This is a genomic window from Paenibacillus spongiae (genome assembly GCF_024734895.1).
GTDB classification, from domain to species: Bacteria; Bacillota; Bacilli; order Paenibacillales; family Paenibacillaceae; genus Paenibacillus_Z; species Paenibacillus_Z spongiae.
The window spans coordinates 6,036,513-6,497,885 of record NZ_CP091430.1 but is presented as its reverse complement, the minus strand read 5'-3'; the positions used below and the strand labels follow the sequence as shown (position 1 = coordinate 6,497,885).

At 49.9% G+C, this 461,373-nt stretch carries 395 protein-coding genes, 9 pseudogenes, 1 riboswitch and 1 other annotated feature (2 of these 406 running past the window's edge); of the genes and pseudogenes, 327 read left to right on the top strand and 77 right to left on the bottom strand.

The window, feature by feature from the left end; genetic code table 11:
• The 3 genes in view from L1F29_RS29225 to L1F29_RS29215 are tightly spaced (at most 42 nt apart) and all read left to right on the top strand, a layout consistent with a single transcriptional unit that may run on beyond the window.
• A protein-coding gene (locus L1F29_RS29225; protein ID WP_258385525.1) for an ABC transporter permease crosses the window boundary here: on the top strand, nt 1-687 show its 3' portion. The gene continues 213 nt to the left of window position 1, outside the view; 687 of the gene's 900 nt are visible here — the last part of the coding sequence; its start codon lies off the left edge, out of view; the stop codon is at nt 685-687.
• 18 nt (nt 688-705) lie between these two features.
• Entirely contained in the window at nt 706-1,587 is an 882-nt protein-coding gene (locus L1F29_RS29220; RefSeq protein ID WP_258385524.1) for a carbohydrate ABC transporter permease, read from the top strand.
• Between the two features lie 42 nt (nt 1,588-1,629).
• The gene (locus L1F29_RS29215) at nt 1,630-2,766 is read left to right on the top strand and encodes an enolase C-terminal domain-like protein (protein ID WP_258385523.1); all 1,137 of its coding nucleotides are present in this window, start codon (nt 1,630-1,632) and stop codon (nt 2,764-2,766) included.
• Nucleotides 2,767-2,945: 179 nt separating this feature from the next.
• On the opposite strand, the gene L1F29_RS29210 is transcribed toward L1F29_RS29215, so the two are convergent.
• The 5 genes from L1F29_RS29210 to L1F29_RS29190 form a co-directional block, all read right to left on the bottom strand.
• Complete coding sequence (locus L1F29_RS29210; RefSeq protein ID WP_258385522.1) at nt 2,946-3,839, bottom strand: carbohydrate ABC transporter permease; 894 nt, start codon at nt 3,837-3,839, stop codon at nt 2,946-2,948.
• A gap of 16 nt (nt 3,840-3,855) precedes the next feature.
• A complete protein-coding gene (locus L1F29_RS29205) occupies nt 3,856-4,752 on the bottom strand; it encodes an ABC transporter permease (RefSeq protein WP_258385521.1) in 897 nt (298 codons plus the stop codon).
• 100 nt (nt 4,753-4,852) lie between these two features.
• Entirely contained in the window at nt 4,853-6,574 is a 1,722-nt protein-coding gene (locus tag L1F29_RS29200) for an extracellular solute-binding protein (RefSeq protein ID WP_258385520.1), read from the bottom strand.
• Nucleotides 6,575-6,677: 103 nt separating this feature from the next.
• Complete coding sequence (locus L1F29_RS29195) at nt 6,678-8,285, bottom strand: response regulator transcription factor (RefSeq protein WP_258389849.1); 1,608 nt, start codon at nt 8,283-8,285, stop codon at nt 6,678-6,680.
• A 31-nt stretch (nt 8,286-8,316) separates the two neighbouring features.
• Nucleotides 8,317-10,110 (bottom strand): sensor histidine kinase, encoded by a 1,794-nt coding sequence (locus tag L1F29_RS29190; RefSeq protein WP_258385519.1) that lies wholly within the window; start codon nt 10,108-10,110, stop codon nt 8,317-8,319.
• Nucleotides 10,111-10,657: 547 nt separating this feature from the next.
• Between L1F29_RS29190 and L1F29_RS29185 the strand changes: the two genes are divergently transcribed.
• The 10 genes from L1F29_RS29185 to L1F29_RS29140 all read left to right on the top strand — a co-directional run bounded on the left by L1F29_RS29185 (nt 10,658) and on the right by L1F29_RS29140 (nt 19,606).
• Complete coding sequence (locus L1F29_RS29185; protein ID WP_258385518.1) at nt 10,658-11,419, top strand: DUF3891 family protein; 762 nt, start codon at nt 10,658-10,660, stop codon at nt 11,417-11,419.
• A 33-nt stretch (nt 11,420-11,452) separates the two neighbouring features.
• Nucleotides 11,453-11,968, top strand: coding sequence for a peptide deformylase (gene def, locus L1F29_RS29180; protein WP_258385517.1), 516 nt, complete (start codon nt 11,453-11,455; stop codon nt 11,966-11,968).
• Nucleotides 11,969-12,068: 100 nt separating this feature from the next.
• A complete protein-coding gene (locus tag L1F29_RS29175; RefSeq protein WP_258385516.1) occupies nt 12,069-13,289 on the top strand; it encodes a serine hydrolase domain-containing protein in 1,221 nt (406 codons plus the stop codon).
• 279 nt (nt 13,290-13,568) lie between these two features.
• Entirely contained in the window at nt 13,569-13,991 is a 423-nt protein-coding gene (gene fosM, locus L1F29_RS29170) for a FosM family fosfomycin resistance protein (RefSeq protein ID WP_258385515.1), read from the top strand.
• A gap of 55 nt (nt 13,992-14,046) precedes the next feature.
• Complete coding sequence (locus L1F29_RS29165) at nt 14,047-14,568, top strand: hypothetical protein (RefSeq protein WP_258385514.1); 522 nt, start codon at nt 14,047-14,049, stop codon at nt 14,566-14,568.
• Nucleotides 14,569-14,622: 54 nt separating this feature from the next.
• Nucleotides 14,623-15,114, top strand: coding sequence for a VOC family protein (locus tag L1F29_RS29160; protein WP_258385513.1), 492 nt, complete (start codon nt 14,623-14,625; stop codon nt 15,112-15,114).
• A 448-nt stretch (nt 15,115-15,562) separates the two neighbouring features.
• Entirely contained in the window at nt 15,563-16,042 is a 480-nt protein-coding gene (locus L1F29_RS29155) for an RNA polymerase sigma factor (RefSeq protein ID WP_258385512.1), read from the top strand.
• The gene (locus L1F29_RS29150; RefSeq protein WP_258385511.1) at nt 16,043-17,002 is read left to right on the top strand and encodes a hypothetical protein; all 960 of its coding nucleotides are present in this window, start codon (nt 16,043-16,045) and stop codon (nt 17,000-17,002) included. It abuts the gene before it with no gap.
• 35 nt (nt 17,003-17,037) lie between these two features.
• A complete protein-coding gene (locus L1F29_RS29145; protein WP_258385510.1) occupies nt 17,038-17,652 on the top strand; it encodes a class I SAM-dependent methyltransferase in 615 nt (204 codons plus the stop codon).
• A gap of 181 nt (nt 17,653-17,833) precedes the next feature.
• Nucleotides 17,834-19,606 carry a stalk domain-containing protein gene (locus L1F29_RS29140; RefSeq protein ID WP_258385509.1) on the top strand — a complete coding sequence of 591 codons (1,773 nt, stop codon included), beginning with the start codon at nt 17,834-17,836 and terminating at the stop codon, nt 19,604-19,606.
• A gap of 174 nt (nt 19,607-19,780) precedes the next feature.
• On the opposite strand, the gene L1F29_RS29135 is transcribed toward L1F29_RS29140, so the two are convergent.
• The 4 genes from L1F29_RS29135 to L1F29_RS29120 form a co-directional block, all read right to left on the bottom strand.
• Nucleotides 19,781-20,251, bottom strand: a complete 471-nt coding sequence (locus L1F29_RS29135) for a GNAT family N-acetyltransferase (RefSeq protein ID WP_373876446.1) — start codon at nt 20,249-20,251, stop codon at nt 19,781-19,783.
• 5 nt (nt 20,252-20,256) lie between these two features.
• Nucleotides 20,257-20,565 carry a hypothetical protein gene (locus L1F29_RS29130; protein ID WP_258385507.1) on the bottom strand — a complete coding sequence of 103 codons (309 nt, stop codon included), beginning with the start codon at nt 20,563-20,565 and terminating at the stop codon, nt 20,257-20,259.
• A 158-nt stretch (nt 20,566-20,723) separates the two neighbouring features.
• Nucleotides 20,724-21,170 (bottom strand): GNAT family N-acetyltransferase, encoded by a 447-nt coding sequence (locus L1F29_RS29125; protein ID WP_258385506.1) that lies wholly within the window; start codon nt 21,168-21,170, stop codon nt 20,724-20,726.
• A 35-nt stretch (nt 21,171-21,205) separates the two neighbouring features.
• Nucleotides 21,206-22,087 carry a hypothetical protein gene (locus tag L1F29_RS29120; RefSeq protein ID WP_258385505.1) on the bottom strand — a complete coding sequence of 294 codons (882 nt, stop codon included), beginning with the start codon at nt 22,085-22,087 and terminating at the stop codon, nt 21,206-21,208.
• A gap of 904 nt (nt 22,088-22,991) precedes the next feature.
• Here L1F29_RS29120 and L1F29_RS29115 point away from each other — a divergent pair.
• From L1F29_RS29115 to L1F29_RS29100, 4 genes are all read left to right on the top strand, one after another.
• Complete coding sequence (locus L1F29_RS29115; protein WP_373876445.1) at nt 22,992-23,546, top strand: DinB family protein; 555 nt, start codon at nt 22,992-22,994, stop codon at nt 23,544-23,546.
• Nucleotides 23,547-23,650: 104 nt separating this feature from the next.
• A complete protein-coding gene (locus L1F29_RS29110) occupies nt 23,651-24,586 on the top strand; it encodes a phosphotransferase family protein (RefSeq protein ID WP_258385503.1) in 936 nt (311 codons plus the stop codon).
• Between the two features lie 111 nt (nt 24,587-24,697).
• A complete protein-coding gene (locus L1F29_RS29105) occupies nt 24,698-25,591 on the top strand; it encodes an alpha/beta hydrolase family protein (RefSeq protein WP_258389848.1) in 894 nt (297 codons plus the stop codon).
• A gap of 106 nt (nt 25,592-25,697) precedes the next feature.
• On the top strand, nt 25,698-26,312 hold the full coding sequence (locus L1F29_RS29100; protein ID WP_258385502.1) for a DUF402 domain-containing protein: 615 nt from the start codon (nt 25,698-25,700) through the stop codon (nt 26,310-26,312).
• 48 nt (nt 26,313-26,360) lie between these two features.
• Here L1F29_RS29100 and dapA read toward each other — a convergent pair whose 3' ends face one another.
• Nucleotides 26,361-27,242, bottom strand: coding sequence for a 4-hydroxy-tetrahydrodipicolinate synthase (gene dapA, locus L1F29_RS29095; RefSeq protein ID WP_258385501.1), 882 nt, complete (start codon nt 27,240-27,242; stop codon nt 26,361-26,363).
• Nucleotides 27,243-27,355: 113 nt separating this feature from the next.
• On the opposite strand from dapA, the gene L1F29_RS29090 reads away from it, so the two are divergent.
• The 3 genes from L1F29_RS29090 to L1F29_RS29080 all read left to right on the top strand — a co-directional run bounded on the left by L1F29_RS29090 (nt 27,356) and on the right by L1F29_RS29080 (nt 29,456).
• The gene (locus L1F29_RS29090; protein WP_258385500.1) at nt 27,356-28,231 is read left to right on the top strand and encodes a LysR family transcriptional regulator; all 876 of its coding nucleotides are present in this window, start codon (nt 27,356-27,358) and stop codon (nt 28,229-28,231) included.
• A gap of 179 nt (nt 28,232-28,410) precedes the next feature.
• Entirely contained in the window at nt 28,411-29,211 is an 801-nt protein-coding gene (locus L1F29_RS29085; protein ID WP_258385499.1) for a sugar phosphate isomerase/epimerase family protein, read from the top strand.
• A 47-nt stretch (nt 29,212-29,258) separates the two neighbouring features.
• Nucleotides 29,259-29,456, top strand: coding sequence for a helix-turn-helix transcriptional regulator (locus tag L1F29_RS29080; protein ID WP_258385498.1), 198 nt, complete (start codon nt 29,259-29,261; stop codon nt 29,454-29,456).
• Nucleotides 29,457-29,470: 14 nt separating this feature from the next.
• Here L1F29_RS29080 and L1F29_RS29075 read toward each other — a convergent pair whose 3' ends face one another.
• On the bottom strand, nt 29,471-29,644 hold the full coding sequence (locus tag L1F29_RS29075; RefSeq protein WP_258385497.1) for a hypothetical protein: 174 nt from the start codon (nt 29,642-29,644) through the stop codon (nt 29,471-29,473).
• Here L1F29_RS29075 and L1F29_RS34615 point away from each other — a divergent pair.
• The 46 genes and pseudogenes from L1F29_RS34615 to L1F29_RS28855 form a co-directional block, all read left to right on the top strand.
• Nucleotides 29,581-29,805 (top strand): annotated as a pseudogene (locus tag L1F29_RS34615) (WYL domain-containing protein); the annotation flags it as partial. The gene L1F29_RS29075 and the pseudogene L1F29_RS34615 sit on opposite strands and share 64 nt — an antisense overlap.
• A 45-nt stretch (nt 29,806-29,850) precedes the next feature.
• Nucleotides 29,851-30,228 (top strand): WYL domain-containing protein, encoded by a 378-nt coding sequence (locus L1F29_RS34610; RefSeq protein WP_444980953.1) that lies wholly within the window; start codon nt 29,851-29,853, stop codon nt 30,226-30,228.
• A 61-nt stretch (nt 30,229-30,289) separates the two neighbouring features.
• Nucleotides 30,290-30,898: an SRPBCC domain-containing protein gene (locus L1F29_RS29065; RefSeq protein ID WP_258385496.1), complete on the top strand. Its 609-nt coding sequence runs from the start codon at nt 30,290-30,292 to the stop codon at nt 30,896-30,898.
• Between the two features lie 37 nt (nt 30,899-30,935).
• A complete protein-coding gene (locus L1F29_RS34550; RefSeq protein ID WP_373876444.1) occupies nt 30,936-31,142 on the top strand; it encodes a VOC family protein in 207 nt (68 codons plus the stop codon).
• Nucleotides 31,143-31,707: 565 nt separating this feature from the next.
• On the top strand, nt 31,708-31,860 hold the full coding sequence (locus L1F29_RS29060) for a hypothetical protein (protein ID WP_258385495.1): 153 nt from the start codon (nt 31,708-31,710) through the stop codon (nt 31,858-31,860).
• 80 nt (nt 31,861-31,940) lie between these two features.
• A complete protein-coding gene (locus L1F29_RS29055; RefSeq protein ID WP_258385494.1) occupies nt 31,941-33,815 on the top strand; it encodes a stalk domain-containing protein in 1,875 nt (624 codons plus the stop codon).
• A 175-nt stretch (nt 33,816-33,990) separates the two neighbouring features.
• Entirely contained in the window at nt 33,991-34,830 is an 840-nt protein-coding gene (locus L1F29_RS29050; protein WP_258385493.1) for an ankyrin repeat domain-containing protein, read from the top strand.
• A 480-nt stretch (nt 34,831-35,310) separates the two neighbouring features.
• Entirely contained in the window at nt 35,311-35,511 is a 201-nt protein-coding gene (locus L1F29_RS29045; RefSeq protein WP_258389846.1) for a copper ion binding protein, read from the top strand.
• 33 nt (nt 35,512-35,544) lie between these two features.
• The gene (locus tag L1F29_RS29040) at nt 35,545-37,986 is read left to right on the top strand and encodes a heavy metal translocating P-type ATPase (RefSeq protein ID WP_258385492.1); all 2,442 of its coding nucleotides are present in this window, start codon (nt 35,545-35,547) and stop codon (nt 37,984-37,986) included.
• Between the two features lie 218 nt (nt 37,987-38,204).
• Nucleotides 38,205-38,825, top strand: coding sequence for a nitrite/sulfite reductase domain-containing protein (locus tag L1F29_RS29035; RefSeq protein WP_258385491.1), 621 nt, complete (start codon nt 38,205-38,207; stop codon nt 38,823-38,825).
• 42 nt (nt 38,826-38,867) lie between these two features.
• Nucleotides 38,868-39,107 (top strand): glutaredoxin family protein, encoded by a 240-nt coding sequence (locus L1F29_RS29030; RefSeq protein WP_258385490.1) that lies wholly within the window; start codon nt 38,868-38,870, stop codon nt 39,105-39,107.
• Nucleotides 39,108-39,279: 172 nt separating this feature from the next.
• Nucleotides 39,280-39,426, top strand: a riboswitch (FMN riboswitch).
• 139 nt (nt 39,427-39,565) lie between these two features.
• Nucleotides 39,566-40,516, top strand: a complete 951-nt coding sequence (locus L1F29_RS29025) for a DMT family transporter (protein ID WP_373876573.1) — start codon at nt 39,566-39,568, stop codon at nt 40,514-40,516.
• A 452-nt stretch (nt 40,517-40,968) separates the two neighbouring features.
• The gene (locus L1F29_RS29020; protein WP_258385488.1) at nt 40,969-42,615 is read left to right on the top strand and encodes a cache domain-containing sensor histidine kinase; all 1,647 of its coding nucleotides are present in this window, start codon (nt 40,969-40,971) and stop codon (nt 42,613-42,615) included.
• Nucleotides 42,590-43,666: a response regulator transcription factor gene (locus L1F29_RS29015; protein ID WP_258385487.1), complete on the top strand. Its 1,077-nt coding sequence runs from the start codon at nt 42,590-42,592 to the stop codon at nt 43,664-43,666. The genes L1F29_RS29020 and L1F29_RS29015 overlap by 26 nt, the downstream gene beginning before the upstream one ends.
• A gap of 109 nt (nt 43,667-43,775) precedes the next feature.
• Nucleotides 43,776-45,425 carry an extracellular solute-binding protein gene (locus L1F29_RS29010; RefSeq protein ID WP_258385486.1) on the top strand — a complete coding sequence of 550 codons (1,650 nt, stop codon included), beginning with the start codon at nt 43,776-43,778 and terminating at the stop codon, nt 45,423-45,425.
• A 76-nt stretch (nt 45,426-45,501) separates the two neighbouring features.
• Nucleotides 45,502-46,401 (top strand): ABC transporter permease, encoded by a 900-nt coding sequence (locus L1F29_RS29005; protein WP_258385485.1) that lies wholly within the window; start codon nt 45,502-45,504, stop codon nt 46,399-46,401.
• Nucleotides 46,402-46,412: 11 nt separating this feature from the next.
• Nucleotides 46,413-47,294 (top strand): carbohydrate ABC transporter permease, encoded by an 882-nt coding sequence (locus L1F29_RS29000; protein ID WP_258385484.1) that lies wholly within the window; start codon nt 46,413-46,415, stop codon nt 47,292-47,294.
• 419 nt (nt 47,295-47,713) lie between these two features.
• A complete protein-coding gene (locus L1F29_RS28995; RefSeq protein WP_258385483.1) occupies nt 47,714-49,084 on the top strand; it encodes an ABC transporter substrate-binding protein in 1,371 nt (456 codons plus the stop codon).
• A gap of 241 nt (nt 49,085-49,325) precedes the next feature.
• Nucleotides 49,326-49,757 (top strand): hypothetical protein, encoded by a 432-nt coding sequence (locus L1F29_RS28990; RefSeq protein WP_258385482.1) that lies wholly within the window; start codon nt 49,326-49,328, stop codon nt 49,755-49,757.
• A gap of 680 nt (nt 49,758-50,437) precedes the next feature.
• Nucleotides 50,438-51,484: a DUF4037 domain-containing protein gene (locus L1F29_RS28985; RefSeq protein WP_258385481.1), complete on the top strand. Its 1,047-nt coding sequence runs from the start codon at nt 50,438-50,440 to the stop codon at nt 51,482-51,484.
• A gap of 175 nt (nt 51,485-51,659) precedes the next feature.
• Nucleotides 51,660-52,832 carry a serine hydrolase domain-containing protein gene (locus tag L1F29_RS28980; protein WP_258389845.1) on the top strand — a complete coding sequence of 391 codons (1,173 nt, stop codon included), beginning with the start codon at nt 51,660-51,662 and terminating at the stop codon, nt 52,830-52,832.
• 326 nt (nt 52,833-53,158) lie between these two features.
• Nucleotides 53,159-53,896: a Stf0 family sulfotransferase gene (locus L1F29_RS28975; protein WP_258385480.1), complete on the top strand. Its 738-nt coding sequence runs from the start codon at nt 53,159-53,161 to the stop codon at nt 53,894-53,896.
• A gap of 161 nt (nt 53,897-54,057) precedes the next feature.
• Entirely contained in the window at nt 54,058-54,468 is a 411-nt protein-coding gene (locus L1F29_RS28970) for a VOC family protein (RefSeq protein WP_258385479.1), read from the top strand.
• Between the two features lie 400 nt (nt 54,469-54,868).
• Nucleotides 54,869-57,616: a DUF3289 family protein gene (locus L1F29_RS28965; RefSeq protein ID WP_258385478.1), complete on the top strand. Its 2,748-nt coding sequence runs from the start codon at nt 54,869-54,871 to the stop codon at nt 57,614-57,616.
• Complete coding sequence (locus L1F29_RS28960; protein WP_258385477.1) at nt 57,609-58,130, top strand: hypothetical protein; 522 nt, start codon at nt 57,609-57,611, stop codon at nt 58,128-58,130. Before L1F29_RS28965 ends, L1F29_RS28960 begins: the two co-directional genes overlap by 8 nt.
• Before the next feature lie 523 nt (nt 58,131-58,653).
• Entirely contained in the window at nt 58,654-61,017 is a 2,364-nt protein-coding gene (locus tag L1F29_RS28955; protein WP_258385476.1) for a helix-turn-helix domain-containing protein, read from the top strand.
• A 125-nt stretch (nt 61,018-61,142) separates the two neighbouring features.
• A complete protein-coding gene (locus tag L1F29_RS28950) occupies nt 61,143-64,931 on the top strand; it encodes an Ig-like domain-containing protein (protein ID WP_258385475.1) in 3,789 nt (1,262 codons plus the stop codon).
• A gap of 209 nt (nt 64,932-65,140) precedes the next feature.
• Nucleotides 65,141-66,100 (top strand): ABC transporter permease, encoded by a 960-nt coding sequence (locus L1F29_RS28945; RefSeq protein ID WP_258385474.1) that lies wholly within the window; start codon nt 65,141-65,143, stop codon nt 66,098-66,100.
• 14 nt (nt 66,101-66,114) lie between these two features.
• Entirely contained in the window at nt 66,115-67,011 is an 897-nt protein-coding gene (locus L1F29_RS28940) for a carbohydrate ABC transporter permease (protein ID WP_258385473.1), read from the top strand.
• A 40-nt stretch (nt 67,012-67,051) separates the two neighbouring features.
• On the top strand, nt 67,052-68,563 hold the full coding sequence (locus L1F29_RS28935; protein WP_258385472.1) for an ABC transporter substrate-binding protein: 1,512 nt from the start codon (nt 67,052-67,054) through the stop codon (nt 68,561-68,563).
• A gap of 525 nt (nt 68,564-69,088) precedes the next feature.
• Nucleotides 69,089-69,425 (top strand): annotated as a pseudogene (locus L1F29_RS28930) (recombinase family protein); the annotation flags it as partial.
• 298 nt (nt 69,426-69,723) lie between these two features.
• The gene (locus L1F29_RS28925; protein WP_258385471.1) at nt 69,724-70,347 is read left to right on the top strand and encodes a hypothetical protein; all 624 of its coding nucleotides are present in this window, start codon (nt 69,724-69,726) and stop codon (nt 70,345-70,347) included.
• Entirely contained in the window at nt 70,334-71,515 is a 1,182-nt protein-coding gene (locus tag L1F29_RS28920; RefSeq protein ID WP_258385470.1) for a hypothetical protein, read from the top strand. Before L1F29_RS28925 ends, L1F29_RS28920 begins: the two co-directional genes overlap by 14 nt.
• Entirely contained in the window at nt 71,512-72,681 is a 1,170-nt protein-coding gene (locus L1F29_RS28915; protein ID WP_258385469.1) for a pre-toxin TG domain-containing protein, read from the top strand. The genes L1F29_RS28920 and L1F29_RS28915 overlap by 4 nt, the downstream gene beginning before the upstream one ends.
• 39 nt (nt 72,682-72,720) lie before the next feature.
• Complete coding sequence (gene cdiI / locus L1F29_RS28910; RefSeq protein WP_258385468.1) at nt 72,721-73,086, top strand: ribonuclease toxin immunity protein CdiI; 366 nt, start codon at nt 72,721-72,723, stop codon at nt 73,084-73,086.
• Nucleotides 73,087-73,322: 236 nt separating this feature from the next.
• Nucleotides 73,323-74,081: a cyclase family protein gene (locus L1F29_RS28905; protein ID WP_258389844.1), complete on the top strand. Its 759-nt coding sequence runs from the start codon at nt 73,323-73,325 to the stop codon at nt 74,079-74,081.
• Nucleotides 74,082-74,488: 407 nt separating this feature from the next.
• Nucleotides 74,489-76,213, top strand: a complete 1,725-nt coding sequence (locus L1F29_RS28900; RefSeq protein ID WP_258385467.1) for a sensor histidine kinase — start codon at nt 74,489-74,491, stop codon at nt 76,211-76,213.
• Complete coding sequence (locus L1F29_RS28895; RefSeq protein ID WP_258385466.1) at nt 76,191-77,027, top strand: response regulator transcription factor; 837 nt, start codon at nt 76,191-76,193, stop codon at nt 77,025-77,027. The genes L1F29_RS28900 and L1F29_RS28895 overlap by 23 nt, the downstream gene beginning before the upstream one ends.
• A gap of 214 nt (nt 77,028-77,241) precedes the next feature.
• Nucleotides 77,242-78,282 (top strand): extracellular solute-binding protein, encoded by a 1,041-nt coding sequence (locus L1F29_RS28890; protein ID WP_258385465.1) that lies wholly within the window; start codon nt 77,242-77,244, stop codon nt 78,280-78,282.
• 306 nt (nt 78,283-78,588) lie between these two features.
• The gene (locus tag L1F29_RS28885) at nt 78,589-81,789 is read left to right on the top strand and encodes a DUF7402 domain-containing protein (RefSeq protein WP_258385464.1); all 3,201 of its coding nucleotides are present in this window, start codon (nt 78,589-78,591) and stop codon (nt 81,787-81,789) included.
• 583 nt (nt 81,790-82,372) lie between these two features.
• The gene (locus L1F29_RS28880; protein ID WP_258385463.1) at nt 82,373-83,425 is read left to right on the top strand and encodes a HupE/UreJ family protein; all 1,053 of its coding nucleotides are present in this window, start codon (nt 82,373-82,375) and stop codon (nt 83,423-83,425) included.
• A 234-nt stretch (nt 83,426-83,659) separates the two neighbouring features.
• The gene (locus tag L1F29_RS28875) at nt 83,660-85,642 is read left to right on the top strand and encodes a DUF7402 domain-containing protein (RefSeq protein ID WP_258385462.1); all 1,983 of its coding nucleotides are present in this window, start codon (nt 83,660-83,662) and stop codon (nt 85,640-85,642) included.
• Between the two features lie 325 nt (nt 85,643-85,967).
• On the top strand, nt 85,968-89,243 hold the full coding sequence (locus tag L1F29_RS28870; protein ID WP_258385461.1) for a putative Ig domain-containing protein: 3,276 nt from the start codon (nt 85,968-85,970) through the stop codon (nt 89,241-89,243).
• A gap of 200 nt (nt 89,244-89,443) precedes the next feature.
• Nucleotides 89,444-90,454, top strand: a complete 1,011-nt coding sequence (locus L1F29_RS28865) for a phosphotransferase enzyme family protein (RefSeq protein WP_258385460.1) — start codon at nt 89,444-89,446, stop codon at nt 90,452-90,454.
• A gap of 15 nt (nt 90,455-90,469) precedes the next feature.
• A complete protein-coding gene (locus L1F29_RS28860; RefSeq protein ID WP_258385459.1) occupies nt 90,470-91,432 on the top strand; it encodes a GNAT family N-acetyltransferase in 963 nt (320 codons plus the stop codon).
• An 11-nt stretch (nt 91,433-91,443) separates the two neighbouring features.
• Complete coding sequence (locus tag L1F29_RS28855; RefSeq protein WP_258385458.1) at nt 91,444-91,728, top strand: hypothetical protein; 285 nt, start codon at nt 91,444-91,446, stop codon at nt 91,726-91,728.
• Nucleotides 91,729-91,782: 54 nt separating this feature from the next.
• Here L1F29_RS28855 and L1F29_RS28850 read toward each other — a convergent pair whose 3' ends face one another.
• Both L1F29_RS28850 and L1F29_RS28845 read right to left on the bottom strand, forming a co-directional pair.
• Nucleotides 91,783-91,959: a type 2 periplasmic-binding domain-containing protein gene (locus tag L1F29_RS28850; RefSeq protein WP_258385457.1), complete on the bottom strand. Its 177-nt coding sequence runs from the start codon at nt 91,957-91,959 to the stop codon at nt 91,783-91,785.
• A 49-nt stretch (nt 91,960-92,008) separates the two neighbouring features.
• A complete protein-coding gene (locus L1F29_RS28845; RefSeq protein WP_258385456.1) occupies nt 92,009-92,335 on the bottom strand; it encodes a YnfA family protein in 327 nt (108 codons plus the stop codon).
• Between the two features lie 192 nt (nt 92,336-92,527).
• Between L1F29_RS28845 and L1F29_RS28840 the strand changes: the two genes are divergently transcribed.
• Both L1F29_RS28840 and L1F29_RS28835 read left to right on the top strand, forming a co-directional pair.
• Nucleotides 92,528-93,094 (top strand): hypothetical protein, encoded by a 567-nt coding sequence (locus L1F29_RS28840; RefSeq protein WP_309252351.1) that lies wholly within the window; start codon nt 92,528-92,530, stop codon nt 93,092-93,094.
• A gap of 11 nt (nt 93,095-93,105) precedes the next feature.
• Nucleotides 93,106-93,894: an APH(3') family aminoglycoside O-phosphotransferase gene (locus L1F29_RS28835; protein ID WP_258385455.1), complete on the top strand. Its 789-nt coding sequence runs from the start codon at nt 93,106-93,108 to the stop codon at nt 93,892-93,894.
• Nucleotides 93,895-93,928: 34 nt separating this feature from the next.
• On the opposite strand, the gene L1F29_RS28830 is transcribed toward L1F29_RS28835, so the two are convergent.
• The gene (locus tag L1F29_RS28830; RefSeq protein ID WP_258389842.1) at nt 93,929-94,276 is read right to left on the bottom strand and encodes a DMT family transporter; all 348 of its coding nucleotides are present in this window, start codon (nt 94,274-94,276) and stop codon (nt 93,929-93,931) included.
• Nucleotides 94,277-94,773: 497 nt separating this feature from the next.
• On the opposite strand from L1F29_RS28830, the gene L1F29_RS28825 reads away from it, so the two are divergent.
• From L1F29_RS28825 to L1F29_RS28810, 4 genes are read left to right on the top strand one after another with little or no spacing between them, the layout of a single operon-like run.
• Nucleotides 94,774-95,697, top strand: coding sequence for a metal ABC transporter solute-binding protein, Zn/Mn family (locus L1F29_RS28825; RefSeq protein WP_258389841.1), 924 nt, complete (start codon nt 94,774-94,776; stop codon nt 95,695-95,697).
• 2 nt (nt 95,698-95,699) lie between these two features.
• On the top strand, nt 95,700-96,437 hold the full coding sequence (locus L1F29_RS28820; protein ID WP_258385454.1) for a metal ABC transporter ATP-binding protein: 738 nt from the start codon (nt 95,700-95,702) through the stop codon (nt 96,435-96,437).
• Complete coding sequence (locus L1F29_RS28815) at nt 96,434-97,351, top strand: metal ABC transporter permease (protein ID WP_258385453.1); 918 nt, start codon at nt 96,434-96,436, stop codon at nt 97,349-97,351. The genes L1F29_RS28820 and L1F29_RS28815 overlap by 4 nt, the downstream gene beginning before the upstream one ends.
• A 4-nt stretch (nt 97,352-97,355) precedes the next feature.
• Nucleotides 97,356-98,237 (top strand): metal ABC transporter permease, encoded by an 882-nt coding sequence (locus L1F29_RS28810; RefSeq protein ID WP_258385452.1) that lies wholly within the window; start codon nt 97,356-97,358, stop codon nt 98,235-98,237.
• 134 nt (nt 98,238-98,371) lie between these two features.
• Here L1F29_RS28810 and L1F29_RS28805 read toward each other — a convergent pair whose 3' ends face one another.
• A complete protein-coding gene (locus L1F29_RS28805; protein WP_258385451.1) occupies nt 98,372-99,991 on the bottom strand; it encodes a sodium:solute symporter family protein in 1,620 nt (539 codons plus the stop codon).
• A complete protein-coding gene (locus L1F29_RS28800) occupies nt 99,988-100,473 on the bottom strand; it encodes an OsmC family protein (RefSeq protein ID WP_258385450.1) in 486 nt (161 codons plus the stop codon). Before L1F29_RS28800 ends, L1F29_RS28805 begins: the two co-directional genes overlap by 4 nt.
• Before the next feature lie 198 nt (nt 100,474-100,671).
• On the opposite strand from L1F29_RS28800, the gene L1F29_RS28795 reads away from it, so the two are divergent.
• Nucleotides 100,672-101,181: a GNAT family N-acetyltransferase gene (locus L1F29_RS28795; protein ID WP_258385449.1), complete on the top strand. Its 510-nt coding sequence runs from the start codon at nt 100,672-100,674 to the stop codon at nt 101,179-101,181.
• A gap of 151 nt (nt 101,182-101,332) precedes the next feature.
• Here the strand turns inward: L1F29_RS28795 and L1F29_RS28790 are convergent, their stop codons facing one another.
• Nucleotides 101,333-102,271 (bottom strand): AraC family transcriptional regulator, encoded by a 939-nt coding sequence (locus tag L1F29_RS28790; protein ID WP_258385448.1) that lies wholly within the window; start codon nt 102,269-102,271, stop codon nt 101,333-101,335.
• A 232-nt stretch (nt 102,272-102,503) separates the two neighbouring features.
• Between L1F29_RS28790 and L1F29_RS28785 the strand changes: the two genes are divergently transcribed.
• The 15 genes from L1F29_RS28785 to asd all read left to right on the top strand — a co-directional run bounded on the left by L1F29_RS28785 (nt 102,504) and on the right by asd (nt 124,248).
• Nucleotides 102,504-103,217, top strand: coding sequence for a response regulator transcription factor (locus L1F29_RS28785; protein WP_258385447.1), 714 nt, complete (start codon nt 102,504-102,506; stop codon nt 103,215-103,217).
• Nucleotides 103,214-104,566: a sensor histidine kinase gene (locus tag L1F29_RS28780; protein ID WP_258385446.1), complete on the top strand. Its 1,353-nt coding sequence runs from the start codon at nt 103,214-103,216 to the stop codon at nt 104,564-104,566. Before L1F29_RS28785 ends, L1F29_RS28780 begins: the two co-directional genes overlap by 4 nt.
• Nucleotides 104,567-104,697: 131 nt before the next feature.
• Nucleotides 104,698-106,020, top strand: a complete 1,323-nt coding sequence (locus L1F29_RS28775; RefSeq protein ID WP_258385445.1) for an alpha-L-fucosidase — start codon at nt 104,698-104,700, stop codon at nt 106,018-106,020.
• Nucleotides 106,021-106,145: 125 nt separating this feature from the next.
• On the top strand, nt 106,146-107,267 hold the full coding sequence (locus L1F29_RS28770; RefSeq protein ID WP_258385444.1) for an ABC transporter ATP-binding protein: 1,122 nt from the start codon (nt 106,146-106,148) through the stop codon (nt 107,265-107,267).
• Between the two features lie 308 nt (nt 107,268-107,575).
• On the top strand, nt 107,576-110,566 hold the full coding sequence (locus L1F29_RS28765) for an extracellular solute-binding protein (protein ID WP_258385443.1): 2,991 nt from the start codon (nt 107,576-107,578) through the stop codon (nt 110,564-110,566).
• Nucleotides 110,556-111,542: a carbohydrate ABC transporter permease gene (locus L1F29_RS28760; RefSeq protein WP_373876443.1), complete on the top strand. Its 987-nt coding sequence runs from the start codon at nt 110,556-110,558 to the stop codon at nt 111,540-111,542. Before L1F29_RS28765 ends, L1F29_RS28760 begins: the two co-directional genes overlap by 11 nt.
• Nucleotides 111,542-112,453, top strand: coding sequence for a carbohydrate ABC transporter permease (locus tag L1F29_RS28755; RefSeq protein ID WP_258385442.1), 912 nt, complete (start codon nt 111,542-111,544; stop codon nt 112,451-112,453). The genes L1F29_RS28760 and L1F29_RS28755 overlap by 1 nt, the downstream gene beginning before the upstream one ends.
• A gap of 55 nt (nt 112,454-112,508) precedes the next feature.
• A complete protein-coding gene (locus L1F29_RS28750) occupies nt 112,509-114,611 on the top strand; it encodes a YIP1 family protein (protein ID WP_258385441.1) in 2,103 nt (700 codons plus the stop codon).
• On the top strand, nt 114,608-116,962 hold the full coding sequence (locus tag L1F29_RS28745; RefSeq protein ID WP_258385440.1) for a DUF5696 domain-containing protein: 2,355 nt from the start codon (nt 114,608-114,610) through the stop codon (nt 116,960-116,962). Before L1F29_RS28750 ends, L1F29_RS28745 begins: the two co-directional genes overlap by 4 nt.
• Nucleotides 116,963-116,973: 11 nt before the next feature.
• Entirely contained in the window at nt 116,974-117,834 is an 861-nt protein-coding gene (locus L1F29_RS28740; RefSeq protein WP_373876442.1) for a carbohydrate ABC transporter permease, read from the top strand.
• A gap of 20 nt (nt 117,835-117,854) precedes the next feature.
• Nucleotides 117,855-118,826 (top strand): carbohydrate ABC transporter permease, encoded by a 972-nt coding sequence (locus L1F29_RS28735; protein WP_258385439.1) that lies wholly within the window; start codon nt 117,855-117,857, stop codon nt 118,824-118,826.
• Between the two features lie 219 nt (nt 118,827-119,045).
• Entirely contained in the window at nt 119,046-120,434 is a 1,389-nt protein-coding gene (locus L1F29_RS28730; protein WP_258385438.1) for an ABC transporter substrate-binding protein, read from the top strand.
• 71 nt (nt 120,435-120,505) lie between these two features.
• Complete coding sequence (locus L1F29_RS28725; protein ID WP_258389838.1) at nt 120,506-121,921, top strand: alpha-L-fucosidase; 1,416 nt, start codon at nt 120,506-120,508, stop codon at nt 121,919-121,921.
• Between the two features lie 48 nt (nt 121,922-121,969).
• Nucleotides 121,970-122,683, top strand: coding sequence for a YwqG family protein (locus tag L1F29_RS28720; protein WP_258385437.1), 714 nt, complete (start codon nt 121,970-121,972; stop codon nt 122,681-122,683).
• A gap of 109 nt (nt 122,684-122,792) precedes the next feature.
• Nucleotides 122,793-123,058: a binding site (T-box leader), on the top strand.
• 107 nt (nt 123,059-123,165) lie between these two features.
• Nucleotides 123,166-124,248 carry an aspartate-semialdehyde dehydrogenase gene (asd, locus tag L1F29_RS28715; protein WP_258385436.1) on the top strand — a complete coding sequence of 361 codons (1,083 nt, stop codon included), beginning with the start codon at nt 123,166-123,168 and terminating at the stop codon, nt 124,246-124,248.
• A gap of 321 nt (nt 124,249-124,569) precedes the next feature.
• Here the strand turns inward: asd and L1F29_RS28710 are convergent, their stop codons facing one another.
• Nucleotides 124,570-126,867, bottom strand: coding sequence for a helix-turn-helix domain-containing protein (locus L1F29_RS28710; RefSeq protein WP_258385435.1), 2,298 nt, complete (start codon nt 126,865-126,867; stop codon nt 124,570-124,572).
• 287 nt (nt 126,868-127,154) lie between these two features.
• Here L1F29_RS28710 and L1F29_RS28705 point away from each other — a divergent pair, with 287 nt between their 5' ends.
• The 6 genes from L1F29_RS28705 (at nt 127,155) to L1F29_RS28680 (ending at nt 134,696) form a co-directional block, all read left to right on the top strand.
• The gene (locus L1F29_RS28705; protein ID WP_258385434.1) at nt 127,155-128,099 is read left to right on the top strand and encodes an ABC transporter permease; all 945 of its coding nucleotides are present in this window, start codon (nt 127,155-127,157) and stop codon (nt 128,097-128,099) included.
• Nucleotides 128,100-128,115: 16 nt separating this feature from the next.
• On the top strand, nt 128,116-128,985 hold the full coding sequence (locus L1F29_RS28700) for a carbohydrate ABC transporter permease (RefSeq protein WP_258385433.1): 870 nt from the start codon (nt 128,116-128,118) through the stop codon (nt 128,983-128,985).
• A 57-nt stretch (nt 128,986-129,042) separates the two neighbouring features.
• Complete coding sequence (locus L1F29_RS28695; RefSeq protein WP_258385432.1) at nt 129,043-130,578, top strand: extracellular solute-binding protein; 1,536 nt, start codon at nt 129,043-129,045, stop codon at nt 130,576-130,578.
• Between the two features lie 39 nt (nt 130,579-130,617).
• Nucleotides 130,618-131,922: a family 4 glycosyl hydrolase gene (locus L1F29_RS28690; RefSeq protein ID WP_258385431.1), complete on the top strand. Its 1,305-nt coding sequence runs from the start codon at nt 130,618-130,620 to the stop codon at nt 131,920-131,922.
• A gap of 1,010 nt (nt 131,923-132,932) precedes the next feature.
• The gene (locus L1F29_RS28685) at nt 132,933-133,460 is read left to right on the top strand and encodes a GNAT family N-acetyltransferase (protein ID WP_258385430.1); all 528 of its coding nucleotides are present in this window, start codon (nt 132,933-132,935) and stop codon (nt 133,458-133,460) included.
• 21 nt (nt 133,461-133,481) lie between these two features.
• A complete protein-coding gene (locus L1F29_RS28680) occupies nt 133,482-134,696 on the top strand; it encodes a copper amine oxidase N-terminal domain-containing protein (protein WP_258385429.1) in 1,215 nt (404 codons plus the stop codon).
• 108 nt (nt 134,697-134,804) lie between these two features.
• Here the strand turns inward: L1F29_RS28680 and L1F29_RS28675 are convergent, their stop codons facing one another.
• The gene (locus tag L1F29_RS28675; protein ID WP_258385428.1) at nt 134,805-135,842 is read right to left on the bottom strand and encodes a stalk domain-containing protein; all 1,038 of its coding nucleotides are present in this window, start codon (nt 135,840-135,842) and stop codon (nt 134,805-134,807) included.
• A 214-nt stretch (nt 135,843-136,056) separates the two neighbouring features.
• Here L1F29_RS28675 and L1F29_RS28670 point away from each other — a divergent pair, with 214 nt between their 5' ends.
• From L1F29_RS28670 to L1F29_RS28630, 9 genes are all read left to right on the top strand, one after another.
• Nucleotides 136,057-136,575, top strand: coding sequence for a DUF6933 domain-containing protein (locus tag L1F29_RS28670; RefSeq protein WP_258385427.1), 519 nt, complete (start codon nt 136,057-136,059; stop codon nt 136,573-136,575).
• 800 nt (nt 136,576-137,375) lie between these two features.
• Complete coding sequence (locus L1F29_RS28665) at nt 137,376-138,083, top strand: GntR family transcriptional regulator (protein WP_258385426.1); 708 nt, start codon at nt 137,376-137,378, stop codon at nt 138,081-138,083.
• A gap of 96 nt (nt 138,084-138,179) precedes the next feature.
• Nucleotides 138,180-139,640, top strand: coding sequence for an ABC transporter substrate-binding protein (locus tag L1F29_RS28660; protein ID WP_258385425.1), 1,461 nt, complete (start codon nt 138,180-138,182; stop codon nt 139,638-139,640).
• Between the two features lie 34 nt (nt 139,641-139,674).
• On the top strand, nt 139,675-140,646 hold the full coding sequence (locus L1F29_RS28655; protein ID WP_258385424.1) for a carbohydrate ABC transporter permease: 972 nt from the start codon (nt 139,675-139,677) through the stop codon (nt 140,644-140,646).
• A gap of 1 nt (nt 140,647) precedes the next feature.
• Complete coding sequence (locus L1F29_RS28650; RefSeq protein ID WP_258385423.1) at nt 140,648-141,550, top strand: carbohydrate ABC transporter permease; 903 nt, start codon at nt 140,648-140,650, stop codon at nt 141,548-141,550.
• Nucleotides 141,551-141,587: 37 nt separating this feature from the next.
• Entirely contained in the window at nt 141,588-142,736 is a 1,149-nt protein-coding gene (locus L1F29_RS28645; RefSeq protein ID WP_258385422.1) for an ABC transporter ATP-binding protein, read from the top strand.
• Nucleotides 142,720-143,556, top strand: coding sequence for an HAD family hydrolase (locus L1F29_RS28640; RefSeq protein WP_309252350.1), 837 nt, complete (start codon nt 142,720-142,722; stop codon nt 143,554-143,556). The genes L1F29_RS28645 and L1F29_RS28640 overlap by 17 nt, the downstream gene beginning before the upstream one ends.
• A gap of 2 nt (nt 143,557-143,558) precedes the next feature.
• On the top strand, nt 143,559-144,410 hold the full coding sequence (locus L1F29_RS28635) for a sugar phosphate isomerase/epimerase family protein (protein WP_258385421.1): 852 nt from the start codon (nt 143,559-143,561) through the stop codon (nt 144,408-144,410).
• A 44-nt stretch (nt 144,411-144,454) separates the two neighbouring features.
• A complete protein-coding gene (locus tag L1F29_RS28630; RefSeq protein ID WP_258385420.1) occupies nt 144,455-145,123 on the top strand; it encodes a hypothetical protein in 669 nt (222 codons plus the stop codon).
• Nucleotides 145,124-145,766: 643 nt separating this feature from the next.
• Here L1F29_RS28630 and L1F29_RS28625 read toward each other — a convergent pair.
• Nucleotides 145,767-146,744, bottom strand: a complete 978-nt coding sequence (locus tag L1F29_RS28625) for a sugar phosphate isomerase/epimerase family protein (protein WP_258385419.1) — start codon at nt 146,742-146,744, stop codon at nt 145,767-145,769.
• A 34-nt stretch (nt 146,745-146,778) separates the two neighbouring features.
• Nucleotides 146,779-147,840, bottom strand: a complete 1,062-nt coding sequence (locus tag L1F29_RS28620; protein ID WP_258385418.1) for a Gfo/Idh/MocA family protein — start codon at nt 147,838-147,840, stop codon at nt 146,779-146,781.
• Nucleotides 147,841-148,022: 182 nt separating this feature from the next.
• Here L1F29_RS28620 and L1F29_RS28615 point away from each other — a divergent pair, with 182 nt between their 5' ends.
• The 6 genes from L1F29_RS28615 (at nt 148,023) to L1F29_RS28590 (ending at nt 154,004) form a co-directional block, all read left to right on the top strand.
• Nucleotides 148,023-148,877: an AraC family transcriptional regulator gene (locus L1F29_RS28615; protein WP_258385417.1), complete on the top strand. Its 855-nt coding sequence runs from the start codon at nt 148,023-148,025 to the stop codon at nt 148,875-148,877.
• Nucleotides 148,878-148,932: 55 nt separating this feature from the next.
• Nucleotides 148,933-149,541, top strand: coding sequence for a bromodomain-containing protein (locus tag L1F29_RS28610; protein ID WP_258385416.1), 609 nt, complete (start codon nt 148,933-148,935; stop codon nt 149,539-149,541).
• Nucleotides 149,542-149,953: 412 nt separating this feature from the next.
• Complete coding sequence (locus tag L1F29_RS28605) at nt 149,954-151,063, top strand: S1C family serine protease (RefSeq protein WP_258385415.1); 1,110 nt, start codon at nt 149,954-149,956, stop codon at nt 151,061-151,063.
• Nucleotides 151,064-151,100: 37 nt separating this feature from the next.
• Nucleotides 151,101-152,996, top strand: coding sequence for a stalk domain-containing protein (locus tag L1F29_RS28600; RefSeq protein WP_258385414.1), 1,896 nt, complete (start codon nt 151,101-151,103; stop codon nt 152,994-152,996).
• 232 nt (nt 152,997-153,228) lie between these two features.
• Nucleotides 153,229-153,444 carry a hypothetical protein gene (locus L1F29_RS28595; protein WP_258385413.1) on the top strand — a complete coding sequence of 72 codons (216 nt, stop codon included), beginning with the start codon at nt 153,229-153,231 and terminating at the stop codon, nt 153,442-153,444.
• Between the two features lie 155 nt (nt 153,445-153,599).
• The gene (locus tag L1F29_RS28590; RefSeq protein WP_258385412.1) at nt 153,600-154,004 is read left to right on the top strand and encodes a GNAT family N-acetyltransferase; all 405 of its coding nucleotides are present in this window, start codon (nt 153,600-153,602) and stop codon (nt 154,002-154,004) included.
• Between the two features lie 76 nt (nt 154,005-154,080).
• Here the strand turns inward: L1F29_RS28590 and chrA are convergent, their stop codons facing one another.
• The 3 genes from chrA to chrS are packed head-to-tail and all read right to left on the bottom strand — an operon-like array spanning nt 154,081 to nt 155,717.
• Entirely contained in the window at nt 154,081-154,620 is a 540-nt protein-coding gene (chrA, locus tag L1F29_RS28585; protein ID WP_258385411.1) for a chromate efflux transporter ChrA, read from the bottom strand.
• Nucleotides 154,608-155,231: a chromate efflux transporter ChrB gene (gene chrB, locus L1F29_RS28580; RefSeq protein ID WP_309252349.1), complete on the bottom strand. Its 624-nt coding sequence runs from the start codon at nt 155,229-155,231 to the stop codon at nt 154,608-154,610. The genes chrA and chrB overlap by 13 nt, the downstream gene beginning before the upstream one ends.
• A gap of 3 nt (nt 155,232-155,234) precedes the next feature.
• Complete coding sequence (gene chrS, locus L1F29_RS28575) at nt 155,235-155,717, bottom strand: chromate efflux transcriptional regulator ChrS (protein WP_258385410.1); 483 nt, start codon at nt 155,715-155,717, stop codon at nt 155,235-155,237.
• Between the two features lie 257 nt (nt 155,718-155,974).
• Between chrS and ggt the strand changes: the two genes are divergently transcribed.
• From ggt to L1F29_RS28505, 14 genes and pseudogenes are all read left to right on the top strand, one after another.
• Nucleotides 155,975-157,561 carry a gamma-glutamyltransferase gene (gene ggt / locus L1F29_RS28570; RefSeq protein ID WP_258385409.1) on the top strand — a complete coding sequence of 529 codons (1,587 nt, stop codon included), beginning with the start codon at nt 155,975-155,977 and terminating at the stop codon, nt 157,559-157,561.
• A gap of 334 nt (nt 157,562-157,895) precedes the next feature.
• Nucleotides 157,896-159,575, top strand: coding sequence for a CocE/NonD family hydrolase (locus tag L1F29_RS28565; protein WP_258385408.1), 1,680 nt, complete (start codon nt 157,896-157,898; stop codon nt 159,573-159,575).
• Between the two features lie 29 nt (nt 159,576-159,604).
• Complete coding sequence (locus L1F29_RS28560; RefSeq protein WP_258385407.1) at nt 159,605-160,423, top strand: creatininase family protein; 819 nt, start codon at nt 159,605-159,607, stop codon at nt 160,421-160,423.
• Nucleotides 160,424-160,514: 91 nt separating this feature from the next.
• A complete protein-coding gene (locus L1F29_RS28555; protein ID WP_258385406.1) occupies nt 160,515-161,852 on the top strand; it encodes an FAD-binding oxidoreductase in 1,338 nt (445 codons plus the stop codon).
• 21 nt (nt 161,853-161,873) lie between these two features.
• A complete protein-coding gene (locus tag L1F29_RS28550) occupies nt 161,874-163,193 on the top strand; it encodes an amidohydrolase family protein (RefSeq protein WP_258385405.1) in 1,320 nt (439 codons plus the stop codon).
• Between the two features lie 343 nt (nt 163,194-163,536).
• A complete protein-coding gene (locus tag L1F29_RS28545; RefSeq protein ID WP_258385404.1) occupies nt 163,537-164,583 on the top strand; it encodes an ABC transporter substrate-binding protein in 1,047 nt (348 codons plus the stop codon).
• 93 nt (nt 164,584-164,676) lie between these two features.
• Nucleotides 164,677-165,456 carry an ABC transporter ATP-binding protein gene (locus L1F29_RS28540; protein WP_373876572.1) on the top strand — a complete coding sequence of 260 codons (780 nt, stop codon included), beginning with the start codon at nt 164,677-164,679 and terminating at the stop codon, nt 165,454-165,456.
• Nucleotides 165,457-165,489: 33 nt separating this feature from the next.
• Nucleotides 165,490-166,389, top strand: a complete 900-nt coding sequence (locus L1F29_RS28535; protein WP_258385402.1) for an ABC transporter permease — start codon at nt 165,490-165,492, stop codon at nt 166,387-166,389.
• A 35-nt stretch (nt 166,390-166,424) separates the two neighbouring features.
• Complete coding sequence (locus L1F29_RS28530; RefSeq protein WP_258385401.1) at nt 166,425-167,207, top strand: cysteine hydrolase family protein; 783 nt, start codon at nt 166,425-166,427, stop codon at nt 167,205-167,207.
• Nucleotides 167,204-167,632 (top strand): cupin domain-containing protein, encoded by a 429-nt coding sequence (locus L1F29_RS28525; RefSeq protein WP_258385400.1) that lies wholly within the window; start codon nt 167,204-167,206, stop codon nt 167,630-167,632. The genes L1F29_RS28530 and L1F29_RS28525 overlap by 4 nt, the downstream gene beginning before the upstream one ends.
• Before the next feature lie 99 nt (nt 167,633-167,731).
• On the top strand, nt 167,732-169,018 hold the full coding sequence (locus tag L1F29_RS28520) for an amidase family protein (protein WP_258385399.1): 1,287 nt from the start codon (nt 167,732-167,734) through the stop codon (nt 169,016-169,018).
• Nucleotides 169,019-169,087: 69 nt separating this feature from the next.
• Nucleotides 169,088-169,951 (top strand): fumarylacetoacetate hydrolase family protein, encoded by an 864-nt coding sequence (locus tag L1F29_RS28515; protein ID WP_258385398.1) that lies wholly within the window; start codon nt 169,088-169,090, stop codon nt 169,949-169,951.
• A gap of 88 nt (nt 169,952-170,039) precedes the next feature.
• Nucleotides 170,040-170,182 (top strand): annotated as a pseudogene (locus L1F29_RS28510) (VOC family protein); the annotation flags it as partial.
• 335 nt (nt 170,183-170,517) lie between these two features.
• A complete protein-coding gene (locus L1F29_RS28505; protein WP_309252348.1) occupies nt 170,518-171,336 on the top strand; it encodes a methyltransferase domain-containing protein in 819 nt (272 codons plus the stop codon).
• Between the two features lie 110 nt (nt 171,337-171,446).
• Here the strand turns inward: L1F29_RS28505 and L1F29_RS28500 are convergent, their stop codons facing one another.
• Entirely contained in the window at nt 171,447-172,358 is a 912-nt protein-coding gene (locus L1F29_RS28500; protein WP_258385397.1) for an aminoglycoside phosphotransferase family protein, read from the bottom strand.
• A gap of 92 nt (nt 172,359-172,450) precedes the next feature.
• Between L1F29_RS28500 and L1F29_RS28495 the strand changes: the two genes are divergently transcribed.
• Complete coding sequence (locus L1F29_RS28495) at nt 172,451-172,918, top strand: hypothetical protein (protein ID WP_258385396.1); 468 nt, start codon at nt 172,451-172,453, stop codon at nt 172,916-172,918.
• A gap of 17 nt (nt 172,919-172,935) precedes the next feature.
• Here L1F29_RS28495 and L1F29_RS28490 read toward each other — a convergent pair whose 3' ends face one another.
• Entirely contained in the window at nt 172,936-173,397 is a 462-nt protein-coding gene (locus L1F29_RS28490; protein WP_258385395.1) for a 2'-5' RNA ligase family protein, read from the bottom strand.
• A 186-nt stretch (nt 173,398-173,583) separates the two neighbouring features.
• Between L1F29_RS28490 and L1F29_RS28485 the strand changes: the two genes are divergently transcribed.
• Entirely contained in the window at nt 173,584-174,066 is a 483-nt protein-coding gene (locus tag L1F29_RS28485) for a hypothetical protein (protein WP_258385394.1), read from the top strand.
• 359 nt (nt 174,067-174,425) lie between these two features.
• Here the strand turns inward: L1F29_RS28485 and L1F29_RS28480 are convergent, their stop codons facing one another.
• On the bottom strand, nt 174,426-175,073 hold the full coding sequence (locus tag L1F29_RS28480; RefSeq protein ID WP_258385393.1) for a nitroreductase family protein: 648 nt from the start codon (nt 175,071-175,073) through the stop codon (nt 174,426-174,428).
• Nucleotides 175,074-175,371: 298 nt separating this feature from the next.
• Between L1F29_RS28480 and L1F29_RS28475 the strand changes: the two genes are divergently transcribed.
• The gene (locus tag L1F29_RS28475; protein ID WP_258385392.1) at nt 175,372-176,763 is read left to right on the top strand and encodes a hypothetical protein; all 1,392 of its coding nucleotides are present in this window, start codon (nt 175,372-175,374) and stop codon (nt 176,761-176,763) included.
• 118 nt (nt 176,764-176,881) lie between these two features.
• Nucleotides 176,882-177,571 carry a class I SAM-dependent methyltransferase gene (locus tag L1F29_RS28470; protein WP_258385391.1) on the top strand — a complete coding sequence of 230 codons (690 nt, stop codon included), beginning with the start codon at nt 176,882-176,884 and terminating at the stop codon, nt 177,569-177,571.
• Between the two features lie 114 nt (nt 177,572-177,685).
• Here L1F29_RS28470 and L1F29_RS28465 read toward each other — a convergent pair whose 3' ends face one another.
• Nucleotides 177,686-177,958, bottom strand: a complete 273-nt coding sequence (locus L1F29_RS28465) for a CD3324 family protein (RefSeq protein ID WP_258385390.1) — start codon at nt 177,956-177,958, stop codon at nt 177,686-177,688.
• Nucleotides 177,959-177,968: 10 nt separating this feature from the next.
• Nucleotides 177,969-178,883 (bottom strand): hypothetical protein, encoded by a 915-nt coding sequence (locus L1F29_RS28460; protein ID WP_258385389.1) that lies wholly within the window; start codon nt 178,881-178,883, stop codon nt 177,969-177,971.
• A gap of 215 nt (nt 178,884-179,098) precedes the next feature.
• Between L1F29_RS28460 and L1F29_RS28455 the strand changes: the two genes are divergently transcribed.
• Complete coding sequence (locus L1F29_RS28455; RefSeq protein ID WP_258385388.1) at nt 179,099-179,518, top strand: GNAT family N-acetyltransferase; 420 nt, start codon at nt 179,099-179,101, stop codon at nt 179,516-179,518.
• Between the two features lie 143 nt (nt 179,519-179,661).
• On the opposite strand, the gene L1F29_RS28450 is transcribed toward L1F29_RS28455, so the two are convergent.
• Genes L1F29_RS28450 through L1F29_RS28430 form a run of 5 tightly spaced genes read right to left on the bottom strand, consistent with a single transcriptional unit; the run spans nt 179,662 to nt 185,354 of the window.
• Nucleotides 179,662-181,509, bottom strand: a complete 1,848-nt coding sequence (locus L1F29_RS28450; RefSeq protein ID WP_258385387.1) for an oligopeptide ABC transporter substrate-binding protein — start codon at nt 181,507-181,509, stop codon at nt 179,662-179,664.
• Between the two features lie 15 nt (nt 181,510-181,524).
• On the bottom strand, nt 181,525-182,418 hold the full coding sequence (locus L1F29_RS28445) for an ABC transporter permease (protein ID WP_258385386.1): 894 nt from the start codon (nt 182,416-182,418) through the stop codon (nt 181,525-181,527).
• Between the two features lie 26 nt (nt 182,419-182,444).
• On the bottom strand, nt 182,445-183,407 hold the full coding sequence (gene opp4B, locus L1F29_RS28440) for an oligopeptide ABC transporter permease (RefSeq protein ID WP_258389834.1): 963 nt from the start codon (nt 183,405-183,407) through the stop codon (nt 182,445-182,447).
• 5 nt (nt 183,408-183,412) lie between these two features.
• A complete protein-coding gene (locus L1F29_RS28435) occupies nt 183,413-184,345 on the bottom strand; it encodes an ABC transporter ATP-binding protein (RefSeq protein WP_258385385.1) in 933 nt (310 codons plus the stop codon).
• Nucleotides 184,332-185,354 (bottom strand): ABC transporter ATP-binding protein, encoded by a 1,023-nt coding sequence (locus L1F29_RS28430; protein ID WP_258385384.1) that lies wholly within the window; start codon nt 185,352-185,354, stop codon nt 184,332-184,334. The genes L1F29_RS28435 and L1F29_RS28430 overlap by 14 nt, the downstream gene beginning before the upstream one ends.
• A gap of 745 nt (nt 185,355-186,099) precedes the next feature.
• Here L1F29_RS28430 and L1F29_RS28425 point away from each other — a divergent pair.
• The 7 genes from L1F29_RS28425 (at nt 186,100) to L1F29_RS28395 (ending at nt 193,437) form a co-directional block, all read left to right on the top strand.
• Nucleotides 186,100-186,939: a GNAT family N-acetyltransferase gene (locus L1F29_RS28425; protein WP_258385383.1), complete on the top strand. Its 840-nt coding sequence runs from the start codon at nt 186,100-186,102 to the stop codon at nt 186,937-186,939.
• 144 nt (nt 186,940-187,083) lie between these two features.
• A complete protein-coding gene (locus tag L1F29_RS28420; protein WP_258385382.1) occupies nt 187,084-187,695 on the top strand; it encodes a hypothetical protein in 612 nt (203 codons plus the stop codon).
• 258 nt (nt 187,696-187,953) lie between these two features.
• A complete protein-coding gene (locus tag L1F29_RS28415; protein ID WP_258385381.1) occupies nt 187,954-188,904 on the top strand; it encodes a homoserine kinase in 951 nt (316 codons plus the stop codon).
• A gap of 45 nt (nt 188,905-188,949) precedes the next feature.
• Complete coding sequence (locus L1F29_RS28410; RefSeq protein ID WP_258385380.1) at nt 188,950-190,518, top strand: ankyrin repeat domain-containing protein; 1,569 nt, start codon at nt 188,950-188,952, stop codon at nt 190,516-190,518.
• Between the two features lie 50 nt (nt 190,519-190,568).
• Complete coding sequence (locus L1F29_RS28405; RefSeq protein WP_258385379.1) at nt 190,569-191,102, top strand: hypothetical protein; 534 nt, start codon at nt 190,569-190,571, stop codon at nt 191,100-191,102.
• 587 nt (nt 191,103-191,689) lie between these two features.
• Nucleotides 191,690-192,214, top strand: a complete 525-nt coding sequence (locus tag L1F29_RS28400) for a 5' nucleotidase, NT5C type (RefSeq protein WP_258385378.1) — start codon at nt 191,690-191,692, stop codon at nt 192,212-192,214.
• A gap of 140 nt (nt 192,215-192,354) precedes the next feature.
• Nucleotides 192,355-193,437 carry a VanZ family protein gene (locus L1F29_RS28395; RefSeq protein WP_258385377.1) on the top strand — a complete coding sequence of 361 codons (1,083 nt, stop codon included), beginning with the start codon at nt 192,355-192,357 and terminating at the stop codon, nt 193,435-193,437.
• 319 nt (nt 193,438-193,756) lie between these two features.
• Here the strand turns inward: L1F29_RS28395 and L1F29_RS28390 are convergent, their stop codons facing one another.
• Nucleotides 193,757-193,939 carry a hypothetical protein gene (locus tag L1F29_RS28390; RefSeq protein ID WP_258385376.1) on the bottom strand — a complete coding sequence of 61 codons (183 nt, stop codon included), beginning with the start codon at nt 193,937-193,939 and terminating at the stop codon, nt 193,757-193,759.
• A gap of 409 nt (nt 193,940-194,348) precedes the next feature.
• On the opposite strand from L1F29_RS28390, the gene L1F29_RS28385 reads away from it, so the two are divergent.
• The 7 genes from L1F29_RS28385 (at nt 194,349) to L1F29_RS28355 (ending at nt 202,204) form a co-directional block, all read left to right on the top strand.
• Nucleotides 194,349-194,711, top strand: coding sequence for a beta-L-arabinofuranosidase domain-containing protein (locus L1F29_RS28385; RefSeq protein ID WP_258385375.1), 363 nt, complete (start codon nt 194,349-194,351; stop codon nt 194,709-194,711).
• A 105-nt stretch (nt 194,712-194,816) separates the two neighbouring features.
• A complete protein-coding gene (locus L1F29_RS28380) occupies nt 194,817-197,267 on the top strand; it encodes a GH116 family glycosyl hydrolase (RefSeq protein WP_258385374.1) in 2,451 nt (816 codons plus the stop codon).
• A gap of 44 nt (nt 197,268-197,311) precedes the next feature.
• A complete protein-coding gene (locus L1F29_RS28375) occupies nt 197,312-198,310 on the top strand; it encodes a LacI family DNA-binding transcriptional regulator (protein WP_258385373.1) in 999 nt (332 codons plus the stop codon).
• Nucleotides 198,311-198,396: 86 nt separating this feature from the next.
• Nucleotides 198,397-200,421 carry a hypothetical protein gene (locus tag L1F29_RS28370; protein ID WP_258385372.1) on the top strand — a complete coding sequence of 675 codons (2,025 nt, stop codon included), beginning with the start codon at nt 198,397-198,399 and terminating at the stop codon, nt 200,419-200,421.
• 188 nt (nt 200,422-200,609) lie between these two features.
• Nucleotides 200,610-201,092, top strand: coding sequence for a DUF2975 domain-containing protein (locus tag L1F29_RS28365; RefSeq protein WP_258385371.1), 483 nt, complete (start codon nt 200,610-200,612; stop codon nt 201,090-201,092).
• Between the two features lie 10 nt (nt 201,093-201,102).
• Nucleotides 201,103-201,330: a helix-turn-helix domain-containing protein gene (locus L1F29_RS28360; RefSeq protein ID WP_258385370.1), complete on the top strand. Its 228-nt coding sequence runs from the start codon at nt 201,103-201,105 to the stop codon at nt 201,328-201,330.
• A gap of 142 nt (nt 201,331-201,472) precedes the next feature.
• Complete coding sequence (locus L1F29_RS28355; protein ID WP_373876571.1) at nt 201,473-202,204, top strand: DUF817 domain-containing protein; 732 nt, start codon at nt 201,473-201,475, stop codon at nt 202,202-202,204.
• 184 nt (nt 202,205-202,388) lie between these two features.
• On the opposite strand, the gene cyoE is transcribed toward L1F29_RS28355, so the two are convergent.
• Entirely contained in the window at nt 202,389-203,318 is a 930-nt protein-coding gene (cyoE, locus tag L1F29_RS28350; protein ID WP_258385368.1) for a heme o synthase, read from the bottom strand.
• Nucleotides 203,319-203,600: 282 nt separating this feature from the next.
• On the opposite strand from cyoE, the gene L1F29_RS28345 reads away from it, so the two are divergent.
• Nucleotides 203,601-204,161, top strand: coding sequence for a GNAT family N-acetyltransferase (locus L1F29_RS28345; protein ID WP_258385367.1), 561 nt, complete (start codon nt 203,601-203,603; stop codon nt 204,159-204,161).
• Nucleotides 204,162-204,571: 410 nt separating this feature from the next.
• The gene (locus L1F29_RS28340; protein ID WP_258389833.1) at nt 204,572-205,042 is read left to right on the top strand and encodes a hypothetical protein; all 471 of its coding nucleotides are present in this window, start codon (nt 204,572-204,574) and stop codon (nt 205,040-205,042) included.
• A gap of 612 nt (nt 205,043-205,654) precedes the next feature.
• Here the strand turns inward: L1F29_RS28340 and L1F29_RS28335 are convergent.
• Nucleotides 205,655-206,131, bottom strand: coding sequence for a YqeG family HAD IIIA-type phosphatase (locus tag L1F29_RS28335; protein ID WP_258385366.1), 477 nt, complete (start codon nt 206,129-206,131; stop codon nt 205,655-205,657).
• Between the two features lie 200 nt (nt 206,132-206,331).
• On the opposite strand from L1F29_RS28335, the gene L1F29_RS28330 reads away from it, so the two are divergent.
• The 6 genes from L1F29_RS28330 to L1F29_RS28305 all read left to right on the top strand — a co-directional run bounded on the left by L1F29_RS28330 (nt 206,332) and on the right by L1F29_RS28305 (nt 213,289).
• A complete protein-coding gene (locus tag L1F29_RS28330) occupies nt 206,332-206,718 on the top strand; it encodes a YkvA family protein (protein ID WP_258385365.1) in 387 nt (128 codons plus the stop codon).
• Between the two features lie 150 nt (nt 206,719-206,868).
• The gene (locus tag L1F29_RS28325) at nt 206,869-207,327 is read left to right on the top strand and encodes a putative iron-sulfur cluster-binding metallochaperone (protein ID WP_258389832.1); all 459 of its coding nucleotides are present in this window, start codon (nt 206,869-206,871) and stop codon (nt 207,325-207,327) included.
• A 31-nt stretch (nt 207,328-207,358) separates the two neighbouring features.
• On the top strand, nt 207,359-207,730 hold the full coding sequence (locus L1F29_RS28320; RefSeq protein WP_258385364.1) for a (2Fe-2S) ferredoxin domain-containing protein: 372 nt from the start codon (nt 207,359-207,361) through the stop codon (nt 207,728-207,730).
• Nucleotides 207,731-207,901: 171 nt separating this feature from the next.
• Nucleotides 207,902-208,369 carry a DUF3139 domain-containing protein gene (locus L1F29_RS28315; RefSeq protein ID WP_258385363.1) on the top strand — a complete coding sequence of 156 codons (468 nt, stop codon included), beginning with the start codon at nt 207,902-207,904 and terminating at the stop codon, nt 208,367-208,369.
• A gap of 1,727 nt (nt 208,370-210,096) precedes the next feature.
• On the top strand, nt 210,097-212,025 hold the full coding sequence (locus tag L1F29_RS28310) for a hypothetical protein (protein WP_258385362.1): 1,929 nt from the start codon (nt 210,097-210,099) through the stop codon (nt 212,023-212,025).
• Between the two features lie 19 nt (nt 212,026-212,044).
• Entirely contained in the window at nt 212,045-213,289 is a 1,245-nt protein-coding gene (locus L1F29_RS28305; protein WP_258385361.1) for a hypothetical protein, read from the top strand.
• A gap of 440 nt (nt 213,290-213,729) precedes the next feature.
• Here L1F29_RS28305 and L1F29_RS28300 read toward each other — a convergent pair whose 3' ends face one another.
• From L1F29_RS28300 to L1F29_RS28290, 3 genes and pseudogenes are all read right to left on the bottom strand, one after another.
• Nucleotides 213,730-214,602 (bottom strand): YusW family protein, encoded by an 873-nt coding sequence (locus L1F29_RS28300; RefSeq protein WP_258385360.1) that lies wholly within the window; start codon nt 214,600-214,602, stop codon nt 213,730-213,732.
• A 369-nt stretch (nt 214,603-214,971) separates the two neighbouring features.
• Nucleotides 214,972-216,178, bottom strand: a pseudogene (locus L1F29_RS28295) (IS110 family RNA-guided transposase).
• Between the two features lie 380 nt (nt 216,179-216,558).
• Nucleotides 216,559-217,764 (bottom strand): IS110 family RNA-guided transposase, encoded by a 1,206-nt coding sequence (locus tag L1F29_RS28290; protein ID WP_258385359.1) that lies wholly within the window; start codon nt 217,762-217,764, stop codon nt 216,559-216,561.
• Nucleotides 217,765-218,102: 338 nt separating this feature from the next.
• On the opposite strand from L1F29_RS28290, the gene L1F29_RS28285 reads away from it, so the two are divergent.
• Nucleotides 218,103-218,366, top strand: a complete 264-nt coding sequence (locus tag L1F29_RS28285; RefSeq protein ID WP_258385358.1) for a hypothetical protein — start codon at nt 218,103-218,105, stop codon at nt 218,364-218,366.
• Between the two features lie 209 nt (nt 218,367-218,575).
• Nucleotides 218,576-218,992, top strand: a complete 417-nt coding sequence (lepB, locus tag L1F29_RS28280) for a signal peptidase I (protein WP_258385357.1) — start codon at nt 218,576-218,578, stop codon at nt 218,990-218,992.
• A gap of 477 nt (nt 218,993-219,469) precedes the next feature.
• Here the strand turns inward: lepB and L1F29_RS28275 are convergent, their stop codons facing one another.
• On the bottom strand, nt 219,470-220,552 hold the full coding sequence (locus tag L1F29_RS28275; RefSeq protein WP_258385356.1) for a stalk domain-containing protein: 1,083 nt from the start codon (nt 220,550-220,552) through the stop codon (nt 219,470-219,472).
• A gap of 358 nt (nt 220,553-220,910) precedes the next feature.
• Between L1F29_RS28275 and L1F29_RS28270 the strand changes: the two genes are divergently transcribed.
• Nucleotides 220,911-221,702, top strand: a complete 792-nt coding sequence (locus tag L1F29_RS28270) for a CPBP family intramembrane glutamic endopeptidase (protein WP_258385355.1) — start codon at nt 220,911-220,913, stop codon at nt 221,700-221,702.
• On the opposite strand, the gene L1F29_RS28265 is transcribed toward L1F29_RS28270, so the two are convergent.
• A complete protein-coding gene (locus L1F29_RS28265; RefSeq protein ID WP_258385354.1) occupies nt 221,645-221,959 on the bottom strand; it encodes a hypothetical protein in 315 nt (104 codons plus the stop codon). The two genes, L1F29_RS28270 and L1F29_RS28265, sit on opposite strands and share 58 nt — an antisense overlap.
• Nucleotides 221,960-222,099: 140 nt before the next feature.
• Here L1F29_RS28265 and L1F29_RS28260 point away from each other — a divergent pair, with 140 nt between their 5' ends.
• The 14 genes from L1F29_RS28260 to L1F29_RS28200 all read left to right on the top strand — a co-directional run bounded on the left by L1F29_RS28260 (nt 222,100) and on the right by L1F29_RS28200 (nt 234,150).
• Nucleotides 222,100-223,050: a GNAT family protein gene (locus tag L1F29_RS28260; RefSeq protein ID WP_258385353.1), complete on the top strand. Its 951-nt coding sequence runs from the start codon at nt 222,100-222,102 to the stop codon at nt 223,048-223,050.
• A gap of 294 nt (nt 223,051-223,344) precedes the next feature.
• Nucleotides 223,345-224,211, top strand: a complete 867-nt coding sequence (locus tag L1F29_RS28255) for an aminoglycoside phosphotransferase family protein (protein ID WP_258385352.1) — start codon at nt 223,345-223,347, stop codon at nt 224,209-224,211.
• 282 nt (nt 224,212-224,493) lie between these two features.
• The gene (locus L1F29_RS28250) at nt 224,494-224,940 is read left to right on the top strand and encodes a DUF6843 domain-containing protein (RefSeq protein WP_258385351.1); all 447 of its coding nucleotides are present in this window, start codon (nt 224,494-224,496) and stop codon (nt 224,938-224,940) included.
• 196 nt (nt 224,941-225,136) lie between these two features.
• Nucleotides 225,137-225,712, top strand: a complete 576-nt coding sequence (locus L1F29_RS28245; RefSeq protein WP_258385350.1) for a DUF3995 domain-containing protein — start codon at nt 225,137-225,139, stop codon at nt 225,710-225,712.
• Nucleotides 225,713-225,951: 239 nt separating this feature from the next.
• On the top strand, nt 225,952-226,149 hold the full coding sequence (locus L1F29_RS34545; RefSeq protein WP_373876441.1) for a DUF3977 family protein: 198 nt from the start codon (nt 225,952-225,954) through the stop codon (nt 226,147-226,149).
• The gene (locus L1F29_RS28240; RefSeq protein ID WP_373876570.1) at nt 226,058-226,390 is read left to right on the top strand and encodes a DUF3139 domain-containing protein; all 333 of its coding nucleotides are present in this window, start codon (nt 226,058-226,060) and stop codon (nt 226,388-226,390) included. The genes L1F29_RS34545 and L1F29_RS28240 overlap by 92 nt, the downstream gene beginning before the upstream one ends.
• 369 nt (nt 226,391-226,759) lie before the next feature.
• On the top strand, nt 226,760-227,215 hold the full coding sequence (locus L1F29_RS28235) for a hypothetical protein (protein ID WP_258385348.1): 456 nt from the start codon (nt 226,760-226,762) through the stop codon (nt 227,213-227,215).
• Between the two features lie 295 nt (nt 227,216-227,510).
• Nucleotides 227,511-228,407 (top strand): AraC family transcriptional regulator, encoded by an 897-nt coding sequence (locus tag L1F29_RS28230; RefSeq protein WP_258385347.1) that lies wholly within the window; start codon nt 227,511-227,513, stop codon nt 228,405-228,407.
• 356 nt (nt 228,408-228,763) lie between these two features.
• Nucleotides 228,764-229,876 carry a VOC family protein gene (locus L1F29_RS28225; protein WP_258385346.1) on the top strand — a complete coding sequence of 371 codons (1,113 nt, stop codon included), beginning with the start codon at nt 228,764-228,766 and terminating at the stop codon, nt 229,874-229,876.
• A gap of 387 nt (nt 229,877-230,263) precedes the next feature.
• Nucleotides 230,264-230,851 (top strand): hypothetical protein, encoded by a 588-nt coding sequence (locus tag L1F29_RS28220; RefSeq protein ID WP_258385345.1) that lies wholly within the window; start codon nt 230,264-230,266, stop codon nt 230,849-230,851.
• Nucleotides 230,852-231,295: 444 nt separating this feature from the next.
• Nucleotides 231,296-232,159, top strand: coding sequence for an arylamine N-acetyltransferase family protein (locus L1F29_RS28215; protein ID WP_258385344.1), 864 nt, complete (start codon nt 231,296-231,298; stop codon nt 232,157-232,159).
• A 267-nt stretch (nt 232,160-232,426) separates the two neighbouring features.
• On the top strand, nt 232,427-232,705 hold the full coding sequence (locus L1F29_RS28210; protein WP_258389831.1) for an ArsR/SmtB family transcription factor: 279 nt from the start codon (nt 232,427-232,429) through the stop codon (nt 232,703-232,705).
• Nucleotides 232,706-232,806: 101 nt separating this feature from the next.
• The gene (glxB, locus tag L1F29_RS28205) at nt 232,807-233,190 is read left to right on the top strand and encodes a methylglyoxalase (protein ID WP_258385343.1); all 384 of its coding nucleotides are present in this window, start codon (nt 232,807-232,809) and stop codon (nt 233,188-233,190) included.
• A gap of 354 nt (nt 233,191-233,544) precedes the next feature.
• Nucleotides 233,545-234,150 (top strand): C40 family peptidase, encoded by a 606-nt coding sequence (locus L1F29_RS28200; protein WP_258385342.1) that lies wholly within the window; start codon nt 233,545-233,547, stop codon nt 234,148-234,150.
• 287 nt (nt 234,151-234,437) lie between these two features.
• Here the strand turns inward: L1F29_RS28200 and L1F29_RS28195 are convergent, their stop codons facing one another.
• The 3 genes from L1F29_RS28195 to L1F29_RS28185 form a co-directional block, all read right to left on the bottom strand.
• Nucleotides 234,438-234,998, bottom strand: a complete 561-nt coding sequence (locus tag L1F29_RS28195; RefSeq protein ID WP_258385341.1) for a superoxide dismutase family protein — start codon at nt 234,996-234,998, stop codon at nt 234,438-234,440.
• Nucleotides 234,999-235,556: 558 nt separating this feature from the next.
• Nucleotides 235,557-236,894 carry an outer membrane protein assembly factor BamB family protein gene (locus tag L1F29_RS28190; RefSeq protein ID WP_258385340.1) on the bottom strand — a complete coding sequence of 446 codons (1,338 nt, stop codon included), beginning with the start codon at nt 236,892-236,894 and terminating at the stop codon, nt 235,557-235,559.
• Between the two features lie 138 nt (nt 236,895-237,032).
• Nucleotides 237,033-237,797, bottom strand: coding sequence for a M15 family metallopeptidase (locus L1F29_RS28185; protein ID WP_258385339.1), 765 nt, complete (start codon nt 237,795-237,797; stop codon nt 237,033-237,035).
• A 222-nt stretch (nt 237,798-238,019) separates the two neighbouring features.
• On the opposite strand from L1F29_RS28185, the gene L1F29_RS28180 reads away from it, so the two are divergent.
• The 13 genes from L1F29_RS28180 to L1F29_RS34535 all read left to right on the top strand — a co-directional run bounded on the left by L1F29_RS28180 (nt 238,020) and on the right by L1F29_RS34535 (nt 250,428).
• Nucleotides 238,020-238,718, top strand: coding sequence for a response regulator (locus tag L1F29_RS28180; RefSeq protein ID WP_258385338.1), 699 nt, complete (start codon nt 238,020-238,022; stop codon nt 238,716-238,718).
• Nucleotides 238,719-238,732: 14 nt separating this feature from the next.
• Nucleotides 238,733-240,190, top strand: coding sequence for a sensor histidine kinase (locus L1F29_RS28175; RefSeq protein WP_258385337.1), 1,458 nt, complete (start codon nt 238,733-238,735; stop codon nt 240,188-240,190).
• The gene (locus L1F29_RS28170) at nt 240,183-241,298 is read left to right on the top strand and encodes a hypothetical protein (RefSeq protein ID WP_258385336.1); all 1,116 of its coding nucleotides are present in this window, start codon (nt 240,183-240,185) and stop codon (nt 241,296-241,298) included. The genes L1F29_RS28175 and L1F29_RS28170 overlap by 8 nt, the downstream gene beginning before the upstream one ends.
• 724 nt (nt 241,299-242,022) lie before the next feature.
• Nucleotides 242,023-242,718, top strand: coding sequence for a response regulator transcription factor (locus L1F29_RS28165; protein WP_309252347.1), 696 nt, complete (start codon nt 242,023-242,025; stop codon nt 242,716-242,718).
• Nucleotides 242,705-243,838 carry a sensor histidine kinase gene (locus tag L1F29_RS28160; protein ID WP_258385335.1) on the top strand — a complete coding sequence of 378 codons (1,134 nt, stop codon included), beginning with the start codon at nt 242,705-242,707 and terminating at the stop codon, nt 243,836-243,838. The genes L1F29_RS28165 and L1F29_RS28160 overlap by 14 nt, the downstream gene beginning before the upstream one ends.
• 217 nt (nt 243,839-244,055) lie before the next feature.
• The gene (locus L1F29_RS28155; protein ID WP_258385334.1) at nt 244,056-245,651 is read left to right on the top strand and encodes a M20/M25/M40 family metallo-hydrolase; all 1,596 of its coding nucleotides are present in this window, start codon (nt 244,056-244,058) and stop codon (nt 245,649-245,651) included.
• A 464-nt stretch (nt 245,652-246,115) separates the two neighbouring features.
• Entirely contained in the window at nt 246,116-246,616 is a 501-nt protein-coding gene (locus tag L1F29_RS28150) for a transposase (RefSeq protein WP_258385333.1), read from the top strand.
• Nucleotides 246,617-247,084: 468 nt separating this feature from the next.
• Nucleotides 247,085-247,207: a zinc ribbon domain-containing protein gene (locus L1F29_RS34540; protein ID WP_373876569.1), complete on the top strand. Its 123-nt coding sequence runs from the start codon at nt 247,085-247,087 to the stop codon at nt 247,205-247,207.
• A 360-nt stretch (nt 247,208-247,567) separates the two neighbouring features.
• Nucleotides 247,568-248,050, top strand: a complete 483-nt coding sequence (locus tag L1F29_RS28145; protein ID WP_258385332.1) for a DUF2975 domain-containing protein — start codon at nt 247,568-247,570, stop codon at nt 248,048-248,050.
• A gap of 10 nt (nt 248,051-248,060) precedes the next feature.
• Nucleotides 248,061-248,279, top strand: coding sequence for a helix-turn-helix domain-containing protein (locus L1F29_RS28140; RefSeq protein ID WP_258385331.1), 219 nt, complete (start codon nt 248,061-248,063; stop codon nt 248,277-248,279).
• A 228-nt stretch (nt 248,280-248,507) separates the two neighbouring features.
• Entirely contained in the window at nt 248,508-249,341 is an 834-nt protein-coding gene (locus L1F29_RS28135; RefSeq protein WP_258385330.1) for a nucleotidyltransferase domain-containing protein, read from the top strand.
• Between the two features lie 303 nt (nt 249,342-249,644).
• Complete coding sequence (locus L1F29_RS28130) at nt 249,645-250,097, top strand: hypothetical protein (RefSeq protein ID WP_258385329.1); 453 nt, start codon at nt 249,645-249,647, stop codon at nt 250,095-250,097.
• A gap of 214 nt (nt 250,098-250,311) precedes the next feature.
• Nucleotides 250,312-250,428, top strand: coding sequence for a hypothetical protein (locus tag L1F29_RS34535; RefSeq protein ID WP_373876440.1), 117 nt, complete (start codon nt 250,312-250,314; stop codon nt 250,426-250,428).
• A gap of 133 nt (nt 250,429-250,561) precedes the next feature.
• Here L1F29_RS34535 and L1F29_RS28120 read toward each other — a convergent pair whose 3' ends face one another.
• Together L1F29_RS28120 and L1F29_RS28115 are read right to left on the bottom strand one after the other, a co-directional pair.
• A complete protein-coding gene (locus L1F29_RS28120; protein ID WP_258385327.1) occupies nt 250,562-251,062 on the bottom strand; it encodes a FixH family protein in 501 nt (166 codons plus the stop codon).
• Between the two features lie 214 nt (nt 251,063-251,276).
• Nucleotides 251,277-251,726 carry a hypothetical protein gene (locus tag L1F29_RS28115; protein ID WP_258385326.1) on the bottom strand — a complete coding sequence of 150 codons (450 nt, stop codon included), beginning with the start codon at nt 251,724-251,726 and terminating at the stop codon, nt 251,277-251,279.
• 165 nt (nt 251,727-251,891) lie between these two features.
• Here L1F29_RS28115 and L1F29_RS28110 point away from each other — a divergent pair, with 165 nt between their 5' ends.
• The 3 genes from L1F29_RS28110 to L1F29_RS28100 all read left to right on the top strand — a co-directional run bounded on the left by L1F29_RS28110 (nt 251,892) and on the right by L1F29_RS28100 (nt 255,053).
• Nucleotides 251,892-253,106: a sensor histidine kinase gene (locus tag L1F29_RS28110; RefSeq protein WP_258385325.1), complete on the top strand. Its 1,215-nt coding sequence runs from the start codon at nt 251,892-251,894 to the stop codon at nt 253,104-253,106.
• Nucleotides 253,066-253,737 carry a response regulator gene (locus tag L1F29_RS28105; protein ID WP_258385324.1) on the top strand — a complete coding sequence of 224 codons (672 nt, stop codon included), beginning with the start codon at nt 253,066-253,068 and terminating at the stop codon, nt 253,735-253,737. Before L1F29_RS28110 ends, L1F29_RS28105 begins: the two co-directional genes overlap by 41 nt.
• Before the next feature lie 404 nt (nt 253,738-254,141).
• A complete protein-coding gene (locus tag L1F29_RS28100) occupies nt 254,142-255,053 on the top strand; it encodes a macrolide 2'-phosphotransferase (RefSeq protein WP_258385323.1) in 912 nt (303 codons plus the stop codon).
• Nucleotides 255,054-255,476: 423 nt separating this feature from the next.
• Here L1F29_RS28100 and L1F29_RS28095 read toward each other — a convergent pair.
• Nucleotides 255,477-256,195 (bottom strand): annotated as a pseudogene (locus L1F29_RS28095) (IS110 family RNA-guided transposase); the annotation flags it as partial.
• A 227-nt stretch (nt 256,196-256,422) separates the two neighbouring features.
• Between L1F29_RS28095 and L1F29_RS28090 the strand changes: the two are divergent.
• From L1F29_RS28090 to L1F29_RS28040, 11 genes are all read left to right on the top strand, one after another.
• Entirely contained in the window at nt 256,423-256,959 is a 537-nt protein-coding gene (locus L1F29_RS28090) for a dihydrofolate reductase family protein (RefSeq protein WP_258385322.1), read from the top strand.
• A 211-nt stretch (nt 256,960-257,170) separates the two neighbouring features.
• Nucleotides 257,171-257,461, top strand: a complete 291-nt coding sequence (locus L1F29_RS28085) for a hypothetical protein (protein WP_258385321.1) — start codon at nt 257,171-257,173, stop codon at nt 257,459-257,461.
• A gap of 427 nt (nt 257,462-257,888) precedes the next feature.
• The gene (locus L1F29_RS28080) at nt 257,889-258,719 is read left to right on the top strand and encodes a GNAT family N-acetyltransferase (RefSeq protein WP_258385320.1); all 831 of its coding nucleotides are present in this window, start codon (nt 257,889-257,891) and stop codon (nt 258,717-258,719) included.
• Nucleotides 258,720-258,973: 254 nt separating this feature from the next.
• Nucleotides 258,974-259,444: a hypothetical protein gene (locus L1F29_RS28075; protein ID WP_258385319.1), complete on the top strand. Its 471-nt coding sequence runs from the start codon at nt 258,974-258,976 to the stop codon at nt 259,442-259,444.
• Nucleotides 259,445-259,480: 36 nt separating this feature from the next.
• The gene (locus L1F29_RS28070; RefSeq protein ID WP_258385318.1) at nt 259,481-260,161 is read left to right on the top strand and encodes an ankyrin repeat domain-containing protein; all 681 of its coding nucleotides are present in this window, start codon (nt 259,481-259,483) and stop codon (nt 260,159-260,161) included.
• Nucleotides 260,162-260,292: 131 nt separating this feature from the next.
• Nucleotides 260,293-261,279: a phosphotransferase enzyme family protein gene (locus L1F29_RS28065; RefSeq protein ID WP_258385317.1), complete on the top strand. Its 987-nt coding sequence runs from the start codon at nt 260,293-260,295 to the stop codon at nt 261,277-261,279.
• Between the two features lie 241 nt (nt 261,280-261,520).
• Nucleotides 261,521-262,453 carry a hypothetical protein gene (locus tag L1F29_RS28060; protein WP_258385316.1) on the top strand — a complete coding sequence of 311 codons (933 nt, stop codon included), beginning with the start codon at nt 261,521-261,523 and terminating at the stop codon, nt 262,451-262,453.
• Between the two features lie 390 nt (nt 262,454-262,843).
• Nucleotides 262,844-263,635 (top strand): lipid II flippase Amj family protein, encoded by a 792-nt coding sequence (locus tag L1F29_RS28055; RefSeq protein WP_258385315.1) that lies wholly within the window; start codon nt 262,844-262,846, stop codon nt 263,633-263,635.
• Nucleotides 263,636-263,886: 251 nt separating this feature from the next.
• Nucleotides 263,887-265,179: a hydroxylamine reductase gene (hcp, locus tag L1F29_RS28050; protein ID WP_258385314.1), complete on the top strand. Its 1,293-nt coding sequence runs from the start codon at nt 263,887-263,889 to the stop codon at nt 265,177-265,179.
• Between the two features lie 198 nt (nt 265,180-265,377).
• Entirely contained in the window at nt 265,378-266,097 is a 720-nt protein-coding gene (gene aac(2')-IIb, locus L1F29_RS28045) for a kasugamycin N-acetyltransferase AAC(2')-IIb (RefSeq protein WP_258385313.1), read from the top strand.
• 58 nt (nt 266,098-266,155) lie between these two features.
• Nucleotides 266,156-266,449 (top strand): RNA polymerase alpha subunit C-terminal domain-containing protein, encoded by a 294-nt coding sequence (locus L1F29_RS28040; protein WP_258385312.1) that lies wholly within the window; start codon nt 266,156-266,158, stop codon nt 266,447-266,449.
• A 9-nt stretch (nt 266,450-266,458) separates the two neighbouring features.
• Here L1F29_RS28040 and L1F29_RS28035 read toward each other — a convergent pair whose 3' ends face one another.
• From L1F29_RS28035 to L1F29_RS28025, 3 genes are all read right to left on the bottom strand, one after another.
• Entirely contained in the window at nt 266,459-267,535 is a 1,077-nt protein-coding gene (locus tag L1F29_RS28035) for a HupE/UreJ family protein (protein ID WP_258385311.1), read from the bottom strand.
• Between the two features lie 95 nt (nt 267,536-267,630).
• Entirely contained in the window at nt 267,631-269,109 is a 1,479-nt protein-coding gene (locus tag L1F29_RS28030) for a CehA/McbA family metallohydrolase domain-containing protein (RefSeq protein WP_258385310.1), read from the bottom strand.
• Between the two features lie 90 nt (nt 269,110-269,199).
• Nucleotides 269,200-270,612 carry a hypothetical protein gene (locus L1F29_RS28025; RefSeq protein WP_258385309.1) on the bottom strand — a complete coding sequence of 471 codons (1,413 nt, stop codon included), beginning with the start codon at nt 270,610-270,612 and terminating at the stop codon, nt 269,200-269,202.
• Between the two features lie 567 nt (nt 270,613-271,179).
• Between L1F29_RS28025 and L1F29_RS28020 the strand changes: the two genes are divergently transcribed.
• Nucleotides 271,180-271,815 (top strand): hypothetical protein, encoded by a 636-nt coding sequence (locus L1F29_RS28020; RefSeq protein WP_258385308.1) that lies wholly within the window; start codon nt 271,180-271,182, stop codon nt 271,813-271,815.
• Between the two features lie 148 nt (nt 271,816-271,963).
• Here the strand turns inward: L1F29_RS28020 and L1F29_RS28015 are convergent, their stop codons facing one another.
• Both L1F29_RS28015 and L1F29_RS28010 read right to left on the bottom strand, forming a co-directional pair.
• Complete coding sequence (locus L1F29_RS28015) at nt 271,964-272,560, bottom strand: hypothetical protein (RefSeq protein ID WP_258385307.1); 597 nt, start codon at nt 272,558-272,560, stop codon at nt 271,964-271,966.
• A 553-nt stretch (nt 272,561-273,113) separates the two neighbouring features.
• Nucleotides 273,114-274,742: a PEP-utilizing enzyme gene (locus L1F29_RS28010; RefSeq protein ID WP_258385306.1), complete on the bottom strand. Its 1,629-nt coding sequence runs from the start codon at nt 274,740-274,742 to the stop codon at nt 273,114-273,116.
• 306 nt (nt 274,743-275,048) lie between these two features.
• Here L1F29_RS28010 and L1F29_RS28005 point away from each other — a divergent pair, with 306 nt between their 5' ends.
• From L1F29_RS28005 to L1F29_RS27980, 6 genes are all read left to right on the top strand, one after another.
• On the top strand, nt 275,049-277,988 hold the full coding sequence (locus tag L1F29_RS28005) for a LuxR C-terminal-related transcriptional regulator (RefSeq protein WP_258385305.1): 2,940 nt from the start codon (nt 275,049-275,051) through the stop codon (nt 277,986-277,988).
• A 200-nt stretch (nt 277,989-278,188) separates the two neighbouring features.
• A complete protein-coding gene (locus L1F29_RS28000; RefSeq protein ID WP_258385304.1) occupies nt 278,189-278,884 on the top strand; it encodes a hemerythrin domain-containing protein in 696 nt (231 codons plus the stop codon).
• A complete protein-coding gene (locus L1F29_RS27995; RefSeq protein ID WP_258385303.1) occupies nt 278,881-279,750 on the top strand; it encodes an SDR family oxidoreductase in 870 nt (289 codons plus the stop codon). The genes L1F29_RS28000 and L1F29_RS27995 overlap by 4 nt, the downstream gene beginning before the upstream one ends.
• 16 nt (nt 279,751-279,766) lie before the next feature.
• Nucleotides 279,767-280,468, top strand: a complete 702-nt coding sequence (locus L1F29_RS27990) for a hypothetical protein (RefSeq protein WP_258385302.1) — start codon at nt 279,767-279,769, stop codon at nt 280,466-280,468.
• 222 nt (nt 280,469-280,690) lie between these two features.
• Nucleotides 280,691-281,311, top strand: a complete 621-nt coding sequence (locus L1F29_RS27985) for a hypothetical protein (RefSeq protein ID WP_258385301.1) — start codon at nt 280,691-280,693, stop codon at nt 281,309-281,311.
• A gap of 334 nt (nt 281,312-281,645) precedes the next feature.
• On the top strand, nt 281,646-282,155 hold the full coding sequence (locus tag L1F29_RS27980) for a DUF2798 domain-containing protein (protein WP_258385300.1): 510 nt from the start codon (nt 281,646-281,648) through the stop codon (nt 282,153-282,155).
• 37 nt (nt 282,156-282,192) lie between these two features.
• Here L1F29_RS27980 and L1F29_RS27975 read toward each other — a convergent pair whose 3' ends face one another.
• The 3 genes from L1F29_RS27975 to L1F29_RS27965 form a co-directional block, all read right to left on the bottom strand.
• Nucleotides 282,193-282,639 (bottom strand): HupE/UreJ family protein, encoded by a 447-nt coding sequence (locus L1F29_RS27975; RefSeq protein WP_258385299.1) that lies wholly within the window; start codon nt 282,637-282,639, stop codon nt 282,193-282,195.
• 365 nt (nt 282,640-283,004) lie between these two features.
• A complete protein-coding gene (locus tag L1F29_RS27970) occupies nt 283,005-283,520 on the bottom strand; it encodes an SRPBCC domain-containing protein (RefSeq protein WP_258385298.1) in 516 nt (171 codons plus the stop codon).
• Between the two features lie 30 nt (nt 283,521-283,550).
• On the bottom strand, nt 283,551-283,895 hold the full coding sequence (locus L1F29_RS27965) for an ArsR/SmtB family transcription factor (RefSeq protein WP_258385297.1): 345 nt from the start codon (nt 283,893-283,895) through the stop codon (nt 283,551-283,553).
• A 452-nt stretch (nt 283,896-284,347) separates the two neighbouring features.
• Between L1F29_RS27965 and L1F29_RS27960 the strand changes: the two genes are divergently transcribed.
• Nucleotides 284,348-284,875 (top strand): FAD-binding protein, encoded by a 528-nt coding sequence (locus L1F29_RS27960; protein WP_258385296.1) that lies wholly within the window; start codon nt 284,348-284,350, stop codon nt 284,873-284,875.
• A gap of 414 nt (nt 284,876-285,289) precedes the next feature.
• Here the strand turns inward: L1F29_RS27960 and L1F29_RS27955 are convergent.
• The 7 genes and pseudogenes from L1F29_RS27955 to L1F29_RS27925 all read right to left on the bottom strand — a co-directional run.
• Nucleotides 285,290-285,421: pseudogene (locus tag L1F29_RS27955) on the bottom strand (SDR family NAD(P)-dependent oxidoreductase); the annotation flags it as partial.
• Nucleotides 285,422-285,456: 35 nt separating this feature from the next.
• Complete coding sequence (locus tag L1F29_RS27950; RefSeq protein ID WP_258385295.1) at nt 285,457-286,920, bottom strand: alpha-L-fucosidase; 1,464 nt, start codon at nt 286,918-286,920, stop codon at nt 285,457-285,459.
• Between the two features lie 4 nt (nt 286,921-286,924).
• Entirely contained in the window at nt 286,925-287,758 is an 834-nt protein-coding gene (locus L1F29_RS27945; protein ID WP_258385294.1) for a MerR family transcriptional regulator, read from the bottom strand.
• A 496-nt stretch (nt 287,759-288,254) separates the two neighbouring features.
• Complete coding sequence (locus L1F29_RS27940; protein ID WP_258385293.1) at nt 288,255-289,352, bottom strand: hypothetical protein; 1,098 nt, start codon at nt 289,350-289,352, stop codon at nt 288,255-288,257.
• A gap of 84 nt (nt 289,353-289,436) precedes the next feature.
• On the bottom strand, nt 289,437-290,504 hold the full coding sequence (locus L1F29_RS27935) for a sensor histidine kinase (protein WP_258385292.1): 1,068 nt from the start codon (nt 290,502-290,504) through the stop codon (nt 289,437-289,439).
• Nucleotides 290,505-290,508: 4 nt separating this feature from the next.
• Nucleotides 290,509-291,219, bottom strand: a complete 711-nt coding sequence (locus L1F29_RS27930) for a response regulator transcription factor (protein WP_258385291.1) — start codon at nt 291,217-291,219, stop codon at nt 290,509-290,511.
• 101 nt (nt 291,220-291,320) lie between these two features.
• Nucleotides 291,321-291,577, bottom strand: a pseudogene (locus L1F29_RS27925) (IS66 family transposase); the annotation flags it as partial.
• Nucleotides 291,578-292,277: 700 nt separating this feature from the next.
• On the opposite strand from L1F29_RS27925, the gene L1F29_RS34530 reads away from it, so the two are divergent.
• The 14 genes from L1F29_RS34530 (at nt 292,278) to L1F29_RS27860 (ending at nt 304,282) form a co-directional block, all read left to right on the top strand.
• On the top strand, nt 292,278-292,781 hold the full coding sequence (locus tag L1F29_RS34530) for a VanZ family protein (RefSeq protein ID WP_373876439.1): 504 nt from the start codon (nt 292,278-292,280) through the stop codon (nt 292,779-292,781).
• An 85-nt stretch (nt 292,782-292,866) separates the two neighbouring features.
• Nucleotides 292,867-293,241, top strand: a complete 375-nt coding sequence (locus tag L1F29_RS27920) for a RidA family protein (protein WP_258385290.1) — start codon at nt 292,867-292,869, stop codon at nt 293,239-293,241.
• A gap of 214 nt (nt 293,242-293,455) precedes the next feature.
• Nucleotides 293,456-294,481, top strand: a complete 1,026-nt coding sequence (locus L1F29_RS27915; protein WP_258385289.1) for a serine hydrolase domain-containing protein — start codon at nt 293,456-293,458, stop codon at nt 294,479-294,481.
• A 16-nt stretch (nt 294,482-294,497) separates the two neighbouring features.
• A complete protein-coding gene (locus L1F29_RS27910) occupies nt 294,498-295,292 on the top strand; it encodes a class I SAM-dependent methyltransferase (protein ID WP_258385288.1) in 795 nt (264 codons plus the stop codon).
• A gap of 158 nt (nt 295,293-295,450) precedes the next feature.
• Entirely contained in the window at nt 295,451-295,732 is a 282-nt protein-coding gene (locus L1F29_RS27905) for a ferritin family protein (RefSeq protein ID WP_258385287.1), read from the top strand.
• Nucleotides 295,733-295,746: 14 nt separating this feature from the next.
• Complete coding sequence (locus L1F29_RS27900; RefSeq protein WP_258385286.1) at nt 295,747-296,103, top strand: spore coat protein; 357 nt, start codon at nt 295,747-295,749, stop codon at nt 296,101-296,103.
• Nucleotides 296,104-296,318: 215 nt separating this feature from the next.
• Nucleotides 296,319-297,563, top strand: a complete 1,245-nt coding sequence (locus L1F29_RS27895; protein WP_258385285.1) for a hypothetical protein — start codon at nt 296,319-296,321, stop codon at nt 297,561-297,563.
• A gap of 145 nt (nt 297,564-297,708) precedes the next feature.
• A complete protein-coding gene (locus L1F29_RS27890) occupies nt 297,709-298,677 on the top strand; it encodes a GNAT family N-acetyltransferase (RefSeq protein WP_258385284.1) in 969 nt (322 codons plus the stop codon).
• Nucleotides 298,678-298,804: 127 nt separating this feature from the next.
• The gene (locus tag L1F29_RS27885) at nt 298,805-299,788 is read left to right on the top strand and encodes a phosphotransferase family protein (RefSeq protein ID WP_258385283.1); all 984 of its coding nucleotides are present in this window, start codon (nt 298,805-298,807) and stop codon (nt 299,786-299,788) included.
• A 184-nt stretch (nt 299,789-299,972) separates the two neighbouring features.
• Nucleotides 299,973-300,449, top strand: coding sequence for a GNAT family N-acetyltransferase (locus L1F29_RS27880; protein WP_258385282.1), 477 nt, complete (start codon nt 299,973-299,975; stop codon nt 300,447-300,449).
• A 528-nt stretch (nt 300,450-300,977) separates the two neighbouring features.
• Nucleotides 300,978-301,772 (top strand): helix-turn-helix domain-containing protein, encoded by a 795-nt coding sequence (locus L1F29_RS27875; protein ID WP_258385281.1) that lies wholly within the window; start codon nt 300,978-300,980, stop codon nt 301,770-301,772.
• A complete protein-coding gene (locus L1F29_RS27870; protein ID WP_258385280.1) occupies nt 301,769-302,515 on the top strand; it encodes a (S)-benzoin forming benzil reductase in 747 nt (248 codons plus the stop codon). Before L1F29_RS27875 ends, L1F29_RS27870 begins: the two co-directional genes overlap by 4 nt.
• A gap of 165 nt (nt 302,516-302,680) precedes the next feature.
• Nucleotides 302,681-303,085 carry a VOC family protein gene (locus L1F29_RS27865; protein ID WP_258385279.1) on the top strand — a complete coding sequence of 135 codons (405 nt, stop codon included), beginning with the start codon at nt 302,681-302,683 and terminating at the stop codon, nt 303,083-303,085.
• A 201-nt stretch (nt 303,086-303,286) separates the two neighbouring features.
• Nucleotides 303,287-304,282, top strand: a complete 996-nt coding sequence (locus tag L1F29_RS27860; RefSeq protein WP_258385278.1) for a phosphotransferase enzyme family protein — start codon at nt 303,287-303,289, stop codon at nt 304,280-304,282.
• A gap of 208 nt (nt 304,283-304,490) precedes the next feature.
• Here L1F29_RS27860 and L1F29_RS27855 read toward each other — a convergent pair whose 3' ends face one another.
• Nucleotides 304,491-304,931 (bottom strand): hypothetical protein, encoded by a 441-nt coding sequence (locus tag L1F29_RS27855; protein WP_258385277.1) that lies wholly within the window; start codon nt 304,929-304,931, stop codon nt 304,491-304,493.
• Between the two features lie 168 nt (nt 304,932-305,099).
• Between L1F29_RS27855 and L1F29_RS27850 the strand changes: the two genes are divergently transcribed.
• Nucleotides 305,100-306,074: a phosphotransferase enzyme family protein gene (locus tag L1F29_RS27850; protein WP_258385276.1), complete on the top strand. Its 975-nt coding sequence runs from the start codon at nt 305,100-305,102 to the stop codon at nt 306,072-306,074.
• A gap of 100 nt (nt 306,075-306,174) precedes the next feature.
• On the opposite strand, the gene L1F29_RS27845 is transcribed toward L1F29_RS27850, so the two are convergent.
• A complete protein-coding gene (locus tag L1F29_RS27845) occupies nt 306,175-306,609 on the bottom strand; it encodes a protein-tyrosine phosphatase family protein (RefSeq protein ID WP_258385275.1) in 435 nt (144 codons plus the stop codon).
• A gap of 241 nt (nt 306,610-306,850) precedes the next feature.
• Nucleotides 306,851-309,448, bottom strand: a complete 2,598-nt coding sequence (locus L1F29_RS27840) for a GH116 family glycosyl-hydrolase (protein ID WP_258385274.1) — start codon at nt 309,446-309,448, stop codon at nt 306,851-306,853.
• A gap of 145 nt (nt 309,449-309,593) precedes the next feature.
• Between L1F29_RS27840 and L1F29_RS27835 the strand changes: the two genes are divergently transcribed.
• A complete protein-coding gene (locus L1F29_RS27835) occupies nt 309,594-310,463 on the top strand; it encodes an AraC family transcriptional regulator (RefSeq protein WP_258385273.1) in 870 nt (289 codons plus the stop codon).
• Nucleotides 310,464-311,129: 666 nt separating this feature from the next.
• On the opposite strand, the gene L1F29_RS27830 is transcribed toward L1F29_RS27835, so the two are convergent.
• From L1F29_RS27830 to L1F29_RS27820, 3 genes are read right to left on the bottom strand one after another with little or no spacing between them, the layout of a single operon-like run.
• Nucleotides 311,130-312,314 (bottom strand): amidohydrolase, encoded by a 1,185-nt coding sequence (locus L1F29_RS27830; RefSeq protein WP_258385272.1) that lies wholly within the window; start codon nt 312,312-312,314, stop codon nt 311,130-311,132.
• Between the two features lie 24 nt (nt 312,315-312,338).
• The gene (locus L1F29_RS27825; RefSeq protein WP_258385271.1) at nt 312,339-312,821 is read right to left on the bottom strand and encodes a DinB family protein; all 483 of its coding nucleotides are present in this window, start codon (nt 312,819-312,821) and stop codon (nt 312,339-312,341) included.
• A 38-nt stretch (nt 312,822-312,859) separates the two neighbouring features.
• Nucleotides 312,860-313,858, bottom strand: coding sequence for an ABC transporter substrate-binding protein (locus L1F29_RS27820; RefSeq protein WP_258385270.1), 999 nt, complete (start codon nt 313,856-313,858; stop codon nt 312,860-312,862).
• A 115-nt stretch (nt 313,859-313,973) separates the two neighbouring features.
• Here L1F29_RS27820 and L1F29_RS27815 point away from each other — a divergent pair, with 115 nt between their 5' ends.
• The 4 genes from L1F29_RS27815 to L1F29_RS27800 all read left to right on the top strand — a co-directional run bounded on the left by L1F29_RS27815 (nt 313,974) and on the right by L1F29_RS27800 (nt 317,499).
• Nucleotides 313,974-314,888 (top strand): LysR family transcriptional regulator, encoded by a 915-nt coding sequence (locus L1F29_RS27815; protein WP_258385269.1) that lies wholly within the window; start codon nt 313,974-313,976, stop codon nt 314,886-314,888.
• A 109-nt stretch (nt 314,889-314,997) separates the two neighbouring features.
• Nucleotides 314,998-315,768 (top strand): ABC transporter ATP-binding protein, encoded by a 771-nt coding sequence (locus L1F29_RS27810; RefSeq protein WP_258385268.1) that lies wholly within the window; start codon nt 314,998-315,000, stop codon nt 315,766-315,768.
• Nucleotides 315,734-316,567 carry an ABC transporter permease gene (locus L1F29_RS27805; protein ID WP_373876437.1) on the top strand — a complete coding sequence of 278 codons (834 nt, stop codon included), beginning with the start codon at nt 315,734-315,736 and terminating at the stop codon, nt 316,565-316,567. Before L1F29_RS27810 ends, L1F29_RS27805 begins: the two co-directional genes overlap by 35 nt.
• On the top strand, nt 316,564-317,499 hold the full coding sequence (locus L1F29_RS27800; protein WP_258385266.1) for a DMT family transporter: 936 nt from the start codon (nt 316,564-316,566) through the stop codon (nt 317,497-317,499). The genes L1F29_RS27805 and L1F29_RS27800 overlap by 4 nt, the downstream gene beginning before the upstream one ends.
• A 57-nt stretch (nt 317,500-317,556) precedes the next feature.
• On the opposite strand, the gene L1F29_RS27795 is transcribed toward L1F29_RS27800, so the two are convergent.
• The gene (locus tag L1F29_RS27795; RefSeq protein ID WP_258385265.1) at nt 317,557-318,240 is read right to left on the bottom strand and encodes a hypothetical protein; all 684 of its coding nucleotides are present in this window, start codon (nt 318,238-318,240) and stop codon (nt 317,557-317,559) included.
• Between the two features lie 238 nt (nt 318,241-318,478).
• Here L1F29_RS27795 and L1F29_RS27790 point away from each other — a divergent pair, with 238 nt between their 5' ends.
• From L1F29_RS27790 to L1F29_RS27575, 42 genes are all read left to right on the top strand, one after another.
• Nucleotides 318,479-319,258: a sporulation protein gene (locus L1F29_RS27790; RefSeq protein ID WP_258385264.1), complete on the top strand. Its 780-nt coding sequence runs from the start codon at nt 318,479-318,481 to the stop codon at nt 319,256-319,258.
• A 25-nt stretch (nt 319,259-319,283) separates the two neighbouring features.
• Nucleotides 319,284-319,607: a hypothetical protein gene (locus tag L1F29_RS27785; RefSeq protein WP_258385263.1), complete on the top strand. Its 324-nt coding sequence runs from the start codon at nt 319,284-319,286 to the stop codon at nt 319,605-319,607.
• 313 nt (nt 319,608-319,920) lie between these two features.
• Entirely contained in the window at nt 319,921-321,114 is a 1,194-nt protein-coding gene (locus L1F29_RS27780) for an ornithine--oxo-acid transaminase (RefSeq protein WP_258385262.1), read from the top strand.
• A 74-nt stretch (nt 321,115-321,188) separates the two neighbouring features.
• The gene (gene rocF / locus L1F29_RS27775) at nt 321,189-322,103 is read left to right on the top strand and encodes an arginase (protein ID WP_258385261.1); all 915 of its coding nucleotides are present in this window, start codon (nt 321,189-321,191) and stop codon (nt 322,101-322,103) included.
• An 11-nt stretch (nt 322,104-322,114) separates the two neighbouring features.
• Nucleotides 322,115-322,342, top strand: a complete 228-nt coding sequence (locus L1F29_RS27770; RefSeq protein WP_507765397.1) for a transposase — start codon at nt 322,115-322,117, stop codon at nt 322,340-322,342.
• Nucleotides 322,343-322,539: 197 nt separating this feature from the next.
• Nucleotides 322,540-323,556, top strand: coding sequence for a LacI family DNA-binding transcriptional regulator (locus tag L1F29_RS27765; protein WP_258385259.1), 1,017 nt, complete (start codon nt 322,540-322,542; stop codon nt 323,554-323,556).
• 329 nt (nt 323,557-323,885) lie between these two features.
• Complete coding sequence (locus L1F29_RS27760; protein ID WP_258385258.1) at nt 323,886-324,665, top strand: phytanoyl-CoA dioxygenase family protein; 780 nt, start codon at nt 323,886-323,888, stop codon at nt 324,663-324,665.
• 19 nt (nt 324,666-324,684) lie between these two features.
• On the top strand, nt 324,685-325,527 hold the full coding sequence (locus L1F29_RS27755) for a phytanoyl-CoA dioxygenase family protein (RefSeq protein ID WP_258385257.1): 843 nt from the start codon (nt 324,685-324,687) through the stop codon (nt 325,525-325,527).
• A gap of 73 nt (nt 325,528-325,600) precedes the next feature.
• A complete protein-coding gene (locus tag L1F29_RS27750; protein ID WP_258385256.1) occupies nt 325,601-326,977 on the top strand; it encodes an ABC transporter substrate-binding protein in 1,377 nt (458 codons plus the stop codon).
• A gap of 142 nt (nt 326,978-327,119) precedes the next feature.
• Entirely contained in the window at nt 327,120-327,998 is an 879-nt protein-coding gene (locus L1F29_RS27745; protein WP_258385255.1) for a carbohydrate ABC transporter permease, read from the top strand.
• Nucleotides 327,999-328,013: 15 nt separating this feature from the next.
• The gene (locus L1F29_RS27740) at nt 328,014-328,856 is read left to right on the top strand and encodes a carbohydrate ABC transporter permease (protein ID WP_258385254.1); all 843 of its coding nucleotides are present in this window, start codon (nt 328,014-328,016) and stop codon (nt 328,854-328,856) included.
• Nucleotides 328,857-329,155: 299 nt separating this feature from the next.
• On the top strand, nt 329,156-330,352 hold the full coding sequence (locus tag L1F29_RS27735) for an ROK family protein (RefSeq protein WP_258385253.1): 1,197 nt from the start codon (nt 329,156-329,158) through the stop codon (nt 330,350-330,352).
• Nucleotides 330,353-330,433: 81 nt separating this feature from the next.
• On the top strand, nt 330,434-331,927 hold the full coding sequence (xylB, locus tag L1F29_RS27730; protein ID WP_258385252.1) for a xylulokinase: 1,494 nt from the start codon (nt 330,434-330,436) through the stop codon (nt 331,925-331,927).
• 29 nt (nt 331,928-331,956) lie between these two features.
• On the top strand, nt 331,957-333,822 hold the full coding sequence (locus L1F29_RS27725; protein ID WP_258385251.1) for a glycosyl hydrolase: 1,866 nt from the start codon (nt 331,957-331,959) through the stop codon (nt 333,820-333,822).
• A 264-nt stretch (nt 333,823-334,086) separates the two neighbouring features.
• Nucleotides 334,087-335,094, top strand: coding sequence for a DUF2691 family protein (locus L1F29_RS27720; protein WP_258385250.1), 1,008 nt, complete (start codon nt 334,087-334,089; stop codon nt 335,092-335,094).
• A gap of 25 nt (nt 335,095-335,119) precedes the next feature.
• Nucleotides 335,120-335,674 (top strand): GNAT family N-acetyltransferase, encoded by a 555-nt coding sequence (locus tag L1F29_RS27715; RefSeq protein WP_258385249.1) that lies wholly within the window; start codon nt 335,120-335,122, stop codon nt 335,672-335,674.
• A 242-nt stretch (nt 335,675-335,916) separates the two neighbouring features.
• Nucleotides 335,917-336,696, top strand: a complete 780-nt coding sequence (locus L1F29_RS27710) for a class I SAM-dependent methyltransferase (RefSeq protein WP_258385248.1) — start codon at nt 335,917-335,919, stop codon at nt 336,694-336,696.
• A gap of 162 nt (nt 336,697-336,858) precedes the next feature.
• Nucleotides 336,859-337,452, top strand: coding sequence for a nucleoside/nucleotide kinase family protein (locus L1F29_RS27705; protein ID WP_258385247.1), 594 nt, complete (start codon nt 336,859-336,861; stop codon nt 337,450-337,452).
• 500 nt (nt 337,453-337,952) lie between these two features.
• Nucleotides 337,953-338,651, top strand: a complete 699-nt coding sequence (thyX, locus tag L1F29_RS27700) for an FAD-dependent thymidylate synthase (protein ID WP_258385246.1) — start codon at nt 337,953-337,955, stop codon at nt 338,649-338,651.
• A 56-nt stretch (nt 338,652-338,707) separates the two neighbouring features.
• The gene (locus tag L1F29_RS27695; RefSeq protein WP_258385245.1) at nt 338,708-339,727 is read left to right on the top strand and encodes a histidine phosphatase family protein; all 1,020 of its coding nucleotides are present in this window, start codon (nt 338,708-338,710) and stop codon (nt 339,725-339,727) included.
• A 970-nt stretch (nt 339,728-340,697) separates the two neighbouring features.
• Entirely contained in the window at nt 340,698-342,143 is a 1,446-nt protein-coding gene (locus L1F29_RS27690) for an ABC transporter substrate-binding protein (protein WP_258385244.1), read from the top strand.
• A 120-nt stretch (nt 342,144-342,263) separates the two neighbouring features.
• Nucleotides 342,264-345,260, top strand: a complete 2,997-nt coding sequence (locus L1F29_RS27685) for an extracellular solute-binding protein (protein ID WP_258385243.1) — start codon at nt 342,264-342,266, stop codon at nt 345,258-345,260.
• A complete protein-coding gene (locus L1F29_RS27680) occupies nt 345,257-346,222 on the top strand; it encodes a carbohydrate ABC transporter permease (protein ID WP_258385242.1) in 966 nt (321 codons plus the stop codon). Before L1F29_RS27685 ends, L1F29_RS27680 begins: the two co-directional genes overlap by 4 nt.
• A gap of 3 nt (nt 346,223-346,225) precedes the next feature.
• Complete coding sequence (locus L1F29_RS27675) at nt 346,226-347,089, top strand: carbohydrate ABC transporter permease (RefSeq protein ID WP_258385241.1); 864 nt, start codon at nt 346,226-346,228, stop codon at nt 347,087-347,089.
• A gap of 22 nt (nt 347,090-347,111) precedes the next feature.
• Nucleotides 347,112-348,608 carry a hypothetical protein gene (locus tag L1F29_RS27670; RefSeq protein WP_258389829.1) on the top strand — a complete coding sequence of 499 codons (1,497 nt, stop codon included), beginning with the start codon at nt 347,112-347,114 and terminating at the stop codon, nt 348,606-348,608.
• Entirely contained in the window at nt 348,605-349,219 is a 615-nt protein-coding gene (locus tag L1F29_RS27665) for a YIP1 family protein (protein ID WP_258385240.1), read from the top strand. The genes L1F29_RS27670 and L1F29_RS27665 overlap by 4 nt, the downstream gene beginning before the upstream one ends.
• Nucleotides 349,220-349,234: 15 nt before the next feature.
• Nucleotides 349,235-351,652, top strand: coding sequence for a DUF5696 domain-containing protein (locus tag L1F29_RS27660; RefSeq protein ID WP_258385239.1), 2,418 nt, complete (start codon nt 349,235-349,237; stop codon nt 351,650-351,652).
• Nucleotides 351,649-352,527, top strand: a complete 879-nt coding sequence (locus L1F29_RS27655) for a carbohydrate ABC transporter permease (protein WP_258385238.1) — start codon at nt 351,649-351,651, stop codon at nt 352,525-352,527. Before L1F29_RS27660 ends, L1F29_RS27655 begins: the two co-directional genes overlap by 4 nt.
• A 2-nt stretch (nt 352,528-352,529) precedes the next feature.
• Nucleotides 352,530-353,522 (top strand): carbohydrate ABC transporter permease, encoded by a 993-nt coding sequence (locus tag L1F29_RS27650; protein WP_258385237.1) that lies wholly within the window; start codon nt 352,530-352,532, stop codon nt 353,520-353,522.
• Between the two features lie 150 nt (nt 353,523-353,672).
• On the top strand, nt 353,673-355,523 hold the full coding sequence (locus tag L1F29_RS34260; RefSeq protein ID WP_309252345.1) for a family 43 glycosylhydrolase: 1,851 nt from the start codon (nt 353,673-353,675) through the stop codon (nt 355,521-355,523).
• 234 nt (nt 355,524-355,757) lie between these two features.
• Nucleotides 355,758-357,557: a cache domain-containing sensor histidine kinase gene (locus L1F29_RS27635; RefSeq protein ID WP_258385236.1), complete on the top strand. Its 1,800-nt coding sequence runs from the start codon at nt 355,758-355,760 to the stop codon at nt 357,555-357,557.
• A gap of 100 nt (nt 357,558-357,657) precedes the next feature.
• Entirely contained in the window at nt 357,658-359,019 is a 1,362-nt protein-coding gene (locus tag L1F29_RS27630) for a response regulator transcription factor (protein WP_258385235.1), read from the top strand.
• Nucleotides 359,016-360,353, top strand: coding sequence for an ABC transporter substrate-binding protein (locus tag L1F29_RS27625; RefSeq protein WP_258385234.1), 1,338 nt, complete (start codon nt 359,016-359,018; stop codon nt 360,351-360,353). Before L1F29_RS27630 ends, L1F29_RS27625 begins: the two co-directional genes overlap by 4 nt.
• A 194-nt stretch (nt 360,354-360,547) precedes the next feature.
• Nucleotides 360,548-361,585, top strand: a complete 1,038-nt coding sequence (locus L1F29_RS27620) for a hypothetical protein (protein WP_258385233.1) — start codon at nt 360,548-360,550, stop codon at nt 361,583-361,585.
• 169 nt (nt 361,586-361,754) lie between these two features.
• Nucleotides 361,755-362,843, top strand: a complete 1,089-nt coding sequence (locus L1F29_RS27615) for a helix-turn-helix domain-containing protein (RefSeq protein ID WP_258385232.1) — start codon at nt 361,755-361,757, stop codon at nt 362,841-362,843.
• A gap of 567 nt (nt 362,844-363,410) precedes the next feature.
• The gene (locus L1F29_RS27610) at nt 363,411-364,727 is read left to right on the top strand and encodes a response regulator transcription factor (RefSeq protein WP_258385231.1); all 1,317 of its coding nucleotides are present in this window, start codon (nt 363,411-363,413) and stop codon (nt 364,725-364,727) included.
• Nucleotides 364,728-364,734: 7 nt separating this feature from the next.
• Complete coding sequence (locus L1F29_RS27605) at nt 364,735-366,528, top strand: sensor histidine kinase (RefSeq protein ID WP_258385230.1); 1,794 nt, start codon at nt 364,735-364,737, stop codon at nt 366,526-366,528.
• Nucleotides 366,529-366,747: 219 nt separating this feature from the next.
• Nucleotides 366,748-367,608 carry an ABC transporter permease gene (locus L1F29_RS27600; RefSeq protein WP_373876568.1) on the top strand — a complete coding sequence of 287 codons (861 nt, stop codon included), beginning with the start codon at nt 366,748-366,750 and terminating at the stop codon, nt 367,606-367,608.
• On the top strand, nt 367,602-368,462 hold the full coding sequence (locus tag L1F29_RS27595) for a carbohydrate ABC transporter permease (RefSeq protein WP_258385228.1): 861 nt from the start codon (nt 367,602-367,604) through the stop codon (nt 368,460-368,462). Before L1F29_RS27600 ends, L1F29_RS27595 begins: the two co-directional genes overlap by 7 nt.
• Before the next feature lie 117 nt (nt 368,463-368,579).
• Entirely contained in the window at nt 368,580-370,112 is a 1,533-nt protein-coding gene (locus L1F29_RS27590; protein ID WP_258385227.1) for an extracellular solute-binding protein, read from the top strand.
• A gap of 202 nt (nt 370,113-370,314) precedes the next feature.
• Nucleotides 370,315-371,154 carry a phytanoyl-CoA dioxygenase family protein gene (locus L1F29_RS27585; protein ID WP_258385226.1) on the top strand — a complete coding sequence of 280 codons (840 nt, stop codon included), beginning with the start codon at nt 370,315-370,317 and terminating at the stop codon, nt 371,152-371,154.
• Nucleotides 371,155-371,278: 124 nt separating this feature from the next.
• Complete coding sequence (locus L1F29_RS27575) at nt 371,279-371,437, top strand: hypothetical protein (RefSeq protein ID WP_258385225.1); 159 nt, start codon at nt 371,279-371,281, stop codon at nt 371,435-371,437.
• A gap of 23 nt (nt 371,438-371,460) precedes the next feature.
• Here L1F29_RS27575 and L1F29_RS27570 read toward each other — a convergent pair whose 3' ends face one another.
• A complete protein-coding gene (locus L1F29_RS27570; protein WP_258385224.1) occupies nt 371,461-372,255 on the bottom strand; it encodes an AraC family transcriptional regulator in 795 nt (264 codons plus the stop codon).
• A 287-nt stretch (nt 372,256-372,542) separates the two neighbouring features.
• Between L1F29_RS27570 and L1F29_RS27565 the strand changes: the two genes are divergently transcribed.
• The 30 genes from L1F29_RS27565 (at nt 372,543) to L1F29_RS27420 (ending at nt 407,347) form a co-directional block, all read left to right on the top strand.
• A complete protein-coding gene (locus L1F29_RS27565) occupies nt 372,543-374,798 on the top strand; it encodes an FAD-dependent oxidoreductase (RefSeq protein WP_258385223.1) in 2,256 nt (751 codons plus the stop codon).
• 498 nt (nt 374,799-375,296) lie between these two features.
• Nucleotides 375,297-375,809: an acyltransferase gene (locus L1F29_RS27560; protein ID WP_258385222.1), complete on the top strand. Its 513-nt coding sequence runs from the start codon at nt 375,297-375,299 to the stop codon at nt 375,807-375,809.
• A gap of 723 nt (nt 375,810-376,532) precedes the next feature.
• Nucleotides 376,533-377,228 (top strand): sensor histidine kinase, encoded by a 696-nt coding sequence (locus L1F29_RS27555; RefSeq protein ID WP_258385221.1) that lies wholly within the window; start codon nt 376,533-376,535, stop codon nt 377,226-377,228.
• 5 nt (nt 377,229-377,233) lie between these two features.
• Nucleotides 377,234-377,902 (top strand): response regulator, encoded by a 669-nt coding sequence (locus L1F29_RS27550; protein WP_258385220.1) that lies wholly within the window; start codon nt 377,234-377,236, stop codon nt 377,900-377,902.
• A gap of 241 nt (nt 377,903-378,143) precedes the next feature.
• The gene (locus tag L1F29_RS27545) at nt 378,144-378,902 is read left to right on the top strand and encodes a YveK family protein (protein ID WP_258385219.1); all 759 of its coding nucleotides are present in this window, start codon (nt 378,144-378,146) and stop codon (nt 378,900-378,902) included.
• Nucleotides 378,883-379,524 carry a CpsD/CapB family tyrosine-protein kinase gene (locus L1F29_RS27540; RefSeq protein ID WP_258385218.1) on the top strand — a complete coding sequence of 214 codons (642 nt, stop codon included), beginning with the start codon at nt 378,883-378,885 and terminating at the stop codon, nt 379,522-379,524. Before L1F29_RS27545 ends, L1F29_RS27540 begins: the two co-directional genes overlap by 20 nt.
• Nucleotides 379,525-379,782: 258 nt before the next feature.
• Nucleotides 379,783-380,682 carry a UTP--glucose-1-phosphate uridylyltransferase GalU gene (gene galU / locus L1F29_RS27535; RefSeq protein ID WP_258385217.1) on the top strand — a complete coding sequence of 300 codons (900 nt, stop codon included), beginning with the start codon at nt 379,783-379,785 and terminating at the stop codon, nt 380,680-380,682.
• Entirely contained in the window at nt 380,666-381,358 is a 693-nt protein-coding gene (locus tag L1F29_RS27530; RefSeq protein ID WP_258389826.1) for a sugar transferase, read from the top strand. The genes galU and L1F29_RS27530 overlap by 17 nt, the downstream gene beginning before the upstream one ends.
• 21 nt (nt 381,359-381,379) lie before the next feature.
• The gene (locus L1F29_RS27525) at nt 381,380-382,636 is read left to right on the top strand and encodes a glycosyltransferase (RefSeq protein ID WP_258385216.1); all 1,257 of its coding nucleotides are present in this window, start codon (nt 381,380-381,382) and stop codon (nt 382,634-382,636) included.
• Nucleotides 382,636-383,979, top strand: a complete 1,344-nt coding sequence (locus L1F29_RS27520; RefSeq protein ID WP_258385215.1) for an O-antigen ligase family protein — start codon at nt 382,636-382,638, stop codon at nt 383,977-383,979. The genes L1F29_RS27525 and L1F29_RS27520 overlap by 1 nt, the downstream gene beginning before the upstream one ends.
• Entirely contained in the window at nt 383,976-385,196 is a 1,221-nt protein-coding gene (locus L1F29_RS27515) for a glycosyltransferase family 4 protein (protein ID WP_258385214.1), read from the top strand. Before L1F29_RS27520 ends, L1F29_RS27515 begins: the two co-directional genes overlap by 4 nt.
• A 2-nt stretch (nt 385,197-385,198) precedes the next feature.
• Nucleotides 385,199-386,242, top strand: a complete 1,044-nt coding sequence (locus L1F29_RS27510) for a glycosyltransferase family 4 protein (RefSeq protein WP_258385213.1) — start codon at nt 385,199-385,201, stop codon at nt 386,240-386,242.
• Nucleotides 386,239-387,126: a glycosyltransferase gene (locus tag L1F29_RS27505; RefSeq protein WP_258385212.1), complete on the top strand. Its 888-nt coding sequence runs from the start codon at nt 386,239-386,241 to the stop codon at nt 387,124-387,126. The genes L1F29_RS27510 and L1F29_RS27505 overlap by 4 nt, the downstream gene beginning before the upstream one ends.
• Before the next feature lie 31 nt (nt 387,127-387,157).
• Complete coding sequence (locus L1F29_RS27500) at nt 387,158-388,501, top strand: lipopolysaccharide biosynthesis protein (RefSeq protein ID WP_258385211.1); 1,344 nt, start codon at nt 387,158-387,160, stop codon at nt 388,499-388,501.
• Nucleotides 388,502-388,524: 23 nt separating this feature from the next.
• Nucleotides 388,525-389,109: an acyltransferase gene (locus L1F29_RS34255; protein ID WP_309252344.1), complete on the top strand. Its 585-nt coding sequence runs from the start codon at nt 388,525-388,527 to the stop codon at nt 389,107-389,109.
• A 61-nt stretch (nt 389,110-389,170) separates the two neighbouring features.
• Nucleotides 389,171-390,133, top strand: coding sequence for a polysaccharide pyruvyl transferase family protein (locus L1F29_RS27490; protein ID WP_258385210.1), 963 nt, complete (start codon nt 389,171-389,173; stop codon nt 390,131-390,133).
• A gap of 14 nt (nt 390,134-390,147) precedes the next feature.
• Nucleotides 390,148-391,518 carry a sugar phosphate nucleotidyltransferase gene (locus tag L1F29_RS27485; protein WP_258385209.1) on the top strand — a complete coding sequence of 457 codons (1,371 nt, stop codon included), beginning with the start codon at nt 390,148-390,150 and terminating at the stop codon, nt 391,516-391,518.
• A 72-nt stretch (nt 391,519-391,590) separates the two neighbouring features.
• Nucleotides 391,591-392,931: a UDP-glucose dehydrogenase family protein gene (locus L1F29_RS27480; RefSeq protein WP_258385208.1), complete on the top strand. Its 1,341-nt coding sequence runs from the start codon at nt 391,591-391,593 to the stop codon at nt 392,929-392,931.
• 23 nt (nt 392,932-392,954) lie between these two features.
• Nucleotides 392,955-395,903, top strand: a complete 2,949-nt coding sequence (locus tag L1F29_RS27475) for a chitobiase/beta-hexosaminidase C-terminal domain-containing protein (protein WP_258385207.1) — start codon at nt 392,955-392,957, stop codon at nt 395,901-395,903.
• Entirely contained in the window at nt 395,900-397,162 is a 1,263-nt protein-coding gene (locus L1F29_RS27470) for a sulfotransferase family protein (protein ID WP_258385206.1), read from the top strand. Before L1F29_RS27475 ends, L1F29_RS27470 begins: the two co-directional genes overlap by 4 nt.
• On the top strand, nt 397,159-399,099 hold the full coding sequence (locus L1F29_RS27465) for an asparagine synthase-related protein (RefSeq protein WP_258385205.1): 1,941 nt from the start codon (nt 397,159-397,161) through the stop codon (nt 399,097-399,099). Before L1F29_RS27470 ends, L1F29_RS27465 begins: the two co-directional genes overlap by 4 nt.
• A 29-nt stretch (nt 399,100-399,128) precedes the next feature.
• Entirely contained in the window at nt 399,129-399,266 is a 138-nt protein-coding gene (locus L1F29_RS27460) for a paeninodin family lasso peptide (protein WP_258385204.1), read from the top strand.
• Nucleotides 399,267-399,367: 101 nt separating this feature from the next.
• Nucleotides 399,368-400,315 (top strand): HPr kinase/phosphorylase, encoded by a 948-nt coding sequence (locus L1F29_RS27455; protein ID WP_258385203.1) that lies wholly within the window; start codon nt 399,368-399,370, stop codon nt 400,313-400,315.
• Nucleotides 400,312-400,608, top strand: coding sequence for a lasso peptide biosynthesis PqqD family chaperone (locus tag L1F29_RS27450; protein WP_258385202.1), 297 nt, complete (start codon nt 400,312-400,314; stop codon nt 400,606-400,608). The genes L1F29_RS27455 and L1F29_RS27450 overlap by 4 nt, the downstream gene beginning before the upstream one ends.
• Before the next feature lie 43 nt (nt 400,609-400,651).
• The gene (locus tag L1F29_RS27445; protein WP_258389825.1) at nt 400,652-401,065 is read left to right on the top strand and encodes a lasso peptide biosynthesis B2 protein; all 414 of its coding nucleotides are present in this window, start codon (nt 400,652-400,654) and stop codon (nt 401,063-401,065) included.
• 2 nt (nt 401,066-401,067) lie between these two features.
• Nucleotides 401,068-402,234, top strand: coding sequence for a nucleotidyltransferase domain-containing protein (locus L1F29_RS27440; RefSeq protein WP_258385201.1), 1,167 nt, complete (start codon nt 401,068-401,070; stop codon nt 402,232-402,234).
• Between the two features lie 141 nt (nt 402,235-402,375).
• Nucleotides 402,376-404,316, top strand: a complete 1,941-nt coding sequence (locus L1F29_RS27435) for an asparagine synthase-related protein (protein WP_258385200.1) — start codon at nt 402,376-402,378, stop codon at nt 404,314-404,316.
• Nucleotides 404,317-404,346: 30 nt separating this feature from the next.
• The gene (locus L1F29_RS27430) at nt 404,347-404,487 is read left to right on the top strand and encodes a paeninodin family lasso peptide (RefSeq protein ID WP_258385199.1); all 141 of its coding nucleotides are present in this window, start codon (nt 404,347-404,349) and stop codon (nt 404,485-404,487) included.
• Between the two features lie 108 nt (nt 404,488-404,595).
• On the top strand, nt 404,596-405,531 hold the full coding sequence (locus L1F29_RS27425; protein ID WP_258389824.1) for a phosphoenolpyruvate carboxykinase (ATP): 936 nt from the start codon (nt 404,596-404,598) through the stop codon (nt 405,529-405,531).
• 13 nt (nt 405,532-405,544) lie between these two features.
• Nucleotides 405,545-407,347 (top strand): ABC transporter ATP-binding protein, encoded by a 1,803-nt coding sequence (locus tag L1F29_RS27420; protein WP_258385198.1) that lies wholly within the window; start codon nt 405,545-405,547, stop codon nt 407,345-407,347.
• Between the two features lie 120 nt (nt 407,348-407,467).
• Here the strand turns inward: L1F29_RS27420 and L1F29_RS27415 are convergent, their stop codons facing one another.
• Entirely contained in the window at nt 407,468-407,614 is a 147-nt protein-coding gene (locus L1F29_RS27415; RefSeq protein WP_258389823.1) for an adenylyl-sulfate kinase, read from the bottom strand.
• Between the two features lie 214 nt (nt 407,615-407,828).
• Here L1F29_RS27415 and L1F29_RS27410 point away from each other — a divergent pair, with 214 nt between their 5' ends.
• From L1F29_RS27410 to L1F29_RS27385, 6 genes are all read left to right on the top strand, one after another.
• Complete coding sequence (locus tag L1F29_RS27410; protein WP_258385197.1) at nt 407,829-407,999, top strand: hypothetical protein; 171 nt, start codon at nt 407,829-407,831, stop codon at nt 407,997-407,999.
• A 375-nt stretch (nt 408,000-408,374) separates the two neighbouring features.
• Nucleotides 408,375-408,587: a phosphotransferase family protein gene (locus L1F29_RS27405; RefSeq protein WP_258385196.1), complete on the top strand. Its 213-nt coding sequence runs from the start codon at nt 408,375-408,377 to the stop codon at nt 408,585-408,587.
• A 70-nt stretch (nt 408,588-408,657) separates the two neighbouring features.
• Nucleotides 408,658-409,788, top strand: coding sequence for an ROK family protein (locus L1F29_RS27400; protein WP_258385195.1), 1,131 nt, complete (start codon nt 408,658-408,660; stop codon nt 409,786-409,788).
• A 20-nt stretch (nt 409,789-409,808) separates the two neighbouring features.
• Nucleotides 409,809-410,534 carry a 6-phosphogluconolactonase gene (locus L1F29_RS27395; RefSeq protein ID WP_258385194.1) on the top strand — a complete coding sequence of 242 codons (726 nt, stop codon included), beginning with the start codon at nt 409,809-409,811 and terminating at the stop codon, nt 410,532-410,534.
• 12 nt (nt 410,535-410,546) lie between these two features.
• Nucleotides 410,547-411,458 (top strand): ROK family protein, encoded by a 912-nt coding sequence (locus tag L1F29_RS27390; protein WP_258385193.1) that lies wholly within the window; start codon nt 410,547-410,549, stop codon nt 411,456-411,458.
• 5 nt (nt 411,459-411,463) lie between these two features.
• Entirely contained in the window at nt 411,464-412,849 is a 1,386-nt protein-coding gene (locus L1F29_RS27385; RefSeq protein WP_258385192.1) for a family 4 glycosyl hydrolase, read from the top strand.
• A gap of 361 nt (nt 412,850-413,210) precedes the next feature.
• On the opposite strand, the gene L1F29_RS27380 is transcribed toward L1F29_RS27385, so the two are convergent.
• The gene (locus tag L1F29_RS27380; protein WP_258385191.1) at nt 413,211-416,483 is read right to left on the bottom strand and encodes an S-layer homology domain-containing protein; all 3,273 of its coding nucleotides are present in this window, start codon (nt 416,481-416,483) and stop codon (nt 413,211-413,213) included.
• A 428-nt stretch (nt 416,484-416,911) separates the two neighbouring features.
• Between L1F29_RS27380 and L1F29_RS27375 the strand changes: the two genes are divergently transcribed.
• The 5 genes from L1F29_RS27375 (at nt 416,912) to L1F29_RS27355 (ending at nt 421,747) form a co-directional block, all read left to right on the top strand.
• Nucleotides 416,912-417,610, top strand: coding sequence for a response regulator transcription factor (locus tag L1F29_RS27375; RefSeq protein WP_258385190.1), 699 nt, complete (start codon nt 416,912-416,914; stop codon nt 417,608-417,610).
• Between the two features lies 1 nt (nt 417,611).
• The gene (locus L1F29_RS27370; protein WP_258385189.1) at nt 417,612-418,547 is read left to right on the top strand and encodes a sensor histidine kinase; all 936 of its coding nucleotides are present in this window, start codon (nt 417,612-417,614) and stop codon (nt 418,545-418,547) included.
• Nucleotides 418,548-418,680: 133 nt separating this feature from the next.
• Complete coding sequence (locus L1F29_RS27365) at nt 418,681-419,613, top strand: ABC transporter ATP-binding protein (protein ID WP_258385188.1); 933 nt, start codon at nt 418,681-418,683, stop codon at nt 419,611-419,613.
• Complete coding sequence (locus tag L1F29_RS27360) at nt 419,597-420,292, top strand: ABC transporter permease (RefSeq protein ID WP_258385187.1); 696 nt, start codon at nt 419,597-419,599, stop codon at nt 420,290-420,292. The genes L1F29_RS27365 and L1F29_RS27360 overlap by 17 nt, the downstream gene beginning before the upstream one ends.
• A gap of 27 nt (nt 420,293-420,319) precedes the next feature.
• Nucleotides 420,320-421,747 carry an alpha/beta hydrolase family protein gene (locus tag L1F29_RS27355; RefSeq protein WP_258385186.1) on the top strand — a complete coding sequence of 476 codons (1,428 nt, stop codon included), beginning with the start codon at nt 420,320-420,322 and terminating at the stop codon, nt 421,745-421,747.
• A gap of 346 nt (nt 421,748-422,093) precedes the next feature.
• Here the strand turns inward: L1F29_RS27355 and L1F29_RS27350 are convergent.
• Together L1F29_RS27350 and L1F29_RS27345 are read right to left on the bottom strand one after the other, a co-directional pair.
• Nucleotides 422,094-422,524, bottom strand: a pseudogene (locus L1F29_RS27350) (IS110 family transposase); the annotation flags it as partial.
• 903 nt (nt 422,525-423,427) lie between these two features.
• Nucleotides 423,428-424,273 carry a hypothetical protein gene (locus tag L1F29_RS27345; protein WP_258385185.1) on the bottom strand — a complete coding sequence of 282 codons (846 nt, stop codon included), beginning with the start codon at nt 424,271-424,273 and terminating at the stop codon, nt 423,428-423,430.
• 521 nt (nt 424,274-424,794) lie between these two features.
• Between L1F29_RS27345 and L1F29_RS27340 the strand changes: the two genes are divergently transcribed.
• Entirely contained in the window at nt 424,795-427,071 is a 2,277-nt protein-coding gene (locus tag L1F29_RS27340; protein ID WP_258385184.1) for an RCC1 domain-containing protein, read from the top strand.
• Nucleotides 427,072-427,636: 565 nt separating this feature from the next.
• On the opposite strand, the pseudogene L1F29_RS27335 reads toward L1F29_RS27340, so the two are convergent.
• Nucleotides 427,637-428,923 (bottom strand): annotated as a pseudogene (locus tag L1F29_RS27335) (IS110 family RNA-guided transposase).
• Nucleotides 428,924-429,369: 446 nt separating this feature from the next.
• Here L1F29_RS27335 and L1F29_RS27330 point away from each other — a divergent pair.
• From L1F29_RS27330 to L1F29_RS27305, 5 genes are all read left to right on the top strand, one after another.
• Complete coding sequence (locus L1F29_RS27330) at nt 429,370-430,359, top strand: aldo/keto reductase (RefSeq protein ID WP_258385183.1); 990 nt, start codon at nt 429,370-429,372, stop codon at nt 430,357-430,359.
• An 82-nt stretch (nt 430,360-430,441) separates the two neighbouring features.
• On the top strand, nt 430,442-430,828 hold the full coding sequence (locus tag L1F29_RS27325; protein WP_258385182.1) for a MerR family transcriptional regulator: 387 nt from the start codon (nt 430,442-430,444) through the stop codon (nt 430,826-430,828).
• A 703-nt stretch (nt 430,829-431,531) separates the two neighbouring features.
• Nucleotides 431,532-432,554 (top strand): carbohydrate-binding family 9-like protein, encoded by a 1,023-nt coding sequence (locus tag L1F29_RS27315; RefSeq protein ID WP_258385181.1) that lies wholly within the window; start codon nt 431,532-431,534, stop codon nt 432,552-432,554.
• Nucleotides 432,555-432,560: 6 nt separating this feature from the next.
• Nucleotides 432,561-435,188, top strand: coding sequence for a transglutaminase-like domain-containing protein (locus L1F29_RS27310; protein WP_258385180.1), 2,628 nt, complete (start codon nt 432,561-432,563; stop codon nt 435,186-435,188).
• A gap of 6 nt (nt 435,189-435,194) precedes the next feature.
• Nucleotides 435,195-436,229, top strand: a complete 1,035-nt coding sequence (locus L1F29_RS27305; protein WP_258385179.1) for a glycoside hydrolase family 18 protein — start codon at nt 435,195-435,197, stop codon at nt 436,227-436,229.
• 218 nt (nt 436,230-436,447) lie between these two features.
• Here the strand turns inward: L1F29_RS27305 and L1F29_RS27300 are convergent, their stop codons facing one another.
• Nucleotides 436,448-438,364, bottom strand: a complete 1,917-nt coding sequence (locus L1F29_RS27300; RefSeq protein ID WP_258385178.1) for a glycoside hydrolase family 76 protein — start codon at nt 438,362-438,364, stop codon at nt 436,448-436,450.
• A 435-nt stretch (nt 438,365-438,799) separates the two neighbouring features.
• Between L1F29_RS27300 and L1F29_RS27295 the strand changes: the two genes are divergently transcribed.
• The 16 genes from L1F29_RS27295 to L1F29_RS27220 form a co-directional block, all read left to right on the top strand.
• On the top strand, nt 438,800-439,681 hold the full coding sequence (locus L1F29_RS27295; protein ID WP_258385177.1) for a GNAT family N-acetyltransferase: 882 nt from the start codon (nt 438,800-438,802) through the stop codon (nt 439,679-439,681).
• Between the two features lie 112 nt (nt 439,682-439,793).
• Nucleotides 439,794-440,588: a DeoR/GlpR family DNA-binding transcription regulator gene (locus L1F29_RS27290; RefSeq protein ID WP_258385176.1), complete on the top strand. Its 795-nt coding sequence runs from the start codon at nt 439,794-439,796 to the stop codon at nt 440,586-440,588.
• Between the two features lie 38 nt (nt 440,589-440,626).
• A complete protein-coding gene (murA, locus tag L1F29_RS27285; RefSeq protein WP_258385175.1) occupies nt 440,627-441,922 on the top strand; it encodes a UDP-N-acetylglucosamine 1-carboxyvinyltransferase in 1,296 nt (431 codons plus the stop codon).
• Between the two features lie 326 nt (nt 441,923-442,248).
• Nucleotides 442,249-442,902, top strand: coding sequence for a response regulator transcription factor (locus L1F29_RS27280; RefSeq protein WP_258385174.1), 654 nt, complete (start codon nt 442,249-442,251; stop codon nt 442,900-442,902).
• Between the two features lie 21 nt (nt 442,903-442,923).
• On the top strand, nt 442,924-444,030 hold the full coding sequence (locus L1F29_RS27275; RefSeq protein WP_258389822.1) for a sensor histidine kinase: 1,107 nt from the start codon (nt 442,924-442,926) through the stop codon (nt 444,028-444,030).
• Nucleotides 444,031-444,153: 123 nt separating this feature from the next.
• Complete coding sequence (locus L1F29_RS27270) at nt 444,154-445,089, top strand: ABC transporter ATP-binding protein (protein ID WP_258385173.1); 936 nt, start codon at nt 444,154-444,156, stop codon at nt 445,087-445,089.
• Between the two features lie 35 nt (nt 445,090-445,124).
• Nucleotides 445,125-446,231 carry an ABC transporter permease gene (locus L1F29_RS27265; protein WP_258385172.1) on the top strand — a complete coding sequence of 369 codons (1,107 nt, stop codon included), beginning with the start codon at nt 445,125-445,127 and terminating at the stop codon, nt 446,229-446,231.
• Nucleotides 446,232-447,380, top strand: a complete 1,149-nt coding sequence (locus tag L1F29_RS27260; protein WP_258385171.1) for an ABC transporter permease — start codon at nt 446,232-446,234, stop codon at nt 447,378-447,380. It begins immediately after the preceding gene.
• An 800-nt stretch (nt 447,381-448,180) separates the two neighbouring features.
• On the top strand, nt 448,181-448,951 hold the full coding sequence (locus L1F29_RS27255) for a sugar phosphate isomerase/epimerase family protein (RefSeq protein ID WP_258385170.1): 771 nt from the start codon (nt 448,181-448,183) through the stop codon (nt 448,949-448,951).
• 187 nt (nt 448,952-449,138) lie between these two features.
• Nucleotides 449,139-450,263, top strand: coding sequence for a Gfo/Idh/MocA family protein (locus L1F29_RS27250; RefSeq protein ID WP_258385169.1), 1,125 nt, complete (start codon nt 449,139-449,141; stop codon nt 450,261-450,263).
• Between the two features lie 168 nt (nt 450,264-450,431).
• Nucleotides 450,432-451,844, top strand: a complete 1,413-nt coding sequence (locus L1F29_RS27245) for an ABC transporter substrate-binding protein (protein WP_258385168.1) — start codon at nt 450,432-450,434, stop codon at nt 451,842-451,844.
• 326 nt (nt 451,845-452,170) lie between these two features.
• On the top strand, nt 452,171-455,224 hold the full coding sequence (locus L1F29_RS27240) for an extracellular solute-binding protein (RefSeq protein ID WP_258385167.1): 3,054 nt from the start codon (nt 452,171-452,173) through the stop codon (nt 455,222-455,224).
• Nucleotides 455,225-455,256: 32 nt separating this feature from the next.
• Complete coding sequence (locus L1F29_RS27235; protein WP_373876567.1) at nt 455,257-456,126, top strand: carbohydrate ABC transporter permease; 870 nt, start codon at nt 455,257-455,259, stop codon at nt 456,124-456,126.
• A gap of 75 nt (nt 456,127-456,201) precedes the next feature.
• Complete coding sequence (locus L1F29_RS27230) at nt 456,202-457,077, top strand: carbohydrate ABC transporter permease (protein ID WP_258385166.1); 876 nt, start codon at nt 456,202-456,204, stop codon at nt 457,075-457,077.
• Nucleotides 457,078-457,092: 15 nt separating this feature from the next.
• The gene (locus tag L1F29_RS27225; RefSeq protein WP_258385165.1) at nt 457,093-459,159 is read left to right on the top strand and encodes a YIP1 family protein; all 2,067 of its coding nucleotides are present in this window, start codon (nt 457,093-457,095) and stop codon (nt 459,157-459,159) included.
• A protein-coding gene (locus tag L1F29_RS27220) for a DUF5696 domain-containing protein (protein ID WP_258385164.1) crosses the window boundary here: on the top strand, nt 459,143-461,373 show its 5' portion. Its footprint extends 79 nt past the window's final position; the window shows 2,231 of its 2,310 coding nt (coding positions 1-2,231); its start codon is at nt 459,143-459,145; its stop codon lies beyond the right edge, outside the window. Before L1F29_RS27225 ends, L1F29_RS27220 begins: the two co-directional genes overlap by 17 nt.

The following is a 461,373-nucleotide window of genomic DNA, read 5'->3' as shown; positions in this document are numbered from 1 at the left end:
TGGAATACCGTCTATATCGCCGTCATGAAAATTGTAGCGGGGCTGGTCGTCCCGATCACCGTCTCGCTTCTGATCAATGAAATGGGCAAGGCGCTCATCAAAAGGAGCGTCCAGACGCTCATCTATCTGCCTCACTTTCTATCCTGGGTCATTCTGGGCGGCATTCTGATCGATTTGCTGTCTCCGTCCCAAGGGATCGTGAACCAGTTTCTCGGGTACCTGGGCATCGAACCGATTTATTTTCTGGGCTTGGACGCCTGGTTTCCCTATACGCTCGTCATTTCGGACGTCTGGAAGGAATTCGGCTTCAGCACGATCGTCTATCTGGCAGCGCTGACGAGCATCAACCCTACGTTCTACGAGGCGGCGATCGTGGATGGCGCCAGCCGGTGGAAGCAGACCTTGTACATAACGCTGCCCGGGATGATGCCGATTATCATCCTGTTGACTACGCTCAGTCTCGGTAACGTGCTGAACGCCGGCTTCGATCAGGTGTTTAACCTGTATAGCCCGCAAGTCTACAAGAGCGGCGATATTATCGATACCTTCGTGTATCGGATCGGATTGGTCGATGCGCAGTACGGCGTGGCGACGGCGGTCGGTCTGTTCAAATCGGTCGTTTCCTTCTTCATGATCACCATCTCGTATTATCTCGCTTACCGGCTAGCGAATTACCGCATATTCTAGGGGAGGGGGCAATCGCCTATGCAGTACATGACGCCAGGCAGGCGGCTCTTCGTCATCGTCAACTATGCGTTTCTGATCTTGTTATCGCTGCTGTGCCTATTGCCGCTCATTCACGTACTGGCACTGTCCTTCAGCTCCAGTGCGGCTGCTACGGCGGGCTACGTGAAGTTCTGGCCGGTCGAGTTCACGACCAACTCGTACCAGTTCGTCTTGAAGAAGCCGGAGTTTCTCGCATCGGTCTGGGTGAGCGTTAAGCGCGTGGTGCTCGGCACGCTCGTAAACATGGTCTTGACGGTGCTGCTCGCTTATCCGCTGTCCAAGGAAGTGAAAGCATTCCGGATGCGCACCATCTACGTGTGGTTTTTCTTCCTCACCATGCTATTTGGCGGCGGACTGATTCCTTGGTATATGGTCATCAAGGAAACCGGTTTGTTGAATACGATCTGGGCGTTGATTATACCCGGCGCCGTTCCGGTGTTCAACGTCATTTTGTTGTTGAATTTTTTCCGGGGGCTGCCTAAGGAGCTCGAGGAAGCATCGTTCATCGACGGTGCCGGCCATTGGACGACGATGTGGAAGATCTTCGTGCCGCTCTCGCTGCCCGCCTTGGCGACCATTACTCTGTTTGCGATGGTCGGCCATTGGAATTCCTGGTTCGACGGCTTGATTCTGATGAATTCGCCGGATAACTACCCGCTGCAAAGCTACCTGCAGACTGTCGTGATCAGGCGTGACTTGTCGCTGGTGTCGCAATCGAGTCTCGCGGACTTGGCCAACGTATCCGACCGTACCAGTAAAGCCGCCCAAATATTTATGGGGGCGCTGCCAATCCTGCTGGTATATCCGTTCTTGCAGCGTTTCTTCATGAAGGGCATCGTACTTGGCAGCGTCAAGGAATAGGCGCTCTCTAGTTCCAAATTCGTACGAAGGAGTTGACTCCCGGTGAAAATAACACGCGTCAGCTGTAAACCCTTAATCCGCAAGGTTGAGAATCAATCGGCGCCGTCCTGGCTGTCCGAGACGGTCATTGCGAATCCGATGTCGATGTATCCGAAATATCATGCCCGCCGTTCATCGTGGATGGCGCCTTTTCCGAGCATGGCTGTACGGATCGATACGGACGAAGGCATTCAGGGGCTTGGCATCTCTTATGGCGGGGATTCGATCCGCTCGATCGTCGAGGAGCATTTCGCGAAGCTGCTGGTCGGCGAAGATCCGTTCGATATCGAACGGTTGTGGGATCAGATGAATAAATCTACCTTGCCTTACGGCCGCAAGGGGATGTCTTCGTTTGCGCTTAGTGCGACCGACAGCGCGCTGTGGGATATTATGGGCAAAGCGCTGAACCAGCCGGTATACCGCCTGCTTGGCGGCGCCACCAAGCCGGACATGCCCGTCTATCAGACGACCAACGATCGAACGGATTGGCAGGACGATTCGTTCTTCGGCGTGAAGCTGGCCATGCCTTACGGACCGTCCGACGGCCGGGAAGGGTTATTGAAGAACCGTGATCTGGTCAAGGAGTGCCGGGAGAAAATCGGCGAGAAACGGGAAATTATGCTGGATTGTTACATGGCATGGGACGTGGAATATACGTTCCGGATGCTTGATGCGCTCGAGCCCTACGGCGTTCGTTGGGTGGAGGAGGTGCTTGCGCCGGACAACATTCACGGGTATGAGAAGCTGGCCCGGTATTCGGGTCCGATCGCGATTGCGACGGGCGAGCACGAATACTTGCGATGGGCGCACCGCGATCTGCTGGCGACCGGCGCGATTTCGATTCTTCAGCCGGATGTCGACTGGGTCGGCGGCATTACGGAAACGAGGCGGATTAACGCCTTGGCCTCGGCCTGGGGCGTTACCGTTTGCCCGCACGCAGGCGGACTGCAGGCGCCGGCGCTCCATCTGATCAAGAGCCAGATCAACAGCCCGTTCGTCGAATGGGTCCGCACCTGGGACCGTGACAAGGGCAAACCGGAGCCCGCCGTCATCGGGATTCCCGATCCGGTGAACGGGAGAATCGCGCCGAGCGACGAGCCGGGCCTAGGCATCCGGCTGAACGAAGACATTTTGGCATAAGCCGCGTCGCAGACCTATGATTCATCATTCGATCGGAATAAGAAAAGAACAGCGGCCCTGTCAACTTGACGGAAGCGCAGCTGTTCTTTATTTGGATCTGCCAAGTGCGCGATGGTGTAAGTAAGATGCTATAAGCGCTGCATACTAGAAGGTTTTCCAGCAAGTTTAGTCATCGCACACTAGCCTTTCACGCTACCAAGCACGATACCGGATATGAAATAGCGCTGCAGAAGAGGATAAACGATTAGAATGGGCAGTGCCGCAATAAAAATTTGAGCGGCCTGGGTCGTTTTATTCGAAATTTGGCTCAGCATTTTAACCTGGTCCGATGATACGCTGTTAAGCAGAGTAGAATCGAACTTGACAATAACCGTCTGCAAATAGCTCTGCAGCGGATAATCCTGAGGCTTGTTCATCAGAATCAGACCGTCGAACCAGGAATTCCAGTGGCCTACTATGCTAAAGAGCGTCAGTGTCGCAATAGCCGGCACTGAAATTGGAACGAATAACTTCCACAGCGTCGTCCAGTGGCCCGCACCATCCATAATAGCAGCTTCTTCAAGTTCCTTCGGGAGCTCCCGAAAGAAATTAAGCAGAAGTATACAATTAAACACCGGTACTGCCCCCGGCAAAATTAACGCCCAAATGGAATCCAATATGCCCGTTTGCTTGATGGTCATGTACCACGGAATGAGACCGCCATTGAACAGAATCGTAATTAAGAAAAACCAGACAAACACGCCGCGCAGCCGAAATCTGGCAGCTTCTTTGGAGAGCGGATAAGCAATCAGAATCGTTAGGAGCATGTTGATTGGCACACCAATCAAGACTCGTTTGACCGAAATAAAAAACGACGTAAAAAACTCATGACGCCCTCCGACAAACTTATACGAGCTGATCGTAAAATCGATGGGCCACAATCCGACTTTCCCCGTTGCCGCGGCCGCGCTTGAACTGAGGGACACGGCCAATATATTAATGATCGGCAGCAAGCAAAGGAGAGCGACAACCAGCAAGAAAACGGAGTTAACCGCAAGGAATACTTTACGCCCTGTGGTTGGATAATGGTGCATGATTTAGGCCCCCTTATCAGAAAATGCGATAGTTGGCGAATCGGTATGCCAAACGATAGGACAACACGATCAGCGTGAAAGAGATGACGGATTTGATTAACCCGACCGCTGTTGCTAAGCCGTATTGGGCATCGATTAGACCAGTTCGGTAAACGAGAGTATCGATGATGTCACCCGTTTCATAAACGACAGGACTATACAGGTTAAACACTTGATCAAAGCCCGCGTTCAATACGTTACCAAGGCTTAGCACGGTAAGCAGCACCGCGACCGAACGGATACCGGGCAAGGTGATATGGAATGTCTGTCGCCACCTTCCGGCGCCATCCATGACCGCCGCTTCATAAAGCGTCGGATCGATGCCAGTCAAGGCGGCCAAATAAATAATGGTGCCAAAGCCGAATTCTTTCCACACATCCGAAATGATAAGCGTATACGGAAACCAGTGCGGATCGCCCAGAAAAAAGACAGGCTCCATTCCGAAAGTCTTAAGAAGGTTGTTTACGAACCCGTCATTCGGCGATAGGATATCAATCAAAATGCCGCTCAGAATGACCCACGACAAAAAATGCGGCAGGTAGACAAGCGTTTGGATGCCCCTCTTGAAGAGGGTATGGCGCACTTCATTCAACAGAAGCGCAAACACCATCGGCACGATCAGACCCGCTATTATTTTCATGACTGCGATGAAAACCGTATTCCAGAAAACTTGAAAAAAGTTTGGAATATCAAGCAGTTGACGGAAGTTGTCCAGTCCGATCCACTTGGAACCGAACATTCCTTTGGATGGAATAAACTTCTCGAATGCGATTACGATGCCTAGCATCGGCCCGTAGCTGTAAATCAGCACTAGGATCGTGCCAGGCAGCAGCATAATCAGCAGAGGAAGCTCGAGTCTCCATTGTCTAGACATACCAGCCCTCCATTGTGAAGCAAATTTCTCAGAAGAAATGAATGGGATGCGGCAGCCGCATAACGTCTGCCGCATCCCAATCCATTTCCTTATTTGCGATTTACTGATTTTTGGCGTACCAGTCATTTACTTCTTGTGTAATCTTGTCTCCGCCGAACTTTTTCCAATCGGACACGAACTTATCGAAGTCATCCGCTGACGAAACGCCCATAATGATTTTCGTGTACGTTTCCAGCTGCAGTTTATTGAGTGCAGACATTTTTTCAACCATAGTTGGGGTAGGAGCGGAATTAAACAACGTTTGCTTCACAAGGTCATTATCAATGATCTGCTGCACAAGATCGAGCGATCCGTCAGGCCCGAACGCTCCGAATTGCGCCCACTGTTTAACGTCGCCACCGTCGGTATATTGCCGCTGTAATGTGAGGTTATTTATTTCGTCAGGTGTCAAAGTGGATTCATCTTGACTTTCTAACGCTTTCTTTATTCGTTGTTGGATGGCTACGTTTTTAGTAGGCGGCTCAATCCAGAGCGACGGATAGTTCCATACCGCGATGCCGCTATATTTGCCTTGGAGCGAGACGACTTCGTTGTTGACGTAATATTTGGTCAGCAGATAATTGGCCATCTTTACAATGGCTTCCGGATGTTCCGCTCCTTTACGCACAACATAATAGCCGCTTGTCGTGAAATTGCCTGGCGACAATGCCTGCTGGCTGTCTGTCGAAACAAGCGCAATATGTTTCCAACGCATAGTCGGGTTCTTATTAAGCGCATCTTGCAGCGGGTAATACGGATTCCACCACGAGCCGTAAAAGAGACCGATCTGGTTCGATGCAATCGATTCGGCAACCTTGCCCGAGTCTTTGACGCCGAATTCGGTGTCGATCATTCCGGATTTATACATTTGCTGCAGCTTCAGCAGCACCGTCTTGATTTCGGGTTGAATACCGCCGAATGCCGCCTTGCCGGATTCATCTGTCACCCAAATCGTCGGATATTGATGAAAGGCGGAGAAAAAGCCCTCCAGGGAAGCGAGTCCTCCCCACAAATCTTTGGTTAATCCAAGACCAAATGTATCCTGCGCTCCATTGCCGTCGGGGTCGTTCTCCACGAAAGCTTTGGCAATCGCAAGGACATCATCCAGCGTCTGCGGATCCTGCAGATTCAGCTTCTCCAGCCAGTCCTCGCGAACCCATAGGTTGCTCGCGCCCATAGCCGGGGAGCCGGGGAGCGGAATGGCCATGAGCTTCCCGTCAAATGTTGCCGATTTGATGGCGTAAGGGTCTTCTGCAATCGTCTTCGTTAAAATATCGGATGAATATTTCGGCAATATATCGGTTAAATCTTCGATTAAGTCCGATTCAACCAAATTATTCAACTGCGCACCGTTTACCCTCATAAAATCGGGGATGTCTCCGGATGCGATGGTCACGTTTAATTTTTGATCGTACAGAGCACCCGGCACCGTCCACACGTTTTTGACCTTGATGCCGAGATTTTCCTGCTCTTCTTTTGTCCAGACGTTATCATCGATGTTCTCTCCATCGGCAAACACGGTACCTTCTGGAATTGAACGGCCGGTCGTAATTTCAATCGGCGGTTTATATTTACCCAAAGGGGCCGCCACGGTCGATGAATTGTCAGCATTGTCTGTGTTGGAAGTCGATGTTCCGGTATTACTAGTATGAGATGAATCAGCCGTCGTTTTCGAATTCGTGTCTGCATTCGAATCTGAACCGTTATTGCCGCTGCATGCTACCATCACAACAAGAAGCATGATCATCACTGCGAATGCGGTCTGTTTCAACACTGCTTTCATCTGTTTCCCTCCATACAAATCGTATATTGAGAACGTGTGCACACGTCTGGCTTCATTATAGGAGAGCGCTTTCAATTGAGTAACGACTGAATTCTTTACTTTCTTAATGTTTTTTTACTTGTTTATACTGCAGATCGCGGTACTCCTGCGGGCTGATTTGAAATGCTTTCTTGAAGAACTGAGTGAAATAGGCTGGCGACACGCAGCCGACTGCTCTTGCAATTTCATGGATTTTCATGGTGGAGCCGCCAAGCAATTCCTTAGCCTTCGCCAGTCTCGCCTCGTTGATGAAGGCAAGTAAGTTGGTTCCCGTAGTTTGCTTAAATAGGCGTGAAAGATAAGAGGGGTTGAAGTAGACCCGCTCAGCCAGCGTCACGAGGGATAAATCCTCACTGAGATGCTCTTGGATATATTGTTTGGTCTGATTGATTGCCGAGATGGCTCGGTTCTCTCCTTCATGCCGGCGCAAATCAAACAGAGCATCCGCAAGCAGCATATAGTATTCATAGGCTTGTCTCCACTCTAAGCGCGGATCAGCAGCCATGAGCTTATTCGGATTGAACGAAGACCCGATTTTGTCAAGCAAGTGTCTTCGGTTCACATACGACAAGAACATGAGATTGATAGCGCAGAAAAGCTCCATATCATAGGGAGTGCCAACTACTCGGTTCTGCTGCAGGTCCTCCGTCAGACACAGCAGATTCTTATGAAATTCCTCACGATGCCCGTTCTCGAGACTTGATTCCAACGTTGACAGCCATTTCTGCCTTGGCTGCGTCTGCTGACCATTTGCGTCTGCCAAAGCAGTGTTTTTTTTTTGTTTCGTCGGCATCAAATAAATATCTAAACTGGAGCCTGCATTTGCATAGAAGGCTGTGCGGATCTCGTCATACCTGCGAGGGATTTCCTCCCAATCGGCTGGTCCGGTATCGATCATAAAGGATATGGAAAGTCCAAGCGATTCGAAACAAAGTTTCTGATACGCTTCCAGCGCCCCTTTGATGTACTGCGCATTTTGTTCGTAACGATCCGGCGTGCATCCATCTGATGGAGCTTGAACGAACCAAACGATGATGGCGCGTTCGCAGACGGTGTGCATGCGAATCAGTTCCCCTGAGATGCACTGACCGGCCAGAAATTGCAAGGTAAAGCACATCCGCATCCGCATTAGTGCGGACTGAGATTTAGGAAGCTGATCAATGCGTCCCACAACAAGCTGAACCGGCCGGCTCGGGTCCATGTCAATCCCCAATTCATTGAATTTAGCGCGTCTCTCTGCCCTATCAATTGGCTCTCCACTCAGCATGTCCATCCAGAACTCCCGCTGCATGAGCGGAATCACATCTCGCATCCCTTCTTGTGATGCCAAAAGCAGATCGGCGATCGTGTTCTCCTGTTTGATTTTAGCCAATATCTTTTCGACGAGCTCCGTTATTTTCTCGAAACCCTCGGTTTTAAGAATATATCCGTCCACTTCATGCCGGATTGCTGAATACGCATAATCGAAATTGTTATAGCCGGTTAGGAAAATAACTTTGCACCTTGGCCAGCGCTGTTTCATTTTCTCCACCAGCTGTATCCCGTTCACACCGGGCATCTGGATATCGGACATGACAATATCGATTTGCGTTCGGTTCAGCCAATCCATCGCTTCTACCGCGGAGTATGCTTTATATAAATCTAGATCAAGATGAGATGCCTGTGACAGCATCATGTACAGACCATCGATAATGTCAGGCTCGTCATCCACGATCAGCATGCGGTACATCTTCATCCAACCCTTCTAATTTAATCATTGCTGTCACCTTCAGCCCGCCCAGCTCCCCGATTGACACAGCGATCCCGCTATCTTTCCCGAATTTCAGCCGGAGGCGGCGATGAACATTCAGAAGACCTGTAGTCTCCTGCTCTTCATCCCAATGGTCGGTAAGAAGGGAACGCAGGTGTACTGCGTGCTCTTGTGAAACTTCTTCCCCGTTATCCTCAATGGAAATATACAGCATCCAATTGACGGTGTGGAACGAGACCTGAAGAAGACCGTCCCTCATTTTGTTCTTCAACCCGTGTGAGAAGACATTCTCGATAAGAGGCTGTGCGATAAGCCTTGGAACACGTAACATATGATAATCGTCCGGCAGTTCTGCGAATTCAACTCGAATACGATTACGAAATCTGCGGGCCTGAATCAAACAATAGATTCGAGCATGTTCAATATCCTTAGCAAGCGGCACCTCTTCTTCCGCGCTTCGGGTTACGTACTCCAGATAGCTGCCGAGTTGTTTCGTAAAGACGCTCACATTCTCGTAGTCTTCGGCATTCACCATGTGGTGGAGTATAAAGAAGCTGTTATATAAAAAATGCGGGCTGATTTGCGATTGCAGATGCTTGAGCTCCGCCCGTTGTGCCAATATTTTTTGCCGATACACTTGATCGATGAGCGTGCTGAGGTTTTTTACCATCAAATTGAAGCGATGGTACAAATATTTGAACTCGTCGTTGCCGCGGTGCTCAATCTGGATATCGAATTCACCATATTCTACTTTCCGGAACGAGCGTACCAGCTCGATCAACGGGCGATGAATAATCCGATAAATCGAAATGCCTACAATTACAGTGAGGACGACGATAACGATAGTAAACAGCCAGAACCAATATACATAGTCCTTCAGTTTATGGAACACGCCTGACTCAGGCAAGTACTTTACAACAGTTAAGTTCAATACTCTCGATACGGAGTAAAACACCATGTAACGCTGTTCGTTGATGACCAGCGAGGTGCTGCCCACATCCTGCACGTTTGAAAGCTGCAGGACGCGTTCTGATAGGCTGGTGCTTAGCGAGTCGCGCTCAGAGCTTACATCCGCGATTACGCCTTGATTCCCAATCAGAAAACCGCCGCTTCCATTCTGATCGCTGACCATGACAGGTTTAAGCGTTTCCTGAAGGGTTTTCTTATCAATCTTAATATTAAGTATGTAAAGCGGGTTCCGGTTGCCGCTGCTCGGCGTTGGGAAACGGGAAGTCATGAGGTAGCTGTCACCATCACGGATAAAAGGGGAAGCGTTACTCTTACTGCTCTGCTTGATCGCAGCAAGATCTCGCTCATTTAGGGGGCTATATTTATCCACCGCGGATATCTTGATATTAGAAGGCAGGATGTAGGCGAGCACATCGACAATCATTGCGCTGCTGTTCTTCACTGCATTTAGATGCTGCTGGAGTCTCAGAATCGATTGGTTACGTTCATATTTGTTCATTGAACCCGGTATCGTAGCAAGCAAGTAGAGGTTTTCATCGTTTAATGTTTCATACTGGAGCATCTGAATCCGGCTAATTTCATTTTCCAGATTTTCACGATAGTGTATGACCTGTGATTGCATGGAGTCCGATATTTCCTCTCTAACCGTATCGACACCCCAGTTATACATGACGACGCCCACCAAATAAGCGAGGATAATCATCAGCGTCAGTACAAACAACAGCCGGAAAAATATCGAGTTGAGCCATTGGAATCCACTATTGGCGTTTTTTAACATTGGTATGTTCCATTTCCCTTGTCCGATTTTTACGGTTTAAGGTTTCATCTGTAAAATGCTGCGCTGGTGCTATTCTCTTTCATAGATAAAAGAAATCGTCCCGGGTCTCGTCGAATGAGTCAGATTTTAGTTGTTATGTTGTAAAGAAAGAAATCATGTAAGCGCACTCAAACATGGGTTCATCATAGTATGGTTATTTTCTTTGTGTCAACATAAAAAACGGAATCAAAGAACATCCCGTTTGAAGTGATTCTTCTACGGTCATTCGAGATCGAGCTGGATTTGGAGCGGATGTCGTCGGGCAAGTTTGATACCAACACCTCCTCGTGTTCAGTGAAAATAAAGCATTTGGCTGGCGGCTGTCGTTCACTCCGTATTTACAGCAGTGATGATCCCATTGTCGAAACCAGTTAAGGATCGTAGGCAGCGGTCGATGACCGGCGAAGACTTTCTCCGGATAGCTTCGACATCTCAGCTTCATATTCCTTGCGGAGCTCATGCCTTGCTGTGGTAAAATAAGGTGATTCAGGGAAGGGGATGATCCTCTATGATAATAAGAGAAACCGAGCATCATTTTGTCATGACCGCTCAAGATGAACATGCGCATTTCTCAGGCCTTATCGCGAACCATTTCGCAGACCATCTCTTCATTGATCCGTCCTACCGCAGCGATACGATCTTGGCGATTCATGAGCATGACCGCAGCTGGATTAGACTCGATGAGACTCCGATTTGGAATGACCGCATCGCTGTTCCATTCTCCTTCAGCGACTATCCGCTCCTCCCCAAATTGATCTTATATCGATATGGATTGGATGAAACCGAATCCATGAATGAGTATGCGGGGCTCCTGTGCAGCCTTCATTTTTCCTCCTTCCAGGATATTCGGCAATCTACTAGATCGGAATGTGTTGAATTCATCCGACATGAAGCGGCTCGGCAGCAGCGAATTAAAGATAAATGGAAGCCTTTAGACGACAGCATGGTAAGCAAGCATCTTAAGCTGCTGCAGTTATGCGACGGGATCTCGCTGTACGTTTGTTTGAATGAACCGGGAGCAGCGAAGGAAAACGAGCATCCGTGGTATAGAGAAGGCTTCGATATGCAGATCGATGATCGCAAGCTCACGGCGCAATGGATGAATGAGGAACGGATTATGATCGACCCTTTTCCATTCAAGGAGGCGTTCAAGGCTGCGATCCGCTCCAAGCATGTAGCCAAAGATTCGATCAAACAGAACGGAATTGATGCCGCCTACAAAAACACGCCATTTACGGAGCAAATCATTACTTTCGTAGGGCAATCATAGAGCAAGATGAATGACATATACAGGAGGCAATCTATGAGCGAGAAAACAATCCTACCGTTCGGGGATCCCATACTGAGGAAAGTTGCCAAGCCCGTCGAAGAAGTGAGTCCCAGAATCATTAAATTGCTGGATGACATGGTAGACACGATCTATGCAGCCGAAGGCCGGGCGGGCTTGGCGGCGCCCCAAATCGGCATTCTGCGGCGCGTCGTCGTCATGGATTGCGGAGACGGATTAATCGAGTTGATCAATCCGGAATTGCTGGAATCGTCAGGTGAGCAGCTCGGTTTCGAGGCGTGCCTGTCGTATCCCGGTTATAGCGGGCGGGTGAAGCGCGCCCAATATGTCAAGATCACAAGTCTGGACCGACAAGGGGAAACGTTCACCCTGGAGGCAGAAGGTTATCTGGCCCGCTGCATACAGCATGAGATGGATCACTTGAACGGCATTCTGTTCGTCGATCATATTCAAGACAATGGCCTATACAACGATCGAACCGGCGAGAAAGTCAGTCTCTACCCTGTCCTTAAGCTATCTCGGCCGGACTAACGAATAGGCGCAGGACATGTGATACGAGGCGTTCAGACGCTGGATACTTACCTGGATGGAAGAGAAATAGATGTTTGTGTCCGTAACAGGGGGATGTAAATTGATAAGTCAAATCGAAAGAGATCTTCCGGAGTATCATGGGCTGCTTTCCAGCTCCTTGCGTACCTTGTTCACTCGCATCGAGCAGTCCAAATTGAACGTGAATCGGTTTATGCTCCTGCAGAATGGTAAGGCCACGGCGGAGTTCTACCGTGTGCCATATCGGAAGGAGAGTCCGCAATTATTATTCTCGCTTAGCAAAAGCTTCACATCCATTGCGATTGGCATTGCGCGCGATGAACAATATCTGAATTTGAACGATAAGGTGTCCGCTTTCTTCCCTGAGCAATTGCCGGATTCGGTATCGGAGAATCTGTCTCGGATGACGATCCATCATCTGCTATCGATGAATGCCGGACACCATGACAATATTTATGGCGATGTAGCCCAAGAAGCGGATTGGGTGAAGGCCTATCTGGCCGCTGAAGTTGTCCGTCAGCCCGGCACCTACTATCGTTACAGCACGCATTCCACGTATATGCTGTCGGCCATTATTGAGAAGGCGACGGGGCAAAATCTGCTTGATTTTCTCCGTCCCCGCTTGTTTGAACCGCTTGGAGTAACGCAGCCATCATGGGAAACTTGTCCAATGGGCATCGCAGCCGGAGGCATGGGACTAAGCATACCTTTTGAAGGCGTGGCTAAATTTGGTCAGATGCTTCTGGATAAAGGCGTGTTTAACGGCCGGCGAATTGTTTCGGAAGAATATATACGGCTGGCAACCGCCAAGCAAAGCGATACAAGCCGCGACGAGAAGCGGGTCGATTTTGCCCAAGGCTACGGATACCAATTCTTTCTGTGCCGGGATGGCTGCTTCATGGGCAACGGCGGGTATGGGCAATTATGTTTCGTGGCACCTCATCGGAATATCGTTATTGCGGCAGCCTCAAGCTTCTCTAGTATGGTGCAGCTTCAGAGCTTGCTGGATCTGCTGTATGAGCATGTCATTCATCCGATAAGCGCCGATCGTCTTCCTGCTCGCAAGGATCATCCGAATGAATTGCACGAGTACACCTCAAGCATTGCATATCCATTCCCCGAGGCGGGCGGATTGCCGGATGATCGTCCTGTCCAGCTTGACGGCGGGCAGTATTCTATCGAAGATAATCTTCAGCATATCAAGCGGGTGGGCTTTCGTACGGAAGGGAAACGGTTTTTGAATTTCAAATTGCATTTGAGGATCAAGCCGACAAGACCTATCTATTCGAGTGGAACAAGCTGACGCATTCGAGCGATGTATTTATTAAGGATCTGGCGGAGCATCATCAGGAAGTCGTATCTCAAGCTTGCTGGCAGAACGAATCGTTATTAGAGCTTACGCTGATATATATTGAGACTCCCTACGTCGTTAAGTATCGGATTGCATTCGAGGGACCGGACATCGAAGTGACATGCACGCATAATGCCATTCAAGCAGCCCCGTATACAATTAGAGGCACCTTGGTTATTAACATCGGGCAGAATGCCGCGGCGGCAGCGGCAGGCTCATGAGGAGAATTCCATGACGGTTAAAGGATTAAATCATTTCTTGTTTTCGGTGTCGGATTTGGAGAAGTCGATTGCCTTCTACGAGAAGGTGTTCGGCGCGAAGCTGCTGGTGAAGGGGAGAAGTACGGCCTACTTCGATCTCAATGGAATTTGGCTTGCGCTCAATGTCGAAGAAGATATTCCCCGCAATGAAATCGCTCATTCCTACACGCATATTGCATTTTCAATCGATGAAGCGGACTTCGAGATGATGCACGCGAGGCTGCTGGAGCTGCACGTAAACATACTTCCGGGTCGTATTCGGGACGAACGGGATAAGAAATCGCTCTATTTTACAGATCCGGATGGTCACAAGTTCGAATTCCATACCGGTACTTTGCAGGACAGACTCGATTATTATCGCCAGGAAAAAGGGCATATGGAGTTTTTCGAATGAAGGGTGTGTGATGACAGGAGGGCGGAATAAACATGAATGACTGCGAGGGGGAATCATGATTAAGAGATTATACGGCGTATTACTCCTTATTGTCTTGGCAACCGGCTGCAGCTCCAAGCCAAAACCTGACGCCTTCCCGCAATATGACTCGATGGATGAAGCGATGAGCCGGTATGCTCATCAAGAGCGTGTTCAAGGGTCGATTATGCAGCTGAATCTAAGTCATGATCGCAAGCTGCTCTTAACGGAATTACGCGATGGCGTTTATTTTGTAGGGGAATTGCTCGAAAGGGAAGGGAAATTCTCGATCGTGCATTTAATTAATGGAGTCGACATCAACCAGGCGGCTGGTGCGGCCGGGGCGTTTAGGACAACAGACGGTAAGGACTATACGATCAGGTATGGGAAGAAAGAAGAACGCGGTCTGCAATTTGTGGAGGAGCTAGGGGTATCATTGTCGGTTGAAGAAGGGGATCATGTTACGGATCGGAATCCGCAGCACGCCAATCCGAACATCATCGTGTCAGTTCAAGAATTGTGGAGTAAAGGGTCCGCCGTTAAACTTGATAAAAAATGACACAAGGATCAAGGGATGCGAATGGTACAATCTGAGGTGAAGGGAGAGGGTAATTTGGATTCAGACGCCAAGAAGTATAACGATTCCGATCTGTATCAACCTTCTATGATCCCTAAAGCCTTGAAGGTTATTCACGGCTCTAAGGATAACAGTCTGCAATTATTAGACGTGGGAGGTCGTGAGACGATGACCCAGGAGACAAAGGCGGTTTCGGACAATCGTATTCATTTTGTATTCGTTCCCGTGAAGGACATGGAAAGAGCCGTGAAATTTTATAGCGCTATACTCGGGCTAACCATCAAACCGGGACCTTATGGAAGCCTGTATAACCTAGATATTGCTTCCCCCAACATTGTTCTCGACAGTAACCTGGAAGAAGGCTTCGAGCCGTGTAAGCACCCGTTGTTTTCCTTTAAAGTTAGTCGGCTTGAAGAGGCAAGGACTGCGATCCAACATGCCGGAGGTAACGTAAAAGATGTAGTGGACAACTCCTTCTTTGTATTTGAAGATTTGGATGGCAACCGGCTTATGATCGTGAATAACTAATAGGCATTCCTTTACTTGTTGTCGTACGGGGCAAGTGGTAAGGCCGTATTCAAGAACGGGGCAAAAGGGTGCTTGGTGCAGCACGCGTTAAGCAAGCTTAGAAGATATATTGGGATGAAGGAAAAGGTCGCATTGCTGCGGCTTTTTCTTTTTAGAATTTCTGGAGCTTCTCCCATCTATTTGGAACATTATTCGGCGCGGTTCCGTTATTTTAAGTATACCCGCGGGGCGATATATCCGACGGTGGGGTGTGGTTCTTGGAGGGGAAGCCGTTAGAAGAGATTCACCATAAGTCTTACCAGGAATGGCTGAAGGAATGGCTAGAGAAGTATGCGGAGTAGCGCTGGCGCACGGATATGCGACAGCTTTTTTTTATCATTATACAAAACAAAATGTGACCGATCGGCTTGATTCATTGTGTTAGAGGTGAAAGGAGGGGAAACCACGCATGAAGACCCATTCGCATCCGAATGACGCCTTCTCCATGAAGTACAGCCTATACGGCAGCATGCTGTTCAAGATTGCCATGGTCCACCTGGGCAACAAGAGCGATGCGGAGGAAGCGGTTCAGGAAGCTTTTATGAAGCTGCTCTATAAAGCGCCGGAGTTTGTCGATCTGGAACATGAGAAGGCTTGGGTGATTCGGGTGCTTATTAATATTTGCAAGAACGTATCCGGAAGTCTATGGAGAAGACGGGTGGTCCATACGGAGCAGATCGAAGCGTATTGCAGCTCTGCCGCGGATGCGGAGCTGATCGAGTGCGTGCTGCGGCTTCCTTTCAAATATAAGGCCGCGATACATCTATTCTACTACGAGGACTACTCCGTTAAACAAATCGCCGAAGCGCTTCGAATCAGCGAATCTGCCGTCAAGATGCGGCTTGCGCGCGGGCGAGAGATGCTGAGATTTGAAATGGAGGAAGCGTAAATGAACAAGAACGACTATAAGCGGGTATTCGATAGCATGGAGCCGGACGAGCGCTTCGAGCAGCGGTTGGCGCAGAATCTGGCGAAGAAAGGAAGGTCTGAAGCAATGGGACGCAATCGAAGAATGCTTCTGTATATTTCCGCCAGCTTGGCGGTTGTGGCGTGTGCTTGGATTTTATTAATTACCAATCTTGGAGGATCTACTTCCAATCCCGACCCTGTCGCCCCTAATCCGCCTGATCAGACGGTTGCCGAAGGAGCAGTCTTCCTTCCGAAGCTTGAGCTGCCCAAGGAAACAAACGCAGCAATGGACATGATCGGACTATTCGTCTATCAAGGGAGAATCTATACCCAGACCTCGACGCGCATCCCTCCTGAAGCAGCCCAAGCCATATTGGGGGAGAAGGTCGGCCGTACGAAAGGAAATATCGATGAATGGAGCAGTCAGGAGGAGTACGCCAAGGAACTGGCCTCTTCGATCGGGGAGCAGGATATCTTTACGGTTAAGGGCTATGACAGCGATTTTCGCCTGATGACGTATCAAGTGGAGGGCGGCCAAGTGTGGTCGGAATTCTATGAATGCCTGAACGGGATTTCGGTTTCCAGCGGTGCGGACGTGTTCCAGAAGCTGAAAGTAATGGGGAACGAACAATCGGTAAGCTGGGAGAGCTACGACAGCTGGAACGAGAGCAAGAAGCAGTATCAAGAGATTGCCTTGGACGAAACCTATCAGCAGTTCCTCCAGGCGCTTTACGAGGCTGAACCCATCGAGGCCAATAAGCTGAACGGGATATACGACAAGGGGGCGGAATCCATGAAGTTCCTGCTGATCACACTCAAGGACCAAACCCAAGTTCACGTCAGTTTGCATCAGGGGGGCTATGTGCGATACGTGCCCGCGGGTGTCTTTTTCAAGGTGAATGATTCGGCATTTGCCGCGCTATGGGATATAATGAAGTAATGCAGCGGCTTCATTCCGCGTAAGGTGGGGGTTAAGTGGAGAAACAGAAGTTAATCCGAATCTTTGATAAGCAGGCCGTTCAGTATGAGCGAAGAAGAGAAAACGCGGGGCAGCAGCGTTGGCGCCAGAAGCTGATTCGCCATGCGAAGGGCGATGTGCTGGAGCTGGCCGTAGGGGCGGGCGCTAATTTTCCGTATTATCCTTCCGAAGTCAAGGTTACTGCTGCCGACTTTAGCCAGGCTATGCTGGATAAAGCGATAGGCGCGGCCAAGCAGCATCATATCGATGCGGAGTTCTTATGTTCCGATATGGAAGACATTCGCTTCCCTGATCATTCATTCGATACGATTGTTTCTACGTTGTCGATGTGCAGCTATGCCGATCCATTGCAAGTGTTGAAGAACATCAACCGGTGGTGCAGACCGGATGGGCGAATCCTTCTTATGGAGCATGGGATCAGCTCTAACTTTGCGGTATCTGCGATCCAGCGAACGCTAAACCCTCTTTTGTACCGTACGTTAGGCTGTCACCATACAAGGAACATTACAGGACTCGTCCGGGAGTCGGGGATTGTAATCGAACAAGTGGAAAGCTATTGGCTTAACATGGTTCATCTGATTTGGGCAAGGCCGGGCCGGCAGCCAAAGTAGAGTTAATAGAGAGGAGGGCGGCTGGTCTTAGCGGACCTGCCGCCTTTCTTATAATAAAGTTTTCTCTATGAAACCCCTGTCTATTGCATCTTAATTCCCTGTCCTTCATTGTGGAACTTTTTGGAACCTGGGCACGTCAAAATGCTGAGCACCAAAAAACAATGGATATGGGGAGGGCATTATGAAAAGATGGGGTTTGGCTTTATTTATTGGGTTCTGGTTCCTTTGCAGCGCACTGACGGCCTTTGCGGCTGAAGATTCAAGTAAAACAACAACGTTAGCTGACGTTTTCGACCAATCCGTCATCATACCGTACGACTTCCAAGGAAAGGCCTTCGCGAACGGGAAAAAAATCGACCTCAGTCATATGAATTATCGTATCGTTCAAAGAAACGGCGCTATTCTGGTCCCGATCCGATTGATGGAATATCTCGCCACTCAGTCCAATGGTAATAAGAGCACATGGATGACGAGTTGGCAGCCTCAGAAGCCGGATGTTGTCGTCCTGTGGAACACTCAATTGCGGAGATCCATAACCTTTACGGTCAACAGCAAAACGATGGTGGTCAATAACGAACCGCAAACAATGGATGTCGCGCCGCAAAAAATCAACGGCCAAATCGTACTGCCCTTAAGAAGCGCGGCGGTGGCGCTGGGCAAAAAAATCGATTGGCTGGACGGCCTAATCATCATCGGCGACGCGAGCATCGATCTGCAAAGTCCGCAGACGTTAGCGATCAAGGACCAAATCAAGGCGAAGCTGACCGATCCGCGAAAACCGGTGACCGATAACCCAATCTTCCCGCTGACTATGTACGGTGATTCGGTTTATTATGTCAAATCCACCTACACGGCTACCTCGGTAACCGAAAAGCTGTATAAACAAACGGGCGGTCAGAAGGAGGTGCAGGTTAAGCTCAATGGCAATGCCGTCTTCAACTCCGCGAAAGTGTTCGGTGACGAGCTTTATTTCGTGACCGTTGTCAATAACAAGGCTGAGTTGGACGCTTATCATCTTCGTAACGGAACCGTCCGGAAAGTAAGCTCGCTCGGCGATTGGAAACCGTCCGACGGCTGGTTAGAGGATATTCGAAGGATCGATAACGACCTTTATATTATGCTTCATACCGGCGATTTGACTATGGGGGGCGAGAAGCTATACAAGGTTGAGAACGGCGCTTTAAGAAGCGTTGCACCGGCCAAAAGCTTCATCAGCTATGAGAAATCCGGCAACGATATGTATTTCACTAATTTCGCCCCCATGTTTAACACTGCCGACAATTTGAGCCGGGTCGATCTGATCACGGGAGAAACCGCAGCCGTCGGTGAACCGGGATTTTCTTACGGAATCAACAGGATGGTGGACGAACAGAGTTTTGGATATGGTTCGGTTGACGCCTTATACGTGAAGGACGGGTATCTGTACACGCTGGGCTTTAAAGAAAACGACCCGCAGGATCGAAGCGCCGTGTACAAAATCAAGTTGGCCGATAACACTCAGGTCAAGCTGACCGCACCCGCCGCTCAGTTCTGGATGAAGGATAGTCTAATCGTATATATCGATGCAAGCACAGGCTACCTGGAAAGTGTGGATCTGGATGGAGCGAATCGCCGGACGCTTGCACAACGAAGAATGATGCATGTTCAACTCTTGAACGGAAACGTCTACTATCTTGCGAATTCGGGCGTCGGCCCCGAGGCTGACTGGTTATACTCTTACAGCCTGGCCACCGGACGGGAAGCCAGGTTAAGCGACAGATCGGTCAGCTCGTATTATGCCGGGAAGGCAGGTATCTACTATTTGTCCGAGGGCTATGAACCGGGGCTCTACCGCGTTGATCCGGACGGCCGCAATACAAGTCTCGTGAAGGACAGCATCTGGTCGGCAAACTTGACGGATGAGGGAATCGTCTACACACTGATTTACAAAAACGGTGTGTATTCGGTCAAGTAACGCGGTCTGCCGCTAAGGTAAGGGCATCGGTCTGGGCAGACGCCCTTGCCTTAGAAAGCGTAATAACTTTTGAGCACAGACCTCAATGAAGTCCAGGATGTTGGCTGTGAAGTAAGTATAAAAAAAGCAGTCTGCCGTCGGCACCTGCCCGTTTCGATACAATTCCGGTCTTGCCTACAATGCAACCTCCATCTTGATCCCTACGATTGGTTTTCCCTCATGATCCTGCTGAATATTCGAATCGAATGGCTTGAAGCCAAGTTTCGTATAAAACAACAAGGCATCCGTATTGGTACTGTGACAGAGGAGTCTGAAGTTTGTGACGCGCAGCTCTGACCTGGCCGTCTCCTTCATGGTTTCGATCAGATATTTGCCCACGCCCATGCCTCGATAGGAGGGATGAATGATGACATTCCCGAGCCAGCTTGAGTCCCCGGTTATTTCAATAAAATTGCAATATCCTACAACTTGATCGCCATATAATATAACCGTGGGCTTAATCCGAGTGCGTGCGGCTTGCTCTAGTTGTTCTGCCGTAAGCGGATAGATGCCTTTGGGATACATGAAGAATAACTCCCTGGCGTCCCGCGGAAATCGTGAAATCTCGATGAAATCTTGAGATACGGCCGGCCTATGGCTAAACATAAGCTTCACCCTTCCACTACATCCGCCCTCAATTCGCTTGCAATCTCCAGCATTCTGGGGATCACGGCTTCATTGGTGCCGGATACGTAAATATCCCCCTGATAATGCCGAAATGGGATCTTGGTATCCCCATAGCTCCACATGAAGAAATCGCCCTCAATGGACATGGTGGTAGCGCCTGTTACCGTAAATACGGATGAGTAAGCGAAATCAGGCTGGGATGCAAAATACTGCTTGCATTCTTCCAAAGACATGGTTTGCGCCGAATCGCCATTTTCCTGCAAGGCTCTTGTAATTCGATAGCGTTGACTCATTGAGATGCCTCCATCATTTTCTTTCGTTTAACCGAAGCAACCGGCTTCAACCGGATGTTCCCGCATTGAGATTCATTATACCAAAGATCAGGGCCCGTTACTCCAACAAAGGAACAAGGAGCTTGCCGACGGGCAAACTCCTCTGCTGCAGCGTTCCGTTATACGCCGTTTGATCTTAGTGGGTAAGCAAACTCGACTAGACCCTCATCGTCTAACCCCTGTTCGATAAAACCAACCTTTCGGAAACAGTTTAGGCTTGCGATATTATCGGGTTCGATTCCAATCTTGATCATTTGCACGGACGAAATTTCGGGTCGTTTAAGCAATGTTTCGACCATTCGCTTACCGTACCCTTTGTAGCGCAATTGAGGATTTGTTAATAGACTGATCGCAGCTGTACCGTCTGTATAGATCTCCACGTCAATTTGACCTACAGGATGACCGGCTTCATAAACGATCCATGCATGGTAATCGGGACTCTGTTGAACGTAATGAAACCATTGCTCTAAGGGTAATGTGCCGCTTAACCATTCCAATACCTCCGGATCTTGAAACCTCTCTTCGAGAATGACAAGACCTTCTTGATCGAGCTCTATGAATTCCATTGTGCGTCATCTCCTTTGATGCAGCCCGTTAGCACTTATCGCATAAAATAGGCCAGTTCGTTAGGGTAATCCAGCGTTATTCGAAAATATTGAAAAACACTCCCGCCTAATGCGCCTTCAACTTGCTTATCCATCCACTGAGACATAAATTCATGAAAATTGGGGTCGGGTCTCATCGTGAACCAAACCGGTCCAACCGTGCAGCCCGCAATAATCATTTCGGGTACTTCAATAATTGGAAGTCCCGTATGTTGTTCTGCGTTTCCAATCACTCTCCAATCGGGATGCCGGGCAACCCACTTTTTAAATACGGAGTGAGTGATAAAGCTTGTTCCTCTAAACCTGCTGCCTTTGTCATTTAGTTCGGAGAGCCCCTTGTCACTAAGACAAAGGGTGGCGCCGGTATCGAATAAGAAGTCAATGGTCTCTCCATCAATTACAGCTTGTATTCGCGGGAAATGATTGTTTCGAACACCGTTGTTATCTTTTTGAAAACCAAGCTGGACACAATGACAACGATCATTTGTTATGCTTTTATTCGATGCCCACTGATCATGGTATATGATCTTTTCTGCAAAGTAATCGAAGGTCCACACACGATCTGCAAACCATGCCTGACCGATTAGACCGTCTAATCCTTCCAAGAAGGTTGACTGCTCCTCAAGCACCGGGTATTTCCCGTGATCTCCCTTCATCATTAAAGGCGGTATCCAATCACTATCTAGAAATATTGGCGGCTCAGCCAATTTGCAGCGCGCTCCATCCATGATATCTTCTGAAACGAATAGATTGGCTTTTCTTGCGGCTTCTGGCGTAATGAAACAACCGCCGCCTGTATCCGCCAGTAAACGGAATGTTGTTCCTTGCTTCGTTTTTGGCCGGACAATGATTCTGTTTTCAATGAATTCCGCCGGCAAGAGTATAGGGTTATCAATTAGAATAAGGCTTCACCCTTTCATTCAATAAAGTGAGCAGGCTGCCGCGGTAATGCTCATGCCTAGTAATGGAGAAGACTGTGGATGGATTTTCACGATTGCCTGGCTGCTGCGAAAAAAAAGATAAGCATACTTGCAGTGATCAATAGAGCCGCGGGGATTCCGATAGCGAGTCCTACTAACGTTCTTCTCTTCATAAATCCCTTCAATGATTCGTTCGTACCGGTATCAATATCTCTGGCATGGCTGATTAATGAAATGTTTAAAGCAATCAATAGAATCAGGAAGACGGGGCCAGTAAGGAGGGGATGGTCCATAAGAGAAAGATCATCGGTCGTCTCCGTACGGCGCACGCGGAAGGAATGAACAAATATCAGGATGGATATGATGAGTTGATATATGATGTGAGACCATCGCATTTTCGGATATTCTTCCCTTAGCCGATCTCTCTCGTACTCCATTAGTTCCTTCAATGACGGGATTAATCCGTATAGATTGGTATCCATCGTCTTCTTCATCATACTGAAGATTGCAAGAGCAAAGAAGATAATGCCAAAAATAAATGGGTAGGATGAGTATAAATTCATCTGTAGAGCGAAGTAGATTAAAACAATGAAAACGATACATAAAGCGTTCGTCCATAATAACTGTTTCATGCGGAGTTTCTTTAATCGGGCCGGATCGATTGTGGGCACCTTCTTTCGAAAACAAGATTGATCCTTATTTTACCATGATACCCAGATGTAGTTTGGTTGTCTAACAAGACGTACAGGATGAATAGATCCGTCACGCCCTTCAGAGCCATGGTACAATTTAAGAACGATAGTATTGAAAAGATAATTGGCGCTCAGCCGTGTTCTAATCCAATTTAATTGAAGAGGTGATCGTGTTGAAAAGAATACCGGAGACCAAGGAGTATCCCCCTTATTTTGAGACCTATGTGCGTTTAGTGCCTGAAGGTGATATTATGCAAATCTTAAAATCGCAGTTTGAAGCAACCGTCTCTTTCTTAAGCGCGCTCTCCGAGCAGCAAGGAAGCTACCGTTATGCAGAAGGAAAGTGGTCGATCAAAGAAGTTATCGGTCATGTTACCGACAATGAACGAGTATGGAATTATCGCCTTCTAAGAATTGCCCGGAACAATGCCAAGGAATTCTCGGGATACGAGGAAGATGTATTTGCGGCACATGCAACCTTCGATGATTGGCCGATTGCCGAGGTGATTCAAGATTATTCGGCGGTACGCCAATCAACGTTAACGTTACTTCAGGGACTACCCGAGAGTGCCTGGATTCGCGAAGGTGTACTCTACCATCATCCGCTCACTGCCCGCGCTGCGGCTTACGTTATCGCAGGGCATGAACTCCATCATGTAAATGTAATAAAGGATAGATATCAAGCAGCTTTCTCCTCCGAAAACAATGGTGATAAGGAAAGCTGACCGGTACGTATCTATATTGAAAAAAAGGAAGATATATACAAGGGAACATATGTGCGCTATAATGGAGGTCAATGTAGTTCTATTCCGGAAAGGATGGATACGCAATGCTTTCTACTAGCTCAACGCTATCCGATCGTGCCCAAAGCTGGGTTATCGATGCCGTTCATCCCAATGCCAGAGTTCTCTCCATTCAACGGCTTCTTGGGGGGATCTCCTCTCTCGTCCACAGTGTTACGCTGGAGGTAGAGGGAGAAGAGAGAGCCTACGTACTGCGAATGTTTGACAGCGAGAATTGGGTGAAGCACATGCCCGATCTGGCTTATCATGAAGCTGAAAGCTTGCGTCGAGCTGCACAGAACGCCATTGTTCCGACTCCGGAAATCATCGCCTTCGACCAAACGGGAGATCAGTGCGGCACCCCGGCAGTGCTTATGAGCCGGCTTGAGGGGAGAGTCGTATTGGAACCGGCGGATACGTCCCAATGGCTGAACGGAATGGCTCAAGCGCTTACGCGGATTCATGCCGTGGACGTGAACGACTACCCATGGACGTTCTACCCGTACTGCGATCCTTCTTCGCTGGATACGTCGTCCTGGTCGAAATTTCCTGACAAGTGGCGAATCGTGGCCGATTACGTCGCGGGAAGACAACCGGCATTCACGAAGCGATTCATTCACCGCGATTATCATCCGGCTAACATCTTATGGAATAACAGCGAAGTAAGCGGTATTGTCGATTGGGTCAACGGGTGTATCGGACCGGCAGGAATCGACGTTGGCCACTGCCGCGTTAACCTGGCGGCATTGCACGGTGTACGGACGGCCGATGGATTTTTAGATGCCTACCGCAGCCTTGCCGGAGATTCTTTTACCTACGATCCCTATTGGGACCTCGTTACTTTGATTGACTTTGGATGCTGGCAGCCCGAAGTATATGGCGGTTGGACAGCCTTAGGCGTAACCGGACTCACGAATGAAATGATGGTCGAACGCCTGGACAGCTATATGCTCAGCCTATTGGATCGCATTTCTGACTTATAAACCGCTGTTGAATTATGAGCGAATATGAAGGGCAATCGAGTCATCGATTGTCTTTTTTGTCGGAGAGGAGAGTCAGACTGGGCATCGGGAGAATTACGAAAGTCATTGCGGATGGAATTTTTCCATGGCATGGGGGCTGACGTATCCCATCTGGAGACCAACGTTTACAACAATGCTCCGATTATCCACGCGGACCGTACTTATCCTGTGATCGTTTACTCCCCCGAGTTCGGCGTTGAGAGGGACATGTATTTATTCAATATTCAGGAGCTTGTCGGGAATGGGTTTATCGTCATCACGGTTAGTGCGCCTTATGAATCCGTGTTTACGGTATTTCCGAACGGGGAGTATATCAGACAACTGGGGGTCGTCGTCGGTGTTATTCAAGGAACTGATTTCGATGCTTGGGATCGATTGCTAGACATAAGAACGAAGGGTATCAGTCGTTTAATGGATGAGCTGCCAGAAATGAACATAAATCATGGCATGTTAAAAGGCAAGCTGGATTTAGAGAGAATCGGCGCAATCGGACATTCTTTGGGCGGAGCTGCGATGTTCAGAGCGGCGCAGGTGGATCGCCGCATCAAAGCAGGCATATTATTGGATGCGAGTCTGCATTTGCTAGGGGAAATCAAAGGAAGGATCGACACACCGTTCTTGCTGCTCCGACAACAGGCATCTACTCTCGAGCAGTTATTGAAGAGCGGTATGAACGAGATTGTTGCGCGCGAATATATGAACGGCCAGAAGAGGCTTGCGGATGATTTTTGTGGATTCAAGTCATTTATTCGCATCAAGCGGGCGAACCATATGTCCTTCAGTGATGTCCCCCTGCACTTCAAAGAACCGGATATAGCGGACATACATGGAGTAATTAACACGCTGACCACCTTGTTCATGAAGCGATTCGCAGGTATGGAAGGTAGAGTGTATACGGATCTGTTCGTCCAGGGATGTCTAGATGGAACGAACCGAATCAATGGAGACGGCGACATTATGGAATAGAGCCGCTATGTTAGTAATGGCAGGACGTAGAAATTAGAATCAAGTGATAAGAGCAGGAAGCCGCGGCGCCTGCTCTTTATATTCTTGATGAATGGAGGGTGTAACTTTGAACGAAGGAATGATTAAATTTCATAATCTCCATTTGCCCAATGAGGTACGGGTGTTTCAAATTCCTGAATCTAATATTCGGGTATGGAATGACAGCGTAATGGTTTACGAGGTGAAATTTGAGGATGAGAAAGGTGAAAACCTCACGTTCAGGCATTATTCATTTTATAAGGAATGGTTTGAGATTAACATCACTCTAGATGCTGCCGGAAAGTTAATTACTGAATCAGGACCCATCGAGTGGAGCTTTAATTGTGATATATGTTCACCTTGTTACAGCAAGGGGGTTAATGTCTATAATGTGGATTTGGAGTTAGACATCCTGGTTCGTTCTGATGGCAAAGAATATATCGTAATTGATGAAGATGATTTTGCACAGGTTGTGAGTCAAGGACTTCTATCTGAGGATGAATGCATTGGAGCAAGAAAAGGGCTCGAGAGCTTACTTCAATTGATATCTTCAGGCCGTCTAATCTCGTTCTTGGAGGATATTTGTCCGTTCGCCGACCTCATTCGTTTATCTGATCCAATTCCAGGCTGCAAATTGCAATTGTCTGATGTGCCGTTGCTGGGGATGCCAGAGAGAGGATGTCATTACGGCAGAAGAGAATAACCGGAATCATCCTCACGAAAATGATCTACACCTTCAAACAATGGTGCGCTAGTGCCGCAGCAACTGTGCCAGTTGCACCTGCAATCCCTTGGTAACCGGCCCCATCGGCAAGCGAACGGTGTCGGATTCGATTATCCCTTGCTGGGCAAGCAGCCATTTCAGAGGGGAAGGATTCGATTCTTGAAACAATAGCTGAATGATCGGAATCAGGGAATCGAATAATTGCTCAGCCTTAATGAAATCGCCTCGGTCGGCATATCGAAAGACATCAATGAAGGCGTCCGTACGGATATTCGCGGATGCGAGCATCCCGCCGCTGGCTCCAAGGCGTAACATATCATGAAAATAAAGATCCTCTCCGCATAGAACGGGCTTCCTGTCATGCGACGATAAGGATGAGAGGAGTTCAACGCCGCCGGAGCTGTCTTTCAAACCGATGACCCCGGGTATCTCCATAATTCTTCTTACCGTGTCCACACTTAACCGGATTCCGGTTCGGGAAGGGATTTCATAAGCAATAACAGGTACCCCGACTTGTGCCGCCCTTCGAAAATGCTCCAGAATCCCCTCCTGGGACGGCCGGCTGTAATAGGGGGTCACGACGAGAACGGCATCCACTCCAATCTGCCCCGCCAACTCGATTCGTTCCACAGTCGTACGTGTGTGACTGGTTCCTGCGCCAATGATGAGGGGTATACGCTGCCCCCTGGCATTCATGACGCTTTTCGCCGCCTGTACCAGCTCAACGACTTCATTCCATGACACGGTTGGAGATTCACCAGTCGTTCCGTTAATGACCAATCCTTGAACATCATGCCGAAGGAGCTGTCCTAGGTAGTTCCGATACGAATCCAAATCCAACGCCTCATCCGATAGGAAGGGAGTGACAACAGGTACGTAAATCCCTTTCAAATCCTCTTCGCGCAGCATGTCTTGACCTCCCTATGTTCTTGATGGTTATACTGTAGCATGGTATCTGGCATCAGTGTTATCTATAATAATTGATGATCGGTATCGATAATAATGATGATCGGGGTGATAACATGGAGCTCATATACTTGCATACATTCCGGGAAGTAGCATTACGTAAAAGCTTTACCCGAGCGGCGGAAGAACTCGGCTATGCGCAATCCAGCGTTACGACACAGATTCAGAAATTGGAGCGGGTCTACGGTGTGCAATTATTCGAACGGTTCGGCAAAGGGCTTCGGCTTACATCGGCTGGCGAGGAGCTGCTGAAGCTCGCTGTCCAGATGCTTGATCTGTACCAAGAATCGAAGGAAAAGCTGAGCCGGCAGGCCGGAGGGACGCTATCGATCGGGACGATCGATTCGTTGGCTTCGTACTATCTCCCGCCTCTCATTCAACAAATTCGGCAGAGCTATCCCGATCTGACGATTCGGCTTCAACCCGACCGTGAGACCGTCCTGATCCATAAAGTCAAAGAAGGCGAGATCGATATCGGGCTCATTCTGGAAAGCCAGCCCTCGGATCCAGCTCTCCAATGGCACACGATAAAAGAAGAACCGCTTCTTCTGATCGCCAGTCCGCACCACCCTTTATCGGCAGCAGGCGAGGTCGAGCTTGGACACTTGGAGGGCATGGAATGGATTATGGCGGAGGATAGCTGCAATTACCGCATTATGCTGGAGAAGGTGCTGCGGACCAACGGGATCCCTTACAGAATCGGCTTGGAACTCGGGAACCCGGAAGCGATCAAACGATGCATCAGGGCTGGAGCGGGCATTTCTCTTCTCCCTCGAATGGTCGTTGAGGAGGAGATAAGCCGGGGAACGTTGATCGAGCTTCCCTTCAAGCATCCCGACATCCGTCTGGACCTCCGCATGGTTACGCATCCCAAGAAGTGGATGTCGCGTCCGCTGCTTGAATTTATTGAGCTGATGAAGGGAATGGGATAGTCGCCGTCTTTCCAAAATATGGTAATCTATTTATGGGAGAAAGAGTTGATAGAGGAGGGACGATACGATCCAAACAAACCTCATTCTATTCGAGGGCTTGCCCGGTTCTTGGGGGAGCGGATATCTCCCAAGATTGGAACAAATCTAGGAGGAAAAAATGATTCCATGGAGGATGTCGTATGAAGCTTGGAATGCCTGCCTTGGTCGAGTATCGATCCATTGCGGATAATATTCAATTGTGCAATGCGCTTGGATTAGATTTTATTGAGCTCAATATGAACCTCCCGATCTGTATGCCCGAGAATTTAAGTTACTCCGAAATCAGAGCCTATAAAGAGCGCTATGGATTGGATTTTACGATACATCTCCCCGAAGAATTGGATCTATCCTCGTATCATCCTTCAATAAGAAAAGGTCACCTGGAACGCTGTAAACAAACGATGGAATGGGCGAACTTATCAGGCATCAGGACATTGAACATGCACATGAATAATGGCATATATTTTACCCTCCCGCATTCGAAGGTTTGGATCAATGATCAATATGAATCCACGTTTCTTGAATTACTTCATGAATCGTATGCAGAGCTTTATCGGCTGGCCGCGGCTTATGAAGTTGAATTATGCATCGAGAATACGGGCAATTATCATATTCCACATATCCGTAAAGCGCTAGATCAATTGAGTGATTTTCAAAATTTCTACCTTACTTGGGATGTTGGACATGATGCGAAGGCAGGGTTCGAGGAAGAGCCTGCCTTCACTCATTTTAATGACCGAATCAGACATATGCATCTCCACGATTATAATGGGAAGTCCGACCATCAACCTTTATACACGGGCATCGTACCGATTGATGACAGATTGGCCTTTGCCCAGTTGAAAGACTTATCCGTGGTTATAGAAGTGAAAACCAGCGAGTCGTTAAGAGAGTCTGTTGCTATGTTAAGGAGCAAAGGTTACCTCGATGCGAGGAGATAGATATGGTGGATAAGCGAAGGTTAGATGGGAAAAAGCGAGGAAACGCGATGGCTAAAGCGGACACGATGCTCGGTATTCTCATGCTGCTCCGGGCCCGAAAACGAATGACGGCTAGGCAGCTGGCCGAACAGCTGGAGATTCATATTCGAACCGTCTATCGCTGTATCGACGCGCTTTGTATAAGCGGAGTGCCGATTGTTCGGAAACGGGGAGAGACGGGGGCTATTACATTCCGGACCATGTGAAGCTGGACCCGCTATTATTTGACGTCGAAGAACAGAAAGCGCTCCTCCATGCGGCGCAATTCGCGCGCGAGTCCGGTTATCCGTATGAAGAAGCATTGAACCGAGCGATAGGCAAAATAAAACGATACGCCGATTCCGAGCAAGCCAGTCGTCTGGAAGCGCAAGAAAACCGGCTTCAGGTCATTCACCCGCCTGCAAATGCAGGGCTGGCCGATCTATCGAGAAGGCTATCGAAGCGCAAACGGCGCTTGCTATCCATTATTCCGCAGGCTATGAAGGTTCCGTCACGGAACGTACATTCAATCCATACGGCATCGTCAACTGGAAAGACAAATGGTATGCCGTCGGCTATTGTCATTTGCGCGATGATATCCGCAGTTTTCGCGTCGATCGTATGCGTGATATTCGGTGGACGGACATCGCGTTCCAGCGTCCTGACGCTTTTTCGGCCGGCGAGTTTTTGATCGACAGCTTGCTTCCAGACTCAGGCTCACAATCAAACGATCAGCTAGTTTCGGTCCGTATACAAGGAACTCCCCAAGCATTGGACGATTTGTGCGGCCATTGGTTGTTCAGCCGTACGCTTGTTGAGCGGACAGCCGAAATCGCTCATTTCAAGCTGGATGAGCAAAGTCTGTACATGCATACTCCTTATTATTTGTTGTCCTTCGGAGGCAAAATCCGGATTACGGAGCCGCCGGAGCTGAACGATTGCTTGTCCGACATTGCCGAATCGCTGCATCTTTATTATCGATCGACCGGGAAACACTGACCGTTATAGTCAGTGTTTTCGTTATATAATGAGCCTACATCAACAAGCATGGAGGGATAACGTGCCAGGACGCCTGTTTAAACAAGCCGTCGAAGAAGCGACGGGAACCGCGTGGGAGCAATGGGTCGTGAAATTGCAGCAGAAGGTCGATCCTCGATGGTCGCATGAGCAAGTGAAACACGATATTTGCGAAACCTATGACGTTACAGATGAATGGGCAGAATGGTTAGCGGTCATGTACGGCCAATTGTTGGGCCGAATCCCCGTCGGCGTAACGAAAGAAGCGGGAACTCAAATCGGCGTCCGCAAAACGATCACGATGACGAAAGAGCAAGCGTGGACGTTTCTAACTTCGCCTCAAGGGCTGTCCCTATGGGTCGGGAACGTCTCGGAGTTTCAAGCGGAGAAAGGATTTGAGTACGAATCCGCAGAAGGCGTGTCCGGAAAGATCACGGTTGTGGAGCCATTCCACAAGCTGCGCATGACATGGAAGCGTCCGGATTGGGACAAGCCGTCGCGGCTGCAATTTTATTTGCTGTCCACTAAGGGAGGAAAGACGACGATCGCCGTTCATCAGGAAATGCTGGAGGACGTCTATATGAGAGAACAGATGCGGCGGTTCTGGGAAGAGCGGCTGCTTCAAATCCAAAGTCAATGGGAGGCCGAATGACAATAGGGTCGGGTTCTGGGCGAATGACCATTCAGAAGTGGACCGGATCGCCGAGTTGGCAGTACAGTACGGAGGGAAGATCGATAGCGGACCGCAGCTGTTTCCGATAAGCTCAACCTACTATGCCGTCTTGTTCCAGGACCCGTACGGCAACAAATACGAGATGGTTCACAGGTTAAATGGATGGATACAAAACATAACACAAAGGCTCGGGCCGCTAACGGGCTTGAGCTTTTTTCAGTAGAAACTATGCGATGATAAACAAACCGTTCAGTGAGACGGATTTATTTTCTTCTATTACTCGATCGGGATGCCAGTAGTATGAGAAGCGTATGGATCTTACGGACATGGCAGCCTTTATTCGCTATAATCGCCTCGATAACCCGATGTTGCGGACATGGAATCCGTTATTGGCACGATGTTATGGGAAAATGGGGCGTTCAGGCTTAAATAACGGCCTACATGTCCGTAACACTTGCCACTGACGCCTAAATGATGAAATAGCGTACCTCATGTCCGCAACCGCCCCGCCCGCCGCATATGCACTAACAAATGACGATTGGAGACGGAGTGACTAATTAATTGCCACGAAAATAATACAACTTATTCTCGGTATTTTCCAATTACCGCTTTTGGCGCATAGTGGAGTCAGCTCCAGTAAAGGGGAACGGCGATGGAAAACGGGATAAGGATCAGAGAGCTTCAGGAGGACGATGATTTTGAGGCGATACGGAGCATAATTGACGATACAATGAGAATGTTTGTGCGAAAGGGTCGGCTGGGGGATATATACGGGGACCCGTGAAGAAATGAAGCTGCGGAACGATAAAATTTACGAACTGCATATTGGAGGGATCTCCTTCGGGGAGCTGGCGAACCTGTATAGCTCAAGTGAAGAACGAATTCGTAATATCGTTTATGAACAGCAGCGGCAGCAGCGGGATGGAGATGGAATTAACTAACTTATCCTTTTCATAATAAGAAAATATTGCTATTTTAGGAAGGAGGAAGAGAATGAACCAGAGATAAAGGGGACATGCTTGTGAAACGAAGAATAGCCGTGGCAGTGGCTCTGCTTATGGTATGGACGATGTCGGGCGCCTACTCCATGTCTGCTGCCAGCAGCAAGATTGTAATCGATGGACGGGAGCTGAACCTGTCGGCGCCGCCAGTACAAGCGGACGGGATGACATGGGTGCCCTTTCGCAGCTTATTCGAGGGGCTGGGACTTCGTGTTGGCTGGGATGCGAAGAAGCAGCAAATAACAGGTACATCGGCAGACGCATCGGTAGAGATTCGGTTAGGCAGTCTGGATGCCCGTGTCAACGGAAAAGCGGCGAAGCTGGGCGCGGCTCCATTCACGCGGGACGGCGTTACTTATGTGCCGCTTCGTTTCGTTAGCGAAGCCGTGAACCGGGATGTACAATGGGATCGCATATCCGGAGTGATTTCGATCGGCGCGCGCAAGACGAATTCAACTGCAGGAACTCCGACGAATGATAACGGACAATCAGCTGCCGCGGAAGGGCAATTGACCGGCAGGGTATTGAGCCCATCGGGCGAACCCGTTGCCGGCGCGAAAGTCGTAGCCGATTATGCAGGCTTGAATGAAGAGTTCACGGTTGAAGTGACGACAGATTCGGAAGGGCGCTATGAAGTAAGCGGTGTATTAAAGGATTATACGCTGTTCGTGCATGCCAAGCCTCCACTGAATAGTAGAGAGTACGTGGCTTCCGAGCCTGTCCAGGTTAAGAATCATACTCTTGCTCAGTCAGTAGACCTCATATTAAACAAAGTGGATGTAACAGGAAGCATTGTCGATGAACAGGGCAACCCGGTAGCCAATCAGAGGGTGGCTGTCTTTGAAGGGGATTCGGCAACTTCGGATAAGTCGTATATGACGGATGGGAATGGTGAATTTCATATTGGCGGACTCTCCCGAGGAAAACGATACCGGATCATTGCTATGGAGCCTATTCATCAATCTGTAACGCCAGAAGAGTATACCTTCATCTATCGGTCAGTCGACCCAAGGCCGGTCATCGTAGTGAAACAAAATTTTGCGCTTATTATGGCTGTGAACCAAGACGGGAAGCCGATCGATACGAACCAGTATAGCATAGTAATTCGCAACGACCAGAATCAATTTGACGTGAACATGAAGCTGACTCCAGCGTACGAAGCTTATAGATACGATGGATTGAAGCCCGGCGATCGCTATAGAGTGGAGATACGATTCGGTGATGAAAATAGCAGCTACGAGAATCCCGCCCCGTATTCGTTCACGTTCGATCCATCTGCGAAGGAGCCGCTGCGTGTTTCGGTAACGTCCAAAAGCCCCGTGCAGTTCATGGATACCATCGTCGATGAGCAGGGCAATCCGGTAGGGAATGCACGCGTTCGGATCGTTGATCGGTCGGATTCTACAGAAAAGATCTTTCTAACCGACGGCAATGGCAAGGTTAGCATTCGCGGCCTTCAGCCGGGCAGGGAGTATAGACAATTTGTTGAGCCGTATTCGTGGGGGGAGGAACTGCTCTACTTATATGGTAAGGGCAGCACATTTACGTATTATGAAGGGGTTACCAGCTTGCCGGAGCGGACGCTCTATCGCGTTCAATTAAAAATTAATACCGCGGATGTTATCCTTGATCCGTCGCACTTGTTGATGATCTTTGTAAAGGATGAGAGCGGTAATTCCATGCCGGTCGTTTATGTAGGCAACGGCTATTTCGGTACCGGGAAACTGGAGGAAGGGAAGACTTACAAGGTTTCGGCCACTTATTTTCGATCGATTAAGGAAAGCAGTTCATCTGAAAATCCGAAGGTGTGGAAGGAGGAGCCGGATCCGGTCACGTTCGTCTATAAAGCGGGCATGGAGCCGATTGTGCTGAAGTCCAAGACTCCCTCTTCATAATTACAAATGTGGATATTGAAGGAGGCTGGCGATTGACCGGCCTCTCGCAGCATAGCAGCCTATATGATTCATGGGGTGTTCAGTGCGGACTCTTAGAGAATCAGTGATTTTATATGCACCGCGGTTGTTGAAGAATGTAGAACAAAATACGGTTAAAGACAGGTGGGATTGGAATATGAACAGCACACCAGCATACGAGACTCTCGACCCGTTATTTCGAAGGGCCGTATCCGCCATTGACGCCGGTGACGTGAGCGAGCTGGAACGGCTCTTGGCCAAGCATCCCAGTCTAATCCGGGATCGTATGGAATATGGGGAGGGATATTTCCGGAATCCCTACCTGCTTTGGTTCATCGCCGAGAATCCGATCCGGAATGACAAGCTGCCCTTGAATATTGTTCAAGTGACACGCTCGATCTTACAGGCAGCAGAGCGAGAGCGTGTGGATAGCCTGGAATATCAACTTGACTACGCCATCTCGCTGGTATGCTCCGGACGTGTTACACGGGAGTGCGGGGTGCAGAATGACCTTATCGACGTGCTCGTCGATGCCGGAGCAGATCCTCAGGGGGCCCTCATCCCGGCCCTCGCACATCGCGAGCTTGCTGCTGTCGAACGGCTTCTCGAACGCGGCGCCAGAGTAACATTACCGGTGGCCGTCTGCACAGGACGGATGGACGACGTCTTGCGACTTGGGCAAGTGGCAAGCGCAGGCGAACGGCAAGTTTCCCTGACCGCTGCCGCCCTCTACGGTCAGGCCCATTCCCTGGCACTCGTAATCGCGCTCGGTGTCGACCTGAATGCTTATAGTCCTCCTGGGTTTCATGAGCACGCGACCGCCCTTCATCATGCAGTAGACTCGGGTTCACTTGACGCGGTCAAGGTGCTCGTTGAAGCCGGCGCCGACCTCGGCATTAGAGATCGCATATACCAGGGAACTCCGCTAGGCTGGTCCGAGCATTTCCAGCACGAGGAGATTGCAGCCTACCTGCGCGTAATAGGAGAACAAAAATAAATTTGAATATTGAATAAAGGTATTTGGAGGGGAACATATCACCGCGGCTAACGGACAATAGCTCGAAATATACAGTCGAAAGTGATAATAAGAAGGATCTCTGAGGGCGAATGGATGCCAAGGAGATCCTTGTTTTAGTTGGTTTCCATTTGAATAGATGCAACGGTGTGAACTGCACGCCACTAAACGATTGTGATTGAAAAACAATGCTGCTGCGCTTCATCAGGTTTAAAATATAGTCTAGGGAGGTATTGTAAAATAACAGTTGACGAATATAGGGCAGGGGGGTATACTAAGGATGTGAAAGGCGATGGGAATGGATTCCATACCAGAGACCGCCGATAGTCATAAACAGCGAGTCCATGCAGCTGCCGTAAGCTTCAGATGAAATTAGAATCCGAGGCCATTGGCATATCGGAAGGAAGCATGGAACGCTTGCAAGTATGAATAATAAAAATCCAAAGTCGGGAGATGTTTATGATGACGAAACAAACTTTACAGGTACAGGGTATGAGCTGCAATCATTGCGTTAATTCCATTGAAGGCGCGCTTCAAGAGATCGGAGCGAAAGGCAAGGTCGATCTGGCGAACAATACCGTGGAAATATCGTATGACGAGAATATGATTTCCTTCGAAGCCGTGAAAGATGCAATTGAGGAGCAAGGCTACGAAGTCGTCTAATTAATCGGGAGATAAGATAAGGAGCGATCGATCATGGAAGCCAATGCAACGAATGCAAGCAAGCAAACGACCTTGCAGCTCACGGGCATGACATGTGCTGCTTGTGCGAATCGAATAGAGAAGGGCTTAAGCAAGATGGAAGGCGTCGTTAACGCGAATGTTAACTTCGCTCTGGAGAAAGCCAGCATAACGTACGATCCGGCAGTCGTGAATCGGGACCGCATGGAAGAAACGATCAAGAAGCTGGGTTACGGTACGGCCAAGGAAGTCGTCGATTTCACGCTGGAAGGCATGACCTGCGCTGCTTGCGCGACTCGGATCGAGAAGGGTCTGAACAAATTGCCGGGCGTAACGAATGCAACCGTCAACTTCGCGATGGAGACGGCCCATGTGGAATTCTCCTCGGGTGAAGTATCCGTCCAGGATATGCAGAACAAGGTGAAGCAGCTCGGCTACAAAGCGACTACCAAGCAGGATAGCGCTAGCGCCGGCGACCACCGGGAGAAAGAAGTACGCCGCTACAAAATGAATTTGCTCATCGCGGGGCTGCTCTCGTTACCGCTGCTGTGGAGCATGGTCGGTCACTTCTCCTTCACTTCTTGGATCTATGTGCCGGACCTGTTCATGAACCCATGGATGCAGCTTATTCTGGCGACTCCGGTTCAGTTCTATATCGGTAAACAGTTCTACGTAGGGGCCTACAAGGCGCTCCGTAATGGCAGTGCGAACATGGATGTGCTGATTGCGCTCGGTACCTCGGCCGCCTTCTTCTACAGTCTGTACCTGACGATCGATTGGTATCTCGCCGGTGCGTCTGCGCACCATGGACCTGCTCTGTATTATGAGACAAGTGCAGTCCTGATCACGCTCGTCATCATGGGTAAGCTGTTCGAATCGCTTGCCAAGGGGCGCACATCGGAAGCGATCAAGTCATTGATGGGCCTGCAAGCCAAGACGGCGCTCGTGGTTCGCGACGGTCAAGAGCTGACGATTCCAGTCGATGAAGTGCTCACAGGCGATATCGTGCTCGTTCGCCCAGGGGATAAGATACCTGTAGACGGTCAAGTTCTGGAAGGAACCTCTTCCGTTGACGAATCGATGCTGACAGGCGAGAGCCTTCCGGTTGAGAAGAAAGCCGGCGATACGGTAATCGGAGCAACGATTAATAAGAACGGTATGCTGCGGATTCAAGCTACGAAGGTCGGTAAAGAAACGGCGCTTGCGCAGATCATTAAAGTCGTCGAAGAAGCGCAAGGATCCAAAGCGCCGATTCAACGGGTGGCAGACGTTATTTCCGGCATCTTCGTCCCCATCGTCGTCGGCATCGCGGTTGTCGCATTCCTGGTCTGGTATTTCTTCGTAACTCCCGGCGATTTTGCCGAAGCGCTGGAGAAGGCGATCGCTATTCTCGTTATTGCTTGCCCATGCGCGCTCGGGTTGGCTACCCCGACCTCCATTATGGCGGGATCGGGACGCGCGGCTGAGATCGGCATCCTGTTCAAAGGCGGCGAGCATCTGGAGCAGACGCATAAGGTGGACGCGATTATTCTGGACAAAACAGGCACCGTTACGAAAGGGAAGCCAGAATTAACGGATGTGCTGACAGAGGCTAACGAAGAAGAATTCTTGAGGCTTGTCGGCGCGGCAGAGAAGAATTCCGAGCATCCGCTCGCAGAAGCGATTGTCACGGGGATTCAGGAGCGTAATATTGCGCTGCCGGGGACGGAAGTATTCGAAGCGATTCCCGGTTACGGAATCAAAGCTGTCGTTGAAGGAAAAGAGCTGCTGGTCGGCACGCGCCGCTTGATGGAGAAATTCGAAGTGGATGCGAAGTCTGCTTACGATACGATGGCTCGTCTGGAAGAGAACGGGAAAACGGCGATGCTCGTTGCGATCGACGGACGGTACGCGGGCATTGTAGCGGTAGCCGATACCATTAAAGAAACCTCTCAAGCTGCCGTGAGCCGCCTGAAAGATATGGGCATCCAAGTGATCATGATCACCGGCGACAACGAACGGACGGCGAAAGCAATCGCAGCCCAAGTCGGCATTGACCATGTATTAGCGGAAGTTCTTCCTGAGGGTAAAGCGGAGGAAGTGAAGAAGCTCCAGGCACAAGGCAAGAAGGTCGCCATGGTAGGGGACGGCATCAACGACGCGCCGGCACTTGCAACCGCGGACGTCGGGATGGCAATTGGAACAGGTACGGATGTGGCGATGGAAGCTGCCGATGTGACCCTTATGCGCGGAGATCTGTCGAGCATTCCGGATGCAATCTATATGAGCCGCAAGACGATGGGCAATATTAAGCAGAACTTGTTCTGGGCACTCGGCTACAACACGCTTGGCATACCGATTGCCGCGATCGGACTGCTGGCTCCATGGGTAGCAGGCGCAGCGATGGCGCTAAGCTCGGTATCCGTTGTTCTCAACGCGCTTCGTCTGCAACGTGTTAAAGTTCGTCAATCCGCCTAATCACATGAGTAACGTCAATCTTTCCATCCGGGCGGGGATCGCATTCGCGAACGACAATTCCCGCCGGAAAGGGAAAACTGCTGGACCAAAAGCCAAGTTCGCGGCTCTTATGGTACAGCAGGACATATAGGACGGGGCAATTCTTCAGCGTTATAGCGTCTTCTAAGCCCCTTTGTCATCATCGTTCAGTAACGGAACATGAATAAAGGAGTTGGATTATGGGAGAATTTAAGAAAATAGCCGTTTCCCCGCCTGTTCAAAAGGGAGGCAGCCAATTTACGCCGGAGCAGCTCATGAAGATCGGAACGCTTGCCGGTGCGGATGCGAAGATCGAGATGACCCCGTTCAAACAATTGTATGTGCAGGTGCCTATCGATCAGCATGATGCCATCAAGGATGAGTTTGAACGATCGGGGCTGGAAGTCAATCCGGCAGGATTTGTGACCAAAGCGCTGATCGCCTGCAATTTCTGCAAAGGGGAAGAAGCAGCCGGCTTAGAGACGGCTAAGCTCTTGAATCAAGCAATCGCCGGAATCGAGACGCCTACGCCGATGAAGGTCGGTTATGCAGGCTGCGCGCTAGGCACGAGCGAGCCGCTGTTGAAAGATATCGGCGTCGTGAAAATGAAGGATACGTTCGATATCTATGTGGGCGGTGAGCCCAAAGGACTGAAGGTGGCCAAGGCGAAGCTTCTATGCTCGGGGGTAACGCAGGATCGGCTTGCGCATGTTGTAACCACGATCATCGATTTTTATAAGGAGAACGCCAAGAGTAAAGAAAAGTTCAGCAAATTCGTAGATCGGATGACACTGGAGCAACTGCAAGAAATCGTGGCTTAAGCTACCGCCCTAATCGTTTATTAAGAAGAGGAGTGAATGACAATGTCTGAATCCTTGAAAATTTATACGATTCCAACCTGCAGCGACTGCAATCATGCCAAGCGATATTTCGCAGAAAATAATATCCCCTACATCGAGTATAATTGTGAAGATGATATGAAATATCCCGAGGAAGTCTTTCGCTTGACCGGGAAGCAGACGGTTCCGACGATCGTTATTCAAGATAAGGTGTTTGTCGGCTTCGCGGATAATTTCACGGAGATCACGAAGCTCCTTCAATAAGCGCTATGGGTGATCCTTCCCTGCGATGAGGTGAGGCTGCTTGGGAATTGACGAAGCGGTGCAGGTGGTTTCGTATGATAAAGTTTGGCCTGCGTTATTCGAGCAACCCGGCGACCTGGAAAAAGGTTTGCCAGGCAATCTGTAGCCGTGCTATTATTCAAACTATTAGAATATGAACCTTCGGGGCAGGGTGAAATTCCCTACCGGCGGTGAGGATACGTTCATGTATCTAAGCCCGCGACTCCCAGCCTGTATGGGCTGGGACTGACTTGGTGAAATTCCAAGGCCGACGGTATAGTCCGGATGGGAGAAGGTGAAGAACAACTTGTTAAAATTGAATTTTAAACAGGTCTGTTTAGCGATGCCCCCGTTGATTTATAACGGGGGCATCGCTTCTTTCAGAAGGTTCAATTCAAAACATTCCATCGGAGGTTTTTGAATTGGCAGATGTATTTAAGCTGGAAAGTAACCACACGAATTTGCATTCATCGCGCACCAGCAGCATCAATGGGATTTGGTATGTCGCGCTCGGAGCGACACTGTGGGGGCTCGACCCTCTCTTTCGAATCCTATTGTTGAAAAGCTTCACCTCTTTACAGATCGTATTCATTGAGCATCTGCTGTTGGCCTGTTATGCGATGCCAGTGCTGATCAGGTACCACAAGACATTAACCGGTAAGCTAACGCTGGCAGTCGTTGGCGCCCTGCTATTCATATCTTGGGGCGGCTCGGCCATTGCGACCATACTGTTCACGGAGGCATTCGCTCACGGCAATGCAAACGCAGTCCTGCTTCTGCAGAAATTGCAACCCTTGTTCGCCATCATTCTGGCGCGTGTTCTGCTCAAAGAAACGCTGCCTTCCAAATTTTTTGCCTATATATTCGTTGCACTTCTAGGTACGTATCTGTTGACGTTCGGCTTTGCTTCACCTGGGATGGGCTTGAAGGATTTAGGTACAATAAGCTGCTTATTTTCTATTCTGGCAGCTCTCTTATGGGGTGGATCGACTGTTATGGGCAAGTTTCTGCTGCAAAGAAACTTAGATTTCCCAGTCGTCACTTCACTACGGTTCTTGTTGGCTATTCCGTTCGTATCGGTCGTTCTTTTGGTTAGCGGCGACGTATGGCAAGTAAGCGGATCTAGCGGCGAGCTGGCGCTGATTGCAGTAAACCTGCTGTTCCAGGCTTTTCTCCCAGGATTGGTCAGCATGCTTCTCTATTATAAGGGGCTGTCATCGACAAAAGCTTTCTTTGCGACGCTTGCGGAGCTTGCCTTCCCTGCCGTAGGTGTATTCATGAACTGGATCGTATTTGATCAGAAACTGACCGCGGGACAACTCGTAGGCTTTGCTCTCATTTGGTTGATTCTGTGGTTAATGACCCGCAGTAAGGGGAATGCCGCGGCGTGATGACGTGGTAATTCGATAAGGAAGTAGATTGAAACGACAGGCTGCCGCGGCGGCCTGTTGTTGCGTTAATGGGGAATTACATGTTGCAAGGCGAAGCTTCATTCGCGAGTGGCATTCTATATGCAAGAGGTAATGCAACATGTCGATCACCAGATCGAATAACCATTTTCCGGAATTCCACGATTTTCATGCGGAAGCAAGGCATTCCTTTTCTGTATTGACACGAAACCGTTCGCTCCACTACTCTTAATACAAGCAACGGAAACTGACAGGCCGAAGAATTCGCTTAGTGCGATTCGCCGATACCCTTTGTTCACCAAGCAGAAGCAAGGGTGCGCTTTCGCGCAGATGCTATGCCTATTTTAGAAAACGCTTTCTTTTTGTTGAGGTTTTGTAAAAAATGCGGGGTGTCAGTAACCGTTGAGAAGGGCAGAGATTGGAGTGACGATAGAGTGAAAGGACTTGCTGGACCTTCTTCAATAAAGAAAAGCCTGCTGACGTTCTTTATCGTACTGTTTTTGATTCCTTTTATTGGCTTTTGTCTGATTTGGTATATCAAGTCGGCCGAAACGATTCAGGAGAGTGAAATTTATTATAACGAACAGTTGATCCGCCGGGTAAATACACAGCTAGATGATTTTTTTGCAGGCATTAAGGCGGATTCGATGCCTTATCCAGGCCATCCGCTGGTTCAGGAATTCATCAAGTCTGATCCGTTCAATACGTACGAGATGTATCATTTGAAGGCTCGTCTAAATAATGAACTGATTCCAAATTTGCGGAAAGACATATATGAGTTCTCCATCATTTCCGCAAAAGGCGCGTATTACGGTGAATTCCATACGGTAAGCATGCCCGAATATCCGGAAAGCTTTAAAATTCTCGGATTGGCGAAAAAAAACGACTTTCCGGTCATCACGGTTTACCGGAAAATTATCGACAATAAAACATACAAGACCGCCGGCGCGATTATTATGGGCCTCTCTGTTGACCAGCTGCAGAGAATCGCGAGTATCAAGCCGTATGGAAAATCCGGTTATATCGTCATCGCCAATGAATCCGGTGAAATTATATATCATACGGAGAAGGAGAAGATCGGCACATTTTTGCCCGAAAAGTGGAAAGAGCGGATGGGCGCGGATAACGGCCGGTTTGTGGAGGACAGTCCGGAAGGCAAAAAAATGATGCTTTATCAGGTTTCCGACAGGACGCATTTCACCATTATTTCGGAAACGTCGAAGTACGAAATGCTTGGCGGTCTGCAGCGGCTTCAGCTGCTGACGCTAACCATCGGCATTTTGATACTGATCCTTGCTTTCGTCGTTTTTTACCGGATGCTTCGTGAGATCCAGCTGCTGCTCAGTGAGAACCACAAAACCCGATTGCGTGAGAAAGAGCTTCAGATCAAGAATCGGGAGGCGCTGCTGTCAGCTCTTCAAGCCCGAATCAATCCGCATTTTTTATATAACACGCTCGAAATCATTAACTCTTACGCCGTCGTGTTCAATGTCGAGCCGATCAGCAAGATGACGGTACAACTCTCGAGCCTGTTTCGCTATAGCGTCAGCAATCCGGATCAGGTCATTCTGTTGCGCAAAGAGCTTGAGCATATCAGGACGTACATTAATATTCAAAAGGAGCGGTTTGAAGAGCTGCGCTTCGAAGTGAATGTTGAAGAAGAAATGCTGGACCGCGTCTATTTGTTCCGTCTGATCATACAGCCTCTTGTGGAAAATGCCTTCCAGCACGCTTATGAGAAGCATGGCAAATCACCTGGCTGGATTCAAATTACAGGTCTTGCGGAAAAGGACTACTACTCGCTGTATATACAGGACAAGGGCAAGGGGATGGCGCCGGAGCTGAAACAGAAATACAACGAAGCGTTCGAATGGTTGACGGAAGGCAAAATGAGCGGGTTCGAATCAAGCCCTTTTCAGCAAATCGGTTTATGGAATGTACATGCCCGGCTGCGGCTGGCGTTCGGCCACCCATTCGGACTGCGGATCTGCGATTCCGGCGAGGAAGGTTCTATATTTCAGATCAAGCTGCCCTATATGAGAGGAGTAATCCGAGATGTACAAAGTGTTGATTGCGGATGATGAACGGATGGTTCGGCTCAACCTGAGGACAATGATTGAAAGGGATTCGGAACGCTTTACAGTCGTTCAGGAGGCCAAGGACGGTGAACAGGCGCTGCGCATGTGCATCGACATCAAGCCCGATCTGCTTATTACCGATATTCGGATGCCGGAACTGAACGGATTAGACCTGATACGCAGCTTGTCGGCTCACAACCTGGAATTCGAATCTCTAGTGGTGTCCGGGTACGATGACTTCGAATACGCCCGAAACGCCTTTCGTTTCGGCGTAACCGATTATTTGTTAAAGCCGATTGACAAACCATATTTTCTGGACGTTCTCCACAAAATCGACGGCCGACTGAGCAAGAGAACGGGTCAAATGGGGGCGTTCAAGGATTGGCTGTGGTCCTGGAAAACGTACGCCGAGCAAACGGCCGAATCGCTATGGCGACTGGATGAAAAAGAAATAGAGCGGGAGCTGGAGCGAATCCGCTCCGTCGTCAAGCCCGGAAGGGGACAGGTGGATCCTGAGACCGTCAAACAAATCGAGTACTATCTGGTGGTGCTCAGCTGCGCTCTTCAGGAGGCGAACAAGAGCGGGCTGCAGCTGCCGGACCTGAAGCCGATCGAGCGGATCTTCGATGCGTCGGCCTTATACGAGACTGTCCGCTCCAGACTGACGGGGCTGCTCCGTCATATCCGGGAGACGCGGAATTGGTGGAGTTACAACCGGCTGATGCGCAATGTGAAGGCCTATCTGGAGGAGCACTATGCGCAGCCCGACCTTTCCTTGAAGGAGGCGGCTTCTTCCTTCGAACTGTCACCGAATTATTTCGGCAACATGTTTAAGAAAGAGACGGGGATGAGCTTTAATCAATATGTAACCCGTATCAGGATGGATAAAGCGATGGTTCTGCTGCGGAATCCCTCGGTTAAGCTGTACGAGGTGGGGGAAACGGTGGGATTTGACGATTATACCTACTTCTCCAAGACGTTCAAAAAGCACACCGGCTCTTCTCCTTCGGATTTCCGGAAATACGGAGGCGTAGTAAACGAAGAATTGCCGTGAAAAACTGCAAGTTATCGTTGATAATTCCATGTCGCCCTACCAAGTACCGCTTCTATAATTAGGACAAGAGAGATAGGGATCTCTCAAACAAAAAAGCGGAGGGATTGGATTGCGGGGATTTGCAAGGAAGAGATGGCTCGTTTCAGTTGCGGTTCTATTGCTGCTTAGTCTGGTTTTGGCGGCATGCTCCAGCGGGAAGCAGGATGAGGCAGACGCAAAAAGCGTAAAGAAAGAGACAGGCGCAAACAGCGGGAAGGGCGATACCACAGCCGAAAAAGGAACTTCCGGCGAAGAAGCGGCGAAGAGGGAAATTTCGATCCTACTGTCTCATAATAACTCCGGTTTTGCCTCCAAGGCTCCGGACGAGCAAAAGCAGAAATATTACGACGAACTGAAAAAGCTGTCCGGCTACAATGTCAAGTATGAGTACCTGGGCATGGACATCGATTTCCGCCAGCAGATGGCGCTCCGGTTTGCTTCCGGGGAGCTGGCCGATCTTGTTCGGACCGACGGCATCGATTCACAGGTCCATCAGGGAGCGGTTGACCAAGGTGTATTTCACGAGCTGGGACCGTTGATTGACCAATACGGACAGAATCTAAAGAAAAAAATTCCGGACGTCGCCTGGAACAGTCCCAGGGTAACGAAGAACGGCAAGATTTACGGTATTCCCACACTGAGCGGGGCGCCTGCGGACCGAATCATGTTCTACCGTCAGGACTTCCTCGACAAGGTGAATATGGAAGTGCCGAAGACCCTTGACGAATTCACGAAATTTGCCGAAGCGGTTCACAATACGGATGTGAACGGCGACGGCGACCCGCATAATACGTGGGCGCTGTCTCTGACGGACGCCATGTCCTGGAGGGATGTGCTCACCGGTTCGTTCGGTATCCGACCTGGCGCATGGCATCTGCATAACGGCCAGTTGGAACCGGATATCATTCAGCCTGAAATGAAGGAAGCAATCGCTTATTACAAGATGCTGTACGACAAAGGTTACATTGAGAAAAATTTCATAACCAAGAAGCAGGGCGACAGCGGTAAGGATATTTTCTCGGGTACGGTTGCCGCTTGGGGAGCGGCTACATATCAATATCCGGCCGTTTCGGCATTTGAGTATCCGAATCAGCCGAATGCGGCAATCACAATGGCGGTACCGCCGAAAGGCCCCCGGGGCGAGAACTACCTCCAGATCGTAACGGACCAAATCTATTTCGTCTGGACAATTCCTGCAGACCGGAAAAATCCGGAGGAGATCATCAAGTTTCTCGATTGGGCCTGGAGCAGTCCGGAAGCGGACAAGTTTTTCGCCTACGGCATCAATGGCCACAATTACACCGAAGAAAACGGCCAGATCAAATTTGATCCGCTGAGCGAGCGTAATACCGGGCCTCTGAATGAAAAAGAATTTTTCCAGCTTTCCATGAATGTCCGCGAGAATGGCTTGAACAACCCGGCGGTGCTGAAGGCGATGCCGAGCAGCGATGTGATCCTGAAAGGATATAAGGATTCGGAATCTACGATTCTAAACAACGATGCTATGTACATGCCGAAACTGAAGGCGCTCGACGGCCGCCCCGAGTTGAGTCCCGACTTTGCATCCGGCAGCCTGTTTTATGATGAATTCGTGAAGCTGGTCGTCGGCAAGGAAGACCTGGATAAAGGCTTCGACGCTTTCGTGAAGGAATGGAAGCAGCGTGGCGGAGACGCGGCCATCAAGGAAGCGACCGACTGGTACAACAGCAAGAAGAAATAAAAATGCATGAACGGGTAAGGGCCCTCACCGTAAGTTCAAGAGGGCCCTTTTCTCAACTTGGAAAGGAGAACATCCCTTGTTTCGAAAAGGCAAAATAACGGATGCTTGGGTCCTGCTCCTGATCGCGTCACCGGGTCTGGCCCATTTCCTGATCTTCAAGTATATTCCGCTTGCCGGCAATCTGATTGCGTTCCAGGATTACAATCTCTTCTCGGGTTTGTTGCACAGCAAGTGGGTAGGGCTGAAACATTTCAAATTTATGTTTGAATATCCCGAATTTGCGATGGTGCTTTGGAATTCCATCCGCTTCGGCCTTTATTCAATCCTGTTCGGATTTCCTGCTCCGCTGATTCTGGCTCTGCTGCTTAACGAAATACGGCTGAGCTGGTTTAAACGCACGAGCCAAACGCTGCTTTATCTGCCGCACTTTCTGTCCTGGGTTATTGTGGGCGGCATCTTTACCGAGCTGCTGGCTGAAAAAGGGCTGGTCAATCAGATACTGGCCAAATTCGGTGATGCGCCCGTATCGTTCCTGACCGAACCCCGCTATTTTCTAGGTATCGTAATCAGTCTCGGCATCTGGAAGGAAGTCGGCTGGTCGATGATTATTTATTTGGCGGCCATGACGGGAATTAATCCCAATCTGTACGAAGCCGCCATGGTGGACGGCGCGAGCCGCTTTCGGAGGATCTGGCACATTACGCTGCCCTCGCTGCTGCCGGCCATTATCATGCTCTTGCTGCTGCGGATCGGACATCTGCTGGACGCTAACGTGGAACAGCTGCTGTTTTTCCTGAATCCGCTTGTCCGGGATGTGGGTGAAGTTTTCGACACCTATGTATATCGGGTCGGTTTAACGGGCGGACAATACAGCTACACCACGGCCATTGGCATTTTCAAGTCGCTTATCGGCATCATTCTCGTCGTGAGCCTGAACAAACTGAGCCGCAAAACGACAGGCGACAGCATTTATTAGGAGGCGGTCTCATGATGGAACTCAGGACACATTCGGAAAGAACGTTTCAGTGGGTGAACGGGGTGTTTTTCATTTTGCTTTGCTTTTCGATGATCGCCCCGATCCTGCATCTGCTGGCCGTGTCGCTCAGCAGCACCGTATATGCGAACAGTCGGCTTGTCGTACTTTGGCCAAAGGGCTTCCAGGTCAGCGTCTATGAAACGCTGTTCGGCATGAGAGAGATGTGGAAGGGTATGGGAGTCAGTGTCTATATAACGCTGATGGGAACATTCCTGTGCCTTGTTTTTACCTCTTCGCTTGCGTATTCGCTTACCCGGCCGCAGATGCCGTGCCGCAGAATCATTACCCGGCTCATTTTGTTCACGTTTATTTTTTCCGTGCCGTTAATTCCGAGCTACTTGGTTGTCAAATCGCTGGGTATGATTAATTCACTTTGGTCGCTGATCATACCTGGGGCGCTGGGCGCGTACAACGTATTTATAATGAAGACTTTCTTTCAGGGGATCTCATCCGAGCTGATCGATGCCATGAAAATCGACGGCAGCGGCGAGTTCGGCGTGTATGCCCGTCTTGTGCTTCCCCTATCGGCGCCGGTGCTTGCAACGATCGCCCTGTTTCATTCCGTAGGAACGTGGAACGCTTATTTCGGTGCGCTGATCTACATCCGTGACAAATCGTTGTTTCCGCTGCAGCTCTTATTGAAAAATCTCATTTCCAGCAGCAGTGCCGATAACGGCCTGGACGCGATCGGTATCCATTCTGGCGTAACGACCAGCCCCGAAACGCTTAAAGCGGCGGCTATTTTATTCACGACGGTTCCGATTTTGATTGTATATCCATTTCTGCAAAGATATTTTGTAAAGGGCGCCATGCTGGGATCCTTAAAGGAATAGGCATTGCAATCCGAGCAAAGCACCCTTAACAAAGGAATGACGACACTACGGGCCTATTCCGACGATAGGCCGATTTCATTAGCTTTTATAATGAAATCGGCTTTTTCGTATGCAGAAAATTATGGACATTCTTACAGAAAACCTTCCACAACTACACAGGTACAACCAACCGAATGGAGCCGCCACGGCTCTTTCTCATTTCATCTTAAAAATAGGGAGTTCAGAAACGTTGGGTTTCTCAAATTATACAAGTAATTGAAATTCATACAAAATTCATACCACCAAACATATATTTAGAACGAAATCGGGGGGCGAAAGGAGAAGAAATCGGTTAACAAAGGAGGAGATATCGTGAATTGGAGTGGTTGGCCCGCTGAGAATATTACATATTGGGGGGATGAATGATGAGAGATTTTCCGATGAAGTGGTTACGCAATCGGAATGGAAGAAGGAGCAAAGCTTCGCTGCTTCTGTTGTCTGCACTGCTTATATTGTTGGGTTTGGCAGGCTGCAGCAGTCCTAATGAGACGGAATCGGAAGAGACGGGGAACCAGCAAGAGCAAGCGAAGATCGTAGACAAGAAGAATATCAAGGCCGACCTGAAGATTCTTACGGAGTGGGGCCATGCCTTTCATGATCAGTTCGGTAAGCTGTTCGAAGACTTTAATAAAGAATACCCGAATATTCGCGTGACGTTAATGGAACAAGCGACAGGCGATCTGCCCGCGCTTATCGCATCCGGAGAAACGCCTGATCTGGTTATAGCGGGGGATCTAGCCAACAATTTGACGAAAGACGATCTGATTGAAGACTTGACGCCTTATATGAACATCGATCCGGATGTGACGCCGGAAATCTTTTATGATTTCGCTTATAAAAGATCGGTTTCGCCAAACGGGGAAGTATGGGCGCTCCCATGGCACGTCGATCCGAATTTCGTGCTCATGTACCATAAAGACGTGCTGGAGCAATATGGCTTTACAGAAGTGCCGGCCATGCATTCGCTTGAGGAGTTCGAAGATTTTCTGCGCCGCTTCTGGGTTGTCGAGAATGGGGAGCAGGTGATGACGACATTTGCCCCGCATGAAATTATGGGTAATCCCGATTCCAGTCTAACGACGATCGCTTACTTGAACGGGGCGGATTCCTCCAACTTCTTCAATCCGGCCACCAATAAAGTAACGTTTAACGATCCGAAAATCGTCGAAGCGCTTGAATGGATCGTCCGCTTCAAGCGGGAAAATATCCATGACGAACGCATACAAAAATTAAATTCAACGCTGCCGGAAAACATGGGACGTTTTCAAGCGGGCAAATCGTTAATGGAGCCTACCGTGACCTTGATTTTAAGGGCCAATTATGAAGCGAATCCGGATATCGGCTTTGCATTGATGCCTGAGGAGTCGTTCTGGGTCAGCGGATGGTCTTGGGCGATGACGACAATCGGCAAGAAGGAAAACAAAGACGCCGCCTGGGAATTGTTGAAATGGATGACGTCAACGAAAGCGGGCGCCGAATCGCAATTGAAGCATTTTGGCTGGATATCAGGGATTAAGGATGACCCGTATCTCGAAGAGCTGACGAAGACGGATCCGGTGATGAAAAGCGCTTACGACGTGCTGCAAAAAGCGAAGAAAGTCCGTCCATATATCCCGGTCAATTGGGGTGAAGAATACAATGCCAAATGGGCTGAAGTGATGAGTGGCACGCTTGAGCCGAAAGCATTCCTCGACCATATGACACAGTACATTCAAGCTTTGCTCGATGAACAATTACGGGCGCAAGAATGACCGACAGACATATTGTTTTGTATGCTTAGCAACAAGCAGCAGGCTGCCGCGGCGGCCTGCTGCTCGTTTTTATGGGGAAGGATAATGGATCCAGTTGTTACATGAAGAGGGGATTTTTATGAATTGTCGAATACATAAACATCGCTGGCTGAACGAAATTCTTATTTTGACGTTTTGGGAGGTCCGCAAGAAGCTGGAGTCGGTACTTTGAGATGATGGAGAGACCGGTGGGAGGTCAATAATGAACAACAAGTATAGCAGGCTCATCCTGTTGTTGGTCGTCTCGACCATGGTACTCTTGGCTGTTTACTATTGCAATCTGCTGCTTGCGAGGAATCTGGATAATCCTTCTTTGAAGCGGCCCGTTCTTTTTGTAGAGTATCTAATCGTGTTTCTCTTCGGCTCCGCGATCCGGATGACGCTGAATGACTCGTTCCGGGCAAGAAGCGGATTTGCGATCGGCAACCCGATATACGGTCTTGCTGCTATCATTCTGTTTATTGCGAACTATCTCACCTCTCTCTATTATGCGGAGTTAATGGTTCGTTTTGGCGTAGATAATTACTTTCTTAATGCGCTGCTTGACGATGATAATAAGATTTTAATAAACCTGTTGGCGGGGTACTTGCTGGCGGCTTCTTCTATAATACAAGTGGGCCAAAGCAAGAAATAGTGGCAGAGTTGGAAGAATGATTCCGCCTGTCTTACTGTCGACGGGTTTTTGTTGATCTAATGCCCCTTGTGCTGTTCCGCATTGTGCGGCTGCTGGATTGCTCGGCTTTTGACCTGGCGTGGTTTTGGGCCGCATTTACCATGTGGGGATGTACGTACCCATGTAAATGTCATCTAAGCTATAAAAAACCGCACGCTACTTTTTCGGTAGCGTTCGCCGCAACCACTCCAATTTCCACTGATCTAGCCGACATAGGCCGTCGAAATGGTTCATGGTTTGTACGAATCGGTATGGGTTGTAATCTTGCATATTATGCAACATTAAGCGGACTAAAACGCCGAAAACCGTGGATTGTTGCATTTTCTACAACAATTCCCATTTCAAAGCAGCTAATCAATACCGATTGTTGTATAACGTACAACAATTCGACCATTTGGCCAGAAAATCTGAAATATTGTTGCACGTTGTACAACATTCTCGACAACGGCATCACGCATGATAGAGAAACTAGCAGGCAAGGACAGAGTGCAGAGTGCAGAGTACAGAGTGCAGAGTGCAGAGTGCAGAGTACAGAGTACAGAGTGCAGTGTTAGAGTACAGAATATCTAGTTACAGTACAAAATGTAGAGTATATTACTGAGTTAAGAACCTATTCCGCATTGGGCCTGGAGGTATGCACAATGGTGTTTATCCAAGGAATTGAATTATGCCGCCGATTTCATGCCGAAGTCGTAGAACCGTTCATGAGTGAAACCTATCCGTCCCTGTCTTATTCATCGGCTCTAATGGGCCCAGGCAGTGAAGTGCTAGGATACGATACGGAGATGTCCACGGATCATGATTGGGGACCACGTATATTTCTTTTTCTGAGCCAGCAGGATGCTAGGCAATCGCAGCACATACAAGCATCCCTGCGGGAGAGGGCTCCGCGTCAGTTCTATGGGTTTCAGGTTGATCCGGACAAGAGTGTGGTTACGACGGTGCCGCGGTTTATCGAAGGCTGCCTGGGCATTAGCGCCGGCAGGCCGATCGAGCCGGTCGATTGGTTAACGTATCCTTCGCAGTCTCTGCTGGAACTAACCAGGGGAGCCGTCTATAGAGATGATCATGGCGAGCTGTCCGCCGTACGCCAACAACTTGAGTATTATCCTCATGATATTTGGCTGTACCTCCTGGCATCCTGCTGGAAGCGGATCGGCCAGGAAGAGCATCTGATGCTTCGTGCGGGATATGCAGGGGATGAGCTTGGTTCGGCGATTATCGCTTCGCGTCTGGTCCGCGATATCATGAGTTTGTGCTTTCTCATGGAGCGCCAATACGCCCCCTATCCCAAGTGGTTCGGGATGGCGTTCAAGCAATTGAAATGCTCCGACGAATTAATGCCAAGTCTGTGGTCGGCTCAAACGGCGGCCGCTTGGAGAGAACGCGAGCATGCCTTGAACAAGGCTTACCGCCATTTGTCCGACATGCATAATAAGCTTGGCATTACGGACGAGATCCCGGCGGATGTTTCTTACTTCCATGACCGTCCCTTCAAAGTCATGAATGGTGAAGAAATCGCCAGCCGTATAGCGAATCAAATTGAGGATCCGGTTATTCGGCGGTTTGCCGGAGGACGGTTGATCGGCAGCATCGATCAGATTACGGACAATACGGATTTTCGGATTACTAATGAGTGGATACGTAAAGTTTTGATGACCGTATACTTGTCCGCAGAAACAGAATAGCAGAAGCTTGGGGGGGGGGCTTGCCAGAGGGCGGCTCCTTTGCCATGACGGCCGGGTCAGCAATCGATAAGAAATCCGGACCGCCGCCGCATGTTAGAATAAAAGTCAACGATAAACCGGATGGAGGGAGAAGTCGGTGAGTAATCGTGTATTCGCAAAAGAGCGGCTGGACCGCATGCATGACGTCATGGCAGGATATATCGAGCGGGGCGAAGTGCCTGGAATCGTCACATTAATCAGCCGTAAGGGTGAGGTGCATGTCGAGGCGTATGGAATGAAGGCACTTGGGGGAAGCAGTCCGATGAGCCGGGACACGCTCTTTCGCATCGCCTCGATGACGAAGCCTATTACTGCGGCGGCGGCCATGATTCTTGTGGAAGAAGGCAAGCTTCAGCTGGATGAGCCGGTGGACCGGCTGCTGCCCGAGCTGGCCGGGCGCCGGGTTTTGAAGCGTCTTGAAGGACCGATCGACGATATGGTTCCCGCGAACAGGCCGATCACCTTACTCGATCTGCTGACCTTTCGCCTGGGCATCGGCATTGTGATGGCTCCTCCCGGCCAGTACCCGATCCAGCGGAAGATGGCTGATCTCGGACTCGAACCAGGACCGACCCCGCCAGTGCATGAGCCGGACGAGTGGATACGCCGGCTTGGCAGTCTGCCGCTGATCCATCAGCCGGGCGAAGCATGGATGTACCATACCGGCTCCGATGTCCTTGGCATCCTGATTGCCCGGGCTGCCGGCCAATCGCTGGAGCATGTCTTCCGCAGCCGCATCTTCGATCCGCTCGGAATGGGGGATACCGGTTTTCACGTGCCTGCCGGGAAGCTCGCGCGTCTGCCGGCAAGCTACATGACCAGTCCCGATCCCAGTCAGGGGACGCTCATGGTCCATGACGATCCGGAAGTTGGCAGATGGAGCCGTCCGCCTGCCTTCCCGTCCGGCGGGGGCGGATTGGTTTCGACCGCGGACGACTACCTGGCCTTTTGCCGGATGATGCTGAACGGCGGGCGGCAGGGCAGCGGCCATATTCTCTCGCGGTCGTCGGTGGAGCTGATGACAACCAACCATCTGACGCCGAAGCAGATTGAGGGAGCCTGCGATTTCTTAGGCGTCAACCGCGGATGGGGCTTTGGAGTTTCCGTCAGCATCGGGCAGGATCATCTGACTTCTAAGCCCGGCCGGTTCGGCTGGGACGGCGGAATCGGCACATCCGGATTTTCGGACCCGAATGAAGACTTGGTCGGGATCTTGATGACGCAGCGCCTCATGGATTCCCCCGAGCCTCCGGGAGTCTTTCAAGATTTCTGGACCTCGGTGTATCAGGCCATTGAAGCAGGAGACTGAGATCTCCCGCGGCAAATATGGCGCCGGAAAGGCTGCATCCGGATAGACGAATCCGTTTCATGCAGCCTTCTTACATGCTATGCAAGCTTCTTATTGGTGTGCATCTGTCCGCTTCTCGCCGGGCTTCAGGAGCTGCAGCGTGAGCGGCTATTACAGGCGTCGCCCCCACCTCATCCGTCCACTCATGTTTATATCAAACTATGGGATGAACGATGTGGAATAAATGGTTATAGCGGTTTTTTCGCTTTACGCGGTTCTCAAGCTGAATATAATAGAATTGCATCATTCCTACCTAATCCTATACACAATCGAGGAGAGACAGCGTTATGAAGCCGAATCGCAGCTACACGATCTGGTTTGCGCAGCGGACCGGAAGCACCCTGCTCAGTCAGGCATTAGCCTCCACAGGCGTCGCGGGAAATCCTGCAGATTGGTTAGAGTTTCATGTGCGGCGCGATCAGAGCGGCATGGAGCAGCTCAATCATATTCTGGAGTCAGGCACTTCAGCCAATGGGGTGTTCGGGATGAAGCATTCGCCTAATCGGAATGATCTTGAACAATGGCTTTCATGGTTTCAGAAGGAGCTCCAGCTTCCGGAAGGACTAACACGGCCTCGAATATGGGAGTCGGTGTTTCCGAATTGCCGGCATATCTATATGACCCGGCGCAACAAGGTGCGATTGGCGGTGTCCTGGTGGCGAGCCATCGTTTCGGGAGAGTGGCATCGCGAACATGGGGCCAAGCCGAAGCAAGCAGATACCAAGGATCGATACAGCCTCGACGCGATCAATCATCTCATACAGGAGGCGGTCATGCGCGAGTCGTGGATGGCGGAATTTTTCGCAGAGGAACGCATCACTCCGCTGACCGTAGTATATGAGGATTTTATTCTTGATTATGAAGGGACCGTCCGGGGGCTGCTCAAGTATTTGGAAATCCCTGAGGCGGATAATGTTACGATAGCTCCGCCCTATTACGACGGAATAGCCGATGATATAGCAGAAGAGTGGGTTCAGCGTTATCGGGAGGAGCGGCAGAAGGGCTGGACGAATGTCGCATGGTAGGTTGTTAGATAGCCAGCAAATGGCGTAAGAGGGCTGCCGCGCGGCTGCCCTCTTTTGTGCATTGCGACATATGCTAATCTAGCGTTTACGAACAGCCGAATGGTACGCTATGATAGTCGCATGGCACTAATTACCAGAATTTGCGAGAGGGGACAACGTACATGCCCATTCAACACATTGGCAGCTTGTTCATACCTGTAAGTGAATTGGAACGATCCATCACATTCTATACGGAGGTGCTTGGACTAGTTTGTCGGGGGATTGAAGATTGGGGGGACGGCAACAGAGGTGCGACATTGTTCTGCGAGCCCCATCCCGATCATGCGGCATTGCTGAGCTTGGCGGAAGTGAAGGGACCGATCGCTGTGTCCCCGCGTCCCGTATTGAACTTCAAGTGTACCGGTGTACCGGAACTGCAAGAGGGATTACAAGCAAAAGGGTATCGCGTGACAGAGCTGGAGACCTGGGATTCAGCCTGGAATCATCATGTTCTGTTCGATGTATTCGATCCGGATGGCCACATGATCAACCTGATCGACATGGTACCGCTGGCTGATCTGCAGGCCAAGTAGCGCTTCTGTTCAAGAATGAGTCTACGTCATATTTAGCCTGGAGAGAAACAGAGGCATTATCTATGAAAGCAAATCAAATGACAATCAAGTCTGACCCCTGCTCATCGAGCAGGGGCTCTTTTACTGTCTACAAAGAAAGGAGCGGGAACGATGAATGAGGATCTCGGGTCCCAAGCTGGGCATATGGTGTAACTGTTTAGTGTGGACTTTAACAGCGATAGCAATGGCACGACAACCACGACCTGTTTGTTACCGAATTCTAATTGTTAAAAATCTCTAACCAACAGAAATCGACTTATTCCAACAAGATCAATGTGGTAATTTAGCGGTGGTGGAAAAGGAAACGTTTTGGGAGGTGAATTTGAAAACTCTTTTCACAATCTTTATAAAGGAGATGTTCATGATGAAGAATAAAGCAAAAAGTATGTTGTGTTTGTTATTGACCTTTGCAATGGTTCTCGGCGGATCTGGGCAAGCAGTGGTTGCCAAGGATAATAACCAAGCTAATCAAGGACAAGGACAACATAAGAATTCTAGCGAGCAAAATGTAAAACAGTGGTTAAGTGAATATGAATTCAATGAGGATACCAGAGATGGAGTAATCTATGAGAAGGTTGCAATAAATGAATTAAAGCGTTTGCTAACCGTCATAAAAGATACGAATGCTAAGTTTGATTCTAATGCACTAGATGGTCTGATTGTGGAATTTGATAAAACCGGAGACATAAAGCCGAAAGATATGAATGAACTGGATAGGTTTGAACAATTAGTTAACCAATATGAACAAGCAATTCAAGAGGAGTATATAAAAGGAGTGGTTCTAAAAAGTGATCTGCTCTTGAAAATCAAACATAGCTTAACAGTATGTCTATGGGGATATGTATCAAAAAACGATTTCAATGAACCAACTGAAGTATTGATTGCAGATATACTCTTTAATTTTTATTTATCGGATAAAATTGTCAATAAAAATGCTATCGGCATCTTAACGGATATCTCTGATCAAACGGATCACAAAGGAAATCAACTAAAAGCTCATTTGAATAACGCGGTGAAAATGTCTGAAAAAGCTAATGAGTTTCTAGAAAAAGATCTAGCTATCCCTGCATCGAAATCTTATGAAAATGCATATAAACAAGTGTTATTCGGACTTGAAAAAGCAGGCTATCCATTTACCACAGAATTGTTTGAATCTACCTCTGACACGGATGGTGACACGATAACAGATGGAACAGAATTCCTTGAGGGAATGAATCCATTTAAAGAGGATACAGATGGTGATGGATTAAAGGACAATATTGAATATGAAATTAAATCATTTATTTCCCCAATAAAATATGATACAGATCATAATGGCATAAGTGATGCAGATGAAGATATCGATGAAGACGGCCTGAATAATAAAGATGAGCAGGTTTATCAAACAACTCTGATTAAGAAAGATTCAGACCAAGATCGATTAACTGACGGATTTGAAGTCCATCAGTTTGATTCATTACCTAATAAGTATGATACAGATAGCGATGGGTTAAGTGATGGAGATGAATATGCTTTAAAGACAAATCCGAAGGTTGCGGACAGCGATAATGACGAGGTCACGGATTCACAAGAGCTCCATAAACAAACTATTCGTAAATCATTGATTCAGCCTGATAAATCAGCAATTACAAGTGTAGAAGTTAGTTTTAGTGCAAAGGGTAATATTAATAAAACGACTAGAATTACCAGCACAAACAAAGTCAATATAAAAACTACTAATTTATATGGTATTATTGGTTCTCCTGTAAGGATCAATACTCAATCAGAATTTGATAAAGCAAGCATTACGTTTACTTATGATGAAGCGCAGCTAGGGGACACATTGGAACATGATTTAGGCATCATTTGGTATAACGAAGATGAGGAAATGTTTGAAAGTCTTAACGCTGTGTTAGATACAAATAAGAATACAATAAGTGCGGAAACGACTCAGCTTAGTGAATATATGGTTGTTGATAAGACAAAATGGTTGGAGCTTTGGAGTAGGGAATTAGACTACTCAAGGATGCATGGTTTAAATAAAACACTGGATAGTAGCGATGATTCAGGTGATGGAGGAATAGATCCAAAAGACTCAGATGGGGATGGCTTATCTGATACTTATGAAACTGTAGGAATGAAAACACCATACGGTATCATCTACTCCAATCCTGACATGAAAGATAGTGACGGAGATGGATTAACCGATGGGCAAGAAATGGGTCCATTCCAATCATTCACGGTCGACATTTTTGGAGTTACTATTCATTTGGAAGGGTTCTTTCCAACCAGTTTTCCTGACCGAAAAGATAGTGACGGAGATGGAAAGTTTGATAATGAGGATTTGAGACCGTTGTACGCTGATTTATCCGATTTAGTCATTTATCAATCAGATCGACCGGAAGGCTATGATGAAAATGGAAATGTAGCGAATGATATGAAAACAAATGATTATACAGGAGATCAAATAAAGGACATTAACTGGATGTTCAGATTCCAATTACTTGAATCTTATTTCCCGAGTATTCTCTTTGATGAGTTTGAGTTTATGTCAACAAGTTTATTTTCTACGGGGGATATGGAAGATGTTGTTTTAGATATGATTGATCATTTTGAGGAGGGAACGGGTACAGCGTATCGCAATGATACTTTGACTAAAAAAGCGAGTGAGCATGAGACAACAAAAGCCTATGTTGAATTTGTCAAAAATGCTTTAGTTGATGAGCTAAAGAAAAATGGAGGTAATTTGGCAGCACTTCAGTTTGATAACCGTACAAAGGAAACGAATGAATTTTATCAAAAAATACAGGATGATGCTTCTTACCCGACGTTTAGCACTCCGAGTGATAATATAAATGGACTTACAATTACAGTAAATGATACTTGGGGAAATACCGTATCCGTAAAAGATTTTTCAGTAGAGAACAATCGCTTTAAAGGTGTCATGCATGTTCGTTTATATGATCATTTTGGGTTAGATCGGCCAGATGTGGAGAAGGTGTATGTGAACTTAGCAGGATTTCGTGCCTGGTTTGTCTTACAGCATTATGATGAATATGATGGGAAATATAAGCCCTTTGTTTCTTTAATGGAAATGGATATACCATTCGAGGGGGAATTGAGTGGTTAAAGTTAATTTGAAAATTCTAGTTTTGATTATTGGTATATTCCTCATTCCATTATACTTAATTGGATGTACAAAGAATGGGGAATCAAGCGGGGAAACAAAGATTTTCGAAATTGCCAATACAGAAGAGGTCGTTGGTAAAAAGGATGAAGAAGTCGTGACTCTTAGAAAGCATTATATGATTCTGAATCCACCAAAAGATTTAATAGATTTGAAAGAATTAGTTGAAACATACATTAAGAGTCATCCAGTTGAAGGCGAACTTAAAGCAATAGAAGGCAAAAAGAGAATTTTTTATCTGTCCTTCTATAGGGAAAGTGACGATTTGCCAAGAGACTGGCAGCCTGATGAAAGTTATATGAATACGGATCGTCTAGAACATCATAAGAATGATCTCATTGCATCGATCATTTGGTCAGATGCTGAACCACGAAAAAAATACAATGTTTCTGAAAAAAACAAGGAAGGAAAGGTCATGAAGCGGATGCATTATATTGAGGATCAGCTTGTTGAGTAATACTAAAATATAAAACAGATATGCAGCCGGCCACATTCTATATCGTGATGGCCGGCTGATATATTAAATTTTAAACACCGACCACCTTACTTCGGTTTGTTTCGCTTTAATTGTTTGGACAATAACGAGGTTAGTGTTGTTGAACGGGTAACGATAGTTCAACTCCAAAGGGGTTGCCAGTTAAATTCCAATCAAGCTGCGATTACACCGGATTCCTTTGTAGAGTAAAGGGATCCGGTTTTTCATGCAATGATGTGCTTTTGTCTCAAAATGTCTACCAATCGAATCCAATTTAACCAAATAATTACATTAGTCGATAAGCAGAGTGGAAAGGATTTGGATCGAACGCACTCCGAGTACCAAGCGAATTAATCATTTGAAATGAGGAATCCAGATGGAGTTTAAGGGGATTTGCTCCATCAGGACGATGAAATCGTTTTTTTTGCATGATTCGCATTTTTTAGGATTGACACGAAATCCCGATACATGAATGATATTTAATATGGGAAGGGGGTGCCCTCGCTTGGGTATCATCCGATTGCTTAAAGGCCGTAAATATTTGCAGCGCATCGTGCTGTACTTCAACCTGTCCGTTGTCGGACTGCTTGTCATTTTCTCATTCTCCTATTATGTCTATTCCAAGAATATCGTTCTTCAAACACAGAAGGATGCCAACGAAAAAGTATTGTCCCAAATCAAATACAACATCAATTATTTGCATGAGATCGTTCAAAATATCGCGATTATGATGAGCTTCGACAAGAGCATGGTTTATTTGATGAACGCCAAGGAACCGGACCCCTTCACGAAATTCCAAACGCTGCGTATGCTGGACACGGTCGCCGACTCGACCTCCTTCGTCGACTCCATCGCCGTCTACAGCGGAGTTGGCAATCGGATATACGTCGGAGGATCCGGAACGTGGTCCCGCGAGCATTTGAAGGAACTTGAGAAGATGACGCTTCGCGTCCTGCGGCAATCCGGACGCCCGACCGGCGGAAGATTGATTCCCATGAAGACGGATGGGCGGAACGCGAATGTGGATTTGTTCTCCTTCTTCGTCCTCGAGAGCCACCCGGCTAACGGCGCGGTTCCGAATGCCGTCATCGTCAATATCCGACCGCAATGGGTGTTTGAGAATATTTCCAATCTCAACAGCCTTGGCGGACGGCAAGATGGAGTCGTCGTGCTGGATCGGAACGGGGAAGCGTTGTCTTATCACAACGAGGCTGCGCTGAGGCTCGCGGATGCCAATTGGCGGTCGGCGCTCCGACCCGGATCGGAGCCGGGGGGGTTCACGGTCCGCCGGCTTGACGGTGAGAAATACTTGATTTCCGAAATCAGCGTCGGGGTGAACGATTGGAGGATTATGAGCATCTTGCCCTATGACAAAGTGATGGGGCGGGTGGAGTCTTTTCGCAATATATCCTTCATCCTGGTCGGATTGGCTCTATTGATCTCAGTCGCGCTTTCCGCCGCGGTAGCGAACCGATTATACCGGCCGATCGGCAAGCTGACCGAGCTATTCGGAGGAAATGCGCTCGTTCCCCTGGCGGGGGTTCCCAAGACTCACGATGAAATGGGCTACATATCCCGCGTGTACGAGCTTACGCTGAGTAAGCTTCGACTTGCCCGTCAGGAAGAGAATCGCAATCAGCAAATCGTAAACGACTATTATTTGCGGCGCTGGATGACCGATAGCGGATCGCTGACCGGGGAGGAGTTGGACGAGTGCCGCGCAGCGTTTCCCCGACTGTTCCCGAAGGAAGAAGGAACGGAACCGGTCTGGACTTTGGCCGTGCTGACGCTTGATCCGCCACCGCAAGCTTCCCGTTCGTCCGCGCAGGACGACCTATTCCGGTTTGCCTTATGCAATATCACGGAAGAGACGATTGCCAGTTCCTTTCCTGTTCACGTTCTGGATATGAAGAACGGTTTCCTGGTCGCGATCGCGCGAACGACGGACGCAAGATCGGATTCGGCCGCCCTCCGGAAACTGTTAACCGAATCGGTCGATACTTGCCGTCAGTATTACCGGAGAACATTTTCGGCAGCGGTGAGCCATCCCGTATCCGATTACAGAGCGGCCAGCACCGTTTACCGGGTCACTGTACAGCAGTTGATGTATCGATTGCTGTACGGCCCAGGATCCGTTATTGTGCCGGAGGACGTTGAGTGCAACGTGGCCCGTCAGGATGTTACGATTCCGATCGAATGGGAGAAGAAGCTGGGAGAAGTGATCCGCGCCCGGGACGAGAAGGCGATTCACGCTCTATTGGATAAGTGGTTTGCGGCGATTGCCGCCTTGCCCTACGACAATATGACGTTTGCGGTTCAGCAAGTCGTGCTGGTCATCCGGCAGGTGCTTCGGGAGCCCGTGTTCACTGCTCATTTCAACTCGATCGCGATGCAGACGCTGGGGACCAGCGTCATTCGGTCCGATACGCTCACCGAGATGCGGTATAAGATTGATCACTTTCTGGAGCAGGTATGTCTGGCGGAGAGGGAAGCCCAGAAAGAAGACAAGAACAAAATCATCGTAGACGCGATCAAGGAGTTCGTGGAGAAAAACGTATTGAACATCAATTTGAGCCTGCAGTCCGTCGCGTCGAATTTCAAGATGTCTTCGGCGTACGTGGGGCGCATTTTCAAACAATACGAGAATGTTTCCGTCGGCGACTACATTAATGGGTACCGGCTGGACAAGGCGCGGGAGATGCTTCTTAGCAGCAGCTTCAGCGTCAAGGAAATCGCCGATTATCTCGGCTTCAACAATGCGAGCTATTTCATTACGCTGTTCAAAAAGAAATACGGCTTGACGCCGAAAGAATTCCGGATGAATGTAGTACTCGGGGATGAGGGACAGCTTGACGGTTCGCGAAATTGATACAAAATGCAAATCCTGCAACGCTTCTTGTGACTTTGACTTCGTTTTGGGATAGCTGCCGCGGTCGTCATTAGCCATTATAGATACCGCAAGGCCATCTAAAATGCGGGAAAGGTGTGAAGATGATGAGCAAACGGTATTGGGCGGCAATATGGCTGGCCGGGCTGCTGCTGGGCTGGCTGCCCGCCCCGAACGGTTATGCACAGGAAGTGACGACTGCGAAGACTTTTTATGTGGCTCCGAATGGAAGCGATTCCAATTCGGGCGGACCAGGCGATCCGTTCCGTACGCTGGAGGCGGCGAGGGACGCCATCCGTTCGTTGAAGGGCGTGTCCGGATTGCCGGCCGGGGGCGTAAACGTCTACTTGAGAGAGGGCACTTATCCGAGAAGTGAATCGTTCGAGCTCACGGAGGAGGATTCCGGTACCGCCGATTCACCGGTTGTCTACCGCGCTTACCCCGGCGAGACGGTTCGGCTGTCAGGCGGCACGGACTTGGACCGCGCCGGCTTCCAGGCCGTTACCGACCCGGCCGTACTGCAGCGGATCGTCGATCCGGACGCGCGTGGTAAGATCGTCCGGTTCGACCTGGCGGCTAACGGTTTGACCGACTATGGGCAACTCAGCAGGCACGGGTATTGGAAGGCGAGCGATATCAGCCAACTACCGCCGATGCAGCTGTACGTCGATGGGCAAGGCATGACGCTGGCCCGCTGGCCGAATAACGGAACGGTTCAGATGGGGGATATCGTGGATCCCGGGCCAACGGTGGACGATCCGGATCTGCAGACGAGGGGAGGGACATTTAAGTACGAGTACGATCGTCCCAGGTATTGGACGCAAGCGGACGATATATGGCTGGACGGCATTTTTGGCTATAGCTGGGAGTGGTCTTACAACAAGATCGCAAGTATCGACACCGGGAACCGGACGATTAAACTGCAGTACGGCGAAATGTCCGGCATCCAGAAAAACTGGTACCCCGATTTTCATTTCGCCGAAAATTTACTGGAAGAGATCGATGCGCCGGGCGAATATTACATCGACCGGACGACCGGCGTGCTGTATTTGCTTCCGAACGCGGCCTTCCTGACCGGACACGGCGATATCACGGTTACGACGCTGAAGAAGCCCATGATTACGACGATAGGGGCTTCCCATATCCGGTTCGAAGAGCTCGTGATGGAGTATGGTCGCGATACGGCGGCCGTAATCATCGGAGGCAGCAGCGTGACGATCTCGCACTGCGACATTGCCAACTTCACGGGCGGTGCCGTGTTCGTCAATGTGGCGAGCCGGTTCATGGCTCCGGTCGCGGACAGTGAGCTGGACGGCGTCGATCATTCGATCGACAGCACCGACATCCACCATATCGGGGCGCTGGCCGTTACGCTGAATGGCGGGGACGCGGCTGCGCTGACACCCGGGAACAACCGGGTGACGAACTCCCATATTCATGATTTCGCATACTACAACAGAGCTTACAACCCCGGCGTCGTCCTGCGGGGCGTCGGCAACAAGGCGGTCGGCAACGAGATTCACGACGCGCCGCACCCGGGAATCTTGATTTTCGGCAACGATCATCTGGTCGAATACAACAACGTCTACGACATCTGCAAAATGTTCTCCGACCTCGGCGCGATCTACATGAACGCGGGAGCGACCCCACAGGAGCGGGGGACGGTCGTCCGGCGGAATTATTTCCATCATATCGGCGAGCATAAACCGGGCGTGGAAGGGGTTTATCCCGACAACCTGACGATGGGGCTGACGATCGAGCAAAATATTTTCTACAAGATGGGAAATGCCGCGATCAAAAGCAATGCAGGGTCCTATATTGCGGCAGACAATAATCTCTTTATCGACACGTACGTTCCGTACGATAACCAGGAGATGTTCATGGGCAACCAGCCCGGCAACAAGATCGATACCGACTATATGCCGCAATGGCAGGCTGTCTTCGATAGGTATAACGATTTCGTCGGCACTCCCTACTTGACCAAATATCCGGAGCTTGCCAGCTTCTTTGAAGAGAATCGCTATTATCCGGACAGCAACGGTTTTACGAACAACGTTATCTACAACCCCACGGTTCAGCGGTCCGCGGAGGTCAATTCAGAAGGTGCCAGGGATGTCCGCAATCTGCTGAATTATGCCGGCAACTGGGTTACCGCCCAAGATCCGGGCTTCGAGAATTTGGCCGCCGGTGATTTGCGCCTGCGGGAAGATGCGCCGGTATTCAGCCAAATTCCCGGCTTCGCCAAGATTCCGTTCGAGCTGATTGGCACGCAGGGGAAAGTCGGGATTTCCCATACGCCGGATACCGTCGATCTCGTCGATGTCGAATTTCCTTATGCGGGTATAACGATGGAATTGGGCGAAACGGCGGCCGTCAAAGCAGAGGCGATCCCTTGGAACGCCACGAATCCGACGGTGATTTACAGCAGCAGCAATCCGGCCGTTGCGGCCGTAGATGCGGACGGCAACGTACAGGCGCTGGCTCCGGGAACTGCGGTGATCACGGCGCAGTCGGACGCGGATCCGGACTTGACGGACGAATGCGAGGTGACGGTTGTGGGCGGCGATGGGGTGATGCATTTCACCGATTTCGAATCCGGCGGCAACGGCTGGCCGGTAGATGCCAATACCAGCATTGAGGCGGATTCGGAAGGCAATCACTGGTATCGGCTGGTAGGGGGAGCGAACGCCCAATCGCCGAGAGACTTCACCGATTACGTGCTTGAATACAAGCTGAAGACACCCGCATCGATGCCCGTCGGTGCAAACTTCCTGATGTATGAACGCAACGAGACGAACGGCAGCGGGTATGTCTTCTACAAGAAGACGGCTGCCGGGTCCTTATGGGCATTGTATGACTCGAAATGGCAGACGCTGGCGGAAGTCGACCTGACCCAAGACGATCTCCAGCCCGATCGGGTCTATGCGATCAAGCTCGTCGTCCAAGGCGCGAACGTCACCTTGTACGTCGACGGGGACCTGCGCTTGCAGGGAGCGAACCCGTCCCACAGCCCGAGCGGCAAAGTCGGTTTTTACGTGGAAGGATTTACGGATATGCAGGTTGACGATGTGAAGTTCTCGCTCGTCAGGGAGCCGGTAACGGGAGTCGAATTGGATCAAAGCGCAATGTCGCTTGAGATGGGCGAGAGAAGGCAGTTGAAGGCAAACGTATTGCCGCAGGAAGCTTCCAACCGGAAAGTAAGGTGGGTATCAAGTGATTCGGCGGTCGTAAGCGTGGATGACGCGGGCATGGTCACGGCCCATCAGCCCGGCTCGGCGCTCATTGCAGCCGTGTCTGACGAGAACGACGGGGTGAAGGCCGAATCGGCCGTTACGGTTCTCCCTTGGCCGGATTACGCTATCCAATCACTCGATATGGCCATCAAAGACAAGAAGCGATGGACGGATTCGGATGCGTTAGATTTTCATAAAGGAAACATCCGAATCGCCGGAGACAGTGTGTACGGTTATGAAGGGCAGAAGTTCGGCAGCGTGCTTCTTCGGTTCAATGCCAAGCTGGGAGCATTCGACGGAGGCTGGTACGGGTTCGCGCTGCGATCCGACCGCACCGGCGATCCGACCTGGGTGAATGGCAATAAAGGTTACCTGGTCGTCATCAAAGAGGACCAGATCGAATTCCAAACGTGGAAGCCGGGACAAAAAATGGTCAGGATCATCCCGAATGATGCGTTCGAAGCCGGCCGTGAATATAAGATCGAGATCGGCGTCATTCGTTCCTCCGCCGGAGATCGGTTTATCCTGAAATCGGGTTCCCGCGTGATCCTGAATGAATCGGATGCCGACCCGAATAACCCGATCGCTGCGGAAGGGTATTTCAACGTATACAATTATGCAGGCGCGAACGAGATCGAGCTGATGCCGGCTAAAGCCAAATAACGCCGCCTTGCGGAGCCGCCCGGATTCATGGAAGGGCGGCTCCTTTATTCGATAAGATGTGGATTTTGATGCAAACCTCAAATCCGGTGATCGGATTTGATACGATATTCGATTTTTGAGATTTATGGAGCGCTTGCGGGTATGCCATCATGATAGGGAAGCGGATCGACGAATCCGAATCCAACTTATCCGACAGGGGGACATACCGCATGCGCCAATCCGAAGCCGTCACGCGTTTCGCCGCCGCCGAAGGCAAGAAGAGATCCCGCAGGAAGTTCCGCAGCGGCGACAAGGAGCTCACCTTTCTCGCACTGCCGGCGGTGATCTATATTTTTATCTTCAGCTATCTGACGATGTTCGGCGTCATCATCGCCTTCAAGAATTACAGATACGACAAGGGAATCTGGGGAAGCGAGTGGGTCGGGCTCGACAACTTCAAATTTTTCTTCCTTACCGAGAAGGCGTTGATCGTCACCCGCAATACCGTTCTTTACAATGTCTGGTTCTGGATCGTGACGACGTTCTGTGCGCTGCTCGTCGCGATTCTGCTGAACGAAATTTCACGGAAGTGGAGCAAGTATTACCAGACCGTCATGTTTCTTCCGACCTTCGTATCCTGGGTCGTCATCATGTACCTCGCGCAGATATTCCTGCATCATGACTACGGCTTCGTCAATCGGCTGCTGGGATCAATCGGCGGAGAACGGGTCCGCTGGTACTTAGAGCCGGCTTACTGGCCAATGATCCTTACGTTGGCCCATCTGTGGAAGTCGATCGGGTTCTCGGCGCTCGTTTACTACGCGGGTATCGTCGCGATCGATCCGTCCTACTACGAGGCCGCTCGGATGGATGGAGCGACCCGGTTTCAGATGGTGCGCAAAATAACGATTCCGATGCTGGCCCCGTTAATCACCATCCTGTTGATTATGACGATCGGCAGCATGTTCCGCGGAGATTTCGGCCTTCACTTTTTCGTATCGGGAAATTCGCCGCTGCTGTATAACACGGTCGATATTATCGACACGTTCGTCTACCGTGCGCTCAGCGTGAGCGGCGACATCTCGATGGCAGCCGCTGTAGGGCTGTACCAGTCGCTGGTCGGGTTCGTGCTGGTGGTGGCTGCCAACTACACGGTGAGGAAAATCAATGAGGAAAATTCCCTTTGGTAGGAGGTAACGCAACCATGAACCCAACAGCTTCGACCCGCAGCCGAACGGGCAATGCGGTCATTCATTCGGTCTTTCTCCTTCTGTCGATCGCAATCGTGGCGCCGTTTCTGCTTATCGTATCCGTTTCCCTGACCGACGAGAAAGCATTGACGACGTTCGGGTACTCGTTCTTTCCGTCCCGCTTTAGTCTGATCGCGTACGATTTCATCTTACGGACGCCCGGCGTGCTGCTGCGGGCATACGGAAACACCATTCTCATCACCGTGACCGGCACCCTCCTGAGTCTGCTGATCACCAGCATGGCCGCCTACACGATCTCGAGAAGAGATTACAAGTGGAGGACTGCCTTGACCATTTATATCTTCTTCACGATGCTGTTCTCCGGCGGGCTGGTGCCGTTCTACATCCTGATGACACAGTACTTGCATCTGAAAGACTCGCTCTGGGCGATCATCCTGCCGGGCATGCTGTCTCCCTTCTACGTGCTTATTATGAAGGGCTTCATGGGCAAAATTCCGTATGAATTGATCGAATCCGCGAAGGTGGACGGGGCCCGCGAATGGCGGATCTTCTTCCGCATGATCCTGCCGTTGTCGACGCCGGCGTTGGCGACATTGGGTCTGTTCATCGGGTTCAACTATTGGAATGAGTGGTTCAACGCGCTCCTGTTCATCGATAACGACAAGCTCGTTCCGCTGCAGCTCCTGCTTGTCCGGATCATGAATACGCTCGATTTTCTTCGCAATAACAGCGAGTTCATTCAAAGCTTGGGGCTGGACATGAGTCAGCTGCCCAACGAATCGATGCGGATGGCGCTGGTCATTCTGGTGGCCGGCCCGATGATGTTCGTCTTTCCGTTCTTCCAGAAATATTTCGTGCAGGGCATCACGGTAGGTTCGTTGAAGGGGTAGCCCCTTTTGATGATAGAATAAAAATATGGAGGGGTTTTGCATGAAAAGGATTCGGTATGTCGGCATTCTCTTGGTTATCTTGAGTTTATTCATAGCGGCATGCAGCGGCGGCGGTAACGGGGGTGCGCCGTCGGAAAGCGGAGGCTCGCCCGCACCGTCGGCCTCCGCTCCGGAAAGCGGGGACGCGCTGCCCGAAGTCCAGCTCACCTGGTATTACGGTGTTGCCCAGGTGCCGCCTGACCAGCAGCTGATTGAGGACGAGGTCAACAAAATCCTCAAATCCAAAATCAACACGACCGTCAAGCTGAAGCCAATCGATTTCGGCAGCTATACGACGAAGCTGAACACGGCCAGCGCCGCGGGCGAGGAATTCGACTTGGTCTGGACAGCAAACTGGGCGTTCAATTACGACGAGAACGTGAAGAAGGGCGCGTTCCTGCCGCTCGACAAGCTGATCGACGCTTACGCTCCCGAGACGAAGAAGGCCATTCCGACGTTTACATGGGAAGCGACGAAGCATCAAGGCCAAATTTACGCCGTTCCGAGCTATCAAACGGTAACCTCCCGTTACGGCATCAATGTGATCAAGGAATATACGGACAAATACGGCTTGGATGTCGGCAAGGTCAAGCGGTATGAGGATCTGGAGCCGTTCTTCGAGCAGATTAAGCAGAACGAACCCGGAATCGTTCCGTTCATGCTGGTCGGTCCGCTCACGAAGTTTCATCCGTTCCTGTACGGCTACGACGATTACGGGGTGAAGATCGGCGACGAGTCCTATCGGACAAATTTCATGGAAGAAACGCCGGAATACAAGCAGTTCGTCGAATTAATGCACCGCTGGTTCGAGAAAGGCTATATCAACGAGGATGCGTCCACGGTCAAACAGATCGACAGCAGCTATAACGGCAAATTCGCCGCGTCCATCGAATACTCGATGAAGCCGGGGTATGAAGCGGAGATCAAGGCGAAGAACGGCGGAAGGGAAATCGTCGGCATTCCGTTCACGGACGTTACGACGACCCGCACCTCCAATATCGCGACGCTCACGGCCATCAGCCGCACCTCCAAAAATCCGGAGCGCGCCATGATGCTGCTTGAATTGGTCAATACGGATCGGGAGCTATATAATCTGCTCAGCTTCGGCCAGGAAGGGAAACACTACACAAAGCTAAGCAATAATACGGTGAAAATCAATCCGAACGGGGGGTATACGGCTCCGAACTGGGTATTCGGCAACGTGTTCAACGGCTATCTGATCGAAGGCCAAGCGCCCGATACGTGGGAAGTGACCCGGAAGCTGAACGAATCGGCCGTCGTGCAGCCGACGTTCGGGTTCAACTTCGACGATACACCGGTAAAAGCGGAGAATGCCAACGTAGCGGCCATCCGGGCCGAATATGAGCCGCTGCTGTTCACGGGTACGGTCGATCCGGCCGAATACTTGCCCGAGTATATCGGTAAGCTGAAGAAGGCTGGCGCCGACAAGGTTGTGGCGGAGCTCCAGAAGCAGTTGGACGCTTGGGCGGCGGAGAAGAAGAAGAACGGATAATCGCCGGATGCCATACGGCGTCAACGCATCGGACGAAAGAGACGAAAAATCACACCTCGCGCGTGCGTTGCGCCGGTCGAGCTGGTCGGCGCGACGACGCAAAACTGCACGATGAACTATGATTGACAGCGCGGAGAACCGTACCATAGATGAAAGGTCGGGCCGTTACGCCAATGGGTAACGTTAGTTGAATAACAGAAAAATCGGCCCAAGACTGTATTGTTTTGGGCTGCTTTTTGTTGATGCTTCCCATCAAGAATACATTGAATACATGCAAACAATGAGCAGACCCTTATATTTCAAGGGGTTTTTACATGTTCGTTTAGATAATATCAGCCACACGCAATGTCGATATTTTTTCAATTTACTGCAAAAATGTAAGATGTGCCATAAAGCATACTTTTTGAAATAGTCAAAAACCTTCCTGAAAAAATGTAAAAAAGTGCTAATATAACTATTGAAATATTTCAAATTTTGTTTATAGTTTATTGACATAATTAAGTATTTCAAAGGGGGAGGTACTTTATGAAATTGGGATACTTAAGAGTGTCATCCAAGGACCAAAATACAGAGCGTTAACTGGAGAAAAATACACGAGCTCGGAATTGAGGAACGATACATATTTGTTGACAAGCAAAGCGGCAAGGATTTTGACAGATCGAAATATCAGGCAATGAAAATGATGATTCGAGAGAGAGATTTGGTTTATCTGGATGCCCTTGATCGGCTCGGCCGTGACTATGACGGAATTATCTGCGAATGGAAACACATCACAAAAGAAGTAAACGCCGACATCATCATCTTGGAAAATGAGTCTTTGTTTGATAGCCGCAAGTTCAAAACAATGGGTGATTTAGGAAAGCGCGATGAAGCAATTGGGATTAAAACCAAACACATTTTATCGCTGTGCAAAGGAATTAGAGAAGATGTAATCAATATTTGTGGTTTCATATGTAGTCTGGGAAGGTGAATACTTCTAGAACGAAGTGGATTGCAGAAAGGGGGGAGCCTGAGATCGGAGTAACTTCATGCGTAATCGTCAAATCTGTATTGTTAAGAACTTTAAGAATATACGACATCAATCTAGCTACTTCGACAGTATGAATGTGGTAATTTTAAAAACCGTTGGCATGAAAAATACAATTTAGGAGATTTGGTGAATGGAGCGAAAAACGTTTATTTTTGCAGCGTTGTTTTTATCGACCGGGGCTTCACTGCTCGTTTATATATTTTCTTCTTTTTCCATGCTGTACACTTTGATTGGCATTTTGATACTGGCTTTTATTATTGGACGTCTGATCTGGAGGAGATTGCCTCCCGGGAAACATTCCGAAATCAAGCGGATTATCGGTTATGGGACGGTAGCCGGCATCCTGGCCACATGCCTTTACGATCTTTCCCGATTTGTTTTAATTAAGGTGACGGGTATTCAATTTTGGCCGTTCGATATTTTCGGAATTTTCGGAAAAGCGCTCGTCGGTGAACAAGCAACCGGTCTATGGGTCAGCATTCTCGGGGCGGCGTTCCATATCGCCAATGGTACTACATTCGGGATCGCTTATACGGTTGCATTCGGACGCAAAGGCATCCAGGGCGGCCTGGTCTGGGCGATGATCCTTGAACTGGCGATGGTGACCGTATATCCGGGTTGGCTTGACATGAAAGCGCTAGATGAGCTCATTTCGGTTTCCATAGTCGGCCACTTCGTATATGGGATTGTACTCGGGTATACGGCCAGGAAACTAATCTTGAGAAAGGAGTCCGCGGGCCATGTCTCAGCCTAAGCCTGGTCTCCAGCGGTTCGTTCGATTGTGGTGGGTTCAACTCCCTTTCCGGGCAAGCCGATTGTCCAAAAAGCTCCCTTACACGTTCTTGGACGGCCTCTACCTGGCGGCATGGCCGACAGTTGCCGCTTGGGCTCCATTGCTAACGTTGTTCATCGGTCTGGTGATCGGGTGGTGGCATCCCGGCTTCGAAAGCGTGTTCAGCGAATCGCTGGTGGTGATTATGATTGCGGCAATTGTGGGAACGAGCAGCGCAAATCTCGGCCTGCTTTTTTTGGCCGGCTTTATCTTCGGAGATTTTTTTCTGCAGCACACAAGCTGGACAGAGGTCGGATGGCGGAGGAACGAAGGTTTATTTGAGCATGTAATTAAGGTGAGGATCCCGCTTGTGATCGAGTACGGTCTATTGTATATATTAGTGGTAAAAATCCCTATGATAACCAAGGCGTTAACCGCTCAGCTGAGGGTTCCCTTCCTGCCTTTGAAAACCAGCTTCAAGATTGCCGCAGCACTGTATGTACTGATTACCGGGATACTTGTTTATTTCTGGACTCAAACCGTGCCGGTTCTAATAAGGCCGGTATTTACTTGGATTTCATCCAGTCCTCCGGCGCAGGCGACCGTTCCTCTGCAGCAATACGAGTGGGTGATCATCTTTGTCGCAATCGTGATCGCCGCCATTCGAATGCTGCTGCAGGGTATGACGGCGTTTCGCAGCGAGATCGGAAAGCCGCTTGATGGGCTGGAGCGGGAGTTAAGGGAGCTCCCCCCTGTCGAATCGCTCGGAGACCGGTTAAATCCTTGGTTCTCAACGGCGGCAGTCGCGTTGTGGTCCGTTCTGATGATAGCGGGAGTCTACAAATCGTGGATCGATCCCGTATTTATCGGAGCTTTGATTTTTGTGCTGCTGGCGATCCGCCAACAGTTAATTCCCATTCCGCTTGGAGTCTGGGCCAAGTGGATGGACAAAATTCCGCTGCTGATCCGTTTGGTTATCGGGTTTATTCTTATTAAAATCATTGCTTCGGCGATTTTGGAAAATATGATGTACGCCACGGATACATTCCGGCCGCTGCTTCTGATGACCGCGCTTTCGATGTTGATTATTTTCCTGCTGACACCCCAGCTTCCGGTCGTCCAACCGAAGGAAGGTGAGCCGTCAAAATGAAACGTTATTACCCTATATTGACTCTGATCGGATTGTTTTTGTTTTTTGTGTTTCCGGACGTGGCGCTGGCCGACAATTGCGGAAGCTTGTCCGATTGCTTCAATACGCAGAGAGCCGCCGTCGCCGCGACTGTCGGTTTAGGAATATTCGCCACATTGCTAAGCATCGGGCTTAATTTTGTCCCAGTCGTCGGCCAGGTGAAGGGCGTTATTGAAGCGATCACAGGGAAAGACCTGATCACCGGCGAAAAGCTAGAAACTTGGGAAAGGGCGATGAATCTCGTTCCGTTCGGTGCTATAGGGAAAGTGGGCAGAATCGGCAATATTTTGGATACCGGCAGGGATCTTGGCAAAGGCTTGCGCCATACCGACGAGGTTGAGGAATTGGTTCATGCCGGCAGAGCGGGGCGGGCCGAAGTCCCTTCCGGAGGTTCGCGGGGGGCGGCTGATGTTGACGCCGGAAGTGGGCCAAGGCGATCGCGAGATGCAGACGGCGAAAGCACCCCAACACCGGAGGCCGGTTCCGGTGGCGCTGCCAAACCACCTAAAGATGGCGGCGGGCGAGGCAGTTCCTCCGGCCGCGACGGCGGCGATCCGAACCAACCGCATGATGGCGAAGGCGGAAAGCCGGATGGCGGGAGCAATAAATCTGAAAAGTCGGGCGGCGAAAGCGATAAATCCAATGAGAAAGGGACGGGAAAAGTTCTCCTTCTCAAATTAAGGTCCGGATATGATACACACTTCTCACAAGTTGAAGATGTAGTTTGGAAGAAGGGCAGAGGTATTCTTGGGGGACACAATCTTCATAATTTTGAAGAGGTATTTACTAATAATGGTTGGAAAATGGATGACTTAATTATATCTAGAACTCCTCATCCAACAATCAATGGTGTGTATGAAATAAAATATCAATTACCTGCCAAAGATATGACAGGAAAAATAATTGAAGGGCAGTATAAAAACATTCCCTTCCCGAAGACTGTGTACGACCCGAGTGTAATAAAGGATGAACAAATGTTAGAGTGGGGGCGTCAGGCAATGGCAAATGCTACACGATCAGCAAATGGAAGGATACTAACTGGTACTGCCCCGAACGGACTTATGTTTCAAGGATATATTGAAAACGGTGAAATAACTAACTTTTTCCCGATCCTTGAGAAGCCCTAATATTTTACCCTATTAAATTAATACCTGAAGGAGTATCTTATGAATACTAAAAAGAAGAGGGAAAAGGACCTGATAGAATTATATTACGCTAACTTAGGCCAATCGTACTTTTTGGACGCCATAAAGAATTATTGTAACAGACAAGGCTTTGGAATAGGGGCTGTATGGTGTCTATTCGCGAATGAACTTCAACCTTGGGAAGAGGGCTATTTTGGAGAGACCGGTGTAGCTTACTTTTATGAATATCCTGCTGTGGAGAAGGATGAAGTTCTGGTTGTTGACTTCGATGTTTTTTTTGATTATCTGCAAAAGGCCAGTAAAGATTTTATAGAACGTCATCCCAGTAGAGAGAATGAAATTTTCCAATACTTAGAAGAAATAAAGAGAACATTAAAATTGGTTTAAATGATAGGATGCTTCAAACTTTTCCCAATTATTGGTTAAAACAGTGATATAAGTTTTTGTGGCGGGGGTATTTTAGGATTTGTTTCGATACTTGACCAGTTTCTTTTTAGAGACTGGTTTTTTTCAGCACATAAGATAAGGTATATGTTGAAACTGTCGTTACGACCGGCTATCGGCAGTTGGGGCGATTTGGTATAATGTGCCTGAATCGGGAGACAAGGGAAGGGGAATACATGATGAAGCTTATTGACTTGAGCGTGCCGATTAGTCCGCGCATCCGCGAGCCGCTACCGGCGAAGATCGAATATGCAACCCATGAAGACGGGGCGCTGCAAGCGGCGGCAGCACTTGGCCTCAAACAGGAGGATTTTCCAGAAAGCAAGGCATGGGCGACGGAATTGGTGACGCTGAATACGCATGCGGGTACTCATATCGACGCGCCGTGGCATTACTGGCCGACTTCGGAAGGGAAACATGCAAGAACGATTGACGAACTACCGCTCGAATGGTTTTATTCCGACGGCGTGGTGCTCGATTTCAGCGCGAAGCCGCCGGGTTACGAGATTACGACGGACGACCTGGTCGCCGAGCTGAAACGGATCGCGTATACGCTGAAACCGTTCGATATCGTTCTCATCCGGAGCGATGCGGACAAACGGCTGTACCACGAACATTATGCGTTCCTTCATGCCGGGGTATCGGCCGATGCTACGTTGTGGCTTCTGGACCAAGGCGTCAAGGTAGTAGGTACTGACGGCTGGGGCTGGGATATTCCGCTCAACCTACAGGCCGAAGCGTATAAAAAGCAGCCGAGGGAAGGCGTTCTGTGGGCAGCGCATTATGTCGGCAAAGACCGGGAATATTGCCAGATCGAAAAGCTGGCCAATTTGGAGAAAATTCCGACGCCGTTTGGCTTTAAAGTCTGCTGCTTTCCGATCAAAGTAGAAAAGGCGAGTGCAGGCTGGGCCCGTCCGGTCGCAATCGTGGAGGAATGAGCCGAAAAAATATACGCGTATCATCGTGTAGTAGCATATAGCTTGCACCGATATTTAATACCTGTTATATACTAGACTGCTGGTGCGTTTAAAGTCGAGCAGCCTCCTTACGATTTGTCTGTCATCAAACCGCTCGATTACTATTATCCGTCGCAAGAGCTTATGGACCAGATGATTGCGGATCAAGAGAAAGGTGTGGAGCAGTATTGCCGGTAATAGCATAGCAGAACACCGAAAAGGGGGGGCATTCGTGCTCCTTTTTTTGTATTTTGAGAAAAGTTTTCAGAAATGAAATCAATATCACTAGGGCTGATACACGAGTCCGGCCGCGATTATTAAGTTTTGATGAATGCAAAGCCTCAACGTATTGAAATGATATAATGTAACAGGACCATCGAGGTGAGGAAATGACGAAAAGTTTCAGGCGTTACAGAGATGGTATCAGAAAAACGTTTATCATTTATGCGCTTATCCCGGTCATCATTATAACGTTAACCAGTTATATCCTGTCGTTTTCCAGCCTTTACAATACAATTGTTTCACAGAACGATAAGGACAATGTCCAAATAGCGGAAACAATCGGAAGCCTTGTAGAATCTTATCAAAATCAGGCGAATCGTTTGTCAAAAGATGAACGCATGCTGGCATACCTAAAGCTGAAACATTCAAGCAGCACCTTATATGAAAGTCTTTACAATTTCGTTAATGACATGGAACTAAAAGGAAATTTCTTCGTGTTTGACGATAAGCTGAAGCCTTTAATCCAGAGCTCGAATTATATTCCTGAATATGCCCAAGGCGAACATTCTATCATGTGGGGACCTATTCGAAGAATGCAGGATATGCCGGATAAGGTCATTCTAGCCAGGCAGCCTGCCTTACATGCCGACAGTCCAAGCTTGACAGTAGGCAAAGCGATTGTAATAGAGGGGCAAGTCGCCGGATTTATCACCTTCGATTTTAGCAAAAGAGATTTGGTTAAGCTGCTCGGCACAAATTTTTCGACTAGCGTCGTTATAACCGATCATTTCGGGTATGTGATTGCATGCACGAATGAATTGCTAATTAACGAACTAGGAAAAATCGATGTGAATTTCAGAGACAGATCCGGAGTCGTCAAATCGAATCATGACCGTCAATACGTTACGACAACGGAAATTCTCGACGGCGAGATTCATATCTATACACTCACCTCCGTCGGTTACTTCAAATCGATGCTTATTTTGACCGGTTTGCTGTTAAGTTTGCTTTTCGGCATGTTGGCCTTTACAACCTATGTATCTGCAAGGAAAATAGCTGCAAGTAAAACTAAAGTTATTGATGACATTGTCAGGGCGATCGAGAATGTTCAAACCGGTAACTTGGAAACCCGGCTTAGGGTCAATACCAACGATGAGTTTCAGGTCTTTGCGGAAGCTTACAATCAGATGCTGTCCGATATCAAAAACTTGATTGAAGCGAACAAGGAAAAGGCCCGACAAAATGTATTATCCGAAATTAAACAGCTTGAATCTCAGTTTAATCCCCACTTTTTGTTCAACACGTTGGAAACGATTCGTTACACGGTAAAATTAGATCCTTCTTCCGCGAATAAGATGATCGTAGTATTATCCAGCTTGTTAAGATACAGTATCGATAATGCCAATATGGAAGTGAGCCTGGCGGAGGATGTCGTATATACGAAGAACTACCTCTTCATTCAAAAATACCGTTTCGGAAATAAATTCGACTATAGAATCCATGTGGATGAAGCTGTTTTGGACTGCACGGTTCCCAAGCTTATCCTTCAGCCGATCATAGAGAATGCAATCAAGCACGGCTTTGCAAACCGTCAGTCCTTGACTGTACAAATCAAGGCGGATATTTTCGGTGAAAACCTGGTCGTAGTCATTGATGATGACGGCGAGGGGATGGAACCGATAGTTCTGCAAAATATTAGGCAGATATTGGAGCGAAATCATAACGATTCTCCTCATGTCGGATTGTACAATGTACATAGGAGAGTGCAGCTCATTTATGGCGAAGAGTACGGGGTAGACCTATCAAGCGAGCATCATGGCGGAACAGTCGTCAAAATCACATTGCCGCTTAGCAGGGGAGGAAGCGAACGTGCTGAAGGTGGTCATCGTTGAAGACGAGGATATTATTAGAAAAGGGCTGCTTCATACCGTGGACTGGCTGTCTATGCATTGTACCGTTATAGGCGATGCCGGCGACGGACAGGAAGGACTCCGATTAATCCGGCAGTATCGTCCCGACCTCGTCATTACAGATATCAGGATGCCTGTCATGAACGGGATCGAAATGGTGGAGCAGGCGTTGAAAATATATCCGTTTCAAAGCATCATTCTGACCAGCTATAGCGAATTCGAATACGCCAAGAAAGCGATTTCGTTGAAGGTGTCTGAATATTTGTTAAAGCCGGTGGATGAAGAGAAGCTTACGGGTATTATCGCGAATATCAGGCGCGAAATAACGCAGGGCAAGGATTACGACGATATTATCAATAGGACGAAAACAATTGGCGATATCCATCTGATCGATTTGGACGGTTATCTCTATGCCGAACAAAAACAGAATTATTATGTCAGCGAGGCGATCAAGCGAATCAAGAGCGAATACTATCAAAAGTTAAGCATCGAAGCTATTGCCGATGAACTGGAAGTCAGTCCGAGTTACTTGAGCCGCAAATTGAAAGAGGTTACTTCCCAGACTTTTCTCGATATCCTGAACAAGTACAGAATTCAGAAAGCCGTAGAACTGCTCGCCACGGGTAAATGCCGGATTTATGAAATCGCCGATATGACGGGGTTCAGCGAGTATAAACATTTTTGCAATGTGTTCAAAAAGTATACAGGCGCAAGCCCCACAAATTTTATGAAGTCCAGTACCCGGGTAGTCGTCAAGAATCCGCGCAAAGCAAAGCACGAATTAACTTTATACTAGCAAATTGCATACAGCTCATGAGGGTGTCGACACTTTCATGAGCTGTATATGTTTGGTTGGGATTTGTCATGCAGTGTGTTCATTTATTCGGATAGTTTAACTTTTTTTTCGGATGGCTCTCTTTATTTTCTTTTCAATATAATAAGGACATAGTCAAAAAATGTCTGAAGGAGTCGGAATGAAAAGAACTTTCGTATTTCTGCTAACAGCCTTCATGATCATATTAGCCGTTGCTTGCTCGAGCTCAACGCCAGGCAAAACGGAGGAGCCAGCCAAGACGGATGCTGCCGCAAATTCTTCAAGCGAAGAAGGCGGGAAGAGCGAAGCATCCAAGTCGCTAGTCGTATATACGGCAGCTGCGACCGATGTTATGAATGTCGTGATTCCGGAATTTGAAGCCAGAACAGGGATTATGGTTGATGTCGTTAGTGCAGGCACCGGAGAGCTTCTTAAGAAAATCGAGGCCGAACAAGCGAACCCGATGGGCGATGTTGAATGGGGAGGGACGGTATCGGTCGTAGCTCCCAAACAAGGATTATTTGAGCCTTATAAGTCTGAAAATGAAAGCTATATAATAGATTCGGCCAATAACGTCGAAGGAATGATGACCCGATACGACATTATTCCGATGGTGCTTCTCGTGAACAAGAATCTTATTGGCGATATCAAAATTGAAGGTTATGCGGACCTTCTCAATCCGAAGTTGAAAGGTAAGATTGCCTTATCGGATCCCGCCAAATCGTCAACCGGCTTGACTCACATCGCAAACATATTACAGACCATTGGAGCGGGAGATGAGAATAAGGGCTGGGATTTCATCAAAAGCCTGACCGAAAATCTTGACGGAAGGCTTCTTTCAAGTTCTTCCGCAGTGCCCAAAGGTGTTGCCGATGGCGAGTATGTTGTTGGACTGACTCACGAAGAGTTGGCGTCCGCAGCCGTCAGGCAGGGTTCTCCGGTGGAGATTGTATATATGCAAGAAGGCGTTATCGTTTCTCCTGGTACTGTACAAATCATCAAGGGTGCTAAAAATATGGAAAGCGCCAAAAAGTTTGTTGATTTTCTGACATCCAAAGATTTGCAGACTCTTACGGCAGCGAAACTCAATATGCGCGCTTCAAGGTCTGATGTTCCTGCGCCATCAGAGTTAATACAAATTACGGATTTCAAGATCGTTCAAGAAGATCTGAAGTATGGGCTGGCCGACAATCAGACATGGCTTGACAAGTTTAAAGATATTTACACAAGCAATTAAGCGAAAGCCACAACCTGTGACGTTCGTGTTACAGGGTTGTATAGCAAGATAGGAAGATAAGTGAGCGTAGCCATTCATCCCGGCAATAAGCAAAAACATTCAAATTATGTTTGGAAAAATAAAAGATCGTACAAATTTTCGGACAAAGACCCGCTGAATGTATCAGTGATTATGTGAAAGGGGGGTGATAATCTTTGTAGTAAAGAAGGTGGGAGAACAAGATTTGACATTAACCGGCTAAGCAAGGCGAACGCTATTCAATTCTTCATTACCGATTTTTTAAATTTTTTTTTAGGAGGTTAATTTATGTTATTTCTTAAAAAGTTAAAAAAGCCATTTCTAATACTAACGATGATGGCTACTGTCAGCTCTGGCCTTAGTGCTGTGCTTTTTCAGACAGAAAGTTTTGCAGCAGGGGCGGAAAACCCTACGGATGGTCCGATTTTCAGCTTTATGTCAATGTCGGACACGCATAACCATACGGGTAATACGGCGAAAGCTGTAACGGATGCTGTTAATAATAATGCAAGTGCAATCGTTTTAGTAGGGGATATAACCAATTTTGGGGAAAGCGCTGAATATGACGCCGTAAAAAATGCTATCAATTCTGTAAAAGATCGTCCGCCGGTGTATTATACAATTGGAAATCATGAGTATGATTGGCAGTCGGATTATAATGTAGCGAAGAACAGATTTATAGAAAAGGCAGAAATACCAGAAAATAAGGTGTATTACCACAGGGAAATACAAGGCTATGACTTCTTATTTTTAGGGTGGGATAAGAAACCGGCCAATACCGCGTATATGTCCGACGAACAGTTAGCCTGGTTGGAAAGCACGCTTGCTGATAATGCCGTGCCGGACAAGCCGATTTTTGTGTTCACGCATAACCCTATTTACCAGACCGTATCCAAGTCATATTATTCGGATTATGCTTGGGGTCAAAGCACGAAACAGGAACAGAAGTTCAGAAATATCCTTGAAAAATATCCACAGGTTATTTTAACAACAGGACATCTTCACGACGATACTAAGATACAAGGCAACATGTACACCAATAGATTCACTGCAGTAAGAGATGGTGCCGTTTTAGAGAGTCAAGCTATGATATTTGATGTATATAAAGACAAGGTGCATTTAAAGGGAAGGGATGTAACTACCCAAAAAACCGTATGGGAAGGTACTATGAGTCTGCTCCCGAATACAACCGGAATGTATGAAGCCGAGGATAGTGTATTCGCATATGCAACCTCTGGCGACGACATAAATCTGTCCGGCGGTAAGGTTGTGAATATGAACCATGGAAGCGCATATATCGAGTCGCTCAAGGTTGACGGAGGAGCTTCTGGCGGCAATAAAATATTTAAACTAAGGTATGCTACCGATGCTGCCAATGCTGCCAGGGGATTATATGTAAATGGAGCCAAAGTACAGACACTCAGCATTCCGACTACCGGAAGCATGAGTTCGTATAACGATTTGGCGGTACCTATTGAGCTGAATCCGGGTCCAAATAACAAGATCGTCATAAAAAGCGATGGCAACGCAGCAGGCGTGAACATAGATAAATTCCACATTATGGATAGCACCGATCCCAGCACGATGTGGGGATTTAACGGCAATGGCAACGACAGTATCCCGAATGGGTTTAATGCAACCTTGCATGGAAGTGCTGCCTATGATAAGACGGATAAAATGGAAGGTTCCGCTTCGCTCAGTCTGAATGGTGTTGACGGCAATTATGCAAGCGCAGATCTTGTATCCACAAAAACAGACAATGTAACGCTAACAGCCTGGGTGAAGTGGAATGGCGCAGCTTCGAAATCTAAATCTCAGCGGATCTTGTCCAATGGCGATGGCGATGACAACGGTTATTCTATCATGTTGGATCATGCCAATGGGGATAAGGTATCAATCGTGGTCAACGGTGAGCAGATTGCGAGATCGGAGACTGCTTTGACTGCGGGACAATGGACCAATATTACTGTGGCAAGAAGAAACGGCATCTGGGAGTTTTATATCAATGGCAACAGCGTACCAGTAACCAAAAAGAATGAAACTCCTGTCACACCTACAAAGGGAACATATATCGGTGCAAACAGTGCAGGCAAACAAAGCTTCAATGGACGTATTGATTCAGTAAGGGTTTACAATCAAGCATTGTCTACCGATCAGATCATGGCAATCGCCAACGAGACTTCTAACGTTAAGCTGCAAAGCATCGAAATAACTAAACTGCCAACAAAGTTGAATTACCTGCTGGGAGATACGTTTAATATAGAAGGGCTGGTTGTGACAGGCACTTACAGCGATGGAACAACAAAAGTGGAGAAGGTAACGGATGATAATATTACCGGCTTTGATAATGCCACTCTTAAAGAAGGAGCGCAACTGACTGTGACTCTAGCTGGAAAGACGGCCAGCTTTAATGTAAATTTCTTAGATGTATTGCCTGGTTCAGCATTGGTGCCAGGAAGGATAGAAGGTGCAAACTACAATGCGAAACAGGGTGCCGTACTTAGAAATGAACTGGGTGGGACAGTGAATCTTTTAGAAAAAGGCGACTGGATGGAATATAACGTAGATGTGGCAAAATCGGGATTCTATCAATTAAATTACAGGGTGGCATCAAAACCGGGGTATACGGGAGTGGTTGAATTCCAGGTAGATGGAGTACCTCAAACGAGAACCTCATTCTCAACCTCGAATTGGAACTTTGTCATTAAATCCGAAACGGTCAGACTGAGTGAAGGCTCACATAAAATAAGGCTGAATGTAACGGAAGCTTATTGGGTTTTTAGCTGGTTTGAATTGATAGAGATTCAAGAAAAAAAATTGAACAGCATCACAGTACCTGCGCCGGTAACAGTGGCCATCGGAACGGCGAAGACAGCGGAAGCTCTTGGATTGCCTGCTAAAGTAGCCCTTGTAACCGATGGGGGAAATGTGGATGCCAGTGTGAATTGGGATGTAAATAGTGCAAGCTACGATCCAACTGCCACGACGGCGCAGACCTTCACGGTAACGGGACAAGTAACTCTGCCTATTGGAGTCGCAAACCCGAACAGCGTTCCATTGACAACAAGCATTACAGTAACTGCTAATGGGATCCCAACGTTGACCGCCACAGTTACCGCTTCATCGTTTTACAATGCCAGTTATACTCCCAATAAAGTGTTCGACGGCATAGGGCAAGCGGTTAATGGCGAATGGGCCTCCAAGGGAGAACAGAATCCATGGATCCAGGTGAATTGGACGACGAATCAAACGATCAACAAGATTGTTTTCTATGATCGGCCCAATTTAGCTGACTGGGCGCCCGGCGGAACGCTTACCTTCAGCGACGGAAGCACTGTGACGGTTTCAGGAATCCCGAATGACGGGAGCGCTTATTCTGTAACTTTCCCTGACAAGACGGTGACATGGGTCAAATTCCAGGTATCCGGTGGAAGCGGACCAAATGTCGGTTTGTCGGAATTGAAATTTTTAGCGCCGGTGGATAAGTAAGTTCCTGAGGTCGAGATGACCGTTGGGAGACAACAGCATCATTTATAAAGATTCAGTGGATTTGACGCCAAGTTTGCATTAACCGACAACCTGTCGGGGGTCGATAACAGCAAGACGACGGTGGAGCTTGATCGCAATCTTACTAAATCGGAACGACGATCCCGCTTTGTGAAGGCTCAAAGCGGGAAGCATATTTCAGGTGAAGCGGCTAACTATTTGCTGCGAGACGCTCAATATGTTTTGTCGCAAAAGTAGAGCAACTCAAGTGTGTGACACCAAGAGAATAAACGCAGTTGTCATCACATTAGCGAAATTTAGGATGGATCGGTAATGAAAAGGGGGGGAGAGATCAGTTTTCTCCCCCTCATCGATTTGAACGATTAATGGTACCAAAGGTATACGTATGTGACGTCTTGTTGCGGGCTTCTATTACGATCCGGTAAATGAGCAGGGAAATTGTGAATATGCCACCATCACTCCGGCGAAAGGTATGAATCTCTCGGCTGCGAAGCAAGCGCGGTCCAAGACAACCCTCTTAAGGAACTTGACTAAATGAATCGGCTTTATGAAAAGAGGTACAGCTATGATCCGACGTTCATTTCTGTTGTTCATAATCTTACTATCCATCGGGACGGCCACTACTTCATTCGCGGATGTCGCAGACTTGGGGTACTCGAAGTTATATATTCAAGGGAATGAGATTGACTATGAACTTTTCATTGAACAAGACTTGCTGGGGCAATTCGATACCAATAAGGATGATAATCTGGATAACGAGGAACTGGCCTCGCAAAAAGATAAGATCGATTCGTATATAAAGAATGGTCTACGTATAGATATAGACTCCAACCCCTTAAAGATGGAACTGCTTTCGATGAACGTAATAGAGAATAGTTCCGGAAAAGGCGCAGTGATCGGACTAAGATTTACCGCCGATGAAGAGGTCGAACAATTTGATCTTCATTACAATCTGGTGTTTGATGATGCGCCTAATCATACAAGTTTACTCTTGGTTAATTATGGTGAATATTCCCGACAAGAAATGCTTGCAACCGACAAAAGAGACATTCATATCAACGTTCCTCGAGAAAACGTTGGCGTCGTCCTGTGGAGATATTTTGTACTTGGAATCGAACACCTTTTGACCGGATATGATCATGTGCTTTTTTTGCTATCACTAATAATAATCACATCCAGCTTCAAGGAAGCGTTGAAAATTGTTACTGCTTTCACCGTCGCTCACAGCATTACACTTTTCTTGGTGGCGTCGGGCCGAATTCAAGTCATCTCTTCCTGGGTCGAAGCCATAATAGCGCTCAGCATCTGTTATGTGGCTGTGGAAAATATTTTTGTTCAAAAGGCGAAATGGCGGTGGATATTGACAGCCATATTTGGCCTGATTCACGGCATGGGTTTCGCCGGGGCTTTGGCTGAAACGGGACTGCCCAAGAGCAATCTGATCGGCACATTACTGATGTTTAATTTAGGCGTGGAAGTGGGCCAGCTAATAATTATATGCCTATTGCTGCCCCTCTTGATATGGATGCGAAAGTTCCCGTGGTATCGGAAAATGATGATTTCAACGTCGTGCTTGATTTTTGTGCTGGCATTTTATTGGTTGATTCAAAGATTGTAATGAGAACACGTCGTATTTTCTCCAGCTGCTTGATATGAGCCTGAACGTTATCTTCATATAACTTTAAATTGAATGTACCAGTTATCATAGATACGATGAAATTTGGGGGTGATAATCTTTGTAGTAAAGAACGAGGGAGAACAAGATTTGACGTTAACCGGCAAAGCAAGACGACAAACGCCCATTCAAAACTATTATTGTTTTTGTACAAAAATAATCTAGGAGAGTGGTAACTTGTTTAAGAAGTCGATTTTTAAGAAATCAATTCTTGTCGGTGCCATATTGTCCTTGTTGGCGGCCCCGTTCGCGGTGGGGACATCCGTAAAGGCGGCGGAATCTTCTGATTTGGAGAAGGTTCAAATCAGAGCGATGTCCTACAACATTCATCACGCTGCAGGATCGGATGGAAAATTGGACTTGAAACGGATCGGTGACATTATTAAAGACTCGAATGCCGACATCATCGGCCTGCAAGAAGTAGATAATAACTTCGGTCCTCGGAGCAATTTCGAAGATCAGGCCAGACGGCTGTCCGAGTATCTGGGCATGGAATTCGCGTACGGGGCTAATCTGAATTCGAATGGCCATCAATACGGAACGGCCGTTTTAAGCAAATATCCGATTGTTTCTTCCGAGAATCACCTCCTATTCAGCATGAGCGAACAACGGGGATTGTTGGAAACCGTAATCGACGTTAAAGGAACCCAATTCCGTTTCTTCAACACCCATCTTGATTGGGAAAGAGCGTCAGAACGGACGCAGCAGATCAAGGAAATACTAGAGTGGGGCGGGAAAAACGAAGGACCAGCAATCTTCGTCGGCGACTTCAATGCTCTTCCGGACAGCGCCGAAATGCAACCGATGATGCAAGCCTATAACGATGTGTTCGGCTCATTGGGTCAGAACGAGGATTACACCGTGCCGGGAATGCGAATCGATTATATCTTTGCCTCCGAGAATATAGTGATGCAGAACGCGGATGTCCTGCTAACGGAAACGACCCGTGTCGCTTCCGACCATCTGCCGATTATTGCGGATTTGATAATTGGATTGACAGAGACTAAATTGAACAGCATCACTGCGCCTGCCGACATAACAGACGTGGCGATCGGAACGGCGAATACAGCGGACGCCCTTGGATTGCCTGCCAAAGTAATGCTTGTAACCGATTTGGGATACTTGGTTGCCGGTGTGAATTGGGATGTAGATCGTGCAAGCTACAATCCAACTGCCACGACGGCGCAGACCTTCACTGTAAATGGAACTGTAAATTTGCCACCTGGGGTGTTAAATCCCGATAACGTGCCTTTGACAACAAGCATTGGAGTAACTGTTGATAAAATCCCAGCGCGGACCGCCACAGTTACCGCTTCATCGTATTACAATGCCAGTTTTACTCCCAATAAAGTGTTCGATGGCATAGGACAAGCGGTTAATGGCGAATGGGCCTCCAAGGGAGAACAGAATCCATGGATCCAGGTGAATTGGACGGCGAATCAAACGTTCAACAAGATTGTCTTCTATGATCGGCCCAACTCAGCGGACTGGGCGCCCGGCGGAACGCTTACCTTCAGCGACGGAAGCACTTTGACGGTTTCAGGAATCCCGAATGACGGGAGCGCTTATTCTGTAACTTTCCCTGACAAGACGGCGACATGGGTCAAATTCCAGGTATCCGGTGGAAGCGGGCCAAATGTCGGTTTGTCGGAAATGAAATTTATAGCGCCGGTGGATAAGGAAGCTCCTGAGGTCGAGGTGACCGTACCGGGAGACAACAGCATCTATGAAGATTCCGGGGATTTGACGCCTCAGATTAAGCTGACCGATAATTTGTCGGGTGTGGACACCAGCAAGACGACGGTGACGCTTGATTCGCAATCTTACCAAATCGGAACGGCGATCCCGCTTTATAAGCTGCCGCTTGGTCAGCATACGCTTGTTGTATCCGCCAGCGACTTGGTCGGCAACCAGGCAAGCAAGACCGTTCGGTTTACGACGGTGGCCAGCAACGATTCTTTAAAAGCATTGGTGACACGCTTTGCTAATAACAAAGAGATCGATAAGGCCGATATTGCCACTAATCTGCTGGGAAAATTGGCAAGCAACAATCTGAAAGGCTTTATGAATGATGTGAAGGCCCAAAGCGGGAAGCACATCTCAAGCGAAGCGGCAAACTATTTGCTGCGAGACGCTCAATATGTACTGACACAAAAGTAGAGCAATTCAAGGGTTTGAAACCAAGAGAATAAACGCAGATGTCATCGCATGAGAACGTGATTTGAACAAACGAGAGTTAGCGGTTTTTTGCTAACTCTTCTTTTTATCCAGATCCTGTAAAAAAAATGGGTCATGACGATGAACATGTACAACGATTTCTTCTACGGCAACGGGTTGACGGCTGGATCGGAATGGAAGTATCTTTAAGGAAAGCGCTTCAGCTTTGCATAAAATGTACACGCGTTCAGAGTCCTGTCGAATCGGGACAGGGTCGAGGGGGCTTCGTATTCATCCGCTTGGATTAATTCGTGAAGGGAGTTTCATTATGCAAGAAGCACACGCACAACCAGTCATGGGGAATGCGCCGTTTATTAACAGCTGGCTGGTGGCCGGTCCTTTTGAAACGGCGGTAGCGGACGAAATGTGCGGCACAGTCGATATTATGCCTAAAGCCGGCAAGGTCTTTGCTTGCAGTAAGGTCTGGGAGTATTTTGACGACCGCCTCTGGAACAGAAACTACGATGATTACCAGGATTTATACGGCTATTATACGGTGAAAAAAGGCGTTGATACCCGCAACAAATATGTATGCGCGAACACCTACATATACAGCCGCTTTGCCCAAGATGTCCAGTTTCGGTTTGGTTCGAGCGGCAAACACCGTTTGTTCGTCAATGACGCTGCGGTAACCGAACCGTCAGAGCCGTCCGAAGTGCAGAAGGATATGACAATCGCGAACGTTCGTCTGAAGGAGGGGTGGAATAAAATCCTTCTGCAGATGAAGCATACCTTCACCGAGGACATGAATGAGAACGGAGTTCCCGTTGCGCAGGATGCGGACGTTCATTATTTCGGTTTTTACGGCCGCATTACCGACAGCAGCGGCAATAACGTAGAGGACTTAACCTATTCCGTTACAGGCGACAACGATGAATTGTCCATTGATACGCGTGAATTAAGCGCCGCTGATGCAGTTGCGGATGGGAAACCGGGCAGAGGGCTGCCGGCAAACGCGCTTCCGATTGGTTATACCGAATGGCCTTATGTTTGGAATAAATCGAATTATACGACAAAGCATGGCGTATCGGCCTCGCCTTTTCGTTTTCTAGCTTGCGGCGGCAAGCCCGGCTATACTTGGAGTGTGGACGACGGCTCGCTGCCGGAAGGTTTAAGCCTGAATCCCGACGGAACGATTGACGGGTTCGTCGGCGCGGCGCCGAGTAAATATTCCTTTACGATAAAAGTGACGGACTCTCTTGGAATTGCGGCAACAAAAGCTTTTGCGATCGAGGTCAAGGAGCGCCCTAACAAGTGGTTTGAAGAAGGACGGGTTTCGGCGCTCAGCCATTGTATTACGATTTACAACTGGTTTGTAGATCCTCATTTTTCCGCGGATTTGTGGGCGCAGCGCGCCAAGGCGCAGGGTCACTCTCTGGTATCGGTGGAGTCGCTGCAGCAAAACTATTACTGGCCGTCCAAATTCGCGGATCCGCTGCATATCCGAAATTTATATATGCCGAAGGACGAGAACGGCAAGGTTCAAGACGGCATAAGACCCTTTGAGCAAGCGGTAAAACGGTATGGCATGAAATTCGGTCTGTATTACGCAACCGAGGGCGGCGGATTACAGCATTTTTCAACAGACGTGTTTGTGCAAAACGTGGAGGATCTTATTTTGCGTTATGATCCGGCGTATCTTTATTTCGACGGCCCTCAGGCGATGCCGGATGCCAATTATGACGTGATGTTCAGCATGGTCCGCAATTACGGCGATGCCATTATTATTAACTCCAATGCATGGACGGATGAATACGGAGACACCGATCTCCGAACGACGGAAGCAAGCGAAATTTTTGCTGGCGGCGGAGGCTCGAATCTGACCAAGCGAACGATCGCGGAGCCATGGAAATCGATCATTACCAAGGATAACTTCTCGCCATATTATTCGAGGCGCGACGACTATAGGCTGGTAGCGAAGGAAATGATCATGAACGCCGGAAGAGGGTTCGTGGATAACAACGATCAGATGCCGCTAATGGACCGCGGCCCGAACTGGAACAGCCCGGAGGATATTGCGACAAGGTATCCGAAGTCGGTGCAGCAGTTTATCGATGTTCGTGAAGGGCTTGCCGCGTGGTTCGCGCCGGAAGGCAAGCCGGAAAGGCACGAATCCACCACAGGGACGATGCCCTATTTCTTGAGCGGATTCGGATATAAGGATGACGGGAAAGGAAATATTTCCGAATTCGAGAGCGGCAAAGGGCCTGATTGGGGTTACGCCATATCCAGAGACAACAATATCTATTTGCATCTGATTGTCGGTCCGGACGGCAAAAAGGGGTACAGCGGCGATTTCCTTGCGATAAGCCCCGTGAAGCATCGTGTGGTCAGCGTCTCTTGGCTCAACGAAGACAGGCCGTTAAACTTTACGCAAGCTGGCGAGAGCGTAACCATTGACCTGACCGGCGTAGAACGGGATCAGGTCGATACGATCGTGAAGATCGTCACGGACAGTCCTGAACGGAAATATAAGCTCACCCATTTGATTGCGACCGGAAGCCAAATAGTACCTGACAAACTGCGTGTAGACGCCGAAGGATATATGACTTACCCCGCGTTGAAAGTCCGTTTTGAACAAGGGGGGCTTACTTTCGGCAGCGACAATCCGAATATCGCAGCGGTGGATCAGAACGGAATTGTTCAAGCGGTTCACGATGGAACGGCAGCGATTTCCGTTAAAAGCACTTATGAAGGCGTGGAGAAGTCGGATATTTTGCATGTGGCGGTTAAGGGCGGCAACGTTTATGTGAAAGATACGATGATCGGCGTTTCTCTGCGAATGGAGGACCGGGAAGTTTACGGGCAATTTTCCAGCTATGAGGCATGGCATTATTCGCTTGAGGGACGTTCGTTAAAAGGCGGCGCAATCGGAATGGCAGCGGCGAATGTCACCATGAAATCGGGCATTGTCAATCTGAAAGGCGGAACAATGACGCAACCCGTTGCGATAACAGAATGCGACATTGTTACATTTGCAAACGGCAAGGCCATTCCTAAACGTGTAACGGAGCTGACTAGAGCGGCGGTTTGGGCCGAAGCTGAATTGGACGGGCAAACATTCACGAGTAATAGGGTGTTTATTGATCTTTATCCCTATAAAAATTTGGCGAAAGGCTCCAGAGTAACAGCGAGCGAAAGTCAAGGTAGTTATACGCCAGATAGAGTCATAGACGGCAAATTCATTGAAGGCACTCTTTTTGACGGTTCAAAATGGTCTGTACCCGGCGATCGCGCATCATGGATTGCATTTGAATTAAACGATGTTGCCGATATCAAAAACATAGAAATCAATTTTAACTCGTTAAACCAGAATTATTGCAACACCCCGAAGATCATCGAAATTCAGACAAGCGAAGACGGAATGGATTGGCGTACGGCCAGTACCGTTACTCCTCCGTCGGGCGGCGCATATTTCGGGTTCTCCGATTTGTACGAAGTGCAGGCGCAATCCAAATTTGTAAGACTGTTTTTCCCGGAAGGCGGCTGCTCCGATAACCTTGACCTGCTTGAAGTGGCGATCAACGGAGTGGAGATCGAATAGACGCCTCCGGCGAAGCAGATGTGTAAGTGATCGAATCATCCGCCTTCATGCGTGCAGCAAGGTGGAGATAAACGAAACAGCTTCGAAGGGGACGGAAATCGCATGATTCAGGGAATACCCATAACACGCTAGCGGAGTTCGACCCCCTGCTCAATCGAGCAGGGGCTCTTTCACTGACTTCACAGAAGGGAGCGGGAACGATGAATGAAGAGTTAGCCATGTTGCGCCATGCCATTCGAGATTATGATCTGGATCCGGCGGCGCTTCGAATTGAAAGCCGGTTGCCGGGCATCTATCACAGCGATTATCATTACAAAATACGAGTGGAGGACCGGTGTTACTCGGCACGGTTCATCAGCAACCGCCGATATGAGCATGATGTGTTCGTTGCATTGACGGATCAGGTGTTAGAGGAACAGATGAATTATATCCAGTTTCTGAATGGCCGGGGCATTCCCTTCATGCGTCTCCAAGCGCCGTCATTCTCCAAGTCGTTTGCGAAGGTCAGCTGGAACGGAGCGGAATACCGGTTCTTATTGTTTGAGTGGATCGAAGGCAAGCATATTACCCATTGTACGGAATCGGTTTCTTATCAATTCGGACAGATGGCCAGAAAGCTCCATGATGTATCCATCGCGTATCCGTCTTCACTCCCTAAAGATTCTCACCGAATAGGCAGCATGAAAATGATGGGTATCCTCGAAGACGCGTATGCGTCATCCGACTTATCGGCAGCGAATCGATCCTTGCTCCATGATTACATCCTTCTGGCAAAATGGCATATCGGCAGTGCTTATTCATCCAAGCTCGAATTTATGATGCAGTCGGATTTGAACCCGCTTAATGTTCTGTGGGATGAAGAAGAGCATATCGTCGGCATTGTCGATTTTGAACATATCGGGTATACGGACCGAATCGAAGGCTTGGCATGGCTGATCAAATGGTATTCGCGGACCAAGGGACTCGAATCGCATGAGGTCTCGCCTGCACTCGCCGAAAGTCTGTTATCGGGATATGGTGCGAGGGACTTTCTGGGGCGGGATGAGCGGATCCGGCTGTCTTCCTTAATATGGCTGACGGGCTGCTTCAATTGGGGATTCGTTCATAAAACGAAGAAGATACTGGAGAGCAAGGAGCATGATCGGCTGGCGGAGCATCTGGCCAAATTTCGCGAGCGGGGCCTGAAGCTATCCGCGCTGATTACCGTATAACGGAGGGATTACACAGTGAGTTGTTCCATTCGAAGGCCGATGATAAAGGATGCTGAAGAGGTCGTATCCTTGAGCAGGGAAATCGCCGATCGGTATCATGTGGAGAATGCGGATGATTGGGTGAAGGCATGCGAACATCAGGATGTCTACAAACGATATTTCGTTGCGGTGCATGACCAAACGCCCGGAATAATCGGCTATGCCTGCGTTCGTCCCGACATTCCCAGGCAGCCAGGGCTAGGCAAATATCGTCTTCTCCTCGGCGTTAAGCCGGAGTGGCGAAATAAAGGGGTAGGACATAAACTATTGGAAGCGATTTCGCATGAGCTTCACGGCATGCAAGCGGCGGCTGTTCGGGTAAGGTTAGCGGAGAGCAAGGATATCGGCTTCTTCACCAAGCGGGGATTCGACGAATACGAACGGATGTTACGACTGCAGGCGGATATCGCGCAATGCGACGTAAGCGGCTTAAGCTCATTACTCGACGAGCAGGCGTCGAAGGGGATCGTGATCAGCACCCTTGAAGCTGAATTGAAATATGCACCGGACTGCTTCCGGAAGTTATATGAGTTCGAGCAAGAGCTGTTTACGATTTGGCCGACAATAGATCCCGTTGTCCCCATGTCCTACGAGGCGTTTCGAGATCAGCTGAATCGGCTGCAGGACGTACATGACGGGTATTTCATCGCCAAAGATGGCGCCGCTTATATTGGATGCAGCTATGTCATGAGAAAGGATTCGGAGCCCTATGGTTTGGTGCAAGGACTGACAGGCGTTCTGCGGCGTTATCAAAGGCGCGGCATTGCGACAGCGTTGAAATATTGTACGATGCAATATGCACGGCAGCACGGCTTTCATTCGATCGAAACCGCAAGCTTAAGTCATAACGAACCTATGCTGGCCGTACAGCGTAAAGCAGGATTCACCCTAATGGAAGCCGAAGTTCGATTAGAAAAGCGATTGATCAGCAGCGAATGAGGAGGGATACGATGCACAAGCGCACGGCAGGGATCGTGTTTATTGCTATTGCTGCATTTCTATACGGGATCCGATATTTGAGCGCGGCTATTTTCGGTTCGAATGTTTCGTCGTGGGATGCGGATTTATTCCGCCAAATGTTGGCTTACGTCGGGAAAGGCCCGCTTGTTCTAAGCGTACTATCGTTACTGATCGGAATCCTCTATTTATTATTTGCCGAATTCGGCGAACCGGCTAAGAAAACTTCCAAACCGCTCCGGGATAAAATCAGGGAAAACTGGCACCGGGAAAATTAGCTGTCAGGCGGAGCATATGGCAAACAGGCTGCCCGAGGCGGCCTGTTTTTTGCGTTAACGGGAGGTGAAGGACGTCTCCATTCTCTTCAAGAATGCTTGGGCGGCATGACTTAAATATTTTTCGTGCCGATAGAACATTTCCAACCTTCTGGAAGGCGAATGCTTCATTGCGATCATACGGATCCCGAGCGATTGGAAGCTTTCAATCAGCTGGCAAGGCTGAATCGTCACTCCAATCCCTTCTGTGATCCCGTCTCCATGAGGGTTAAGCCGGGTACGATTAATTTCTTGGCGCCCAGAGCATGATGGAGACCCCTACAACGCAAACGGCTGCCCCAATCCAATCGTACATGTCGGGTGTCTTCTTATCGACGCCCCATCCCCACAGCACGGCGAGCACAACAAATACGCCCCCATATGCGGCGTAGACGCGGCCAAAGGTCGGGAAGTTCTGCAGCGTCGGAATGATCCCGTACAGAACAAGGATGAGGCTGCCCACGAGGCCATACCACAAGGGTCTGGACTCCCGGAGCCAGAGCCATACCATATATCCTCCGCCGATTTCAGCGAGTCCCGCAACTACGAAAAGCAAAATAGCTGACAACATTTAAGATTCTCCTTCCCAGATAGATAGTGAAGACGAGTTTAGCCTTAATGGCATTGAATTTGTCCCGCGATTGGTCATGAGCTTCGTTCTCGAGCATGGTATGATGTATGAACAAGTACAAGTATACGCTGAATGGTCATGTTTCGGATAGCTACTCGCTGCTGTGTAAGAATCAGATGAAGCAAGGAGGTCATGAACGTTATGGATCATGCTGCTGCGCAAACCATGATGGACAAACTTCGATCGCAAGACCGGGAGGTGCAGAACGAAGCCTACTATGCGGCTATGGAGCAGACGAAGGAGCAAGTAGATTGGGCTTATGACATATGGGATGAGCTCAAACAGGATCTAACCCATCCCGATAACCACAATCGCTCCATTGCTTCGCAGCTTCTGTGCAACTTGGCCAAGAGCGATCCCGAGGGAAGGATATTCGATGACTTTGCCGCTCTGATGGAAGTGACCAAGGACAAGCGGTTCGTCACCGCAAGGCATTGTCTCCAATCGTTGTGGAAAATCGGGATGGCCGGGCAGCCTCAGAAGCAATTGGTGATGAACGGCCTGGCAGACCGCTATCGCAATTGCATGGAGGAGAAGAACGGCACCTTGATCCGGTTCGACATCATTCAAGGGCTGTGGAATTTATACCAATATGAGCCGGATGAGTCCGTCAAGCAGCTTGCGTTGGATTTGATTGAAACCGAGGAGGACATCAAGTACCGCAAGAAGTACGCTGCCGTATGGCGAAAGTCGAAATAGGAGGTTCTGCCTTGCAGATTGAATCATTCACACTACCCAATGAGTTAGCCGTTCTGATTCGAGAGGGATGGGAGAAAATTCATGCGCCTTATTCGGGTGCGTCAACCTATCGTGTGGAACAAGTAACGGGATCAACGGGGTTTCTCGAAATCTTGCCGATCCCTCACCGCGAGCCTCTTGCGCAGTACAGCCAGAAGCTGCGTTGGTTAGCGGCCAGGCTGCCTGTTCCGAACGTGATTCACTATTCGAAGGATGAACGATTCGAATACTTATTGATGTCCGAGATAAAGGGGATTGACGGTTCAGACGCCCGTTTCAAAGAGAACCCCGCGTTCATCATACGCAAGCTTGCCCAAGCGTTGAAGCAGGTGCATGCTGTCGAAATCAACGATTGTCCCTTCGATTGCAGGCTTCATGCGCGGTTGAATGAAATCGTACGCAAGGTCGAGGCAGGAGCGATAAATAAGGAGAGCATAGAAGAGGAGTTCGAGGACCGTTTTGATCATCTGTATCAACGGCTGATATCGCACCCCTACTCCACCGAAGACCTTGTTTTCACGCACGGCGATTATTCGGTTCCGAATGTGATCATTCGGGGTACGGACATCAGCGGATTTATCGATCTGGCAGATGCAGGGGTTGCGGATAAGTACAGAGATCTCGCGGCCATTCATTACAGCATCATCCGCAATCACGGCGAAGAGTGGACCGGCCTGTTCTATGAGGAATACGGGATATCCAATGTCGATTTGGAAAAAATCCGGTTTTATGATCTGTTGGACGGCTTTAGTTGTCATTAGTTTGATACGTTATGGATGCCGGGTAATCCGGCATCTATTTTTGTTTCACGAGCACAACGCCAATCAGAATTACGCCCAAGCCGACCCACGTCTTCCAGTTGGGAATCTCCCTAAGGAACAGATAGCCCATGATGAGGGAGATCACGATCTCCATGCATTTTCCTACAATTAGGATGAAGGTCAAATTTCTCGCCGCTTTATAGCCGAACCGGATGCCGTAGCCGATGCACATGTTCGCCAGCAAGAAGAGGGGCAGCATGACCAGCTGGAACTTGGCTATCATCCAGAAATGCGGGTCGATATGCTTGCTTTGGTACGAGAAAATAAGGTTGATGACCGACAATCCGCCAAGCAATAGCCCAAAGCTGTACAAGTAAAGCATGGATTCCTCCTTCATGTTCATCATGTATAATGTTTCCCATCGCCAACTTTTTTATCCGCATGCATCATTTCGTATGCGACCCCGGTTTAATCATCCACCATCTTCGCCAGTCGCCAGTTCACCGCCTTTTGGCCTTAACCTCCTGACTCTGCAGTTTGAAATGCAGAGATCATTGCTACTTTGGAGTTTTTGTGATGAGCAATTATTTTGTCATTTTCAAAATATTTTCCCTGAAGGCAAAAATGAATGAAATCCAATTCTGACCAGCGTTTCAAGGCTCTTTAGATATCCGCAATTCCCATTTTTAGCACAGGATGAGTGGCGGAAGCCTATTGACAAATTGCATCGGGACAATTAATTTGTATATATCAATTAATTTTGCCTAAAGGAAACATATTTGCTTCAAGACAAGTTACATAAGGCCGCCAACCGGCCATTACAAAGGAGGAGCAAGAGTGGAGAGAAGGTTGTTTGGAAGAAGGTCGGGATCATGGGTGATGGCATTCGTGCTTGCCGCATCGCTCGTGTTAACGGCATGTTCATCCGATCAGGATCCTGCGGCAAGCGAATCGTCGGAAGGAAAAATTAATATCGTGACGACGATCGCGCAAATCGCGGAGCCGATATCCGTGATCGGCGGGGACAAGGTGCATGTCCGGAGCTTAATGGGGCCGGGGGTCGATCCGCACTTATATACGGCTACGCAAGGGGATATTAAGAAGCTTGAGGGCAGCGACATGATCTTTTACAGCGGGCTGCATCTTGAGGCGAACATGGTCAAGGTATTCGAGGAAATCGGCAAGAACAAGCCTGTCCTGGCGATCGGGGATACGCTTGCGAAGGATAGCCTGCTGAAGGATCAGGCAGGGGCGACGGATCCGCATATCTGGTTCGATATCGATCTGTGGAAGCAGGCGCTAGAAGCGGCAGTTGAGGAATTGAAGCAATATTCCAAGGAGAACGCGGATTACTTTGAATCGAATAAGACGAAGTACTTTCAGCAGCTGGACGATTTGAAGAAGGATGCGAAGGACAAATTATCGCAAATTCCGGAAGAGAAACGGGTGCTTGTCACGGCGCATGACGCCTTCGGCTACTTCGGCCGCATGCAGGGCATTCAAGTGGTAGGCTTGCAGGGATTGAGCACGGAAGACGAGATCGGCTTGTCCGATATCGAGGACACGATCGATATTTTGGTGAAGCACAACGTACCGGCGGTATTCGTGGAAAGCAGCATCAACCCGGCTTCCATTAACGCCGTCATCGAAGGCGCCAAGAAACAAGACCTCGATGTGAAGCTGGGCGGCGAGCTGTATTCGGATGCGATGGGTGACGCGGGAACGGATGAAGGCACGTATCTCGGCATGTATCGTCACAATGTAGATACGATATACAAAGCTTTGAGCGGGAAGGGTGAGTAAGCTTGAGTCCTGTATTGAGTGTGAACGGATTAACCGCATCATATCGCAAGAACAAGGTGCTGGATCAAGTCCGTTTTGAAGTTCAACCGGGGACGATGACCAGTATCGTTGGACCTAATGGAGCGGGCAAATCCACTCTCCTGAAGGTGATGCTGGGTTTGCATCCGAGTCTTGCCGGATCGGTCTACTTCTTCGGGGCGGATTATAATAAGGCCAAATCGCGGATCGGCTACGTGCCGCAGCGCGGTTCGGTGGATTGGGACTTTCCGACGAATGCGCTCGATGTCGTAATGATGGGATTATACGGGCAGATCGGTTGGCTGAAATGGCCGCGCCGCATTCATCGGGAGAAGGCGATGCAGGCGCTCTCCGAGATGGGCATGGAGGACTACGCGGGACGGCAAATCAGCCAGCTATCCGGCGGGCAGCAGCAGCGGGTATTTCTCGCCCGTGCGCTTGTCCAGGATGCCGAGCTGTATTTCTTGGATGAACCGCTGGCAGGCGTGGATGCGGCTACGGAACGGGCGATCATGGATACGCTGAAAACATTGAAGAGCAGGGGCAGAACCGTCATGGTCGTCCATCACGACCTGCAGACGGTCGAAGATTACTTCGATCATGTCCTGCTGTTGAACCGGACGGTCATCGCGCACGGTTCGACGAGCGAGACCTTTACGAAGGATAATATATTCCGGACGTACGGCGGCAATCTCCGATGGCTGGGGAGGGAGTCCGGATGATCTCGATTTTGTCGCACAATGCGCAGTGGGTGCTGTTCAGTACGCTCATCTTGGGCATGGCGGCCGGCATTATGGGCTGCTTCGCCTATTGGAAGCGGCAAAGCCTGATGAGTGACGCCTTGTCCCATGCGGCGCTGCCGGGCGTTATTATCGGCTTCGCCTTGATGGGCGTCAAGAATTTGCCTGTCATGATCGCCGGAGCCGCCGCGAGCGCCTTGCTCGGGGCGCTGCTGATTCAATGGATCCGATCGTCCACCCGGGTCAAGGAGGATGCGGCCATGGGCATAATTTTATCCGTTTTCTTCGGGCTTGGCATTATGCTGCTTACGTTCGTCAACCGAACGGCCGGCGGCAGCCAAAGCGGGCTCGACAGCTTTATCTTCGGTCAGGCCGCTTCCATGGTCCGCAAGGATGTCATTACGATGGCGGTTATCGCCTTGCTGGTGCTGCTGGTTGCCGTCATCGGCTTTAAGGAATGGAAGCTGTTCCTGTTCGATTCGAGCTTCGCCAAGGGGCTCGGCCTATCAAGCCGGCTGATGAGCAGCATCTACATGGCCGTCTTGGTGCTTGTCATTGTGGTCGGCATTCAAGCCGTCGGCGTCATTCTCATGTCGGCGCTTCTGATCATACCTGCCGTCAGCGCGCGTTATTGGACGCAGTCCTTCAAGTGGATGGTCGTCCTGTCCGCCTTGTTCGGGGGCGGAGCCGGAATGATGGGCACCCTGATCAGCACATTCGGCAAGGGATGGCCGACAGGGCCGTTCATCGTCATCGCCGCCTCCTCCATGTTCGTCATCTCCCTCGCCTTCGGAGCGCGCAAGGGATTGCTGGTGGTCTTCCTGCAGCAGCGCGCGCAGAAGAAACGGCTGCTCCAGCCGAATGCCTCCGCTGCCCGCGTATTGGAAAGGGGCTGACCATATGAGCTACACGGGTTGGATTTTGTTGACGGCTTCGCTTGTCGGACTTTCCTGCGGTATTATCGGCGTGCTGCTCATTTTGCGCCGAATGGCCATGATGGCCGATGCGATCAGTCATACGGTATTGCTCGGCATCGTAATAGCATTCCTTGTTACGCGCGAGCTAAGCGGCGTGCATATGCTCATTGGCGCAATAGCCGCGGGATTGCTGACATCCGTATTGGTTCAATGGTTTCACGCGCGGGGCGTACAGCAGGAAGCGTCGATCGGGGTCGTCTTTACGACCTTGTTCGCGGTCGGCGTCGTCCTCATAGCTACGCAAGTCGGGAACGCCCATCTGGACGTCAAACATACGCTAATGGGCGAGATTACGTTTATTCCATGGGAGAAGATTGAGCTTCCCTTGGTCGGTGCCATTCCGGAAGCCGTGTTCATTCTCGTGCTTGTCTTGATTGTCGTGCTGGTGGCGGTTATCGCATTCTATAAAGAATGGAAGATCACCTCCTTTGACCCCGCATTGGCCGTAAGTCTCGGGATCCCGGCCGTGCTTATGCATTATGTGTTCATGTCGCTCGTGTCGGTTACGACCGTAGCCGCGTTCGACGCCGTAGGCGCGATTATGGTCGTTGCCATGCTGATCACTCCCGCAGCTGCTGCTTATCTATGGACGGACCGCCTGTCGGTCATGATGATCCTGAGCGGCTCGTTCGGCGTCATTTCCGCCATTGTCGGATACTATATCGCGCTCTGGCTGGATACCTCGATATCCGGATCGATGGCATTCGCAACCGGTATTCTATTCGCAGTCAGCTTCTTGTGCTCGCCGAAGCACGGGGTTGTCGCCAAACTTATCCGACCGGCCGAAGCGAATGTCAGGACCTGAAGAGGAGGCTGCCTCCGCCAGCAATAATCACACGTCAGCAAAAAGAATGGCATGCGTACGTTTCATACGTCATGCCATTCTTTTTTTATCGATGTCCAGTTCGTTACTCTAGTGGTGTCCCGATCTTGTACCGGTTATGATGCCGCGACGGCGTCCGTCTGAGCGGATGCCGGTTTATTCGTATCCAATACGCCGATAACCGCTATAAAGAAGCCGATTAGCGACGCGAACATGACAAGTCCGGTCAGCCCCTTATTATGCAGCGCCTCGCTGTTGAGCAGAAGCACGACCGCGAGCGCGATCCCGGCAGCCAGAGAGGCGTAATGCGCCGGAGATTCGGACACCTTCCGGAATTTCCACGAGCCAAGCGATGCCAGCAGCGTGACGAGCGTAATCGTAACGACGTTAACCGACATGCCGATCCAGACGGGATGAATGTTCATATAGAACTTGCTGACATCCCAGCCGCCAAGCGCATACCAGGAAAGCCCCGACAGGAAGCCCGTTGCCAGTGAGGCGAGAACGGCCGATCTCGTCACCTGCGGCCAGAATAATGCGGCGACTACCGGCGCGAACGTCGCGGAATTGCGGATCGTCCAGGCCATAATATTCCACCATGCCGATTGCTCGGTCCGCAGCATGCCGAACAAGATCATCAGAACGGTCAGAATGAGCAGCGACCACTTCGTATAAGTGACGAGCCGCTTCTCGTCCGCGGACGGGAATAATGCGCTTCCCGTATCGCGGCCCAGACTGGTAGCGCCGGAGAACTGGCACGGAGCGCCCCAGCCAAGCGCGCAGGCCCAGATGCCGAGGAAGAACAAGCCGACGAGCGGAGCGGGCAGCACCTGCATCAAGTATTGAGGCAGAGCCAGGAGACCCATCTTGCCGTCCGGTATGACTGCGGCGGCCGATAAGCCGAACAGAATGGCCAGCACGGTAAAGGGAATGCCGAAGATTGCGGCCAGCTTCAGCCCTTTCTGCCCTTCTTCCGGCGTCTTGCAGGACAGCGCCATCTGGAATGCCGCTTGCGCCAATATGACATTGACGAAGAAGGTGCCGAACCAGGCGACGATCACCTGCAGCCCGGCATTATCCCAATCGAACATCTGCGGCTGCTCCGCGGCAAGCTGCCGCAGTCCATCCACACCCGGATTAATGAAGAACGCAATGACGCCGATGGCGAACATGATGACAAAGACGATGGCGTTCATGGTCTGGGTAAAAGCAATCGACCACATGCCGCCTGCCTGCAGGTATACGAACAGGAGGAGCGCCGTGAACGCGACGGATAACGACAGGGAGATGCCCGTAAATACGTGCAGCGCAGAGGCGAATCCGATCGCCGTGGCCACCGACCACATTGGGAAAGCGAAGGCCGTTATCGCGCCGGCCAACGCCTTGGCGCTTCGGCCATACTTGTCGCCGATGAGTCCGGAGACGGTAACCAGCATCTTCTTGCGGAACGGTCCAATAATAACGAGGGCGATAATCAGTATCTGGATGGTCTCGGCTACGCCATACCAGATGGCCGAGATCCCTTTCAGGTAAGCCATCTCCAGAACGGCGATAAACGTCGAGCCGGAGAACAGCCCCGTAATGCAGAAGCAGACGATCCACTTGTTAAAGGTCCGGCCACCGACAAAATAGCCCCCGGATTTGGACGTTCTCTTTCTCGCGATCTGGCCTGCCAATACGAGCAGCGCCGTATATACAAGTGCAAATCCGATGATCCATGCTCCATAATCAGTCATTTCCGCTCCGCTCCTCCCGCGATCGTCCAGTTCAGCTCAATCGCGATTCCCGCATCCTTGAACAGGTTGTATGCGGGGCATCTCTTCTTGACCCGCTCCTTCAATTCCTCGATCCGCTCCGATGATTCGTCCGTATCGAATACGACCGCATTACGGACTTCCTGAAAGTGAGGGCTGACATCCGCCGTGCCGAACATCCCTCTGCGGTCAACCGTGCCGGTCGATTCGGCTTGAAGGTCCCGAACGGCTAGCCCCATCTCTTTGGCGATCATCTCGATGACGATGAGCAGGCAGCCGTTAAAGGAGCCGAGCATGTATTCCATCGGGGTCGGCGCCGTATCCGTACCGCCCAGCTTGACCGGCTCGTCGATCGGAAACGTAAAGCCGCGAACCTCATTGTCATTCTTAAACCGGCTAATCCGCCTGGAGGTTGCGCGAATGGTGCGAATCTCCGTTCTTGCGTCTTGATTGACTGCAGTCATATGAATTCCCTCCGAATCAAACTATATTAATAATTACTACCCGTTTAGTCGGAATTTCTATTTTCGAAAATATCATACTTTTCGGATCCGGTCAATCGTTCTTTTGGAGGAAACTGGATTTGGCCGATGGGATCGTTTCGTTTTAAGCGTTCTCAGCCATCGGGTCTGTGGTAAAATATTCAAGTGGAGGGGATGCAAATGAACATCGAGTTATCGTTAATCCCATATGAAGATAAGACCATTGTATATAACCTCATGCAACTATACCGATATGACAGCAGTGAATTTGATGGGCATGTCTTGAATAAGCACGGACTCTATTTATATAAATATTTGGATCATCAATGGACGGATGAGTACCGGCGCCCTTTCATCGTCCGTGTAGACGGGGAAATTGCGGGGTTTGCTCTGGTTAGTCTCGATGTTCCCAAGGAATACATGGCACTTAGTCCGGCAGAGAAAACAAACTCGATCAGTGAATTCTTCATTATGCGGAAATACAGACGCAGAGGCGTGGGCAGAGATGCGGCATTGTCGCTGTTCGAACGGTTTCGCGGAACCTGGGAAGTCAGACAGACAGAAGGCAATACGAGTGCCTATGCGTTCTGGAAGCGCGTGATATCCGAGTACAAAGGTCAGGATTCCTACTTGGAGAAGCGGGTACATAATGACCGGTGGAACGGGCCCGTGTTTGTGCTGGAAACATAAGCGGGGAAGAGAGGGTATGACACGGATTTGAATAGAATGAAAAAAAGGAATTAACGAGGGAGGGGTTCCCTATTCCTTTCCCATGTTAAGCAAAAAGGCCTCCGTCCTCCAGATGCGTTCCCGGGATTCGGAGGTCTCTTCATCGTTCGCATCAGTGCAGGACGGTGCTCCCGGACACAGAGCGGCTGACGAATCCGCTGCCTTGCAAGAAAGGTTCTAAACGTTTCGACCGGCGGTAATCGCGGGGCGTCGTGCCTTCGAGCTGCCTGAATACTTGGGAGAAATAGCTTTGGCTGCAAAATCCGGCTGATTGCGCGATCTCCCCTAGAGAGCAATCTGTCCGGGTCAGCAGATCCTTGGCAACCTGCAGCCGAAAATGAATGATGTATTCCGCAACCGTGTATCCGGTGTAACGTTTAAATACACTGGAAAAATAGCTAGGGCTTAGGTATACAAGGTTCGCCAAATCCCTGATCTTGATCGGCGATTGGTAATGCTCCACGATATAGCGGATTGCTTGCTGAATGTTATCGGGATAGGCGTAGGGCTCCTGCGGGCTTTGGATAACGCCTTCTTCGGTTTGCGCAATGGCCGCTTCTGTCAATACCCGTGTCAAAAGCGACGATGCGGCCAATTCGTAGCCAGGCGGATAGTGGATGAAAAGCGCGAATAACTCTTCGATCAGTTGTTTCGTCAGACGCTCGTTCCGGACGCGGAGCACCGGATTGTCAGCGCAGTCGAGCAACTTATAATAATTGACAGCCTGCATGCCGCCGAAACTGATCCAGATGATGTCCCACGGATCGTCTGCTTCTGCGTAGCATTCGGGCTCTTCCGTCATGTCCAGGAACAGCAATTGGTTCGGGCCGACGGAATACGTCTTGCCTCTCCAAACGGCATACCCTTTCCCGCGAATGACAAAGCAGATCGAATACGGGTAGAAAGTCCTGTGAACGCGATGAACCGGACGGTGCTTGAAGCAGCCAAGATACAGAATAAACAATAGAAAAGCTCTGGCCATCTCGCTGGGCGTATGAACAATCGTTCGATATAAACACGGAACGGCATTCAGGAGCATCACCTTCGTCATCAGAGTGGGATCGTTATAAAACGGAATGGAATCCTTGCATACAACCTCACTCAAACTAGTGTAGCATACTGGAGAGAGCATTCAAGTCGGTCGTTAGAGCGAAATCTTTACACTGTATTGACAGCTTAACTGCTATTATGAATACGCTTACGAGTTTTCGCTTAACGGTTCAACCGGAGTCCTCGAATGAGGGGAATGCTTCAGTCAGGTCAAACTGGAAGGGGGAGCGTTATTGGAAATATTACTTGTCGAAGACGAGGAAGCAATTCGCGATGTGCTGAAATCGTATTTTCTCAACGAGGGCTGGAACGTAAGAGAAACCGATAACGGGAAGCAAGCGCTGCAATGGATTCAGAACTTCAAGATCGATCTGATCGTGCTGGATTTAATGATCGGCGGCATACAAGGGGAGGACGTGTGCCGGAAGATCAGGCAATTCTCCAAGGTGCCGATCATCATGATTACGTCCAAGGTGAAAGAAGCCGATACGATTAACGGGTTAAATTTGGGAGCAGACGACTATATTGCGAAACCGTTCCGCACCAAAGAAGTGATCGCCCGCATTCATGCGCTCAAACGGCGAATGGACATGCTTACGAATGATAATCTCCATCGGACGGCTATCAAGCGGTTCAATCGGGGGCGGCTCTCAATCAACCATACAACCAACGAGGTTTTCGTAAACGGGGAGAGGGTGGAATTGACGCATACGGAATTCAAGCTTCTGGCCGTATTAACGAAAAGGCCCGGTAAAATATACAGCAGGCACGATTTGATGTACGAAGTCCACGGATACCGCAATATTGACGTCGGTAGGACAATCGACATGCACATCCGGAACCTAAGAGCCAAAATCGAGGAAGATCCCAGAGAGCCGATATATATCGTGACGAAAATCGGTTCTGGTTACAAGTTTGATTTTCAATCCGAGGCGGAGATTTCATGAAGCGTTTCCTGACCGGGACGCAGTTCGTGCTGTTTCTTGCTTTTACCTGTTTGTCTGCATTTCTGCTTACGGCTATGTATTATGGGAACGCGGCTTCCTCGGGGAAATCGCTGCTCGAATACCGGAAGCAGTATTACAAAGACCAGGTTCAGAAACTCGGTTATGCGCTGCAAACCCATATCAAGTCCGAGTCGCTGTCGGAGGCCGATCGGCAATTATTACACGATTTCTCAGCGGTCTATACGTTCGGATTTCGTTATTATGCGTCTGACGGCAGCACCGTATTGTTCGATTCGACCGACAAAGATCCCCAGGCCGCCGAACGATACGTATTCGACGTCCCCATCATCGCGGAAGGCAAGCTGTTGGGGCAATTAGAGGCTTATTTCGATTCCGACCGGCGCGACGCCGCCTATTATCCCGGTTTCGAAATGGAATCATCCCGGCGCAGCGCAGTCCTGTATGCGCTGCTGCTCCTCCTTTCCCTCTTCTTTAGCTTTGTGCTGGCCAAGAGATTGTCTAAACCGGTCATCGCGAACAGCAAAGTAGCCGATCTGATCGCCAGCGGAATTCGGGGGACGGACATTCCCGTCACCGGGACAAGCGAAATGAAGCGGTTCGCAAGTACGATCAACGCCCTGGTTGCGGAATTCAACCGGCAAGAGGATTGGCGCCAGCAGATGATGCAAGACTTGGCGCATGAGCTTAGAACGCCATTGACTTCATTGCATTCCCGCATTGAAGCAATACTGGATGGCATCCATCCGGCTACAGAAGAGAACTTGTACAAGATTTATGCCGAAATCGACCGTTTATGCAGGCTGGTGGACGACCTGCAGAAGCTTTCGGAAGCGGAAGGAGCCCGCTTTCAGCTTAACATCGAACGGATCGATATGACGCAGCTCATCCGAGACGTTTATGAAGGCTTCTTGTACGTAAGCAAAGGGAAAGACATCCGCTTGACGTTTGGACAACCGCATGTGCCTTGTTATGCCGAGGTCGATCCCGACCGTATCATTCAGATCGTATCGAATTTATTGTCCAATGCGATCAAATATACACCGGCCGGCGGCTCCGTCGAAATAGGCCTATACCCGGCCGAAAGCGATATCGTCATCTACTGCCAGGACAACGGGATCGGCATCTCCAAACGTGAGCTGTCGCTTATTTTCAACCGCTTCTATCGGGTGGATAAATCCCGGACCAGACGGGACTCGAGGGGCGGCATAGGGGTGGGCTTAAGCATCGCCAAAGCGTTGGCCGAAGCACATGGGGGGACGATCGGGGTAGAGAGCGTGCCCGGCAAAGGGTCGAAATTTTATTTCAGCATTCACGCGGGGGGCTATTGATGAGATCGTTTAAGACAAAACCTTTACACTACGTTGACACCGGAGTTGGTAGGATGTGGAGGGAGAGCGTTTCTGATCAGTGAAATGAACCAGCTGAATTGGAAACAAGACTATGGAAGGGGAAATAGCGGATGGAACAGCGAGATTCAATGCGCATATTACCAACAAAACAACAATTGGAGTGGACGGATGCCGAGATCGGCGTGATCATCCATTTCGATGTTCAGGTATTTGAGCCCGGTTATTCCGATTGGAGACGGCAATGGGGTTACACGCCTAGTCCGAGCGTGTTTAATCCGACGGCGCTGGATACGGATCAATGGATCCGGACGGCCAAAGCGGCCGGAGCCAAATATGCGGTGCTCGTAGCCAAACACTGCAGCGGCTTCTCCTTATGGCCGACCCGGGCGCACAGCTACAGCGTCTCAAGCTCGCCCTGGCGCGACGGGCAGGGCGATATCGTAAGAGACTTCATCGACTCCTGCACAAAATACGATGTCCGTCCAGGGCTGTATTACAGCACATCGGCGAATGCCTATTATCAGGTGGACAATCCGGGTCTCGTCGTCTCCGGACGTTCGGATGAACAGGAGGCTTATAATGCGGCTGTGATTCAACAAGTAACGGAGCTATGGTCGAATTACGGAAAATTGTTCGAGATTTGGTTTGACGGGGGGACACTGCCTCCTGAGCAAGGGGGACCCGATGTGATATCGGTGCTTGCCAAGCTCCAGCCGGAAGCGGTCTGCTTCCAAGGGCCACGCGGTACGCCTTCGTTAATCCGTTGGGTCGGGAACGAAGAGGGGTATGCCTCCTATCCTTGTTGGAGTACGACGGACGAGATGAAGGCGGCAACGGATCACGGGGCCTGTCCGATATATGGAAGCGGCAACCCAGAGGGTGCGGTCTGGGCTCCTGCGGAGGCGGATATGCCGAACCGCAGAGATCAATGGTTCTGGTATGAAGGAGAAGAGCATCTCTTGCATCCGGTCGACAAGCTGGTCGAATGCTACTACGACTCCGTAGGCCGCAACGCCAATTTACTGCTCGGCATGGTCATCGATAATCGGGGGTTAGTGCCGGAGGCCGATGTGAAGCAATTTACGGAATTCGGCGAAGAGATCGCGCGCCGATTCTGCGGCATCCGGGGCGAGATCACCGGCGAAGGTCATGAATTGATTCTCGATCTGTTATCGCCCTCTACGGTCAACCAGGTCGTCATTATGGAGGATCTCTCGAAAGGGGAACGGATTCGGGAGTATCGCATTGATGGACTGGCAGGCGGGGAATGGAAAACACTATGTGAGGGCATCTCCGTCGGACACAAGCGGATTGAGTGCATCGATTCAGTACTAGTCTCCCAAATCCGATTGACGATTACCCGATCGTTCGGGATGCCGCACATTCGAACCTTAGCCGCATTCGACGCATTCGACGGAACGGATGAACGGTAAAAAACCTTTACACTACATTGACACATCAATTGCTACGATAGAGTTACCCAGAGCGCGTATCCGAGGATTGGCCGCAACGGCCTGATCGTTTGCCGCATTCATGTCAGCAAGGGGGCGTACTATTCTTGGCTAAGATTCTGTTTAATCACGTCTATAAGCGATACGGAAAGTTCAAGGAGTTGGCCGTTAACGATTTCAACCTTGAAGTGGAGGATCAGGAGTTTCTCGTGTTCGTAGGCTCCTCCGGATGCGGCAAATCAACGACGCTTCGCATGCTGGCCGGGCTGGAGGAGATTTCCGAAGGGGAAATCTATATCGGCGATACGATCGTGAACGATATTCCTCCCAAGGATCGGGACATCTCAATGGTATTCCAAAACTATGCGCTCTATCCGAATATGACCGTATTTGAAAATATCGCATTCGGGCTGAGGTTGCGCAAGGTGCCCAAACACGAAATCGAGCTGTCGGTGAAACGGGCTGCGCGTGTGCTGGAAATCGAGAATTTTCTGGAGCGTAAGCCGAAGGAGCTGTCGGGTGGCCAGCGCCAGCGCGTGGCGTTGGGAAGGGCGATCGTCCGGACGCCGCAGGCGTTTCTGATGGATGAGCCATTGTCCAATCTGGATGCAAAGCTCCGGGTCCAGATGAGAACGGAATTGATTAATCTGCACAAAAAGATCGGCGTTACGATCATTTACGTAACGCACGATCAAGTGGAAGCGATGACGATGGGGAACCGGATCGTCGTGATGGAGAAGGGCGTCATTCAGCAGGTGGATACGCCGGAGAACGTCTATAACAAACCGGCGAATCTGTTCGTCGCGAACTTTATCGGCAATCCTCCGATGAACTTCATCTCCGGCCGGCTGCAGGAGAATGATGGCATACTCGAATTCCATACGAACCGCTTCGCGCTCCGGATTCAGGAGAAACAGGCCTATCAGCTGAGAAACCGCCATCAGATGGCGGACAAGACGGTTGTGATGGGCATACGTCCCGAGCATATTAGCTTCGAGGAAATCGCGCTTCAGGCATATGAGCATTCGGTCATTAACGGTGTGCTGCAAATCAACGAGTTCATCGGATCCGACCGGTATTATCACATGGATATCGGGATCTCGAAGATGGTTACGGCGCGGGCGCATCCGCGTTATCACTTCGATGAGGGATCGCGGGCCGTATTTGCCGTCGATATGAATAAAGCGCTGTTCTTCCATAAGGATACGGAGAAGCTGCTGACGGACTAGCCTGTCGTCAGACGGAGTCATACATACCAGGCCTATGCTTCCGAAGCAAGTTTGTTTCGAAGCCGATTCTGTAAGTAACGCTCAACAAAACTAAGCGTATGCTTTCGAAGCAAGTTTTGCTCGAAACCGCTCCTTCGGAAGCGGTTAAGCTCACAAAACTAAGTCTATGCTTCCGAAGCAAGTTTGTTTCGAAGCCTATTCTGTAAGTAACGCTCAACAAAACTAAGCGTATGCTTTCGAAGCAAGTTTTGCTCGAAACCGCTCCTTCGGAAGCGGTTAAGCTCACAAAACTTTTAGGAGGAAACCAGATGACAGGGGGAGAGAGAAGACGTCCAGGGTTTCGACTGCTGATCCTTTTTCTATCGATTGTTCTAATCGGCACTTCGAATGTGGCGGGACCGACGAATGGCAAGCGATCCGCTCACGCCGAATCGGGTTCCCTCGCCGATCGGACGCAAGACGCGATACCGGAACAGAAAGAGCCCTACTATTACGACGTACGCAAGAAACGGGAACAGGTCAAGACGCCTCCCGGTTCTAAGGAAACGATCGTACAGGCCGCGAAGTTTGCAAGAAAGTCCGAAGATGCGGTTGTAACTTCCGGTAGCTACCAGGGCAAGGACGACGTTCTGATCTGGTCATCGGTGAGCGGTTGGGTGGAGTATGAAGTGGAGGTCGGCCAGGACGGCTTGTACGAGATGGCTGCGGAGTATTACCCGCTGCCCGACGATAATCGCAGAAACCGGCGCGCGTCGATACTGTCGATGCAGATTAATGGCGTGTATCCGTTCCGGGAAGCGCGGTCGATGTCGTTCGAACGGGAGTTTCGGAACGAGCCGCCGAGGTTCGATGCCGACGGCAACCAGCTGCAGTCCTCGATCGTTGAGATCGAAGAATGGAAATCGAAGCCGTTCCGCGATTCCGACGGGGCTTATGCACGTCCACTGCTCTGGCATTTGCAGCAAGGGCGGAACGTCATACGCATTCATCTCTCGCAGCAGCCGATGGCGATCAAGTCGTTCACGATCAAGCCTCCCTCTACGATTCCCGCATACGAGGAAGTAAGGAGAACCTACCCCGGCGAGTCGGCCCCGAGCGAAGAAAGCATCGTGATCGAGGCGGAGCAATTCAGCAGGAAGAATTCCACGTCCATTCAAGCGCAATATGACCGGGATGCGTTAACTACTCCGAAATCGCTCAAGAACAGAGCGTACAACTCTCTTGGCGCATGGGGCTGGTACAAAGGCGGGCATGTCGTCAGCTGGGAATTCGAAGTGCCTGAAGACGGGTTGTATAAGATCGGCATGCGCGCAAACCAGAATCTTCGGAAAAACCTGTCCGTCTCCAGAACGATTTATATCGATGGGCAAGTTCCGTTTGAGGAGCTGCAGTCCTATCCGATCCCGTATGCCCCTGGCTGGCGCGGCTATATGATCGAAGACAGCGAAGGTCGGCCGATGGAATTTTACCTGAAGAAAGGGAAGCATACGATCACGATGGAAGCCGGCTATGAGCCTTACATGGCGGTGATCGCCGAAGTCGAGCCTATGGTCGCTTCGCTGAAGGCGGTGTTGGAACGGATCAAATCCGCTACGGGCAACCGCCAGGACGACCAGTTTCGCGTGTGGGATGTCGAGAAAGATATTCCCGGCGTCACGGATGACCTGAAACGAATCAAAGACGGACTTCACGAGCTGGTCGGCAAACTGCGGGAAATCAATCAAGAGGTCGATATCGTGGCTCAGACATACCGTGCCAGCGCGAAGGATATCGACGATCTGCTTCGGAAGCCCGAGAAGATTCCGACCAGCCATTTGACATTGGGCTCCGTATTGGATCAGCTGCAGGAGCAGTATCGTAATTTCATGGATGCCCCGCTTCAGATCGATAAGCTTTACATTACGCCCGCACAAGCTTCTTTCCCGAGAATGGAAGCCAGCTTATTCGAGAAAACCAAAGGGATGTTCGCTACGCTGATGTACTCGTTCAACGACCGGAACCGGATCGGCAAGCAGAACGGTGATGTATTGAACGTCTGGATGATGATGGGAAGGGATTATGTCGACGAGCTGCAAATGCTCGCGGACGAGCAGTTTACGCCGGAATATGGCATTCAGGTGAAAGTGAATCTGGTTCAATCGCCGGACCTGCTGATCCTCGCGAAGGCTTCGGGGATTTTGCCGGATGTCGCCCTCGGAATTCCGGGAGAGATGCCGTTCGAGATGGCGCTGCGTGGGGCGGCATTGAATATCCGTTCATTACCCGGCGGCGATGAGCTCATTGCGAAGTATCATCCCGGTGCGATGCTACCGTTCTATTACGATGGCGGGTATTACGGTCTTCCCGAAACGACCAGCTTCAAAGTGCTGTTTTACCGGAAAGATATTCTTCGGAAGCTGGATCTGCAAGTACCGGAGACATGGGATGACGTATATCGGATGATCCCGGCGCTGCTTCAGAAGCAGTACAATTTCCATGTTCCGCCTGATGACTTCTCGATGATGTTCTTCCAGAACGGGGCCGAATTGTATACGCCGGATGGGATGTCCACCGCATTAAACAAACCGGAAGCCTTCGACGCCTTCAAGAAATGGACGGATTTATTCAATATCCATGGACTCGAGCGTCAGGTGCAGAGCTTCTACAATCAATTCAGGGCCGGAACGATGCCGATCGGCATCGCCGACTTCAACATGTATATGCAGCTGATGATCGCAGCGCCGGATATATTGAACGAGTGGGCGATCGCCCCAATTCCCGGAACGAGGCAGCCAGACGGCTCGATTATCCGATGGGCTGCTGGCAGCAATCCGACAAGCGCCATGCTGTTCAACGATACGCCGGAGCATAAGCGCGATCTGTCCTGGAAATTTCTGCAGTGGTATCTATCGGATGACACGCAGACCGATTATGGCTTGAATATGGAGCAGTTCCGGGGTGAAGCGTTCCGCTGGAATACGGCGAACGTAAGGGCCTTCGCCAACATGCCGTGGAAGAAGGAAGACCTGAAGGTGATTCTCGAGCAGTGGAGATGGGTGAAGGACATCCCGAACGTGCCGGGCGGTTATATGTCGACCCGTGAGCTGGCTAATGCATGGAACCGTGCCGTCGTGCCGGAGAGCCAGGCGCTCGAGATGCCGCGAATCGCGCTGGAGAAAGGCATTAAGGCGATTACCCGCGAGCTTGTCCGCAAGCAGCAAGAATTCCATTTCCGGGATGAGACCGGCAACGTAGTCCGTACGCTTGATCTGCCACAAATTCAAGAGCCTTGGAAAGGAGCGGATATCGATGTCGAATGAGTTGCAGATCCGTTCCCGCCGACAGATGGGAGCTTCCGCCGGAATTGGAAGCAGACTAATGCTCAAAATAACGAACCTGGTCAAGGATATTTGGAAACACCGGCAGTCCTACTTGTTCGTCGCTCCGTTCTATATCATGTTTCTGCTGTTTATCCTTATTCCGATCATAGCCGGCATTCTGCTCAGCTTCACTTACTTCAATGCCGTTCAGTTTCCGACATGGGTCGGGTGGAAGAATTATCAGAACCTGTTCTCGCAAGACATCATTTTTCTGCAGCATGTCGTGCCCAATTCCTTCAAATTCGCCTTGTTCGTCGGTCCGCTCGGCTATGTTTGCGCATTCTTCCTGGCATGGTTGATTGCGCAGCTTCCCACTACGCTCCGAACGATATTCGCCCTCGCCATCTATGCGCCGTCCCTAACGGCGGGGATCGCGATGACCGTTGTATGGCAGGTTATGTTTACCGGGGACCGTACCGGCTACTTGAACAGCTTCCTGCTCAAGTGGGGGATCATCGAGAAACCGGTGCTCTTCGTCCAGCATAGCGAAATTCTGATGAATATTATGATTATCGTTTCGGTCTGGGCCAGCATGGGAATCGGATTTCTGGCCATCCTGGCCGGCATATTGAACGTCGACAAGCAGCTGTACGAGGCCGGTAGAATTGACGGCATATCAAGTAGGCTGCAGGAAATCTGGTATATTACCGTGCCTCTGATGAAGCCGCAGCTCATGTTCGCCGCCATTATGTCGATCGTGTATACGCTCAAATCGGGCGCGATCGGCACGCAGCTGTCGGGCAGCAACCCGACGCCCAATTATGCCGGACAGCTGATGATTAATCATATCGACGACTACGGATTTATCCGTTACGAGCTGGGCTATGCAAGCGCCATATCGGTCGTGCTGCTGGGCGTATGCTATCTATTGAGCCGGATGTTCGGCTACTTATTCGCTCCCAAGGAGGGGGAATGATGCACGAAATCAACCCTAAATGGCTTCGCCGTCTCTATTGGGGATGGAAAGACTGGGGGCTCGCGGTTAAGAGGTTCGACCGCACGCAGCAGCTCATCGTCTTGTTTCTGGCGCTTCTGTCCGTCTTCATGCTGCTGCCGATCGTATATGTGTTTAACCATGCGTTCAAGCCGCTGCACGAATTGTTCCAGTTCCCGCCGACCTTTATCGTGCGCAATGCGACGTTCCAGAACTTCATCGAGCTGCTCTCGCTAACGGAGAGCACGGTCGTACCCGCATCGCGGTATATGCTCAATAGTATCATCGTCACCTTCCTGGCTACGGTCGGCATGGTGGTGACCGGGGCCTTGTGCGCCTATGCGTTATCGAAGCACCGGTTCCCCGGCTCGAAACTCATTTTCGGCTCGATTATCGCCTCGCTCTTGTTCGCACCGGAGACGATCGCGATTCCGAGATATGTCATCGTGCAAAGTCTGGGTATCATGAACAGCTACTTGGGTCACGTCCTGCCGATGATCGCGATGCCGGTTGGTGTCTTTCTCATTAAACAGTTTATCGATCAAGTGCCGAATGAAATGATCGAAGCGGCTAAGATCGACGGTACGACCGAGTTCGGCATATTCATGCGGATCGTCGTTCCGATGGTAACGCCTGCGATCGCGACGATCACGATTCTGGCGTTTCAGAACGCGTGGGGGAACGCGGAGACGTCAACGTTGTTTATGCAGGACGATTCCATGAAGACGCTTCCCTTCTATATGGGGACGCTGACGTCCAACCTGGCGAACTCGGTGGCCAGGCAAGGAGCGGCAGCGGCCGGAGCGTTAATCATGTTCTTGCCTTCGCTCATCATCTTCCTGCTGTCCCAGCGGAAAGTCATCGCCACGATGGCTCATTCGGGAATCAAGTAAACGGAGGAAGGATTCGAGCGAGCGCTTAAGCAGCGGAATAACGGAGGAACGAACGATGAAACAGACTCTAAGCAAATGGATGATCGGAATGGGACTCGTTTGCTTGCTTTCGCTTGCAATCGGACCGGTGAAGGCGGGGGCGGAAGTGCCGTACCGGACCTTCTTCGAGGATAGCGAGGGCCACAGCATCCCTACGCGCCCCGCTTATACGCCGGCCGGAGTCGTCGCAAAGGACATCTATATCGACAACGGCAAGGGCGAGCTTGTCTATTCGCCACTGAAGAAGCCGCAGGACCTCTTTATCGATGGCAGCGATCGGTTGTACATCGCGGATACGGATAACGACCGGATCGTTCAGTTCGATGCGGATGGGGTGTTCTTGCGGGAAATCACATTGCCGGAAAGTCCGCTCAAGAGGCCTCAGGGCGTCTTTGCAGCGGAGAACGGCGATATCTATATTGCCGACACGGGGAATAAGCGCGTCGTCAGACTGGACAAACAGCTGAAGCTTCTGCAAGAGTACGCGCGTCCTCAGTCCAGTTTGATCAACGAGACCTTTATTTACGAACCGACGAACATGGTCGTCGACGGCAGAGGGTTCGTGTATGTCGTCTCCAAAGGGAGTTATCAAGGCGTCGTACAGTTCGAACCTGAAGGCGAGTTTTTCGGATTTTTCGGCGCAAATGCGACGGAAGTGAAAGCGATGGATGTCATTCGGAAGCTTCTGTATACCAAGGAGCAGCTCAGCCGGCAGGTAAGGCTGCTGCCCCCCATTATCCGCAATATCGAAATCGACCGGCAGGGCTTCATCTATACGGTATCCGGTTCATCCAAGGAACAAGTGAAGAAGCTGAATGTCCGCAGCGAGAATGTATGGAAGGAATTGAGCTTCGGCGAGAAAGTCGTCATGTCGCCGGAAGAACGTGACAAAGTCGTACAGTTGACCGATCTGTCGGTCGATGCCGATGGCAACATGACGGTAATCGACAAAAGCTTGAATGTAGTATCGCAATACGACGCCAGCGGAAAGCTGCAGTTTTTCTGGAAAAGCCCGTCTTCGCAGGCCGCGATTGCCGGACTGAATCAAAGTCCGGTTGCCGTCGCGACGAACTCGCGCAATGAGCTGTTTATTCTGGATGATGCGCTCAATCTGGTGCAGAAATTGAAGCCGACACCGCTCGGATCCGCCATCCATCAGGCGTTCATGCTGTCGCAAGGCGGCAAGTACAAGGAGAGCGAATCCTATTGGGAAGAGGTGATTAAGCTGAACGCGCTCTTCTCGCCCGCTTATTACGGGATGGCGCAAGCAGCGTTCAACGAGGGTGATTACGAACAGGCCATAGGCTTATATAAGCTTGCCAGACATGGACAAGGGTACTCGGACAGTTATTGGCAGCTTCGCTTGATATGGTTTCAGAAGCATTTTCCATTGATCGCTAACAGCATGCTTCTGTCGCTCGCCGTATTCCTTATCGCAGCGAGACTGCAGCGCAAGTATAAGGTTTCCCTTCTATACGGCCTGCGGTGGGGATGGCTGCGGCAGACGCTGGTCAGTCAATTGAAGCATGCGTTCTACATTCTGAAGCATCCGCTCGACGGCTTCAGTGATCTCCGCTTCTTGAACCGCGGGGGGTACATAAGCGCGTTCCTGCTGCTTGGCTCCACAGTGACGGTTCTGCTTGTCAAAACGTACTATACCGGCTTCTCGTTCAATCCCAAGCCGGCTGCCGATATTAACGGCGGCTTCATTATGACGGGATTTCTGGTTTCCTGGACGTCCTGGGTCGTCTGTAACTACTTGATCGGTTCGATCCAACAGGGCGAGGCCCGCTTCAAGGACGTATTCGTAGGGAGCTCCTACGCGCTGTTCCCGTTCGTATTGCTCGGTCTTCCCTTGGCGCTCGTCTCCAATGTGCTTACGCTGAGCGAAGGCTCGATCTATCAATTCATCGAATGGGGCGCCTTAGCATGGTGCGGGATGCTCTTCTTCTGGAAGATTCAATCGTTGCAAAACTACAGCGTCGGCGAAACGGTCGTCAACATTCTGCTGACCTTGCTTGCGATGGTTATTCTATGGGTGCTTATTTTCATCGTATTCGGACTCGCTTCCGAGCTTGTCGGCTTCATCTATACGATCTATCAGGAGGTGACGAAGTGAAGCGATTAACGCTCTCCAGACGAAGACTCGTGACAGCTGCCGCTTCCATCGTTGCCGTCGTGGCACTGGCAAGCTTCGCGGTCACCTGGCCTTCACTGAACAAGCAGGACGGGGAAGAGAAGAATCATGAACGGGCTTCAGATGCCGGGCAGTCGGCGGACATCGCTCCGAACACGCAAGCATCCGGAGCTTCCGCAGCTCCGGCAGCTGTCAGGCTCGTCCAGGCGGCCAAGAGCCAGGGTTACAAACCGATTGCGGAAAGCAAATATTTGACGCTGGAAGCGGATGAGGCCAACGGACATTTTATCGTGACGGATAAGAGAACGGGGCATAGATGGAAATCGTACCCGGAGGAGAAAGGGTATCGCGAGAACGAGAACCAGGGAAAATGGAAAGCCAACCTGCAGTCGCCGCTCATGTTCAGCTATGTGGAGTTCAATGTCAGGCGGGATTTGGCGAAGGAATCCAATCTCTTGGATGAGAAGGGGATCGTCTCCAGCTTCGAGGCGACGGACCGGGGCTTCAAGATCCAGTACGAAATTCCGGATTTGGGCTTTGTGATTCCGGCTGAAGTGCGGCTGGGCGACGATTATGTGGAGACCCGGATCCTGAAGGACGGGCTAAAGGACGAGCGGACCTACACCGAGGAAGAATTGGCCGCGAAGAAGGACAAGGGCGCCAGACTGGTTTCCGTGCGGCTGTATCCATTCTTGGGCGCGCAAACCTCGGAAGAGGAGAACGGTTATTTGCTCCTGCCCGACGGTTCAGGCGCTATCGTCGAATTCAAACAGGAGCGCGGAGGGACGAATAATTATTACAGCGAGCAGGTCTACGGCGCAGATTGGGCGTACAGCGCCAACAGCTCCTTCTCCATCCGGAATCCGGTTCGAATGCCGGTCTTCGGGATCAAGGCGGGGGAGCAGGCGATAATCGGCGTCATCTCGGGCGGTTCGGAATATGCCAACATCGTGGCGGCTCCTTCCAAGACCTTCAGCCAATACAATTGGATTACGGCAGAACAGAATTTCAGATTCAAATATTATCAGTACACGAATACGAAAAAAACGACCGGATTCGTGTCCTTCACCAAAGATTTAATCGCGTCGGACCGTTCCACCCGCTATTATCCGATCGCTCGGAAGGATGCCGAGTATGCCCAGATGGCCGCCAGATACAGAGAATATTTGACCGATGAGCTCGGCAAGCTCCCGCTTCAAACGGCAGACGGCAAAATCGATCTGCAGCTGCATCTGCTCGGTGCGGATTCCGAGCGCGGATTTCTGAAGGATTCCTACTTGCCGCTTACGACGACCCGTCAAGCGGAAGAGATCGTCCAGGAATTGAACACGCTCGGCATCGACCGGATGTCCATTACTTATCTGGGCTGGCAGAGAAACGGATATAGCCGGTATGGCGGGAGCCTCCCCTTGTCAAGCAAGCTTGGAGGAAATGAGGGAATGAAGCAGTTCGCCGATTTCGCCCATGCGAAGGGCTACCGGGTTTACTTGGATGGCTCCTCCTATTCCTATAACAACACGGGCAGAGACGGATTTCGAAGAAGCAGGGATGGCTTGCGGGATATCGGGGCTGCGGTTATGGAATTTAATTCACGCGGAGGGGATGACAAGAAAACGTTCGTCAGCCCCCGGTTTGCGGAGAAAGTCATCCTGGACGACCTGAAAGTGGCGCAAACGCTGCATGTTGACGGATATGCGTTCGGTCAAGGAATAGGAGCCCTCCTCAATACGGACTTCAATGAGAAGTACACCGCGACCAGGGAAGAGACGAAGCAGATCCAGCAGCTCATCCTCGAAACGACGAAAGAGACGCTCGGCCATGTTCAAGTCGCTGAAGGCAACGGATACACACTGCCCTATGTGAATCATATTCAAGGGCTGGACGACGATATCTCGGGTGATCTGTTCGTCGACCGGCAGGTTCCGTTCATGCAAATCGCTCTGCACGGACTTGTCACTTATTCCGCCAATTATGCAAACGACAGTGACGATTATGAAACAACCTTCTTGAAGGGAATCGAATATGGCGCCGTTCCCTCATTCGTCATCACGCATGCACCGTCGCAGCAATTGCTGAAGACGAGATCCCTCGGACAATTTTACAGCACGGGCTACAAGGACTGGCTGCAGGAGATGGTCTTGCAGTATCAGCGGTTTAATGAGGCATTGGGGGATGTTCAGGACCGATTTATTACGGATCACCGTTCATTGGCGGACGGTGTTTATGAAACGACTTATTCAGGCGGCAAACGAATTGTTGTCAATTACAATGCCGAGCCCTATGAGGGGAACGGATGGACGGTCAAGCCGAAAGACTTTGCCGTTGTCAGCTAGGGGGTAATAGAGTGGCTAAAAAACGGTTGATGACCGCGAAGAGATACAGTCGATTGGAAGGCATGCTGTTTATGGCCCCATGGCTGCTCGGCTTCATGATTTTCATGGCGTTCCCGCTCGTATTCTCGCTCTATATGAGCTTCAACAACGTGAAGGTGCTTCCGACCGGGATGAAATACGATTGGGCGGGCATCCAGTATTACAAGTCGATCTTAATGGGGAGCGCTGAATTTTACGATCAACTGATTCCATATTTTCAGGAAGTCGTCATCATGATTCCGGTTATCGTTATTTTTTCCCTGCTTATCGCGATTTTTCTCAATCAGAGGCTGAAGGGGCGCTTTTTGTTCCGGGCGATCTTCTTTCTTCCCGTCATATTCTCCACAGGGGCCGTTCTGCAGCAATTTATGGATCAGGGCGAGAGCGGGCTCGGCTTCATGAACGGCGAGCTGGTCGGCGGGTTTATGGATGCGTATATCGGGGGAACGCCATGGGGCAAACCGGTGCTTGCCGTTCTCGAAAATTTCGTGCTGGTGCTGTGGTATTCAGGCGTGCAAATTCTGGTGTTCCTGGCCGGAAGACAGACAATTCCCGCCACCGCATACGAATCGGCCCGAATCGACGGGGCTTCGCCATGGGAAGTGTTCTGGAAGATTACGCTGCCGGCCATGTCGCCCTTCATCCTGCTTAATGTCATGTACACCGTTGTCGATATGTTTACGTTCCCGTCCAATCCCATCATCACGATGATCGGCACCGGCAACTACGGGTACAGCAGCGCGCTGGCCTGGATTTATTTCGTCATCGTTCTCGTGTTCCTCGTCTGCGTTCTGCTCATCTACAGCAGAGTGAACAGACAACAGAGAATGTGAATAGGAGGGGGTGTACAAGCATGAGCGTCGTGAAAATCATTGTACCGAAAGCAAAGAAAAATAAGTTTGCGTTCAGGCATAGCCTCCGGTCCGTACGTTATTTCATTCTGGGCAAAGAGGTGGATAAAGGTCTCATCTTTAAATTGCTGCTTTATCTGATCCTCGTATCCACCTCTTACATATACTTGAACCCGATCATCCAGATGGCCGTCCGAATGCTCATGAACGCCAAGGATCTGATCGATCCGACGGTGACGTGGATTCCGTCCTCGCTCTATTTCGGCCATCTGTCGTCGGCGTGGAATATTCTTCAATATCCCAAGTCGCTGGCCATCAGCATTGCGATTGCCTTATCCGCCTCGGTCCTTCATTGTATTTCCTGCGGTCTGGCGGGATATGCGCTGGCACGGCTTCAAGTGCCGTTCAAGAAGGTGGCGTTCTTCCTGCTGCTGCTGTCGTTTATTATTCCTCCGCAGGTCATCGTACTGCCGACGATCTTGTTTTTCAGGGAAATCGGCTTGGATGGCAGCCTGTTCACCTTGATTTTGCCGGCCGTATTCGGCTTTGGCGTGAAGGGCGCGCTCTTCGTATTCATCTTCAGACAGTTTTTCATGACGCAGCCGAAGGAGCTGGAGGAAGCGGCCAAAATCGACGGCGCCACGGCCATCAAGTTCTATGTGAAGGTGATGCTGCCCTTGGCGAAGCCGGCCATTCTAGTCGTCTTTCTATTCTCCTTCGTATGGACGTGGAACGACACCTATATGCCGAGAATGTTTCTGGCAAGCGCAGAGGATGTGCCGCTGGCGACGCAGATGTCGCGGATGGGCACCTCCCTGGACGCCTTCATCGACTCAGGAGGCTTCCCGGAATACGTGGCGGAGCCGATCAAGATGGCGGCCAGCTTCCTGACGATTCTACCTCCGCTCTTAATCTATCTGTTTGCGCAGCGGTATTTCGTGGAGAGCGTGGAACGAACGGGATTGGTGGAATAGAACAACCGCATTCGCTTCATATAAGTAGACTTTGCCGACAAGCGACAATCTGAATTCTCGATTGTAACACTTGCGGTTTGCCGACAAGTGACAATCTGAATTCTCGATTGTAACACTCGGTTCCTGCGGTTGGAATCGCGAAGGGGGGGATTCTCTGGCTTTAGACATGAATCATGAAGGGGAAGGGAATAAAAACCAAATTCAAGGAGGAGTCATTTCATGAGAAAACGCGCAAAAGGTTTGGCAGTGGTCATGATGATGTTTGTGGTCATGGCATTGATCGTTTCAGCCTGTTCATCCAATAACGGGGAATCGCCAAATTCGTCTTCTTCGAACACTCCAACAAACTCGTCCTCAACCGGATCGGAGGAAGAGAAAGCGGACCCGCCGGCTAAGACGTTCAAGGAGTTCGCGAATAAACCGGTAACCCTTAAGGTAGCGACTCCCTGGGGCAAAGACGGCTTTATGCAGCGGATCGGCGACTATGTTCAGGAAAAGCAGCCCCATATCACTCTAGAGCACGTGGACTGGGATGGTACGCCCGAGAAGATGCAGGAATTGTTCGCGGCACAGGTCGTTCCGGATGTGCTGCTTGCCTATACCGGTCAGAAGCCGCTCGAGGATCTGGACATGGTGTTCCCGCTGGAAGAGATGCTGGAGGTGTATGGCTTCGATCTCAATACGATCGATCCGGCGGCAATCGCGGAAATCCGCTCGCGGGACTCGGAGGGCAGACTGGTCGGGATGCCGCAGGAAATTGGATATATCGGATTGCATTACAATAAGGAATTATTCGATAAATTCGGCGTGGATTATCCGCAGGAAGATATGACCTGGGACGAGGTTCTCGATCTGGCGAAGAAGCTGACGGCTGAGCGGGACGGCGTCAAGTATCGCGGCCTGGAATTCGGCGTCTCCGCTCCCCTGCTGCAGCTGTCGGTCAATCTGACCGATCCGGAATCGGGGGAAGTGCTGCTGACGAAGGATTCCAAAATCACGAAATACATGGAACTCATGAAGAAATATTATGAAATTCCGGGAATTAACGATCCGGAGGCAACAGGATCGTTCCAGGATAAAACCGTCGCCATGAGCGTCAACTGGCATGGATTATTAGCCTGGTTCGGAGGCGAAACGGAAGAGGAAGCCGCCGAATATCAGAAGCAGATGGATATCGTTCCGCTTCCGTCCTGGCCTGATTTGCCGAATACGTCAACGGTTCCGGTCGGTATCCATCCGTGGGCCATCAATAATTTCAGCGAGAACAAGGAAGCCGCGCTGCAGTTCTTGATCGAGAGCGTATCGCCCGAGTACCAGATCGGGCTGTCGAAATCGGGCACGCCTTCCGTCCTGGCGGACAAGGAAATCAACAAAAGCTTCGGCTCCGAGCGTGTACGGTTCAACGGGAAGAACATCGGTGCGTTCACGAAAAACAAGCTTGCGGAGCCTCCGGCCCGAAGCAGCTATTGGGACAGGTTTGTCCAGCTGGATATGAAGGTATTCACCGAGTCCGACATGAACGTACCGGAATTTCTGCGTAAGGTCGAGGAAGAATCGCAAGTGAAAATCAAGGATGCGATGGCCCAATCCGAGTCCAAGAAGAAGTAAGCTAAGCGGCAAGGCCAACCGGCATTCGCTGGTCGGCTTTGTCGCTTTACAAACGGAGGGGGAATTCGATGATGGAGGATTTTATTGCATATGCCGCTGGGGTGAGACCTTCGGAACGTCAATTGGCCGTACAGGAGATGGAATTCTATGCATTCGTTCATTACTCTATCAATACCTATACGGACCGGGAATGGGGTACCGGCAAGGAATCGCCTTCAATCTTCGATCCGGCCGCTTTCAATGCGAATCAGTGGGTGGAGGCTTGCCGTGCGGCCGGGATGCGGGGACTTATTCTTACCTGCAAGCATCATGACGGATTTTGTTTGTGGCCGAGCCGTTATACCGAGCATTCAGTGAAGAACAGCCCCTGGAAGAACGGGCTGGGCGATATCGTCAAGGAGGTTGCGGATGCTTGCCGTGCAGGCGGCATCAAGTTCGGCATCTACTTGTCCCCATGGGACCGGCATGAGCAAACCTATGGCGACTCGCCGCGGTATAACGAATTTTTCAAGAATCAATTGAGAGAATTGTTGACCGGTTACGGGGATCTATTCTGCGTCTGGTTCGATGGCGCTTGCGGCGAGGGACCGAACGGGAAGCGGCAAGTTTACGACTGGGAGGGGTATTACTCGATCATTCGCGAATTGCAGCCGAATGCGGTCATTTCCGTCTGCGGCCCGGATATCCGCTGGTGCGGCAACGAGGCCGGCCATTGCCGGGAATCGGAATGGAGCGTCGTGCCGGCTTCACTTCGGAAGAACGAGGCTATTCAGGAAAAGTCGCAGCAGGCAGACGACCGCGAGTTTGCGAAGCGATACGATTCGCAGGACCAGGACCTGGGCAGCCGGGAAATCATCCGGCATGAACGCAGCTTGGTCTGGCATCCCGCGGAAGTCAATACTTCCATAAGGCCCGGCTGGTTCTATCACGCTTCCGAGGATGACAAAGTAAGACCGCTCAATGAGCTGCTTAATATCTATTACGGCTCGGTAGGCGGCAATGCAATGTTCTTGTTAAACCTGCCGCCGGACCGTCGCGGGCTCATTCATGAGAATGACCTGAACCGTTTGCGGGAGCTCGGGGAGAAGCTTCGACGTACGTTTGCGGTCAATCTGGCTGCCGATGCGGCGGCTGCGGCATCGGAGACGAAGAGCGGGAGCGATGCAAGCCACATGCTGGACGGGGACAAGAACACGTTCTGGGCACCTGAAGAAGGGACGGAGCAGGCTTGCGTCGAAATCGATCTGAAGCGGGAGGCGTCGTTTGACCATGTTGTTCTTCAGGAGCACCGGTACAGTCAACGGATCGAGCGATTCGAGCTAGCGTACAAAGAAGGCCACGAGTGGAAGCCGCTCTACAAGGGCACGGTCGTCGGATACAAGCGCATATGCAAGTTCAACGCGGTCAAATCCCGTTTTATCCGGATGACGATTACGGAATCAAGATGGTGTCCGACGGTAGCTTCATTCGAAGTGTATTTGAGCTAGGCGGTTGGAAGGATAAGGGTCGCGGCTGCTATAAGACCATCAATTCGAATGCTAACCAAAGAGAAAAGTGAAGAGGATATCCCGATCGGAGCATCGAAGCTTGGAGGAAGACCAGATTTACCAAAAGGGATGCCGTGGCCATACTTAAATACGCCCTATTCTTTCATAGGGCAAGTAAATTTGGCTGATATTGAAGAGGCCGAGAGGTACTTGCTCCCCAAATCAGGGATGTTATATTTCTTTTTAGCAGCTCATAATTTGTTCGGTAGGATAGGCGACTATTACAACGAACAAAACGCAAGAGTTTTTTATGTTAATGATGGTATTGCTTTGGAGCGAACTGATTTCCCGCATGACCTAAATCCCAATTGGATTTATAGAGCTTGTGAAATCAAGTATTCCTGCGAACCCAATGTGCCACCTGTTGAATCGTCTGCTGCAAAAAGCTTTGGAATAAGTTTGGAAGATAAATATTTTATTGATAAATATTGGAGATTCCATAAAGCGTTTGTAGAAAGACACTGCAATGCTGATCAATTTATAACTAAACTTATGGGCTATCCGGATCAATATCAAGCCGACTTACAGTACCAGTGTGATCATGAGTCTCCTCTCGACTGGATATTGCTTTTCCAGGCAGATTCAGACTATTTCAAAACGAATATGATGTGGGGCGATTATGGGAGGCTGTACTTCTTGATTAGACAACAGGATTTAATTGAAGGGCTCTTTGATAACAGTTATGTAATTTACCAATGTTAGTTCTAGCTAAGCGGGGGCGAGTTTTCGTTGGGAATTCATTGATAACCGGACAAGTTCGACAAAAATACCTTTACTCCGGCGTGAATGTCTGGTAACCTGATTCCAATATTCAAATGCGATGACGAGAAAAGTAAATAAAGAAAATTCTTTTACAGAGAGCTCCGGTTGTTGAGAGGGAGCAAAGAATTCTTTATTGAAGAAAGCCTCTGAGCAGTACATCGGAACCAAGATGGGGATGGTGTAACGGGAGCTCCTGTTATAGAGCTAGAGTATACGTATCTGCCATGCTGCAGATGCCGTACTTGAAGAGGCAAATATGGCGACATATTTGTAAATTTGGGGTGGTACCACGAGCATACTAATCTCGTCCCCGAGACTAACGTCTTGGGGGTGGGATTTTTTTTATTTGTCTATATTTCAATGAGAATGTTACTAACGGCACCATAATATAAAAGGAACGACAACAGAAGGAGTGTGTGACAATGTCTCGGTTAAGAGCGGCAATTGTTGGAGCAACAGGAATGGCCGGACAGCAATTTGTTCAGGCCTTATCCCATCATCCGAGTTTTGAAGTGGTTTTGATGGTTACATCCAGAACGGTGACGAATTACGAGGAAGCGCTGCGGGAATCGAACGGATCGTCGCGCTGGACGCAGAATACGCCGGTTCCCGGCGACATGCTGGGCGTTCCGGTCGTTTCCTCCAAGGAGTTCCGTCCGGAGTCGGTCGATGTGATCTTCACGGCGATTGAATCCGACCTGGCCCAGGAGCTGGAGCCTTGGTTCGCGCAGACGACCCCGACCTTCTCAACGGCATCCGCATTCCGTTATTTCGACGATACGCCGCTGCTCATTACCGGCGTCAACGACGATCATGCGGCGTTGATCCGCAGGCAGCAGCAGGAACGCGGCTGGAAGGGCTTCGTCCTGCCCGTGCCGAATTGTACGGTCACCGGTTTGGCCGTAACGTTAAAGCCGCTGCATGAGCATTTCGGCATTAATAATGTGCTTATGGTCTCCATGCAATCGGTCAGCGGCGCGGGAAGAAGCCCGGGGGTCCGTACGCTGGATATTCTGGACAATATCATCCCTTACATCCCGAACGAAGAGGGCAAGGTTCGCAAAGAACTGCTGAAGATCCTCGGCCAATATTCGGATGAAGGGATCGTTCCGGCGGAGATTAATATCAATTGTATCTGCACGAGAGCGAACGTCCTGGACGGACATACCGAATCCGTATTCGTCGGATTAAATCGACAGGCGGATCTCGACGAGATTAAAGAAGCGATCCGCCGCTATAATCCTTTCCAAGGCAAGGGCCTGCACTCGGCCCCCGAGGAAATGATTCATGTCTTCGACGATCCTTACCGTCCCCAGCCCCGCTTGGACCGCGAGCTCGGAGGCGGAATGACGACGAGCATGGGAAGACTGGAAACCGAGCCGGTACTCGGCGGCGTAAAATATGTGCTGGTGTCGCACAATACGAAGATGGGTGCCGGAAAAGGTGCCGTTCTGCTCGCCGAATCGATGCTGGAGCAGGGATTGCTGAGCAAAGGAACAAACTAGGATAGCGAATGGAGGAGCAGACCATGGGTCAGCTCCTCTTTATATAGATAAAGGTCGATATAAGCGGGAATAAAAGGAACATCCAGCGCGTTTAAACCGTCTGTTGATTGAGGTGAGGTAGGATGAGGTACACCAGGAGGACGGAACCTCCAGATCGTAAGCGAACCAGCGGCAGCAGGCTCGCTTACATAGGGTCCCTACCAAACCCAACAGGGTTAATGTAACCCAATATGGGCTGGAGTCCTGTTCTTGGCTGAATTGGTGCAAACCAGCCGAACTTGACCGTTCCCCCCGTACTCCTTCAATCGATTGCGTCTCCACTTACTTGCCGTGCTGCTCCCGGAATTGGGCCGGCGAGAAGCCGTAGGTTTTCTTGAACAGCGTAAAGAAGTAGGTGGTGTTCAGAATGCCGACCTTCTCGCTGATGGCCGCTACCGGCTCTCCGGTAGTCAAGAGCAGCTTCTTGGCTTCCTCCATCCGGATATTCTTCAAATAATCGTTAAAGGACATCTGGGTATGGCTGCGGAACAGCTTGCCCAGATAGCCGGGCGACAGCTGCACGTCGACTGCAATGGTCTCGATCCCCAGATCCGGCTCCTGATAACGCTCCTGCAGATAGGCGCATATGGAATCGATCAGGCTGTCCGACTTGCTCGTCTGCTTCTTCTCGGCCAGCACGCTGATCAGCCTGCAGAAATTCCGCAGCAGCTCCTGCACTTCTTCGAGCGTCTCCTGCTTCTGGAGCGCATTCACCGTATCGAAATATTCCTTCGAGTAGTCCTGCATGATCGGCAGCGTCCCGTCAAAATCGCGGAGCAGCACATTCAACAATTGATTGGCGCTCAGAATCGCCTGATAATAGCTCATTTCACGCAGCTGCCGTGAGAACAAGCCGAGCGCCTGATCGATTTTGCCGGCATGATTCAATCGCAGCGCCTCGCTGAGCTTCTTCTCCGCCGATGCCGGATAAGCGTGGAAGGTCTGCCTTCGGAGGACAAGCTCGGCGTGTATGATCGATTTGGAGCCGAGGAAAAAACGGTCATTCGCATATTCCAGCGCCGATGCGAAGGAATGATGCACCTCGTTCCGGTCGCTCACGGTGTCCCCGATGCTGAAGGTGACGGTGAAGTGGAAGTAGCTTTGAATGACCTCCTGTATTTCTGCGAGCGTCAGCAGCAGGCCGCCGGGTTCCAGTGGAGCTTCCGGCAGCATTAAGATCGCAAGCGTCCGTTCGTCGACGACGATGGCTTCATTGCGGGCATGCTTTTGCAGGAGCTCGCTGCTAATATTGCTGACCGAGAAGCGGAACAAGCCCTGCTTCCGCTGGTCATGCTTTTGCTCGAACGCTTCATAACGGTCGATCTGCGCGAGGACGACCGTATAGAAGGGACTTGCGAAATGTCCGTCAATCGCGGAATGAATGACATTCGTGGAAGACAAATCGGCATGCGTCGCTTTCAGCAAATGCTGCAGATACGTTTTTTTGAGCACCGGCAAAGACTGCCTCTTCTCCGCTTCGACCGAGGTCGCCTGATCGATGACGTTGGAGAAGGCTTCGGACAGCAGGGAAAATTCGTTCCGCTTTTGCTTACGATCGGAGCTGTCCGTGCCGGTTGCCTCATGAACCTTGCTGATGAGCCTGCCGAGCGGGTTATACAGCTTGTTCGTCGCGAAATAGGCGGTCATGCCGCCCAGGACGATAATCGCCAGCGCAATGAGCGACGTGTAGCCCCGCAGTATGGAAATATCCGCGATCAGCGTGTGATAAGGCTTAATGCTGACGAAATACCAGCCAAGCTGGCTGGACTTCACGTAAGTGACCAGTTGATTCCGGCCGTCGATTTCGGTTTTGAAATGATCGGCCGTCTGACCCGATTCCAGAATACGCTGAATATACGGAAGCTCGCCGAAGCTCCGCTTGAACTGCCTTGAATCGGTATGGGACAGGACGAGCCCGCCGGTATCCATGACGAACACGTCGTCGCTTCCGCTTCCGATCGATTGGATCGTGCTCAAGATGTACTTCTCATCGACATGAATGACGATTGCCCCTTTATAGGCCGAGGTCAGCGCATAATCCGGACGCAGTATGAAGGTAAGCACATGCTCGGGCGGCGCCGACGGGTCTGCATAGGATGGCAGGAGATCCTGCGGGAAATAGCTCATATAGGCCATATCCGACGTATCCGCCACATGCCGCTTCTCCAGCTCGTTCAGCTTGAATGGGGTACCGGCCGTATTCAAATACCGCTTCGTATAATCGTTATAGATCCCCAAATATTTAATGAACGGATACGTCGCTTGAATGTCCATCAGAATATCCATGGCGTCGCGGTCCTGTACATAACTATGCTGTTTGTTCATCAGCGAGGTAATGACGCGGTTGTTGTTCAGCAGATGGCTGCCGATGGTCTCGATCTGCTCATGCACGATATTGGATGCGTAGCTGGTTTGCTGCAGCATGGATATCACATGATTGCCAATCGTCTGCTCCGTTCTGGACGCGAATAGAAAGTACAGCGTGCTGCTGACGGCAAGCACCGCAATCGCGACAAGCAGAACGAAATTACCCAGCATTTTACGATAAACCGAGTAATGAAAAAATGAATTCCCCTTCATCCAAGCCTGCTCCCCTTTAATCTCTCTCTCTCTTTCATGAATCCTCTCGTCTAAAAAAGATTCGTAAACATCTCTCAATGATCAAACTTTAAAATAGATGCCTGTTTATTGCAATGGCAGCCGCTTCGTTTTCGCGAAAATTATAGCTATAGCTTCGATTTAAAGTCCGAAAATGCCTTGAATTTAAACGGTTTTGAAGTATTTTGACTTTCGCGTCCCCTATCGGCGGCAGCATACTTGAAGGAGCGCAAACGATTGCGAAACGAGCATGAAAAGGGGACGATGCTATGGGCCGCGCCAAGCCTGAGCGTACTAAACGCTACACCATCTTTACCGATATCCGCAAAAATCCGGTTTCTTATTTGCTGGTGCTCCCGGCAATGCTGTACACTTTCATTTTCGGATACATGACGCTGCCCTATATGGTTATCGCGTTTCAAAGATTCAATTATGCGAAGGGAATCTTCGATAGCGAATGGGTCGGCTTCAAGAACTTTGAGTTCTTCTTTCAGTCGACGGCTGCAACGATGGTCACCTGGAATACGATCAAGCTGAATTTGCTGTCGATTGCATTCGGAACCGTCGTCGCGCTGCTGTTCGCCATTCTATTGAATGAAGTCCGCTCGCACGTCTTCAAGAGGGTATCGCAGTCGACGCTGCTGTTTCCTCACTTTCTGTCGTGGATCATCGTCAGCTATATCGTCTACAGCTTGTTTGCGACCGAGCATGGCCTCATTAATAATTTGCTGCAGACATTTGGCTTCGATCCGCATAACTGGTACTCCGACCCGAAGCCGTGGACTTGGATTCTGGTAGCCTTAAGCGTCTGGAAGGAAACGGGCATGTCGGCGGTGATTTACCTGGCGGCGATTACGGCGATCGACGACTCCTTGTATGAGGCGGCGAAGATCGATGGCGCGAGCCGCTGGCAGCAGATCAAGTCGATTACGCTTCCGATGCTGATGCCTACGGTTTCCATCCTGACGCTGCTGGCGATAGGCAAAATCTTCTACTCCGACTTCGGCATGATTTATGCGATTATCGGTGATAATGGCATGCTTTATTCGACGACGGATGTCATCGACACCTACACGTTCCGTACGCTTCGCACCTCGGGGAACCCTTCGATTGCCATGGCTATCGGGATGTATCAATCCGTCGTAGGGTTCGTGCTCGTCCTGACCGCGAACTGGGCAGTAAAGAAATTCAATCGAGACAGCGCAATTTTCTAGGAAAGGGGGAGTCCGTATGAAAAAGATCGACTGGTTCCAACTAGTCAACACGGTATTTATCTTTCTGTTTGCGCTCATGTGCACGCTGCCGATCCTGCTGGTCTTAATCGTATCCTTTTCCGATGAACAATCGATATTGCAGAACGGGTACAGCTTCTTCCCGGACCGCTTTTCCTTGGAAGCCTACCGGTCGGTATTTGCAAGCAATGAGCAATTGCTTCAAAGCTATGCGGTCTCCATCGGGGTTACCTTGATCGGAACGCTCGCTGCCGTAACCATAACGGGGATGGCGGGCTATACGCTGGCGAACCGGCAGGTGCGCTACCGCAATCCGATCGCGTTGTTTTTCTTCATTACGATGCTGTTCAACGCCGGCCTTGTGCCTTGGTATATGATGAACGACTTACTCGGCTTCAAGAACAACTTGTTGGCGCTGATCATCCCTACGCTTATTTTCAGCCCGTTCAATTTGTTCCTGGTGCGCAACTTCATGCAGGAGCTGCCGGATGCCTTGCTCGAATCGGCTCGCATGGACGGAGCCAGCGACGCGTATATCGCCTTCCGGATCGTATTTCCGCTTTCCATGCCGGTGCTGGCAACCGTAGCTCTCTTCTATGGACTCGGTTATTGGAACAACTGGTTTAATGCCATTATGCTGGTGGACAAAGAAAGCCTGTATCCGCTGCAGTATTTGTTGTACAAGATGCAATCGGAGATCAACATGATCAATCAGATGCAGGGGGTGGCGATCTCCAATACATTGGCGCCTACGGAATCGTTCAAGATGGCGGTTGCGATCATTACAATCGGTCCGATTGTGCTGCTCTATCCGTTCCTGCAGCGCTTCATTATCAAAGGGCTGGTCATCGGCGCGGTGAAAGGCTAGGTATATCGCTGAAAAGCTTTATATATGCAATAAGACAAAAGAGAGGGGAAACACGAAATGAACAAGAAACTGCGCTTTATTCCCGCAGGTCTGGTTATCGTCATGATGGCCGTTCTTATGATGGCCTGCGGCAATTCCGGCAACAAGGAATCGAACGGCAATGCGGCCGGGGGAGAGTCGAATTCGGAGGCTGTCTTGCCCGTGCGTTACGCCGTACCCGGCACGCCAAAGCCTTACATGGATGACGTCGTGAACAAGGTGAATGAGAAACTGCTGGCCGACGGGGTCAACGTTAAGCTCGAACTGAAATACATTCCTTGGGATGCCTGGGATCAGAAGACGAACCTGATGCTGAGCACGGGAGAGGAGTTCGAGATGCTTCACGTCATGGAGAACGGTGCGGTTCCGGTCGGCTCTTATGTCGGACGCGGGGCGCTTCAGCCGCTCGATGAGCTTATCGACCAATACGGTCCGGAGCTTAAGAAGCTGATTCCCGACTATGCTTGGGAAGCGGCGAAGATCAACGGGAAAATCTATTCCGTACCGGCGATATGGCGTTACGAAACGTCCAGCAGCGGCGAGATGGGGACGCTTGGCTACCGGAAGGACTTGCTGGACAAAGCGGGTGCAGCGTTCCCGACGACGCCGGAAGAGTTCATTGCCGCGGCCGAGAAGATGCAGAAGGCAGCGGGCAAGAAGCTCTACGTTCAAACGGAGACGGATGGCTCGCCGGTGTTCCTGCACCGCGCATACGACTCTTGGCCGTTCTATGTCGACTATCGGGAGCAGATCATTAAAGTGGATCAGCAGGGCAATGTAAGCTCGTGGCTGGAAAGCGAAGAATTCAAGAAGGATGCCGATTTCTTCCGTCAATTGTATGAGAAGAAGCTGATCAACCCGGACATTCTGACGTACAAAAAAGAAGAGCGCGACAAGGCGATGACGCTGGGCGACTTCCTGTTCAGCACCAACGGCGCGCTATATTCCTCGATTGCCGTGGCGAAAAACAACCCAGAGGCCAAAATAGCCGAGGGCTACCTGGCTGCCGACAAGCCGATGCTGCAGTATCTGGCGTTCGGCAACACGAATGCGGTGCCGGTAACGGCCAAGAATCCGGAAGCGGCCATCAAGTTTTTGAACTGGCTGTACAGCAGCAAGGAAAATCATAACCTGTTCCTGTACGGGGAAGAAGGCAAGCACTATAAGACGGCTGGAGAGCGCACAATCGAGATTATCCGCGATGCCAATGACCAGAACTATTTCTTCGATTCCTGGATGATCGGCAACATCAACTATACGATGTTCGATGCTATGACGCCGGAGGACTACTTGAAAGTGCAGACGACGGAGCCGACCAATCCGGTCGAATTCTCGCCGGTGCTTGGCTTCCGCCTGAATACCGAGCCGATTGCGGTCGAATATGCGAACGTACAGTCGGTCGTGAAGTCCAGCATCATTCCGATCAAGATGGGCGTCGTGCCGTACGAGGGCAATTTCCCGGCTGCGCTGGAAAGCCTAAAAGCGGCGGGACTGGATAAAGTCGTGGCCGAATATCAGAAGCAATTCAAAGAATGGCAGTCTACCCAAAAATAATACCGTCGATCGAATGAGCGGCAGGAGAGGTGTATGGCGATGAAATTCGTATTAATCGGCGGCGGAAGCTTTGTATTCGCGCCGACGGTATTGGAAGATATTATCGTGAAGCACCGGTTGATGGACGATGAGCTGGTGCTTGTCGATCCGAACGCCGAGGCTGTGGAAGCGATGGCGGGAGCGGGCAGGCGGATTGCGAAGGAATTGGGCGTGACCGTCCGTATTTCCACGGCCGCCGACCGCAGGGACGCCCTGCCCGGAGCGGATTATGTGATCGTATCGGCCTCGCCGCAGGGAGCTCGCCGCTGGAAGATGGATTACGATATTCTGAGCGAGCTTGGGATGGCCGATCAAGCCAGGGAATGCGGCGGTGCCGGCGGCCTGATGAACGGGCTGCGGTCAATTACGCTGCTGCTGGACGTTTGCCGCGATATGGAGGAGCTCTGCCCGCAGGCCCGGGTGCTGGACGTTACGAATCCGATGCCGCGCGTCGTGACCGCGATGGACCGCTTCACTTCCATTCGTTCCGCCGGCTTCTGCAACATCGCCTATCTGGGTGCGGACGGCTATGCCTTTCTGCCGGAACTAGTAGGCAAGCGCCCGGAAGAGGTGGAGATCGTAACGGCCGGGCTGAACCACTTCGCCTGGGTCATGTCCATCACGGACAGGAAGACCGGCGAAGATTTGCTGCCCGCGCTGAAAGCGTACGTCCGGGAGGGCGATTGGTCCGCCCAGAGCGAGCATAAGCGCAGGGAGCTGTCCGTCATGCGGCGCTGGCTGGAGCAATACGGCGCGGTTGCGGCCGGAGCCGTCGATCATCACGCCGAATATTTGCCCGCACAGCCGGATATTCATTATGCAACAACGCCTCCTTACCACGGCACGGAGGAAGAGCGGAAGCAGCGGCTTCGCGAGCTGCAGGCCATCGCTGCGGGCGAACGCCCGTGGGACGATCTGTTCCACCATGGCAGCTGGGAGCATCCCGTTGATGTGGCGATCGCGCTCGACAGGAGGGAGGAGGCCTGGTTCGACATTCTGAACGTCCGCAATAACGGGGCTATTCCGCAGCTTCCGGATGAGCGCATCGTCGAGGTGCCGGTCGCGATAGCAAGCGGGGAATGGAAGCCGGTTTCCGTCCCGGCGCTGCCGGAGGCGCTGGCTGCAGTCATTCGCGAAATCTCCGACGTGCATGAGCTGATCGCGGAGGCGGCGTTCAAGGGCGACGCGGCGCTGGTGCACCGGGCGGTCGACCGGGATCCTGCCATAACGGACAAGCAGGCCACACATCTCGCAGTGGACCGCATGCTGGCCGTCCACGCCGATTTGCTGCCTCAATTTCAATAGCATGGAAGTCACGAAGGATCCGCCGAGGCGGATCCTTCGTGTTGAGAAAGCCTATGTTCGAGGGCTTTCTTTTTTTTGTAAATATAGAAGTTGAACGAATGAGAGTTAACGCGGGCAGCGCTGGTAGAATCGTTCTGGAGAAGTACGAGCAGGCCCACCCCTGATTGGGTATAGCTATGGAGATGGCTATGGCTGTTGCTTCGGCTTCGGTTTCGGCTTTGGCTTTGGCTTTTGCTTCGGTTTCGGCTATGGCTATGGCTATGGCTGTTGCTTCGGCTTCGGCTTCGGCTTTGGCTTTGGGCGTGGTATAGCTTTATAATCTTGTATTTTATACAACATTAGACGGGGAAAACCCTGATGATACGTTTATTGTTGCACTTTCTACAACAATTTCCTCACAAAAGCGGCTAATCCGTGATTTAATAACCACATTGTTGTATTAAATACAACAATTCGACCAATGGGGGTTATATGATGAAGCCGTGTTGTACATTATACAACATCAACTCCATACATCTGCTGCATGGTCGCACGATGGATCACCTCACGTAGCTCCCAGTGTGCAGTGTTCCGTTGCATGACGGCGGTCGGTCGACCACATAAATGTCATGCCAGGTAATCCGGCAACAGCAGCTGGTCGGAGAAATAAGCAAGCTCCTCCGCTCTAAGCTTCATCCAATGGCTATGATCATATGGACATGGACATCTGCCTGTGCAGCATGCTGTGTTCGGTTCAGTTTATATAGTTGCAGGGGATATCCGCCTCAAATATAAGTAAGATCCCGCGGGCAGACGAGGGTAATAACAGCAACGATTTTTATCTCTTTCCGTTGGTTTAATACCACGACCCGACGGCGTCTGCTTTATACTCGAATCGGCCGTAGCTGGGTAGAGCTCGGCAAGGACAGTCGTTTTTAGAATAATTTATTTTTGATAACGAAAAAGGAAATTACCTGTCGTTCTGGAAATATAGGAGTGTTTCAGTCGAAAATTCGGAGGTGGAGTCGTCTATGAATCAACATCGCTTGCAAGTGGACATTAAGCCGGCGGAAGAGTCTCAATTGGATTTACTTGAAGAAGTATTTTCTCCCGATAACCGGTCAAATCCCCAGTATAGAAGATTCGAAGTGCAGAAGAAGGGCGAAGGCGTCTATCTGATCGCTTGGCTTCAGGATGCGCCGATCGGACATTTCTTATTGCGCTGGAGCGGTCCGCAGGATGAGCCCGTGAAACAGCGCATCGATGTGACCCGCAGTGCCTACTTGGAAGCGGGACTGACCGTGGACCATCATCGGAGAAAAGGGACGGCGACAGCCATCATTCGCGAAGCCGAGCGATTGGCGAAAGAAAGAGGATGCACGCATATTGGATTGGCAGTAGGCAGTACCGATAATCCGAATGCAAAACGGCTCTATGAAAAGTTGGGTTACATCGATTGGGGCTATGGCGATTTTAAAATTAGTTGGGAGACTAGTGATCGGAATGGAATTAGAAGAATGGATTCCGAAATTGTCATTTATATGCAGAAGAGCATTTAGGACTGAAAAGGGGGTATTTCCATGCTTCGCAAATCAAGGCTATTTTCTCTCGTCTCCACCGCTGCTCTTGCCGCAGCCATTGCTCTATCCGTTCCGGTCTCCGCATCGGCGGCCGTAGCTTCTTCCGTCAAGGCACCCGCCTCGGATGGCATCAAGGTTACGATAAACGGAAGCGAATATAAGCCGAAGCTCGCTCCCTTTATCGACAACGGTACGGTGTATTTGCCCGTACGGGATACCGGGGAACTGCTGGGAACCATCGTAACTTGGAACGCGTCTGTCAAAGCCGCGGTCATGACCTATCCGGAGCTTACTGTCAGACTGAATTATGGTTCGACGGTCGCAACGGTTAATGGGAAGGCCAAAGAATTATCGGCGCCTCTGAAGAGCGTGAAAGATCGAATTTATATACCTTTGCGTTTTTTCTCGGAGGCGATCGGAGCCGATGTGAGATGGAATCCTTCAACAAAAACGGTGGGCATTACTAAACCGGACGATTATATTTCCGGAGGCCATATCTGGTTGAACCGAAAGACGGGAGACTTATATATCGCCAGGCCGCATGGACAATCCGTGGTTAACGTTGGCAAGCTCGAATCCGATATTAAGGGTCATGTATCGTTTGGCGGGCAAGGGATAGATTCTCATAACCGGGTCGTCACTGTCTTGGACAACTATGGGGAACCTCGTATTCATTATGATGCATATAGCGTGTTCATTCATGACTATAAGATCGTAAGCCAGAAGAAAGCCAGCTACTTTCAACGCTACGAGCAGAACTTGAGTTACTATCAGTACTATGATCCAAACGGGTGGATCCAGAATTTGGTGCTGACGGACGGCAGAATGATGACCGTATTCAATGAAGAGGGCCAAGCGGTGAAGGAATATGATCTGCCGGCTTTGGCCGGCAAGGATGAGAATTACTCGGTTCTGGGGGCGGGCGAGAAGTTTCTGGTTGTTCGGCCGAATCGAACAGGGTTCCTGACGCTCATTAATTTGGAGGACAATTCCACCGTAGAGCTGTATGAGGAGCTGCTGTCCGGCAAAGACCTGGAATATGCCCGCAACAACGATGTCCCTTATCAAGGTGACGAGTTAAAATTCATCGGTGCGGAATGGACCGAGGACGAGTTATATTTCATGTACAACAGTCCACTCGATAGCAAAGATCAATATATTCGAATCATGTATAATCGGAATACCGGGCAAGTAACAGAGAGTTCGATGAACTAGAATACCGACGTGGAACAGAAGAAGGATCCGCCGCAGCGGATCCTTCTTCTGTAGGGAGAAACTAGCGTCGCCATTAATGATGGCGCGAGCCGGTTCTTCTTGATGCGATTAGTATAACCGCTTGGCCGTGACAAAACGCTTCTTCCAATTGTCGTTGAAATCGCCGATGTGAACGCCGCGCTCTTTGGAGAACGTATGCAGAATCTTGCCGTCCCCCGCGTAGATGCCCACATGCCCGATCTCAAGCCCGCGGGCGCCGAAGAACAGCAGATCGCCCTTGCGTATTTCGCCGATTCCGACTTCCTTCCCTTCGAGGGCCTGGTCGTAAGAGACGCGCGGCAGATCGATGGACAGCACTTCCTTAAACACATGCTCGACGAAAGAAGAGCAATCGAACGTGTTGGTTTGGCCGGACTTGGCCCCGAACTCGTAAGGCGTCCCCAGGTATTGCGATCCGAATGCGATCAGCGCATCCGCTTGCTTCTCCGCCAGCTCAAGGCTGGTATAATCGGAATAAATCGGCTTAGCCGAGATGAAACCGATGGTTCCGTCCTGGGCCTGCACCTCCAGCCAATTCACATCCATTTCCCGGATGACGTGGATTCGCTCATTCTTCGGCAGCATCCGGAGGATGCGGGAATTGGCATCGTCTTTAGGCGAATTGCGCAGGTTGACTCCATATTCAATGGTCGTCTCGTAATTCTGAACGGATGATATCGTAATCGAATTGGAATGTTCATGCCATTGCACGAGACTGCCCAGCGTTTCGCTAATAAATCGCAGCGGAACCATGGTCGATCCGTCGATAATTTTGCCGGATACGGGCATGTCCAGCTTTTCTTTGTTTTTGTAAGCGGCGGTTTCACCGATACGGTATGTAAGCGTGACGCCTTCTTTGACAGCCTTCACGGTCTGCGTGCGATTGTCCCAGGACACTTTGGCTCCTTCGGCCTCAAAAATGGGACGCATCGGAACGAAGCTATAGCCGTTCTCAACAACGGGAGGCGTCTTAAAGGATAATGGCTGCCCGTCCAGAAAAATGGATGGTGACGGGTTCGCTTCGGCCTTTGCAGGCGCGGTGTGAATAAGCATCGTAGTCAGCATCGTAAACGCGGCCCCCGCAAGGAAGCCGGTTCTCATCTTCATGTCTAAACACTCCTTACTAGGTTTTCTTTACCATTATATAGACGCGCTTAAGATGTGTTTGTTACTTTCCAATTTGTGGGTGGAGATGGGACGGGTGAAAAGAAAGCGTAAAATCCAAGGGAAGATCGAATTACTACTTTGAGGGTTTCATGGTAAGGTACAATAACAATCCAATACAGTTGTACCCGTGCAAACAATGAAAGGAGTCCGAACGATGCTTTACATAAAAGCAACCAAAGATACATTGAAGGACCTGAATGCAAAACCGCATACGGTTGAATCAACCGACCCGTTCTTCAGCTGGCACGTTAATTTCTTCACCCTATACGGGAAGAAACACTATGTATTCATAAATGACTTGTCGCGGATGTCTTTGTCCGTGACGGGGATCAGAAGCAATTCGACTAAAGTGCAGGAAATCTTCCTCACCCATTTATGCCATTACTTTGCACTGGAACACATTCCGGAGGCGCTCATGAATGCTTACCTGGATAACTGCAAGGAATATGTCTTGACTAAGACAGATAGCAGAAGTGTGTTAGGTACGCTAAATGAAGTCATGCTTACAATGAAAACACTTGAAAGCGGTAATGAGGAGCTTAAAGATCAGGATACCCGGCATAAGTGGAACAATAGATTAATCTATAAGCCCATTGACTACGAGAGGCCGATTGATGTCTTTAAGAAGGAGCTCAAAGAGAGATTCGGAAAGGCACGGCAAACGAATTCATAAACAAAATCGGTTTCTATGGCAATCTGACTTTCTATTCTGTATTTCCCGCCTATTTATTTCTTTTGGGGAACATTGCTTTTCGATCCATAGTTACTTGACTGATAAAATGAAGACATGCTAACACCGCGAGCAGTTCTTCGCTTTCTCCTATATGGTAAGCAGATTAATCCCGTAATGAGTGTGTGCGCTGAAATGCCTCGACATCCTGCAGCGATGATACCCGCCCCACTCCGCCAATAGCCTGGGTCGCAAGCGCCCCGCATGCACTCGAAATTAGAAAGGGGTTGTTTCTTTCTAGGTGCTTCGTTCATGGCCAGAGAAATGGCCATCAGCCTGGGGCGGATAGGGAGTATAGCCGCTTCTCGTCTACATTTTGAATGCATATCCTTCCTCAATTTCGTGGTTGCTGAATGTCTATCTCATTCTGCTCGTAGTCGTTGATTTGCTGCCAGTTATAAACACGAAAAAGTTAACGATATGAATGAAACGTTGAAGGCGAAATCCCCTAAGGAAGGGATCTCGCCTTTTTTGCATATTGATCTAGACATATTTTAATAAGTTTCCTAGACAATTTGGTTTCCTCTTCAAGAAAATAAGTGGGCGCCTATGGGAAAAAGGTCAATTCAGGACTGTTCCTCAACTTGCTTACCGGAATGTTGATCTAGACAAATTTACAGAATGTCCACACCGGATTGATAGTGTTTAACATTCGACTAATTTGGTAATGACATATCCGATTTATTATGGAATCAAGATGATCTTGTAAGGCGTCTGCTGCAAAGGAGTGATTTGATCGTTAAATGTTGAACCGATATACGGCAATCAGCGAAGCGCTCGCCAAAGAAATCGAGCAAATGTCGTTCTCCAAAGGGGAACAGCTTCCGACCGAGTCGGAGCTTTCCCGGCGTTTTCAAGCGAGCCGGGAAACTATACGCAAAGCGCTCAAGTGTCTTATAGAATCCGGGCACATTTACAGCATCCAAGGATCCGGTTATTTCATCAGAAGTAAAGGGATTCATATGGAAAGCACGATCAATCGATTCACAAGTATTACGGAACTGATCCGCAACGCCAATCTGGTCGAAAGTGATTTGGAAGTACAAATCTTTAAAAGAAAGCCAAACGAGAATGAGCTTCAATTGCTTGATTTGGACAAGCATGACAGTGTGTTTGTCGTCGATCGGATCCGTGCTGCCAGCGGAGAACCGGTCGTTTATTCCCAAAACATTATGTCCGAAAGCGTAGTGGGACCGGATTTCCCAGAAAAATTCAATCCCGGTTCGTTGACGGATTGCTTGAAGCACAAATACGGGATCGTAGTCGCCGAAGCGTTAATGGAGATTCGCGCCGTTACCGATGAAGATATGCTGCCTTATCGGCTCAAGCAAAGCAACGCTCCGCTGCTGAAATTCATTCAAGTCCATTATGATCCCAAAACGGTTCCGATTTTTCTCTCTTATGATTACATGCGCAACGATATGATCCGGTTCTTTGTAAGGAGAACGTAAGGAACGCGATAACCCAGGGCTGAAGCGGGGAAAAGTCGAATCAGCGCGTTAAGGACAATGCCGTAGTGAAAACGATGAATGAGGTGATCGATTCCCATGAAAAAACAAACAATGTTGATGGTTATGATGGCATTGACGATAGTGCTGTCAGGCTGTGCAAAAACTGAAAGTACGAATACGCCGGCTTCGCAAGTCAGCAAGACGGAAAACCCGAACTCGGCGGCTGACATGGATAAGGGCGGAGTCAAGAAAAATGTCGTAGATACTTCGGGAAATGGCAATATCGAAACGATTAACATTAAAGTGATGACACCCGATGTATCGGCTCCTGCAAGAGCCAATAACTTTATTGAAGCGGCGAATAGTCTGAATGAGAAACTGGAGAAAGAAAATTCCAAGCAGCGCGTGCAGGTTGAAGCGATTGTCAAATCGGTGAAAGATGACGAATTCAAACAGCAGTTTATCTTTGCATCCAAATCCGACAATGCCAACGATATTTACGCAACGGGATATTCCAATATCGGCTGGATGGCCAATGGCGATTATTTGTTGCCGCTGACCGGAATCGAGAAAGAACCGGTATTCCAGAACCAGATGCCTGGCTATTGGGACGCCGTTTCTTGGAATAAGCAAGTTTGGGGCGTCATTCAGGACACCGAAGCTCGTCCGATCTTTTTTAACAAAAATGTACTGAAGAAATTAGGCTGGACGGATCAACAAATTGCAGACCTACCGAAGAAATCGGAAAACGGAGAATTTACATTGGCGGATATGACAGATCTGGCCAAAAAAGCGGTGGACAGCAAGGTCGTGAATTCCGGATTGATGCTGACTGCTGGCGGCAAAGATTTGCCGGTTATCTTTTTTAACCACGGTACTGAGGTATATGACGCAAGTCAAGGCAAATATGTGCTGGATAAATCACACTTGAAGACAACGTTCGAGTATCTGAATAATGCCGTTTCGCAAGGCATGCTTTCCAAAGGATTTGTTTCGGAAAGCAAAGATGACATGCTCAAAACCTTAATCAATGATGAGGGATTGTTCCTGCAAGCAGGCGTATGGGATGAGGCAAAATGGCGGACACGCGGCATGCACAAAGTCACAGGAAACGTTACTTCCGAGTATGTGATGAATAATATCGGGGCGATGGTGATGCCTGTCGCTAACAAAGACCAGAAGCCGGTAACGGTATCCAATCCGTGGGTTTATGTCGTGTCTAAGGATACGAAATATCCCGATCTGGTGAAGCGACTGTTGGTTGAAGTCAGCGCGCCCAAGCTGCAAGCTGAACATGGGCTGCAGAGCTCCCATATTCCGTTTACGAAGGAAGGCCAACAGTACGAAACGGTCAAAAAGGACCCATGGCTGAACTATGTGAGCTACTTGACCCAATATTCGAAATTTATGCCGAATGATCCGAATGAGCCGAAGTTCGAGAAAATAATGAAAGATGCTACACAGAACGTTGTCAGCGGCAGTATGACAACCGATGAGGCCGTGGATTGGATGGGCAAACAGATGAAGATCGATTTAGGCGAAGTAATTGAGAAATAATGCGAGAATGTTGTGAATGGAGGTGTCTGTCCCAATGATGAATGATGAACTTCAGGAAGGCTCAGCAGCACTGAAACGTCCATTATGGAGCAAAATTCGAGAACAATTGGCACCCGGCATCATGCTGCTGCCATTTATGCTGAATCAATATGTCCTGTTCGTCATCACAGCTGTCATCGTCATCCTGATCTCATTCACGTCGATGGACTCCGCGCTACAATGGAATTTCAACGGACTGGATAATTTTAAAAGAGCTTTGATTGACCCGGCGATTGGCCTAATTATATGGAACACAGTGCTGTTCGTTTGTGTGACGATGTTTATCAAGGTGGTGTGGGGGCTGACCATAGCCCTCTCCACAACTTACTATATCCGCTCGCAGCGCGTAGGCAGATTGTTCCGAATGATCTGGCTGCTGCCGCGCGTTTCTCCTGGCGTCGTCGAGGCGCTCTTGTGGATATGGATTTTCAGTTCGGGTTCTAACGGAATCCTTAATCTGATCATGCATGCATTGTATGGCTGGGAGCCTGTCAACTGGCTGGATCGCTATCCGCTGATGATCAACATTGCGTTATCCGGCATTATGGGTTCTTCAATGTCGATGATCATATTTTCTTCCGCCATACAGTCTATCGAGAAGTCGTATTTTTATGTGGCCAAAGTGGATGGCGCATCGGAATGGGTCATCCTGCGCAAGCTGATGCTCCCGTTTCTGAAATGGCCATTGACGTTTCTTCTTGTTTGGCAGGGCCTTTCCATGTTTACCAGCTATGAATCCATTCTTCTTTTGACCGATGGCGGTCCGATGAACCGTTCGGAAACCTGGGCTCTGTATGCTTTTCATACGGCATTCAGCACACTCAATTTTGGATACGGATCGGCTATATCGCTGTTCATTCTACCGGTTGTTGTGTTAGCCATGTTCATTTCATACCGGGTATTTGGTTTCAAGAAAATGATGAAATCGGCCCAGTCATCACCCCAGGATACAGAAAGGAAGGGATAATTTGGAAAATCCTATTCCCTTGCAAGGCACAGGCACTGTTGGTGGCGATCTGAAGAATCAGCATGACAATTTGCTCAACCGTCGGCGCAGATGGCTTCAGGCACTTCCGAACGGAGTGGCGATTGCCGTCATGACGGCCGGATCGCTGCCGCTGCTTGCGATATATGTCTGGATGGTGCTGGTGTCGTTCAGCGATTCGGGTCTGATACCAACCAAATTTACACTGGATCATTGGAGTTTTCTGTGGTCCGAGTTGAATATTGACGGGTATGTGTATCCAAGTGTTTGGATCGTATTTCTGAATACTTTGTTTATCGCGGTCGGAACGGCTGTGTTCGAGGTCGCATTTTCACTTATGGCCGGTTATGCAATTTCACAAACCAAATTTCCAGGAAGAAACTTTTTGCTGCAATCTACGATTCTTACTCACGCTTTCCCAGCGATCACGGGGTTGATTGCAGCGTTTTATATTCTGAATACAACAGGATTGCTGAACACCTTGACGGGCATCATGGTTCTGAAAGTATTGGGCGGTATCCCGATGTCCACCTGGATCATCAAAGGTTTTTTTGACGAAGTTCCCAAGGAACTGACTTGGGCGGCACAAACGGACGGATGCGGAAAGTTCAAGATATTCTATACCGTCTTCTTGCCCAAAATTTGGCCAGGTGTGACAGCCATATCGCTGTTCGCTTTCTTGAGCGGATGGGGAGAGTATGTGATGGTATCGGTGTTTATATTTGACGACAGTATTAATACACTATCGATTATTATCAAGTCGTTATTCAATGAGACGTCTTCTGCCAGCTACGGTCTGGTAATGGCACTGGCTACGTTCTATATGCTGCCTTGCGTGATCCTTTATTTCTTCTCACAGAAAGCACTTTCCAATATGAAGATGTAGCCGGAATGCCGCGAAGAATAAAATGGAGGTGTTGATATTGAAGGTCCGCATTGCACAGCTGTTCAAATATTATGAGTCAGGCGATCCCACGGTATCCGATTTGAATCTGGATGTGGCGGACGGGGAACTGGTAACGCTGCTGGGTCCGAGCGGTTGCGGGAAATCCACAACCATGCTGATGATTGCAGGCATTCATGAAGTATCCAAAGGCGGTATTTATTTTGATGGTGAACTGATGAATTATGTCCCCCCAAAGGACCGGAATATCGGAATGGTATTCCAGAATCCAGCGCTTTATCCGAACATGAACGTGCTTGATAATATTACGTTTCCCTTGAAAAATCGTAAAATGCCGAAGAAACAAGCGGAAGAGCGGGCAATAGAAGCGGCGGAAATTGTACAAATGGCTGGTTATCTGAAGCGGAAACCGAGCCAACTATCGGGTGGACAGCAACAGCGCGTGGCCTTGGCGCGGGCCTTGGCGAAGCAGCCTAAGCTGCTGCTGCTAGATGAACCGTTGTCCAGTCTGGATGCCCGTCTCCGGATGAGCCTGCGTGAAGAAATCCGGCGTATTCAAAAGAAGCTCGGCATTACGACAGTGATGGTTACCCATGATCAAGAAGAAGCGATGTCCATGTCCGACCGCATTGCGGTGATGAACAACGGACGATTGCAGCAGTACGGGACACCTGATGAATTGTATGAAAACCCGGTTAACTGGTTTGTCGCCCAGTTTCTCGGAATGCCGTCCATGAACAGGCTGGATTGCCGATGGGAACGTCCCGGATTGAGCGTCCGGCTGCCGGAAACCGGAGACGTGCTGACGCTTCCGCCGAGTCTTGCCGGCGTACAGGATGCAATGCCGGAGCAGCGGCTGATGATTGGCTTCCGCCCCCATCAGGTCCACATTGTGAAGCCGGAAGATGAATCGAACTCTTTTAAAGCCAACGTATTGATGATTGAATTCACGGGTCGGGAAAAATTACTTCACCTTGCGGCGGGAGCCCAACATATCAAGATTTACGCGGACTTGTCCGAGCAAGTGAAAGAAGGCGATGAGATTCGGCTCCGGCTGACTCACTTCCGATATCTGTTCGATGCCGATACCGAGCGAAACTTGATGCTGAATGCCGAGGACTCGCATGAAAGGAAGGAAGGATTGATTTCAGTTGCAGTTGCCAAATAAATGGATCATTACAGATTTAGATGGAACCTTACTGAATTCCCGACAGCAAGTCGGGGAAAAGACAATCAGGCGCGCCGAGCAATTCCGAAGTCAGGGCGGAAGATTGACATTCGCGACCGGACGGACGCTGGTTGCATCAAAGCCATTCATTGAACAATTGAATATTGTGGAGCCGGTCATTCTTTTCAACGGAGCCAAGATCTACGATCCCGTTCGCGGGGCTTATCTGGAAGAACATTTTTTGCCGCAGCCGTATACCGAACTCGTCCTGAATCTGCACAGTACGACTAAAGCGCAGTACGGATTGGATCTGCTTGTATTTGTCAATGAGCAAATCTATGTGCCGGAGTGGAGCGATGAGGTCGAGCGGTTTCGCATGAAAGACAAGGTTGCTATTCAACAGAAGCTCTATACCGAAATTTACGGCGAATGGAAACGGATTAATAAGATTATGCTTCTCGGAGACGTTGAGCGTGTAAATCAATTCCAAGAGTATTGCATCAAGATGTTCACGGATATCGGTCCCTCCAGATTGAATTCGGTTGTTTCCGAACCCGGCTTGATGGAAGTGCTTCCGCCAGGCATAAATAAGGGGTCGGCGTGCCTGAGACTCATGGAGATTGCTGGTGTGAAACGTGAAGACATAACGACGATCGGAGACGGTCTGAACGATCTGGAGTTGATTACGTCGTTCCATGGCATCGCTATGAAAAACGGACATGCGGATCTTAAAGCAGCAGCCAGCCGGGTAACCGAAAGAAGCAATAACGAAGATGCGCTTGTTGAAGTGATGGATATGCTGGAGTCGCTGGAGGTATAACGATGGTAAAAAAAGGATTGTCGTTGGGCTGCCGGTTAGAACAGTTGGAAGAAACGCTGAAATTTGCGCACACAGCCGGAGTCGAAGCGGTAGAACTCTCGATTGAGCAATTGCAGCTGATATTCAACGGAGCGCTTCATCCGACCCGGACAGAAATGGCTGTCGGAATCTTGCGGCAGTTCCCTTTCGAATACAGTGTGCATCAGCCAAGATCGCTTGATTTGCGCAACGTAAGAGCCGCTGGTGCAGTTAACCGGCTGTTCAGTTCCGTACAAGAGTTTTGCAGCATGATCGGCAGCCGCATCCTGGTTGTTCATTACGAGAAGGAATCGTTCCCCCAGGAAGAGCAGTTGCTCGAGCAGTTGCTGTTGAAGGCGGCGAATCGAACGGATCAAGTCGTACTTGCGATTGAGAACATCGAGATTGAACGCAGCGGTAAAGTAGCCGATTTGGTCAGGAGGCTTGATCATCAGCAAATCAAGATGACATATGATCTAGGTCATGATTTCTTGGCGTCAGCGTATTACGGTTATGATCAGCTGCAGGCGATTGAAAGTTTCAAAGATTTGGTTGTACATTTACATGTGAATGACAATTTCGGCAATTACGAGGAATTAAGGATTACGAACCGTCCCGTGTATAACGCGATGGGTACCCACAACTGGACGGCCTTGGGCAGAGGCGATCTTCATTTGCCTATCGGGTGGGGAGCCATCGAATATGAAAGGCTTCTAGCTCCGTTCAAAGGATTTAACGGATTGGTGATCACGGAAGTCCTCGAACATTATTATGCACTTCATACTAGCGAAATTATTTCCGGACTAGACAGAGTTCATCGCATCTTGAAAGCTTGAGGGAGCAAATAAAATCATTTACCATGCAGAGGAGAAGATATTAAATGAACGAACAGAACTATTTGACTATGCCGCCAGCAAAGCAATTTGGCGAATTTGCTCCTCGTTATCCGAACCTGTGGTTCTACGTCAGCACATCGTTGGTGAAATCCTACGGGTCTGCGAGAAAGCTCGTTTTGGAAGAGTTGGAAGCTTGTACCTATATGACTAACGATTTTGGGTATTATCATTCTAACGAAGGATGCGACGGATATGCTAGAAGAAGAGGCTTGCAACCGGTACGTCTTGAGGACGATAGCCGAAGTCACGAACACTGTCTTCACCTTCGCTTTTATTACGAGCCGTTGAAGAAGTTTCAGCCCGATTCTTCAGACGAGAACGGTTATTTCCAGTATGCGGCCAGCATTCATTATGAAGTCGACCGTCCAGAGCACCTGCATCCGTATGTGGACGAATGTCCAATTTGCGGTATGACAGGTGAATATGCGCAATATATGGGAGCGTCAATCAAGGACAAGAATGAACGGGTTCATGATCCGCTTGGCGTGGAAATTGCCGTAAACGGCACGATTCGCGGAGAGAAGATTATTGCTTTTCCAGCCATCGTTTCTCTTGCGGACAAGTATGACATGCGGATTGAAATGGTCAAGCCGGAACGTGAAGACATGACTACGGCCGTTATTGCAAGAGTTTTTCTGGATGGCCTGAAGTAAGTTGGATAAAAGCCACGGATGAGACGCAGAAAAGCAGGTCTCATCCGTTTTTTTTACTAAGTGAGGAGAGTATATATATGAATCGTAATGCGAGTCATCAACAATCTTTTGAAAACAATTATTCCAATTTTCTGAATTGCACGGTCAAAGTAATGGTCATTGCGCATATGGGGGACATTAGAAGACCGACTTGACATATGCATCCATATGAGAGCTTCGACGGTATTACCCTAAAAGTTGATTCCCGTATTACATTGCACATTAGCCGGATTCCTTAGCTTACGGGTTTCCGGCTTATTAGAGTAATTTTTCGCTTAGCGTACGTTTTTCGCGTTTTGTTAGCGGGAGCTTACTGGCATGGCCGACGAATAGGCCACGATGGTCGAGGGACTTACAATTACGAAAGATGAAGTGGAGACCATACGGCGTTGTATTGAAACAGGCAAATGGCTGGGGGAATACCGGTGAACCGGCTCCACTGGCAAATCAACCGTACCATCGCTTATTCGAATCGTTCCGTGGACCGTGCCTTGAAACAGCGTTGTCGAATGGAGTCCATTTGCCCGTAAGACCTCGTCTCACGGGCACGCTGAATACGGACCGACTATGCACTCTACGCCGAGAGTCATTGTACTTGCCGCAGTTATCCGTTCAACCGATTCCGAATATCCCGCAGATGGTTGGCGCCGCTAGCAATCCTTTCTTCCATTTGTGCCAAATAGGGGATTGCCTCGTATGCTTCAATTGCGGGCAGCTCTCCGGAGGCAAGCTTCTTCTCCGTTATCCCTACCAGTTTCATAAATTGCCCGAATTCATAGGACGACAAATCCGAATTGGGACCGAACCAATCCCGTTCGAACACCGGAAATTCAAAAATCCACTTGTGATCTTCGATCGATAAAGGCAACTCGGGGTTGTATTCGCCCAGAACGGCAAGGATGCTCTCGAAATCGACGATCCCTTGACCGGGTGCCTTTCCTTGCCTGCTGACCCCGTTCGCCGAGAAAAAGACGATTCCGTCCTTGATGTGGGTCAAGTGCGTGTAAGGAGCGACCCTTCTGGCGGCCAGAACAGGGTCTTCCGCATTAACGAGCGTATTGGCGGTGTCCAGGCATACGCCGCATATATCTGCCCCGGAGGCTTCGACCACATGCAAAATATCGAAGGTGGAGTCGCCGTGATTCTCGATATTGATCCGGCTGCCGCATGCCTCCAGCACCGGCCTCAGGCTTCGTACGAACTCGGCGCTCTTCGTTAAATGCGTGTGCCATGGCACGGGGTGTTTGTATCGTTCATCGTTGTGGCTGATCACGCTTCTTAATTCACGCCAGCCGGCCTTGGCCAAGATTTGAATATCTCTTGTAATCGCGGTTCTGGCTTCGTCCTCCGATTGGTGGAATAGCAGCGGATTGCACGCATCTACGGATACATTCGTATACATCCCGAGCGAATCGGCGTAATCCCGTATGTCCATTAATTCACCCAGATCGCACTTGTTGCTTAATTCCGCAATACCGCCAAACTGCACGCCTTCCAATCCGAGCTGCTTGACATAATCCAGACACTGATAAGGATCCAGGTTCAATTCCCGGATCGTAAAGCTGTCGATTCCGATCCTCAAGATTGTTCCTCCTTTATTCGCCTGTTTGCCGTATTCAACGTGCCGGCTGGAGGGGAAGGCTAACGACCGCTTTCGTTTCCTCAGCCCGGTAAGCGGCTTCCGCCACTTCAACTGTTCGGCGGCTATCAGTCCCGTTGGTCAGAATTTCCGCTTGTTCTCCCCTCAAGCTCTTCACCCATTGCTCGATGCAGCGCTGGTGCCCTGTCAGGTCTTTTTTAACGTCAACCTTGACGAAGCTTCCTTTGCCTTCCGTGTCGTAGTAGTGCTTGGACGATCCGTCATGAATTTTGACGTATGTGCCCTTGCCGCTCATGAAATACGCTTCTCCTTTCGTGCCGGTGACATGATTGAATTCGTACCATAATCCGTTGGGAGCGTGATGCGATTGCGTGTACCAGTTAATGGAGAGCAGAGCCAGCGCGCCCGAGCGCATCTTGGCGAGTATGGCTCCGATGCTCTCGCCTTCCATGCGGCCCGGCTCCGTCCTCGTCATGCAGGTCACGTGATCCACTTCGCCTTCATACCATCTGAGCGAATCGATTTGATGGGTGAGACAGCTCATGATGGCTCCCCCGCCAAGCTTTTCCTTGGACCGCACCCAGCTTCCTTCGGGGAAAACGACATTCTGATTGTGTTCCAGCTTCCAGAACAGAATGTCTCCCAGTTCGCCGGAATCCACGACATCCTTAAGCGCCTGCCATTCGGAATCGTAACGCCGGTCATGGCAGACGGTAAGCGATACGCCCGATCTCCCGCATGCTTCAATCATTTGATCGCACTCTTGCAGATTGCGGGCCATCACCTTCTCGGTCAGGATATGTTTGCCCGCGTTCGCAGCCGCGATTGCGGCAGGCGCGTGCAAATAATGGGGAAGAATAATGTCTACAGCATCCACGTCCGCATCGGCCAAAATCTCGTTATAGTCGCTCACAATGGCAACCTCATCGCCCAGCAGTCTTCTGATCTCATGGTGGCGGCTTGCATCGGTCTCCGCCACTACGACTTCGCATAGATCCCTAAGACGCATAAAACCCGGGGCATGCGCGGCCAATATGCCTCCGCCCCCAAGAATGCCGATCTTCAGCTTTGCGTTCATCTCCGGCTTCAACTCCCTCATGATTTCGTTCTCGGAAATATTATTCCACCAGGCGATGAAAGGAAGAAATGGCAAATCGTCTGATTTTATACACTTTTTAATGGAAGCCTTCTTGATCCCGCTTGATTCGGTTCCGCAATCCACTATAATAAGTGTAATTACGCGAAGCAGGTGGATGCGGCATGAATGATTCCCGGTTTCTGGTCACGGTTCTGAATTCATTCGATTTTACGTATTTCCAGGGAAATACGACGCGATTTCACGTGAATGAAGCCCGGGGCAGGGCTACGCATGTTTATGATCAGCCATTCGCGCTTATTTCCCAAATTACGGACGGCCCGCTGCTTCTGGACATCGGAAATGCCAGCTATAAGGTCGAACCCGGACAAGGGTTAATTATTCCGCCGAATACGAAATACGAAATTCACATGTTGGGTCCTCAATTCGTTACGCATTGGCTGAATGTGAACGTTACGCTTTTGGACCATTGTCAACTGTTCGACTTCATCGAAGCTCCTTATGTCACCTCCGAAGCCATCGGAACGGACATCGGTCGGCTGCAAGCCGAAATAACCGCCTTGATGAACGCCGATGCAATCGATTCGAGTACATCCTTGTACAGGATGGCGCAGGTCAAACAGCGAATGTTCGATCTGCTGCAAATTGTCCTTTCCATCTCCCGTTACAAGATCGGCAGCTTCGAGGATATAAGGAAATTCCAACGGTTTCAGCCCGTGTTCGATTACATGGAGAAACACCTCGCCGAGAAAATAAAGGTGACTCGGCTAGCCGAGCTGATGTACTTGTCCACCTCTCATTTTCATAAGGAGTTCAAACAAGCTTTTCAAGTCTCTCCGATGCAGTACATCCAAGCGCAGCGATTGAAGAAGGCGCAGTATTTGTTGGCCACGACGGATTTGACGATGGGGGAAATCGCCAATCGGGTCGGCTATGACCAGGCGTATCCGTTCATCCGGTTTTTCAAATCGATGTACGGCAGCAGCCCGGGCAAATACAAGAAGGGGCTGCCCCGATAAGCAGCGATCCGTTTCAAACATGTGTAATCCTTATCTGGGAGGCCCATAAACAAGAATGAAAGCCAAGAAAATAGTAATGATTTCGACATCAGTTATTGCTGTGATTGTTGTGGTTCTTTGGCAAATAGGTTTGATAGGTTTATGGACGGAAGGAATGGCTTACATTGCGAATAACACCAAAGAATTTACGGATACGAAGGGGCATATTGTTCAAGGTGAATATTCAATTCCAATTGACTTGTCTGATTTAGAAAGCAATATCGGGAAAGAGTTGTACAATGACGGTGCCTATAGAATCTATGTATCTTGGATTGATCATACAGGCAGCATTAATAGTGGCGGATATCAAATTGGATTCAGGTCCAGCGGATCCTATTCGTTAAGCAATGCCTCATTAATTTCAGGAGCTCATCATGCTACGGTAAACGGAAATTCATTCACAACGTCTATGTCCGCCCGAATGACAGCATCGTATAATGGCAAGCACTACACCAGCTCGGTATCTGGTTTAAGCGGGTTGAACTACAAAGACGGCGATTATTTTTCTTTCTATATCTTTCCCTCTGAATCTTACGAAAACCAAGAAATCTCATTGAATGAAACAGGTATCGTGCTTTTAACGGTTAGCGATCTTTATAAGAATGTTTGGAGCAAAAAAGCATAATCTCGAACTTATTCTTTCCGTGTAACTAAAGAAGTCGAAGAAGCCAATAACCGAACCAGAGAGAACCAGAACGTTAATTTGACGCTGCTGGTTCTCTTTTCATTGTGAACAGCACTTCAGAACGAAACAGAATGACTCGAATCACATGGCCAACAAGCAAAATACATAATTTTACAATACCTGTAAATGAGGTCGATTTAGCAGGGATTTCATAGGAAAGAAGACCGATAGATCTACTTGGAAGGGGCGGGTAATAGAGGCTGGAAACGGCTCGGATGTCTGCGTGCTGGTTTACAAAACTGGAAACGAAAAAAATAATTGTTACATATTGGAATATATAGTAAAGTGAATCTGTGACTCTAGCAATGCGTCCATAGTACCTGTGCTGAATTGGGGGATAGGAGATTTCATGATGAGAAAGAATAGGCTGCGGCTGCTGTGCGCGACGGCTGCCGGAGCGCTGCTTGTGACCGGGAGCGCGATGGGTGCGGCGCAGGCTGCGGCCCCCGCGCATTCGCTCGAAGCGAAGCTCATTAACGGGGAAGTTTATGTCAAGGCAAGCTCGCTGACGAAAGCGCTGGGAGGAACGGGCACGTACAATGCGAAGACGGGAACGTATTCTTATTCGTCCCGCGACCCGATTCCGGATGTCATTCAGAACGTCTCGCCCTCCGTGGTGGCGATCATCGGCAAGCCGGCCGGCTACGAAGATCGGTATGCGCTTTCACACGGGACGGGCGTCGTCTGGAAGGCTGACGGCTGGATCGTGACGAACGCGCATGTCGTCAAGGACATGAAGAACATCGTAGTCGTCATGGCGGACGGCAAGCAGTATGAAGGCAAGACGACCCATGCAGACGAAGCAAGCGATCTTGCGCTGGTGAAGGTGAATGCGACCGGGTTGAAGCCGGCGCGGTTCGCGGCTTCACCGCTGCAGCTTCAGGTCGGGGAGCAGGTGGCGGCGATCGGGACCCCGGTCTCGTTCACGCTGCGCAATACCGCAACAACCGGCATCCTGAGCGGCATGAACCGGTCCGTCTCGTCGGCTTATAAACTGCTGCAGACCGACGCAGCGATCAATCCCGGGAACAGCGGCGGACCTCTGGTCAATCTAAAGGGAGAAGTGATCGGCATCAATTCGCTGAAGTTCGTCAGCCCCGGTATCGAGAGCCTCGGCTTCTCCATCCCGACGGATACGGTCCGGTATGTCATGCAGCATTTTTTCAAGTATGGCAAAGTTAACCGCGCCTCGCTCGGTATCGAGCTGGAGGAAAGCTGGGCCGCGATCGTCGGACTGCCGACGACGGAGCCGCTAAGGGTGACGGCAGTAAAGGCCGAATCGGCATCGAAGGCCGGACTTAAAGCGGGCGATCTGCTCTATACGGTGGCGGGGAAGCCGGTTACGTCCTTAGTTGAGCTGAACGAATTGCTCAAGGCCTACCTGCCCGGTCAGCAGGTCGAAATCGTAACGCAAACGGGAAGCAAGCTGACTACGCGCAAGCTTGTCCTAGCTCAAGGCTAAATCGGCAACGATCATACATGGGAGAGGGATTACTTAGATGAAGAAACGTCTACTTGTACTATTCACCGCACTATGCCTGATGATTGCGCTCGTTCCGGCCGCGGTAGGAGCGGCGGCCCAGCCCGTCGTCATCCAACTGACCGTTGGCAGCCCTACGGTCACGATCAACGGTGCATCTTCGACCATCCAGAAGCCGTATCAAATTAACGGCACGACGCTCGTTCCGTTAAGCGTCATCACCAAAGCGTTCGGAGCCGGGCTGCAGCTGGAGAAGAACAAAATCATCACGCTAGCTTACAACGATACGAAGGTCGTTCTGACGATCGGCAGCAAGCAGGTGCTCGTCAACGGGAAGGCAACGACGATCGCGGTCGAGCCGAAGGTTGTCAATAATACGACGATGGTGCCGCTGCGCGTCATCGCTCAGTCTTTCGGAGCGACCATCACGACAAGCGGCAAGCAAATCACAATCGTCGGCTTCCGTGCGGGCGGCGGCGAAACCGGCGGACAAACCGGCAATACCGGGGGAATAAATCCTGATGCCGGCAAGACGAAAGTCGGCGACAGCTATTACGGCTGGTCGGTCAACTACCCAAGCGACCTGTCTCTCTCGGAGCAGAGCGATAACGGCAACGTTGCCGTCTGGTCCGATGCGAACGGCAATCCGAGTCTTATCGTGACGGTCGTCGATGTCGGCCAGACATACACGCGCGAAGAGGTTCGCGAGCATCTGCTCGGCTACTTCGCCGAAGACGAGTTTGCGGTGGAGAAGAAGACGGTCGATATCGGAGGGCTCAGCTTCGAGAAGATCGTCAGCCGCAGCCGGAACGGCTGGTTCTTCGAGTACCGTGGCATCCAGAAGGAGAACCGGATCTATACCATCATGTCCGGGGTAAAGGCGGCGTCCCGCGACGCGCTGGACAAGTATCAGCCGCTGCTGGACAGCTTCAAGCTGAAGTTCAGCAAGGCGGATGCGTCGCTGAAAGACATCACGAAGGTGAAGGATGGCTTTATGGTCGTCTCCGACCGTGATTACGGCCTGACGGTCCAGCTGCCCGCGGACTGGGGACGGGATTCCAAGGCGCCTTATCCGCTGTTCGGGAACGAAGATACTTTCATGGAGATTCATATCTCTTCAGCGAAGAAGGATGAAACGGCGGAGCAATGGATGAAGAAGGAGCGCGCGAAACTGGAGGCGCAATATGCGCCGGGCTACTTGCGTAACATCGCAGAGTCGAACCAGGTGCTGGAAGACGGGAAGGCAGCCGTTCTGACGTTGGAATACAGCTTCGACAAGAAAAACTGGTCAACGTCGCACGACATTTATCTGATTGCCGGCAATCACAGATATTACGTGACTCTCTACTATCCATCCGGCAGTGCGGCGAAAGCGCAATCCGCCTTCAAACAGGTGCTGGCTACGCTTGACTTCGATATCGATTACGTGGAAGCGAACTTCAGCGAGATGGAGGAAGAAGAGGGACTGGAATCGCTGACGGTAACGAAGACCAGTAAGACATACGGATATTCGATCGATATCCCGCAGTCGTGGAGCGGAGTGGACAAAGACTTCGAGAAGGATGCCGTGACCTATAATGGCAGTTACGGTACTTTTAGTTTAGGCGTGTATGATGACGCTACTGTCTCTGGAATTCAACAGAGTGTTCAGACGGTTCTGACGCAGAACGAGGACTTTAAGAGCAGAGAGACGCGGGTAATCGGCACCTCTCAAGTCACCATAGCGGGCCAGACCGCGACGAAGATTGAAGCGGAGGCGCTTAAGAGTGACCATCCGCTCAATTCGACCTTCTATATCTTCGAGAAGAATGGCCGGGCCTATCTGCTGGAATTCCATATCAATCAGGCGAACGACACGGCTGCTTTCCGCGATCTCGTCGACAAGATTCTAAAATCGTTTAAATTCACATCGTAATCAGGCGACGCCGCTTTCCGGACCACTGCCGGGGAGCGGCGTTCACTATTAGAGCGTAGTAGACCGAGATTTATCCGCAGCATCTATTTCTGCTATAATGACAGCATTGTGGCATGGCAAACACCGCAGATTGTCTTAAAATATGCAGAAATCGATGAAGGGGCGAATCTTATGTTCGATTGGCTCGTTGAAACCAAGAAGCCGGTATATTCGGATGAAGCTATAAAAGGGGATGCATACGCAGGAGACGGAGAAAATAAGGGAATTCTTCCAAAACAGCTTTTTTGCCGACTCCGGCTCCGTCTTTCTGGTCCCGACCGGATGGGTCTTGGAAGAAGCATTACAGGAATCGCTAGCGCTCCGTACGTTCCGTGCGTTCGCGGAGTCGCTTCTTCTCGTTGTGGATGCGAAGGATAATCGGGTTGTCGGACTTGATTTATACGGATAGACGAGTATAGATAGTAACTGAAAGGGACTGCTATTATGCCGAGTTTGAAAGAAAAGAATTTGGAATACCGCCGATTAGGGCATGCCGATATCCCAGATCTGTTGACCCTCATGGCTGACGTCATATCCCGTCTCCCGTCACAGGAGCTTTTTGCGATGGACGATGAAGATTACTTTCATACCTATGTCCTCGAAAATGGCGAAATCTACGGTGCATACCGCGATAGGAAACTCTCCGCTTATACATTTTTGACATACCCCAAGCTTAGTGAAAGCAATCTCGGGAGGGAATTCGGGGTTCCGGAGGAAGAATTGTCCCAAGTGGCTTTCCTGGAGGGGACTGTCGTCCACGAATCCGTCCGCGGGTTGGGCTTGCAGCGGTATTTTCATCGATTACGCGAGCAGCGCGCCATGGAGAACGGCTGCCGTTACCTCTATTCGACGGTGCATCCGAACAATCATGCCAGCATACGAAACTTGGAGTCCGAAGGGTTTACCCACCAATTTACCCGTCCGATGTATGGAGGAAAGCCCCGGCATTGTTATGTGAAGCATTTATGATAAGTTCTAAAAAGAAAAGAACCTTCAGCTTTCGCTATTCTAGCGGATGTGAAGGTTCTTTCTTTTTCACCGAGCGTTATATCGTATGCGACAGCACAAGGCCGCCGTAAGCGAAAGCGGCGATGATGACTAGGGCGGGATGGTATTTCTTGACGGCCATGGCCCAGAAAGCAGCGACGGCGATGCCGAGCGACTGCCAGATGCCGATGGAGGCGGCGGCGCCGGAAATCATCTGCCATGCCAACACGGCCATCATGACCGCGATCGCCGGCTGCACCAGCAGCGTCATCCCTTTGACGACCGGCGACGAGCGGTGTTTGTGCAGCAGGCGGAGCAGCAGAATGAGCGCGATGGCAGACGGGAGGATCGTCGCGGCCAGCGCTGCGAGCAGACCCAGAAGTCCGGCGGCATCATAGCCGACATAGGCGGCGATTTTGGTGGCGATGGGGCCGGGAAGCGTGTTGCCGAGCGCCAGCATATTGGAGAACTGCGCATCGTCCAGCCATCCGTAATGGGGGACGATCTCCCGGTACATCAACGGAATGGAAGCGGGTCCGCCGCCATAACCGAGGATATTCGCCGTGAAAAAGCCGATGATAAGCTTCAGCCACTCCATGTCGTATACTCCCCTTTGCGGCTTTTTCGTTTATGGGCGCGGCTGCGCAATCGTTCGGCCACCTTATAGTGGATGGCGCCGTAGGCGAGGAATAGCGCAATGACAACAGCCGGATGAAGAGGGACGACCTCCAGAAGCAAGAACGCGGCCGCGAAGAAGGCAAGGCCGAGCACCAGGCCAAGCCCTTTATGTGCGCGCTTGCCGAATTCATAAGCCATCATGCCGATCATGACCGCGATGACCGGCATCACGGCCGCGATCATGCCTGCGATGACCGGCGATCGGCTCAGCAACTGCACGATGGACATGAGCAGAATCATGGCGGCGGAGGAAGGGAGGATATGAGCGAGCATAGCCAGCAGCGCCCCCGTCCACCCTTTCTCCCGGTAGCCGAGATAGGCGGCGATTTTCGTGGCGATGGGGCCGGGGAGCGCGTTGGCGATGGCCAAAATATCGCCGAACTCTTCATCCTTCACCCAGCCGTAACGCGTGACGGCTTCGTAGCGGATAAGCGGGATAACCGAAGGACCACCGCCATAGCCCAAGATGCCGGTCCGAATCATCGCGGCGGTCAACTGCCAATAGCGATTCCGAATGCGCGGGTCCGGCATCGGCTACAGCCTCATGCCCATGCGGCTCTTGTAACGCGTAATGAGCACCTGGCTATCGACGCTCGTAATGCCTTCCAGCGGGTAAAGCTTCTCCTTCATGAATAATTCCATCTCCTGATTGTCCCTAAACAATCCATGCATATGCAGCTTGCTCGGGCCGGTCATCAGATACAGGCTGGTAACGGAAGGCTCCTCCGCAAGCCGATCGGCCACCTGCTGCAGCGATTTCGGCTCGACCTCCACGTTGAAAAAGGCGGAAACGGTAATGCCGATCTTGACCGGGTTGATGACCGCGGTAAACCGTTCCACCACGCCTTCTTCAATCAGCGTATTGATTCGGGCCTGCACGGCCACTCGCGAGAGCCCGATTTCCTTCGCCAGATCGGTATAGGAAATGCGCGCGTTCTCGAGCAGGGCGGATATGATTTTGCGGTCGATCTCGTCAATGTGAACGTTGGGCATTTCGTTTATCGTTGTGTTCGGCATGAATAGGTCCTCCTTGTAGGAACTGTTTTAAGGGTTCCGATGTAAGTAGTATGTCGGGTATAGATTGACTCTTGGGTGTATAAGTCGAATGAAAAACGGTCATATCAGTTACCTTATGTATAAATATATCGCCATTAACATTCCTTTTCAACATAATATACGCCGTTGGCTTACATAACATTCTAAAACAGCTCTTGTCGATTGTGGAATGTATATGTTATGTTAGTTAACATCAAATTGCGGGAGATGAATGTGGCATGGAGAAGAATCGTTCGGTCATCGGTTCGGAAGCAATGGTTGTCAGTCCGCATTACCTGGCCTCGTCGGCTGGTGCCCGCATCTTGCAGAAAGGCGGCAACGCTTTTGATGCGGCCGTTGCGGTCAGCGCTTGCCTGGCGGTCGTTTACCCTCATATGACGGGGCTCGGGGGAGACTCGTTCTGGCTTGCTTACCGGCCGCAGGATGGAGAAGTCAGAGGATATAACGGCAGCGGGCGTTCCGGGTACAGGGCGAATATCGAGGCGTTCCGCGGCTGTGCGGCGATACCGGTCCGCGGCGTGCGCAGCGCGGTGACCGTGCCTGGCATGGTCGATGCCTGGTGTGCCATTCATGCCGAATACGGGCGGCTGGACTTTGCCGAGACGCTGGAAGCGGCGATTGGCTATGCAACGGAAGGGTTCCCTCTCTCGAACGACCAGTATGTCAACACGAGGGCGCAAGCTGGAATATTGGCTGCGTTCCAGCATACTACCTCGATCTATATGCCGGGCGGGGAGCTGCCTGCGGCTGGCGCGAGGTTCGTGCAGCCGCAGCTCGCCCGGTCGCTACGCGAAGTGGCTGTCGGCCGAAGAGAAGCGTTCTACAAAGGAACGGTCGCGGCGGAAATCTCGCGTTATTTGCATCAGGAAGGCGGTCTGCTGACAGCCGACGATTTCGCCGATCATGCCGGGGAGTGGGTGACGCCGCTGAGCGGGACGTATCGGGACCGCATTGTGTATCAGATGCCTCCCAATTCGCAAGGCTTCGTCGGACTGATGGCGCTCCATGTCCTGGAGACGTTCGACTTCGGCTGCGTCGAGCATGGAACGCATGAATATTATCAGCTGATGATCGAGGCGCTGAAGCTGAGCTTCCGCGACCGCAATGCGTTCTTGACGGATCCGGCGTTTGCGGCGATCCCGCTGGAGCGGCTGTTGAGCAAACCGTATGCGGCCGGGCTCGCGTCCGCTATTCGCATGGATGGCGCATTGCCGGTCGACTCCGTGCCTGCTGGGAACGACACGGCATACGCGGCGGTAGTCGACCGGGAGGGCAACGCCGTCTCTTTTATCCAAAGTCTCTATTTTGAATTCGGCTCGGGCGTTGTGGCGGGCGACACGGGGATTTTGCTGCAAAACCGGGGGTCGTTCTTCTCGCTGGATCCTCTGCATGTCAATTGTCTGCAGCCGGGCAAGCGGACGTTCCATACGCTTATGCCTGCGATGGCTTTTCGCGGGGGGAGCCTCGATATGCTGTACGGCACGCAAGGCGGGGAAGGGCAGCCACAGACGCAAACGGCTGTTTTTACGCGAATGGCCGACTATGGCATGGATCCCCGGCGGGCGGTCGACGAGCCGCGTTTCTTATGGGGGCGTACATGGGGAGAGCCTTCGCAAGAGCTGAAGCTGGAGTCTCGCATCGATTCCTCGGTTGCGGAGTCGCTCGCCGAAGCCGGGCACTGCGTTCGCGTAGTCGGGGCATATGACGGCGTCATGGGTCATGCCCATGCGATCATGGTCGGCGAGTTTGGCTTCTTCCAAGGCGGAACGGATCCGAGAAGCGACGGTGCGGCGATTGGGTGGTGACGAGGAGGGGGGATAGCAGTGGAGGGGCGCGAATGGAACACATCATGCGATTTCGTGTCATATGCATGTAATGTATTCGTTTATATGTTATATAAACTAACATAAAATTATTGACAGCGATTATTCGCATCGATATAATAAACTTAAAATTACATTCGAAAAGAACATAGATTAGACGTATTGCAGTCGAAAAGAATGTAATTGTCCATTTTGTCTGTCGAATAGTAGTCTGTTTCATGGGAATCGGCGGTTTATGAAAATGCGTTAGATTCATGTCATGTTTGTAATTCGCTTAAAAAGGGTTGAAACGACATCATCGGGGAAGGCGAGGAAGATGGCTGAACGGTTCGGAGACGTTATTCTCGAGCGGGACCGCTCCTGCATCATGCGAGACGGTACCGTGCTTTATGCCGATATTTACCGGCCGGAGGCGGAAGGCCCGCACCCCGTGCTGCTTATGCGTCAGCCTTACGGCAAACGAATCGCTTCTACCGTCACTTATGCGCATCCGGTCTGGTATGCGAAGCAGGGATACATTGTCGTTATTCAAGATGTTCGCGGCAGAGGGATCTCGGAAGGGGAGTTCGAGCCGTTCATCCGCGAGGCGGAAGACGGCTGGGACACGGTGGAATGGGCGGCGGGCCTGCCGGATTCGAACGGCCGGGTAGGGATGTACGGCTTCTCGTATCAGGGATTCACGCAGTGGGCGGCCGCATCGGAGAAGCCGCCCCGGCTGGCCGCAATCGCTCCGGGGATGTGCGGGGCCGATGTATACGGCGGCATGATCTATCCGCAGGGCCGGCTCGCCATTTGGGAACATCTGCCCTGGGCTTACCAGCTGGCGCGCGATGCCGCGAGGCGGGCGGGCGACCCTTCGGTTGAAGAGGCTTGCACCTCGGTACGCAGGGGGCCTTCGCACGAAATGCTGCTTCATCTGCCCGTCGCGGGCGAGCATCCGATCCTGTCCCGTTATTTCCCGGCCTACCGCGAGTGGTGCAGCCATCCGCATTACGACGAATATTGGGAGAGCCGCAACTTGATGCCGAAGCTGGCCGACAGTCCTGTTCCGGCCCTGCATATCGGCGGCTGGTACGACTTGTTCCTTATGGGAACGATGCGGATGTTCGACGCAATAGGGCGCGGCAATCCGACTCACCGGCTAATCGTTGGGCCATGGGATCACATTCCTTGGGGCCGGCGCGCCGGAGGCGTCGATCACGGGGCCGAGGCTTGCGGCGACATTCACCTGAAGCAGCTCCGATGGTTCGACTATTGGCTGAAAGACAAAGGGGATGCGGGCTCGCCCGAGGCTCCGGCTATCGAATATTTCGAGCTTGGCGGCAACCGGTGGCGGTCGCTAGAAAGGGGGGTGTCTCCATTCGGCAGCGGACTGGAAGCTGAACGACGATTCTTGAGAGGGTCGGCCGTACCGGCTAACGGCGCATCGGGCGGAGGTCGGCTCGCGGATGCTGCGGCTGGCGCAGATGAAGGCTCGGTCGACGTATTCGTGTACGATTCCCGGCTGCCCATGCCGCTCGATTCTTATTTGCCGCAAGACCGCAGCGAGATTGAAGACCGGTTCGAAATGCTCGTCTTTACGTCTGAACCGGCGGAACGTTGCTTCCGCGTATTCGGAGCTCCGCGCGTGCGGCTTCAAGTGCAGGCGGACGACGGCCCGACCGACCTCATCGCGGTGCTGAGCGCCGTATATCCCGATGGAGCATCGCGCTTTTTGTCCGTAGGACGCGAAGAAATCGGCAAGGGGGAAAGCGGCGAATGGGAGACCGTTGAGATTGAACTAAGGCCTGTGGCGATGGCGTTCGATGCCGGCCTCTCCGTTAGACTGGAGCTGACGGGCAGCGCCTTTCCGGTGTTCGTCCGTCATCCCGGCGGCGTGCCGCCGGAGGATATTCACCGCGTCGGCCCGGAGCGGCTGAACGTCGTTTCGGTAGCGGTGAAGAGCGGCGGTGCGGTTTCGTACCTGGAGCTGCCCGTCGTCGCGGACGGAGGATAATCCAACATTTTCATAGAGGAGTTGAGAGTATGGTTACTCGTTATTCGGGAAAAGCATGGGATCGTCACTTTTTGCCTCGTTTAAGCAAGCTGGAAGTCGAACGGATTCCGAAAGACCGGGCCGTCGTCGTGCTGCCGGTCGGCGCCGTGGAGCAGCATGGGCCTCATTTGCCGGTATACACGGATACGCTGATTGGGGAAGGGTTCATCACGCATGCCTTCGAGGAAATTCCGGACGGCGAAGAAATATGGCTCCTGCCTCCCCTCTCATACGGCAAGAGCACGGAGCATCTTGGTCATTACGGCACGATCTCGCTGTCTGCGACGACGCTTATGGCCATGCTGACCGATATTTCCCGAAGCTTGCAGCGAAGCGGATTCAAGAAGCTCGTGTTAGTTAATACGCATGGAGGAAACACCGATCTGCTGGGGATGATGGCACGGGAAATCCGCATCGACACGGGGCTCGCCGTCTTCCGGCTCGATCCCGGCTTCGGTTATGCGGACGACAGCTTCGACGAGGAGGAGCTAATGACCGGCATCCACGGCGGCGCGGTCGAAACCTCGCTCATCCTGGCGGCGCGCGAGCATTGGGTCCATATGGAGCTCGCTACCGAGGAGAGGCCGAATTTTCCGGAATCCGATTTTCTGCAGTTCAAGCGCAGGGCGTTCGCATGGGTCATCGACGATATATCGGCGTCCGGCATCTCGGGCAATGCCAAGCTGGCTTCGGCCGAAAGCGGGAGGACGATGTTCCGGAAGGGCGGAAAGCTGCTGGCGGAAGGATTGATGGCGATTATGCGGTTCAATATGGAAGACGTTAAGAACGGAGCTGCGGTCAACGTGTAGAGTGCCGTGAAGGCGGGATATGAGGGGGTAGTATTGATTTAATATTCAGAAATTTCAAAAAACAATCCAATGGGAGCAGGAGGGGATGGCTGTGGCGGTCGAGTGGGCGAAAGAAATGTCGGAGCTGGTCGGCGAGCGGTTCATCACGGAGAAACGTGTAAAGGAAAAGTTGTCCAAGGACTATTATTGGTATTCTCCGGTGCTGGAAGCGAAGCTGAAGGAGAAGGTCGCCGAGGGCATCGTCGCCGCGGCAAGCGAGGAAGAAGTTGCCGCCGTCCTGTCCTTCGCGTACCGGAACCGGATTCCGGTGACGGTACGGGGAGCGGGAACCGGCAACTACGGCCAGGCCGTCCCGCTCTCGGGCGGCATCGTGCTCGATGTGAGCGGACTCGATGCGATCCGCGAAATCGGAAACGGCTATGCCCGCGTCCAATGCGGCGTGAAGATGGGGCTAATCGAGAAGGAAGCGCGCAAGCACGGGCAAGAGCTGAGAATTTACCCGAGCACGTACATGGTTGCGACAGTCGGCGGCTTCGTTTCCGGCGGCTCCGGCGGGATCGGCTCGATTACGTGGGGCAACCTGTGGGACGGCAATGTGCTGGAAGCGACCGTCTACACGCTGGAAGAACAGCCGCGCAAGCTGGTCGTATCGGGCGGCGAGCTGCTGGATTATATTCACAGCTACGGCACGACGGGCGTCCTTACGGAGCTGGTCATTCCGCTTGCCCCGGCCAAGGAGTGGCAGCAGAACGTCGTACACTTTGACACGCTGGAGGAAGCGACGCTCTTTGCCGAGCGGCTGTCGAAGGACGAAAGTGTGGGCAAAAGGCTGGTCAGCGTCATGGAATGGCCGATCCCGCAGTTTTTCAAACCGCTTATTAAAGTGCTGGAGCCCGGCGCGGCGGCCGTGCTGCTGGAGATAGAAGAAAGCGCGAGTCCGGCGCTTCAGGAGGTTGCGCAGCAGGCGGGCGGGCGATGCGGTCACCGGATTGAAGCTTCGAGCTACAAGAAGAGCATCAGTCTGTCCGATTTCACCTGGAATCATACGACGCTGTGGGCGATCAAGACCGACCCGACGTTGACTTATTTGCAGGCGGGTCTCTCCGCAACCGGCTTTATGCAGCAGCTTGATAGGATAAAAACCCGGTTCGGCAGCGAAGTGCTGATTCATCAGGAATGGATGAAAGCCAGAGGAACCATCGCGCCGGCAATCCTCCCGATTATCCGGTATACGACCGAGGAGCGGCTGAACGAAATCATCGGCTATTTCGAATCGATCGGCGTTCCGGTTTCCAATCCGCATACGTGGGTGTTGGACGACGGAGGGCGGGGCGAGATCGACGGCATGCGGCTTCGCAAGCGGAGCAACGATCCGCGGCAGCTGCTCAATCCCGGCAAAATCGTCGTGTCGGATGCGGACGCATCATAATCGGCAATGGAGGTGGGGGACATGGAGATCCAGTTGATTAACGCCTCGCTTCCGCTGGAGGACGAGAGCCGCTTGTATGCTATGCATGCGCAGGGAGGCCGCTGGACCTCCGTCGCCGTTCAGGATGAAGACGTTTGTACGGCGAATGCGGTGCGTCTGTCGGATATCGAAGGACTGCCTGAAACCGGCAGGCCGATCGATTTGGAGGGAAGGATGGTGCTGCCCGGTTTTGTGGACGCGCATATGCATTTGGACAAAGCGACGTCCATAGCCGCAGTCGGCAACCGGTCGGGGACGCTGCGGGAAGCGATCGACAATTACGGCGCCAAGGTGGCCGGCTTTACCAAAGCGGAGATCAAGCAGCGGATCGTATCAACCGCCTTGATGGCGCTGTCCCGGGGCACGACGCATATCCGGACGCATCTGGACTTCCATCTGAACCAGGGACGCGAGATCGCCTTCCGAACGATGGAAGCCGCTTTGGAGGCAAGGGAAGAATTGAAGGGCAGGATCAGCCTCCAATTGATCCCGATGTGTTCGTTTGAGCGAATGGGCGCTGCGGGCGTGGAGGCCGCGGAAGAGCTTCTGAAGCTCGGAATGGACGGTCTGGGCGGTGCGCCCCATCTGGGCAGCGATCCGAAAACGGAAATTTCGCGTATATTCGCCTTGGCTTCGCGATACGGGGTTCCCGTCGATTTTCATGCGGACGAAAGCGACGATCCGGCCCGAAGAACGGTCGTTCCAATCGCGCACCGCACCATCGAATACGAATACGGCGGCAGAGCGACGGCCGGACATCTGTGTTCGCTCGCTTCCATGCCGCCCGGCGAGGCCGGCGAAATTATCGGCCTGATGGCCGAGGCCAGGTTGGCGGCGGTGACGCTGCCGGCCGTGAATTTATATTTGCAGGGCCGGGAAGACTGCGGCCCCATCCGGCGGGGCGTGACGCGGGTGAAGGAGCTGCTCGCGGCAGGCGTGCCCGTCGCGGTGGCGTCGGATAATATCCAGGACCCGTTCCATCCGTTCGGCCGCGCGGATCTCGTGCAAATCGCGACGATCGCTTCCTATGCCGCCCACATGGGAGGGGCCGACGAGCTTCGGGCGCTGCTCCGGATGATTACCGAAGTCCCCGCCGCGATTATGCAGCTGGAGGATTACGGCATCCGCGAAGGCCTGCCGGCCAGCTTCGTCATCGTCGACGCGCGATCAGTCCAACGGTTGTTTATCGAGGAGTCGCCGTCCCGATGGGTCGTCTCGAACGGCCGCTGGGTCAGCGCTGCCGTAAGGAGAGAATGGTCGGCTGCGGCGCCGGCTGTCGGCTCCGCTGAGATGCCGAGATAAATCATAGAGGGATGAGCAAGTTTTGCTGTGGAGAATAGACGAGGGAGTATCGCGTCGCAAAACAAGGATTGATGCTTCCGAAGCGAGTTTTGCTGCGAAGAATAGGCGAGATGCAGTGCTTCGCAAAACAAGAGTCGATGCTTCCGAAGCGAGTTTTGCTGCGGAGAATAGATGAGATGCAGTGCTTCGCAAAACAAGAGTCGATGCTTCCGAAGCGAGTTTTGCTGTGAAGAATAGGCGAGATGCAGAGCTTCGCAAAACAAGAGTCGATGCTTCCGAAGCAAGTTTTGCTGTGAAGAATAGGCGAGATGCAGAGCTTCGCAAAACTTTGAGGAGGGAAACTATGAAAACAAAGAAATCTTGGAAGACTGCGTCTCTGATCGTCGTGTTGCTATTATTGAGTGCCGCCGCGCTAGCCGGCTGCGGAACGAAGTCGAATGAGGCGAATGGGGAGGCCGAAGGCGGAACGAACGAATCCGGCGGCGGGACAGAGAAGAAGGAACCAGTCAAAGTGACTCAAGTGACCAACTGGTTCGCCCAGCCGGAGCATGGCGGCAACTACGCCGCTTTAGAGAAAGGGTATTACAAGGATGCGGGCCTCGATATGACGATCCAGTCCGGCGGTCCCGGCGTATCCGCTACGCAGCTGGTTGCCTCGGGCAAAGCCGAATTCGGCATGGGGAGCTCCGATGAAGTGCTGCTGGCGCGGGAACAGGGCCTGCCGCTCGTCGCGATTTTCGGAACGTTTCAGAAGAGTCCGCAGGCGCTCCTCTATCATGCCGACCAGCCGATCGAAGGGATGGAGGATTTGAACGGGCGCAAGGTTTATGTCGGCAGCGGCTCGCCCTTCTGGGAATATTTCAAAAAGGCCTATAAGCTGGATGATGTGACGCAAGTCAAGTACTCCGGCGATCTTTCTCTATTTCTGAACGATAAGACAGCCGTCACCCAAAGCTATATTACATCCGAGCCTTACGTCGTCAAGCAGAAAGGGATTGAAACGAAATATTTGCTCAATGCGGACTTCGGCTTTAGCCCGTACGGCAACCTGATCTATACGACGGAATCGTTCCTGAAGGAGCATCCGGAGGTCGTGAAGGCGTTCGTCGAGGCGACAGCCAAAGGATGGGAAGATTTCAAGTTGAATTGGCGCGATATCATTCCGGCTCTCTCCAAAGCGAATCCGGATAATCCGGTGGATGTCATGGAATACGGGGCAGAAGCGCTTCAGCCGCTGGTGTATGAAGGGGATGCCGCTGAACATGGCGTCGGCTATATGTCAACGGAACGATGGGAAGAGATGAACAAGACGCTGCTCGATCTCGGTTTATTGAAAGCTTCGCAGGACGTCAGCAAGGCGTTCACGACGGAATTTTTGCCGACAAAATAAGCTTGAGTCCCAAGGGAGGCAAATCGAATCGAATTGGCCGGATAACCGGACATCATTAGGGAGGTGGACAGCATGGCAATGCGCATGGCCGACATGCTAAGCGCCGGGGCGGAGATCGTCCGGCCGCTGGTCGAACTGAACAACGTGGGGAAAGTGTATCCGAACGGGACCGTTGCGGTGCAGAACGCGACGCTGACGGTGGGCGAAGGGGAGTTCCTCTGCTTCGTCGGACCGTCCGGATGCGGCAAATCGACGATATTCAATATGATCGCGGGGCTGACGGCGCCGACGGAAGGTCACATGACCGTGCTTGGAACGACGCCGAAGGAAGCGCGCAAACATAACGAAATCGCCTTCGTCTTTCAGGATCATACGCTTCTACCATGGTCGAAGCTGATCGACAATGTCACGCTGCCGCTAAGCCTGCGGGGCGTTCCGAAGAAGGAGCGCATCGAGGAGGGCGAACGGGTGCTGGAGCTGGTTGGGCTCAAAGATTATACGCGGGTTCTTCCGCGCCAGCTGTCGGGCGGGATGAAGATGCGGGTATCGATTGCCCGGGCGCTCATCTCGCGCCCGAAGCTGCTTCTCATGGACGAACCGTTCGGCGCGCTGGATGAAATTACGCGCCAGACGCTGCAGAACGAGCTGCTCGGCATTTGGGAGCGGGAGAAGAGCATGACCGTATTGTTCATCACCCATAATGTGTTCGAAGCGGTCTACTTGTCTTCCCGAGTCGTCGTCATGACGCCGCGTCCGGGCAAGATCGATGAAATCATTCCGGTCCGCGCCCCTTTTCCACGCGGGGAGGATTTCCGCAGCAAGCATGAATTCAGCGAGTATGTCGGGACGGTGTCGGCTGCCTTGAAGCATTGAATGGCGAGATATCGCAAAGGGAGGAGAATGAACATGGCGACGGAACAAACGTATCCGGCGGCGGCGCAGCGGGTTGCGCCGGATGCTGCGAAGGCGATGGCGCCAGCGGTGGAGCGCAAGGCAAAGCCCGCTGCGCCGGGCAAGAAAAATCTATTCGCGAGGATCATGCTGCGGATCGGTCCGCCGATGGCAGTATTCATCGTATTTGTCGGTTTGTGGGAGGGGGTGGTCCGGGCGGTCGGCCTCGAGCCTTATATCGTCCCGAAGCCGAGTGACATCGCGATGGCGGTACAAGAGAAGTGGACCAACCTGCTCGTATCCGTCAGCACGACCATTCTGGAAGCGATCATCGGTTTCCTGATCAGCACCGTGCTCGGCATCTTGTTTGCGGTATTGCTGGCGCTGTCCAAGACTGTCGAGCGTAGCGTCTATCCATATGCGATCGTGCTGCAGACGATCCCGATCGTAGCGATCGCGCCGATCATCATCATTTGGTTCGGAGCCGGCTTCAACTCCATTGTCATCATCGCATTCCTGATCGGATTTTTCCCGATCCTGTCCAATACGCTGATCGGACTGAATTCGACCGACCAGAACATGAAGAATTTGTTCTACCTCTATAACGCCAACCGGCTGCAGACGATGTGGAAGCTGCGACTTCCGGCCGCGCTTCCTTACATTATGGCAGGTCTAAAAATCTCCTGCTCGCTATCCATTATCGGGGCGATCGTCGGCGAATATATCGGCGGCATCGGAGGCGGAAAGGGAGGACTTGGATACGCCATTACGGTGGCGGCGGCCCGTCTGCAGACCGATTATCTGTTCGCCTGCGGGCTGTCGGCTTCACTGCTCGGGATAATGTTCTTCCTGGTCGTCAATCAAATTTCCAAGTGGATGCTCAGCTCCTGGCACGAATCGGAGATGAAAAATTAGAACCGGCCGGCTTGTGCCGGAGGGGGGAAACGGATATGCGCAAATTGGGCCGCGCCCCTAATCAATGGAGCGTGTCAAAGGAATGGGTGGAGCTCGGGCGCGAGGCACCGGAGCGAAGAATCGTCGGCATCCAGGCCGCCCCTCAGCGGCTTAGTCTGGATTTGAGCCGCACGGCGATCGTCGTCGTCGATATGCAGAATGATTTCTGCTCGGAGGGCGGCTGGGTCGATTATATCGGCGGCGATTACGCGGCGCTGCGCCGCCCTGTAAAGCCGCTGAACCGGCTGCTGCCGGCGCTGAGGGAGGCCCGCGTGCCTGTCGTATGGCTCAACTGGGGAAACCGGGAGGACCGGCTCAACCTCAGTCCCTCCGTCCTGCATGTCTACAACGGGACGGGCGAAGGGATCGGAATCGGCGAACCGCTGCCGGGCAATGGTTCCAAAGTGCTGGAGAAGGGAAGTTGGGGGGCGGCGATCGTATCCGAACTGGAAGTCGATCCAGCCGATATTCATGTGGATAAATACCGGATGAGCGGGTTTTGGGATACGCCGCTCGACAGCATCTTGCGCAACATGCGCATCGATACCGTGCTGTTTGCGGGCGTCAATCTCGATCAGTGTGTCATGGCGACGCTTCAGGATGCCGTCAATTCCGGCTACGACGCCATTCTGCTCGAAGATTGCTGCGCAACCAATTCGCCTTTGTATTGCATCGACGCGGCATTATACAACATTAAGCAATGCTACGGTTTTACAGCCGATTCGATGGAACTAATGGAAGCAATAAAACAATTAACGGGAGAGGAGCGGATTATATGATACCGGGACTTATTGCCGGGCATTATTCGGATTGTCCGGTCCGCAAAATTTCGGAGAAGGATACTAATAAATTCGTGCTGCTCTGTGACGGTACGCAAGTTCCGTTCGTGTCCGTCGTAGAGATCTTTGACGCTGGCGGCAGGACGCCGCCGAATGAGCATGCGGCAGCCCATGAATATTTTTACGTCCTGGCGGGTGAGGGAAGGGCGATCGTAGGCGATGTCCAAATGGATATTGTCCCGGGCTCCTTCTTCATCGTACCTCCGGGTTACGAGCATGCCGTGCACAACACGGGCGCAGGGCGCCTGTACGTGCTGACGACGATGATTCCGGATGAGAAGTTCTCGGATTTGATCAAGTCCGGCCCGGCTGCAAGCTTGGATGCTGCGGATTTGGCGGTGCTGGAAGGGTTTTCCGTGAAATGAGCGGCACGCAGGGAGATAAGAGAGCGGATGCGGTAAGTCTGCATCCGGAGCAATAATGGCGGTATGGAAGAACGTGTCGATGATTGGAGGGGAAGCTGAATGCCGTCGACTGGAGGAGCTTTTATTCGCGAAGACCTCATCGTGAAGCCGGAAGGATCGGGCCCATTGTCCGGTTTGTCGTTTGCGGTCAAAGATGTCATCGCCGTAGCCGGACACTGCAGCTCCGCGGGAAATCCAGATTGGCTGCGGACCCACGAGCCGGCCGATCGCCATGCGGAAACGGTTGTCCGCCTGCTGCGGCAAGGCGCGCGCTTGAGCGGCGTGACGCATACCGACGAGCTGATGTATAGCTTGAACGGCGAAAATATTCATTACGGCACGCCGGTCAATCCGAAGGCGCCATCGCGTATTCCGGGCGGTTCATCCAGCGGATCGGCCGCTGCGGTCGCGGCAGGAGCGGTCGATTTTGCCCTTGGGACGGATACGGGCGGCTCGGTACGGGTTCCGTCGTCCTATTGCGGTATCCTCGGCTTTCGTCCAACGCATGACGCCATTCCTATGGACGGTGTCATTCCGCTGGCGCCGGGCTTCGACACGCTCGGCTGGATGGCGGCCGATCCGGAGGTTCTGCTGACGGTCGGCCGGGCTTTGCTTGCGGAGAATGATGATGCTGATGACGCTTCAAAGTCAGACGCGTTGGACACGCATGCGGCAATCGGCAATGAAGCAACTGTAGCGATGCCGATCAACGCTAAGCCGGTGCGGGCGGGCTTCGAACGGATCTATATGGTCCGCGAAGCTTGGGAGCTCGCGGATGCCGAGTGCGGCAGCGCATTAGCGGATTCATGTACAAGCATCGCCTCCATGGCGGAGAAGAGCGGATGGATTGCGATTGCGCCCGAGGGGCTGGCGGAATGGATGAACGCGTTCCGCACGATACAGGGCATCGAGATTTGGACTTCGCACGGCCAATGGATCGAAGACGTCCGCCCGGTTTTCGGACCGGGCATTGCGCAGCGGTTCGCCTGGGCATCCACGCTTACGGAGCAGGACGGTCTGAAGGCCGCCGCGTTCCGCGATAACGTGCGAAGCCGGATGGCGGAACTGCTTCGAGACGATACGCTTCTGCTCGTTCCGACCGTACCCGGGCCGGCGCCGCTGCTGGGGCTGACGGGCGAAGAGCTGGAGCGGCGGCGCGAACGAACGCTGCAGCTCACCTGTATCGCAGGGCTCGGCGGCCTGCCGCAGCTCACCATACCGCTGGCGGATAGGGACGGCGCTCCGATCGGGCTGTCGATCATTGCGGGGCGCGGACAAGATCTGAAGCTGCTCGAATGGGCGGCGGATTTTGTCGGCACGACACCTTTCTATATATTGGGCAAATAATCGTAAGAGAACGCCGAGCTTGACGCAATCGCTGTATCCGGGTTCTTGGCGGCAGAGGAGAGAACGACGATGAAATTGACAATGCTGCATATCGAAGGCGATGAGAAAGCTGCGATCGTGACCGACAGAGGCTGCGTTCTTCTGGAATCGGTAAACGAAGCCGGAGAAGGGCAGTGGGAGACGCGGCTGGACGAACTGCTTCGATCGGAGCGCGTGGATGAGCTTAACGACTGGTACCGCAGCAGCGGATCGGTCCAGCTGCAAAGCATGCCCGCGATTTCCCGCGAGGCGGCGCAGTATGCGCCCCTTTACCGCCATCCGCGAAAAATATGGGGGATCGGCATGAATTACGTGGAGAAAGCGGAGGAGCTCGCCTCCACGCCGCCCGACATGGAGCCGGTCTGCTTCATGAAGCCGGACACGAGTCTGATCGGTCCCGGAGAGGCGATTCGCCTGCCGGCAATTTCCGAGCGGGTTACGGCCGAATCCGAAATCGGCATCATCATCGGAAAAACATGCAAGGCTGTGACGGAAGAAGAGGCGCCAGGCATTGTGGCTGGATATACGCCGACACTGGACATGACGGCGCAGGACATTCATGCGAAGAACCCGCGGTTTCTCGGGCGTTCCAAATGCTTCGACACGTTCTTCAGCTTCGGTCCCCATTTGGTCACGGTTGACGAGTTCGACGATTTGAACGGGATTACGGTACAAACCGGCTTAAACGGCCGGGTTACGCATTCCAACACGGTGGCAAATATGATCTACAGGCCGTTCTTCATCGTATCGTACTTCTCGCAGATGATGACGCTGCTGCCGGGCGATATTATTATGACCGGAACGCCGGGTTCGGTTCTTCTGCGCGAAGGCGATATTGCCGAAGCGCGCATTAGCGGCTTTGAACCGCTATTCAATCCGGTCGCGAAGGAATAGCTTGCGATAGAACGTACCTTATAAGAGCAGGGAGCCCCCCTGCTCTTTATCGATTAAAGGCGATTCGAATAAAAGATTAAAGCTGTTTCAGGAGAGCGAAGAGCGGGTGAACGAAATCCATCAACGATTGAAAGGATGAGGGGTTTGAAGTGGAGCCGCCACAAAGGGTTCCATGGTTGGACATTCTATATTGAATCCCCGGGCGGATTTGCCGTCGAGGTTCTTTGTTGAATGAAGGCGTATCTCAATTAACCGAAGAATGCCGCCAGTTGCGAATATGCTATAATAGGGGAGGGTTATCTACCTTATATCCCTTATTAGGAGAGAGCTATTCATGATCCATTTCATTCGTTTACGGTAATGTGAGGTACAGAACATGTAACCTTGGCCATTTTTTATAAGAGAATGGTTCAGGTTTATTTGTCTGTACCTTTTTTCATTCACCGAATTACGAATGAATGGGGTGCTTTAGTGTGTCCAAACCAAGCAAAAAGAGGATAAGTGCAGAGCTAATCTCGGAATATGAAAAATTGTTCAGATGCCCGATCTGCATGGGTCATATGAAGATGGTCCAATGGAAGAGTCTCGTCTGTATCGATAATAATCATTGCTTCGATCTATCCAAGCGGGGATATATGAATTTATTGTCCGGCTCCTACAGGACGATGTATGATAAACGAATGTTCGAATCGCGAAGAGCGATCAGCAGGAGCGGCGTTTATCGGCCCTTCTATGAGGCCATATGCGATCGAATAACGGCTGAACGGGAAGTGGAGCGCGAGCCGACGAAGGTGATGGATGCGGGATGCGGAGAAGGCTCTCATCTGCACAACATTCAGCAAACGATAGAGCAGCACACGCGGAATCCGCTTGTGGCCGTAGGCATGGACATCTCCAAAGAGGGGATTCATCAAGCGGCGACGGAATACCCGAAAGCGATCTGGTGTGTTGGGGATAATGCCAATAGCCCGTTCGCGGATCAATCATTCGACTATCTTCTGAATATCTTATCGCCGGCTAATTACGCTGAATTCAGAAGAATAATGACGGATGATGGTACGGTGATCAAGGTGATTCCGGGGATCGATTATCTGAAGGAATTGAGGGGCCTTCTTTATGATGGTACGGACAAACAGCTATATGCAAAAGATAATAAGACGCTGGAGCGTTTCAGAGCGCATTTTGAGCGGGTAGAGGCAGAAAGCATTCATTATCGTCTTCCCTTGGATAAGGCGCTCATCGAGCCGCTGATCCATATGACCCCGCTATCCTGGGGGATTGAAGAGGAGCGACTGCAAGACATTCAAGGAAACAACATCGGCGAAATAACGATTGATCTCACGATTCTGTTTGGGAAGAAATCGTCTCGAACATCGTCATATTGAACAAGAAGCAGGCTGCCGGATGTGAACCCTTCCTCGTTAGGCGAGGAAGGGTTCTGTTTGTTCGCGTGTGGTATGCGTGCCGGGAGGCGTTGGATGAAGCGGCGGCGACTTTATTTTTTGGATTGAATCGCCTGGAATAACCGTTCTCTCAAGTCGTCCAAGCTCAGGATACGATCTATTGGTCCAAGTAGATTTTTGATAATATCCGCACCAAAATCATGAATGAGCAAGCCGTTCAAGCATAAATCAGCCATATCGGCAGCGGAATAATCCCCGAAATAACCCTCCAAATAAGGCTTCTCGAAGCGGAACAGATCGCTGGCAACCAGGGCATGTTCATAGATTGGCGGAGCCAAGACGGCATCGGCGAAATCAATAATATATAGTTTTCCATCTCGGCCGAGTATGATATTGTCCGCATTGAGGTCGCCATGAACGAACACCTTGTTGTGGATGGTGTAATGGTTCATATAACGCACGCGTTCATGATTGAAGCTGTCGGCGTACTTATTCCATCTTTCATTCTCGATGCTCCGCTCCAGGATATCGATCGTATGAAATGACTCCGAAGGAGTATTCATGGTATCGGTAATACGGCGCAGCTTCTGTCCGATAATCATTTTTTCTTCATAAGACATGCTGACGGTTCGTTTGGAAAGTTCATCGCCCTCAATATAATCCATGATCAAATATCGGAAGGCGTACCGGTCTTCAATTAATCCGCTGGCAACTAGCGTCGGCGCCGAAATATGAAGCGCGTTGGCTCTGCTCATTCCGAACTCCTCTGTATGGAAATCGATCGTGCTATTCAGACCGGACTCTGGTGGCGCAAAAATTTTGACGATATACTCGCCGACTTTGAATACGGCATTGGTGCCGGGCGTACAGTTTTCGATTTGATGAAAGGGCAGTTTTTCATGTTGAAAGATCGCCCGGATGAGCGGCTCAAAGGCTTCAATCGATTGAAAGTGGCTTCCCCACGACGACCAGCCGCTGATTTCTCTTGTAAATATATTATTCATGGACATCCGCTCCTTATGGTAGTATGTATTGGAAACTGTAAGATTCAAGGCGGAAGATTGAGCTCGCGATTGCTGCCGCCCAGGAGGCTACTATGAAGGATGAAAGTAAGGCCATAAGGATCAAGCAAGCACTGGTGATTCCGAACATCATGCTCTTTAGCATCTTTCTTAGTTCTCTATTGTTTAATTTAATTCGTTTCGATCGGTATTACGAAGGTATATGGATTTATTTTCTCGTTGGTATGATTTTATTTTGTTTCATTATGTTGGCAATCGAAATTCGCAGACTATTTATAAAAAAACCACCGGTTTTACTCATCCATCCGGATTCTCTATCCATTCGCGGCTGTCTGATTGAAGCGGCCCAAATGGAGCGAATCATGGTGATGGGATACTTCAAACCGGCAGTGGGTGTTAAGGTAATCGGAAAAAAATGGGTTCCGACCCATCTCTGTTTCCGATTTGTCGGCGAAGAGCATGTGGGAATCGATGAACTCGCGAAATGGGCGGAGCAAAACCGTATTCGGGTTGTTAATAAACCGTTTACGAGGTCGTGGTAACAGGCTGATCAGGCCATCTAGGCTAGCATTAATCGCCCCCGCTCTGTGAAGCGGAAGTTCTCATCCGGTACCGCGTATGAAACAGCAGTACATAGAAAATCTCCAGCCGGCGCGGTATCTTGAAGCTCAACCATGAGCTCCTTCGATCGGTCAACAGTGACGAATTCTGCAAGCGTCATATGAGCGGAGAATGGATAACGCCGCTGCGGAGCGCCTTCGAATACCGGGGCAGCTTCCAATGCGGTCCGAAGCAGATCCAGCTTATCCTGTGGTTCAATCGCAAGGCAAACGCCGGGGTGAGGCAAGTAATTCATCAACGGGCCATAGTGAATGGTGAACGGTTGAATGGTTGATGCGATTCGCTTAAGTTCATTACATTGAGGCTCACGAAGCGGTCCTGGCAAGGGCAGCGTCAAGCTAATATGTGCATCGCAGCCTGACGCTGACTGCGCGTCAACCTTTTCCCGAATCGCGTTCACTTGGGATATCAGCGGTTCAGGCGGGAATATCAAGAATACGCCAAACCGGTATCACTGCTGCCAAGCCTTCCATTGACTACTATTCTCCACGTAATTCGTTACCATCCGAATTCGCCTCCTTCTATAGAGAAAGCAGAGCATGATTAAAGTTAAATGGACACATCCACGTCGATATGAGGTGATGACATGAAGCGCAGCGTGAAGCCTGCAGCAGCACTGTTCGTGTTAGTCGTATTTATGCTAATCGTGGCGGGATGCAGTGAGACGGCGCCGGAACAGGAGCCTCCGTTAACGACGAAGAACCTCGATGAACTATACCCGGGCGATATTCAGAAGGTGGACTATATCGAGATTCGCAGCGGATCAACGGGGGAACTTAGAACGTATACGGATGAGAAGCAGATACAAGATTGGATTCGTGAAGTGCGTGACACGCCGTTCGTTCCCGACCCGAATCAAGAAGGCCGGACAGGCTTTCTCTATGCGGTCACTCTCTTTGTGAACAAGGAAGTGCAGTTCAGTTTTACGACGAACAGTACGGGCAGGCACTATTATATTCACAATGATGGATTGCTGGAGAAAATTCAAGCGCTTTTTGAAAGCGGCAGCGAGGGTGGGAGTGACAGCGGCAGTGGAAGTGTGGAGGCAAAAGGGGAAGGAGCAAATTGATGAAGTAGACTAGAGGTGAAGTAGAACCAGAGTTGAAGTAGAACCAGAGTTGAAGTAGAAAGGCAGTAGTTTGGATGTAGGCGTACTAGGGAGCGCTCGATGATGAAGCGGGGTAGGGGGGATGGCTATTGGCTAGGTACTTGAGCCGATCGGCGTGATAGCCGCCCCGCGGCAGCAATCTGGTGCTGTAAGACCGAAAAAAAAGGGCGTTACAGCATAGGGTCCCGCGAAGGAGAAGGGCTGTAACGCCGTATTTGGCCGTTACAGCTCGTGATCAGTCGCCCTGCGGCGGCAAGCTATAGCTGTAAGTCCACACACGTGCGAAAGAATGGCGTGATATTGATTTTTCAACAACCTGCTTAAGCCATGGAATTCCAGAATGTCACTTTATCGATTGGCAGCCGGGTCGTCGGACGGCCTTCCTGTGCGGCTTTGCCAAGCGCAATCACCATGACCGGCACATATTGGTCCGAGATGCCGAACAGCTCTTTCAGTTTGACGGGATCGTAGCCGCCCATCGGCAGCGTGTCATAGCCTTTCGCCCGCGCGGCCAGCATGAGCTGCATCGAGACGAGTCCGCCGTCGACGAGAGCGATCTCCTTCAGTTTGTCCTGAGGGAGCGAACCGTATAAGTTGAGCGAATTCTGCACAAACTGAGCCTTGAATTCTTCGGTCATATAGCCTGCTTTCACGGCTTGGGAATAGATATCTTCCGCTTTCTCGTAGCCCTTCAGATCGCCAAGGACGACGATGCCGACCGATGCTTCGGCCACCCGCTGCTTATTAAAATCTAGAACGGCTGACTCAAGCTTGCTCTTGCTCTCCTTATCATGCGCGACCAAGAAACGCCACGGCTGCATATTGGAAGAGGATGGCGCCAGCGTCGCCGTCTCCAATATTTCCTTCAACACTTCCTTCGAAATATCCGCCGGTTCATAAGAACGGACCGAACGGCGCCCTTCCACGACCTTCATAAAATCTTGCACATCTTGTACTTGAACTGTCATTATGAGTAACCTCCAAATAGATTCTCCCGTATGGTTCATACGATTAACTGTAATTCAAATGAGTACAGTATATCTTCTAAACTGTACCCAAGTCAATTGCAGTATGTTCCAGTTGTGAATAGTATTAGCGAGTGTTGGATCGACCATGTAAGACATCTATTTGCCTTTCAAAATCACGAAACCTCAGGTACCGGGGATAAGTACCTGAGGTTTTCCTTTTGTTCCACGCAACTAAACCCAGATCATGGCGTATAACTGGATACTAATGATAAAAATATGCAAAAAGTGGAGGTAAATCGTGCGTAAGTTGATTCCATTTACTTGTCTAATTATGATCCTTCTTCTAACGGGAGCCGTACTGCCGCCTGCGCAAGCGCAACCTGCAAGCAAAGGCGTACAGCCGATGCCGCTGTTAATTAAAAATCATTTTGTGCTGTTCCCAGGGGAATCGGCGCCTTTCATTAAGAACAATCGGCTTATGGTGCCGCTGCAGCCGCTGGCTGACATTATCGGGGCAAGCGTCGATTCATATACATCGAAGAGAGGGACTTCGTACACCATTAGGGCTCTTTCCAATTATGAATCGGTCGCGGGTCTGCGTGAAGGGGTGGATTGGGCTGTCTATGAAACGGATCTTGGTTATTATTTCGAAGCAGCCCCGGAGATGCGGGCGGGATCGTTATTTATTCCGCTGACACCGATACTGCAGAAGCTTTATTCCTACAGCTATGAAGTCCGTACGGAAAACGGCCGGAAGGTGCTCGCCATTATGGATCGGGAGCAAGGGGACAGACCGCTAAGAGAGATCATCAAAGATCAACCGGTCGAGTATCCCCATCTGTTGGCGGATCCGGCATACCCCTTCATTCCGCTCTCGCTTCAGCAAGAAGAGGTGCATCCGGAGCACAACAAGAATCCGTATCAGTTGACGCTGACGCTTGAGCGGACGGAGGATCAATACGGACAGCCGATCCAGCAGGAGTTTATGGTAATCGCGGTAGACAGCAGCGGAAAGGCGACAGAGCGCGTCATTCCATGGACGCTGGAAACCGGACAGGGGTCGTCGGACTCCATCGTTACCGTGAACTTCAGCTTACCCTCCAAAGCCTCCTACGTCCTGTTCCGTGCAGAGCCTGGCTCCGAGAGCGAAATCATTTACCCGTCAGGACTCAATCTAGAGCTTACAATGGGCCGCGTGCTGGATAAGCTATTTGACACGAAGAAACTATTCGAAGACCTGGACGTTGAGGTCATGACAAGTTCAATCGAGAACGGCGAGATGAAGCTTGTCGTACGCCGGCTGTGGATTCATGATCAAGCACTTCCTGCCGAAGAAGTTGAACGGATCAAACAAACGTTATATGAGTTTGCCGGCAGAAGCTTTCCGTTACAGATTCAGAATGTCGTTATATCTCCGGAACCGAACATGCCAGGGGTGATACGGTCGATTAACAAAGACGGCACCATGCTCATCGAGAATCCTGACAGGCTGATGGAAGACGGCAAGCCGGAAGCCATGCTTATTAGGTTGGAGCAGGACGCGGTAATTGAACACAAAGGCAAGGAAAGCCGCATAATGGTAAAAGATTTGAGGACTGGATTGAAGGTCGACGTCTGGACGCAAGGGTCGTCGGTGACAAGCGACCGGACGGTAGGCAAAGTCGTTCAGATGCAAGTTACGGTAATATAGATAGCGAGAAAACAACCCCTCCGGTTAAAGCCGGAGGGGTTAAGAATCTTGCGGCTGCTTGGCAGTGGAGCGCAGCAAAGCTGATTTATTTTCATCAATCCCGGAGGTGCAATATCAATTGGAAATCAAGCGGATCATAGACAGAGCGTATGATTTCGAGGAAGAGCAGCAGCAAGCATTGGACGAGGGCAGAATTACTGAGGAAGAATGGTACGAAATAAAGACGGCACATTTTACGGAGCATTATTTGTCAGCGGATAATCCAAGGGCGCAATCCGGTCACGGGGGCGACGAGCAGCACTATTTTCACAACCATTTCATGCTTATGGATACGATGACGAAGAGCGGCACTTTCATCGATGTGGGATGCGCGAACGGCCACTTGATCGAGTCCCTGCACCAATGGATAACGGCGCTGAATCGGATTCAAATCGATTTCTACGGATTGGATATTTCGGAAGGGCTGATCGAGCTGGCCCGGAAGAGACTGCCGGACTGGAAGGACAAGTTCACCATCGGGAATGCTTTCGGATGGGCGCCGGAGAAGAAGTTTGACTATGTATGCGTGAAGGAATTGGCGTACGTTCCGCGCAATAAGAGAAAGGCTTTCTTCGAGCACCTGTACCTTCATTACGTTGCCGATCAGGGGAGATTGATTCTGGGACCGTGCAGTGAAGAGAAAGCGTCTCGGGAGACGGAGGATCAATTGATTTCATGGGGCTACACGCCTTCTGGCTATATTGAACGATCGCATAACAGAAGCGTGCATGTCGCAAGAAGAGTATTTTACTTCGATAAGAAGGGTTAAGCTGCTGCAAGAGGCTGTTCCTTTTTCGCACCGCGGGCTGGGAACTGCACACGGTGCGAAAAGCTCATATCGGAACTGGAGAAGGCTATCGAAAGGCAGCTCCTACTCCCGAAATCATTCCTCCTTGATTCGTTCATAAATAATACCGCGTATTCGTTCCTCGCTGAGGTTGAACATGACGGCCAATTGTCTAATCGGGACACCGCCGCTGTGCTTTCGCCGGATTTCCGCATTGCGCTGTTGAAATTCATCTTGAATTCCAGTCGAAGCGCCCCACGATTGACGGCCGGATTGGGGGATATAGAGATGCTGCCCTTTCACATATTTCTGAATCTCTTCGATTAACGCCTTGGGCAGCACATCACGGGCATTCACGTATTTTTTCATCACGACTCCTTCATACGTTCTTTGTCAACCGTAATGAATTCAATTCTTCCAAAGTGTCGTTAGTGAAGCCTTCCGCTGCCATAGCGGCAAATACGTCAAAATGGTTTAAGGTCATTCTAGTCAAAACATGCCGTACATCTAATTGCTTCATCGACTGAAGAGCGCCTTGAAGGAGCCGCTTCTTATCCGCTTTGGCAACCTTATATTTTGGCCGAAAATGAAGCCCGAATCCGATGGCTTCGAAATAGGCTTCCTCCGCATCGGGACGATATAGAAATACTTCATAATAGGCCAAGCCCGCGATCTCGCCGGTCTCTTGATTCCGAATGCCAAGCGTAACCCGGCTCCGGGACGGTCCGGCAGGAAACTGCCGATTGACCAGCTCGGCCATGGCGTCTTCTCCGTCTTCAAGCAATATGGCGTTCAGCTTTCCTGTTTCCATATCGGTCACAGCCTCGATTCCATCCGCGTCAAAAGAATCGGGAGCGCTCCAATCCGTCAATGAAAGCTGACAAGTAATCGTGCTATACTCATCCGATTGAAATCCGCAGCGCTCCAGCACGGTGATCGCTTCGTTTCGGACCTGCCCGAACTTTGTGTTCACCCATGCAAACAGCTTGCTTCCGCCATGGCGCACAACGTAACTCCCGCATTCATCGACTAATGCAGGCAATGCATCCTCGCAGTCAGCTAAGTAACCATACGCCAGATTACCGTTTCGTGAAAACTCAGATAGGCTGATCTCGGCGACGGCCACGATTTGCCCATCACAAACGGCGACATAGGCCGGTGGTTCAATCGCTCCCGTTACCGTTATCGTATTGTTTTTTACATACCGCTGTAACGTATCGTTAATTAGCTTCAAGAGATCGTCCGCATCATCGTCCGGGGTCACTTCTCTGACCGTAATGGACTTTCGATTCACTTAACCAGCTCCTTCAAGAAGAATACCTTCAGTATAAGCAGCGGCAGCGGATAATCCTATACTAACATTTTTTGTGAAAAATCTTCGAGCGACTCCAAGCAGGCGGTAAAGTTTATCTATAAATGTTGTATTCCTCCCACGATGAGGAGTAACAGATATAATGAGATCATAGTTTGTGTTTATTTTGAGCAAAATGGCTGAACGGAGTGAATGGTGTGGAGTTGTATATTTCTAGTGAGTTGAATCAAACAGACAAAGCCTATGTAACAAACAAGATGATTGCGTTTAATTTTATTCATTTTCCCGATGAGTTGAAGGGCAGATACCAAGAAATCAATCTTTTTTTAAAAGATGCTCGCGGGCAGATATATGGCGGACTCGTTGGGGAAATATGTTGGAACTGGCTAGAGATCCAGTATCTATTTGTTGAAAGCGAGTTTAGAAAATCAGGCTATGGGAAGCAGCTTCTAGCCGAGGCTGAAAGAGTAGCTAAAGATAAAAAATGCGAATTTATAAAATTAGATACATTGAGCTTTCAAGCTCTAGATTTTTACAAAAAACAAGGCTTTGAAGTGTTTGGAACGATTCAGAATGCGGGCAGGCATACTCATTATTATTTGAAAAAGGATATCTGACATCCGATGAATCATGGACCGTTATTCCCCGCAGCTTGAGACCATTTGCCGACGATCGTTTGTTCGCAAGAGGAAAAGCCACCTGACCATTAAAGGGTCAGATGGCTTTTCGATATTAATAAACATTACAACATGGGCCTTCTTTACTCAGCTACAAACGGTTTATCTTGTGATACGGCAAGCTGATTCAGATACAGGTTCGTTCCATCTCCAATTGCAAAGTTAAGAATCCGTTTATTAACCGGAGTGATTATAGCGCGGTACAGCGTCGGGAATACTGGAATCTCATTCACCATCAGCTGCTGCCATTCCTTGTAAATGCCTTGACGTACCTTCACATCAAAGGCCGCTTCTGAAACACCCTCTTTAAGCAATTTATCCTGCTCGTCACTCGCGTAACGCGGGAAGTTCAACAATGCATCGCGCCCGTATAAGCCCGATGGATCAACGTCAATTCCTACGCCCCAAGCACCCTGATAAACATCTACTTTCGGGTCATCTTTTCCTTTACTGCCGACACGATCATAGAATGTGTTGAATTCCACCATTTCCAGCTGTACGTTCAAGCCGATCGCTTGCCAGGACTGTACATAATATTGGGCGAGCGGCTCTGCAATATCCCCGCCTGTCATGGAAATAAAGTTAATCACTAATTCGCTGCCATCCGGATTTGTACGGAATTTTCCATCCATTTTGTATCCGGCATCGTCCAAAATTTTCTTAGCCAGCTCTGGATCATAAGCAAGGCCTTTAATTGTAGAATCATGGTATTCAGGGTGGGAAGGCGGAATAAGCGTCGTCGCATTCCAGCGCAAACCGTGATAGAATTTTTTACCGACCTGATCGTTATCGACCGCATGCCACATCGCTTTCCGTAAGTTCACATCGCCCATTTTTGCTTTTGGATCAGGAATGACCTTGCCAGCCTCGGCATCCCACTTGCCAAGTTTGAAGCCAATGTACGTATACGCACGATCAATCGCACCTAAGAATTCAAGATTTGATAGATTTGCATTATCCGGGTATTGGTCTACCGGGAAACTATCAACGAGATCGACTCCGCCGCTTTTCAGCTGTTGAACGACGGTCGTAGGATTAATTACTTTCAGAACAACCTCATCCAAGGCGGGTTCTCCACGCCAGTAATCGGTATTTTTCTCATAGACGACAGATTCTCCAGGAACGATGCTTTTCACCTTAAACGGCCCGAAGCCGATTGGTTTCTCACGAACCTCCGGGGAAGAAGAAATCTTATCCACGTCCATATTGCCGAAGATATGCTTGGCTAACGGATAAGTCCATACTCCGCCTGTCAATAAGGATGGCGTTGATTGAATGTACGTAATTTTGAGTTTTTTCTCGCTAAGAACTTCTATACCAGAGATCGTTTTTGCTTTTCCCTCGTGGTATTCCGTCATCCCGACAATGTTGGTGAAGCTGGAGTCATACCTCAGACCGTCATATTTCTTGTCTCCAATGACTTCATGAGCAAATAACCAGTCTTCAGCCGTTACCGGCTTGCCATCATGCCAGTTTACGTTATCACGAATCGTAAACGTAAATGTTTTGCCGTCTTCCGACACTTCGTAAGTTGCCGCTCCATCATTCGTGTATACATAGCTTTTATCCCAAGTAAGCAGCGGTTCATCAAACCAGCTTAACACCTGAGCATCCGGGTCGCTGCCATAGAAACTAAAATTTAGCGTTCCTTCGAAAGGTGTATCCGATACCAGACCAAACGTAATTGATCCCCCCTTTATTGCTTCGCCCTCATTCTTCTTCACATTGCTGAAATCCTCAATCGAATAGAGACCATCATCTGGAGCAGGCTTCTCTGTCGGAGTCTCAGCCGGTTTCTCCGTACCATCTGTCGGGCTCGGTGTGTTTACAATGTTCCCGTTATTCGTTGAACAAGCTGCAAGAACGACCAGGAATGCCAACATAAGCGGTATAAATAAAGACCTTGCAAACACCGTTTTCTTCTTCAACATCATTTTCCTCCTTTGTTATCCTTTTCTTTGTCTTGCGTCCGTCGCACGCTTTAGCGCTTGACCGACATTGTTTATACTCAACATCAATACCAGAATCAGTATCGATGCAGGTAACCATATCCACCATCTCATCTCTAGCGTTTGCGGATCTCTGGCATAACTGACCAACGTGCCCAAGCTGGGCATGCTCTCTGGAAAACCGAAGCCGAGGAACGAGAGTCCAGACTCCAAACCGATATTTGCCGCCAAGTTCAATGTCATCGTTACAATAATGATGGAGCTTAAATTCGGCAATACTTGTACCATCATTATTTTAAAGTGAGACGTGCCTAACGTTTTGGATGCCTGAACATAATCAAGCTCTTTCTCCTGCAGCGCTTTCGAACGAATCAATCTTGCAATCCCCATCCATAGAAAAGCTGTCATAATAAGCGAGAATGACATAATATTATATTCAGGCGCGGCTGTAACAAACGCAATGACGATCATTAAAGTCGGTAATATCATAAAGAAATCTACAAATCGCATAAAGATATTGTCTACGGTGCCTCCGAAATAACCGGAAACGAGTCCTATAAAAACGCCAATTACACCTGTAAATGCAGTAACAATAAAAGCTATAGATAACGAGTTCCGAGTTCCGATTATTAACTGTCCAAAAACATCGCGACCTCCATAATCAGTACCTAACCAATGTTCGGCCGAAGGCGGCTTTTTCAGTGCGAATAAATCAACCGTTACAATTTGCTCCTGATTCAGAACAAGAGATATGCCATAAACAGATAAAATGATGAAGCTTAAAAAGATTAGAGATACCAAAGCCAACTTGTCTCGTACGATTTCCCGCCAAATAATATTCCAGCTTGAGGGGCTTTTGTCCGCGGTTATGGAAATGGTCGTTTTTCTCACTTCTTTCACCTCAACGAGTGGAATTCTTATTTAATTCGAATACGAGGATCAACGATGCTTAAAACGATGTCCGAGATTAATGCCCCGAGAATAGATGCCACTCCATACAATAAAACTAGCGCAGTAACGACACTGAAATCCCGCAGCGCGATCGAGCTTAAAAATAACTCGCCCATTCCCGGATAACTGAAGATACCCTCAATGAATACCGTGCCTCCAATGAGTCCAGTAATCTCATAACCAAAAAAAGCGGCGATCGGCAATAACGAATTCCTTAAAATATGGCGATTATAAACGCGGGATTCTGAGGCTCCCTTTGCTCTAGCCGTTATAATGAAATCTTTATGCTTCGTATCGATAATCTCGCTTCGAAGATATTGAACAGTTGAGACGGTTGTGATGAGTGCCATCGAAAGGGCTGGAAGCAGTAAATGATAAAATTTGCTCATAAAATGTTGAAAGGTACCTGCTTCCAGCCCTGGAGCGACGCTTCCTCCCGTTGGAAACCAACCGAAATGAAAGCCGAACACCCACAACATAACCAAAGCGAAAATAAAAAGCGGTGCTGCAAATCCAATGTATGTATATCCTGTAATGAATCGATCCGCCCATGTGTCGTTATAGCGTCCGCTTATAATCCCAAGCGGTATCGCAATTATATAGGTAAGTACTAATGTAACGACGGATAACCAAAAGGTATTCATCATACGCTGGCCGATCAGTTCAGACACCGGCATTTTGAAGCGAAACGATTGTCCGAAGTCACCTTGAACAGCTTTCGTAATCCAGTCCCAATATTGTATATGCCACGGATTGTTAAGCCCCAGCCTCTCTCGCTGAGCATCAAGCACAGCCGGATCTACGGAAGGATCCAAAAGGCCAGTCAAAGCGTCCCCCGGCATGGCTTTAGCCATTAGGAAAACGAGTATGCTTAATAAAAAAATTTGAGGAATCATAATGACCATTCTTCGTGCAACTGTCCGCCACAACGTCTTCACCCTCTCCCAGGCAAAGCCACGTAATGTGTTTCTGAAATTGGTTTTAACGGATACGCCAAGCCTTCCTCGTCAAAATAGTTTTCAACCATTTGTTCAAATTCCACTTTTACCGCTTCTCGAATCGAGTTCTTTTCGTCCCGCTTCGCCGGATCAATATCAGGTATGGCCGAAATCAGCCGCTTTGTATAAATATGCTGTGGATGATTGAAAATATCGGATGTTGTCCCTCGTTCTACGAAACGGCCTTTATACATAATGCCAATATGATCACACATATGCCGGATAATGCCGAGATCATGACTAATTAATAAATAGGTAAGGTTCAGCTCCTTCTGAATGTCATGCATAAAGTTTAGCACCTGCGCTTGTACAGATACGTCCAGCGCTGATACGGGTTCATCGGCAATAATCAGCTTCGGCTTCAAGGCAATGGCTCTGGCAATCCCGATTCGTTGCCGCTGGCCTCCCGAAAATTCATGAGGATATTTATAAATCATTTCCGGGCTTAAGCCCACTTGTTCCAACAACTGCTGTACATTGCGCTTCTCTTCTGCAGCGGACAGCTTCTCAAAATTCCGAAATGGTTCCGCGATAATATCGAGCACGCGTTTCTTTGGATTCAAGGAAGAATAGGAATCCTGAAATATCATTTGAATGTCTCTACGAAAGCCTTGTCTTCGAAGTCCACCTGCAGCAAGCTGATGACCTTGGAAGAGAACACTGCCCGATGTAATCGAAGTTAAACCTATGATGGCTCTGCCTGTCGTGGTCTTGCCAGATCCGGACTCGCCTACTAAACCATAGGTCTGTCCTTGCTCCAAGGAGAAATGTAGACCGTCTACCGCTTTGATTGGTTGGCTCTTTCTACTAAAAAGGCCGCCACGATTCGGAAAATGCACCTTTAGATCGCTGATCTCAAGAAATGACATGCCGATGGTCCCCCTTTTGATCAGGGAAGTGGAAGTGCTTGTAGCAACTGCATCTGACGAAATGACCCGGAGAGATTTCATGCATCTCCGGATGCTCTTCATGTGCAGACTCAGCAATCCATGGCATCCTCGAACGGAAACGACAGCCCTTCCTGGGGAGATTCTGAAGAGAGGGCACAATTCCCTGAATGACGTGGAGCTTAGACTTCGCTTCACTGACAGTCGGAATGGATTGCAGCAACGATCTGGTATAAGGATGCTGCGCTTTATAGATAAGCGTGTAAATATCAGCAATTTCAACAATTTGTCCGGCATACATCACAGCGACTCGGTCAGCCATTTCTGCCACAACGCCTAAGTCATGCGTAATCAAGACAATGCCTGCCTTGCTTTCATTCTTGAGTCGCCTCAGCAATTCAAGAATTTGCAATTGTATCGTTACATCAAGTGCTGTAGTCGGTTCATCGGCAATCAATAGCTTTGGATCATTTGCAATCGCTATCGCAATAATGACACGCTGCCTCATCCCGCCGGACAATTCATGGGGGTACCGCCCATAAGTATGCTCTGGATGAGGAATCCCAACTTTAGATAATAGTTCTATCGTTCTATCCGATCTTTCCTTTTTCGAGAGCCTAGGCTGATGCAGGAGAATAACCTCTTCAATCTGAGAACCTACGATCATAAGCGGATTTAATGCTGATAAAGGATCTTGAAAAATCATGCCTATCTCTTTTCCTCTCAGCTTGTTCAGCATGGAGGGTGTCATCCCGACAATGTCCTGCCCCTGGTAATAGATATTCCCCTTTACCTTTGCTCTCGTATGGAGGCCCATGATGGAATAGGCTAGCGCACTTTTGCCGGAACCAGATTCCCCGACTATCGCAAGCACCTCATTTTCTCTAACCGTTATCGTCACATCATCGACTGCTGCATAATCATGATCTGCAATTCGAAAAGAAGTCGTTAAATTCTCAATTTTCAGCAGTTCTTTATTCCCAGTATGCAATGGAACCCTCCTTGTACAAACATATTTTCCATTAAATTAATATATGGAACTTTTTGTGTTTTCACCTCACATTAGATATAAATCTATATGACATAATTATGTCATTATTAAATCCAAATAACCCCAGAAACAACATAGAACTCAGGTGAAATATTCCTATCTGCGAAAATAGGAGGACAGTATGTTAAATAGTGCGATTGCCCTTTGCAGACTACGGATTGTGGACTTTTTATTATATCCAATTCTAAATAATGTTTTAAAAAAATACAATATGTGGAATGGATGATCTGGTCTTTTCAAAATACTATGAATTGTATAGCAATGAATAAATGCAAGTCGAGTTCTACGGATTAGATATTTCGGAAGGGTTGATCGAGCTGGCCCGGAAGAGATTGCCGGACTGGAAGGACAAGTTCTACATCGGGAACGTCATTTACAAAATATTAATCTTCTCATCGGAGAAGTCGGCTTGGTTCACAATTGCTTCATATGCTAAAATGACGAAAACTCGATACGCGTAAGGAGGGAGGATCTTCGTGGACCCCAAGTGGAAGGAACAGCTGGAGATTCCCGGGAAAACATCGCCATAATCATCGGCGGTGTTTTTTTGTGTTTGCTGAACCGCTGCACACGTCTCATTATCGGCGGTTTGAAGAAACTTTATGTTTATCGATGATTTACCTTGTCATCAGGTTTGATATGGCTATAGAGTTTAGGTATGACAAGGAATGGAGGGCTGAGCTTCATGGATCAACTATCTCCCCGAGACTATCATCAAATAGATGGAATTATTCAGGATCGGTTTAACTGCCGGAACGTGTTCGTGCATTCGGTTCTGGATCAGAATCAACCGGGAACGGTCTATGTAAACGATAGCAGTCATCCGACCTCGGGCTTAGTTGTTCACCGGGGTGGATGCTACTATGTGTTCGGTGATACCGCGGATTCTGAGTTTAACAGAGCGCTTATTGATTTTTTGCAAAATCGGTTCAATCATTCCAATTACTTCGATCTGTATGTATCGTCTCTAGATTGGATACGCTTGCTGGAGCCAGCGCTGAAAGGGAATGTGGTTCGATTAACCCGTTCACACTATATTCTTCGTGAAGATGCGGAAGTGAATCGCGATGCCGAAATACCCGAAGGGTATCAATTATCGGCGGTCGATGAACGACTTTTCATCAAGTACCGCAGCACGATGGACCGGACCTATGAGCTTCTGTGGGGCTCGGAGAAAGCATACCTTCAACACGCTTTTGGATTTTGCCTGCTGGCCAAGGACGAATTCGCCAGTGTTTGCAATACCTTCTTCGTAGGGGGAGGCCTGATCGCACCGGATATTGTTACATTGGATAACCATCGGAACAAGGGTCTTGCCGCTATTGTATGTACTTCATTTATTAAAGCAAGCAGAAAGCTGGGGCTAACCCCCTATTGGGATTGTGACGCAGGAAATACGGCATCCAACAGACTTGCCAACCGGCTGGGCTTCACTAAAGTAGGAGATGTACCCATTCTCTGGTGGCACGAGAATCAGGACGTGATTCATCAATACCTGAAGAAATATCATTACTCAACTGAATAAACGGTTTAAAAACCTTCCATTTGAAGCCTGGATATACTAGGGCTAATGGGAGGTTTTTATGATGAGCGGATCACAAGAACACAAGCATGTTGTTTAAACCTACATATATTGAAGGAAATCAGTAGGTTTAGAGGGGTGAAGTCCATGATTTTAAGAGGGCTTGTCGATTTTAACATCTCGTCGGGTCTGGACCCGAGCACTCTTTTTATTAATGAATGCGGGGGAGGACCCGCAGCCAGTTTGTTTCGAATTCCGGACGGTTCCATAGTCATTCTCCAGAGGGGAAGCATTAAGAAAAGGATGCGCGTCATTAAGGGTGATGCCTCGGAATGCGATTTTCATTTCGCCGAATTAAATCCGAATACAGCCCGGCTGTTCAGAGTCAAAGCGGAAGAGCGTTTCTTGCTCGTCTTCAATGGGAGAACGAGAGTAATGAAGATGATCAGAGTACCTGTGACCCGCGACACGGCTTTATTCGTCCTTGACCGGAACAGGCTCCACGAAAACGCGATTACGTTAGGCGGTCCATTCATTGATGATTTAGGGATTTTCAGTACCAGAAAAACGATAATCGTCATTCGCGGAGGCGTGTGCAAAAGATTTCGAATCCTGAAAAGCAGAGTAGAGACTCCGGATCTATTCTTTCAATTAACGGCAGCCAACGCGTCAAGATTTGGACTGAACAACGGCAAGAAATATCGATTGGCTTATAATCAAATAACGAACAGACTCGTGATTGGAATGCAGGTGACATAACCTTATAACAGGGTCTATCAGACAATGGAAAACGATAGTTGAATCAAGTACAAGAACGAGCAGGCGCCGCGGCAGCCTGCTCATTGTATTATATCAATGGGCGGTTATCTTCCTATAAAGAAAATGGAAAATATATGTACTGATAATGGTATAGTATATACGAATTGAAGCAGAGAGAGTGGGAATCAGAAGTGCTTTATTCAAGAAGCAAACCTATTCACGAAGCAAACCTATTCACGAAAGGAGAATGAAGGTTGTATGGCTGCAAAAACAGCGTTCTCGGAAGAGGAGCTGTCACAACTACTATCCCATTACAGCTTGGGAAAATACATAGACTCCATCCCGTTTACAAGCGGAACAGTACAAACCAATATCAGGCTCCAAACGACACAGGGGCAGTTTGTTTTTAGATATTATGAGAATCGCACGGTAGATTCCGTCTTGTTTGAAACGAACCTGCTTCTCTATTTGAAGGATCATCATTATCCCTGTCCGGCGCCACTCCGTAATATACACGGTACCTTGGTTGGCATTCATAAGCAGAAGCCTTACGTCATGTTTGAATTTATTGAAGGTCAGCATATTCAGGAGCCGACGGAGAGGCAACACAAGCAGCTCATCCAGAAGGTGGCGGAGCTGCATAACTTGACGGCAAACTATACGCCGGTTCATCAAGAATATCGATGGAATTACAGCATTGAGCTTTGCCGCGCATTGGCGCAGCAGGCATCAAAGCGTATTAACACCGCAACTTCACTAGAGAAATTATCATGGTTAGACAATGAACTGCTCCGGTTGGAGCTTCCGGAGTCGTTGCCCAAGGGGATTTGCCACGCGGATTTCAACTTCTCCAATGTCCTCTTTCAGAATGATGAATTTAGGACTTTGTTGGATTTTGATGATGCGAACTACACGTTCCTCCTCTTTGATCTGGTAGGATTGATTGAATCCCGGGCATGGCGCTACGATAAAGATACAACGCTCAACTTTAATGAGGCCAAGAAGGTTCTGTCCGAATATATGCGCTATAGACCTTTAAGCAGCGTCGAAAGAAAGCATTTGTTCGATGTGTATAAATTGAGCATTTTGTTTGATTGTGTCTGGTATTTCAATAGAGGAGATGCGGCGGATTTTTTTGAAAAAAGAAAGATTGACTTCCTGAATCGATCAGGAAGAAAGGCATTTTATCAGGAGTTATTTCCTTGTTGAATGTTTAATCGCCGAAAATCATTCCGATAGAGGAGCGTATGCCATATGATAAGACCTGCCGACCTGAAGGACGAAGATATTTGGAATATCCTTAGCGCAAGCCGGGAGGGGGAGCTGGAGAAAGTGAAGCAGCTGATTTCGCGCCGCCCCGAGCTGGTCCACTTCGTATATAACTACACGCCTCCGATTCACTTTGCCGTTCGCGAGGGACATCTGGACATCGTCCGTTTCCTGCTGGATTTGGGAGCCGATCCGACCTATCGTACTTATCCCTTCCAAGATTCGCTGCTGACGATGGCCCAGGATCGCGGCCATCATGAGATAGCGGAGCATCTTCTGGAGATCCTGTCTCTCCGGTTTCCTATCATGGAAGGCCTCGCCGGTTTTCTGGATGCTGCCCGTAACGGCGATCTTGCCCGTGTTCAATCGGAGCTGGAGCGTAATCCCAATCTGGCTCGCGTCAGCAACGACACCGGCGATACGGCGCTTCATCAGGCTGCAGCGGGAGGTCACCTGCAGATCGTGACGGCGCTTCTCGATGCCGGAGCACACGCGGACGCCGTACGCGCCGACGGAGTCCGTCCCATTAACTGCGCGCTGGATCAAGGCGACGGCAAATCAGCTCTTCTTGCCGGCGTGCTTCTGGAGCGGGGCGCCGCGTACAACATCTATCTGGCCGCGGTCCTCGGCGATGGCGTCTACGTTCGCGATGCGCTCCTCCGCGATTCGGCTCTGTCCAACTTCGAGGACACCTCGCACAGGCGTCCGATCTCGGCCGCTGCGCGGCGCAATGACCTCGGCATGGTGAAGCTGCTCCTCGATCACGGTGCGGACCCCAGCCTGCCGGAAGAGGGCGCGCCTCTTGGCCAGGCGCTCTGGACCGCCGTATACCAGAAACAGCATGATATGGCGAAGCTGCTGCTTGAGCATGGAGCGAATCCGAATACCGCGCCGGAGTCAAGCGGCAGCGTGCTGCTCCACGCGCAGAAAGACCCCGAGCTGCTGCGCATGCTCCTCAAGTACGGAGCACAGGACAACTCTGGCGACTTGGACAGCTTCCAAAGGCTGGTCAGCGACAACGCGCTTGCCGACGTTGAGCGGCTGTTGATAGAACACCCCGAGCTGTCGCGTCAAGCAAGCGCGTTCTGGGGTGAGGGAATCCTCAGCGAGCCTGCTAACCAAGGAAATCGCGAGATGCTCGAGCTGCTGCTCCGTCATGACGCGCGCGTGCCGGACGTTTCGAAGTGGGGCCGATACTATTATTTCAAGCACGATGAAATCTCCGCATTGCTGCTGCAGAACGGCATGAATCCGAATCACATGAACTGGCATCATGTCACGCTCCTACACGATATGGCGCAGGAGGGGGATCTGCGGAAGGCTCGTTTGCTGCTCGATTATGGTGCCGATATCAACGCCGTTGACGAGGAGTACCGTTCGACCCCTCTCGGCTTCGCAGCCCGCTGGGGTCAGCGCGAGATGGTCGCGCTGCTGCTTGCTCGAGGCGCCGATCCGAACAAGTCGGGCGCGCCGTGGGCGACTCCGCTAGCCTGGGCGCAGAAGAAAGGCCACTCCGATATCGAAGCCGATCTGCGGCGGGCGGGTGCGCGATAACGGCGGAGGGACACGAGAGCACGAGAGCACGAGAGCTTAAGGAGGCAGCTATGGCAACTAGAGTCTACTTGTTTTTGGAAGAAGAAGATTTCAAATTGGAGGCATGGGAGAATGCAGGGCCGGAGTACAAGCGCTGTATTGACAACCATCGGGTTGCCGTCCGTCCTGGCCGCAATTTGAACCATGCCGATATCGAAGTTCAGTGCGACGATGCAGGGCTGGCGCTGAAGTTCAGCCTGTGTGATATATGGCAGGAACAATCTTCGATGCTTGCGTCAATGAAGCAAAGCGTCGTCGAGGATGTACAGGATAAGGATTATGACTATTGGGATCAGATTCCCCCATTCGGAGTCGTTGAGCTGTACAGGATTGAGTTGGAGCGTAGAGAGGCGGCGACCGAAGCCGAAGTTACGGCTTTTCTCAGACTGGTCGAGCATTTCCTGAGCAAGCATTTTATGATGTATGTTATCCGAGAAAGTGAGATCCAGTCGATTCATTCATATATTATCGATTGGAGCAACGGCAACTTGAAGACGTTTACTCATGACGGGGAAACGGGCTATCGGGTGAAAACTTATTATTAATATGGACGAAGTCGTAGCTGATTTTAACCTGAAGCATCGGCGGGTGTTTAATCTGGCTTGACGGACTCTGCCACGTAAAAAAAATGCCTGGCTGCTTTTTAGATTAAAGCTGCAAGGCATTTTACCTTTTTCTAGTATAGGGTAGGAATCGGAGGACAGGAAACGGCCTCGACATATCTTGGATCAATGCCGTAGAATACCCAGAACGCTCCGTTCCATCGGTAACCTGAAATTCCCTCATATTCTACCCGAGTCGGGTAAAACCAGAAGCTATCCCCATTCCATAGCCAGACATAAGTATATTCATATACGCAGTCGACCATATAGGATACAGCGGGTTGTTCCGGAACGAATGCAGGGGGAGGAAGCAGCGGCGGTGCGGTTCCTTGGGATCCCGGCGGTGGTAGTAATGCCAGTTGATTTCACTCCTTATGAATGATTTATTCGTTATATATTATGTAGGTGAATAACCATTTGACTGTACAGATGCCTAATTCTGAAATTGCGGTACACGGCAGATATCATTCAGATCCACTGCAGGAAGTTGTATAATGAAGCTAAAAGAAATAGAGGGAGTGCGGCGTTTCATGCAAAGAATTGCCATTGATATGGACGAAGTCGTAGCCGATTTTAACCTGAAGCATCTGCGGGTGTTTAATCTGGATTACAAAGAGAATCTCACGATCGAGGACTTGATGGGGACGCGTCTTAGGGAATTGCGTCCTCATTTGAAGAATGAGATTAGAGCTTACTTGGATGACCCTGCATTTTTCCGTGATTTGGAGGTCGTGAAGGACAGCCAGCAAGTCATACAAGCCTTAAGCGAGCGGTACGAAATTTTCATTACGACGGCGGCCATGGAGGTGCCAAGCTCTTTCACCGCCAAGTATGAATGGTTAAAAGAGCATTTTGGATTTTTGAATGAGATGAATTTTGTTTTTTGCGGCGATAAGAGCATTATCCGCGCAGATTATTTGATCGATGACAATGTCCGGCAATTTAAACGGTTTGCGGGTCAAGGGATACTGTTTACATCGCCGCACAATATCAACGAAACCGGATATGTCAGGGTGAATAACTGGCTAGAGGTTAGGGATTATTTCTTGGGCTGAGACCGGAACGGAACGTCACCCGATAATTGTTATGAGGGGTCACAATAAGAATCAGGCCATCTCTTCTGCGCGATAACCGTGGGATAGTGGCCTGTCTTTTCGAACGATGCATGATAATTGACGTATGGCAGGTGAGCGTGATGCTTCAATCTTATTTATTTCCGATTTCATTCGCGTTCCTGACTTTTCCGATAGCGGCCTTATTCTTTACATTGCCTTTCTTGATCGTTCAATACCGTAAGCATGGGTACATTAATAAGTATCGGGCTATACTGCTTTATTTGTTTCTATTATATATGATGAATGCTTTCTATCTTGTGATTCTTCCGCTTCCGGCAACGATTCACAACAAGCCTCTCCATGTTTCGTCCTATATGCAGCTGATACCGTTTCATTTCATTCAGGATATTATACGGGAAACCAGCGTTGAGATCGATCGTCCCGCTACATATATTCGGTTGCTTAAAGAACGGGCCTTCCTGCAAGTCATGTTCAACGTGCTGCTCCTGGTACCGTTCGGTATCTTCTTGCGTTATTACTTTCGGGTAAATTGGGTCAAATGTCTCTTTGCTTCGCTCGGCTTGTCGCTTTTCTTTGAAATTACGCAGGTGACGGGCATTTTTGGCATATATGATTATCTGTATCGATTTTTCGACGTGGATGATCTATTAACCAATACGGCAGGCGGCATGGCCGGTTATATCGCAAGCGAATGGCTTTCCAGACATCTGCCCCGCGTAGACAAACTGGACGAGAATTTGGATTTAACGAAGAAGCGGGTATCTTATACTCGCCGGGCATTGGCTTTTCTGATCGACTGGCTTATCTTAATGCCGATTCTTATCGTGCTTGTATTACTTGACGCTCCTTACCCTTATGTAACGATTACCGTCATCTACTTCATCGGGATCACGTATGCAACCAATGGTCTCACGGCCGGCAAATGGGTCGTCCGTATACGGTTAAAGGGAAGCGGTGAACGCATCAAATTAAGCGAGCTCGTCATACGATATGGACTTCTTTATCTTCTTGCGGGGGTAATGAACGTTTTCTATATCTGGGCAGGGATCAATCAACTTCCGGCCCTTTTCCTGATCGCGTATACGTTAGGCTTGTTCGGATTTAACCTACTCTGTGCCATTCATCTGCTTCGTTGTGTATTCAATCTCAAGCGGCATTTGTTTTACGAAGCGAAGAGCGGGACATCTCATGTGATTAGCTGACGAGCGGGACGGGGGACAGCAATAATTCAAGCCAAAAGAGCAGGCGCCGCGGCAGCCTGCTTCTTGAATTGGCTATTTTAGTCGTGTGAGCTCGCGGATTCGGTTTACGGGAACGGCTGTAATCCCTTTTTCCGAAAACCGTCATTCCGGGCTTAGTCGGCAGTGATCCGTTGGTTCCATCCCTGCTTTGATTATGACTCTACCTTTTCAATAAATCATGAACGAACAAGGACCGGCGCCCGGCGCATATGAATAGTGCCACCCCAAAAAACCATTACCCGGAAATCCAGTCATGCATAGTGCGGCCGATACGAATCTGTTACGCTTTGTTTAACAGGGAACGCACGCCATTGACGATTAAGGCAACGGAGAATACACCTACGGTTATGAAGCCTGCCCCGTCGAGCAGAGGTTCCAAGCTTGACGCCCATTCCGGTACAGAGACGAGAATTAAGCTGAAGCCGCCAACGACGCCGCCGAGGTTGTTTAGAAATTTATACATGTCGTTACACCTCCTCTAGCGATAATACACAGCTTATGCATGAAAGATTGATAGTGTGATAGACGGCTGGGGTGAAAGATCGCTAGTTGGCCTTGATTTCTCTTTCGTCTCAAAAGTCTTCAAAATAAATCCAATAAATTAATAATGAATAAGTTTACTTTGTTTATTACTGGTGATATGATGCGGATAACGGCGCTTTCGCTTAGAGAAAGGAGTCTCTATATGAGGAAGATACCGGTTCTACGAAACAGGTAGGATCGATGCCATGCGCCTCGGCTGGCAAGAAGGCATGGACCAAATGCTCAAGCCGCATGTATTCTGGGATTCCGATGTAGCCAAGTGGATGGAGGGCGCAGCATAGAATCGCTTCCAGGACCGGAGTGCGCATGAACTGTATACAGCCGGGCACGTGATCGAAGCGGCAATTGCCCACTACTATTCAACGAATAGTAAGCGCTTTCTAAATATAATGAAACGGTTCGCGGATTGCATAGACTCGGCTTTCAAGCTTAACGTGAACGAATATTATTCCACTCCAGGGGACCAAGAGCTTGAGCTGGCGCTTGTTCGCCTCTGGCAGGCTACCGGAGAAGAGCGGTATCTGGAGCTCTCCAAGCACTTTGTAGATCGCCGCTGGAACAATGCGCTTTATCGTCCTAACGGCTCGAATTATACAATCGTTACGATCACGACTATTCCCTATTTTGCCTATGCAAACCGGGAAGCGGGCGATATGGCGGTGTGGCTAAAGAAGGAATTCGCGCTGTCTTGATGGGGAAGTAAGAATGGACGCGGAGGAGTCCGGCCTGTAGGCGAGGCAATGGCTGGATTCTCTTCGCTCGCCATACATGAATGCTTTATTAGGAGGGATACGTTAATGAACCGTATGTATAATACCGTCTACGAAGGGGATCACGGCTCGCGCATCACCTATCCGCTCGGCGGCATCGGCTCTGGCATGATCGGCCTGGAAGGAACAGGCGCCCTGTCCCACATCTCGCTTCGCCATCACCCCAACATGCTGCATGAACCGATGGTCTTCTCCGCCGTTTGCATCAAGCACGCCGAAGGCAATATCGCCCGTGTGCTCGAAGGACCGGTACCGACCTGGAAAGTGTTCACCGGCACGGATCCCGGCAACGGCCTAGGCGGCAAGCATTATGGACTTCCCCGGTTTGCAAGCAGCAAGTTCCACGCCCGCTTTCCGTTCGGTACGGTGGAGCTGCTCGATTCCGAGCTGCCGCTGGATGTGAGCATCACGGGCTGGAGTCCGTTCATTCCGCTGCATGCCGATGATTCCAGCCTCCCGGCTGCCGGGCTGGAGTTCACATTCGCTAACAAAACCGGGGAGCGGCTGGAGATCGTCTATTCCTTTAACGCGAGCCACTTTATGAAAGCGGCGGATAACGCCGGTCACCGGGTGCTGCGCACGGAGAACGGATTCGTCCTGGATCAGCCCGCCATCGACGGGAAGCCGTGGGCGCAGGGGGGATTCAGCGCCGCGACCGATCAGCCGCAGACGATCGTCAATTGCGCCTGGTTCCGCGGAGGGTGGTTCGACCCGCTTACGATGGTCTGGAACACGATCGAATCGGGCGAATGTCCGGAGAAACCGCCCGTAACGGAGGGAATGCCAAGCCCGGGCGCGAGTCTTTACGTGCCGCTCACGCTGGAGCCCGGCGAGCGCAAGACGATTCGGCTGCTGCTGTCCTGGTACGTTCCGGAATCGGACTTGACCGCCGGCGTTCCAGCTGCAGCTCCGGGCGAGCTGGGAGATGCTGCAGGACATACAGGAATCGGCTATTATAAGCCATGGTATGCGAAACAATTCGGCGGCCTGGCTGCCGTCGCCGGCTATTGGTCGGAGCAGTATGACCGTCTGCGCGCGGAGAGCCGCACCTTCAGCGATTGCTTCTACGATACGACGCTGCCGGAAGAAATCAAGGAAGCGATTAGCGCGAATCTGAGCATCCTGAAATCGCCGACCGTGCTCCGTCAATCCGACGGACGGTTGTGGGGCTGGGAAGGCTGCCACGACGACAGAGGCGCCTGCCACGGCAGCTGCAGCCACGTATGGAATTACGCGCAAGCCCTTCCTCATCTGTTTCCTGAACTCGAAAGAGGGCTGCGGCTTACCGAATTCGGGGAATGCCAGGATGAGCGGGGCCACCAGAACTTCAGGGCTCCGCTGCCGATCCAGCCTGCGGATCATCTGTTTCACGCCGCAAGCGACGGCCAGCTCGGAAGCATAATGAAGGCTTACCGGGAATGGCGAGTTTCCGGCGATACGGAGTGGCTGAAGCAGCTGTGGCCGAAAGTGGAGCAAAACTTGCACTATTGCACCGAGACATGGGACCCGGACCGGATCGGCATTCTTGTCGAGCCTCATCACAATACGTACGACATTGAATTCTGGGGACCTGACGGGATGTGCTCCTCGATCTACTTGGGCGCATTGAAAGCCGCATCGATCATGGCAGAAGCAATGGGCGAAGCCGCGAACGCGGGGGAATACGACGCGCTTTACCGCAAAGGCCGGCATTATATGGAGTCGGAGCTGTTTAACGGCGAATACTTCGATCAGAAAATCGTCTGGACGGGACTCAGAGCTCCTTCCCCATTCGAATTGCAGTCGTTCCAATCTCATTATTCGCCGGAAGCGGTGGAGCTGATGCAGGAGCAAGGCCCGAAGTATCAGTACGGCAAGGGCTGCCTCTCCGACGGCGTGATCGGCGCTTGGCTGGCGGAGATGTGCGGACTCGGCGACATACTCGACCGGGAGAAAGTGAGAAGCCACCTTCTAAGCGTATATAAATACAATCTGAAACGCGATTTGTCCAAGCATGCCAATCCTCAGCGTCCGGGCTATGCGCTCGGCAGCGATGGCGGGCTGCTGCTGTGCACGTGGCCGAAAGGAGGCAAGCTGGCGCTGCCTTTCGTCTACAGCAATGAAGTGTGGACCGGCATCGAATATCAGGTCGCTTCCCACTTGCTTGCGCTGGGATGCATAGAGGAAGGGCTCGAAATCGTGCGGGTCTGCCGCGACCGTTATGACGGCCGCAAGCGCAATCCTTTCAATGAATACGAATGGGGCCACTGGTACGCCCGTGCGATGGCTTCCTACGCCCTGATTCAGGGTTGGAGCGGAATCCGTTATGACGCATGCGACCGGACGTTGTTCATTTCGAAGAGCAGCGCGGGTAAAGGGGATTACAGCAGCTTCTTGAGCACTGGAGGCGGTTACGGCACAGCCGGGATAAAGGATGGAAAGCCCTTCGTCCATTGCGTCTCCGGGGAAATCCCGGTCGAGCGCATCGAATGGGTATGAAATGAACACGTTGCTTAGATGAATAGACTCCGGGAGGACAAGAAATGGACGGTAAACAGGAAATCAGAAGAAAATCAGGCATCAAAGAAATTGCCGACCTGACCGGATTCTCCCCGACTACCGTGTCGCTGGTATTGAACAACAAAGGAACATTCTCCGATCAAACAAAACAAACGATCCATCAGGCATTCGCGGAACTGAATTACGATCGGGCCGTCTCCGAGGGCCGCCAGTTCATCAGGCTGTTGATCGAGGAGTCTTCCTCAAGCTTGCAATCCTATCCGTATAACAGCGAGATCATCCAAGCCGTCGAGAGCGAATGCCGGCGGCTCGGTTATGAAATCATCCTGACGTTCGTAAGAGAGACGCCCGATCCGGTCGCTTGGCTGGAGAATGTCAGCGGCTTGATCTTGGTCGGCGGCGGCTTGATTACGGATGAGCTTGTCGAAGAGCTGAGACAATCCGGATTGCCGCTTGTGTTGGTCGATAACTACTCGCACCGGGGAGATGTATTGTCCGTTCATTCGGATCATTATGGTGCGGGTTATATGGCGACGGAATATTTAATCGGTCAGGGGCACGAACGAATCGGCTTTATCGGCGGGCCGGCCAAATACAAGCCGCTGGTCAACCGCTACGCAGGCTACTGTGCGGCTCTGATGGCTCACGGACTGCCGTTTGTTCCGGAATACGTCGCTTTCCCCGGCGACCGCAAGTACATCAAGGGCTATGACGAAATGAAATCGTTGATAGCATTGCCCGAACGGCCGGGCGGCGTCTTCGCGGTCAGCGATAAATCCGCCTTCGGTGCTCTGCAGGCGCTCCGGGACATGGCCCTTGAACCCGGGCGCGACGTCCAGTTGATCGGCTGCGACAACATTCAGGGCCAGCAGGAGATTTTCGGTCAAATTCCAACCGTGCATGTGCCGCGCGTTGAAGTTGGCGTGATGGCGGTCCGCTTTCTGATCGAGGCGATGAAAGGGAATCTGCTCCAGGGGAAGATCGTTATCCCTGGGAAACTGATACTGCCCAGCGGCCAATGACCATCCTGTTAAAGGGGAACGAGGCGCCATCCGGGGCAAAGGATAACGTTCAATTTTTACAGTTTCTAGCGGGAGGACAATATGAGATGAGTCAACTGAATTTATCGTTAGATAAAAGCTTGGAGCCATTTATCAAAAGGATATCTTACGACCGCCTTGGTGCTGCAGAACCTGAAGTCATGCTGGAGAGAATTAACCGGAATTTGACGAAGGTTTCGCTGACCTTTCAGCTGGAAGAAGCGGTTCAGCAGGATGATTGGCAGCTGACGATCGAGCCGGCCTTTATTCCTGCCTTCCACTCTGCCCCTCATCTATCGCCGACAGACAGCCATATCATCGACCAGCACAGCTTCCGCTCCCCGGCTCTGATCGCGAAAGATGACAGGCGAGTATTGACGCTTATTCCCGACCTCGACATGATGTTAAAAGGTACGCAGGTCCGGTGGTATATGGATAATGATGCGCCGCGCAATGTGTTGAAGCTGGGCATGAGCGAGTATCGGGTCAAGGGGCATGTTCTCTACGAGAGAAAAGCAGGTGCGGCATACCGCCCGGGGACCGTAGAAATCGGATTTTATCTCATGACCTTCGAAGATTCAGAGGCGCTTCAGAATCCTTGGCGTCCGGTCCTGCAGTTTCTGTGGGAAAGATGGGGATCGCAGTTGTTTCAAGCCGGTGATCCTCTTGAATTGCCGTTAGACCGATTAGTGCAGTATACGTATCAATGGGCCTTCGATAATTGGGGAGAAAGCGTATGGCAGGAATTCGATCTGGACGGCACAAGAGTCGGAGCTGCAGCTTTTATCGTGAATTACACGCAAAGTCCCAACTATCCCGGTCCGGTGAACGAAAGAGAATTCCGTTCCATATGGAATCAAGCTTGGTTCAGCTCGCTTCGCTCCGCTACCGGCGTCTTTCGCTATGGCACGGAGAAGAACGATCCCGATTTGATCAGACGCGCCAAACTTACGAAGGAGCTGGCGTTGTCGGCACCTCAGCGGGAGGGGATTTTCCCGACGGTGATTGCAACGGAGATGGAACAGCTCGAGATCGGCGGCCAATTGGTGAACCGGTCGAAAGGCTGGGAGACCGCTTTCTGGGGAAATTCGAACCGGAATCCGATTCAAACATGGGGTTCGGTCAAGAATGCGCCTTACCATGTGCTCGATATGAGCTGGACGACCCTTTGGATGCTGCGGTGGTATGAAGAATTGGAACAGGACGACAGGCTGCTGGACTATGCGGTCCGGTATGCGGATGCTTTGCTCAAGCTGCAGGATGACAAAGGATTCTTCCCGGCCTGGTTGGACTACCATACGCTGCAGCCTATCGAAATATTGAAGGATTCGCCTGAAACGAGCGTTTCCGTTACATTCTTAATCAAGCTTGCCGAGCTGACCGGTCATAAGCAGTATGCTGAGTCCGCTCTCAGAGCGGCGAATATTGTGGCTGAAGAAGTCCTGCCGGCCGGCCGCTGGGAGGATTTCGAAACCTATTGGTCCTGCTGCACCTTCGCAAATAAGGAGTATGTCGGGCGTAAATTTGACCGGAATAATATGTACAAACAGTGCAACTTCTCTATGTTTTGGTCCGCGGAAGCATTCATGAGCTGCTATAAGCTTACGGGCGATGAGGCCTATCTGAAGCTGGGGGAGCGCTGCCTGGACGAAATGCTGATTTCGCAAGCTTCCTGGCAGCCGCCGTATATTCATGTGAATGCGCTCGGCGGATTCGGCGTGATGAATTGCGATGGCGAATGGAATGACGCCCGGCAAAGCTTGTTCGCCGAGATCATTCTGGATTACGGGATCGAGCTTGATCGGACCGAATATATCGAGAGAGGCATGGCCGCATTGAAATGCGCGTTCGTGATGATGTACTGCCCGGAGAACGCCAGAACCAAGGTTCAATGGGAGAGGGTATACCCGTACTTCAACGAGAAGGATTACGGCTTCATGATGGAAAATTACGGGCACGGGGGCGAAGTGAACGATAACGGAGTCGGGATCGGAGAGTTCACCATCTTCGATTGGGGGAACGGGGCGGCTGCGGAGAGTTACTTGCGGATCAAGGATCACCATCGGGAGCTTCTGACGCGGTACGGAATGTAAAATAGCTTTGTTGATTAACAGCTATTATATCAACAATTATTCGAAGGCAGCCGGCGATCGGCTGTCTTTTTCTCAACTATTATCTCTATAACAATAATAACATATTTAATGGCGGTAATTATTTATTGTAAAACGATAAATTTTGTGTTAAAGTCAAATTAAATTAAATAATAAGTGAGGGGCTTTTTATGGAACGAGGAACAACACTCTTTTTAAAGGCGGCCGTTATTCTTATCGGAATTCCAGTTCTTGCTTTGTGCATATTTGTGGTGCCAGAGATAGCGAATTTTGCCTCGGAATTGTATCCGGACCATAGTTATTTGAAATATCTTGTTTTAATCGATTTGTATGCAACGGCGGTTCCGTTTTACTTTGCCCTGTATCAAGCATTTAAACTTTTAGGCTATATTGACAAGGACAAAGCTTTCTCGGAATTATCGGTACGGGTTTTAAAGAATATAAAATACTGTGCCATTACAATCAGTGGCTTGTATGTGGCAGGCATGCCGCTCTTCTATCTTATAGCGGAGAAAGACGATGCCCCAGGTATCATAGTCATCGGAATGGTCGTGATTTTTGCCTCCTTGGTGATTGCCGTGTTTGCCGCTGTTCTCCAAAGGCTTTTAAAAGAGGCTATCGATATAAAATCAGAAAATGATTTGACGGTCTGAGGTGAATAACATGGCGATTATAATCAATATTGACGTGATGCTGGCTAAAAGGAAAATGAGCGTAACAGAACTTGCGGAGAGGGTTGGAATAACGATGGCCAATCTTTCCATATTGAAAAATGGAAAGGCAAAAGCGATTCGATTATCCACTTTAGAGGCGATTTGTAAGGCTTTAGAATGTCAGCCTGGAGATATTTTAGAATACAAAAGTGACGAAGACAGCATCATTATCGGTTAAATTCCGCATGACAGAATGGATTTTAAAAAACGGTGCAAATGTAAACGATGAAGATCCTGGCCCTTTTTGAATCTCCATAAAGAGGAGATAGACATCATTGAAACCAATCATACAACTTTTGCATTTTGGCTATCATCAGGCGATGAGCTGCATATTTCCTGTTGCAATCTTTGGAACTTTAGCTCTCTCCAGCGTAATCGAGGTACCTTTCATTCATCGGTATGATGCCATTCTGCTTATCCTTCTTGGCGTGCAATACCTCATGTACCGCAGCGGATTAGAGACACGCGATGAAATCAAAGTTATTTGCGTATTTCACCTCATCGGTTTGTTGCTGGAGTTATATAAGGTAAGAATGGGATCATGGTCATACCCTGAGCTTGGGTATACGAAGCTGCTCGGTGTACCGCTCTATAGCGGATTTATGTATGCGAGTGTAGCCAGCTATATGTGTCAGATCTGGCGGAGACTGCGGATGGACATGACCGGCTGGCCTGGGCTTACGACCGCAGCGCTGCTAGGAGGAGCCATCTATTTCAACTTTTTCACCCATCATTTTATTCCTGATTTTCGTTGGTGGCTGACGGCGCTTGTATTTATTGTCTTCCGGAAAACATGGATCATATATCGGGTACGGACCATAACATATCGAATGCCATTATCGCTCGCTTTTATCATTGTAGGTTTTTTCATCTGGTTAGCCGAAAATATAGCCACATTTTTTGATGCTTGGAAATACCCTGACCAGCACCAAACCTGGCAGCTGGTTAGTTTCAGTAAGATCAGCTCGTGGTTTCTTCTGGTAATCATTAGCGTCATCATCGTTGCACAGCTTAAATACGTTAAGGCTAGTCGAACAACGAACAATTCATAGTCGAGTTAAGATTAAGAAAACGTATAACGTATAACGATAGTGGAGGAGTTTACAGCTATGCAGCTCCTCCTACCTTTTTTTGAATAAATTGTATGCCGGGGCTGCACAATACTGCTGGATTCCTTATATGGCTGATAACGCGGCTGCCAAAAGCTGTGATCTGTTCTGAGGTCTCCAATAGACCTCAGAACAACGGCTTGATTAGCGAATAACAAATAATAATCATGAGCAGGATGGTAATGTGATTGAGTGAGTAGATAAACATCGATTTCGCCCACGCCGTCGCTTCCATACGGCGGTAGCCAATCAGGCTGAGCAGTATCCAGGTTATGCTGAGTAGGGCTGCCGTGATTGCGACAAACGGACTAAAAGACCAGAAGAGGCCGCTCGACATAAACAGAGCCACAAGATAAACGTTTGTCTGTACATAGGTCCGTTTCATGCCTTTGACGACAGGTAACATCGGAACTTTGGCAGCCTTATATTCGTCATAACGGCGAACGGCAATCCCGTAGAAATGGGGCATTTGCCATAATACCATCAAAGTAAACAGTGCGGCGATGCCGGTATGCGATAAATCGGAAGTAATGACGGCCCACCCGATCAGCGGCGGAGTCGCCCCCGAGAGGCTGCCGACCTCCGTATTGTAGACGGTTCTTCGCTTTGTCCACATCGTATACGGCACGACGTATAGAAACAACCCGAGAAAGCCGAACAGCGCCGCAAGCGGCGATGCGGCATACAGAGAAACCAGCCCTGCCACTGACATTATGCAACCGATGATCAGACCTTTCACCGTATCGATCTGGCCTGTCACAGTCGGGCGGCGCTTCGTCCTTTCCATGAGAATGTCAATGTCCCGATCATACAGATTGTTAAATGCGCCAGCAGACCCGATCACAAGCGCTGCGCCTATGAAGGCAAGAACAATATCGGCAATCTTGCCGAATAACGGCGTACCCGTCACGTATAACGCCATGCAAATTCCAGCAAACATGGCGATCAAATTCGATTTTATAATGCCAACTTTTATCGTATCCAGCAGCAATCTGGAGAACGAAACGGGCTGAAGGGTATAGCCCGCATCCATATGGTTTCCTTTCAATGCGCTCATGAATCTCACGCCCCCTGACAATCCTTAGTATTGTTTTAATCCTATCATAGAGTCCCCCGGTAACGTCCGGTTCTGGCAATCCATCACCGATCTGTCAAAATCTTTTGTCGCTTTTATGTCTTTGGACATATTTTATCACCAATTTAGGTATTGTCTGTCTTATTCAATTAAGTAACCAAGTCAAAATCCGCAAAAAAAAAGGCGATGCTGAACTTACGGAGAACTACAATCTAATATGCAACAGGAATGACAAGGCCCTTGCAAAGAAAGTGGTGAACATCATTGGACGCATTGGAGTACCGCATCACCGATGAGTGGGATCAAGCCCGTTGGAACGGAGCGGAACGAATCTACGAGCAAGCATTTCCCCTTGACGGCAAGAAAAGCCGCGACATTATTCGCCGCATGTTCGAAAAGGGCATGTGCCAGCTGCACACAATCGTTCAAGGCTCGGAAACCATTGGGATGGCGTTAACAGGAGTAGATCATCAAGCTAGCGCTTTGCTAATCGATTATTTAGCCGTTCGTCAGGATGTACGCGGAAGCGGATACGGCCGATTATTGCTGGATCGTATCAAGCAATGGGCGCGCACGATTGCGGGCTGCAAAGGGATCATCGTCGAAGTCGAATCCGAACCAACGGAAGAAAACAGCCGGCGAATCCATTTCTGGGAAACAAACGGCTTCCAGCTTACTGCTTATGTCCATCAGTACATTTGGGTGCCTGAGCCCTATCAGGCGATGTATGTAAACTTCGATGAGACTAATCGGTTGCCGGAGGATGGGAAGATACTGTTTCGCAGCATTACTCGATTTCATGAAAAGGCGTATCGTCGTATGTAGCCTTGTCCTGGCACACGCCATACGCCGGGAATGATCTGAAGGTCGACGGTAAATTTGACTCAAGAATGGAAGCCAAAGACGGCCGGTTGGCAGGCGATAAAGACAATTTCAAAAAAATATGCGGAAACGGTTAAAGAAGACTAAGAAACTTTTGCAGCCCTAGAAGCGCATGCCGACATCGGCATGCGCTTTTTTTTGTACGCGGGGCAATTGCATCCGTGGTTTGTTATCACGGGGGATTAAGTAATGTCAATGTTAAACATTTACTTGATCAGGGGAGAGTTGAACGTAACGAGCGATGCACAGCAGCTATTAGAATTACGCTGTTTTCGTAAGAATTGTTGCTATCTTGACCATACTGATAAAAGGTTGACTTTCAACTAGTACATTGGAGTTAAAGGATGGTTAATGTGAAAGATGAATTAAATATCTATTTAGATGAAACGGATACTCCGTTTTCAAGATACTATAGCTTAGATGATGTTCACCTAAGCTCTGATCTTGAAGATTTTATTTTGTCAAAGCAACACAGTGGTAGAAGAAAAGAAGTAGAAATATTTTTTTTAGGTCAGAATAATTTTGACGAAAAGACATTGCAGGCTGCCACACATAATACTTTTTCTAACATCTTGAAGGAAGAGAAATATACATATGCTAGAAATGTCAAAAAGGCTATTGTTTTGTTTGTGCTTGGTATTATTGTTGGGATGGTTTTCTTGAAGTTTTCAACTACTCATGCTTATATTGCAGGAGTTTTAAGCATTGTGTGTTGGGTTTTTATTTGGGCAGGTACAGAGGTTTATTTTTTTGATAATCAGCAAATCAAACAAAAAATTAGAAAATGCAGGAATATTCTAAATGCGAATGTGCGCAAAAAATAGACGATTCGTATCGCCCTACGAAGAAAACAGTCATAAATAAAATAAGACCTGGATTTATCAGAGGGATACATGTTCTTATCCAAAGCCATGGACAAGAACATGTATCGTTTGCCGAAAAGGACAAGAATATATATCGTTAGCCGCGGCCTATTCGTCGGCCATGCCAGTAAGCTAACGGGCGGCAGGATAGTCAAATAAATGTGATACCCTTAAATAAGCTGCTTGCCAGTTGGCAAACAGTTATTTTTATTGTGCAAATGATTTCCGTTAAATGAATGAATCGATAATGTATGATGTATCGGCATAATAATGCTGGCCAAAATGAAAAGAGTTTCATCGAGTTAGGGATATACCAGATTGAAACTGGGTTCTATCCCGATGGATTCGTGGAGGCTTTCTTTATTTCAATAGAGCACTTCAAAATAAAAGGAAAAGTCAAAGACCATGTAGTATCTCTTATGGATGTATTTTAATGAGTCTTTACAAAAAGAGAAGGGCTGGTTTGAGAGGATGGCACCTATGGCGAGATTTAGTAAGGAACAAGTGAAGGTGAAAAAAGGCCGGTTAATTGACCAGCCTTACATTGAGGAGTATCCCCGCATCAGGGGTTCTTTACACTCGAAGTACTTTTACCACTAACCTTTTTATTGAGCCTACAAACCGAGGTTTTGTCCATGAAGGAGAAACGAAAATCGTATACATTCCTAGTCGATTTCCCCCCCATAAATCAGTAATAATTCCATTGCCAATAACCGCTGTCTCATTCTTTTGGGTGCCGAGTATATCCAGAGCAGACATAAATGCTTTTTTCTTCGGTTTACTCGCTTCGAACATAGCCGGAATCTCATTAACCAGCTCGTTTCCTTGCGCAGGAGGTTTACTATTCGAGACGATAATCAGCTTAATCGCATATCGGGACTTAAAGTCTTTTAGCCATTTCATCATCAAATCCGATGAAAACTCAGAATTCTTCGGAATTAATGTATTAGTCCAGTCTAATATTATTCCTTTAATTCCTGCCCGCTGCAGCGCGTCTCCGTCTATGTCATAAATGGATCGCACAATCTGGGAAGGCCTGAAAATAGCCATAAGCTTCCTCCATTACAGTTAGTTACAAACAAAGCTGTATATAGGTTGCCTTTTCTTTCATTTTTAATACCTTTCTGACTGAAATGAGGTCTAGGAATATTCCTAACTAACGGGCGCGACAGCCTGCTCGTTTTATTAAACTAAAGGGCAGTAGAACGTGGTATTGTAGGAGTAAACTGCACATTAGGAGAACTAGTTTTATGATTGATAAAATAAAGACGTGGGCTAAGCAGCTAAAAAGAAAGGTCTTTGTACTTTATTTTGCATACAAGGATAACCGCACTCCTTGGTATGCAAAATTATTTGCCATATGTGTTGTTGCCTATGCCTTTAGCCCAGTTGATTTGATTCCAGATTTTATTCCCATACTAGGCTATCTAGACGATGTGATATTAGTTCCTCTTGGTGTTACGCTTGCATTGAAATTGATACCTAAAATGGTGATCCAGGATTGCACAGTAAAAGCAGAGGAACGAATAAAGCATGGAAAACCGAAAAATTGGCTTGTAGGAAGTTTAATTATTATAGTGTGGATAGTAGCCGTATTGTGGATTTCTATTGCCACATATCGGTATTGGTTGAACTAAAGGGAGACAATAGTTAAGATTATTATGATTGGAGCAGGCGCCGCGGCGACCTGCTCCAGTTCGTTGAAGTAACGGGCAGATTAGCGGAGAGTACAGATATTTCTTCTTCTACTCATTAGTGAGATAATCGGAGGAAAAGGAGTGATTTCAATGGATTGTTGCTCGCCTTCAAATAACACACAAGAGGTTAATATAAATTGTCCTTCATGCGGCGAAAAGGGGAGGAACGTGCAACTTATCACGCTCAAGTCATTGCTTAAAGCTAGTGTTTTAGAAACCATTGAACCTGAGAACACTTACGTATTTTGTTCGAGCCCCAATTGCTCTACCGTCTATTTTAGTGGGAACCACTCTCAAATATTCTCCGAGAGCGACCTAAAGATGCCTGTGTACCAGAAGAACTTAGGCTTTGATGTACCTGTGTGTTATTGCTTTGGCTGGACGCGAGAACGTCTCATCCAAGCGGCAGGAACCGACCAAAAACCTGCCGCCGACCAAATCAAAGTTCACGTTCAGGCGGGGCGATGTGGATGTGAGGTAAACAATCCCCAAGGGGCATGTTGCTTAGGTAATGTGAACGCTTTTGTACGGGGTATCAAAGAGGTGTAAGCTGTCACTCACATCACTTGGGGGTGTATACATGGCAAAAAAGAGTAAGTCAGAGGAACGAATGGAGCGCATGCAGCATCATATTCTAGTTTGCCGTGGACCGAGTTGCTCTCAAGCCTCCTCTGAAGAAGTATTGATAGCGATGCGTAAACATGTGAAAAATGAAAACCTTGATGAAACAGTGCGAATTACCGTTACAGACTGCATGTTGCGCTGCTCTCAATCTCCGACAGTTGTTGTCTATCCTGATGGAGTATGGTATCAGAAGATGACCCCTGAGTCTGCGGAGAAAATTATAAAGGAGCATCTGTTAAGGGAAGAGATTGTGGTGGAGAAGGCTCAATATTGTTTAGTCGATGGGAAATTCGTGCCTTGCAAAGTGAGAAAAGGCATTAGCAAATAATGTTAAGCTAACGAGTACTATAGTTGAATCGAGTACACAAACGAGCAGGCGCCGCGGTAGCCTGCTCGTTTTATTGAGCTAACGGGCAGGATAGTTCCAATATATGGTATTATTATTTAGGCCATAATTTTGCTCATTGAAGACATATATATAAAGGAGGCCATTCCTATAATGGAAGTCGGTATCAAGAAGTTTCTTGCGTTTTGTAGAAAACTGATACGTGGCCCGCACAATACGGAACTAAGCAAAGCACGTGTCAAAGTTGTAAATGAAAAAAGTGGGGAGGCAGAATTGAGTGGATTCAATATGAAGCGAATTGTGATATCGTTTTTTATAATCATTTTATTAGTTTTATTAGGTCTGTACGTAAAAGTAAAAATTGATATAAACAAGTTTGAAAATAAGATGCATGATTACTTAACAATATCTAAGGGCTACAAAGAAGAAGAGATATTAGGAATAAGAAGTGAATTAAGTAAGTTACCCAAATATCCGGTATACGTTACTTTCAAAGATGAACCTAACTTTACTTATACTTATGTATACTTGGGCTCAGAAAAAGGGTGGTTTCAATTCCCTCCTCCCGGTAACTATAATCCACGAGATTTTAAACATTTACAGGAGTCGGAACAATACTAATACGTCAACGCTATGATGATTCGTTCATCTAACGGGTACGATAGTTCAATGAACAGCAGAAGGATCCGCCTCGGCGGATCCTTCTTTACTTCTACACAAAATAGAGGGTTTTTGTACATATGTACTGATATGAAAATTTAAAAGATTTATAAATCGAAGGAAATAGGCAACCTTTCAGATCTTGAATTCGTCGCTATATATGTAACTATTTGTTAATGCGCAATTGAGGAGAGGGGCCAATATGAAGATATAATTGACACGTTTTCATACCCTTAATTATAGTTATAATTTAGTGTGGAACATAAAAATAAACAGTATTGATCCAAGGATAGCGAGAGGAACAGTATTCTACGGCGACACTTACTTAAATGAAATCACAACAGACGCACAAAACGGCCTCTGTCGTCGATGATCGGGCTAACTTATAGAGCACCAAGTGCGTACCTAGTCGGTACAGAGCTTGGTAAAAGGAGAGGATTAAAATAAAAAAATCAATACTTATTGCTGGAACTGCGCTATTATTGCTGACTGCAACGGCTGGAGTAACTGTATGGGCAAATTAAAGCGAAGGGAATACTTTACTATGAATTATCGTAAAGAAGATCTTAAAGAGGAACTCAAGTCCATTTCTAACTTCTTTAAGCGATACTGGGTGACCATTATAATTGCTATTGGTTCGGCAGTATTATTAGTTTCTTTATTATGGATACTTATTGTTTGGGTATCTCTAAGAACAGAATAATTAACAACTTAGAGATAGGAGGCGCTGAAAATCTTGGCATTGGTTAAAGGAGATTAATTCTGAGGTAATAATACTACAGCCGAGAATATAGAAATATGATAAAAAAAGGGGGGATTAATTGATCGGCAGTTTTGACCATGAAAAAAATTGCTACTTGCCATTAACACAATTAAATACTCCAGCAACCCCATACCATAGCCTCCACTACGTTCCGGTTCAGCAAAGATGATCTCGGTGTGGGCACAACGAAAACCACGTTGCACCCAAACCGAGATCATCTTCACGGCTGTTTTCACCACCTTCAATCGTCATCGCTGCGCGTTTATTAATCTCCTTAATTCAATTACTTATGGAGCCAGATCCTAGTTCACCGTCCCTAAATCCCAAGCGACCCCGGAACAAGCATCCGGGGTCGCTTGGGATTTTTTACGGGACTTGCAAGGAAGCTGACAACCTCTCGCGGCCATGCTCAAACATCATGGTTTTCTCCGCTTTCGCTATCGCTCCATCTGTCGCAACCCATCATGTTTTATGCAGCAGGGGGAACCATGATTCCTCTTTCGCTATCGCTGGGCGGGGATATCCCAAGAAACCTGTGTTAAAGCTAGCGCAACCGATGCCTTCATGGCTCTCCATGACCCCTCCGCTGGACCTGCTTCATTCGACATGGCTTTCCGAGATAGCCATCTCTAACGATTACTCGCCCAAAAGCCATATTTATATTCATGAAACGTTTCATACTAATGAAAATAGAATTGTTCCATCAGATCTGCCATATCTCGATTCAGTACGAACACTTTCGCTCACTCCATCTGCAAGGGTATTTTCCGCGTCTTCCTTGAAGATGAATTCGACAATATCGCCTTAAAACCGCTGTGGAATAAGGGTTTTTGGGTTATTTAGCAAGCCCTACATATAAAATCTGAAAAATGGTGAAGTTAAACCGGTCAAGCCAATTTATGCAGAGAGGAAGAAAATTACTCCTATGCCCGACAACGATAACCTCACTATTCATCCGTATACGATTGATCGCCTGTGCCGATCCAGAATCGATCCCGCCCACCTCACTTTTCAATCGATTGATAGCAAGGAGAGCGTGTTTTCTCGTACTTTGATCCTCCTAAAAGGTCACTCCTTGCCTGACTTTATTTATAAGCCGGTAAAAGACTACAGCAGTACGCTATTGACAATGGTCGAATTGAAAAAACAGCCGGACGGCAACAACGAACCAGAACCGAAACCCCCATCCAAGCCGCCAAAGCCGCCAAAGCCGCCCGGCCCGACGGTCGCCCCTGCCGGCCCGGCGAGTCGAGCCGAACCGATAATCGTCTCCTGGGATCTTTTTATCATGATCAAGTACCGGCAAGATTGGGAATCGAAGGGGTATGGCATCGGCGACCTGCTCTATACGACCACCCTGATGCCAAACGAAGAGTTAACTTTGGAGATAAAAACATGGGAGACCTCCAGGACCCAACAGGACGTAACCGATGAAACGGATCAACGAAACGTCAGCGACATTAAATCCACTAACTCGTCGTCAAATGAAACCTCTCAAGAGAACATGTCCAAAGAACATGAATATGTGGATGCCAAAGCAGGATACAGTGGCTTCGGTTTCTCGGCGGAAGTATCCGCGGGATATTCGTCCGACGTGATGAATAAACACGGAGAGATCGCTAAAAAAGCGGAAGAAACGTCCAAGCAATCAACCAGTGAGTACAGAGCGTCGCACAAAGTGAAGTTATCGCTTTCTCGCGAATCGGGATCGGAAACAAAAACAACGCGCAAGATCAGAAATATCAATCAAGCCCATACCTTGAATGCCAGCTTTTATGAAGTGCTGCAACAATTCGATGTGACGATGCGGCCCTACGATGTCACGTTACTCCTGCTAGGCGCGGAGCCGGATCTCGCTTCCAGGATCATCGGTGACTTTACGCTTGGCCACTTGATACGGCTCAGCAAATCTTCAGCATGGATACAGGATTTTATCGATTTTTATGGCGTCAGTCCCATTAAGTTAATCCGTGAAAGGTGGAGCCAGGCCCTTTATGACGGAGCTGGCGTCAAAATGGATTGGATGAAGGACCCCCTACAGATCAAACCGGAAGATCGCGAAGAATTTCGCAATACCATTCTGCAGTACGTACGTCCTGCGCCTTCTTGGATTGAACCGGATGAAAAAGGTGCGCTCCGATGGGGCTATGAGATCCTTCCCGGACAAGAGTTGCCTTTATTAAAGTACATCTACTCCTTTCACCCCTACAGCGTGCAGCAGATGGAGGCGCGGGTGATGGAGGAGAACAAGAGCATCGAGCTTGCTTCCGCCTATCAAAAAATCTTCAATCGGTATACGCAATTGCTCGTTCCGGAGTATTCAATTGAACTCATTCAGGGTGAGAAGGAACTGATGGTGATCAACTCCCCTTCCGTTACCCCGCTCGCCACAACAGCCAGTACGATTCTGTTTTCCGGTCCGTTTTACAATCAGCCGCTTGAAACATTGCACAACTTTGTCGAAGAGTGGGCCATCAAAAACATCACAGGACCACTGAAACAGTTGCAAGCCGATCTGTTGGAAAACCCGGATAGTCAGGCAAAAACATGGTCGGCCACAATGCCGACACAGGGAGTATACTCGGATGTAGCGCTGGGGATCTGTTCCGGCGCGGAAGATTACTATGAGATTCAGCGTCAATTCGATCTCGAACTGAAAAAATTGGAAGTGGAAAAGCTCAAGTTGGCGAATGAGAAGCTGAAATGGGAAAATCAACTCCTGCAGCAAGGAAAGAGTATCGAAACTGTGATCGTGCAAAACAAGACGGACAATACCAATCTGGAGCTCGACTTGACAATTGGCAAAGTGGATCTTCCCACACGGGTAGAAATCACAAAAACGCCGGATCAATAGACCTCAGGGAGATATTTGTATGGGAAACATTTTGGAAGACCTGCTTAATTACCCGAAACAGAAGCTAGGCATATTAGGGCTCGCTGAATTGGACAGGTATTGGGAACGAATTCAGTTAGGACTCGACCGAATGACCGCTTTGAATGAAGTGACGAACAAGTACATGAAAACAATTGCCACTCGCGGTACTCCTATAGAGTCAGAGGGGAGCAAGGTGCAGGTTCTTCCGCTTTCCGTTTCGTTGGCTGCTCTCGAAATCATGGCTCTATACGCAGCTTACGACGAGCTGGCAAAGAAGGAATATGCCGAGATCCGCCAGGATCTCAAACCCGATTTTGACAGCCGGGCGGCGTCCAAAGGTATGGCGCCGTGGCAATATTATCAATGGCTGCGAAAATACTATTATGCAAAAGGTGTCAAGAATCCGCCAAGCGAAGTGAACAAGATCAAGAGAGATTTCAAATTTCTGGGACGGATCGTAACAGGGGGAGTGCACCCGGATTTTGAAAAGGTGCTACGACAAGCGGAACAAACGATCAACGGATATGGAAAAGAGGTCGCAAACCAAATTTCCCAAGCGATCAGCAACGAACCAATCGGCGGCTTTGTCCCAAGACCCTTAAACAATGAGAAGTCGTTAAGCCTTCATGCGCTCGGTAGGGCCATCGATATCGATGCTCCCTGGAATCCTCATCTTATCGGAAACAAAGCGCAGGCCATCGATAAGATCTTGGAGGACGCGGGGATTCCGGAACGCGTAAAGGAAATCGTCGGAAGAAAAGAAGTGTCCAAGATGGATGAGAAAGATGCGGAAGAAAGCTATGAGAAAATAAAAAAAACCTCCGAAACCGTTCAGAAGTTTCTGGACGATTGGCTTCCCGAATGGGAGAAAGAACAGCAGGCAGAAAAACAAGAGCCCCCGGATAACGAAACGGACGACCAAAAAAAGAACCGCGAAAATCGGGAAAAGAAGCTCAAATTGCTTGAAAACCTGCTCATCGCGTTCGAAGTCTTGAAAACGAACAAGAAAGGAGACATTTTGCGTGACAAAAACGGAAAAGTGATTATCAATGTAAAGAAATTACAATATATCAAGCTCATTCAGCAAAAGGGCTTGATTACGATTCCGTTAGAATTATACAAAGCACTCGCCAAGCATGGTGCCCATCTTGGCATCGAATATCACGAGGCCAAAGACATCATGCATATAGAGCTTTCTCCTCAAGGCTGGTACGGGAATAAAAAAAAGATTGAGACAAAATAACTTTGAATTCAAAAATCCCAATGGAACCCGGCAGCCTTTGCCGGGGTATCCGGCTCATTAGCCGTCCTTTTAAGGACTGTTTTCATATTATCAGGTCAGCCGGGGAGCTAAGACGACATTACGACTGGTTGTGCCCCAGGCACCGTTCCAAGAAGGTGAACCAGAAAGCGTCTTAGTAAATGTACCAAATTCCAATACACCTGATCTAGACCGGGTGGTGGGTGGGGCATTGTCTCTTTGGGACGTGGGGGTGTTTCGAGTCAGCGTGTGCGATCCTCTCCTGATTGATCGCTCCTTTGGCCGGACTCGTCCACTGCAGGCGGCTCTATGCCGGTACTATGCTCAATATTGACTTTCCTTGCTCTCCATTTACAAATCAGTTCAAAAAAAAAAACAAAGCCCTGTAAAGGGGCTTTGTTCTCTGTTTCTTGGGGTATTAATTACTCCTCGTCTTCGTTATCATGGTTTTCATGATCGTGACTTTCATGTTGACCGTGATCGCCGTCATGGTCATCGTCATCATCATCGTCTTCGTCCTCTTGCTTGCCGTCATGGTGGTCATCGTCCCGGTCATCACGAGCGAATTGCTTTTGCTGCTTCTTCTTTGCTTGCTGCTCTTTATGAGCTTTTTGCCAAGCTTCTTGCAGTGCTTTTTTCTTAGCGATTAGCGCTTTTTTCTGCTCTTTTTGCGTTAGTTGATCTTTATTTGCGAGTTGTTCCTTCTGGTCATCTTGCTCTTTTTGAACGTTTTGAACGTTAGCATTGACGTCGTCATCATCTTTTTCTTGTTCATATTTCAACACTTCAAGCCGATCCGTCAATTTGATTTCGACTTTGATTTCCACCTTGGCCGGTTCGACGGCGAAATGCTTGAACAGCGCATCCAATACTTGCTGTTTATTCATGTTTTCTTGCAATTTGAGAGCATCCAGAAGCTGCTGGATAAATTGTGTAGCTTCGCTGCCTGTCAGGTGGTTTTCCTGATCCTGGCCGCGGTTAATTTCTACTTTGGACTCGACCTTGGCTTGTTCCCGTTCGAGCTCAATTTCAATCTTTAGGCCATTGCCTGCGATTTTAATTTCCAAGTCTTTCAGCTGATCGAGTTTGATCGGTCCTTCACTTGCACTCGGTTGAGCAGCTGCAGGCTTAGGCGCCGCAACAGCCTTTGGAGGGACAACGTATGTACCGCTTGCTGCAGTCGGTTTGTCCTCTGTTGTTGCGGACGAATCATGATCCGCGAAAGCGACGAATCCATAAGAAAGTACGATAGAGCATAGTGCACCGATTAGCATATAGGCAATTTTCTTCTTCAAAAATGGACCTCCTCAAATTTGCATGTATGTTTTTTGGTTCATGGCAGCCAATATATGAATTCGTCATGTAAGTCTGGTTTTTAGTCCGTTTGGTTCATTTCTTCTTTACAAAAATCTGCCGGATAACATGGAGATGTATGCCAATATTTTGTTTATTATCATTAGCTTATTCAATCTGGGTGTTTCGAAAAATAAAAAGAAGGCTTGAGGTACCAGATGAAACTCGAACCACACAGGACGCAAGGGCATTGAACTACCATGAAAATTGATCGTAGTGACATCTAAAAGAGGCAATATCAAAGAAGGGTGCAGCTCCTTAAATTTTTAAAGATGTAGCACCAAGTTAATTAATTCTCGAAAGATAGTAGATCAAGAAACCTCTGAGATCGAAACGGCATATCCTAAGCTTTCAAGTCTTCGAACGGAATTCCTAACAACGGCAGCTTGTTTATGCCTCTCAAAGTAATCTTCGCCTAGGTCCACATACATTTCTTTTCTAGATAGCAAATAATAAGCGATTCTTAACATGGCATGAGCGACTATAATAGCGGCTCGTTTCCTGCCTTTTTTAGCAAGTGCTCGACGATAGGAAGTTTTTGGATGCACCCACTGAATGCGCGGCTTCTGTTAAAGCAGATTTCAAATATTTGTTTCCTTTCTTTCCTTTGGAAGACTTTCGTTTGCCTGCGCTCTCATTATGACCAGGAACTAAAGCCGCCCAAGAACATAAATGAGCCGCACTAGGAAACTGTTTCTCAATGTTTGTTCCAAGCTCAGCTAAGATCTGTTCCGCCATTCGAGGAGCTATACCAGGTATGGAGTCCAGACGTTCTACATCTTCCTGAAATGAGCTAACTCTCTGGGCAACCTCTTGATCTAACATTTGAATTTGTTCCGACAGAAAATCGATGTGAGTTAGAATGGTTTTGATCATTAAGCGCTGATGGGGGTTTACGTAGCCTCGTAGAGCCAGTTCTAGTTCGGATTTCCTCTTTTTCAGTGAGCGTTGAGCCAGGTTTGCTAGTTTCCCAGGATCGTCTTCGCCATCTGCAATTGCTCGAAGCATATCTTTAGATGAGACGCCCATAATATCGGAAACAACGGATCCGAGTTTGATGTTTGCGCCTTCTAAAACCTTTTGAATTCGATTGTGCTGTCTGGCACGTTCTTCAATGATGCTTCGACGGTACCGAACTAATTCCCGGAGTTCTCGTTGGGTTCGGTTTGGAATAAAACTAGCTTTCAGAAGTCCGTGGCGAAGGAGTTGGGCGATCCACTCCGCGTCTTTGACATCGGTTTTACGTCCTGGAAGTGCCTTCATATGCTGGGCGTTCACGACTAAAAACTCAATGTCTTCAGCTTCTAAGAGGTTAACAATTGGCTTCCAAAAAACGCCTGTACTCTCCATCGCGACATGAGAACATCCGTGGTCTTTAATCCAGTCGATCAGTTGCAACAGAAAGACTGTTTTAGTAGGAAACGTACAAATCTCCTTTCCTTCAGGTGTCATCACACATGCAGTAATAGAGTCTTTATGAACATCCATTCCACATGCGCGTTCAATGAGAACATCCATTGAAAGATTCCTTTCTACGGCTCTGTAATTGGAGCTGGTGCAACAAACCAAATAGGATTAATCTACCATGAGTGCTTCCCCAAAGGGGAGCGACATTCTGTGATGCACCGTGGTCGTCGGAGTCAGACTAACGGATGGGCTCTAAACGCACCATAGTTGATCGACCTTCTTCTCCCAGCCGTAGTAGCATTATTGACGGCATTTTTATTTTCATCCTCTGTGGTGCAGCGCTGTTTCTTGCGCTGCATGAGTGGCTAAACCAGCTAATATCTTGTCAAGATTTTTCAATAAAAACTTGAGTAGATGATGCTATACTAATATATGTGCATACCAAATAACCCTCCATTGTTTAAATGGAAGGTTTTACATGAAGTGGTACTCTAGGCCAAGTCGAGGAAGGTTTCCTTGCGTTTAAGCAGCGCAAATATCCAATGAAACATCTTGTTCACACAGGCGATCATTGCAACCTTGTGCGGCTTTCCATCGGCAATCTTCTTATCGTAAAAAGCCTTCATCTTCTTAATGCCGGAGCGTCGTAAGCTACAGAGTACGGCTAAGAATAGGGTGTGACGCAGTCTGCTGGATCCACGTTTTGTGATTCGGTTAATTGTAGCCGTAAACTTCCCGGAGATATGAACACTCGGGTCCACACCGGCGAAGGCGACCAGCTTCATTGGGTGATTAAACCGATCGATTTCACCGATTTCCGAAATAATCGTTGCCGCGATTTTTTCTCCGATACCGGGGATCGATTGGATAATCTGATATTCTTCAATATCATTAGCGAGGGCATTCATTTGCTTTTCTAGGGCGCTGAGATGCTCTCGGTAATGAAGCAGCATGCTGACGTACATCTCAAGGCTAATCAGATGGCTCTGGAATGGCGCCTTACGGAAGGGATTCCGTTCAGCCGCGGCCAGTAAGGCTTCAGCCTTTTCCATTGCCCAGCGTTCGGACCGGCGCATACATAGGGATGCAATCTTCTCCGATATTTTTGCTTTACCAGTTCTCAGCACGGCATCAGAAGTCGGAAACTCCAATAAAGTCTTTAACGCCACCGCAGAATGTAAATCCCCAAAAACACCCCTGTATTCAGGAAACACCTGATCCAAAACGGCTTGGAACTGCAGTTTAATTTGAATGTATAAACCGGTTACCGCATCGTGCTGCCTCGTTAAGTTTCGCAGGTTTAACAACTGAACGCCTCTTGTTTTGTGATGCTCAAAGTCTTCTTTGTAGAAAAGTTCACAGAGGGCGTAGGCATCTACCGCATCAGTCTTCACCTTGCGCAAGCTCGATGACTTCTTAGCCTGATAAGACAGGATCGGATTAACCACAACGAATAGGAAGTTGTGATCCTCTAGGAACCGAGTGACAGGGAGATGGTAATGACCTGTAGACTCCAGGATAATCATCGGTTGCTGCTCGGTTTCTTCCTCAACGAGCTTTAAAAACGAGTAGAAGGCTTCCAATCCTTCGTGGGTATGATGGACGGTAAAGCTCTTACCGTACGGCTGGCCTTTATCTAAGAAAGCTTGGCCCTGACTTTCTCCCTTGGCAATATCCAGGCCGATAACTGGATTCATTTGATGTATCACCTTCGTTTGATGTATTTGCCGGAAGCCCCTAATCCAATCTTGCAGTGTCATAGCTTCGCTTGTTATTCGAGATCGTTGTCTCAACCAGCCTCAAACATGTTTCTACAAGTAGGGGGTGAACAGTTTAGCGCACGGGGTCAAGCCCCACGGGCAGAGACGTTCTACCCCGGCTACCGTAACTAAACCCCTTAAAACAAAAGAGGTCAACCAGTAAAAACTGGCTAACTTCATAATACGAACGGGCAGGATAGTGGTGATTACCTCCTATTGGAAATGATATATTTATTATAACTGTAGTGTGAACTAATGCCGAATGGAGGGTCTTAGTGAAAAGGACAATAATAGGTGGATTACTTTTTAGTAGCGGGGCTTTGATATGTTTAGTTATTTTAATTCTCGCCGCCTTACATGTACCAAGTATCACCGCATGGAGAGGTTCGAAGTTATGGTTTGCTATTTTTGGTACGAATGAACCTATGGGGAACAATGAAGTGAATAGCTTATTTTTAGGTTTCCCGTTCATTGTGGGTATTGTGTTGTTTATTCTTGGCTTTATTGTATTAGTAGTTGAATATTTTAAAAAGGATTAGGTCCAACGCTTGTTAAGCTATCGGAGAACGATAGTTGAACGATCCAGGGAGCAGATCGCCGCGGCAGCTGCTCCTTTTTCATTAAGCAAACGGGCAGGATATTTCCAATATGTGTTATTATGCCAATAGGGAATCTCTAAGGGGGGGCCAGTGGATCAGGACCATGATTCTGTTTTCCTTATTCGCGTTAACAAGAAAGGGTGAAGTGTTTGAGGTTATTAAAAACAGTTGGTTTTGTTCTGATCCTTGTTTTGATTTTAAATGCATGTACTGAAACCATTTCTGACACCGTGACAGAAGAAAAGATTAAACCTATAGAAAACCCTGATTCATCATTATCGAAGATGAAAGTAAACACGGATGGTATGTTATCTAATGGATATAGCCATCCTCATCCTTTTGGTATGGGCAACGAAGTTTTAGTAGACATAATATATTATGATAAACACAGTATTTCTAGAGGGGATATTGTTGTTTTCAAAACCAAGGACCAGAAAGACCAAGAAACTGATATAGCTAGAATCGTGGGTCTTCCTGGCGAAACGGTGAGTATTGATAAGGGGCAAGTTTATATTGATAATAAAAAAGCTGGATACCTTTTATGGAGACGATCCATCCACAGATAATAATGATTCCTGGGAGCCTGTCACATTGAGCCAAAATCAATACTATATTCTGGCAGACGTGCGTTGGAGAGGATTCAATGACAGTCAAACAGCTGGACTATTCAAAATACAGGATATCAATGGAAAAGTAGTGGGTTACGAAAAAAAGTGAAGTAACTTCGTTAAGCTATCGGGAACGTAAGTTTTATGCACCATGGAGCAGTCTGCACCTTGCAGCTGCTCCATTTTTTATTACGCTAACGGGCAGTTTTGATCAATCTAAATGTCATATAATATGGGGAATATGGATATTGAAAGCAGGGTAAGAATGGAGATATTTCCTGAGGAACACGAACTTATTGAACTTCTTTTTGAATGCGAGCCGCAATAGTATAATGTAGATTAAGCGCTTAAATACATTTCCATATTCTGCACCTAGTGAATAATAAAGCCATGAAATTCAACGGAGGTTGAATTTCATGGCTGCTAAGAAATCATTTATCTTCTAGCGTTGAAGCCGATAAAAGCTTTTGTGTTGAAATCGAACACGACTGTCAATGGTCCAAGCAGCTCGTCTTGGTCCGTGTTGTAAGTAACCGTCACAAAGTTACCGTTCGCAGCTTGAACGTCTTCGAGCAATTTCTTCTGCTCGGCTGTGGGAGCTAATACGCCAACCTCATTAGAGGAGACAATGTGAACGGCTGCTTCGTCTTGCTTCGTCGTAATATGGGACGCTTGCGCACTCACTTGCGCCCATGCCAAGTTGCGGTATTCCTGCGCTGTCTCTGGCGACATTTTCAGTCCGGCTGTAACAGGCGCTTGAACCTGAACAACTAGGAGGAAAACAGGGCTTTGTGGAGGAAGGCTTTTCGTCTCGAATGGACCGTAGTAGGCTTTTACTTTCGTACCGGCCTTCAGGTCCTCCCAATTCACGGACTCGCCTTGGGATGTCATGACACGCGTTTCCTTACCTGCGTTCAGTACCAAAGCGTCGCCTAATTGAACTTGCCAGCCGTCATCCGTATGTTTCACGGCTTTGATTGTATCTTCTTTGACCGCGCGATCTGCGTGAACGTTAATACTTACGGCTTGCGCTTGGCCCGGGAAGCTCATCGCCATGGCTGGTCCGAATTCCGCATCGATTTGCGTGCCGGCTTTCAAATCGGTAGGGGTTAGCGTTTTGCCGTCTAGACTTTTAATAGCTGTCGACTTGTCTACAGTCAAAATGACCCATGTGCTGCCGAGCAGCTCAATACGGTATTTCCCGTCTTCTTTAGCCTGCACGCTTACGATCACACCGGAGGCACGCATCAGATCAGCCGCTTCGTCGAGCTCGATTTCTTTGTTCGCTTCATCGTAATTTAAAGTATATCCAAGCTTAGTCGCAGCATCGCGCACCGGGATATACGCTTTTCCATCGATATAGACAGGCGTAAGCATGCTGTCTTGTCCGTTAACAAGAACCTTTACATCTTTTTGTAAGTAACCTGTAACCTTTTCTACTAAGTCTTCAGCTCCGACTGCGGCCGTTGTGCCGAGTATCCCAGCCAAAGTTAATAATATCGTTAGTTTCTTTTTCATACAAAAAGCTCCTTCCGATTCTGAGATTGATGAGCGTCAATGTTGACAATCCATCAGACGGAAATCGGTTCGAATAGGTTGCAGATGTCCAAAATTACGATTTGAAATATTGAAAAGAAGATTGAACTAACGGGGTACGATAGCACAGTAAATGTAACCCTCCAATTTCATCATTATTGGAATGTTATATCAATGTAACTGACGAAGCTTGAACACCCACTTGTCTGTGCTGGACTTAGGGCGGGTAAGATTCAGACCGCAGACTATTTTAGTTAAAATTAACTCTAGTTATAATAACTATAGGTTAATTTCCCAAAAAAGGTGGATGTTCAAAATGCTACAGTCTAAGAGTATCGCTATGAGTCAACTATCGCTCATTATAATCGTGTATTACGTTTTAGCTTCAGTCGTTTCACTAATCTTGGGGATTGTGCAGCCTGCTATCGGAATCCCGGAGGTGATCATTGAGCTTACACAGTTCGGACCGGCGATTGCCGTGTTCGCTGTACTATCAATAATCCCGCGATCGCGGAGCCTTAGTCTGTCATCCTCCGGGGCTGGCGGCGCTTCCTCTAATGCAGATCCTCGTCGATTGGTTGAAGCTATTCTGCTTGCCCTAGCGATATTCGTCATCTCTCTTATTTGGTATCGCATCTCCGCCCATACAATCGACTATTCGGCGCCTTCCAGTTTATCGCATCCGTTCTGGCTTATCATCGTCGCCCAATTCATCGGAGCGGCTGGCGAAGAAATTGGCTGGCGCATGTTCCTGCAGCCCGTTTTGCAAACCCGTATCAGCGTGCTCGCCTCTTCCGTAGTGGTTGGTCTTATGTGGGGAGTTTGGCATGTCGGTGTTTTTGCCGAAGGTTGGCTGTATGCGGGTGCCTTTCTCCTGTCCGCGGTCTCCATCTCGGTTATTCTTGGTGAATTGCTGCGCGGATCGAGGGGGTACAAGTTGGCGACGGCCACCACTCTGCATACTTTGATTAATTTGGGTATGCTCTTGTGGTTTAAGGAGGAGAGCGGTGATGCCTATGCAATGGTGACCTTGGCTTTGGCTTGTACGATCGTGGCCGTAGGCACGTTAATCATTCATGCGGCTCGTACCAGAAATGGAATAAGGCAGTCGCTCAGCAAGAAAATCATATAAGCGTGGCCGGTGGGTACCATGCCAACCATGATGCTGCTCAGTTTGTAAGTGTTGGGCAGATCCTGGATCCAGCGTTCGAATATCTGGAACCCTTCAGAATGGTTTCCGAATTCGAGCGGAGTTCCGAGGGCAATTCCTCGAAAACTAACGGCGCGGGCCATATGGACTTCTTGAGCAATGTCTACGCCGACGACCAGGTAATGAACGGTAATGTTTTCAATGAGTTGATTTTGCATGTCTTGTGCTTTAAACTTCATAGTAGAGCGACCTCCTGATGGGCTTTTTGAGGCAATGACCTCGTGCGTAACCCCATCTTACAGAGGCGCTCGTTTTTGTTCAAATGCCAAATTAAGGAATTCTAACGGGCAGAATAATTCAGCAAGGGGGACACGTGCACATGTCATTTATTGTTCGGGAATATCTTGAGAAGGATTTTGAAGAAGTTTTTAGTATTAGTGACTCTGTGTATGGCAAAAGAATAGGTTCCTTTTCGTTGGTTTCTAATTTACAGGATAGCCGTATGCTTAGAAAGTACGTAGTAACGAATGAAAAAGAACGTGTTATTGGATACGGTTTAATATGGGAACAAAGAACATCACCGCACTTGATTCTCAAAGTTGAAATATTATTTAATCCTGATTATGAGATTGTGGAGATGTTATTTAATAAAATCATCAATGATATTCAAATTATTGGACCTTATGCGATACAGGCAAGAACGTTTCATGATCAAATTCAATTATTGCAGATTTACGAAAAACTCGGATTTGTTGAAAATCATAGAATGATGCATGTTTATTTACCTTTAGCAGATATAGACCTTACACCTTTTGTAGAAATTGAAAGTAAGCTGAACTCACTAGGTATCGTGGTTACAACCTTAGCAGAAGAACTCGTTTCTGATGTAGATTACTTTTCGAAATTACATACGCTTAACAATATGACTTGGGCCGACTATCCAACAGAGCCGCTTGTACCCCAATCATCTCCTAATGATCAAATGTTGACCCACGAAGATAATATTCCAGACGCTTACTTTATTGCAAAGATGGGGCAATTATATATCGGACATAGTCATTTGATGAAATTGCCCTCCGACCCCCAAAATTTAATACAGGGTCTAACTGCAACATTGAGAGAATTTCGTGGGGAAGGGGTAGCAACAGCCTTAAAAGTCAAAGGGATTGAATTTGCGAAAAGGATGGGATACAAAGGCATTCTTACTTCCACTCGTGATACCAATGGGCCAATGGAGGCAGTAAACAGAAAATTGGGCTGGCGACCAAATTACAGCGAAGTGAGATTAGAAAAAATACTGAAATCCGAACAATGCCATATGGGAGAGTGAGTATCGTGGAGGTGTTCTCTGTAACACATTCGATCTTACCATTTTACTTCGGAAAAATTTCCGTAGACTGCCGATTGCTAGTGCGAGTATTGGGTTAGATATGAGAAAAAAAGATGGCAAGCTCCGAGGTTATTATCAATCGAGCATTGAACTTACGAGGAACACGTTAGTTGAACGAAATAAGGAGCAGTTTGCCGCGACAGCTGCTCATTTTTTTTATTAAGCTAAAGGGCAGGAGAGTTAACTCCATCACGAATAATTCAGAATCGGTAATTTGGGGGAGTGGTTTGAGTTATGCACCGACATCCTAATTTTGAATTATGGCTGCATGAAGACAACGAACTTGCAGCTGTACTAGGTAGTCCGATATCGGAGCGAGCCACTATTCACGAGTGGCCTCTATCCTGTGTCCAACGCATTCGAACCGCGGCTGGCAGCAGTTACATTTACAAGGTGCAGGCTCCGCCAACGCTCGAGGTTAACTTTTACACTCATGCTCGTTCGGAGTTATTAGTACCTGTACGCTTACTCGAGGAACAATGCGGGACGACTGCGATGATCATGGAGGATGTCAATGCGCCCAGGTTGAATGACATCCACCTAGAAGAAACAGAAATCCTTGAAATAGCCGCTGATCTCTTGAAACAGATCGCGGAGATCGGCGGAGAGTTACCGGCAATGGCGGACATTCGTACAGAAGACCGCTGGCTTGCTTATATTAAAATCGCTCTCGATGATATGCGGGCATTGATTAGCGAGGGCAGTTTTCATCAAGTGGATCACGAACTCATAAATTGTCTCGAGCGATGGAGTGAAGCCCCACCGATAATGAAAGCGCTCAACTCGCAAACAGGATACGTCCATGCTGACCTGAAGGCTGAAAATGTCTTGGTAACACCGAACGGTTACCGAGTCCTTGACTGGCAGCGACCAATACGGGGTCCAGTATTGCTGGATACTGCTACTCTGCTAATTTCACTCAGAATTGATCCATCGCGGCACGTCCCGATAGGGATCATACAACTATACCACTTTCTTCATATCGCTTGGTTCGGACAGGCAGCCCGGAAATGGGTCCCTCAAGGCAAATCGTGGTTCGACGGCATCATTAAAGGTATCAGCGTCGAGCTCAAACGTTTGCAACTCAGCGATGACCAGTAAGTCGATTACGAGATCTCTGATAACTACAATATGGGGGATCTTTTTCGCAGGAAATCTTTCGAACTAAAAGAAACCGAGCTGCACAGCAGAAGGATCCGCCGCGGCGGATCCTTCTTACATCTACACAAAATATTGTATTAGTCTCCTTGCCGATTGAGCTAACGGGAAAATTGGCTGAAATTGGAACCTTTCAAGATACTACTCGTCTAAATATACCAGAACCTAAAGGGGGAATAAGGTAAGTAATTTTTTAAAATTATTTTAACAAATAGGGGGATGTTTATGAAAATGAAATGGGTTCTTGGTATCTTCGCTGTGATAGTAACTACCTGTCTCGTGATAGGGATCGGTATTATTTTTTCCAGCATATCAGAGAAGTCATCTCATAAGTTTTTATTACCAAAGGATTATACAGGGTGGATAGAAGTTGTATTTGATCAACCTGAATATTCTGCGTTGAAACATGAAGGGAATTACATTGTTTATGAAGTCCCTCCCTCTGGAAAAATTAAAACCTCAAGCAGAAACATTTCAGGCCCCATGATTTATTATTATGTTGATAACAATGGAACAAAAACAGAGCTTACTGATATTGTGGAAATGATACATGGTTTAGGAACTTCATCTGGAGGAATTGGGTATGCGAATGGAACAACAGAGGAGATACCTGAGAAACTGCGTTTTTTTGTCGGGACAAAAGAGCAATGGGAAGATATCAAACCTAGATGAAAGACCTTAGATTAAGTCAAATACACCGAGAGTGCAACACTGTTGAAATCCGCCAATGAGGTGGCTTTATTATACTAAAGGGACACGATAGTGGAATGGAGCAGATTGCAGCGGCAAAGAATTGAGTGGGAGGATAATATGAAGTGCGCAGAATGTATTCGAACGAAAGAGTCACAGGAGGTGTGTTCCGATAGATATGTACTCGCAAACACAACAATCGAAAACAAAATTGCTGGTTTGGTCTGGTTACGCAGTGTTTATTTGGTCCATTGCCTATATGCTTCCACACCTATATTGGGCATTAGGTGGCAAAATGGGTGGGGGTATTCTAAAACCTAATATAGTACATTCGCTCCATTTTGAATTTATTAATTGGATTGCAACCGTATTTCTAACCGTTGCCGGACTCATTGGCCTTGCATTTATTTATTGGAATAAGGGCAGAGTTTCTAGTTATATGTTGTTATTTATATCTTGGGCAGGGTGTTCGTTATCCGCTTCGCACGGCATTTTTGGAATTGTTTATCGAATACTTCAAATCAGTGGGGTAGTTGGTTTGGAGTCGGGATCATTTCACATCCACGAAGATGCCTATGTGTTGTGGGATCTAATGCTCTTTGAACCGTGGTTTTTGATCGAGGGGATTTTATTAGGCATTGTAGGTTGGTGTTTCTTGAAAGAAGTGCATAGCAGAAAGATCTGGCTGGCGGCTTGCATATTCGGCGTTATTGTCGGCTTGATCACTGGGATTATGGGTGTGCGATTTGCATAAGCAATCAAGAACGAATAAATATACTCTAACTAACTAAACTGAATTACATATGATTCGATTTTAGAAAAGGATCAGAGATGAAAACCAATGACTGAACTATCGAAGAACGCTAGTTCAAAACAGCAGGCAGATCAGGTGGGCTTTGAAACGGCTTGCAGATCGAGGAGAAATCGAAGCAAATGTATATCCCCATCGCTTTAGACATACCTATGCGTGCCAACTATTAAAATGGTAGACTCATGCGAGGAAAAAGGCAAGTGTGGTTGAAATATATCGAAGTAGGTATAGGGAATACCTGGATGATCCGAACGGAAACAGAATTAAAAAGGGGCTGTTGCATTGAAAATATTGAAATGGGTACTAATCTTATTAGTAATAGTAATTTTCATCACGCCCTTCTTTTACGTCCAAGCAAACAAATTAATTTATGCGAATAAAGTAACTAGCTATCTTTTGAATGTACAACATTATAAGAAGAATGAAATTAAATCAGTTAAAGGAATCTGGGGTATTAAATTACCGTCATTTTACACGGTTGTTGTCTTCGAAAATGAACCGTATGTTGAGTACATATATTTTGCTCATAATGACGTAATGCAGTTTAGCCATAACATTACAGAAGAAGGTAAGCAATTAGGAATCACCGACTCAGATCTTAAAAATATTGTTGCGAATTAAGCAAAATACGTTGTTCATTAAAAAATAATACGTTGGAGAACGTTAGAAGCCTCTTACTCAGGAAACGATAGCACAACAACTAGCAACAGGCTGCCGCAACGGTCTGTTGCTACATTTAGGCTCAGATGCTTATGGAAATGGCAGAAAATGCATTGTCTTTCTACAAAACCTAAGAAACTCAATGATAGAGATTGAACAGAAGTATTTCGACAGAGGATTTAATATAATGTATTTCTTTTAAAAAAGGGGGGATAAATCAAGCTCAATAAGGAGCAATTTGCCGCTGCAGCTACTCCACTCTTTGTTGAACTAACGGGTAGTATAGTTCCAATCATGGTAATATAAGGGTAATTCTGAAGGGGTGAAATTATGATGAAATCTAAGTTAGGAATTATCATCTTGATATGTATGATCGCATTATTTGGTTGCTCTAAAGATAAAAATGTCAAGGAAAATGTCAAGGAAAATGAATATAGTGTTCAAGATGCTATTAACGCTTTTGAATCACAGAATTTAAAACTAGTACCATTCGGGATGACTGGTACAATACCAACATTGAATAATGTTATTCCAGAAATGAATTCGGTTGAAGATGTAGCAACTGTAGATCATTCTGATCCTGAATTTGTTTATTTTTATATTTTCAATACAGAAGCTTCTCGTAAATCCGGTGTCAAAGAATTTAATAAGGAAATGAAAAATGCCAAATTCACAACGTATCCTTTTTTATATGAGAAAGGAAATATACTCACTATTTATTGGGCTAAATCAAAAGAAAAGCCACTTCTTAATGAACAAATCAAATCAGCGATTGAAAAACTGTAAAGGTAAAACTGACTGACAGGTGATATTGTGATTAGCCATTGAGTAACGGGAAACGATAGCGTAATGAACAATGTAAACGGCAGCCAGCATATGGGCTGTCTGTTCCCTCAACTAGTAGGGAATGAAACTTAACCTCGATGAGTATTATTCTTGTGGCTGGGGTTGTGTTAGGGTACTTTGATGCTTCATCGCATCGATATGGCCAATATAATAGAAACAGACAAAACTCATATCTCGATTATCGGGTTTTTTATGTAAATATCCATTATATTGTGTTTGAAAGGAGGTTATGGGAATGAATACGATGAAGCAGTTGAATGAAGCGATGCAGTATATCGAAAAGCATTTATGCGATGAAATAAATTTCGAACACGTATCGAGAATCGCCTGCTGTTCCGAATATCATTTCAGACGGATGTTTTCATACCTTGCTGGAATGTCATTGAGTGAATATATTCGCAAGAGAAAATTGTCGTATGCAGCAAGTGTATTACAATCCGGCAAAGAAAAAGTCATCGATATCGCATTCAAACTTGGTTATGATTCCCCAGATGCTTTCAGCAAGGCATTCCAAGCCATGCATGGTATTGTTCCATCACATGCACGCAAAGATGCTGTTATGTTAAAAACGTTTCCTCCCATGACTTTCCAATTAACACTACGAGGAGGATATGAGATGAATTATAGAATCGTTGATAAAGGCAGTTTTTATATTATGGGTGCCGGAGGCAGAATTCCTTTAATTTACAATGGTCCGAACCCGCATACCGCTGATGTTTGGAGAAAGTTGAGACAGGAGGATTTGCTCGTATTAACGGAATACTCCAAGATGGAACCGAAAGGCATACTGAATGTATATACAAATTTTGATGACAGGCATGCTGAGGGAACCGAACTGGATTTATATGTGGGCATCGCTATGGAAGAACAAATGCCCGATCGTTTTAAAACAAGATTTGATGTATTGCCGGTTGAAGCTTACACGTGGGCTGTGTTCACAACGATCGAAAATCGCGCAAATGAAACCCAGGATACATGGGCTCGAATTTCTTCGGAATGGTTTCCCACATCCGGATATGAAATGACAGGCGGACCGGAAATGCTTTGGTATGAAAGCTATGATTTTAGCAAGCCTGATTTCAAGACGGAAATTTGGATTCCTATTAGAAAAATCCATGGAGAAACTAAATGACCTGGGTATTCAACTATATCAAGGGCCTTGATCGAATCAATAAAGATTGCAAAGAATTATTGAACTAACGAGGAACGATAGTGGAATGGAGCAGATTGCAGCGGCAGTCTGCTTTTTTCATTGAAGTAACGGACAGGATAATATTTACAGGATATCATTTACATGAGAACATACATTCGGTAAAATAGAAGGGGGCATACCATTAATTGAAGGGAGAAATGAGAAAACCGACAGAAGAAATTCAAACTTGAATTTACATTCCGGTGAGCGACGTTTACGAATCATAAGCACGGATTTACTTTCATGATCTGTGGTGTCTAAATCAAATAAAACCATTAGAAAGGAATGAACAAGAATTGATCGATTCAGTTAAGGTTATGGAACCAGCTACGAAAGTTGCGCTAAAAAGGTTGGATTGCTTGTATATGCCAGTTGATAATGGGAAGGACTTGGTATGGCCGTGGTATGAAAACACTTTCACTGGAACGGGAACTGGTACTCGACAACAGGCTATATTTATGAATGAAGTAGAGAAGAAAGGTTTGACAAATACTTTCATAACAGACGAATGGATTCCTGGGCAAACCTATGAGATGTTTTCACTTCGCTATGAGACGGATTGCATTAAGGAACTGTACGAGCGAATAGCCAGTACTGGCGTGGAAGTTGAGCCGCTGGAAGATGTGAACGGTAAAGGACTTATGTTCTGTTTTGAAGATCCACAGGGGCACAAGTTTCAAGTATGGCAGGATCCCAAAACCAAGACACAGCCGATTCGACAAGGAGTTCCTGTTTTTATTAAAGTGGCAGCTCTATTCTTCCCAGCAAGTGATCCGGAGGCATCATATAAGTGGTATAAGGAAACATTGAGTGGTCCAGTGAATGAGGCGGGACAACCCACGACGGAGGCGGGAGAGGAAATCTACTTTATTCGATCCCTGGAACGCAAAACATATAATCACGAAACCCCGGCACCGGATAGTATACGGCATATGGCATTCGTCATGTTTGAAGTGAATGGACTTTCCAAACTGCATAGACAAATGATCGAACAAGGATTAAAGGTATCACATCAAATTAATGATCGAGGAGGATGTGGCCGCCAGATCCAATTGTATGATCCAGACGGGAACAAGTGGGATATTTGGGAGCGGCAGACGATGGTGCACTGGAGGGGAGAAGGCGCAGACAGCCATGACTGGAAAGAACGATTCCTCTTTTGCGATTATACCGGGGAGCGTCTGATAGATGATTATCTCGGGTCTCTTCAAGGCCATCATCTTCAGGAGGCTGCAACTACTGTACAAATGATGGACTACAACAAAATCCGCGAAATGGATCCTGAAGGAGTACAACAGCTGCTGGAAGCCTTGGATCAATTTTGTGAGCAAAATCCGGACCGATCGTTTCAAATTCTGCTCCGTGAAGGCTGGTATGACACAATCCAATCAATTGTTTATCGAGATTAATAACTCTGATAAGTTCAGCAAATAGTAGTAGAACTCAAAGAGTCGGAAAATTCGCATTTGTCGGGGGGCAAATCAAGAACATTCCGCTAACGGGAACGGTAGCTCAATAAAAAAGAAATCAACGGCAGCCGTACATTCGGCTGCCGTTTACTTTAACTAGCGGGCAGTTTAACGTAGGGAATTAAGTGCCTGTGTTTGCGTGTATGTATGTAGCAGGTTTGATTCTATGGTCACCAAGCAAAATGTGAGACAGATCTCCGTTTTAACGGGGGTCTATTTTCATTTGAGGAAATTGAGCGATTTGACTAATCATTTGTCCATAACCATTAGATCCATGGACTCATATATATGTTAAGGATTCGTTTAAAAAAAAGGAGGAAGCATGAAATGCACAAAAGAACAGTCATAAGAAAGGCAAATAATACGGTCAAACAACTACAAGCACCTAGAAGACATAACGGAATCCGGGCGAGTAGCGTTGCAAAGGCAATGAGAATGATGCTTGCCGCACAAAGATCATTGAATACACGAAAACCGGTTGTTATTAGTCAAAGAACGAGGAGGATAAGTACGGATCGAAATTGGGTAAATGCACTTGAAATCGAGCGAAATCCGGCATGGGTAGCGCCGCGAGCCGGTGAATCGTATGTTTGGGGAAGAAATGACCCTAACGGTCCTGCTGCTGTGGTCGCCAGAAGATTTACGATTGGAAACGATATTGAGAGAGCTAGCTTATTCCTGTCCGTTGATAACTTTGCCATCGTTTTAATAAATGGACGGTCGGTAGTTATCGACAATCCGCAGGACAATGCTTCATTCTTTAATACGGGAAGAACGTTTAATATTAGGCGTTTCCTTCGGAGAGGTGCAAATGATATTGTGATCGCCGCTTTTAACTTTCCGTCAAATGCAAACAGAAGCGTCAATAATCCAGCTGGTGTCCTTGCGCGTATCGAAATTGTACTAGAAGATTAGTCCGGCAGTAGCTCAAAGACACCTAACGAATGGGTATTTTTTTCTTTATAAGTTCAATCGGTTACGAACGCTATAACGTTGCCGACGTCGTAATCATCGCCATGTTCGACCTTAATTCGCCTCAACCGGCAGCCGTACATTCGGCTGCCTTTTTCTCAACTAACGGGTAGGATAACTTAATTCATCATATTGTCTTCGATGTAAGGTTGGGGTTATAATAACCACAAGATTGCTGTGATTGAGGATGGATGCATATGGTGATCCGATTATTCAAAGACTATTATTATCACGAGTAGCGTTAACACATTCCTTAGTACTAAGGGGTGGGTAACGCTTTTAGCGCTGCCTACCCTGCGACATACCAGCGCGCAGGACCTTAGGTCTAGGCGTGTTTTTTTTTCTATGCCAATTAAGAAACAACCAATATAAATGGGGGGATAAGATGTGCTGACGGCCGAGGAAATCAAAGCATATTTACATCGGATTGGCATTTGTGACATAGAGTCGCCTACCCGTTCATTTTTATTTGCGCTTCACCGAGCTCATGTGACGAACGTGCCATGGGAGACAGTGGATATTTATGCCGGAAGATCGGTATCCATTGATGTAAATGCATCTATCGCGCACATCCTCAGGGGACGAAGCGGTTACTGTTTCCACTTGAACGGGGCATTCAGCATCCTACTTCGTGCCTTAGGATATCAGGTGTTCTTGCATAGGGCTGGCGTTCAACCGAGGGGTGAAGATCCCAGAATTAACAGTTTTCATGTTGGAATGACGGTTAATCTATTGAATGAGGCGGGAGAAAAAGAGATTTGGATCGCAGATGTTGGTCTCGGTGACATGCCGTATGAACCATTACCTTTGAAAGCTGGAGAGTATTTACAGGGACCGTTTCTGTACAAGGTAGCTGCTTCTTCTGTAGCCCCAAATGGATGGCGATTGGAACATGACCCAACGGCTTCTTTTGTTGGCGTGGATGTTGCTCCCGAGGTTGTACATGATATGGGGACATTTCGGACGAATCATGAATATTACAGCATCTCCGCAGATTCCCCATGGATGAATGTGTTCCTGGTTCGTCAACGGAATGCGGTCGGCAGTTTTGAGCTTCGCGGCTGTATGCTTAGTGAGCGAAACAGTAGTGGTATAGTTAAGTCAGAGCTTCAATTCAAAACACAATGGCTTGACGCATTAGGTGATATTTTCGGCGAACGACTGGTTGATTATGATTCTATTGAACGTGACGCATTATGGAAAAGGGTTTACCGGAGTCATGAAGAATGGAAAAAAACGAATATGAAATAAACTAGGGATCGTGGATAAATCCAAAATCATCGACGGCTCCGCGATACGAAGAGGAGATGTAGTATTAACCGTCCGGATATCGCTTATTTCAATGCTCTAACGGGTACGATAGCTCAATAAACAAGAAGAAACGGCAGCCAGCATATAGGGCTGCCGTTTTCTTATCTAACTATTTCTGTTCAGGCTGCATAATACGGTTCCTCGAACAAGCAACCACATAGTTGCTTATACTTGACAAGCAACCGCATGGTTGCATATACTCGGTATATGAATGGGGACAAAGACGCTATATTTAAAGCACTTGGCGACTCGACTCGGCGGCTTATTTTAGACGAACTATCCGAACGCAACGAGATGACGTTGTATGAACTTACGGTACGTCTCATTATGAAGCACGACCTTTCCATTTCGCGACAGGCGATTGCTAAACATATTGCTGCTTTGGAGAATGCAGGGCTCGTAAAATCAGAAAAAAAGGGAAAATTTCGAGTGGTTATATTCAACAACGAACCACTTAAAAATTTGCTGAAAGGATGGATAGAGTAATCTTAATTAAAAACATTTGATTAATGTATAGGTTTTTCTGATTGGAGCCAGATTGTTAGCAGAGTACTAACGTCGCAAATATCAAAGGAGGAGTAAACATTATGAAAATTATTGTTACCAGTATATTCGTTCAAGATCAAGACAAGGCATTGGAGTTTTATACAGAAAAGCTGGGCTTTGTAAAAAAGCATGACGTTCCAGTCGGAAAATTTAGGTGGATAACGCTTGTTTCTCCTGATGAACAAGACGGTACCGAGCTTTTACTCGAACCGAATGACCACCCTGCAGCCAAAGAGTATCAAAAGAAGATATCTGCCGATGGCATTCCAGCAACAATGTTTGGCGTTGCAGATATTAATAAAGAGTACAAACGACTATTGGAAAACGGCGTGAAGTTTACTATGGGGCCGACAAAAATGGGTGAACTCACAATAGCTGTCTTCGACGATACATGCGGCAACCTTATTCAGATTATACAGAAGTGATTTTTTGACGAAATATCGGTACTTAAAAGAAAAAGGGAGTAGAAATAACCGCTATTTCAGATGATGGCCATGGTTTTGAAATTCGTTACACGGAGGAGCCAGTGGCTGGGGAAGTAGAACGGGGCATGCGGGAACAGAGGTGAGGTATCCATCACCCATATCCTTCCACTTGTGTACGTCTCCATCTAGCCCTTAGCGATTCACACTCCCATGTCTCAACATGACGTGGGGTTTCTGTGAGGGAAGGGAATTCAAGCCGCGTTTATCGCGGCTTTTTTTTGTTTAATGTCGCAAATGAATATTTCGGAATGTCCGACGCAAAATAATTCATTATTACGACAGGAGGCGACAGGAATGAAAGGTAAAATGTACAAGCGTGCATCCGTTTGGCTTCTCGTGATCGCATGCGGTTTTGGCGTCTTATCGGCTTGTCAGTACAAGAAAGAGCCTCAAGCCAGTGAAAAGGAGGGGATCGGGCCTCATGCGGTGCAAGAAACGAAACCTTTCAAAATAAACGAAGCGGTGGATGCGCCCGAATGGGAAAAGACGTCTGACGCGATTATTGCCGAGGGGGTTAGTTATATGGGGACGCCATACGTTTTCGGCGCGGAACGATTTAACGACAAGGCGTTCGATTGTTCTTCCTATGTGCAGTATTTGTACGGCAAGCAGGGGATCGAGCTGGGGTATAACTCGAGAGAGCAGGCTGTTCAAGGCGAAGAAATCTCGTTTATCAATTTGCGTAAAGGAGATCTCATGTTTTTTTCCGATGAGGACTTCCCGAACGAGACCGGCTTGAATAAAGTACGACACGTGGGCATTTATATGGGGGACGGAAAAATACTACATACGTACGAACAAGGAATCGGCGTCATCATCAGCAATATCCATAAAGACCAGAAGGAAGGGGAGTATTGGTACGAGCATTATTTGTTTGCCCGAAGAGTGGTCCCCGGCTAAATCGGTCTGCAAGCCACAACAACAACAAGAGGTGTCGGGTGACAAGAACTTATGAAGATCAATGTATCTCGACAATTTCCATTTTACCAAACAATGAAAGGTGTTTAGGTGTCAAGTTTATTAGTTTTGAGCCGAAACTCCAGTAATCTCATATCGAAGTTCACATCAAATTGGAAGTTCCAGAACAACTTCAATATTCTTGGTTGGTAATCTTTTCTCAAATAAGCCGGTTCGAGTTAAGCAGAAAAATCCGATGTCTGCGAGTGCCGCTTCCATCGGATTTTTCGTTATTGCTTAATAACCCCGCAAGCAATCCGTGCGCCGGAGTTTCCGGCCGGATCGGTTCTGTAATCGTCTGCCCCTTCATGAATGACAAGCGATGTGCCACCTTGTTTCAGTAAGGAATTTGGCTTGCTCTTGGCAAGGGTCATCCTATTGTCAACGAATTCCGCTTTCGCAGTTCCTTCCGGTCCTACTTCAAGGTTCGGTAGATCTCCATCATGCGATCCTTTCGAATTTAAGAAACCGTGCTGACGACCTTCCGGATTCAGGTGAGCACCCGCCGTTTTGAAATCCGGTCCTTCACACAAACCGTACTCATGGACATGGAAGCCATGCTTTCCTGGCGACAGCTTGGATGCTTCGATTTTGATATGTACGCCGTCTACCTGCTCAGTCAGTCTCGCCAACCCGATTGTCTCGCCTTTGGTGTTGATGATGCCGATACGGATCATTCCTGATCCCTCCGCTTCCATCTTGGCCAATGTTTCCGCCGACGCACCGCAACCGGAAAGCGCTGTACCAATAAACAGCAGGACTGCTGCCGTAAAATGCATCTTTTTGTTCATCCCTAACACTCTCCAATTAAATTTACCGTGTCGTACGGAAGTATGCCCGGAAGATATTTGATTTATCCCTAAGAAAGATTACTGGCAGAGTAGAGTACAATTCAGAGCATTCTTCAATTGAAGTCTTTCGTCCTTTTGGGGGCGAGGGTTATCGGGTGACAAGAACTATCTCAATGATAAGAACTTGATCCCATTTCCGAAGTTGACAAGAACTAGACTCATTCCCGACAAGTCTCTCTCTTTGATCTGCAAGGGGTCGTGGCTCTCGATATTAATAAAAGCATTTGGTGTGGACGGTATAGAGGGGTATGTGCTGAAAACAGATCTAGACGGTAAGATGCCGAGAATCCTACTGAAGCATTGGAACAACAACATAACACTCCGGCAAGCCGCACAATCCCTTTATACGATGTTAACGGTAAAACTGTGATTGGTGAATTCAAAATATCAAAAGTTACCATGATCTATCCAAATACTGAATAGAGAGGGGGACTTTTTCAATGAATCGTCAGAAAAGGACAGGTTCAGATGAACACTGCCCAAAAAAGTTATTAAGGATTAAGGTAAGGGTTGCTGCCAAGCTGTTTGCCCTGTTGTGCTATCAAGGGCGACTAGAAACGTCTCTCTGGTTTTCGTTCTCATTAGGAAGATGATTTTGTCTCCTTCCACCAATACATTTCCGATGTTCTCAAAATGGGCTGATGTCCAAAGTACATTTCCGGTTTCTGTTTCAATTGCTTTTATATGTTGTCGATCAAAAGTCATATAGATAGAGGTGTGATCGGTTTGCATCGCGGAAGAAGCCGTACTTCCAGCCGAACCGAGATCTCGAGAAACCTCTTCCTTGCCTGTGGTGATATTGTAGCCATGCAATTGGACGCGATAGCTTCCATCTTTTTGTAGTAAAAATGATTGAGCAAAGATCCGGTTATTTGCAATCATAAGGGAACTCTGAGCCACTGTTTTAAAAGGACGTGACCAGATCGCCTTCCCATTTTGCAGTGCTGCAAGTGTGAAACGCTCAAAATGCTCCCGATCTTCGCTTAATTCTGCCGTCAATGTATATACCACTCCATTGACAGCCTCTAGGGATTGTATTTCTTCATCAACTCGTTTATCTTTCCAGAGAATCGCTCCGTTTTCTCCACTTATAGCAATAAGTTTCCGATCATCAGCAGTAGTATTAAAAGGGGATTGGGTTGTATAAATGAATCCATTGTTCACCACAAAGGGGGCCATACTAATAAACATGCCTTCAAAGACAGAATACCCAATGGTATTGTTCTGCCAAAGCTGATTTCCCGTGCTTGTTTGGAAGGCTAGAAGCCTTGGTTCAGAAGTTGAGGGCAATTGTCTTAATGGCATTTCTCCTGGCTCCGTGGGGATTTCTTGGATCGCTTCGGTGCTTACAGTTCCCACAACATATATCCGATTGAAGGCTTTATCAAGGAGTACTTTGCCATAACAAAACGTTTGGCCATTTCGATAGAGATCTTGCTCCCAGATTGTCTGACCAGTAGTAGCATTAACGGAATATAACTTACATTTAGAGATGTAGTAGATCACCTCTCCATCTAGTACATAACTCAGACCATTACTCCGTTGTAAATAATCTGTATGGGTATATTGACTACTCTTCGTCCAAAGCTCTTCCCCCGTCTGATGGGAGTATGCGACAACATTGACATCAGTTGAGGCATAGGTCTCCCTAAGATAAATAACTGGATTTTGAGAAACCTTTTTTGGTCCTGCTAAAACGGGCATATCGTTGTCTAGTAATCCAAACCATGATAGTAGGCATGCTCCTAGCAAACATCCCAACAAGAATATACTTAATATCCGGCGTTTGCCCCCAAAGAGTTTTTGTTTCAAATCGCTTTTCTCTAGTTCTTTCATGGTCATCTTCCTTATAATATTTTAGTTGCCTTGGAGAACCTGTTTCAATTTCTTGATTCATGAGTAGAATCATTATGTTATTTCTATTAAGAAATTAAGTATCTACTAACCCGGCTTGTCAAGCAAATTTGCTTAGGTTCATTCGTTACCGGTGGGTGTGGATACCAGTATCGCCTCCGCGTGTTCCTCCAACGTCCATCCATGCGAATAAATGGTATTGGCAGCGGTTGGGCCGACATAACGCAAATGCCAAGGTTCGTATTGATAACCGGTTATGTCTTCTTTTCCTTTGGGATAACGGATGATGAACCCGAATTCGTACGCATGCTTGGCCAGCCATTTCGCCTCTGGCGTTCCGCCGAAGCAGCCCGTGGCCGCACATTTACCATCAGCTCCAGTGACGTCGATAGCAAGTCCTGTCTCATGCTCGCTCGTTCCCGGATACGCGCTGTAGGTACGGGCTTTCGCCTCGCCGTCTTTGCGGACGTATGCTTCAAACAACTGTTTCTGCCTATCGTGGGACCGATAGGCAGAGACGCCGGCCAGAGGCAAACCGTCTTTCGCCGCAGCGGCGAACAGCTTCTCCAAGGCTTGCGAGGCCGGTTTGCGCATCATCCGCTTCTCGATTTTCTCTAGGAAAGTAAACTTGACGTCCGGATAGACCAGATCGTCAGGCTTGTAATCTTCCGGCAGTGGATGGTCTTTATTGATCAGCAAGGAAGCGATGGCCGCCTCTGCTTCGGGCACCTGAATTTTATCGGCAGCCGTCTTAGCGGAATCGACGGAGGTATCGTCCGAACCGTTGCCGATACCCGGTGGGGAAGCGGGGATCGTTCCGTGTCCGCAAGCGGATAAGATGAGCAGGGCGATCAAGGTGATAATGGCGAACAATGATTTTTGCAAAGTGAACACTCCTCTCGCTTGTTAAATGCCTGTCTCTCGGTTGATGAATATAGGCACAAGGAAAGGATAAGAGATAGATGTATCTTGTCTTACGGGAGGATGTATCTTGTTGGCAGACAAGTTGTATCCAATTTGTAAAATGTGCCCCGGCACGGCGCCGTGTTCTCATTTATTTGATAGAATGAAAGAACTGTTAAGCGAACGCAATGGAGGACGAGCGTCATGCCGAATGAAAAAATAGTCGTCGTAGAAGATGAGACGGCCATAGCCGAACTCCTGGTCTACGCGCTGCAGAAGGAAGGATATCGCGTCAGGCATGCTGCAACCGGTCAAGAGGCGATCGATCTCGTCCGCTCATTCAAGCCGGAAATGCTGTTACTGGATCTGATGCTCCCCGACTTGAGCGGTTTCGATTTGTGCAAATCCGCATCCAGGGATAATTGGGGCATCCCCATCATCATGCTGACCGCTAAATCCGATACGGTCGACAAAATTTTAGGCATTGAATTGGGTGCCGATGACTATATAGTCAAACCCTTCGACATTCGGGAAGTCGTAGCAAGAATCAGGGCAGTTTTCCGTAGAATCGAGCTGGTGGCCGAGCGTTTCAGCAGGGAAGAGGCCGCTCCGATTATTGTCGGGGAGGGCATAGAAATTTCCAAGCAGAAGCGTGAGGTGAAGAAGTGCGGTGAGCCCGTGGAGTTGAAAAACAAAGAGTTCGATCTGCTGCTCTTCCTGGCGGAGAACCAAAGGATCGTCTTTACCCGGGCTGAGCTGCTGGACAAAGTTTGGGGCTTTACTTATTCGGGGGATACGAGGACCGTGGATATTCACGTGCAGCGCATTCGCAAAAAGCTAGACGCCCCTGATTCCCCGTCCTGTATTGAGACCGTATTCGGCGTCGGCTACAGGCTGCGTTAAACGGAGGTTCCTGAATGAGACTTACGATTCGTTACAAGCTCCTGCTATCATTTTCCATTGTGATCTTCGTTGGATTGACTGCGATGTTGCTCGTTTCCGTCTCGATTACCGAGCGGAATGTGTCACGCATTATCGGAAAGGATATGGTCGATGCGAGACATAACCTGGAGGTATACACGAACCAATATTTTTTAATCAAGAATATGATGCTGGATCGGAACACGCTATCCGGCGAAGCGGATGGCCTAGTCAAGGAACTAAACACCGCTGTCGGCAGCGCGGTGTCCGTTTACGATGAGAAGGGGCATGGGCTATCTTCACTCAACGTAAACTTGGCGCCGCAGAGCGACGATTTCACCCAGGCGCTACAAGGCAGCGACGCCTATTCCATTCGCTCCTCCGGCGGTAATACGACCGTCAGTTTATCCGTACTTATGCATTCTAACGGCGATCCGATCGGCATCATTTATTTCGAGAAGGATTATTCCGGTCTTTCCGGCTTTACCCGGCAATTCATATCCGCAGTTCGCGGGTTCGCCATCGGCATCTTTATGCTTATACTGCTGACGGTGGCATGGCTGTCGAGCCGGTTATCGAAGCCTTTGGAGAGGCTATCCCGCAGCCTCGAGCAAGTATCGCTCGGCCGGTACGAGCCGGCGCCGCCGGTGCACGGCAACGACGAGATCGGGGATCTGTCCCGATCGTTCAACCGAATGGTCAGGCAAATCCGGAGCCAGATCGAGATCATCAAACAGGAACGAGATGCGCTCAAGGTGACGCAGGAAACGACCAAGACGTTCTTCGACAACGTTACCCACGAACTGAAAACTCCACTCACGACGATCCGGGGCTATTCGCAAATGCTGCACGAGAACGGATTTACGGACAAGCCGTTTTTTACGAAGGGCCTTCGCTACATTATGGAAGAGAGCAGCCGATTGAACGAGAAAGTCGTGCAGATTATCGAATACTCCAAGTCATCTTCCGAACGGGTCAGTATGCGATTTGAGCCTGTAGATATGTCGGCGCTTATACGGAGAGTGTGCGACGAGATGAGCGTCAAGGCACAAAAATACAGCATGGAAATCCGCTGCAGAGCGGAGAAAGGCCTAACGGTGCAGGGAGACGAATTAAGGTTAAGAGAGATGTTGGTCAATGTCATCGACAATGCCGTCAAATACGGAGGAATTGGCACTTTCGTCGATTGCTCGGTTGACCGCGACTGGGCTCGGGTTCGGGTCCTCATCGCCGACAGAGGGCCAGGAATCGCAGAGGAGCACGTGCGCCGATTGTTCGAACCTTTCTACCGAGTGCCTGGAACGAAGAAGGAGGAAGAACGGGGGAGCGTCGGGCTTGGGCTTGCCATCGTCAAAAGCATCGTGGACAGCCACAAGGGAGAGGTGGAAATTGCGAGTCGCCCCGGCGGAGGAACAGCTGTGACCATCTGGATAGAGGAGGGAGGGCATGACTAGAAGCGGAAGAAAACCGGCAAGGGAACTTCCCCGAGTGGGTCTGCTGTTATTGCTGACGGGAACGATCATTGCCGCATACTGGGGAATCGGGGATGGCTTCTTGTGGTTCACAAGCCGAGACCGCACGATTCTGCTCGACAGCGAGACACCGGTGGCGGGCAAACCGGACGATTTTCGCATCGTGAGTGCGGTCAAGCGGCAAAGTGATGATTTGTTGAGCGGAGCCAGACTGCTTGGTGACGACAAGTTGCTTTTCTTTTCGCAGAGCGGAGAGAACAAGAAACGGACCGGCATCTCTACGCTGAGCCTTAAGGATAATACGATCGAAGAAGTTGTACGTTCTTCGCGCATAATTGAAGCTTCCGCCTCGCCCGATGGAACGAAGCTTGTTTATTTGGTTTACGACGAAGTGGCTTTGTTTACCGTTTGGTACGACCTTACGGAACGGAGAGAGCTTGATAGGCTAATCGGCGCCGCTAATATGCTAACGATGCTCGACGCGAGCCGCTTGATCGAGATGTTCGAAGAAAGCATCCGGTTGTTGGATATGAAGACGGGGGAAAGCCGGGTAATCTGGAAATGGACCAAAGCCACCACCGACAAGCCGTTTCGACTGAAGGTGTCGCCCGACAGGAAGCGCGTCTATTTCCAGGTCACTGACGGCGATGGCCGCAGCACTTCCATCCGATTCGCTGCACTGGACGGATCGGAATCTATTCAGCTAGCCGTAGGCGATATTAATGACTTCGTGCCGCTAAGCGGCGGCAGGTTGCTCGTCACGGGCCGGATCAACGGGTCCGAAGGCTTGTTTCTTATCTCCGGCGAGCGCTTCGACCGGATCGTGCAGCTTAAGAAAGGGTTCATGACCAACCTGACTGTCGACGCTGCTCAGAAGAAAATCGCGTATGTCGTAAGATCAAGCGAAGGGCGTCCGGTGCTGACTGCAGCCACATTGAATGCAAGCGCGGGCTTGTCCGCAGAGACTACCGTCTACAGTGATCCTGGAACCGTCACGATGCTTCAATGGAACGGCGAAGGAACGACGCTCGTATGTGTGGCGTTAGGGCTGGGGGGGGATGAGGTTTATCAGTTCCGGTTTTCGACGTAAATATGGAAATGTTTATTTGTCTCGTAAAGATGAAATCACTCCATGATCAACGAGAGTGGAGTTTTCCTGAAAAAGACCAAGAACAGAGAATCGTTCTTAGTAATGAATACTGCTTTTTTGTTCAAAAACCTCAAGAAGTCTTAATTGGTTCACGCTTAATTATTCCAAAAATGCATAGAGAAACCACATTTGATTTAACACCCAACAGGTCAAGGAACTATTGGATAAAGAATATGCCCCTCAAGGATACAATCTTGGGCGGAATTGCGGACATGTTGGAGGCCAGGAAATATTTCACGCTCATTTGCAGCGGGAATTCAGCTACCCTTCATCTTGAATGCCATAAAGAAGGGTGTAGATTTTGAAGAGGTGCAGAAATCGGAACTTGATTCTACATTGCTTGTGCTTATGGGGAACAAGGTTATTGCGGAGGTTCCTTTAAACAAAAGGGAGTAGCTGAGGGCTACTCCTTTCTCATAGTTAACTTCACTAACGAAGAGCGATAGCTGAATGAAGACATGAAAGCAGCCGATCGTTCTGACCTCTTCCTTTTCTCAACTAACAGGCAGGATAATGCAACTCCCATGTAATGGATTGGTATAATAATTAGCAAGACATCCGGTGAACCGTATCACAAATAGGGTGAATGATTAACGTATGAAAAATTTTACTGTAATTTAACCAAGCTTGGGCTATCATGACCTTAATTGAAATGCGGGAGGTGTTGGATCTGAAAGTGTTGGTTGTCGAGGATGATTTATCGATGCAAAAAGCGATCGGCATGGGGTTGAGAAAATTCGGCTACGCGGTCGATGTCGCCTCGGATGGAGAACAATCCTTGCGGCTCGCCCAGGTCAATGAATACGATGCGATCGTGCTCGATTTGAATCTGCCGAAAATAGATGGCATAGATGTTCTGAAAGAAATTCGCAAGTTCAACCAGGAAATCAAGGTGCTCATCCTATCCGCGCGTTCCGAGGTGGAGGACAAAATCGCGGGGCTCGATGTCGGTGCCAACGACTATATGGCGAAACCGTTTCACTTCAAGGAACTTGAAGCGAGGCTTCGCGCTTTACTACGCAGAAAATTCATTCTGACAGATACGCGAATCTCACATGGAGATTTTCAAATCGATACCGCGTTAAAGCAGATTTACGTTCGAAATCAACTGATCGACGTAACCAAGAAGGAATATGGCATCCTCGAGTATCTGATGATACACAAGGATAAAATCATTAGCGCAGAAGAGATTATCGAACATGTGTGGGACAGTCAAACCGATTTATTTTCCAACACCTTCAAAGTTCATATCAATTCGCTCAAGAAGAAGCTTGCCGTACACCTCGGGGATCAAGAAATCGTCAGAAACACCAGAGGGATCGGCTATTTCATCGCGGGGGTGCAGCATGAATCGGTTTAATCATCTTCCTCTGCGGCTGCGGCTGACCCTATTAATGGCGCTCATATTGACTATTGCTTCCATTGTGTTAATGATGACCTCGATCTACGCCGCACGACAGATTTATAACCAAGACTTTCCAGAGTTTAAAGTGGAAGCATCTGATAATATACCACCGCTTGTACCGCGGCCGCCAAGGGCAATCGTGATAGAGAGGAATAACGACTTTACAGCCTTCGGAATCATAAGCGCCGTAATGGTCATTGTAATCGGAACCGGTTTAACCTATCTCATTACGGGCAGAGCCTTAAAGCCTGTAACGGATTTAAGCAAGGAAATCAAGGAAATCGGCGAAAACAACTTGTTCCGGCAAGTCAGTGTGCCCCCGTCCAATGACGAGGTTTCCAAGCTAAGCCGATCTTTTAATCGCATGATCCATAAATTGGAGAAAGCGTTTGTCGCGCATAAAAATTTCTCAGCCAATGCTGCGCATGAACTTAAAACGCCGCTCACCGCCATGATTGCCCACATCGAGGTACTGCAGTTGGACAATCATCCAACGCTTGACCAATATAAGGAAACGCTGGAGGACACGCTCCATAACGCTCAGCGTCTCAGCGATTTGGTGAATGATCTGCTGAAGCTGAACGCCGAACAGAATGTCGTGGTTTGCGAGACAATCGAAGCGAAGATCTTGTTCGACAATATCATCGACGAGCTTCTCGAACCTATTCAAAGTAGAAACATTCACATCGAAAATCGTACCGACAACGTGCTGCTATGCGGCGACAAACGTTTGTTGCACAGGGCTTTTTCCAATATCATTCATAACGCGGTCAAATATAACAAGCCAAGCGGCGTCATCATCATCGCTGCTGCGGAAACTGCGGATAACACTTGTGTTACGATCTTCGATACAGGTACCGGCATACCGGAGGATCAGATCGAAAAGATATTTGATCCGTTCTATTGCGTAGACAAATCGCGCTCGAGAGAGCTTGGTGGTAGCGGACTGGGCCTTGCCATCGTGAAGATGGTCATCGAAAAGCATGGTGGGGAAATCAAAGTGCAAAGCGTGGCGGATATCTCCACAACAATCGTCATTCGGTTACCCAAACCTGAAAACAAAGAGGCCTGCTGATTTTCTCGGCAGGCCGTTTTATTAACCTTGATTTAACCTTCCTTCCATTATAGTGAGAGCATACTTCATTTTGCAGGAGGGTTTTGGGATGTTAAATAAAATATCTATTTCACTTATGCTTCTCGTATTTACGATTGGAATTTGGACAGGTTTTCAACAAATGCGGCCGCCATCGCCGCCATCCGAATCGGATGCCGATTATCCGGCCTATCAACAAATGCTCGCCAATCTGAAAGCCATGACAGTCGCACCTCACCCGGCCGGTTCCAAGGAGCTTGACGAGGTACGGAACTATATATTGACGCAAACTCGCAATATGGGCCTAGAAGCGACGATCGATCAGGAAACATACACCGCCGCGGACATCTCAACCGTAAATCGTGAGCAAGCGGGAGGGCAAAAGAGAGAACGAATCGTTCCAATGAATTCGCCCTCAGGGGAGTCCGCAGGTAATAATCACATCGGAGTTGTTCCTGAAAACCTTGATGATCTGGTTCTGAACAATATATGGGTGAAGCTCGATGCGCCCGATACGGACCGGGGCATCCTGATGATGGCCCACTATGACAGTGAAGAAAACGCCCTAGGCGCGGCTGACGATATGGTTTCCGTATGCGCGTTAATAGAGGCATTGCGCGAACAAGCGAGAAATCCCGATTTGAAAAATGACCTCTATTTTCTGTTTACGGATGGGGAGGAAGAAATCGCGCTGGGCGCGAAGGCCTTTGTGAAGTCGCATCCTGAGCTGCAAGGCAAAATCAATCTGGTCCTGAACTTCGATGCGCGCGGGAATCGCGGCGGACTGTTGATGTTTGAAACGTCAACACCAAACCTTGATCTGTTGCGGCATTTTCAATCCGCCAGTTCACACCCGATATCTTTTTCGTTTTTAACCGGGCTTTATCGCAAAATGCCGAACGGCACGGATTTGACCACATTTTTGGATGCTGGATATCCTGGGCTTAATTTCGCAGTAGCGGGGGGCGTGGAGCATTATCACCAGCCCACGGACAGCTTTGAGAATTTGAATCGCGGTACCGCGTATAACTTTCTGCAGACCGTCTTGGAAATGGCCGACTATGGCGCGCAAGCGCAATTTCAGGACAGCCCTTCAAACCGGAATAGCGTTTTTTTCACCTTCCTTCCCGGCCGTCTCGTGTTAGTGAGTGACTTCATGGCCTATTTCCTGTCGGCTCTTGCCGTGCTGGCTTCCTTGTGCTGGCTGATTGTTCAGATTCGGATCGGCAAGGTTCATCTTCGCCAAATCGTCATCGGCACGGGCTGGCTAATGGGTACGACGGGTGCGGCGAGCTTACTGAGTTGGGGCATCGTATCGGTATTAACACAGATGATGCAACTCGGCAAAACAACGAACAATGACCTGGTTTTTCTCTGGACCGCCTTAGCGTCTGGCTTGTGTGCTCTCGCTGTCTTGATCTTCCGGATGCGGAAACAATCGCTTGCCGAAGCGCTTGCAGGTTTATTGTCATTACTATTGCTGCTGGTGATTGGAAGCACGATCTTTTTCTATGAAATCAGTTACCTATTTACGTTACCGGCACTGGGGATGCTTATTGTCGCCGTTCTGGATCGGTATCCGATCGGCCGAATGATCGCATCGACTGTGCTTGGGGCGGGAATATGGCTGCTGTATGTGCCGGTATGTTGGCTGATTTATGTGCTGCTTATGATACCTGCAATTCCTGTGGCTGTCGCTGTGAGTGTAATTCCGGTTTCTGTTCTTGCGGCATTTTTTGCATCGCAATATAGGTTATCCGCCACGACGCCACTTGCACTCGATAATGAAAATTAAACATGGTTTCTACAAGTAGGGGGCGATCAGTTTTAGCGACGGGTTTTAGACCCAGGGGAACAACCGATCTGCCCCGTCCACGACAAATACACCACCAAAACAAAAGTGGTCAACCAGTAAAAACTGGCTGACCTCATAATACGACGGGAACGATAGTTCAATAAAACAGCAAAAGGATCCGTCGCGGCGGATTCTTTTCACGCCCCCCTCGTCGATTGAGCCAACGGCAGGATAAAGCAACTTCCAAGTAATGGATTGATATTGGAACAATATTTTTTTCCTTCATGATTCCTGTCCTTTTAGAATGAGTCATAACAAAGTTAGCCCATTACACTAAACATTCCTGTAGAGCTTAAGAAAAGCGTGCTGAGGGTTCTACAGGGATCGAGAAGGCCGCACAGCTCATAGCTCATGCAAAATGCAGTGTAGGAGATCGAACTGTTGTAGAAGAAGCAAAGACAGATTTGAAACGGCTCATTGAAGAATATGAACGAATTACCACCATGCTTGAGCAGATTGAAAAGGACATCGAAGCTCTGCTTTCTGAGGTTCCAATGGCGGAACAACTCCGTACCATAAAGGGTCTCGGAAAGATCTTTACAGCGGCTATACTCGCTGGTACAGGAGATTTAAGGCAGTATGCGCATGGACGTCAGGTATTACGGAAGGCTGGCCTGAATTTGGCTGAAAGCATGTCTGGAAAGCGAAAAGGACAAATTGTTCTTTCGAAACGAGGCGACTCTGCCTTGCGAGAATATCTTTATCTCGCGACCGTCCAGCTCGTTTGGAATAATCCTGTCTTCCGCCATCTACATGAGTATAATGTGCAAGAAAAGAAGATGAAAAAGCAGCAATCCATATTTAAGTTAATTGGGAAGTTGGCACGAATTCTAGTTGGAATTGTTCAGCGAGAAGAAACGTTTACACCAGAGAAGACTGTCCTGAACTGGACAGAAGCAGCTTAAGTTAAGAAACATCACGTATATTGACTCATTCGCGGGATTTCACAAAGAAAGCACGAGGACCGAGTTCGTTCTCCATAAGGGCTACGACCCATCTGCTAAACGCCATCGGTCTCCACACCTTGGACAGGTATAACGAAGGAATGTAAGGGCAATGACCCGTAGAGATTTGGGAGGGTGAACCTCCAAGGGATTTGTGAAGTATGCGTGCAGTAGAAACGACCTGGGGAATATTCCTGATAGTTCCTCTATTCCTGCATACCCAGCACACCACCTCAACCGGTATCATCTGCGTTGCTTCCTGAGATTGACCTAAACTAAGGTGATGAAATCCTGCGAATGAGTGAGTATATGTGAGATAAACCCTTAAAACCGAGGGACGGGCAGTTAAGCGCAACAAATCCGTATATTACACATCTGTAAAAATGGAAGTATCAGGAACCCGGGTTCAGAGCGTTCCTTGGGTATAAACTGGCCGAACGTGGTAAGTCGCTTGTTCGGATCGATAAATGGTATCCTTCGAGCAAGCTTTGCAGAACGTGTGGTACGATCAACACGGAACTGACACTTAAGGATCGAGTTTGGGTTCTGTGAGGGTTGTGGTGCCCCCCATCAGAGGGATGAAAATGCTGCAGGAAACATACGGGCCGAAGGGATTAGAATGCTAGGCATGACATAGATGAATAGAGAACCGCCGGGCAGGCGGAGATAGCCCAGTAATGATATCTAAGTTATTAGGTATGTCCTGGGAAGCCCCCACTTCTATAAGTGGTGGGAGCATGTCACAGTAAGAGCATTTCTTTGTAATGGGAAATGCTTTTTATTTTTTTTGCTTAAAATAAAAAGGATATTCCACTAACAATAACAATATAATAAAAATCGATACGAATTTATTATAAAACAATAAATTGTGTGTTAAAGTTATTTTATAATTAAATTAGCGAGGTGCTCTTTATGAAACGGGGAACAACACTCTTTTTGAAGATGGCTGATATTCTTATTGGAATCCCAGTTCTTGCATTGTGCATATTTTTGGTGCCTAAGATCGGGAATTTTGCTGGAGAAATGTATCCAGATATTGCTTATATGAAATCTCTCGTTTTAATCGATATGTACGCGGCAGCGATACCTTTTTACTTTGCTCTGTATCAAGCTTTTAAACTTTTAAGCTATATTGATAAGAACCAAGCTTTCTCGGAATTATCCGTAAAGGCTTTAAAGAATATAAAATACTGTGCCATCACAATCAGTACCTTGTACCTGCTAGGTATGCCACTCTACTATCTCATGGCGAAGAGAGTTGACCCTCCAAGTTTCATACCAATCGGATTGACCATTATTTTCGCCTCTATGGTGATCGCCGTTTTTGCTGCTGTTCTCCAAAGACTTTTACAAGAAGCTATTCATATAAAATCAGAAAATGATTTAACGATCTGAGGTGAATATCATGGCGATTATCATCAATGTTGATGTGATGTTGGCAAAAAGGAAAATGAGAGTAACAGAACTTTCGGAGAGGGTTGGAATTACTATAGCGAATCTTTCCATTCTGAAAAATGGGAAAGCAAAAGCGGTTCGTTTTTCAACATTAGAAGCGATATGTGAGACTTTGGATTGTCAGCCGGGTGATATTTTGGAGTACAAAAGCGACGAAGACACTCACTAACGGAGACGATAGTGAAATGAGTTATGATCGGAGCAGGAGCCACGGTGACCTGCTCCAGATCGTTGACGGGCAGGATAGTTTATATAAAATTAGAAAAAAGATTTAGGGAATTTTCTCTTTTTAGAATAATATAATACGTTTATCATAAGCGGGGTAAGTTCCTTATTCTATCCTACAACTATTCTAAAGCGAATAACCATATTCATATTAAGAAGGTGGGATATCAGAATGGCTACAATAATACCAGAAGTTGTTGATAAATCTATGCGGAAGTTATGCGAATCGCTACAATTCCGCATCCCAGATACCGTTGTATCTGTTTATGTTTATGGCTCGACTGCTCTAAATGCTTTTATTGAGGGCTCAAGCGATATAGACTTTCTTGTATTTGTTAATCGCACGTTAACTCCATCTGATATCCGATTGATTTCGGAAGCGCACAAAGATGTTGAACAAACGCTTTCTGGATTAGATATTATGGGAGCCTATATCCGACAAGAGGATGTGGGAAAGTCCGTCGGAGAAATCCCACTCGTTCCCGCCTATTTCGATAAAAAAATGCAATCTGATGGAAACGGGGATTTAAATCCGGTCACATGGTGGATCCTTAAGAGACACGGCATCTGTGTGTATGGCCAGCAATTGTCCTTCAATTATGAGATATCATCTAACGAACTTATCAAATACGTTATTAATAATATGAATTCTTATTGGATCGGATGGATTGACCGATTGGAAAAAAACCTTGATTCGACGGGTATGACGGAGCATTCAGTGCCATTGGAACAATTAGACTTTGCAGTTGAATGGTGCACTCTCGGCATGTTGCGGCAATTTTATACAATTCGGGAACATGAAGTGACCAGTAAAATTGGTGCCGGAGAGTATGGCCTTACACAATTCCCCGAACGTTGGCATGGACTTATTCGCGAGGCAATTGCGATCAAACGTCGAGAGAATTCAAGAGAATATGCTTCACAATTGAAGCGGTTGAATGACCTAGTTGGACTGCTTCGCTTGATTCATACAGAGAGTAATTTGCTTCTACAAAAACTAAACTAAGTTTCTTTTGACCTGTAAATACTTGGTTTAGTAGACAGCAATGAAACCATGACAACGAAACAAGTATTACTGAACTAACGGGAACGGTAGTTCAATGCACCATGGAGCAGTCTGCACTTTTCAGTTGCTCCATTTTTCATTGCGCTGACGGGCAGTTAAGCGCAACAAATCTATATATTACACGTCTGTAAAAATGGAAGCATTAGGGATCTGGGGCGGTGTTTCGTGGGTTATATGAGTGGATTATAGGTTTGACGGTTAAGTGCTGCGAGGGCAAATGCATTCGTTCCGAAAGATTCTGTTTTGTTAGATGAAGTAAAATACAGTTGGGGCGGAGTTTATATTTTCAACTCTTCAGAAAAGCCAGTAACCGCAATTAGTATAAAATCACTTGGCTTTTTGTGGCTATCAAGAATGTCAGTGTACCATTATCATCGAGATGATCCGATTAAAACAATCGGTGGAGTATCCCTTAATAATCCTAGCGAGAAAACCACGGTGATAAGTATTTTAGTGGATGATCCAGAAGTTTCGTACCTTGAGGCGGGGCCTGAAGGCAACAGAGTTAAAAAAGAAGCCAGTATAGGAGATCCAATGACATTTACATGGGATGAAGCAGTTCAACTCGACCGGCTTTACCCGAAGGCATTTGATAAAAATGGCAAACTACTTTATGAATACCGCTACCCAATAACCAACAATATACGGCATGAGAATTTGAGATGGTATCCAAACAATGGATTATCAACGCTATAATGAAAAACAGTAACGCATTACGCTAACGGGACACTATAGCTCAATAAGCAACCAGAACGAGGCTGCCGGCATGGATCGGCAGCCTCGTTGCGCTAACGGGAAGAATACTTCCAATATGTGTTAATATAAAAGCGGGTGCTACTTCGTTCATATTCAGAGGGGTAGGCCTTGGTCTCGTTGGAAACTAATACTTGGAGGGCTTGCCGGACAGGCGATGAGCGCGGGACTGATCGACGAGTGTCATCTGCTTCTTAATCCGATCTTCTTGGGTGGAGGTAAGCGAATGAGTATTGCCGGACAACCTCCTCATGCGGCTCGAGCTGCTCGGTGAGCGCCGCTTCCGCAGCGGCGTTGTTCAGCTTCACTACCGTGTGATCGTCTGATCGCGACGCTAGAGTGAAATTCATCTCATCTTTATCAAAACCTACTAATAACTTCTTTAATTGTGCAGCGAGGGAGAGATCCTAGTGGCGGGTAGTTCCATGATCATGGGTGCCACTCTGCTCATGTTGACTGCCAGCAAGCGTTTCAACTTGTGTCGTTGCGGAAGCGGATGGTTCCTTCGTGGCAGTAACCGTAAAAGGGATCTTCTTCATGGTGTGGATATCACGTGCCGACACATGGTAATAGACGAAGTACGATCCCGGTTCAGTAATGGGCTGCTTGGCGATGTAGAGTCCATCGTTTTGGAAAGTAGCAGGTAGCATCATATGAGGCTCTTGCCCCTCTTTCCACCATTCAAATATGACTTCGCTCGCGTCATCCACTGGTTTACCATCCTGGGTAACGGTTACCGCAAAAGTAACGTTGTCTCTGGCTGCAGGTTGACTCGGTTCGAGCGTGAATGTGGCTTCGACTGGTGTAGAAGAAAGTAGAGCTGTTTGTTCTTGATCTTGACCACATGCGGTCATGGCAAGGAGCAAGAGTAGGCACGGCAGCATGTACATCAAGCGTTTCAATTCCATCTAGAATCATTCCCTTTCTGTTTCAAATTCGTTAGTTCCTGGTAGAAGAGCGAGTAACTGTGCTGATTATGGTCTCGTCACCGCGCAGGATCGTCCATCACAGGGGATTCGCAATGCATCAGGTTATCATGCTGCGGTCAATGGTAATGGTCAAAAATTTCAATGCCGCTCCCCATCGGATCTTATGCAATTGCAAAGGCATCCTCTCCGCTTGTTACATGAATATCGGGGCGAGTAGAAAGGCTGCAATAAACAAATCCAAAATAGTGCACCATTCCGCATACCACCTCCAGACGATCTTGTTGCTCCGAAAATGAGCAAAGTCCCAGACCGCATGGCCGATATAACCTGCCGCAAGCAGGATCAGTCCCGTTTCTCTGTCGACATACAGAGACACTAACGCGATAATGCTGAAAAACAGTAATGCGGCCGCCTGTATCAAGAGGGTACGAACCCCGCGGAGATGACCGCGAATTGCGCCTGCAATCGGGTAGACAAGCGCGATGAGAACCAGGATAAATGACATGGGATCCGTCGAAGCAGGGAACCCTGTTGCGGCCATAGCTAACGCCAACAATGAGGGCCATCGTTTCAACAATTGTATGCCTACTACCTTCAATCTTCCTCTCTCTTTGACATCTTCGTCTTTTTTGGCCAATTCCATGGCAATCACTCCTCGTTTTCTTTTGCACACCAAAAATAACACAATGCAATTCCTTTTACGTCTATCTGCAGTTGATTTTTATTTAGCGTCTATATCGATCGATTGATGAGCAAGACGGATTCATCTGTTATGATGAAGTAAACCACCCGAATGAAGGATTGAAAAATGAATAAAAACATATTTCAGCACTTTAACGCCCGCGCCGCGCATACTATCTTTATCGTTGCCTTTTTCATATTGATCATGCCAGAGTATCCGTTTCTGCATATCCACGTACTTATCGTTTACGCTGCCTTCGCGGCTTGTTACATATGGATGGCGGCAGCACCTAAAGGATGGTGGAATGCTAAGAGGTACGTCCTTGCGGTTTGCATTCTTGCTGGCATAACCCTCATCATTCGCATCGTTCATTCCGATTACCCTGATCACCGCATTTTCTGGCCGTTGCTGTATATGCTGGGTGTGGCCGATCCGAAATGGAATCGCTCGACCGTTACTCTCGCCGTCTTCACTGTTTGCCTCATTTTTGCAATGATGCTGGTCGACAAGGTCTCATATGGCGCTCTAATTGCAGCTGTCCTAATGTATATCGCGGTCAGAAATCAATGCTTGCTTCGCGAAGCGCATCGAACGAACCGAAAGCAACTGGAACAACTGAATACGGCATATTCCGAATTGCAGCAAACATCTGTTCAGGCGATGGGCTATGCTGCGCTGACGGAGCGTACGAGATTGGCACGCGACATTCATGACGGGTTTGGACATCAAATGACCTCGCTTATTGTTCAACTTCAAGCATTGAAGCTGATGATTCCGCAGGATCCGGCTGGGGCGGCGAACAGCGTAGACGAGATTCTGAAGGTTGCTAGGAAAGGGATGGATGAGGTAAGGCTTGCAGTAAAGGAATGGTCGGACGATGAGAAGGGCCTGGGTCCGATCGCGCTGAAAGGCCTCGTCTCTCAAATCGAAGCCAATTCTATGGTACAGATACAATATAAAGAAATCGGACCTATCGGTGAGTGGCCGGTTGAATGCAGTGTAATTCTCTACAGAATCTTGCAAGAAGCGTTAACCAATATCCTCAAGCATGCTGATGCGAAACAGGTTAACATTGTAGTGGAAGAAGAGAATGAACATGTAATGCTCCTTATTACGGATGACGGTTATTTCAGCGGCGAGAAACCTTTGAATTTCGGATTTGGCCTAAACGGTATGATCGAAAGATGCAAATCTGCCGGAGGGAGCATCGTTTTCTACGCAAATTCACCGAATGGTTTAAAGATACAAGCAGTTATTCCGCTTAATATTACTTCGAGTACGGCTTATAAGGAGACGATTCATGCAAACCGAGAAAATGATTCGAATCGTACTGGCAGATGACCAGCCTTTCATCCGCAAAGGATTGCGTTACATATTGGACATTCAAAAAGATATGCAGGTGGTCGGAGAGGCTTCAACCGGAGAAGAAGCGGTTGACATCGCATTGCGAAATGTTCCAGATCTCGTCTTGATGGATATCCGCATGCCGGGCGGAACGGGTATCATGGCAACAAAGTCTATCGTTGAAGCTTTGCCTGACACAAAAGTCGTCCTCTTAACGACATTCGATGTTGAACAGTATGTGTTTGACGGGATTCGTGCTGGGGCTTCCGGCTATTTATTGAAGGATACGGAAACCGATGAATTGCTGAGCGGCATACGGGCCATGTACCGGGGGGCAACCCTGTTCAATAGCAGCACGGCCAAACGTGCTCTAGACCAAATATTAACTTCAGGTATGGAGGAGCCGGATTCACCCGGGAAAGATCGGCTGCTTGGCGCCTTGACGGAGCGTGAAACGGAAGTATTGCAGCTACTTGCATACGGTAAGAGAAACCACGAAATATCTGCGATTTTATGCATTTCTGAAGGCACAGCAAAAACGCATATCCACCATATCATGCAAAAACTTGGGGCGCAGGACCGCACACAGGCAGTGGTCACTGCAATTCGAATGAAGCTCGTGAAGTAATTAAGGAACAATTAAATCATGTTATTGAAACGGCTGCCGGCGATGTTTTTGCCCGATCGGGTGACAGCTTGTTAGCTGCGGAGGCAGTCCCGGCAATCGTATCCCGGCCGGCTTTAGCGGCGCCAGGGGGGTGTTCCAGCAGTTTCCGAAACGTATAGCTGGCGGCGATAAACGGCGGTTCCACATAAATAGCGGCAAGTTTTCAGCGAACCGTATAACGTGGTATAATCTAGTCGGGTATTCCCTAACAATTAACCGGAGGCTTCCATTATGTGCATCCACTTCATGCGAATTCGTTAATAGGAATAGACGAATGAGGCTTGCCCCATTTTTATAAAATTTGAGGATGGCTTATTTGCGTTGGAAACATTTCTAATAACAATTTTATTGAAGAGGTGTTTTTTATGGAGAAAAACGAGGATCACGTAGCTACGGTGTTGGAGCTTGCATTAAAGTATGGATTGTCATTGAATCCGGACTCGGTGCTAATTAACGAATCCGGATTGGATTTTTTGGCGTGCTTTGCCGAAGACGAGGGAGGAACGCCCTGGGTTTTGCGTCTGCCGCGACGCGACGATGTGGTGGAGTCCGCCTCATACGAGCGGCGCGTACTTTCGCTGGTGAAACCGCGGCTTCCAGTGGCGGTACCGGATTGGAAAATTCATACGGCGGAGTTGATCGCTTATCCGAGACTCAAGGGTATCCCGGCAGCGACGATCGACCCTGAGGCGCGGCAGTATGTTTGGGAGATCGACGAAAAGAACTTACCGGAGGCGTTTGTTGATACGATGGCCACAACGTTGGCAGCTCTTCACACGGTCGGTACCGACGAAGCGACGTCCGAGGGCATTCGCATCTTGACTTCAACGGAGGCGCGGACCGATTTCCGAGAAAAAATGGAATGGGTGAAGCGAAATTACGACGTTTCCGATTCGCTCTGGACACGCTGGCAGCGGTGGATGGCTGATGATTCATACTGGCCGACTTTCACGACTGTAGTTCATGGGGATATACATCCAGGACATCTGTTGATCGGCGATCATGGGCACGTCACGGGGCTGATCGATTGGACTGAAGGGGAAGTTTCCGATCCGTCAATAGATTTCCAAATCTATTATGCGTTATTTGGCGCGAATGGTTTGAGCGAACTGATTGATCGGTATGAACGTAAAGGCGGCAGGGTATGGGCACGCATGGCGGAGCATATCGCGGAGCGGTATGCAGCTTATCCGGTGCTGATCGCATTGTTTGCTGAGAAAACCAACTCTGATGAGTATCGACAGTATGCTCAATATATGTTAGGCATACAAGGGTAATGAATGACGGGCTTCCGGAATGTTCCGGGAGCCTATTCGTTTCAAGTTTTCGCGGTGGTTCTATTTCGTAAAAGATGACCTTGAAATTTGCCGTTATAGAAAGGGTCGGTCAATAGATGAAATGGTTGAAAGAACCTACAAGATATATTCGCCTGAACAAGAGACTAGATGGGGTACATTAGCAATTACCATTAGGTTGGTTACTCCATAATGAGTTGGCGGAATGAACGGGCTAAACAAGCTCAAGGTCATTCTAACGGAGCACAATAGTTCTACTTAGGAGGGGCTGCCGCGCGGCGGCCCCTTCGCTCCGCTAAACCAGCCAATATCTTGTCAAGATTTTTCAATAAAAACTTGAGTAGATGATGCTATACATAATATATGTGCATGCCAAATAACCCTCCATCGTTTAAATGGAAGGTTTTACATGAAGTGGTACTCTAGGCTAAGTCGAGGAAAGGTTTCCTTGCGTTTAAGCAGCGCAAATATCCAATGAAGCATCTTGTTCACACAGGCGATCATTGCAACCTTGTGCGGCTTTCCATCGGCAATCTTCTTATCGTAAAAAGCCTTCATCTTCTTAATGCCGGAGCGTCGTAAGCTACAGAGTACGGCTAAGAATAGGGTGTGACGCAGTCTGCTGGATCCACGTTTTGTGATTCGGTTAATTGTAGCCGTAAACTTCCCGGAGATATGAACACTCGGGTCCACACCGGCGAAGGCGACCAGCTTCATTGGGTATTAAACCGATCGATTTCACCGATTTCCGAAATAATCGTTACTGCGATTTTTTCTCCGATACCGGGGATCGATTGGATAATCTGATATTCTTCAATATCATTAGCGAGGGCATCCATTTGCTTTTCCAGGGCGCTGAGATGCTCTCGGTAATGAAGCAGCATGCTGACGTACATCTCAAGGCTAATCAGATGGCTTTGGAATGGCGCCTTACGGAAGGGATTCCGTTCAGCCGCGGCCAGTAAGGCTTCAGCCTTTTCCATTGCCCAGCGTTCGGACCGGCGCATACATAGGGATGCAATCTTCTCCGATATTTTTGCTTTACCAGTTCTCAGCACGTCATCAGAAGTCGGAAACTCCAATAGAGTCTTTAACGCCACCGCAGAATGTAAATCCCCAAAAACAGTAAAAACTGGATGACCTCATAATACGAACGGGCAGAATTGTTTAATTTACCATCCTTCGTTAAATTAAAGTTGTATTCGGTCAGGCCAGGACTGTGCACATTAGCAATCCATGAGAAACCGGACATGCTGTTGGATGATAAAATGTAGACATAAAGGAGGCTGCATATGGACAGTGTAATTCTGATGATGAATGTGCGAGAAAACCAGGGAGGAGAGTCAGTCGCATGGCAAAGATCGTTTTCGCATTGAACCAGTCTCTGGACGGGTTCGTCAACCACGACCACACGGCATTTCAGCCCGACCCCGTGCTATTCCGTCATTTCATTGACGACTTGCGCGGCATGGCGGGCAGCCTGTACGGGCGCCGCATGTACGAGACCATGCGGTGTTGGGACGGAGACCATTTTGAATGGGATGCGCCGGAACGGGAATACGCAGCGGCGTGGCAAAGCAAACCGAAGTGGGTGGTGTCGAGGACGTTAAAGTCCGTCGGTCCGAACGCTTCTCTGATCGAGGGCGACCTCGCAGCGGCCATACGTGGGCTGAAGGCTCAGCATGAAGGGGAGATTGAAGTTGCCGGGCCGGAGTTGGCCCACAGTCTAACGGAGCTCGGTCTCGTTGATGAGTATCGACTCTATCTCCATCCAGTCGTGCTGGGTCACGGCAAGCCGTTCTTCGCCGGTCCGCGGCCGCCGCTGCGCCTCGTGGCAAGCGATCGAATTGGCGAGCAGGTGATCAGGTTGACCTACGTTCCAGCTTAGTTGTGCGGTTGACCCAGCGGCCTAAAGGGCACGTTACTTTAATAGGGATTCTCCGGCTGTAGCGGCAGTCAGAGGATCCCTTATTCTTTGAAATTTGTTCAGTTATGCGAAATGACGTAGTTATTTATGGAATTGACGATTGACCTAACGGAGACGATAGTATTGAATTAAGTATAGCTATTGATGTTAATCCAGGAACAGGGTGACATTCATGATTTCGTACGAGAAAGTATACACAATACATGACTGGTGGGATGGGCCAAAGACAGGTGTAGCAGATTATCAAGGAGTCCCTTATATTTTCAATAGAAATTTCGATGAGGCACTAGACGATTACGATGACTACTATTTGCTCAGCCCTATCACAAATCAACAATTCGAACTTATTATTGAAGGGTATGAGATATGGCTGCTGTATCGAGATGCTTCAAATGAACAAAAAGACGCTTCAAAAATTTATGGGAGCCTACCCTATGATCAAGAGCGCTATCTTGAAATATAATCTTTAACTGATTTTTTATTTGATCCCTGCAGACACATATTGAAAGTAAAAGCATTATTCCGTTCACTTCCAACGATGTCCCCATTGCTATACGGGATTAATAGTTATCACGATTTCGAAGTAATATGGAAAATATAAACTATATTGGAATCCGATCGATCGATTGTGAAATTATATAATTCACTTAAGAAGAATTGGCAGGTAATTAACTTGATTTTTTTACTAACGGAGAACGATAGTTGAACGATCCAGGGAGCAGATCGCCGCGGCAGATGCTCCTTTTTTCGTTAAGCTAACGGGAAACGTTAGTTTAACGCACCATGGAGCAAATACATCAATTTATTCGACCCGGCTAAGGGATCAATCCGTCACTTTAAATTACCCTGGTAGAATAACAGTTATAATGCGGACAGCCAAAGGAGAAAAAATGTTAACGACACAACAATTAAAAGATATTGAACAATTGCAAAAAGAGTGTGAGACTCATGATCATTTACAACTGAAGCTTAACTGGGAGATGCTTGAAAACCGCGGATCTGATCAACTGGATTTTTTTCATTACGAAAATGACGAGCTTGTAGCGTTTTTAGGTTTGTACGCTTTTGGTTCTACAGTCGAAGTATGCGGCATGGTTAATCCAAGTGAACGACGAAAGGGGCATTTCCATCGATTGTTCCGACTAGGAATGGAAAAGGTCAAACAAAACGGATACAAGAAAATCTTGTTGAACGCGCCTGCGGGATCCGATACGGCAAAAGCTTTTTTGTGTAAACAAGGTGCTGAATATGCATTCTCGGAGCATCAAATGGAGTGGAAAGAAAAGCCTCTTGAAGGAACGGATAATATTCTTCTGAGGCAAGCAACATTAGAAGATTACGAAATGCGCGTACGATTATCCGTTACGGCGTTCGGAGTGGACGAAGAAGACGCCAGAGCGATGGAAAGCATGGCCTTGGGGGATAACACTAATATGCTCATGATTGTCGTGAACGAAGGGACGGTAGGGAAAATTCGAGTGAGCCGTGAAGAGGGGCAAGCGTGGATTTATGGATTTGCCATTCTGCCAGAATACCGAGGCAAAGGAATAGGCAGAAAAGTGTTGCGCCGAGTTATTAAAGAGCAAAGCTCGGCCGGATACTCCGTACACTTAGAAGTCGAAACGAAAAACGACCATGCTCTAGGGTTATATGAATCGGTTGGATTCAAAGCGGTACATGCACAAGATTACTATAAATATCAACCAAGTTTCTCTATATGAATGTTCGATTGCGCTATCGGAACACTGTAGCTCAACAATAAACAACAGGCTGTCGCCGTGGCCTGTTGTTGCGCTAACGGGACAAGATAGCTCAATAAAACAACAGAAGGATCCGCCACGGCTGATCCTTTTTACATCTACACAAAATTTCCTGATGAGAGTTGAGCTATCGTGGTTAAAAGCGTTTGTTGATCTAACGAGGAGAGTAGTTTTTTGGGGAATTTTAATTAAGTTTGAGCTTGGGGGATGTGGACTTGAAGAATCATTCTTCGTCAGTTTATTTAATGAAAGTATGTTTTACATTTACTATTTTTCTATTGAGTGCATGCAGCAATATGGGAAAAATTCAACATATTGAGGTTTTTGTGGCGGAAATATCAGAACGAAACGATGAAGGTTTTTTTGTAACGACTGGTTACAAGAAGGTAAATGCGATAACTACTATTGAAGAGGGGAAAAACCATATAAAGACTGATATTAAAGCCATTGAAGATTTTTATAATATAGAAGGTAATTATATAAAAACAGAAATAATACATTCTAATTTTTCTAAATCTAATGTAACACTTGCAGAAGATGGAGATAGTCGCAAAGAAGTGCTCCAAGAGCCGTCAACAATCCTAATACCCGATGATAAAATTGAACATTTTCAATTGGAAAATATGACAGAGGAAGAGAAGGAAAAAGTCAAAGTTCATGTATTATCTTTTATGGATATATTTTAATCAGAACTTCAGACAATAATTAGGGGGTCTATGCCTATGAACAGGTTCATCAAGGCAGTGAAGGATTTGGATATTACCTCAATTAAAGAGTTGCTCCAGATAGATTCAAAGTGGGTTAAATGGTCTGAAGAAGACGGCAAAAATGCGCTTCATTATTTGTGCGGTCTTGATATTTCCAAAGATCCAACAAAAGTTGAAGCCAGTCTTTATATATTGAAATTGCTTATACAAAGCGGTATGGACATGAATTCGATTCATAAAATTCCTGATCGTCAATGCGGTTTTTTTTCCGCAACACCGCTTTGGTATGCATATACACGAGGACGTAACGAGAAGCTGTATACCTATCTTCTAACTGCAGGCGCTGACCCCAACCATTGTATGTTTGCCATTGCTTGGTATGACGATGTTAAAGCCGCTGATCTGTTTGAAAAATATGGAGCTGAAATTGAAGATGCTGCATTTCTTGGGGCATTTAAGTGGAAAAAGTTTCGCATGGCAGAATGGTTTTTAAAAAACGGTGCAAATGTAAACTACGAAGATCCTGATGGGGATACAGCGCTCCTTTACGCTTTAAAAAGAAAATATAAAATGGAGCACCTCAAATTACTGCTGCAGTTTGGGGCTGATTTCAATCAAGAAAACAAAGAGGGAATATCGCCCAAAAAGTTAGCGGTATTAGAAAGTCGAATAAAAGTTCTGGGTCTTTTTGTATAAAGGAGAAAAATAACCTTGTACTTCATTATTAGATTAATCGAGAGAAAAAGATAAGTCTATATCTTTTTTGTCAAATCCTGTAGAGTTATGCTATCCCGGCCGGGAAACACTGGAAGGCGGAGGTTCCAAAGATGGCAAGTCAGGAAGTATTGTCCAGAGCTGCAGAATCCTTTGGATTTGATGTTAAGACCCTGGTGTTTATTAGTAACTCATGCAACGAGGTATATCGCTTTTCTATGAATAACCAAGACTATATATTACGATTAACTGAGAAGCCTGTAGCATATGTAGAAAAAATAAGAGCAGAAGTGGATTGGATGCACGATTTGGTTAAGAACGGGGTATCCGCATCATTGCCAATTAGAACAATTGATAATCAACTAACAGCAGTTTATAACGGGGAAGACAAATGCTGCATTACAACAGCCTTTCATATGGCACCGGGGAGGTTTTTTGACAAGAACGATCCACAGTTGTGGGGCCCGGCTATATTCAAAAAGTGGGGAGAGGTCATGGGCAGGATGCACCTGCTTTCTAAATCATATAAACCTTCAGATATCGCTGCCAAGAGGGACGGATGGAGCAAGTGGGAAATCGAAAATCCGTATCTACAGCAAGGCCATTATCGCCTGCTCTTAGAAAAATTAAGATCTCTTGAGAGTACTATTGAAGCTCTTCCTAGGGATAGACACTCGTATGGGTTGATCCATAATGATTTTCATCCCTATAATTTTCATATCCAAGACGGTGCTATTACGGTTTTCGATTTTGACGATAGCATGTATGGTTGGTTTTCATTAGATATTGCAATTGCGGCAGCCCACGCCGTTTGGTGGGGGGCGCCCAATGACGACCGTGAATCCAAAAATGAGTTTGCTCAATCATTCCTGAATGATTTTCTGGAAGGCTATTTCAAACAAAATCATCTTGATCGTTACTGGATTCAACAAATTCCAATGTTCATGGATTATCGAAATCTATGTTCCTATTTTTGGTGGCTCTCCAGCTGGGATGGTGATGAAAATAATTTGTCCGTACTTCAGCAAAGCGCTGTTATCAATGCCGTTAGAATTATTCAGAATGGTCGGCCCTTTGACGGCTGTGACATTCGAATGTAACCAATGCAATGAAACAGCAGAAGGATCTGCCGCGGCGGCACCATATTATTAGAAGGAATACTCATTCAACTTATTCTGGTCTTTACTACGGCTTCCTTATTGGAATTATTTATTGTCGGTCCAGTGGCGAAGAAGATTGCTCTATCACTACCGTATGACAAATAAGGCCACCTGCGAGTAAATATTTGAACACGAAAGGGTTGCTGGGTGGCAGCCTTTTCTCCGAAGGAGGGTGAATGCTTTGGACCGTATCCTTTCAGCAGAGCTTGAAAGAGTATTGAACAAACTGGGGAAACCTGATTTGCTAACTCTCCTGGCAGAACAGATCTCGGGTAGCGATTTAAATACGCTTCTCTTGAAATTGTTTAATGAAAAGATTAATCAGTCTTCTCCGGGTGACCTTCTGAAAAGATACAGAGAAAACCGTTTTGTACACCCGGCAAAGGTAGATCCGCTTCAGCTAAAACAACTGGAAATGGATGTCCTGAAGGTGGCATTGAATCATGGCGTTTCTCCAATTCAATTGTCGCCGGTCGCACCTCTGGGCTGTGCCTCTGTAGTGGGTACAGTTGATCAAAATAAGGTCATATCCGCACTAAGAGGAACGGAAGTTGTATCGGATGCAACGAATCTCTTAGCATTGCATATCAGTGATTTCATTAAGACCAATGAGGATAAGAGAGAAGATTTCATTCGTTTCTGTACGACTCATAGACATGTCCGTGCGCAATTCTTTGGAGATACGCCAGGGATGCTGCCGCATTTCCATTTGTTCGGTATGGTGACTTCAGGAATAGACAAAGGGTCCTACAGCTTCGAGAAACAATCTTTTTGGGAACATATAGCGGTTTACCAAAGCATTTTCAAAACTCTTTTCGGGTCTGAGATCGAGTTAATATGTAGTGAACGTGACGGTTACAAAGACACGGCCGGACTGTTCTCACGGATTATAAAATGCGGGCATGAGCACTCCACGAATGTATCGATAAGTACAGGTGAGCCAAACAAGGAAAACCAGTATTACAAAGGACTGCAATTCACCTTAAAGACTGTTATAGAAGGCAAGGAGTATTACATTGGTGATGGCGGTTTTGTAGATTGGACACAAAAAATGCTAGGAAACAAGAAAGAGCGGCTATTAATCAGCGCAATCGGCTTGGATCGACTGATTTAACCACGTGCAGATTTATACCTAATCAAACTCCATATAGGATTGACATATCAACCCATGTAGTTGAATCTGATTGTTTTGACACGCCCATAAAATGAATGGATTAACTTTGTAAATCGATTAGCCCATTGCATATTACGCGAACAGATTAGTATGTAGTATTCGAGAAATGCTGCTCATGGAGAAACTCTCCAGGGCAGCATTTTTTATGTTGAACTCAAAAGGAGAGCGACCGTTTCAACAGAAGCTCATGACTAAAACTGGAAAAAGCTAAGATGCTTTTTTCTCTTTTTGGACATGTCTAACCTCTCTATAATTAGGCATAAGTGTTTTTCAGGCATCTTTGAGTTAGAAAATATACACGGTTATTACTAAACGAGTGAGGTGCGCTTTGTGATCGAGCAAGTCATGCTTGTTTCACTGTTTACTTTCGTTATTCATCTTGCAGAGACGCTTACTTATTCCCTTCGCTCAGCAGGAGTTCGTTTGGGGAAGTTGGCGGTTGCGTTATCCTTGTCGGGAATCATACTCCTGATTTCAAGAACAGCGAATATGGTACAGGCACCGCTTACCGGCAAAATCATAGACTTCGCCAAACATCATGCAGACTATAATCTAATTGATCAGCTACGAGTTATTATTGGTGCAGCGACCATGGGAACATGTGCAGCATTATTGTTGTTCCCGTCAGCTGTTTTGCTTTCTTCTAGGGTCATATCCCATTTTGAAGTGGCTGGTTCCATACCCCAGTTGGTCCGTTCTTCGGTTTCCACTCAACAATTACAGAACGTACGGTATCATTTGCGCTTTCCAACATTCACGATGTTGTCACGATTGAGGACTGGAGGCATTCCAACAAAGTTAGTTGTTCTTAATTGTTTGGTGACGGCAATTTATACAATTGGCGTGTTGGCCGCGCTGCTTGCTTCAACATTAACCATGGATCATTCAATTGCCGCATCACAATCTTCTGGATTAATCAATGGAATCGCGACAATATTACTGACTATAATCATTGATCCACGAATTGGTTTAATGACCGATAAAGTGCTTAGAGGAGAACAAGAGATCGCTGTACTTCATAAGATTTTTGGAATGTTAATGATTTCGCGGTTATTAGGAACGGTTCTTGCTCAGGTATTACTGGTGCCGGCTGCTTACTGGATTAAATGGGTGGTAGGATGAAGGGGGAGAATAGACCGACTCCATCGATGAATCGATTGCGAAAGCTGTAGAACATGGCGGCAAGGCGATTCAAGAAGTGATGGATTTCGGAAACGTCAAACTGGCGTTTATTATCGACCCTATGGGCGTTCACTATGGTCTTATAGAAAACACCTGATAAGTGTGAGAATCATCACATAAGCCGCCTCCCGATTCTGATAAGCTAATCGTTGTAAGCGAACAAAAGCGAATCAACGAATGGGGGATGGATCATGTTTTGTTATCAGTGCGAACAAACGCCGAGGGGCGGCTGCAAGATTATCGGGGTATGCGGAAAAGATGAGACGATCGCAAGCCTGCAGGATACGATTATTTTTGCATTGAAGGGAATTGCCGCTTATGCGACGCACGCCAGACAGCTTGGCTATTCCGACCCGGAAGTTGATCGAATAACGCATGAAGCACTCTACCTGACATTGACCAACTCCAATTTCAATTTGCAGGAGCACCTGGATATGGCCATGAAGGTCGGCAATGCTGCGGTGCGGATCATGGATGTGCTCGACCGTGCGCATACGACGCACTTCGGTATTCCGCAGCCGGTTACGGTGCCGCAGAATAAGGTCGAAGGCAAATGCATCGTCGTAACGGGGCACAATCTGTTTGCACTGGAAGAGCTGCTGAAGCAGACGGAAGGCAAGGGCATCCATATCTATACCCACTCCGAAATGCTGCCGGCCCACGGGTATCCGAAGCTGAAGCAATATGCACACTTGAAAGGAAACATCGGGAAAGCCTGGTACGACCAGCGCCGGCTGTTCGAGCAGTTCCCGGGGGCGATCCTGGCGACAACCAACTGCGTTATGCCGATCCGGGGCACGTATGCGGATCGATTCTTCTCCTATGAAGTAGCCGGACTTGAGAACGTCACGAAAATCGTCGGCGAGGATTTCTCGCCGCTGATCGAGCGGGCACTCGAACTGCCGGAGGCGGATATCGACTCCGAGCAGGTGCTCACCACCGGCTATCATCACGAGACCGTCATCGGGCTTGCCCCGGAAATCATTCAAGCGGTCCAAGACGGCCTGATCAAGCGCTTCTTCGTCATCGCCGGCTGCGACGCTCCGGGCAAGGGCGGCGATTATTACCGGGAGCTGGCGACATCGCTTCCGAACGATACGGTAATCCTGACGACGTCCTGCGGTAAGTTCCGCTTTAATGATGTGGATTACGGTACGGTTGACGGCACGGGTATCCCGCGGTACATCGATTTGGGCCAGTGCAACAACTCCGGTTCTACGGTCAAAATCGCGCTGGCACTCGCCGATGCCTTCGGCTGCAGTGTCAACGAACTGCCGGTCAGCATCGTGCTGTCCTGGTTCGAACAGAAGGCCGTTGCCATATTATTAGGTCTGTTCAGCCTTGGAATTCAGGATATCCGGATCGGCCCGAAGGCACCGGAGTTCATAAATGAAGGTGTCTTGAACGTACTCGTCGAAAAGTTCGGCCTGAAATTGATCGGCGATGCGCAAGAGGACATGGCGGAGATGCTCTCGCTGCACTAATCTGATTATTATGCTGTATAGACGATAATCCCCCTGTTCCGGCAACTGCGTGCTGCCGGAACAGGGGGATTCTGTTTCAACGGGCTGGAACATTCGATTATGATTAAATATTCTCGGTTCATCAGATTGATATTTTGATATTATTGATATGACAAACAACGATAGTCGTTCATTGGAGTGGATTGGAGGGACGTAAGCATGAGAGAGCATGAAGAAATCATACCAACTGCCCATAAGCTGATGGAGTTCCATGTTGAGGCGCTGTTTACGCATGACCAGAATAGGCGGCTTCGCACGATAAACGAGCCTTGGCCGGGAGAGGCCTCTGCGCCCCGGTTTTTCTTGGGAAGGACAACCGAGGGAACGGCTCTCTGCCGGTTTCGGCACGATGTCCCGGAGAGGCTTATTAGCCAACTGGAGAAATTGTGTGCTGACGAACCGATCGTGAAGGATTTCCAGACGAAGCCGAAACATATTGAGGCATATATGAATCTGCTCCAAGGGGAACGGTACACGATGGGTCCTTGTTTTCTTGTTCCTGAAGAAGCGGTTCCGACCATGCAGGTGGTCAAGATCACCCGTGAAAATATGGATGAAGTGCTGCGCGGCGGTTTCGAATGGTTGATCTCCGAAATCGACTTCGCGCAGCCCTGTATAGCGCTCGTACGCGAAAGCCGGGCTGTCTCGATCTGCCGCAGCGTTCGCATCACTACCAAGGCACATGAAGCAGGGCTTGAAACCTTGGACCAGTTTCGTGGAAGAGGATATGCCGCCGCTGTTGTAGCCGGATGGGCAATGGCGGTGCGGGAGATAGGAAAATTTCCGTTATATAGCACTTTTAGTGAGAATCTTGCTTCTCAGCGTGTGGCAAGAAAATCAGCCCTGTCCTTTTACGGAGTCAATTTCACGGTCACTTGATAAGCGTCCTGAAGAATGTAGAAAATTGAAAACTCTTATGAAAAGGAGCTATGCAGAAATGGCAGCTTCAGAAAAAAGTTTAAGAACTTGCAGCAGCGGACACCAATACTATAAAAGCAGCGATTGTCCTTCCTGCCCGATCTGCGAGCAAGAACGCAAACCTGACGACGGATTTCTTTCGCTACTCTCGGCGCCGGCAAGACGAGCATTGGAGCACAATGGAATCACTTCATTGCAGCTGCTCTCAAAATTTAGTGAAAAAGAAATTTTGAAGCTTCACGGTATGGGACCAGCTTCTTTACCTAAACTTAGGACTGCCTTGAAGGAAAAGGGGTTATCCTTCAAAAACTAAACACCTGCGCTAAAAGGCTCTTTGTATAAACCATACGAACCCAAATAGCAAAACGGCTGTGGATACACTCGGCAGCAACCACTTTAATGCCAGACGTTTTTTAATTAAAAGAATAATCGGGAAGCAGAGCGATACGATCAGGATCTGGCCTAATTCAATGCCCAGGTTGAAGAATAACAATGACGTGGCCAGATGACCGCCACCGAGATTCAACTCCGATAAGATGCCCGCGAAACCGAATCCATGAATCAAGCCAAAAGCAAAGGCTATCCAAGGTCTATGTTTGGTATCGGGTTGGAAAATGTTTTTAAGCGCAACGTAGATAATGCTTAAAGCGATCGCAGATTCAACTAATTTCCCAGGCAATTGAATGATTTCTAACGTTGCTAGCGCAAGCGTAACGCTATGAGCGATCGTGAATGCCGTGACCAAGGAAAGGATATGACGGATTGTCATGGCTCCAATGAGTAAGCTGATAACGAATAGGATATGATCATAACCCGTGAAGATATGCTCTAATCCTAACGAAAGAAACTGCTTTGCTTTGGTAAGAAAACTCATCTCGCCTAGGCTCAGTTCTCTAACTTCATACGTAAAGATAAACTCCTGTTGATTTTCTTCCATATTTACCTTAGCCATGTTCGCATGACTAGGATCGCTATCATCGAAGAATGCGTTGTATTCCAAGATCAAGTTCTCTGGTTTTTCACGAGCGGAATAGGAAAGGGAAAGATCTGCAAATGGACGATCTTTCACCTGGGCGATCAAAGCTTCATTTATGGTTCCTTCTACGGGTATACTGTCTGCGTAAATGTGAATATGCGTATTCAAATATTCTTGAAGTAATTCCTTGTTAACGGTAAGGGCTTGTTGTAATGCCTCGACGTTGTCCGTTTGTCGCTCATCCACTTTGAACCCCGCAGCATGGCTTAACTCCACCATATCGAGTTGAAGACGATAATGGATCGTTTGGTCTTGAACATCAATCGTAGAAAAACCTTCACTGTTATTGCTGTGCGCATGGGCAGCAGACGAAGAGACTAGCAGCAAGAGACCAAGAAGAAGGAATGTCCATTTTAATTTCACTTCTATCAACACATCCTTTGGTTGATCCGAATGGAAAGACGAGGAGCACCCTTGGCGCATGACTCCTCGTCCAGCCATGTACTATGGTTGTAAACTTACTTCAATTTCATGAAGATCGGGTTGGAATAGAACCAAAGATCGGTCCATGGATCTTCTCCTTTTGGATCAAGGCTTGGTTCAAGTTCATCGGTATTGGTACCGCGAACGCGTATGTAGCTGTCCTTGTCCACATGATTAAGTTTATACGTGATGGTGATATACTCGCCTTTTTGCTTCCAAGTGTTCTCGTCGAACCTAGCCACGACTTTTGTTGTCGGGTTGAAAGCCGTAGAACGGTCTTCGACTTTACCTGTGATTTCACCCATGATCAAATCTACTCGTTTCACGCTCGGGTTATCGCCATGGCTATTGTTAGCGTTCGGGTCTTTGAATGTGATTGTAACCGTTACATCGCTTTTACCATTGTCCTTGATCGCTAACGTTTCTCCAATGGACGCGTTATTCCCCTTGGATTTCGCCGTAACGTCCAATTCGGTTACAAGAGCACCCGTCGTGACAAACACACGGCCTTTGCGCAAGCCATCCAGTATGTCCGCGTACGTGTTTTCCGCCTTCACATAAGTCTTGGAATACTCCCCAGGCCAGAAGTCGCTGCCGCCATCACGCCAATTCCTGTGCGAATCCGAAGTAGAAGTAATCCACCAATGTCTTCCTTCGCCCAACATGGAATCCCAAAGGCCGCCGACCTTAGCGCTCATCTGATCAAATCCGCCCATGGTTGCGAAGTTTCCATAGCCGCCACGGGCTCCCTTTGGATCCAGGGAACCGTCTGGATTGATCGCACCGGCTTGATGACCGGGCGCCCCTTCCATACCTACAGATACGTTCGGTGCTGTATCGTTCCAATTACGGAACTCTTGCGGCGTATCTTGTCCCCAAGCCGCTTCTCCATTAGCTGAACGGGCTGGATGGTTAGCAAAAAGAACGGGAGGCTCTACTAAATTTTTCATGTAGTTCAGCGCATCAATCATGTTGGCTTCCGTATCCCGCTGTGGATCGGAAGGATGAGGATCGCGTTTGTTAAATTTACTTTCAATATTATATAGCGTTTGTGATTCGTCTTTTGACTTTGGAATGATTAGCGAGCTATGATCGGCTGCGGGCGTATCAAATTCCATGCCATAGAACAATGTGAGGTCTGGAACAGCTTCACGAGCTTTGAGCACTTCGGGATATGCTTGTTCTAGGTTCACTTTAGAATGGTTCGGACCGCCGTGGTCGGTGGAAACCATCCAATCCAGACCGTATTGCTTTGCCATCTGAGCATTCTTCGTAATCGGATAAATCGCATCTCCACCTCTAATTGCAGTTGGCGGATTGGTGGAGTTGTCCCAACCGACGCTCCATTCGCTATGAACATGATGGTCGCCAGCAAGCCAAGAAGCTTCCTTTTTCATCGATTTTGCTTGCGCTGTTGGCGCTGTTAACCCCAAATCAAAACTTTGCGAGGCTAAAGCTGCAGTGGTAAGTAACGATACCGCTAACAAGGGAATCGCTTTCCTATTTAATTTCAAAATCGCACAACTCCTCTGATTTTAATTAAACTATTGGACGATCACATTCCACCAGGCGCGAGACGGGTTGTATAAACCTGGAATTAGCGATTATGAAGCGGTCCATAGTATTGCATGGGGCTGACCAGGCGTTAAGATTTGCGTACCGTGCCATTCCATGAGTGATGCTTGCGGCAGGTAGTCGCGATCCAGCATGAATGCGCGGTTGACGTCTTTAATGGTGATTTGGTAATCCGTCGGCGGGGATACGGGATCATTCGGATTATTATCAAATGGGATAGCCATCGCTTGAATGCTCTCGATCGCATCGACCGTTGTTCCTGCGGGAAGCTCCACGGTGGTCGCCGCAGGGTTATCCCGCGTAATTGACCAATCGGGAACATTGTGATTGGACACGTACAGCATCGGATCCCCTTTCAGCTTCACGCCGATTGCGGTGCCGATGCCAACCGAACCGTTCACGGGAGAAGTCGATTTATTAAACTCCACGAACAGATAGTTTCGCTGATCGGATACTTCCTTCGTATCGGGGTTCGGGAGCGGTTCAAGCTTTCCTTCACGGATCATTTCTTGGGCCATGATTTGATAGATCCATGGATTTGTATCCATCATATATTCCCTTGTCCGGTTAGCGGGAAGCTTCTGCGAAGGGTTGAGGAAGAAGCGGTATCCGGTCGTCGGCGTTCCCGGCTTCACGGCGGTGAAGTTATTATTGCTTGTGGAGATATACATGAGCGGATGATCTTGCTCCTTCAGACCGTCAAAATCGACCGTTCCGTGTCCGGGAGACTGGTATTTCTCTGAAACGATATTGTGATTGGAATCGAGGGTTACCCGGTAAATCCATTCGATATCCGTCGTACGACCCCACCGCGCCATTAGCGCAGGCGTATTTGTTCCTCCATCCTCATTCGAGCAAATAATCGTATACTCAATGGTTAGATTCCCGTTTGTATTTTTGGATAGGGTATGATACATCAGAAGCGGCACATCGGAATGATTATTCTCGTAAAAGTTAGGCTGAAGAGTCAAATTGCGTCCATATAGAATAGGTGAGAACCGATAGGCCAGCGCATCTTCCGAATCCGTTGACACAATTGTCGTCTCCATTTTTTGAATATGAACCTTTGTAGCGCCCACAGGAGACTTGTCCCGATTAAAGGCGGCACTCAGCGTATGTACGCCCGGTTCCATGTAACCGAGAGATACTTGATAAGTAAATTTTCGCTGCCCCATAAAGAGCACGATATCCTGGTTGTACTTGCCGTCCACGGTCAAGGTAATGACCGCGGATTCCTTATCCTCCATGTCCCAGCCGACTCCGTGGGCCGTCGCCGTCAAGTCGAGAAGCGCTTCTCCTGCAGAGGACACGGTGAATGTTTTCTCTGATTGCTTTTTCTCCGAAAGAACCGAAGGAATGGATTCTGCCGTCACCAAGGCTACAGGAACAGAACTCATCAGAACCGATAAACTCAACGCCGCAGCCAACTTACTCATTTTCACATTATTCATCTCCTTTAATTATTTTGGCTTAAATAAGATGTAAGCCTTGGTTAAAACTAGCATTACTCTGTTAAATATCTATCAAATACATGTATAGTTATTGTAATTACTAATAGATTACATAACCTATGAAAAGTATAAAAACCCGCATCAAATGCGGGTTTTACTATTCAATCGGACAATCTCGTCTTGTTACGCTGGCGGATAAAGTGAGCTTAATGAATCGTTGGAAAGGCGGCCGGGCATCGGCCGTCTTTTTTCTCAACTAAAATAAAAAAGAGCCAGGATGTTTACCCCCAGAAGGTCGGTGCTCCCCGAACGCATTGCGTGCCGGCAGCGCCCGTATTCGTCGCCAATCGGCCGCAAGCCGCATTTCCTGTAAAGTGAAACCAAATCCTTCAAAAGGAGATGTTGAGAATGTCTTTTACGGTTCCTGTCGTCGGCATTTTCACAAACGGCGCAGTGTCAAGCGCAACGAGAGCCCAACGCGCCGCAAGATTCAATGACGATATCGCCCGGGCAAACCAAGCTTGGGGAAGAGGCTTTTTTCCGGGAGTTGCTTGCGGCTTGAATTTTGTTTTCTTGAGACGGTTTTATCAACCGAATGTAACAATAGACGCTCGTACGGTTAGCAGCTTTGACGATCCAAGAATCAGCAATTTGGTGAATGCTGCCAGAAGGGCGACAAACAATGCTACAGCCATCTATGTCGTTTATATAAGCGAAAATAACTTTGCCGACGGTTTTGCCCTCGGTCAGGGCGGAGCCTTCTTTCGAAATTTCCAGAGCGTTACCGATTACGAATTGTACGGGCAAGTTGCGTTGGCGGGCGGAGCCTTCAATACCTATATATTTCCGCATGAAGCCGGGCATGCCTTATTCGGCCGCTTTGTGACTCGCAACAATAGGATCATTTTTACAACGGATGACCCTTCGAACCCTGGAGATATACACAGCAATGATCCTCGAAATCTAATGAATAGATTCGTTCCCGCAAGAAATCCGATCATTAACACGGCTCAATGTTCTGTAGCGAGACGAAGCAAGCTGGTTATGGAAAATGCAATGAACGCCCGCAGAAATCGAAATCGATTGAAGAATAATCCGCAAATGGTACAAAGACTTAATAAAATCATTTCCGCTAAAATGAAGCTTGCGAAACCGGACGTCGTCCGCCGCAAACTCGCGGCAAAACGTAAGTAATACTCCTTAATGGGCGTAGTGATTTGTTAAGCTAGTGGGCACGACAGGTTAATAAACAGTTGGAAAGGCAACCGGGGATTCGGCTGCCTTTTTCTAATAGGTTTAAGTTATTTGAAGATGAGATTGAAACTATTTAGCATTCTATTGATTAGCCACAGCCATAAGGGGGTTTAGGCAAGCCTAGGCGGTCTAAGTTGCCGCATACCGTGCTTTGCCAGTAAGCCAGCTGATCATCCAGATCTTTCGCAGAATGCTGTTGAATGATTTCGATGTAGGCTGTAGCTGCTGCGACTTGCGGATCGAAGGACCAGGACCAATAATCCGTCCGATCGTAACGGCCGATCCATTGTCCGTCTACGCCGAATTTTTGCTGATCGGTTACACCGATGACGGCTCCGTCCGCCGTTCGCAGCAGAAGGAAGACACCGCCGGTAAATCCGGTTAATTTGACGTTGTTTTTCGTTCGGGTAACAACATCAAGCTGGCCGGCAAGTGCTCCCGAGCGCTGCAGCGTGGCCCGTGTATACATGTAACGTCCGCCATTGGAGCTTTGCCAGGTAGACTCTGCGGATAAAGAAGGAATGGTTTGGACAGAGGATGAAGGTGAAGTGCTCCCGCCCGTGCTTCCTCCTGTTCCTCCATTATAACCTCCGCCATCGACCGGATCTTCCGACATCCGCGCAGAGACCGACATAGCAGGAACAGCAGCGAGCAGGGTAAAAGCGGCCAGCATAAACGTTAACAATAAACCTTTTCATGTTCTCATCATAAAACCCTCCCAATAATTGATTTCTTGTGGTTGCAACCCTCCATCATTATGTATTGAATAGCGCCATCCAAAAAGTACCAAATATTTATAGTACCGGTATAGGTAGTGTCTTTAAGCTAAACGGTACCAGTCTTCTTGACCGCTTCCTCCCACGACGCTTCCTCAATGATGTCGATATCGTTAACTGAAAACAGAAAAGCGCGAAGAACTGATCGAAAAAAGCTGGTGGAGTCCCCCTTTTTAGGCGATATGCCGAAAAGCGCCCTCGTAAAAATACGTAACTCGAATGGAAGGAATACGTAATTTATTCGATAGTTCCTTATCTGTGTACACCACGGTTATGATCAGCATGACAACGGATGACAGTCAGCTCTCTTCCGTATCGCTTACGTATCAAACGAAACAACAATAAATGCATGCAGGTTGAGGAACGAACGCCATTTACCCGGACCAATCGGACGATAAAGGACTGTTTCCTTCAGGAAACAGTCCCTTTCGCGAAAACAATAACCGTTATTGGAATATTCGGTTAGCCCATGTAAACAACTCCGTTTGTTCCGTCTACCGTGATCCGGTCCCCATCTTGCAGCATGGATGTGGCGACCTTCGTTCCGACTACGGCTGGAAGCTTATATTCCTTGGCAACGATGCTGGCATGGGACAAAATTCCGCCAGCATCGGTAACGAGGGCGCCGGCGATCGAAAATAAAACCGTCCAAGGCGGCGTCATCGTTTTGCAAACGAGGATATCGCCTTTCGTTAGCTTTGCGAAGTCCTCTTGCCCGCTTATGATCTTAACCGTTCCGGTATAGCTACCCTTGGAAGCGGCGTTTCCCTTGAAGGATTTCGCTTGTTCCTCTTTGGCGTCTTGTGCATGCGGCCATCCAAAAATACGTTCAATGACCGGGTCGGGAGTTGGACTAATGGGCGGGATGCCAAAGAATGGTTCCGGTTTTCTGCTCATGTTTTCTTTGCATGTTCTTTTATTGTTCTCGACAACTTCATGGAGAGGCTTAGGCTGTTGCAAGACCTCCAATACATCGTCAAGATACAAATAAAAAATATCCTCTTCGCAGGCAAAAACCTGCTGCCGAACCAAGGTTCGCCCTACATTTTTGAAGAAGTAACGCGATTTGGCGGCGATCATGGCATCGATATAGAAATGATGATCCTCATCCGCTCCCCAGCAGTCGAAAGCCCATTGATACATGATTTTAAACCGGTTTGCCGGCTCGCTGTCGGGAAGACGATCGAACAGCTCCTTTACCTTGGCTTCGCGTTCAGCGACGACTTGCATGAATGCGACATCGAAGTCATACTCCTTTTGTACATAATTTGCAATAAGGGATAACGCATAAGACGGATTCTCAAACCAGGTTTCTTCCTTATACTCATGGGTGGCGGCGGTGCGGTGGCCATAGATGTTCAAAAAATCCCGCAGATCCTTCAGAAAAACTCTGCCCTCTGCGGTATGCTGCAGCGTTTCGAGGGGATTTGCAGATGTCGCAAGAATGGAGCGCAGCCATGCGGAAGATTTCACCTGATTGGCTAACTGCCACAACCCGCGGTCGGTCTCAAGGGACATATTCATGATTCCCTGCAGATAATCATAGACCTCCGCGGTATCTTTGGCACCGGTCACTTGTCCGTAAAGCTCTTCCAATGCAACGGCCAGAGAGGTTCGAGGTATCGAAATTTCAAAATGGTATTGCCATGTTTTCTCATAAAATTGCTGCAGTTCCTTTATATAGTCCAGGGCTTCGTTCGTCGATAAAGGGACGGCGGAGCGTTCGGACAGCTTTTTGTAAAACGGCATTAAGAAGTCATCTACAGTGCGCTCCATATAGGATTTGATCCGGGGGAACAGCTCCTCCATTTTTTTCTTATGCTTGGGCATTCTTTCTTCTAACGGCTCCGGATGGGGAGGCATCAACTGATAATAATAGCCATGATCCGATTTCACGATAAATTGAGCGATCGGCAATTTCATCGTTTCGAAGGCCCTTTTGGTCCCGATCGTCACGGCCGGCATCATCAAGGAGATAAACAGGGGAGTCAGCGGTTTCGGGAAATGGGTATCATCCAGCATCCAATATCCTAGTTTCTTGTCGTTGTCACTGAGTATCAAGCTTTTCTTAAAGTCGGATAAGTCCGTCATGAGGGCTCTCTCCTTTTACATCGAAATTCGCCTTGCTTGCAGCATATAAAGCTGCTCCTCCCGCAAGGCCAACTCGAGATCAATGCCTCGGCGCTTTCTTCCGATAGCGAGACGATCCTGCCTGCTCCCAAGTGAAACACTCCTTCACGAGAATGCTTGCTTATGGTCATTTTACGTGAATTCCGTTCGTTCAGCTATCAGGTGATTTACGTATTTAAACACGGGTACAGGAAAATACCGCCATTCAGAGAATATAATAACCAGGAAAATAAAAGGAATTATTCCTCCTCAGGGAAGGATTGTTAAATGATGACGTTAAAACAAGCGCCGATGGTTGAGAGGGAGAAGTACGTAAACCAGATTCTTTCAATCATAGCCAATCTGACTGACGGTATAGGTGCTATCGTTGCCATTATGGGGGAACCCGGTATCGGGAAAACGCGGCTTTCCCAAGAAATCATGTATAGGGCTGGTGAGCACCAATGCCAAGTTCTGCTTGGCCGTTCCTACTCGGTCGCGAAGGATACGGCCTACACGCCGATAATCGAAATGATTCAACAGCATTTTCGGGGTGCAGATCCAGATAAAGTGGCCGCATGGACGAAGGATCTACCGGACTTGGGGAAGCTGTTCCGCCGTTTGCAGCTTCCCGATCCGCCCAAGGTGGGGGATCCGGCATTGGAGAAAACACGACTGTTTGAATCGTTGGCTTGTCTTGTGGAACGGATGGCGGAAGGACAACCGCTAGTCATTATTCAGGAGGATCTGCATTTCGCCGATCCTGCCACCATTGATTTTCTCCATTATTTGAGCCGCGGGATGAACAGCTTTCCGTTGATTCTTGCGTTCACGATCGATACGTTAGAACTGGCTGTTAACGATCATGTAAAAGGGTTAATCCAATCTTTGCGCAAAGAGGACTGTTTTCAACAATTCCATTTATCCCGTCTGAGTGAACATGGCGTTACCCGTCTGCTGACGGATAGGCTGGGTGCCCCGTTGCCGGACGGCGTTATTCCTGTCGTGATGAAGCATTCGGAAGGCGTGCCTTTGTTTATCGATGAATTGATTCATTCTTTGCACGAAACAGGCATGTTATCGAAGCGGGGGGGAGTCTGGATATTATCAGGGCACTCCATCGAAACGATTCCTTATCGAATGAAAGAGCTGATGAAGGATCGTATTCAAAGGATCCAATCCGAAGACCAGAAGGTCCTCCTCTATGCAAGCATAGCTAAAGGGACGGTATCTCATCGAATTTTGCACCGACTCACGCAAATGGATGAAGATGATTTTTTGACCGCCATCCACAGGCTGAAAGCTTCGGGACTGATGTATGAAGAAATCGAGCAAATGGAAGTCTGCTACGGTATTTATCATGCGCTGATGAAGGAGGTCGTGATCGAAGAGTTTCCGATCATGTTTCGCCGGCGCGCGTATCGGTCGTTCATTGAAGCGCTGGAAGAGAGCGGCTGTGAAGATGTGGAATATTTGGCGCATTTATATTATGGCGCCGGACCTGATGCCGACCCTGAGCGAACCCTGGATGTTTTTCTCAAGGAAGCGGATAGGGCATTTCATGTGTACGCCTATGCATCGGCCGCGAAATATTATAAGTCGGCATTTCGGCTCCTTCATCACAATAAAACGATTGTGGAGGATAACCGCGTTCCCGGGCTCCTGAAGCACTTAGGGGTCGTCCACAGCATGCTGGGTGAGCGAAGCGAGGCTCTGAGGTATTGTCTGGAGGCGATAAGCGCTTACGAACAATATGATTTTCCGCTGGAAATTGCGCGGCTCCACGGTTTATTATCGGTCATTTTTTGGGAGTCCGGTCATATTGAGCAGTCCGTACAGCATTTGGAGAACGGCTTGGCAATCGCCCGAAGCCAACCGGATTCCCTTGAAGTGCGTTATGAACTTTTGCATAAGGGCCTGGTTTTTTTAAGCCGGCTTAAACGACCGAAGGAGTATTGCGACGTATACGAAGAAATTCAAGCCGTGCACAAGCTGATCGGAACCCCCCAAGCCGCCGTACAAGCCAAAGTGGCCGAAATCGATTATTGGACCTCCTGCGTATATAAGGAAAATTACGAACCCGAGAAGGTTCAGCGGCTGATCGAAGATCTGGTCAAGACCGGGGCGGAAGACGAAACGCTTTTTCGCGGCTGCTTTCTTAGCGCCATCAATTTTGCGTTTTGCGGTCAGCATGAATTAAGCAAAATGTATTCGCAGAGGGCTCTTGAGGCCGCCAAGCGAATACGTGTCATTGAGTACGAAATCAGCAGCTATTGGATACAGGTCCAAGCCGATCTGTTAAGCGGTCACTGGAAGGAGGCCTTGCCCAAGGTTGATTTGAGCATGTCGAAAGCGCGAAGGATCGACGTAGGCAGGCCGCTCATGTACGCTCATATTACGAAAGGGAGCGTATATGCTTGGATGGGACAATACGCGGATGCCCAGCGTTGCCTTGATGAAATGAGAGTTTCGATTCCTGCCGTTCCTACGAAGGATGGCCACATCATGGATATGCTGGCCCCGATCGAAATGCTGATTGCTTTGGGTACGGGAAGGGCGGCGGATTATTATGCCTCTATGAATCGGACGCGGCCCTATTACGTTGCATTGCCTTGGTTAAATCTGGCTCTATGGGGAGAAATTCAGTTAGCTGCAGGCAATCGGACAGGAGCCTTGCTAACGGCTGAAGAGCTTCTTGCCGCCAAGAAGGAAGGTAATTTGTTCACATGGGCGCTTGGACGGCGGTTATGCAGCAAGATTGAAGCTGCTTCAGGAAACAGGAAAGCTTCTTTGCTTTATATCTCAGAAGCGGCCAACAATTTTAAACGGTTAAACATGCCGCTTGATTACGGTCGTTCCTTGCTTTTTTACGCGGGCCTGCTTATCGACTCCGACCCGAATGAAGCCAAACAACGCTTGCTCCAATGCATGGAAATATTCGAGAGTCTTGACTCGGAACATGATTTGACGGCGACCCAAGCGTTGATGAAGAAACTAGGGTTTCCTTTGCCTAAGCCTGCCGCGGCGAGCGCAAACAGGAAGGAAACGGAGTTGAGCAAACGAGAGATGGAAGTAGCCCGGCTCGTTGCCGAAGGATTATCCAACAATGAAATTGCGGAAGCGCTGATCATTAGTCCGCGTACCGTAAGCACGCATCTAGAGAAAATATACCGGCGTCTCGGCATCAACTCCAGAGCTTCGCTGGTTAAATATTTGATGGAATTGTAACGATAGAAACCGCTAATCGCCCGCGTCTGTGGGAGGTTAGCGGTTTTTTACGTATATTGCGGGGGCGGGGAGGAAGAGAATACGTAATTCTTCTCGGCAAGAATACGTTATTTACTCGATAGGACTCGAGCGGCGGATTTGATAATTTTATTCATGTAATCGAATGATTCTTACATTCTCATATCAAAGGAGCGCTGAACATGTTTCATCGTTTTGATCTGTACGCCCAGGTTCACAAAGGGATCCGGCTGGCATTAAGCAGTTTATGCTATCAAGCCGGGTCGGCCAATTGTTCGGACGACGAAAAAGTGCTTGCATTCGTCGAGGAATTTCGCCGAGTCGTTGTCATTCTGGAGGCCCACTCGCGAGACGAGGATGCCCATCTGAATGAATCCTACAACAAATACGCCCCCGACACTTTGCTCCAATTGGAGGAAGAGCATAGCGGATTGGAGCTGGGACTGGGCAAGCTGACCGTGCTGGTTGACCAACTGGAGCTCAACATGCAAGGCCCCGTAGGACGCCGGAACGCCTGGTATCAGGTCGGCAAAGCGCTGAATCGATTCACTGCCGATTACTTGATTCACCTTCAGCGCGAAGAGGGACCCGGTATGACGGCATTGTGGGAGCATTTGTCGGATGAAGAGCTAAAGATGCTCTCGCAAAATATCCGTTCGTCCATTCCTCCCCAAACGATGGCCATATTTATGCACTATATCATTCCCGCGATCAGTCACGAGGAAAGGGTAGAAATGATCGGCGAAATGAAGCTGTATGCGCCGAAGGAAGCCTATGCGGGCGTGCTCGGATTGGCGGAATCGCGACTGGACGCGATGAGCTGGAATCGGCTCAAGGCCGCATTGGAGGAAGTCGAGGCGGATGGGGTGAGCTTATGAAAATCGGCGTAATCGGCGGTACGGGGACGGTGGGAAGCCGTTTAGTACGGGAGCTGGAGGAGCGCAATGCATTCGTCCGTATCCTTGCCCGGGATCCGGAAAAACATCAGGGCAGGTATTCGGAAGCGGAATGGTTTCGCGGCGATTTGGAAGCTCCGGACAGCCTGGAAGGGGCATTCGATCAACTGGATGCCGTATTTCTTTTGACCAGTATGGCTCAAAACGAAACAAGTCAAGGGATCGAGGCCGTTACCGCGGTCAAAAAAGCGGGCGTCCGCAAAATCGTATTTTTATCTGTGCCGATGATGGAACATATGCTGCACATTCCTCATATCAAAAGCAAAATTGGGATTGAAGACGCGATCAAGCGATCCGGGATGGCTTACACGATTTTGCGCCCGAACAACTTTTTTCAAAACGATTACTGGTTCCGGGACGCCATTCTACAGAATAGGGTGTACCCTCAACCGCTCGGTCCAGTTGGTCTCCACCGTGTCGATGTAGGGGATATCGCCCATGCCGCGGCTAACGCGCTTCTATTGACAGGATTTGAAGGCGGGGAATATCCGCTTAACGGGCCCGAGGTTCTGACGGGGGAAGCGATCGCTGAAACGTACAGCCGCCATACGGGTGCGGATATCCGGTACTTCGGTGACGATCTGGGTGCATGGTACCGACAGGCGGCAATGACGATGCCGGATTGGCTTGCCAACGATTATCGGGTCATGTATAAAAGCTTCCAGCAATATGGATGTTTGGGGACGGAGCAAGATTTCGTGCGCCAGAAGGAACTGCTGCTGCGTGAACCGCGTTCCTTCGACGCTTTTGTAGCCGAAACGATTGCCGGATGGAAATATGATAAATAAAGGGAGGAAAAGAACGATGAAGAAGAAAGGTGCAATGCTGCTCGTACTCATGTTTATGATGCTATTGGGAGGAACCGTCGCAAGTGCGCATGCGGGGCATTCCAAGCCGCATGGACTGACGGTTCTGATTAACGGCGTACAGGTTCAATCCGCAGCCAATCATCGCTGGGATGGGAAAGCTTATGTGTCCGCAGCGCAATTTGCGAAGCTGTTTGATTTGGAGGCAACCGTCAGCAAGGATCGTCGATCGATTGCGTTCAACGGGCAAACGATAACCGATATTCGGTGGCATCAGGGCGAAGCGACGGCATGGGTACGGGAGCTTGCTAAAGCCGTCCATGCGCAAAGCGTCGCCTGGGATCAGGAGCAAGAGGAAGTATACGTGCTTGCATTGCCGAAGGGCTCGGTTCAGATTACTCCGGTCGTTCCAGCCATGGGAGAACACTGGTCCAACCCGCAGGCAGGCGATTTGCCGACGGGTCCGATTTATGGCGTCTACAACGGCAAACTGGTTTTCCTGGAGTATATGATCGCGCAGGAGGATTTTGTAAATGGAACAGATCACGCCAACTTGGCGGGGATGAAAGGCGTTCCGTCGCCGTCCGTAGTTCAGCTCGATATTGAATTTCAAGCAACCGGGCATGAAGGGTTTGAAGTGCCGCATTATGATATCCACGCTTATTTCATTACGGAAGAGGAACAGCAAAAGATTAAGTAATAGGGTTAGCGGCAGGCCGTTTATGATATGAACGATACAAATGCACCCTTGGCGATTATTCGCCGGGGGTGTTTGCACATGGTTCAGCGAGTTAACCACTGAAAGCATAAACGATACCTGCACCGGTACTATAGAAAAATGGTACTTTTTGGATGACGATTTATATTCAATAATGATAGAGGGTTGCAACCACAAGAAATCAATTATACGGAGGGTTCTATGATGAAAAGATGGAAAGGTTTATTGTTAACGTTTATGCTTGCCGCTTTTACCCTGCTCGCTGCTGTTCCTGCTATGTCGGTCTCTGCGCGGATGTCGGAAGATCCGGTCGATGGCGGCGGTTATAATGGTGGAACAGGAGGAAGCACGGGTGGGAGCACTTCATCTTCATCCACGATCCAAACCATTCCTTCTTTATCCGCAGAGTCTACCTGGCAAAGCTCCAATGGCGGGCGTTACATGTATACACGGGCCACGCTGCAGCGCTCGGGAGCACTTGCCGGCCAGCTTGATGTCGTAACCCGAACGAAAAACAACGTCAAATTAACCGGATTTACCGGCGGCGTCTTCCTTTTGCTGAGAACGGCGGACGGAGCCGTCATCGGCGTAACCGATTTACAAAAATTCGGCGTAGACGGACAATGGATCGGCCGTTACGATCGGACGGATTACTGGTCCTGGTCCTTCGAACCGCAAGTTGCAGCAGCTACAGCCTACGTCGAAATCATTCAACAGCATTCGGCGAAAGATCTGGATGACCAGCTGGCTTACTGGCAAAGTACGATATGCGGCACTCTAGACCGTTTAGGCTTGCCTAAACCCCCTTATGGCTGTCCGGGTTGAACTTAAGCTCTCTGTCTAATAACATAATATCAACGAAAAGCAGAGCTAAAGGAGGCAGGGAATTCCCAGCCTCTTTTTTTGTATTCATAACTCGATTTACGTCCCGGAAATGGCGACGGCGAGCCGGCAAGGAAACCTCCGCCCGCTTGGGCGGGGGCGAGGATGACATGGTGGCCGGGGTCGCCCGCGGGCTGCAAAAACGGGCAGCCTGCTTGCCGATTGACCGGGGCAAATGAAACAGTGAAAACATTCATCGTAAAATGTTCACAGACTTGTCACTTATGAGGAATTTCCGCGATCTCTATAATTACAAAGGTAGAAAGGATGATGGAAATTGCCAACTACGAAGAAAGAAAATGTTTATTTTGGGTTAATGATGTGCTCCGGGATGGTCGTATTCATGACATTTTATAATTTAATTACGAACGGCTTGATTGGCTCGATATCTTTGACAGGAATACTCAGTCAACTTGTTCTGGTCTTTATTACGGCTTCCTTATTGGAATTATTTGTTGTCGGTCCTGTGGCTAAGAAAATCGCTTTATCTTTGCCTTATGACAAATCGAAGAAGGGATTAGTGATTCTGTCCCTTGCATTTTGTATGGTGAGCGGAATGGTTCTCTGCATGTCCCTTTATGGATTGGGGACAGCTTACTTTTCGAACAGCCTGATGAGTGACTCGTTGCTTGACAGCTACTTATCTTTAGTATTCAAAAACTTTATTTTTGCTTTCCCGCTGCAGCTTCTAGTTGTGGGACCGCTTGTTCGGTACTTATTTAAGAAATTCGTTAAAGGCAAGACAATGAAGGAAGTTAAGCTGGAGTATTCCATTCCTTCGAAATGATTCAGTTCCCTCGCGGAGACACATGAATTCGCCTTGGCTAAAAGGCCCTTTGTATAAACCATACGAATCCAAATAGCAAAACGGCTGTGGATACACTCGGCAGCACCCATTTTAATGCCAGTCGTTTTTTAATTAATAGAATAATCGGGAAGCAGAGCGATACGATCAGGATTTGGCCTAATTCAATGCCCAGGTTAAAGAATAGCAATGACGTGGCCAGATGACCGCCACCGAGATTCAACTCCGATAGGATGCCCGCAAAACCGAAGCCATGAATCAAGCCAAAAGCAAAGGCTATCCAAGGTCTATGTTTGGTATCGGGTTGGAAAATGTTTTTAAGCGCAACATAAATAATGCTTAACGCGATCGCAGATTCAACTAATTTCCCAGGCAATTGAATGATTTCTAACGTTGCTAGCGCAAGCGTAACGCTATGAGCGATCGTGAAAGCAGTGACCAAGGAAAGGATATGACGAATTGTCATGGCTCCATTAAACTGATAACGAATAGGATAAGATCATAACCCGTGAAGATATGCTCTAATCCTAACGAAAGAAACTGCTTTGCTTTGGTAAGAAAACTCATCTCGCCTAGGCTCAGTTCTCTCACTTCATACGTAAAGATAAACTCCTGTTGCTTTTCTTCCATATTTACCTTAGCCAGGATATGGAGTCCCTTGTGAAGTAATATGTAATGGGGGGGTCTGTACGGCTGCACCTACTATCTTTTTAAAAGTATGAGCGCCAACGAGCGGGCCATAAAGGATTATACGGGTTTCAAAAAGGAGATACGCCGAAAATCAAAACGGCCGCCTGGCTCTCAAAGACAGGCGGCCGTCCCCATATTACCTTACTTGACCTCGTTCAGACACTCTTCCAGACGGTCCCAAGTTTCGGTGATGCCCTGCAGCATGCCCATATCCATGACGGTCTTGAGGGCCTCCGCCGATACATATTCAGCACGGTTAACCAGCTTCGTCTTGCCGCCCAGATCAATGAATTCCAACGTACACTCGGTCGACGGCATGTCATCATTCGTATTGCCTTCGGCATCCGAGAAGTAATCGGTGTAGACAATTTTCTCCGGCTCGACAATTTCCTTATATACGCCTTTGCCCCAAGATTCCATCCCGAAAAATTGACCTTGGTTCTGATCGATGCACTTCATGCAGTAGTGCCAAACGCCGCCCGGCCGGAAATCGACGGTGCAAACCGAAAGCTCCCAGCCTCTAGGCCCCCACCAACGCTTGAGATGCTCAGGCTCTTTAAACATCTTGAACACGAGGTCGCGCGGCGCGTCGAAGACGCGCTCCAGCACCAGTACCCGATCGTTCTCTACTCTCGAAAGCATTGCGTTGTTAGACATTGTAATTCCTCCTCATGATCATGAATGATTTTATGATTTTTCCTTGTTCTGCAGTTCTCGCAAGTAGTCGTCCAGGTTGTCGAATCTCTCTTCCGTGATGCGTCGGAAGGACTTCACCCAAGAATCCAGCGCTTGGAAGGGCTCGGCCCGGAGCTTATAGATCCGGCGGTTGGCTTCGGCTTTCACTTCCAGAATCCCATTGTCGCTAAGCACCTTCAAATGCTTCGAGGCTTGGGGCTGGCGAAGCCCCAACCGATCGGCGATTTCCCCCACTGTCAGGGGACCATCGCGCAAGAGTTCGACGATATCCATACGGTTCGGTTCGGCTAAAGCGCTCAGCGTCCTCATGTCCATGCCCGGATTCTTCCCTGACATGTCGCTCACCTCGTTAAGTGATGATCTCTCGGTATCATCTCATCTCCTTCATCACTAGTGTCATTTTCCTGTTGATTTTAATATACATGATTAGGAATATTCCTGTAAAGGAATATTTATAATAATAAATGGCACCGGTTCAGTGCCGATCCATTGTATCTTTAGGACGTTTCCTTAACGCTCAAACGTCTCACGTATACGCACTCAGCTATTTCTAATTTGCATAGGTACAAACCGTTACAAGAAAATCAGAAGAGAAATAGATTTGATCAAGGGGTGTATGGCGTCAGCCTTAAACGAAGAGGAAAGACAACAAAAATCTATGCAAAATCAGTTATATTGGCATCGGAGGTTTTCAGGCCAATGCAGCAATGCGCACGTGTTTTCTCGGACCCGGATGGGAGTTGGCAAAAGTCCGCGGGACCCGTTACAATACCGGGGATGGCATCCGCATGGCTTTAGATATTGGCTCCATGCCTTATGGACATTGGTCCGGCTCCCATTCAGTCTGTTGGGATCGCAATGCTCCGGAATTTGGAGATTTGGCTACAGGCGCCGGATTGCAAAAACAGGGCGTAAATTTTGAAACTTGCCTGAAGACAATTAAGGAATTTAATTCCGTCGTTCGTACTGACATTCCGTTTAATCCAACAATTAAGGATGGCCGCTGTACAGTGGAACTTCATGTGCCAAAATCCAATTGGGCCAATACGATCGAGGATGGCCCTTTTGAAGCGTATGCGGTTACTTGCGGAATTTCATTCACTTTTGGCGGATTAAAAATTAATTCGAAGGCGGAGGTGCAGGATAGAGGGCACAACTCAATTCCAGGATTATACGCAGCAGGAGAACTGGTGGGAGGATTATTTTATTTTAACTATCCCGGTGGAGCCGGTCTCATGGCAGGGTCGGTTTTCGGGAAAATTGCGGGTGAGCAAGCGGCAGAGCATGCAAAAAGACGTAAGTCAACATCGAAGTAAAAAACATCTCTTACTTTGCGGTACACCCCCTATAATAGACATTAGAAAAAATGGGTTATCTAAACTGAAGTGTACCCCCTTAAATAGACATTGGAAATACTCATTGGTTAATCCGATGTAGTATAGGGGTGTAATTTTCGAAGACAAGAGCAAGAGACCTTTCCTCATGGAAATGGTCTCTTGCTCTTGTCTTCGAAAGAAGTGGGTGGCAGTACTGGTTATGGGTGGAGCTTGCCGCGCGGAGCTCCTCTCTTTGTTGAAATACAGCGAGAAGAAACGTTTACACCAGAGAAGACTGTCCTGAACTGGAAGAAGCAGCTTAAGTTAAGAAACATCACGTATATTGGCTCATTCGCGGGATTTCACAAAGAAAGCACGAGGACCGAGTTCATTCTCCATATGGGCTACGACCCATCCGCTAAACGCCATCGGTCTTTGCGTGTTGTTACGTCCCAGGTCAACGTTACGGATTTTAATGCCGTCCTGGGCAAGCTGCGTCGCGATGGCACGAGTCCACAACGAAAGTGCCAGCTTTGAGGCAGCGTAAGCCCTAGCGGTACGAAATCAGAGAGGTTCTCTCTTCAGTTGCTCGGCAAACTCTGAATAAGTACAACAGGTACAAATACATCGTTAAGCTGACGCGTAAAAGTAAGCACCATGTCATTACCGTCTCGCTCTATCTTTATCGGACTGCGATCACTTAGCAGGCATGCTTTGCCGTCAATGAATACATCCTTTACTTTTATTGTTGATCCACCGGGCTTACCTAGAATCATCAGATACAGATTATTGTCCTTCTTGGTAAACCGGATCGCCTCTCTTTTCTCAGTGAATGCTTCCGCCTGTATCCAGGGCCTTGTACCGTACACTGCGGTCCCATTCTGCTTCAGCCAATCTCCGAATTTTGACAATCGGCTTAATTGTTCCGCAGGTATTCGTGCATCTTCACCACGAGGGCCTACATTTAGCAGTAAATTACCATTTTTGGACACTGCATCTAAAAAATCTAGAACTAACGTCTCAAAGGAGGTGTAGTCATCATGACGTTCATTACGGTTATAGCCAAATGAACTTCCAATTCCACGAGTCATCTCCCATTTATTCGATTTAATATCTTTGTATCTCGTATACTCCGGTGTCGCGAAATCACTATGGGGAATGGCAGGTTGTACTAGGGCAGAGTGAATATCGGGATGTTTCTTTATCTTCTGCTTGATCATAAAGTCTATTATGGTTCGTACCGGCTTAAGTCCCATAAACTTGCCGCCCAGACTTGTGTGTTTCCATCGGTCATTTACCACTCCGTCGGGAACGACATCATAGTAGTAGGCAAACAAACGAAACAGGGTGTCCTGATCGGTAGGCCAACATATATCGTTCCATAAGATGTCTGGACGATACCGCTCAATCAGTTCGCGAACTTGGGCATCGGCGTATGCCGGATAATCACCGCCGGGCGTGGAGAATGAATAGTCAACAAGCGTTCTTGAAATCCTTCGCTGAAACGTCCAGTCAATGCCGCCTGAATAGTATATGCCAAAGCGCATGCCTTCTCTACGAACCGATTCAGCTAATTCTCCTATAAGATCACGCTCACTAAACCAGTTCTGCTCGTAAGGATTTTTAACCTTAGTGGGCCATAGGCAAAAACCATCATGGTGTTTAGAAACGATCACGACATATTTTGCACCGGCGTCGCTAAAAGTTTTTGCCCATGCAGAAGGATCCCATTCGTTCAATCCGTCCAAAAACATCTGTCTGAATCCTTGATAAGGCATGTTGCCATACTTAGCTTTATGGTAATGAGCAGATGGTGTGTTCGGATCTTTAATCGCATTCCAGTAGCCTTCAGCATATGGATAGACTAACATGGATCGGTCATAATCTGTCTTCAAAGTCTCTGCAAAACTGCCCAAGGGTGCAAATCCAGGAACAGAATAGAGTCCCCAGTGTATAAACACCCCAAACTTAGCATCTTCAAACCATTCTGGAACAAGGTGAGTATTGAGGGACTCCTTGGTTGGTTGATATATTTTATTATTCATTTTATTAGTGAATCTCCTCTGATTTAAGGCTTTTATCGTATTTACGTTTTAAAGAGCTGTACTCTTTGCTGTCCTTGGGCCGGGACTTTAAATAGTGCTTCACCGATAGATCAATAAAAGATTGGGATGCATCCATGAGATCGCGGTCTCCCTCAGGCCATGAAGCTCGATCTTCTTGAATCTGTGCAAAAGCATGGATTCGTTCATCATCCCCTTTGGTTACTTCCAATACCATTTTCCACCAAGCCTCGGCCAATTCTTGTGCAACTGGATCTTTCGGTGCCACTCCGGACATGGCAAGCGTCACGGCTTTCAAAGCTATTGCTCTCCATGTATGATAAAAATCGAAGGCTTCTTTTTTAGCAAAATGGTTACCCAACATTTCCTTCTGGGCGTCATCGAAAGTGTATTGCCCCCAATCCAACAGATTACTGTTCCTTAAGGTTCGGATAAAACCGGTTAACAACTGCCACGACGGGAAGTTACCAGCTGCGACGGCAGTCCGAAAAGCCTCGATTGAAGCAATGCTTGCATATGCGTCTTCTATTTTTCTATAGAGTACAACCTCTTGCTCATGCAGGATTTGCTCTGTCTGTGATAACTTCGGACCTTTAACGACTTTGTCGCGTATCTCTTGTAAGGAAAATCCTAATGATTTATAAAATATGATTTGCTCTAAACAGAGTATATCTTCCTTGGTATAATAACGTCGTCCACCATCAGTACGGCCGGATGTCGGCAAAAGCCCGATATTGTCGTAGTGCTGAAGTGTTCTTACGGTTACACCGGTTGCCGCAGCCAGTTCGCCGATCAAATAGATTTTGTCTGTTCCGTCCATGCGTCTCACCTCCTTACCATTACACCACATAACGTAACGTAATGAGCAAGGAACTTTTTGTTTTTTTAGGCATCAGCTCATTATGGTGCAATTAAAATTTCGACTATTGAGCGGTATGCCGTATCGAGAGTCATATTCATTATCCCAACGGGTACGATAGCACAGTAAATGTAACCCTCCAATTTCATCATTATTGGAATGTTATATCAATGTAACTGACGAAACTTGAACACCTACTTGTCTGTGCTGATTTAGGGCAGACTATTTTAGATAAAATTAACTCTAGTTATAATAACTATAGGTTAATTTCCCCAAAAAGGTGGATGTTCAAAATGCTGCAGTCTAAGAGTATCGCTAAGAGTCAACTATCGCTCATTATAATCGTGTGAGTTGTAAATCCGAACCATTTATGGATCCATTCAACAGCAGAAAAAACAGGTGATATTTCAACCTGTTCTTTTCTGTCGCGTATGAGTAGCTTCAATTCCCATTTATCCTATTGACCGCAATGATTGCAGCGCCCCTGCCTCCGGTAATAATAGAAAATCGTAGCGGCCCCCAGCGCGATCCCCCAAATCGGAAACAGCAGGAGCGGTGTGGATGCTCCCCAATTCTGTAAACTGCTAAAAGAGAAATTGAGGACGACTCCAAGGCCGGTAACGGTAATCATGATAGAGACAAGCCCGGCAGGAACGATGGCCAGAGCAGGAGGGACGCGCTTCCCGACCATAAACGGAATCCAGGGAGGGAAGACCTCGCCCCACGGCTTTATAAGTCCGCGTATAAGCATGGCGCCGCTGATTGATACCAGAGCAAGGCCCGCTCCAGCCCATACCCCGCCTGTATCCTGAAGACTTTGAAATAATTCCTTTGTAATCCCTAAAGGGATACCAACCAGCCATGCTATGCGGGTAATATCGTAATAAGCCGGAGCAAGGATCGCAATATAGGTTATCCGCCTTCCCCAGCGAGCCGCGGAGTCGGAAGCCATCCAACGGCTCGCATCGCTTTTGCATCCGCAATAGCTGCAAGCGTTGTTGGATTGACGTTGGTAGGACAAAGCCGTCGCCGCCCATAGCAAACCGCCCGCAATGCTAATGAGTTGGTTTATCACCGGCCATGTGATGTTATCGAAATAATGTATCGGTAACTCGAAAAAAATGCCCCCAATCAAGAAAATAGGAGTGTAAGCCGCTACAACAAGCAAGCGGCCATCCGGGATTACGAAGCAGAGAATCGCCGCAGCACTCCAAGCATAAACGAGCAGAATCGTTCGGGTAAAACCTCGCGCTTTGAACTTGCACATGACAAGCGCTATCAAGCCAAGAATGCAAAGAATAACAATAACGGGCCCTGCGTCCGCGGCTGTGGCGTGTCTTAAAAACGAATTTTGCGCATTCGGGTCGTTCTCCAAGCCTAATGGAAAGCCTGAGCCTCCAAGCGACCAATACAATCCCAGCACTCCATAGACGAGCGTCCAAACGATCGCTGCGTACCGGACCCATTCCGGCCAACGCCTCCACCAGCGTAATAATGAAGGCTTCGATCCAATTTTCACGGGATGGGATATAGTATTCCAATTTACGGGGTCCATAAAAGATCACAACTCCTTTTACAACGTTTCCTTTAGTATAGGGAGCGCAAGTAAACAGGAGGTAAACGGAAGGCAAACTTCATACTAACTTTGCGTTAGCGGCAACCTGATCGACAGAGAAGTCCCTTCGTTTGGCTTGCTGGTGACGATCAAATCTCCGCCATGGGCTTCAATTAGTTGCTTGGCAATGGACAGTCCCAAGCCCGAACGCTCTGAGGATGGTAAGGCTTCATCACTTTTAACAAGCGTCTCGCTGAATCCGATCCCGTCATCTTCAATCTGGATCTCCGTCGTCCTGTCATGAAGCTGTGAAATACGAACCGCGATCCTGGTGCCTTCCGGATTATGGACGACGGCATTGACGAGCAAGTTGCGGATAGCACGCGTCAGCAGCTTCGGATCGCAGGACCCCTGAATTTGGTCTGGATCTGAATCCATCATGAATTGGCGTCCGGTCGCCCAAGGCGCACTGCTGACATCCGCCACCGTCCTGCGTACGAGTTCAACGATATCCACTACCTCAGCTTTTAGAGGGATTTGTCCGTGAATCGTTTCATTGAGATCCTGTACCAGCTCTTGCAGATGAGCCGCTTTCTGCTGAATAACAGACAGGAATTTCTTCTGTTCCGTTTCACTCCACTGATACTCCGTATTGATCAGCATCGTAGAATAACCGGATATGAAGGTTAATGGTGTTTTTAAATCGTGCGCTATCCCTCGAATCCATTCTTGTTTCGTTTGTTCCAACTCCTGCAGCTTCTTCTCGTTTTTTTGGAGCGTATTCGCAAGCATCTGTAAATGCTCGAACAATTCCTTGTAGATCGCATACGGAATTTTCAACGTTCCGCTTTTGCGGGTATGGATCTCATCCCAGTGTATAGGAATATCATATTGACCTCTTGCCAGACTTCTGATCCAAACAATGATGAAATATACGGGCTTCCACAGATACCAGCCAATTAGAAGCAAGGTTAGAAGAAATAGGACGGCGTACAAGACTAGTATATAGATCTGAGAGCTGCTTAAACCGTTCTCGTCCGTGAGCCCTTGCGGCCAAAAAAACTGGACCGTCACGGCCGTAATCATTTGCATGAAAACAAACAAGAAAAAGAAAGCCAGCAGCTGTAACGCGATACGTAGCATAAAGTTCATTGTCTTAACCTCTCAAGGGCGGAACGAATTTATACCCGATTCCTCTCAGCGTAACGATCAGTTTGGGGTCGGACGGATCGATTTCCAGCTTCTTTCTGAGTCTGGAGATGTGGATGACGACCGTCTTCTCATCGCCTAGCACAATGGTGCCCCACATTTGCTCGTATAATTGTTGTGCGGTGAAAACCCGGTTCGGATGTTTGCAAAAATAAAGCAGAAGCTCAAGCTCTTTGGCCGGACAAGGCGTATCCACATTGCCCACGATAAGCTGTCCGGTGGTTCGGTTAACAGTAAACGAATTGTACTGATATACTTCCTCGGCGCTTAAACCATCTGACGCATATAGAGAGCTCCGTCTCAAATGAGCCTGAATCCGCGCGATCACTTCCATCGGGTTGAACGGTTTGCTTACATAATCGTCCCCGCCAAGGTACAGTCCCTGCAGCTTGTCCAAATCGCTGGAGCGAGCGGTTAGGAACAGAATAGGAGTTTTTATGATTTTACGTAACTCTATGCATAAGGCAAATCCATCCATATCCGGAAGCATGACATCCAGAACAATCATATCAAATCGTGTCGTTCGCACGGCCATAAGCGCTTCAGTAGCTGAACCGGCTTTTGTAATATGGATATACCCTTCTTTTCGAAGAAGATTCTCAAGCATAATCAGTATGCCTTCTTCGTCATCGACCAGTAATATCACTTCATTCCGCACATGCCGGCCTCCTCTGAAATTAGAAAATTTGATGTCTGCTAAAAGTAAGCGTCACCTCACGTCCAACTAGCCCTATCTAAGTCCAAAAGTTTTTACGATGCCTATCCCATCACTCGACAAGTGATCGGAAGCGAAGATGACCATGGCAAATACGGCTCGAGCGCCTCTGGGTTTGGTGGATCTGGAAGCTGCGGAAGCTGCTCGAACAGGTACTTTGAATATTGAAACGGAAGAAGTCGTTTTCCTTCGCCGTCTCGATGACGCTGTAGATCGCCGCACTTGCCTTCGCGCCGCGTGGCGTATTCGCAAATAACCAGTTCTTTCTCCCGACTGGCGCTCGGCATATCGCTCTTCTGGCGTGCCATCCTTGAGCTCGAAGCGTTTCTTCTGCGCTAAGCGGAACTGCTCTTCGTACCATTTGAGCTTGGCCAATAGTTCGATGATTTGTTGTTGTAGAGATTCAATGGTTGGCGTTTCAACATGTTATTCCTACTTTACTCATTAGATAACAAAAACCCAATCCCTGTAAGTACCTATGACGAAATGATTACAAAGATGTGTCTAAATGACGGGAACGGGGAGAGAAACACACGCTGATTGCTTGGAAAGGTCAACATGATGAAGTAAGCGCGTGAATCACTTCGCGCAGCAGTCTCGGGTCAAAGCCGGAATGAAGCTCAATACTAATTTGTACAGCCAATATTTCAATTGTTCGACCCAACAACTACCAAAAAACTGCGAGAATGATTGAGCATGCTCAAGGTGGACATGCCTTCTGGTTTACTTCCCTCGCGGCTGTTCTGGGGATGACATTCACGATTGAAGGGCTTGATGTATGGGGCAATCCGCTCGAGACACATCTGTTCAACAAGATGGATTCTGCCGGGAGGCTTCAAAAATAGTGGAGTTCATTTGTGAGCATAAAAATGAGCAGGCTGCTGTGGCAGCCCTCTTTTTTATAAAACAATAGGGTGGGAAAGTGAATTAGAGGAAATTATTGCTTAATGCCGAAATAACTACGTTCAGATGTTGTTTTTGATGGAAGTGAGGCACAGGCAGTGGTTCCCGTCCTAAAAAGAATAAAGCCAAAACACATTTTCGTGATTTACGGATTAGGTTTAGTTAACTTCGTCATTTTTAAGTTTTTTGGTGACGTGCAAAAGGTCTTAACAAGAATAGTTGGTATTAAAGAGCAAAGGAATGCGGGGTACTGGAATATTCAATTAGTACCCTTGAGGTCTATAACTTCCACTATCGAATCTTATATTCGAATTGGGTGGGAGCCTTCATCATTTAACTTTATAGGCAATATCATTGGATTTGTTCCAATGCGATTATTAATTCCTGTGCTGCTGCACAAACCGTCTTTTCTAAAAACGATGGGCTTATCCTTCGCCATTATTGTAAGCATTGAAATCGTACAATTTGTAACCTGCCTGGGGGCGGCGGATATTGATGACGTTATCCTAAATATGGCTGGAGCCTTCGTGGGATATATTGTGTATATAACTGCGCTAGCTTTGAAGAAACGAATAGTTCGAAGATTTCGAGCTTTAAACTAGAGTTCTTCTTTCTGACTAAAGGATAATTAAAATTCCCTGGCGAATATTCTATTTGGAATAAATAACCATAATCTTGGAGGGGAATATGAAACAAATCATTCTAACGGATAAAGCGCAGCAGCCCGGTAGTATGCCTTACTCTCAGGCCATCAAGGTCGGCAATACGGTTTATGTAGCAGGCCAAGGTCCTTTTGAGCCCCAAAGCGGAATGTGCGAGGACAGCACGATGGAATATCAGGCCAGAAGAACGCTGGAAAATTTGAAAGCGATTCTAGCTGAGGCTGGCGCTCAAATGAGCGATGTCGTCAAGGTTACGGTCTTCCTTGGAAACGGTGCAGACTTTGATGAGTTCAATGGCTACTACAAAGAATACTTCAGTGCTCCTTACCCTGCCAGAGCGATCACAGGCGTTAGTAGTAATATGTTAGTTCAAATAGATGCTATTGCGGTAATCGAGTAGCAAAAAAACTTGCAACCATAAGACTGCTTTCCTAGGGGTCTCCGTTAACGGAGGCCCTTTGTTCGCGATTTCGGCTTCCATATTTACGACGCAGTATTGTTGAATCAGCCCAAGCCGTAAACTTCATTTATATAAGAACTTTATTTTCTGGCCTGCGACCGGATCGAGTATGCTTTAACTATACATGATTAGGAGCAGAGGAGATCATTCGAATATGCAAATTAATGCTAGTATAGAGGCTTACAATCGGCAGGAGTCAATACCTTTCTCAGGTGCAGTATGGGTTGGCGGCCTACTAGAGACCTTACTCGAGCAAAGCTATGGATACGCGAATCGAGGCGAGCAGATCAGGAATACGACACAAACACGATTCGGCATGGCATCAGGCTGCAAGATTTTTACCGCGGTCGCGATTTGCCAGCTTGTTGAGCAAGGACGTTTAGCCTTGGATACCCGGTTAAAGGACTGCTTGCCCATTCCCTTCCCTGTCTTCGATCCGGAAATAACGGTGCATCATCTGTTAACGCATAGTTCGGGGATACCCGATTACTTCGATGAAGAGTTCATGAACGATTACGGCGATCTTTGGAAATCAAGGCCGATGTACGCGATGACATCTGCCGAATGTTTCTTGCCTATGTTTCAGCATAACCCGATGAAATTTACTCCAGGGGAACGATTTTCGTACAGCAATGCAGGCTTCATTCTGCTGGGTTTGATCGTCGAGCATATTGCAGGGACGACCTTTCAACAATATGTGGAGGATCATATTTTCAACGTCTGTGGGATGAAGGATTCCGGTTACTTCCGCCTGGATCAGCTGCCTGAACGAACCGCATGGGGATATATCGATAGCGGCTCGACCTGGAGAACGAATATGTATTCCATCCCGATTGTCGGCGGACCCGACGGCGGTGCTTTCACGACGGTGCATGATATGCGGATATTCTGGACGGCCTTGATGGATAACCGGTTATTATCGAAACACATGACTGAAATCATGTTAACCCCTCATATACAAGATAACGAGTTCATTCATTATGGTTACGGGGTATGGATCGTGATGGTAAGCAACAAGATATTCAAATATTTTGTGATGGGAAGCGATCCTGGGGTGGAGATGCAGTCCTCGATATATGCGGAATCGAAGCTGCAGGCTCATATATTAGCCAATATCAATAGCGGTGCCGGAGCCATAGCAACTCGGATCGATGAGCTTATATTAGCCGAGAATAGTTGAGATAGGAGCGATTTCAATGAATAATCATACGGATGTAGTTAGAGAGGCTTGGGATAACTGGTCGGAAACATGGTATCTGCGCTACCGGACGGACGAGGTCATCGCAAAAGTCATCCAGCAGCCGGAGTCGGCTTTTCATGCTACCACATATGCGATGATTCAAGCCGCGCTGCCTGACATAAAGGGGAAGCGCATCTGTATTCCTTCGAGCGGCAACAACCATGCGGTGTATGCGTTCCATTTGATGGGGGCTAGCGTAACCTCATGCGATATATCCGAGAAGCAGTTGGAGAAGAGTGCCGAGATTGCTCGCAAACATCATTGGGATATTGAGTTTATATGCGACGATACCATGAGCTTAAGCAAACTGAAGAGAGATGAATATGATTTTGTATATACCTCGAATGGGGTTCATGTCTGGATCGATGATCTGAAGGCTATGTACCGAAACATTCAGCGCATTCTTAATAGTAACGGCGCCTATATCATGTTTGACGTTCACCCTTTTATGCGTCCGCTCGCAATGGATACAGAGAAATTAAGCGTCATTAAGCCCTATGACTTAACCGGACCCTTCGATGAAATCCCGACATATAAATGGCGGATCCAGGATATCATGAACGCGATGGTTTCATCCGGCTTGAACGTAAAGCATATGGAAGAGATGTTTGCGGAGGACGGTACGTTCTGGGTTGACGACGATGAGGTGGATCAGCGCTCCCAGCATGAGCTGGATCAATTGTGCGACTGGAAATCCAATCCCTTGGCCGCTCTCCCTCAATGGCTATCGATTTATGCAAGAAAGTCATAATGCAATAGAAACCATGAAGCCGGTCTCCTGCAGGGAATGGCTTGATGGTTTTTATCATTTTAGACGGAAGGTGCCTCACTCAATTTTGGCTGGATATTTCCTCCACCGTCAGGGGATACTACCGCTGTTCATATTTTGGAGCAAAGGAGATTTGCGCAATGCAGCAATATCAGACGCAAGGCCAGCAGCAGCAGCAGCCCGTCATGATGCAGCCGCCTCAAGTCATTACGACGAAGGATTGCCTATACTTGAAGGACCAGTTGTCCTGGGAGCTGATTGCAATGAAGAAATGCCATCACCTCGCCCAAGAATGTACCGATCCTGAAATCCGGCAAGCTATTGACCAAGCGGGACAGATGCACCAACGGCATTACCAGCTGCTGGTCAAGCATCTGCAAAACAATAACAATGCGGAAATGGCAAAAGTGCCGAAGTCCTAAACGGGAGGATCGACATGAATCAAAATCAGAATCCGATGACTATCCAAAATCCGAAGCCGGCGAATGAGCCTCAAGTCAAAGGCCCGGAGATGAATGACCGCGATCGGATCAACGACGTATTGGCGATGGAAAAATATTTGACCGATAGCTTCAACGTCTCCGCTCGGGAAGCGAGCCATCAGGCGCTGCATCAAGACATTATGACGGTGTTGAACGAGTCGCATCAGTGCCAATACGGCTTGTTCGAGTTGATGTTCAGAAAAGGACATTACAAGCTCCAAGCAGAGCAGCAGCAGGCGCTCGATCAGGCTTATCAACAATTCAGCGGCTACTCCAGCCAATTTCCGTATCAAACGGGAACGCTGCAGTAAAGTCGTGAGCGGCAGAGACTTTTCTGCCCACAGCAAAAGACTGGCAACGGAGTCCCTTGCAATCGGGCTTCCTGTGCCAGTCTTTTGCTTTTATGCAGCAGCGGATGCGTCCCCTTTGGCGGATTGCTTGTAAAGATGAATATTAGTTAAAAATCGGCAACTTTTATGTTCTTTTCTCGTCTATATGGAAAAAAATGAAATGTGGTGTTTTTTCGATGAGACGAATCATTGCCGTTATGCTCGTATGTGCCGGTTTACTTGTTTCCGGTGTGCTCCCCGTGAATTGGAGCTATGCGAAGAGCTTCGACTCTGCCGATCTTCCGATAGCGGCGGGAGATGCAGCCGTGTTCTACCTGGTACCGCACCGACTGACCGCAGCATTGAATAAACCGTCCCTAACATTGGATTCCGTGACGATGAAGGCAGCCCCGTTGCTCAAGAAGAACGGTCATCTGTACTTTCCGCTCAAATGGCTGGAGACGGTTCACTTGGGGAGCGTCAAGTGGGACGCCAAGACAGGCAGCGCATGGGCGGAATTAAACCCCGAGAACCAGGGATATCTGTTGTCTTTTCACTTGATACCGAACCGTTCGAAAATTTACGTAGAGTCCAACGGATCGCTGGTAGCGCTAGAAGAAACGATTCCCACAACGTTTGCAAAAGATGGGCTATTATATGCCCCGGTAACGCTCCTGTCCAGAATCGGAGTCAATTATAGCTGGAGCAAGGGGGTCATGCGTTGGGAGTGGAACGATAAGGCGATCAAGGTGCTGCGCCCGACCTACACGACCCAAGGCGACACCATCACGTTCAGCGCATTGGCGCAAAAAGAGTTTGGCCATGTATATCTGCTGCAAAGCCTGGGGATCGGCGGTATGACAAGCGTAATAGGAGGCGGAATCAGTTCGATAACAGGCACGGAGAAAATGATTGGCGGCCCTATCTTAGTAAATGGAAAAGAGTTTCGCCGAATGGAATATACCGTCGATCTTCGTCCGGGCGCGAATCCGATTCAGATTTATTCTAATGTCTCGCGCCCTGCCGGCATTGTCGTTCATCGCCAAGTCTCGGATCCATCGTCGGTTTCAATCTTATATAACCACCCCGAGAACGAACGGAGTATCAGCTTCGACAAGCCGACACAAGGGTATCTTCGAATTCAATCCGGAGAACCAATAGCCATTGCCGGAACCGTTACCGATTCGTACATCCAGAGCAATGAAGTTGCTTTCCAAGTGTCCATATTTCGGAACGACGATTATTATGAAATCGGGGAGAGGACGGTTGTTCCGCTCGATGAGAATAAGGGATTCAGCGGTTCCGTCGTCATGGATAAGCCCGGGACTTATTTAGTAAATATATTGAGTCCGGCTGTCTTTGTCGGAGGGAGTTCGCCGTATGGCTCTGTCAAATGGGCCGAGATTCAGGTGGAAGTGCTGCCTAAAGGCGAAAATCCGTAATATTGGACAATTATCCTATTTTCTCATATAGCGCGAAAAGTACTTCATCAGATCGTTTCGTTATACCTGTTTTCTCCCACCTGGAGCTAATCGTCTCATCGTATAATTTGGATATTAACGGATAGAAGAAAGCGGGCGATAATAGATGGAGTTTCGATCCATAAGATCGGGCGAGCTGCAGATGTGGTCAGAGCTTTGTCGCGAGGTTTTTGACAAGGAGACAGGGAGAGAACACGGGGATTCATTTCTGCGCATGGCCCAGAATGATCCTTGGAAGGAGCAGAACAGCATACTTGTTGCTGTGGATGAGAGCCGGATCGTCAGCACGGTCCAGATTTATTGCCGTACCACGATGGTTGGCGCGCAAGCAATCAAGACCGGCTGCATAGGGGGAGTCTGCACGAATCCTGCTTACAGAGGCCAGGGCTTGACAACCCGATTGCTTCACAATGCCATAGATATCATGCGCGAGCAGGATATTCCTCTATCGATGCTCACTTCGGGAATTTGGAGCTTCTATGAGCGTTCGGGATGGGAGAATGTAGATTGGCACTGGAAAATCGCTAATTTCGAAGTTGATGATCGCGTTCTTGAGGCGTTCACTGTACGTCCAGTGCGGATGGAAGATATGGATGCGATCAAGATTCTGTATGCCAAGCACAGCCGGAGGTTTAATGGCCCGATTGTCCGGGACCGGGATGATTATTGGAGTCGTAACATTCAGATGGAGAACAAACCATGCTGGGTTGCAGTGGATCACAATGGCGACCTAATCGCGTATGTATGGCTGTATATTCGAGATGAGGACCAATACAGTTGTGTGATCGAATATGGAGAGGCAGCTCCAGGCGGCCGGATCCTCGAACGTATGTTGAATCGAATATGCTTGGCTTATGGCTGGAAGACATGCCGTCTCCGTGCGCAAAGCGGGGTTCATTTTGATTTCGGAGCTGCGGAGACGACCACCTATCCAGGGATCATGTACCGGTTGATCGATCCCATTCAGCTTCAGGATGAGCGGATCGCAACCACCGGGCAGCTTATTCGTTATCTAAACCGCCATAATAAACCAGATAGATCGGATTTTATCAATTGGGATCATGACAACGTTTAGCGAATGCCATCCTTCTTCTTCATCGTCCGTCTCCTATGACAGAAATAGTTATCTAATGCTAAAATCAAGTGATTGAAGAAATGAAGTTCAAAAGAAGCAATAGCGGATTTCGAATAGGGAGGCGAAAATGATGAAAGAAGGCTGGGAACGAACGGAGCCAGCGGCTTCGCTAGATCTGAGGAAGATGAACGAAATCATCCAACCGGCCTTTCCGGGGAAACGAATCATAGCCGCGGAACGGCTCGGAACCGGATTCAGCAATGCCAATTATAAATTTCAGCTGGAAGGCAGTTCGCGATCCTATGTCCTTCGAATATTCAGCGGGGGAGCAGAGGTAGCGGACAAAGAGCATGCCATCGCTGAGCTGGTGCGGCATTCCGTGCCTGTTGCCGACTTTATCGATAAGGATACGAGCTGCCGTACATATGAGAAATGCTGGGCGGTGTTGGAGTGGAAGGAGGGCGTTCTGCTGCGCGATGTGGTACGAACCGGAAACGCGGAGGAGCTTGCCTCTGCCGCGGCTTCCGTCGGAAGCGTTCTTGCCCGCATCCATCGCTTCACTTTTCCGGAGTCCGGTTTCTTCGGGAAGAACCTGGGGATCGTTCATCCTTATCGGATGGACGGGGAGCATTTTATCACCTTCATGGAGCAAAGTCTCTTCCATAACCAAAGCGGCAAGTGGCTCGGCGAGGCGCTTACCGATCAATTATGGTCGTTCTGCCTGAAGTATCGTTCCTTGCTGGCTGAGAATAGCGGCAAGCCTGTACTCGTACACTCCGATTTCAACGGGTTGAATCTGTTGATGCAGCATGGTCCGGCAGGGTATGAAGTATCCGCTGTTCTCGATTGGGAGTTCGCTTTCTCCTGGAGACGTCATGTCGATATCGCCAATATGCTCCGGTATGAGGAGGAGGGCTCGATCTTTGAGCAGCATTTTATCGAGGCATATCAAGAACATGGTGTACAGCTGGAGGATGACTGGAAGCTCCTCTCCAAGCTTGAGGACCTCGTTGCTCTGTGCGATATGCTGAACAACTCCACCTTGGACACACCCAACCGGATACGTGATCTTCAGCGGTTGATTGAAGGAACTGTCCGACGTTACGGATAGCTGGCATATAATTCGGAAGGTGGACGATATGAATCAAAAATGGGGTACCGCGGCTGAAGAGCGGCTGTTGGCAAGCCGGACCGTTATTATTTGTCTCAAATCGAACGATTGCATGACCTGGTAGCTCTGCTGAAATATATCCACGGGGAAGCGAATCGTTTACCAAGAAGAGAGGACTGCTCGCGTGATACATAGTTATGATTTTAAGGATCAAGACGAATATCGGTCTAGCTTCAATCAACTGGCCCAACTCGTCTTCGGCATCGACTTTGAAGCCTGGTATCGGAAGGGGTGCTGGGATGATCGCTATATTGGCCATTCGATCGTCAGCGGCGACCAAATCATAGCCAATGTTTCGGTCAGCAAAATGGATCTGACCGTCAATGGTGCAGCGAGAAGAGCGATACAGATCGGAACCGTGATGACGCATCCGGATCATAGGGGAAAGGGGCTTGCCAATCAACTGATGAAATATGTGTTGGAGACCTATGAATCTGCATGTGATCTGCTGTTCCTGTTTGGAAACAGCTCGGTGCTCGACTTCTATCCCAAATTCGGGTTCACCGCCGTACCTGAATTTGAATTTTACATGGATATAGCCGTTCATTCAGGCAATGGGAGCTTAATGCGTAAACTGGACGTATCGCAGGAAGAAGATTAGAGCTTTATCATTCAGAAGCTTCGTTCCCGCAGTCCGATTTCACAGCGGCTTGGCCTGTCCAACAACGTCGGTTTATTTTGCTATTACGCATTGAACGTCTTCTCGAAGAGCCTCTATTATTCGCAAGCGGACGACGCCATTATCGTATATGAGCATGAAGATGAACGGCTCCACTTGTATGATGTTGTCAGCGAGAATCCCGTTGATCTAGAGAAGCTGATTCCCCGTATTTCAATGGAGCAGACCCGGCAGATCCGATTTCAATTCACACCCGATCAACTGATGGACAAGGTACGCGCTGTCCCGCAAGCGGCCCAGGATGATGTTTTGTTCGTTAAACCACTTTCAGCGTTAGACGCTGCCGTGCCTTTCCGTATACCAGCATTGGCTCACGCGTAGTAGCTGCTGCTTTCACGTCATATTCACACACAACCTATGGTTGTACGATCATTAACTTTTCTTCCATTGCTGTCCCTCCGCCATCTATGCCATGATAGACATATCTTGTAAAGGCGGTGGGCGACTCTAATGGTAGATTCCAAATTTAACGAACGGATAAGAACGCATCGGCTTGAACAGGAATTGACGCAGCAGGAGCTAGGGGATTTACTGGGGGTGACATCGCAAGCCGTTTCCAAATGGGAAACGGGTCTGGCCGCACCTGACATCGCCTTATTGCCGAAGCTCTCCCGGATATTCAAATGCTCGATCGACTCCTTGTTCTATGGTACGAATGACGCCGAATTGCTTGCAAGAATGAAAACGATGATGAGGGCGGATCTCTCCAAATCCAAAATAGAAAGCTCCGATTTGCGGGGGATCGTGATGCGCGATGTGAATTTGGAAGATGCCGAAATCTTCGACAGCTGCTTGAACGGTATGCGGATTCACCATGGAGGCATGGCTAATCTCACGTTGCAGCATCTGGATCTTGACGGCCTCTCGATTGGATTCAGCCAGATGAATGGAGCGGTTATACATGATCTTGGCGGTCATACGATCCCCATTCGTTTCTCGGAAAATGATTTGAAAGGGAGTACGATCGACCGCTGCGATTTGGCAGGAGCCGAGATAACGGATTGCAACTTATCCGGGGTGACGATCAAGGGTTCGACGCTTAAAGACAGCTGGCTGCTTCAGCCGGAAACCTACGAACCTCTTTGTATGGAAGATGTACGGCTGCAGGACAGCGTCTTTCAAAACTGTGATCTATCCGGGTTAAAGATACAAGAATGCAAAGTCGACGGCATGTCGATCAATGGAATTCCGGTCGCGCTTCTGTTGGAGGCGTATGAACGGCGGATGGAGGCGGAACGATTATGAAATATTTCATCATAACGGGAACATCAAGAGGTCTTGGAGAAGCAATAGCTGAACGGTTGATATCGCCAGATCATTACTTGTTCTGTATCTCCCGCGAGAGGAACAATAGGCTTTTGGGCAAAAGCAGCAATATCGCGTATTTCGAATTTGATCTGAATGACATGGATCAGATCGAGACCTTAATGAATGACATCTTCATATCTATCGACCGATCTATTGCAGAAGGTATTTACCTGATCAATAATGCCGCCATGATATCTCCCGTCACGTTCATTCAGTCTGCTCAAGTTCAGGGGATAACCCGTAACTTGAATGTCAATTTACTAGCACCCATCATACTAACCAGCGTATTTATGCGACTTACCAATGAAATCCCTGTTGATAGAAGAATAGTGAACATTTCCTCAGGTTCGGCTAAAAATCTTCTCCCCGGCATGAGTCTCTACTCGGCGGCCAAAGCGGGGTTGGATGTATTCACTCAGTGCGTGGGACTAGAGCAGAACCAGGCCCAGGTACCGGTAGGAATCATCTCGATCTGGCCAGGTATGGTGGATACGGATCTGCAGGCAGAAGCGAGAAATCAGGACAAGACCACATTCCCGTCTGCCGAAATATTCGGTATGGTTAAGGATAAGGGGATGCTTACGACACCAGAGGAAACGGCTCAACACATCATCGAATACTTATTTAAGCAAGATTTCGAGCATGGGGCTGTCGTCGATCTATATGATTATTCGAAATAGGAATCAGCCATCGAAGGTGCTGCCGCTAGGCGGCGCTATTTTTTTACTCATCAAATCAATTGAGGAAAATATTTACACAAGAACATACGTGCGGTATATTAAATCTTAGTAGTGACTTATCCATAGTGCAGCATCATGTCCGAATCCATGAGAGGATGGTTTGCATTGACGAAATCGATAGCCAAAGGAATAGATTGTGTGTATCTGCCTGCATCAGATCCTCGCGTATCCGCGGAGTGGTACGTCAAGCATCTCGGATTGACGCTTCTGCGGCCAATTACGAATAACGCGCAAGCACAACTGGGATTTCCGTCAGGCAGCGCGATCTTTCTTATGCAGACTAAGGAATCACAGAATGCCAACTATCACGACATCTTCGGCAATGAACAGTGCTTGCTGACGATTGAGATCGAGAATTTCGATGAGGCATTTGATGCCATACGTTCTGCAGGCGTAAAGACGGACCCGATCGAGGACAATGGGGGCTGCGGAAGAAACTTCTACGTATACGATCCGGACGGAAACAAAATCGATCTATGGAGCGGCTGGCCGAATCAAGAGCAATCGTAACGGGGGAGTTTTCGCTATAATCAACTTTTCCATGGCAAATAGAATGAGCGGTATATACACTATTCCTTGAAGATGGAAAGGGTAGAATAGGAGGAATCATGATGCGCAACCACCAGCCGTGGTTATTGCTGCTGAGATGGCCGGAAGAAAAGGAGATTTCGATCATACATTCATCATTATGAATCTATGGGAGGAATCGATTTGGATCGAGCCATTAGAGCTTTACTGAATAACCGTATCTTGGAGGAGTCCGCAGGCAAGTTCGGATTTCATCCAGACGATTTGACGGATTTGGGCGGGTTTCAAAACTTTGTATACGGAGCTCATAGGGATGCCAAGCATTGCGTGATTCGAATTGCGCACAGCTCCCATCGGTCGCTGGCCATGACGGAAGCGGAATTAAATTGGATCTCGTATCTAATGAACCATGGCGTGCGCGCAGCGGCTCCGATCCGCTCGATAGAAGGCAAGTGGGCTGCTAGAATCAACAGCGGAGAAGACTATTTTGTGGCTACCGCTTTTGAGAGCGCGCCCGGTGCTAAGCTGGACTACCGGATTTACACGGAAGACAGCCAATGGGTACGGAGGCTGGGCCGAATGATCGGTAGAATTCATGCCTTGACCAAAGCATACCGGGTCCAAGAAGGGTCCCCGCGGCGATGCGACTGGTATGAGAATCATTACCTTACCCGAATTTCATCCTATGTTCCGGCATCCTATGAACATGTCCTTGAACCGATCCAACGGTTTCTGGGTGAAATTCGGCTGCTGCCCCAAGATCCCGATTCCTATGGGTTAATCCATGGCGATATTCAGCTGGGCAACTTTCATGCCCATCAGGATGGGCTGACGCTCTTTGATTTTGACGAGTGCGAATACAACTGGCTTGCTGCGGATATAGCCAATCCATTGTTCTATGCGACGCCGCTGAAGAGCGATGGCGTCGAGCTGCGGAATGCAACCGCCCAACGGTTCTACGATAATCTTATGGAGGGCTATTGCCGGGAGAACACGCTTGAGACATATTGGTTAGAGCGAATTCCGCTATTCCTCAGACTGCGTGAAATTCTGGTTTATTCAGGGGCATTCCGAAGCTTGGATCTGAATAACCTGCATCCGTGGTCGAAAGAGATGCTGGATACGACGACCTCGAATCTGATGAATGACTTGCCGTATCTGGCTATTCGCTTTAAATAAATTCACTTCGGCGGGCAGGTCGATTCAGACCTGCCTGCCAGTATTGGCCCCGGAGGAGGCATCATGATGACGCTCGATCTCGATTCATTGGAATTTCCGTGGCCTCATGACCTGATCGCGGAGAGTAGAATCAAGTCACTGGATCGCAATTATCTAGGCCGGCAATATCAGTTTCCATACCGGGCTCTGCTGCATAACGGGAAGAAAGTTATCTTGAAAGTGAATGGACAAGGCCAGCATGAGCTGAAGAACGAGATGGACCATTCATGCTGATATAAGATAAGCCGAACCCTACGGCGGCACCAACCTGTAGGTTGACGAGATGGAGCATATGCTTCGCGTTCTGACTCAGGCCGCTGTGACCTGCTTCCGGAGTAACGGAAGCTGCCTGCGGATCATGACCGGATAACGTGGAATCATCTGCGGCTTGCTTCGTTTCACGGATCAGAATCTTGCTGCCATCTGCTCTTACGATATATTGACGCACGTAAGCCCCTTCTCTTGCTGTCACGAGCTTTCCTTTATCGTCTTTCTGCTTGTCGTCTTCTTTCTCTATCTTCTGAAGCGCAGCTTCAAACAAATTCGGTGCTGGAATGGCACTCGTCCGTCTCGTAAGGGGCGAGTAGGCATTACCGGTCTCAATACGCATCGGTTCACATCCTTATTGGATTTACATGGAGGGGTTTGACCTAGTTATGTTATCGGCAATATGGGGTGTTGGATGAAGGTTACTGGCTGCTACAGAAGAACATTGTATCTGCACATCGGGCTGCGTTCGATCTTCGGTTCAACTAATATCTATTAAAGGAGGAGCTGGATGTTAAAACTGGCTGTCAATCATTCCGTCATCTCTTCGGACGCTTTGGTTCCTGTCATTCATGACTTATATGATATCGGGGACATCGCGGAGGTGCGTTTTCTCAATAACGGTCTTAATGATACTTATTTGGTAGCCGCGAGCGAGATTAAATACATCTTGCGAATCTATAAAGTCAATTGGAGAAGCCAAAGCGATATCGAATGGGAGCTTGAACTGCTGCATCATTTATATGTTCATGGACTGCCGGTGTCGCATGCCGTCATGAAGAAAGCCGGCGGCAATCTGGTTGAAATAGCGGCTCCGGAAGGACAGCGATTCGCCGCGTTGTTTACCTACGCGGAAGGCGGGCATTCGGACACGAAGGAGAGCAGCTCGTTATACGGAGAAGAAGTAGCCAAGCTGCACGCGGCTATGAATGGCTATCAGTGCCGTCATGACCGATTTGTCATTGATTTGGATCATTTGCTGAAAGAGCCTCTCCAATCGATCAAGCCTTTGTTAGCCCATAGACCGGAGGATTTCGAATATCTGGAGGCGCTGTCCAAGCTGCTGCGCAGCCGTATAGAGACGGTTTCGGAAGAATTGGAGCGGGGCATGTGCCATGGCGACCTGCATGGATGGAATGTGCATTTCCATAACGATAGCTTGACCCACTTCGATTTTGATTGCGGCGGATTTGGCTGGAGAGCGTATGATCTTGCGGTATTCTTGTGGGCAAGAGTCCGGGGCCGCGGGAAGGATGCTTTTCATAATGAGATGTGGGACGCCTTCTTGGCATCCTACCAGCAGCATAAAGCGCTGTCGAAGCATGACCTTGAAGCGATTCCGGCCTTTATCGCGATCAGGGAGATCTGGTTGATGGGGCTTCACACCGGTAACGCGCAGGTATGGGGAGCCTGGCAAAATGATCATTACTTCGATACGAATCTGAAGTTCCTGCGGGAATGGTGCGCGGAGCATGCTATAGCTTAAGATTGATGGTTGTACAAAGAAACCTTTCCTTCGTTGGCGGATGGTCTCACATCTTAACGAGGAAAGGTTTCTATTAAATATAGTTCCATTCCACCTGCCGCTACTTCTGATATAGCTTTTCCAATGCTGCCCGCTGTTCGGGTCTGATCTTCACTTTGTCGCGAATGGCGGTCGTCATGGTTTCGGCTTCTTCAATCGTTGCGCATGTGCCGAGGGCAATCAGTGTGCCGATCGCGACTGAACCGGCCTTCCCGCCGCCTCCGCCGCAATGAAAGCCGACTTTTTGACCGTTGTGATAAGCGTTAACGACTTGGTCAACAGCGGATTGTATGGACTGCTCAAGCGGCGTCTCCCCATTCTCATCACATGGGATATGCACCCACTTTGCCTTCCCGCTGCCATCGGCACTTTCCGCGGCATCTCCACGCAAATCGACCAACACATCCACTTGCTCCTGTTCAACCATGTCTTGGGCATCCGAAGCAGCTCCAAAAAAGATTTGATCGCCAACCAGTGCTTGATAGTTTTTGGTCATCGTAAACTCCTTGGATTAAATTTGTAACGATCGGATCTCGTCAAAAAAGAGAGTTCCGCTAATCTTCATTATAACGGAAACTCTCTATTTAATTGAATGCATTGTTAATAATTCGAAACGAATGGTTGGTTAAACCGAAACGGAGCAGGGCGAATGATTCTGAAGAAGCGTCAGCGATCGGAAGAACATTCGCCTGCGCAGTTGCTGTTTAACCGCTACTTTTCGTTGTGCCTTATATGGGTTAGCTCCGCAGCTCTATTGCAAGCGAGCTATTCGTATCGATTAGGTTCGAACCGGCAAAATGAATTTCATTGCCGTCGATACGATACGCCAAATCAACACCGTCCAATCGGATGCTGCGAATCGCTTCGATCTGCTCCTTAGGAAGCTTGAGCACCTTCAAATCCAGCTTGCCGTGCAGCACGTGAAGACGGGCGTGCCCGGGACTCGTCTCGAAGGTTCCCCAGCCCATGTCGAGCGACCAGAACACGCGGAAGGTACCGTCCGAAGATTGTACGGGACTGAAGCCGATCATGCCTTCTACCATATTATATTCGAATCCGCTGAAGGCCTGCAGCAAGGAATAGCTTGCCATCGATCTTGCATAATTGCTGCCGCATTCGATCTCGTTCCACGGATTGCGCTTCTCGCCGTCATAACGATCGCGAATGGCTTCAACGATGGAGAGTCCTTCCTCGATCAGCCCTTCCTGGATCATATGCGAAGCGGCCTGGTATTCAAAACCCGTCATCGTTTCCGTATTATAGGTCAACGGAATCGCCGGTCTGCTTACCCCGCTTGGCCATGTGCAGATCACAAGACCTCCTTCGTCGTTGAGCGTGAACAGCCTCCATGTATTCGCTTCGTGCCTCATGCTGGATTTGAAATTATGCCGGTATAACGATTTCAACGCGGAGCGGGTCTGCTCCTTATCGAGAACTTCGCCGAGCCCGCACAGATTGGCATGCCATTGGGCGACGACCTGATCGATGGCGCAGCCTTCCGCGATCTGGTATTTAATCTCTCCCAATTCCTTATTCCAGTAATGATTGACGGTCGCTTCGCCGAAGGGCTCCAGCACTGATTTATCCGACAAATCGATCTGTTGAACGTAATACTCGCCATTGAATAGATGCTCGTCTACCCACGCTTTGCCCATTTCAAACAACCGGTTGTAGTCATCCGATGCGGCATGCTCGCCCAAGAACGACGCCATCTCCGCGCCTGCCTTAAGAGCAGCTAAATAAAATCCGCTCAACCAGGAATTGGGTCCGTAAAGCTCCATATCCAAGGTATGGTGTTGTCTGCCTTCAAGAACACCTTTTCGATCAGGGTCCCACTTGTCCTCGTTGCTATCGGCCCACGCATACTCGATCGATTGCTTGACGGCCGGCCAGACGGACCGCAGCCAATCCGTATTCCCCGATATTTTCCAATCACGGTAGGCTTTAATAACGCCGCCGAACTGGCCGTCCGCACAGGCGCGGTAGTTATTTCTTTCGCGCCCGACCGGCAGCATGAGACGGAATGACATTCGGCCGTCCTCGCGTTTGTTGTATTGAAAATCAAGATTACGCATGCTGCGTTCCAAGCTTGGGAACAAGAACGGCATCGCGTAAGCGTAGTTCCATACATGCGTGCAGGAGCCTTCGCAGCAGCCGGTATCGTCAATGCAGCCTTCGAATCCATAGAAGGAGCCGTCGGTCAGCCGTAAGCTCGTCGCTGTCTTCAAGACGGATAGGTTCGCGGATACCGCGTCCTTGACGACGGGCGGTACCGTAGAAGAGAACAAAGCCTCCTTGAATTTGAGCGTGTCCCCATACAGTCGCTCCCAATGAGTGAAGGCGTATTTCGCACTTGCCCGGGAATCCTCGAATAGAGTGGCGTAATAATTTTTCCATGTGTTATGCCCCGTCGGATTCGGGTTCCAGTAATTGTTCATGTTCGGGAAATTCCAGCTGATCGTGAAGCGGATCTTCGTCTTCTCGCCGGGCTTCAGCTCCGCATGCGCGGCCAGCGACGCGGTATCTTTCCGATACATAGGCGTCTCATCCTCGCGGTACTGTCTGTTCTTCATGCGCCCGGGCTGGGTGAAATCATGCCAGAACATCTCCAGATTGTCGCACCATCCGCCGCGGTACCAATATTCCTGGTAGCTGATATCCGCCGCATCCGTAGCGATCGTAATATCTCCAAACTGGGGATGCTCGCTGTCATATTGATTGGAACCTAGCTTGATCATATGCAAGCTGCGTTCTTGACCCTCGGGTATTTCACTGTATTGATAAACAACCTTCTCCGTTGGAAGGGAGTTGCCGGCCGAGAGGCACAGCGTATAGGTTATAGGGACTTGCTCCGTATTCTCCAGTTCCCACTCGAAGAAGGCTGCGGGAATGCTTGAATCATCCTCTTGCAGCGGAATGAAAGGGTTAAAGGCCAGCAATTGAACATTCCCCGGAAACGCGGATTCCTTGAACGACATGCCTGCCAGCGGAAATTCTCCTCGGAACTCCACCTCTTGAAAATGGGGCATTCCCGCCATCGTTTGGCTTTCCGGACCGAATCCGTAGCCGCTGTGAAGAGGGCCCCCTCGAATATGCTCGCCTACATAAGGAGCTTGCATATCTCCGTTCAATACCCGTGCGTCCAGCACTTGACCGGCATGCTCGGCCTTCACCGCAAAGTGGCTAAAACCGTTGAAGCTCCTCTTGTTGGGGCGGTTGAAAATTTCCCAGTCCACCAGCCGGCCGTTACCCGAAAGGCCAATGCTGCCGCTCCCGATTCCGCCCAGCGGAAATCTGATTTCTCTTGTTTCCGCGCCTTTATACACGTTTTCCATACGTAGCCTCCTCATAGAATGATATACTACTAAGTAAGATGCTGCCTTCATCATAAGAGGAGCGGGTATGGAATTCTTTATATAATCGACCTGTTTTCTTTGTAAAAAACGATTGTCATTCGATCTTGAAAGAGGTTTCATGCAGATGAAATTAGAAGATCACGTCATTGCACCCTATATTCGCATTGCCGATTACGCAATCCGGCCCCCGTTCTTCATTGGTGAACGCAATCTGCTCGATTACATTATTTTTTATGTGCAGGAAGGCCGATTCGAAATTCAGGTCAACGGTCAAATTCAGATGTTGAAGGAAGGGGACCTCTGCCTGCTTCAGCCTGGCGATGTCCATACCATCCAAGGATTGACGAATACGATCAACCCGTACGTACATCTGGATTTTTTCTATAATCCGCACAGGGAGAATAGCTTCGTCACCCTTGCCGGCCAATTGGACATGACTTCATATGAGGCTTATATGCAGCCCAGACTGCATAATTGCGAGGATGTGCGAATACCTTTCAAGCTGGAGACGGCCCATTCGGGTAAAATGCGGGATATAGTCTTAAAGATGATCGAATGCTGGCAGCTGCAAACCTACATGGGAACGGTAGAAGCCAATCAGCTTGCCCATGAATGGCTGACCACCCTATTCAAGCAATACATGAAGCCCAAACCGGGCGTGCTGTCCCCGCAGCCATTCCTGAATTGGATTACGTCTTACTTTGCTTTTCATTTCTCCGAACCGATCAGCATCGCCGACATGGCCCGAAGAGCCAATCTATCGCCTTCCCGATTTACGGTGCTGTTCAAGCAGCAATTCAACATGACGCCATATCAGTACTTATTGAAATTACGAATCGAGCATGCTCAGGAGCTGCTGCGGGAAGGATTGTCCATTCAAAAGGTGAGCGAATACTGCGGCTTTACCGACGTGCATCACTTCTCCAAATCCTTCAAGTCCGTAACGGGAGTCAATCCCGGCTATTATAAGCGAAACCCGCACTGCCTGGGCTGATCGGCTTCGGATGATTGGATTCCAAGTGGAGGCTGAAGCATTGCGGAACTGCTTTCCGCTGCTCTATAATTTCGATGTTAATGAAGAGATGTTTGTTACGGCGAGCGGGCAATAGGAGACGGATTCTATGTCCGTATTCCGTGTAATGAAGGTGGGCTGGAATAGTAACGGACATCGGATGCGCTATTGTTGAATATGGAGCCGAGTTGGGGAGGTAGCGGACACCAGAGACGTTATTTATGCGAAAATCGGAGGAAATGTGGTCATTTGGTGCGAATAGCGGATCTGATGTCCGGACCGTGTATCCATATAAGGTGTTTGTCACAAATAACGGATTCTATGTCCGTATTCCGTATAATGAAGGTGGGCTGGACTTGTAACGGACATCGGATGCACTATTGTTGAATATGGAGCCGAGTTGGGGAGGTAGCGAACACCCCGACTAAACACATTGTACAATTGCACATTATTGGAGGTTAGTCGTCATGCGAATCAAGTCCATCAAGTTTGATGACGTCCAAATGGAAGTCGCCAACGAGAATCGCTTGAGCGGGGAAATGCAGCGTTAACACGATAATGCGTCTCTTCAAAGTTTCGTCGTAAAATGAAATAACCTGCGGCATCGTTCTTCAACGATTCCGCAGGCTATACCGCAGGCTATTCGTTCTATTTCACAGCCAGCAGCTTCAAGGCCGCTGTAATGAATACCTTCATGCCGATCAGAAGCGAGCCTTCATCGATCGTAAATTGCGGATGATGGTGGGGGTAAGTAATTCCCTTCTCCTTGCTGCCGGCTCCGATGTTGAAATAGGTGCCCGGCGCCAGATGCAGGTAGGCGGAGAAGTCGTCTGCCGACATACTTGGTTTGATCGTGTACAGCGCGTCTGCTCCGTACAGCTCCTTAACGGACTCCGCTACGATCTGCGAAACGGCTTCATTGTTGATAAGCGGGCGGTAGCCATAATCATAACGGAACTCATACGCTGCGCCATGGGCTTGCGTAATCCCTTCAATAATTTGCTCCATCCGCTTCGGCAGCTGCTCGCGAAGGCCAGGGTCCATGCAGCGAACCGTGCCGCACAGCTCCGCGCTTCCCGGGATGACATTATGCGTATGCCCGGCGATAAATTTCGTTACCGATACGACCAGCGGGTCCATGGGATTGAAGGTTCTGGAGGCCAGATGCTGCAGGTTCGTAACCAATTGTGCGCCAATCGCAATAGGATCGATCGCCATATGGGGCTCAGCCGCATGCCCGCCCTTGCCATGCACCGTAATATAGAATGTATCCGGTGAAGCCAGCATCGGACCTGCAACAACCCCAACCATGCCTACCTCGACCGGCGATTGCAGATGCGCGCCAATGACGGCATCCACGCCTTCCATTACACCGGCCGCGATCATCTCCTCAGCACCACCGGGAGGAAGCTCTTCCGCATGTTGAAAAATAAACCGGATTTCACCTTCGAGCGAATCGTAATGCTCAGCCATCACCTTCGCTACGCCAAGCACAGTGGCCGTATGTCCGTCATGTCCGCAGGCATGCATGACACCCGGATTAGCCGAACCGAACGGAAGTCCCGTGTTCTCTTCGATTGGCAGCGCATCGATATCTGCCCGAATCGCAAGCACCTTGCCGGGCTGCCGGCCGATCAGTCTCGCCATCACACTCGTAGCGGTCGGCCGGGATACCTCCATGCGTCCAATGGAGCGAAGTGTTTCTTCTATATAATGAGCGGTTTCGCTTTCGTGAAAAGACAGCTCGGGATGCTGGTGCAGATGGCGCCTCCATTGAATCACTTGATCTTGTGCTGCTTCCGCCCGTTCAAGCAAATGTTGTAAATCTGTCATTGAAGGCTCCTCCTTTGCAGGCGTTTAAACCCGGTTCGCGTCATATTCCGATTTGTTGCGTTCGATCTGCCCGAGATGCTTCTGCACATGATTGCAAATAAACTTGTCAATAATATGGGAAATGGAAATCTGTTCATCATTCTTCATGCCGTACTTCTGCCACTGTTCTTCCGTGAGCTTGTTCAACAGCAGCGCATTATAGCGGGTAAGCGCATCATAAGCATCCAATATCTCTGCCAGCGGCGTTCCGTGAAATTGCTGCACATTCACCCATTCCTCATGAGCAAAAGTAACGATCGGCGTCACCGGCTCCGAGATGATTTTGCGAATGCGGTACGAATTGATGATATTGGAATCCATCAGATGTCCGATGATTTCCTGGATGCTCCATATGTCCGGACCGGGCTTCCACGTAATCAGCTGCTCCGATAGGCCTTCCACGCTTTGCCGAATCTTCACGGCTGTCTGCTTATAATTATGAATCGAGCTTTGTCTTTCTGTACTCATTGACATGCGCCTCCTCTAGCAATCGTTACGCGTTTAAGCTATTTCAATGCTTCTTCGATGAAGGTATTGTTGAACGTCTTGCTAATGTCGACTTTGTCCTTGATTGTGCCCGCTTCGAGCAGAATATCTGCCGTCGATTGCATCGCCGCTTGAACATCCGCCGTGACCGGCGTATTGATATAGTTCGTGTAGTTGACGAGCGTCTTCACCAATTCCAAATCCATCTTCTTCTGTTCCGCTAGAAGCGCAGCCGCTTCATCCTTATTGCCGTTGACCCAATCAACGCTCTTCTGATACACCTTCAAGAAAGCCGTCGTCAGTTCAGGATGTTCCTCGATAAATTTATCCCGACCAATCATGAGAGCAGGAGCAACGATGTTCATCGTTTCCACGCTTTCGACGATCCGTGCGCGGTTAGCTTTCAGTTCCGTCGTTACGAACGGATCCCAGGTTGCCCAGGCATCGACGCTGCCGGTCTGGAAAGCGGAGTTCGCTTCGTCCGGCTGCAGCTGCACGATTTTGAGATCCGATTCCTTCATGCCGTTCTTCTCCAGCGCCTTAATCAGGAAGATATGAGCCGACGAGCCTTTCGCTACGGCGACTTTCTTGCCCTTCAGGTCGGCAATCGATTGAATCGGGCTGTCCGTCTTCACGATAACGCTGTTCTGGTTGCCTTGTACGCCAATCGTCGAAATGACGGTGAACGGGCTGTTTGCCGCTTTGCCGGTTACGACCGTGCCGTCGCCAATGAAGGAGAAGTCCACGCGGTTCGATACGATCCCTTCCAGCAGAGGAACGCTGCTCTGGAACTCGTGCCACTCGACATTCGCATTCAATTTGGCGAACTCTTCCTCGAACCAACCTTTCTCCTTGGCGACCGACAGCAGGTTCAGCCCGCCGTTTACCGCGATATTGACCGTTACTTTATCGTCGCCCGACTTGCTGCCGCCGCTGCCGCATGCAGTCAGGGTCAAAGCTATTATTATAAAGAGTGATAGCAGACCGAATCGGGTTGTTTTTCTTGTGGATTTACGCATTGTCAGGACCCCTTATCGTACTAGATTTATTTGCATTGTATTATTTCCGAGTATTCTAGTAAAGTATATATGAATTATGCTATCATAACTACAGGTTATGTGTGGGGGTGTTTACATGAACTTGGAGCAATTTGAATATGTTTCCGCCATTGCGCGGACAGGCTCGATCTCGATTGCCGCCGAGCAGCTGCATGTCAGCCAGGCCGCCATCAGCAAAGCGATTGCCAAGCTGGAGCAGGAGCTGGGGTTCAAGCTGTTTACCCGCTCGCGGCTGGGCACGGAGTCTACGCCCCGGGGTCGAATCATTATCGAGAAGATATATGACATTCTGCTCAAAGTCGAGGAGATCAAAGAGGAAGCGCAGATCGAGAGCAAGCTGATCGAGGGGGAGGTTCGATTCTCCGTAGGTCCGAATTTCATGGCGGTGCTGACCAAATCGATCATTTCCTTCAAACAGGATTATCCCAATGTCCGGCTTGCGATATCCAGCAAGAGTACGGAGGAGGTGATTCAGGATCTGAAGGAGGACCGCACCGACTTGGGCCTGATCTACTTCCATGATCAGAAGAAGGAGCATGTCAAGGATTTGACGATGCACAAGATGCTGGATTCGCGAGTTGTGGTGTGTGTGGGAAGGGGATCGCCCCTCGCCTCAAGAAAGAGCGTCTCGCCGGAAGAGCTGCTCGCCTATTCGTTCGTCAATATCGATGGCGTATTCTCGAATTGGTATTTGGAAGATTTCGTCAGCAAGTACGGCCCCGTCGATGTGATCTTCACCTCCAACAATATCGAGCTGCTCCGAAGAACCATTGTCGAGGGTGTGGCGATCGGCATGTTTATCGAGTACAGCATGCTGAACGATCCGCTCATTCTTAGCGGCGATATCGTTATTGTTCCTCTCATCAATCACGAGCCAACTACGATTTCCCTGGGCTGGGCGCGCTCTAACCATAAGCATTTCTCCATTGCCCAGAAGGAATTTTTGAAGTATGTCATGCGCGAATATTTGAATCCGAATCTGAAACATTGACCGTTTCATCTTGCCCGGCACTGTATTGACAACTAACTTCTTCTTCTGCTACTATTCATCCTAAATTCTACAGCGGCGTAAGAGATTCGTTGCAGGGGGACATCAACACATGACATCGGCGGCATTAGAAATCAACCAGTTGAACAAAACCTTTTACACGGCAAACCAGGCGACTCATGTTCTCGATAACATTGAATTTACGCTGATGGAGCAAGAGTTCGTCTCGATTATCGGACCGAGCGGCTGCGGGAAGAGCACCCTGCTCAAGATCGCTGCGGGCCTGGATGTACAGTACGAGGGACGAATGCTGCTGCATGGCGAAGACGTCACCGGTCCGAGCAAGGATAAGGGATTTATTTTTCAAGAGCATCGCTTGTTCCCATGGGCAACCGTTGAGAAGAATATTGCTGCGGATCTCTCCCTGAAGGACCATAACGTTCGGGAGCAAGTCGACGAGATGATCAAGCTGGTCCGGCTGACCGGATTCGAGAAGGCTTATCCGAAGCAGCTGTCGGGTGGCATGTCGCAGCGTGTCGCCATTGCGCGCGCCTTGCTCCGCAAACCGAAAGTGCTGCTGCTGGACGAGCCGTTCGGCGCGCTCGATGCGTTTACCCGCAATCATATGCAGGAATCGCTGCTCGATATATGGCGCGAGAACCGTACCTCCATGCTGCTCGTTACGCATGATATCGACGAGGCGGTATTCCTGTCCAATCGCGTTGTCGTCATGGACGCAAGACCCGGCCGCATTAAGGCCGTTATTCCCATTGATTTGCCTTACCCAAGAAACCGGGTTAGTGCGCCCTTCCAAGAACTGCGCAGCGAAGTGATCCGTGCGCTTGGTCATGAGGAGCAAGACAGCGATACTTGGTCTATCTAACATCATCGGAAAGGATTGTTCCCTCATGTTCAAAAGCGAAAAGGCGAAGCGGTTTGCCCTGGGCAGCCTTATTCCAGTGGCCGTGCTGCTGGTTTGGCAGCTGGCATCGACGCTCGAGTGGATATCGCCCCAGCTGTTTCCATCGCCGGTTTCTATCTTCCGAAATTTCTACGAAATTATAATCTCAGGCGAACTCATGCATCACCTGGGGATCAGCGTCATGCGGGCTATGCTCGGCTTTGTAATCGGCGGAGGTTCAGGATTGCTAATCGGTCTTTTCGTCGGATTATTCAAGCGCTCCGAGCAGCTGCTCGATCCGTCGATTCAAATGCTGCGAACCGTGCCATTGCTGGCCGTTACGCCATTGTTTATTTTGTGGTTTGGCTTCGGCGAGCTGTCCAAAGTGCTGCTAATATCGATGGGTGCCTTCTTCCCTCTATACGTCAATGCGTTCTTGGGCGTCCGCAACGTCGATGCCAAGCTGTTCGATGTGGCGCGCGTACTGGAATTCAGCCGGCTCCATCAAGTGACCAAGGTTATTCTGCCGGGCGCAATGCCCAATATTTTGTTAGGCGTTCGTTTATCGTTAAGCACGTCATGGCTGTGCTTGGTTGTCGCGGAACTGATGGGGGCGGATCAGGGCATCGGCTATCTCATTCAGGATGCGCGTGCATATATGCGGACCGAAATCGTATTTGTCGGCATATTCATCTTCGCCATCGTCGGCAAGCTAACCGATTCTCTGGTTCGGATTCTGGAGACGAAGCTGCTCAAGTGGCAGGATAGTTACCGCGGATGAGTAACATGAACAAAGCCTATGCTGCCGCATCCTTGTATGCGATCATCATCGGCTTTTCTCTTATTTTCGTGAAGCTTGCACTGATCTCCGCGCATCCGTTCGACTTGCTGGCCCATCGGTTCACGTTATCCTTTGCCGCCGCAGCCGCGGTTGTCCTCATCAGACGGTCCAAGCTGCGGCTTTCGGGGAAGGACATGCTCGCCCTGCTGCCGCTGGCTGTCTTCTTTCCGACCTTGTACTTCGCGCTGCAAACGTTCGGATTATTGTATATTCCGTCCTCGGAAGCTGGGATCATACAAGCCACCATTCCGTTAATGACGATGCTGCTCGCGTCGTATTGGATCAAGGAGGCATCTACCTTCAAGCAAAAAATAGGGATTGCGCTCTCCGTCGCGGGCGTCATCTATATGTTCGCCATGAAGGGCATTCACATGAACGCAGCCAACTTGAATGGAGCCTTGCTCATCCTGTTATCGTCGCTCTCGTTCGCCGTCTATAATGTGCTTGGCCGCAAGCTGGCTCAGCGATATAACGCTGCGGACATGACATTCTTCATCATGGGCGTCAGCTTTGTCGTGTTCAACGGCCTGGCAGTCGTACGGCATGCGGCAGAAGGGACGCTGCCGTCATTCTTCACGCCATTCACCGATCCATTATTTATCGCGTCGCTTCTGTATCTTGGCCTACTCAGCTCGCTTGTCACCTCGTTATTAACCAATTACGCGCTGACGTATATGGAAGCCTCCAAAATGAGCGTATTCGTGAACTTGGCCACGTTCATTACGGTTATCGCCGGAGTGGCCGTGCTTGGGGAGAAGCTGTTATTCGCTCATATTACCGGAGGGTTTGTTATTCTGGCCGGCGTCATTATTGTGAATATTTCGGGTAAACCAACCCGGAAATTATCCAAGACCAACCAAAGAAGCGTCTAAGAACCGCGTGTTCTTCGGCGCTTCTTCTTTTTATTTTCAGACGGCAGTTTGCCTCTGTTATCGAGTCTTCAGCTTCTTCTTCTTTACCGTCTTGACGAACGCAAGCAGCTGCAACAACAAGACGACTGCTGCAAGCAGCAGAAAAGGCAGCCGGAACCAATTCGGAGGCGGCACATTCTTGTGAAACGATAACGTATAGTGGATGTAGAGAAAGTATGCCGTATGAATCGTGCTCAAATAAAATATGGTGTATGCGCCGTAATGCAGCCATTTCCAAGACGCTCCCAAATATTTCAACGCCCGCTCAGTCGAAGTAGCCAATAGAATAATCGCCCAGAAGAGGGCTGCGACACCGATTAAATTCGCAAGACCGAACCCGGGCTCCATCCGGGCGGCGCGTCCAAGCTGAGGAATGAATTCATACCCGAAGAAGCGTGAAAGGTCCCACCTCGCCCATCCATTCCATACCAGATAGCCGTGAATGAGGGACATAATCGCAAACCAAATGCCCATGTTGCCCCTAAACAACAAGAGCTTCGCCGAGGCAGGCCATAATCGTGCTAACGGTCCCATGGCAAGGGTAATAAATAACAGCAGCAGCGCCGCATCGCCAAAAGCTTTCCAAAGACGCATGTCCCATGACCACTCAGGCCGGCTGATCCAAAAAAACCATACGAAAATTATGGCCACTGTTCCAACGATCATATGGCGGCGGGACAGATCCTCCTTGCGGGTATTCATCGTAATCATCTCCCAATTTACAGTTTCGTTAAGCCGTTCATATCCGCGTCGACAGCTTGTACCTACACATGATAAACGTTGCTATTATTATACATTACAATATGTAGTATTTAATTCGGAGCCGTGACATTTTTATAAAATTCGATCAGCTTGAAAAGTTCTGCCGCCAACGAACGAAACCTCTTGTATTACCTCATCGTATCAGTGAATATGTACGTAATGAGGAGGAGAGTCAGTAATGTCCATGTTCAAACGAATGCTTGCGAGCGTCGGGATCGGCGCGGCGAAAGTCGATCTCATGCTCCATCAAGATGTCGTGAAAGCGGGGGATATGATCAGCGGTATCATCCGCATTGAGGGCGGACGCGTGGATCAGGAGGTTAACGATGTCTATGCCTTCATCATGACGCGTTATTTGAGAGAGCAGAACGATACGAAGAGGGAAGTGGAAGCAGCCGTTTCCAAATTTCTGCTGGCCGGGAAGTTTACCGTAAAGGCAGAGCAGGTCTATGAATTCCCGGTCTCATTCCAGCTTCCGGCGAATACGCCGGTAACGATGGGAAGGACGCCGGTCTGGATTCAAACCGGGCTCGATATTAATGAAACGGTTGATCCGAAGGATCAGGACCGGCTTGAAGTAAGGCCGCACCCGCATTCCGCGGTTATTCTGGACGCGGTCAGTCAGCTCGGTTTCCGGCTCCGCAAGGTGGATTGCGAATACGCGCCGAATTATGGCCGGACGTATGGATTGCCTTTCGTTCAAGAATTCGAATTCATTCCTGCTTCGCAGTTCCGCGGGCAGCTGGACGAATTGGAAATCGTCTTCTACCCGGATGAGAACGGCGTCGACCTGCTGCTGCAGATTGACCGCAAGGCGCGGGGATTGGCCGGCTTCTTCTCCGAAGCGCTTGATACGGATGAGCGTTTTGTAAGGTTGCGGTTCGACCGCAATCAGCTTGCTTCCGGAGCGAGCTTCATTGCCGGCCAACTGGCCGATACGATCCGGAGATATGCGTAACGCAGGTTGAAACCGGACTCGTATTATGAATCAGGGTTTCGTCGATTACGTGAAACGGCATGAGCCTTCAGGAGGGCCGGTTAGCGGCAGGCTTCATGACTATACGGAAAGCGCGTACCCAAGAACGAAGCAAATCGCCCAAACTCTTGAGAAGGCCATTGCCGGGCCGCCTTCGCTTACCGCGAACGGTTCATTTGAAACGGCACGAATCAGAAGCCGAATGGTTGGGCGGAATGGCTCGCCGTCGCGGAGCAAAGCACCGTTACGGAGCATGTGTATTCCGGTCAAGCCGGTGCTGGCATTCAGCTTACAGGCGGTGGGAACATGGGGGAATTCGCGGCGAATCTGATGGAGCGAAAGCGGTTTAACCAGAAATGTAAAGCTTTGTTTTTATGAAAAACGATAAAGCATACCTGTTAATTGCCCTCCGTTTTGCGAAAGCGCAAAACGGAGGGCGGTTCTTTTTTTGGCTGGCTAATGGAATCTGTTCTTGATCGGACCCCCCAATCTTATGACGGATTGTAAGAATGTCCCCGTATCGTTCGCCGCTTTACGTGAATATAATGAAAGCAACACGCTATAGAAAACGTTTTCAAATTGGTTGTTTCGATGTTGGCAGAAGACGATCCTTTCAGCTTTACTTTGAAGAGGAGGGTGATCGCATGACAAAATCGCGGCAAATTATCGATCTGACGTTAGCGCTCGGCGCAAGAAATTATAACCCGCTGCCGATCGTCATTTCCCGGGCCGAAGGGGTTTGGGTGGAGGATCCCGAAGGGAGCCGGTACATGGACATGCTCAGCAGCTATTCCGCGCTGAATTTCGGACACCGGCATCCGGCGATCGTGTCGTCGCTTAAAGAACAGGCGGATAAGGTGACATTGACGTCTCGGGCTTTTCACAATGAACCGCTCGCCGAGCTGTATGAGCAGTTGGCGCGGCTAACGTCGAAGAACATGTTCGTTCCGATGAATACGGGAGCGGAAGCGGTGGAGACGGCGGTCAAGGCGGCCAGACGATGGGCGTACGATATCAAAAAAATCCCCGACGGGCAAGCGGAAATCATCGTCTGTGAGGGGAATTTTCACGGGAGAACGGTAACCATTACGTCGTTCTCGTCCGAGGAAGCGTATAAAAGAGGCTTCGGGCCGTTCACGCCGGGGTTCAAGACGGTCCCCTACGGCGATGTGCGCGCGCTGGAGGAAGCGATCACGCCGGCGACGGCGGCGTTTCTCGTTGAGCCGATTCAGGGGGAGGCGGGGATCGTCGTGCCGCCGGACGGGTATTTGCGGGAAGCCGCGGCGATTTGCAAGCGCAGCAATGTCCTGCTGATGGCTGATGAAATCCAGACGGGCTTCGGCCGGACGGGCCGGATATTTTGCAGCGACTGGGAGGATGTCGTTCCCGACGTTTATATTTTGGGGAAGGCGCTCGGCGGCGGCGTATATCCGGTGTCAGCCGTAGCTGCGGACGCTGGAGTGCTCGGCGTGTTCGAGCCCGGCTCGCACGGCTCTACGTTCGGCGGCAATCCGCTTGCTTGCGCGGTGGCGTCGGCGGCATTGCGCGTGCTGGAGGAGGAGGGACTAGCCGAACGCTCGCTCTCGCTTGGCTCATACATGAAGGAGGCGCTCGAGCGGCTGCAAAGTCCGCTTATCCGCGAAATTCGCGGTAAAGGATTGTTCATCGGCATCGAGCTGCATGACAGGGCGCGGCCTTATTGCGAGCGGCTGATGGAAGCCGGTCTATTGTGCAAGGAAACGCACGAAAATACGATTCGTCTCGCGCCGCCGCTGACGGTAACGAAAGAACAGCTCGATTGGGCGCTTGAAAGGCTTGAGTGCGTGTTGACCGGATAGAGGAACGGGGGAATGTAAAAAGGATCTTGAGGCGGTTCGCAGACAGATGATAAGACTGACGGGAGGCTGCCGCTATGAAGGAACGGGAAAATAAAGAGTTGTCGCTGATCGGGGTGCCGATGGATCTCGGCGCCGACCGGCGCGGCGTCGATATGGGGCCGAGCAGCATCCGATGCGCGGGCGTGGAACAGCGGCTTGAGCAGCTCGGATTTGTCGTAGCCGATGAAGGCGATCTGGTCGTCAGAAGGGCGAAGCATCATTCGGACGTGCCGGAATCGAATTTGAAGTATTTGTACGAGATCGTTCGCGTGAATGAGGAATTATGCGAAGCGGTTGCAGGCATCGCTGGGAGAGGGCGGTTTCCGCTCGTGCTCGGCGGCGATCACAGCATCGCAATCGGGACGCTGGCAGGGCTGCGAAGGCATAAGACGAATGTCGGCGTCATCTGGTACGACTCCCACGGCGACGTCAATACGGCGGAAACGTCGCCATCCGGCAACATTCACGGGATGGCGCTGGCCGTGGCCATGGGCTACGGGCATCCGCTGCTGACCGGTATCGGGGGAGATCGCCCGAAGGTGAAGCCCGAGCATGTCGTAATCATCGGCGCGCGATCTCTGGATCCCGGCGAACGGGTTTTTTTGAAGCGGTTGGGCGTAACGGTTTTCACCATGCATGAAGTCGACCGCTTGGGCATATCGGCCGTAACGGAACGGGCGATCGATTTCGTATCCAAAGGCACGGACGGCGTCCATTTGAGCTTGGATCTGGACGGCGTCGATCCGAAGGATGCGCCGGGAGTAGGCACTCCCGTTCCGGCGGGAATTACGCTCCGCGAAAGCTTGCTTGCCATGGAGCTGCTTGCCGATGCGGGCATCGTGACAAGCGCGGAGTTCGTCGAGGTGAATCCGACGCTCGATATCCAGAACCAGACGGCGAAGGCGGCGGTCGAGCTGATTGCCTCGCTGATGGGCGAGAAAATCATGTAAGAGCGGAATATCTGAACAATCAACGTTTCGCCCAGATAGACAAACTCATTGACTTTGGTTTCACAGACCGTATCTGTGCCCATTTGTATTCTTCAAGGGGGCCCCGACCTTATGCTCCCTCCTTGAAGTTCAAACTGCATATCGTACAGCGGTACTACGACCTGTCTGATCGTGAAATGGAAGAACGGGTCATTGGCGATCTCTTCATTAAACGGTTTCTTGGCCTGCCTATTTGTTGAGCAGTCCTTTTTTTCGCCGCCTCCGAATAGGGGGCGGTTTTCTATTTCCGAGCACGAATAGGGAATTTGTGTACGTTCTGAAACGATGGAATTGACCTATTTTTCAAAAATAAAGCGCTTGCATAAATTGGATGTCTGTTGCTATAATGAGCTGGAACAATGTTCCAAAGCGTTTCGGAAAACGGGGTAATCTTAGAATGACAACCATCAAAGACCTTGCAAAGGCAGCTGGAGTTTCCATTACCACAGTGTCGCGTGCGTTGAACGGCTACCCGGATGTCAGCGAGAAGACGAGAAACCGGATCAAGAGGCTGGCCGATGAGCTGTCCTACCGGCCCAATGCTCAGGCGCAAAGCCTAGTGCTGAAAAAAACGAAAACGATCGGCGTCATCATGTCGGAGCTCAAATCGTCGAACGGCAAAAACTCGCTCCCGTTCGAGGTGCTCTGCGGCATCAATGACCGTGCCAGCGAGCTGGACTACGATATCATTCTGTTCAGTACGAATCCGAAGAAGCAGTCCAAGAAGACATATTCGGATTTGTGCCGGGAGCGAAGCGTCGACGGGGCGATCCTTCAAGGATTGAAGATCAACGATATTTACTTGAAGGAGGTCTTGACTCAATCGCTATTCCCCTGCGTATTGATCGATATCCCGCTTGCGGGAGACTGGGTCGGCCACGTCACCACGGATAACATCAACGGAGCGAGGGAAGCGATCAGGCATTTGATCCGTCTCGGACATCGGCGAATTGCGATGATCAACGGCTACAACGAGGCGGATGTCAGTCACCAGCGATTGGCGGGATACATGTTAGCGCTGCAGGAGGCCGGAATTCCATACGATGCGCTCTTGGTTTGGGACGGACGATTCAGCGAAGAGGGCGGAGAGGCTGCGATGAATGAAATCATCGAGAAGCATCCTGACGTTACCGCCGTATTTTGTTCGAGCGACTTAATGGCGCTCGGAGCGATGCAGGCAGCTGAACGCGCCGGTCTCTCCATTCCTGATTCAATCTCGCTCATCGGCTATGACGACATCTCGCTTGCAGCCTATTGTTCCCCCAAGCTGACGACCATCCGCCAGGAAAAGTACGAGTTAGGCTATCAAGCTGCCCAATTGTTGATCGATATGTTGGAAGGGCGGCAGGTGCGGCATAAGGTCATGCTGGAGAATGTGCTTGTTGTCAGAGAAAGTACGGCTCGACATCCGTAACGGGCAGACGCAGGATTGCCCGTTACTGCGCACGTTTTCCAAAACGATTTGGAACAATTGCAAAAAACTGCAGATTAAAGTGTATAGCAAACGGTTATATCCGATTTGGAAGTATTGGTTCACAGGTTAAAGCGCTTACATTCAATTTTTAATAGACTGTCCGGGGAAAACCCGCAATAATCGGGCTAGAACCGGGACGGGAATCATGCTTCATCTTGGCCTGCAGCCTGTATACTTTTATTGAAGAGAGTGCTGCTTTTTGCCTTAAGGAGCATCCTAAACGTTTTGGGAATTATGACGTCTACTATAACGGAGGAGGTCCCCCGTACATGAAAATCAGCCATGAAGAAATATCAAACCGCACCTTAAATCCGGAAACGGTCCGGGAAGCGGCCGATCAAGTGCGCGTTAATGGTTTTGTCGTGCTGGAAGGCATGCTTTCGAAGGAGAAGGTAAGCGGGCTTCATGCGGTATTTATGAATCTCTTTGAAGCGCATATCGCCAAGACGGAATCGAATAGGGGCAAGAACCGGACGCAGATGTTCCTGCCGTTCGAAGGGCCGTTTATTGATCCGGAAATTGTTACGAATCCTTTCGCGCTGCCGATCATGGAGGAGCTGCTCGGCAAAGACTGCGCGATCAAATATTTTGCGTCGGATACGCCGCTGCCAGGCTCCGATTATCAGGCCGTTCATTCCGATATGAAAGCGCTGTATCCGGAATCGTCCGTCACGCTTCCGACAACCGGCGTCGTGCTCAACATTCCGCTGGTCGATTTCAGAGCGGATAACGGCCCGGTAGAGATCTGGCCGGGCGGAACGCATCTCATTCCGGAGAACGCGAACCGGCCGGAACATATTCAGAAGCTTGCGCAGCAGATGCATTCGGAGCCTGTTATCATGCCTGCGGGATCGTTGTTGATCCGGGACATTCGCATGTGGCATCGGGGCACGCCGAACCAGTCCGATGCCGCCCGTCCGAACCTGGCGATGGTTTATTTCCGCTCCTGGTTCCATACAGAGCCCAAGATCGCGATCCCCCGTACAACGTATGAATCGCTTAGCGAGCGGGCAAAGCAGCTATTTCGTTTTGAACATATTTACGAATAGAGAGGCGGCCATACGATCTATGAAAATTAGCGCTGAAGAACTTACGGCAGGGAAGCTGTCCCCGGAAACGGTAGAGCTGGCGGCAAATTTAATTCAAGTAAACGGTCATGTCATTTTCGAGAAGGTGCTGCCCGATGAACTGGTCAAGACGCTGTTCGACCGGTATATCGAGATTTTGGAGCCATATCTGGAAGAGCATCATGATGAAGTATATAACCCCAAGAACGGATTTAACGACGGCACCAATCATATCCGATTATACTTGCCGTTCGAAAAACCGTTTATTGATGAATCCATCATCGCTCATCCGTTTGTGATGCAAATGATCGACCGGCTTCTGGGCGAAGATAGCGTAATGCATTATTTTGCAACCAACACGTCGCTTCCCGGCGGACAGAAGTGTCAGCCGGTTCACGCCGACACAGGTTCGATGTTCGGCACAAGGTGCGCCATGAATTTGCCGATCTCCAATCTGATCGTTAACTTTCCGCTCGTCGACACGACGGAGGATAACGGACCGATGGAAATATGGCCGGGCGGGACGCATCTGTTGCCGGATTACTGGTACGGGCCGAAAGCTTACAGCAAAGAAAAGCTGGCTGAGCATATGCATTCCATCAAAGGGTTAATGCCGGCTGGCTCGATCATGATCCGTGATGACCGCATGTGGCACCGGGGCACACCGAATCGTTCGGGCACTCCGCGTCCGAACATCGCCATGATCTATGCGCCTGCTGACCGTGCGCCTATGCATGCAACGATTCAAATTCCGGAAGAGACGTATAAGCAGTTGTCTCCACGAGCGCAGCGGCTTCTTCGCAAGGAGAAGATCGGCCATCCGGTTGCACCGCCTAAGCACTGATGAAGCGGTCTGCATGCTATGAATAAGGGCATTCCAGCTTGAATCATAAACATCAAAAAGGGGAGGAATCAAAATGAAAAGATCGTTTAGAACGCTAATGCTGCTTTCTCTTGCTTTAATGCTCGTCTTGACGGCGTGCAGCAGCGGAGGCAACGGGAAGAACGAGGGCGGAAATAAGCCGGATAAGGAAAACACAGGAGCATCCGATGGAAAGGGCGCATCGAAAGACAAAGTCACGATCAAGATTCCGCACTATAAAAGCGGCAGCAATGTAGGGGCTAAATTTTTCCTGCCGCAGGTTGAACGGTTCAACAAGAAGTATGAAGGCCAATACGAACTGATTATTGAAGAAATTCCGCAAGACGATTACAACGCCAAGATCAAGCTTCTTGCTCAGCAAAAGAAGCTCCCCGCTCTGATAGAGGGCGGCGAGAAGACGTTCCTGGAGGATGTCGTCATCAAAGACGAGTTGTTCTACGATCTCAAGCCTTGGCTGGATTCCAAGCCTGAGGTGAAGAAGCTGATGATCGAAGACAACGTCGCGTACAATACGAAGGGCGACAAGATTTTCTCCATGCCGCTAATCACGATGCGTCCGATCGGCTTGTACTACAACAAAGAGGTGTTCGAGAAGGCCGGCGTGACGAAGCCGATTTCGCAAATGACGTTCGCAGAGTTCAACGAGGCCCTTGAGCAGATCAAAAGCAGCGGCGTTGCCCCATTAACGCTTATGACGAGCGAGAATGCATGGACGTCCATGCTGCTGGCTACCGCATTCATGGCGAATGAGCCGGGGGGCGCGGACGTGCTCAAGAGCACGGAATACACGTACGACTATACCGCTCCAGCGTGGATCAATACCTTTACTCAGCTTCAAAAGTGGTTCCAGAACTATACGACGGACAATGCGATCGGCGCAGCTTATGCCGACGCTGCCAACAACTTCTTGAACGAAAGAACGGCCATCATCGCCAACGGCCCTTGGATGGTCGGGGACTTCTCGGATACGACCAAGTCGGCTGAAGGGCTGGAGAAGAAGATTGGCGCATCCATCTACCCGGGCGGCATCGCAATCGCTACGCTGAACGAGTATTCCTGGTGGATACCGAAAGGACTGAGCGAAGGCGAGACGCAAGCAGCTTTGGCGTTCCTGGAGTTCATGGCTCAGCCGGAAGAACAGGAAGCTTACATGGTTGCGGAGGGAGGCACGGCTCCGAATCTTCAGACTTCCGCCGAATTCGAGTCGAAGCTGAACCCAATTCTGGCCGAGCTCAACAGCTCGACCAAGAATGACTTGAAGAACACCGTGCAAGCGATGTCTTCGATCTTCCCGAACCAAATCGCGGACCCTGAGTTCGGCAAGTTCCTGCCGACATTGATTAACGGCGACATGACGCCTGAACAATTCGCCCAGGAATTGACGCGCAAGGCCAAGCAGTTCCAAAAATAACCCGTGAACAAGTGAGCCTCCTATCTAACGGTGGGGGCTCACGCTTTTACAAGCAATCTGGTCAGTGTCCCCGATCATTCGGTCCGGATGCGAGAGGCTTTGCCTTTCAGAGGGGACTAATTCAGCAGGGGGAGTGAGCTTGATGAATAAGAAGTGGACGACTAGAGCTTGGATTTTTGCCTTTCTGGCCCCTACAATCCTTGTCTTTCTGTTGTTCAATCTGGTGCCGATTATTACCGTCTTCGTAACCGGGTTTACCGATTGGAACGGGTTCAGTGCTCCGGTTTGGGCCGGCCTTGACAACTATATCAATCTGGTTTCATACGACGACACCTTCCTGATTTCGTTACGCAACCTGGGGTTGTGGTCGCTCATCGCGGGTACGGTGCACGTAGGATTCGGTGTGCTGGTCGCGTTCATTTTGTACAAGAGACCGTTCGGATGGCGGCTTGTGCGCGGGGTGTTCATGATTCCGAACGTCATATCCGTCGCCGCATGGGCAATCATGTATAAGTTTATTTTCAACGACGATATCGGCGTCATCAACAATTTCATGCGCGACATCGGATTCTCCAATTGGCATGTGAAATGGTTCTATGAATCGCCTGCAGCTTTCATCGCGGTCACATTGACCTGGCTCTTCTACTCGGTCATCGTGACGTTGATCGTGCTCAATGAATTGATGGCGATTCCGAAGGAAGTGCACGAAGCTGCGCTTCTCGACGGAGCGAACGAGTGGCAGGTGACCCGGTTCATCAACCTCCCGCTTGTCAGAAACGCAATCGGAACCGGTGTGATCCTGTCCATTACCGCACGGATCGCCATGTTCGAAGAAGTCGCATTAACCTCCCGAGGGGGACCAGGCAACGATACGTACAACATTCCGCTCATGCTGTACAACGGAATCGTGAACTCCGAATACGGATATGCGAATGCGGCAGGCACGGTCATGATTCTATTAGGGGTCATCGTCATGCTGGGGGTTAACCGGCTGTTCCGCATGAACGAGAAGATCTATTAAGGAGGTGTCCCAATCATGAGAGCATCGCTTTGGTTATCCAAGCTGTCCGGCCGCGTATTCACTTACGGCGTAATGATCTTCACGGTCGTCGTGTCTACGTTTCCGATTCTCTGGATTATTATGTCTTCCTTCAAGACGAACAAGGCTATATTGGGAGACCCGTTTTCCCTTCCGAAAGGGTTCGATTTCGCGCCCTATATCGATGTTTATACGAACTATAACTTCCTGAATTTCTTCAAAAACTCGTTAATGATCGCCGGTATTGCCACCTTGATCGCGCTGTTTATCTACTCGTGCGCCGGTTATATTTTTGCGAAGTTTGAATTTAAGGGCAAGACGCTCCTCTATGTGCTGTGTACGGTAACGCTGCTTGTACCCGGTCACGCCAAGGCGCAGCCGATTTTTTCCCTTATTATGAAGCTCAATCTCTATGACACCAAGACGGGTCTAATTCTGGTATACACTTCGTTTGGACTTGCTCTGGCATTATTCGTCTTAAAGGCAACCTTCATGACGATTCCGAAAGATCTGGACGAGGCGGCTTTGATCGACGGTGCGAGCTTTTGGCGCATCTTTTGGAACGTCAACCTGCCACTGGCCCGGTCCGGTATCGCGACGGCCGGCATTCTGATGTTCCTCGGCAATTGGAATGAATATTTTTATGCCTTGATTTTGACGACTAGCGAAACGAATCGTACACTTCCGGTGGCGCTTCAATTTTTCGACGAGGCGTTCTCGTACAATTACACACGGATGTTCGCGGCCCTTACGCTCGTCATCACGCCGGGAATTCTGGTATATCTGCTCGTACAGGAACAGGTGCAGGCAAGTGTAGCTTCGACGGGGTTAAAAGGATAAATCAGAAGCGCGATTTACAACATTTTTGAGAGACAATTTGAATTTCGAGCGTGTTTGCCCAGGTTTCTGGCCGAAGTCGGGGACCTTAACGGATAAGATACCAAGGGGGCGATCCATGTACGACAGAATAACAATAACAACAATCTACCAGCCCGCGTAAATCGCGGTTTTTTTTATTTGCATGGCGTCCGGTTTCCGGATCAACCCAGCAGCTCCTGAATTTACACGGAATTTCCAATCGATTATAATTTCTTGTATTCATTGATTCTATAAATATATTGAAATGCGGGGAATATCAAGTGATCGTATCCAGAACGAAACGGGGAACCAATCTTGAAGATGTGCAGGAAATGAATCGTTCGCTGGTCATTCAGCTTATGCGGAGGAGGGTGGTCTGCTCAAGGGCGGAGCTGACCCAAGCATCGGGACTCAATCAATCGACGATTACCCATATCATCAACGAGCTTATCAGCTGGGGGCTCGTCGTGGAGACCGGGATCATCGACGGCAAGAAGGGCCGCCGTTCGATTGGAATCAAGCTTCATTGCGAGCCGTATAAGATCGTCGGTGTCCGGCTGGCGCGCAAATCGATAACGGTCGCGCTCTACGATCTGGCGGGAGTCGAATATGACAAACGGCAAATATCGATCCATACGATGGACGGCTCTATGAAAGCGTTGAAACGTATGAAGGAGCTTATTGCAGAGATGATCGAATCCAATCAAGCGGGCAAAGTCATCGCGATAGGGGTCGTTACGCCAGGGCCATTATTCCGCAATGAGGGCCGCATTGCACTCATGACCGATTTCCCGGGCTGGGAGACGATTAACATTCAGGCAGATCTCATGAATGATTTCGGCATTCCGACCTATATCGAGCATGACGCGAAGGCGGGGGCGCTTGCCCATTGGTGGCTCGGGGAGCCGCATCAGGAACGCGGCGTCATGATCTATGTCGCAGCTGGCCAAGGCGTCGGTGCGGGGATCGTCGTGGATGGTAAAGTGTACCGGGGCGCTCTCGGCATGGCCGGAGAGATCGGACATATGAGCATTGATTATAAGGGTCCGCAGTGCGAGTGCGGCAGCAAAGGCTGTCTCGAGCTGTACTGTTCGACCTCGGCCTTGCTCAAGACGCTTAACAAGGAGCATGCCTCTCTGGCATCTGTATGGCAGGAAGTCCAGGAGGGCAGGGGAGGGAAGGCAGAGGAAGCCGTGCGGCAGGCGTCCTGGTTTCTTGGGTTCGGTCTCGTCAATATCGTCAATACGTTCAATCCCGACCGGATCATCCTCGGAGACGAGCTCTCTGCGGCCGGCTCGCTGCTGCTTGAGACGGTGCAATCGGTCCTCGACCAACATGTGTTGCCCGATGTTTCGGGGAAATTAGCCGTCGAGCTGGCTGCAGACGACTCCGATCCGATGCTCGCCGGTGCGGCCATCGTCGCGATCGACAGCATCGTGGCCCAGCCGTCCAGCTTTCTGCAGCAGCATCGGTCATGAATTATTTATTACTTGATTAAATCAATTAATAGATTTATAGTAACAATACATAGAGTAATATTTTACAAGAGGAGGCAGGATATGTCGCTTTTGATGGGGATCGATATCGGAACTTCTAGCGTGAAATCGATGGTTATCGATTCATCGGGCCATGTGTCTGGATTTTCGCAAATGGATTATGACATCGATATGCCTGTCTCCGGGTATGCCCAGCAGAATCCGGACGTCTGGTGGAAGCTCGTCTGCGAGACAAGCGAATTGGCGATGAAGAAAGCCGGCGCGAGCGGCAGCTCGATCGCAGGAATCGGCTTCTCGGGTCAGATGCATGGGCTGGTAGCGTTGGATAAGGAAGGCCAAGTGCTGCGTCCGGCAATCATATGGTGCGATCAACGTTCGATTCCGCAGAAGAAGCTTCTGGAAACCATGTTCAGTCAGGAGCAGTTGGGAGAATTGATCCAGAATTCGGTCGCGACGGGCTTCTTGCTCCTATCGTTAATGTGGATCAAAGAGAACGAGCCTCATATTTATGACAAGATCGACCGCGTCATGCTGCCGAAGGATTACGTGCGGTACCGGTTGACGGGCGAGGCCGGGACGGATACGACGGATGCCTCCAGCACATCGGCCTACGATACGGCATCCATGCAATGGTCGGAGCCGCTGCTCGCTGCGGTTGGAATTGATAGGAGGCTGTTTCCTGAAGCAGGCCAGCCCTGGGAGATCGCCGGGCACGTTACGCCGCAAGCCGCCCACGAAACAAAATTCCATGCGGGAACCCCCGTCGCGTTCGGCGGAGCGGATCAGGCGATGCAGGCGGTTGGCAGCGGTATCATTCAGCTGGGCGATGTTTCCTGCACGATTGGAACCGGGGGCCAGCTGTTTACCCCGATTGACCAGCCTATTTACGATAAGCGCTTAAGAACGCACACTTACGTACATGCCGTGCCTGACCGCTGGTACCTCATGGCCGCCACGATGAGTGCAGGGCTGTCCTTGCGCTGGCTGGCTTCGCAAGTGCTGCGCAATCAGGATTACAAGGCGCTCGACCGGATGGCCGGGAAGGTCCCCGCCGGAAGTGAAGGCCTGCTGTTCCTGCCTTACTTGACCGGGGATCGGACGCCGCACATGGACCCGCAATCACGGGGGATGTTCTTCGGACTTCACTTAAGGCATCAAGATGCCCATATGGTAAGGGCGGTGCTTGAAGGCGTTTGTTATTCCTTGCGCGATGGCATGGAAATCTTCCAATCGCTCGGCGTCGAGATACGGCGGATCATTCTAGCCGGAGGCGGAGCGAAAAGCAGGCTGTGGAGCCAAATTGCCGCCGATATCCTGAACCGGGACGTGTATACGAGTACCATTGAGGAACAAGCTTGTGTAGGGGCCGCGCTGATGGCAGGGGTAGGCGTGAAGCTCTATGACAGCGTCGAGCAAGCCTGCTCGGCTGTCGCCAAGCTGCAGGCTGACCCCGTAGTGCCTAATCCCGGTAACCGCGGCATCTATGACCATCACTATTCCATCTATACCAAGCTGTACGAGAACAATCGGGCGTTATTTTCCATGTTTGCGAGTTGAACCGAAGAATCGACGGGGGTGGAGAAATTATGATGAATGTTGAGGCTAGCGGCTATTATTTGGAACTGATGAATAATCAGGTTGAAGCTTCACTGGACTGGGGCTCTATTAAAGCGTTTACGATCCGCGCTCTGCTAACGGGAGGAGCGGATGGCATTGATTTTCTCACGATAGCCGGCGAGGACGGGACAGCTTCCATTCGTTTTCATGCGGGGGGCTCCTCTGACCGGGCAGCACACGCTTTGATTGCTGAAATCTTGACGGATGCCAAGGATCGGCCAATCACGCTCTCCGTTCCTTGGCAAGCGATCGGCGATGGAAGGCATGATGTCCTTCTACGCTGGAGCGGCCATCTTGCGGAGCTCTATGTGGACGGCGTGCTTGTAGACGAGGATTGGCCAATGGGCGCGGTCCGGTTGGAGCAATCCATCGTTAGGGCCCATGAAGGGACGCATGAAGCGAAAATTTGGGGCCGTACCTTAACCGATGCGGAACTTACGCTCTTTATCGGCGATGAACAAGAACGCCGGGAACGAGAATTGGCTTACCTGGGGAAGGAGCAGAATTCCCTTCAATATTGGAGGCCGAGAGGCTTCAATACCAGCGTCGGCGATTGCATGCCCTTCTTCGATGGGGAAACGTTCCATATTTATTACTTGTTCGATCGTCGCGGTCACGGGAGCAAATGGGGGCTTGGCGCACATCAATGGGCGCATATCTCCTCCAAGGATCTGAAGCAATGGGAGCATCATCCGATGGCGGTCGGCATCACCCAGGAATGGGAAGGCTCGATATGTACGGGCTCCGTGATCTTGGAGAACGGCATCTATTACGCATTCTACGCCGTCCGCGCGGTGGACGGATCGCCGGCTCAATTAACATGGGCGGCCAGCGCGGACGGGATTCATTTTGAGAAGTCGGAATCGTACATCCCTGTTTCCAGCCGCTACACGTTAGCCTCCGTTAGAGACCCGCATGTATTTAAAGATGCGGAAGGCCTTTATCATATGCTCATTACGACCAGCCTCGACGAAGGCAATAAGAGAGAAGGCTGCCTCGCCCATCTCGTCTCCAAGGATCTGCACAATTGGCGGGAAGAGGAGCCGTTCATCGTGCCGGGTTATCATGGCGAGCCGGAGTGCTCCGATTATTTTGAATGGAACGGCTGGTATTACTTGGTCTTCAGCAACGATGGACTCGCCCGTTACCGATATTCGCGAGAGCCTTTCGGACCATGGCTGCGCCCGGCGATGGATACGATCGATGGCGTGCAGATGCGGGTACCGAAGACAGCCGGTTTCCCGGATGGACGGCGTCTTGCGGTAGGATTCCTGTCCGGACCGGGCCGGTATGGCGGCGAGCTGGTCATCCGCGAGCTCGTCCAGCATGATGACGGGTCGCTCGGACTTAAGCTGCCGGAGGAACTAATCGATCTGTCAGGACAAGTTGAAACGGATGGAGCGAATATGATTGAGATCGGGAATCTGAACGGCTTCGCCGAACAAATCTGGGGCGAGACCGAAGGCGAATACGCGCTCTTCTTCGAAGTCTTTCCCGAGCATCCTACGATGTTCTACGGCTTCTCCGTTGCGGATACCGCCGATTTCCAGCGCGGGAATGATATCCGATTCGAGCCTTCCAATCGCAAGATCGGGATTCATGCGATCAATAGCGCAGGGTTCATAGAGGACGAAGTCTCGTCCATCTACCACGTTGACGGTTTGGACCGGCGTGTTTCTGTCCAAGTATTCGTAAAAGAATGCTTCATCGATCTGTGCGTGAACGGCGAGCGGACCATCATTTCACGAATAAATAACGGTCATGCCTATCTGCGATTCTTTTCCCAATTCGGAACGGCGGCCTTTCACAAGATTACGGTCAGAAGAGAAGAGTGACATAGCAGGATCGGTGCGAAGGACGCTGCAGCCTGCTGCTCATGGGAGGACACGAAGCTTGCAAGCTTGAAGAACCGCGGATCCCGCGGTTCTTTTTTTTTGATAGCACGCTCAGGCGGAATGTTCTTCTAACATCATCCTTCCGGCTCCGCTCTTTGGCAAAATAGGGAATGAACCGTCTGGTTCGGCCATTGATTTTATAAGAGAGGAACTGGCGCCAGTGATATGAGGCATCGCCTTGGAAATGCCGAATGAGTATGGCCGATGGCTGGCCGACATCCTGCTCCTGTTCGCTGTACGATGTTCAACTGGCGGATCGGACCTGGCGAAGCCTATAAGCTCAGCGGCGAGGAGCTGGTCCCTTTATTTCCGGATCACATCCAAGACGTAGAAGGGGCGGCGCTGCTAGACCCTAGCACCTTGAATCAATTGTATTCTAATGCGGCAGCACTCGGCGTAGAGTCCCTAACGTTTATAACGGATGACAATGATTTTCGAACGCGGCTGGGCGTCTGGTGGGGATTTCCCGTTCAAGATGCGATAAGAGGAGGAAAGTGGGGGATCGTTATGGGCTGGATCATATGGATTTGTTCGGTTGTATTCTTATGGGTATCTTACTTTGAACAGCGAAAAAAGATGGATTTGCAAATGTGGCTCACCCTCGTCGGCGTTTACATGGTCTGTCTATTTTCATTGCGGTTATCCGGAATACTCATTCCGGTGGGCGTCTTAATAGGATGGATCTATATGAGGAAGACGAAGAAGGTATACTTATCGAAGGTGCTTATATTCGGTTTTATTTCCGCCCTTGTATTTGCTTACGTGCCCGAGGTTAGTTTCAGCCAAATGAAAGAACTTTCCCAAGCCGAGCAATATGCCGAGGAATTTAACCAAGTACGAGCTGTCTATCATTTTACGCAAGGGTCGGAGATTCATGCTGATCTTCAAACGGCCGCCAGCAATTTGAAAAATATCAACCCCGAGACTAAAATAAGCACCGATGATCCTCATGTTCTGTTCAGTCTATGGGTTCTTCAACATAAAAACAAGGCCGTGAAAGATCTGGATTGGTTATGGTATGAAGCTCCGAGGGAACTGCATTATTATTGGCAATCCAATCGTTCTAACGAGCGGGTTAATCTGGAATACGCTATTTTCAATCATGTCGGATACTTGGGAATTTTCAATCGAGCGAATGAAGAAAGTCCCTATTATCTTCAAAAGGTCATTGAGTTCGATCGACTTAAGAATAATCAGCCGCTAATACCATAGGCGAGGATGAACGGGGCGAGATACGATGGAAATCATAGACGATAGGCTTATATTAAGGGATTATACGGAAAGCGATTTTCCCGCCTATGAAGAGCTGGAACGCAATGATCATACCTACAAATACGAGAACACTGCACCGAATGCTAAGCAAATCAGAGATCGCTTTCTTACGGTATTGCCGGATGCGCAAAGCAATCCGCGTCAACGTTATGAACTTGCCGTATGTTTGAAGACCGATGTAAAGCTGATGGGTCGTGTGAGCATAAAGTTAAACTGGGCGGAAATTAGAGAGTGGGAGATCGGATGGGCGTTTCATTCCGACTATTGGGGGAACGGTTACGCAACGGAAGCCGTCAAGATATTAATCGGTTATGCTTTTACCCATCTTAACGCCCATCGGGTAGTTGCATATGCCAATGCGGAGAATCATCCGTCAGAGAAGCTGATGATTCGAGTCGGGATGATCAAGGACGGCGTACTCAGAGAGACAAGATTCTGTAACCAAAGATGGTGTAATGAGCTGATTTATTCCGTGCTGGAATCGGAATGGGGAGAGAATTTCCGCGATGTGCTTAGGTGAGCAAGAAAGCCCTTTTACGAAGCTATATTTTAAAAAATCGTTATAACCGTTCTATACCTGTCCTTCCATTGCCAAATATTAACTTGTGTATTATAGTGATTTTATTCTGTTCAGAAAGTGAGTGATCATAATGAGAGTCAGCTCTTTCGTTGGTGAAGCCGTTATTCAAGAGGTACGGAAGGGATAGTGCATCATGATCCCGTTTCCGTGCAACAATTCAAACCACGGAGGGGACACATTAGATGTCTTTCAGTTATTATGGCGAGCTATGTACAGAGGTTTATGATTTAACGAAGAAAATCGGGCAATCCTTTAATGGCGATATCGAGTATTATCAAGAACGGCTGAAGCATTGCGAGGGACGGATTCTCGAGGCGATGGTCGGTTCCGGGCGTGTGATCATCCCGCTGCTGGAAGCGGGTCTTCGTATGGAGGGCGTCGATTATTCTCCTGAGATGCTGCGTTCCTGCCAGCAGCGCTGCGAAGCTCGCGGGCTTACGCCTGAGCTGTTCCAAGCGGACTTGAAGGAGCTTGCTCTGCCGAACAAATATGAAGCCATCATTATTCCTGGCGGTTCGTTCCTGCTGATCGAGCAGCGCGCGGAAGCGATTGAAGTGCTGCGTCGGCTATACGAGCATCTGGAAACCGGCGGCCGTCTCTTGCTGGACCTGTTCCTGCCTGACAACGACTTTAACCCTTCCGACTTGGGCAAATGGGGAGGCTCTGCAACCTTTCGTTGTCCGAATGGCGACATTATTACGATGGAAGGCAAGTGCATCGAGGCGGATCTGTTCTTTAATCAATATAAAGTCGATTACTTGAAGTATGAGAAGTGGCGCAGCGGCGAGCTTATCCAGACGGAACTGCAGCGTTTTGCCCTTCGGTGGTACGGGGTGGAAGAATTCAAGTTCATCTTGGAGAGTGTCGGCTTTGCCGATGTCACGATATCCGCTGACTTCGAATTCGGCAACCCGCCAACCCATAGGAAGCAGAAATTCGTATATGAAGCGGTAAGAAAATAATTCGGATTACGATGAGAGCCCTTTACTGCCAGGCAGTAAAGGGTTCTTTGGAGAGCGGAGGGATGTATAGGACGACCCAAGGTTCTCAAGCAGAATAACAGAGCTTTTTCAACCAGCTGGGACAGTGGATCGTATAAGAATATTTTTAAGCGGGGTGCAAACATGAGTTGTAAACCACCACTGATAGTATCAATATCGGCCATTTCAGGCGGTGGAAAGACGGCTGTAACTCAAGAACTGGTTAAGTTATTGAATAATGTTAAAGTCATATCATTTGATAGTTATGCCGAAGATTTTTTAAAGCAAGATTATTGCCAGTGGTCTGCTAACGGAGCTGATTATAACGAGTGGCATTTGGAACCGATTGTTAATGATATACTACAATTAATTGAAGAAAAGCCTGATATTATTCTTCTAGATTATCCTTTTGGTTATGGGAACGAAGCGGTTGGCGAATTCATAGACTATGCTATTTTTATTGATACTCCGTTAGATCTTGCACTCGCACGGAGAATTGTTCGGGATTATACTCGAAGAGATAAATCGCGCCGCAAAATAGAAAATCCTATAGAGCATATGGATGCAACATTATCGTTTTATCTTTCACAGCATAGAGAAACATACGTTCAACATATACGGACAGTAAAGCCTTATTCGGATTTTATTATTGATGGGTGCATACCTATAGGTATAATTGCTGCAAATATTGCTGAAAAAGTTAACTCTTTGAAAAGCAGCAAGACTCCGAAATCGTAGAACTGTCAATTTCATAGATATGGCGGGAAACGCCCTTAACACTCGAACCTTTCCAAGGCAACGCAAACCGCTCGGTAAATGTTATCTGTCAACTATAGATAAGGTGCTCGTCTCATGTTATTTTATATATATCAGCTCTTCGTTTCCGGAGAGTCTCTCCTAGCAGACGCCTGATGTCGCAAGCATCAGGCGTTTTGATATTCTAGCATCTATCTGTACAAGTCTCCCGCGCAGTGCGCGGCATGCTAACGGACATGAGGTTCGTTATGGAGTCTTTAGCGGGACATTCGCCAGTATTGCGGACCTGAGAGCCGTTATTCGAGCAAAAGTATCCCTATAATAATGGACCTGATGCAAATAGCGAATCTGATGTCCGCAACCGTCGAAAATCGTCTATAATTCGGTGAATAACGAATTCTATGTCCGTAATGAATACGATGATCGGCTCAATCCTGGCCGTGTAACACGACAATGGATAGAACATGATAGGAGGAATTAGAATGTCGATGATAAACGTTCACGAAAAAGGGTATGTCCGGCTGGTCGATCACATGGGATCGGACTTGACCGTCGTTAATGCAGCGCGGGTTTCTTATTCCAAAGAGTCGCTTGAACTCAATGAGCGGGACGTCCGGCTCATTAAGTTTCTTGCCCAAGAAGGGCATACCTCGCCGTTTCGTCATGCGATTGCTCAATTTGAAGTGTATGCGCCGTTAATGGTTGCCAGACAATGGTGGAAGTATGTGGTGGGATCGGCGCATTATGAAGGAACAGGCGACAGTCTGGACGCGTGGAATGAGTCAAGCCGCCGTTATATTACGGAGGAGCCGGCATTCTATATCCCTCAGGCAGGAGAATGGAGATCCAAGCCGGCCAATTCCAAGCAGGGAAGCGGCGAACCGATCACCTGGGAGCTAGGCGAGAAACATACGCGGGAGTTAATGGCCTATGTGGAGCTGGGGATCTCCAAGTACGAGGCGGCCTTAGCGGATGGGGTCTGTGCGGAGCAAGCTCGCTTGTTCCTGCCCGCCTACGGATTGTACATCCGCTGGTATTGGACGGCTTCCGTTCAATCCGTCGCCCATTTCTTGGCACAGCGGCTGGAGGATGATGCACAGCAAGAAATTCAGCAATATGCCAAGGCCATTCTTGAACTGATCAAGCCGATCTACCCGGTATCGCTTGAACAGCTGATATGAAGACCGTTTTATATTTGACGCGGCACGGTGAGACCACTTGGAATGTGGAAGGTAGATTGCAAGGTCATAGGGATTCCCCGTTAACGGAGCTAGGCAAAAGGCAAGCAGCCTGGTTAAGAGCTTCACTGAAGGACATTCATTTTGATGCCATCTATACCAGTTCCAGCCGAAGAGCGATTCATACCGCAGAGATTATTAGAGGGACAAGGGAACTGGATATTACCCCCTGTGACAGCTTTTTGGAAATAAACCTGGGCTCGTGGGAGGGACAGATACGTTCGGATCTGGAAAGAACCTGTCCTGATGAGCATTACAGCTTCTGGAATACACCTCATCTCTATAAGCCCATTAATGGCGGAGAATCGTTTGCTCAATTGCAAGATCGAATAATCCCAGCCTTACATCGGATGGTGTCCAAACATAGAGGCGGCAATATTCTGCTTATTACGCATGCGGTGACTCTGAAGGCTATATTGGCTCACTACAGAGGTGATCCCCTTGATCAATTATGGACGCCGCCCATCCTTCAGCCTACGGCTTTGAGCAAGGTAACCCTGATTGATACGGAGTATACTATAGACATATACGGCGATGTATCGCATTATCAATCGGTTCGAAGAGCGGTTGGAGCAATAGCCTATCAAGGGGATAAGTTCGTCCTGGTACATAAAGTCAAGAATACCTATGAGAAGGAATCTGGTGTATGGGACTTTCCCAAAGGCGGTTTAGAAGAGGACGAAAGCTTAGAGGAAGCAGTTCTACGGGAGTTAATGGAAGAAACGGGGACAGATAATTATATCATTAGGCAGGAGCTTCCGGCGAAAATAACGTTTTCTTTCCCTGAGGAGATTCGCAAGAAAATTGGGTATGCATCCCAGGAGACAACGATGTTTCTTGTGGAGCTTATCGGCCGTCCCGATGAATTGAAGCCCTGCGGAAAGGAGATCGACGAGGTTATTCTGATCGAATCCGAGCATCTCCTTAATCAATTATCCCATCAAGAAACCGTCATTTACTTGGAGCAGTATTGCAGGTTTCTATTCAATGAAAATCAAGCACATGATCCGATTGTATAATCAAAGCGAATGAATCCAGTGAAACGCCGCTGGCGCCGCCCCATTCCTGTTCCGACAGGGATGGTTTTTTTTGTCGACCGTATACGTTGCATACGTGGCAAATTCCGATATGGCCAACGGTCGACCACATCTATTCAGATTACCTGGTATGCTATCATTTCTATCGAGCGATCGATCGATGGATGGATGGATGGATGGATGGATCAATGGATCAATGGATCAATGGATGATTACCTTGCATACTATTTTTCTATCGCGCGATGGATGGATAATTGCCTTGTATACTATCTCTCTATCGCGCGATCGATGCAGACGGATGGTGATGTTGTAAAAAGTGCAACATAACTTCATCATTTAGCCCTCATTGGCCGAATTGTTGTATTCTATACAACAATGTGGTTATGAAAACATGGATTAGCCGCTTTTTTGAGGAAATTGTTGTAGAATGTGCAACAATATCCGTATCCTCAGGGTTTTTCCTCTCCAATGTTGTATAAAATACAAGATTACAAAGTTATAGCCAACCCCAACCCCAACCCCATATCCGATCAATCAGGGGGAGCGCATGCGGGCACTTACCCGGAACGTTTCTATCCGCTCTGCTCGCCATAGCTTCCATTCGTTCAACTTGTGTAGAACCTCGCCATAACTTGCGGTTCAACCTGTGTAGACAAGAATGGAACACTTGGAGCCCCCCCCCCCCGGATTCCATAATCGCTTGTCCCCTTACTTGCCCTGCTGCTCCCGGAATTGGTCCGGCGAGAGGCTATAGGTTTCTTCTTGTTCCGTCATGCAGCCGCTCCCCGAAAGTGTTAAAAATAATGAAGTGTTTTTCAAAAATCGTTCATTTATTCCTCTGTTTTCAACCATTACGATAGTAGAGTGACTCCACAAGAGGCTTCCAGTCAGAAGTGCGATGTAAGCGTTTTAGAGAAGTTGTTTGCATTCATTATTCTTAAGGAGGGTTTCTATGAAAGCATGGCGGTCCAAAAGCTTCATCCTGCTTCTTGTACTGGCATTCGTATTGTCGGCTTGCAGTTCGGGGACGAAGAACGCGCCGGCCGGTACTAATGGTCAGACCGATCCAGGGGCGAATAAGGAGGGGAATAACGCAGGGAGTAATTCCGGCAACAATGTCCAAGGCAACGACGGTGCAGCTAATAATGGTTCCGTGGATGCTCCGGCAGTGCAATTTACGGATACTGACATGTCCGGCAGCATCACATTCTGGACCTTCTCCCCCGAAATTCATAAAGAAATCGCCGCTTCCTTCAATAAAGTGTATCCGAAAATCAAGGTCAATGTCGTCGGCCTCGGATGGGAAGTGCATGACAAGCTCCAAACGACGCTGGCAGCAGGCAAAGGCGCTCCCGACATTGCGCAGGTCGAGCAAGGACAGTTCCCCCGCTACATAAAGGGCGATGTGCTGGAAGATTTGCTTGAGGCGCCTTACGAAGCCGGCAAGTACAAGGAAGACACGACCGATTACAACTGGTTCCGCTGGATGAACCAGGACAATACGAAGCTGCTCGGCATTCCGTGGGACGTAACCCCCGGCGTATACTACTACCGCGCCGACATCTTCGAAGAGCTGGGCCTTCCTTCCGAACCGGAAGAGCTGGGCGAATATATCGCCGATGCGGACAACTGGATCACGGTTGTGGAAACGCTCACCTCCAACGGCAAATTCGGCATGGAATGGCGCGATGGTCCGGTTCATTGGGCGGGCGACGCGGTAGGCTATTTCGACAAAGACTTCAATTGGCTGCGCAATACCGAAGAGCTGGTGAAAATTCTCGATGTGACGAAACGCCAAAACCAATTGAAAATCGCGCCGCATATGGGATTTGGAGACGAGAAAGGAAAGGCGCTCGTGAAGAGCGGCAAGCTGGTCGGCCTCGTGCTCGGCTCCTGGGGCGCCCGGGAGATTGCCAAGGTGTTCCCGGATCAGAAGGGAAAATGGCGGGCGACGAGCGTTCCGATGGGCATTTATTACGGCGGCGGAGGCTCCACGTTCGTCATTCCGAAGCAAGCGCCGGATGAGAACAAACTGGCGGCATGGAAATTTTTGGAGTGGATGCAGTTCTCTGAAGATGCCTGGAAAATATTCGTGAAATGGTCCGTACAGCCGGGCTGGAAAAGCATTGCGGAAGCATCTTGGTATCAGGAGCTGACGAACGAATACCTCGGCGGGCAAGCGGATTTCGCTCTCTACTCGCAGCTGGCCGAGAAGCTGCAGCCGCTCAAGAAGACGGAGCTCGATGGCAAGGCATGGGATATTTGGCTGAAAGGCGTGCTTGAGGCGCTTGACAAGAATGTCGATTCGAAGACCGAAATCAACAAAATCGAAGACAATATCAAGCGTCAGCTTGGACCGGAAATCGACAAGCTGAAGAAAGCCTACAACATCGAATAACGGCAGGCAGCGGATGAACCGCGGCGGCTGTGCCAGCTGGCGCGGCCGTACGGTTTGCCCGCTGAGGTGTGCGTACCAGGGGCCTCTGCTTAGCAAATTTGGTCAGGAGGACCGACCTTCATGCTAACTTTTTTGCGGAAATTCAAGGTGACCATCGCGGTCATTCTGCTGCTGGGCCTCTTCTTGGCATGGTGGAACGGCACGAGGAGCTATGACGATACGATCATGGCGACCGTGCCTGTCTTTGCCGATGTGGACGAAAGCTCGATTCTGCAGCAGGAGGATATCAAGTCCAAATTGGAGCCATCGTACCTTAAGTATGCAGAAACGCATAACAAAGCAGGAGCGAAGGACACAGAATCGTTCAAGCAGACGATCGCCTCGATGGCGTATTCGGCGATCAGTCCGCAGGGAGCGCAGGTTCAAGAGGATCTCGGCGGCCGAAGCGGTCAAGTATTGGCGCTTATGGAAGAGAACAGCTGGGCGGAATACAAGATTCACGTTCCGCAAGATGGCTACTATCAGATCGGAATGAACTATTATACGCTGCCGGGCAAACGTTCTCCTGTCGTCCGGGCTGTAAGAATCGACGGCGAATACCCCTTCTTTCAGGCGAAGAAGATCGACTTTCAGCGCATGTGGCGCGAAACGGGCAAGCCGTGGTATGACAACCAGGGCAACGAGTTCAACCCCCGTCGCCTGGAAGCGTCCGGCTGGCAATACCGTGAATTCCGCGATACGGAAGGGAAAGTATACGAGCCGTTCCGTTTCTTTCTGAAGCGGGGCGAGCACACGCTGCGGATCGAAGCGGTGAGAGAGCCGGCGGCGATGGGGGACATCGTCGTTCATTCGCCGGTCGCAGCGCCTTCTTATGCGCAAATACGGGAAGAGTATGACCGCAAGGGCTATAAACCGGTACGGGATTTCTCTCTTCATATTCAGGCGGAGGCGGCCACCCTCCGTTCGGACCCTACGCTGAAACGCATCGAGGACCGCGAACCGACGACCGAGCCGTTCAATAAGGATGCCATCGTGCTGAATTCGTTCGGCGGCCCTACCTGGCGCTCCGGCGGGCAGTGGGCTGAATGGGAGTTCGAAGTGCCGGAGAGCGGACTCTATCATATCGGCGCCCGTTATGGGCAGTGGTATTTGAACGGATTTCCGGCGCAGCGCAGCCTGACGATCGACGGCAAGCTGCCGTTTGCGGAAGCCAATGCGTTCACGTTCCCGTATGCGGTGAAATGGCAAATCGCGAAACTCGGCAATGAAGACGGCTTATATCTATTCTACCTGGAGAAAGGCAAGCACACCGTTCGCATGGAGGTTCAGGTTGGCGCTCTCGGCAGCGTGCTGGAGAAAATCACCGATACGACGCACAAAATTTCGATGCTGTCGCGCGAAGTCATTCGCGTCACGGGAACGAATCCGGATCCGAACGGCGATTGGCGCCTGGAAGAAAGCATTCCGAATCTCGTCGCCCGCCTCTACATGATGGCCCGCGATTTCGACGACGTCATTCAGGAACTATACAAGCTTGGGGTCAAGGAAGGCAGCTCCGACATCAGCACGATCTATCAGGCGCGCGATCAGATGATCGATATAGCCAGAGATACGAAGACGATCCCTGCCAGGCTGGGCGCCATCACCGATTTGCAATCGTCGCTGGGCCTGTGGGTGAACGGCTTGTCGAAGCAAAGCCTGATCCTGGACTACCTGATCGTGCAGTCGCCCGGCCGATCATGGCCGAAGGGCGAAGCGCCCGCATACGTGCGCGCGCTGACGATGGCGGGCGATTTTGCCAAATCGTTTACGAAGGATTACAGCGGCGTCGGCAACGTGTATGGCAATGAAGAGACGCTCGACGTATGGGTCGCGCGCGGACGCGATTGGGTGCAAATCATCAAGCAGATGATTGACGAGGATTTCACGCCGGAAACCGGCATTAAAGTGAATGTCAACGTTATTCCCGCTCAACAGATGCAGATCCTGCTGCTCGCCAATACGGCAGGGCTGGCGCCCGACGTGGCGCTCGGCGTCGAGGGCGAGGTGCCGATCGACTTCGCGGTGCGCGACGGTCTGGTCAATCTGAACCGCTTCCCGGACTACAAGGACGTCGCCGGCCGATTCCGGCCGGGCGCGCTCATTCCTTTCAAATATAACGGCGGCGATTACGCCCTGCCGGAGAACCAGAACTTCTTCATGCTGTTTTACCGCAAAGACATTTTGGAGCAGCTGGGGGTATCGGAAGACGATATTCCGCAGACCTGGGATGAGGTCTTGAATCTGATTCCAATGCTGCAGCAGAACGGGATGGACTTCTACTACCCGCATGCCCCGAACAACCCGAATCTGGCGATCAGCGAGTTCGCGCCGTTCCTGTTTCAATACGGGGGCGAATTCTATCGGGAAGACGGGGACAAATCCAATCTGGATGCCCCGGAAGCGCTCCAGGCGATGAAGCAGTGGACCGGGCTGTTCACGAACTACAAGATTCAGAAGCAGGCTGACTTCTACAACCGTTTTCGTTCGGGTGAAATGCCGATCGGGGTCGCCGATTACTCGACCTATATTCTGCTGTCGACAGCGGCGCCGGAACTGACCGGGTGGTGGGGCATGAAGCCGATTCCGGGCATGAAGCAGCCGGACGGCAGAATTAACCGGGCGACTGGCGGTCTCGGCCAAACCGGCATGATCTTCAAGAGCTCCGATAAGCAGGAGCAGGCATGGACTTTCCTCAAATGGTGGACGAGTGCGGACGCGCAGGAGAAGTTCGGCACCGAGCTGGAATCGCTGCTTGGCGTCGAAGCGCGCTGGAATACCGCGAACGTCGAGGCGCTCAAGCGTCTGCCATGGCAAAAAGCCGATATCGATGCGATCCTCGAGCAGTGGGAGTGGTTCAAGGAACGCGAGATTGTATTGGGCGGTTACTACACGACCCGTTATATCGCCAACATGTGGAATGAAATCGTGCTGAACGGCAAAGTCATCCGCGAAGCGGTCGAAGAGGGCGTGCGCGAGATTAACAAAGAGCTTCGCAAGAAACGCGAGGAGTTTGGGATCGACGATGCCGGAACGGCGAAACAAGCTGCAGCCGATCAAGGAGGGGGATGGCCATGAGCGCGAATACGGAGGCGGCAGTGCCGGCAACCTCCGCCATGCAGGCAAGCCCGGTGCGTCAGGGGCGTATGGTCCGGCTGTGGGCGGATGTGAAGCGGAACAAAGTATCGTACTTGTTCCTGGCCCCTTTCCTGCTGCTGTTTACGTTCTTCACCATCATTCCGATTTTTATGTCGGTCGGACTTAGCTTCACCTACTACAACATTCTGGAAGCGCCGAAGTTTATCGGGCTCTCCAATTACAAGCTGCTGTTCGTTGACGACGACATCTTCCTGAAGGCCATCGGCATTACGCTGAAATTCGCTTTCATAACAGGTCCTCTAGGGTATGCGATGGCGTTTCTGCTCGCTTGGCTGATTAGCCAAATTCCAGTCAAATACCGTTTCTTCTACACGCTGTGCTTCTATACGCCGTCGATTACGAGCGCGGTGGCCATGTCGGTCGTCTGGCTCTACCTGTTCGCAGGCGACCGCAAAGGGCTGCTCAATTATTACGCGATGAAGCTCGGCCTTATCGACGAACCGTATTTATTTTTGCAAAATGTCGATTCCATCGTGCCGGTTATTATCATCGTGTCGCTGTGGATGAGCATGGGCGTCGGCTTTCTGGCCTTCCTGGCGGGGCTGCAGAACGTGCCGAAGGATCTGTACGAAGCCGGTGCGATCGACGGTATCCGCTACCGCTGGCAGGAGCTCATCTACATTACCGTTCCGGCCGTCAAGCCGCAGTTGCTCTTCGGCGCGGTGCTGCAGGTCGTCTCTTCGCTCACGGTATTCGATGTCAGCATCCAGCTTGTCGGGCTGCCGAGTCCGCTTTATGCCGGGCATACGATATTGACGCACTTGTACGACTATGCGTTCATCAAGTTCGAAATGGGCTACGCGTCCGCCATCGCCGTCGTGCTGTTCGCGATGATGATCGGTCTGAACCGGGTCATCTTTAAGCTGCTGGGGAGGGACTAGCTCATGGAGGGCATCGTAAAAGGCCGCAGAATCGATTGGAGCAGCATTGTTCTGTATGTTTTTTTAACGGGATTCGGTCTCGTCATGCTGCTGCCGCTCGTTTACATGGCGACGACGGCGATGAAGCCGATCAGCGAGCTGTTTCTTTTCCCGCCGCGCTTCTTCGTGCGCAATCCGACATGGATGAATTTCCGGGACCTGCTCCTTATTACAGGAACGTCATTCGTACCGTTCTCCCGTTACATCTTCAACAGCATCGTCATATCGGGCTCGATCGTCATCGGCGGCGTGCTCATTTCGGCGATGGCCGCTTATCCGCTGGCCAAGCATCAGATGCCGTTTCGCCAGTTTATCTTCAACATGATAGTACTGGCGCTCATGTTCTCGCCGATCGTGCTGCAAATTCCGCAGTACCTGCTCATTAGCCGGAGCGGTCTGATGAACACTTATTTCGCCCTCGTGCTTCCCTATCTGGCAGCGCCGGTCGGCATGTTCCTCATGACGCAGTTTCTAAGGCAAATTCCGGATGCGCTGCTTGAGGCGTCCCGGATCGACGGCGCTTCCGAATGGCAGGTGTTCTGGCGTGTCATCATGCCGATGCTGAAACCGGCCATTGCCACCTTCGCCTTGTTCAGCTTCATCCAGGCGTGGAACGATCCCTATCCGTCCCAGGTGTATACGACGCAGGAAGATATGAAGGCGCTGCCCCTCGCCATCCAGACCATCAGCGGCGGGGCGGGCGTGATCGCCCGCGTCGGCACGCTTGCGGCGGCCAGCTTCCTGATGATCGTTCCGACGATCGTGGTCTTCATCATCACGCAGCGCATGGTGCTGCAGACGATGGCCCACTCGGGCCTGAAAGAGTAGAGGGGGAGCCGACTTGAAACGCGTGATACGTATAATCGGGCTGACGCTGCTTGCCGCGGTTGCGATGGGGCTATACGACCCGGCCGCCGATGCCGCGATCCCCTACGACGGCTATACCAGAAGCCTCGGTTATGGCGATGTCCACTCCATCAACGGCTATGTTTATATGGATTCGATTGACGGATATGATCTCGAATCCGGCCCGTTCAAGGAGCCTCAGGATTTGTTCGCAGCCGATGACGGCACGCTGTACGTGGCCGATACGGGCAATAACCGAATCGTACGCTTGACTCGCGATCGCAGGGTTCTGGGCGTCATCGGCGATAACGAAGGACCGGGGATGCTGAACGAGCCGAAAGGCGTATTTGTCAAAAAAGACGGCTTAGTCTATGTGGCGGATACGAAAAACCAGCGGATTGCCGTGTTCGGCGCCAAAGGCGACTATGTGAAATCGTTCCCTGCTCCGAAGAGCAGGCTGCTCGGCGAAACGTTCACCTACTCGCCGTCGAAGGTCATTGTCGACAAGCGCGACTATATGCTGGTCATAAGCGAAGGGAATACGCAGGGACTGATCCAGATCGACGCCAAGGGCGAGTTCAAAGGGTTCTTCGGCGCCAACCATATCGGGTTTAGCTGGGAGCGGCTGTTCGTCAAGATGGTCGCAACCGAAGAGCAGAAGAGCCAGCTGGCGGTTCAGAAGCCGATGGAGTTCTCCAATGTCGCCCAGGACGCCGATGGCTTCGTCTATACGACGACGCTGGCCACGGAAACGAATCAGATCAAACGGCTGTCGCCGGTCGGCGTCGATACGCTCAATCCCGGCAGCGAAGTCCGATACGGCAGCCGCTTCGAAGCCGGACCCTTCCAGATGCCGTCCTTCGTCGGCATCTCGGTAAGTCCGGAAGGCTTCATTACGGCGCTGGATCTGCAATCGAGCAAAGTGTTTCAATACGACAAGCTTGGCAACCTGCTGTTTGCATTCGGCGGCATGGGCGAGCAGAACGGGCTGTTCAAGACGCCGGCGACGGTGGCGCAGCTGCAGGAAGGCGTCATCGCCGTCGTCGATAAAGGCCGAAGCCGGATCGACTTCTTCCGGACGACGCCGTTCGCCGATCTGGTTCACGAGGCGTCGGCGCTCTATGTTGAAGGCCGCTATGAGGAAGCGCAGCAAATGTGGAATGAAGTGTTGAAGCTGAACGGAAACTTCGCCATGGCCTATCATGCGATCGGCAAGGCGCTATACAAAGCCGAACGTTACGAGGAAGCCATGCGCTACTTCAAGCTGGCCAAAGTGAAGGGCGATTATTCCACGGCCTTCCGCGAGTACCGCAAACAATATACAAGGGAGCACTTCGCCTGGATCGCCTTGATCGCGATCGCGCTGCTTGCGGCGCTTAGGTTCGGTCTTCCCCGTCTGGTCCGCGGACTGAAGAAGCTTGCCGACGCGCGCGGCGGCGATCGCGACCTTGAAGCAGCCGGACCCGCGGTTCCGGCAGCCGGGAAGGGAGAGTCGGTATGAACACGCTGCTGCTCATGCGCCTCGTTATCGCACATCCGATCGACTTTTATTTCGAAATCCAGAACCCGAGACGAATCTTCTGGCATCAAGGATTTGTGCTGATCGCACTCGCCTTTGCCATACGAATGCTGTCGATCCTGATGACCGGCTACGCATTCGAAACGCGCGAGCCTTATGAAATATCCTGGTTCTACGAACTGGTCTACATTCTCGTTCCCTGGCTCGTGTACTGCATCGCCAACTGGGCGGTGAGCGCCATTATGGAAGGCGAGGGGAAGTTCAAGGAGATTTTCGTCGGCAGCGCGTTTGCCCTGGTTCCGTTCATTCTCTTCTCGCTTCCGGTGACACTGCTTACGAACATCCTGTCGCTGGAAGAAGCCGACATCGTCCATACATTGACGAACCTGCTGTTCATCTGGTGCGGGTGGCTCATTCTGATCAAGATCAAGATCCTTCACGACTTCGAGCTCGGCAAGATGCTGTGGATCGCGGTCCTTACCGTGATCTCGATGGCGATCGTCCTGTTCGTCGGCATTCTGCTCTTCGGTCTGATTAACCAGTTTGTCAGCTTTGTTACGGATATCTTCAAGGAAGTGCGACTACGATCGTAGGAGGGAGGATAGCGGATGAAACGCACCAAACGATATGCCGTCCTCACCGTATTGCTCGCCGCTGCGGTTGTGGCTGCGCTTCCGATATTCAGTCAGGCGGAGGAGGCCGACAAGGCGGAACCTGCGGCGGAAACGGGCGTGGAAGCAGCCGAGGAGTCTGTTGCGGAACCTGAGGTGGAAACGAGCGTAGAAGCGGCCGAGGAGTCTGCTGCGGAACCAGTGGCGGAAGCGGCCGAGGAGACTGATGCAGGGGCGGCTAAGGAAGCGGTCCCGGACGCGGCTGCGGGAACGGCCTCAACAGCAACCGGTACGGCAGTCCCGAAGACGAATCCGGTCTCGGCGACGAAGAAAATGGCGTCCAACGGGATCTACACGTTATATGCCGATGAGAAGACCGGCAACGTTCGAGTCGTGAACGACGCGACCGGTTCAGAATGGCTGGGAGCCCCGCTGACGGACAAGAAGACGACGCCGGCGAACAAGCGATACATGGAATCCCCCGTATTGATCAGCTATACGGAGGGCGCCGAGAAGACGTCGACTTACCCGGCCAAGGAGAAAGGCACGAAAGTAGCGGTTAAGCCGGTCGAGTCGGGACTGCGCGTAGACTACGATATCGTCAAGCTGAAGCTGAAGCTCGCGCTGGAATACCGTCTCTTGGACAATGGGATCGAAGTCACGATTCCCGAGGAATCGATCGTCGAAGCGGGTGCCGCCCGTCTGGTCAGCCTGGAGGTGATGCCGTTCATGAATGCGGCTCGCGGCTCGGACGACGGGGCGATCCTGCTGCCGGACGGCTCGGGCGCGCTGATCCGCTTCAAGGAGAAGCATGCGCCTTACTTCGCCGGTTATTCACAGCCGATTTACGGTCCCGACCTGACGTTCCGCACGCAATATAACGATACGATCGATGCGGCCTGGCTGCACAAGCTTTCCCCCCGCGAGAAAATCGCTTTGCCCGTATTCGGCATCTACAAGAACGGAATCGGGGCGCTAGGCATCGTAACGAAAGGCGAATTTGCGGCCAATATTAACGCTACGCCGTCGGGAATCCGCAGCATACCGTTCTACCGGGTATCGGCCGAGTTCATCTACCGCAACGACGATGTGATCTTCATCGGGGCGACAGGCCGAGTGCCGCTGTTTCAGGGCAACCGGATTGCCGGCGACCGCGCCGTCCGCTTTTTATTGCTGGAAGGCGAAGAGGCAAACTACGTCGGCATGGCCAAGGCGTATCGGAACTATCTGATTCGCGAGCTGGGTGTAAAGCCCGTTGCGTCGAACGGGACTTCGCTCAACCTCCGATTGTTCGGAGGTATCCTGCGCGACGAAGTGATCGGGAAGACCTTTATTTCCATGACCACATTCGAACAGGTCCGAACCGTCATTGACGCCTTCGCCAAGCGGGGGATGACGCAGCTCGACTTAACGATCACGGGCTGGAATGACGACGGCCAGTACGGCAACCAGCCGGAACAGTTCCCGGTCAGCAAGCCGCTTGGAGGCCGGAAGGAGCTGAAGAAGCTGATTGAATATGCCGGCAGCAAAGGCATACGCCTGTTTCTGAACGCCGACTATGTGCGCGTGAATAGCGAAAGCGACGGCTTCAACAAGCGCAAGGACAGCATTCACGGGATCGACCGGGAGGTGCTTACGACCTATGACTATTTCGTCTCCAGCGGCTGGGGAAACCCGGACAGAACGTTCTACTTGATGAAGCCGGAGCGCGTGCTGAACAAACATATCAACGCCGATCTGGACGAATATGCCGATTTGGGCGCTGCCGGCGTCAGCTTTGCGGGTCTTGGCGATTCGCTCTATTCCGACCAGGATACGGATCTGCTCACGCAGCGGGATCAATCGGCGGGCGCTTGGCGCAAGGCGCTCGAACTGTACCGCGGCAGGCTCGGAGCCGTGGCTGTCGATTATGGATTCGCCTACACATTCGGCAGCGTGGACCGTATTGACGGCGCACCGCTCGATTCCAGCCATTTTATCTTCGCGGACGAAACGGTGCCGTTCTATCAGCTCGTTCTGCATGGTCTGATCCCGTACTCGGCTTCTCCTGGCAACTTGCGCGACGATTCGATAGCGCAACGGCTGCGGATGCTGGAATACGGCGCAATTCCGTCGTTCGAGCTTACCTTCGAGGAGACGAGCAGGCTGCAGCGCACGATGGAGGACCGTTTGTTCAGCTCGCTGTATACCGACTGGCTCGGACCGGCTCAGGAGGAATACGAGGCTTTCCGCTACATAGCCGAACGTACGATGAACGAGCAGATGGTCAATCACGAGAAGCTCGGTGCCTATGTATACCGGACGACGTACTCGGGCGGCTTGCAGGTCATCGTGAACTACGGGACGCAGGCGGTTACGGTAGACGATGTGTCGGTAGAGCCGCTCAAATATGCCGTGGCGGGGGTTGACCGATGAACAAGAAACTAAGGCTTTCCATTCGCACGCGCCATATCGTGGAAGGGTATTCCTTCATCTCGCTTTGGATATTCGGTTTCTTTCTGTTTCTGGCCGTTCCGCTCGGCCGCTCGTTCTACTATTCGCTGCAAACGCTGGAGCCGAGTCCGGATGGCCTGAAGGCAACGTATGTCGGGCTGCTCCATTACCGCTCGGCGTTCACGACGGACGTCCACTTTCTTCCGCTCATGCAGCAGACGATGACGACGATGCTGACGCAGGTGCCGCTGATCTTGATCTTCTCCATGCTGAGCGCGCTGATGCTTAACCGCCACGGCATAGGCAGAGGGCTGTTCCGGAGCATCTTCTTCCTGCCGGTCATCATCGCGTCGGGCGCCGTGCTGCGCGAGCTGCTGGAGCAGGGGGCGGCCCGGCTGCCGATCTTCGTGCAGGACGGCCTGTATATGAAGCTGATGACGTTTATCCCGGAAGCGATTCTGGAACCGCTGCTGGAATATGCGGATTCCCTAACGCTTGTCATGTGGGACTCCGGGGTGCAAATTCTGATTTTCCTGGCGGGCCTGCAGACCATATCGCCGATCTTGTACGAAGCGGCGCATATGGATGGAGCGACGAAATGGGAAGCGTTCTGGAAGATTACGTTCCCGATGATTATGCCGATGATTCTCGTCAATACGCTGTTTAGCATCGTGAACTCTTTTACGAAAGCGGATAATCAGATCATGAACCATCTGATGAACGTCGTCTTTCGCAGCAATAACTACGGGTATGGCTCCGCGATGGGATGGCTCTATTTCATATTCGTCTTTATCGTGCTCGGCGTCGTCTTCTTCCTATTCCGCAGAAGCATGTCCGCGGCAGAAGGGAGGGCTTAGCGATGAACGCACCGGGGTTTGCGCTGCTGAAGAAGCTGAATCTGAACGATCCGTCGTCCGAAGGCGCGCGCTGGCAGATCACCGTCATGAAACGGAGCCGCAGCATAATTGGAAGCTTATTCTACTATTTGGTGCTGCTCAGCCTGTCGTTCGTCTTTGTATACCCGCTGTTGTTTATGATCTCGCGTTCGCTCATGCAGCCGCAGGATGTCGCCGATGCGACCGTGCAGTGGGTGCCGAAATCATTCAGTCTGGAAAACTATTCGATCGTACTGGATGCGATCCATTACTGGCCGGGCTTGGCCAACAGCGCCATCACCTCGTTCGGAAGCGCTGCGCTGCAAATCATGAGCTGCTCGGTGGTCGGGTACGGCTTTGCCCGCTTTCAATTTCCCGGCCGCGACTTATGGCTCGCGCTGGTCGTCTTCACGTTTCTGGTGCCGCCGCAGACGATCGTCGTCCCGCTGTTTATTTTCTTCAGCGATTTGAACTGGATTAATACGCATTTGCCGTTCGTCGTCCCTTCGCTGTTCGGCCATGGCCTGAAGGGCGCGTTGTTCGTGCTCATCTTCATCCAGTTCTATCGGAGGCTGCCTCATGTACTCGAAGAGGCGGCGAGGATCGACGGAGCGGGCGCGTTCCGGACCTACTGGCAAATCATGTTCCCGCTTGCGCGTCCGGCGATGCTGGTCGTCTTCCTGTTCTCGGTCGTATGGCATTGGAACGATACGTTCGAGCCGACTACCTACTTGCTCGTTCCGGAGTTTTTCAACTTGGCTCAGAACCTGGCGGTCTTCAACGGCGTCGCGAATCAGAATATCGACCAGGTGGCTCAAGCCGCGCAGGCATCGGGAGCGATCGTCCAGGCACCGACATTGATGAATCAGATTATGGCCGGCGTCATGCTGACCATTGCTCCGATTCTTCTGCTATACTTGTTCGTACAGCGGTATTTTGTCGAAAGCATTGAACAGTCGGGCATTGCCGGCGAATAAGATGCGGATGGATAGATTGTCACCATAGAATCGCTGCGAAGCCGCGCTCCCCTCCCGAACGGGAGCCGCGGCTTTGTCAGTCATAAGGGAGTAATCGCTTTCATTTTACTATTCGTTATCATATGAATTCATGTCGGAGGTGGCCGTACAGTGCCCTTAAGAAAAAGATTCCCTCATTTATCTATGACGCTGTTTCTCATGATCGCCCTCTTGTTCACAACATTGAGCTTCGATGCTTCATCAGCAGCCGCATCTACGTTTACATACACAAATCCGATTAATACGGCCGGCGCCGACCCGTTTGTCATGCTGCATACCGACGGTTATTACTATTTCATGCGTACATTGGGCAATCGGCTGGATATTTGGAAATCGCGATCGTTGACCGGAATGGACCTTGGAGAGCGAAAGACGGTTTGGGAGGCTTCTTCTGGATTGAGAGACATCTGGGCTCCCGAAATCCATCATCTGGATGGAAAATGGTATATTTACTATACGGCCAATACGGGATGCGGGGATAATTGCCGGGGGATCTACGTGCTGGAGAACGCTTCCGCCGATCCTTTGCAGGGCGAGTGGGTCGATAAAGGGAAGGTGAATACGCAGTACGCGGGCCTGGACGGTACGGTCTTTGACCATAACGGGCAGCGGTACTTCATGTACGCGGCCTATGGAAATTGGTCCGGTGCGCACGGCAGCGCAATCGCAATCGCGCCGATGTCCAATCCCTGGACATTGGCAGGCGATAACGTTATTTTGACCAAACCCGAGTACAGCTGGGAACAGAAAGGGATGCATGTCAACGAGGGTGCAGTTATTCTGAAACGAAACGGCAGCCTCTTTCTGATCTATTCCGCAAGCGCCTGCTGGGAGGATGATTACGCACTCGGCATGCTGACGGCTTCGGAAACGGGCAGCTTGCTCGATCCCGCAGCCTGGACCAAATCCGCACAGCCGGTATTCGGCAAATCGGCGGCAAACGGCGTCTACGGTCCCGGGCATAATTCATTCGTCCCCTCGAAGGACGGTACGCAAGATTTGATCGTCTACCACGGCAACAACGGCGCCGGTCAAGGATGCGGCCCTCGTCCGACAAGGATACAGCCGTTTGGCTGGAAGGCCGACGGTTCTCCGGATTTCGGCGTTCCGACGAACGGACCTCTTGAAGTTCCAGCGGGCGATTATCGAATCGAAGCGGAGCACGGTACGTTAGACAAGGCGGGCATCAAGGAAGAGAAGGACGCATCGGGCGGCAAAGCCGTCAGACTCAATAACAAGAATAGTTCCTTGTTGATCGAAGACGTGAACGTACCGGAGGGTGGTACGTATACCCTTACGATTGGATATTCGAACAGCGCCGGCCCTAATGCCCTGCAGCAAGTATCCGTGAACGGAATGCCAGAGACAACGGTCTCCTTGCCGCATACGGGAAGCAAGCAATTTGCCGAGATTAGCATGCAGGTCGAGCTGAAGAAGGGCTACCGGAATACGATCCGGTTTGCGAAAGGCAAGCATTCCGTCGAGATCGACTACATCGAACTATCCGGCGATAACGCCTTCTCGGTCAAATCCGGTGCCGAGTATATGCTGATCAATCCGCACGGCGGCAAAGCGCTCGAAGCCATTGGCGCCGATACGGAGAATGATGTTCCTATACGGATGGGGGATGATCGGAATGGCATTGCCGCCCAACGCTGGCAAATTGTCGATCTTGGGGATTCCACCTATGCATTGATCCATCAAGGCAGCGGCAAGGCCTTGACCGTTCAAGATCCCCAAGCCCCATGGGGAGCGGTCGTCATTCGGGACAATCAAGGATTGGATACGCAGAGATGGAAGATCCTCGATACCGGCAGCGGCTACTGCAAATTGATCAATGTAGGAACGGGTAAAGCCTTGGATGTAGGAGGAGCAAGCATCGACAGCGGAGCGGGTGTCGGAACCTGGCAGGACCTCCAAGGCGGAATCGCGCAATTCTGGTTGTTGTACCAATTGGATTAGCTTGTTCGTGCGACCGTCGTGGAGTGGAGATGGAGCAGTATCGTATTCGCTTCAACCTGCTAGCGGTTGTTCATCGGTTTACAGGGTCGCGCATTGCCTGGTGAATAAGATGCGCATGGATAGATTGTCATCATAGAATCACTGCGAAGCCGCGCTCCCCTCCCAAACGGGAGCTGCGGTTTCGTCGGTCACAGGGAAGTAATCGCTTTCATTTGCATATTGGAGGATGCGGAGTTGGGCAACTTAACGAAGTTATTTGCTATCAGGCGAAGCATTCAAGCGAAAATTTTTGTTTCGTTCAATTTGCTTACGTTTCTGGCCATGTTTGCAATGACCTGGATTTGGTATGACAACTCGACTGCAATGCTAAAGCGAAACGCGACGCGGTATGTCATGGACAATATTAAAGACGCCAACCATAGCCTAGATTTGATGATGAGCGATTTCATGAGCCTGATCACGCTCGTATCGATGAACAAGGAGAACGTCGTGAAGGCGATGATGCCTAAGAGCGGGCTGACCGATTACGAACGCTTTCTGAACCGGCTGAAGGTCGAATCGTTCCTGCAGTCCATCTATTCTTTCAATAGCAGCATTCTGGCCATCGATGTCCTGGATTCGAAAGGTCAACTATATTCGGCCGGAGATCCGAAGCTCTATTATCGAGAGCTTGAGGACATATGGATGGAGGAGGTGAAGGAGGCCGCCGGCAAAATCAGGTCTTTTCGGGTCAGCCTGCAGGATGGGCTTGATCCGGAAAGCGATGAATCGCATCTGATCGCGATCGGTCAAGCGATCATGAAGAACGGCCGCCCCGTCGGAGCCGTTTTTCTGTATATCCGCTATACCGCGATCAGCCATCTGTTTGACTCCCAGCCGCTCGAAGGAACGCAGGTGATGCTCATCGGACAGGACGGAAGTCCGATCTATCATTCCGATCCGGATCTGCTCCGCATGGAGTTCGCGGATGATCCCGACTTGACGCAAAATCTGCGCCGCATCCAGCACGAGGGAGGCGAAATGGACTTTCAGCGGAATGGCTGCCCCGTGCTGATCTACCGCTCCGATCAAACGATGTGGACGACGGTCGGCATTATCCCGGTCGAGTCGCTCATTCACGATTCGCGGGAACTGAGGGACAAGACGTTCTGGCTGGTAGGCGTCGTGCTGGCCGCCGCGCTGTTCGTATCGATTGCGTTGTCCCGGCATATGACCCGAAATATCGAACGGCTAAGCGTCGCGATGAAGGAGGTGGAGGACGGTAATTTGAAGCTTCCAGCCCTGCCCCGCTCAAGGGATGAGATCGGGCAGCTATCCGACCGGTTTGCCGCCATGATGCGGACGATTCAATCCCTAATTCGCGATATCAAGGAGAAGGAGAAGAAGAAGCGGGAGGTGGATTTAAAGGCGTTACAAACACAGATTCATCCGCATTTTCTGTACAATACGCTGAATACGATCCGTTACTTGGCGAAGCTGCAGCATGTCCCCAATATCGAGGAGGTGACCGGATCGCTGATCGAGCTGCTGCGAAGCGTCTCCGGCCGGGGGCAAGATTACGTCACGATGGTGGAGGAACTGGCGAACATCGCCAATTACGTCAATATTCAGCGATACCGGTTCGCCGAGGATTTCGAAGTCCATTACGATGTTGACGATGATTTGCTCCGCTGCCGGATCATTCCGCTGCTTCTTCAGCCGCTCGTCGAAAATTCACTGCTGCACGGTCTGGTCGGGCACGAGGCGGAACGGATCGGCACAATCGTCATCCGCATCGCCAAATGCCCGGACGGCCGGTCGTTTCTCGTTCAGGTCACGGACAACGGGCCGGGCATGCCGCCGGGGAGGCTGCAGGCCATTCAAGAGAACGCAAGCGATGACCGGCAGATGTTCGGGATCGGGCTCAGCAACGTTCATGAGCGGATCCGGCTGTCGTATGGGGAGCCCTACGGGCTGCGGTTGGAGAGCGAGCCCGGCATCTATACGAGAGCCGAGCTTCATTTGCCCATCCTGTATGAGAAACGTTCGGCTTAATGCCATTGCAAGTGCGTGTTTAATCGGACAAGTTTACAGCACCGAGAGATGGCTTTATGTATAACCTCTATTATCGGAAACGACGAAGGAGGAGAACGCGATGCATCAGGTTGTCATTGTGGATGATGAAGTGCTCGCCCGGAATCACCTGCTCAAGCTTATCGCCTGGGAGGCCCACGGCTATCGGATATGCGGGGTTTTCGACAGCGGGACGGCAGCGGTGAAGCAGCTGCCGGCGCTTCAGCCCGATATTATCATATCGGACGTGTACATGCCGGGAATGGACGGCGTGGCGCTGTCGGGCCATCTGAATACGGCCCGGCTTACCGCCAGGCTCATTATGCTGAGCAGCTATGACCGGTATGACTATGTGAGGGAGACGTTCCGTAATGGCGCCGTCGATTACTTGCTCAAAGACCGGCTCAGCCCGGAGTCTCTGCTTGCGGCGCTCGAGAAGGCCAGAAGCGGGCTGAAAGAATACGAGGCGGACGCTAGTGCCGCTGCCGCTCCTTCGCCGCTGCCCGTCTGCAGCGATGCGGAGAGAAGGCGCATCGTCCGAAACGGTCTGCTCGGGCAAGACGCCGCGCCGGCCGTCTCTCTTCAGCAGATGGCTAACTGCGGGCTGGACAAGGATTGCTTCATCGTTATTGCACTGCGAATAACGAACGGCGAATCGTTGACCAAGCGGTTTACCGAGAAAGAAAAAGAGCTGTGGGTCCAATCTCTACTCGCCTTGCATGAACAGAACTTCACCGGCACGATGGCGTATATCGGCGAGAGCCGGTTTGCCGTCCTGTATCCGGCTGCATCGTATCGCAGCGAGCTGAAGCTCGGTGAGGACATACGTCACTATGCGACTCGGCTAGCCGCGCTGTATGCGAAATTTATGAACGTGCAGCTTGCCTATGGGATAAGCGCACCGTTCAAGGAAGCCGGCCTAATGGCGGCTGCGTTCTCGTCTGCAATGGAGCAAATCGATACCGCCAATGACGGCCAAGATCCGTCCGCCGCCGATCAAGAGCCGTTACCCGGCGATGTGCCGGTTATCGGCGTCAGGGAGGAGGCGGAGCTGATCGAAGGGTTTACGGATATTCAGACGAAAGGTGCTTCCCCCTACGTGAAGAAAGCGGTCGGCTGCATGCGGGACCGATATCGCGAGGACTTGTCGCTTGGCGAGGTAGCCGGCCATATCGGCATTCATCCGGCTTATTTGAGCCGTTTGTTCCGGCAAGAGATGGGCGTGCCGTTCGTCGAATATTTGAACAAGATCCGCATTGAGTCGGCGAAGACGATGATCGGCGGCGGATTGAAAATTAAAGATATCTACGAACAAGTCGGATTTCATAATTACAATTACTTCTTCAGGGTGTTCAAGTCGGTGGAAGGCATGACCCCGACCCAATACGAGAGGCGGAAGAGGGCGGTTGGTTTAAGGGAAGCGAAAAGCGAGGGAAGGCGATGAGAATAACGCGAAATAGCCGTTTATTGATGACTGCAATCGTGCTGCTCACACTGGGGATTGCCGGCTGCGGCTCCAGCCAGTCCGTTAATCGCAGTGATTCGGATGCGGTCTCTGTCGTGCAGAAGAAATACAAAATTACATTCTGGAAATGGATTCCGTCTCCCGACCAAATGCCGAAGCTGGAACGGGCATTCGAACAGCTCAACCCCGACATCGATCTCGTCGTCAAGCATATCGGGGAATCGGGCGCATTCTTCCAGAAGCTGGCTGTCGGGCTCGCCAGCGGCAACGGGCCGGACGTCATCGCCATGCAGGTCGGCGCGAATGCCAATCAGTTCAAGTCTTACCTGGAACCGCTGCGGCCATATGCCGAGCGAACCTGGGGAACGGAGTGGCGCTCGAAGTTTCTCGATATCGCTCTGAAGCAGGCCGCTTTCTCGGGCGAAGATTACTATGTGCTGCCCGGGGGCATGACCGTAGCGCCGATTATTTTATATAACGACAAGCTGTTTCAGAAGCACGGACTGCAGCCGCCGACGACGTATGATGATCTAACGCATATTGTTGCTGTGCTCTCCAAAGCCGAACCGGGCATGTTTCGGGGAATCGGAATCGGAGCGAAGGAAGGCTGGGCTTGCCGCGACGTGTTCATGGCGATTGCCGGTCAAGTGGCGCCGGGGAGCGTGTATCAAGCGGAGCAGGGGCTCCTTCCCTGGACCGATCCGCTGCTCGTGGAATCGTTCCGCTGGTGGCAGCGGATGTTTGCGGAAGGCATCTTCTCAACAGACGCGTTTCATCACTCCGTCTACCCGGACGCGTTCCGACAGTTCAACAGCGGCAAGCAGGCTATGGTGAGCCTCGGCTCCTGGCAGCTGAGCAGTATGACGAGGCAATCGGCAGGAATGCTTTACGACCCGCCCCGGTTCGGGATGTTCCCGCTGCCGCAGCTCATAGAGGCAGGCAAGCGCAATGTTACGGCCACTGTCGACATTGCCTGGGGGATGAACAAAGATTCACGGAACAAAGGCGCCGTGTGGCGGTTCATACAATTTATGACCGTCGGCGAGGGACAGCAAATGTGGACTGAAATGCTGCAGGTTCTCCCCAGCGCTTCCGAAGTGAGGGTGGACGAAGAGTGGATGTACGGTACCGTCGAGAAGGAGGCGCTCCGGATGACGCTCGAATATTTGAATAAGGGCGTATCCGGACCGAGGGAGCTGCAGGAATCGGATGTCCAGCAGTCGCTGTTCCTCGTCCTTCAAGCGCTTGCCTTCGGGAGCATAACGCCTGACGAAGCGGCCTACCAGATGCAGCAGAGCTTTGAGAAAGGATGATGATGCAATCCGCATCCGTCATATGGTTAAAGCAGTCAGTCGGACATCGTGAATGGAAACCGCTATTGGCGGATTTTTCGGTGCGGAAGGCCTGTCTGCTTTGTTGTTATTGTTATATAATGGAAAAGTGCCCGGATTTGGGGAGCAGCGGGTACTGCCTGTTATTCCTATTAGTCGAAAAGAGGCGGTTGTGAATGGAGAATAGAATCACGACAAGGGTAAACCTGGAGCATTACGGTTTTGCCGGAATGGATGCCTCGCAGCTCGGGGCGATCAAGTCTGCTGCGGATTACTACCATATCGCTATAACGCCAACGCGCATATATGGGATGACAGGGCTCGCCTTTCTTCATGTGCTTGATGAGCGCGCCATACATCCCAATGCAGGTCCGCCGATACCGGACATTTATAGACTCGCAAGCAATCTTGGGGTACATATAGAAGGAATTCACGCGCATGCGGACGGCGAAACTTTCGCCGACCTGCAAGCCGAGGCGTGGAACAGGGCGAGAGCGGCAGTGGATTCCGGCAAACCTGTGTTTGCCAAGAATATCGCTCAGCTTGACCAGACCAGCGTTATAACGGGGTATGATGAGACGGGTTACTATATCGATTCATGGCATACGGGTTATCAGCATAGTGAAGATGTCATTCCTTGGAACTTGCTAGGCTTAAGCCGCTGTCCATGCGTGAATTGTGCCCTGGAACGCAGCCAAGCCGAACCAAGCGCTGCAACCGGCGGAGTAGTCTCCTTGCATTGGGCCAGTCCTGCCGCAGCGGAAGATGAATTAGCCGCATTCGAGGAAGCCCTCCGGTTTGTCCTGCGATTGAATACTGAAGCTGCTTATGAAGAATTCGGGCAAACCTATTATGTCGGCCCCAGAGCTTACGAGGAGTGGATCGCGGCGATAGAACGCGATGCTGTTCTGAAGTATGATTTTGCCCTGGTTATCGAGGTTGTCAGCGAGGCCAGATTACATGCGAAGCTCTTTCTGGAAGAGATGAAGGATGCATGCAGCGCAGAAGCGCGGCAGGCGGTTGATGAAGCTATCCAGCTCTACAGTGAAATATCAATGCGAGTCAGAAGGTTGAAAGAACAGTATCCCTACGAGCAGCCGCGCGAGTTGTTTGGCCGGGGCGATAAGGAAGATTTGCTTGCGAGTTTGAGAGAGATCTCGGTATTGGAGCAGCGGGCTTTAGGATCGCTGCAGCAAATTCAATTATCGCTTTAATAGGTAGCGGCTGCTGCAGTTACCCCTGGATGACCGACTCAAGCACGACTTGATATACAGATTGCCCCGCAGCGGATACACTGAGATCATCTCGAACGAAAGGGTGATAGCCGTGTTTAATATGGTCAAAGTAGGCAGAAATATTGCCAAGTTGAGGAACCAGGCGGGGATGACTCAGATGGGATTGGCGGATCAGCTTGGCATTCGCCATCAGGCGGTCAGCAACTGGGAACGGGGAGAGACGATGCCCGACATCTCCAAGCTTCCCCAGCTCGCTGAAGTATTTGGCGTAAGCATCGACGAGATTCTCGAGAATGGCAAAGGAACCGAGCTGCTCAAGCATATGCTCAACCGAACCGCCGACGGTTATCTGCAGCAGCATGAGCTATCGATACAGGAAATCTCGGAAGTTGCTCCGATACTTAGAACAGAGCAGGTCGAAGAGGTGTTTGAAAGCGTTAAAGAGAAGGTGGCATTAGACGAGCTTGCGCCTATAGCGCCGTTCTTGAGTGAAGAATTGATCGGCGAATGCGCGAGAAAGTCGTTTGATGCTGGAGGATTATCTTCTTTGTTATCCATGGCCCCATTCATCAGCGACGAAGTGCTGGACGAATGCGCGCGGAAAGCCTTCGGGCAGGAGGGGATTCATGCCCTTCAATCGATCGCGCCATTCCTTAGCGAAGAGGTGATTAGCGAATGCGCGAGAAGCGCATACGAAGCCGGCGGGATAACGTCTCTGGTATCGATAGCTCCCTTCATCAGCGACGAAGTGCTGGACGAATGCGCGCGGAAAGCCTTTGGACAGGAGGGGATTCATGCCCTTCAGTCGATCGCGCCATTCCTTAGCGATGAGGCGATTAGTGAATGCGCGAGAAGCGCATACGAAGCCGGCGGGATAACGTCTCTGGTATCGATGGCTCCCTTCATCAGCGATGAAGTGCTGGACGAGTGCGCGCGGAAAGCCTACGAGCAAGGAGGGATCTCTGTCCTTCAATCGATCGCGCCCTTCATTAGCAGCGATGTAATCGACGAATGCGCGCGGAAAGCCTACGAGCAAGGAGGGATCTCTGCCCTTCAAACGATGGCGCCCTTCATCAGCAGAGATGTAATCGACGAATGCGCGCGGAAAGCCTACGAGCAAGGAGGGATCTCTGCCCTTCAAACGATGGCGCCCTTCATCAGCAGCGATGTAATCGACGAATGCGCGAGAAAGGCCTATGAAACTGGAGAGAAATCATCTCCTCCGCTCTTCATCTAATCAACTTGAAGGACGTGGCACAGAAAGTTTGGATCGGGTTTTATCCGGATTTCCAAAAAGCCGCCATTACGCCTACGGTCAATTCACGGAGTCGCCGCTATTTGTCTGGACGATCGGGTACATCTGCGGCGTGTATTGGAGAACCTGCTGTCAACGCTTTACGTCACGGCCAGGAAGGCCGAGAAATTGGCATTGAGGTTCGGAGGAAACGGATTTTGTGTGGGGAGATATATGGGATCGCGTCAGAGGAATTCCATCGTAAGATTTGCATAGGGTTTTTGAACGTTTCTATACGAAGGGGCTGTCTCCCAAGCGATCGTAATCACTTGGTCGATAGCCCCTCGCCCTTATAACAGTTGCTGGCCGCCGTATTCGGGCCTGTTATTCGTCTGTCCAACACATAACCGGGCGCTTCCTTGACCAAATCGACCCGGGCAACGGGCAGGAGCAATATGAAAAGGCAGGTACGGCGGCGATAATCGCCAACACATATCGAAAGAGCATCGAGCGAATGCTCTTTTTTTCTTTTCGTTCTATAATCGAATCAAATGAGTTGGAGGTGGATTAATGATGTCCAAGCCTGTGCTAACGGTTCTGATCGTAGATGACGAGCAGCCGCTGCGGGAAGATCTGCGCTCTTTTCCTTGGCCGGATTATGGGGCGGAGCTTGCAGGCGAAGCGGAGAACGGGGAAGAAGCGCTGCAGATGTGTGACGGCTTGCGGCCGGATGTTGTCATTACCGACATTACGATGCCGGTCATGGACGGGCTTGAGCTGTGTCGGCGGCTTCGCGGCCGTTATCCGCTAACCCAGATCGTACTGCTCACGTGCCACAGCGAATTCGAATATGCCCGGGAAGCGCTGAAGCTCGGGGCACTCGACTATTTGATCAAAGTGGCGCTGGACGAGGAAGATATGCGGGCGGTACTGGACAAAGCACGGGAAGCGATCCGCCGTGAGTATGCCAACCGGCGCAGCGAGCGGTACGGAAGACGCACCGAGCTGTCGCGGCTGCTGGCTCAGCTGCTGAAAGAAGGCGAAGGACCGGACGATCTGGTCGGGCGGCTATGGGCCGGCGATGCAAGCGCAATCCCGGAGAAGGGTGAAGTGGCAAGCCCGCTTATTACGGCCAGGCTGCATGCGGTGTTCAAGCCGGAATACCGCTACGAAGTCATCGTTGCGCTGCATCAGGCTCTGGACGAGCAGCGGCTGCTTCCGCACGATCAGTTCGATTGGACGCCGCTTGGCGAATCGGATCATATGCTGTGGTTTAATTCCGCTTCCTCTGCGGCATGGGACCGGGAACAATTCAGGCAAACGGCGGAGAAACTGATGATTGCGCTGCAGCATGGACTCGACCGCCAGCTTCCTTACTTAAGCGGAGAGGTAAAGCTGTATACGCTCCTGGGAGGTCCCGTAACCGACACGGCGGGTTTGCTTGCGGCGATCAAGCGGTCGGAGCCGGGGCCGTCGATCGCCTACTTCCACAATTCCGGCGAAGTGCTATCCGATTCGCAGGCAGCCGGCCGCCCCGAGTCCGCAGAGAGCGGAACGGGGGAGCCCCGGAAATGGCGCAAGGAAGTGCAATTGGCGATGCAGTTGATGGCGCGGAAGCTTGCGGAACCGATAACGTTGACGTCGATTGCGGAGGAGGTCGGATTGAGCTCTTTTTATTTAAGCCGGCTGTTCCGGGAAGAAACCGGGGAATCGTTCAACGATTATTTGACCCGGCTGAGAATCGATCAGGCCATCCGGCTGCTGCAGACGACGTCGCTGAAAGTGTACGAAGTAGCCGGGCGGGTCGGCATACCGAGCTACCGTTATTTCTCCGTCGTATTCCGAGGAAGAACCGGTGTCTCCCCCACCGAATTCAAGAAAGGATGATACGAAAGTGCCGCGATTGACCCGATGGATAAGCAGCCTAAGTATCGCGTTGAAGCATTTCTTGTTTCTGTTTATCGGCACGCTGCTGCTCTACGGCCTGCTCGCTTGGCTGAATTTGAAGGATGCGGAGCAACTGTTCCGCAAACAGGTGGTAAGCGATGCGGAGATCATCATCGATCGGACCAATCTCTACTTAAACGCCTATCTGGACAATGTGCAAAGCATATTGCTGCTGCTCTCAGCCCGTTCGGACCTGCTTGACGAGGGCAAGGAAGACGAAGCGGTGAAGCTTCTGCGTCAATACGCCGCGCCGAACAGCACGCTGTATCGGACGCTCTATCTGGTTCGGACCGATGGCAAGGTATTGTCCAATACGCAGGTCAACTTCGAAATAATGGGCAATCCCGCCCTCGGGAGCCTGCTGGAGCAAGCTAGAAGCAGCTACGGCGTCTTCATAACGGAGCCTTACGAATCGCCGCTGTCCGGCCGGACGGTCGCCTTCGTGCTTCCGATTGCCGGCAAGGACCGAAGCTTCAAAGGAATGGCGGTCGTGGAAATCGATTTGAACAAGCTGACCGGACTGCTCGCCACGTTCATGAATACGAAAAATCAGACGTTCGCGATCGTAACGGGCAAAGGAAATGCGGTGCAGTCGTTCGAAACCAGCCTGCCGCTCAGCTTCTACCGCCTGCTGCCCTATCATACGGATGTCTTTCCGCCCCGGCTCGATTCGTCATTTCTGGCGGAGATGACCAATCTTAAAACGGGCGTGTCGCAAATCGACGGGCCGACCGGCAAGCTGGTTGCGGTCAAGGCCGGGATGAACCGGCTCGGGTGGCATTTTATTGCATTCTACGAAGACAGCTATTTCTATCAGAATATAACGGCGTTATACCGCAATTACGGGAATGTCGCCCTGGTTTGGGTGGTCCTGCTGCTGTTCGGTTCCTACTTGCTGAGCCGGTATTTCGCCCATCCCATCCGGACGCTGGTCGCCAAGATGAACCGGGTGCGGGAGGTGGAGGTGCTGTCTGGCATTACGGTAAACCGGAACGACGAAATCGGCAAGCTGGCCAAAAGCTACAACGCGATGATGGAACGCATTCAACACCTAGTGCACGAAATAAAAGAAGCCGAGACGCGCAAGCAGCAGTACGAGCTCAAAATGCTGCAGAGCCAGATCGCGCCGCATTTCCTGTACAATACGCTCGCCTGCATAAGCAGTCTTGCGAAGCAGCAGAAAACCGGTGCAGTTCGGGAAACGATCAAATCGCTCGTCGGTCTGCTCTCGTTCAGCTTCGACAAGAAGAGCGAGTTCGTGACGCTGGAGGAGGAACTGGAAGGCTTGCGGATGTACGTTCATATCCAGCAGGTGAGATATGGAGACAAATTTGCAGTGCAGCTCGATACCGAACCGGCCGCGCTGCGCTGCGTCATGCTGAAGCTGACTTTGCAGCCGCTCGTGGAGAACGCGATCTTTCACGGACTTGCGCCGCTGAAACGGGAAGGAACAATTCGGATTCGCACGAAGCTGGTCCGCGGGCGGCTCGTCATCATTATGCGGGACAACGGGGCGGGGATGGATGCGGCCCGTCTCGAGAGCGTCTTCTTGGAGCGGCGGAAGGCGCCGTCTAACAAGCACCGGTTTACGGGCATCGGCGTTATGAACGTGCACGAACGTATCCGGCTTCATTACGGAGAGCCCTACGGTCTCCGTATTTTCAGTCTGCCGGACATAGGCACGCTGATTCGGATCGAGCTCCCAGCTTCCCTGCATGATGATATGGAAGCATACCCGTAAGCGTTTGCAATAATTGAAACAGTTTCGCAGAATCACTGCATAGAACGCCGGAAATGCGCCTGCTATACTGGAAACACGCAAATGAAAGCGCACACATGAAGACGGTGGGGTGATTCGATGGATAAGCTAGCGGTTCCGGTGACGGTTCCCAAAGCGGCGGGACCACAGCAAATCAAGCAGCTGGGCAAGAGAGCATGGGCCTTTCGCGCCTTCTATATCATGCTGCTGCCTGGAGTTATTTACTACATTTTGTTCCGCTATTTGCCCATGTACGGGGTCATCATCGCATTCAAGGATTACAGCATGGTTGACGGCATTCTCGGCAGCGGTTGGGCGGATCCGTGGTACAAATACTTCACGCAATTTTTCAATTCGCCTTATTTCTCGCAACTGCTCGTCAATACGTTTCTGATCAGCTTCTACAAGCTCATATTTGGTATCGTGCCGCCGATCGCCATGGCGCTGCTTCTCAACGAATGCCGGTTGAAGTGGTTCAAGTCCGTCGTACAGACGCTGACGTACATGCCGCATTTCCTGTCGTGGGTTATTATTTACGGCATTCTGCTCGCGCTCATGTCGCAGAGTTCCGGCTTGTTCAACCGTTTGCTCGAGGATGCGGGCTTGTCGTCCATTCCATTCCTGACATCCCCCGACCATTTCCGCGCGATTCTAGTGGGTTCGGAAATATGGAAGGACCTCGGTTGGGGAGCGATCATTTATTTGGCGGCGATGACGGGCATCGATCCGACTCTCTATGAGGCGGCGAAGGTCGACGGCTCCGGGAGACTGCGGATGATCTGGCATATTACGCTCCCCGGCATCCGCAACGTGATCGTGCTGCTGCTCATTCTGAAGCTCGGTCAGATCATGGACGCCGGCTTCGATCAGATTTATATTTTATACAACATTCAGGTGTATTCGGTAGCCGATATTCTCGATACCTGGGTGTTCCGCACCGGTCTCCAGCAGCTTAATTTCAGTCTTGGAGCGGCGGTCGGCCTGTTCAAATCGGCCATCGGCCTCGTGCTCGTGCTCGGCTCCAATCAATTGGCCAAGAAATGGGGCGAAGGCATATGGTAAAAAGCTTGGAGGACCGTATCTTCAACCTGCTGGTCTGCCTGTTTCTCGGACTGGCTGCGCTTGGAGCGATATTGCCGCTTATGTACGTTGTATCCGTATCCATCACTCCTATATCGGAAGTGCTCAAGAACGGCGGGTTCATTCTTATTCCAAAAGCGGTTACGTTCTCGGCCTACGAGCAGCTGTTTACGCAGACGGGCATTCCCCGGGCGTTCGCCGTTACCGCCTTCATTACGATTGCCGGCACCGCCGTCAACCTGGTTCTGACCGCCTTGATGGCTTATCCGCTCAGCCGCAAGCTGATGCCGGGCCGCAGCTTCTTCCTGCTTATGATTCTGTTCACCATGCTGTTCAGCGGGGGGATCATTCCGACGTATCTGGTCGTAAAGTCGCTCGGCCTGCTCGATTCCGTCTGGTCGATGATACTGCCGAACGCCGTCTGGAGCTTCAACGTGCTTATTATGAAAAGCTTCTACGAAGGGATGCCGGAGGAGCTGTTTGAATCTGCGCGGATCGACGGTGCGAAGGAGCTGCGTATTTTACTGCAAATCGTCGTACCGCTGTCCGTCCCTTCCATGCTGACGATCGGCTTGTTCTATATGGTCGGCCATTGGAACGAGTTTTTTCAGGCCATTATGTATGTAACCGACCGTTCGCTGTTTCCGCTGCAGGTCATTATTCGCGAAATTCTGATGATGACCCAGCAGCCCCTTGAAAATGCCGAGAACGTGCTGCCGACCGAGACGATGCAGATGGCGGCCGTCATTACGGCAAGCCTTCCGATCATCGTGGTGTATCCGTTCATCCAGAAGCATTTTACGAAAGGAATGCTGCTCGGCTCCGTCAAAGGTTGAACGCCGGTTCGGCCAGCCATCTGCTTGGCACTGCAGGGCTGAAGCAGCGGCGGCTGACGGATTCACATAAGCAATATGGCTTTTTAATATGGAATTTGAAAGGGGCTGCATAGCACGATGAAAAAGACAAAACGGGTTGCGTTGACTACTATTATCGTTCTGCTGGGCATGTTGCTGGCGGCGTGCGGCAACGCGAAACCGAAGGAGACGGGCGCCGGTGGACTAGCGGATTCTCCCGCACCGGCGAAATCATCCGGTAAAGCGGTAAAGCTCGATATTATCGAGCCGGGCAACGGCCTGCCTTCACCAGACCAGGATACGATCAAGCAGGAGCTGGATAAAGCGCTGGGGACCGATTTGAACTTGACGGTGTATGCTTCAGGGGACGATTACAAGAACCAGCTGAACGTCCGGATGGCGTCAGCCAATTTCCCGGATCTGTTTACGGTGGACCGTCAGCAGCTGAAACAATTTTCCGAACAGGGACTGCTGCTCGATCTGACGGCTTACCAGGATAAGCTGAAGCCGACGATCGATTTTATCGGGGAAGACAGTTTGAAGAAAGGAACGATGAACGGCAGCGTGTATGCGATCGCCAAATCGCCGCAAATTCCGTACAACACATACTGGGTGCGCAAAGACTGGCTGGATAAGCTGCAGCTGCAGCCGCCGAAGACGCTCGACGAGCTGTATACGGTCGCCAAGGCGTTCACGGACGGCGATCCCGACGGCAATGGCAAGAAGGACACATTCGGCATAACCGGAGGCAAAATGGGTGCGTTCAACACCATATTCGGCGCTTACGGCATCGGATTCGAAGGCGGCCCTAGCTTGTACATTCACGACAATAAACTGATTAACTCGCTATATGACCCGAATATGAAGGATGCGCTGACCTATATCAAGAAGCTTGTCGACGCGGGCGCCGTAGACCCCGAGCTGATGGCGAATTCCGGTCTGCAGCATCAGGAGAAAGCGATTAAAGGGCAGGTGGGCATTATTTATATCGATTGGCCGAATATTACGAAAGATCAGTTCGCCGAACAGATCAAAGCGGTCAATCCGAACGCGGAATGGATGCAGCTGGAGGCTCCCCAAGGTCCCGGCGGCCAGTATGTCAGCTCGTGGGATGTCGGGATGACGCCGGCGCTCTATGCGATTCCGAAATCGCTCGAGAAAAATCCGGAGAAGCTGAACAAAGTGATCGAGATGTTGAACTATGTTTCCACGGACGGCTCCAAGCTTGTGCAGTACGGCGTTGAAGGAAAGCATTACAATCTGGATGGCGATACCGTCGTTCCGACGGAGCTGCTTGGCAAGGAAGGGGCATATTTCTGGCTGTATCAGTTTACCGGACGTCCGGAAATGGAATATTTGCAGGTGAAGTTCGCGAAACAGAAGCCGTATATCGAATTTGCCGACAAGCAGCCTCATATCCAATCATATGGCGGTTTCATCGATTACCCGGAAGGCTACAACGCCGTCGATGCAACGCGCTATATTGAGGAAGAGCTGACCAAGTTCATTTACGGCAAGCGACCGATCGGCGAATACGACACGTTCCTCCAGACACTGGAATCGTCCATGAATTACAAGGTGTATATGGAAGAAGCGGAACGTCAGTTAAAGGAGCTTGGCTACTTGAAATAACAGAGGATTGCGGGCTGCGGCACGTAAGAAGGCGGGAAGCTTTCTTTCGTGCCTGGTTGCCCTCCTGTTCAGAGAGTAGGCCGCGAACAATCGAGATGAATCGAAAGTCTATAAAGCCGGCTTAACCGTAGGCATGATCGTTTTTAGCTCGCGTAGTTGATGAGTCTGGAAGTATCGATAAAACTTTGAGGGGGGATGTACAATGACTGTTCAACTGGCCGTTCCGGAATTAGCCAAGCAGTTTCAAGAAGAGGGTTACTTGCTGCTTAAGGGCGTGTTGTCCGCGGATAAGGTGGCGCGGTTAAATGCCGCTATTGACGGAATATTGGCGGAAGAGCCGGAATCGCTCTCTTATAACGTTTATAACAGCGTAGAGCGTCATGACGAAATCGCCTCTTTAATCGATGAACCGGCCGTACTGCCGCTTATCGTTCAACTGCTTGGATACAACATCCAGCTGCACATTTCCCATCTGACCGTGCGGAAACCTAATCCGCAGGATATCAAGACGGCCACGGGCAGCTTCATCAACTGGCATCAAGACGGACCACATCCGCGGTTCCCGACCATCGATGGCCTTACTTCGACGTATTATATTAAAACTTGTTATATATTGAGTGATATGTCTGAGCCGGATCGCGGCAATACGAAGATCATCCCGCGTTCGCATAACCGTGTATACCGTCCCGATTCACAAAATGTACGCGATCAGCTGCCGGACGAAATTCAAATTTGCGGCATGCCGGGAGACGTTTTTATTTTTCCGCAAAATCTGTGGCATGCCGGGGCGCCGAACCGTTCCGGACATACGCGCCGTCAGCTGTTCCTCGGGTACAGCCCGATCTGGATACGCCCGATCGATTACCGGACCGCTTCGGAACGTCTGCTCAAGGATGCGAGTCCGATCCGCAGGCAGCTGCTCGGCGACATCAGCGACAACCCGTTCAACTATTATGTTCCGGATGATTCCATGATACCATTGAAGCAAATACTACCAGCAGAAAGCCCGGATTCGGAAGGCAGCGCATATAAGCAGGAATAACTGGCATATTACCTTGTCAAAGCGGGAACGGAGGCGGTATAACCGTGGCAACCAGACAAGAAGTGGCGGACCGGGCCGGAGTGTCCGTCGCCGTCGTCTCGTACGTATTAATAACCGCAATTTGGTGAAGGAGGCAACCCCGCGCAAGGCGCTGGATGCGATTGAACAGCTCGGTTATCGGCCAAATCAGACGGCGCGCAGCCTGAAGACGAAGAAATCGCAGCAGATTGCGGTTCTGGTTCCTGCCGCCTCCGGTGTTCACCGGAACCGGAACCGGTTCTAAGACGGCTTGAGGCCGTCTACGTTCTACACACGGCGGTTTTGACGGTATATGGAAGGGCTGATCCCTTTCTTGCGGCTGAACAAGCGGCTTAAGTAAAAGCCGTTCTCATACCCGCACATGTGAGCGATCCGATCGATGCTCAGCGCCGTCTCCTCCAGCAGCCGGCATGCCCGGTCGAGCCGCAGCCCGGTTACGAATTCAGTCGGCGTCATGCCGTATGCCGATTGGAATCCGCGGGTCAACTGCACGGGCGTCAGCCCGATAGCGTCCGCCAAGTTCCGCATGCTCAAGGCACTGTAAGCATTCGCGAGCAGATAATCCCGGGCGTGCTGAAAGTGCGAATCGACCGTCGGCGTCAGTCCGGCATTGATCTGAACAACCTGCTCCATAACCGCCATCCGCCACAAATCGTTTAATAGATGCTCTTCGCAGGAGCGAACAGCCCCGTCATCCTTGCCGTATGCCGGCAGTCTCCTCAAATAAGCGAAGTCGGAGGACAACCGTTCCGTATCCGATACGCTCAACTTGCCCGCCCATAAAGGCGTCTTACCGTTATCAGCTCCCGATTCCCAATGAAACTGCAGAAAATGAAAGGAAAGCGTCTCCAGCGTCTTCCGATAAAAAGACGTACCTGGCGGGCATAAAACCAAGTCGCCGAAACCGGCCTCTCCTTCATTCGGTCCGATCGCGAATGAGAACCGTCCTTCTTCGGCCGCAAACAGCGTCCAATACGGATAGCTGTCCCGTTCGAGCGCAAATTGCTTTTTCCGGTGCCAATAAACGTGACTTGCCAATCGGGCGAAACCTTCACCGTTCATGCCTAGTCCCTCCTGACTTCAACTGACTCCCAGCGGAGAGCCTTGCCTCTTGGTTTCAACTGACTCCCAGTGGAAATTATTACCTTCTACCTTCGATTAACCCTGGCAGAGAGCCTTGCTCCCTCTCATACAGACCGGTTGCTTTCGGTTGTCCCATATCTGATGATTCATCACATTTTTGAAATAAAGTATATGGTTTATTGTAATAGGATGCATGTTATTTGAAAAGAGGTTGCTATATGATGAAATAAAGGATATGAATAAAACTTGCAAAGGGGTGCGTACCGGTGAAGCAGGAGGTTGTTTATTCGGATATCACCGTAATTGGAGGCGGGTTGGCAGGCGTATGCGCGGCAGTTGCCGCAGCAAGAGCGGGTCAAACCGTGTCGCTTGTGCAGAACCGGCCGGTGCTCGGCGGCAATTCCAGCAGTGAAGTGCGGGTATGGGTGTGCGGCGCGACCGCACACGGAACGAACCGTTATGCGCGGGAAACAGGCATCATGGGCGAGATGTTCGTCGAGAACCAATTCCGCAATCCGGACGGGAATCCGTATTACTGGGATCTGGTCGTGCTGGAGACGGTGCGTGCGGAGCACAATATTACGCTGTTTCTGAACACCGACGTGCACGAGGTGGAGGCGGACGGCAGCGAGGCCGAACGGTCGATTAGGTCGGTTACCGGCTGGATGATGGGCTCGGAACGGCGGATCCGCTTCGAGAGCAGGATGTTCCTCGATTGCACCGGCGATGGTCTCGTCGGCTTTCTTGCCGGGGCGCAGTACCGGATCGGCCGGGAGGCAAGAGACGAATACGATGAAGATTGGGCGCCGCTTGCGGCAGACGGCATCACGCTGGGCAGCACCCTGCTGTTCTATACGAAAGACGCCGGACATCCGGTCAAATACGTCCCGCCGGGCTTTGCGGTAAATATCGCCGACACAACCATTCCGCTCAAACGGGTCATTCGCAGCGGAGACAATGGCTGCGCGTATTGGTGGATCGAGTGGGGCGGGGAGCTCGATACGGTTGACGATAATGAACGGATTCGCGACGAGCTGTGGTCCGTCATTTACGGCATATGGGATTTCATTAAAAACTCCGGTCAGTTCGATGCGCAGAACATGACGCTGGAGTGGGTCGGCTCGGTGCCGGGTAAACGCGAGTACCGCCGTTTTATCGGAGACTATGTATTAAACCAGAACGATATCGTGGCGCAGCGGGAGTTCGAAGACCGCGTCGCGTTCGGCGGCTGGTCGATCGATCTGCATCCGCCGCAAGGCGTATATTCAACCGAAAGCGGCTCCAAGCATCTGCATGCCGACGGCATTTATCATCTTCCGTTCCGCTCGCTCTATTCCGCGAATGTCTCCAACCTGATGATGGCCGGCCGCAATATCAGCGCTTCGCATGTGGCCTTCGGTACGACCCGCGTTATGGCGACCTGCGCCGTAATTGGCGAGGCGGCCGGATTAGGCGCAGCGCTAAGCGTTCGGAAAGGAATAACGCCGCGCGAGCTGCAACGGAACCATATGGGGGAGCTGCAGCAGACGCTGCTGCGCTGCGACGCGTCAGTCATTGGACTGCGCAACACGGATCCGGACGATCTTGCGCGACAGGTGGAGGTGACGGCATCGAGCACGCGCACGCGAATTGCGGTCGAACAGCCGATGGAATCGTATTCGCTTGAGGCTGATGTGGGTCTGCTCGTGCCGGCCGATCCGGAAATCGGCGGCCTTGAGCTGTTGATCGACGCGGAGGCTGATGCCGTGCTGGAAGCCGAGCTGTGGGACACCGGCCGCGGTGAAAACTATGTGCCTCATACGCGGATTTCGTCTGCTTCCGTCCGGGTTGCCAAAGGCGGCAACCAGTGGGTGAGACTCGATCTGAGCTGGCGTCCGGCAGCGGCGCAGAACGCTTTTATTATTATTAAGGCGAACGGGAAGCTCTCGCTCGGTCTGTCCGATCAGCCGCATACGGGCGTGCTGGCTTTTCTGAAAGGTCCGAAGCCGGTCGTCTCGTCAGAGCTGGAGGATCATCAGCCGGGTCAGCCCGTCGTTCAGTGGAGCATGCGTCCGTTTGCCCGCAAAACGTTTTGCTTCCGGCTGGTTTCTCCGACGCAGGCATTCTCGCCGGACAAAGCGGTCGACGGCTATAACCGGCCGTATGCCGGTCCGCATATGTGGTCATCCGCACCGATGCAGGCCGGAGTGGACGAATGGCTGGAGCTCAGTTGGCCGGATCCGGTCAACGTGCGGACGGTTCACCTGACGTTCAACGACGATGTTAACGAGGATTTGATCAATCTGCATCATCACCGCACGCCGTTTGAAGTTATTCCCGAGCTGGTCCGCAATTATACCGTGCAGGCGGAGTCGAACGGAGAGTGGGTGACGATCGCCAAGGGGATCGACAACCGCAAGCGCAAACAGGTGCATAAGCTTGACGCGGTTATGGCTGCAAGTCGGCTTCGCATCACGGTACAGTCCGTCAACGGCGCCTGCCATGCTGAAATCGTCGAGGTCAGAGTGTACGCGCAGCTTTAATTGTGAAAGAGCATCCGAACGGATGCTCTTTTTTCGTGTTGCCTGCACTCCGAGCTCACGGCAGGAGAGTATGCGGAGATTCTCATCAACTTGTAAATGATCATTACAGACACAAAAAGGGTCTTTCTATCCATTCCTATTTCCGCTGGAATACGATATTTCTAAATCATGAACGGCAAGGGGGGAACAGAGAGGGTGGCTCCTTCAGCGCATTTCATTCGCCAGCAACTAATTGATCGAGCGGAACCGCCGGAAGAGAGAACAGCAGCAGCCATATTGTGTTCGGTCTCCTCTGGCAGCTTGCTGAATTTGCGTCATATTTTTACGTCCGGCACAAATAATGATGCCATGAACACACAAGTTATTAAATTATTTTTGAGATTTGCGATTTTTCATGTTTCATATGCATACCGCTGTGGGTAAATGCTTGCCGAAACATAAACTGATGTTGGAGGTCGAATCATGATGTTTGTCAATGCGTTCAGGAAGTTTAAATGGATGATCAGATTTGGAAAAGGGGGTCACAGTCTGCGAGAACTTCCTTGGATTAAAGGAAAGCTGTACGTGAACAAATCGGGGACGATTCGAATAGGGAAACGAGTTCGATTCGTTGGAAAACCTTGGGCAACGCAGCTTACCGTAGAAACAGGAGCAGTATTGGAAATCGGCGATAATACGTTTATCAATGCAGGTGTCGGCATAGCCGCCCGTCACCGCGTTACGATCGGAGCCAATGTCAAAATCGGCCCTCGTACCAGCATCCTCGACAGTACCTATCATCAATTGGACGTTAACGACGATCCGGGTTCGAGCAAGCCGATCGTCATTCGGAACAATGTATGGATCGGAACGCGGTGCACGATCCTTCCCGGCGTGACAATCGGCGAGAACTCGGTCGTCGCCGCCGGTAGCATCGTGAATAAAGACGTTCCCAAAAATGTCCTTGTTGCCGGAATACCGGCAAAAATAATCCGTGAGCTCGAAATTCCAGAAGGATGGATCAGGCAGTAACGACTCGCCGCGAGAGAAAAAAATAACGGATCTCATTTGCTCGATATCCAACATTTTTTCTCTCATAAATCTAATCGTTTCCGATTTATTTTGTGCAAAAGCACCATGCCTAATACCACTATTTGGGCAGAGGGTGGATGGTGAATACAAAATTTACATAAAATTCTATGGGGATATTTATATAGGTCGTATGAAAATAACATTAATTGTGTCTAATTTGTGTCCGAAGCTATAAACTGGCGTCAACCGATGCCATACCAAGTGCTTCGAATTCATGGTTCAGTATGGGTAATGAGGCCTGCGCGCCCGACACATACTGTAACATCTCAAAAGCGAAATTAAGAAACGCTTTCAAACCTTAAAGATTTCTTTCAAATTCTGCAATCCTGCAAATTTCCGCTCCGAGTCCGCGAAAGGGTCGAAGCTTCGAAAAAAGAGATCAATCGACAAAAGCTATACGAAGGAATTGAGACCAAAGTCACTGTTAACATGTGGATGTTCGATTAACAAATTCGGTACTCCTGTAGCATGTCCATGACAATTCCCACGAGATATGTTGAGAATAGAAAGCGTTGTCAAAAAATGAGATATATGACGAATACATTAGGGATTTCTCATTATTCGCAGCGCATTTGATCATTCCGGGAAGGTCAAGATCACAGGTTTGCTGAATTTTACGACGGCAATTGTGTTCAATGTGCGGCAAGAAAGGTGATGATAACGATGACAATTCAGATCGAATCCAAACGGCTTCTTATTGAGGAGCGAAACCGGATCGCCGAGGAGCTTCACGATTGCGTTTCCCAGCATTTGTTCGGTATCATTTACGCCATCCATTCCATGAAATGCGGCTGGAAAGACATGACCGAAGAACAAAAGCTGGAGCAGATGAAGGAAATCCAGGAAGCGGCCTCGTCGGCTTCCGGTGAACTGCGGGCCACGATTCACAGCCTTAGCTCATCCAAGAGCGGAAAAGCCTCCTGGATCGGAATTATCAAATCACATTTGGCCAATCAGGCCAAGCTCAACGGTATCAGCATCGATTTTCAAGCTCCCAAATCCTGCAGCCTCCTATCCATCAACCACCAGAAAGCTTTGTACCGAATCATTTTGGAAGGGGTGGGAAATGCGATCCGCCACGGCGAGAGCAGCTGCGTGCACGTCGAGTTGACCCTGAAGCAAGATGCCGTCAAACTCATGATTGAAGACAATGGGGTCGGTTTTGACGTCAGGTCTAAGATGAACAAAACCAATTCCGGCTTCGGGTTATGCAATATGCATGCGCTGGCCGTATCGCTTGGTGGCACTTTTGATATCGTGAGCAAGGAAGGATTCGGAACCCGGATACTTCTCTGGTTGCCGCTGGCCGACGTTGTCAACGCAAATGAAGCAACCAGTCAAAATACGAAAAGCGGGTGATACGCATGAAGGTCGTTATCGTTGATGACCATCCATTGGTCCGAAAAGGGTTGATTGCCGTTCTTGCAAATGAAGAGGAAATCGAAGTCGTCGGGGTATCGGAGGGGGTAGAAGATGCGCTGGAGACGATAGAGAGGACGGAGCCTGATTTGGCGATTATCGATATCAGGCTCGGAGATCAATCCGGGTTCGAATTGGTGGAAAATCTCCGTCATCTTCCATGCCGTTTCATCATGCTCACTTCGTCTGCGGCGGAATTTGATGTTCGCAGGGCCGAGGAGAGCGGCGCCGACGGCTATGTGTTGAAGGATTCAATGCCTGAGGAGCTCCTGCTCGCCATCAAAATGGTTGGCAGGGGACGAAAATACTTCGATCAAGGTCTCATGGAAGTGTTGATCCGGAAGGAAGCGGACGATCCGCTCGAGAAGCTGACGCCGAAGGAGAGAGAAGTGTTGATCTCGCTCGGCGAAGGATTGTCTAACGGCGCTATGGCGAAGAAGCTGATGAATAGCGAATTCACGGTCAAGAAACATGTCAGCCGCATCTTTCAAAAATTAAATCTGAGCGATCGCACCCAAGCTGCCCTTTATGCGCAGTCGCGGGGCATGGCGACTTATTCGCCGCCGGAGGATCGAGGAGAAGAGAATTTCGATACGACTGGTACTAAAGTGTAACAAGCATTAGCTCGGATGTGGCAGAAGGAAGTACGACGGGAGTATAAATAAAATCATCCTGCCGTGTAATAGTTTTGTAAGGCTTTGAAGCTTTAGAATGAAAGAGAAAAAAGAAACATGCTGAAATTTGATGAATGAACGCAGTAACCGAACGACGAAAAGAGTCAATAATAGTCGGAATATTCAGAAAAAAAGTTTTGTTCATCTCGAAATGAACGAAATCAGTATCGGAGGAAGCACCTTGGAATTGCTACGATATTGGAGTTTTATCAGAAGAAAGCTATGGATGATTGCGCTGATCACGATTGTCAGCTGTACGGCTGTCGGCTATTACTCAAATCATTTCCTGCAGCCGCAATATGAGGCCTCCGCCGAACTGATCGTCAACAATCCGCAAGCGGACCCCAAAACCCAAGTTTCGAATGTCGATGTCGGATCCATCAACTCCAACATCATGCTGATCAAAACCTATAAGGAAATTATCCGATCACCTCGTATAATGACGAAAGTCGCGACGCAATATCCTGAATTGCACGCGACCGCAGATGAACTCATAGCGAAAATCAGCGTCAGCTCCATGAATGAAACCCAGGTGATGTCCATATCCGCCAGGGACAATTCTTACGGGCGGGCGGCTAAGATGGCAAATGCCGTTTCGAAAGTATTCCAACAGGAAGTTCGCACGCTCATGAAGTTGGATAACGTGTCCGTCCTGAACTGGGCCGATACGACGAAGCAGTCGGGAGCGATATCGCCAAATACGACGATGAACATTATGGTCGCCTTTATAGTGTCAACGATGATCGGAATCGGTATTGCTTTCGTTCTCGATCAGCTGGATAACACGGTTAAAAACGAAGAAGACATCAGGACGCTGCTCGGGATTCCCGCATTGGGGGCAATTCCCAAGGCGAAAAGACGCGATTTGTCCGATCAGCGCAATAAACCGCAGATCATGAATCTGGCAGGGGGGAAAGAAAATGTCACGCTCGATTCTTAAACAGCGTTTAATTACCGAGTACCCGACCTCGACGATTTCGGATGCTTATCGCAGCCTGAGGGCCAACATTGAATTCTCTATCCGGGGCGAGGCATTGCAAACCATCTCGGTTACGTCCGCTCTGCCCGGCGAAGGCAAAAGCACGGTCACGGCCAGCGTCGCCGTGGCTTATGCCCAGACGAGCAGGAGAGTGCTGATCATTGATGCGGATCTGCGGAAGCCCGCCCAACATGAGCTGTTCGGGCTATCCAACCGTCACGGATTGAGCACGGCGCTAACGAAGCGCAGCGGGCTCAACGATGTGATTCAGCGAACGAATATCGATCATCTCGAGGTGCTTACGGCAGGCCCCCTCCCTTCGAATCCATCCGAGCTGCTGGAATCGATATCCATGACGGAATTGCTGGAAACGTCGAAGGAACGGTTCGACATCGTTTTCATCGATACGCCTTCGATCATGACCTTGTCGGATGCGCTGGTCGTGGCTAGCAAGAGCGATGGCGTTGTACTGGTCATGAAAGCAGGAAAAGTGAAAAACGAAATTTTGCTAGAGTCGAAAGCTGCGTTGGATTATGGACAAGTAAAGATTATCGGCGCTGTATTGAATAACGTCAATCGTTAATCGTTATCGTTATAACCAGTTGGTTATTAGGAAATGTCTCCTGCTCCTCTATCACCGGAGGCACTCGGTCATGCTGTGGGTTAGCCAACCTTAGACGTTAATTGTCAAGGGTATGACGTGAGGATGGGTTGAATGCCCGCTTCTCTATGTTTTATCTGAAATTACGAGCTATGTTTACTCAAACTGGAGAAAACATAGCTCGTATTTTTAGCATCATAAAAAACAGATGGACAGAAAAAACGGATAGGGTGAGATCATATGAAAAAAGTGAGAAAAGCGATTATCCCAGCGGCTGGACTCGGTACCCGATTTCTGCCCGCAACCAAAGCGATGCCAAAAGAAATGCTTCCAATCGTCGATAAGCCAACCATTCAGTATATCGTGGAAGAAGCGATCGCATCCGGCATTGAGGACATTATCATCGTCACAGGCAAAGGGAAAAGGGCAATCGAAGATCACTTTGACATCGCCTTTGAGCTTGAGCAGTCGCTGGAGGAAAAAGGGAAGCTGGATACTCTTAAGAAGGTCCGGCAGTCCTCGAACGTTGAAGTTCACTATATCCGTCAGAAAGAGGCGAAAGGACTGGGACATGCCGTATGGTGCGCGCGGAATTTCATAGGCGACGAACCGTTTGCGGTGCTGCTCGGCGACGACATCGTTCAGTCTGACGTTCCTTGCACCAGACAGCTGATCGAGCAATATGAGCAAACGGGAAGGTCGGTCATCGGCGTTCAGACCGTCTCCCCCGAACAGACGGATCGTTACGGCATCGTGGATCCGCTCGAGAAATTCGAACGTCTCTACAAAATTAACCGTTTCGTGGAGAAGCCTCCAAAGGGACAAGAACCGTCGAATTTGGCGATTATGGGCCGCTATGTGCTGACCCCCGAGATCTTTGATTATTTGGGCAGACACGAGACCGGATCGGGCGGTGAAATTCAACTGACCGATGCGATTCAAAAATTGAATGAAGATATCGGCGTCTATGCTTATGATTTTGAAGGCATTCGCTACGATGTCGGCGAGAAGCTCGGGTTCATCATGACGACGGTCGAATTCGCCCTTCGTAACAGCGAACTCAGATATACCCTCTTCGAAGCGCTTGAGAGAATGCTCGAACGAGAGAAAGTGAGTGAGCATAATGGCCCAGCGGTATGATCAGGATGCGATCATAAAGTTATCGGAATACGATTCTATCCGGCTTGAGCTGGCGAAAGACGGCGATCTTGTTTCCTACAACGTGGTCAAACGGATGATCGACATTTCGGGCGCGCTCCTTGGGATCCTGTTTTTTATACCGCTGTTTATGCTCGTCGCGCTCCTGATCAAGCTGGAAGATCCGAAAGGGTCGGTGTTTTTCTATCAGACCCGCATTGGCAAGGGAGAGAAGCCCTTCAGAATGTTCAAGTTCCGCTCTATGGTATCGAACGCGGAGGAAAAGCTGAAGGACCTGCTCAATCAGAACGAAATTCAAGGCGCGATGTTCAAGATGAAGGACGATCCACGCATCACAAGAGTCGGAAAATTCATCCGAAAAACGAGCATCGACGAACTGCCGCAGCTTATCAATGTGCTAATAGGCGACATGTCGCTGGTCGGTCCACGGCCGCCGCTGGTAAGAGAAGTGGCGGAGTATTCGGAATACGACAAGCTTCGGTTGACCGTTACGTCCGGCTGCACGGGCCTCTGGCAGGTGAGCGGGCGCAATAAGCTCAGTTTCGAGCAAATGGTCGAGCTTGATTTGAAATATATCCAAAACAGAAGCATTGTGGGGGATTTGAAGATCATTTTCAAAACATTCAAGCTCCTTATCGGGGCGAAGGACGCTTTTTAACGGATGGGACGGGGGATTGCGATGAAGAAAATCATGTTTATTACGAACCGGCTTCCCTTCCCGAATACGGACGGACGGAAAAACATGCTGCTGCAGTACATCCGTCAAATGAAGGAGATTTATCCCGACAGCGAGCTCGCCAACTTATCCTTCGTGGACGACGCCAAGTATCTAAAGGACCGCCCGGACGAGATCGACCGGCTGGTTTGCCTCGAGCTGCCTGGTCTGGCCGAGAAGCTGTACAATATTGCGGTCTATTCGCTGCTCTTAAGAAAATGGCCGCTCCAGGTATCCCTCTATTATTCCCGGAAAACGCACCGGAAAGTAAAAGACATTATCAAAGCCGAGCAGCCGGAATTCATCTTATACGACATGGTGCGGGTAGCGGAATATATGTCGGACGAACAAGGCCAAAAGGTGCTCAGCTATGACGATCTGTTGTCGCTGCGCTATCGGCGGCAACTCGAATGGTTTCAATACATTCCGTCGGTATTCGGCGGCTTCACGGGCAAGCTGCCCGGCGGCATGAAGCGATTGGCGGATATGAAGTTTATCCAGAAATGGCTGATCGACTTCGAAAGCAGGCTGCTTGGCAAATACGAGATACGAGTGGCTTCGCTCTTTCATCATCTCGTGTTCACCTCGCCGGTCGAAGCGGAAAGCTTCCAAAAGCTCACCCGTCACGAATCGTGCTACGGTATTCCGATGAAGTTCGACCCGGATCAAACCAGGGGCAAGGGGCCTCGGCGTTACGATCGAAATAAGCTGGTATTCGTAGGGAAGATGGATATCCCGCATAACAGCTCCGCCGTCGCTTACTTCTGCGAGAGGGTATGGCCGAGCATCAAACGGCAGGCGCCGGAGACGACGTTCTACATCGTCGGGAAGAATCCAACCGCCGATGTGCTGCGCCTGCAGGAGACTTACCCAGGCGTTATCGTGACCGGGGAAGTGGACGACGTGAAGCGGGTCGTAGGCGATTCGGCGCTGATGATCGCTCCGATGCTGTTCGGGACGGGCATTAAAACGAAGATCGTCGAGGCCATGTCCTGGGGCGTTCCGGTCGTGACCAATCAGATCGGCAGCGAAGGGATCGACGCGAACCATGGAGAGGACTTGTTCGTCTGCGATTCGGACGAGGAAATCGTTCGGAACGTGCTGCTTTTGCTGAACAACGATGAGCTCAATGAGAAGGTATCGCGCAATTCGGTCCGCTACGTGGTCAGCCATTTCAGCAGCTCCGCGACCCTTAAAAACATGGAGCTGATTCTATCATAGTGCCTTATATCGCCAACCATGCAAAAGCAGCCATGGTTCGAAAGCTCATTATCGTGCTGTTTCTCTTCTCGATCGCGGTCCTCTCGTACGATAGTTTGCCGTATTTCCACTTTTCAGTGTACCGTCCGCTTTCCATGTTTTCGATGTTCGCCGCCTCGTTTTTGCTGCTGTTTACCGGATACCGGTTCAAAACGGGAGATTACTTTTTGCTGGCATTCGCGATGTACAGCATCGGACATTCCCTGGTCGTATCCATCGGCTACGAGGACTTGGGCAGCAGCTTCAAGCATGTGATTACGCTGTTGTTCGGCCTATCTATGTACCGGACGTCAGTTTATATCGCTCAGCAGACGAAAGAGGATCCCGCCCTGATCGGATGGATCGCCAAAAGCCTGATGGTCGCATTCGTGCCGCCGCTCGCGGCCGGCTTTCTCCAGCTGCTGGATTCGCTGTTCCTCCACAGCGGATTCTCCGGAGCCTTCACCGGATTGTTCTCGGAGAAGGTGTATAAGGGCAGGATTCAAATGCTGTCGGGCGAGCCTTCCTGGGCTGCAATCCACATGCTGAGCGGCGGTCTTCTGATGCTCTTCCTGTTCAAACAGGGCTACCGACGACAATTGCCGCTGCTGATCGGCACCGCCGTGCTGACGGTGCTGTCGTTCTCGGCCTATGCCTACAGCGTATTGCTGACCGCGCTGCTGATCTATGTGTTCATTACGAATAAGAACCGCGGGAAAATACTGCTCGTGCTGGCCGTCTGTGTCCTTGTCATCGTGGTCGGCGTCCCTTATTTGCTCGAGACGTTCCACGTTAGCGGCTATTTTACGGATCGCTTTCAATTTAATTTCGATCATTTGATCAAAACGGACAATTCCCTTTTCATTCGGGTCTTTTTCCCGGCGATCGGCTTCATCGAGTTTGCGCACCACCCGATATTCGGCGTGGGAGGCGGCTATTATTACAAGGAATTCGCGGATCTCCTGCTCAAGCATTTCAGCAATGGGCTGATATTCGAGGAAGTGTCCGATATCGTATTCAACCGTCCGGAAATGGCGACGTCGCGGAACTTGCTGTCAAAGGTATTCGCCGAGGAAGGTTTGGTCGGCGCCATGTTGTTCTTGGGCTTTATGGCATCGATCTTAAAGAGCGCTAAAGGGAACCCGTACGCAAAATTCGCTTTTGCGCTGTGCGTTTCGCTCGTCATGAATTTCGATTCCTATTCCTTCGTGAACTTTTGGCTGTTAGTCGGGTTCATTCGCGGCGGCTTCTTCGATGGACTATCGGCTGTACAGGAGACCGGAATGGATACGCAGAGCATGAAGGGAATGAAACGTGTCGCATGAAAATCGTGGTTGTAAACAGTCTTTATACGCCGCATATCATTGGCGGCGCTGAAATTTCGACGCAAATCCTGGCGGAAACGCTCGTCCCCGCGGCCGAAGTTCACGTGCTGACGGTAGGGGGGCAGAAACGAAGCGCCGGCATAGAGTCGGAGGTGATTAACGGGGTAACCGTGCACCGCCTGCCTTACAACAATCTGTATTGGATCGGCGAAGGGTACAATGCCGGGACGTTTAAGAAAATGCTCCGGCGATTGATCGATCTGTACAATCCGGTTCAGATCCGGGACGTTCGCAAGCTTCTGAATAAGATCAGCCCGGATCTGATTCATACCCAAAATTTATCCGGGTTCGGCGCAGCGATTTGGACGTCGGCGGAGGCGGGCGTGCCGATCGTGCATACGCTCCGGGATTATTCGCTCCTCTCGCCGGTCAGCTCGCCGATCGCAAACCCGGCGCTGGCGCGGATGTATCACTTAAGCTCCCTCGCCGTCAGCAAGCGGGTGTCTGCGGTCGTCGGCATCTCTTCGCACATCCTGAAGCGCCATACGAATGCCGGGCTGTTCCCGAATGCGGCCAAGTTGGTCATTCCGAACGTCGTGGACGGCTATATCGCCGGCGCTTCGAAAGATTTCGACCGCAAGCCGCTTCGCATTGGCTATTTCGGAAGAATCGAGTCCGAGAAAGGCGTCCGCGAGCTGGTCGAAGCGGTCCATTCCCTCCCGCGTGAGATGGTGGAACAGGTCATCATCTGCGGCGAAGGGGGCCTTCGGCAATATCTTGTCGAGCTCTGCCGCAGCGACGATCGTTTCGTGTTCACCGGCAAGGTTACGCCGAAGGAAGCACGCGGCTTCATGGCGAAGGCCGACGTCACGTTCGTTCCCTCGATATGGGAGGAGCCGTTCGGCCGGGTGATCATCGAATCCTATCAAGTCGGCACGCCCGTATACGCTTCGGCCGTAGGAGGCATTCCGGATGCCGTCTGGAATCCGGACGACTTCCTGTTCAAGCCAGGGAGCGCGGACGCGATCAAGGAGAAAATCGCGGCGTTTTACGACTTGTCGGGCGACGAGAAACGAAGCATTCAAGCGCAATGCCTGAAGCATTGCAGCGGGTTTACGAAGGGATCGCTGCTGGAAAATCACCTTGCTCTCTACGCGCGAATAACGGAATCAGGCAGCCATCCATACACGTTAGCAGCCGCAAACGGGAGGTCATGAAGATGGGCAAACCGACCGTTTACATGTGGCCCAAGTGGAGCCCGCACAATAAATACAGCGAACTGCTGACCAGGTCGATCGAGCAAAACGGCCTGCAGGTCGAGCATTACGACCGGGAGGCGATGTTCAAGCCCCGCAGGGGAGACATCGTGCACCTGCACTGGCCGAGCAACTCGTATACGTCGTCGGTCTTTGCGCTGACGATCGCGAAGTCGCTGTTTTTCGCCTTGCTGCTTCTCTATTTCAGATGCAGGGGCGTGCGGCTGTTCTGGACGGTTCATAACGTCTGGCCGCATACGGGCAAGACGCGCTGGGACCGCCTGATGCGCAAGTATATATTAACCGTCTGTCATGAGGCCTTCGTCCTGAGCGAGACGGTGAAGGGGGAGGTTGCCGCAACGTTCGGCGTGCCGCCAAGCAAGCTTGTCGTTACGCCGCACGGTCACTATGTGGATGCCTATGCAAGCAAGGGCACGGATATCCGCAAGCGATTCGGCATTTCCCCGGAGAGCTTCCTGTTCTTGTTTATCGGCCGGATCAATCCCTACAAAGGGGTCGATCAACTCGTCGAAGCATTCTCGTCGCTCAAGCTGGAATCTTGTGACCTGCTCATCGCGGGGCACGTCGATTCGGGGTACAGCCTCGATTTCATCGACCGGGTCAATGACGGCACGATCCGTATTTATCCGCAGTTCGTGGATGACCATGAACTGGCCGATTTCTTGGAGGCAGCTAATGTGATCGTACTTCCCTACAAACAAATTTCGACTTCCGGGAGCGCGATTCTCGCTCTTTCCCACAAGAAGCCGGTCGTTGCGCCCAGATTGGGCGCACTCGGCGAATATGTTTCAGACGGATGCGGCGTCTTGTACGATCCGGACGATCCGGACGGCTTGCGCAAGGCCCTCCAAGCGTCCATGAATATGGACGTGAAGGAAACGGAGATGCACATTGCGGCGAAGCTCCGGGAACTGGATTGGGACCGGATAGCCGGTAAAATGATTCAAGTCTATACCGGTATGAAGCGGTACGAGGTGAACGCATGAAAGCAACCATAGCGATTTGTACGCATAATCGGGCAGCGGACGTGAAAGAAGCGCTTCTAAGCCTGCTGCAGCAAAGCTTTAACGGTTCCTACGAGGTGATCGTGGTCGATAATCGTTCCACCGATAATACCAGAGAGGTCGTTCAAGAATTTCAGAGGCTGGTCGATGTCCCGATTGTCTATCTTTACGAAGAACGGCTTGGCCTCTCCGTCGCCCGGAACCGCGCGATTCGCGAAGCTTCCGGCGAGTACGTGCTTTTCCTGGACGACGACGCAGTAGCCTCCGAAGATTGGATCCGCTGCATTGTCGCCTTGTTCGAGCTTGATCCGCGAATCGGCTGCGCAGGCGGCAAAATCGAGCCAGCCTGGGAAGGAAGCGCTCCGCAGTGGCTGCTCCCGGAGAACCGGACGCTATACACGATCCTGGATTATTCGGATGAAATCGTGGAAATGCGCAGGCCAGACATTCCGTTCGGCGCCAACGTGGCCTTCCGCAAATCGGTCTTCGATTCGATGGAACCCTTCCGGGAGGACCTCGGCAGAGTAGGCAGCAATTTGTTGTCCAGCGAGGAAGCCGAGCTAATCGAGCGGATCCGCGCGCGTTATTCGGTCTTTTACACGCCTCACGCTTCGGTGCTGCACAAGATTCCCCGCAGCCGGATCAGCCGGAAATGGCTGCTTCGGCGAATTTATTGGCAGGGGGTCAGCAGCGCGGTCTCCTCGAAGAATAAGGCGGGGATCTTGATGAAATCGCTCGTGAAGATGCCGTTGTTCGCCCTGCTCACCGTCGTATTCGCATACGACAAACGCAAAATTTTCCGCAATATCAGCAAAATTTCATACAGCAACGGGCAGCTCCGTGGTGTGTTGAAGATGTATCAGTAAAGAGAATATGCGGTTTAAGGATGTCGAACCTATGATCAGTCTACAAGCCGTCAAAAAAAGGTTGACCGGGCGCGGAGCCATTCAAACGATTCTGCATACAAGCGCCGCCAATCTTCTGATTATGATACTGAGCACGTTGACCTCCATTGTGACGGCGCGATTGTTCGGAGTGGCGGGTAAGGGTGAATTCTCGGCTATTCTGTTCTGGCCGACTTTGCTGGCGGGTCTCGTCAGCTTCGGGCTTCCGACTTCCCTCATTTTCAATATGAGGACGAATGCGGGCAAAGCGACCGAATACGTCAGGGCAGGATTTCTATTCCAAATTCCCGTCAGTCTCATCATCGGCATCATTGCCTGGATCTATCTTCCCATCTGGCTGGGGCAATATTCGGATGACGTGATCCAAGTCGCCAGGTGGTATACCATTCTGACGCTGCCGATGCTGCTTGCCGTTAATTTACTTGCGGCGCTGACGCAAGGCATGGATAAGTTCAGCCTGTACAACGGTTTGCGGCTGTACGTCCCGCTAAGCAACCTGGCCGGTTTGCTGGTGCTTTGGGCGATTGGCAAATTGACGATCTCTTATGCATCTTTTGCCTTTTTCGCCACCAGCCTGATGGTCATCGTCTGGTCGCTGTACCGGCTGCGGCGCGAATTGACCTTTAACTGGTTCAAACCGTTCGCGGACCGCATCGTGTTCAAGTCGCTGTTCGGCTACGGCGGAAGGGTGTTCGGTGTCGAGCTGCTCGGGACAATGTACTCGCAGTGCGACAAGCTCATCATCATATCGCTGCTGACACCGAAGGATTTCGGTCTGTATACGGTCGTCTATACGCTGTCCCGCGTGTTCAATGTCGTTCAGATGGCCATCTCAAACGTGATTTTCCCGAAGGTCACCGGCATGGACAAGGACAAAATCATCGCAACGGTCGGCAGAGCGTTCCGGCTCTCGTTCCTGCTCATGGCCGCAGCGGTCATTCCGGGCATGATTATCGGCCGTTTCTTGCTGGGCCTCCTGTTCGGCGCGCAGTTTCTGGAAGCCGGCAACGCGTTCTACCTGCTTTCTCTGGAATGCATTCTAGGCGGCGGATCGTGGATTCTCGCCTCCTCCTTCAATGCTATGGGCCGACCTGGACTTGTGGTTATCCGGCAGGCGGTCGCGCTTGTGATAACGGTCGGATTATTCTTCGTCTTTACGCCGCTGTACGGGCTGAACGGCATTGCGTTTGCCCTGCTGCTCGGCTCGGTCATCCGGATCGTCATTACGATCGCGGCCATGCGGGTAGTCTTCAAGGTGAGAATCGCCGACATACTTTTTGACAAAGACGATATCCGCTCTCTATTCAAGCAGTTATCGCGAAGCATGCCATCCTAACGAATGGAATGAAGTGAAGTGAAGTGAAAAATGTGCTTGCGGCCGCAAAGGCCGGTACGAACCAAAGAAAGAGAAGCGTCAGGGATTATGCCAAATACGGTTACCGCATCCTGCTCGGCATGCTGTTCAGGAGGAAGGTCGACCAATGCGGGAAGCTGCTGCGGGTAGCCGGCGGCGTGACGGTCTCGAAGGCAAAGCAGGCCAGGCTCATCATCGGCGACAACGTTCTGCTGTTTCGAAACACCGGCTTTTACTTGGATTCCAGTGAAGCGGTTATCGAAATCGGGGACCATACCTTCATTAATCGAAGAACCGAGATCATTTGCAAGAAGCATGTGAAAATCGGAAGCCACTGCGCGATTTCCTGGGATGTCGCCATCATGGATACTGACATTCACCGCATCGAGGGGATGGCGGAAACGAAGCCGACCGTCATCGAGGACAATGTATGGATCGGCAGCAAGGCGATTATCTTGAAGGGCGTTACGGTCGGCAAAGGCGCTGTCGTTGCGGCCGGGTCGGTCGTGTCGAAGGACGTGCCTGCCTATTCGCTCGTAGCCGGGGTTCCGGCGAAGCCGATCAAAGAGAACATCAAGTGGCACATTTGACGGGATCGATCCCGGAACCCAGAAGAGAGAAGATACGCCCAATGGAGAAGGAGACGGATTGATGGAAACCGTACAGATCGCTCATCCTCATCCCATGGATGAGCTCAAAAACCGGCTTCGGCACATTTTGAACGTGATCCCGCCCCATTCCAAGATCTATTACATCGATTATCCGGTGCACGGCAACGGCGGCGACCTGTTGATTATGAAAGGGACCGAAGTTTTTTTCAAGGATCATCGCATCCATGTCCAGGCGCGGTACAGCGTATTGGATTTCCCGGACGGCTTGGCCATTCCGAAGGATCATATCATCGTCCTGCACGGCGGCGGAAATTTCGGCGACTTGTATCCGGCGCACCAGAAGCTGCGCGAGAAGATCGTGGCCGATTATCCCGGTCATCGCGTGGTCATGCTGCCCCAGACGATTTTCTACAAGAACGAAGCCGCATTCGACCGGACGGCAGCAGTCTTCAACCGTCATTCGGACCTGCATCTATATGTCCGCGACACGTTGTCGCAGGAAATGGCGAAGGCCAAGTTCAAGACATGCAATGTCTATTTGTCTCCGGACATGGCGCATCAGCTGTGGCCGATTCGCAGCAAGAACATGCCGGGCAAGGAGCTGCTCTGTTTTCTAAGGACCGATATCGAGAAGACAGCGGAGCAGGAGCGGCTGGAAGCTTCGGGCAAGGGCGATTATTTGGACTGGTCGACGCTCTTTAACGGGGTCGAGCATAAATCGATCCGCGTTTTCGGCAAAATGCTGCAAAAGGGCAGCGGTAAACTGCCACTAAGCAAGTTCTGGGGGAAGTACACCGATTACCTCGTGAACAAGGCGGTCAACCGGTTCAGCGACTATAAGACCGTACAGACTTCAAGGCTTCACGGTCATATTCTGTCTTGTCTCATGGATAAGCCGAACATCCTGCTCGATAACTCGTACGGCAAGAACGCCAGTTACTACCGCACATGGACCGGAGGCATAACGTCAGCGAAATTAATGGCGGAGCCAACGGGAAAATAGAATGGAGGATTGGTATGAAAATCGTACTTCTTTCGGGTGGATCGGGAAAAAGGCTGTGGCCTCTGTCGAATGACTCCCGTTCGAAACAGTTTCTGAAAATACTCAAAAACGGCGACGGCCGGTTAGAGTCCATGATACAGCGGGTTTGGGGTCAGCTAGAGGAAGCCGATTTGCGCAGGGACGCATACGTGGCGACAAGCAAGCCTCAGGTCGAAATGATTTATAGCCAATTGGACAATGAAATCAATCTGATCGTAGAACCGGAAAGACGGGATACGTTTCCTGCCATCGCGCTTGCAGCAACGTATTTATATTCGGTCGAAGGCGTGAGTCTGGGAGAAACGATTGTCGTGATGCCCGTCGATCCTTACGTCGAAAATTCATTCTTTCAGGCGCTGAAACAGTTGGAGCACGTGCTTGACCATTCCGATGCCAACCTGGCCCTCATGGGCGTAAAGCCGACGTATCCATCGGAGAAATACGGTTATATCCTTCCGAAGGAGGAAACCGGCGCTGATCGGCCGTTCGTTGACGTTCACAGCTTCCGCGAGAAGCCCAACAAGGAAGAAGCGGAGGAATTGATTCGCCGGGAAGCGCTCTGGAACTGCGGCGTGTTCGCGTTCAAGCTGGATTTCCTCATTAACATCCTGATCGCGAACGAACTGCCGATTCAGTACGATGAAATGCTGAAGCGGTACGGCAAGCTTCCCAAAATCAGCTTCGATTACGAAGTGGTGGAAAGAGCGAACCGGATTTCCGCCGTTCGTTATGACGGACCGTGGAAAGATCTGGGCACCTGGAATACGCTGACCGAGGAAATCCAAACCTCGCTGATCGGCAAAGGCATCATCACGGAAGATTCTATCAATACGCATATCATTAACGAATTGGATATCCCGATTACGCTGATGGGCCTGTCCGATGTCATCGTGGCGGCAAGCCCAGACGGCATTCTGGTCGCGGACAAAGCGTCAAGCCCGATGATCAAGGAAGTCATGAAGCATTCGGATCAGCGTCCGATGTACGAGGAGAGACGCTGGGGCCGTTATCGCGTGCTGGATTACATCACGTACCCGGACGGCAGGGAAGTGCTCACCAAACGGATTTTCATTTCGGCCGGCAATAACTTGAGCTACCAGTACCACAGCCTCCGGGACGAGGTATGGACGGTCATCTCCGGAAACGGAGACATGATATTGAACGGACACCGCTTCTCCGTGAAGGCAGGCGATGTCCTCGCGATTCCGAAGGATAACAAACACAGCCTGCGGGCGGAAACGGATATCGAAATCATCGAAGTCCAAACCGGATCGCAGCTCATCGAAGAGGATATCGTAAGGCTCGAACTCGATTGGAACGAAATCATTCAACTTTGCAGGGTATAAAGTAACGAAAACGCCAAGCTTATGCTTACGATGCTGCGTTTTTCGTAGAAAAACGCTTTAGGAGCTGAAAATATGAACATCACAGTCATCGGCACCGGTTATGTCGGGCTCGTGTCGGGGATTTGCTATGCGGAACTCGGCAATCACGTCGTCTGCGTCGACAAGGACCTGGCCAAAGTCGAAACCTTGCAAAACGGGGGCATCCCAATTTACGAACCCGGCCTGCAAGAACTTTCGGTCAAGAATATGGCTGCCGGAAGGCTGAGCTTCACAAGTGATTTGAACCAGGCGGTTAAGCAATCGGACCTTGTCATTCTTGCGGTCGGGACGCCTTCTCTGCCAAGCGGAGAGGCGAATCTGTCTTATATCGACCAGGCGGCCGCCGAGATCGCGCAAGCAATGAACGGGTATAAAATCATTGCCGTGAAAAGCACCGTGCCCGTCGGAACGAACGAACGCGTGAGGAATCTGATCCGGAGCCGGACTATGGAGCGGTTCGACAGTATCTCGCTGCCGGAATTTTTGCGGGAGGGTTCGGCCGTACAGGATACGCTTCATCCCGACCGGATCGTGATCGGCGCCGATTCCCAAAGCGCCGTCGAAACGATCGTAGAGCTGCATCGGCCGCTGACGGATCAAATCGTCGTGACGGACATCCGCAGCGCGGAGATGTTAAAATACGCCTCCAATGCTTTTCTGGCGACAAAAATATCATTCATCAACGAAATCGCGAACATTTGCGAGAAGGTCGGCGCCGACGTCACCCGCGTCGCGGAAGGCATGGGGTACGACAAACGGATCGGCCCAGCGTTTCTTAAAGCCGGGATCGGCTATGGCGGCTCCTGCTTCCCGAAAGATACGAGAGCGCTGATCCAAATCGCGGGTCACGTCGATTATGAATTCAAACTGCTTCGCGCGGTCGTAGAAGTGAACCAGGATCAACGGATGAGCGTCATCCGGAAGCTGGAAACGATATTCGACGGGGAGCTGCAGGGGAAGACGTTCGCCGTCTGGGGGTTGGCCTTCAAGCCGAATACCGATGACGTCCGGGAATCGCCGGCGCTAGAGATCATTCAGTATTTGGTCCGGAGCGGGGCTTACGTGAAGGCCTACGATCCGATCGCGATTCGAAACTTCCAAAGCATGTACGGGAATAACGGCGTAATGTGGTGCGACGATGCATTGGAGGCCGCGACGGGCGCGGATGCGCTGTGCCTGCTGACGGAATGGGACGAATTCGTTCATATGGACCTCAAAATGCTGCAAACAATACTAAAGAAGCCGATTTTGATTGACGGACGGAACGTATTCAAGGAAGACGATTTAGCGGAAACGTCATTCATCTATTATTCAATCGGCCGGCCGCGTCTGGACCAAGGGGCCAAGGAGGAAATGTCAGCCCTGAGCGACTAAAGGGGCAAAAAAGGAGAAAAATCGTGAAAAAGAAATTCGTGTGTCTATTAGTGTGTCTGATGGTATACGGGATGTTCGTGGGTCTGTTCCCTGCACATGTTTTGGGAGACGGCATCTCGCCTTCCTATGAAATCGAAGTCGATTCCCTTGAGAATTGGAACGCAGTCTACGAACATTCGGATTCGCTCAAGCTGCAGAAGCTTCCGGGCAATCCCCAGGATTCGACGCGCGTGAAGCCAAGCGGCGTTTTTGGCGAATACATGGTCTACAAGGCCCAAAAGAATAGCTTATTTCGTTCCTTTTCGATTTACGCTTATTACACGGCGGGTCATAAATACGTACATCCAACGATTTCGATATCCGGCGACGGAAAGACCTACAAGGAGATCACGCCGGACATCCATGAAAGCGGCGGGAACGCCGTCGTGTATGAGTCGAGGGGCTTTCCGGTGAACACGAAATATTTGAAAATCACCTTTCAAGGCATGATCACTGACCAATCGCCTTCGATAGGGAAGGTCGTGCTCAACGGTCCTTCGAAAGTAGATGCCAGCGCTCCATCGGGAACGGTGCCTTACGGCCGCATGATCTTGCTGAACAGGGGAGAAGCGGGAGAAACGGTATACTATACGACCGACGGTAGCGATCCGCGATTTTCGCTGACCCGCAAGCATTACAGCTCTCCAATTCCGGTGCTCGACAATCTGCTGTTGAAGACGACCGCCGTAAACCATTCGGACTCGGGCAAGTCGGCGGCAAGCATGGTTTCAACCTACCTGTACGCCCCGGCCTCTACGGCCGCTGCGCCTGTCGGCATGGTTGATACGCTGGATAATTTCAAACAAATGGCCAGCCGTTCCAATCTGTATATCGCCAAGAACAACCCCGGTTTCTTCGACAATGACAGCGGCCGAGTAACGCGCTCCACCACGGGGCCGGGCAGTATCGTTTACCATACGGATTACGATATTGGTTCCTTCACGGTCTACGGCAGCTTCTTTACGGGAGTTCCGGTCGAAGCCCAACGGTTCTTCGTTTCGCCTGACGGCAAACAGTATACGGAGATTTCCGCGCTAGCGGGACCGGCCGGCTACCAGCAAAGCAATTGGCAGCCGTACGCGTATGAAGTTTCGTCCGTGCCCGCGCATACGCGGTTTTTGAAAATCATGCTGGTCGGATCGGCCAAAGCCTGGTCACCGCAGATTACCAAGGTCGTGCTTAATCAAAACACGGCCTCCGTAAAGCTGGTTTCATCCCAAACCGTCGGGGCGGTCAAGACCGAATTGTCGACGGAAACGCAAGACGCGCGCATCTATTACCGTTTGAACAAGGGACCCGATTTCCTGTCCTACGGAGCGCCGCTGCAGCTTACGGGCTATAACGTCGTGGAAACGTACGCGGTCAAGGACGGCATGATGCCGAGCCCGATCCGTAAATTCACGGTTAATGCCAGCAATGATGTCGTGGTCGATAAGTACGGTCAGATGAAGAATGCGAAATTCGCCGGGAAGGTGACGAGTGACACGGAATTGGCTGCGGACATCCAAGCGGATGACGCTTATTACAACAGCCTTAAGCCTCCTGCCGATCGCGACAATTACGGCGGACTGGCCGGCAGCGCCGAGAAATATGGCTTGAAAGCGAAAGGTTATTTCGCGATCCAGCAGCTGGACGGCCGCAAAGTCATGACGACGCCGAACGGGAATCTCTATTTCAGCCTGGCGGTGAACGGCGTCACGGCCAATGAGACGTATACGAAGGTAAAGGGACGGGAGCAGAAGTTTGAATCCATTCCCCCGTACGAGGGCGAATATAAGCGCGCTTATATCGGGAAGGACAACTACTCCTTCTATATGGCCAATATTTACCGCAAGACTGGCGTTTTCCCCACCGAGCATTCCGTCTATTCGGAAGCGGTATCACGGCTTCAAAAATGGGGCTTTAACGGCATAGGCAACTATTCGCCCGAGAAATACGGCGAAAAGGGCAAAATGCCTTACGTAAGAATGCTTCCGCTGAACAGCATGAGCTGGGCCAAGCTGGACGGTATTTCGATCTTCGATATCTTTGCGCCGAATGCCGAGAAGAAGATCGACGACGCGTTCAAAAAAACGCTGAAGCCGCATAAAGACGACCGGATGCTGATCGGGTACTTCATTGACAACGAATACGATTTTCATAAATTTTATTCCCACGTACCGAAGCTGAAGGCGAGCTCGGCCGCCATCAAAGGGAAATTGGTCCAGACGCTGAGGGATAAATATCAAACTGTCGCCGCCTTCAACGCCGCCTGGGGCACGAAGTTCAACTCGTTCGAAGACATGAACGAAGCCGAACTGCCGATAAAAACGTCGGCGTCTTGGCGCGACATGGACGATTTTTTCGCTTATTACCTGGATACGTTTTTTGGGACCGTTTCACGGATCTATCGCAAATACGATCCCAATCATCTGCTGCTCGGAGACCGGTGGATTACGACGTCCTTCCATAACAAGAAATTCCGGGATGCGCTCGCCGAAGCGGAAGGCAGATACGTCGATGTCATCAGCATCAACTATTATACCTATAAGATTGAGACCGACCTCTTGGAGGATGTCTACACGAAGTCGGGCGGCAAACCGATCCTGATCGGCGAATTCGGGTACGGCACCGGTGAGCAGGGACTGAACCCTCTCCTTCCGAATTCGGCGTCGAACCAGTTCCAGAGAGGGATGCGTTACCGGAATTATGTGGAGAAAGTCGCCACCCTGCCTTACATTGTCGGCGCGCATGTGTTTAATTACGTGGATCAAGCCGGTCTCGGCAGATACTGGCAGGGCGAATGGGGAGAACATTACAACTCCGGGCTCGTAAACGTCGCGGATCGGCCCTATAAGGATTATCTGAAGGGCATCATGGATACGAACTACGATGTCTACAAGCTGATTCTCGGGGAACGGCCGAAATATTACTATGATTTCAGCAAAGGGTGAAGAGTGATTTGATCGATTCGAACGGCAACAATCTTGTTTTCTTGCTTTGCACGCCCAGAAGCGGAAGTTCGTTGGCTACGGTGATGCTCCAAAATCACAGCAAAATGTTCGCGACTCAGGAAATGTGGTTTCTTATGAGTCTGGTTGACCTGCAATCGCCGCAGCGCAGAGCGTACGGCGGAACAGGCATCGTAGCCCAATTCTTCAACGGCGTCCTGTCGCATGAAACCTTCGAAGACGCATGCAGGGCATTCGCGCTTCAGGTATATAACGGCTTGCTGCAAAGCAGCGCAGGAGCGGAGCTGGTCATCGACAAGTCGCCCCGGTATTACTATCTGCTGGAATTTTTGGACGCGCTGTTTCCGCATTCCAGGCGGATCTGGCTCATCCGGAACCCGTTCTCGGTGCTCGCCTCTTATAAGAAGGTGAACCAGCAAAGAGGCGTAGGCTTCGATTTGACGGAAGGCCTGCGCAATCCGGGCTTCGATATGAAAATCGCCGATCTTACCGTCGGACTGTTCCGGTATTATCAATATTTCGCCAAAGATAACCTGTACGCGCATCGGCTGCATTACGAAAGACTGGTTTTGGATCCCAAGGCGCAATTATCGGAAGTCTGCCGTTTTCTCGGCTGCGATTACGAAGAGGGAATGGAAAAGTACGGGAACTTCATGAACTCCGCCAAGTCCGACTTATACTTCAGCATGGGCGTAGGCGATCCGTTCGTGGCGAACCATACGGAACCCAATCAGGAATCAGTCGCCATCTGGAAAGGGGTATTGGACAAGCGGGAGATCGAACTGTACGGCCGGGCGCTCGGGGCGCGAATCTTTCACGATCTCGGCTATGCCGAGCAGCTGGACGAGGCCGAGAAGCTGACGGGCGTACGCTTCGAGATGGAGCCGGATACAGAGCTGATCGCGCTGCGCGCCAAGCAATTGGCGGATGCGACGGGCTGCAGATGGGAAGAGGGCTATGCGATGAAATCCGAAGCAACCGCAGGAAGAAGCTTGGCGTTGACGGAGCACCAGTACGTTCCGGTTGACAAGACCCGCCCGGACAATACGCTTCAGTTGCAGATGACTATGCGCGCGCTCGAGAAGCGCCTGGAGCTCGGCGCCATGGAGCAGCGGCATTTAAAATCGCAGCTGGATGCCATGAACCGAAAAATCTCCCGGTTGAAATCGCTGATTCCCTTCGGCAGCCGGCTGTCGACACTGGCGTCGACCTACTTGACCGGCGGCGTGGGGAAGAAATGAGCGCCATTGCCGGCCTGCTCAGGTTCGACGGGCAGCCTGCCGGGTCCGCGGACGGCAGCGCCATGATGGAAGCCATGGAGCGATACGACGCCGACGATGTCCAAACCTGGACGGACGGTCCTATCTTTCTCGGCTGCCGTTCCAAATGGATTACGCCCGAGTCCGTACACGAACGGCTGCCCTATTACGATCCGACGTTAAGGCTGGCGATCGTTGCGGATGCCATTATCGACAATCGCCGGGAATTGTTTGACCTGCTGCAGGTTCGTCCTACCGATCGCGCCGGCATGACCGACAGCGAGCTTATCTTGCTTGCTTACCGGAAATGGGGGCGGGAAGCTCCGAAGCATCTGGTCGGCGATTTCGCCTTCGTCATCTGGGATGAACAGGAGCGGCTCGTCTTCGGCGCGCGGGACTTGTTCGGTAACCGCTGCCTGTATTATCATCGCGATGCCCGGCGTTTTGCCTTCGGAACGACGATCGCGCCCTTGTTTGCGCTGCCGGATGTCGCGAAGGAGCTTTACGAGCCTTGGCTCGCGGAATTCATGGCCATTCCGGAAATGTACGAATCAACGGACGTCGGCTCCACGCCGTACCGGCATATTCATCAAGTGCCGCCGGCGCATACGGTTACCGTCTCGGACGGACGAGTCTCGCTCTCCGCTCACGGCTCCCTCGAGCCGAAGGAGATGCTGCGGCTCAAATCCGACCGAGAGTACGAGGAGGCGTTCCGGGACGTATTCGGGGAAGCGGTGAAGTCCAGACTCCGGACGCATCGCCAGGTGGCAGCGACGTTAAGCGGCGGTTTGGACTCGGGAGCGGTCGCCAGCTTCGCTGCGCGCGCTTTGCGGGAAGAAGGGAAATCGCTGCATACCTACAGCTTTATCCCAACACGCGATTTTGTTGATTGGACGCCTTCAAGCGCGATAGCCGACGAGAGCCGGTTCATTCAAGCCACGGTTCGCCATGCGGGAAACATCTCGGAGCGGTATATGGACTTCGAGGGGGTCAGTCCGATGTCCCAGGTGGACGATTGGCTGGACATCCTTGAAACGCCCTATAAGTTTTTCGAGAATTCGTTCTGGCTGAAAGGGATGCACGAGCAGGCCGGACAGCAGGGAGTAGGCGTCCTGTTAACCGGAGCTAGAGGGAATTTCACGGTCTCGTGGGGACCTGCCGTATATTATTACGCGGAGCTGCTAAGGAAGCTGAAATGGCAGCAATTCATGCGCGAGTTTCGTCTGTACAGCGCCAATAAAGGAATCGGCGGGAAGCGCCTCATGTCCATTATTTGCAAAGAGGCCTTCCCCATACTCGCCAAACGTTCGAACACGGACGGCGGGACCGACATTCCGACGATGCTGATCCATCCCGATTTTGCCAGGCGGACCGACGTGTTCGCCAAGCTTCGGGACAGCGGGATCGGCGTGAACGGCTCCATGATCGCCGATCCGCTGGAGCTTCGGAAGGAAAAGATGAAGAGCTTGCCTGTCGGCAACAAGAACGGCGCATCGGCAACCAAATTGTCCTTGCGCTACGGCGTATGGGAGCGCGATCCGACCTGCGATCCCAGGGTCGTTCGCTTCTGCTTCTCGGTGCCGGTGGAGCAATATGTTCGAAACGGATTGGATCGCGCGCTGATCCGGAGGGCGACGAAGCATTATTTGCCCGACGAAGTACGGCTGAATCAGCGCGTGCGGGGCGTACAGGGAGCCGATTGGGTACACCGCATCATTCCCGGATGGAAATTACTCGAGAGCGAGCTGCGGCAGCTTTGCGACGATCCCATCGCGGCAGCTTATCTCCATGTCGACCGGATCAAAGAAGCCGTTTTGCGGCTCGGCGTGGAACCGCGTCCGGAGCAGGCTTTCCAGCCGGAGATGAGAATGCTGATGCGGAGCCTGATCATATACCGGTTCCTGAAACGAATGCAGTGAAGGGAAAATACTGAAGGGAGGTGAGAAACATGACAAACGAAGAGAAAAAAGAATGGATGGTTCCGACTCTGGAATCCCTCAACGTAAGTGAAACGATGTATGGCAAAGGCATCACAACGATCGACTTCGTTACGACAGACGATATAGACATCTACAATCCAAGCTAAGTTTACTTTTCTCTTCACTTATTCCTTATGTGTCCTTATACCATCCGCTAAGGATTATATAAGGACATCTTCCTTCATTAACGGCGAGAGAGGTGAACGGTATGATATCAGTGGTGCAGCAAACCGTATATATGGCCTTCGGCTTACGGATTTCAAGCGAAATTCCGCTGCCTGAGCTGCCCGTATCCGTTGATGTAGAAGAATGTGCAAATGTGGATATCGTCATTGAAACGGGCGTTCCGGACCGGTTATGGGTCCAATTGAAGTCCGCCGGCAGTAATTTCGCGCGCATCGATAACCGGTTTCTGTTTCTTATTCCGGAGACGGCCTTTTATTGCATCGAAGATGGACGCAAAATTACGGTTTCTCCTCTTGCGGGAGCGGATCCGGAGAAAGTTCGCGAGTACTTGTTGGGTCCCTGCATGGGTGCGCTGCTGATGATTCGAAATACGCTGCCTTTGCACGGAAGCGCGGTCGAAATCGACGGCAAAGCGTATGCCTTTCTTGGCGATTCGGGAGCGGGGAAATCGACGCTCGCGGCCGCTTTTGTCAGTGAGGGGCATCGGCTTGTAAGCGACGACGTCATTGCGGTTACCCTGGCGGACGACGGCGGAATGCCTGTGGTTGCGCCATCCTATCCGCAGCAGAAGCTGTGGCGGGAATGCCTCGATCTTGGCATGAGCATGGAACGCGGGAATTATCGGCCGGTTTACCGGAAAACCGCGAAATACGCCGTGCCGGCGGCCATCCGATTTTGCGACGATCCAATCCCGTTTGCGGGAGCGTTCGAGCTGGTAAAGTCGCAGGCGGAAGCAGTCAGCGTTAGACCCTTGCCGAATCTCGAACGGCTTGGCGTCATGCTGCTTCATACGTACCGGAACCAACGGATTCGCCGTCTCGGGCTGGAGCAATGGCATTTCAAGGCTTCGGCGGGCATAGCTAAGCAAATGAAGGGGTATCAATTAAACAGGCCGCTTGAAGGGTTTACGGTCAATCGACTCGTATCCGAGATCATTCAAACGATTAGAGAAGGAGAGGAAGCCAAATGACGAATTCAAACGTTGAAGAACAAACGGTCGTTCAGTCGGCGGGCAGCGTTGTTAGCGACATGAGCGGGGAGAAGGTCATGTTCTGCGTCGATTCCGGAAAATATTACAATCTTGGCGCGATCGGCGGCAGGGTTTGGGAGCTTATCGCTTCGCCAATCCCGGTAAGACAGCTGGTTGACGAGCTCGTGGCCGAATACAACGTCGAGCGCTCGGTTTGCGAGGAACAGGTGACCGCATTTCTGAGGAACCTGCAGGAGGAAGCGTTGATCGAGGTCCGGAAAGGTGAAGCGTAACCTGGCGAAGTTTCTGTCATTGCCTGGGGAGAGGAAGCGGCTGATGCTGGAAGCGCTGATGTATTTGGGGCTGGCACGCGTGATGAAAGCGATGCCGTTCTCCACGATCGCGCCTTCCCTAGGAAAACGCTTGGTGGAAACGCCGATGGCTCGCATTCCGTCGGATGAGAACACAATCCGCTGCGTATCGAAGGCGGTCGGGGTCATGAGCCGCCACACGTTCTGGGAAAGCCAATGTTTGGTCAGGGCGATCGCCGCCAAAAAAATGCTGGAACGGCGGAAGATCGAGAGTACGCTTTATTTGGGAACGGCGAGGGATGCCGAAGGGAAGATGATCGCTCATGCTTGGCTTCGAAGCGGGCCCTTCTATGTGACCGGAGCCGAGGAAATGCGGATGTTCACGGTGGTGGCCTTATTCGGATCGGAAAAACGCGGGGAGAGGATGGAAGGTGCCTGAATATGGATAACGATTGTACGCTTGATTTAAGGGCTTTTCCGGAGGAATTAAACATCATGCTGGCGTTCTTGCGGACGGGTGCCGATCCACAAGCGCAGCAATCGGATAAACCATCGCTGCCGAACATCGATTGGAATCAATTTCTGGCACTGGTCCGACATCACCGGGTTTATCCGCAGCTGTATGCCACTATGAAAACCAGCGAATTGATTCCTGCCGATGTTCTGCAAGCCCTTCATCGCGATTTCGTTCAAAATACGTTTCAAATGCTTCGTTTAAGCGGAGAAATGGAACGGGTTTGCAGGACCTTTCAGGAGAACGGAGTACTTCCGTTAGTCCTGAAAGGGCCGGTGCTTGCCCAGGATTTATACGGGGATCTCTCGCTCAGGACGTCCAAGGACTTGGACATTCTCATTCCGATAGCCGACGTCGAGACCGTGGAGAACATGCTGCTGCAGCTTGGCTATAATAGCGATAAAAGCGTTCCGCGCGTATTCAACTGGAAGTGGAAGGTTCACCATATTTCCTTTACGCACCCGCAAACGAGAATTCAATTGGAAATTCATTGGCGGCTCAATTCCGACATGGGGAAAGAACCGCCGTTCGAAGAGCTCTGGAAACGGAGAAGGCGCAGCCCGCTTTCCAAACATGACGTCTTTTTGCTCGGGAGCGAAGACCTCTTCATGTATCTCGTATCGCATGGCGCCCGTCACGGCTGGTTTCGGCTCCGCTGGCTGGCGGACATCGACAGGATGGCGCGCCGAAACTTGAATTGGGGCATGCTCATCCCGCTCATGCGCCGTTACCGCTGTCTGCATTTGGGCGGGCAGGCGCTTACGCTGGCCTCCGGCTTGTTCCGCACGCCGATTCCGCATGAAGCAGGGCCGATGCTCCTAGGCGCGCATCAGCGCGAACTGGCGCAGCGTTCGCTCTATTTCATCCGGGACATGGTCTCTTTTGCGCCGGGCTCCAAGGAATTGGACAGAACGTATAAACGATATTTGTTTGCATTGAAGACGAAGCGGCAAAAGTCGGTTTATTTGATCAGTCAGTTATATCCCAGCTTCCGGGATACAGAGGCGCTGCCGCTTCCGAAGGCCTTGCATTTTCTATATTTTCCTTTAAGGCCGTTCGTTTGGTTATGGCGGCAGGTGAGGCAGGAAATATGATAAGCCCTCCACATGCTAACCCAGGGACGCCCCCTTAAAGTTAAGTGAATATTCGAAATAATATAAAAATAAGGCATTTTTACTGCCGGATATGATAAAACGAATCCGCGCAGCGGGATGTCAAGCAACACCGGAGGAAATATGAGCGCAATTGCCGGCATTCTTTGTTATGACGAAGAGACTGTATCGATAGAGGACAGCAAGAAGCTTATGCAAGCATTGCGAAGATACCCGGCCGATGACGTGCAAATCTGGCAAGGCGGACCCGTATTTCTGGGCTGCCATGCCCAATGGATTACTCCGGAATCGGTCCATGAACGTCTGCCCTATTATGACGGTCTCAATCGGCTGGCCATAACCGCGGATGCGATCATCGACAACCGGGAGGAATTGTTTAACCGGCTGCAGGTAGATCATGACCGGCGGAAAGGGATGACCGACAGCGAGCTTATTTTATTGGCATACCTGAAATGGGAGAGGGCAGCCCCTCGCTATTTGATCGGCGATTTCGCCTTTGTCCTCTGGGATGAGAAGAAGCGCCTTCTGTTCGGAGCCCGCGATTTATTGGGAAGCCGTACGCTGTATTATCACCGGCAAGAGCGGCAGTTCGCTTTTTGCACAGCGGTCAATCCGTTATTCGAACTAACCGGCGTCAAGAAGGCGCTTAACGAGTCATGGTTTGCGGAGTTTCTGGCGATTCCCATTATTCTCGACTCCATCGAGGTGAATGCCACGGTATACCGCGATATCGAGCAGTTGCCTCCGGCACACTGGCTTACGGTCGAGGACGGGAAATTGGCGCTGGGGCAGTACGATTCGTTGGAAGCGCCTCGGGAGCAGCTTCGGCTGAAAACGAACGGCGAATACGAGGAAGCGTTTCGAGACGTTTTCCAGGAAGCCGTCGCGTCGAAGCTTCGGACATTCCGGCAGGTCGGCGCAAGCTTAAGCGGAGGATTGGACTCAGGCGCAGTTGTCGGCTTTGCCGCGAACCCTTTGCTTAAAGAAGGGAAAACCTTGCATACCTACAGTTACGTTCCTTCGCCCGATTTCGTGGATTGGACCTCGAGAAGGGTGGTTGCCGATGAAAGTCCTTACATTCAAGCCGCCGTACGGCACGTAGGGAATATCAAGCACAACGGCTTGGATTTTCCAGGCAGAAACTCGTTCGATGAAATCGACGACTTGATCGGGCTTCTGGAGGCGCCTTATAAGTTCTTCGAGAATTCGTTCTGGATCAAAGGGATTCTTGAAAAAGCGCAGCAGGATGGCGTCGGCGTGCTTTTGACTGGCGCGCGGGGGAATTACTCCATTTCCTGGGGCCCGGCCATGGACTATTATGCCAAACTTTTAAGGAAACTGCGCTGGTTCCATTTTTACCGAGAGCTCAAGCATTATGGAAGACGAATGAATATCGGAAGATCCCGGTTGCTACCCATCATCGGCAAACAGGCCTTTCCATATGCGACCCGATCTTTTTATTCCAGAAGGGCGAAGAACGAAATTCCGCATGTCATCCATCCGGATTTGGCGGCAAGAACGAACGTTTTCGAAAAGCTTCGCCTTCATGATGTCGGCTTGGAAGGCGCCTCATTCGACGAGTTCGAGGCGAGAGACTATCAATTCGGAAATTTGGCGGCCTCTAACCATCAAGGTACATCCGTAACCAAGTTTTCCTTGCCCTACTCCGTTTGGGAACGGGACCCGACAGCCGATCCGAGAGTGGTTCGCTTCTGCCTGTCCGTGCCGATCGAGCAGTATGTCCAGAACGGGATGGATCGTTCGCTCGTCCGAAGGGCGACCGAATCGTATTTGCCTGATGACGTTCGGTTAAACCAACGCGTTCGCGGCGTTCAAGGGGCGGATTGGATTCATCGCATGATTCCGATGTGGCGCTTTTTTATCGAAGAGCTGCGGAAGTTATGCTGCGATCCCGTCGCCTCGCATTATTTGAACGTGGATCAGATCAAGACGTCGCTCGAGAAAATCGGACAAACCCCCAAGCCGGAGTACGCTTACGACGCGGGTGCCAGGTTATTGATGCGGGCCTTGATTGCATACCGATTCCTGCGGCAATTCCAATAATAAGCGATACTGTGAGAGGAGGTGAAACAGATGCAAAAGCAAACGCGGAATGAATGGCAGCAGCCAACGTTGGAAGTACTCGACGTCAACATGACGATGGGCGGACCGAACGGGGTGTACCCGGACAAGAACGGCAAAGGCGGCAATAACGGACATCCCCATGAATCGTAAATGCCCGTGATTCCTGACAGCACCAATTTGGCCCTTATACGAATAAAAGCGTATAAGGGCCTCTTCATTGTTGTTTAGTTCGATTCTACAGGAGAAAAGGTGATGAAAATGAACCCTGCTGCCATACGGACGATCTACAAAGCATTCGGGCTGACGATCGCGAGCGATATCGCCTTGCCGGAGCTGCTGCGTGAAACGGATCAAGCCTGCGACGCGGATGTTTATATCGAGAAGGCAGACTTGACTTGCGCATGGAATAAGCGAAACGGCAACGACGATTATTATGCGTTTGACAGCGGCGAATTTATGCTCAACATAGACGGCACGGGGATTTACAGCGTGCGGGGAGGAAACCGGATCAGCTTCTCTCCGGCGACCGGTGCCGAAGAAACCGCCGTACGGCTGTATCTGCTCGGAACCTGTATGGGCGCGCTGCTGTTCCAGCGCAAGTTGCTGCCTCTTCACGGAAGCGCCGTAGTCATTAACGGCAAGGCCTATGCGTTCGTAGGCGATTCCGGCGCTGGCAAATCGACCCTTGCCGCCGCCTTTCTAAGGCTCGGCTATCCGCTTCTAACCGACGATGTCATTGCCGTAACGCTTGACCGCGACCGCGTCCCCTTCGTCATTCCCGCTTATCCGCAGCAAAAGCTCTGGCAGGAAAGCCTGGACAAGCTCGGCATGCAGTCCGAACGCTATATTCCGCTGTACGAGACCAAATATGCGATACCCGTAACGTCCAGGTTCTGCAAGGAGCCTATTCCGCTGGCAGGCATCTTCGAACTCGCGAAGACGGACAAGGAAGCGACGGAGCTTCGTCATCTCCAGGGATTGGATCGGCTGCCTACCCTCCGCCATCATACCTACCGCCCTTTCCTGATCGCTCATCTGGGATTGGAGCATTGGCATTTCTCTACCTCCGTATCAATCCTCGATCGCGTCAGCATGTACCAATTGCGCAGGCCGGCTGCGGGATTTACCATTGACGATTTGGTAAGCCGAATTCTGGATGCGGTAGATGAAGACGCGAAGATTTCGCACGGATAAGGAGAGAGCGGAATTGAGACATCTGCTGATATACATCAAAAAACTGCGCGAATTTGCCGGATTCAAGCTTTATGTCAATCTGGTCGGCATGACGCTCATCAGCTTCCTAGAGGGCATCGGCATCTTCCTGCTTGTTCCCGCGCTCGGTTTGATCGGGATATTTCCCTTGGATACGAGCGGAATTCCGTTCGTTTCGTATTTGGTCAATCCGCTGCAGGCCATTCCGGAAGGGATGAGACTGCCTGTGCTGCTGGGCGGGTTCATTCTATTGATTGCAGGTCAAGCCCTTATGCAGCGCAAGCAAACCAATTTGAATTTGGAAATTCAACACGGATTTATTAGGTACCTTCGCGTGGAAATTTATCAAGGCTTGCTGCAGGCGAATTGGGCTTTCTTTCTGAGAAATAGAAGATCCGACTTCACGCATGTCATGACGAACGAGCTGATGCGCGTCAGCATGAGCACCTATCTCGCGCTGCGATTAACGACGACGCTTCTGTTTACCGCAGTCCAGATCGGCTTTGCGCTGTGGTTGTCGGTAAAGCTTACGGCCATGGTCCTGATCTGCGGCTTGGCGGTTGCGGTCTATTCAAGCAAGTTCATTAAACGATCGAAAACCATGGGGGATCAAACATCGGAGCTCGCGCAAAATTATATCGGCGGGATGACCGATCATTTCAACGGCATGAAGGACATTAAAAGCAACATGACGGAAGCGAAGCATTTGACGTGGTTCCGTACACTTTGCGCCCAAATGGAAAATAATCTCGTTCATTTCGGGAAAACGCAGTCCTCCTCCCAGTATGTTTACAAGGTGGCATCGGTTATTCTAATCTCGCTATTTGTTTTCTTATCCTTGGAAGTCTTCCTTATACCGGCCGAGAAGCTCGTGTTGATTATCGTGATCTTTTCCCGGTTATGGCCGAAGTTTTCGACTCTGCAGGCTAACTGGGAGCAGATCGCCCAGTCGCTGCCCGCCTTTAAGAGTCTTGCGGATCTTCAAAGGGACTGCGCGCTGGCCAAGGAACTGGATTCTTTCGACATCTCATCCAAGCGCAAACCCGTGCGCATGGGGAAAGGAATCGAATGCAGCGGCATTTATTATCGCTACGACGGCAGCGGCTCCTCCTATGCCCTTCATGATATTAGCCTGTCGATCCCGGTTAACAGCATGACGGCCATCGTCGGCAAATCAGGCGCCGGCAAGAGCACCTTGATCGATATTCTGATCGGACTCATCCGGCCGGAAAAGGGAGAAGTTCTGGTAGATGGAGAAAGTCTTGCGAATGACGATAGCTTCTCGCTGAGGCGGTCCGTGAGCTACGTCTCGCAGGACCCGTTCCTGTTCCATGCAAGCATCCGGGAAAACCTGCTTATTGCCTCGCCTGATGCAAGCGAGGAACAAATGTGGGAGGCTCTGCAGTTCTCCGCATCGGATGAATTCGTGAGGAATTTGCCCCAGGGACTGGATACGGTCCTCGGAGACCGCGGGGTGAGGCTTTCGGGAGGGGAACGGCAGCGGATCGTATTGGCCCGGGCGATTTTGCGGAAGCCTTCGATTCTTATTCTGGACGAGGCGACCAGCGCGCTGGACAGCGAGAACGAGGCGAAAATTCAGAACGCATTGGATCGACTGAAGGGCAGAACGACGATCATCGTCATCGCCCATCGGCTGTCGACCATCCGGAACGCAGATCAAGTGCTTGTTTTGGAAAAAGGGCATGTGATCCAGCGGGGCGGATTTCAACAGCTCTCCGCGGACACCAAGGGGACGTTCGGCAAACTGCTGGAGTTTCAAGCCGGGGTACACGCATAATCAAATCCACGAAATAACCGGTAACGCCCCGCAAGCAGAGGCACAAGGAAGATCAACAGCTTGCGAGGTAGTTCCGCTCCACCAGGTAAGCCAATAGGAAGGCCAGCGACTGGTCGACCGTCATGTGCTCCGTATCGATGAGCAGATCCGGGCTGCCGGGGATGTCGTATTTGCCGTCGATTCCGTAAAGTTGCTGATCTGTCCGTTTCTTGCCTTCTTATACAATCCTTTCGGATCCCTCTTCTCGCATTCCTCCGAGCATTTCACGTAAATTTCGATATTGCTGTTCAAAGCCAAGCAGGTGGCAAAGAAAGAGCTGGACCGGATCTGGATGAGAGACCAGAGCGGAAAGATGCGGGGCGCTTCCGACGTCGGCAATAAACGTCGGGCTCGATGGTACAAAAAACGCACTAAGTTCCGATAATGTATATCAGGGGTATTTTATGAGTGGCGAATTTTCACCGGCTTGGAGGAAAACAATGTGAAAGCATTAGATTTGGAAATTCAGCATTTAGTGGATTCTTTGCATCTCACCAATGAAGAAATCTTGGAGAAATTCAATTTTGTCTTCGATCAGCGACAATTAACGCATGATGAAGGCAAACAGTTTCTTGATTTTTTAAGAAGAGAACTGTCCCAAAAAAGCCCCTGAGCGGGTGATACAAGGTAGGCGGCCTCTTGTTTTGGATTAATATCTGCCGCCGAGCTGCTGTTCTGCGATCTGAACCAGGCGGGGAACCGGAGCGTTCCCTATTTTGTGCTGAATATCAATACTTGGAGGGAGAACAGTCTGTCAATGAAGAAGCGTATTTCGGAAGTGATGGATATCATCAAGAGGTGATAGTCATGAATACGGATCAAATGAGCAGGTTGGACAAAACGATTCAGTAAAATTTCTCCGGCTTTTCTGTTCAAAGCGCCCGGAAGCTTGGAGCAGGAAGGATGAGTGTTGCCATCCTGATCAATGAACATCCGCTTTCCCCAAAATGAGGAAGGCGTGGAGGATTAGGAGAAGGAAATCAAGATCATGCCAAAGCTGGAGGAATGGGTCACGCTCGCCATTCCTCAGTTTGACTACGTGGGCAAACAAGACAATGGACTGCCGTTTGTCGGTTACCGGCTGCTGCCGGGAGAAATATTGGGCGAGGATGCCGTACCGTCGCTCACGGCTTCTGAACGAAGTACAATCGCCGGGCAGATCGCCACAAAGACCTTGACATGTTCGCTGACAGCTATATAATAGCTCTTAAGCGGTAATTATTTAAGTTTATTTATTAATGTAGTTAAAAAGATGGAAAACGGGTGGACCTATGAAGTCATATCTGCCAAATGACATTAAGGATGAGAATAGAAAAATCATATTCGACATTCTGCTGCAGCACCCTGAATTGGCTAAAGTCGAGATCACGGAAAAGACGGCCATGAGCTTCGTTACGGTGAGCAAGATCGTGACCTTCTTCGAACAGATCGGGATTTTGACCGCCACAGGTGAAAGCCGGGAAGGCTCCGGCGGCTTGGGAAGAAAACGGACGGTATACCGGTTTAACGAAAACAGCTACTCGACCATCGGCATTCAGATTATCGGCAGCACGATCACGGCGCTGCTCATTAATTTGACCAGCAAGATCATCGATTCGTATTCGATTGAAACGGACGTCCCGTTCTACAGCGAAGAGTTCATAGCGCTATTTAACGAGATCGTCACGCATCTGAAGAATAAAGCGAAGGAATTAAACAGCGTCGTCCTCGGGATCGGCATCGGCGTTGACGGTGCGATCAATACCCGGAAAAAGACGATCCGGATGAGAACGCAGCACAATCAAGAAAACGACTTCAATTACGAAGCGATTGTTGAGAAGCTGAAGAGTGAGGCCGACCTGCCGATTCTTCTGGAGAATGATGTGAACGCCGCAACCGTGGCGGAATTTCGGAATCTGGAAAACTCGGATCAAGCGCCGGCGAATCTGATTCATATCGCTGCGGGCGATGGGGTCGGCGGCGGATTGATCATTAATAAAGAGCTGCACCGGGGCATTCACGCAAGCGCGGGCGAGCTGGAATATATGTGCTTTGACCCGGAATATAAGCGGACTCCGTCATCCGTCGGGTGGCTGGAAAGCAAGCTTGGCATTAAACACTTGTTAAGCACGTATGACCTGAATTCCGCGGAAGATGCCGAGGCTTGCATCGATTACATCTCCAAGAATCTAGCGCTGACGATTACGAATATGATCAGCATCCTGGACATCGAGCGGATCATTATTAGCGGCAAAACCATCGCGCTGTTTCCGGAACGGATCTTAAGCCGGACCCGAAGCTATATGGAGCAATATACGGAATGGACGCCCTCTATTTCGGTGAGCGATTCCCATCATTCCACGGCAGTCGGAGCGGCCATACTCATACTTCAGCAAGAGATCATTCACGTTATTTCGGCATAATTGACAAGGAAGTGAAAACGATGATCAGAATCTTCGATACCGAAGAGGAAGTAGCAAACGAAATCGCCAGAGAGATGAAAGAGCATTTATTTAACGAGCAGCATCCCGTCTTCTGCCTGGCTTCAGGAAGCACGCCGCACAAAAGTTATCTTAAATTTGCCGGCAATCCCGAGATTCATGGGAAGATCAAGGACTTTAACTTCGTAAGCCTGGATGAATGGGTCGGAATTGACAAGAGCTCCGAAGGCAGCTGCTACCAGATGCTGAATCAGGACTTATTCTCGCTCATCTCGCTGGATGACAGCCAGATTGAATTCTTCGACGGAACATCGCCGGATCTGAAGCAGGAATGCTCGCGAATCGACCGCTACATCGAGCAGCATCCCATAACGTTCAGCTTAATGGGCGTAGGGATGAACGGACATATCGGACTCAATGAACCCGGCTGCCCGGTGTTGAATCATAGCAGTGTCGTGGAGCTGTCGGAGACGACGAAGACAGTCGCCCAGAAATATTTCAATCAGCCTACGGAATTGGAGCAAGGGATTACATTAGGTTTGGGACAGGTGATTAATAGCAAGCGAGTTATTGTCGTCATTACCGGAGAGCGTAAAGCCGACATCGTGAAGGAAATGTTCTCCAATCCAGACGCCAAGCTGCCTGCCCAGGAATTGTTCGGTTTCGAACATATTGATTTCTATTTGGATGCGGAGGCTGCAAAATATATTGACCGTCATCAAGGCTGAGGAGCGCTAGGCATGAGTAGTTTTGTTATTGGTGTAGATATCGGAGGCACGAATATTCGCGTTGGTCTGGTGAACGAGAATCTCGAGCTCATCCGGAAGGAGCAGGTTTTAACGGGCAGCTTCCAGCACGCAGAAGAGATCTTTGCAGCTATTCGGGCCATGATCGAGAAAGTCGACCATGACCGGAAAGCCAGCAAGATCGGCATGGTCCTGCCCGTCCCATGGAATGGTCGAACCGAAGTTATCGTAGACGCGACCAACATTCCTTGTCTGGAGAACGTCCCTATCGGAATGATCCAATCGTTCTTTCCGGAATATGAACTATATTTCGAGAATGACGTGAATGCAATCACGCTGCTGGAATCGGATCATGGGGCCGCCAAAGCCTATGATCAGCCGATTTACATTACGGTCAGCTCGGGAATCGGATCCGGGATCATAATGAACAAACAGCTTGTTCACGGTTCCCATGGATATGCCGGCGAGATTGGCAGCATGATTGTTTCCGACAGTGGGAAAAATCATTCCACGTTATATGACGGGACGCTGGAATCGCTCTGCAGCGGCATAGCGCTTGAAGAGGAAAGCAAGCTTCTCTATGGCAGCCATGCAACGGCAAGTCTGTTGTTTGAACAGTACCATAAGCAAGATGAGCAAGCGATAGAAGTCATTGAACTGTGGATCAAGCACTTTTCCAATGCCATTGTTTCCTTGATGCAAACGCTGGACCCGGACATCTTCGTAGTCGGAGGTGCGGTCATCCATCACAACCAATGGCTGATCGATCGCGTGACGGCTAGCGCCCGAAAGAAGGTGCTCCCGCACTTAAGCGGCCATATCCAAATAACGGTATCACATTTCGGCCCCGATGCTGGCATTATCGGAGCCGGATATAACGTATACAATAAGGCAAAAGGAGAATGATAACGATGAAAAAGTTAAAAGTTGCGTTAATTGGAGCAGGAAGTGTTTCTTTCGCGCTGGGTGCGCTTAACGATATGGTGCTGTCGGAACGTTTGAAGACGCAAGCGGATCTTGAGATCGCACTCATGGATATTTCGGAAGCGAATGTAGATCGAACCTACAATTATGCAACGGAAATGTTCACGGCTTTCGATTATCCGGCGAAGATCTGGCGGACGACGAATCTGGAGGAAGCGTTGAAAGGGTCCGACTTCGTTATCGTCGCGATTGAAGTGGAGCGTTACTTCTACTGGTCCCAAGACTTCCATATTCCGCGCCGCTACGGCAGCAAACAGATTTATGGCGAGAACGGCGGACCGGGATCGATGTTCCATACGCTGAGAAACCTGGGTCCGATGCTGAATATTGCGCAGACGATGGAGAAAGTATGTCCGGATGCATGGCTCATCAACTATACGAATCCGGAAGCCAAGCTGGTAGAAGCCATCTCTAAGCTTACTTCGATCAAAGTAGTAGGCCTGTGCCATGGTCTGGATATGGGGATCCATCAGCTGGCCGATTTTCTGGAGATGGAAGTCGGCGATATCGCCGTTGAAGGCGGCGGTTTGAATCACTTCGGCTTCTTCACGAAGGTCTGGAATAAGAAGACCGGGGAAGATCTGTACCCGCTATTCCACGAGAAGGAAAAGCAAGCGAACCGTCTGGCGCAATTTGAGCATGTTGCGTTGTCCAGAACGATGTACCGCACATACGGCTATTATCCTTATCCGGGAACAAACCATACCGGCGAGTATATTTCCTACGCAGGCGAGTTCTACGCCGGATTGGCACTGCAATACCGCTACGATCCAATCCGGGAAAAGCTGTGGGAGAAAGGCTCCAGAACGCCTGAATTCGTCTATTGCGCCGGCGCCAGCAACCTGGAGCAAGGACTGTTCGACCAAACCATGACGCAGGAGCTCTGGACGGAGCAGGCTTATATCTTCGATAAGGAAAAGGTTCATTGCAGCAACGAGTATGCGATTCCGATTATCGAATCGATCGTCTTCGGCGAGGAGCTTCACGTTAACGCCGTGAACATGCAAAATAACGGCGCCATTAAAGGTCTGCCGGACGACATGGTCGTTGAAACGCAAGCCGTCGTGAATAAGAACGGCATTTCGTTCAAACCGATGACGGTCGAGCTGCCGACTGCCATTATCGGAACGATTCATATTCAAGGCACGATTCATAAGCTGCTGATCGAGGCGTATCAGGAGAAGTCGAAGACAAAATTGCTGCAAGCGATTTTGCTTGACCCTCAAGCGCCAACTTATTATCAAGCTTGTGCGATGATCGACGAAATGTGCGAGCTGCAGAAGGATATTCTGCCTCAGTTGGAGTGGAAATAATCAAAGGGAAAACACCGGTTCGAAGGAACCGGTGTTTTTGCATGTATCTTTCAAGAAATCTTAATGCATCTCTTCGATCGGTTTTGATGCGATCTCCTGCGCACCTGAAGAGACCATACCCAGTTGGTCTAGCTTCGGAGCAAACGTGCAGTTGCTCAGGTGTTCCTATTTTCTTCATGAGTTTACGCATGGCTTCAGGTGTGTGGGGAAAGTTCCCTAGAAACCGTGATTCACCGCGTCCAGCATCTGCGACGGCAATAGAGATGATATCTTTTGATACGTCTAAACCAATGGGCTATAAGCGGACAGATTAAAGACGCAGAAAGACCGCCAAGCTGGCGGTCTTTCTGCACTTCACGCCTTATTTTTGGCTGAAATCGTAATAGAACTTCGGCCGTTCCCCGAGAAGGACCTTGTAGATGTCGTAGTTCGTCTGCATGGCGCCGGACAGGAAGGACTTATATGGACGGTCCGTGACGTTGAGGACGCCCGAATTATAGCGTTCCGCCCATTCGCCGATTCCCTGCCAATATCGGCCGAGAGGGGCTTGATCCACATAATTAAACCAATGGGCACCCACGACATAGCCGAGACTCACGGCGCCCTCCACGTAATTGCGGTAGCGCATGCCTCTCTGGAACTGGTTCACGGCCGCATTGGGCAGAAGAGGCTGCAGCCCCTGCTCCGCGGTGCCGTAGCCGAATTCGCTTAACAGAATCGGTCTGCCGCCCGATTTCGTATAGACTTCCTTCAGCAGATCGGCCTCGATTTTATAGGAGTAATAGTTAATGCTGATCACGTCGGAATATTTTCCTTCGACCTCCGCCATCACGTCGCGGAACTTCGCATTGTGGAAGGAGGTCGTGATCCAGCGATCCCCGAGCAGCAGGTGGTTCGGATCGTATTTATGGTACAGCCGCGAAACCGTTCCATAGAACGTATCGAGGTAATACCGGAAAAACGCATCCATATCCGCCCAGGACTGCGACGTTTTCACCGGAAGCTCCGCTTCAAGCAGATCGTTAAAGGAGGTAAAGCTTGTGCCCCAGTTCCGGTTGAACATATCGATGGTCTGGTATTTATCCTTCACCATTTTGACCAGACGGCCTTTAATGGCGGCGGAGCTGGCCTTCAGCTTCGGCACGTTGGAATAAAATTTGTGAAAATCGTATTCGTTGCCGATGAAATAGCCGATCAGCATCGGGTCGTTCTTGTTCGGCGGCAGCGCTTTTGCAAACGCCTCATCAATCTTGGCCGCGGCGTCAGGCGCGAAAATATCGAAGATCGAAATCCCGTCCAGCTTCGCTGAGTCTATGTCCAGCGGAAGCATTCGCGTGTAAGGGAATTGATTCTTATTGCCGAATTTCTCGGGCGAATAGCCCCCCGCGCTGTTAAAGCCCCATTTCTTCAGCCGCCCGACCGCTTCCGTATAGAAGGAGCTCTCCGTCGGAAACGCTCCCGTTTTCCTGTATTTATTTGCTATATAGAACGAGAAACTGCTGTGATCGGGCGAGATGAAAGCCGGCGCGTACGTTCCCTCATAGGGAGGGAGCGATTCAAACTGCTGCTCTCGGCCCTTGACCATCGTATAGGTTTCATGGGGGGTGATTCCGTTCATGCCCAGGCTGAAGAAAATGTTGCCGCTTGGCGTCTTCATCACCTTCCGGCCGTCGAGCTGCTGAATCGCGAAGTAGCCGGTGCCTTTCAGGCCGTATTTGGCCGCGCTGCCCGCCAGACCGCCGTAACGGTCCAGATCCGCCAGCGGCTTCAGGCTGTCGTAATAGGAAGCATCAGCCTGGGCATCCGCTTCGAGCTCCTGCTCGCTCATCACCTTCTCCGGAAAACCCGCGGTAACTATCTGACCGAACCTGTCGACCAAAATATCGCTGCTTCCATTGAGCTTGGTTTTGCGGATGGGACTCGGTTCCAGGCCGTCTTTCACGGCATAGGTTTCGAGCACGCTATACCCTGTAAGCCGGAACGTCCCGGTGTAGAGCTGAAACGCGGGGGCGTTGTCCTTGCGGTAATAGATTCGGGCCCCTTGGGTCGCCGAAGACAGCTCGACCTGAAGCGATTCGGCGTTTCGGGTCGACTTGACGTCGACGGAAGTGGTGATTCGATTGATCGATACCCTGGAAAGCTGCGGCGACCAGGATTTGGCGGCTCCGTGCTGCTCGATTTTCAAATAGCGCATCCCTGCCGGTAGCGAAGAAGCTTCATAGGCGTACTGCTGCCAATCGCCTGAAGGAGAGCCGATCGGATAGGTTTTGACCGGTATTTCCTGATACGTTTTTCCGTCCGCCGAGGCGAACACCTTGCTCTTTTCCAGCTCAATTCCGGTAAAAAAGTAGCTGTAAAAGAGCACAGAAGCGATATCGTTTTTCGTATGGTAAACAATGCTTCCCGGCGCCGTCGACGTTCGCACCATCCGTTTCGCATCGCTGCCGAAGTAAGCGGGATGGTCCGTAGCGATGTACATATTCGCGCGGCTCGTCATCAGTTTGAAGCTTTCGAGCGGATCGTACAGGCCTACGGACGGCCCCGGCGGCGATACGGACCCGACCTTATACTCGTAAACGGAAACGCCGCTGACTTCCGTTTTGCCGGAAGAGGGATGGTATACCGCGCACGTCTTCAACTGAAGCCCTCCTAGTACCGGAATGGGCGAAGTATACGGCTTGCGGGTGGACGATGTCCGGGGATCACTGCCATCCGTCGTGTAGTAGATGGTCGCGCCTGGTTTGGCGGCGCTCAGTATCGCCATGCTTCCGTAAGGAACGCTTCCCGAAGGAAGGCCTGATGTAACGTCGCCTGCGGGAACCGCGGGCGGCTTGACCGGTGTAGGTATAGCCTCCCCAGTGGCCGGGGGCGCCGCGGGTGCCGGCGCCATCGGCACGGGCGCTGCGGGTGCCGGCGCCATCGGCACGGGCGCTGCGGGTGCTGGCGCCATCGGCACGGGCGCTGCAGGTGCCGGCGCCATCGGCACGGGCGCCGCGGCCGCAGACAGGCTGCCGGGAACCTCTTTTATCGACAGGTCGATTAAGGCTGCTGCTTCCTCGCGGGTCATCGCGTCCTGAGGTCGGTACGACCACTCGCCGGAATCCTGGGTAACGTCCGAACCGTACCAGCCGTGAGCAATAATGCCGCTGATTCCTTCCGCCGCCCAGGTATCCGGCTTATCGCTGAAATTCAGCGCGCCGCCCGGAGCGAGACCCTGTTTCTTGGCAAACCGCCATACCATAACCGAAGCTTCTTGGCGTTTGACCGGCTCATTCGGTGAAAAAGTCGTATCGGAAGTGCCGTTAACGATGCCCGCCTGATAGGCGGCGCGTATATAGGCGGCTCCCCAGTGATCCCGGATATCCGGGAAGGGCGCCGGTCCTCCTTGGTCCTTCAGCTGAAAAGCGACGGTGACGAATTTGGCAAACTGGGCGCGAGTCAGTGTCTGTTTCGGACCGTAAACCCCTTCGGCGATTCCGTCCGTTATGCCAAGCGTTTTCAAGTCGTGAATATAAGCGAAATAGGGGCTTGTATCCGGCACGTCTTTAAATTCCGCCGTCGTTGCGCTGATTCCCGTGCACTGCAATGAAGCAAGGGCGATCATCGCGGCGGCTGCAATCGAAAATTTTCTCATTCCGGCTCCTCTCTTACTAAATTTTTCCTCTCCAATTATAAAATCGGGCCTGTCCAACGATATAAGGGGGTGAAAAAATGATAATTCACTCAGAAATTTTCCTTTCAAATTCCAGCGCGGTTTCCAGCCGCAAATAAAGAGACCGCCGCGGCGGTCTCCGTGAAAGCCTTCCTCCAATACAAGCGGCACTGATGCCTCCCTAACTGATGTTCTGTTGGTCATGCACGCTGACGCGATGAACTACAACCGCATTCCGGACATGAAAGCCGAAAGTCATTGCTACGCTGGTACCACCCCGAAAAGGCAGCATGCGGACAAAGCTTAAGATTTGTGGACTCGATCACATTTATTTGCAGAAAGTTCTTTGAGCAGGATGATATAATCAGATAGACAGTAGCAAAGTTTTTATGAACGAAAGGTTGAAATTAATGAAGCATCGCATTCTTCTTGTAGAAGACGATCTATCAATCAGCAACATGGTCAAAGGTTATTTATCAAAAGAGGGGTTTGGCATTGTTTGCGCTTTTAATGGGGAAGAAGCATATCAAATTTTTTTGCGTGAGAAGTTCGATTTAATCTTGTTAGACCTGATGCTCCCGAAGCTGAATGGCATGGATTTTCTGAAAATGATTCGTGAATCAAGTCATTTGCCGATTTTAATATTGTCCGCGAAGGATGGAGAAGTGGACAAAGCATTGGGGCTTGGTTTTGGAGCCGACGATTATATTACCAAACCTTTTTCAATGATCGAGCTTGCAGCGAGAGTAAATGCCGCAATAAGACGTGCGAAACAATATTCTATCCCCGAGAAGTTAGCAGAGGATAGACTTATCACCGTAAACGAGCTTACTATGGATTTGGAGAATTTTATAGTCAGTAAGAATGGCCTAGATATTAAGGTGACCTCAAAAGAGTTTGCTATCTTGAAATTATTGTTTACCAATCCGAAGCGTACGTTTACGAAAGAACAGATTTACGGATTAATTTGGAACGAAGACTATTATGGGAACGAGAATGTCATTAACGTTCACATGAAACGATTAAGAGACAAGATCGAAGATCATCCTTCAGAGCCCAAATATATTAAAACGCTTTGGGGGTTCGGGTACCGATTGGGGGAATTCTGATTTGAACTTAATAGGAATCTGCATCATTGTCCTGTTATCCATCGTCATCTATTTACAATATAAATCAAGACGGGAAGACAGAAGCAGCTTGAGATATATAACCAGTAAATTGAATACGATCATCTCCGATAATAGCTCAGAGAAGCTTCTTCTGGTCACCGGCGACCCAAATTTGAAAGATATGGTCATAGAGATAAACCGTCTGCTCGAATCCAATCGCAAAGTTATCGTGGATTACACGCGAACCGAAATTTCCATGAAAATGATGTTGGCTAATATTTCGCACGATCTTAGAACCCCTCTTACAGTTGTACTTGGATATATAGAAACGGTATTGCATCAACCCCATTTAAGCGCGGAAGAAAGAGATCGACTATTGGCTGAGGTGCAAGATAAAGCAAAAGAATTATTAGAGTTGATCCAGAAGTTCTTTGACTTGGCCAAACTGGAGTCGGGAGACAAGAATATTCCTTTGACGCGCGTGAATATGAATGAGGTTTGTCGCAAAAGCATGCTGCTTTTTTATAACCAAATCCAGTCCGAAGATATGGAAGCGGTAATTGAAATTCCGGATGCTCGAATATTTGCCTATGGAAATGAAGAGGCATTGGAACGGATATTCAATAATTTATTATCGAATGCGATTCGATATGGCGCTGAGGGCAAGATCGTGGGTTTGACTCTAAGGCAAGACGCACATTTTATCTTTGTCGACGTTTGGGATCAAGGAAAAGGAATTACCGAAAGACATAAGGATTTGATTTTCGAAAGGATGTACACGTTAGAAGATTCCAGAAATAAAATGTACCAGGGAAGCGGCTTGGGACTTACGATTACAAAAAGGCTTGTTGAAAAGATGCGAGGCAACATTTCTTTGCGAAGCAAACCCTATGAAAAAACGACTTTCACGGTGCAATTGCAACAAATTCATTCTTAATGGACTGTCTTCTATTTTCCGCCGATTGGCGGTTTTTTTGTTCGCAAGTAAGATTTTCTTAAGATTTATATCACAAATAAGAACATTATAGCTGAGATAATAAAGTTAACCCAAAGAAAGTAGGAGAATGGTCATGACTTATATTTTGAGAACGAATCAATTGACTAAAACGTATCGAGAAAAAGAAGTTGTCCGCAATGTGAGCATGAATGTTCAAAAAGGAGAAATATATGGATTTTTAGGTCCGAACGGTGCCGGTAAAACAACGGTTATGAAGATGATGACCAATCTTGTAAAACCGACCAGAGGAGAAGTTGAGATTTTCGGTGAAAAATGGACGAATTCGTCATACGAACCGTTAAAAAGGATGGGCATTATTATCGAAAATCCGATTTTCTTCGAGAAACTGACGGCAAGAGAAAACCTAAATCTTCATTGCGAATATATGGGGTTCCATAATAGGAATGCCATAAATGAAGCGTTGGAACTGGTTAACCTGAATCAAGCCGACAGTAAACCCGTGAGAGAGTTTTCTCTCGGAATGAAGCAGAGACTGGGTATTGCCAGAGCTATAACAATAAAGCCGGAGCTGTTGATTCTAGATGAACCTATCAACGGGCTTGACCCAATCGGCATCCGCGAATTTAGAGACTTATTCAAGATGTTGAACAAAGAGTTCAACATTACGCTGCTGATATCCAGCCATATCTTGGGGGAAATCGAACAATTGGCCGATACGATCGGTGTCATTCGAGAAGGTCTTTTATTGGAGGAAATGTCTATGGAAAGCATTCGCGGTTCGCACACGGAATTTATTGAGGTGGTAACAGACGATGTAAACAGGGCAGCTTTTGTTCTCGAGCATACGCTGCACATCTCCAATTTCAAGGTTTTGGATTCCAAGCTCGTACGAATCTATGATGCAGGGATGTCATCTAGAGAGCTTATACAATCTTTTATTGCTAATGGCATTGCAATTGAAACAATAAGCAAAAAGAATCAGACACTCGATGATTATTTCTATCAACTCATACATGGAGAGGTTACGAATGTTGAATTTAATTAAACTGGAAATGCGAAGATTTGGAATTGCTGCCTATGTAAAGAGAATCATCATCATCAATCTCTTAATGAGTGCCATCGTGTTGGCTCTGTATTACGCGGTACCTCTAACTGGGGAGCCCAATCCCTTAGCCAGTTATCAGGATGCATTGTTTGTTATTGATAGGTTAGTCAGGGTTGTTTTTATCCTATATGCGGCGGTTCTTATCTCTAGACTCATTATCGGGGAATACAAGAACAAGACCATTTCATTGCTGTTCACGTACCCGATCAATCGAAAAAAGATCATACTCTCGAAGCTCTTAATCGTATGTGCGCTAACCTTTGCGATGATCTTGATTTCCAATGTATTTGTAACCTTCGTTTTCTGGATCGCCGATTCCATAGTCAGTTATATTCCTGGCTCGTTAGCCATGGAAGATTTAGTGCAACAGGCGATAAAAATCGTTGTTCAAGCAGCTGCCGCGGCTGGGATGAGCTTAATCCCATTATACTTCGGCATGTCGAAAAAATCGGTTCCTGCCACCATTCTGTCGTCCTTTATCGTTTTGCTAATTACAACGACTAGTATTTTTAGGGAGACTATGGGTTCAATCGTTGCGACATCGGTATTGTTGACGGCAGCAGGTCCGTTGGTCGCTTATTTCACGATCCGAAAAATCGAACATACGGATGCCCCTTAATAGAATTATGAAGAAAGAAGGGAATGAATGATGTTAGTACGATCTTATGTTAGGGGTCGAGAAATATCCCGGTCAGCGCTGATCCTTGCGATGCTGGTTGCCATGCTTTTTTTCTTCGCAGTTCCAGCGAATGCTGAATCCAATGGTGTTACAAGCACTGATGTTTCGTTTCTCGGTGATGGAGATGTCACGCTGCATGGAACGATAGTGGCTCCGTCGTCAACTGGCAAGCACTACCCGGGTGTTGTTATGGTAGGCGGAGCCGGACCTGTCAAGCGTGATGATTTTCAGGATGAAGCTGAGGCGTTCGCCAAACTCGGAATTGTCACCTTAATTTATGACAAAAGATCAATAGGCTATTCGATGTTGCATCGGGATTATTCAATACTCGCAAATGATGCCATTGCAGGTATGCAACTGTTGCGGGCACAGAAAAATGTAGATCCGGACAAGGTTGGAATATTCGGACTAAGCGAGGGGGCTTGGGTAGCCCCACTTGCTGCAAAACAGGCTCCTGAAACAGCTTTTGTTATTGCGGCAGGCGCTGTGGGTGTTTCGCCGGCACGTCAGCAGGCATGGGCTTATGGCGAATTTTTGCGCCATGCCGGTGTAACCGGATCGTTTCTGAAAATGATGCAGGTAAACGGTATCAGGCAGCTTGTCGATGCAGGCTTATTTACTCAGCATGATTACGATCCTGTACCGTCTTGGGAGCAAGTCCATCAACCCGTGCTAGCATTGTGGGGGGCTCTCGATCGCGAAGCGGTGCCGGAAGAGAGCTCGCACATTATTCAGCAGGCTCTTGAACGTGGAGGTAACACCCTCTATACGATTGCTTTTATTGAAGGGGCTCGACATAACTTGAATGTTACTTTCAATGGAGGCTTTGACAGACCCAATGAGCTCGCCGATGGTTTCGTAGATACAGTAGGTTCCTGGGTTAATAGTTTAGCTCAAAGCGCTCCCATCATTAGCGTTCATGTGGCGCCGCATCAGGATCGACAGAGCGTTGCAATAATGCCGCTCTCAAGGCTTGAATCCGGTTGGCTGCAGATCGGTGCTCTTCTTATTTTCATCATTGCATTCAGCAGTTATCCCTTAGTTGCTTTATACCGCATTGTATTTAAACGGCGCAGTGCTGTGTTGGCCCAATTACCGGCACGTTGGCTTGTTGCCGTTGGTTTGACAACTGTTCTTGGGTTCGTGATTTATTTCCTTTTCACTGTGGTTACTGCCGCGAATCTTATCGGTCCTGTAGTTTTAGGCCAACCCATACCTTGGCTTGTTCTTAGATTGCTAGCCGTCGCGACTATTGTACTGACAATCTTCACTTTTGCGTCATGGCGTCGGAATTTGCACCAGATCACTGGCGGAGTTCGAATACAACTTTTCTTATTGGCTTTAGCTGGTGTTGTGTTCATTCCTTGGGCGTTTTACTGGGGACTTCTAATATAGGTTCGCCCTCATCAGGGAGATTCCAGGCAGGGTGAGAATATTTTTGTTTTATTAAATAGTTCGTATCCGCTAGTTGCATTCGCTTCTTCGTTTAAATACTTTAGTATTAGATTTATCGACCATCCACTTCAAATGTTGTAAATGCTTTTAGTGATGAATTTAGGATATTGTTTGCGAATGAACTAAATGAGCGCCTGCAACTTGACGAAAGAACATTTCCCTCGGTACAATGCAGTTCTCTCACGAATGCTCGCTTATTCGCAGGATCTCTCCAATGGATAAATCGCTATCCGGATAGAAGAGGGGATGTACCGTCAAATTCGGCAACCGAAGCGCATGCGGGCACTTCACTGGTTTCTTTGATGAAGGTGTAGTAGCCGTTTTTCACCATGTCGGCGATAACCAAGGCATCCTTGATGTCGCTTTTGGATGGCGTATTGTCGCGATTTTCCTTGTTCTTTTTGACGAGATGAGGATTCACCAACACGACCTCGAGGCTGCGATCTTTGAGCCAGGTAGCGAGGCTGAGCCAGTAGTGGCCGGTTGGTTCCATGCCGATGATGGCGTCGTCTAGTTGGTTCGTTTCATCCACTGGAGCAGTTGGCGAAAGCCGGTGTCGTCGTTGGAAAAGTGAAGTGGAGTGCCAAGCAGGATTCCGCGAAAGTTGACGGCGCGAGCAACGTGGGACTGCTGGGCGATGTCGATGCCGACGACAAGATGCTGGGTTGAAATACGTTCGAGCAGTTGATTTTGTTTGGCTTGAGCTTTAAACTTCAAGATAGAGCGACCTCCTTAAGATGGCTAAAGGGCTATGACCCGTGACTAACCCATCGTACCGGAGGCGCTCGTTTTTGTGCAAAGCGCAAAATTAACGCTCTACAGGAATCCTAACGGGACACGATAGTTCAACACATCTTGGAGCAGCTTGCCAATGGCAGTTGCTCTTTTTCCGTTACGCTCCCTCCCCTCACATTCCTTCGTCCTATCTATCCAAGGTGTGGAGTACAATCAACGTTTACGGAACGGGTAGCTGCTAATGGCGGTTGAGTTTTATTCACGGAGAACGTTTATCCTTCTCTCGTCATGGCTACATGCATTCGAGCCAATTTCCCAATCAACTTCATCATGGATTGCATTTTCGTCATTCGTTTTACCTGATTTAGCAAATAACAACTCACTTGTAACGCATCATGTTAAGGGGAGATCAATAGAGTAGATGTCATACTACCAAGTGATATCGAAAAGGTATACTTTGTGGTTATGGATGGGAAAAACTTTATATGGTAAAATTTAGTTGATTTAGTTAGAGTAAAAGTTTTACGTCTTGGTCCTATTCATTATAATAGCCTCTCGGAATTAGATGCGGGAATCCATGGGTGATGCCGGAAAAATCATGAACTTAGGCTGGGAAATATGGGAGATGAAAACCAGTTTCAAAAATGGGCAGACTCCACCAATTTTCCAATCAATCCTTCTCACGCTTGTTGGATCGTTCAATGGAAGAACGACGTTTGTAGATCAGCTTCCACTTCTCCGAATCGCGAGGTGTTTTCGTAAACAGTCTGGGATCATCCTTGGTTTTTGTGTAGAAGGTACGGCCATACTTAGCTTTGGAACAGCCGCAGGTCGGCGAACATCTCCACTTGCGACGATGGAGCTTGTAGTCGGTTCCGTTGGGCTTCATTGGATTTCCGTTTGGGCAAATCGGAATCCCTGCGGGTGAAATCTGAATCGCACTACCCCTTTGCTGGCTGTGTTCCTCTTGGAGCGAACATTTAAATCAATAAAGGGCTCCATGCCTTGATGAGTCAGCAGAAGGTAGATCGACTCCGCATCATGCGCGGCATCGAGAAGCATTTTATCGACCGTGCCCAAGGCGAAACGTTGCTTGAATTCGACTGTGCTCATGACCAAACTGACCGCATCGTGCCGGGAAGCAGGATGCAGTCTGGGGTATAAGGGTAAATCGTGTTTGCTGTCCGCTGCGGAAATCATGTACAGGTGGTAGCCGTTAAAATATTTTTCACGGGCACTGTCCCAACCCGAGTTGCAATCGGGCTGGGAGTAAAGACGATGATGGTCGCAATCAGCTATTCCGCGGGCACGACAATCACAAGTGGGCTTGCTTCGGGGATAGGCGGAAGTGACAACGGGTGTACCATCACCAGCTGCGCTGAGTGCCGAAATATCCCCGAGCAAACCTAAATTAGCAGACACGGATAGAATCTGGGATTGAAAGAAATGGAATAGACGATCCGCAGGCAGAACAGTTGGTTTATCGGTATGACGCATCATCCATTTGACCAAACGTTCGACTCTGCCTGGCGTTGTGGTGGGTGCTTTCTCGCCTTTTTTCTTTCCTTTCTTCTTGCCCTTGCGTTTGTGTTGCATGCGGGGCCTTAGGTTCTTGTCCACTGCTGGCCAAAGGCGATCGAAGAAATCATAGAACGTCCCCACTCCGGGAAGATCAGCTGGAGAGAATCCGCTCAAGATCGCGTAAATGGGTGTGCGTTTTAACTCATTCACCCATTCTGAAACCCCATCGTTGGATTCGTCAAGAGAAGAATCAGGTAAGAACGGAATAGCGATGCGGGGTCTCGAGGCTCAGGTCCTCGATCCGAATAATCATCGATAAGCAAGATCGTCATGGCAGATAAATCGGTCATCCTGAGCTTCACAGTCAGAGGCCAATCCTTGTTGATGAGGACACTGCCGGGACCATAAGATGTTCGAAGATGTTGAAGGACAAAAGATTGGTAATTGGAATGAGGAATGAAAGAAGGCTTCAAAAGGGAACACGCTCCAATCGTGAGTAGTAAGGGACATACCCTTCTCGCGATTTTTGCGGAATTCGGGAAAAGTCAAGTGTTTTCTGAGGAAATCACCAAAAAATTCTAGAATATTTTCCATAATGAATAATGGGATTAATTGAAAAGTTCCCCTACCCAAGTAGGAGGATGCGAATAAAGATGGTTCGGGGAAACCCTTGTCCAATCTGCCTCGGCAAATGCCGAGAGGCTATGTAACGTTATGGGAGGGAACGATAGATGGAAATACGCTTTCGACGGCTAATGGGTATCATTTGTTTTCTTTTCGCTTTTGTAATTCTATCGAATACGGCGTTTGCCGCGGAAAGCGGCGACACAGTCCAGGCCCTGGGAGACAATAACAGCCAAATTGCCGACGGCAGTCCGACGAATGATGTCGCGAGCGTCACGGATACGGTTTATCTGGCTGGGGGGTGTTCGCATAGTTTGGCACTCGGAAGCGACGGTATTGTTTGGGCGTGGGGGGATAATTACTGGGGAGAGCTCGGCGATGGAACGACGACAAACCATACCACGCCTATTCCAGTCAAGAGTCTCGATGGGGTGCATAACATAGCTGCTCGCGAATGTAAAAGTTTGGCGCTCCTAAACGACGGAACCGTCTGGGGATGGGGAATTCAATTGCCTTTTGGAAGTGATCAAGATTCGGCTCCTGGCCCGACTCCTCGTCAAGTGAACGATAAATCAGGCCATGCTTTTGATTCGGTAGTCGCCATCTCTGCGGGGGCTAAGCATAATTTGGCACTCAAGAGCGACGGTACCGTTTGGGCATGGGGAGGGAATGAATATGGACAATTGGGTGATGGAACCGTCTCGGACCAATACTCCTATGAATTTAGTCCCGTTCAAGCGCAAGGTCTCGATTCGGTCGTAGCTGTTGCTGCGGGCATGGTGCATAGTTTGGCGCTCAAGAGCGACGGTACCGTTTGGGCGTGGGGCGGGGAAAGCAGTATTCCCGTTCAAGTGCAAGGTCTCGATTCGGTCGTTGCCATTGCTGCCGGGGCGACGCATAGTGTGGCTCTCAAAAGCGACGGTACCGTTTGGACGTGGGGAGATAACAACTATGGACAGCTCGGGGATGGAACAACGACAGCGCGTACCACTCCCGTTCAGCTCGCCAGCCTCGCAAATGTGGTCGGCGTAGCTGCAGGCAGTTATTATAGTATGGCACTCAAAAATGACGGAACCGTCTGGACGTGGGGGGATAATTACTGGGGCCAGCTCGGTGATGGAAGTACGACTCAACGTCCGACTCCCGCTCAAGTGGAGGATCTCGATTCGGTGACTTCTATCGCAGCCGGAGATAACCATAGTTTGGTACTCAAAAGCGACGGCAGTGCTTGGGGATGGGGAGATAATGGGAGTGGCCAGCTCAGCGACGAGAGTACGACGAAGCATCTTATCCCTATAAAAATTCAAGGACTCGGGAATCGTGGGCCGGAATCCATCCTTTATCGATTTAAGGGAACGATTTTCGACTTTGACGCTAGCCGCATATTGTGGAGACAGTTGGAGAATTATTGGGATGAAAGCGTTCATTTGAATAAGCAACGCTATGTTTACTGGCTGTACAACCGTGCGGATCAAAGCCAGGTACGAGTGTTCGAGAACGCCGATCCCTATCACCTGGTTAAGATGGAGTTATCCGCTAAAGGCGTGGTTTATGATGATGGTCACAATATACACTATTGGAAGGACGGCGCGGTTCAATATAGTTGGGACGGACAGAACCTTGAAGTAGTAAATGGGAATTTTGCGATCTTGGGCAACAGCGTTGTGAATGTAACGACGGGAGAGTCACGTTCATTGCCAAATGCAGATTTTATTTATAACCGTGACTACGATCTGTCGGCTGACGGAACGGTAGTTTATACGTCTCACTATCTTCCATCGACTTTGTACAAGTCGCTTCCCGACGGTACGTTGACGACGTACGAGCCGCCATCCCCGGACACTCACACATTCTACGGTGCGCTGACGGATGGGAAAACCCTTATTTATAACGAACTCCTGCAGAATACCGGGCGCAACTCCAAGTGGGCGCTGCGTGTTCGCAGCGCCAATGATCGGATAACCACGCTCGCCACGAACCCTTTTGATCCGTCCGATTATGCCGCGGACCCAAGAGATTCGTACCAGATCAATAACGGATGGATTGCTTACAAGAAGGCTGACGAGGAAACAGGGCGTTGGGTCTTGGATGTCCGGTCGCCTGAAGGCGTGATTAAACAAGTATATGCTGCCCCTCACGGGTCGTCATGGAAAGACGTGCCGCTCTCCATCAAGCAATTGGCACCGGACGGTACGTTGGCTTACACGTATCAAGACACCACTTATGTATATTCCGCACAAGCGGGCACAATCTTGTATTCCTTCAACGATCCGGGAGAGCTGGAATACCGGGAGCATGTCCTAAAGGATATCGATGGCGTTGAATACCGGTTTTTAGCGTGGTACCGACTTGACGGCGGTTTGTTGTACGGCGTTCGATTCTGATTGCGTCGTCCGTTTACAATTGGGCAAAAAGAACAATTAGGTGGCCTTGGTCCTGAATTCCATCGGGCTGAGGCCGTTTAGTTTTGCTTGCAATCGTTCATGGTAGTAAATTTAATGGTAATCATCAATATCAACCTTGAGCTCTCATCTCGCGGCCTTCACTGTTTTATTAATCAAATAGTGATGTTCGGCAGCTTGTTCAACTCCCTCGGTACAATGCAGTTTTCTCACGAATGCTCGCTTATTCGCAGGATCTCTCCAATGGATAAATCGCTATCCGGATAGAAGAGGGGATGTACCGTCAAATTCGGCAACCGAAGCGCATGCGGGAACAGAAGGGGCGAGTTTTCGCTCCTTTTTTACTGCTCTGTTGCACGCTGCTCCACGTACCTCCGGAGGCTTTCACTCCCATTTCTCGACGGGTCGACGCCCTTTCATTCCTTCGTTACGCCTATCCGGTGGGTGGAGGCCGGTTATCCTAACGGTACGGGTCTGTGCCCTTTTGTTGAACGCAATCCGGTACTCCGTGCAGTCTTGAGATCCCGCGAATAAGCCAGTATTCGTGCTAATTGAGAAGCAGTTTAGCAGCTTGTTTCATAGGAAGAACTCGATCCGGTTCGTAAGCTTCGCCGCTCTGTGCCATGGCAACCAAAAGGCGTGCCAGCTTGCCGCAAAGCTTCATGACGGAGCGCATCGGTTTCATGCTTTTCGTCTTTACATTCACTTCATGCTGTCGTTTAAACGATACATCGTTCATGATGAGGGCCATGGTTGCCATGAACAGGGCATGCCTGAGCCTTGGTCGGCCACGTTTGCTGATGGTCATCTAGCCTTTCCATTTGCCTGAACTCGCTTCAGCCAGGTTGAGGCCGGCATGCCGTAGCAACGCGTTACCATGTGCATAGCCGCTGAGGTCGCCTGCTTCACCGAGAATGCCGGCGACAGACAAGGTGCTCATGCCCTTCATTGCCAGCAGGGGCTTAGCCAGCGGAATCTGGGCCAGTGCAGCCGCGACTTCATCCTTAATTACCTGCAGTTGCTCCACAGCCAGATCATATTCGGCAAGTAGCTGTTGCAGATGAAGCTTGTAGGCTTTCTCGGCATGCTTGGCGCCGACGGAGTGAGCTGCGAGAGCCAGTAGTTCGCCAGCTCTACGTTCACCACTGTGCCGCTTCATGACCGTTTTCCAACCGTCGACTACCTGGCGAACGGTGAGTTTTTGAAGATCGGCAGGCGTAGGAAAGAGACGCAATGTGGCAAGCGATCCAGAACCAATGAGGTGCTTGTATACCTGCCGAAGCTCGGGGAACACAATGTCGACCCAGCGGTGAATCTGGTTCTTGACGCTGATGAGACGATGGACAATTGTCTCCCGGTTCGCCATGAGAACGCGCAGTTCCATGAACACTTCACTGGTTTCTTTGATGAAGGTGTAGTAGCCGTTTTTCACCATGTCGGCGATAACCAAGGCATCCTTGATGTCGCTTTTGGATGGCGTATTGTCGCGATTTTCCTTGTTCTTTTTGACGAGATGAGGATTCACCAACACGACCTCGAGGCTGCGATCTTTGAGCCAGGTAGCGAGGCTGAGCCAGTAGTGGCCGGTTGGTTCCATGCCGATGATGGCGTCGTCTAGTTGGTTCGTTTCCTGCAAATCTTTCATCCACTGGAGCAGTTGGCAAAAGCCGGTGTCGTCGTTGGAAAAGTGAAGTGGAGTGCCAAGCAGGATTCCGCGAAAGTTGACGGCGCGAGCAACGTGGGACTGCTGGGCGATGTCGATGCCGACGACAAGATGCTGGGTTGAAATACGTTCGAGCAGTTGATTTTGTTTGGCTTGAGCTTTAAACTTCAAGATAGAGCGACCTCCTTAAGATGGCTAAAGGGCTATGACCCGTGACTAACCCATCGTACCGGAGGCGCTCGTTTTTGTGCAAAGCGCAAAATTAACGCTCTACAGGAATCCTAACGGGACACGATAGTTGAATGAGCTAATGCCTCGATTTACGAAAACCGGATTCCCCTTGAGAGGGATCCGGTTTATTCATGCAACGAATGGCTTAGCGTACGATTTTTTCCGTTTCGTGAGGTGGCCCCTATTAGGCATGATAATATAGCTGTAGACCGGCAGCTGCGTTAACCTAACCAGCAGGTTTCATTATAAGGCCTATTAATTTTACAATAACGCTTGACTTGGAGTTAACTCCAAGTGCAATAATATCGGATATCAACAGGCAACCCGTAATCGGATTACACTGCGTTCGAAGGAACAATAACATTTGGAAAGCGAGGAACAAACCAATGGAATATGTGAAACTTGGAAATACCGGCTTGGACGTATCCCGGCTTTGTCTTGGCTGTATGGGCTTTGGCGCAGCAGAGCGGTGGATTCATCCATGGATACTTGATGAAGAGCGCAGTCGTCCCATTATAAAAAAAGCGCTGGAGCTTGGCATCAATTTTTTTGATACGGCGAATGTATATTCAGACGGAACCAGCGAGGAATTTGTCGGACGGGCTCTTAAGGATTATGCCAATCGGGACGAAATTGTCATCGCGACGAAGGTTTATTTCCGTATGCATCCAGGTCCTAATGGTTCCGGTCTTTCCCGAAAGGCAATCATGAGTGAAATCGATATGAGCCTGAAGAGGCTGGGAACCGATTATGTAGATTTGTATCAAATTCACCGCTGGGATTACAATACGCCCATCGAAGAAACGATGGAAGCCTTGCATGATGTCGTGAAGGCCGGGAAGGCAAGATACATTGGCGCTTCGGCCATGTACGCATGGCAGTTTCTGAAGGCGCTGCATACAGCCGAGAAGAATGGATGGACCCGGTTTGTATCGATGCAGAATCATTTGAACCTCTTATACCGCGAAGAGGAGAGAGAAATGCTGCCGCTTTGTAAGGAAGAAAAGATCGGTGTGATTCCATATAGTCCGCTCGCATCGGGAAGATTGACGCGCGATGGGTCGGAAACGACACATCGTTCCGAAACCGATCAAGTTCAGAAATCGAAATACGATGCGACTGCGGATGCCGATCGATTGATCGTGGAGCGGGTTGCGGCAATAGCAGAGAAACGGGGGGTTCCCCGCGCTCAAATCGCACTTGCCTGGCTGCTGCAGAAAGAACCGGTAACAGCTCCCATTATCGGCGCTACGAAAATGTCTCATCTCGAAGATGCGGCAGCGGCTCTTTCGATTACGCTAACGCCCGAAGAAATTGCGTCGCTGGAAGAGCCGTATGTTCCTCATCCGATCGTTGGTCCCATTGTGATGCAATGACGGTTTAGTATAAGAAACGACAAGAACGCCCTATCCATTTTCATGTGCGTTCTTGATACGAAATCGGGAGGTGAAATCTCCATTGTTGATAGCAGAAGTAAGTGGAAAATTTAATTTATCGCAGGATACGCTCCGCTATTATGAACGCGTCGGACTTATTCCGCGCGTGAACCGCAATAAAAGCGGAATTAGGGATTATACGGAAGAAGACTGCAGGTGGGTAGAATTTATCAAATGTATGCGGGGAATAGGTCTTCCAGTTGAAATATTAATTGAATATGTCGGGCTGTATCAGCAGGGTGATGAAACCGTCGGTGCCAGAAAAGAGCTTCTAATCGAGCAGCGCAGACAACTGGCAGCAAGAATGGAAGAGATGAAGAAAGTGTTGGAACGTATGGATGATAAAATTGCGAGATATGAACAGACCATCCTTGAAAAAGAAAAAACGTTAAACAGGGCGCAAGATTAGATCGTCCGTAACGTTAACGGAGAACTAGATCAATAAAACAGCAAAAGGATCCGCCGCGGCGGATCTTTTTCATTTTCAGAAGCACAAAAAAAGGCCCTGCAAGATAGCCCAAAAAAGGGGTGTTTTGCAGGGCTCTCCTCTTGACGGGTTCTCAAGCCGTTTAGAGGAGCAGAAAAAAAGGTTATATAGGAAGGTTACTAGATTTAGCGCCATAACTCCAATTAGAAAAATCCAAGTAAATTAGAATTGGCTCATTTTCAGATCGGATCCTGCCTGCTTTCTCATCAGATTCGGATTTTTGCTGATGGCACCGGCGAACAGGAAAGAAAAATTCAAAACCAATCCCATCCGTGCTGAAAAAGTAGTAAACGTACCGATCAACAGTCCTAGTCCGACAAGGAACTCGCCCCATGGCACTACCACTGCGGTACGATTGGTTTTTCTCCAACGGCCGTTCTACTTTAGGGCGATTATTCCTATTTACATGTTTGGCAAGGTCGCGTAGATTTATATGGACGTTCCACTAATGATAACGGTGATGTCCTCAACAAGAGCACGGTTCCTGCAGAGAGATAGAATGCGGTGGGAGCGCATGCCATATCCAAGGCGCAGCGTAATCATTGGCATGGACGTTCGGGAGCGGTTATAACCCATAACTGACAACGACAGGCGGGCCCGATGAAAATGAAGCGGAGGGAAGGACATGTACGGAAGCGGAGTACCGGAACCGAGAATTGAATACGCTCCCAAGCACTATATATGCAGACGCGCCCAAGGGACGCTAATGTTGGACGGCCGTGTAGATAAGCCGTTTTGGGCTGGGACGGATTGGACGGATGAATTTGTCGATATCGAAGGCGATCTTCGCCCGGTGCCGACGAAACGGACTCGGGTAAAAATGCTGTGGGATGATGAATATTTCTACTTCGCGGCGGAGATGATCGAGGATCAGATTTGGGCGACGCTGACTGTGCGGGATTCCGTCATTTTTCATGATAACGACTTTGAAATTTTTATCGATCCGGATGGGGATACGCATCAATATTACGAGTTTGAAATCAATGCGCTCAATACGGTATGGGACCTGCTGCTGGTGAAGCCTTACCGCGACGGCGGCCCTCCGGTGAATGGCTGGGATATTAGCGCCCTCAAGACAGCCGTGCATATTGACGGCGAGCTGAACCGCCCCGGTGCACATAACCGGAAGTGGAGTATTGAAGTGGCTATGCCGTGGGCTAGCTTGCGGGAGTGTGCAGCCGGAGGCCGCCGGCCACTGCCAGGAGAATTCTGGCGCGTCAATTTCTCCCGCGTTCAGTGGCAGACGGAGGTGCAAGACGGCGAATACCGGAAAGTGCTAAACCCCGAGACAGGCAAGCCTTACCCGGAGGACAACTGGGTGTGGTCGCCGATGGGTATTATCAATATGCATTATCCCGAGCTGTGGGGCTATGTCGTGTTTGCGGACGGAGACACTCCGCAATCGTTTGAGCTTCCGCAGGATGAACGCATTAAATGGGAGCTTCGCAAGCTCTATTACCGCGAGCGCAATTATTTTGCGGCCCATGGCGAATTTACAGCGGATCAGAAGCTGCTCATGGGCGATGATACGTGGAGTATTGATCCCGTGATCGAGACGACCCGCAGTCTGTTCCAGATTACCGCTCCGTCCTTGGACGGGGAAGGCCATATCTGTATACGCGAAGACGGAAAACTATGGAAGGAGTGAAGGCAAGTGACGACCCAGGCATCCATATTTTCTTTGAACCCTCATACGATGGAGGGAATCGACCGGAAATTCCGCAAGAAGCAGACTCTGGCTGCGGCACGCCGACATGAACTGTTTGATATTTTTCAGGAGGGGCTATCCGATGAGGAGACCTGGGCTTTAAAGTACTTATTCGCCTGCATGCCGGTAAATGATATGGCTGACTATGACGGGGCATTGTTCTTAAGCCATGTTCGTCAGACGCTGGATATCCGCAAGCAGGTGCCTTGGGGTGAACGTGTGCCGGATCATCTCTTCCTTCATTTCGTGCTGCCGTTCCGGGTAAATACGGAAAATATCGAAGATTCCCGCGGCATACTGTATAACGAATTGCTCAAACGGACAAGGGACTTGTCCATGGCGGACGCGATTCTGGAGACCAACTACTGGTGCCATGAGAAGGCAGCGTACATAGGTAGCGACGAGCGAACAATATCGCCGCTCACCATGATCCGGAATGCGCAGGGACGCTGCGGTGAGGAATCCACGCTGGCGGTAGCCGCGCTACGCAGTATCGGCATCCCTGCTCGCCAGGTATATACACCGCGCTGGGCTCACTGTGATAGCAACCACGCATGGGTGGAAGCTTGGGCTGACGGCCAGTGGTATTACATAGGCGCTTGCGAACCGGAAGCTCGTCTTAACCAGGGATGGTTCAGCCCGCCTGCCCGCCGGGCGATGCTGATCAACACACGCATTTTTGCGGACTATCCGGGACCGGAGGAAATTACGCTGGCAGATGAGTGGTTTACGGAAGTTAACCTGCTGCAGAATTATGCCCCTACACGCACCATCCATGTTAATGTGAAGGATGGGCAAAATGCCCCGGTGAGCGGGGCGGAAGTCCGTTTCGAACTGTACAACATGGCGGAGCTGTACCCGATCGCTGCACTGCCGACGAATGACCGGGGAGAAGTCTCTTTTAAAACCGGCTTCGGCGATCTGATGATTCGTGCCGTCAAAGACGGCAAGTGGAGTGAAATGAAAGCAACCCCGGCAGAGGACCGCCTTGAACTTGTACTTCATGCTTCGGAACAGCGAGATGGAACGTTGAACTTCGACTTGGTTCCGCCTCCGGAACGTGAAGGAGAAGCGGTAGATGCGCTTTCGGATGAGAAGATTCAACGGCATAACAGCCGTCTCGAAGAAGGAACGAAGATTCGGTGCGATTACGAAAGAACATTCCTGGGCGAGGAGGAGGTGTCCCGGTTTGCCCAGACGGCAGGGCTTCCGCCCGAGCGGGTATGGGATGTTCTGCAAAAGGCCCGCGGGAACAGCCGGGAAATCGCAGCCTTCCTTCAGGAACGTTCCGGTGAATACGGTGAGTGGCCGCTGCGTCTGCTGGAGAGTTTGAATGATAAAGATATGATCGATACGTTCCGGCCTGTGCTGGATGACCATCTGATCTACGCTCTCCCGCAGCGCGGAGATCTTGCTGAGGACACGTTTACCAACTATGTTCTTTGTCCACGGGTCTCGTATGAAATGCTTACGCCATACAGACGAATTTTTCAGGAAGCGTTTAGTGCCGAAGAGTCGGCAGCGTTCAGGTCCAATCCTGCGGAGCTTGCCCGAAGACTGGAGCAGGGATTTGTGATTTGGGAGGATCTCCCCAACTTGAAGGGAAAAGGAAATCCGCTCGGTACATACAATCTGAAGATGGGCGATCCGGTCTCGTTGACGATTCTGTTTGTGGCGGCATGCCGCAGCTTGGGCATTCCGGCGCGCCTGCACCCGAGTGAACAGAAGCCTCAATATTTAAAGAACGGCAGCTGGGAAGATGCGGTGTTCACTTTAATCGCTTCCGACCAGAAGGAGAACATAGCTTGGGGAATGCTGCGGCTGCTCCGTGACCCCGAGGCAGCTCAGGACGCTCCGGCAGCTTCCTATTATAACAACTTCACCTTTGCCCGACTTGAGAATGGCGTGTACAAAACGCTGGTCTATCCATATGGCAAATCCGACGTTTATGATGAGCCGTTCGAGGTGAAGCCGGGGGCTTACCGTTTAATATCGGGTATACGTCTCAAGGACGGCACGGTGAGAGTGCGTTTTACTTGTTTTACTGTACGTGCCGGTGAGCAAACGGACATTACTCTTACCTATCGTGAGACGACGGAAGACATCCCCGTGCTCGGTACTTTAGACCGCAGCAGCACCTTTACGCAGTTGAATGGGGATTCCAGTATACTGGGCGATCTTATTGGAAAGGAAGGCGCTATTGTCGCGTGGATTGAACCGGAGCGGGAGCCTTCGAAGCATCTGCTTCGTGAGCTGCGAGAACTGGCCGAACCGCTTAATAAGCTGGGAATTCCGGTCGTTATTGCGGTCGGGGATTCGGAATGGACAGCTTCATTTAGCGCTGCCAATGATCCAAAGCTGCCGTCACGCACGATTTTTGTACGGGATTCAACGTATGCTGCTTTACCGGATTTCATATTGGAATCCCCGGCACATGAAGCCGGTTTCCCGCATCTGTTCGCGCTCGACAGCGAGGATCAAATCCGGTATACGTCATCCGGGTACAAGATTGGCACCGCGAAGGAAGTTTTACACATTATGTCTGGTTTCATTCAAGCTAAAGGATCGGAGTGAAGGGGAATGTCGAAGAAATATATTGCGGCCGGCTATGTCGGCGATGCTGCACTTCCAGAGATGACGCGGGAAGATTTGTTGAAATTGACGCATTTGAACGTGGCCTTCGGTCATGTCCGAAACGATGAGATTAGCATAGAGCATTTGAAGCATACCGAGGCGATCCGGACAATAAAGCTGGAGCATTCTGAGCTTACGGTGCTGCTGTCGGTAGGAGGGTGGAGCGCTGGCGGATTTTCCGAGGCGGCTTCCACCGAGGAAGGAAGAAATAGCATGGCGGCTTCTGCGGTACGGGTGCTTAACGAGCTTCCTTTTGACGGGATCGATCTGGATTGGGAATATCCGTGTTATGGCGAAGCTGGCATTGAGGCGAGTCCTGATGATAAGCAGAACTTCACATTGCTGCTCAAGACGATCCGGGAAGCTCTGGATGCGAAAGGCTCGCAGGATGGACGGCATTATTTGCTTACGATTGCGGCAGGCGCCGATCAATATTACGTAGACGGCACGGAGATGGATCAGGTACAGCAGTATCTCGATTTCGTCCAGCTAATGACGTATGATATGCGCGGCGGTTTTCAAATTTTGTCGGGACATCATACCAATCTATACACTCCGACCGGCGATCTGTTCCGGATTAGTACGGACGCTTCCGTGAACCTGTTCCTCCGGGCGGGCGTGCCGAAGGAAAAGATCGTGATCGGTGCCGCATTCTATTCCCGCGTCTGGAACCAGGTGCCGGACCGCAATCACGGCCTTCATCAAATGGCCGGGAGCACCGGCGGGTACGGGCCCGCGTTCACTGAGCTTGCCGCAGACTACATCAATAAGAATGGTTATACCCGTTATTGGGATGAAGAAGCCTGCGCACCGTATCTGTTTAATGGCTCTAGCTTCATATCCTATGATGATGAGGAATCGATTCAGTGCAAGTGCGATTATGTGAAGTCTAAGGGTCTGGCAGGCATCATGTTCTGGGAGTACAGCTGCGACAAGACGCACCGTCTGCTGGATGCTTTGCATCAAGGGCTTCAAAGGTAAAGCTTTTCGAAGAAAAGCTTGCTTCGGGATCGGGACATAAACACCACTTCCCTTACTGAGGGACGGTACACGATTGTTGAATAATAGGCTGAAATGGCAGCGGCAGTCTAAGACTCTACTTTCAGGGTCTTAAACCGCCGCTTTTTCTTATCATGGATAGGTTATTACATTATTTTCATAAGCAACATGGGCCGTTGGAACGACGGACGCCCGTTGTTTTATTGTCCGCCGTATACTTCGACTTCATAAATGCGCGTGACGTTATCGCTTCCGGCATTGGTAATCGCGAGCTTCACATACCGGGCAAGGACAGGCGTAATAGAATGGCTGGTTTCACTGGCGGCGTTGTCGGCCGCTTGAACGACAGCAGACCACGTTGTTCCATCTTCGCTCACGAGAATGCTGTAATCCCGCGTATTCCATTTCGGGTTCTCACCGCCGAACCCCGCATGCTTGATCACAAATTTCGATACCTCCACGCTGGATCCGAGATCAACCTGGAGCCACTTCTCTGGGGAGCCGGAACAAAATTTGCTATTCTGCTTGAAGGCTCCGTCGAAGGCTTTCTCCGGACCTTCCGAGGCCGCGCAGCTTTGTGAGCCGCTACCCGCTTTGTACAGAGCTAAGTTAGGTCCGTCAGGACTCGGTTCGCCATAGATGGCAAACTCGGCGATGATGGCCGGATTCGAAGCGGTATCGGTTATATTCAGCTTCACGTACCGGGCTGATGTCTGCAGGATGTGATGGGTCGTTACATTAGCTGTGTTCCCCGACCGTTCGGCGACTTTGGTCCAATGGATGCCGTCCTGGCTGATTTGAATATTATAGCTTTTGGTATTCAATGCGAGGTCATCTCCCGCGGCACCCGCATGATAGACCGCAAATTCGGATAGCTTATACTGGGCGCCCAAGTCTACCTGCAGCCACTTGTCAGCCGCTTGCGTACAGAACTTGCTCGAAGGCTTTACCTTCCCGTCAATGGCATTAATCGGGCCTTGCGCAGCATCGCAAGGTTCTGAGCTTGTTGCAGATCCGCCAGGCGCCACATTCAGCAATGCGCTGGAGCCTGTAGGCACCTTCTTGACGAGTCCGTTAACGGCATCCAATGCGGAATGCTGCGAAGCCGCGCTAAAGGTGTCGGCCGGCGCGTACCATTTGACACCGATCTGATTCAGGCTGTTCCTGTTCGCCCATAAGGAATCCACGCTTTTCTCTATAAATTTCCGGTATTTGATATCATGCGTCGTATCGTACAGATAATTAAGGTTTCGCATGAAGATGCCCTTGAACGACGGACCGTCGCCGCCGCAGCCGTTCTCATCGCACGGTTCCTGGAGGATGCCGTCCGAATTGACGAGAGTCGTTATGGCCGCATCGGCGATCGCCTTGGCCGTATTTAAATATTGGGCATCCCCTTTAATTTTGGAGAGCTCAATCAAACCGCCCAGAATGACGCCTTGATTGTAGGTCCAGGTGACGTCGCCATTGTTGCTGCACGTATTGTTCAGACCGTCATTCACCAGATTGTCCGAATTGATCATCCCGCTGCTTTGGAACCACGCCCATTCTTTTTCCGCCCAGTCCAGATAACTCCCTTCGCCGGCATCCCCGGGCGTCCGCTGATGCAATCGGGCCGCGATGGTTAGAAACAGCTCATTCGTGATCGCATTCTTGTAGCTCCGGTCTTTATTCCACCAAACGCCACCGCTGCAGATCGAATCCCATGCGCCTTTCATATCTTCGAAGATCGTTTTGGCCATATCCAGATAGCGCTGCTCTTTCGTCAGATCATAGGCTTTAATCCAGGCAAGCGCCCACCAGCCTTCATCATCGTAGTAATGATTCAGGAAATTCCCGGCTTGATGCTTCTCATATGTATTCGCAATGACATGAAGGAATTCGGTGCTTCCCGACTGCGAGCTGTAATCGATGATCGCTTCCAGCGCATTCGCGGAATTCCACCAGCCGGTACTATCCCATAACCCGTTATTCTCGTTATACCATCCCTGCAGCCCTGAAGCGATAGCGCTTCCAATTGTGCTGTACTTATTGCTTTCCGCATGTGCCATACCATAAGGCATAAGAAGTGTGAGCGCTAAGATTATAGCGGCGACCCTTTTCTTGAACAAAGACATAATCATCCTCCTGCCTAAAATAAAGTTAAGATTACGAGCGACTCCATCACCACGTGCCACTGGAGCACCACAGTCACGTCATAGCTATCACCCCCTTAAAAATACGCAAGTTTTACTACTTTATGGGAATGATTTGAAGAATATGATTTTCCTTAAAAGGATAAAACACAGATTTTAGAATAAAACGACATCATTGTAAATATTATGTTTTATTTATAATAAACGACAATAGTATCTTTATAAATAGTACGAAAGCATGAAATATAAGCATGCATGCTTCGAGAAAGCGTATTATATGAATCATTGGGGTTCGATAAAGTCAGTGAAGAAGTGATTGACGGCGAAATTATTCGGGCACTTCAACTAAAATGACTGTTGCTGGCTTCTCGATCAGGTAATAGGAGACAATGCGTCCTCCGAGGAAGAGGTGACAAAGTGATTAGCGTAAATGTACGTCCCTATCAGCAATCCGATGCTGACGCAATCGCGGGTATTATTAATGAAGATCCATACCATTTTCAACAGGGTATAACATCGCAAGAATTCGAACGTGGTTTGGACGAGCCTGGAGAACGAATTCGCGACAATACCTTTGTTGTCGCTGTACATGAGCAAATCGTTGGATTCATCTCCCTATGCTTCAGCGAGTCTGTCGGCCATTGGACGGTTTATAGCTATTCCGGCGTCGCGATGAATTGGCGGAGAAGAGGGATTGGTACACAGATGCTCCGCTTCATCCTTGCACATTTAAAGAAAATGGCCCGGCATGAGGGCAGGACCATGGTCTACGTCCACCGTGCCGATTCCAGAGTGCCTGGCATGAAGGAGCTGGCTCTTCAGCATGATATGGCTGTCGGATACGAGCTGCTGATCCTCAGGTATACGCAGCTGGATCTGGTGGCCGTAAGTCCTGCGGCAGGTTATTCTTTCCATTCACCTGAAATTACGGATGCTGCGTCATGGGCGTCTATATATAATGATGCCTTCGGCGGTCGTAAAACGGCGGATCAAGTTATTCATGAGTTTACCAGCCCGGAATACAATCCTGATTTATACATAATGGCTTCTCATTCTGACGGCGGACCGGCTGCATTCATTAATGCGAAAGTCGTTGGGGAAACCGGGAAGATCCCAACACTTGCGGTAAGGACGGAGCATCAGGGCGGGGGGTTAGGCAAGGCATTGCTGGCTGAAGCTCTATCCCGATTAAGAGCGGCGGGCGCCAAGGAAGCACGGATTGAACAGGCGTGCAACAAAAATGCAACGAAAGACGTTATTGGGTTGGTGTGGATGAATCAGTGTGTGCATTTACTCTGAAAACCGAAACAACATGCTGAATCATGTAAATTATTATTGACGAACATGAAACATAATGAATAAAATAGATATCATCAGGTCAAACCAACGTTAACCATATGAGGGGGTTGAAATGTTAACGGAAGAGCGTCGACAGCAAATATTGGAGCTGCTTCAACGGAACCAACGAATCGTCGCCAAGGATCTGGCCGATCTGTTTCACGTATCGGTCGATTCCATACGCAGGGATTTGACGATTATGAAGGAGCAGGGACTGCTTAAGAAAACATACGGAGGAGCGATCCCGGTAACGCAGCTTCGAAGCTTGCCTCTCCCTGAATCTCTGCGTTATGGAGAAGGCTCTCCTCATCAGAACGCCATTTCCAGGCTAGCTGCCTCTTATATAGGCGAGAATGACAGCGTGTTTATCGGCGGTGCAGGCATTCATTACGGCATGCTGAAGTATCTCTCCAGAACGATGCCGTTTACGGTCATCACGAATTCGCTAAAAATCGCCCAGACGATCAGAGAAATGGATAACATCGAATCTTATCTGATCGGCGGAAGGCTCAGATCGGCTTCAGGGAATCTCATCGATCCGTTAGCGATTGAACAAATCCGCCGGTTTTCGTTAGATCTATGTTTTATAACAGGCGGGGGAGTATCGTCGAAGGGCATAAGCACGACTGCTCCGGATGGAGCCAGCTTTGCCCGCACGGTAAACGAAATATCGCGAAGAACAATATGTCTGGCTCCCCATGAAAAAATGGGGGTCGATATGTTTGCAAGAACGCTGCCTATTCATGAATTAGATCTGGTCATTACGGATGCCGGGGCCCCGGCCGCCGTCATCCGGGAAATTGAAGACCAAGGCGTGGAAGTGGTCGTTGCCGCGGCAGAATCGGATTCAAGCGCAAGCGGGTTATAGCATACAAAGTCGTAAAGACCACAGAAAGAGGGATAGAGATGAAATGGATCGAAGTTGAACGCTCCTCGGGCTTGAACGGAACGGTCAAAATTCCCGGCTCCAAAAACAGCTCACTGGCTTTACTGGCTGCTGCCTGCTTGTCGGATGAGCCGGTTCGATTGGCGGGTATACCGGAGATTGCCGACTTCAAGGTGATTTGCCAAATTGCAGAGGATATCGGAATTCAGATGTATCGTGAATCTACAGGCTTGGTGTATATTGATCCGCGTCATATCCATAGCGCTTCGATCGATCCCCGCAAATCGTCGATGTTCCGAACCGCCTATTATTTCGTAGGGGCGCTTCTTGCCAAATGCGGGAAGGTTAGCGTCGGGTATCCGGGCGGGGATGATTTTGTGAAACGTCCCATCGATCAGCATATTAAAGCGTTCGAATCAATGGGAGCCGCATTTACGTATCACCAAGATTATTACGAAGCAGAAGCCCGGGAATTGAAAGGGGCGGATATCTACTTCGATACGATTACGTCCGGGGCGACGATTAATAGTATACTGGCTGCCGTTCGCGCCAAGGGTCAAACGGTATTGCGGAACGCTGCAAGAGATCCGGAAGTCGTCGATACCGCGATTATGCTGAATCAAATGGGTGCCAGAATCACCGGTGCCGGAACGGACACGATTCGGATCGAAGGCGTCCGGAATCTTCGGGGTTGTACGTATACGGTCATACCGGACCGGCTAATTGCCGGCGCATTCTTGATTTCCGCCGGGGTAACGGGAGGATCCGTAACGGTCGAGGACGTCATTCCGGAGCATCTGAACTCCTGTATTGCGAAGCTGAAGGAAATCGGCCTGCATATCGAGACGACGCCTAATACGATAACGGCCCAGTCGACCGGCGCATTGAGGGCAACCCGGGTGAGGACGGCCATGTACCCCGGTTTCGCGACTGACCTGCAGCAGCCGCTAACGGCTCTGCTCACTCAAGCGCCGGGTAAAAGCATCGTCAGCGACAGGATCTATCCCAAACGGTTCAATCATGTCTATCAGTTAAGAAGAATGGGAGCGGATATCGACCTTCGTGCGGGAACGGCGTTTATTAAGGGCGGCGCTCCGCTCCGGGGCAATTTGGTTCATGCGACCGATATTCGGGCAGGCATTTGCCTTCTTCTTGCCGGTTTAGCCGCGGATGGCAAAACGAGCATTACCGGCATTCAACATTTTGAAAGAGGTTATGAACATATTGTTGAAGATTTCCGTTCCCTGGGAGCCAAGATCGGCCAGCATGATTCGAACGACGGGAATAAGGAGCTATTGCAGATTACGAGATCGTGATAGCTGCTTCATGAACAAGACGAAAAAGACTGCCGCGCGGCAGTCTTTTCTATTATCGAGAACATTTTTCATAAAGCGCATGGGAACCAAAACCGATTAAATAGGCTGCAAACGGGATTACACTTATTGCGAAAGTAAAATCCCTATAATTCACCGATTCTCCTGGCTCAGCCAAGATTCTGCCTATTCCTCCTATGTCATATCTTCGCATAACAAGGTTATAGACACATTAAATCTGAAAAAGTTTCCAGAATATTTCCATAAAAATTTAATTAGAATATCCCCCTTGCCCCATGTAAAATATGGATGAAGGGAGTGTAGGCCGCTTGAAAATCAAAGTGATGATTGCGGATGACAATTCTTTCATCCGGGAAGGAATGAAGATTATTCTGACATCCTTCAACGAATTCGACGTCGTGGCGACCGTCGAGAATGGTCATGAAGCCGTGCAATACTGTGAACGCCATGAGGTGGACGTGGCGCTGCTGGATATCCGGATGCCGGAGATGAATGGGGTGGAAGCGACCCGGCTTCTGACCGAACGAACGGCAACGAAGCCGCTCATCCTGACGACGTTCGACGATGACGAATATATACATGATGCGATTAAATTCGGAGCCAAGGGTTATCTGCTGAAGAATAACGATCCGGAACGAATCCGCGATGCGATCCGAACCGTGCATAACGGACATCATGTGCTCCAGGATGTGGTGCTGGATAAGCTGAAATCCGGTCTCATTGCGGCGGATAAAGATAAGGTGTCGGACAAAGGGGATAAGATCGACAGAACTCCGTTCACGGAGAGAGAACTGGACATCATGGCGCTGATTGCCAAAGGTCTGGCGAACAAGGAGATCTCGAAGAAGCTGTTTATCTCGGACGGGACCGTAGCCAACCATATTACCTCCATCCTGAGTAAAACGGGGCTTGAGCATCGGACGCAGATCGCGATCTATTACCTGACGGGAGAGCGGAACTGAGTGCGCCAGCGAAGAACGTCAATCGAGATCTGGTCCATTCTGAACAAAGCGGTTCTATTGCTCTATGTCATTAGCCTGTCTTATATCTCCACAACCGCAATAACGCCATGGTTTACGTTATCCGTTCTGTTATATTTGTGCTTGAACATCTCTGTCTACATTTTCAAGGACGCTGCCGTTCCTCTTCTGTCGGGCCTTTCCGGCGCTTTAATTATATCCGCCTCTCTTTATGTTCACCCGCTGCTGATCCTGCTTGTCCCGGTGAATCTATTTGAGTTCGGATCCTATTACAGCAAGAGTTCCGTCATCGTCTTCTTGTTCATGCTTATTCCATGGCCGTTCCTTCCGCAAGACATGCTCATCGAATATGGATATGCAGCCTCGCTGAGCGCCGCCTATTTGACTCTCCTCCGAACGTATTCGGGGCGAATCGAATCGTACAAGGAAGAGCTGGAGAGCATGCGCGGCGATATTCAGACCTTGACGCAGCGTCTGCACGAGAACAGCGAATATTTGAAGCAGTCCGAATATATGTTCAAGCTGGAAGAGCGCAATCGCTTGTCTCAACAAATTCACGACCATGTCGGGCATTCCATGACCGGTGCGCTCATTCAGATGGAAGCCGCGAAGCGGTTAATGGCAGCCGACGCGGAGAAATCGGCGGAGCTGCTGCAGAATGCGATTCATATTTCCAAAGACGGCATTGAGAGCATCCGCCTCGTGCTGAAGAATGCGAAGCCGCCCACGGAACAGCTGGGCATCAACCGGATGAGATTATTCATCGATGAATTCGCCGCCGTACATCCGATCAAGCCCGCATTCACTTACGAGGGCAACGTCGATCTGATCTCTCCGTTCCATTGGCGGATTATTATGGAGAACGTGAAGGAAGCGCTGACCAATACGATGAAATATGCGAACGCGACCGCCGTATCCGTGCATATCCAGGTGCTGAATACCGTCATTAAAGCCGAAGTATCCGACAACGGCCGGGGAGCATCGAAGGTCATCAAGGGGCTGGGGGTCATCGGGATGGAGGAACGGACGGCTGCCGTGAACGGCACGGTGATCGTCGACGGCTCGCGGGGTTTCTCCGTCACCACCTTGATCCCCTTCAGCGATAAGTGAATATTCTCTGGATGCAAAACATGAAGAATCTCATGGGTAAGGATGAACTTGTGCACTTCCGCAGGTTCATCCTTTTTTTGTACGATAGGATTAACTTAGAAAACGATGCGGAGGTTGAAGAGAATGAACGTTCTTGAAATCAAACAGCTTACGAAAAAATTCGGCGATTATATCGCTGTCGATAACTTGTCGTTGTCCGTCCGGGAGGGCGAGATATTCGGATTTCTGGGGGCGAACGGCGCGGGCAAAAGCACGACGATCAATATGGTCGCCTCGCTGCTGCCCGTGACCAAAGGGGAGATTCACATCCTAGGTAAAAATATCGCCAAACACGGCAGGTTCGTGAAGTCGAACATCGGCATTGTACCGCAGGAGCTGGCCATCTATGAAGATATGACGGCTTACGAGAACGTTCAATTTTTTGCGGGGCTGTACGGACTAAGGGGTGCGTTATTGAAGAGCCGGGCGGAAGAAGCGCTCGCGTTCGTCGGGCTTGGCGATAAGCATCGGAGCTATACGAAGAATTTCTCGGGTGGCATGAAGCGAAGGCTGAATATCGCCTGCGCGATCGCCCACCGGCCGAAGCTGATTATTATGGATGAACCGACCGTGGGCATCGATCCGCAATCCAGGAATTATATCCTGAATTCCGTCAAGAAGCTGAACGAGATGGGAAGCACGATCATCTATACCAGCCATTACATGGAAGAGGTTGAAGAGCTGTGCACCCGAATTGCCATCATCGACCACGGCAAGATTATTGCCGAAGGGACGAAGAAGCAGCTGAAGGCGATCATTACGAATCAGAAGAATACCGGCATTGAAGTCCGTTCGACCGATATGCTGCAGGTAGAGAAGCTGAGGGAGATCCCCGGCGTCAATACGGCCGAGGTCGATGATACGCTCGTTAAGATCAGCTCCGATGCCGAGGTCAACAATCTGAACAGGATCATTCAGCAGCTGATGGCGGACGGGATGGAGATCCGTTCGGTGGAGGCGCATGAGCCTAACCTGGAGACGGTATTCCTGACGCTGACCGGCCGGAGCTTGCGGGATTAAGAACGGATGATGGAACTTAAGGGGAGGCGGGACTTGTGAATATCCTTCGAATCGCTGTAAAGGAGTTAATGGTTTTTCGGGATTTTAAGATGCTTGCGTTCATGTTGGTTACCCCGGTTGTGCTTATTCTCATATTGGGAACGGCGCTTTCGAGTTCGTTTAACGGCAGTGCGGCGATCGGCGATATCCGTGTTCTCTATCAAGACAATAGCGCTCCCGGCAGCGCGCTTGCGGCGCAATGGGAATCCTTCTCCCGGGAGGCAGGGACATCCGGCGTTCTCTTCGAGAAAGCGGACGGGAAGACAGATGGCATGGGGGCGGTGCAGAACAATCGGTATACCGGCTATGCCGTGATAAGCGACAGCGGCCTGAACTACTACGGGAACAGCCGCAGCACGCTTGAGAGCAGCATCGTCGAAGGGATGCTTTCGGCGTTCGCCGATCGGTATAAGCTGGCCGCCGAAGTGGCGAAGACCGATTTGAAGGAGCCGGCTGCGGGAGGCGGGGATTACGTACAGGAAGTCTCGCTGGATGCAGCCAAGCAGCCGGGATCGATGGATTATTTTGCCGTCGCCGTGACGACCTTGATTATCTTATACAGCGCGCTGTCTGCCGAGCATCTGATCAAGAACGAGATCAAGCAGCATACGGCGGTCCGACTGATGGCGTCGCCGGTTACCAGAGCGGAGATTCTGACGGGGAAGATTCTGGGCACGCTGGTGCTTAATTTTCTGTTCATGGTTATCGTTGTCCTCGTCAGCAAGTATGTTTTCAATGCCAATTGGGGCGACAATTTGGGACTGGTATTCCTTGTCTTGTCTACGGAGATTGTGTTTGCCCTCGGCTTGGGGCTCGGGATCAGCTATGTCGTCCGCGAAGGGGCTTCGGGTGCCGTTATTATGATCATCGTCCAGCTGGCGGCGTTCTTGGGAGGATCGTATTATCCGGTCGAGGATACCACGGGAATCATGCGGACCTTATCGGATTATTCACCGCTGCAATGGACCAATGACGCCATTCTGAAACTCATCTATGCCGATCATTACGCGGCGTCCATCACCGCCATGCTGCTTAATTTGGGATGTGCCGCCCTGCTGCTGGGAATTGCCGCTGTAATGATGCGAAGACGGGAGGGGCTGTAAGTGAGCGATACGCTGTGGTTAATCCGCAAGACGATGATCACCACGTTCAAGAACTACAAGAATCTGCTGCTGTATATCGGCATGCCCATCTTGGGGATCCTTCTGGCCAGTCTCATTCATGGCGGTTCGGGAGAAACGGCGCTGAATATCGGCATCGTCAATCATGATAAAGGCCAGGCTGTGACGGAGGATACGGTTCAGTTTATACTTCAATTGGAGCATGTGCAGGCAGAAGAAATCAAGGAATCCGAGGCAAGGGATCTTATTGTGTCGGGAGAATTAGATGCCGTATTGATGTTTCCGGGCGGATTTGCGGAGAGCTTGAAGAACGGCGCTCCAGGCAGCGTTCAGATCGTCTCCATCAAAGGGACGCAGGTCACCGGATACGTCAGCTCGTATTTGAATGCCTATATCAACAATATCGCTGCGATCGGCCGGACGGTCCAAGGAGACACGGCTTCGTTTGACACGATTTATAAGGGATACCGTCAGTCGGATTTCGAATTATCGGCAGCGAAGGTGGAGGACCGGTCCGCGAACTACGGGATGACCAAGCAAACCATCGGCTATCTTCTGATCTTCATGCTGTTCTCGGCGGTCAATCTGTCGGGCATTATCATCAAGGAAAAAGAGAACCGGACCTACTACCGGCTCCTCGCTTCGCCGATCTCGCCTCGAACGTATGTAGCCTCGAACGTGATTGTGAATCTGTTCATGATGATGATTCAGATCGCGGTGACGCTGATCGTCATGATCCGGTTCTTCCATATCGATCCGGGCATCCCGTTCTGGCAGATGTTCCTGCTCCTGCTGCTGTTCGCTATGGTGGCGATCGGGCTATCGCTAGTCATCGTGGCATTCGCAGACAACTCCATGACGGCCAATGCTTTGCAAAGCATGCTCATTATGCCAACCTGTTTGCTCGCCGGATGTTTATTCCCGATCGAAGTCATGCCGGCCTCGATTCAGCGCATCGCCGACTTTCTTCCGCAGCGCTGGCTGCTGGACACGTTCGGCAAGCTCCAGCAGGGCAGTTCCTTAGAGAGCCTGCTGCTGAACCTCGGGATATTGCTGGCCTTCGCCGCGGTATTGTCACTGATTGCCATCTACAGGTTCGGAAGGAATAAGGAAATGCGGAGCTATATTTGATGATGGAGGATTGTGAAAACTGAGCAATCGCAAGAATGAATGGGCTGCCCGCGTTGGCGGTCCTTTCTGTTTTCGCTTGTGAAAAGTTTCAGGAATCGGCTGCTATTCACGCAAAAAGCATTGGATCAATCGTATGCGAAATTTCGATTTCTATATCTGAAAAATGAATTTCTTATCCAACTATTAGCCATATCATGTTATTAATTTTCCGTAAATTCGTTTGTGTTAAAAGTCCGCAGCGCTTTAATCAAGGAGCTGATGCGGCGGATTTCACGGGCTTAAATGAAGTTCGTATTTTTGCACATGTACACGATACCTGGATGTACGCCGCCTTGTGCGGCAGGAGTCATAATAGTCCTCTCCAGCAGATGGAATGGCTGATTATATGAGGTATGTATGGAAGCCTGATACATAAGCACGCACATGAGAACGTCGACAAGCGTTGAGGGGGATGTCCCATTTTTTGCATAAAATCAATAAAGTGTTCGGACCTTTAGCAGCTCATGAGGCGAGCTTCGCCGCTTGTAATTTTATGCTGCGGCCCCCTCGAGAAAAAGGGTGTATGTTACATTTTCGCTAGGATCAGGATGGCGCTCTAAAACGATAATTATCGAAACGTTTCGAGTTATTTGAAGAGAAACGGAGCATTTCGTCGAAAACAGGAGGGAAAACCGTTGTTTTATCCGGAATTCAGGGAAAATATTAACTTGAAAGCGCTATATTTCTGCTGTATATTCTAGGAGAAATCGAAACGGTTCGAATGAATGTGAGGGCTGCCTCGCAAGGAGGAAGAGTTGAACATGAATATATCCATCGCTTCGTATTCTTTTCACGGCATGTTTAACCAAGGGAAGATCGATCTGTTCGGCTATCTGGAAAGCTTGAAGTATCGTTATCATGTAAGCGGTGCCGATATTTGGAACATCATGCTGTCTTCTTACGAGGAAGACTACCTTCGCAAACTCAAAGAGGCCATCGATGATAAAGAGCTTCATGTTGCCAATTTGTGCGTCGACGGCGCTCATGTTTGGGATGAAGATCCGGAACTGAGAGAGAGCAATTACCAGAATGCGCTGAAAAATTTGCGAGCAGCGGAAATTTTGGGGGCGCAGACGGTCAGGATCGATATGGGCGGCCATGATCTGGAAATGTCAGACGAACAATTCGATTATACCGTAAAAAGATATAAAGAGTATACCCGTCGCGCTGAAGAAAGCGGTTACAAGATTGGTCCTGAAAATCATTGGGGCACATCTCGCGTTCCGGCCAACATCAAGAAACTGGTGGAAGCTGTGGACAGCCCGGCATTTGGTATATTGCTGCATCTGGAGAACTGGGATGTGGATAAAGAAAACGGCGACCGGCTTTGCGCGCAGTATGCGTTCCACACTCATTTTGCCGCTTGGGTGCTGCCGCGTTACGAGGAGAAAATCAAGAACCTGATGGATGCCGGATATACCGGACACTACAGCGTCGAACACCATTCCAGCAAGAACGAATACGAGGAAGTGGAATGGCAGCTCGCCAGCATCCGCCGCCTATTGAAGCAAGCGAAGCAGGGAACGAACTAAAGCCATGCAGTTAGGCAAAGCGTAAATCTTCACGAAACGAAGCATATGCTTCCGAAGCGAGTTTTGTTGCGAAGAACGGCATGGAAGCGAAGCTTCACAAAAGGAGGCTTATGCTTCCGAAGCGAGTTTTGTTGCGAAGAACAGCATGGTAGCGAAGCTTCACAAAACTTTAAGGAGGCGAACGACTGTGGATAAGATTAGAGTTGGCGTTATCGGCGTTGGACTGATCGGGAAGCAGCATCTGGACTTCTACGCGAAGATTGAGGGAGCGGAAGTGGTGGCGGCCGCCGATGTCAATGAAGCGGAACTGAAGAATGTCGCCGAGAAATACAATATCCCGCATACATACACAGACTTTCGGGAAATGCTGAAGCGCGACGATATCGACGCCGTCGATATTTGCTTGCACAACAATTACCACACTTCTGCAACGATCCTTGCGCTGGAAGCGGGTAAGCACGTCTATTGCGAAAAACCGATCGCCGGCTCGTATACGGACGGCAAAGCGATGCTTGACGCGGCGGAGCGATGCGGCAAGAAGCTGCACATCCAGCTAAGCTTTCTGTATCACAAAGACACGAAAGCGGCCAAGACGCTTATCGAGGCAGGCAAGCTGGGCAAGCTGTTCCATGCCCGCTCGACAGGGTACCGCCGCCGCGGGCGTCCTTATGTAGACGGCTACGGGACGAAGTTCTTCACGAGAAAGGAAACGGCCGGAGGCGGCGCGCTGTTCGATATGGGCGTCTACAACATTTCGCAGCTGCTCTACCTGCTCGGGAACACCGAAGTGCAGACCATTACAGGCAAGACGTATCGCGAAATGGAGATCGATGAGCGCAGGAACGCGATTTCCGGGTTTGACGTTGAAGAATTGGGCATCGGGTTCGTCCGGTTCAAGGGCGGAATGACGCTGGATATAATCGAGGCTTGGGCGGTTCATATGAACGGTTTCGAGGGCAGCAGCATTATCGGCTCAGAAGGAGGAATCCGGCTGCCGAGCTATGTGAACGGCCAAGTGACGCCGCTCAGCTACCATACGAATATGTGCGATATGGAAATGGACAGCACGTTCAACCTGGATGCGATGGATTATCGCTGGCACAACTTGCGGGATGATGTAGACGCTTACGATTCTTCCCAGCATCATTGGATCGCAGCGCTGCAGGGCAGGGTCGAACTGCTGCCGACGGCGGAAATTGCGCTGCAAACGATGCTGATCAGCGAAGGCATCTACATTTCGGGCCGCCTCGGAAGAGAAGTGACGGCGGATGAGGTTGTCTCGCTGTCCGAATCCTTAGCAATACAGCTGTAAAAAGAAAGCGCTTCACAGCGCTTTCTCTCACTCTTAATTTGAAACGTTTCGACACCTTTGGCTGCCTCACCTTATTAATATGGGAGGTGATGCGCACATCACATGTAGGAATTTCCTGTTATTTGCAACGCAGAGAGATCAAAATGAATTTGAAGGAGTTCGATGGACATGAAAAAAATGTTGTCCTTGTCCATGATTATGATCATGTGCTTGACGCTTGTACTCACGGCTTGCGGAAATTCGGGGGACGGCAATAAGGGGAACAGCAACGCGGCAAACGGCAATAAAGAGACTGGCAATACGGCTCCGGCCGATACGCCCGACAAACAAAATAATGGGCAAACGGCGGAGGGAAATAAAGAGACGGTTACGCTCAAATGGGCCACGTGGATGGGCAAAGAGGAAGCGGATCGCTATATTAAAGCATTTGAAGCTACACATCCGCACATCAAAATCGTGAAGGATACTGCCGTGGACTGGCCATGGAACGAGAAGCTGTCGGCCGTAGCGGCGGCTGGGGAGCTTCCCGACGTCATGTGGACCTTCGGCGTACCGTTCGCTGCCGCCAACGGCTGGCTCGAAGATCTGACGCCATATTTGGAGAACGATCCGGAATACAAAGAAGGAAAAACATTCAAAAATTTGGATGCCACATCGAATTATAACGGCAAGCAGTACGCACTTCCGCATTCGCTCTTTATGTTCGGAATTAACTTGAATCTCGACCTGTTCGAGAAAGAGAACGTTCCCGTTCCTCCGGTTAACTGGACCTTAGACGATATGCGCGATGCGGCGATCAAGCTGACGAAGTTCAATGAGAAGCAGTTCGGCATGTCGGGTATCGGAGGACTGCGCGAAACGCTTCCGGCCTCAATTGATACGAGCCTGGGCTGGAATACATGGGACGGCGAGAAATATAACTTCACGAATCCGGCTTATAAAGAAGCTTACGATTACGTCGACGAATTGCTCTACTCCGACAAAGTTTCTTACGACATCTACAAGCCGGAAGAAATTCAAGCATGGTTCGGAAAGGACCAATGGCCGTGGATACTGGGGAAAGTGGGCATGCAGTATGACGCTTCATGGAGTTTTGCCGGCAACGCCAAGAACGCCAAGTTCAAATGGGATATCAGACCGATCCCGACGGCGACCGGACAGCGGGTTCCGCTTGTAACGGACTATGTCGGCATGTCCAAAAGCTCCAAGCACAAGCAGGAAGCATTCGAATTTGTAAAATGGCTCACGTTCTCCAAAGAAGGCTGGATGGAGAGAATGAAGCCGGAATGGCCGCTTGGCAGCATCCCGCTCATCAACGATGAGGAAGTTTGGAATGCTTATCTCGCCAGACCAGAAATGCCGCCGGGTATGAAGGAAATGGTCAAATTGATTCCAGACGGGTTTGTCGATCTGCTGAAATGGCTTCCTGGTTATCAGGTTGCCTCGGATAATGTCTACGGACCGACAATCAAGGAATTGACCGAGAAGAAAGTCAAGCTGGAAGACATATCCGCAGATTTGGAAAAAAGAATGAACGATACGTATAAAGATGCGGCTGCTCAACTGGAAGCGGCAAAATAACGGGCTCGCAATAGCAGCAGGTATCGGAATAAAGCGCCTACTTTGCTGATATTGCCGAGGGGAAGAAACTTATATGGCTATGAAGACAGCGATCTAGGTTTCTTCTTACCAGAAATCGTGTTCTCTCCCTCCCTGTGAGGGGGAGAACCCTATTTTTCTTTTAAGAGGTTGTGCAAAAAGCCCCCTTTTGATCACGGAGCTTATCAGGATGTATATTGGAGCATCGGGTTTTTTTAAGGTTCTTGCGAGCCTTCTCAGTGCTGAAAAGTTGGCTTTTTGAACACGAACTATATCAATCGGTTCATTCTCGAAGAGGAGCAGAAACGATGAAACGTAAAGCGACGGCAGTGCTGCTTATGATTTGTATGCTGTTTTCATTAGGGGTGTCCTATCAACCGGGTCCGGTCCTTGCCGCCCCGAACGATGATACCAAGGGTTTGCTGGATGATCTGTTCGGCACCGGCGACGACAAAGCCGAGAGCACGGACGATCAGAGCGGGCCCGGATCCGATTCGAAAGAGAATGAAAACGCTCTCGAAAAAAAGGTGATCGAGGATTACTATTCCCAGCAGCTGTTGAAATGGAACAATGAGAAATTCGAATCCCAATCGTACCAGACGGTCATTCATCCCAGACAAATAAAATCGGGCAGCGGCCCGGTTGAAGTCACCCCTGCTTCGGCATCGCTTGGCTATGACGAAGAGGTGTTCTTGTGGAATGAGAAGACACCGGAAATTAATTTCACGGTCAATGTACCGGCTGACGGGCTTTACGAGATTCAAATCGACTACTATGCGCTCCCCGGGAAGATCACGCCGCCGGAAAGAGGCATACAAGTGGGCGGCGAGTTTCCGTATTACGAAGCGCGGAGGATTGTATTCCCTCGCATGTGGAAGAACGAATCCGATCAATTCCAACGCGACCAATTGGGCAACGATGTCTACGCCAATCAGGTTGAAATATCGCAATGGCAAAGCGCTCGCATGATGGATGCGAGTTATCTGCACGATGAACCCCTCAAGTTCCGGCTTAAGAAGGGCGACAATCAAATCAAGCTGATTTACATCCGGGAAGCGATGCAGGTCGGGCGGATTACCGTACAAACGCCGGAGCGCCTCGATTCCTACGAAGCGTACCTGAAGCGCAGCGGTGATGAGAAGTCGGATCCGAAGGTCATTCAAGCGTATGAGGCGGAAAAGCCGTTCGTGAAATCCGATTCCTACATTCAGGCGATAGCCAGCGGCGATATTAACGTAACGCCGAAGAACGGCACCCTGATTACCTTGAATACGATCGGAGCGGACAGCTGGAAGCAGGGCGGCCAAAGCGTTACGTGGAAAATCAAAGCGGAGCAAACCGGTTATTATCAAATCGCTTTCAAATACACGCAATATTTCAAGACCAACATGCCCGTCTTTCGAAAAGTGATGCTCGACGGGGAGGTTCCGTTCCAAGAGGTCGCAAGCTATCCGTTCCAGTATTCGCCGGATTGGAAGAACGAGGTGTTGTCGGATTCCGAAGGCAAGCCGTTCCAATTTTATCTGACCGAAGGGGAGCATCAGCTGACGCTGATCGCCAACCCGTCTCCGTATCAGCGGGTCATCCAGACGGTACGCGAGACCATGGACGAATTGGGCGCGCTCAATCTGGAGATTAAGATGGCTACCGGCAACACGCAGGACGTGAACCGGGATTGGAATATTACCGAGCAAATGCCGGACATTACCGAGAGGCTCAGCGGAATTGCCGGTAAACTGCGCGATGAATACGATTATTTGAGCAAATTGAGCGGTGAAAGTCCGGACGAGGCACGAAATCTGGTCATTGGCGCACAGCAGTTGGAAAGGCTGGCGAGCGATCCGGCCTCGATCCCTTACCGATTCAAGCGCATATCGGAAGGCTCCGGATCGGTGAATCAGAAATTGGGAGACCTGCTGCTCACCTTGCCGCAGCAGCAGCTTCAGATTGACAAGTTCTATGTGTACGCAAACGAGGAACTGCCCAAAGCCAAAGCGGGCTGGTGGAAAAAACTCGTATCGATGAACAAATCGTTCTTCACCTCATTCACCAAGGATTATTCGCAAATCAATCCTGCAGACGAAGATTCGCTGCAAATTTGGGTCAACCGTCCGCGCCAGTATGTCATGCTGATGCAGCAGCTGGCCGATCAGGAATTCACAGCCCAAACCGGCATCAAGGTATCGTTAGCCCTCATGCCGAATGAACAGAAGCTTATCCTGGCCAACGCTTCAGGCGAATCGCCCGATGTAGCGCTTGGCGTAAGCGAGAAGCTGCCCTATGAATTGGCCTTGCGGGGAGCATTAACCGATTTCAGTCAATATCCGGACTACAAGGAAGTTTTGGGAAGATTCTCACCGGGAGCTATGCTGCCGTTCATGTTCGACGGGGGCGTATATGCGCTGCCGGAGACACAGAATTTCTGGGTGCTGTACTACCGTAAAGACATTCTGGATGCCCTGGATCTGAAGGTGCCGGAAACCTGGGACGATGTTATCGGTATTCTGCCGAGTCTGCAGCGATACGGGATGAATTTCTACGTTCCGATCGCGGATTCATCCGCGTTGAAATCGTTCGGCTTAACCGCGCCGTTCATCTATCAGCAGGGCGGGGAGCTGTTCGCAAGCGACGGTACGCGGACGGCCGTCGACAGCGAGCAGGCGCTCGAAGGCTTTAAGCTGATGACGAACATCTTTACGGTATATAACATGCCGCTGCAGGTTGCAAATTTCTATAATCATTTCCGCGACGGCAATTTGCCGATCGGCATCTCCAATTACAACACGTACGTGGAATTGACGACGGCTGCGCCGGAGCTTGCCGGATGGTGGAAGATCGCGCCGTATCCCGGCGTGAAGAACGACAAGGGCGAGATCGTACGCTGGGCGCCGGGAACCGGCCAAGGCGTCGTTTCCTTCAAGAATAGCGATAAACAGCAGCAGTCATGGGAATTTATCAAATGGTGGACATCGGCCGATGTGCAGGCCAAGTTCGGCAATCTGATCGAAACCACTTACGGCCCTGCTTACCGCTGGAACAGCGCGAACCTGGAAGCATTCAGCCAGCTGCCATGGCCGGAAGAGGATCTGAACGTCATCTTGGAGCAGTGGAAATGGCTGAAAGACGTAGCGCATATTCCAGGCGACTATATGCTGGACAGGGAACTGAGTAACTCATGGAACAAGGTCGTCTTCGACGGCAAGAATCCGAGAAAGACGATTGAAGACGCCGTTATCCTCGCGAATCGGGAAATCATGAAGAAGCTGGAAGAGTTCGGTTATGTCAAGGACGGCAAGGTCATCAAGACCTTGAAGGTACCTACCGTAGAGGATGTCATAAAGGCAAGAGGTGAAACGAAGTGAAGATCGCCATGAGTAAAGGCTTGCGCAGAGAAATGGACGCCATGATGTTCGTCGGGCCGTTCGTTGTGATGTTTACCATCTTTATCGTCATTCCGGTTCTTGTCGCGATTTATTTATCGTTTACATACTTCAACACCGTGGAAGCGCCTGTCTTTATCGGCTTGAAGAACTACGTCAATCTGTTGACCCAAGATAACGTATTCATGATGTACGTGCTTCCGAATACGTTCAAGTTCTCGCTCTTGGTGGGACCGGGCGGGTACATCCTATCGTTCTTTCTCGCATGGCTGCTGTCGCAAATTTCGAGAAAGCCGCGGTCGCTGCTGACCCTCGCGATCTATTCGCCGTCGATGACGGCGGCGGTCGCAATGGCCGTCGTATGGCTCGTCGTTTTCAGCGGCGACGCTGCCGGCTACTTGAACAATTTTCTCATCAATCTCGGTGTCATAAACGATCCGATTCAATGGACGCAATCGCCGCATTACTTGATGTACATCATGATCGCCGTCACGCTGTGGAACAGTATGGGCGTCGGGTTCCTGGCGATGCTGGCTGGGATATTGAACATCAACCAGGAGCTCTACGAGGCGGGATCGATCGATGGCATCAAGAACAGGCTGCAGGAAGTGTGGTATATTACGATCCCTTCCATGAAGCCGCAGATGCTGTTCGGCGCGGTCATGGCCGTCGTGGGCACGTTCCAGGCCGGCGATATCGGCGTTCAGCTGTCAGGCGCCAATCCGACGCCGCAGTATTCCGGTCAGGTTATCATCAACCACATTCAAGATTACGGCTTCATCCGCTACGACATGGGTTATGCCTCGGCAGTATCCGTCGTGCTGCTCATCATCGTATACGGCCTTTCCAAAATATGCTGGCGGCTTTTCTCGGAAAAAGATTGATCCGCAAGCCGCCTTACGATCACGAAGCACATGCGTGTTGAACACCGCATTTATAGCTGAAGGAGAATTGTGAACATGAGCTCATTTCACGGAAGTAAAGCTAACCCGACAAGATTTCACAGAAGCCAAATCAAATACTACCTGTTTCTGATCTTGCTGGCCGTCTTTATGATCCTGCCGATCGTTTTCATGTTCTCGCAGGCATTGAAGCCGCTCAACGAATTGTTTCTGTACCCGCCGCGATTTCTGGTGGAAAATCCGACATTCAAAAACTTTTACGATCTCATGAATGTCACGAGCGTCACCGTCATCCCCATGACGAGGTTTCTGTTCAACAGTATCGTGATGACCGGCAGCGTCGTCGTGCTTAGCATCGTGATCAGCGCCATGGCCGGGTTTGCGCTTTCCAAGATGCAGTTCAAATCCAAGAAGATCATCTTCGAAGCCAACATCATCGCGTTAATGTTCGTTCCCGCCTCCGTGGCGATCCCGCGTTATTTGATCGTCAATGAGCTTGGGCTGACGGATAATATGCTCGGTCACATTATTCCGCTCCTGGCGATGCCGGTCGGACTGTTTCTGATCAAGCAGTTCGTCGACCAGATTCCCAATGATATGATCGAGGCGGCTTCCATGGACGGGGCCACGAATTTCATCATTTTTCGAAAGGTCGTTATCCCGGTCATCATGCCCGCGCTCGCTACGGTGGCCATCTTGGCCTTCCAGATGGCGTGGAACAATACGGAAACGTCCGAGATTTACATGAATAAAGAAACGCTCCGGACGTTTGCCTTCTATATGACGACGCTCACGGGTAATCTGGAGAACAAAGTTGCCGGTCAAGGGATTGCAGCCGCCGCTGCATTAATCATGTTCGTGCCCAACCTCATCATCTTTGTTTTCCTGCAAAGCAGAGTGATGGATACGATGGCGCATTCAGGGCTGAAATAGCTGGGGGAGGGGAACATGGTGAAGTACAAATGGATGCTGCTAATCGCCGTCATCGCGCTGTTGATTCAGCCGAGCGCGGCATTGGCCAATGCGCCTTACATGACGTTTACGTTCGATGATGACGGAGAGCCGATCTGGACCCAGAGCGCCTATTTGCCAGCGGGAGCCGTGGACGGATTCAACATTGTCGAAAAGGATGAGAACGGCGAAGAGAAGAAGGTTCCGCTGTCCCGCCCGGAAGATATTTTTATCGACAGCCGCGACCAGGTGTATGTGGCCGACACGGGTAATGCGCGAATCGTGGTGTTCGATCAATGGGGCAATCATATTCGGACGATCGGGAAGGACGTGCTGGGCAAGCCGACCGGCGTGTTCGTCGATGAGGAAGGCACCGTCTATGTCGCCGATTACCGCAATGAAAAAATTTATATGTTCCGTGAGGACGGAACGTTAATCAACGAATTCGGCAAACCGAAATCCCATCTGTTCGGGAAGAATGACCCGTTCAAACCGATGAAAGTGATCGCGGACAAACGCAAGAACATTTATGTCGTCGGCGAGGGTACGATCGGCGGGTTGATCCAAATCAGTTCGGAAGGCGAATTCTACGGCTATTTCGGAGGCAATACAACCGATTTCAATTTGAAACGATATATCCAGCGGTTATTCTACACGCAAGCCCAGATGGACAAATTGAATAAGCAGCTTCCGCCGTCCGCGACGAACGTGGCCATCGACAGCGAAGGACTCGTGTTTACCAGCACGGTCGGCACAAACAATAACGGCATCAAGAAACTGAACGTGGCGGGCAAAAACCTGTTGAAGGATGTGTGGTCGTTTCGGGATTTGGCGGACGTTACCGTCGATTCGATCGGCAACATCTACGCCATCGATTCCTTCCGGGGACGGATTACGGTATACGATCAGGACGGCAATACCCTCTTCGTATTCGGCGGCACCGACGTGGGAAGCCAGCGGCTGGGGCTGTTCAAGGCGCCAAGCGGCATTGCCGTCAGCTCGGACGGACGGCTGTTTATTACCGATAAGCAGCGCAACAACATCCAAATTTTGAAACCGACCGAATTTACGAAGATCGTGCATGAAGCGCTTGTCTATTACATGGACGGCAAATATGCGAAGAGCGAGCAGCCTTGGCGCAACGTGCTCCGGCTCAACAGCATGTTCGACCTGGCGCATACCGGCCTGGGAATGGCCGCCATGAAGCAGGGGGATTTCTCCAAAGGGCTGGAAGAGTTCGAGGTTGCCGGCAACAAGGAGGAATATTCCAACGCGTATTGGGAAATCCGCCGGGTATGGCTGATGAAGCATACCTCCAAATTTCTAATCGGCATCGTACTGCTGTTCGCGGTGATCGTGATCTTGAGGAAGCTGTATCGCCGATACGGGCTTGGGAAGCAGGCGGTGAACGGCTGGAAATGGTTCTGGAGCCGCAAGCTCCCGTCGCAGCTTCTGCATACGCTGCGTATCATGAGGCATCCGGTGGACGGGTATTACGAGCTGGAAACGGGAGGCAAGGCCTCCGTGTTATCGGCCACGATTCTGCTCGTTCTGGTGTTCCTGGTCCGATTGTTCGAAATCTACCAGACCAATTTCCTGTTCGCGGGCTGGGATGTCAAGAAGATCAACGTGATGAACGAGTTCCTGAAAATCTATGTCCCGTTCTTCGCCTGGGTCATTGCGAACTATTTGGTCAGCACCATCAACGACGGGGAAGGCAAGTTCAAAGATATTTATAAGGGATCGGTCTACGCGCTTAGCCCTTATATCGTGTTCGCCGGACCGGTAGCGGTCATGTCGCAAGGATTGACCCAGCTGGAGTTCGTCATTTACAATTTCGCTTCGACCTGTATCATGCTGTATTCCGCTTTCCTCATGTTCATGATGGTGAAGGAAATTCACGGCTACGAAATCGGGCAAAGCGTGAAAAATATTGTGCTGACGATCATCGGGATGCTGATCATGGCACTGCTCGCCTTCATCCTGTTTGGACTGTCCAATCAGGTAACGGACTTTATGTATTCTATCTTCCAAGAGGTGAAGTATCGTGTCTACAGTTACTAAGGCGGTCAGTTATATCGGTCTCGTTGCGCTTCTGTTTTTCGGTATCGGGCAATGGGCAGTCGGGGAAGAGAAGGACAGCGGGGAAGCGAGCCGCCTTCCCGAAACGCGGGAAGAAAGTTCGATTCAATATCAAATCAACAGCTACACCGGTCCCGAGAAGAGCGGCGGCGCTGCGCTTGCATCGCGGCAAATTCCGGCCGGGTACAAGCTTGCGGCGGAGAGCGGCAGTCTGGAATTGTACGCCGCCCAAGATTTGCAGAGCGTCATGATCCGGAACCAAACAAGCGGCTATGTCTGGAGCTCCGTGCCGGACGAGGCGACGATTCAGAAGGATCAACTGAATGAAGAATGGGGCGCAGCCATCCGGTCGCCTTTCCTGGTCGAGTATTTCGATGAGAATGCGATGCAGAAGCGCGGCAGCTACCGTTCCCTCGGCGGGAAGACGAAGGCGATGGAGCAGGTTCCGGGCGGTTTCAAAGCCACGTACGTTCTGGAATCGATCGGCGTCACCTTCGCCATGGAAGTGAAGCTGGAAGACGGCTCGCTCGTCGTGAAGATTCCCGACAAGGATATCGTGGAGAACGGCAAGGGGAAATTGTCGTCCATTCAGCCGCTTCCGTTTCTAGGGGCCGTCCGGAAGGACGAGATCCCGGGCTACATGATGATTCCGGACGGCAGCGGGGCGCTCATCCGTTTCCAGAAGGAGCATCCGCAATACGATCAGGCGTTTGAAGGCAGGATCTATGGCACGGACTATGCCGTAGAATCGGTCGAGAGCCAATTTACCTTGCGCGAACAGCCGATCCTGATGCCGGTATTCGGCCTGGTTCACGGTGTTCAGCAGAACGGTCTGCTCGGCATCATTGAAGACGGCAAATACAATTCCCGGATTTCCGCCTATCCGAGCGGCGTCAATACGGAATATTATTGGACGTCGCCCAAATTCATGCTTCGCTACCCGTTCTTCCAGCCCACAAGCAAAAATATGGGCGGATTCAACACGTACCAGAAGGAACGAAATCATGAAGACCGCCAAGTGCGGTACATGTTCCTAAACGGGAATGACGCGGATTATGTGGGGATGGCGAAGGCATACCGAAACTATCTTCAAGAGAAGGACGTCCTCTCGCCCAATAGCGATACGAAGACCGACATCCCGTTAAAGGTAGAAATGCTCGGGGCAGAGAAGGAGCCGGGTCTGCTCGGCAATAAAATCGTCAAGATGACGAGCTTCGATGAAGCCGGGAGCATCATTGACAGCCTGATGAAGGACGGGATCACGAACATATCCGCCGTCTTCAGGGGATGGAACAACGGGGGGATCAACGGCAACAACCCCGATAAGTTTCCGGTCCCCGGCGAGCTTGGCGGGGAGAAGAAGCTCGCTGCCCTGAACAAGGAGCTGAAGGAGAAAGGCGTCTCGTTATTTCTATATAACGACTATATGAATGCTTACGGCAGCAACGACAATTTCAGTCCCAAGTCGGAAGGCATCCGCACCGTCGGCAATCAGGTATTTGAAGATAAATACTATTTGTGGGCCGATGAGGAGAGCAGTGCCGATCTAACCGTCTATTTCATGAACCCGAAGGTTGCGGGTGAAATCGCCGCGAAGGATGCAGCCCGTTTCGACAAAATGGGCATCGACTCTCTTGCCGTCGATAAGGCGGGCTGGCTGCTATTCTCGGATTCCCATCCGAAGAACGGCATGTCCCGCATGGAGTCGGCCGGCGAATATGAGAAGCTGAGTCAGACGCTGCTCGAAAAAGCGGATCAATTGGCCTTCTATAAGCCGTTTGACTACTTGTGGAAGTACGCGGATCAAATGTTCGAAATGCCGCTTTATTCATCGCAGTATATGTTTGCGACCGATACGGTGCCTTTCCTGCAAATCGTCCTGCACGGCTATCGCGATTATTTCGCGCCGGATGTGAATTACAACGCGAACCCGCAGGAATATTTGCTCCGCATGGTAGAGTACGGGGCGTACCCATCCTATGATGTGATGAACGAGCCGTCGTGGAAATTGAAGCACACGCTGTCCAACCATCTGTTCACCTCGTATTTCGAGGATTGGAGAAGCGACATCAAAGTCACTTACGACAGAGTAAATGCAGCCTTGAAGCACGTTCAGACCGCTACGATCGAGCAGCGAAACGTGATTGACTGGGGCATCGTCGAGGTGACCTACTCGAACGGCGTAAAGATTGCCGT

What these genes read in the sequence shown, in the direction of transcription:
- L1F29_RS28355 (WP_373876571.1), top strand. Translation starts at nt 201,473, where the DNA reads ATGAGCTGCATATTTCCTGTTGCAATCTTTGGAACTTTAGCTCTCTCC.
- L1F29_RS28370 (WP_258385372.1), top strand. Translation starts at nt 198,397, where the DNA reads ATGAGTCAACTGAATTTATCGTTAGATAAAAGCTTGGAGCCATTTATC.
- L1F29_RS27515 (WP_258385214.1), top strand. Translation starts at nt 383,976, where the DNA reads ATGAAAATCGTGGTTGTAAACAGTCTTTATACGCCGCATATCATTGGC.
- L1F29_RS28710 (WP_258385435.1), bottom strand. Translation starts at nt 126,867, where the DNA reads ATGAAGGGGAATTCATTTTTTCATTACTCGGTTTATCGTAAAATGCTG.
- L1F29_RS28830 (WP_258389842.1), bottom strand. Translation starts at nt 94,276, where the DNA reads ATGCTTTACTTGTACAGCTTTGGGCTATTGCTTGGCGGATTGTCGGTC.
- L1F29_RS27910 (WP_258385288.1), top strand. Translation starts at nt 294,498, where the DNA reads ATGAATAATCATACGGATGTAGTTAGAGAGGCTTGGGATAACTGGTCG.
- fosM (WP_258385515.1), top strand. Translation starts at nt 13,569, where the DNA reads ATGACGGTTAAAGGATTAAATCATTTCTTGTTTTCGGTGTCGGATTTG.
- L1F29_RS27805 (WP_373876437.1), top strand. Translation starts at nt 315,734, where the DNA reads ATGAGGAGCAAGACAGCGATACTTGGTCTATCTAACATCATCGGAAAG.
- L1F29_RS28305 (WP_258385361.1), top strand. Translation starts at nt 212,045, where the DNA reads ATGGGAAACATTTTGGAAGACCTGCTTAATTACCCGAAACAGAAGCTA.
- L1F29_RS27555 (WP_258385221.1), top strand. Translation starts at nt 376,533, where the DNA reads ATGACAATTCAGATCGAATCCAAACGGCTTCTTATTGAGGAGCGAAAC.
- L1F29_RS27905 (WP_258385287.1), top strand. Translation starts at nt 295,451, where the DNA reads ATGCAGCAATATCAGACGCAAGGCCAGCAGCAGCAGCAGCCCGTCATG.
- L1F29_RS27595 (WP_258385228.1), top strand. Translation starts at nt 367,602, where the DNA reads ATGGTAAAAAGCTTGGAGGACCGTATCTTCAACCTGCTGGTCTGCCTG.
- L1F29_RS28230 (WP_258385347.1), top strand. Translation starts at nt 227,511, where the DNA reads ATGAATACGATGAAGCAGTTGAATGAAGCGATGCAGTATATCGAAAAG.
- L1F29_RS27890 (WP_258385284.1), top strand. Translation starts at nt 297,709, where the DNA reads ATGGAGTTTCGATCCATAAGATCGGGCGAGCTGCAGATGTGGTCAGAG.
- L1F29_RS28730 (WP_258385438.1), top strand. Translation starts at nt 119,046, where the DNA reads ATGAGAAAACGCGCAAAAGGTTTGGCAGTGGTCATGATGATGTTTGTG.
- L1F29_RS28290 (WP_258385359.1), bottom strand. Translation starts at nt 217,764, where the DNA reads ATGAATCCAGTTATCGGCCTGGATATTGCCAAGGGAGAAAGTCAGGGC.
- L1F29_RS27855 (WP_258385277.1), bottom strand. Translation starts at nt 304,931, where the DNA reads ATGCGTATTGAGACCGGTAATGCCTACTCGCCCCTTACGAGACGGACG.
- L1F29_RS27820 (WP_258385270.1), bottom strand. Translation starts at nt 313,858, where the DNA reads ATGCGTAAATCCACAAGAAAAACAACCCGATTCGGTCTGCTATCACTC.
- L1F29_RS29030 (WP_258385490.1), top strand. Translation starts at nt 38,868, where the DNA reads ATGTCTGAATCCTTGAAAATTTATACGATTCCAACCTGCAGCGACTGC.
- L1F29_RS28210 (WP_258389831.1), top strand. Translation starts at nt 232,427, where the DNA reads ATGAATGGGGACAAAGACGCTATATTTAAAGCACTTGGCGACTCGACT.
- L1F29_RS28790 (WP_258385448.1), bottom strand. Translation starts at nt 102,271, where the DNA reads ATGACGAAGGTGATGCTCCTGAATGCCGTTCCGTGTTTATATCGAACG.
- L1F29_RS28810 (WP_258385452.1), top strand. Translation starts at nt 97,356, where the DNA reads ATGAGCTACACGGGTTGGATTTTGTTGACGGCTTCGCTTGTCGGACTT.
- L1F29_RS28070 (WP_258385318.1), top strand. Translation starts at nt 259,481, where the DNA reads ATGAACAGGTTCATCAAGGCAGTGAAGGATTTGGATATTACCTCAATT.
- L1F29_RS28415 (WP_258385381.1), top strand. Translation starts at nt 187,954, where the DNA reads ATGGCTGCAAAAACAGCGTTCTCGGAAGAGGAGCTGTCACAACTACTA.
- L1F29_RS27245 (WP_258385168.1), top strand. Translation starts at nt 450,432, where the DNA reads ATGAAAAAAATGTTGTCCTTGTCCATGATTATGATCATGTGCTTGACG.
- L1F29_RS28995 (WP_258385483.1), top strand. Translation starts at nt 47,714, where the DNA reads ATGAAGTGGTTACGCAATCGGAATGGAAGAAGGAGCAAAGCTTCGCTG.
- L1F29_RS27505 (WP_258385212.1), top strand. Translation starts at nt 386,239, where the DNA reads ATGAAAGCAACCATAGCGATTTGTACGCATAATCGGGCAGCGGACGTG.
- chrB (WP_309252349.1), bottom strand. Translation starts at nt 155,231, where the DNA reads ATGCCGGACCCGCGCATTCGGAATCGCTATTGGCAGTTGACCGCCGCG.
- L1F29_RS27715 (WP_258385249.1), top strand. Translation starts at nt 335,120, where the DNA reads ATGGAAATCATAGACGATAGGCTTATATTAAGGGATTATACGGAAAGC.
- L1F29_RS28080 (WP_258385320.1), top strand. Translation starts at nt 257,889, where the DNA reads ATGTTAACGACACAACAATTAAAAGATATTGAACAATTGCAAAAAGAG.
- L1F29_RS28975 (WP_258385480.1), top strand. Translation starts at nt 53,159, where the DNA reads ATGAAGCCGAATCGCAGCTACACGATCTGGTTTGCGCAGCGGACCGGA.
- L1F29_RS27550 (WP_258385220.1), top strand. Translation starts at nt 377,234, where the DNA reads ATGAAGGTCGTTATCGTTGATGACCATCCATTGGTCCGAAAAGGGTTG.
- L1F29_RS27745 (WP_258385255.1), top strand. Translation starts at nt 327,120, where the DNA reads ATGAATAAGAAGTGGACGACTAGAGCTTGGATTTTTGCCTTTCTGGCC.
- L1F29_RS27590 (WP_258385227.1), top strand. Translation starts at nt 368,580, where the DNA reads ATGAAAAAGACAAAACGGGTTGCGTTGACTACTATTATCGTTCTGCTG.
- L1F29_RS27460 (WP_258385204.1), top strand. Translation starts at nt 399,129, where the DNA reads ATGACAAACGAAGAGAAAAAAGAATGGATGGTTCCGACTCTGGAATCC.
- L1F29_RS27435 (WP_258385200.1), top strand. Translation starts at nt 402,376, where the DNA reads ATGAGCGCAATTGCCGGCATTCTTTGTTATGACGAAGAGACTGTATCG.
- L1F29_RS27900 (WP_258385286.1), top strand. Translation starts at nt 295,747, where the DNA reads ATGAATCAAAATCAGAATCCGATGACTATCCAAAATCCGAAGCCGGCG.
- L1F29_RS27230 (WP_258385166.1), top strand. Translation starts at nt 456,202, where the DNA reads ATGAGCTCATTTCACGGAAGTAAAGCTAACCCGACAAGATTTCACAGA.
- chrS (WP_258385410.1), bottom strand. Translation starts at nt 155,717, where the DNA reads ATGCCGAACACAACGATAAACGAAATGCCCAACGTTCACATTGACGAG.
- L1F29_RS28180 (WP_258385338.1), top strand. Translation starts at nt 238,020, where the DNA reads ATGCCGAATGAAAAAATAGTCGTCGTAGAAGATGAGACGGCCATAGCC.
- L1F29_RS28435 (WP_258385385.1), bottom strand. Translation starts at nt 184,345, where the DNA reads ATGTCATTTCTTGAGATCAGCGATCTAAAGGTGCATTTTCCGAATCGT.
- asd (WP_258385436.1), top strand. Translation starts at nt 123,166, where the DNA reads ATGTCTCGGTTAAGAGCGGCAATTGTTGGAGCAACAGGAATGGCCGGA.
- L1F29_RS28920 (WP_258385470.1), top strand. Translation starts at nt 70,334, where the DNA reads ATGTCTCAGCCTAAGCCTGGTCTCCAGCGGTTCGTTCGATTGTGGTGG.
- L1F29_RS28530 (WP_258385401.1), top strand. Translation starts at nt 166,425, where the DNA reads ATGCGCAAATTGGGCCGCGCCCCTAATCAATGGAGCGTGTCAAAGGAA.
- L1F29_RS27440 (WP_258385201.1), top strand. Translation starts at nt 401,068, where the DNA reads ATGGATAACGATTGTACGCTTGATTTAAGGGCTTTTCCGGAGGAATTA.
- L1F29_RS27720 (WP_258385250.1), top strand. Translation starts at nt 334,087, where the DNA reads ATGGCTGGCCGACATCCTGCTCCTGTTCGCTGTACGATGTTCAACTGG.
- L1F29_RS27480 (WP_258385208.1), top strand. Translation starts at nt 391,591, where the DNA reads ATGAACATCACAGTCATCGGCACCGGTTATGTCGGGCTCGTGTCGGGG.
- cyoE (WP_258385368.1), bottom strand. Translation starts at nt 203,318, where the DNA reads ATGAGCGCATTGAAAGGAAACCATATGGATGCGGGCTATACCCTTCAG.
- L1F29_RS28700 (WP_258385433.1), top strand. Translation starts at nt 128,116, where the DNA reads ATGAAAAAGATCGACTGGTTCCAACTAGTCAACACGGTATTTATCTTT.
- L1F29_RS29085 (WP_258385499.1), top strand. Translation starts at nt 28,411, where the DNA reads ATGAAGCTTGGAATGCCTGCCTTGGTCGAGTATCGATCCATTGCGGAT.
- L1F29_RS28235 (WP_258385348.1), top strand. Translation starts at nt 226,760, where the DNA reads ATGATGAAATCTAAGTTAGGAATTATCATCTTGATATGTATGATCGCA.
- L1F29_RS28950 (WP_258385475.1), top strand. Translation starts at nt 61,143, where the DNA reads ATGAGCAAACGGTATTGGGCGGCAATATGGCTGGCCGGGCTGCTGCTG.
- L1F29_RS27270 (WP_258385173.1), top strand. Translation starts at nt 444,154, where the DNA reads ATGAACGTTCTTGAAATCAAACAGCTTACGAAAAAATTCGGCGATTAT.
- L1F29_RS28685 (WP_258385430.1), top strand. Translation starts at nt 132,933, where the DNA reads ATGAATCAACATCGCTTGCAAGTGGACATTAAGCCGGCGGAAGAGTCT.
- L1F29_RS29195 (WP_258389849.1), bottom strand. Translation starts at nt 8,285, where the DNA reads ATGCTGTCACAGGCATCTCATCTTGATCTAGATTTATATAAAGCATAC.
- L1F29_RS27740 (WP_258385254.1), top strand. Translation starts at nt 328,014, where the DNA reads ATGAGAGCATCGCTTTGGTTATCCAAGCTGTCCGGCCGCGTATTCACT.
- L1F29_RS28935 (WP_258385472.1), top strand. Translation starts at nt 67,052, where the DNA reads ATGAAAAGGATTCGGTATGTCGGCATTCTCTTGGTTATCTTGAGTTTA.
- L1F29_RS28110 (WP_258385325.1), top strand. Translation starts at nt 251,892, where the DNA reads ATGAATAAAAACATATTTCAGCACTTTAACGCCCGCGCCGCGCATACT.
- L1F29_RS27235 (WP_373876567.1), top strand. Translation starts at nt 455,257, where the DNA reads ATGGACGCCATGATGTTCGTCGGGCCGTTCGTTGTGATGTTTACCATC.
- L1F29_RS28330 (WP_258385365.1), top strand. Translation starts at nt 206,332, where the DNA reads ATGATTGATAAAATAAAGACGTGGGCTAAGCAGCTAAAAAGAAAGGTC.
- L1F29_RS34535 (WP_373876440.1), top strand. Translation starts at nt 250,312, where the DNA reads ATGAGCGCGGGACTGATCGACGAGTGTCATCTGCTTCTTAATCCGATC.
- L1F29_RS28765 (WP_258385443.1), top strand. Translation starts at nt 107,576, where the DNA reads ATGACAGGGGGAGAGAGAAGACGTCCAGGGTTTCGACTGCTGATCCTT.
- L1F29_RS27340 (WP_258385184.1), top strand. Translation starts at nt 424,795, where the DNA reads ATGGAAATACGCTTTCGACGGCTAATGGGTATCATTTGTTTTCTTTTC.
- L1F29_RS27920 (WP_258385290.1), top strand. Translation starts at nt 292,867, where the DNA reads ATGAAACAAATCATTCTAACGGATAAAGCGCAGCAGCCCGGTAGTATG.
- L1F29_RS27300 (WP_258385178.1), bottom strand. Translation starts at nt 438,364, where the DNA reads ATGTCTTTGTTCAAGAAAAGGGTCGCCGCTATAATCTTAGCGCTCACA.
- L1F29_RS28590 (WP_258385412.1), top strand. Translation starts at nt 153,600, where the DNA reads ATGGACGATGAAGATTACTTTCATACCTATGTCCTCGAAAATGGCGAA.
- L1F29_RS27665 (WP_258385240.1), top strand. Translation starts at nt 348,605, where the DNA reads ATGAACACGCTGCTGCTCATGCGCCTCGTTATCGCACATCCGATCGAC.
- L1F29_RS28500 (WP_258385397.1), bottom strand. Translation starts at nt 172,358, where the DNA reads ATGAATAATATATTTACAAGAGAAATCAGCGGCTGGTCGTCGTGGGGA.
- L1F29_RS29000 (WP_258385484.1), top strand. Translation starts at nt 46,413, where the DNA reads ATGATGGAACTCAGGACACATTCGGAAAGAACGTTTCAGTGGGTGAAC.
- L1F29_RS27445 (WP_258389825.1), top strand. Translation starts at nt 400,652, where the DNA reads ATGCTGGAAGCGCTGATGTATTTGGGGCTGGCACGCGTGATGAAAGCG.
- L1F29_RS29060 (WP_258385495.1), top strand. Translation starts at nt 31,708, where the DNA reads ATGAAGCTGCGGAACGATAAAATTTACGAACTGCATATTGGAGGGATC.
- L1F29_RS28375 (WP_258385373.1), top strand. Translation starts at nt 197,312, where the DNA reads ATGGACGGTAAACAGGAAATCAGAAGAAAATCAGGCATCAAAGAAATT.
- L1F29_RS28100 (WP_258385323.1), top strand. Translation starts at nt 254,142, where the DNA reads ATGGAGAAAAACGAGGATCACGTAGCTACGGTGTTGGAGCTTGCATTA.
- L1F29_RS28675 (WP_258385428.1), bottom strand. Translation starts at nt 135,842, where the DNA reads ATGAAGATGAGAACCGGCTTCCTTGCGGGGGCCGCGTTTACGATGCTG.
- dapA (WP_258385501.1), bottom strand. Translation starts at nt 27,242, where the DNA reads ATGCTGCGCGAAGAGGATTTGAAAGGGATTTACGTACCTGTTGTCACT.
- L1F29_RS29015 (WP_258385487.1), top strand. Translation starts at nt 42,590, where the DNA reads ATGTACAAAGTGTTGATTGCGGATGATGAACGGATGGTTCGGCTCAAC.
- L1F29_RS27915 (WP_258385289.1), top strand. Translation starts at nt 293,456, where the DNA reads ATGCAAATTAATGCTAGTATAGAGGCTTACAATCGGCAGGAGTCAATA.
- L1F29_RS27330 (WP_258385183.1), top strand. Translation starts at nt 429,370, where the DNA reads ATGGAATATGTGAAACTTGGAAATACCGGCTTGGACGTATCCCGGCTT.
- L1F29_RS27795 (WP_258385265.1), bottom strand. Translation starts at nt 318,240, where the DNA reads ATGAATACCCGCAAGGAGGATCTGTCCCGCCGCCATATGATCGTTGGA.
- L1F29_RS28270 (WP_258385355.1), top strand. Translation starts at nt 220,911, where the DNA reads ATGAGTCAACTATCGCTCATTATAATCGTGTATTACGTTTTAGCTTCA.
- cdiI (WP_258385468.1), top strand. Translation starts at nt 72,721, where the DNA reads ATGAATACTAAAAAGAAGAGGGAAAAGGACCTGATAGAATTATATTAC.
- L1F29_RS28605 (WP_258385415.1), top strand. Translation starts at nt 149,954, where the DNA reads ATGAGAAAGAATAGGCTGCGGCTGCTGTGCGCGACGGCTGCCGGAGCG.
- L1F29_RS27365 (WP_258385188.1), top strand. Translation starts at nt 418,681, where the DNA reads ATGACTTATATTTTGAGAACGAATCAATTGACTAAAACGTATCGAGAA.
- L1F29_RS27625 (WP_258385234.1), top strand. Translation starts at nt 359,016, where the DNA reads ATGAGAATAACGCGAAATAGCCGTTTATTGATGACTGCAATCGTGCTG.
- L1F29_RS27965 (WP_258385297.1), bottom strand. Translation starts at nt 283,895, where the DNA reads ATGTCAGGGAAGAATCCGGGCATGGACATGAGGACGCTGAGCGCTTTA.
- L1F29_RS27705 (WP_258385247.1), top strand. Translation starts at nt 336,859, where the DNA reads ATGAGTTGTAAACCACCACTGATAGTATCAATATCGGCCATTTCAGGC.
- L1F29_RS27450 (WP_258385202.1), top strand. Translation starts at nt 400,312, where the DNA reads ATGACGAATTCAAACGTTGAAGAACAAACGGTCGTTCAGTCGGCGGGC.
- L1F29_RS28755 (WP_258385442.1), top strand. Translation starts at nt 111,542, where the DNA reads ATGCACGAAATCAACCCTAAATGGCTTCGCCGTCTCTATTGGGGATGG.
- L1F29_RS28540 (WP_373876572.1), top strand. Translation starts at nt 164,677, where the DNA reads ATGCTAAGCGCCGGGGCGGAGATCGTCCGGCCGCTGGTCGAACTGAAC.
- L1F29_RS28065 (WP_258385317.1), top strand. Translation starts at nt 260,293, where the DNA reads ATGGCAAGTCAGGAAGTATTGTCCAGAGCTGCAGAATCCTTTGGATTT.
- L1F29_RS28945 (WP_258385474.1), top strand. Translation starts at nt 65,141, where the DNA reads ATGCGCCAATCCGAAGCCGTCACGCGTTTCGCCGCCGCCGAAGGCAAG.
- L1F29_RS28760 (WP_373876443.1), top strand. Translation starts at nt 110,556, where the DNA reads ATGTCGAATGAGTTGCAGATCCGTTCCCGCCGACAGATGGGAGCTTCC.
- L1F29_RS28565 (WP_258385408.1), top strand. Translation starts at nt 157,896, where the DNA reads ATGGCTGAACGGTTCGGAGACGTTATTCTCGAGCGGGACCGCTCCTGC.
- L1F29_RS28610 (WP_258385416.1), top strand. Translation starts at nt 148,933, where the DNA reads ATGAAAGCCAAGAAAATAGTAATGATTTCGACATCAGTTATTGCTGTG.
- L1F29_RS28680 (WP_258385429.1), top strand. Translation starts at nt 133,482, where the DNA reads ATGCTTCGCAAATCAAGGCTATTTTCTCTCGTCTCCACCGCTGCTCTT.
- L1F29_RS27540 (WP_258385218.1), top strand. Translation starts at nt 378,883, where the DNA reads ATGTCACGCTCGATTCTTAAACAGCGTTTAATTACCGAGTACCCGACC.
- L1F29_RS28450 (WP_258385387.1), bottom strand. Translation starts at nt 181,509, where the DNA reads ATGTTGAAGAAGAAAACGGTGTTTGCAAGGTCTTTATTTATACCGCTT.
- L1F29_RS28780 (WP_258385446.1), top strand. Translation starts at nt 103,214, where the DNA reads ATGAAGCGTTTCCTGACCGGGACGCAGTTCGTGCTGTTTCTTGCTTTT.
- L1F29_RS28560 (WP_258385407.1), top strand. Translation starts at nt 159,605, where the DNA reads ATGGTTACTCGTTATTCGGGAAAAGCATGGGATCGTCACTTTTTGCCT.
- L1F29_RS27360 (WP_258385187.1), top strand. Translation starts at nt 419,597, where the DNA reads ATGTTGAATTTAATTAAACTGGAAATGCGAAGATTTGGAATTGCTGCC.
- L1F29_RS28325 (WP_258389832.1), top strand. Translation starts at nt 206,869, where the DNA reads ATGGATTGTTGCTCGCCTTCAAATAACACACAAGAGGTTAATATAAAT.
- L1F29_RS27995 (WP_258385303.1), top strand. Translation starts at nt 278,881, where the DNA reads ATGAAAATCGGCGTAATCGGCGGTACGGGGACGGTGGGAAGCCGTTTA.
- xylB (WP_258385252.1), top strand. Translation starts at nt 330,434, where the DNA reads ATGTCGCTTTTGATGGGGATCGATATCGGAACTTCTAGCGTGAAATCG.
- L1F29_RS28135 (WP_258385330.1), top strand. Translation starts at nt 248,508, where the DNA reads ATGGCTACAATAATACCAGAAGTTGTTGATAAATCTATGCGGAAGTTA.
- L1F29_RS27985 (WP_258385301.1), top strand. Translation starts at nt 280,691, where the DNA reads ATGAAAAGATGGAAAGGTTTATTGTTAACGTTTATGCTTGCCGCTTTT.
- L1F29_RS28880 (WP_258385463.1), top strand. Translation starts at nt 82,373, where the DNA reads ATGATCCGACGTTCATTTCTGTTGTTCATAATCTTACTATCCATCGGG.
- L1F29_RS29050 (WP_258385493.1), top strand. Translation starts at nt 33,991, where the DNA reads ATGAACAGCACACCAGCATACGAGACTCTCGACCCGTTATTTCGAAGG.
- L1F29_RS27660 (WP_258385239.1), top strand. Translation starts at nt 349,235, where the DNA reads ATGAAACGCACCAAACGATATGCCGTCCTCACCGTATTGCTCGCCGCT.
- L1F29_RS27840 (WP_258385274.1), bottom strand. Translation starts at nt 309,448, where the DNA reads ATGGAAAACGTGTATAAAGGCGCGGAAACAAGAGAAATCAGATTTCCG.
- L1F29_RS29190 (WP_258385519.1), bottom strand. Translation starts at nt 10,110, where the DNA reads ATGTTAAAAAACGCCAATAGTGGATTCCAATGGCTCAACTCGATATTT.
- L1F29_RS29090 (WP_258385500.1), top strand. Translation starts at nt 27,356, where the DNA reads ATGGAGCTCATATACTTGCATACATTCCGGGAAGTAGCATTACGTAAA.
- L1F29_RS34545 (WP_373876441.1), top strand. Translation starts at nt 225,952, where the DNA reads ATGCGAGGAAAAAGGCAAGTGTGGTTGAAATATATCGAAGTAGGTATA.
- L1F29_RS27650 (WP_258385237.1), top strand. Translation starts at nt 352,530, where the DNA reads ATGAACGCACCGGGGTTTGCGCTGCTGAAGAAGCTGAATCTGAACGAT.
- L1F29_RS28365 (WP_258385371.1), top strand. Translation starts at nt 200,610, where the DNA reads ATGGAACGAGGAACAACACTCTTTTTAAAGGCGGCCGTTATTCTTATC.
- L1F29_RS28090 (WP_258385322.1), top strand. Translation starts at nt 256,423, where the DNA reads ATGGCAAAGATCGTTTTCGCATTGAACCAGTCTCTGGACGGGTTCGTC.
- L1F29_RS28630 (WP_258385420.1), top strand. Translation starts at nt 144,455, where the DNA reads ATGAACGAACAGAACTATTTGACTATGCCGCCAGCAAAGCAATTTGGC.
- L1F29_RS27990 (WP_258385302.1), top strand. Translation starts at nt 279,767, where the DNA reads ATGAAGAAGAAAGGTGCAATGCTGCTCGTACTCATGTTTATGATGCTA.
- L1F29_RS27290 (WP_258385176.1), top strand. Translation starts at nt 439,794, where the DNA reads ATGTTAACGGAAGAGCGTCGACAGCAAATATTGGAGCTGCTTCAACGG.
- L1F29_RS27870 (WP_258385280.1), top strand. Translation starts at nt 301,769, where the DNA reads ATGAAATATTTCATCATAACGGGAACATCAAGAGGTCTTGGAGAAGCA.
- L1F29_RS27875 (WP_258385281.1), top strand. Translation starts at nt 300,978, where the DNA reads ATGGTAGATTCCAAATTTAACGAACGGATAAGAACGCATCGGCTTGAA.
- L1F29_RS28315 (WP_258385363.1), top strand. Translation starts at nt 207,902, where the DNA reads ATGGAAGTCGGTATCAAGAAGTTTCTTGCGTTTTGTAGAAAACTGATA.
- L1F29_RS28600 (WP_258385414.1), top strand. Translation starts at nt 151,101, where the DNA reads ATGAAGAAACGTCTACTTGTACTATTCACCGCACTATGCCTGATGATT.
- L1F29_RS28275 (WP_258385356.1), bottom strand. Translation starts at nt 220,552, where the DNA reads ATGAAAAAGAAACTAACGATATTATTAACTTTGGCTGGGATACTCGGC.
- L1F29_RS28915 (WP_258385469.1), top strand. Translation starts at nt 71,512, where the DNA reads ATGAAACGTTATTACCCTATATTGACTCTGATCGGATTGTTTTTGTTT.
- L1F29_RS28485 (WP_258385394.1), top strand. Translation starts at nt 173,584, where the DNA reads ATGAAGCGCAGCGTGAAGCCTGCAGCAGCACTGTTCGTGTTAGTCGTA.
- L1F29_RS28550 (WP_258385405.1), top strand. Translation starts at nt 161,874, where the DNA reads ATGGAGATCCAGTTGATTAACGCCTCGCTTCCGCTGGAGGACGAGAGC.
- L1F29_RS27710 (WP_258385248.1), top strand. Translation starts at nt 335,917, where the DNA reads ATGTCTTTCAGTTATTATGGCGAGCTATGTACAGAGGTTTATGATTTA.
- L1F29_RS28160 (WP_258385335.1), top strand. Translation starts at nt 242,705, where the DNA reads ATGAATCGGTTTAATCATCTTCCTCTGCGGCTGCGGCTGACCCTATTA.
- L1F29_RS27760 (WP_258385258.1), top strand. Translation starts at nt 323,886, where the DNA reads ATGAAAATCAGCCATGAAGAAATATCAAACCGCACCTTAAATCCGGAA.
- L1F29_RS27390 (WP_258385193.1), top strand. Translation starts at nt 410,547, where the DNA reads ATGAGTAGTTTTGTTATTGGTGTAGATATCGGAGGCACGAATATTCGC.
- L1F29_RS28980 (WP_258389845.1), top strand. Translation starts at nt 51,660, where the DNA reads ATGCATGACGTCATGGCAGGATATATCGAGCGGGGCGAAGTGCCTGGA.
- L1F29_RS27630 (WP_258385235.1), top strand. Translation starts at nt 357,658, where the DNA reads ATGCATCAGGTTGTCATTGTGGATGATGAAGTGCTCGCCCGGAATCAC.
- L1F29_RS27830 (WP_258385272.1), bottom strand. Translation starts at nt 312,314, where the DNA reads ATGACAGATTTACAACATTTGCTTGAACGGGCGGAAGCAGCACAAGAT.
- L1F29_RS27790 (WP_258385264.1), top strand. Translation starts at nt 318,479, where the DNA reads ATGTCCATGTTCAAACGAATGCTTGCGAGCGTCGGGATCGGCGCGGCG.
- L1F29_RS29185 (WP_258385518.1), top strand. Translation starts at nt 10,658, where the DNA reads ATGATAATAAGAGAAACCGAGCATCATTTTGTCATGACCGCTCAAGAT.
- L1F29_RS29210 (WP_258385522.1), bottom strand. Translation starts at nt 3,839, where the DNA reads ATGCACCATTATCCAACCACAGGGCGTAAAGTATTCCTTGCGGTTAAC.
- hcp (WP_258385314.1), top strand. Translation starts at nt 263,887, where the DNA reads ATGTTTTGTTATCAGTGCGAACAAACGCCGAGGGGCGGCTGCAAGATT.
- L1F29_RS28040 (WP_258385312.1), top strand. Translation starts at nt 266,156, where the DNA reads ATGGCAGCTTCAGAAAAAAGTTTAAGAACTTGCAGCAGCGGACACCAA.
- L1F29_RS27375 (WP_258385190.1), top strand. Translation starts at nt 416,912, where the DNA reads ATGAAGCATCGCATTCTTCTTGTAGAAGACGATCTATCAATCAGCAAC.
- L1F29_RS28420 (WP_258385382.1), top strand. Translation starts at nt 187,084, where the DNA reads ATGATTTTAAGAGGGCTTGTCGATTTTAACATCTCGTCGGGTCTGGAC.
- L1F29_RS27585 (WP_258385226.1), top strand. Translation starts at nt 370,315, where the DNA reads ATGACTGTTCAACTGGCCGTTCCGGAATTAGCCAAGCAGTTTCAAGAA.
- L1F29_RS27895 (WP_258385285.1), top strand. Translation starts at nt 296,319, where the DNA reads ATGAGACGAATCATTGCCGTTATGCTCGTATGTGCCGGTTTACTTGTT.
- L1F29_RS28115 (WP_258385326.1), bottom strand. Translation starts at nt 251,726, where the DNA reads ATGGAATTGGCCAAAAAAGACGAAGATGTCAAAGAGAGAGGAAGATTG.
- L1F29_RS27255 (WP_258385170.1), top strand. Translation starts at nt 448,181, where the DNA reads ATGAATATATCCATCGCTTCGTATTCTTTTCACGGCATGTTTAACCAA.
- L1F29_RS28965 (WP_258385478.1), top strand. Translation starts at nt 54,869, where the DNA reads ATGATGAAGAATAAAGCAAAAAGTATGTTGTGTTTGTTATTGACCTTT.
- ggt (WP_258385409.1), top strand. Translation starts at nt 155,975, where the DNA reads ATGGAGAAGAATCGTTCGGTCATCGGTTCGGAAGCAATGGTTGTCAGT.
- L1F29_RS28505 (WP_309252348.1), top strand. Translation starts at nt 170,518, where the DNA reads ATGGTCCAATGGAAGAGTCTCGTCTGTATCGATAATAATCATTGCTTC.
- L1F29_RS34610 (WP_444980953.1), top strand. Translation starts at nt 29,851, where the DNA reads ATGCGTGATATTCGGTGGACGGACATCGCGTTCCAGCGTCCTGACGCT.
- L1F29_RS27380 (WP_258385191.1), bottom strand. Translation starts at nt 416,483, where the DNA reads ATGAGAAAATTTTCGATTGCAGCCGCCGCGATGATCGCCCTTGCTTCA.
- L1F29_RS28825 (WP_258389841.1), top strand. Translation starts at nt 94,774, where the DNA reads ATGGCATTCGTGCTTGCCGCATCGCTCGTGTTAACGGCATGTTCATCC.
- L1F29_RS28400 (WP_258385378.1), top strand. Translation starts at nt 191,690, where the DNA reads ATGCAAAGAATTGCCATTGATATGGACGAAGTCGTAGCCGATTTTAAC.
- L1F29_RS27560 (WP_258385222.1), top strand. Translation starts at nt 375,297, where the DNA reads ATGATCAGATTTGGAAAAGGGGGTCACAGTCTGCGAGAACTTCCTTGG.
- L1F29_RS27510 (WP_258385213.1), top strand. Translation starts at nt 385,199, where the DNA reads ATGGGCAAACCGACCGTTTACATGTGGCCCAAGTGGAGCCCGCACAAT.
- L1F29_RS29140 (WP_258385509.1), top strand. Translation starts at nt 17,834, where the DNA reads ATGAAAAGATGGGGTTTGGCTTTATTTATTGGGTTCTGGTTCCTTTGC.
- L1F29_RS27835 (WP_258385273.1), top strand. Translation starts at nt 309,594, where the DNA reads ATGAAATTAGAAGATCACGTCATTGCACCCTATATTCGCATTGCCGAT.
- L1F29_RS29220 (WP_258385524.1), top strand. Translation starts at nt 706, where the DNA reads ATGCAGTACATGACGCCAGGCAGGCGGCTCTTCGTCATCGTCAACTAT.
- L1F29_RS29125 (WP_258385506.1), bottom strand. Translation starts at nt 21,170, where the DNA reads ATGGAATTCATAGAGCTCGATCAAGAAGGTCTTGTCATTCTCGAAGAG.
- L1F29_RS28105 (WP_258385324.1), top strand. Translation starts at nt 253,066, where the DNA reads ATGCAAACCGAGAAAATGATTCGAATCGTACTGGCAGATGACCAGCCT.
- L1F29_RS27970 (WP_258385298.1), bottom strand. Translation starts at nt 283,520, where the DNA reads ATGTCTAACAACGCAATGCTTTCGAGAGTAGAGAACGATCGGGTACTG.
- L1F29_RS27940 (WP_258385293.1), bottom strand. Translation starts at nt 289,352, where the DNA reads ATGGACCCCGTAAATTGGAATACTATATCCCATCCCGTGAAAATTGGA.
- L1F29_RS27885 (WP_258385283.1), top strand. Translation starts at nt 298,805, where the DNA reads ATGATGAAAGAAGGCTGGGAACGAACGGAGCCAGCGGCTTCGCTAGAT.
- L1F29_RS27395 (WP_258385194.1), top strand. Translation starts at nt 409,809, where the DNA reads ATGATCAGAATCTTCGATACCGAAGAGGAAGTAGCAAACGAAATCGCC.
- L1F29_RS28360 (WP_258385370.1), top strand. Translation starts at nt 201,103, where the DNA reads ATGGCGATTATAATCAATATTGACGTGATGCTGGCTAAAAGGAAAATG.
- L1F29_RS28310 (WP_258385362.1), top strand. Translation starts at nt 210,097, where the DNA reads ATGCCCGACAACGATAACCTCACTATTCATCCGTATACGATTGATCGC.
- L1F29_RS27465 (WP_258385205.1), top strand. Translation starts at nt 397,159, where the DNA reads ATGAGCGCCATTGCCGGCCTGCTCAGGTTCGACGGGCAGCCTGCCGGG.
- L1F29_RS28900 (WP_258385467.1), top strand. Translation starts at nt 74,489, where the DNA reads ATGACGAAAAGTTTCAGGCGTTACAGAGATGGTATCAGAAAAACGTTT.
- L1F29_RS27815 (WP_258385269.1), top strand. Translation starts at nt 313,974, where the DNA reads ATGAACTTGGAGCAATTTGAATATGTTTCCGCCATTGCGCGGACAGGC.
- L1F29_RS27425 (WP_258389824.1), top strand. Translation starts at nt 404,596, where the DNA reads ATGAACCCTGCTGCCATACGGACGATCTACAAAGCATTCGGGCTGACG.
- L1F29_RS28805 (WP_258385451.1), bottom strand. Translation starts at nt 99,991, where the DNA reads ATGACTGATTATGGAGCATGGATCATCGGATTTGCACTTGTATATACG.
- L1F29_RS27615 (WP_258385232.1), top strand. Translation starts at nt 361,755, where the DNA reads ATGACTCAGATGGGATTGGCGGATCAGCTTGGCATTCGCCATCAGGCG.
- L1F29_RS28190 (WP_258385340.1), bottom strand. Translation starts at nt 236,894, where the DNA reads ATGAAAGAACTAGAGAAAAGCGATTTGAAACAAAAACTCTTTGGGGGC.
- L1F29_RS27485 (WP_258385209.1), top strand. Translation starts at nt 390,148, where the DNA reads ATGAAAATCGTACTTCTTTCGGGTGGATCGGGAAAAAGGCTGTGGCCT.
- L1F29_RS28195 (WP_258385341.1), bottom strand. Translation starts at nt 234,998, where the DNA reads ATGAACAAAAAGATGCATTTTACGGCAGCAGTCCTGCTGTTTATTGGT.
- L1F29_RS27845 (WP_258385275.1), bottom strand. Translation starts at nt 306,609, where the DNA reads ATGACCAAAAACTATCAAGCACTGGTTGGCGATCAAATCTTTTTTGGA.
- L1F29_RS28925 (WP_258385471.1), top strand. Translation starts at nt 69,724, where the DNA reads ATGGAGCGAAAAACGTTTATTTTTGCAGCGTTGTTTTTATCGACCGGG.
- L1F29_RS27355 (WP_258385186.1), top strand. Translation starts at nt 420,320, where the DNA reads ATGATGTTAGTACGATCTTATGTTAGGGGTCGAGAAATATCCCGGTCA.
- L1F29_RS29110 (WP_258385503.1), top strand. Translation starts at nt 23,651, where the DNA reads ATGCTTTCTACTAGCTCAACGCTATCCGATCGTGCCCAAAGCTGGGTT.
- L1F29_RS29150 (WP_258385511.1), top strand. Translation starts at nt 16,043, where the DNA reads ATGAACAAGAACGACTATAAGCGGGTATTCGATAGCATGGAGCCGGAC.
- L1F29_RS27530 (WP_258389826.1), top strand. Translation starts at nt 380,666, where the DNA reads ATGGCCCAGCGGTATGATCAGGATGCGATCATAAAGTTATCGGAATAC.
- L1F29_RS27960 (WP_258385296.1), top strand. Translation starts at nt 284,348, where the DNA reads ATGGCTTTAGATATTGGCTCCATGCCTTATGGACATTGGTCCGGCTCC.
- L1F29_RS29135 (WP_373876446.1), bottom strand. Translation starts at nt 20,251, where the DNA reads ATGTTTAGCCATAGGCCGGCCGTATCTCAAGATTTCATCGAGATTTCA.
- L1F29_RS27430 (WP_258385199.1), top strand. Translation starts at nt 404,347, where the DNA reads ATGCAAAAGCAAACGCGGAATGAATGGCAGCAGCCAACGTTGGAAGTA.
- L1F29_RS28170 (WP_258385336.1), top strand. Translation starts at nt 240,183, where the DNA reads ATGACTAGAAGCGGAAGAAAACCGGCAAGGGAACTTCCCCGAGTGGGT.
- L1F29_RS27755 (WP_258385257.1), top strand. Translation starts at nt 324,685, where the DNA reads ATGAAAATTAGCGCTGAAGAACTTACGGCAGGGAAGCTGTCCCCGGAA.
- L1F29_RS28705 (WP_258385434.1), top strand. Translation starts at nt 127,155, where the DNA reads ATGGGCCGCGCCAAGCCTGAGCGTACTAAACGCTACACCATCTTTACC.
- L1F29_RS28425 (WP_258385383.1), top strand. Translation starts at nt 186,100, where the DNA reads ATGGATCAACTATCTCCCCGAGACTATCATCAAATAGATGGAATTATT.
- L1F29_RS28155 (WP_258385334.1), top strand. Translation starts at nt 244,056, where the DNA reads ATGCTCGCCAATCTGAAAGCCATGACAGTCGCACCTCACCCGGCCGGT.
- L1F29_RS28000 (WP_258385304.1), top strand. Translation starts at nt 278,189, where the DNA reads ATGTTTCATCGTTTTGATCTGTACGCCCAGGTTCACAAAGGGATCCGG.
- L1F29_RS27945 (WP_258385294.1), bottom strand. Translation starts at nt 287,758, where the DNA reads ATGGACGGAACAGACAAAATCTATTTGATCGGCGAACTGGCTGCGGCA.
- L1F29_RS28870 (WP_258385461.1), top strand. Translation starts at nt 85,968, where the DNA reads ATGCAAGAAGCACACGCACAACCAGTCATGGGGAATGCGCCGTTTATT.
- L1F29_RS28720 (WP_258385437.1), top strand. Translation starts at nt 121,970, where the DNA reads ATGCTAACCAAAGAGAAAAGTGAAGAGGATATCCCGATCGGAGCATCG.
- L1F29_RS28670 (WP_258385427.1), top strand. Translation starts at nt 136,057, where the DNA reads ATGCTTTACATAAAAGCAACCAAAGATACATTGAAGGACCTGAATGCA.
- L1F29_RS28840 (WP_309252351.1), top strand. Translation starts at nt 92,528, where the DNA reads ATGAACGTTATGGATCATGCTGCTGCGCAAACCATGATGGACAAACTT.
- L1F29_RS27850 (WP_258385276.1), top strand. Translation starts at nt 305,100, where the DNA reads ATGTTAAAACTGGCTGTCAATCATTCCGTCATCTCTTCGGACGCTTTG.
- L1F29_RS28635 (WP_258385421.1), top strand. Translation starts at nt 143,559, where the DNA reads ATGGTAAAAAAAGGATTGTCGTTGGGCTGCCGGTTAGAACAGTTGGAA.
- L1F29_RS28145 (WP_258385332.1), top strand. Translation starts at nt 247,568, where the DNA reads ATGAAACGGGGAACAACACTCTTTTTGAAGATGGCTGATATTCTTATT.
- L1F29_RS28800 (WP_258385450.1), bottom strand. Translation starts at nt 100,473, where the DNA reads ATGACTGCAGTCAATCAAGACGCAAGAACGGAGATTCGCACCATTCGC.
- L1F29_RS28140 (WP_258385331.1), top strand. Translation starts at nt 248,061, where the DNA reads ATGGCGATTATCATCAATGTTGATGTGATGTTGGCAAAAAGGAAAATG.
- L1F29_RS28495 (WP_258385396.1), top strand. Translation starts at nt 172,451, where the DNA reads ATGAAGGATGAAAGTAAGGCCATAAGGATCAAGCAAGCACTGGTGATT.
- L1F29_RS27455 (WP_258385203.1), top strand. Translation starts at nt 399,368, where the DNA reads ATGATATCAGTGGTGCAGCAAACCGTATATATGGCCTTCGGCTTACGG.
- L1F29_RS28890 (WP_258385465.1), top strand. Translation starts at nt 77,242, where the DNA reads ATGATCATATTAGCCGTTGCTTGCTCGAGCTCAACGCCAGGCAAAACG.
- L1F29_RS28380 (WP_258385374.1), top strand. Translation starts at nt 194,817, where the DNA reads ATGAACCGTATGTATAATACCGTCTACGAAGGGGATCACGGCTCGCGC.
- L1F29_RS28690 (WP_258385431.1), top strand. Translation starts at nt 130,618, where the DNA reads ATGAAATTCGTATTAATCGGCGGCGGAAGCTTTGTATTCGCGCCGACG.
- L1F29_RS27675 (WP_258385241.1), top strand. Translation starts at nt 346,226, where the DNA reads ATGGAGGGCATCGTAAAAGGCCGCAGAATCGATTGGAGCAGCATTGTT.
- L1F29_RS28615 (WP_258385417.1), top strand. Translation starts at nt 148,023, where the DNA reads ATGAATGATTCCCGGTTTCTGGTCACGGTTCTGAATTCATTCGATTTT.
- L1F29_RS27825 (WP_258385271.1), bottom strand. Translation starts at nt 312,821, where the DNA reads ATGAGTACAGAAAGACAAAGCTCGATTCATAATTATAAGCAGACAGCC.
- L1F29_RS27305 (WP_258385179.1), top strand. Translation starts at nt 435,195, where the DNA reads ATGTCGAAGAAATATATTGCGGCCGGCTATGTCGGCGATGCTGCACTT.
- L1F29_RS27405 (WP_258385196.1), top strand. Translation starts at nt 408,375, where the DNA reads ATGCCAAAGCTGGAGGAATGGGTCACGCTCGCCATTCCTCAGTTTGAC.
- L1F29_RS27800 (WP_258385266.1), top strand. Translation starts at nt 316,564, where the DNA reads ATGAGTAACATGAACAAAGCCTATGCTGCCGCATCCTTGTATGCGATC.
- L1F29_RS28390 (WP_258385376.1), bottom strand. Translation starts at nt 193,939, where the DNA reads ATGTATAAATTTCTAAACAACCTCGGCGGCGTCGTTGGCGGCTTCAGC.
- L1F29_RS28010 (WP_258385306.1), bottom strand. Translation starts at nt 274,742, where the DNA reads ATGACGGACTTATCCGACTTTAAGAAAAGCTTGATACTCAGTGACAAC.
- L1F29_RS28085 (WP_258385321.1), top strand. Translation starts at nt 257,171, where the DNA reads ATGATTTCGTACGAGAAAGTATACACAATACATGACTGGTGGGATGGG.
- L1F29_RS28250 (WP_258385351.1), top strand. Translation starts at nt 224,494, where the DNA reads ATGAAAATGAAATGGGTTCTTGGTATCTTCGCTGTGATAGTAACTACC.
- L1F29_RS28515 (WP_258385398.1), top strand. Translation starts at nt 169,088, where the DNA reads ATGAAATTGACAATGCTGCATATCGAAGGCGATGAGAAAGCTGCGATC.
- L1F29_RS28725 (WP_258389838.1), top strand. Translation starts at nt 120,506, where the DNA reads ATGGAGGATTTTATTGCATATGCCGCTGGGGTGAGACCTTCGGAACGT.
- L1F29_RS27315 (WP_258385181.1), top strand. Translation starts at nt 431,532, where the DNA reads ATGTACGGAAGCGGAGTACCGGAACCGAGAATTGAATACGCTCCCAAG.
- def (WP_258385517.1), top strand. Translation starts at nt 11,453, where the DNA reads ATGAGCGAGAAAACAATCCTACCGTTCGGGGATCCCATACTGAGGAAA.
- L1F29_RS28845 (WP_258385456.1), bottom strand. Translation starts at nt 92,335, where the DNA reads ATGTTGTCAGCTATTTTGCTTTTCGTAGTTGCGGGACTCGCTGAAATC.
- L1F29_RS27950 (WP_258385295.1), bottom strand. Translation starts at nt 286,920, where the DNA reads ATGAATAATAAAATATATCAACCAACCAAGGAGTCCCTCAATACTCAC.
- L1F29_RS27765 (WP_258385259.1), top strand. Translation starts at nt 322,540, where the DNA reads ATGACAACCATCAAAGACCTTGCAAAGGCAGCTGGAGTTTCCATTACC.
- glxB (WP_258385343.1), top strand. Translation starts at nt 232,807, where the DNA reads ATGAAAATTATTGTTACCAGTATATTCGTTCAAGATCAAGACAAGGCA.
- L1F29_RS28750 (WP_258385441.1), top strand. Translation starts at nt 112,509, where the DNA reads ATGAAACAGACTCTAAGCAAATGGATGATCGGAATGGGACTCGTTTGC.
- L1F29_RS28260 (WP_258385353.1), top strand. Translation starts at nt 222,100, where the DNA reads ATGTCATTTATTGTTCGGGAATATCTTGAGAAGGATTTTGAAGAAGTT.
- L1F29_RS28410 (WP_258385380.1), top strand. Translation starts at nt 188,950, where the DNA reads ATGATAAGACCTGCCGACCTGAAGGACGAAGATATTTGGAATATCCTT.
- L1F29_RS29205 (WP_258385521.1), bottom strand. Translation starts at nt 4,752, where the DNA reads ATGTCTAGACAATGGAGACTCGAGCTTCCTCTGCTGATTATGCTGCTG.
- chrA (WP_258385411.1), bottom strand. Translation starts at nt 154,620, where the DNA reads ATGGAGTGGCTGAAGCTTATCATCGGCTTTTTCACGGCGAATATCCTC.
- L1F29_RS27690 (WP_258385244.1), top strand. Translation starts at nt 340,698, where the DNA reads ATGAAAGCATGGCGGTCCAAAAGCTTCATCCTGCTTCTTGTACTGGCA.
- L1F29_RS28245 (WP_258385350.1), top strand. Translation starts at nt 225,137, where the DNA reads ATGTACTCGCAAACACAACAATCGAAAACAAAATTGCTGGTTTGGTCT.
- L1F29_RS28655 (WP_258385424.1), top strand. Translation starts at nt 139,675, where the DNA reads ATGATGAATGATGAACTTCAGGAAGGCTCAGCAGCACTGAAACGTCCA.
- L1F29_RS28520 (WP_258385399.1), top strand. Translation starts at nt 167,732, where the DNA reads ATGCCGTCGACTGGAGGAGCTTTTATTCGCGAAGACCTCATCGTGAAG.
- L1F29_RS27240 (WP_258385167.1), top strand. Translation starts at nt 452,171, where the DNA reads ATGAAACGTAAAGCGACGGCAGTGCTGCTTATGATTTGTATGCTGTTT.
- L1F29_RS28885 (WP_258385464.1), top strand. Translation starts at nt 78,589, where the DNA reads ATGTTATTTCTTAAAAAGTTAAAAAAGCCATTTCTAATACTAACGATG.
- L1F29_RS28735 (WP_258385439.1), top strand. Translation starts at nt 117,855, where the DNA reads ATGAGCGTCGTGAAAATCATTGTACCGAAAGCAAAGAAAAATAAGTTT.
- L1F29_RS28660 (WP_258385425.1), top strand. Translation starts at nt 138,180, where the DNA reads ATGAAAAAACAAACAATGTTGATGGTTATGATGGCATTGACGATAGTG.
- L1F29_RS27385 (WP_258385192.1), top strand. Translation starts at nt 411,464, where the DNA reads ATGAAAAAGTTAAAAGTTGCGTTAATTGGAGCAGGAAGTGTTTCTTTC.
- L1F29_RS27500 (WP_258385211.1), top strand. Translation starts at nt 387,158, where the DNA reads ATGATCAGTCTACAAGCCGTCAAAAAAAGGTTGACCGGGCGCGGAGCC.
- L1F29_RS29155 (WP_258385512.1), top strand. Translation starts at nt 15,563, where the DNA reads ATGAAGACCCATTCGCATCCGAATGACGCCTTCTCCATGAAGTACAGC.
- L1F29_RS28395 (WP_258385377.1), top strand. Translation starts at nt 192,355, where the DNA reads ATGCTTCAATCTTATTTATTTCCGATTTCATTCGCGTTCCTGACTTTT.
- L1F29_RS28990 (WP_258385482.1), top strand. Translation starts at nt 49,326, where the DNA reads ATGAACAACAAGTATAGCAGGCTCATCCTGTTGTTGGTCGTCTCGACC.
- L1F29_RS27685 (WP_258385243.1), top strand. Translation starts at nt 342,264, where the DNA reads ATGCTAACTTTTTTGCGGAAATTCAAGGTGACCATCGCGGTCATTCTG.
- L1F29_RS27785 (WP_258385263.1), top strand. Translation starts at nt 319,284, where the DNA reads ATGAATCAGGGTTTCGTCGATTACGTGAAACGGCATGAGCCTTCAGGA.
- L1F29_RS28200 (WP_258385342.1), top strand. Translation starts at nt 233,545, where the DNA reads ATGAAAGGTAAAATGTACAAGCGTGCATCCGTTTGGCTTCTCGTGATC.
- L1F29_RS27935 (WP_258385292.1), bottom strand. Translation starts at nt 290,504, where the DNA reads ATGAACTTTATGCTACGTATCGCGTTACAGCTGCTGGCTTTCTTTTTC.
- L1F29_RS27490 (WP_258385210.1), top strand. Translation starts at nt 389,171, where the DNA reads ATGGAAACCGTACAGATCGCTCATCCTCATCCCATGGATGAGCTCAAA.
- L1F29_RS28320 (WP_258385364.1), top strand. Translation starts at nt 207,359, where the DNA reads ATGGCAAAAAAGAGTAAGTCAGAGGAACGAATGGAGCGCATGCAGCAT.
- L1F29_RS27725 (WP_258385251.1), top strand. Translation starts at nt 331,957, where the DNA reads ATGATGAATGTTGAGGCTAGCGGCTATTATTTGGAACTGATGAATAAT.
- thyX (WP_258385246.1), top strand. Translation starts at nt 337,953, where the DNA reads ATGTCGATGATAAACGTTCACGAAAAAGGGTATGTCCGGCTGGTCGAT.
- L1F29_RS29035 (WP_258385491.1), top strand. Translation starts at nt 38,205, where the DNA reads ATGGGAGAATTTAAGAAAATAGCCGTTTCCCCGCCTGTTCAAAAGGGA.
- L1F29_RS27810 (WP_258385268.1), top strand. Translation starts at nt 314,998, where the DNA reads ATGACATCGGCGGCATTAGAAATCAACCAGTTGAACAAAACCTTTTAC.
- L1F29_RS29080 (WP_258385498.1), top strand. Translation starts at nt 29,259, where the DNA reads ATGGCTAAAGCGGACACGATGCTCGGTATTCTCATGCTGCTCCGGGCC.
- L1F29_RS28905 (WP_258389844.1), top strand. Translation starts at nt 73,323, where the DNA reads ATGAAGCTTATTGACTTGAGCGTGCCGATTAGTCCGCGCATCCGCGAG.
- L1F29_RS29105 (WP_258389848.1), top strand. Translation starts at nt 24,698, where the DNA reads ATGGAATTTTTCCATGGCATGGGGGCTGACGTATCCCATCTGGAGACC.
- L1F29_RS28220 (WP_258385345.1), top strand. Translation starts at nt 230,264, where the DNA reads ATGCACAAAAGAACAGTCATAAGAAAGGCAAATAATACGGTCAAACAA.
- L1F29_RS28465 (WP_258385390.1), bottom strand. Translation starts at nt 177,958, where the DNA reads ATGAAAAAATACGTGAATGCCCGTGATGTGCTGCCCAAGGCGTTAATC.
- L1F29_RS28815 (WP_258385453.1), top strand. Translation starts at nt 96,434, where the DNA reads ATGATCTCGATTTTGTCGCACAATGCGCAGTGGGTGCTGTTCAGTACG.
- L1F29_RS27525 (WP_258385216.1), top strand. Translation starts at nt 381,380, where the DNA reads ATGAAGAAAATCATGTTTATTACGAACCGGCTTCCCTTCCCGAATACG.
- L1F29_RS28265 (WP_258385354.1), bottom strand. Translation starts at nt 221,959, where the DNA reads ATGAAGTTTAAAGCACAAGACATGCAAAATCAACTCATTGAAAACATT.
- murA (WP_258385175.1), top strand. Translation starts at nt 440,627, where the DNA reads ATGAAATGGATCGAAGTTGAACGCTCCTCGGGCTTGAACGGAACGGTC.
- L1F29_RS29130 (WP_258385507.1), bottom strand. Translation starts at nt 20,565, where the DNA reads ATGAGTCAACGCTATCGAATTACAAGAGCCTTGCAGGAAAATGGCGAT.
- L1F29_RS27975 (WP_258385299.1), bottom strand. Translation starts at nt 282,639, where the DNA reads ATGACAATTCGTCATATCCTTTCCTTGGTCACTGCTTTCACGATCGCT.
- L1F29_RS28120 (WP_258385327.1), bottom strand. Translation starts at nt 251,062, where the DNA reads ATGGAATTGAAACGCTTGATGTACATGCTGCCGTGCCTACTCTTGCTC.
- L1F29_RS27655 (WP_258385238.1), top strand. Translation starts at nt 351,649, where the DNA reads ATGAACAAGAAACTAAGGCTTTCCATTCGCACGCGCCATATCGTGGAA.
- L1F29_RS28620 (WP_258385418.1), bottom strand. Translation starts at nt 147,840, where the DNA reads ATGAACGCAAAGCTGAAGATCGGCATTCTTGGGGGCGGAGGCATATTG.
- L1F29_RS28525 (WP_258385400.1), top strand. Translation starts at nt 167,204, where the DNA reads ATGATACCGGGACTTATTGCCGGGCATTATTCGGATTGTCCGGTCCGC.
- L1F29_RS27620 (WP_258385233.1), top strand. Translation starts at nt 360,548, where the DNA reads ATGGAGAATAGAATCACGACAAGGGTAAACCTGGAGCATTACGGTTTT.
- L1F29_RS28775 (WP_258385445.1), top strand. Translation starts at nt 104,698, where the DNA reads ATGGAACAGCGAGATTCAATGCGCATATTACCAACAAAACAACAATTG.
- L1F29_RS28695 (WP_258385432.1), top strand. Translation starts at nt 129,043, where the DNA reads ATGAACAAGAAACTGCGCTTTATTCCCGCAGGTCTGGTTATCGTCATG.
- L1F29_RS28535 (WP_258385402.1), top strand. Translation starts at nt 165,490, where the DNA reads ATGGCGACGGAACAAACGTATCCGGCGGCGGCGCAGCGGGTTGCGCCG.
- L1F29_RS28855 (WP_258385458.1), top strand. Translation starts at nt 91,444, where the DNA reads ATGCACAAGCGCACGGCAGGGATCGTGTTTATTGCTATTGCTGCATTT.
- L1F29_RS28335 (WP_258385366.1), bottom strand. Translation starts at nt 206,131, where the DNA reads ATGGCTATTTTCAGGCCTTCCCAGATTGTGCGATCCATTTATGACATA.
- L1F29_RS28480 (WP_258385393.1), bottom strand. Translation starts at nt 175,073, where the DNA reads ATGACAGTTCAAGTACAAGATGTGCAAGATTTTATGAAGGTCGTGGAA.
- L1F29_RS27225 (WP_258385165.1), top strand. Translation starts at nt 457,093, where the DNA reads ATGGTGAAGTACAAATGGATGCTGCTAATCGCCGTCATCGCGCTGTTG.
- L1F29_RS27400 (WP_258385195.1), top strand. Translation starts at nt 408,658, where the DNA reads ATGAAGTCATATCTGCCAAATGACATTAAGGATGAGAATAGAAAAATC.
- rocF (WP_258385261.1), top strand. Translation starts at nt 321,189, where the DNA reads ATGAAGGAACGGGAAAATAAAGAGTTGTCGCTGATCGGGGTGCCGATG.
- L1F29_RS29200 (WP_258385520.1), bottom strand. Translation starts at nt 6,574, where the DNA reads ATGAAAGCAGTGTTGAAACAGACCGCATTCGCAGTGATGATCATGCTT.
- L1F29_RS28405 (WP_258385379.1), top strand. Translation starts at nt 190,569, where the DNA reads ATGGCAACTAGAGTCTACTTGTTTTTGGAAGAAGAAGATTTCAAATTG.
- galU (WP_258385217.1), top strand. Translation starts at nt 379,783, where the DNA reads ATGAAAAAAGTGAGAAAAGCGATTATCCCAGCGGCTGGACTCGGTACC.
- L1F29_RS27780 (WP_258385262.1), top strand. Translation starts at nt 319,921, where the DNA reads ATGACAAAATCGCGGCAAATTATCGATCTGACGTTAGCGCTCGGCGCA.
- L1F29_RS28595 (WP_258385413.1), top strand. Translation starts at nt 153,229, where the DNA reads ATGCATACGCAGGAGACGGAGAAAATAAGGGAATTCTTCCAAAACAGC.
- L1F29_RS28970 (WP_258385479.1), top strand. Translation starts at nt 54,058, where the DNA reads ATGCCCATTCAACACATTGGCAGCTTGTTCATACCTGTAAGTGAATTG.
- L1F29_RS28665 (WP_258385426.1), top strand. Translation starts at nt 137,376, where the DNA reads ATGTTGAACCGATATACGGCAATCAGCGAAGCGCTCGCCAAAGAAATC.
- L1F29_RS29165 (WP_258385514.1), top strand. Translation starts at nt 14,047, where the DNA reads ATGATTAAGAGATTATACGGCGTATTACTCCTTATTGTCTTGGCAACC.
- L1F29_RS28545 (WP_258385404.1), top strand. Translation starts at nt 163,537, where the DNA reads ATGAAAACAAAGAAATCTTGGAAGACTGCGTCTCTGATCGTCGTGTTG.
- L1F29_RS28255 (WP_258385352.1), top strand. Translation starts at nt 223,345, where the DNA reads ATGCACCGACATCCTAATTTTGAATTATGGCTGCATGAAGACAACGAA.
- L1F29_RS27680 (WP_258385242.1), top strand. Translation starts at nt 345,257, where the DNA reads ATGAGCGCGAATACGGAGGCGGCAGTGCCGGCAACCTCCGCCATGCAG.
- L1F29_RS28005 (WP_258385305.1), top strand. Translation starts at nt 275,049, where the DNA reads ATGATGACGTTAAAACAAGCGCCGATGGTTGAGAGGGAGAAGTACGTA.
- L1F29_RS27570 (WP_258385224.1), bottom strand. Translation starts at nt 372,255, where the DNA reads ATGAACGGTGAAGGTTTCGCCCGATTGGCAAGTCACGTTTATTGGCAC.
- L1F29_RS29040 (WP_258385492.1), top strand. Translation starts at nt 35,545, where the DNA reads ATGGAAGCCAATGCAACGAATGCAAGCAAGCAAACGACCTTGCAGCTC.
- L1F29_RS27750 (WP_258385256.1), top strand. Translation starts at nt 325,601, where the DNA reads ATGAAAAGATCGTTTAGAACGCTAATGCTGCTTTCTCTTGCTTTAATG.
- L1F29_RS27600 (WP_373876568.1), top strand. Translation starts at nt 366,748, where the DNA reads ATGCTGCTGCCTGGAGTTATTTACTACATTTTGTTCCGCTATTTGCCC.
- L1F29_RS27610 (WP_258385231.1), top strand. Translation starts at nt 363,411, where the DNA reads ATGATGTCCAAGCCTGTGCTAACGGTTCTGATCGTAGATGACGAGCAG.
- L1F29_RS28865 (WP_258385460.1), top strand. Translation starts at nt 89,444, where the DNA reads ATGAATGAAGAGTTAGCCATGTTGCGCCATGCCATTCGAGATTATGAT.
- L1F29_RS28175 (WP_258385337.1), top strand. Translation starts at nt 238,733, where the DNA reads ATGAGACTTACGATTCGTTACAAGCTCCTGCTATCATTTTCCATTGTG.
- L1F29_RS28985 (WP_258385481.1), top strand. Translation starts at nt 50,438, where the DNA reads ATGGTGTTTATCCAAGGAATTGAATTATGCCGCCGATTTCATGCCGAA.
- L1F29_RS28795 (WP_258385449.1), top strand. Translation starts at nt 100,672, where the DNA reads ATGAACATCGAGTTATCGTTAATCCCATATGAAGATAAGACCATTGTA.
- L1F29_RS28940 (WP_258385473.1), top strand. Translation starts at nt 66,115, where the DNA reads ATGAACCCAACAGCTTCGACCCGCAGCCGAACGGGCAATGCGGTCATT.
- L1F29_RS29045 (WP_258389846.1), top strand. Translation starts at nt 35,311, where the DNA reads ATGACGAAACAAACTTTACAGGTACAGGGTATGAGCTGCAATCATTGC.